General features: G+C 39.7%; 386 protein-coding genes and 8 tRNA genes (1 of these 394 running past the window's edge). 239 read left to right on the top strand and 155 right to left on the bottom strand.

From position 1 onward, the window contains the following. Positions 1 to 158: 158 nt before the first annotated feature. Positions 159 to 989: a hypothetical protein gene (locus EHQ16_RS19050; RefSeq protein ID WP_244242149.1), complete on the bottom strand. Its 831-nt coding sequence runs from the start codon at positions 987 to 989 to the stop codon at positions 159 to 161. Between the two features lie 647 nt (positions 990 to 1,636). Here EHQ16_RS19050 and EHQ16_RS19045 point away from each other — a divergent pair. Then, a complete protein-coding gene (locus tag EHQ16_RS19045) occupies positions 1,637 to 2,761 on the top strand; it encodes a hypothetical protein (protein ID WP_135632903.1) in 1,125 nt (374 codons plus the stop codon). 304 nt (positions 2,762 to 3,065) lie between these two features. Beyond that, entirely contained in the window at positions 3,066 to 3,935 is an 870-nt protein-coding gene (locus tag EHQ16_RS19040; protein WP_425269960.1) for an MBL fold metallo-hydrolase, read from the top strand. A gap of 55 nt (positions 3,936 to 3,990) precedes the next feature. Here EHQ16_RS19040 and EHQ16_RS19035 read toward each other — a convergent pair whose 3' ends face one another. Further along, on the bottom strand, positions 3,991 to 5,037 hold the full coding sequence (locus tag EHQ16_RS19035) for an alpha/beta hydrolase (RefSeq protein ID WP_135632899.1): 1,047 nt from the start codon (positions 5,035 to 5,037) through the stop codon (positions 3,991 to 3,993). A 402-nt stretch (positions 5,038 to 5,439) separates the two neighbouring features. Beyond that, positions 5,440 to 6,150, bottom strand: coding sequence for an SH3 domain-containing protein (locus EHQ16_RS19030; protein WP_244242148.1), 711 nt, complete (start codon positions 6,148 to 6,150; stop codon positions 5,440 to 5,442). Between the two features lie 93 nt (positions 6,151 to 6,243). Here EHQ16_RS19030 and EHQ16_RS19025 point away from each other — a divergent pair, with 93 nt between their 5' ends. Beyond that, a complete protein-coding gene (locus EHQ16_RS19025; protein ID WP_135632897.1) occupies positions 6,244 to 7,776 on the top strand; it encodes a hypothetical protein in 1,533 nt (510 codons plus the stop codon). 20 nt (positions 7,777 to 7,796) lie between these two features. On the opposite strand, the gene EHQ16_RS19020 is transcribed toward EHQ16_RS19025, so the two are convergent. The 3 genes from EHQ16_RS19020 to EHQ16_RS19010 all read right to left on the bottom strand — a co-directional run bounded on the left by EHQ16_RS19020 (position 7,797) and on the right by EHQ16_RS19010 (position 11,436). Next, positions 7,797 to 10,073: an autotransporter outer membrane beta-barrel domain-containing protein gene (locus tag EHQ16_RS19020; protein WP_135632896.1), complete on the bottom strand. Its 2,277-nt coding sequence runs from the start codon at positions 10,071 to 10,073 to the stop codon at positions 7,797 to 7,799. Positions 10,074 to 10,261: 188 nt separating this feature from the next. Further along, a complete protein-coding gene (locus EHQ16_RS19015) occupies positions 10,262 to 10,573 on the bottom strand; it encodes an antibiotic biosynthesis monooxygenase family protein (protein WP_135633013.1) in 312 nt (103 codons plus the stop codon). A gap of 89 nt (positions 10,574 to 10,662) precedes the next feature. Next, positions 10,663 to 11,436: a helix-turn-helix domain-containing protein gene (locus EHQ16_RS19010; protein WP_135632894.1), complete on the bottom strand. Its 774-nt coding sequence runs from the start codon at positions 11,434 to 11,436 to the stop codon at positions 10,663 to 10,665. A 146-nt stretch (positions 11,437 to 11,582) separates the two neighbouring features. On the opposite strand from EHQ16_RS19010, the gene EHQ16_RS19005 reads away from it, so the two are divergent. Both EHQ16_RS19005 and EHQ16_RS19000 read left to right on the top strand, forming a co-directional pair. Further along, positions 11,583 to 12,854: an NHL repeat-containing protein gene (locus EHQ16_RS19005; protein WP_135632892.1), complete on the top strand. Its 1,272-nt coding sequence runs from the start codon at positions 11,583 to 11,585 to the stop codon at positions 12,852 to 12,854. A 67-nt stretch (positions 12,855 to 12,921) separates the two neighbouring features. Continuing rightward, positions 12,922 to 13,812: an LBF_1199 family protein gene (locus EHQ16_RS19000; protein ID WP_135632890.1), complete on the top strand. Its 891-nt coding sequence runs from the start codon at positions 12,922 to 12,924 to the stop codon at positions 13,810 to 13,812. Positions 13,813 to 13,870: 58 nt separating this feature from the next. On the opposite strand, the gene EHQ16_RS18995 is transcribed toward EHQ16_RS19000, so the two are convergent. The 5 genes from EHQ16_RS18995 to EHQ16_RS18975 are packed head-to-tail and all read right to left on the bottom strand — an operon-like array spanning position 13,871 to position 21,540. Then, a complete protein-coding gene (locus EHQ16_RS18995; protein ID WP_244242146.1) occupies positions 13,871 to 16,252 on the bottom strand; it encodes a TonB-dependent receptor family protein in 2,382 nt (793 codons plus the stop codon). Continuing rightward, entirely contained in the window at positions 16,249 to 17,583 is a 1,335-nt protein-coding gene (locus EHQ16_RS18990; protein WP_244242145.1) for an HTTM domain-containing protein, read from the bottom strand. Before EHQ16_RS18990 ends, EHQ16_RS18995 begins: the two co-directional genes overlap by 4 nt. Next, entirely contained in the window at positions 17,570 to 18,706 is a 1,137-nt protein-coding gene (locus tag EHQ16_RS18985) for an imelysin family protein (RefSeq protein WP_135632888.1), read from the bottom strand. The genes EHQ16_RS18990 and EHQ16_RS18985 overlap by 14 nt, the downstream gene beginning before the upstream one ends. Further along, positions 18,703 to 20,232 (bottom strand): di-heme oxidoreductase family protein, encoded by a 1,530-nt coding sequence (locus tag EHQ16_RS18980; RefSeq protein ID WP_135632886.1) that lies wholly within the window; start codon positions 20,230 to 20,232, stop codon positions 18,703 to 18,705. Before EHQ16_RS18980 ends, EHQ16_RS18985 begins: the two co-directional genes overlap by 4 nt. 15 nt (positions 20,233 to 20,247) lie before the next feature. Then, positions 20,248 to 21,540: an imelysin family protein gene (locus tag EHQ16_RS18975; RefSeq protein WP_135632884.1), complete on the bottom strand. Its 1,293-nt coding sequence runs from the start codon at positions 21,538 to 21,540 to the stop codon at positions 20,248 to 20,250. A gap of 228 nt (positions 21,541 to 21,768) precedes the next feature. Here EHQ16_RS18975 and EHQ16_RS18970 point away from each other — a divergent pair, with 228 nt between their 5' ends. The 5 genes from EHQ16_RS18970 to EHQ16_RS18950 all read left to right on the top strand — a co-directional run bounded on the left by EHQ16_RS18970 (position 21,769) and on the right by EHQ16_RS18950 (position 29,000). Beyond that, on the top strand, positions 21,769 to 23,064 hold the full coding sequence (locus EHQ16_RS18970) for a hypothetical protein (protein WP_135632882.1): 1,296 nt from the start codon (positions 21,769 to 21,771) through the stop codon (positions 23,062 to 23,064). 11 nt (positions 23,065 to 23,075) lie between these two features. Continuing rightward, positions 23,076 to 23,753 (top strand): hypothetical protein, encoded by a 678-nt coding sequence (locus EHQ16_RS18965; protein ID WP_135632880.1) that lies wholly within the window; start codon positions 23,076 to 23,078, stop codon positions 23,751 to 23,753. 204 nt (positions 23,754 to 23,957) lie between these two features. Continuing rightward, positions 23,958 to 25,790: an RCC1 domain-containing protein gene (locus tag EHQ16_RS18960; RefSeq protein ID WP_135632878.1), complete on the top strand. Its 1,833-nt coding sequence runs from the start codon at positions 23,958 to 23,960 to the stop codon at positions 25,788 to 25,790. A gap of 111 nt (positions 25,791 to 25,901) precedes the next feature. Beyond that, positions 25,902 to 27,323, top strand: a complete 1,422-nt coding sequence (locus EHQ16_RS18955) for a di-heme oxidoreductase family protein (RefSeq protein WP_425269962.1) — start codon at positions 25,902 to 25,904, stop codon at positions 27,321 to 27,323. Between the two features lie 111 nt (positions 27,324 to 27,434). Continuing rightward, entirely contained in the window at positions 27,435 to 29,000 is a 1,566-nt protein-coding gene (locus EHQ16_RS18950) for a HEAT repeat domain-containing protein (RefSeq protein WP_135632874.1), read from the top strand. A gap of 79 nt (positions 29,001 to 29,079) precedes the next feature. On the opposite strand, the gene zigA is transcribed toward EHQ16_RS18950, so the two are convergent. Then, on the bottom strand, positions 29,080 to 30,321 hold the full coding sequence (zigA, locus tag EHQ16_RS18945; RefSeq protein ID WP_135632873.1) for a zinc metallochaperone GTPase ZigA: 1,242 nt from the start codon (positions 30,319 to 30,321) through the stop codon (positions 29,080 to 29,082). Between the two features lie 166 nt (positions 30,322 to 30,487). Here zigA and EHQ16_RS18940 point away from each other — a divergent pair, with 166 nt between their 5' ends. From EHQ16_RS18940 to EHQ16_RS18900, 9 genes are all read left to right on the top strand, one after another. Next, entirely contained in the window at positions 30,488 to 32,026 is a 1,539-nt protein-coding gene (locus EHQ16_RS18940; RefSeq protein WP_135632871.1) for a methyl-accepting chemotaxis protein, read from the top strand. 125 nt (positions 32,027 to 32,151) lie between these two features. Continuing rightward, on the top strand, positions 32,152 to 33,906 hold the full coding sequence (locus EHQ16_RS18935; protein ID WP_135632869.1) for an acyl-CoA dehydrogenase family protein: 1,755 nt from the start codon (positions 32,152 to 32,154) through the stop codon (positions 33,904 to 33,906). Between the two features lie 43 nt (positions 33,907 to 33,949). After that, the gene (locus tag EHQ16_RS18930; RefSeq protein ID WP_135633007.1) at positions 33,950 to 34,906 is read left to right on the top strand and encodes an amidohydrolase family protein; all 957 of its coding nucleotides are present in this window, start codon (positions 33,950 to 33,952) and stop codon (positions 34,904 to 34,906) included. A gap of 53 nt (positions 34,907 to 34,959) precedes the next feature. After that, complete coding sequence (locus EHQ16_RS18925) at positions 34,960 to 35,700, top strand: hypothetical protein (RefSeq protein ID WP_135632867.1); 741 nt, start codon at positions 34,960 to 34,962, stop codon at positions 35,698 to 35,700. Positions 35,701 to 35,723: 23 nt separating this feature from the next. Beyond that, positions 35,724 to 37,082, top strand: a complete 1,359-nt coding sequence (locus EHQ16_RS18920; protein ID WP_135632865.1) for a TonB-dependent receptor — start codon at positions 35,724 to 35,726, stop codon at positions 37,080 to 37,082. Positions 37,083 to 37,100: 18 nt separating this feature from the next. Further along, positions 37,101 to 38,045, top strand: coding sequence for a metal ABC transporter substrate-binding protein (locus EHQ16_RS18915; protein WP_135632863.1), 945 nt, complete (start codon positions 37,101 to 37,103; stop codon positions 38,043 to 38,045). Continuing rightward, positions 38,023 to 38,736, top strand: a complete 714-nt coding sequence (locus tag EHQ16_RS18910) for a metal ABC transporter ATP-binding protein (protein WP_135632861.1) — start codon at positions 38,023 to 38,025, stop codon at positions 38,734 to 38,736. Before EHQ16_RS18915 ends, EHQ16_RS18910 begins: the two co-directional genes overlap by 23 nt. Beyond that, entirely contained in the window at positions 38,729 to 39,583 is an 855-nt protein-coding gene (locus EHQ16_RS18905) for a metal ABC transporter permease (protein WP_135632859.1), read from the top strand. Before EHQ16_RS18910 ends, EHQ16_RS18905 begins: the two co-directional genes overlap by 8 nt. Positions 39,584 to 39,590: 7 nt before the next feature. Further along, positions 39,591 to 40,475 (top strand): class I SAM-dependent methyltransferase, encoded by an 885-nt coding sequence (locus tag EHQ16_RS18900; RefSeq protein ID WP_135632857.1) that lies wholly within the window; start codon positions 39,591 to 39,593, stop codon positions 40,473 to 40,475. Here EHQ16_RS18900 and tmk read toward each other — a convergent pair whose 3' ends face one another. Further along, the gene (tmk, locus tag EHQ16_RS18895) at positions 40,476 to 41,081 is read right to left on the bottom strand and encodes a dTMP kinase (RefSeq protein WP_135632855.1); all 606 of its coding nucleotides are present in this window, start codon (positions 41,079 to 41,081) and stop codon (positions 40,476 to 40,478) included. A gap of 79 nt (positions 41,082 to 41,160) precedes the next feature. Between tmk and EHQ16_RS19530 the strand changes: the two genes are divergently transcribed. The 3 genes from EHQ16_RS19530 to EHQ16_RS18885 all read left to right on the top strand — a co-directional run bounded on the left by EHQ16_RS19530 (position 41,161) and on the right by EHQ16_RS18885 (position 44,772). Further along, entirely contained in the window at positions 41,161 to 41,325 is a 165-nt protein-coding gene (locus tag EHQ16_RS19530) for a hypothetical protein (protein WP_002973824.1), read from the top strand. Positions 41,326 to 41,523: 198 nt separating this feature from the next. Then, positions 41,524 to 42,789 carry an EAL domain-containing protein gene (locus tag EHQ16_RS18890; RefSeq protein ID WP_135632853.1) on the top strand — a complete coding sequence of 422 codons (1,266 nt, stop codon included), beginning with the start codon at positions 41,524 to 41,526 and terminating at the stop codon, positions 42,787 to 42,789. Between the two features lie 45 nt (positions 42,790 to 42,834). Continuing rightward, complete coding sequence (locus EHQ16_RS18885; RefSeq protein ID WP_135632851.1) at positions 42,835 to 44,772, top strand: B12-binding domain-containing radical SAM protein; 1,938 nt, start codon at positions 42,835 to 42,837, stop codon at positions 44,770 to 44,772. 4 nt (positions 44,773 to 44,776) lie between these two features. Here the strand turns inward: EHQ16_RS18885 and EHQ16_RS18880 are convergent, their stop codons facing one another. Beyond that, positions 44,777 to 45,931, bottom strand: a complete 1,155-nt coding sequence (locus EHQ16_RS18880) for a DUF1577 domain-containing protein (protein WP_135632849.1) — start codon at positions 45,929 to 45,931, stop codon at positions 44,777 to 44,779. Positions 45,932 to 46,028: 97 nt separating this feature from the next. Here EHQ16_RS18880 and guaB point away from each other — a divergent pair, with 97 nt between their 5' ends. From guaB to carB, 9 genes are all read left to right on the top strand, one after another. Beyond that, the gene (gene guaB / locus EHQ16_RS18875) at positions 46,029 to 47,555 is read left to right on the top strand and encodes an IMP dehydrogenase (RefSeq protein WP_135632847.1); all 1,527 of its coding nucleotides are present in this window, start codon (positions 46,029 to 46,031) and stop codon (positions 47,553 to 47,555) included. A gap of 9 nt (positions 47,556 to 47,564) precedes the next feature. Continuing rightward, positions 47,565 to 48,338, top strand: coding sequence for an outer membrane lipoprotein-sorting protein (locus EHQ16_RS18870; protein WP_135632845.1), 774 nt, complete (start codon positions 47,565 to 47,567; stop codon positions 48,336 to 48,338). 4 nt (positions 48,339 to 48,342) lie between these two features. After that, complete coding sequence (locus tag EHQ16_RS18865; protein WP_135632844.1) at positions 48,343 to 49,023, top strand: 16S rRNA (uracil(1498)-N(3))-methyltransferase; 681 nt, start codon at positions 48,343 to 48,345, stop codon at positions 49,021 to 49,023. A 380-nt stretch (positions 49,024 to 49,403) separates the two neighbouring features. After that, the gene (locus EHQ16_RS18855) at positions 49,404 to 50,864 is read left to right on the top strand and encodes a hypothetical protein (protein ID WP_135632842.1); all 1,461 of its coding nucleotides are present in this window, start codon (positions 49,404 to 49,406) and stop codon (positions 50,862 to 50,864) included. Positions 50,865 to 50,866: 2 nt separating this feature from the next. After that, positions 50,867 to 52,015: an LIC10775 family protein gene (locus EHQ16_RS18850; protein WP_135632840.1), complete on the top strand. Its 1,149-nt coding sequence runs from the start codon at positions 50,867 to 50,869 to the stop codon at positions 52,013 to 52,015. 3 nt (positions 52,016 to 52,018) lie between these two features. Beyond that, positions 52,019 to 52,819, top strand: a complete 801-nt coding sequence (locus tag EHQ16_RS18845; protein ID WP_135632838.1) for a hypothetical protein — start codon at positions 52,019 to 52,021, stop codon at positions 52,817 to 52,819. A gap of 136 nt (positions 52,820 to 52,955) precedes the next feature. Next, positions 52,956 to 58,556, top strand: coding sequence for an alpha-2-macroglobulin family protein (locus EHQ16_RS18840; protein ID WP_135632836.1), 5,601 nt, complete (start codon positions 52,956 to 52,958; stop codon positions 58,554 to 58,556). A gap of 41 nt (positions 58,557 to 58,597) precedes the next feature. After that, positions 58,598 to 60,859, top strand: coding sequence for a sulfatase family protein (locus EHQ16_RS18835; protein WP_135633003.1), 2,262 nt, complete (start codon positions 58,598 to 58,600; stop codon positions 60,857 to 60,859). A gap of 17 nt (positions 60,860 to 60,876) precedes the next feature. Further along, positions 60,877 to 64,197: a carbamoyl-phosphate synthase large subunit gene (carB, locus tag EHQ16_RS18830; RefSeq protein ID WP_135632834.1), complete on the top strand. Its 3,321-nt coding sequence runs from the start codon at positions 60,877 to 60,879 to the stop codon at positions 64,195 to 64,197. A gap of 41 nt (positions 64,198 to 64,238) precedes the next feature. Here carB and EHQ16_RS18825 read toward each other — a convergent pair whose 3' ends face one another. Then, on the bottom strand, positions 64,239 to 64,688 hold the full coding sequence (locus EHQ16_RS18825) for a DUF1499 domain-containing protein (RefSeq protein ID WP_135632832.1): 450 nt from the start codon (positions 64,686 to 64,688) through the stop codon (positions 64,239 to 64,241). A 747-nt stretch (positions 64,689 to 65,435) separates the two neighbouring features. Between EHQ16_RS18825 and EHQ16_RS18820 the strand changes: the two genes are divergently transcribed. Together EHQ16_RS18820 and EHQ16_RS18815 are read left to right on the top strand one after the other, a co-directional pair. After that, positions 65,436 to 65,939 (top strand): TetR/AcrR family transcriptional regulator, encoded by a 504-nt coding sequence (locus EHQ16_RS18820; protein ID WP_135632830.1) that lies wholly within the window; start codon positions 65,436 to 65,438, stop codon positions 65,937 to 65,939. 10 nt (positions 65,940 to 65,949) lie between these two features. Then, entirely contained in the window at positions 65,950 to 67,038 is a 1,089-nt protein-coding gene (locus EHQ16_RS18815; protein WP_135632828.1) for an alkane 1-monooxygenase, read from the top strand. A 93-nt stretch (positions 67,039 to 67,131) separates the two neighbouring features. On the opposite strand, the gene EHQ16_RS18810 is transcribed toward EHQ16_RS18815, so the two are convergent. The 3 genes from EHQ16_RS18810 to ispG are packed head-to-tail and all read right to left on the bottom strand — an operon-like array spanning position 67,132 to position 72,158. Further along, positions 67,132 to 68,373 (bottom strand): hypothetical protein, encoded by a 1,242-nt coding sequence (locus EHQ16_RS18810; protein ID WP_135632827.1) that lies wholly within the window; start codon positions 68,371 to 68,373, stop codon positions 67,132 to 67,134. Next, complete coding sequence (locus EHQ16_RS18805; RefSeq protein ID WP_135632825.1) at positions 68,370 to 70,058, bottom strand: DUF2339 domain-containing protein; 1,689 nt, start codon at positions 70,056 to 70,058, stop codon at positions 68,370 to 68,372. Before EHQ16_RS18805 ends, EHQ16_RS18810 begins: the two co-directional genes overlap by 4 nt. A 42-nt stretch (positions 70,059 to 70,100) precedes the next feature. After that, positions 70,101 to 72,158, bottom strand: a complete 2,058-nt coding sequence (gene ispG / locus EHQ16_RS18800; RefSeq protein WP_135632823.1) for a (E)-4-hydroxy-3-methylbut-2-enyl-diphosphate synthase — start codon at positions 72,156 to 72,158, stop codon at positions 70,101 to 70,103. Positions 72,159 to 72,300: 142 nt separating this feature from the next. Between ispG and EHQ16_RS18795 the strand changes: the two genes are divergently transcribed. Genes EHQ16_RS18795 through EHQ16_RS18750 form a run of 10 tightly spaced genes read left to right on the top strand, consistent with a single transcriptional unit; the run spans position 72,301 to position 81,336 of the window. Next, positions 72,301 to 72,585 carry a hypothetical protein gene (locus EHQ16_RS18795; protein ID WP_100790424.1) on the top strand — a complete coding sequence of 95 codons (285 nt, stop codon included), beginning with the start codon at positions 72,301 to 72,303 and terminating at the stop codon, positions 72,583 to 72,585. Next, the gene (gene mutY / locus EHQ16_RS18790) at positions 72,582 to 73,658 is read left to right on the top strand and encodes an A/G-specific adenine glycosylase (RefSeq protein WP_135632821.1); all 1,077 of its coding nucleotides are present in this window, start codon (positions 72,582 to 72,584) and stop codon (positions 73,656 to 73,658) included. The genes EHQ16_RS18795 and mutY overlap by 4 nt, the downstream gene beginning before the upstream one ends. A 21-nt stretch (positions 73,659 to 73,679) precedes the next feature. Then, on the top strand, positions 73,680 to 76,412 hold the full coding sequence (locus EHQ16_RS18785) for a HAMP domain-containing sensor histidine kinase (protein WP_135632819.1): 2,733 nt from the start codon (positions 73,680 to 73,682) through the stop codon (positions 76,410 to 76,412). Next, positions 76,409 to 76,825: a response regulator gene (locus tag EHQ16_RS18780; RefSeq protein ID WP_135632817.1), complete on the top strand. Its 417-nt coding sequence runs from the start codon at positions 76,409 to 76,411 to the stop codon at positions 76,823 to 76,825. The genes EHQ16_RS18785 and EHQ16_RS18780 overlap by 4 nt, the downstream gene beginning before the upstream one ends. A gap of 21 nt (positions 76,826 to 76,846) precedes the next feature. Beyond that, complete coding sequence (locus EHQ16_RS18775; protein WP_135632815.1) at positions 76,847 to 77,122, top strand: Smr/MutS family protein; 276 nt, start codon at positions 76,847 to 76,849, stop codon at positions 77,120 to 77,122. After that, complete coding sequence (gene cimA, locus EHQ16_RS18770) at positions 77,119 to 78,654, top strand: (R)-citramalate synthase CimA (RefSeq protein ID WP_135632813.1); 1,536 nt, start codon at positions 77,119 to 77,121, stop codon at positions 78,652 to 78,654. Before EHQ16_RS18775 ends, cimA begins: the two co-directional genes overlap by 4 nt. Next, complete coding sequence (gene pth / locus EHQ16_RS18765) at positions 78,651 to 79,217, top strand: aminoacyl-tRNA hydrolase (protein ID WP_135632811.1); 567 nt, start codon at positions 78,651 to 78,653, stop codon at positions 79,215 to 79,217. Before cimA ends, pth begins: the two co-directional genes overlap by 4 nt. 51 nt (positions 79,218 to 79,268) lie before the next feature. Beyond that, positions 79,269 to 79,853, top strand: a complete 585-nt coding sequence (locus EHQ16_RS18760) for a YqaA family protein (RefSeq protein ID WP_135632809.1) — start codon at positions 79,269 to 79,271, stop codon at positions 79,851 to 79,853. Next, complete coding sequence (locus tag EHQ16_RS18755) at positions 79,854 to 80,075, top strand: hypothetical protein (RefSeq protein WP_135632807.1); 222 nt, start codon at positions 79,854 to 79,856, stop codon at positions 80,073 to 80,075. A gap of 1 nt (position 80,076) precedes the next feature. Next, positions 80,077 to 81,336: a replication-associated recombination protein A gene (locus EHQ16_RS18750; protein WP_135632805.1), complete on the top strand. Its 1,260-nt coding sequence runs from the start codon at positions 80,077 to 80,079 to the stop codon at positions 81,334 to 81,336. 24 nt (positions 81,337 to 81,360) lie between these two features. Here EHQ16_RS18750 and EHQ16_RS18745 read toward each other — a convergent pair whose 3' ends face one another. Both EHQ16_RS18745 and EHQ16_RS19620 read right to left on the bottom strand, forming a co-directional pair. After that, the gene (locus tag EHQ16_RS18745) at positions 81,361 to 83,571 is read right to left on the bottom strand and encodes a PP2C family protein-serine/threonine phosphatase (RefSeq protein ID WP_244242144.1); all 2,211 of its coding nucleotides are present in this window, start codon (positions 83,569 to 83,571) and stop codon (positions 81,361 to 81,363) included. After that, complete coding sequence (locus EHQ16_RS19620) at positions 83,523 to 83,744, bottom strand: hypothetical protein (protein ID WP_244242143.1); 222 nt, start codon at positions 83,742 to 83,744, stop codon at positions 83,523 to 83,525. The genes EHQ16_RS18745 and EHQ16_RS19620 overlap by 49 nt, the downstream gene beginning before the upstream one ends. Before the next feature lie 647 nt (positions 83,745 to 84,391). Between EHQ16_RS19620 and EHQ16_RS18740 the strand changes: the two genes are divergently transcribed. From EHQ16_RS18740 to EHQ16_RS18680, 13 genes are all read left to right on the top strand, one after another. Further along, entirely contained in the window at positions 84,392 to 84,769 is a 378-nt protein-coding gene (locus EHQ16_RS18740; protein ID WP_004788658.1) for an NADH-quinone oxidoreductase subunit A, read from the top strand. Continuing rightward, positions 84,760 to 85,320, top strand: coding sequence for an NADH-quinone oxidoreductase subunit B (locus EHQ16_RS18735; protein WP_135632803.1), 561 nt, complete (start codon positions 84,760 to 84,762; stop codon positions 85,318 to 85,320). The genes EHQ16_RS18740 and EHQ16_RS18735 overlap by 10 nt, the downstream gene beginning before the upstream one ends. Beyond that, positions 85,317 to 85,838 carry an NADH-quinone oxidoreductase subunit C gene (locus EHQ16_RS18730; RefSeq protein WP_135632801.1) on the top strand — a complete coding sequence of 174 codons (522 nt, stop codon included), beginning with the start codon at positions 85,317 to 85,319 and terminating at the stop codon, positions 85,836 to 85,838. The genes EHQ16_RS18735 and EHQ16_RS18730 overlap by 4 nt, the downstream gene beginning before the upstream one ends. 16 nt (positions 85,839 to 85,854) lie before the next feature. After that, entirely contained in the window at positions 85,855 to 87,075 is a 1,221-nt protein-coding gene (locus tag EHQ16_RS18725) for an NADH-quinone oxidoreductase subunit D (RefSeq protein WP_208742312.1), read from the top strand. After that, entirely contained in the window at positions 87,075 to 87,563 is a 489-nt protein-coding gene (locus EHQ16_RS18720; RefSeq protein ID WP_135632799.1) for an NADH-quinone oxidoreductase subunit NuoE family protein, read from the top strand. The genes EHQ16_RS18725 and EHQ16_RS18720 overlap by 1 nt, the downstream gene beginning before the upstream one ends. A 1-nt stretch (position 87,564) precedes the next feature. Continuing rightward, positions 87,565 to 88,836, top strand: coding sequence for an NADH-quinone oxidoreductase subunit NuoF (gene nuoF / locus EHQ16_RS18715; RefSeq protein WP_135584152.1), 1,272 nt, complete (start codon positions 87,565 to 87,567; stop codon positions 88,834 to 88,836). Between the two features lie 16 nt (positions 88,837 to 88,852). Next, the gene (gene nuoH, locus EHQ16_RS18710) at positions 88,853 to 89,923 is read left to right on the top strand and encodes an NADH-quinone oxidoreductase subunit NuoH (RefSeq protein WP_135632797.1); all 1,071 of its coding nucleotides are present in this window, start codon (positions 88,853 to 88,855) and stop codon (positions 89,921 to 89,923) included. Continuing rightward, positions 89,902 to 90,519, top strand: coding sequence for an NADH-quinone oxidoreductase subunit J family protein (locus EHQ16_RS18705; protein WP_135632795.1), 618 nt, complete (start codon positions 89,902 to 89,904; stop codon positions 90,517 to 90,519). The genes nuoH and EHQ16_RS18705 overlap by 22 nt, the downstream gene beginning before the upstream one ends. Next, positions 90,516 to 90,836 carry an NADH-quinone oxidoreductase subunit NuoK gene (gene nuoK, locus EHQ16_RS18700; RefSeq protein ID WP_135632793.1) on the top strand — a complete coding sequence of 107 codons (321 nt, stop codon included), beginning with the start codon at positions 90,516 to 90,518 and terminating at the stop codon, positions 90,834 to 90,836. Before EHQ16_RS18705 ends, nuoK begins: the two co-directional genes overlap by 4 nt. 4 nt (positions 90,837 to 90,840) lie before the next feature. After that, the gene (gene nuoL / locus EHQ16_RS18695; RefSeq protein ID WP_135632791.1) at positions 90,841 to 92,769 is read left to right on the top strand and encodes an NADH-quinone oxidoreductase subunit L; all 1,929 of its coding nucleotides are present in this window, start codon (positions 90,841 to 90,843) and stop codon (positions 92,767 to 92,769) included. Between the two features lies 1 nt (position 92,770). Continuing rightward, entirely contained in the window at positions 92,771 to 94,510 is a 1,740-nt protein-coding gene (locus EHQ16_RS18690; RefSeq protein ID WP_135632790.1) for a complex I subunit 4 family protein, read from the top strand. A 3-nt stretch (positions 94,511 to 94,513) separates the two neighbouring features. Then, complete coding sequence (locus EHQ16_RS18685; RefSeq protein ID WP_135632788.1) at positions 94,514 to 95,956, top strand: NADH-quinone oxidoreductase subunit N; 1,443 nt, start codon at positions 94,514 to 94,516, stop codon at positions 95,954 to 95,956. A 101-nt stretch (positions 95,957 to 96,057) separates the two neighbouring features. Beyond that, a complete protein-coding gene (locus EHQ16_RS18680; protein WP_135632786.1) occupies positions 96,058 to 96,591 on the top strand; it encodes a cupin domain-containing protein in 534 nt (177 codons plus the stop codon). A 70-nt stretch (positions 96,592 to 96,661) separates the two neighbouring features. On the opposite strand, the gene recJ is transcribed toward EHQ16_RS18680, so the two are convergent. Then, entirely contained in the window at positions 96,662 to 98,632 is a 1,971-nt protein-coding gene (recJ, locus tag EHQ16_RS18675) for a single-stranded-DNA-specific exonuclease RecJ (protein WP_135632784.1), read from the bottom strand. Beyond that, positions 98,620 to 98,940: a bactofilin family protein gene (locus EHQ16_RS18670; protein ID WP_002973855.1), complete on the bottom strand. Its 321-nt coding sequence runs from the start codon at positions 98,938 to 98,940 to the stop codon at positions 98,620 to 98,622. The genes recJ and EHQ16_RS18670 overlap by 13 nt, the downstream gene beginning before the upstream one ends. Before the next feature lie 150 nt (positions 98,941 to 99,090). Between EHQ16_RS18670 and EHQ16_RS18665 the strand changes: the two genes are divergently transcribed. From EHQ16_RS18665 to EHQ16_RS18620, 10 genes are all read left to right on the top strand, one after another. After that, positions 99,091 to 99,417, top strand: a complete 327-nt coding sequence (locus EHQ16_RS18665) for a hypothetical protein (protein WP_135632782.1) — start codon at positions 99,091 to 99,093, stop codon at positions 99,415 to 99,417. A 76-nt stretch (positions 99,418 to 99,493) separates the two neighbouring features. Beyond that, positions 99,494 to 102,790 carry an efflux RND transporter permease subunit gene (locus EHQ16_RS18660; RefSeq protein ID WP_135632780.1) on the top strand — a complete coding sequence of 1,099 codons (3,297 nt, stop codon included), beginning with the start codon at positions 99,494 to 99,496 and terminating at the stop codon, positions 102,788 to 102,790. Beyond that, on the top strand, positions 102,791 to 103,414 hold the full coding sequence (locus EHQ16_RS18655) for an inorganic pyrophosphatase (protein ID WP_135632778.1): 624 nt from the start codon (positions 102,791 to 102,793) through the stop codon (positions 103,412 to 103,414). It abuts the gene before it with no gap. Next, entirely contained in the window at positions 103,411 to 104,736 is a 1,326-nt protein-coding gene (locus EHQ16_RS18650) for a TolC family protein (protein WP_135632776.1), read from the top strand. Before EHQ16_RS18655 ends, EHQ16_RS18650 begins: the two co-directional genes overlap by 4 nt. A gap of 6 nt (positions 104,737 to 104,742) precedes the next feature. Then, the gene (locus tag EHQ16_RS18645) at positions 104,743 to 105,924 is read left to right on the top strand and encodes an efflux RND transporter periplasmic adaptor subunit (RefSeq protein ID WP_135632774.1); all 1,182 of its coding nucleotides are present in this window, start codon (positions 104,743 to 104,745) and stop codon (positions 105,922 to 105,924) included. A gap of 50 nt (positions 105,925 to 105,974) precedes the next feature. Further along, entirely contained in the window at positions 105,975 to 106,583 is a 609-nt protein-coding gene (gene lexA, locus EHQ16_RS18640) for a transcriptional repressor LexA (protein WP_135584124.1), read from the top strand. 36 nt (positions 106,584 to 106,619) lie between these two features. Continuing rightward, the gene (locus EHQ16_RS18635; RefSeq protein ID WP_135632773.1) at positions 106,620 to 106,910 is read left to right on the top strand and encodes an LA_1448 family UV-C exposure upregulated protein; all 291 of its coding nucleotides are present in this window, start codon (positions 106,620 to 106,622) and stop codon (positions 106,908 to 106,910) included. Position 106,911: 1 nt separating this feature from the next. Next, positions 106,912 to 108,276, top strand: a complete 1,365-nt coding sequence (locus EHQ16_RS18630) for a S41 family peptidase (RefSeq protein ID WP_208742327.1) — start codon at positions 106,912 to 106,914, stop codon at positions 108,274 to 108,276. Continuing rightward, the gene (gene tsaD, locus EHQ16_RS18625) at positions 108,276 to 109,301 is read left to right on the top strand and encodes a tRNA (adenosine(37)-N6)-threonylcarbamoyltransferase complex transferase subunit TsaD (RefSeq protein ID WP_135632769.1); all 1,026 of its coding nucleotides are present in this window, start codon (positions 108,276 to 108,278) and stop codon (positions 109,299 to 109,301) included. Before EHQ16_RS18630 ends, tsaD begins: the two co-directional genes overlap by 1 nt. Next, a complete protein-coding gene (locus EHQ16_RS18620) occupies positions 109,298 to 110,053 on the top strand; it encodes a CDP-alcohol phosphatidyltransferase family protein (protein WP_135600654.1) in 756 nt (251 codons plus the stop codon). The genes tsaD and EHQ16_RS18620 overlap by 4 nt, the downstream gene beginning before the upstream one ends. Here EHQ16_RS18620 and EHQ16_RS18615 read toward each other — a convergent pair. After that, positions 110,050 to 110,367: an STAS domain-containing protein gene (locus EHQ16_RS18615; RefSeq protein WP_135632767.1), complete on the bottom strand. Its 318-nt coding sequence runs from the start codon at positions 110,365 to 110,367 to the stop codon at positions 110,050 to 110,052. The two genes, EHQ16_RS18620 and EHQ16_RS18615, sit on opposite strands and share 4 nt — an antisense overlap. Positions 110,368 to 110,452: 85 nt before the next feature. Between EHQ16_RS18615 and EHQ16_RS18610 the strand changes: the two genes are divergently transcribed. The 3 genes from EHQ16_RS18610 to EHQ16_RS18600 are packed head-to-tail and all read left to right on the top strand — an operon-like array spanning position 110,453 to position 113,404. Next, on the top strand, positions 110,453 to 111,409 hold the full coding sequence (locus EHQ16_RS18610; protein WP_135632765.1) for an MBL fold metallo-hydrolase: 957 nt from the start codon (positions 110,453 to 110,455) through the stop codon (positions 111,407 to 111,409). Between the two features lies 1 nt (position 111,410). Then, positions 111,411 to 112,907 carry a glycerol kinase GlpK gene (glpK, locus tag EHQ16_RS18605; RefSeq protein ID WP_135632763.1) on the top strand — a complete coding sequence of 499 codons (1,497 nt, stop codon included), beginning with the start codon at positions 111,411 to 111,413 and terminating at the stop codon, positions 112,905 to 112,907. Positions 112,908 to 112,951: 44 nt separating this feature from the next. Continuing rightward, the gene (locus EHQ16_RS18600; RefSeq protein ID WP_135632761.1) at positions 112,952 to 113,404 is read left to right on the top strand and encodes a hypothetical protein; all 453 of its coding nucleotides are present in this window, start codon (positions 112,952 to 112,954) and stop codon (positions 113,402 to 113,404) included. Positions 113,405 to 113,410: 6 nt separating this feature from the next. Here the strand turns inward: EHQ16_RS18600 and EHQ16_RS18595 are convergent, their stop codons facing one another. The 6 genes from EHQ16_RS18595 to EHQ16_RS18570 all read right to left on the bottom strand — a co-directional run bounded on the left by EHQ16_RS18595 (position 113,411) and on the right by EHQ16_RS18570 (position 117,887). After that, a complete protein-coding gene (locus tag EHQ16_RS18595) occupies positions 113,411 to 114,589 on the bottom strand; it encodes a flagellar motor switch protein FliG (RefSeq protein ID WP_208742311.1) in 1,179 nt (392 codons plus the stop codon). Beyond that, a complete protein-coding gene (locus EHQ16_RS18590) occupies positions 114,586 to 114,831 on the bottom strand; it encodes a hypothetical protein (RefSeq protein WP_135600649.1) in 246 nt (81 codons plus the stop codon). The genes EHQ16_RS18595 and EHQ16_RS18590 overlap by 4 nt, the downstream gene beginning before the upstream one ends. Positions 114,832 to 114,837: 6 nt before the next feature. Further along, positions 114,838 to 116,004, bottom strand: a complete 1,167-nt coding sequence (locus EHQ16_RS18585) for an iron-containing alcohol dehydrogenase (RefSeq protein ID WP_004789281.1) — start codon at positions 116,002 to 116,004, stop codon at positions 114,838 to 114,840. Positions 116,005 to 116,086: 82 nt separating this feature from the next. Then, on the bottom strand, positions 116,087 to 116,413 hold the full coding sequence (locus EHQ16_RS18580) for a flagellar biosynthesis anti-sigma factor FlgM (RefSeq protein WP_135632759.1): 327 nt from the start codon (positions 116,411 to 116,413) through the stop codon (positions 116,087 to 116,089). 21 nt (positions 116,414 to 116,434) lie between these two features. Continuing rightward, entirely contained in the window at positions 116,435 to 117,157 is a 723-nt protein-coding gene (rsmI, locus tag EHQ16_RS18575; RefSeq protein ID WP_135632758.1) for a 16S rRNA (cytidine(1402)-2'-O)-methyltransferase, read from the bottom strand. Beyond that, a complete protein-coding gene (locus EHQ16_RS18570; protein WP_135632756.1) occupies positions 117,147 to 117,887 on the bottom strand; it encodes an LIC11073 family putative lipoprotein in 741 nt (246 codons plus the stop codon). Before EHQ16_RS18570 ends, rsmI begins: the two co-directional genes overlap by 11 nt. A gap of 42 nt (positions 117,888 to 117,929) precedes the next feature. Here EHQ16_RS18570 and EHQ16_RS18565 point away from each other — a divergent pair, with 42 nt between their 5' ends. Further along, positions 117,930 to 118,622, top strand: coding sequence for an LIC_20245 family lipoprotein (locus EHQ16_RS18565; RefSeq protein ID WP_135632754.1), 693 nt, complete (start codon positions 117,930 to 117,932; stop codon positions 118,620 to 118,622). 2 nt (positions 118,623 to 118,624) lie between these two features. Here the strand turns inward: EHQ16_RS18565 and nadE are convergent, their stop codons facing one another. Genes nadE through EHQ16_RS18550 form a run of 3 tightly spaced genes read right to left on the bottom strand, consistent with a single transcriptional unit; the run spans position 118,625 to position 122,582 of the window. Continuing rightward, complete coding sequence (gene nadE, locus EHQ16_RS18560) at positions 118,625 to 120,568, bottom strand: NAD(+) synthase (protein ID WP_135632752.1); 1,944 nt, start codon at positions 120,566 to 120,568, stop codon at positions 118,625 to 118,627. After that, entirely contained in the window at positions 120,555 to 121,832 is a 1,278-nt protein-coding gene (locus EHQ16_RS18555; RefSeq protein WP_135632750.1) for a 3-deoxy-D-manno-octulosonic acid transferase, read from the bottom strand. The genes nadE and EHQ16_RS18555 overlap by 14 nt, the downstream gene beginning before the upstream one ends. Then, a complete protein-coding gene (locus EHQ16_RS18550) occupies positions 121,833 to 122,582 on the bottom strand; it encodes a flagellar filament outer layer protein FlaA (protein ID WP_135632749.1) in 750 nt (249 codons plus the stop codon). 69 nt (positions 122,583 to 122,651) lie between these two features. Between EHQ16_RS18550 and EHQ16_RS18545 the strand changes: the two genes are divergently transcribed. Genes EHQ16_RS18545 through proC form a run of 3 tightly spaced genes read left to right on the top strand, consistent with a single transcriptional unit; the run spans position 122,652 to position 124,925 of the window. Further along, the gene (locus tag EHQ16_RS18545) at positions 122,652 to 123,452 is read left to right on the top strand and encodes a hypothetical protein (protein WP_135632747.1); all 801 of its coding nucleotides are present in this window, start codon (positions 122,652 to 122,654) and stop codon (positions 123,450 to 123,452) included. Positions 123,453 to 123,454: 2 nt separating this feature from the next. After that, positions 123,455 to 124,153 (top strand): YggS family pyridoxal phosphate-dependent enzyme, encoded by a 699-nt coding sequence (locus EHQ16_RS18540; RefSeq protein WP_135632745.1) that lies wholly within the window; start codon positions 123,455 to 123,457, stop codon positions 124,151 to 124,153. Continuing rightward, on the top strand, positions 124,134 to 124,925 hold the full coding sequence (gene proC, locus EHQ16_RS18535) for a pyrroline-5-carboxylate reductase (RefSeq protein WP_135632743.1): 792 nt from the start codon (positions 124,134 to 124,136) through the stop codon (positions 124,923 to 124,925). The genes EHQ16_RS18540 and proC overlap by 20 nt, the downstream gene beginning before the upstream one ends. A gap of 6 nt (positions 124,926 to 124,931) precedes the next feature. Here the strand turns inward: proC and EHQ16_RS18530 are convergent. Further along, a tRNA-Met gene (locus EHQ16_RS18530) sits at positions 124,932 to 125,004 on the bottom strand. A 167-nt stretch (positions 125,005 to 125,171) separates the two neighbouring features. On the opposite strand from EHQ16_RS18530, the gene EHQ16_RS18525 reads away from it, so the two are divergent. The 15 genes from EHQ16_RS18525 (at position 125,172) to mpl17 (ending at position 138,207) form a co-directional block, all read left to right on the top strand. Then, positions 125,172 to 126,233, top strand: coding sequence for a sensor domain-containing diguanylate cyclase (locus tag EHQ16_RS18525; RefSeq protein ID WP_135632741.1), 1,062 nt, complete (start codon positions 125,172 to 125,174; stop codon positions 126,231 to 126,233). A 22-nt stretch (positions 126,234 to 126,255) separates the two neighbouring features. Continuing rightward, a complete protein-coding gene (locus tag EHQ16_RS18520) occupies positions 126,256 to 126,483 on the top strand; it encodes a hypothetical protein (protein WP_135632739.1) in 228 nt (75 codons plus the stop codon). Then, entirely contained in the window at positions 126,447 to 127,331 is an 885-nt protein-coding gene (locus EHQ16_RS18515; RefSeq protein ID WP_135632737.1) for a hypothetical protein, read from the top strand. The genes EHQ16_RS18520 and EHQ16_RS18515 overlap by 37 nt, the downstream gene beginning before the upstream one ends. Position 127,332: 1 nt before the next feature. Next, a complete protein-coding gene (gene mnmA / locus EHQ16_RS18510) occupies positions 127,333 to 128,475 on the top strand; it encodes a tRNA 2-thiouridine(34) synthase MnmA (RefSeq protein ID WP_135632735.1) in 1,143 nt (380 codons plus the stop codon). Next, the gene (locus tag EHQ16_RS18505) at positions 128,472 to 130,724 is read left to right on the top strand and encodes an alpha-hydroxy-acid oxidizing protein (RefSeq protein WP_135632734.1); all 2,253 of its coding nucleotides are present in this window, start codon (positions 128,472 to 128,474) and stop codon (positions 130,722 to 130,724) included. The genes mnmA and EHQ16_RS18505 overlap by 4 nt, the downstream gene beginning before the upstream one ends. Positions 130,725 to 130,726: 2 nt before the next feature. After that, a complete protein-coding gene (locus EHQ16_RS18500; protein WP_135632732.1) occupies positions 130,727 to 131,974 on the top strand; it encodes a PilZ domain-containing protein in 1,248 nt (415 codons plus the stop codon). Between the two features lie 3 nt (positions 131,975 to 131,977). Then, on the top strand, positions 131,978 to 132,937 hold the full coding sequence (locus EHQ16_RS18495) for an RluA family pseudouridine synthase (RefSeq protein ID WP_135632730.1): 960 nt from the start codon (positions 131,978 to 131,980) through the stop codon (positions 132,935 to 132,937). A 129-nt stretch (positions 132,938 to 133,066) separates the two neighbouring features. Further along, positions 133,067 to 133,837, top strand: a complete 771-nt coding sequence (locus tag EHQ16_RS18490; RefSeq protein ID WP_135632728.1) for a toxin-antitoxin system YwqK family antitoxin — start codon at positions 133,067 to 133,069, stop codon at positions 133,835 to 133,837. 77 nt (positions 133,838 to 133,914) lie between these two features. Then, positions 133,915 to 134,649 (top strand): hypothetical protein, encoded by a 735-nt coding sequence (locus EHQ16_RS18485; RefSeq protein WP_135632726.1) that lies wholly within the window; start codon positions 133,915 to 133,917, stop codon positions 134,647 to 134,649. Continuing rightward, the gene (locus tag EHQ16_RS18480) at positions 134,646 to 134,876 is read left to right on the top strand and encodes a hypothetical protein (protein ID WP_135632724.1); all 231 of its coding nucleotides are present in this window, start codon (positions 134,646 to 134,648) and stop codon (positions 134,874 to 134,876) included. The genes EHQ16_RS18485 and EHQ16_RS18480 overlap by 4 nt, the downstream gene beginning before the upstream one ends. A gap of 184 nt (positions 134,877 to 135,060) precedes the next feature. After that, positions 135,061 to 135,423, top strand: a complete 363-nt coding sequence (locus EHQ16_RS18475) for a hypothetical protein (RefSeq protein ID WP_135632722.1) — start codon at positions 135,061 to 135,063, stop codon at positions 135,421 to 135,423. A gap of 71 nt (positions 135,424 to 135,494) precedes the next feature. After that, positions 135,495 to 136,010, top strand: coding sequence for a hypothetical protein (locus EHQ16_RS18470; RefSeq protein WP_135632720.1), 516 nt, complete (start codon positions 135,495 to 135,497; stop codon positions 136,008 to 136,010). Positions 136,011 to 136,072: 62 nt separating this feature from the next. After that, a complete protein-coding gene (locus EHQ16_RS18465) occupies positions 136,073 to 136,453 on the top strand; it encodes a hypothetical protein (RefSeq protein WP_135632719.1) in 381 nt (126 codons plus the stop codon). Between the two features lie 154 nt (positions 136,454 to 136,607). Beyond that, a complete protein-coding gene (locus tag EHQ16_RS18460) occupies positions 136,608 to 137,765 on the top strand; it encodes a DNA methyltransferase (protein WP_135632717.1) in 1,158 nt (385 codons plus the stop codon). A gap of 13 nt (positions 137,766 to 137,778) precedes the next feature. Further along, positions 137,779 to 138,207, top strand: coding sequence for a cell surface protein MPL17 (gene mpl17, locus EHQ16_RS18455; RefSeq protein ID WP_135632715.1), 429 nt, complete (start codon positions 137,779 to 137,781; stop codon positions 138,205 to 138,207). 16 nt (positions 138,208 to 138,223) lie between these two features. On the opposite strand, the gene EHQ16_RS18450 is transcribed toward mpl17, so the two are convergent. Continuing rightward, positions 138,224 to 138,652: a lipoprotein gene (locus EHQ16_RS18450; RefSeq protein ID WP_135632713.1), complete on the bottom strand. Its 429-nt coding sequence runs from the start codon at positions 138,650 to 138,652 to the stop codon at positions 138,224 to 138,226. Beyond that, the gene (locus EHQ16_RS18445) at positions 138,653 to 139,366 is read right to left on the bottom strand and encodes a hypothetical protein (RefSeq protein WP_135632711.1); all 714 of its coding nucleotides are present in this window, start codon (positions 139,364 to 139,366) and stop codon (positions 138,653 to 138,655) included. A 21-nt stretch (positions 139,367 to 139,387) separates the two neighbouring features. Here EHQ16_RS18445 and EHQ16_RS18440 point away from each other — a divergent pair, with 21 nt between their 5' ends. The 7 genes from EHQ16_RS18440 to EHQ16_RS18410 are packed head-to-tail and all read left to right on the top strand — an operon-like array spanning position 139,388 to position 146,824. Further along, the gene (locus EHQ16_RS18440) at positions 139,388 to 140,938 is read left to right on the top strand and encodes a M16 family metallopeptidase (RefSeq protein ID WP_135632710.1); all 1,551 of its coding nucleotides are present in this window, start codon (positions 139,388 to 139,390) and stop codon (positions 140,936 to 140,938) included. After that, a complete protein-coding gene (locus EHQ16_RS18435; RefSeq protein WP_135632708.1) occupies positions 140,935 to 142,338 on the top strand; it encodes a M16 family metallopeptidase in 1,404 nt (467 codons plus the stop codon). Before EHQ16_RS18440 ends, EHQ16_RS18435 begins: the two co-directional genes overlap by 4 nt. Continuing rightward, positions 142,338 to 143,177: an MBL fold metallo-hydrolase gene (locus EHQ16_RS18430; protein ID WP_135632705.1), complete on the top strand. Its 840-nt coding sequence runs from the start codon at positions 142,338 to 142,340 to the stop codon at positions 143,175 to 143,177. The genes EHQ16_RS18435 and EHQ16_RS18430 overlap by 1 nt, the downstream gene beginning before the upstream one ends. Beyond that, the gene (locus EHQ16_RS18425) at positions 143,174 to 143,833 is read left to right on the top strand and encodes an O-methyltransferase (protein WP_135632703.1); all 660 of its coding nucleotides are present in this window, start codon (positions 143,174 to 143,176) and stop codon (positions 143,831 to 143,833) included. The genes EHQ16_RS18430 and EHQ16_RS18425 overlap by 4 nt, the downstream gene beginning before the upstream one ends. 58 nt (positions 143,834 to 143,891) lie before the next feature. Further along, the gene (locus tag EHQ16_RS18420) at positions 143,892 to 144,644 is read left to right on the top strand and encodes a hypothetical protein (RefSeq protein ID WP_135632701.1); all 753 of its coding nucleotides are present in this window, start codon (positions 143,892 to 143,894) and stop codon (positions 144,642 to 144,644) included. Between the two features lie 52 nt (positions 144,645 to 144,696). Next, a complete protein-coding gene (locus EHQ16_RS18415; protein WP_135632699.1) occupies positions 144,697 to 146,037 on the top strand; it encodes an N-acetylmuramoyl-L-alanine amidase in 1,341 nt (446 codons plus the stop codon). A 13-nt stretch (positions 146,038 to 146,050) separates the two neighbouring features. Beyond that, positions 146,051 to 146,824, top strand: a complete 774-nt coding sequence (locus EHQ16_RS18410) for a hypothetical protein (protein WP_135632697.1) — start codon at positions 146,051 to 146,053, stop codon at positions 146,822 to 146,824. 7 nt (positions 146,825 to 146,831) lie between these two features. Here EHQ16_RS18410 and EHQ16_RS18405 read toward each other — a convergent pair. Both EHQ16_RS18405 and EHQ16_RS18400 read right to left on the bottom strand, forming a co-directional pair. Next, positions 146,832 to 146,918, bottom strand: a tRNA-Leu gene (locus tag EHQ16_RS18405). 4 nt (positions 146,919 to 146,922) lie between these two features. Then, positions 146,923 to 147,327: a PaaI family thioesterase gene (locus tag EHQ16_RS18400; RefSeq protein WP_002973585.1), complete on the bottom strand. Its 405-nt coding sequence runs from the start codon at positions 147,325 to 147,327 to the stop codon at positions 146,923 to 146,925. Between the two features lie 162 nt (positions 147,328 to 147,489). Here EHQ16_RS18400 and EHQ16_RS18395 point away from each other — a divergent pair, with 162 nt between their 5' ends. The 4 genes from EHQ16_RS18395 (at position 147,490) to sufB (ending at position 153,786) form a co-directional block, all read left to right on the top strand. Continuing rightward, positions 147,490 to 150,036, top strand: coding sequence for a hypothetical protein (locus EHQ16_RS18395; protein WP_135632695.1), 2,547 nt, complete (start codon positions 147,490 to 147,492; stop codon positions 150,034 to 150,036). A gap of 182 nt (positions 150,037 to 150,218) precedes the next feature. Further along, positions 150,219 to 151,727, top strand: a complete 1,509-nt coding sequence (locus EHQ16_RS18390; protein ID WP_135632693.1) for an ATP-binding cassette domain-containing protein — start codon at positions 150,219 to 150,221, stop codon at positions 151,725 to 151,727. Positions 151,728 to 151,762: 35 nt separating this feature from the next. Beyond that, on the top strand, positions 151,763 to 152,356 hold the full coding sequence (locus tag EHQ16_RS18385) for a peroxiredoxin (RefSeq protein WP_100790359.1): 594 nt from the start codon (positions 151,763 to 151,765) through the stop codon (positions 152,354 to 152,356). A 35-nt stretch (positions 152,357 to 152,391) separates the two neighbouring features. Beyond that, positions 152,392 to 153,786 carry a Fe-S cluster assembly protein SufB gene (gene sufB / locus EHQ16_RS18380; RefSeq protein WP_135632691.1) on the top strand — a complete coding sequence of 465 codons (1,395 nt, stop codon included), beginning with the start codon at positions 152,392 to 152,394 and terminating at the stop codon, positions 153,784 to 153,786. 20 nt (positions 153,787 to 153,806) lie between these two features. On the opposite strand, the gene EHQ16_RS18375 is transcribed toward sufB, so the two are convergent. After that, positions 153,807 to 154,109, bottom strand: a complete 303-nt coding sequence (locus EHQ16_RS18375; RefSeq protein WP_135632689.1) for a transmembrane 220 family protein — start codon at positions 154,107 to 154,109, stop codon at positions 153,807 to 153,809. Between the two features lie 72 nt (positions 154,110 to 154,181). On the opposite strand from EHQ16_RS18375, the gene EHQ16_RS18370 reads away from it, so the two are divergent. After that, complete coding sequence (locus EHQ16_RS18370; protein ID WP_135632687.1) at positions 154,182 to 155,417, top strand: PQQ-dependent sugar dehydrogenase; 1,236 nt, start codon at positions 154,182 to 154,184, stop codon at positions 155,415 to 155,417. Between the two features lie 70 nt (positions 155,418 to 155,487). Next, positions 155,488 to 157,482: an LTA synthase family protein gene (locus EHQ16_RS18365; protein ID WP_135632685.1), complete on the top strand. Its 1,995-nt coding sequence runs from the start codon at positions 155,488 to 155,490 to the stop codon at positions 157,480 to 157,482. Here the strand turns inward: EHQ16_RS18365 and EHQ16_RS18360 are convergent. After that, positions 157,466 to 158,785: a sterol desaturase family protein gene (locus EHQ16_RS18360; protein ID WP_135632683.1), complete on the bottom strand. Its 1,320-nt coding sequence runs from the start codon at positions 158,783 to 158,785 to the stop codon at positions 157,466 to 157,468. The genes EHQ16_RS18365 and EHQ16_RS18360 overlap by 17 nt on opposite strands. A 214-nt stretch (positions 158,786 to 158,999) precedes the next feature. Between EHQ16_RS18360 and rlmN the strand changes: the two genes are divergently transcribed. From rlmN to EHQ16_RS18290, 14 genes are all read left to right on the top strand, one after another. Continuing rightward, complete coding sequence (rlmN, locus tag EHQ16_RS18355; protein ID WP_135632681.1) at positions 159,000 to 160,058, top strand: 23S rRNA (adenine(2503)-C(2))-methyltransferase RlmN; 1,059 nt, start codon at positions 159,000 to 159,002, stop codon at positions 160,056 to 160,058. Beyond that, positions 160,045 to 160,329, top strand: a complete 285-nt coding sequence (locus EHQ16_RS18350; protein WP_135632679.1) for a Cys-rich protein — start codon at positions 160,045 to 160,047, stop codon at positions 160,327 to 160,329. The genes rlmN and EHQ16_RS18350 overlap by 14 nt, the downstream gene beginning before the upstream one ends. Continuing rightward, a complete protein-coding gene (locus EHQ16_RS18345; protein ID WP_244242142.1) occupies positions 160,299 to 162,032 on the top strand; it encodes an ArnT family glycosyltransferase in 1,734 nt (577 codons plus the stop codon). The genes EHQ16_RS18350 and EHQ16_RS18345 overlap by 31 nt, the downstream gene beginning before the upstream one ends. 221 nt (positions 162,033 to 162,253) lie before the next feature. Next, entirely contained in the window at positions 162,254 to 164,254 is a 2,001-nt protein-coding gene (locus EHQ16_RS18340) for a methyl-accepting chemotaxis protein (RefSeq protein ID WP_135632675.1), read from the top strand. A 261-nt stretch (positions 164,255 to 164,515) separates the two neighbouring features. Beyond that, a complete protein-coding gene (locus EHQ16_RS18335) occupies positions 164,516 to 165,028 on the top strand; it encodes a cytochrome c3 family protein (RefSeq protein WP_081581578.1) in 513 nt (170 codons plus the stop codon). A gap of 24 nt (positions 165,029 to 165,052) precedes the next feature. Beyond that, the gene (locus EHQ16_RS18330; RefSeq protein ID WP_208742326.1) at positions 165,053 to 168,181 is read left to right on the top strand and encodes a TAT-variant-translocated molybdopterin oxidoreductase; all 3,129 of its coding nucleotides are present in this window, start codon (positions 165,053 to 165,055) and stop codon (positions 168,179 to 168,181) included. 19 nt (positions 168,182 to 168,200) lie between these two features. Beyond that, positions 168,201 to 169,574, top strand: a complete 1,374-nt coding sequence (nrfD, locus tag EHQ16_RS18325) for an NrfD/PsrC family molybdoenzyme membrane anchor subunit (RefSeq protein WP_135600602.1) — start codon at positions 168,201 to 168,203, stop codon at positions 169,572 to 169,574. Position 169,575: 1 nt separating this feature from the next. Beyond that, positions 169,576 to 170,142 carry a DUF3341 domain-containing protein gene (locus tag EHQ16_RS18320; protein WP_135632671.1) on the top strand — a complete coding sequence of 189 codons (567 nt, stop codon included), beginning with the start codon at positions 169,576 to 169,578 and terminating at the stop codon, positions 170,140 to 170,142. Further along, positions 170,139 to 170,726: a c-type cytochrome gene (locus EHQ16_RS18315; RefSeq protein WP_135632669.1), complete on the top strand. Its 588-nt coding sequence runs from the start codon at positions 170,139 to 170,141 to the stop codon at positions 170,724 to 170,726. Before EHQ16_RS18320 ends, EHQ16_RS18315 begins: the two co-directional genes overlap by 4 nt. 8 nt (positions 170,727 to 170,734) lie before the next feature. Next, positions 170,735 to 171,985 carry a hypothetical protein gene (locus EHQ16_RS18310; RefSeq protein ID WP_135632667.1) on the top strand — a complete coding sequence of 417 codons (1,251 nt, stop codon included), beginning with the start codon at positions 170,735 to 170,737 and terminating at the stop codon, positions 171,983 to 171,985. 10 nt (positions 171,986 to 171,995) lie between these two features. After that, on the top strand, positions 171,996 to 172,511 hold the full coding sequence (locus EHQ16_RS18305; protein ID WP_135632998.1) for an Lsa16 family lipoprotein adhesin: 516 nt from the start codon (positions 171,996 to 171,998) through the stop codon (positions 172,509 to 172,511). Between the two features lie 145 nt (positions 172,512 to 172,656). Beyond that, entirely contained in the window at positions 172,657 to 172,920 is a 264-nt protein-coding gene (locus EHQ16_RS19615; RefSeq protein ID WP_244242140.1) for a hypothetical protein, read from the top strand. 485 nt (positions 172,921 to 173,405) lie between these two features. Further along, the gene (locus tag EHQ16_RS18295; RefSeq protein ID WP_135632665.1) at positions 173,406 to 173,855 is read left to right on the top strand and encodes a MarR family transcriptional regulator; all 450 of its coding nucleotides are present in this window, start codon (positions 173,406 to 173,408) and stop codon (positions 173,853 to 173,855) included. A gap of 2 nt (positions 173,856 to 173,857) precedes the next feature. Next, entirely contained in the window at positions 173,858 to 174,427 is a 570-nt protein-coding gene (locus EHQ16_RS18290; protein WP_135632663.1) for a hypothetical protein, read from the top strand. A 160-nt stretch (positions 174,428 to 174,587) separates the two neighbouring features. On the opposite strand, the gene EHQ16_RS18285 is transcribed toward EHQ16_RS18290, so the two are convergent. Beyond that, entirely contained in the window at positions 174,588 to 174,980 is a 393-nt protein-coding gene (locus EHQ16_RS18285; RefSeq protein WP_135632661.1) for a DoxX family protein, read from the bottom strand. 187 nt (positions 174,981 to 175,167) lie between these two features. On the opposite strand from EHQ16_RS18285, the gene EHQ16_RS18280 reads away from it, so the two are divergent. Then, positions 175,168 to 175,821, top strand: coding sequence for an adenylate/guanylate cyclase domain-containing protein (locus EHQ16_RS18280; protein WP_135632659.1), 654 nt, complete (start codon positions 175,168 to 175,170; stop codon positions 175,819 to 175,821). Between the two features lie 62 nt (positions 175,822 to 175,883). Here EHQ16_RS18280 and EHQ16_RS18275 read toward each other — a convergent pair whose 3' ends face one another. The 4 genes from EHQ16_RS18275 to EHQ16_RS18260 all read right to left on the bottom strand — a co-directional run bounded on the left by EHQ16_RS18275 (position 175,884) and on the right by EHQ16_RS18260 (position 180,544). Then, the gene (locus EHQ16_RS18275; RefSeq protein ID WP_135632657.1) at positions 175,884 to 177,710 is read right to left on the bottom strand and encodes an AAA domain-containing protein; all 1,827 of its coding nucleotides are present in this window, start codon (positions 177,708 to 177,710) and stop codon (positions 175,884 to 175,886) included. Then, positions 177,695 to 178,546 (bottom strand): tetratricopeptide repeat protein, encoded by an 852-nt coding sequence (locus tag EHQ16_RS18270; RefSeq protein WP_135632655.1) that lies wholly within the window; start codon positions 178,544 to 178,546, stop codon positions 177,695 to 177,697. The genes EHQ16_RS18275 and EHQ16_RS18270 overlap by 16 nt, the downstream gene beginning before the upstream one ends. 244 nt (positions 178,547 to 178,790) lie before the next feature. Beyond that, positions 178,791 to 179,621 carry a crotonase/enoyl-CoA hydratase family protein gene (locus EHQ16_RS18265; protein ID WP_135632653.1) on the bottom strand — a complete coding sequence of 277 codons (831 nt, stop codon included), beginning with the start codon at positions 179,619 to 179,621 and terminating at the stop codon, positions 178,791 to 178,793. Beyond that, a complete protein-coding gene (locus tag EHQ16_RS18260) occupies positions 179,618 to 180,544 on the bottom strand; it encodes a prolipoprotein diacylglyceryl transferase (protein WP_135632651.1) in 927 nt (308 codons plus the stop codon). Before EHQ16_RS18260 ends, EHQ16_RS18265 begins: the two co-directional genes overlap by 4 nt. Positions 180,545 to 180,681: 137 nt before the next feature. On the opposite strand from EHQ16_RS18260, the gene EHQ16_RS18255 reads away from it, so the two are divergent. Further along, positions 180,682 to 181,128, top strand: coding sequence for a DoxX family protein (locus EHQ16_RS18255; protein WP_135632649.1), 447 nt, complete (start codon positions 180,682 to 180,684; stop codon positions 181,126 to 181,128). 86 nt (positions 181,129 to 181,214) lie between these two features. Here EHQ16_RS18255 and EHQ16_RS18250 read toward each other — a convergent pair whose 3' ends face one another. Further along, entirely contained in the window at positions 181,215 to 182,216 is a 1,002-nt protein-coding gene (locus EHQ16_RS18250) for a M23 family metallopeptidase (protein WP_135632647.1), read from the bottom strand. Between the two features lie 67 nt (positions 182,217 to 182,283). On the opposite strand from EHQ16_RS18250, the gene pcnB reads away from it, so the two are divergent. Together pcnB and EHQ16_RS18240 are read left to right on the top strand one after the other, a co-directional pair. Beyond that, on the top strand, positions 182,284 to 183,777 hold the full coding sequence (gene pcnB / locus EHQ16_RS18245) for a polynucleotide adenylyltransferase PcnB (RefSeq protein WP_135632645.1): 1,494 nt from the start codon (positions 182,284 to 182,286) through the stop codon (positions 183,775 to 183,777). Between the two features lie 73 nt (positions 183,778 to 183,850). Beyond that, entirely contained in the window at positions 183,851 to 185,116 is a 1,266-nt protein-coding gene (locus EHQ16_RS18240; RefSeq protein WP_135632643.1) for an ATP-binding response regulator, read from the top strand. Here the strand turns inward: EHQ16_RS18240 and thiL are convergent. Further along, positions 185,095 to 186,003 (bottom strand): thiamine-phosphate kinase, encoded by a 909-nt coding sequence (gene thiL, locus EHQ16_RS18235; protein WP_135632641.1) that lies wholly within the window; start codon positions 186,001 to 186,003, stop codon positions 185,095 to 185,097. The genes EHQ16_RS18240 and thiL overlap by 22 nt on opposite strands. A 77-nt stretch (positions 186,004 to 186,080) precedes the next feature. On the opposite strand from thiL, the gene rplM reads away from it, so the two are divergent. From rplM to EHQ16_RS18150, 17 genes are all read left to right on the top strand, one after another. Further along, positions 186,081 to 186,533, top strand: coding sequence for a 50S ribosomal protein L13 (gene rplM, locus EHQ16_RS18230; RefSeq protein ID WP_002973943.1), 453 nt, complete (start codon positions 186,081 to 186,083; stop codon positions 186,531 to 186,533). A gap of 1 nt (position 186,534) precedes the next feature. Next, complete coding sequence (rpsI, locus tag EHQ16_RS18225; protein WP_135580601.1) at positions 186,535 to 186,930, top strand: 30S ribosomal protein S9; 396 nt, start codon at positions 186,535 to 186,537, stop codon at positions 186,928 to 186,930. A gap of 69 nt (positions 186,931 to 186,999) precedes the next feature. Further along, the gene (locus EHQ16_RS18220) at positions 187,000 to 188,205 is read left to right on the top strand and encodes an MFS transporter (RefSeq protein ID WP_135632639.1); all 1,206 of its coding nucleotides are present in this window, start codon (positions 187,000 to 187,002) and stop codon (positions 188,203 to 188,205) included. A gap of 49 nt (positions 188,206 to 188,254) precedes the next feature. Continuing rightward, complete coding sequence (gene alaS, locus EHQ16_RS18215; RefSeq protein ID WP_167482680.1) at positions 188,255 to 191,014, top strand: alanine--tRNA ligase; 2,760 nt, start codon at positions 188,255 to 188,257, stop codon at positions 191,012 to 191,014. A gap of 28 nt (positions 191,015 to 191,042) precedes the next feature. Further along, positions 191,043 to 191,540, top strand: coding sequence for a YajQ family cyclic di-GMP-binding protein (locus EHQ16_RS18210; RefSeq protein WP_100742611.1), 498 nt, complete (start codon positions 191,043 to 191,045; stop codon positions 191,538 to 191,540). A 76-nt stretch (positions 191,541 to 191,616) separates the two neighbouring features. Then, positions 191,617 to 194,628 carry a DNA translocase FtsK gene (locus EHQ16_RS18205; RefSeq protein WP_135632637.1) on the top strand — a complete coding sequence of 1,004 codons (3,012 nt, stop codon included), beginning with the start codon at positions 191,617 to 191,619 and terminating at the stop codon, positions 194,626 to 194,628. A gap of 40 nt (positions 194,629 to 194,668) precedes the next feature. Continuing rightward, positions 194,669 to 195,370, top strand: a complete 702-nt coding sequence (locus EHQ16_RS18200) for a LolA family protein (RefSeq protein WP_100742613.1) — start codon at positions 194,669 to 194,671, stop codon at positions 195,368 to 195,370. Between the two features lie 17 nt (positions 195,371 to 195,387). Further along, a complete protein-coding gene (locus tag EHQ16_RS18195) occupies positions 195,388 to 196,488 on the top strand; it encodes a helix-turn-helix domain-containing protein (protein WP_135632635.1) in 1,101 nt (366 codons plus the stop codon). Then, positions 196,488 to 197,834 (top strand): MiaB/RimO family radical SAM methylthiotransferase, encoded by a 1,347-nt coding sequence (locus tag EHQ16_RS18190; protein ID WP_135632633.1) that lies wholly within the window; start codon positions 196,488 to 196,490, stop codon positions 197,832 to 197,834. The genes EHQ16_RS18195 and EHQ16_RS18190 overlap by 1 nt, the downstream gene beginning before the upstream one ends. A gap of 1 nt (position 197,835) precedes the next feature. Next, positions 197,836 to 198,582, top strand: coding sequence for a CDP-diacylglycerol--glycerol-3-phosphate 3-phosphatidyltransferase (gene pgsA, locus EHQ16_RS18185; protein WP_135632631.1), 747 nt, complete (start codon positions 197,836 to 197,838; stop codon positions 198,580 to 198,582). Next, on the top strand, positions 198,563 to 199,591 hold the full coding sequence (trpD, locus tag EHQ16_RS18180; protein WP_135632629.1) for an anthranilate phosphoribosyltransferase: 1,029 nt from the start codon (positions 198,563 to 198,565) through the stop codon (positions 199,589 to 199,591). Before pgsA ends, trpD begins: the two co-directional genes overlap by 20 nt. A 26-nt stretch (positions 199,592 to 199,617) precedes the next feature. Next, complete coding sequence (gene yajC, locus EHQ16_RS18175) at positions 199,618 to 199,941, top strand: preprotein translocase subunit YajC (protein WP_135632627.1); 324 nt, start codon at positions 199,618 to 199,620, stop codon at positions 199,939 to 199,941. A 1-nt stretch (position 199,942) separates the two neighbouring features. After that, positions 199,943 to 200,572 (top strand): SRP-less Sec system protein, encoded by a 630-nt coding sequence (locus EHQ16_RS18170; protein WP_135632625.1) that lies wholly within the window; start codon positions 199,943 to 199,945, stop codon positions 200,570 to 200,572. Between the two features lie 21 nt (positions 200,573 to 200,593). Continuing rightward, positions 200,594 to 202,528 carry a protein translocase subunit SecD gene (secD, locus tag EHQ16_RS18165; protein WP_135632624.1) on the top strand — a complete coding sequence of 645 codons (1,935 nt, stop codon included), beginning with the start codon at positions 200,594 to 200,596 and terminating at the stop codon, positions 202,526 to 202,528. Further along, positions 202,521 to 203,459, top strand: coding sequence for a protein translocase subunit SecF (gene secF / locus EHQ16_RS18160; protein WP_135632622.1), 939 nt, complete (start codon positions 202,521 to 202,523; stop codon positions 203,457 to 203,459). Before secD ends, secF begins: the two co-directional genes overlap by 8 nt. Positions 203,460 to 203,469: 10 nt before the next feature. Beyond that, on the top strand, positions 203,470 to 204,789 hold the full coding sequence (locus EHQ16_RS18155; protein ID WP_135632620.1) for a bifunctional diaminohydroxyphosphoribosylaminopyrimidine deaminase/5-amino-6-(5-phosphoribosylamino)uracil reductase RibD: 1,320 nt from the start codon (positions 203,470 to 203,472) through the stop codon (positions 204,787 to 204,789). A gap of 3 nt (positions 204,790 to 204,792) precedes the next feature. Further along, entirely contained in the window at positions 204,793 to 205,401 is a 609-nt protein-coding gene (locus EHQ16_RS18150) for a riboflavin synthase (RefSeq protein ID WP_135632618.1), read from the top strand. On the opposite strand, the gene EHQ16_RS18145 is transcribed toward EHQ16_RS18150, so the two are convergent. Further along, entirely contained in the window at positions 205,398 to 205,775 is a 378-nt protein-coding gene (locus EHQ16_RS18145; RefSeq protein ID WP_135632616.1) for an STAS domain-containing protein, read from the bottom strand. The two genes, EHQ16_RS18150 and EHQ16_RS18145, sit on opposite strands and share 4 nt — an antisense overlap. 118 nt (positions 205,776 to 205,893) lie before the next feature. Between EHQ16_RS18145 and EHQ16_RS18140 the strand changes: the two genes are divergently transcribed. Next, positions 205,894 to 207,102, top strand: a complete 1,209-nt coding sequence (locus EHQ16_RS18140) for a bifunctional 3,4-dihydroxy-2-butanone-4-phosphate synthase/GTP cyclohydrolase II (RefSeq protein WP_135632614.1) — start codon at positions 205,894 to 205,896, stop codon at positions 207,100 to 207,102. 12 nt (positions 207,103 to 207,114) lie between these two features. Here the strand turns inward: EHQ16_RS18140 and pdxH are convergent, their stop codons facing one another. The 3 genes from pdxH to EHQ16_RS18125 are packed head-to-tail and all read right to left on the bottom strand — an operon-like array spanning position 207,115 to position 209,734. Further along, the gene (gene pdxH / locus EHQ16_RS18135; RefSeq protein ID WP_208742323.1) at positions 207,115 to 207,753 is read right to left on the bottom strand and encodes a pyridoxamine 5'-phosphate oxidase; all 639 of its coding nucleotides are present in this window, start codon (positions 207,751 to 207,753) and stop codon (positions 207,115 to 207,117) included. Beyond that, the gene (locus EHQ16_RS18130; protein WP_135632612.1) at positions 207,746 to 208,594 is read right to left on the bottom strand and encodes a prepilin peptidase; all 849 of its coding nucleotides are present in this window, start codon (positions 208,592 to 208,594) and stop codon (positions 207,746 to 207,748) included. Before EHQ16_RS18130 ends, pdxH begins: the two co-directional genes overlap by 8 nt. A 42-nt stretch (positions 208,595 to 208,636) precedes the next feature. Beyond that, positions 208,637 to 209,734, bottom strand: a complete 1,098-nt coding sequence (locus EHQ16_RS18125) for a pyridoxal phosphate-dependent aminotransferase (protein WP_208742310.1) — start codon at positions 209,732 to 209,734, stop codon at positions 208,637 to 208,639. A gap of 81 nt (positions 209,735 to 209,815) precedes the next feature. Between EHQ16_RS18125 and EHQ16_RS18120 the strand changes: the two genes are divergently transcribed. The 5 genes from EHQ16_RS18120 to EHQ16_RS18100 are packed head-to-tail and all read left to right on the top strand — an operon-like array spanning position 209,816 to position 215,912. Continuing rightward, on the top strand, positions 209,816 to 212,830 hold the full coding sequence (locus EHQ16_RS18120; RefSeq protein ID WP_135638916.1) for an AAA family ATPase: 3,015 nt from the start codon (positions 209,816 to 209,818) through the stop codon (positions 212,828 to 212,830). Between the two features lie 8 nt (positions 212,831 to 212,838). Next, entirely contained in the window at positions 212,839 to 213,327 is a 489-nt protein-coding gene (gene smpB, locus EHQ16_RS18115; protein WP_100790313.1) for an SsrA-binding protein SmpB, read from the top strand. After that, complete coding sequence (der, locus tag EHQ16_RS18110) at positions 213,324 to 214,676, top strand: ribosome biogenesis GTPase Der (protein ID WP_135632608.1); 1,353 nt, start codon at positions 213,324 to 213,326, stop codon at positions 214,674 to 214,676. The genes smpB and der overlap by 4 nt, the downstream gene beginning before the upstream one ends. After that, a complete protein-coding gene (gene plsY / locus EHQ16_RS18105) occupies positions 214,673 to 215,293 on the top strand; it encodes a glycerol-3-phosphate 1-O-acyltransferase PlsY (protein ID WP_135632606.1) in 621 nt (206 codons plus the stop codon). The genes der and plsY overlap by 4 nt, the downstream gene beginning before the upstream one ends. Continuing rightward, positions 215,283 to 215,912, top strand: coding sequence for a hypothetical protein (locus EHQ16_RS18100; RefSeq protein WP_135632604.1), 630 nt, complete (start codon positions 215,283 to 215,285; stop codon positions 215,910 to 215,912). The genes plsY and EHQ16_RS18100 overlap by 11 nt, the downstream gene beginning before the upstream one ends. Here EHQ16_RS18100 and EHQ16_RS18095 read toward each other — a convergent pair. Continuing rightward, positions 215,876 to 217,729 carry a motility associated factor glycosyltransferase family protein gene (locus EHQ16_RS18095; RefSeq protein WP_135632602.1) on the bottom strand — a complete coding sequence of 618 codons (1,854 nt, stop codon included), beginning with the start codon at positions 217,727 to 217,729 and terminating at the stop codon, positions 215,876 to 215,878. The two genes, EHQ16_RS18100 and EHQ16_RS18095, sit on opposite strands and share 37 nt — an antisense overlap. Positions 217,730 to 217,807: 78 nt before the next feature. On the opposite strand from EHQ16_RS18095, the gene EHQ16_RS18090 reads away from it, so the two are divergent. Further along, positions 217,808 to 220,591 carry a chromosome segregation SMC family protein gene (locus EHQ16_RS18090; protein WP_135632600.1) on the top strand — a complete coding sequence of 928 codons (2,784 nt, stop codon included), beginning with the start codon at positions 217,808 to 217,810 and terminating at the stop codon, positions 220,589 to 220,591. 89 nt (positions 220,592 to 220,680) lie between these two features. On the opposite strand, the gene EHQ16_RS18085 is transcribed toward EHQ16_RS18090, so the two are convergent. The 3 genes from EHQ16_RS18085 to glnA all read right to left on the bottom strand — a co-directional run bounded on the left by EHQ16_RS18085 (position 220,681) and on the right by glnA (position 222,640). After that, entirely contained in the window at positions 220,681 to 220,971 is a 291-nt protein-coding gene (locus tag EHQ16_RS18085; protein ID WP_135632598.1) for a Cys-rich protein, read from the bottom strand. A gap of 19 nt (positions 220,972 to 220,990) precedes the next feature. After that, positions 220,991 to 221,067 (bottom strand) — tRNA-Met (locus EHQ16_RS18080). Positions 221,068 to 221,179: 112 nt separating this feature from the next. Next, positions 221,180 to 222,640 (bottom strand): type I glutamate--ammonia ligase, encoded by a 1,461-nt coding sequence (gene glnA, locus EHQ16_RS18075; RefSeq protein ID WP_135632596.1) that lies wholly within the window; start codon positions 222,638 to 222,640, stop codon positions 221,180 to 221,182. Positions 222,641 to 223,001: 361 nt separating this feature from the next. On the opposite strand from glnA, the gene EHQ16_RS18070 reads away from it, so the two are divergent. After that, positions 223,002 to 224,741 (top strand): PP2C family protein-serine/threonine phosphatase, encoded by a 1,740-nt coding sequence (locus tag EHQ16_RS18070; RefSeq protein WP_135632594.1) that lies wholly within the window; start codon positions 223,002 to 223,004, stop codon positions 224,739 to 224,741. Here the strand turns inward: EHQ16_RS18070 and EHQ16_RS18065 are convergent. The 3 genes from EHQ16_RS18065 to EHQ16_RS18055 all read right to left on the bottom strand — a co-directional run bounded on the left by EHQ16_RS18065 (position 224,738) and on the right by EHQ16_RS18055 (position 227,060). Beyond that, on the bottom strand, positions 224,738 to 225,427 hold the full coding sequence (locus EHQ16_RS18065; protein ID WP_244242157.1) for a hypothetical protein: 690 nt from the start codon (positions 225,425 to 225,427) through the stop codon (positions 224,738 to 224,740). The two genes, EHQ16_RS18070 and EHQ16_RS18065, sit on opposite strands and share 4 nt — an antisense overlap. A gap of 89 nt (positions 225,428 to 225,516) precedes the next feature. After that, on the bottom strand, positions 225,517 to 226,200 hold the full coding sequence (locus EHQ16_RS18060) for a response regulator transcription factor (protein WP_135632590.1): 684 nt from the start codon (positions 226,198 to 226,200) through the stop codon (positions 225,517 to 225,519). Next, on the bottom strand, positions 226,197 to 227,060 hold the full coding sequence (locus EHQ16_RS18055) for a sensor histidine kinase (protein WP_135632588.1): 864 nt from the start codon (positions 227,058 to 227,060) through the stop codon (positions 226,197 to 226,199). Before EHQ16_RS18055 ends, EHQ16_RS18060 begins: the two co-directional genes overlap by 4 nt. 128 nt (positions 227,061 to 227,188) lie before the next feature. Here EHQ16_RS18055 and EHQ16_RS18050 point away from each other — a divergent pair, with 128 nt between their 5' ends. The 3 genes from EHQ16_RS18050 (at position 227,189) to EHQ16_RS18040 (ending at position 230,613) form a co-directional block, all read left to right on the top strand. Further along, positions 227,189 to 228,253, top strand: coding sequence for a class I fructose-bisphosphate aldolase (locus EHQ16_RS18050; RefSeq protein WP_135583942.1), 1,065 nt, complete (start codon positions 227,189 to 227,191; stop codon positions 228,251 to 228,253). 5 nt (positions 228,254 to 228,258) lie between these two features. Beyond that, on the top strand, positions 228,259 to 229,983 hold the full coding sequence (locus EHQ16_RS18045; RefSeq protein ID WP_135632586.1) for a 4-alpha-glucanotransferase: 1,725 nt from the start codon (positions 228,259 to 228,261) through the stop codon (positions 229,981 to 229,983). 90 nt (positions 229,984 to 230,073) lie between these two features. After that, the gene (locus tag EHQ16_RS18040; RefSeq protein ID WP_135632584.1) at positions 230,074 to 230,613 is read left to right on the top strand and encodes an Mpo1 family 2-hydroxy fatty acid dioxygenase; all 540 of its coding nucleotides are present in this window, start codon (positions 230,074 to 230,076) and stop codon (positions 230,611 to 230,613) included. 139 nt (positions 230,614 to 230,752) lie between these two features. On the opposite strand, the gene EHQ16_RS18035 is transcribed toward EHQ16_RS18040, so the two are convergent. After that, a complete protein-coding gene (locus tag EHQ16_RS18035; RefSeq protein WP_135632582.1) occupies positions 230,753 to 231,526 on the bottom strand; it encodes a helix-turn-helix transcriptional regulator in 774 nt (257 codons plus the stop codon). 49 nt (positions 231,527 to 231,575) lie between these two features. Between EHQ16_RS18035 and EHQ16_RS18030 the strand changes: the two genes are divergently transcribed. Next, positions 231,576 to 233,333 (top strand): transglutaminase-like domain-containing protein, encoded by a 1,758-nt coding sequence (locus tag EHQ16_RS18030; RefSeq protein WP_135632580.1) that lies wholly within the window; start codon positions 231,576 to 231,578, stop codon positions 233,331 to 233,333. Positions 233,334 to 233,336: 3 nt separating this feature from the next. Here the strand turns inward: EHQ16_RS18030 and EHQ16_RS18025 are convergent, their stop codons facing one another. From EHQ16_RS18025 to EHQ16_RS18005, 5 genes are read right to left on the bottom strand one after another with little or no spacing between them, the layout of a single operon-like run. Further along, on the bottom strand, positions 233,337 to 234,449 hold the full coding sequence (locus EHQ16_RS18025; protein ID WP_135632578.1) for an alpha/beta hydrolase: 1,113 nt from the start codon (positions 234,447 to 234,449) through the stop codon (positions 233,337 to 233,339). 18 nt (positions 234,450 to 234,467) lie between these two features. Beyond that, positions 234,468 to 235,592: a peptidoglycan DD-metalloendopeptidase family protein gene (locus tag EHQ16_RS18020; protein WP_167482679.1), complete on the bottom strand. Its 1,125-nt coding sequence runs from the start codon at positions 235,590 to 235,592 to the stop codon at positions 234,468 to 234,470. A 16-nt stretch (positions 235,593 to 235,608) separates the two neighbouring features. Next, positions 235,609 to 236,013 (bottom strand): bactofilin family protein, encoded by a 405-nt coding sequence (locus tag EHQ16_RS18015; protein ID WP_002974102.1) that lies wholly within the window; start codon positions 236,011 to 236,013, stop codon positions 235,609 to 235,611. 59 nt (positions 236,014 to 236,072) lie between these two features. Then, positions 236,073 to 238,622 (bottom strand): penicillin-binding protein 1A, encoded by a 2,550-nt coding sequence (locus EHQ16_RS18010; RefSeq protein ID WP_135632577.1) that lies wholly within the window; start codon positions 238,620 to 238,622, stop codon positions 236,073 to 236,075. A gap of 26 nt (positions 238,623 to 238,648) precedes the next feature. Continuing rightward, complete coding sequence (locus EHQ16_RS18005; protein WP_135632575.1) at positions 238,649 to 239,719, bottom strand: zinc dependent phospholipase C family protein; 1,071 nt, start codon at positions 239,717 to 239,719, stop codon at positions 238,649 to 238,651. A 57-nt stretch (positions 239,720 to 239,776) separates the two neighbouring features. Between EHQ16_RS18005 and EHQ16_RS18000 the strand changes: the two genes are divergently transcribed. Further along, positions 239,777 to 241,045 carry a diaminopimelate decarboxylase gene (locus EHQ16_RS18000; protein WP_135632573.1) on the top strand — a complete coding sequence of 423 codons (1,269 nt, stop codon included), beginning with the start codon at positions 239,777 to 239,779 and terminating at the stop codon, positions 241,043 to 241,045. Continuing rightward, the gene (locus tag EHQ16_RS17995) at positions 241,042 to 241,746 is read left to right on the top strand and encodes an IspD/TarI family cytidylyltransferase (RefSeq protein WP_135632571.1); all 705 of its coding nucleotides are present in this window, start codon (positions 241,042 to 241,044) and stop codon (positions 241,744 to 241,746) included. The genes EHQ16_RS18000 and EHQ16_RS17995 overlap by 4 nt, the downstream gene beginning before the upstream one ends. Here EHQ16_RS17995 and EHQ16_RS17990 read toward each other — a convergent pair. From EHQ16_RS17990 to EHQ16_RS17975, 4 genes are all read right to left on the bottom strand, one after another. Next, positions 241,729 to 242,823, bottom strand: coding sequence for a PilZ domain-containing protein (locus EHQ16_RS17990; RefSeq protein WP_135632569.1), 1,095 nt, complete (start codon positions 242,821 to 242,823; stop codon positions 241,729 to 241,731). The genes EHQ16_RS17995 and EHQ16_RS17990 overlap by 18 nt on opposite strands. 77 nt (positions 242,824 to 242,900) lie before the next feature. Next, on the bottom strand, positions 242,901 to 243,416 hold the full coding sequence (locus EHQ16_RS17985; protein WP_135632567.1) for a Crp/Fnr family transcriptional regulator: 516 nt from the start codon (positions 243,414 to 243,416) through the stop codon (positions 242,901 to 242,903). After that, a complete protein-coding gene (locus EHQ16_RS17980) occupies positions 243,413 to 243,835 on the bottom strand; it encodes a cyclic nucleotide-binding domain-containing protein (protein ID WP_135632565.1) in 423 nt (140 codons plus the stop codon). The genes EHQ16_RS17985 and EHQ16_RS17980 overlap by 4 nt, the downstream gene beginning before the upstream one ends. 89 nt (positions 243,836 to 243,924) lie before the next feature. Next, positions 243,925 to 244,006 (bottom strand) — tRNA-Leu (locus EHQ16_RS17975). Positions 244,007 to 244,254: 248 nt separating this feature from the next. Between EHQ16_RS17975 and EHQ16_RS17970 the strand changes: the two genes are divergently transcribed. After that, positions 244,255 to 244,746, top strand: coding sequence for a VOC family protein (locus EHQ16_RS17970; protein ID WP_135632563.1), 492 nt, complete (start codon positions 244,255 to 244,257; stop codon positions 244,744 to 244,746). Between the two features lie 221 nt (positions 244,747 to 244,967). On the opposite strand, the gene EHQ16_RS17965 is transcribed toward EHQ16_RS17970, so the two are convergent. Then, positions 244,968 to 246,755, bottom strand: a complete 1,788-nt coding sequence (locus EHQ16_RS17965) for an FG-GAP-like repeat-containing protein (protein WP_244242138.1) — start codon at positions 246,753 to 246,755, stop codon at positions 244,968 to 244,970. A gap of 310 nt (positions 246,756 to 247,065) precedes the next feature. Here EHQ16_RS17965 and EHQ16_RS17960 point away from each other — a divergent pair, with 310 nt between their 5' ends. Both EHQ16_RS17960 and EHQ16_RS17955 read left to right on the top strand, forming a co-directional pair. Continuing rightward, a complete protein-coding gene (locus EHQ16_RS17960; RefSeq protein WP_135632561.1) occupies positions 247,066 to 247,467 on the top strand; it encodes a YidB family protein in 402 nt (133 codons plus the stop codon). 109 nt (positions 247,468 to 247,576) lie between these two features. Further along, complete coding sequence (locus EHQ16_RS17955) at positions 247,577 to 248,335, top strand: SH3 domain-containing protein (protein ID WP_135632559.1); 759 nt, start codon at positions 247,577 to 247,579, stop codon at positions 248,333 to 248,335. On the opposite strand, the gene EHQ16_RS17950 is transcribed toward EHQ16_RS17955, so the two are convergent. The 6 genes from EHQ16_RS17950 to EHQ16_RS17925 form a co-directional block, all read right to left on the bottom strand. Then, positions 248,307 to 249,803: a hypothetical protein gene (locus EHQ16_RS17950; protein WP_135632557.1), complete on the bottom strand. Its 1,497-nt coding sequence runs from the start codon at positions 249,801 to 249,803 to the stop codon at positions 248,307 to 248,309. The two genes, EHQ16_RS17955 and EHQ16_RS17950, sit on opposite strands and share 29 nt — an antisense overlap. Beyond that, complete coding sequence (locus tag EHQ16_RS17945) at positions 249,760 to 250,458, bottom strand: VanW family protein (RefSeq protein ID WP_341867438.1); 699 nt, start codon at positions 250,456 to 250,458, stop codon at positions 249,760 to 249,762. The genes EHQ16_RS17950 and EHQ16_RS17945 overlap by 44 nt, the downstream gene beginning before the upstream one ends. Positions 250,459 to 250,479: 21 nt before the next feature. Continuing rightward, positions 250,480 to 250,890, bottom strand: a complete 411-nt coding sequence (locus EHQ16_RS17940) for a DUF2452 domain-containing protein (RefSeq protein ID WP_135632553.1) — start codon at positions 250,888 to 250,890, stop codon at positions 250,480 to 250,482. Positions 250,891 to 251,024: 134 nt separating this feature from the next. Beyond that, a complete protein-coding gene (locus EHQ16_RS17935; RefSeq protein ID WP_135632551.1) occupies positions 251,025 to 251,807 on the bottom strand; it encodes an SPOR domain-containing protein in 783 nt (260 codons plus the stop codon). Next, on the bottom strand, positions 251,804 to 252,424 hold the full coding sequence (gene coaE, locus EHQ16_RS17930) for a dephospho-CoA kinase (protein ID WP_135632549.1): 621 nt from the start codon (positions 252,422 to 252,424) through the stop codon (positions 251,804 to 251,806). Before coaE ends, EHQ16_RS17935 begins: the two co-directional genes overlap by 4 nt. Positions 252,425 to 252,520: 96 nt before the next feature. Next, positions 252,521 to 253,444, bottom strand: a complete 924-nt coding sequence (locus EHQ16_RS17925) for an alpha/beta fold hydrolase (RefSeq protein ID WP_135632547.1) — start codon at positions 253,442 to 253,444, stop codon at positions 252,521 to 252,523. Between the two features lie 69 nt (positions 253,445 to 253,513). On the opposite strand from EHQ16_RS17925, the gene EHQ16_RS17920 reads away from it, so the two are divergent. Continuing rightward, a tRNA-Phe gene (locus EHQ16_RS17920) sits at positions 253,514 to 253,586 on the top strand. A 7-nt stretch (positions 253,587 to 253,593) separates the two neighbouring features. Here the strand turns inward: EHQ16_RS17920 and EHQ16_RS17915 are convergent. Next, a complete protein-coding gene (locus tag EHQ16_RS17915; protein ID WP_100790281.1) occupies positions 253,594 to 253,851 on the bottom strand; it encodes a hypothetical protein in 258 nt (85 codons plus the stop codon). A gap of 49 nt (positions 253,852 to 253,900) precedes the next feature. After that, positions 253,901 to 255,307, bottom strand: a complete 1,407-nt coding sequence (locus EHQ16_RS17910; RefSeq protein ID WP_135632545.1) for an aminotransferase-like domain-containing protein — start codon at positions 255,305 to 255,307, stop codon at positions 253,901 to 253,903. A 73-nt stretch (positions 255,308 to 255,380) separates the two neighbouring features. Here EHQ16_RS17910 and EHQ16_RS17905 point away from each other — a divergent pair, with 73 nt between their 5' ends. The 3 genes from EHQ16_RS17905 to EHQ16_RS17900 are packed head-to-tail and all read left to right on the top strand — an operon-like array spanning position 255,381 to position 257,260. Further along, the gene (locus tag EHQ16_RS17905) at positions 255,381 to 256,574 is read left to right on the top strand and encodes an aminotransferase-like domain-containing protein (protein ID WP_135632988.1); all 1,194 of its coding nucleotides are present in this window, start codon (positions 255,381 to 255,383) and stop codon (positions 256,572 to 256,574) included. Positions 256,575 to 256,629: 55 nt separating this feature from the next. Next, the gene (locus tag EHQ16_RS19525) at positions 256,630 to 256,785 is read left to right on the top strand and encodes a hypothetical protein (protein WP_167482678.1); all 156 of its coding nucleotides are present in this window, start codon (positions 256,630 to 256,632) and stop codon (positions 256,783 to 256,785) included. Positions 256,786 to 256,834: 49 nt separating this feature from the next. After that, positions 256,835 to 257,260, top strand: a complete 426-nt coding sequence (locus EHQ16_RS17900; protein WP_135632543.1) for a hypothetical protein — start codon at positions 256,835 to 256,837, stop codon at positions 257,258 to 257,260. A 12-nt stretch (positions 257,261 to 257,272) separates the two neighbouring features. Here the strand turns inward: EHQ16_RS17900 and EHQ16_RS17895 are convergent, their stop codons facing one another. Both EHQ16_RS17895 and EHQ16_RS17890 read right to left on the bottom strand, forming a co-directional pair. Continuing rightward, entirely contained in the window at positions 257,273 to 259,351 is a 2,079-nt protein-coding gene (locus EHQ16_RS17895; RefSeq protein ID WP_135632541.1) for a PP2C family protein-serine/threonine phosphatase, read from the bottom strand. Between the two features lie 36 nt (positions 259,352 to 259,387). After that, positions 259,388 to 260,710 (bottom strand): radical SAM protein, encoded by a 1,323-nt coding sequence (locus EHQ16_RS17890; RefSeq protein WP_135632539.1) that lies wholly within the window; start codon positions 260,708 to 260,710, stop codon positions 259,388 to 259,390. Positions 260,711 to 260,967: 257 nt separating this feature from the next. Between EHQ16_RS17890 and EHQ16_RS17885 the strand changes: the two genes are divergently transcribed. Next, positions 260,968 to 262,149 carry a lipoprotein LipL45 gene (locus EHQ16_RS17885; RefSeq protein WP_135632537.1) on the top strand — a complete coding sequence of 394 codons (1,182 nt, stop codon included), beginning with the start codon at positions 260,968 to 260,970 and terminating at the stop codon, positions 262,147 to 262,149. Positions 262,150 to 262,233: 84 nt separating this feature from the next. Here the strand turns inward: EHQ16_RS17885 and EHQ16_RS17880 are convergent, their stop codons facing one another. After that, the gene (locus EHQ16_RS17880) at positions 262,234 to 262,530 is read right to left on the bottom strand and encodes a hypothetical protein (RefSeq protein ID WP_135632535.1); all 297 of its coding nucleotides are present in this window, start codon (positions 262,528 to 262,530) and stop codon (positions 262,234 to 262,236) included. A 27-nt stretch (positions 262,531 to 262,557) separates the two neighbouring features. Beyond that, positions 262,558 to 263,454, bottom strand: coding sequence for a lipoyl synthase (gene lipA, locus EHQ16_RS17875; RefSeq protein ID WP_167482677.1), 897 nt, complete (start codon positions 263,452 to 263,454; stop codon positions 262,558 to 262,560). 49 nt (positions 263,455 to 263,503) lie between these two features. Here lipA and EHQ16_RS17870 point away from each other — a divergent pair, with 49 nt between their 5' ends. Genes EHQ16_RS17870 through EHQ16_RS17860 form a run of 3 tightly spaced genes read left to right on the top strand, consistent with a single transcriptional unit; the run spans position 263,504 to position 265,843 of the window. Then, entirely contained in the window at positions 263,504 to 264,247 is a 744-nt protein-coding gene (locus EHQ16_RS17870) for a pseudouridine synthase (RefSeq protein WP_135632531.1), read from the top strand. A 56-nt stretch (positions 264,248 to 264,303) separates the two neighbouring features. Next, complete coding sequence (locus EHQ16_RS17865) at positions 264,304 to 265,329, top strand: DUF1574 domain-containing protein (RefSeq protein ID WP_135632529.1); 1,026 nt, start codon at positions 264,304 to 264,306, stop codon at positions 265,327 to 265,329. Positions 265,330 to 265,369: 40 nt separating this feature from the next. Next, entirely contained in the window at positions 265,370 to 265,843 is a 474-nt protein-coding gene (locus EHQ16_RS17860) for an HPP family protein (protein ID WP_244242136.1), read from the top strand. 4 nt (positions 265,844 to 265,847) lie between these two features. Here EHQ16_RS17860 and fsa read toward each other — a convergent pair whose 3' ends face one another. Genes fsa through purN form a run of 5 tightly spaced genes read right to left on the bottom strand, consistent with a single transcriptional unit; the run spans position 265,848 to position 270,126 of the window. Then, the gene (gene fsa / locus EHQ16_RS17855) at positions 265,848 to 266,492 is read right to left on the bottom strand and encodes a fructose-6-phosphate aldolase (RefSeq protein WP_100790271.1); all 645 of its coding nucleotides are present in this window, start codon (positions 266,490 to 266,492) and stop codon (positions 265,848 to 265,850) included. Between the two features lie 50 nt (positions 266,493 to 266,542). Then, positions 266,543 to 267,214, bottom strand: a complete 672-nt coding sequence (locus EHQ16_RS17850; RefSeq protein ID WP_167482676.1) for a hypothetical protein — start codon at positions 267,212 to 267,214, stop codon at positions 266,543 to 266,545. Between the two features lie 43 nt (positions 267,215 to 267,257). Next, entirely contained in the window at positions 267,258 to 267,974 is a 717-nt protein-coding gene (locus EHQ16_RS17845; protein ID WP_135632525.1) for a hypothetical protein, read from the bottom strand. Continuing rightward, positions 267,974 to 269,515, bottom strand: coding sequence for a bifunctional phosphoribosylaminoimidazolecarboxamide formyltransferase/IMP cyclohydrolase (purH, locus tag EHQ16_RS17840; RefSeq protein ID WP_135600524.1), 1,542 nt, complete (start codon positions 269,513 to 269,515; stop codon positions 267,974 to 267,976). The genes EHQ16_RS17845 and purH overlap by 1 nt, the downstream gene beginning before the upstream one ends. After that, the gene (purN, locus tag EHQ16_RS17835; RefSeq protein WP_135632523.1) at positions 269,512 to 270,126 is read right to left on the bottom strand and encodes a phosphoribosylglycinamide formyltransferase; all 615 of its coding nucleotides are present in this window, start codon (positions 270,124 to 270,126) and stop codon (positions 269,512 to 269,514) included. Before purN ends, purH begins: the two co-directional genes overlap by 4 nt. A gap of 77 nt (positions 270,127 to 270,203) precedes the next feature. Here purN and fliS point away from each other — a divergent pair, with 77 nt between their 5' ends. From fliS to EHQ16_RS17820, 3 genes are read left to right on the top strand one after another with little or no spacing between them, the layout of a single operon-like run. After that, positions 270,204 to 270,650 carry a flagellar export chaperone FliS gene (gene fliS / locus EHQ16_RS17830; RefSeq protein WP_135632521.1) on the top strand — a complete coding sequence of 149 codons (447 nt, stop codon included), beginning with the start codon at positions 270,204 to 270,206 and terminating at the stop codon, positions 270,648 to 270,650. A gap of 11 nt (positions 270,651 to 270,661) precedes the next feature. Continuing rightward, positions 270,662 to 271,075 (top strand): flagellar protein FlgN, encoded by a 414-nt coding sequence (locus EHQ16_RS17825; protein ID WP_135632519.1) that lies wholly within the window; start codon positions 270,662 to 270,664, stop codon positions 271,073 to 271,075. Beyond that, on the top strand, positions 271,054 to 271,575 hold the full coding sequence (locus tag EHQ16_RS17820) for a J domain-containing protein (protein WP_135632517.1): 522 nt from the start codon (positions 271,054 to 271,056) through the stop codon (positions 271,573 to 271,575). Before EHQ16_RS17825 ends, EHQ16_RS17820 begins: the two co-directional genes overlap by 22 nt. A gap of 41 nt (positions 271,576 to 271,616) precedes the next feature. On the opposite strand, the gene EHQ16_RS17815 is transcribed toward EHQ16_RS17820, so the two are convergent. The 6 genes from EHQ16_RS17815 to EHQ16_RS17790 all read right to left on the bottom strand — a co-directional run bounded on the left by EHQ16_RS17815 (position 271,617) and on the right by EHQ16_RS17790 (position 276,832). Continuing rightward, entirely contained in the window at positions 271,617 to 272,918 is a 1,302-nt protein-coding gene (locus EHQ16_RS17815) for a TRAP transporter large permease (protein ID WP_135632515.1), read from the bottom strand. Further along, entirely contained in the window at positions 272,918 to 273,613 is a 696-nt protein-coding gene (locus EHQ16_RS17810; RefSeq protein WP_135632513.1) for a TRAP transporter small permease, read from the bottom strand. Before EHQ16_RS17810 ends, EHQ16_RS17815 begins: the two co-directional genes overlap by 1 nt. Positions 273,614 to 273,634: 21 nt before the next feature. Beyond that, positions 273,635 to 274,642: a TRAP transporter substrate-binding protein DctP gene (dctP, locus tag EHQ16_RS17805; protein WP_135632511.1), complete on the bottom strand. Its 1,008-nt coding sequence runs from the start codon at positions 274,640 to 274,642 to the stop codon at positions 273,635 to 273,637. Between the two features lie 20 nt (positions 274,643 to 274,662). Next, positions 274,663 to 275,565: a TRAP transporter TatT component family protein gene (locus EHQ16_RS17800; protein WP_135632509.1), complete on the bottom strand. Its 903-nt coding sequence runs from the start codon at positions 275,563 to 275,565 to the stop codon at positions 274,663 to 274,665. A gap of 167 nt (positions 275,566 to 275,732) precedes the next feature. Beyond that, positions 275,733 to 276,215: an LIC11661 family lipoprotein gene (locus EHQ16_RS17795; RefSeq protein WP_135632507.1), complete on the bottom strand. Its 483-nt coding sequence runs from the start codon at positions 276,213 to 276,215 to the stop codon at positions 275,733 to 275,735. Then, positions 276,212 to 276,832 (bottom strand): DedA family protein, encoded by a 621-nt coding sequence (locus EHQ16_RS17790; RefSeq protein ID WP_135632505.1) that lies wholly within the window; start codon positions 276,830 to 276,832, stop codon positions 276,212 to 276,214. Before EHQ16_RS17790 ends, EHQ16_RS17795 begins: the two co-directional genes overlap by 4 nt. A 49-nt stretch (positions 276,833 to 276,881) precedes the next feature. On the opposite strand from EHQ16_RS17790, the gene EHQ16_RS17785 reads away from it, so the two are divergent. Together EHQ16_RS17785 and EHQ16_RS17780 are read left to right on the top strand one after the other, a co-directional pair. Then, the gene (locus EHQ16_RS17785; protein WP_135632503.1) at positions 276,882 to 278,042 is read left to right on the top strand and encodes a deoxyguanosinetriphosphate triphosphohydrolase; all 1,161 of its coding nucleotides are present in this window, start codon (positions 276,882 to 276,884) and stop codon (positions 278,040 to 278,042) included. Between the two features lie 50 nt (positions 278,043 to 278,092). Next, positions 278,093 to 278,701 carry a glutathione S-transferase family protein gene (locus EHQ16_RS17780; RefSeq protein WP_135632501.1) on the top strand — a complete coding sequence of 203 codons (609 nt, stop codon included), beginning with the start codon at positions 278,093 to 278,095 and terminating at the stop codon, positions 278,699 to 278,701. A gap of 63 nt (positions 278,702 to 278,764) precedes the next feature. Here EHQ16_RS17780 and EHQ16_RS17775 read toward each other — a convergent pair whose 3' ends face one another. Beyond that, positions 278,765 to 279,373 carry a nucleoside phosphorylase-I family protein gene (locus tag EHQ16_RS17775; RefSeq protein WP_135632499.1) on the bottom strand — a complete coding sequence of 203 codons (609 nt, stop codon included), beginning with the start codon at positions 279,371 to 279,373 and terminating at the stop codon, positions 278,765 to 278,767. After that, on the bottom strand, positions 279,360 to 280,382 hold the full coding sequence (gene argC / locus EHQ16_RS17770; protein ID WP_135632497.1) for an N-acetyl-gamma-glutamyl-phosphate reductase: 1,023 nt from the start codon (positions 280,380 to 280,382) through the stop codon (positions 279,360 to 279,362). Before argC ends, EHQ16_RS17775 begins: the two co-directional genes overlap by 14 nt. 153 nt (positions 280,383 to 280,535) lie before the next feature. Between argC and EHQ16_RS17765 the strand changes: the two genes are divergently transcribed. The 3 genes from EHQ16_RS17765 to EHQ16_RS17755 are packed head-to-tail and all read left to right on the top strand — an operon-like array spanning position 280,536 to position 285,409. Continuing rightward, on the top strand, positions 280,536 to 282,083 hold the full coding sequence (locus EHQ16_RS17765) for a sensor histidine kinase (protein WP_244242135.1): 1,548 nt from the start codon (positions 280,536 to 280,538) through the stop codon (positions 282,081 to 282,083). After that, entirely contained in the window at positions 282,080 to 282,676 is a 597-nt protein-coding gene (locus EHQ16_RS17760) for a Tll0287-like domain-containing protein (protein ID WP_244242134.1), read from the top strand. Before EHQ16_RS17765 ends, EHQ16_RS17760 begins: the two co-directional genes overlap by 4 nt. Positions 282,677 to 282,697: 21 nt before the next feature. After that, positions 282,698 to 285,409, top strand: a complete 2,712-nt coding sequence (locus EHQ16_RS17755) for a PAS domain S-box protein (RefSeq protein ID WP_135632495.1) — start codon at positions 282,698 to 282,700, stop codon at positions 285,407 to 285,409. A 10-nt stretch (positions 285,410 to 285,419) separates the two neighbouring features. On the opposite strand, the gene EHQ16_RS17750 is transcribed toward EHQ16_RS17755, so the two are convergent. Further along, positions 285,420 to 287,027, bottom strand: a complete 1,608-nt coding sequence (locus tag EHQ16_RS17750) for a hypothetical protein (RefSeq protein ID WP_135632494.1) — start codon at positions 287,025 to 287,027, stop codon at positions 285,420 to 285,422. An 82-nt stretch (positions 287,028 to 287,109) separates the two neighbouring features. Here EHQ16_RS17750 and EHQ16_RS17745 point away from each other — a divergent pair, with 82 nt between their 5' ends. From EHQ16_RS17745 to EHQ16_RS17735, 3 genes are all read left to right on the top strand, one after another. Next, the gene (locus tag EHQ16_RS17745) at positions 287,110 to 289,149 is read left to right on the top strand and encodes a methyl-accepting chemotaxis protein (RefSeq protein ID WP_135632493.1); all 2,040 of its coding nucleotides are present in this window, start codon (positions 287,110 to 287,112) and stop codon (positions 289,147 to 289,149) included. 113 nt (positions 289,150 to 289,262) lie between these two features. After that, on the top strand, positions 289,263 to 292,424 hold the full coding sequence (locus EHQ16_RS17740) for an efflux RND transporter permease subunit (protein WP_135632492.1): 3,162 nt from the start codon (positions 289,263 to 289,265) through the stop codon (positions 292,422 to 292,424). Positions 292,425 to 292,734: 310 nt separating this feature from the next. Continuing rightward, entirely contained in the window at positions 292,735 to 296,112 is a 3,378-nt protein-coding gene (locus EHQ16_RS17735; protein ID WP_135632982.1) for a chitobiase/beta-hexosaminidase C-terminal domain-containing protein, read from the top strand. A gap of 133 nt (positions 296,113 to 296,245) precedes the next feature. Here EHQ16_RS17735 and EHQ16_RS17730 read toward each other — a convergent pair whose 3' ends face one another. From EHQ16_RS17730 to EHQ16_RS17700, 7 genes are all read right to left on the bottom strand, one after another. Next, entirely contained in the window at positions 296,246 to 296,566 is a 321-nt protein-coding gene (locus tag EHQ16_RS17730) for a YkvA family protein (protein WP_135632491.1), read from the bottom strand. Positions 296,567 to 296,723: 157 nt separating this feature from the next. Next, complete coding sequence (locus EHQ16_RS17725) at positions 296,724 to 297,191, bottom strand: VOC family protein (protein WP_100790246.1); 468 nt, start codon at positions 297,189 to 297,191, stop codon at positions 296,724 to 296,726. An 86-nt stretch (positions 297,192 to 297,277) separates the two neighbouring features. Next, a complete protein-coding gene (locus EHQ16_RS17720) occupies positions 297,278 to 298,231 on the bottom strand; it encodes a lysylphosphatidylglycerol synthase transmembrane domain-containing protein (protein WP_135632490.1) in 954 nt (317 codons plus the stop codon). A gap of 10 nt (positions 298,232 to 298,241) precedes the next feature. Beyond that, a complete protein-coding gene (locus EHQ16_RS17715; RefSeq protein ID WP_135632489.1) occupies positions 298,242 to 298,586 on the bottom strand; it encodes a histidine triad nucleotide-binding protein in 345 nt (114 codons plus the stop codon). Between the two features lies 1 nt (position 298,587). Then, a complete protein-coding gene (locus EHQ16_RS17710) occupies positions 298,588 to 299,490 on the bottom strand; it encodes an ROK family protein (protein ID WP_425269958.1) in 903 nt (300 codons plus the stop codon). Then, entirely contained in the window at positions 299,487 to 300,158 is a 672-nt protein-coding gene (locus tag EHQ16_RS17705) for an ABC transporter ATP-binding protein (protein ID WP_135632488.1), read from the bottom strand. The genes EHQ16_RS17710 and EHQ16_RS17705 overlap by 4 nt, the downstream gene beginning before the upstream one ends. After that, on the bottom strand, positions 300,158 to 300,766 hold the full coding sequence (locus EHQ16_RS17700; RefSeq protein WP_135632487.1) for an ABC transporter permease: 609 nt from the start codon (positions 300,764 to 300,766) through the stop codon (positions 300,158 to 300,160). The genes EHQ16_RS17705 and EHQ16_RS17700 overlap by 1 nt, the downstream gene beginning before the upstream one ends. On the opposite strand from EHQ16_RS17700, the gene EHQ16_RS17695 reads away from it, so the two are divergent. Together EHQ16_RS17695 and EHQ16_RS17690 are read left to right on the top strand one after the other, a co-directional pair. Then, positions 300,760 to 302,304: a restriction endonuclease gene (locus EHQ16_RS17695; RefSeq protein WP_135632486.1), complete on the top strand. Its 1,545-nt coding sequence runs from the start codon at positions 300,760 to 300,762 to the stop codon at positions 302,302 to 302,304. The two genes, EHQ16_RS17700 and EHQ16_RS17695, sit on opposite strands and share 7 nt — an antisense overlap. Next, entirely contained in the window at positions 302,304 to 302,939 is a 636-nt protein-coding gene (locus EHQ16_RS17690) for a hypothetical protein (protein WP_135632485.1), read from the top strand. The genes EHQ16_RS17695 and EHQ16_RS17690 overlap by 1 nt, the downstream gene beginning before the upstream one ends. Position 302,940: 1 nt before the next feature. Here EHQ16_RS17690 and ruvA read toward each other — a convergent pair whose 3' ends face one another. Continuing rightward, positions 302,941 to 303,540, bottom strand: coding sequence for a Holliday junction branch migration protein RuvA (gene ruvA, locus EHQ16_RS17685; protein ID WP_135632484.1), 600 nt, complete (start codon positions 303,538 to 303,540; stop codon positions 302,941 to 302,943). Between the two features lie 165 nt (positions 303,541 to 303,705). Here ruvA and EHQ16_RS17680 point away from each other — a divergent pair, with 165 nt between their 5' ends. From EHQ16_RS17680 to EHQ16_RS17670, 3 genes are read left to right on the top strand one after another with little or no spacing between them, the layout of a single operon-like run. After that, entirely contained in the window at positions 303,706 to 305,580 is a 1,875-nt protein-coding gene (locus EHQ16_RS17680; RefSeq protein ID WP_167482675.1) for a patatin-like phospholipase family protein, read from the top strand. 24 nt (positions 305,581 to 305,604) lie between these two features. Then, positions 305,605 to 306,855, top strand: coding sequence for a C40 family peptidase (locus EHQ16_RS17675; protein ID WP_208742309.1), 1,251 nt, complete (start codon positions 305,605 to 305,607; stop codon positions 306,853 to 306,855). Continuing rightward, the gene (locus EHQ16_RS17670; RefSeq protein ID WP_135632483.1) at positions 306,856 to 307,755 is read left to right on the top strand and encodes a patatin-like phospholipase family protein; all 900 of its coding nucleotides are present in this window, start codon (positions 306,856 to 306,858) and stop codon (positions 307,753 to 307,755) included. A 16-nt stretch (positions 307,756 to 307,771) separates the two neighbouring features. Here the strand turns inward: EHQ16_RS17670 and EHQ16_RS17665 are convergent, their stop codons facing one another. After that, positions 307,772 to 309,229, bottom strand: coding sequence for an OmpP1/FadL family transporter (locus EHQ16_RS17665; RefSeq protein WP_208742308.1), 1,458 nt, complete (start codon positions 309,227 to 309,229; stop codon positions 307,772 to 307,774). A 14-nt stretch (positions 309,230 to 309,243) separates the two neighbouring features. Beyond that, positions 309,244 to 310,785, bottom strand: coding sequence for a hypothetical protein (locus EHQ16_RS17660; RefSeq protein WP_135632481.1), 1,542 nt, complete (start codon positions 310,783 to 310,785; stop codon positions 309,244 to 309,246). A gap of 100 nt (positions 310,786 to 310,885) precedes the next feature. Between EHQ16_RS17660 and EHQ16_RS17655 the strand changes: the two genes are divergently transcribed. Continuing rightward, positions 310,886 to 312,112, top strand: coding sequence for a M48 family metalloprotease (locus EHQ16_RS17655; protein ID WP_135632480.1), 1,227 nt, complete (start codon positions 310,886 to 310,888; stop codon positions 312,110 to 312,112). Further along, on the top strand, positions 312,109 to 314,277 hold the full coding sequence (locus EHQ16_RS17650) for an adenylate/guanylate cyclase domain-containing protein (protein WP_135632479.1): 2,169 nt from the start codon (positions 312,109 to 312,111) through the stop codon (positions 314,275 to 314,277). Before EHQ16_RS17655 ends, EHQ16_RS17650 begins: the two co-directional genes overlap by 4 nt. Before the next feature lie 32 nt (positions 314,278 to 314,309). Here EHQ16_RS17650 and EHQ16_RS17645 read toward each other — a convergent pair whose 3' ends face one another. The 4 genes from EHQ16_RS17645 to EHQ16_RS17630 all read right to left on the bottom strand — a co-directional run bounded on the left by EHQ16_RS17645 (position 314,310) and on the right by EHQ16_RS17630 (position 318,386). After that, a complete protein-coding gene (locus tag EHQ16_RS17645; protein ID WP_244242133.1) occupies positions 314,310 to 315,299 on the bottom strand; it encodes a PAS domain-containing protein in 990 nt (329 codons plus the stop codon). 229 nt (positions 315,300 to 315,528) lie between these two features. Then, entirely contained in the window at positions 315,529 to 316,107 is a 579-nt protein-coding gene (locus tag EHQ16_RS17640) for a hypothetical protein (protein WP_135632478.1), read from the bottom strand. 3 nt (positions 316,108 to 316,110) lie between these two features. Continuing rightward, on the bottom strand, positions 316,111 to 317,484 hold the full coding sequence (locus EHQ16_RS17635; RefSeq protein ID WP_135632477.1) for a Kelch repeat-containing protein: 1,374 nt from the start codon (positions 317,482 to 317,484) through the stop codon (positions 316,111 to 316,113). Then, positions 317,484 to 318,386 carry an LA_3334 family protein gene (locus EHQ16_RS17630; RefSeq protein WP_135632476.1) on the bottom strand — a complete coding sequence of 301 codons (903 nt, stop codon included), beginning with the start codon at positions 318,384 to 318,386 and terminating at the stop codon, positions 317,484 to 317,486. The genes EHQ16_RS17635 and EHQ16_RS17630 overlap by 1 nt, the downstream gene beginning before the upstream one ends. Before the next feature lie 82 nt (positions 318,387 to 318,468). Here EHQ16_RS17630 and EHQ16_RS17625 point away from each other — a divergent pair, with 82 nt between their 5' ends. The 7 genes from EHQ16_RS17625 to EHQ16_RS17590 all read left to right on the top strand — a co-directional run bounded on the left by EHQ16_RS17625 (position 318,469) and on the right by EHQ16_RS17590 (position 329,772). After that, positions 318,469 to 325,743 carry an RHS repeat-associated core domain-containing protein gene (locus tag EHQ16_RS17625; protein ID WP_167482674.1) on the top strand — a complete coding sequence of 2,425 codons (7,275 nt, stop codon included), beginning with the start codon at positions 318,469 to 318,471 and terminating at the stop codon, positions 325,741 to 325,743. Positions 325,744 to 326,070: 327 nt separating this feature from the next. Continuing rightward, complete coding sequence (locus EHQ16_RS17620; RefSeq protein ID WP_135632474.1) at positions 326,071 to 326,310, top strand: hypothetical protein; 240 nt, start codon at positions 326,071 to 326,073, stop codon at positions 326,308 to 326,310. A 289-nt stretch (positions 326,311 to 326,599) separates the two neighbouring features. After that, positions 326,600 to 326,890, top strand: a complete 291-nt coding sequence (locus EHQ16_RS17615) for an SHOCT domain-containing protein (RefSeq protein WP_135632473.1) — start codon at positions 326,600 to 326,602, stop codon at positions 326,888 to 326,890. A 29-nt stretch (positions 326,891 to 326,919) separates the two neighbouring features. Then, complete coding sequence (locus tag EHQ16_RS17610; protein ID WP_135632471.1) at positions 326,920 to 327,156, top strand: hypothetical protein; 237 nt, start codon at positions 326,920 to 326,922, stop codon at positions 327,154 to 327,156. A gap of 1,598 nt (positions 327,157 to 328,754) precedes the next feature. Further along, on the top strand, positions 328,755 to 329,042 hold the full coding sequence (locus EHQ16_RS17600; RefSeq protein WP_135638908.1) for a hypothetical protein: 288 nt from the start codon (positions 328,755 to 328,757) through the stop codon (positions 329,040 to 329,042). A gap of 29 nt (positions 329,043 to 329,071) precedes the next feature. Beyond that, entirely contained in the window at positions 329,072 to 329,308 is a 237-nt protein-coding gene (locus EHQ16_RS17595; RefSeq protein ID WP_135632471.1) for a hypothetical protein, read from the top strand. 197 nt (positions 329,309 to 329,505) lie between these two features. Further along, positions 329,506 to 329,772: a hypothetical protein gene (locus EHQ16_RS17590; RefSeq protein WP_135632470.1), complete on the top strand. Its 267-nt coding sequence runs from the start codon at positions 329,506 to 329,508 to the stop codon at positions 329,770 to 329,772. 215 nt (positions 329,773 to 329,987) lie between these two features. Here the strand turns inward: EHQ16_RS17590 and EHQ16_RS17585 are convergent, their stop codons facing one another. From EHQ16_RS17585 to EHQ16_RS17575, 3 genes are all read right to left on the bottom strand, one after another. After that, positions 329,988 to 330,728: a UDP-galactose-lipid carrier transferase gene (locus EHQ16_RS17585; protein WP_135632469.1), complete on the bottom strand. Its 741-nt coding sequence runs from the start codon at positions 330,726 to 330,728 to the stop codon at positions 329,988 to 329,990. After that, complete coding sequence (locus EHQ16_RS17580; protein ID WP_135600492.1) at positions 330,725 to 331,480, bottom strand: polyphosphate kinase; 756 nt, start codon at positions 331,478 to 331,480, stop codon at positions 330,725 to 330,727. Before EHQ16_RS17580 ends, EHQ16_RS17585 begins: the two co-directional genes overlap by 4 nt. Before the next feature lie 61 nt (positions 331,481 to 331,541). Further along, positions 331,542 to 331,898: an HIT family protein gene (locus EHQ16_RS17575; RefSeq protein WP_135632972.1), complete on the bottom strand. Its 357-nt coding sequence runs from the start codon at positions 331,896 to 331,898 to the stop codon at positions 331,542 to 331,544. Between the two features lie 32 nt (positions 331,899 to 331,930). On the opposite strand from EHQ16_RS17575, the gene EHQ16_RS17570 reads away from it, so the two are divergent. The 3 genes from EHQ16_RS17570 (at position 331,931) to EHQ16_RS17560 (ending at position 333,933) form a co-directional block, all read left to right on the top strand. Beyond that, complete coding sequence (locus EHQ16_RS17570) at positions 331,931 to 332,773, top strand: hypothetical protein (RefSeq protein ID WP_135632468.1); 843 nt, start codon at positions 331,931 to 331,933, stop codon at positions 332,771 to 332,773. 18 nt (positions 332,774 to 332,791) lie between these two features. Beyond that, positions 332,792 to 332,866 (top strand) — tRNA-Arg (locus tag EHQ16_RS17565). Positions 332,867 to 333,588: 722 nt separating this feature from the next. Continuing rightward, on the top strand, positions 333,589 to 333,933 hold the full coding sequence (locus EHQ16_RS17560) for a hypothetical protein (RefSeq protein WP_167482673.1): 345 nt from the start codon (positions 333,589 to 333,591) through the stop codon (positions 333,931 to 333,933). Between the two features lie 143 nt (positions 333,934 to 334,076). Here EHQ16_RS17560 and EHQ16_RS17555 read toward each other — a convergent pair whose 3' ends face one another. Next, on the bottom strand, positions 334,077 to 334,511 hold the full coding sequence (locus tag EHQ16_RS17555) for a hypothetical protein (protein ID WP_135632466.1): 435 nt from the start codon (positions 334,509 to 334,511) through the stop codon (positions 334,077 to 334,079). 135 nt (positions 334,512 to 334,646) lie between these two features. On the opposite strand from EHQ16_RS17555, the gene EHQ16_RS17550 reads away from it, so the two are divergent. Together EHQ16_RS17550 and EHQ16_RS17545 are read left to right on the top strand one after the other, a co-directional pair. Further along, positions 334,647 to 335,117, top strand: a complete 471-nt coding sequence (locus tag EHQ16_RS17550) for a MarR family winged helix-turn-helix transcriptional regulator (protein WP_135632465.1) — start codon at positions 334,647 to 334,649, stop codon at positions 335,115 to 335,117. A 10-nt stretch (positions 335,118 to 335,127) separates the two neighbouring features. Continuing rightward, complete coding sequence (locus EHQ16_RS17545; protein WP_135632464.1) at positions 335,128 to 335,547, top strand: DUF1398 domain-containing protein; 420 nt, start codon at positions 335,128 to 335,130, stop codon at positions 335,545 to 335,547. 32 nt (positions 335,548 to 335,579) lie between these two features. Here the strand turns inward: EHQ16_RS17545 and EHQ16_RS17540 are convergent, their stop codons facing one another. From EHQ16_RS17540 to EHQ16_RS17530, 3 genes are read right to left on the bottom strand one after another with little or no spacing between them, the layout of a single operon-like run. Then, positions 335,580 to 336,191 carry a hypothetical protein gene (locus EHQ16_RS17540; RefSeq protein WP_135632463.1) on the bottom strand — a complete coding sequence of 204 codons (612 nt, stop codon included), beginning with the start codon at positions 336,189 to 336,191 and terminating at the stop codon, positions 335,580 to 335,582. Continuing rightward, positions 336,192 to 337,685: an NAD(P)H-hydrate epimerase gene (locus EHQ16_RS17535; RefSeq protein ID WP_135632462.1), complete on the bottom strand. Its 1,494-nt coding sequence runs from the start codon at positions 337,683 to 337,685 to the stop codon at positions 336,192 to 336,194. Next, the gene (locus tag EHQ16_RS17530; protein WP_135632461.1) at positions 337,686 to 338,792 is read right to left on the bottom strand and encodes an LIC_12708 family protein; all 1,107 of its coding nucleotides are present in this window, start codon (positions 338,790 to 338,792) and stop codon (positions 337,686 to 337,688) included. A gap of 132 nt (positions 338,793 to 338,924) precedes the next feature. Here EHQ16_RS17530 and rimP point away from each other — a divergent pair, with 132 nt between their 5' ends. The 14 genes from rimP (at position 338,925) to EHQ16_RS17460 (ending at position 353,620) form a co-directional block, all read left to right on the top strand. Beyond that, on the top strand, positions 338,925 to 339,413 hold the full coding sequence (gene rimP / locus EHQ16_RS17525; RefSeq protein ID WP_135632460.1) for a ribosome maturation factor RimP: 489 nt from the start codon (positions 338,925 to 338,927) through the stop codon (positions 339,411 to 339,413). A gap of 4 nt (positions 339,414 to 339,417) precedes the next feature. Then, entirely contained in the window at positions 339,418 to 340,815 is a 1,398-nt protein-coding gene (gene nusA, locus EHQ16_RS17520) for a transcription termination factor NusA (protein ID WP_135632459.1), read from the top strand. A gap of 15 nt (positions 340,816 to 340,830) precedes the next feature. Beyond that, complete coding sequence (gene infB / locus EHQ16_RS17515) at positions 340,831 to 343,563, top strand: translation initiation factor IF-2 (RefSeq protein ID WP_135632458.1); 2,733 nt, start codon at positions 340,831 to 340,833, stop codon at positions 343,561 to 343,563. 10 nt (positions 343,564 to 343,573) lie between these two features. Continuing rightward, positions 343,574 to 344,005: a 30S ribosome-binding factor RbfA gene (rbfA, locus tag EHQ16_RS17510; RefSeq protein ID WP_135632457.1), complete on the top strand. Its 432-nt coding sequence runs from the start codon at positions 343,574 to 343,576 to the stop codon at positions 344,003 to 344,005. Between the two features lie 116 nt (positions 344,006 to 344,121). Then, on the top strand, positions 344,122 to 345,051 hold the full coding sequence (gene truB / locus EHQ16_RS17505; protein WP_135632456.1) for a tRNA pseudouridine(55) synthase TruB: 930 nt from the start codon (positions 344,122 to 344,124) through the stop codon (positions 345,049 to 345,051). A gap of 26 nt (positions 345,052 to 345,077) precedes the next feature. Beyond that, positions 345,078 to 345,344 carry a 30S ribosomal protein S15 gene (gene rpsO, locus EHQ16_RS17500; protein WP_100742754.1) on the top strand — a complete coding sequence of 89 codons (267 nt, stop codon included), beginning with the start codon at positions 345,078 to 345,080 and terminating at the stop codon, positions 345,342 to 345,344. 5 nt (positions 345,345 to 345,349) lie between these two features. After that, a complete protein-coding gene (pnp, locus tag EHQ16_RS17495; RefSeq protein ID WP_135632455.1) occupies positions 345,350 to 347,440 on the top strand; it encodes a polyribonucleotide nucleotidyltransferase in 2,091 nt (696 codons plus the stop codon). Between the two features lie 36 nt (positions 347,441 to 347,476). Next, positions 347,477 to 348,763, top strand: coding sequence for a M16 family metallopeptidase (locus EHQ16_RS17490; protein WP_135632454.1), 1,287 nt, complete (start codon positions 347,477 to 347,479; stop codon positions 348,761 to 348,763). 139 nt (positions 348,764 to 348,902) lie between these two features. Next, positions 348,903 to 349,346 carry a dUTP diphosphatase gene (dut, locus tag EHQ16_RS17485; RefSeq protein WP_135632453.1) on the top strand — a complete coding sequence of 148 codons (444 nt, stop codon included), beginning with the start codon at positions 348,903 to 348,905 and terminating at the stop codon, positions 349,344 to 349,346. Between the two features lie 72 nt (positions 349,347 to 349,418). Beyond that, positions 349,419 to 350,216, top strand: coding sequence for a flagellar basal-body rod protein FlgG (flgG, locus tag EHQ16_RS17480; protein ID WP_004788667.1), 798 nt, complete (start codon positions 349,419 to 349,421; stop codon positions 350,214 to 350,216). Further along, entirely contained in the window at positions 350,216 to 351,166 is a 951-nt protein-coding gene (gene flgA, locus EHQ16_RS17475; protein WP_135632452.1) for a flagellar basal body P-ring formation chaperone FlgA, read from the top strand. The genes flgG and flgA overlap by 1 nt, the downstream gene beginning before the upstream one ends. 7 nt (positions 351,167 to 351,173) lie before the next feature. Continuing rightward, positions 351,174 to 351,950: a flagellar basal body L-ring protein FlgH gene (locus tag EHQ16_RS17470; RefSeq protein ID WP_135632451.1), complete on the top strand. Its 777-nt coding sequence runs from the start codon at positions 351,174 to 351,176 to the stop codon at positions 351,948 to 351,950. 6 nt (positions 351,951 to 351,956) lie between these two features. Next, complete coding sequence (locus tag EHQ16_RS17465; protein ID WP_135632450.1) at positions 351,957 to 353,102, top strand: flagellar basal body P-ring protein FlgI; 1,146 nt, start codon at positions 351,957 to 351,959, stop codon at positions 353,100 to 353,102. Between the two features lie 35 nt (positions 353,103 to 353,137). Then, the gene (locus tag EHQ16_RS17460; RefSeq protein ID WP_135632449.1) at positions 353,138 to 353,620 is read left to right on the top strand and encodes a rod-binding protein; all 483 of its coding nucleotides are present in this window, start codon (positions 353,138 to 353,140) and stop codon (positions 353,618 to 353,620) included. 76 nt (positions 353,621 to 353,696) lie between these two features. On the opposite strand, the gene EHQ16_RS17455 is transcribed toward EHQ16_RS17460, so the two are convergent. From EHQ16_RS17455 to EHQ16_RS17435, 5 genes are read right to left on the bottom strand one after another with little or no spacing between them, the layout of a single operon-like run. Next, positions 353,697 to 356,048, bottom strand: a complete 2,352-nt coding sequence (locus tag EHQ16_RS17455) for a YhjD/YihY/BrkB family envelope integrity protein (RefSeq protein WP_135632448.1) — start codon at positions 356,046 to 356,048, stop codon at positions 353,697 to 353,699. 9 nt (positions 356,049 to 356,057) lie between these two features. Next, positions 356,058 to 356,939, bottom strand: coding sequence for a class I SAM-dependent methyltransferase (locus tag EHQ16_RS17450; RefSeq protein ID WP_135632447.1), 882 nt, complete (start codon positions 356,937 to 356,939; stop codon positions 356,058 to 356,060). After that, positions 356,939 to 357,547, bottom strand: a complete 609-nt coding sequence (locus tag EHQ16_RS17445; RefSeq protein WP_135632446.1) for a class I SAM-dependent methyltransferase — start codon at positions 357,545 to 357,547, stop codon at positions 356,939 to 356,941. Before EHQ16_RS17445 ends, EHQ16_RS17450 begins: the two co-directional genes overlap by 1 nt. Beyond that, positions 357,544 to 358,746, bottom strand: coding sequence for an ATP-grasp domain-containing protein (locus EHQ16_RS17440; RefSeq protein WP_135632445.1), 1,203 nt, complete (start codon positions 358,744 to 358,746; stop codon positions 357,544 to 357,546). The genes EHQ16_RS17445 and EHQ16_RS17440 overlap by 4 nt, the downstream gene beginning before the upstream one ends. Next, the gene (locus EHQ16_RS17435; protein WP_135600463.1) at positions 358,747 to 359,115 is read right to left on the bottom strand and encodes an RNA recognition motif domain-containing protein; all 369 of its coding nucleotides are present in this window, start codon (positions 359,113 to 359,115) and stop codon (positions 358,747 to 358,749) included. A gap of 112 nt (positions 359,116 to 359,227) precedes the next feature. On the opposite strand from EHQ16_RS17435, the gene EHQ16_RS17430 reads away from it, so the two are divergent. Further along, a complete protein-coding gene (locus EHQ16_RS17430; protein WP_135569832.1) occupies positions 359,228 to 360,088 on the top strand; it encodes a flagellar hook-basal body protein in 861 nt (286 codons plus the stop codon). 135 nt (positions 360,089 to 360,223) lie between these two features. Here EHQ16_RS17430 and EHQ16_RS17425 read toward each other — a convergent pair whose 3' ends face one another. Further along, entirely contained in the window at positions 360,224 to 361,027 is an 804-nt protein-coding gene (locus EHQ16_RS17425) for an SDR family NAD(P)-dependent oxidoreductase (RefSeq protein WP_135632444.1), read from the bottom strand. Between the two features lie 114 nt (positions 361,028 to 361,141). Here EHQ16_RS17425 and EHQ16_RS17420 point away from each other — a divergent pair, with 114 nt between their 5' ends. After that, on the top strand, positions 361,142 to 361,576 hold the full coding sequence (locus EHQ16_RS17420) for a winged helix-turn-helix transcriptional regulator (RefSeq protein ID WP_135632443.1): 435 nt from the start codon (positions 361,142 to 361,144) through the stop codon (positions 361,574 to 361,576). A 595-nt stretch (positions 361,577 to 362,171) separates the two neighbouring features. On the opposite strand, the gene EHQ16_RS17415 is transcribed toward EHQ16_RS17420, so the two are convergent. Beyond that, positions 362,172 to 362,924: an SDR family NAD(P)-dependent oxidoreductase gene (locus tag EHQ16_RS17415; RefSeq protein ID WP_135632442.1), complete on the bottom strand. Its 753-nt coding sequence runs from the start codon at positions 362,922 to 362,924 to the stop codon at positions 362,172 to 362,174. Positions 362,925 to 363,309: 385 nt separating this feature from the next. Between EHQ16_RS17415 and EHQ16_RS17410 the strand changes: the two genes are divergently transcribed. The 4 genes from EHQ16_RS17410 (at position 363,310) to EHQ16_RS17395 (ending at position 369,173) form a co-directional block, all read left to right on the top strand. Beyond that, complete coding sequence (locus EHQ16_RS17410; protein WP_135632441.1) at positions 363,310 to 366,672, top strand: MHYT domain-containing protein; 3,363 nt, start codon at positions 363,310 to 363,312, stop codon at positions 366,670 to 366,672. Beyond that, positions 366,656 to 367,648 carry an HD domain-containing phosphohydrolase gene (locus EHQ16_RS17405; protein WP_135632440.1) on the top strand — a complete coding sequence of 331 codons (993 nt, stop codon included), beginning with the start codon at positions 366,656 to 366,658 and terminating at the stop codon, positions 367,646 to 367,648. Before EHQ16_RS17410 ends, EHQ16_RS17405 begins: the two co-directional genes overlap by 17 nt. Before the next feature lie 50 nt (positions 367,649 to 367,698). Then, entirely contained in the window at positions 367,699 to 368,556 is an 858-nt protein-coding gene (locus EHQ16_RS17400) for an AraC family transcriptional regulator (protein WP_135632439.1), read from the top strand. Positions 368,557 to 368,684: 128 nt separating this feature from the next. Beyond that, positions 368,685 to 369,173, top strand: coding sequence for a GyrI-like domain-containing protein (locus tag EHQ16_RS17395; protein ID WP_135632438.1), 489 nt, complete (start codon positions 368,685 to 368,687; stop codon positions 369,171 to 369,173). Between the two features lie 45 nt (positions 369,174 to 369,218). Here the strand turns inward: EHQ16_RS17395 and EHQ16_RS17390 are convergent, their stop codons facing one another. Together EHQ16_RS17390 and EHQ16_RS17385 are read right to left on the bottom strand one after the other, a co-directional pair. Then, positions 369,219 to 369,950: an aldose epimerase gene (locus EHQ16_RS17390; protein ID WP_135632437.1), complete on the bottom strand. Its 732-nt coding sequence runs from the start codon at positions 369,948 to 369,950 to the stop codon at positions 369,219 to 369,221. Positions 369,951 to 370,025: 75 nt separating this feature from the next. Continuing rightward, positions 370,026 to 370,670, bottom strand: a complete 645-nt coding sequence (locus EHQ16_RS17385) for a class II aldolase/adducin family protein (RefSeq protein ID WP_135632436.1) — start codon at positions 370,668 to 370,670, stop codon at positions 370,026 to 370,028. 291 nt (positions 370,671 to 370,961) lie between these two features. On the opposite strand from EHQ16_RS17385, the gene EHQ16_RS17380 reads away from it, so the two are divergent. The 4 genes from EHQ16_RS17380 (at position 370,962) to EHQ16_RS17360 (ending at position 375,071) form a co-directional block, all read left to right on the top strand. Continuing rightward, the gene (locus tag EHQ16_RS17380; RefSeq protein WP_244242156.1) at positions 370,962 to 371,510 is read left to right on the top strand and encodes a TetR/AcrR family transcriptional regulator; all 549 of its coding nucleotides are present in this window, start codon (positions 370,962 to 370,964) and stop codon (positions 371,508 to 371,510) included. A gap of 196 nt (positions 371,511 to 371,706) precedes the next feature. Continuing rightward, entirely contained in the window at positions 371,707 to 373,569 is a 1,863-nt protein-coding gene (locus EHQ16_RS17375; RefSeq protein ID WP_135632435.1) for a PP2C family protein-serine/threonine phosphatase, read from the top strand. Between the two features lie 227 nt (positions 373,570 to 373,796). After that, on the top strand, positions 373,797 to 374,087 hold the full coding sequence (locus EHQ16_RS17365; protein WP_135632433.1) for a hypothetical protein: 291 nt from the start codon (positions 373,797 to 373,799) through the stop codon (positions 374,085 to 374,087). Positions 374,088 to 374,216: 129 nt separating this feature from the next. Beyond that, the gene (locus EHQ16_RS17360) at positions 374,217 to 375,071 is read left to right on the top strand and encodes an ankyrin repeat domain-containing protein (protein ID WP_135632432.1); all 855 of its coding nucleotides are present in this window, start codon (positions 374,217 to 374,219) and stop codon (positions 375,069 to 375,071) included. Between the two features lie 104 nt (positions 375,072 to 375,175). Here the strand turns inward: EHQ16_RS17360 and EHQ16_RS17355 are convergent, their stop codons facing one another. Continuing rightward, positions 375,176 to 375,850, bottom strand: a complete 675-nt coding sequence (locus tag EHQ16_RS17355; protein WP_135632431.1) for a CDP-alcohol phosphatidyltransferase family protein — start codon at positions 375,848 to 375,850, stop codon at positions 375,176 to 375,178. Between the two features lie 103 nt (positions 375,851 to 375,953). Here EHQ16_RS17355 and EHQ16_RS17350 point away from each other — a divergent pair. Beyond that, positions 375,954 to 376,030: transfer RNA gene (locus EHQ16_RS17350), tRNA-Asp, on the top strand. A 14-nt stretch (positions 376,031 to 376,044) separates the two neighbouring features. On the opposite strand, the gene fliG is transcribed toward EHQ16_RS17350, so the two are convergent. Continuing rightward, positions 376,045 to 377,064 (bottom strand): flagellar motor switch protein FliG, encoded by a 1,020-nt coding sequence (gene fliG / locus EHQ16_RS17345; RefSeq protein ID WP_135632430.1) that lies wholly within the window; start codon positions 377,062 to 377,064, stop codon positions 376,045 to 376,047. 129 nt (positions 377,065 to 377,193) lie between these two features. Here fliG and EHQ16_RS17340 point away from each other — a divergent pair, with 129 nt between their 5' ends. Continuing rightward, positions 377,194 to 377,403, top strand: a complete 210-nt coding sequence (locus tag EHQ16_RS17340; protein WP_135632429.1) for a hypothetical protein — start codon at positions 377,194 to 377,196, stop codon at positions 377,401 to 377,403. 29 nt (positions 377,404 to 377,432) lie between these two features. Here EHQ16_RS17340 and EHQ16_RS17335 read toward each other — a convergent pair whose 3' ends face one another. The 3 genes from EHQ16_RS17335 to pdhA are packed head-to-tail and all read right to left on the bottom strand — an operon-like array spanning position 377,433 to position 380,739. Continuing rightward, positions 377,433 to 378,767, bottom strand: a complete 1,335-nt coding sequence (locus EHQ16_RS17335; RefSeq protein ID WP_135632428.1) for a pyruvate dehydrogenase complex dihydrolipoamide acetyltransferase — start codon at positions 378,765 to 378,767, stop codon at positions 377,433 to 377,435. Between the two features lie 10 nt (positions 378,768 to 378,777). Beyond that, positions 378,778 to 379,752: a pyruvate dehydrogenase complex E1 component subunit beta gene (locus tag EHQ16_RS17330; RefSeq protein ID WP_135632427.1), complete on the bottom strand. Its 975-nt coding sequence runs from the start codon at positions 379,750 to 379,752 to the stop codon at positions 378,778 to 378,780. Next, positions 379,753 to 380,739: a pyruvate dehydrogenase (acetyl-transferring) E1 component subunit alpha gene (gene pdhA, locus EHQ16_RS17325; protein ID WP_135632426.1), complete on the bottom strand. Its 987-nt coding sequence runs from the start codon at positions 380,737 to 380,739 to the stop codon at positions 379,753 to 379,755. A gap of 106 nt (positions 380,740 to 380,845) precedes the next feature. On the opposite strand from pdhA, the gene EHQ16_RS17320 reads away from it, so the two are divergent. Then, on the top strand, positions 380,846 to 382,129 hold the full coding sequence (locus EHQ16_RS17320) for a hypothetical protein (RefSeq protein ID WP_135632425.1): 1,284 nt from the start codon (positions 380,846 to 380,848) through the stop codon (positions 382,127 to 382,129). Positions 382,130 to 382,288: 159 nt separating this feature from the next. Here EHQ16_RS17320 and EHQ16_RS17315 read toward each other — a convergent pair whose 3' ends face one another. Both EHQ16_RS17315 and fbp read right to left on the bottom strand, forming a co-directional pair. Next, on the bottom strand, positions 382,289 to 382,573 hold the full coding sequence (locus EHQ16_RS17315) for a hypothetical protein (RefSeq protein WP_232373655.1): 285 nt from the start codon (positions 382,571 to 382,573) through the stop codon (positions 382,289 to 382,291). A gap of 53 nt (positions 382,574 to 382,626) precedes the next feature. Beyond that, positions 382,627 to 383,661 (bottom strand): class 1 fructose-bisphosphatase, encoded by a 1,035-nt coding sequence (gene fbp, locus EHQ16_RS17310; protein ID WP_135632424.1) that lies wholly within the window; start codon positions 383,659 to 383,661, stop codon positions 382,627 to 382,629. Positions 383,662 to 383,766: 105 nt separating this feature from the next. On the opposite strand from fbp, the gene EHQ16_RS17305 reads away from it, so the two are divergent. From EHQ16_RS17305 to EHQ16_RS17280, 6 genes are all read left to right on the top strand, one after another. Next, positions 383,767 to 384,591: a hypothetical protein gene (locus EHQ16_RS17305; RefSeq protein ID WP_167482671.1), complete on the top strand. Its 825-nt coding sequence runs from the start codon at positions 383,767 to 383,769 to the stop codon at positions 384,589 to 384,591. Between the two features lie 87 nt (positions 384,592 to 384,678). Beyond that, complete coding sequence (gene rpsU / locus EHQ16_RS17300) at positions 384,679 to 384,897, top strand: 30S ribosomal protein S21 (RefSeq protein ID WP_002973784.1); 219 nt, start codon at positions 384,679 to 384,681, stop codon at positions 384,895 to 384,897. Positions 384,898 to 384,916: 19 nt separating this feature from the next. After that, positions 384,917 to 385,372 (top strand): GatB/YqeY domain-containing protein, encoded by a 456-nt coding sequence (locus EHQ16_RS17295; RefSeq protein WP_135632423.1) that lies wholly within the window; start codon positions 384,917 to 384,919, stop codon positions 385,370 to 385,372. A gap of 12 nt (positions 385,373 to 385,384) precedes the next feature. Then, positions 385,385 to 387,196 carry a DNA primase gene (gene dnaG, locus EHQ16_RS17290; protein ID WP_135632422.1) on the top strand — a complete coding sequence of 604 codons (1,812 nt, stop codon included), beginning with the start codon at positions 385,385 to 385,387 and terminating at the stop codon, positions 387,194 to 387,196. Positions 387,197 to 387,212: 16 nt separating this feature from the next. Next, positions 387,213 to 388,985 carry an RNA polymerase sigma factor RpoD gene (rpoD, locus tag EHQ16_RS17285; RefSeq protein ID WP_100742789.1) on the top strand — a complete coding sequence of 591 codons (1,773 nt, stop codon included), beginning with the start codon at positions 387,213 to 387,215 and terminating at the stop codon, positions 388,983 to 388,985. Positions 388,986 to 389,041: 56 nt separating this feature from the next. Further along, on the top strand, positions 389,042 to 390,148 hold the full coding sequence (locus tag EHQ16_RS17280) for an NADase-type glycan-binding domain-containing protein (RefSeq protein ID WP_244242130.1): 1,107 nt from the start codon (positions 389,042 to 389,044) through the stop codon (positions 390,146 to 390,148). A 7-nt stretch (positions 390,149 to 390,155) separates the two neighbouring features. Here the strand turns inward: EHQ16_RS17280 and EHQ16_RS17275 are convergent, their stop codons facing one another. Next, on the bottom strand, positions 390,156 to 391,763 hold the full coding sequence (locus EHQ16_RS17275; RefSeq protein ID WP_135632421.1) for a glycerol-3-phosphate dehydrogenase/oxidase: 1,608 nt from the start codon (positions 391,761 to 391,763) through the stop codon (positions 390,156 to 390,158). A 98-nt stretch (positions 391,764 to 391,861) separates the two neighbouring features. Here EHQ16_RS17275 and tyrS point away from each other — a divergent pair, with 98 nt between their 5' ends. Both tyrS and EHQ16_RS17265 read left to right on the top strand, forming a co-directional pair. Further along, a complete protein-coding gene (gene tyrS / locus EHQ16_RS17270; RefSeq protein WP_135632420.1) occupies positions 391,862 to 393,088 on the top strand; it encodes a tyrosine--tRNA ligase in 1,227 nt (408 codons plus the stop codon). Between the two features lie 71 nt (positions 393,089 to 393,159). Further along, entirely contained in the window at positions 393,160 to 394,350 is a 1,191-nt protein-coding gene (locus tag EHQ16_RS17265) for a polysaccharide deacetylase family protein (RefSeq protein ID WP_135632419.1), read from the top strand. Positions 394,351 to 394,501: 151 nt separating this feature from the next. Here EHQ16_RS17265 and EHQ16_RS17260 read toward each other — a convergent pair whose 3' ends face one another. The 3 genes from EHQ16_RS17260 to EHQ16_RS17250 form a co-directional block, all read right to left on the bottom strand. Further along, complete coding sequence (locus tag EHQ16_RS17260) at positions 394,502 to 397,759, bottom strand: efflux RND transporter permease subunit (protein WP_135632418.1); 3,258 nt, start codon at positions 397,757 to 397,759, stop codon at positions 394,502 to 394,504. Positions 397,760 to 397,786: 27 nt separating this feature from the next. Next, complete coding sequence (def, locus tag EHQ16_RS17255; protein ID WP_135632417.1) at positions 397,787 to 398,326, bottom strand: peptide deformylase; 540 nt, start codon at positions 398,324 to 398,326, stop codon at positions 397,787 to 397,789. A 114-nt stretch (positions 398,327 to 398,440) separates the two neighbouring features. Further along, positions 398,441 to 398,513 (bottom strand) — tRNA-Ala (locus tag EHQ16_RS17250). A gap of 75 nt (positions 398,514 to 398,588) precedes the next feature. Here EHQ16_RS17250 and EHQ16_RS17245 point away from each other — a divergent pair. From EHQ16_RS17245 to EHQ16_RS17225, 5 genes are read left to right on the top strand one after another with little or no spacing between them, the layout of a single operon-like run. Continuing rightward, positions 398,589 to 398,900, top strand: a complete 312-nt coding sequence (locus EHQ16_RS17245) for a hypothetical protein (protein ID WP_004788640.1) — start codon at positions 398,589 to 398,591, stop codon at positions 398,898 to 398,900. 4 nt (positions 398,901 to 398,904) lie between these two features. Next, on the top strand, positions 398,905 to 401,652 hold the full coding sequence (locus tag EHQ16_RS17240) for a SpoIIE family protein phosphatase (protein WP_135632416.1): 2,748 nt from the start codon (positions 398,905 to 398,907) through the stop codon (positions 401,650 to 401,652). Then, entirely contained in the window at positions 401,649 to 401,990 is a 342-nt protein-coding gene (locus EHQ16_RS17235) for an STAS domain-containing protein (RefSeq protein WP_135632415.1), read from the top strand. The genes EHQ16_RS17240 and EHQ16_RS17235 overlap by 4 nt, the downstream gene beginning before the upstream one ends. Before the next feature lie 47 nt (positions 401,991 to 402,037). Next, positions 402,038 to 403,684, top strand: coding sequence for an acyl-CoA carboxylase subunit beta (locus EHQ16_RS17230; RefSeq protein WP_135632414.1), 1,647 nt, complete (start codon positions 402,038 to 402,040; stop codon positions 403,682 to 403,684). A gap of 5 nt (positions 403,685 to 403,689) precedes the next feature. Next, entirely contained in the window at positions 403,690 to 406,443 is a 2,754-nt protein-coding gene (locus EHQ16_RS17225) for an ATP-binding protein (RefSeq protein WP_135632413.1), read from the top strand. Here the strand turns inward: EHQ16_RS17225 and EHQ16_RS17220 are convergent, their stop codons facing one another. From EHQ16_RS17220 to ispH, 10 genes are read right to left on the bottom strand one after another with little or no spacing between them, the layout of a single operon-like run. Continuing rightward, positions 406,444 to 407,496 carry a protein-glutamate methylesterase/protein-glutamine glutaminase gene (locus tag EHQ16_RS17220; RefSeq protein WP_135632412.1) on the bottom strand — a complete coding sequence of 351 codons (1,053 nt, stop codon included), beginning with the start codon at positions 407,494 to 407,496 and terminating at the stop codon, positions 406,444 to 406,446. Between the two features lie 4 nt (positions 407,497 to 407,500). Further along, a complete protein-coding gene (locus EHQ16_RS17215; protein ID WP_135632411.1) occupies positions 407,501 to 407,989 on the bottom strand; it encodes a chemotaxis protein CheD in 489 nt (162 codons plus the stop codon). Continuing rightward, positions 407,989 to 408,465, bottom strand: coding sequence for a chemotaxis protein CheW (locus EHQ16_RS17210; protein WP_135632410.1), 477 nt, complete (start codon positions 408,463 to 408,465; stop codon positions 407,989 to 407,991). The genes EHQ16_RS17215 and EHQ16_RS17210 overlap by 1 nt, the downstream gene beginning before the upstream one ends. A 15-nt stretch (positions 408,466 to 408,480) precedes the next feature. Beyond that, the gene (locus tag EHQ16_RS17205; RefSeq protein WP_135632409.1) at positions 408,481 to 410,823 is read right to left on the bottom strand and encodes a methyl-accepting chemotaxis protein; all 2,343 of its coding nucleotides are present in this window, start codon (positions 410,821 to 410,823) and stop codon (positions 408,481 to 408,483) included. Positions 410,824 to 410,833: 10 nt separating this feature from the next. Continuing rightward, positions 410,834 to 412,993, bottom strand: coding sequence for a chemotaxis protein CheA (locus EHQ16_RS17200; protein WP_135632408.1), 2,160 nt, complete (start codon positions 412,991 to 412,993; stop codon positions 410,834 to 410,836). Beyond that, positions 412,993 to 413,364: an STAS domain-containing protein gene (locus EHQ16_RS17195; RefSeq protein WP_135632407.1), complete on the bottom strand. Its 372-nt coding sequence runs from the start codon at positions 413,362 to 413,364 to the stop codon at positions 412,993 to 412,995. The genes EHQ16_RS17200 and EHQ16_RS17195 overlap by 1 nt, the downstream gene beginning before the upstream one ends. 2 nt (positions 413,365 to 413,366) lie before the next feature. Beyond that, positions 413,367 to 413,732 carry a response regulator gene (locus EHQ16_RS17190; protein ID WP_135600422.1) on the bottom strand — a complete coding sequence of 122 codons (366 nt, stop codon included), beginning with the start codon at positions 413,730 to 413,732 and terminating at the stop codon, positions 413,367 to 413,369. Then, positions 413,725 to 415,032 carry a response regulator gene (locus tag EHQ16_RS17185; RefSeq protein ID WP_135632406.1) on the bottom strand — a complete coding sequence of 436 codons (1,308 nt, stop codon included), beginning with the start codon at positions 415,030 to 415,032 and terminating at the stop codon, positions 413,725 to 413,727. The genes EHQ16_RS17190 and EHQ16_RS17185 overlap by 8 nt, the downstream gene beginning before the upstream one ends. A gap of 48 nt (positions 415,033 to 415,080) precedes the next feature. Further along, entirely contained in the window at positions 415,081 to 416,703 is a 1,623-nt protein-coding gene (locus tag EHQ16_RS17180) for a sensor histidine kinase (RefSeq protein WP_135632405.1), read from the bottom strand. A 1-nt stretch (position 416,704) separates the two neighbouring features. Continuing rightward, a complete protein-coding gene (gene ispH, locus EHQ16_RS17175) occupies positions 416,705 to 417,652 on the bottom strand; it encodes a 4-hydroxy-3-methylbut-2-enyl diphosphate reductase (protein ID WP_135632964.1) in 948 nt (315 codons plus the stop codon). A 239-nt stretch (positions 417,653 to 417,891) separates the two neighbouring features. Here ispH and EHQ16_RS17170 point away from each other — a divergent pair, with 239 nt between their 5' ends. Together EHQ16_RS17170 and ilvA are read left to right on the top strand one after the other, a co-directional pair. After that, positions 417,892 to 418,740 carry a flagellin N-terminal helical domain-containing protein gene (locus EHQ16_RS17170; RefSeq protein WP_002974229.1) on the top strand — a complete coding sequence of 283 codons (849 nt, stop codon included), beginning with the start codon at positions 417,892 to 417,894 and terminating at the stop codon, positions 418,738 to 418,740. Between the two features lie 193 nt (positions 418,741 to 418,933). Further along, positions 418,934 to 420,166: a threonine ammonia-lyase gene (gene ilvA / locus EHQ16_RS17165; RefSeq protein WP_135632404.1), complete on the top strand. Its 1,233-nt coding sequence runs from the start codon at positions 418,934 to 418,936 to the stop codon at positions 420,164 to 420,166. Positions 420,167 to 420,563: 397 nt separating this feature from the next. Here the strand turns inward: ilvA and metW are convergent, their stop codons facing one another. The 3 genes from metW to EHQ16_RS17150 are packed head-to-tail and all read right to left on the bottom strand — an operon-like array spanning position 420,564 to position 423,627. Next, positions 420,564 to 421,181 carry a methionine biosynthesis protein MetW gene (gene metW, locus EHQ16_RS17160; protein WP_100742810.1) on the bottom strand — a complete coding sequence of 206 codons (618 nt, stop codon included), beginning with the start codon at positions 421,179 to 421,181 and terminating at the stop codon, positions 420,564 to 420,566. Then, positions 421,178 to 422,314 carry a homoserine O-acetyltransferase MetX gene (gene metX, locus EHQ16_RS17155; protein ID WP_135632403.1) on the bottom strand — a complete coding sequence of 379 codons (1,137 nt, stop codon included), beginning with the start codon at positions 422,312 to 422,314 and terminating at the stop codon, positions 421,178 to 421,180. The genes metW and metX overlap by 4 nt, the downstream gene beginning before the upstream one ends. Positions 422,315 to 422,322: 8 nt before the next feature. Continuing rightward, entirely contained in the window at positions 422,323 to 423,627 is a 1,305-nt protein-coding gene (locus EHQ16_RS17150; RefSeq protein WP_135632402.1) for an O-acetylhomoserine aminocarboxypropyltransferase/cysteine synthase family protein, read from the bottom strand. Between the two features lie 213 nt (positions 423,628 to 423,840). Between EHQ16_RS17150 and EHQ16_RS17145 the strand changes: the two genes are divergently transcribed. Beyond that, positions 423,841 to 425,379, top strand: coding sequence for a hypothetical protein (locus tag EHQ16_RS17145; RefSeq protein ID WP_244242129.1), 1,539 nt, complete (start codon positions 423,841 to 423,843; stop codon positions 425,377 to 425,379). Here EHQ16_RS17145 and EHQ16_RS17140 read toward each other — a convergent pair. From EHQ16_RS17140 to EHQ16_RS17125, 4 genes are all read right to left on the bottom strand, one after another. Further along, positions 425,369 to 426,091 carry an RsmE family RNA methyltransferase gene (locus EHQ16_RS17140; RefSeq protein ID WP_135632401.1) on the bottom strand — a complete coding sequence of 241 codons (723 nt, stop codon included), beginning with the start codon at positions 426,089 to 426,091 and terminating at the stop codon, positions 425,369 to 425,371. The genes EHQ16_RS17145 and EHQ16_RS17140 overlap by 11 nt on opposite strands. Before the next feature lie 3 nt (positions 426,092 to 426,094). After that, positions 426,095 to 426,532 carry a hypothetical protein gene (locus tag EHQ16_RS17135; protein ID WP_135632960.1) on the bottom strand — a complete coding sequence of 146 codons (438 nt, stop codon included), beginning with the start codon at positions 426,530 to 426,532 and terminating at the stop codon, positions 426,095 to 426,097. A gap of 53 nt (positions 426,533 to 426,585) precedes the next feature. Beyond that, positions 426,586 to 427,419, bottom strand: coding sequence for a flagellar-coiling protein FcpB (fcpB, locus tag EHQ16_RS17130; RefSeq protein WP_135632400.1), 834 nt, complete (start codon positions 427,417 to 427,419; stop codon positions 426,586 to 426,588). A 121-nt stretch (positions 427,420 to 427,540) separates the two neighbouring features. Continuing rightward, positions 427,541 to 428,791, bottom strand: a complete 1,251-nt coding sequence (locus EHQ16_RS17125) for an AAA family ATPase (RefSeq protein ID WP_208742322.1) — start codon at positions 428,789 to 428,791, stop codon at positions 427,541 to 427,543. Between the two features lie 86 nt (positions 428,792 to 428,877). Between EHQ16_RS17125 and fliN the strand changes: the two genes are divergently transcribed. The 3 genes from fliN to EHQ16_RS17110 all read left to right on the top strand — a co-directional run bounded on the left by fliN (position 428,878) and on the right by EHQ16_RS17110 (position 430,551). Beyond that, a complete protein-coding gene (gene fliN, locus EHQ16_RS17120) occupies positions 428,878 to 429,396 on the top strand; it encodes a flagellar motor switch protein FliN (RefSeq protein ID WP_135632399.1) in 519 nt (172 codons plus the stop codon). A 36-nt stretch (positions 429,397 to 429,432) separates the two neighbouring features. Continuing rightward, entirely contained in the window at positions 429,433 to 429,885 is a 453-nt protein-coding gene (locus tag EHQ16_RS17115; protein WP_135632398.1) for a GNAT family N-acetyltransferase, read from the top strand. 189 nt (positions 429,886 to 430,074) lie between these two features. Beyond that, on the top strand, positions 430,075 to 430,551 hold the full coding sequence (locus tag EHQ16_RS17110; RefSeq protein WP_135632397.1) for an RNHCP domain-containing protein: 477 nt from the start codon (positions 430,075 to 430,077) through the stop codon (positions 430,549 to 430,551). Positions 430,552 to 430,582: 31 nt separating this feature from the next. On the opposite strand, the gene EHQ16_RS17105 is transcribed toward EHQ16_RS17110, so the two are convergent. The 3 genes from EHQ16_RS17105 to EHQ16_RS17095 all read right to left on the bottom strand — a co-directional run bounded on the left by EHQ16_RS17105 (position 430,583) and on the right by EHQ16_RS17095 (position 432,973). Then, positions 430,583 to 431,503, bottom strand: coding sequence for an SPFH domain-containing protein (locus EHQ16_RS17105; protein WP_135632396.1), 921 nt, complete (start codon positions 431,501 to 431,503; stop codon positions 430,583 to 430,585). 1 nt (position 431,504) lies between these two features. Further along, positions 431,505 to 432,425, bottom strand: a complete 921-nt coding sequence (locus EHQ16_RS17100) for an SPFH domain-containing protein (protein WP_135632395.1) — start codon at positions 432,423 to 432,425, stop codon at positions 431,505 to 431,507. 92 nt (positions 432,426 to 432,517) lie between these two features. Next, complete coding sequence (locus tag EHQ16_RS17095) at positions 432,518 to 432,973, bottom strand: NfeD family protein (protein WP_135632394.1); 456 nt, start codon at positions 432,971 to 432,973, stop codon at positions 432,518 to 432,520. A gap of 93 nt (positions 432,974 to 433,066) precedes the next feature. On the opposite strand from EHQ16_RS17095, the gene EHQ16_RS17090 reads away from it, so the two are divergent. Further along, entirely contained in the window at positions 433,067 to 433,495 is a 429-nt protein-coding gene (locus EHQ16_RS17090) for a heme-binding domain-containing protein (protein WP_135632393.1), read from the top strand. Next, positions 433,492 to 434,858, top strand: partial view of an argininosuccinate lyase gene (gene argH, locus EHQ16_RS17085; protein ID WP_135632392.1) — the 5' portion only. It continues 64 nt past the right edge of the window; only the first 1,367 of its 1,431 coding nucleotides appear in the window; its start codon is at positions 433,492 to 433,494; its stop codon lies beyond the right edge, outside the window. Before EHQ16_RS17090 ends, argH begins: the two co-directional genes overlap by 4 nt.

Raw genomic sequence — 434,858 nt, 5'->3', positions numbered from 1 at the left:
TTGTTAGAATTGTCGTCACGCTACGTTGTATATTGTAAAAGTTAAGTCTCTAAACTTAAACCTTTAACCATTGTTAATTCTCAAACCTCGCACTTAACAAGCGGGGTTTTTTTATGTCCAGAGAAGGACGGAAGCGCGATGGCCAAGGGTTAGGTTTTTTATACCGCAACAGAAGATGGGTTGGCTGTATTTTTGAAAATAGCCCGCAGAGCAAAGCCGATTACGGTAAGTTGAATGGGTATAAATATCATATCCCATTGACTTTGTCGGATAAAAGGTTCCCCCATTTTGAATGCTGGTAGAATTGGATACCGTGTTAGTGCTGTTAGAGTTGTGACGACGAGTGTGTCTGCAAATCCAAAATAATAATGGAGAGCAAAACGTTTTTTGTGCAAACGATAGAGGACAAACATGACGACAAGGCTCAAGGGTTCAAGGAGTAAGTATTGTAAGCTGTCAAATGTTGGTAGCGATAAGAGTGCAATGCGATATGCCGCGTGACAATAGATCCATTGTAATGGTGAGGATCGAAAAATAAAATATCCACGATCAAACTGAGTTGTTTGGAATCTTTCTTTTTCCATTTCCTGGAGTAACCAGACGAGGAGGACAAGACATACAACGCGACTCAAGTATCCGCGGTAAGTGTCGCCACCGGGAGCAAAAACCATTGCGAAGATATTTGCCACCACAGCAAAGTTAATATATCGAGAAAACCAAAGTAGGAACCTTTGTTGTTTGTTTTCTGAAAAACTAGCAAAAGTGAGGACTGCTCCTAAGCCAAAGGGGAGAAGCAGCATAAACTTTATAAAACTCAAGATTTCAATCAGATTATGATGAGGGTCAAAGATGAATTGAATACCGGCTAACAGTGCAAATGCCATGACCAACAGCAAAAGAATGGTTTGGCGAAAACTTGCCAGGTAACAAACAAATGCTACCACTAGAATTGTAATGGCACAATTCCAAACTAATAAAGTGGGATCCATGCCCTGTTGGCTATACATAATTAAAAAATTGCGGTCTAGAAGGACTCTAGAGGTCCATCATCAATGGAGCCAATTCTTTTTTTTGCAAACATGATGGCAACCGATTGCTCATCATACGAAGTCCATTGGCCTAGAGGCGATCAAATATTCCCGCAAATTTCACAAATAATGAAACAAAAAGTTGTGAGAGTTTAGCTAAGAATATAAGGGAAGATCAAACAATACGTTTGAGGTTCGGTGACTCAAGATGGGGAGAATTTTTTTGGGGGTAGAGTCATGAGACATAATGTAGGCGTGAATCTAAAATCCCCCACCCGAGTTAGGGTGGAGGGGAGTGGCTCGTGGGAAGTGCGTATTCCCCCCATAACACATCCTAACCAATTGAAAACGAAATTGCCAAATTTCCCGATTTTATTTTGATTCAGTTCGCTTTTTGCGACTTACAGAGCTGGTTTGAAGATCTCTATTCTTTTCGTTTTGGTATTTGTGTTAGAATTAGAACACTAAAAACTACCAAACAATTGTTGTTTTTTTTGGGGTTATGTGTCGTTAAATTTTTATAATTTATCTTTGTTAGGCTTAATTCATTTGACAATTGTTAACGTCAGTGAATCCTTTGCATAAAAATGAACGGGTAATTAGAATATATGAAAAAGTTAATATTATTTGTATTGTTGATAACAAATATTGCGATATATGCGGAAGTAGGTAAAGAAAAGGTAATTTACCTTCGTGGTGTTGACCTAACAGTGGATTCCGCTACATTGAAGAACGGATTGACGATGCAAAATTCTTTGATCTTCAATCGTTTGGTAGGTGGAACCACAAGTTTGAGTATTCCAGCCACCAATAAGTTTAAAGGGAAGGGAGTTGAATTTGGAATCAACGCTCGCCACAGTGGTCTTCTGGGAACCGATTTTGGTATTTCATTTGCTACCTTGTTTTCAGATTCTATTTTTTCCGCTGATTACAGTAACTCAACTGCTCGACTTGGTTCAGGTTCTTCCGCAATGACAATTGGATCTGAAAGTTTTGTCGCTAGTGAATTTACTTCTAACCGTCTGCAAACTGCAAATATCAAACTTGCTGAGAATATTTATATATTTCATGATTCTGGGAATAAATTCTTAGAAGGTTTAGCACTCAGACTTGGTGGGGAAATTTATGGAAACGAAGTGAAATCAAAATCTCCATACTATTTTACTAATTCGGTCACAACTACTACTTCTTCATCAGGATCATCAACAGTTTTTTCAAGTGGTGCAGGAGCAAGTTCCATTGAAAAACTTACTTATAATGAAGCTTATCTAAATGCCATCTTAGGTTTAGGATATAACTTAAAAATTGCAGAAGGACATAACATCAGTCTAGGATATGAATATCTAAAAAGTGTTGCCAATAGCGGAAATTACGAAAATAAAATTTCTTCATTGTTAGTGCTTACACCTACAATTGCGTTTCCTTTTGAAAATAAAATCAAAGGAAAAGTGGATTCAGAGTTAGTTGGAAGTCGAATCAGTATTGGATACAGATTCAATATTTCTGAAAATGTTAGTTTTGGATTAAATTATTCACATACGGAAGCGACCCACCGAGTGGTAGATAGCAAGGTAAAAGAAGCCGGAAATATCTTAACACTATTCAATGGCGGAACATCAAACAGTATCAATTTTTTACCTTTTATACTGGGAAGTCAGCCAGGATTTGGCCCGTTTCCTGAGAACAAAGACATTCGCAGACAGATTGGGTTTGAAGTTTCTTACAGATTTTAGAATTGTTTAACATATCCCCTTTGTGAGTCGGAAACAAAACGTTTTCACATAGGAATTTAAAAAACCTCGCCTTCGGCGGGGTTTTTCTTTTTGGAATTTCTTCTAGATCATTCTATAACCGATACGGTTCCAGCAACTTTTACTGCGTTTGTCATAGATCCTACCTTAGATTTTCTCTGGATCATTCTATTGGGAATTTTTAAAATGGGATTTTGCCTGATGGAGGTGCATTTTGTTCCAACACCTAGTATTCACATTGTTTCTAATTTTTCTGAACCTAACTTGCCAGGTAACCTCTCATCAAGTGAAACCATTTTTAGTAGAGAAGGTAACAGATGAAATTCCTCGTGCTCCCAAACCCAAAACCTGGATTGAATTCCAAGTAATCAAAGCGGCAGATTGGGAAACCTCACTTGCTGGACTTTTAGATTTGGAGAATCCCAAAGCAAAAGCAGCTGGTTTAAAAGATCGTTTAGAACCTATTTCGATTTATTTTTATCTCATCAAACACCCAAAATACGGAACATTTCTAATTGATTCAGGAGTGGGTGAAAGTTTTACCAAAGGTAAAGATGAATTGCCAATCAATTCCATCGTAGAATCCCAAATGCATTTTTCTAAACTAAAAATCTATGAAACAACCAAAGATTATTTGAGTAAAAATAAAATTGATGTAAAGGGTATTTTTTTCACTCATTTGCATTTAGATCATGCCCTCGGCGCTTCCGAGTTGGATAGGTCTGTGCCTTTTTATGTGGGTCCAGGTGAGGTTACAAAAAAACAATTCATAAATTTATTTGTCCAAGGATCCACCAATCGTTTGTTAGGAGAAAATCCAAATTTATTCCAACTCGATTTTGGTAAAGAACCGAGTGAGATTGCCGTTTTGGATTTTTTTGGCGATGAAAGTTTTTATGTGATTTCTGTTCCGGGCCATACACCAGGAAGTTTAGCATTTTTCATTCCAGCCAAAGATGGGGCTCATTTGGTATTAGGAGATTCTTGCCATACGCAATGGGGTTGGAAAGAAGGAGTGACACCAGGAGCTTTTACTTCTGATCATAAACTCAATCAAAAAAGTTTGGATTTTTTAAAACGTTTGGAAAACACAAACCAACTTAAATTTGTATATCCTGGTCACCAAGAACGAATTCAAATTTCCGGAAAGAGGTAGTGAACCAATTTCAAATTCGTGTCTGTTGACTGCATAACTTTGTTTGGTATGGGATTTATTTTTTCTGATCAAAGGCCTTTGCAAAAAAGAAAGAAAAAGATGAAATCAATTTCGGAAGTTCCAATAAGGTCATTAGATTAAATCCAGTATCCCCATGGGAGATGAGAGTGGTCACGCATAGTTTACTATTTACACCTTGTGTGATTAACTTTTTATGTAATATGACAGACTCGTTTGCAGGCACTACATCATCTTTTAAACCGTGAATCAATAAAATTGGTAATTTTAAATTGGAGATATGGTTTGTAACCGATAATGCCGTTAGTAATTCACGATTTTTCCCACCTTTTTTTAGCACTACATTCCAATGTTTGATTCTAAATTCTGGATCATTTTTTAGCTGATCAAAAAACAATCGATCTGTATTTTTCATTTTTTGATAATGAGGTTTTAAATAAAGATCATTGGATTTGTAATAATTATCTAAGATAGTCAATTTGATGGCCTTAAAAAGACTTTCATTTTTTCCAATGGAAATTGGGAGAAAGTTAAGTAAAAGAATCATCCGACCATATTCATCTAAGTTTTGGTTAGCAAATAAGTTTCCGATGATATCATCGACTTTTGCATAAGCTCCAATTGTACAAATACAATTAATCCTGTCTGCGATTTGTTTATCACTGGCTGCAATCAGACTGAGTGATCCGGAAAAGGAAGGGGAAAAAATAGAAACTTTTCCTGAAGGCGAAATTTCCTTTTGTTTTGAGATAAATAAAATTGAGTCTTTGATATCTTCGATATTTCGAAGGGAGATTTTATAATCACAAATTTCATCATAAAAAGGGCTAACGACCGTATAACCAATCTTTTGTAGGCTTTTATTGACAATGATAAACCTGGGGTCTCTGTTCCCCAAAGGAGCCAACCCATTGATTGTAATAATCGTCCCGAGAGATTTTGATTTTGGAATGTAACAATCTGTTCGTAAACTACCGTTACGGATTGGAATTAAGATTTCTTTGGTATCGGAAAGGGATTCGTCCTGGCTCTGTAGCCCAAGTATAAATTGGATTGATTTGGACCATGCGGTTAATTGATTCATAGATTTGATTGTCTGTAAATAGCAGAATTTATCACAAAGTTTAAATTTATATTTTAAAATCAACCCAAATCATTTTTAGAATGATTTACCGTGATTCTTTGCGATGGATATAGATGACTTTAATTTTTGAAAATTTAATTTCTTTTTCACTGAATTGAAATCAAAATTTAACACAAAGATTCTTCTAATTTTGAACTGTTAATTTATGATGCTCATTTGGTGGTTTAAGATCTGTCGGAAATGTCTTTTGTTCGGCTAACGAATCACAGGTGAAAATCTGAAAATGAAAATGAGAAGGAGTTATTTTAAAGAGTTGGATTAGAATGATAGATTAGTGAAAGCGGGGATCTTAGTGATTGAAATGAATCAGATCCCGCCTTTTGTTTGCAATTTAAAAATATTTTAGTCTCCGCCTTCAACAAAAAATATCATAGACCAAGAGTTCTTTTTCTTTGAAAATCCAACTCTATAACCTAGAGGGCTTCGTAAATATTGTTCGCAAATATATCCGATTTGTCCGTCCGAAATACAAACTTTTTTGAAGTTACATGGTTCCTTCGAACTTGGTTTAGGATTTGTCTCATCGTATTCGTTTTTTACAAATTCCCAGCTAAGTTGTGTGAGTATTTTTCCTTTTGTGGATGGTTTGTCACGGACATTCACTACACTGCCTGTGATGAGTGAATATGAGTATTGATCAATGGATTCTGGTGTTTGATTGAATAGAAATGGAGCCGACCATATTTGATCTTTAAATGTAAAACCTAAATTGACGGTTTGGGAAAGTTCGTTCCAGAATTCGGGGTTTTTCGGATTTTGTTTTAGTTTCCAATGTTTTAGAAAATTGGATTTTCCCATACCATCTTCAGAGAAATCAAAAGAGATTTGTGGATCAATGACTGATTCAATGAACTTGATGTTTTTTTCTTGGATTGCCTTTTCCAATTTTTGTTTGAAGGAGAAAAAATCCTTATCTTCTCTGGATGCATCAGTGGGTTTGAGAGAAACTGGGTCAAATGGTTCACAAGGAAGAAGAGGGGATTGGAAACTTACTAAAAAGATGAAAAGAAATCCGATTCGTAGGTACATTTCAGGTAAATATAGGGTGATCATTTTAACCATGTCAAATCAAAATCAGTAGAAATTATTTAAGATCTGCCATATCGATATAATCTTTGGGAATTAATTTATTGAAATAAATTTCAAATGTTTAAAATGGATTTAATGTTAGGAAAAAAAGTAAATTACCAAATTATAATTAAAAGTACTACAAATTTATTTTTCCCTAAGTTCTTGTCAGTATTGTATGTTAGTTTGTTTATTTTATCCTTATGTTTTACTTGTAAACCAGTAGCATTGAATAATCCTTCTGATCCGAGTTCCAAAGCATATTTTGAAACAGCCGTTCTTCTTTGTGCTTTAGGGAAAGCCCCTTGTAATTCCTGTTCGCCTCCTCCGGGGCCTTGGGATAGTTTTATTGGCGAAGTAACCAGTTCCGGAAGTTATACTAGTGGTTTGTCCTTTCGGGTCGATCAGTCTTACAATTTATATGGATTAGCCTTTTCTTCGAATCAATTTGGATCTGGTGGGATTGGCTTCCAAGGAGCGGTTGGTTCTACTACAAATTTTTTACTAACTAAATTTTCAGCTTCAGGGCAAAGAGTTTGGATTTCTTATTTAGGGCAAAGGTCTGATCGTCCTAATGGAGTTCGTTATAAGGAAAATGATGGAGTTTATGTATACGGAGCCACATCGACAATATCACTGCCCTCCCCTGTGGTACCTCATTCAGGTACGGGATCCAATTCTTTTATCACAAAATTAAATGTGAATAACGAATTCTCCTGGACTCGGTATTTTAATGATGGAACTAACTCTGATTCAGCGATTGTTTCCGATATGATTGAAGCTACTGACTCCACGGGATTTTATATTGTTGGATTTTCTACTGGAGCGATTGTTAGCCCCGGTTCTGTGATAGGAACAAATACAGGTAATGATTGGTATATCCAAAAAATAAGTTATTCGGGTATAGCCATTTTCACAAAGTATATTCCCTTTGTTCCATCTGTTGCCAATTCAAGGCCCCTCCGTATTGTAGAAATACCCAATGGTCAAGGGTTTTATATTGTAGCATTAAATTCAGAGGATATCAATAGCGAATATCCAAATGGAAAAAATTCGTTTCCTGGTTATATTGGCAATATAGTAATGAAATTGGATTCAGAATTCAATTACCAATGGCATCGGTATTTAGGTGGTACTAACGATGTTGTTGATGATATTGCGCCATCCGTTGTAGCATTTTCTAACCAGAATATTTTGACTTCTGCTATGTATAGCGATTCAGCTCCGAGCACAGGGCAACTACATCCTGGTACCGGGATTGATTCGACCATTTTCTATAGGTTAGATGGATCGGGGAATCTTTTAAACTCCTCATTTGTTTATAATCCAGGTGAAAGTGTGATCATATCGGACTCGATAGTATTATCAAATGGAAAAGTTTTAATCTCTGGGAGTGTGGGAAGCCAAACAGGAATTACATCAGAGTTTGATCCAATCTCCTTACGAGAAGACTACCGTATTTCAGGAAAAGAAAACTTTAAAGCGGCAAGTGTTCAGCATTGTGATGGCTCTTTTAGTAGTTACGGAAGTAGCAATCGAGTGATAGCAGAATCACCAATTCCTTATGGTAATGGGGCTACCAACGCTATTTTTTCTAGATTCATCCGTTAGCCAATTTTAGGAGATCTGAGTTAATTTCCTAAATCCCATATAAAATATCCACCTTTGGGTCTATTGTTCACATCTGTGATTTTCCCACCAAAGTAATGCCTATTTTTAACAGAGAAAGAATGATTTACGTTTCCATTAGATGGAAGATTGGAATCTAAAACTTTTTTATTTAGAAAATCATAAAATACAAATCCTGGTTTTGAGGATCCATTGATGGTGGTAAAACTTCCACCGACGATGCCCTTGCCATTCTCTCCAATGGAGATGGTGGAGACACTGCTATCAGCTGTAAATAATTGATGTGTATATACACCGGTAGAACCATCAAAGGCGCTAATGTAAGAGGTTGCCTGTCCTCCGACGGAAATAAATGCCCCACCTATAAAAAATTGGTTTTGGTATTGGGCAATGGAGGCAACATTTCCATTCGGAAAATTGACGTTGGATGGAAATAGTAAATTAATGCCCGTCGACCGATTGAGAGATGAAAAATTGGGAGAACCTGAACTACCGATACTTGTAAAAGACCCTCCAATAAATATTTTATCTTCTGTGGGTAAAATGGAATTAACAACTGCGTCACCACTTGGGTTCCAGCTGTCTAGACTTCCATTTGACAGCACCAAACGTGCGATATATGGACGAGCTGAACCTGCCACATTGATAAAATTACCACCGGTATAAATAAAATTTCCATCGCTAGTTATTATACTGATATCAGAATTGAATGTGGGAGACATTCCTTCCAAAGATAATGAGTTTAGATTTAAGGCGAAAAAGTTGGTTCTGGATTGGCTAAGAATAGAAGTAAAAGACCCTCCCGCATAAAGAATATTGTCTCTTATATGTATACTATTGATCGTTCCTGTTAGTTGTGGATTAAAATCTGTGGCTTTCCCTGTGACCAAATCAATGGATCCAAATCCACTTCGTTCTACAACATTTACACTATAAAAATTTCCAGGAACTAGTACCTTCGATCCATCTGATGAGAATGCAATTCTGCCACCTGGATAGGAAAAACTCGTTGTAAAACTTGGATTCCAATCCGAAATATTTCCATTAGTTGGATCAATAGAGAATCCATTTCTCCTTGGTTTGCTAGCGACAGAAGTAAAATTTCCTAGAATGTAAATCTTGCCACCGAAATCTGTAATCGATGCTAGTGTGTCGCTACCATTTAACATTAAATTTTCAGAACCAACAAGACCAGTGTTGTTATCAACAGCTGCAAAATTGATTCTGGTTGTGGCACTTAAGAGATTAAAACTGCCAATCAAATAGACTTTTGATCCTAAATAAACTAAATCATCCACTAACCCGTTTGGCGCAGGGTTCCACGCTGTCATGTTGCCATTCATATCAAAGGATCTAGCATTCGTAGGAGAACCGGCAGTAAAACTGCCTCCGGCATAAACTACTTTATTGTTTGAAGCATCTTTTCCTATCGCAATTGTACGAACGGCTCCAGCACTTATACTTGGGGAAAAACTTGGATTGGGAGTCCCCGTATCATAGGAAATTTTTGATAGTCTAGCAATACCACTTCCATTGATATTTAAGAATTGTCCTGCAACAAAGATGCCGTCAGTATCTGCGATGATCGATTCTACTGTTCCATCAGCATTGGCAATCCAAGCAGTATCTAAATTACCTGATATACGATTCACTGCTGCGAGAAATCCACGAGTGGAACCATTCCAAGTGGAAAAACTACCGGCGATATATATTTTTTCACCAACTAGTAATAAGTCGCGGACATCTGCACCACCAGCGCCTGTTCCCACATCAAAATTTGTATCCAACTTACAATTGGAATCAATATGGACAAGGCTCTGTTTTTGAATCCCTTGTACATGGGTAAAACTTCCAGCTAGATAGAAACCACCTCTTTCATCTGAAATGGCTACATTGCTAAAACTAAGAACTTCTAAATAAGGACAAACTCCTGCATCCATCAAGGATCCATCGGTTGTATTTAGAATGGCTGCTCCTCCCGTATTGGGGCCTAAAAATTGAAAGGCTCCCGCTAAGTAAAGTTTGTTGTCATGAACAGCCATCCCTTTGATGTCTACGTTGGTAGAGTTACTACTATGGGCTCCCCAAATTTGAATGGGAGTTTTCGGAAACCCAGGCAGACAAGAAGGAGAACTATCGTTGATTAAAAACCTAAGGATGGATCCTTTTAAATAGGACTCAGATTTTGGATCACAAGAATTCGAAAGTTCAGGAGGTTTACAAAAAATAAAGGAAATTAGAATGAAGAAAAAATAGAACGATTGGGACTTTCGCATCATAGGATTACCGATACTTTGGGACTTTTTGGAAAGAGAATCTATTGACAACTGTTATTTTAGAATTGTAATACTAGAATATTTAATTTGTCAATAAATTTTTGCAACTGTGTTTATGATTCACTAAACTCTTGTTTGTTGGAAAATGCCAAATTTTGTCTTTGGCATTTTATAGATTTTCATATTCTCAACTACTCAATCATTTTTTCGTAAATCTCTCTTTCGATTTGGATGCAGTTTTCTTTTAAAAATTCTGGCATTACGAACCCTTGTTTTTCATATTCTGCAAAAACCAGTGTTTTCGCGTTTTCTAGACTCTGTTTGTCTTTCCAAGTGGCAATGGTGACAAATTGAATCTTATTTTGTTCTTCTCTGATATAGGTTTGGTCTCCTAAAAACCCATCTATGTTTTTGATAAAATCGCGATTGATTTTTACTCTTTCTAAAAATATTTTTTTTGACTCTGTGGGCAAATGAAATCGATCGATTAAAATTTGGTTCATCATATCCTCTTTATGGTAATTGATTCTAAGATTTAGGATACCGCGAATAGGGGTGATAAAATTGTAAAAAATCAGAAAAAGGAAACCAGTTACCAGTTTTGTGGATTTTTAAAATATTCCTTGGGTGATGATCCTGTAAAAAGTTTGAATTCTTTGTTGAAATGAGACTGGTCAAAGTATCCCGCATGGTATGCCAAATCGGTTAGGTTTGTTTTTTGTGAATGGGAGGATATGACAGACCGAATCCTTAAAAGATTGGAGTAGTGTTTTAAGGTGGTTCCAATAGAAACCTTAAATTTTTTCTCTAAGGAATCAATACTAATGGGAAGACCTTGTCTAATCTCTCCTATTTTGATTTTACCATTGGTTTCTTTAATTTTTAAAAGAGTATTTGTAATGATGGGATCTATCATACGATTTTTTTTAATTTGATGTAAAAAGTTTTCGATTAGACTGATTCGTTCGGTATTTGATTTACAAACAAACAATTGTTCCTCGATTCTATTGATGAGGGGCCTAGGAAATAAATCCTCCAAACTGACTGTTTTTCCATAGAACTCAGAAATTGGTTCCTGAAAAAAAGTAAAAGCACCAACTTCGGAAAAAAGGACAAGAAGGGCCGATGAGTTTTTGGGATAAATGATGGTCCGTGCACTCTTTCGAAAACCCGCAAGGCCAACCTTCGGCAAATCGTAAAGGGAATTTGATTCTTCCGATTTTAGATTCCCTTTGAGTTGGAAAGATAAAACTAGATTTGGGTTTGGAAGGATACGATTTTCGATTCCTTCTTCTGATTCAATGATCAGATATTTTTGTATATAGGGTTTCAGGTTTTCCGAAGGAAAGAAACTATCAACTTTCATCTAAAAAGAAAAACCTCCCATACATTTTGTACCCCCTAAAAGTAGGGTTTGCCGGAAGTGTGGCAACTTGATTTTTTAGTAAATTTCTTTCGTTTGACAATTTATAGATCAATGAAAACCCTCAATTCCAGAAGCGACCTGACCCATTGAAACCCCGCGTAACCTTACCTCTCCTCTGGTTCAGTCTCTGTGCCCATCTACTCTTTCTTTCTTGTAAACTTCCCAGCTTAGAAAATGGCTGTGACCCTGGTTCCGAATCCTTTCAAGATTTTTATTTGGCTCGAATCTTAGTGGATGATGACAGAGAATATTGTGGTTCTGTGGCTCCCAATCGATCCATTTGTGAAATGAATCCATTGGAAGTAATTCAACCGAGGCGTTGGAAGTATGTCTCGGCTGAAATGAAAAAACAAGCAGCCCTTGGTTCAACGGGTGTTAGTTCTACTACCTTTACCCCGCCATATACTGGTTTTGCGAAATGGCTCGGTGGAGTTCTTGCCGATAACGGAAAAATTTATTCCATGCCCTTTAATCAATCGGATATTCTAGTCATCGATCCGAGTACGAATGGTACTACTAGTTTTTCTTCTGGAGCGAGTGGGGGTGGTCTTTGGGAAGGGGGTGTGCTTGCTCCGAATGGAAAAATATATGGTATCCCAAGAGATGGGAACCAAATTTTAGTCATTAAACCAGAAACAAACGAAAGTTATACATTGCCAACGCCGGAAACAGGACTTGGAAAGTGGAGGGGAGGAGTCCTTGCCCCTAATGGCCTAATCTATGGAATTCCCATGGGAGTGTCTAAAATTCTTGTGATTGATCCGAAAACGGATTCGGTTAGAACCATTCCTTCTCCTTTATCCGAGACGAATATGTGGGAAGGTGGGGTTCTTGCACCTAACGGAAAGATCTATGCTTTCCCTGTCGTGTCCAATTATATTTTTGTTTTAGATCCATATTCGGAAAGAAGTTATCTTCTTCCTCAGCCTAAAACATTCAATATTAATAATAAATGGAGGCACGCAGTCGTAACACCTAACGGGAAAATTTTTGCCATGGCTGCAGACGATTCTCATTTTTTAATCCTAGATCCAACAAATGACTCCATAAGTTTATGGCCTTCGCCAATTGCAAATACAGGAAAATTGAGAGGCGGGATTTTAGCAGCCGACGGTAAAATTTATGGCATACCTGCGGACATTGACCAATTCATTATCATTGATCCGGAGACTCTCACTTCTACTACTTATAGCTCAGGTGTTGCTACTTTCAATAAATGGGGAGACGCAGTCTATGCGCCTAACGGAAAAATTTATACTATCCCTCATTCAGATGACAGCGTATTTGCTTTAAATCCAGGTGCCAAAGGTAAAATCTGTGATTCTTTGTTACGAAGTAGTTACTGGAATTCATACTAATATAACCAATTTTGAATCTTTCTAAAATTCAATTGACATAACCTGAATTAACTAATACAAAATGAGGATGCGATGGAAGGCATCAGAGTTTTGGAAAAATGCATCTCCTAATGAACTATTAGATTTTTTTCAATCCATCGAACAAGGTGCAGATTTAAAATCTTTGGCTGATCATATGTCGGTTGAAGACGAGTTCTGTGATTTAGTTTTTGAATACTTATGGTTGTTGCGTTCGGAAGAAAACACTAAACACTTTTTGAATGATGAGAGTTTAACACCAGACCTTCTGATGAAGTTTATTTATTTTGGATACGGTAAACAGTTTTTATCCGGTAATTTTGATTCTAACTCCTATTTTTTACAAGTAAGGACTTTGTTTGGTTCTGCTCAAAGTTTACGAATTTTATCTTTAGCGGAGGAGATGGACAGGGATCCCACTCTTAAAATTCATCTTTTGTCCAATTTGGATCCTCAGACTTGGGAAGCCTATTTTGATATATTAGAAGAAAAAAATATGACGATGCAGACTCTTCTAGGGATATTTTCCAATCTCAGAGAAAACGAAATTCGTAAAATTTTACTCAATAGTCATACTCTTTATTATTATCTTCGTATGATGATGGTATCTGGAATTAAAAAGTTGAATGAACAAACTCAAAAGGAAATGGAAAATCGGATGCGACTGGAATCCATATTAGAGTCCATTCGTATTTGGGAAACTTTTTGTCAAAACTTAGGTGAAAGGTTTGATTTTAAATCAGAAGCAGAACTTTCTCCAAACAAAAGGGATCCAGATCGGTTATCTCTTGTTTTGCGAGAATTAACCAAGGTTCCTTCTTTAGATAGAGAAGATGTTTTGGTGTATATGAAGGCCAATGGCGCAGTGATTGATGTTTGGGAAGAAACAACAATCCTCTCCGCACTTGGAAACTTTGATCGGGTCGGTAAATACTTTTAATTCAAAATTGTTCTATGGAATAGATCCATTGCTTTTGGAACAATTTTTAATGTTAAAATCAAAGTTCTAATGTGAAACCAACATTGATTTGGCAGAATGGCCCAGGTTGGATTCCTGTTGGCAATCTGCCGGAAACATATTGTTTATCTTGGATATTTTTCGCATTGATAAACACCGACCATTTGTCGGGAGATCTGTATCCTAAACTAGTGTTCCAGAGTTCCACTTTAGGAATGATTCCTTTGTTTCCATCTTCCGATTCATCTTTTGTATTCAATAAATCAGAATATTGTTTTCCAATGTATTGGTATTCCAATCTTCCATAATAACCTTGTGGTGAGGATACGCTGACAGCAAGAGTTATGGTTTCTTTCGGAACATAAGGTAGATAGTTCCCTGTTGTATTTGTTGTAATGTATTGGTAATTGTTTACTGTGTAAGCAGGAAGGATTTCAATGGTCTCTTTCCCATCACTTGATTGTGAAACAGGAAAAGGATTAAAACTTCTAGATTTTGCTTCGGTACGAGAATATATCAGTTCAATTGGAACCCTCCACTCAGATTTTTGCATTTTTGCTGGATCCCAAACAACAACAGATTCACCACCCGTATGTGTTGAGTAACCTGTGTTTGCTGGTCTTATGCCTGTTTCACTTCCAACCTCATTTACGTTAATGATTTGGTCTCTAAAGTACATTTTGTAACCAACTAGTTCTGTATATAGATAGGAAGTAATGTCTCCTCTCACTCCAGTTTCGTAGTTTGTAGAAGTTTCGGGTTTTAGCCTATAATCATTTCCTTGGGGGCTAAAAGAAGTTCCAAAAGTAGGAGGTGAAAATCCTTTGTGCGCTCCAGAAAACCAAATGAACTTTTTAGTGATGTCGTAAGTAATCCCCATCCCAGGAAGGATGATATGAGTTTTAGATTCACTAGAACTACGACGATTCACGGAAACATCACCCGGAAGAACGGCACCTAGCTGGTAATCTTCGGTTGTGGCCTGCCTTCTTGTTGTAATGGCTTTTTGTCTTACTTCTTCAAAGCGAACACCGGGAATGAGTTTCCAGTTTTCAGAGAGTTGGATCCGGTCTTGAAAGTATGCGGCAAAGGATTCAATTTTTCTTTCTTGGCGGTTGAGATTAAAATTAGGTAAAGCGGTTTGAGTCAGATTGTTTGTGAGTGAATCTTCCTGGATGATTGCTTTCGAAAGATAACCCAAAGGATCATCTGTTTTTTTAATATTTGTTTGTGTTAAGTTATTTTCTCCATGAATACGAACCCCTAAATCTGTTTCATGTTTGAGTCCAAACGTAGAGAACTTTGATTCAAGTTTTGTTTCTATACCTCCCACCATAAAGGCTTGGTCGCGGCTAATATACGAATCACGCATATAAATTGTGTCACCAGGACGATTTCCAATAATACCAGGGGAATAGGTACGAATTGTATCAAGAGGTGCGTTTAAATACCCTCCTGAGCTGGATTTACCAGATAAAAAATCTTGTCTGGCCCAGTTTCGTTCTGCTTGCGAAAAATAACCTCGAATGATGAGAGTATGTTCCTCTGCCAATTTCCAGTTATGAGAAATCACCGTTTGGCTGCGATTCAATTGTTTTTCATCATACTCCGCGGGGTTAATTTTGGGATCCATGCGGAATAAACCTTGGGAGAGACCCAAATAAGTGGACTGAGCATTTTGCACATGATAACCTAACTTAATCGTGGTGCTATGGTTTTCATTCCAATCTTGAATCCATTTGATATTTCCTTCGGTGACATCAAAGTTTTGGTAGTTTCGAAATCCATTTCCTTGTTTTCTAAGTAAAGAAACTTCGAATGAACTAGAGTTAAAACTTTTGCCGTAAGAATTATAAGTTGATAAATATCCATTTTCTCCACCAACATTTTTTGTATAAAAAGTGGATTCAACTGGGGGCCGTTTGGTGACAAAGTTTACAATCCCTCCAATTGTATTTGGCCCAAATAAAATAGAGCCAGATCCTTTGATGATTTCGATCCTTTCCATTCTTTCGATGGAAGGGGAGTAATAACTTTCTGGTTGTCCATAGGGAGAAAGGGAGGTAAGTATTCCATCTTCCAAAATTAAAGTTTTTCTGGATTCTTCGTTACTAACACCCCTAAAACCAATGTTTGGTGTTAGGCCTGCAGCATCTTGGAAACGAACACTGGCGCCTGGCACTCTTCTCAAAGCTTCCATAGGATCTGTCGGAGAGGCTTCTTCCAGATATTTTTTATCAATGATATATGCTGAACCTGGGATTTTTTTTAAATCTTCTTTTTTATTTCCGATGACATGAATCCCTTCGTTTTTTTGAGGTTTCGCTTCTTTATCCTCTGTATTCGTTTGAGAAAAAATGGGAAATCCCAGAACAAGTGATAGTAGAAAATAATGAGATAGTTTTTCAAATTTAGATTTCATCGAAGGAGCCCTTGCATCGGAAAAAATGTGATTTTGATCTTAGTTAGATCTTCGTTAGGTGAAAATAAAGGTTTTGCCGGTTTTCCATTGATTGAAACATGAGATTGAACATACACCGGCAAATCTTGTTTTCCAGATCTTTCGTATTCTTTTTTTTGTAAATACTTTGCAAACTGTAAGATATGTTCTGGTTGGATGGTCATCATCCGATATTGGTAGTCGGTGAGTGTATCCCTTGGATCAATAGGTTGATTGTTTATCCAGAAAATGGCAGATCCCACTTTGTCGGCCACCATTACCTGCCAAGAAAACTTAATGGCATCTTCTGTCCAAATCACTTGTCCCGGATAAAAAATATGTCGGAAAGGAATGGTAATTTGTAGTATAAGATAGGTGAGAAGAAGGTATTCTTTGAATGCAAAATGATTGGCTTTTGTAAGTTGTTTTGATTCTTCTGGAAATTCGTTTTCTTTAAAAGTATATGATTGTTTTTTGAAAACTTTGTTTATCAAAACAATGGGCCACTGGGGATCAAAAAATATCAGAGAAGACAAACTCATAACGATCGGAAATACACCAATGGGGAATAAAAAGGAAGTAAAGGTATGAAAGAATAAAACAACAAACCAAGCCGGGAATCGAAACCTTTTTGTACAAAGTAAAAATGGAATACTCAAATCAAAGACCACACCGATCCAAGAAAAAACATAAGCTGTTAAGGGAAGGCCGAGAATGGGGTCAAGGAAAGGAAGTTTTCCTTCTGATTGGTATAACCAGAGTTTTAGAGGAAGAGCTTCGAGTAGCCAATCAGGTTGGAGTTTGGCAACTCCTCCAAAAAAATAAATGAGTCCCATCTGTAATCGAAAGGAATAAAGCCAAAGTTTTGAAATGGGTTCTAGTGTTTGGATCCAATCCTTCCATTTCCATAAAGGGAGATTTCGTTTACTTACCGGAGATAACCATAATAAAAAACCAAGTAACGAAATTAAATAATAATGATTCAAATAAATGGTCGCATCAGAAAAATGAAACCATGTAAATCCAATGGTAAATACAAAGAGATTGAATCTAAGAAAGTATCCTAAAAAAATCCCAAGCGCTGTGATGAGAAGAATCCCAAACAAAAGATAGGTGAAAGTCGGAGGAAGGGGATGAATCCATTCGAAGCCAAAATGTTTGAAGAAAAAAGTTGGTTTGATAAAGTAAGAATGAATCCATCCGTAATAAAAATATCTGAAAATGAGAAGGGAAGTTGCAAACCCGTAAGCAATTCGGAAAAAATGTAAGGAATAAGAAGGAACGGCATTGTGTATTTTTTTAATCGCCATCATTTGAACTCACTCCGATGGTTCCCCCAAGGGCACTGATCACTTCTGTGGAGATGAGCACTCTTAGTTTTTTAAATTCATTTAACATTAGTTCTACGTCACTTCCACCCGTTAAAATTGCATTTTGAAAGGTTCCGTATTTCGTTTTTACTAAGTTTACAGCAGTTGTTGTGGTTTTGATTTGGCTCTGCAGTCTTGGGGTCACTGTTTCACTTCGGAGTGAAAGGAATTTATAGAACCCAACATCCCCTAAATCAGAAAATCCCTGCAAGTTTCGTAATAAAGAATCAAGGGATAAATTTGCATACGGTGTTTCTACCTTTGTGATATCTTTCACACCTAAATTAGTGGCTCGGAGTCCTGATGGTTCTGCAATTTTAATATCCACAATGGTATTACAAAAAAACACCATTTGGTTGGTTAACTCGGTGAGTCCATCTTTTGTGTTGGGATAATCACGACTTCCTTTGCCTGCATTGGTAAAAGAATAATAAAAAGAAGACGACCTAGATTTGTCCCAATGGAAAAGGAGTAAACCTGTTTGGGTTTTGATATCTTGGATGAGTTTATTGAGATAGGTTTTTCGATTGGTATCAGCAAATGCGGTGTTGGTTGTTGTTATGTTATCTTTAAAAAGCAAATACTCTGCGGTATCCAGGCCATCCACTCGTAAACCATTTGGAGCTAAATTGGAAGTGATTTTGGATTCGATAGCTGTTGGATCAATGGGAAATGACTTAGAAAAACTATCTAGAAAAAGATAAACATTGTAAGGAATATAAGCCGGCCCAAAATAAGCCCATTCAATTTCTCTATAAGCCAAATCGGTTTCAATCCAAGCATTCCTAACCAAGTTTAAATTGGTAACATCAGGGTTTGTCGTATAGGTCGTAGCGGCTGTTTGTAAGGCAGACACTTTTGAATCTAAATTTGTATATTTAGGAATGATGAGTTTGTTCGTGACGTCACTGAGTAAACTGGAAGTGCTATAGGTTCTTAAATAAGTATCCACCAAACCGAGAATTTGCGCTCTTTCCGAAGTTTTGTCTGAATTCACTCCACAGTTGTATAACAAAATGTAGAATCCAAAGGTTAAAATTTTTAATAAAAGATTGAATGGTTTCATAGGGATTTTAAAAAACTGAGCACTTTCGTTCTAGATTCTTTTGGTAAAAGTTTATAATTGTTTTTACTTTGTTCTCCCTCTCCACCGTGCCATAGGATTGCTTCTTGAATTCCCCGAGCCCTGCCGTCATGCATCAAAAGTTCATGGCCATTCACTCGTTCAATGAGCCCAAGCCCCCAAAGTGGTGTGGTTCTCCATTCATTCCCTGATGCTAAAAAATCAGAGCGGTGATCACTTAAAGCATCTCCCATATCGTGTAGAAGTAGATCTGTATAAGGCCGTATTTCTTGGTTGGCAATTTCGGCAATGGAATGATCTCCCGTTTTTAATCTAGGGATATGGCAAGATGAACATCCAATTTGGATGAAAAGTTCCTTTCCTTTTTTCACATCCTCTGATTTCCAACCGCGTCTACCTGGAACACTGACAAGACTTGTATAAAATGTAACTCGGGCCAAACGTTCGTTAGAGATTTCGGGGCTAGATCCATTTCCGGATGGGCTTGTTGCACAAACGGTTTGTCCGGTAGCACAATTTTCACTGGGAAAGATGGGAGTTGTAAGTCCAATATCGCCAAGAAAAGCACTCGCATTTTGATGTGTTAGGTTGGGTTGGTTTGCTTTCCATCCAAATCGTCCGAGAAATGATTTGGCTTGTGTTGTGTCCCAAACCAAGTTTGCCCTTCCTGAAATTCCGTCTCCATTTGAATCACTGGCATCGACAAAAGAACGAATGGTGGATTCAGGAATGGCTTCCAAAAGTCCAAGCCCTGGGAGCATAGGTGCAGTTCTTGGTGAAATGAAATAAGTTCCGGATGGATTGTTTGTTGGGTGATAGGCTTGGCCAGGATTTGACACATTGATTTGTGTCGCACCACCTCCCACATTCCAAGTGATCGTATAACTTGGTTTACGTAGCGAATAAGACTCTCCATCAGGAAAATTTCCAGGTTCTTCTGTGTAAGTGATGTTAGCCGTTCCTTCTTTGGGAATTTGGGTTCCTGTTCCAAATTCTAAAATTCCTTCGGTATTCAATTGGGTCCCAAAGTTTGTCATCGGAAGTGGCCCACCAGTGGTTGGATTGGATCCAGAAATACTCAAACGAATGAGCATGGATGAAAAACTAGTTCCATCCGCGGGAGGTCGACCTCGTCCATCTTTGACATGGCAACCTTGGCACGAACGGTTGTTAAAAACTGGTCCAAGGCCTGCCACAGACGAATTTCCTGTAGGAAGCCAGGTGCGATTGAAGTTTGCGTTTCCATCTTGGAAATCGATAGAACGTCTTGGATCCACAACATTAGCAGCTTCTAAATCAAATGCAGATTCTGTAGAATCAAAGGTGGTCGTATCACCACCACTATATTGTTCACATGGATCATTTAAAAAATCTCCTGTAGAACAAGAGGGAGTAGAAAGAAGGGCAGATAAAATGATGGCGGTGTTTAAGTTTTTTTCATCTTCATTTTTTTTGCATTGGAGAAGGAATCCGAGAATTATGATTAGGATAAGGTGTTTTAATTTCATTTTTTATATTTTCAATTATTCGAGAACTAAACCGTCGTCTCCAATAGAGACACCAAAACTAGCGGCAGACCTTTGGAGTGCTTTTGCAATTTCTTGTACTGCTGGTTGGATTTGGTAACGGAAGAGGTTGTAATCAGCATTTTCTGTTGCGGAACCAGAAACATTTACCGTTGCAATCATACGATCGAATCGACTGGAAACAATGGAACTATTACAAGTTTGGTTTAAGGAAACATCTTCAGTGAATTCATTTAGACAAAATAACTCTGCTGTGACAATTCTTTCCTTAATATAACTGGATTCATTACCAAGTAGATTTTTCAAACCGTAACCATTAATGGTTTGAGAACCTGTGTAAGTTCCGTTAAATAGGTTATCGAGTCCCTTAGCGTCATAATAAAAGTCAGCCTTTGTATTGTCTGAAAAACAAGAATGTTCTTCTTCTTGTTCTCCACCGAACACTCCGGTCATCCTTTCGCCTCCCCATTCTCCACCTGAAAATCTTGCAATCCCACGTAATACATTTTCAAAAGAGGTGGAACTGGTTTTGAATTTAGAAACATAAGATGTGGAAAGAGAAGGATCCCATGCATTTTTCAATTGAAGCAGGTGGTTTTCCAAAATCTCAGTTGAATACAAAAGATAAGCGGATCGTTTGGCTTGTGCATTTCCCGATCCGTTCGCTGTTGTAAAATTGGATTGGGTAATTGTGTTCCCTGGAGTGAAGTTGTTTTGTGCATCTGCTCCCCATAACAGGTATTCAATGGCATGCCAACCTACAGAAATATTTTTTGCGGAATCTCCATCGGGACAAGTTCCAGTGGCACAATCACCTTCATTTGCATCGATTAATCCTTGTTTTGTGATTGTTCCAGTGAGGACAACTGTATCAATGTATCCTTCATCCAAAGGCCATGCGTTCACAAGGGGTTCAATTTCCACACCACCAGTCAGTGCCGGGTTATCAATTGGGCCTTGACTGAAACGAAAAATTTCTGTTTGAAGATAACTTCGGCGAGCTTTTCTCCAATAGGTTTTGATTTCGTTTAGTTCCGAAAGCGTAGGGGATGCTTTGGCAGTAAAAGCAGTTACTTTCTGTCTGAGAGCCACTACATCCGTATAGGCATCGCTATAATTTTGAAAAGCAATCTGGGAATAGGTTTCCAAAAATGCGGCTTGGCTCGGTGCATTCGCCGCAAGGGCCAAAGCTGCGAGCATATTTGTCTCTGTGTTTTTTGTTTCGGGGGTACAGACATTTAGTACAAGACCAAGTGAAAGTACCAAAATTAGAGTCAGTTTCCTGTTCATAAGATTCCTCTCATTTAATTAATATTGAGAGTTACTCTCAGTATTAATTAAACAACGTTCATAACGCCCCTTACGACGGCAATATGATTTATTTTGTAACTGATTGATTTTTATCAGGGAGGGAATTTTGGAGAACTATGAACTTCGTTCAAAAAATCTCAACGGTTCGGAAATAAATTATTTGACACTCGTTCAAAAAGTCATGAAACTATGTCAATTGTATAAAATATGTTAAAAATGTTCCGATTGGGAGGAAATATGAACGTAAAAATAGCAAAAGGACTGGTATTGTCACTGGTTTTCGCAGGATCACTCTCTGCACAAACCCAAAGCCAGATGTTCCAAAGAGTAGGGGTTGTCGGTGATTCCCTCAGCCAAGGATTCTTTGGGGTGACTGTTGAGAAAAAAACGCAAGATTGGGCTTACCCTGTTCTTGTGACGAAACAAGCAGGAGCTTCCGTTTCTTATAACGTCCTCAAAGGGCCATACGTCAACTTAGAAGATGTGCTGAAATGGAACTGCGGGGTTTTCTGTATTGCAGAAAGTATCATCGGTGGAAATGCCTCGACTGTTTCCTTACCAACCCATGCAGGGATCACTGGGGCTGAATACACTAGCCTACTCAAAACTTCCGGAAAATGTGAAGACATCACTGCCACCAAACAAGAGAAAGAATGGTATTGGGCAAAATGGTATTGGTATACTTATCGTTGGGTGACTGTTGCAGATTGCCAAGAACCAGATAAATTCCACCGTTTTGGACTTAGAGATGCGGGAACACAAACGCAAGTGATGGAAAAGGTAAAACCAACTTTCCTTTTCGGATCGGCTGGTGCAAACCATGTACTTTGTACTGCATTACATACATCCACTGATTGTTTAGATGAAACCAGATTCAAAAGAGACATCAGAGAATTTTTCCGCAGAATGTCTGCTATGGGAAGTTTGCAAGGTGGAGTTCTTTTTACAGTTCCTAACGTAACTTCAATTGCATTTTTAGAAAATTACAAAGATCCAAATGGTCGTGCAAACTATACAGGTTTAAAAGCATTCTTTAGAAATTCTGTATCAGATCCTAACCAAGTTTTGGATGCAAATGAAATCGCCTCCATTTCCACTTTCCTAAATATGTTAAACAACGAAATCAAAGCACAAGCAGCTACTTTGCGATTTGCCGTTGCTGATTTACGTGTGATTTTTGACGATTTAAAAGAGAATGGAAGACCGATTCGTAGTGCTGATGGTTGGTCGCCAGGGAATGCTCGTGCTAATTGGCCACTTCCTAACCAACCTGGTGTGTTTGGATTAGATGGTGTTCACCCGAATATGTATGGTCACTCATTATTTGCAAATGAGTTAATCAAAGCTATTAACACTCGTTATGGATATTCAATCCCACAAGTGAGTGAATACACTGCTTGGTATTACGATTCCCTCAATAGAAACCCAGTAGACTTAAAAAAATTCCTAACAGAGAATATCTTTGGTCAGGCAATTTCTTGGGTAGTTTCTATCTTTACTTAAGAGGTTAAACAATGAATAAACGGTTTATAGGTATCATTTCGGTTTGTGGGTTTCTACTTGTTTTGTTTTCTTTTGTGATTTGGAAGTTTTCCGCACAGAAAACAACCCAACAAGTAGATGTCACCGATTCCGATTTCGGAAATTCAGAAAGTCACGCTAAGTCGTTGTTTGACGATCCAGAGTTTGCCGACGCTCCCAATCCAGAAGAATTGGAATTGGCACAAGCTGAGGTTCTATGGCCGTTTGCATTGGAAAAAAAACCAAATCGTAAAGAAGAGATCAAAGAAGAATGGAGAGATTTTGCGGCCAAATATCCAAAGAATTTCTACATTCCACGTGAAATCAAAACGAGTATGACCGAAGCTGAAGAAAAACAACATATAGAAATGTTGGATTCGTTTACGGCGATGGATGCTAGTTTTTCTGCTTCGATTGCAAAAGAAAAATGGTCAGACAAACCTTCTGCTGAAGAACCGAATGCGACTGACAGACCTTCTGCAAAAACACAAAGAGCTTATTTCGATTTTAAAATTAATGAATTGGAATCGAGAATCCAAATGGTTGAGTATTGGATTGAAAACAAACACCCGTCAGGTGACGTGAAACTTTCTGCTGAAAAAGATTTAAAACTTTGGAAAACAGAACTTTCCAGCCTACGCGAAGTGAGAAGCCAAGTTCCGAATTCATAATTCCCGCATTTCGAACTTACCTGATTTCTTTTAAAGAGGACAAACCGTCCTCTTTTTTTTACGAACATACTTTTCCCCCGATCCCTATGCCCGACCAAAGTTCGGAAATTTCTCTCTGTGCTTGACAGGAACATCGTTCAAAAAATTAGTTGAATTTGAGACTCGATTTCATTATTGACCTCAACCTCTAAGGAGAACAAATCCATGAACATAGAAAGAAACATTTTCGGAAAATCGCTGATTTTGGCTGTTTGTTTGGCAGTTTTTAGTTTTTGCGAGAAGAAAGAAACTGACCCAGCTGCTTTGGCCCTGCTTGGTTTTACTTTGAACCTCTCCATGGTTTCGGGAACACTAACCGATGGGGCAGGAAATCCTATCCCCAATGCCAGTTTAGAAATCGCGGCCCAAACCAGTTCTAAAGCGGAGGGACTTTCCAAATCTCTTTCTACCACAACAGACACTGGTTCCTGGCAACTCTCTTTGGGGACTGGTAGTTACGAAATTTTAGTAAAGGACGTCAATGGAAAGACACTCGGATCCTTTAAACTTTCTTCCTCTGAAAATTTAGAACCTTCCATTGAAGACATCTCTCATTTGACAGATACCATTTTTCTTGTGAGTCTTGCGAACCAGAAAGAGGTCGGATCTAAATTTGAAATTTTATCTCCAAAAGACGGAAGTATCATCAAAACATATGATTTGGCATTAAATATAAAAACAACAGATTCGTTAACCTGTCATGTTTTACAAAATAAAACGGAAAAAGAAAATATCACAGTAGGAAAGGGAGAAGTTACTTCATCCGTTTCTATGAAACCTTTACTTGGTGCAAATAAGATCCAAGTCCATTGTACAAATGAAGCGGGTGTTTCTGCGAAAAAAACCGTCCTGACTTATTTTGGAAATCGAATTTCGGCTGGAGGGTCTCACTCTGGTTATGTGGTCAATGGAAGTTTATATACTTGGGGACGAAATAATTTTGGACAACTCGGAACGGGAACGTCCACGGGAGATCTTACCAATCCTAAAATTACCAAACTATCAACAATTTCTAATGTTGTTTCGATTGGATTCAACCAAAACAGTTCCCTTGCCATCACTGAAGATGGATCTGTCTGGACTTGGGGAGCTAATGCCGTTGGTCAATTGGGTATGGGGAATATTGGCGATCTACAAGCAGCTGCGACGGATGCAGGTCCAAGGAATCCGCCGAGGAAGGTTCCTGGGATTACCAATGCGGTAATGGGTGTATATGGTTTTGATCATGTGCTCGTTCTCAAAAAAGACGGAACGGTTGTTAGTTTTGGTTCGAATTCTGTAGGCCAACTTGGGAATGGAACGGGTGGGGCAGGAACTTACTCTGCAAACCCTGTGAATGTGATTGGCCTTCCGACAGATATCATCCAAGTCATTGGAGGATCTGATCATTCAGCCGCCTTGACAAAGTCAGGTGACGTTTATGTTTGGGGTAAAGACCAATATGGAAATTTGGGTGATGGGGTTCTTGGAACTTCTACGGAAGTCAATGGCACTCCTAAAAAAGTAAGTTCTCTTTCTGGAATTATCCATATCGCAACAGGACGTGATCATATCATTGCTTTGAAAAATGATGGAACTGTTTATGCTTGGGGACTTGCTGCCAGTGGTCAATTGGGCATCGGTGGGACTGGGTCACCGGCTCCGGTTCCTACACCAACTCTTGTGACAGGTTTATACAATGCCGTTTCTGTTTGGGCGAACGGAACGCAGAGTTTTGCTATCTTAGGCGATGGGACAGTGAAAGGTTGGGGAGCAAACTCCAGTGGAAATTTAGGAACGGGTCAAACAACACCTGCCAAACTTTACACTCCGGGAGACATTGTTGTGGGCATCAAAGACATCCAATACTTTGGGTGTGGGGCATTACATAATTTTGCCATTCTAAAATCCGGAGTTCTATATGGTTGGGGTTGGAACTTTAAAGGTTCCATTGGAAGGTCTGATTTACAAGAAACTTGGGCGGCTACAACCCCAATCTTTCTAACGATCCCAGAATAGGTTTCTATATTGGTATTTGTTTTGATCAGATTTTTTTTATTTTTCTGTTTTGTATATTTTTCTTATGGGTGTGCGTTCGTAGAAGCAAACTCCTGTTCTACGAACCTAGGGTTGTCGGATGTAGTCAATTCTACATCCGTATGGGGATGTCCGAATGAGAAAAAACTTTGTGTTGGTGATTCTTGTTTGGCCTTACTTGGGTTGTCTCAGTCGGAAAAATATCCTTGGGATTTTGAAGAAGGGGAAGAACTCTCTGGAGGAAAGTCTATGACCAGTTTTGTCACGGATGCTCGTGCCTTCCTTCAATTTGGAAAAAATGCTCCCTTAACAACAATCTCCGATTTTACTGTGGGGCAAGCTGTCTTTGAAGTTCCTTGGACTCCCGGATTTTCTGCTGGTTTACCAGACCGGGATGGGCTCGGACCTTTTTTTCATACCAATTCTTGTTTGGGTTGTCACGTAGGAAATGGACGAGCGGTAGAAGATGATGGAGATCCTTTAGTTTTCACCTTGGTTCGGTTAGGTGTAGGTACAAAAGGAAACGATCCAGAGCCAGTTTATGGCACACAGTTCCAACCGAATGCTGTGGCTGGTGTGACTCCGGAAGGAGATGTACATCTAGAATACGATACGATCACTGGAACATACCTGGACGGAAGCACCTATTCTCTACGCAAACCAACTATTGTATTTAGCAATCTCGGATATGGCCCTTTAGATTCGAACCACAAAACATCAGTTCGGTTGACACAACAAGTGATAGGACTTGGTCTTTTAGAAGCGATTCCTGAGGAAACGATAGTTTCTCGCTCAGATCCTTTGGATCTAAATGGTGATGGAATTTCGGGAAGGCCCAATTACATTTGGGATCTTGCAGGAAGTGGAAAATCACTTGGCCGATTTGGATGGAAGGCAAATGCTCCCACTCTGATACGCCAAAACTCTGCTGCTTTTTCTGGAGATATCGGTATCAAAAGTCCTATGTTTAGCCAAGAAAACTGTAGTGTTACGCAAACGACTTGTTCGAGTGCAGTTAGTGGTGGAAACCCAGAAGTTACAGAAGAAAAAATGACTGCCATTACAAAATACATGCAACTTGTTGCAGTACCGGTTCGTCGTAATGCAAACACAACGGCGATTCTTACAGGTAAAAAACATTTTTTTATGGCTGGATGTAACAAATGTCATACGGAAAAGATGGTTACGGCTTCGAATACTTCGAACCCACTCCTTTCTAACCAAACCATACGTCCCTATACCGATTTACTTTTACATGATATGGGAGAAGACTTAAGTGATGGAAAGGCGGATGGAGAAGCAAATGAAAGAGAATGGAGAACCGCACCACTTTGGGGGATTGGACTTTTAGGAACTGTCAACGGAAAGTCGAGGTTTCTTCATGATGGAAGGGCAAAAACTTTAGATGAAGCCATTCTTTGGCATGGTGGAGAAGCCGAAAAAAGTAAAAAATATTTTTTGACTCTGAATGTATCTGACCGCGCCAGTATGATTCGATTTTTACTATCATTGTAAATAAAATTCATAACGAAGGTGGAAAAAGAAATGTATGGATCTAAAAAATTCATACATTCTTTCTGAATTATCACTTGTAGGCAGATTTTTAAATTGATACATTTGTCTGGCATGCAAACGAATCGGATTTCTTTTTTCTTTTTTTTAGCCCTTTTTCTTATTTTGAATTGTGATCCAGTCCCGGTGAAGCAGGATACAAACTCCGTAGGAGAAATTGTGTCAGAAGAACCAACCACAAAAGAACTATTGGAAAATCTGGATTCAACTGATACCTTCACTCGTTCCCAAGCAGCCATCCAACTAGGCAGTCGTGAAGAAAGATCAGCCATCCCTAAATTAAAAAAACTTTTATCAGATAAGGAACCAGGGGTTCGTGCGGGTGCTGCCATTGCCCTCGGGGATTTAAAAGACAAATCTTCTTCAATGGCAATCGCCGATTTGATGTGGTCGGACAAGGATAATCCCAAAGATGTTTATTTGGATGCCCTCACACGTTTGAAAGATCCTTCTGTGGGAAATAGAATTTATCCTTTGTTAGATGACGAAAACCCGACTCTCCGTTTACAAACAGTGGATGCACTCGTACAAATAGGAGTTGGAACTGTCGGTTCTCAAATTTTGAATCTGGCATCTAAAAATAAAGATCGAGAAAAAGACAAAACATACGCGATGGCTCTCGGAAAATTAAAAGTCAGTTTTTCTGAATCCTATTTACTAGGCCTTACTAAAACACAAGACGAATCTCCAACTCTTGCGGCGGCTTATTTGGCTCTCGGAAGAATCAAAGCAAAAAATGCAAATGATGTGCTTGTGAAAGCACTCGGTCTTCCTTATAGCAAAGGAAAAGAAAATGCTTCCATGGCCCTCATCGAAATTGGGAATCCTTCCGTAGTTCCCCAAGTTTTTCAATTTTTAAGTTCAGAAGATGCAGAAACCAAACTTTATACCACTGATGTTTTGTGTTCGATTCCTTCAAAAGAAGCAGCAAAGTTAGCCTTTGGTCTGTTAAACGGAAAGGAAACAAAAAGTTGGGGGAGTGCTGCTAAAATTGTCGGCCGACAAAGGTATAAAGAAGGAAGGCTTCGTATTGAAGAATTACTCGAAAAACCATCCACACCCGAACGTGATAGTTTTGCAGAAGCATTGGGTTGGATCGGGGACAAGACTTCCGTTCCTATCCTTCGAAAAGTTTTATTATCGGGGGATTCGGAAGGGCCCTATGGTTCTGCTTGGGCACTTGGAATTCTTGGTGCCAAGGAAGCGGTTCCTGATCTAATCAAAGCTCTCGATAAGGGAGATGCCAAACTTATGGTTTATGTTTTGGAAGCACTGGGTTCCATTGCTGATCCAACAAGCCTTCCTAAATTAAAAGAATTACTTTCTGACAGACCAAAGATGTCTCCGCAAATCCTTTCGACAGTGGCTCTCATCCCCACAGAAGAGGCACGTCTAGTCCTGGAAGGAGCAACCAAATCCAAAGATGCCGATGTTTATAGACCTGCTATGGAAGAAATTGCCAAACGAAAGGATAAAAAGTCCATTCCACTTTTGTTAACTTACACCAACGGTGACGATTCTGAAAAACGAAAACTGAGTTATTATGCGTTAACTGCTATCACAGGACAAAAATTCCGTACAGCAAAAGAATGGAATGAATGGGCAAAAGGGAATTTATAAATTTGAGATATTTTTTATCTAGTAGAGTGATTGGATATTTTGCCGGTTAGTTCTACCGGCAAAACTAATAGATAAACTTTTATCGAGTTGATTCTTCTTCTTGAATCGATTTTTCTTCTGACTCTCCAATCATCGCATCCCAATTCGGAAATGGATCATCAAAATTTGCCCAAACTTCTGGCCCTTCCTTGTATTCTTTGTCATTTAACAGGCATTTATCGAGAGAGGTTCTTAATTTTTTTTCATCCATATCGCGACCAATGAGGACAATCTCTTGGCGCCGGTCTCCCCAAGGTTCCAACCAGTGCGCTTGTAAATTTTGAAATACTTCAGGATCGTCAGGGATATCTTCGTCGGGAATGCAGGCCCACCAATACCCTTCGGGTTTGTATGAGGATAAGTTACCTGCTTGCGAGTAGAGGATTACCCAATCCATTTTACTTGCCACCCAAACAAATCCTTTGGCACGAACCACTCCTGGTTTTTCGGAATGTAACCATTGATAAAATCGTTCCGGATGGAAGGGGCGTCTATTTCCATATACAAAACTTTTAATTCCATATTCTTCGGTTTCGGGAACATGTTCTCCTCGAAGTTCTTTTAGCCATAAAGGAGACTGGCTTGCCTTATCAAAATCAAATCGTCCTGTATTCAAAACTTTGGATAAAGGAACTTTGCTATAATCTGTAGTCAAAATTTCTGCATCTGCATTTAGCGATCGTAAGATGGTAAGGAGCCTGTTCTTTTTTTCTTCCGATAACAAACTGATTTTATTGACGATGATCGTGTCGCTAAATTCCACTTGGTCCACAAGTAAATCCACAATGTCCCTGTCATCATCCTCTCCGGCACCTAAATTACGTTCGCTTAATGAATCTAAACTTTGAAAGTCTTTTAAAAAATTAACCGCATCTACAACGGTAATCATCGAATCAAGAGTGACTAGATCCGATAAACTGATTCCGTTTTCATCAGCAAAGGTAAATGTTTCGGCGATAGGTAGGGGTTCAGAAATTCCCGTGGATTCGATGAGAATGGAATCAAACCTTCCCTCATTTGCTAGTTTTGAAATCTCTAAAAGTAAATCTTCGCGAAGGGTGCAACAGATACAACCATTGGACATCTCTACCAATTTTTCATTGGTACGACTGAGATGTCCTCCGGAGGCAACAAGCTTCGCATCAATATTCACTTCGCTCATATCATTGACGATCACTGCCACACGAAGGCCTTCGCGGTTGGATAAGATGTGGTTGAGTAGGGTAGTTTTACCGGCTCCTAAAAAACCAGAGAGAACGGTGACGGGAATTTTGGGTTTCATAGAATTTCCTTAATGCAATATAGTTGCATTTGTTTTTTTGAGGAAATTCTGTCAACGAGTAATTGCAATTTTGTTGCATTTATCTGTTTGGACTGGAACTTCGACTTTACCCTAAAATTGCGGGGAAATCCTTGCTTTTTATGAACTAAGTTCAAATTCTTTAGAAATGCATCTGGATTCTTATTCCCTAAAAGCCATAAAGACCATCAATTCCATCCGCACGACTCTGCTTGTGATTTTTATTTTAGGAATTGTTGGGAGTTTGGGATCTCTCCACAGAGACCAACTCATTATGATGCTCTTCACCACTTTCTTTTATGGGTTGGTGGCTCTCACTCAGTTCCTGCTTTTAAAAAAAGGAAAAAATCCTTATGCCTTTTGGTTTGTTTTCATTGATATCATTCTCATTGGTTCGAATACCTGGGGACAAAGTATCATTGATTTGGATATCGCAGCCTCAGCTCTGAAGGATGGAGTCAATTATATCATTTCATTTTTTATACTATTATATTCTGGTTTTTTATTTTCTTCCCGCCAAACTTATGTTTTAGGAGCAATGTTAGTTGTTGTGCAAGTGGGATCTCTGGTACTTTCTGGAATCTCCGGTATGGAGTTTATTGACCGCAATGATACACATAAGATGGCCTATTCCATTTCTTTGCCTGTGGAAATTGTAAAAGTTTTTTTTCTGATCATGGCAACGGTTGTGATTGGTAAAATGGTTGGATTACTCATTTCCATTCGGGATGAAGCCGTTCTCGGAAAAAATACGTCGGATGCACATTCTAAGGTAATGGAAAAACAAAAAGAAGCCATGGTGGAAACAGGAGAAAGTCTAAATGCATCTGTAGCTTCACTAAAAATTTTTGCGAGTGATTTGAATGGGCTGGTTCAAAACCAAGCGGCATCCATTGAAGAAATTTCTGCTTCCTTAACGGAGATTTCTCAATCTACAGAAAACTCTTTTTCTTTTGTCAAAGACCAATACAATCGAATCGAAACATTAAATGAAGAAAGCCAAACCCTCGAAGGTATTGTGAAATCGGTTCGTTTAGAGATTGATTCCATCTCAGAACAAATCAATCAATCCTCTCAGTTTAGTAATTTGGTGACTGGTTCCATGGAAAATTTGAATTCAATTTTATCGGAAGTGAGTTCTAGTTTCCAAAAGGTAGAAGATGTAAACCAAATCATGAAAGAAATCGCTGACCAAACCAATCTCCTGGCGCTCAATGCTTCGATCGAAGCGGCAAGGGCAGGGGAACATGGTCGTGGGTTTGCCGTTGTTGCCCAAGAGGTTGCCAAACTTGCCGACAACTCTGCGACAAATGCCAGTATCATTTCCAAAACCATTCTCAAATCCAAGTCGGATCTCTTAAAAGGAAATCATTCGGCAAAAGAAGCCAATGACCTAGCACAGAACCAAGAAAAGGAAATGATGAATATTCAAAATAAGGTCATTAGTTTTAATGAAAAGTTTGTCGACTTACAGAGATTAAATGCTCGTGTTGTGAATTCACAAAAGGAATTAAAAGACTTATCTTCCCAACTAGAAACCATTGCCAAAGAACAATCACTGGGAAACCAGGAAGTGATGCGGGCCGCAGAAAGTATAGAGGATGCCGTCCAAGTTGTCGCAGAAAATACGCGAGTCCTTTCGGAACATATCGAAGACATCCAAGATTTGGCCAACCGCATCAAGTAATCCTTGTCTAACACCATTAACTTAACGGCCGTCCATTTCGTTCAGGCCATGGGATGGGAAAACTATTTGTAATTCTTCTCACCACTTGGATCTTTGAGTGAAAGTCCTATTTAGGAGCCGACTCTATGATTTCGAATAACTATTTTAACGATAACGATGACCTAATTGATCATTTTGATTCCCTTACACCTTGGAACGAGGTAGTAGACCAATACGAACAAGGTTTTGAAGACTTTGCAGAATACCAAAAATCGGGAAAGGAAGAACTTACTTTCGCTCCAGGAAACTATGAAGATGCCATCGAATTTTACCGTTCTACCTTAGAAGCTGGTGGAGACATTGCCGGAAACGACATTTCCCAAATTGCTAAACAAATGGATGAAGAAGGCCTCAAATATAAAGACGGCCAAGTCGGATTCCCGAAAGCAATGCTCGATGTGGTTGAAAAAATCAAATCGGCGGGTCTCCTTCCTTACGGAATCCATAGACATTACGGTGGACTAGGTCTTCCTTCTGTCGTACAATCAATGTTATCTGAATGTGTTTCTCGTGGGGACGGATCCCTTGCCATCACTCTTGGTTGTATGAACCTTGCGGAAACTGTGGAACGATTTGGAACGGAAGAAATGATTCACGAATTTGTTCCGAAGATGGCAGCCGGAGAACTTTGTGGTGCGATGGCTCTTACTGAACCTAACTACGGTTCTGACCTTCCTAACTTACAAACCAAAGCTGTTAAAGGCGAAGATGGAACTTGGAAAATCACAGGAACCAAACGTTTCATCACTCATGCTTGTGGTTTTGGAAATGCACCATCCATCATTCTCACACTTGCAAGAACAGGAACAACTACCAGTGGTGCTCGCGGACTTTCTTTCTTTTTAGTTCATTCCAAAGATGTATTTGTGGCTTCTATCGAAAAGAAAATGGGACTTCATTGTTCTCCTACTTGCGAAGTGGTTTTTGAAAACAGTCCAGGAATTCTGATTGGTGACGAAGGGAAAGGTCTTGTGAAATATTCCATGGCCATGATGAACCAAGCACGACTCAATATCGCTGCCCAAGCTATGGGGATTGCGACTGCTGCTTACTTCGAAGGTAAAAAGTATGCAGAAGAAAGAGTTCAGTTTGGAAAAACCATTAACAACATCACAGCAGTGAAAAAGATGTTGGAAAGAATGGAACGTGAAGTGGCTGCCATGCGTTGTATTTTATACGAAGCAAGTTACGCAGTCGACCAGTATCGTTGGAAAGAAGAACGAGGAAAGATGAAAGGGCTTTCTGAAAAAGACATCAAAAAAGATGAAACTTTCAAAAAGTGGGAAAAACTTGCCTCACTTTTCACTCCACTTTCCAAATACTACATCACGGAAATGGCGAACCTTGTGGCTTATGATGCTATGCAAATCCATGGTGGTTCTGGTTATACAGAAGATTATGATGTGGCTCGACTCTATCGCGATGTAAGAATCACAAATATCTACGAAGGAACCACACAACTCCAAACAGTCGCTTGTATTGGTGGGATTGTTTCTGGTATGACAGAAACGGGAATTTACCGTGAATACTTAAAATCAGAAATGGCTACTTTTGCAGCAAGTAATGGCCTAAATGATCTATTCAAACAATTCGAAACCGTTGTGACTGAATTTGCAGAAATCGAATCCACTCCTCTTCGGGAAGAGTTGGCTTTTGAAGTTGTAGAATCAGCAGCACGTTTCCACAACAGTTTGTTACTAGAAAGAAGTATTGGCAGATCCAAGGTAGAAAGAAGATCTTATCGTAAATCGATCACGGATGCTTATATCCTTGATAGTTCGGCTATCCTTGCATCAAACCTAACAAAGATTCGTGGAAAGAAAGCACCAGTCACTGCATAAAAAAGCAGAAACAAATCCTCTTCTTCCCTGTTACGCATGTTTTATGGAAGAAGGGGAAGGTATAAAATCTTCTAACAAACCTGACATTCGTATCTCTTCTCCTTTTTCTTGGAGGGGAGATACTTTTCCACCCATTCTAGATTCCGAAACTCCTGACCATTTAACACGCATTCGTGATTTAGGAATTCCTTATATTTTTGACATCCATACACATTTTTTTCCAGAGACAGTGATGAAACTGATTTGGCGTTGGTTTGATAATGTGAACTGGGCCATTGGATACCGACTGCCAGAAATGGAACGAGTGGAACGACTTCATCACAACGGGATCAAACGATTTACTACATTAAACTATGCGCATAAAGCTGGTATGGCTTCTTCTTTAAACGATTGGACGAATGCCAATTATAAAAATTGGAAAGGAGCGGTTCCCTTTGGGACTTTTTATCCAGAAGAGGGAGTTCTTGGTTATGTAAAAAAGGGAGTGGAAGATTTTGGGTTCCGAGGTTTTAAACTCCACTGCGAAGTCTCCAAACTCAATTTAAACCGACCGGAACTAGCCGATACCTTCCTTTATTTACAAGAAAAACAAATTCCTATCCTCATCCATACGGGAACCGCACCACTTCCAGGTGAATTTACAGGGATTCAATTTTTTAAACCATTTCTCGAAACCTATCCCCAGTTAGAAGTGATTGTGGCCCATATGGGAGCCAATGAAATCTCCGCCTATGCTTCGTTACTGGATACGTATCCTAATTTGGCTCTTGATACCACAATGGTCTTTGTAGACTTCCTTGCGACTGGGAAAGCAGAAGATGTGGATGCGGCCGTATCCTATTTGGAAAGATACCAGGACCAAATTTACTTTGGATCTGACTTTCCGAACATTCCCTATAACCTAAATCATCCCATTACGCGGCTTTTGGATCTCCCCATCAGCGATCTAGCCAAACAAAAAATTCTTTACCGGAACGCAGAAAACTTATTTTTTAAATGAAACGTGGTTGCATTTGCAACAGCGTTGCAAATAATAGGCCAACAGAGGTATTTATGAAATTTGCCAAACTTTTCCTATTTTCTACCATCCTTTTCTCTGTGATGAATTGTGCTGAACTCTTTCAGTCAGACAAAAAAGATAATAACGATGCTCTATTTGCTCTTCTTTTGAATGCAGGTTGCACGGTTTCTGATGTTTCTGCACCGGCTGCCGGAAGAAAAATTGATTTCACTGCTTGTCGTGGTGATGCCAACGCTGCCCTTGTCGCTAGCGGGTTTTCTTCTTCTTCCGTTTCTCTCAGTGGTGGACTTGTTGGAACTGGATCTAGTTCTACTGTTTATACAACTTCCTCTAGTTTGTCTAGTCTAGGTGGAGACAAAAAAGCAAGCATCGAGATTGTTTATGTTCTTTCTCAAGGTGATTCTAGTTTAGATGCCATCCTTCCTTCGACTACGAATTTATCTGGGCCAGGGTTTCATATCCTTCCTACCACTGTGAATAAAATTGCATCCAATGGTTCCAACTCTGCATTGAATACTCCAAGAGTTTGGGCTTCTTCTGTATCCGCTGAAAAAACTTTATGTTTGGAAGTTCACCAAGAGAGTGGGAATGCCCATGTATTTGGTTGGGAATCATCATGCGCTGCAGCATCCCGAGGAACTTACCAATTTGAGGAAGATGGAGTGGCTGCTGATTTCGGTGGAGATAGAATTGGGTTGCGAATCAATAAGGCCACTGTAAAGTCGATCACAATCTATTCTAGTAACATTGGAACTGCAGGTTCCTTTCGATAGATATCCGTTTACGATCAGATAAAGTGAAATTAAACCATCGTTTTTCTAAAATCAAAAAGGGGGGAGTGATCCTCTCCCTTTTATTTTCTGCGATTCTTTTTGCACAGTCTTCCGAATGGGAAAAAGAATTAGAGGATAAACAGCCAACTAACAAAAAAAATACGGCCGTATCACAATCCAAAACGGATACGAAAGATTCTGATTGGGAAGCTGATTTAGAAAAGGATCTCCAGGATCTAGAAAAACGAGAAAAAGGAACCGAAGGCAGTCGAGGAATCACATCCCCTGTCCAATCCAACCAACAAATCAACCGGTCAGCTCAAAATTTGATGATGGATGCTTATGCCGCTCTTGACATCGTTGGTGCTTGGGATCGGAATAAACCCAGAGGTACAGGTGAACGAATTGATAACCAACTAGACATTCGCACCGCCGAATTTGGGTTTAACGGGGCCGTCGACCAATGGATGCGCGCTAATTTTATTGGTGCCGCCCATGGTGAAAATGGTAAGTATTTTTTTGAAGTCCACGAGGCTTGGGTTCAGTTTCCCTTTTTGCCATTCAACACTTCACTCAAAGCCGGTCAGATGTTTATCGATGTGGGTCGGTTGAATAAAATCCATGCCCATGACCGTGCCTTTACTATGACACCGATTGTTCACGAAAAATTTATCGGTTGGGAATCAGCAATTGATACCGGTGCTGAGTTCAGTATTCTTTTTCCTTGGAAGTGGATCACTCAAGAACTTGTGCTCGGTGCTACGAATGGAAGGAAGTGGGGGCATTCTCATGATGCAGGTGTGCAAAAAAACAATCCACTTCTCTATGCCCACTTAAAACATTTTTACTATTTTGGAAACAATTGGGGAACCCAGTTTGGATTCTCTGGGATTCGGTTTGAACCCACAACAGAAAGAAAAAACCAAAGGTTATTGTATGGGGTCGATGCAGTGCTACGTTGGAATCGGTCTAATTTAAGTGAGATTATGTTGATGGGAGAAGGTTGGTACCAACAAGAAGTGTTTCCTTCCAATATAGACCCAGTCACATTTCAAAAATTCAAATCCCCAACCAAAGACCAGTGGGGTGCTTACGCATTTATTGATTTTAAATTCCATCAGTTATGGTCTGTGGGTTTTCGGTATGATTATTTTACAGATAAGTCTCTCGTTGATAAAAATGGAGATCCAGCGAAAAATGCAATTGAAGCCCAATCTTTCCAAATGACATTTCATAGTTCTGAATTTGGGAAGGTCAGAGGTTCTGTCGAAAGAAGATACATCCAAGACTATTCGCGAACCTCTGGCGAAGAAACTAGGGAATATCGATTTTATATCCAAACCGTTGCGGTTCTTGGTTCTCATCCCGCACATAGTTATTAAAAACAAAAGAGGCAAACGATGTTACAGAAATTGTTTTCAAACAAAGTATCCAAAATTCTATTTTTTAGTTTTTTTTCGGCGACGGTTTTCACAACAAACCTTAATGCTAAGGTTTCACTCGTCACAAGTCTTCCCGATATCAAATACATCGCAGAACAAGTTGCAGGTGACAGAGCCGAAGTTTCTGGAATGATTCGCGGAACCGATGATCCCCATTTTGTGATGACAAGACCTGACTTTTTGGTTAAACTCAGTGAAGCCGATGTGCTTTGTGTGATTGGACTGGATTTAGAAATTGGTTGGATTCCTTACCTCCAACAACAATCTCGAAATATCAAAATCCAAAAAGGACAACCGGGGTTTTGTGATACTTCTTTTGGAGTGAAGATCCTCGGGGAACCCACGGTGATGATGGATAGATCCATGGGGGATATGCATATTTATGGAAATCCGCATTATTGGAATGATCCGATCAACGCCATCCAAATGGCTCAAAATATTAAAAATGCTCTGACTCGTGTGGATCCTTTGAACGGGGAATACTATGAAGGAAATTTTAATACTTTTAAAAAACGTCTCATCCAACTCACAAAAGAAGAAATGAAAAAAATGGAACCATACTTTGGGTTAAAAGTTGCTGTTTTTCATGACCAATTTGTGTATTTGGCTTCTAGGTTCAAGTTTAACGCCAACTTAACCATCGAAGAACGTCCCGGGGTTCCACCTTCGGTTCGTTATATGGATCAGGTCATTTCTTATATGACTGCCGAAAAGATAAAAATTATCTTGATTGGCCCTTATCACAATCCAAAGTATGCAGAGTATGTATCTTCTAAGGTTCCGGGTTCCGTGGTTGTCACTCTGCCTGTTTCTGTGGGAGGGTCACCTGAAGCTGTCACCTATGAAGACACTCTAAGGTTGATGTTACAAAAAATACGAGATGCAAGCGACAGAACCAAATAGTATCAATCTCCCTTCTACTTTTATCCATACGGAAAATTTGAGTGTGGGATACCGGAAGGAATTTCCTGTTGTTTCCGATATCCATTTGCACATCCATCCAAAGAAAACCTATGCCCTTGTTGGAGGGAATGGTGCAGGGAAAACCACACTATTTCGAACCTTAACCGATTTACTTCCACCGCTTTCTGGTTCCATTCAGTTTTCAAAACAAATTACCACTTCCTACGTTCCTCAAGCCAAAAAAATGTCTTTGGATTTCCCTCTGAGAGTACAAGATGTACTACTTATGCCAAAAAACATTGGCCTTAGTTTTTTTCCCAAAAAGAAATTTTCTGACGAAGATATGATGCTTATTGAAAGAACTGGTGTTAGCTCTTATTTGAAAAAACAAATTTCTCTTTGTAGTGGGGGACAATTACAAAAAGTTCTCATCCTTCGTTCCCTTCTCACCAAAGCCAATTTGATTTTTTTAGATGAACCAATGGATTCTTTGGATCATAATGCCAGAGAACTTTTCCAATCAATCCTTTCTGAATATTTAAAAACTGGAAACAGGTCTCTATGTTTTATCACTCATAGTTTGGAACATGATTGGGGATTTGGGTTTGATGAAATTTTCGAAATAGACGAAGGAAAACTCTACAATATCACCAGTGGAGAAAGGCCACCAAACTGCCACCATCATGACTAATATACTTTCTAGTTGGAATTTGTTTTTACCACAAATGGTAGTGGGTAGCCTAGTTGGTGCCCTTTTATCAGTTCTTGGAATTTTAATTGTACTCCGAGGTATGACATTCTTTGGAGTTACCCTTTCCCAAGCAGTGACTTTTTCTGTCGCCTTATCCTTGTTTATGGAATGGCCAGGTGAAATTTTTCCTGTTTTATTTTCCTGTGTTTTGGTATTTCCTCTTTTGTATGTAAGGAAACTTCCAGGAATGAAAGAGGAGGTGATCCTCGGCATTCTCTTTGTATTTTTTTCCGCAGCATCGCAAGTAATGTTGGCTCTTGGAGGGAATGTCCAAAACCATTTGATGGCTGCTTTTTTTGGAGATATTTTAACTTCGCAAGTGAGAGCCGATTCATTTGGCCTATATATTGCTGTTTTCTTTTTTATTCTTTATTTGAGTTTTTTTAGACGATTCCTTTTCATCAGTTTTGATCGGGACGAATACAAAATCCAAGTGGGAAACCCTCTTCCTTTTGATCTTTTGTTTTATATCATCCTTGCTGCTTCTCTCACGGTTGCGGTAAATTTACTTGGAACTTTTTATAGCATCGCTCATTTGATTTTACCAGTGTTTGCACTGCTTCCCATCATTCGTTCTTTAAAACTTCTCACCCTGGTTTGTGCTTTATTTTCTGTACTAGCTACCATCTCCGGATTTTTAATTTCACTCATTGGGATTGAAAGAAATGGGGAGCTCATTTACTTTCCAACATCGTCTAGCATCATTCTAGTTCTTTGTGTTTTGGCGTTTTTTATTCATTTGGTTCGCTTTCTTACTACTTCCGTTTTTTCTAAATCTGTCCGATAGGTAATTTGTGGAACTAATTCCTTGTAATACCTGCAGACAAAACCGCTTCCGTCCTATTTATACTAAAGAGAGCCCTCTCGGGGAATCTTTTTCCATCGTCTCCTGTGAGTTTTGCGGACTTGTCCAAGTGAACCCGCAGCCAGATTTCCTTGCGGTTAAAAAGTATTATGATGATTCTTATTTTACCCAAAGGACAGAAAGGGGTTATGACAATTATTACTCAGACAAACTCCGCACAGAAATCTCAAGGGTCTTCCAACTCAATCTAAAGGATTTGGATTTTTTTATCTGGGAGGAGGATCGTCTCGCTCAAACAAAATCGGGAGAAAAACTTTCCTCTTTGGACATCGGTTGTGCTGCGGGTTACTTTGTGGCTTACCAAAAAGACCGAGGTTATGATGCTTTCGGAATTGAAATCGCCGATGGTCCCGTTCGTTTTGCTCGTGAAACCTTAAACTTAAACATCTTCCAAGAGAACTTTCTCGATTGGGATCCAGAGTTTCAAAACAAGTATGATGTCATCACTCTTTGGGCTACCATCGAACACCTCCACAAACCAAAGGAAACCTTGGAAAAAATCCAAAACCATTTGAAACCAGGCGGAATACTCATCCTGTCCACTTGTCGGTATGGACTCCTAGCCAAACTGGCGGGCCTCACTTGGAGGTATTTAAATGTTCCCGAACATCTTTATTATTATTCTTACAAAGGTTTGAAACGGTTATTATTGTCTCTCGGATACAGGAAACCCGTTTCCTTTACCTATGGAAGTGGAATGACAACTCGTGCTGGCGCCGGCTTTTTTTTCAGATTCCGGAAGCAGATTATGGACCGAGTGGTGAAGTGGTTCCAGATCGGTGATATGATGGTTTATATGGTGAAGAAGGGATAGTTATCCTTCTATTGATTTCAGAATATCCTCTACACAAAAAGCCACTACTTCCTCTAATTCTGCGGTGGCATCCACAAAGATCGTGGACTCGGGCAAAATTGCCAAATAGTTTTGGTAGATACGAATTTGTTCAGAATCCACATCAAACACCTCTTTGGTGCCGCCTCTTGTGGTTCTTCGTTCGTGGGCTTCTTCGGGGGAAAGGTCTAAAAAATAAATCCGGTTGGGTTCAGGAAAACCTTTGTCTTCATTTTTGTATAAAATGTCAGCAGCATGTTCTTCATCGCGACCTTGGTAGGCAGCAGTGGAAAAATAATATCTATCTTGTACAATTGATTTGCCATTCTTTAACGTTGGTAAGATGACTTCGCTTACGGATACCTCACGATCCTTTATAAAGATATCAATTTGTTCTTCTTTGTTTAGTTTAATTTTACCTTCTAAGAATTCTCTGATTTTTTTACCGTACACACTGTCCGTTGGTTCCCTATGCCAGAGGTTTGGGATGGATTTTTTTAAGAGTGCTTCGGAAACCAAACGAGAGACGGTGGTTTTCCCGGAACCATCGATCCCTTCAAAGACAAAGAACTGATTATTTTGAGGCATATCCCCTCCATTTTAAGAAAGGGCGTTTTTTCCTCGACTTATTTACTAAACTCGACAATTTAGTCTAAGGAGCAAAAACATGAAAAAAATTTCGTCTATGCTGATCATTGCTTTTTTGGCTGTATTTATGATTAACTGTGCCTCTGAAGAAGTTAAACAAACGCCAGTGGTGGAAGAACCAAAACCTTCTAAAAAACCAAAATTGGATGATTCATTCAAAACTAGAGCTAGAGACATTAAATAATTTCTACTCTAAAAAACTTTAGAAACCACCTAGGGCAACTTGGGTGGTTTTTTTATGCCATTTTGCTTATTTTGTGGGCAGCAAAAAACTCCATATTTGACATTGTGTTCTCGAATGTTTATTTTTTGAGCATAATGCAGTAAAATTCCCTACAATGCTTATTGGTACCGATCTTGCAATATAAAGTTGCATCGGTCTATGATTACAGAAAGAGAAAGCCATAAATTTTTACGAGAATGGAAAGATTGGTTATCAGGGGGAACCCTCGTTCCCGTTTTCCAACCCATCCTCTCGTCCGAATCCACTGGCATTTACGGCTATGAACTATTGGGACGTCTTTCCACACCGGAAGGACTTGTGAGTCTTGGAGAATTCTTTTTATCCCAGACTTTTGGGTATGATGAAATTTTTTTCCTGAAAAAAAAGGTAGATGAAGAGATTCGTTTTGCCGCCTTACAAAGATTTGCGGAAGAAGCTCCCGCGGAAACCAAGTTATTTTTAAACATTTCCCCAAATGTAATGTATCATGCTCTCCTACAATTGGAAACGGCACTTCCACAAACCATCCAAATGGTGAGAGAAGTGGGAGTGGATCCAGAAAGGATTGTCATTGAAATTACCGAAGAAAGGTTTCCACATAATTTAGAATTACTTCGCCCAGTTTTAAATTTATATCGGCAAGAAGGGTTTTCTATTGCTGTGGATGATGCAGGATCAGAAGCAAGTAACTTAGATCGCATTGGATTATTCCATCCGGAAATTATCAAGGTCGACTTACAAATGTTAAGGCGATCAACATTTTCACGGAACTTCAAAGAAATTCTACTCAATCTTTCTAAACTTGGAGAATCTTTGGGGAGTAGTTTGCTTTTTGAGGGGATTGAATCAGAAGATGAACTTTACAATGCTTTGAATTATGGGGCAAGATACATCCAAGGTTTTTATTTTGCCAAACCACAAACTGAATTTGCCAAACGATTTGATTACCGAACGGAAATGCAATCATCCCTAGAATACTTTCATGCCCGCAAACAAGGAGAGATGAATCGACAAATTGAGTGGGAAAATGTTTGGAAAGATAAACTTTCAGAAATCATGATGGGTTTTACGGAAGAAAATGGAATTTGGGAATGGAAGGGTGGATTTGAAACAAACGTGTTTGGGGATGGAAATTTCTTTCGGATGTACATTACCAATCCACTTGGGTTTCAGGTTTCTCCTAATTATTCTCGTGACCACTCAGGGACTGGGACAATGGCACCGGACTATTCTTTTTTAGGTAAAAACTGGTCCTTTCGTCCTTATTTTTTTGAACATTTGCATAAATCCAAAACCAGTCGGGATGCTTGGACCCTTTCTCAGATGTACCATGACATTTCGGAACGGATGATGTTACGGACATTTGCTAGAAACTTATCAGAAAATTTGATTTTATTTATCGATGTGGTGGTTTCTAGATCCTGAAAGGTTTTGCGAAAAACCCTCTCTGGGTGGATACTGGCAGGAACTATGGCAAAAATACAATTTTTGCAATTACCTGTTCCCCCACCTTCTTACTATGCAGCCACAGGAAATGTTCCTTTAGCAGCTGCTAGTTTAGCGAGTTGTCTGGAATCAAAAGAAGATCCGGTAAAGGGAATCCATCCTATTGTAGTTTCACCAGAAGATACGGACTCTCTGGGGGACAAAGAACTTGTAGACAAAATCGCAAAAGAAGGCCCCGATTTTTTAGGACTCTCGCTTTATTTATGGAATACAGAACGTAGTCTTTACATTGCAAAAGAGGTCAAAAAACGAAATCCCGATACAACCATCCTGATTGGCGGGCCCGAGGTCAATGAAGACAACCCTTATGTTCTAGGAGAAGAAGGGTATGACATCGCCGTATCTGGAGAAGCAGAACATAGTTTTCGTAAACTCATGCGATCCGTTCTTTCCAAGTCTTCTTTAGAAGGATTAGAGAATGTGGCTTATCGAAAAAAAGAGGGAGTCCTCAGTTCTTTTGGAAAAGCAGTGGCAGCTGACTTTCCTCTCACAGACTTTCCTTCTCCATATACAACCGGACATCTGTTAGTTGATCCTAAAAGATCTACCTATTTGGAAACGGTTCGAGGTTGTAAGTCTCAATGTACTTATTGTTTTTATCCTAAATCATCTCAAAATCTTAGAACCTTAGACATTCCAGAAACCATCAAACTCATCTCGGACTTAAAAGAGAAAGGAGCTCGGGAACTTGTATTTTTAGATCCCACCTTCAACCATCGGCCTGGATTTGAAAACTTTTTAGATGCCATTGCGGAAGTGAACTCAGATGGAAGGATGTCCATGTTTGCCGAACTTCGTTCGGAAGGTGTGACACCGAAACTTGCAACTAAACTTCGTAAGGCGGGATTCACTCGTGTGGAGTTAGGACTTCAATCAGTAAACGAAGAAACATTAAAACGTGTCAAACGGTATGGTAGCCCTCATAAAGTGGCCGAAGTGGCAAAGATGCTTGCTGGTGAAGGAATGGAACTACTACTAGACCTCATCATTGGCCTACCTGGGGACAAACCAGATGATGTCGAAAGAGGGATCCATTTCTTTTTGGAACATGGCCTTGGTGAATGGGTGCAGGCCTTTCCATTGTCTGTCCTGCCGGGAACGGCAATGCGTCGGGATGCCGAAAAAGAAGGCCTTTCCTTTATGCCAACCCCGCCTTACCGGATCATCGAAACTCCTACTTTTAGCCCTCGCGATTTAACAGAGTCTTTGTATTTTGCAGAAGATTTACTGGAAAGACGATTGGATGAATTTCCAAGACCATTTTTATGTGATCCGGAACTGACACGAAATGATCGGATTGATGTGGATCTAAAAGAATCCAAAATAACAAATTCAAATCGGGTAATTTTTAGTTCAGAGCAGGGTTTGTCTGAATGGAAGGGAAGTCGCCATCACAGTGTTTGGTTCCATTCCGAAAATTTATCTTTGGATCTCTCCCAGATCCAATCCCTGATTGGTGAAAGGATAACATCTGAGCCATTTTGTACCATTGATTTTGTGATTGAACTAAAATCTCCGCCCAAACCTGAGGAAGTTACCAAATTGGTAACACAGTTAGAGTCCAAACGAAATTCGTATTTATCTCGCACACTCGCTCATCGAGGAGAAAATCTCCAACACCGATTGGTTTTTGTTTTTGATGAAAACCGAAAAGATTTAAAGAAATGGAGAGATAAAAATATAAATTCCACTTCCTTTTTGGTTTATGAAAGAATTAACAATCAAAACATTCGAAAACTAAATCCATCTAAAGAAGCTTTTTACTTAATTGAAGGTAATGAAGTGGATAGTTCCGATTTTGAATTTCTAAAAAACGAAATGGATCCAGAGACCATTACATTTGCTGCTAGGGTTTTGGAAGAAAGATGGTCTATGGAAGTTTTAGGATACGGAGAACTTTAAAATTCTATTTTTGGTTTTGTTTTCGAAAGAATTCTACGTTTTCCAAAAATCTTTTTTTCTCACCAGATCGTGAGGAATGCCCTGCAATCGCGAGACCTACTGTTAGGTGGCCTTCTTCGTTTTTTGTAATGGTTCTGATGGTTCCAAAAGCGGTAAGAGGGGATTGCATTTTGAAAAAAATATCAAATTGGAATCCAGAAAGTTTTGGAAGGCTTTGCATTAAATCCGGATGGTCCACAATTACTTTCAGCCCACCTTCAGAGATATCAATGACCGGAAACTTTCCATCTGATTTGATCATATTGGAATGACGGATTCGATCCACCATTTCAAAACATAAAGTTTTCATCTCCATAGCCTTTAGTAAATCAAAGGTCTCTGTTTTACTTTGCATTTGGATGTATCCAATGGGGATAGATTCTTCTTCATCAGTTAAGTAAAGGATTGGTAAAATCAGTTCCGATTTGATCTTTTGATTTCGTCGGTTGTTAATTTCTTTTGCTATATCTAAATCAATATCTTCGGAAAAAACTAAGAAATCTTCATTCGGTGACTCTTCATAACATTTCCGATCTGTAGTATCTTCTAAAAGTAGGCCTTTTTTGGTTTTTTTGATTTGTAGGATGATTTCTGAATCTTCGCTTGAGTTGAATGTAGAGATTTTGATAAAATCAACTATGTTTTTTAGTTTGGTTTCATAGTCCTGAAAGTTGACTTTTACGGCAGTGGGAACATGAAACATATCGGTTTCAATTTTAGCCTTACTAGAAACAACATTTGTGATCCAAGCCGAACCAGGAGGCACAGGAATTCTCGAACTTTCTCTATCTTTTTTGGCAATGGCGATTTTATCTAAATGCAGGACGTATTGGGATTCCGCCTTTTCTTGTTCGACGGTGCATTCCAAATGAAGGTATCTTCCAAGGATTTTATATAGGGTGATTTTTTGACCCACAGAGAGGGACATGGTTGGACGTACGCTGACTAGTATTTTGTTCCCGTCCGCCGAAACTTTTTTTAAAAAACAACTCTCCCCAGAATGAATATTGTCCTTTAGACTCAATTCCTGGTTTAATAAAAATTTCGTCAAAACATGGAGTTTTTTTTCTGTGTCGGAAAAAACATCCAGAGATCGCTTACTTCTTTCTAGTGTATCCATAAAAGGTCGTGTTACTCACTATTATCGGACAAATTTCTCCTGAAATTCTCTTGCACGGAGAGTTTTCTTACCTAAAGTAGAAAAAGGAAGGATAATTATGTCAAATCAACCCCTACCAGGATCTGAGCTTCTCGATGGAGTCAGCGGACAAGAGCTCTTCTCGGTCAACATGGGACTTACCTATCGGGACTTTTTAGTTCTACCCGGTTATATAGACTTCAACCCAAGCGATGTGGAACTAGAAACTAAACTTTCCAAAAATATTTCACTCAAAAGACCTTTGATGAGTTCTCCTATGGACACAGTCACGGAGTCAGAAATGGCGATTGCACAAGCGCTAATGGGTGGAATCGGAATCATCCATTATAACAATAGCATCGATGAACAAGTGGATCTAGTTCGAAAAGTAAAACGTTATGAAAATGGATTCATTAAAGATCCAATCCTTCTTTCTCCAGAACATACGCTGGCCGATTTGGATGCAGTCAAAGAAAAGTATGGTTTTAGTGGGATTCCTATCACAGAAGATGGAACCGCCAGTACAAAGTTAGTTGGTATTGTGACCAACAGAGACGTAGATTTTGAAAGAGATCGCGGAATCAAACTTGGCAAGGTGATGACAACAGAACTCATCACAGCAAATGTTGGAATTAGTTTACAAGAAGCAAATAACATCCTTCGTACAAGTAAAAAGGGAAAACTCCCGATTGTGGATAAACAAGGAAAACTTGTAGCACTCATTTGCCGCAGTGACCTGAAAAAAAATAAAGAATTTCCTCAGTCTTCCAAAGATGATCAAAAAAGATTACGTGTAGGGGCAGCCCTTTCTACTTTGCCTGAGTCTCGTGACCGTATGGCCGCTCTTGCGGGTGTAGGAGTGGATGCCATCATCATCGATTCAGCACAAGGGAACTCTAGTTATCAAATGGAGATGATCCATTGGATCAAATCCAATTTTCCAAACATCGATGTGATTGGTGGAAACGTGGTCACAAAAGCACAAGCGGCAAACTTAATTGCAGCTGGTGCCGATGGACTTCGAATCGGAATGGGTCCTGGATCTATTTGTATCACACAAGATACAATGGCTGTGGGTCGCGCGCAAGCAACAGCAGTATTCAAAACAGCTGAGTATGCACAAGCACACGGAGTTCCAGTGATTGCGGATGGTGGAATTTCTAATATTGGAGACATTGCCAACGCTTTAGCGATTGGTGCATCCATGTGTATGATGGGCTCTATGTTTGCAGGAACAAAAGAAGCACCTGGTGAGTATTTTTATGAAAACGGAATTCGTCTAAAGAAATACCGGGGAATGGCAAGTTTAGAAGCAATGAGTAAGGGTGGGGACAAACGGTATTTCTCGGAATCCCAAAAGATCAAAGTCGCGCAAGGTGTTTCAGGATACGTTGTGGATAAAGGATCAGTTCTTAACCTCATTCCTTATCTTGTCCAAGGCCTCAGACAAAGTTTTCAAGATATGGGATTTAGAAATATTAACGATCTTCACAAAGCACTAAGGGAAGGAAAACTTCGTTTTGAACGAAGGACGGAATCAGCCCAAGCACAGGGTAGTGTGCATGGATTGTATTCTTACACAAAACCATCCATGAGAGCGGAATAACCATTTTACATGCGAAAACTTTGGATCCTCATACTTTTTTTTAGTGTTCTTTCGATGGAGGCGCAAGCTCCACCTGATGCCAGTTTGTCTGCACAGGAACTTTTGGCAAGGTTAGACCGTGAAATGGATTTCGGCAAAGGCCTTGTCAAAGGAACTTACGTTCTCATTCGTAGGAACGGAACTTCTGAAACTTGGAAAATCAATCGGTTTTTTAATGGGGAAGATGCTTTGCTTTTATTCGATAGAAAGGGGCGAGGACTCGAGTCCAAACTCCTCACTAAGGACGAAGGGGAAAATGTATTTTTCTTCAATGTTTTAAGTGCCAAACTCTTTCGAAAAACAGACGACGAAAAGTATGAAGCCCTTATGGGAACTGGATTTTTTTATGTAGATTTATCCGGGTATTCCTATCAGGCCAATTACAACCCCCTTGTGAATGGAGACTTGGAAATTGGCGGCGAGGTGTATTACCGAATTTCTCTCAAACCCATCCTTCCTTACTTTTATAAAAAGTTAGTTCTCCTTGTAGGAAAAAAAGATCTTAAACCATACCGCGTCGACTTTCATGACCGGGATGGAATTTTATTTAAAACTTTGAACTTAAAATATGGGCCTGTGAAAGTGAAAGAAGTTTCTGGAAAGGTAGAAGAAATTCAAAAAGCATCTCGTTTGGAAATGTTAGATTTGAATACTGGTAGTATCACGGTTTGGGAAATCCAAGAAGTAGATAAATCTGTAAATCCTGATGCTTCTCTATTTGCAGTCGACAACCTAAGTCGTTAAATCCTTGTTAGAACCTGGTCTCATTCTTTTTCGTACTGGGTTTGTCGCAAAACCGTCCATATCCCTTTTTCCAGAAGAGTTGGCCCACCTCCGAGCCTTACGACTCAGTAAGGAAGAAACCACTATCCAAATTCGAGATGGGGAAGGTGGACTTTATGATTACCAATTCTCTCCTCTTTCCAAAGAATTAAAATTTTTAAATGAAAATCATATCCCGAAAAAACAAGAACGGAAAACAGTAGCCATTGCTTTGCCGAAGGGAAACCGGTTTGATTTTTTTTTGCAAAAGGTCACAGAGATTGGACTGAGCTCTGTTGTTTTTTTAGTTTTTCGGCATTCCATTCGGAAAGAATTCAATTTGGAGCGTGCTGAAAAAATTGTAAAAGAAGCAGCCGCACAGTCCAAACAAACGGAATTACTCACACTTTCCATTGAACCTGCGGGAGAGTGGATGAAATCATATAAAGATAGTTTGGTGGTCTTTCATCCTCATAGGTCCGAAATTTTTTCGGCAAATCATTTACTTAAGAAAATCCCTGTGATTGGTCCTGAAGGGGGATTTCATTTGGATGAGGAAAACTGGATGGAGGAAAACAAAATTCCAAGGCTTACACTTCCGGGTGGGGTACTCCGAACGGAAACGGCAGGCATTGTCGCCGCCAGTTTCCTTGTGTATGGAACTTAAAAAAAGGAAGTCCTTTCTTACTTGTTGGTAAGTAGGAGAAGGGTGGTAGATAAGTTACAATTAGTAGAACAAGCTGAAAAACAAGCAGAAGCAGCTGGATAATTATCACCTGTCACGTCAGGGTATTTACCTGCACAACCAGAATTACAAGCATCTAAACTTCCTCCGGTACATGTCACCAGGAAAGTTAAAATGTTATTTTTTATAGTATTGTCTTTTCTCTTTTCGCAGGATGTAGAGAAGATCATGACAAAACACAACACAAACAAAACGAACAAACGATTCATATTCCTAAACTCCGTTCTCCCTGCATTTCGTCAATCGGTTCGTAAAAATCTTGACCCTTGTGACTTTTCCTATGCATTGGATGAGATTCTATTATGTCAGACGGTTCTAAAAAGGTTTTAGAAAAAAAAGCGCACGGAGAGTTTGAATTCACCGCATACGGGGAATTTTTATCCTATTTCCACGCACATATCGATATTTTCAAAAAACTACTGAAAGCTCGCAAAATGGATCCGGCAAAAGTGGAAGAGGTCGCAAAACAGATCAAATCCTACATGACGGGTAATATCAAAAAGACCGACCAATTTTTTGAACACCTTCCGCAGTTTGCTACAATGTTAGGTGTACCTCAAAACGAAGTTTCGACTTATCTAAATTCTAATTTTATCGAAGTCCTGAATAAAGTACAGGATAAACTAAAAGTCCAGGAGTTGGAAAAACTGCAAAATGCACCGGCTCCCAGTTTTGCATCCATCGCAGAAGAAATTGTAGAAAGGCTCCAAGTCACTCATCCTAAAGATTTTGTTTTTGCCCAAAAAGGAATCCTCACCGTTCTAGAAAATCCACTGACGGGAGAAATCATTGAACCCAAAGGTTTGATGGCAGAATCAGCAAAGGCAGCTCTTTCTATGCCGGCCAGTGCCGAATCAGAAAAAGAACCAGTTTCCCTTACAGATGCTTTGGCCATTGCCAACGCACCACCGGCACCGGTTGTCAAAAAACAGTCCCTCATCCCTGAAAAAGACAAATCCATTCTTTTAGAAATTGTAGAAACTTTTGGGGATACTCTCACAGGTGAAACCTTAGATATCAAAATTGGCCCCGATCCTAAAGACAATCCAACTGTCGAAGCCGCTCCACCGAGTAACCAATCTAGTTCAGATGAATATGAAATAGAAGATTTAGAATTTGATGATTCAGATTCCAGATCTGCGCAAAGTTCTGGGTCTAGTGCCGATGATTCGGATGATTTTTCCCAAGACATAGACGTTGATTTTGAAGAACCAGAACCAGTCATTGCGATTGATCCCAATTTGACTAGGTTAGAATCCTTTAGTGTCAAAGAATTTATGGATCTTGTGCAAACCATCACTGGATACCAAACCAAAGCTGACCAAGTGGGTTACCAAAACTGGTTACGAGGTCTTTCCGAATTTGAAAAGGCTGTTGTGTCTTTACGTACCCAAGTTTTAAAAGAACAAAAAAATGAAGTGGTAGATTGGAATTCTCTTTTCCAGATGATGAGTTCCAAATCTGATTTGAGCCGGGAAGTATTGGTTGGAATTGTTAAAAAACTAAAAAACTTTCAAATCGTCAAACTTACGTTAGATCGTATGATTCAAGAGTTCAAAAAAGGAAGTCCTGAATTTATGCAAATGGTAAAGATGGCTTGGCCACATATTCAAAAATCTTTTTATGAAGTTCCCAATTATACCCAAGTACAAACTCTCCTAAAAGGAATTTTATCAAGAGTGTCTGACGAAAACCATAAACGAGATTTTTCTAAAATCTTTACTATGGCGTTAAACTTCATCCAATCTAAATTTCAGGTTTAAACATGATAGGGGAGAAATACTCTCTTCTATTTTCTCTGTTTGTCCTAACATTAGGATCTTTGATTTTACTCCTTTTGGGTTCAGGTCTATCGTTAGAGGCCCAAACAAATCCAAACGTCATCGTAGATCCCTTATTGCAGAAACCTTGGATTCCTGATGCTGAGGAAGAAGAAAGTAGAAGTTTTCATCGTTTCCTATCTGAACATAAAAACAAACAGTCCACGGTAAAAAAAAAGGATTCATTTGGTCGGAATTATTTGGTTTCGCCCGCAGGCCTGATGCGGTTTCTCATCGATGATGAATACATAAAAGAATTTCCTGTCATTAGGGATGCCGACATTGCTGCAAAAGAATTAGAAGCATTGTACGAAGTTCGAAAAGAAAAAGATGTAGTTTTCCTTGGAAAAGGAATCCATCTCTGTTACCGGTTGCAAAGGGAAAAAGAACCTGGATTTTTTCCTAACTGGCTTGTCCGTTCCAATGAAATTACGAACCGTGCAGCCAATGAATGGTCAGACCAATCCATTCCTTTAGATTTGGTCAGTGATCCCTATGGTTGTTATGTGGAATCGGCAAAACCTAAAGACCAGTTGGTTTTAGAATCCGAATCCTTCCGTTATCGGATTCGATTTTCATCTAAACTTCGTTATGAGGGTCTTTTTGGGAATCGTCTCGGAATTTATGGTGAAAACAGGGATTCAATCTATCGCATTGTACGATTTGTACAATTTCTTTCCAATTATTTGCCAGAAGGCCAAACAGAATGGGATGAGGCACTAACCCTCCAAACATCCGGAAAAAAAAAGAAAAACCTACCAAAAATCATTTTGTCAATTGGTTCTAGTTTTGATAAGTCAAGGCCGCTCTGGGACAATAAAAATTATTTTAGGTTTTGGGATTCACTACGTTCTCTCTCACCGACTCTCATCCGAAAGTTGGGATTCAAAAGGACAGAGTCTAAATCTGAATATTTGAGTGAATGGACAGAGGTGGATGAAATAGGAAATTCAGTTGCAATGGAGATGAAAGAGTATTATCTTTATAACGCACCTAGGGGTTACTTTCTTTCCTTGTCTTATCCCAAAAGAGAAAAGGAGACAGCAAAACTCTATTGGCAAACCATTCGAAGTTCATTTGAAGTTAAGGAGTAACGAATGTTTGTTGGTTTTGTTGAAAATCAAAATAGAAAAAAACGAGAACCAAATGAAGAACCATCTTCCTTGTTTTTTATTTTTTTAACGGGATTTTCTTTCATTTTCGGGTTTGGATTTTTTTTACTTCCCTTTGGTGCTTTTTTCCCTCTTTCCGTTTCTGTTTGGGCCATCTTCATTTTATTTTTGCCAGTATTATTTTTAGGAATTTTACTTTCTAAAAAAACAGGGTTTAAGATCCTCCTTGCTGTTTTTTTATCCTTACTCTCTGGTGGAAATTCGGTTCTGTTTTTGGGTGATTCGATTGGTTACAGTTTGGGAATCACAGCTAAGATGGATGTTCTTCCAGAAGAATCATTCCTTTACTCTAATTATCGTTATTTGTTTCTCCGCGATTTTTATTTGGATGATAAAAGTGCAGGTGAGTTTCGTTCTCCGCTTCTCGTAAGAAAAAGATCCGGTGGGTCTGTGTATGGCCCTGTGATTCGTTTCCAATACAAACAAGTTCGTTCCATTTCTGGTAAGGAAGTGAAACCTCCGTTATATGCTATTTGTTATTCTAAAGACGATATCAAATGCCATCTGTCCAGTTTGTTTTCGGGAGGGATTGTTTTGTTAGAACCTCTTTGGGATTTAGAAGATCTCCCATTCACCAAAGACTCTGTTTATCTTGTTTGGCGTGGTTCTATGGATTCAGAGATGTTTGTAAAGGGAGTGTATTCCTTTATTTTCTTTTTGTTCCTTGTTGTTGTTTGGGCGATTGTAGTGTATTTCTCGCAAAATCAGGGAAAAGAATCTTTTTAAAGAAACCTTTTCCAGGGCAAAAGGGTCTAAATACTGTTCATAGATGTTTCTCCTTATGATACCCGCAGGGAGGGGTCAATATCCCTGATTTTCTTTTTTTTCTTTCCAAAGAAATTCCTCTTCCTAAATTCTCTCCATGTTCGTTCGGTTTCGTTATCCTATCCTTTTACTCCTCTCCCTATTTTTGGTTCGTTCTGATTTTACACAAAGCCAACCTGCAAGTATTGAATTTTTTACACCGAATGGATTTATCAAACAACCCAAACAGGTGACCGTTCGGTTCACAAAACCCATGGTGGCCATCGGTGACATTCGTCCCAAAGTTGATATCTTCCAAGTGAATTGCCCTTTGCCGGGAACCAGTCGTTTTATCGATTCAACCACTTGGGTTTATGAATTTGAAAAAGAAGTCCCAGGTGGTGTGGAATGTTCCTTCCAGTTGAAAGAGGGAACAAAAACTTTAAGCGGTGAGAATGTCCAAGGGGAACGTAAATTTTCTTTTCATACGGGTGGACCCTCTGTCCAGTATTCCACTCCCTACAACGGGGCCTCTATCACCGAAGACCAAATTTTTATTTTGCACCTGGATGCAAAACCAGACCTAACCTCGTTTCAAAAGTATGTTTATTTTCGTTCAGAAGAACTGGGAAACCGGATTCCGATTGTCCTCATCACTGGATCTGATCGCAAATCAATATTAAAATCTAATGGTGATACAGATAGAGAAGAAACTGTCCTTTTAAAATCCAAACAAACTTTTTTACCAGAGAGACAAATCCAATTGGTTCTGGGAAAAGGAACCAAATCTGTTTGGGGTGGTGAAATCCGTGAAGACGAAGTCATTCCCTTTACAGTAAGACCTGTATTTTCTGTTCGGTTTAGTTGTGAACGAGTCAATGCAAAAGCAGATTGTATTCCCATCCTTCCCGTTTCGCTTTCTTTTAGTTCGGCGGTCTCGCGAAATAGTTTACAAAAAATCAAATTAGTTTCTAAAGAGGGAAAAGAATACCCGCAGTCTCCTCAAGCAGAAAAAGGAAATGAGTTTTATGAATGGGTGAGTTTCCCTGGACCTTTTCCTGAAAATACAGAATTTGAAATTCGTATTCCCGATTTGGAAGATGAAACAAATAGAAAATTATCCAACCAGACTTCCTTTCCATTGAAGTTTAAAACCGATGAGTTTCCACCTCTTGCAAAGTTTGGTGCCAAATTTGGAATTTTAGAATCGAAAGCCAAACCAGCGTTACCAGTCACTCTTCGTAATTTAGAAGTCAATCTTCCTATGAAATCAGTTTCTCTTGGTGTTGGTGGAAAAAGCCAAAAAAACATGGATATAATCGAGATCCAAAAATGGTTTCAAGTTTTAGCCACGAGAGAAAGAGAACAATCTGTCTTTCAAAATCCGCCCACCACTTCGGGTATTTCTTCTTTCACTCTTCCGAAACCCAATGGGAAAAAACCAATGGAAGTGGTTGGGATTCCTTTGGATACTCCCGGATTTTATGTGGTCGAACTAGCCAGTGATATCCTTGGAAATAACTTACTGGAAAAAAAAGGAAAGATGTATGTATCCAGTGCCGCCCTTGTCACAAACCTCTCAGCTCATTTCAAATGGGGAAAGGATACAAGTCTTGTATGGGTGACAAATTTAGACCAAGGCCTTCCTGAGGCAGGAGTCCAAATCAAAATCCTAGATTGTAAGGGAAATTTACGGGGAGCCGGGATCACTGGAAAAGATGGAAGTATGTTATTTGGAAATTTAAATTTCCAAGAAGTTCCCTATTGCGGTTATCATGAGTTAGGTTCTGGTCTTACTATCTTTGTTCAAAAAAATGATGATATTAGTTTTACCTCAAGCACCTGGGACAAAGGGATTGAAAGTTGGCGTTACCAACTCCCAAGTACCTCTACAGGTCATTCGAAAGAAATTAAATCCATTGTGCTTGATAGAACCCTATTTAAAAAAGGGGAAACAGTCCACCTAAAACATGTTCGACGTGGTTTTGGAAACAAGGGTTTGATTCCTGCAGAACCAAAGGATTATCCATCACAAGTCATCATCAAACATGAAGGATCTGGTGAGGCTTATCCATTGCCACTCGTTTGGTCATTTCCTGGTCACTCCGAATCAGAATTTAAAATTCCAAAAACGGCAAAACATGGGGTCTACATTGTTTATTACCCGTATTCAAATGATGACGCAAGTTATGGAGAGACGGTAACACAGTTCCGAGTAGAGGAATTCCGCCTTCCTGTGGTCAAAGGAAATATCCAACTTGCGGGCGATAAACAAGAGTTAATTTCTCCAAAAGAATCCAAAGTTCTATTTGGATTGGAATATTTATCGGGAGGAGGGGCAGGCGGATTTCCAGTCAAAATTCGTTCCCATGTGGTTCCTAGTTTTTATTCTCCCAAAGAAGAGTATTCGGCATTTACTTTTTCACCAGAAAAGATAACAGAAGGAAAATGGAAGGTGAGTGGGTATGAAGAAGAAGAGGCGGAAGAAACAAAACCAACCGTGTTATCCACTGCACTCAAAACTGATCCCAAGGGATTTTTACAACATACTTTTAGCGGATTGAAACCAGTAACTGGTTACGGAAGTTTCCAAGTAGAAATGGAATATGCCGACCCAACAGGAGAAATCCAAACTGTCTCTAGAAGTTTTCCCGTTTCCCAGTCGGAAATACATTTAGGAATTTTACCGGATGGTTGGTTATTCACTGAAGACCACGTGAAACTCCAGTTAATTGCTCTAAATTCTAAAGACAAAGCCATCTCTTCTCAAAAAATAAAAGTCACAGCTTACAAAAGAGAATTTTATTCCAACAGAAAACGCCTTGTCGGTGGGTTTTATGCTTATGAACACTATGAAGAAGTCACTAAACTTGGAGAATTTTGTGAAGGAAAAACTGATTCCAAAGGAATTCTCATTTGTGAAGGAAAATCTCCTGCTGTAGGTGATATCGTTTTCCTTGCAGAAACCAAAGATACTAACGGTAACTCAACTAATTCCGGTTATAGTGTATGGGTGAGTTCCAAACAGGAAGCTTGGTTTGACGTAAGTGATCACAACCGTATGGACATTTTGCCTGAAAAAAGGAGTGTTGATGTCGGAGAATCCATCAAAGTACAAATCCGTTCTCCTTTCCGAGAAGCAACGGCCCTCGTGAGTTTAGAAAGAGAAGGTGTGCTTGATTATTTTGTAACACCAATTTCAGGTAAAGATCCTGTGATTTCGATTCCTATCAAAAAGGAATATGCACCCAATGTATTTGTCTCGGTTTTACTGGTGCGGGGTCGTGTGGGTGAACCCAAACCAACAGGCCTTGTAGATTTGGCAAAACCTGGATACCGTTTGGGCCTTACCATGTTAAAAGTAGGTTCCAAACCGTACACTTTGTCCGTTTCGGTTAGCCCTGATAAAAAACTCTACCAAGTCAGAGAAACGGCAAATGTAGAATTAGAAATCAAAACATCTGATGGAAAAGTTCCTTTGGAATCGACAGAAGTGACTTTGGCTGTTGTGGATGAGGCACTTCTCGAACTTTCCCCCAATCCTACTTGGAACTTACTCGATACAATGATGGGAACAAGACCTCATTCTGTCGGAACCTCCACGGCCCAATCACAGATCATTGGAAAACGACATTTTGGTCTAAAGGCAAAACCCGATGGGGGAGGTGGTGGAAAACAATCCACTCGTTCTCTTTTTGATACTTTGGTGTATTGGAAAGGAAAGGCCATCATCGGAAAGGATGGTAAGTATAAGTTTAGTTTTCCTTTAAATGATTCTCTTACTAGTTTTCGGATCGTAGCTGTTGCTACCTCAGGTGCCAAAGAATTTGGAACAGGAATGGCTAAAATCCAAACCACTCAAAAAATCCAATCCTTCTCTGGAATCCCGCCAGTGGTTCGGTTAGGTGATAGCCTTCGTCATGAAGTGACACTTCGTAACGCGGGAGAAAATAAAGAACAACTTCGGTTGCGTCTTTCGGTGGCAGACTCAATCAATGGAACGGAATCCAAAGTAGAATTGGAAACTAAATCAGCGATGTTGGGATCAGGGGAAACCAAGGTAGTTTATTGGGATTTAAACGTTCCGGAAAATACCACCAAACGAAAGTTCCATTTGGAAGTTTCCTCACCGAATGGCACTGTCCTTGACCAATTGTCTGTCGAACAAACGGTTTTGCCTGTAGACACGGAAAGAGTTTACCAAGCCGGATTATTTTTGTATGAATCACCCATCAAAGAATCCGTCCAGGTTCCTGAAGGTTCCAAACCAAACTCGGGTAAGATGGTATGGAAGGCCTCTCCTAGGATCTTAACTAGCCTTTCAGGAATCCAAACCTATTTTCAAAATTATCCGTATTATTGTATGGAACAACGAGTGTCAAAAGCCATTGGTCTTAAATCTGAGCCCATGTGGAATGATGTATTCTCTGACTTGAATTCCTTTTTAGATTATGATGGACTTGTGAAATATTTTGCTCGAATGGATAATGGAAGCGAAATTCTAACTGCTTACGTATTAACATCTGCACAATTGGCAAACAAAAAAATCCCAGAGGAAACATTGGGACGAATGATTGTAGGTATGCAGGGTTATTTAGAAGGACGAGTGAAAGGAGAAAGATATAAGTTTGGGGCCGATTCGATTGTGCGAAAGATTATCGTTTGGGAAGCTCTCACTCGTTATCAAACTTATGAATGGGAACAAGTAAGGCCCATCTTTGAAGGGATCGAATTTTTACCAACAGCATCTCTCATTGACCTTTCCGAAATTTGGGGAAGGGTGAATGGGGGAGATAGTTCTGTAAAGTCTCGTCTGACAAGTACATTACGATCAAGATTAAACATCCAAGGAACGGAACTGATTGTCGCTGATTCTGGTTTTACCAACCCTTGGTGGATTTTGGGAAGTCGCGATTATACGATGGCAAAACTTTTACTTTGGGCGTTCTCTGAACCAAGTTATAAAAAGGATATGCCACGCCTCATCAAAGCCTTTGTCAAAATGCAAAAAAAGGGAAGTTATGATACCACCCTTGGAAACGCATATTCCATTTTGGTTTTTGATCGTGTGAGTAAACTTTTGGAATCCGAAAAAGTCACGGGTGGAAAAATCTCTATCCAATCCGCTAAAGAATCTTTAAATTTAGAACCTAACGGAAAACAAACGGTAGCACAATCCATTGGGACGAGTCCTGAATCTGTATCCGTGAGTTATGATGGAAAGGGAAAACCTTGGGTGGAATGGTCGGTGAAATCCATCCTTCCATTGAAAGCACCCATTTCGAGTGGTTACCGATTGAAACGAACTTGGGAACCAGTGCAGGTAGCCAAACCGGGTGTATTGTCAAAAGGGGATACCATCAGAGTCACAATTGAAATCCAAGCGGATTCCGATAAAACTTGGGTGGTTGTGGAAGACCCGATCCCACCAGGATCCTTACCTCTGGGCCGGGGATTTGGTCGGGAGTCCATCATCACACAAGACTCTAAATCGGGGGATTCTTCTTATTATTTGAGTTTTGAAGAAAAGACCTTATCTCAGTACAGAGCGTATTTTGAATACCTACCCAAAGGGACTCATACCTTAGAACATAGTTTCCGATTGAACCATACGGGCACCTTCCAATTGCCTGCCACACGGGTGGAGGCTATGTATTCTCCGGAAACCCACGCCGAATGGCCGAATGAAACTGTGAGGATTTCGGAAAATCTGGACTAGGAAAAGTTTACGGATAAAGAGGGCCTGGAATTATGACTCTAATGGGTCCGAACCAAGCCCCTCTTTTCCCCATCCGAATCCTTAAAATTGCCATTTGGTTTACCGTTTTTTTTTATCTATTTTTTCTAATCTTTAATACAAGTTTTACCATTATGGGAGTTGACGTAGGTGACTTCCTCAAACAGTACTTAGGTGCTTTTTTTGGGGTTTATCTTTCAACAACCTTCAAAGTTTTTTCAGTTTCTCTTTTTCTACACCTAAGTCTTTTTTCTCTCGTTTACTTTACTTACCATTTTCTGAAACAACCAGATGTTTCTTGGATTCATTTATCTGCTTGGGTTGTTTTGATCGAAGGTTTGGCATTACTTCATTCGATGGTGAGTTATCCGCAAATTTATGGTGAGTTCTTTTTCTTTCGATACCCTTCCTTTGCGCCCTTTTTATATTTTTTAACAGACCATACAAACCCTGGATATTTTAGTTTGGTTCTTGGAATTCTTATCTTGGGTTTTGTCTTTGTTTTATTTCGTCAAATTTACCTTCATAAAAACAAAGAAAGTTTTTTTGTTTTAGTTCATGTTCTAATCCTTGGGCTAATACATACTTCTGGTTATTACATGATGGGTATTCTCTACTTTGCGATTCTTTTTTGGCAAGGCAAACAATACCAAAGGATTCATATCAAGTCCTATGGAATCATTCTTTTTCTTTTAATCCTTTTTTATTTAGTTCCAGGTATCTGGACTAGGATTGAGGCATTCACTCATTCGAATGAAAAAGGGAAACCTCCTGTTTTTATCATTGCAGCGGATTCTCTCAGATACGATAAAATTGGATTCAAAATCAATGGGGAAAGTATTACTCCTAACATCGATTTGTTTGCAAAAGATGGATTTGTTTTTCATGACCATCATACCACCATCCCTCGCACCTTTCCCAGTTGGGCAGATTTACTCACCGGTCAATATGCAATGAGCCATAAGGTTCGGGATATGTTTCCTTCTCCAGAAGAAAAACAACGAATTGGATCGGCTTCGTTTCCAACCATCCAACAAAAGTTAAAGGAAATTGGATATCGTGGTTATGCCATTGGAAGTTTTGCTGCTGATATTTTCCCACGTGCCAACTTTGGATTTGATGAGGTTCATGCACCGAATTTTAATGCTCGCATAATGACGGTTCAAAGGACGGCAGAGTCTCAACTTTTCCTAATGCCATTCCTCACTGGTTCTTGGTTTTCCGGTGGTATGTATTTGGAAGAAATGGATGGATTGTCTACTTGGGGAGATGGAAGCCGTATTTTAGACCGATTCCGTTCGATTCTAAAAAGAGAAGGCGATGGTGCGTTTTCCGTTACTTATTTTTCCAGTGTCATTCATTTTCCTTACACACCGGCATATCCTTATTACAAAACATTTACCGACCCCAATTATTACGGTAAGTATAAATATTTAAAATTTGTGGATCCAACAAACTCGTCCACACCCAATGAAGAAGAAACAAAACAAATTCGTGGTTTATTTGATAGCGCTGTTTATGCTTTTGATTCGGAATTTGGGGATATCATTTCCGAACTAAAGGATAAAGGAATTTATGATGAAGCCATCATCATACTCACTGCCGACCATGGGGAGGCCTTGTATGAAGATGTACATGGACAAGGGCATGGGGAACACCTTCGTGGGGAAGCAGTCACCCATGTTCCTTTTATTATAAAATTTCCTAAATCAACAAACCCTACGAAACCAGATCATGAGTTTTTTGGGATTACATCCAGTGTGGATATTTATCCGACCCTTATGGACTATTTTGGAATTTCCACCAAACAAAAGTTTCCTGGAAGGTCTTTGTTGCCAAACCTCGGAAAAACAAATTGGGAAGAAGATCGTTTGATTTATGCAGAAACAGGAATTTGGTTTTCTGATGCAGGGGATCATTTCTTTCAAAAACAAAGAATTCCTTATCCAAATATCCTTTCTCTCCACCAGGTAATCCCAGAAGAAGATTACCAAATTATGATCACAGATCCAATTTACAGAGAAACCATTGCTTTTTCAAAACATAGGTCTGTTCAGAATTCCGATTACAAATTGATTTATATTCCGACACGGCAAGGTGTGCTTTTTGAATTGTACGACCGTAAAAAAGATCCTCTAAACAAGAAGAATCTTTATCCAAACCACCCGATGGCAACAAAAATGAAAGACATGTTGTACAAAACTGTGATCCAATGGGAAGACGCAACTCTCGCAGGAGAGTATTTAATACCAAGTTCTTTATCTGATATCAATGAAAACTTATAAGACAAAAAGAGGAAACTATGCCGCAACGTAACGACTTAAAATCAATTTTGATCATCGGATCCGGACCTATCGTCATCGGGCAGGCATGCGAATTTGACTACTCTGGCACACAGGCAACCAAAGCACTTAGGGAAAAAGGGATACGAGTGATTCTCGTAAACTCCAATCCGGCCACCATTATGACGGATCCCGATCTTGCTGATGCAACATACATTGAACCACTTACGGTTCCTGTTTTAGAAAAAATTATCAAAAAAGAAAAACCAGATGCCATCTTACCAACTGTAGGTGGACAGACGGCTCTGAATTTAGCGCTTGCCCTCCATCGGGAAGGTGTTTTAGAAAAATATAATGTAGAGCTTATTGGGGCTAAAGTTGATGCCATTCGAAAAGCAGAAGATAGGGAACTATTCAAACTGGCGATGGAAAAGTTGGATATTCGTGTTGCGAAATCGTTTATGGTTTCCGACATGGAAGCCGCCAGAAAAGCAAAAGATGAAATTGGGTTCCCTATCATTATCAGACCAGCCTTTACTTTAGGTGGAACCGGTGGTGGCACTTGTTACGACGAATCTGAATTCGAAGAAATTGCGCAAAAAGGACTTTCTGCTTCTCCCATCTCGCAAGTGTTAGTGGAAGAATCTGTAATGGGTTGGAAAGAATTTGAGTTAGAGGTGATGAGAGATCTCGCCGATAACGTGGTCATCATTTGTTCCATTGAAAATTTAGATCCTATGGGTGTCCATACCGGAGACTCTATTACCGTTGCTCCGCAACAAACTTTAAGTGATAAAGAATACCAAAGACTTCGCGATATGTCGATTGATATCATAAGGGAAATTGGTGTAGAAACTGGTGGTTCGAATATTCAATTTGCAGTGAATCCAGAAAACGGGGATGTCATTGTGATTGAGATGAATCCGCGTGTTTCGCGTTCCTCTGCTTTGGCATCTAAGGCAACTGGATTCCCTATTGCAAAAATTGCAGCATTACTTTCTATCGGCTTCACCTTAGATGAAATTAGAAATGATATCACTCGTGTGACACCGGCTAGTTTTGAACCATCGATTGATTATGTTGTGACTAAGATCCCTCGGTTTGCTTTTGAAAAATTTCCAGGTTCCGATCCTACATTAGGTGTTCAAATGAAAGCTGTTGGAGAAGCCATGGCCATTGGTCGTAACTTCAAAGAAAGTTTTCAAAAAGCACTCAGATCATTGGAAACCGATCGTTTCGGTTTTGGAAGTGATGGATACCTAAAAGAACTTTTAGAGTGGGAATCTATCCCTAAAGAAGAAAGAAAAACTTGGTTAACGGCAAAGGTAAAACGTCCAACAGACAAACGAATTTTTTATGTGAAAATGGCGTTTGATTTTGGAATGAGTGTCGAAGAGATTTTTGATATTTGTAAAATTGATCCATGGTTTCTCTATCAATTTGAAGAATTGTATCTTTTGGAAAACAGATTCCGTAAAGAAGGAAAGGCCATCATTGAAGAGATGAAAAAATCTGGTTTTTCCAATCGCCAACTTGCTTTTCTTTCAAAAGAGGAACAAATCCTAACACAAGTTCGAAGTGGTGCAGCCATTGAAATCACAAAAGCAAAAGTAGAAAAAACTCTTCGAGAAGAAGAAGAGGCAATCGAAAAATATTTAGAAGAAAAAAATATCCATCCTGTGTATAAGAGAATCGATACCTGTGCTGGTGAATTCGAAGCATTCACACCTTATATGTATTCTTCTTATGACGAGGAAGATGAAGCTGACGTTACTTCTAAAAAGAAAGTAATGATTCTTGGCGGTGGACCAAACCGAATCGGACAAGGGATTGAGTTTGATTATTGTTGTTGCCATGCTTCCTTTTCACTGCAAGAGGCAGGAGTAGAATCCATTATGGTTAACTCCAACCCGGAAACTGTTTCAACGGACTATGATACTTCTGACAGATTGTATTTTGAACCATTGAGTCTTGAAGACGTAATGGCAATTTTCAAAAAAGAAAAACCTGATGGTGTAATCGTTCAGTTAGGTGGTCAAACTCCTTTAAAATTGGCAAAAGCTCTCGAAAAAAGAGGAGTTCCTATTATGGGAACTAGTCCTGATTCTATTGACCGTGCGGAAGATCGTAAACGTTTTGCAGAGGTTCTAGAAAAATTAAATCTAAAATCACCTGATAATGGAATTGCCGCATCCAAAGATAAAGCAAGAGAAATCGCAAGAAAAATTGGTTATCCAGTTCTTGTTAGACCATCTTATGTTTTGGGTGGAAGGGCTATGCTCATTGTAAATGAAGAGTCAGAACTCGATAAGTATATGGAAGAAGCGGAAGAGGTATCGGAAGATCGACCACTTCTTGTAGATTCCTTTTTACAAGATGCGATCGAAGTGGATGTGGATGCCCTTTGTGATGGAAAAGATGTATTCATTGCTGGTATTATGGAACATATCGAAGAGGCTGGGATTCACTCAGGTGACTCGGCTTGTGTATTGCCACCGCAGTCCATTTCACAACGTATGTTACAAGAAATTGAAGAAGCAACTTATCGTTTGGCTTTGGAATTAGATGTAAAAGGATTGATTAACGTACAATATGCCATCAAAGAAGAAACTTTGTATGTGTTGGAAGTTAACCCTCGTGCTTCGAGAACTGTTCCATTTGTTGCAAAATCAATTGGAATTCCCGTTGTAAAAATTGCTGTCCGTTTGATGTTAGGCGAACCACTGGCTTCTTTTAAACTGGGAAAACGTTTTTCCGCACCGATGATTACTGTCAAAGAAGCTGTGTTACCATTCAGTAAATTTCCGGGTGTTGATACAATCCTTGGTCCCGAAATGAGATCCACTGGGGAAGTGATGGGAGTTGCGACAACAAAAGGGGAAGCCTTTGTCAAAGCTCAAATTATGGCGGGGGAAGAACCACCGAAACATGGAACAGTTTTTGTGACCATCAATGACAAAACTAAAAAAGAATTGTTAGAATCAGTTCGGTCTTTATCGAACTTAGGATACAATATCATTGCTACAGAAGGAACTCATAAATTCCTTTCAGATAATGGAATCCTCTCTAGTAAAATTAACAAAATCTATGATGGGTACTTTCCAAATGTGATTGATTATATCAAAGAAAAGAAAATTCATTTGATCATCAATACACCACTCTCTAGAGTTACTCGTGAAAATGCTTTTACAATCCGCCAAGCAGCGATTAAATACAAAGTTCCTTGTTTGACTACTGCTCAAGCAGGGAAAGCATTGATCCATGGTTTGGTAGAAATGAAGGACAAGGGGTTCTCTGTGAATTCCCTCCAAGAAATTCACGCAAAACATAAGAAAAATTAATAATAGGAAGGGATTTGGAAAATCTAAGAAAGAATTGTTTCTTAGATATCCAGATCCTTAAGCACTAACTCAATGCGTTTTCGGTTCACTCCGAAATCGGATTTTCCTAATCTTGACGCTGACCGAAAGTGAAGGAGTTTATTTTTCTCATCAAAATAAAATTCCACATCATCAACATAACGCATAATCAGTGAAGTAAACTCAGTATAAATATAATTCGGATCTACTTTGATCAGTTTGGTTCTCGGCATTTGTTCTAATTTTACTTTTAGAATCGTATTTGCTTCCACTAATGATTTTTTATAAGGGATGGAACTCCGGTAATGTTCGTTATCGGTGGGGTTCGCGAAGCTACTGATACAGTTTGGTGTTTTGGGGCAATCGGCTAATCTCTCTCCTTTGATTCCTAAGTAGTCTGGTCTTGTACCTGTGCAACCAATTAGAAATAAGAGCAGGGCGGAAGTGGTTAATGCGGAAATTTTATGAATCATTTGGAATTTTCCTTTGCTAAGAACCTGTTCCTAGACTTTCTATTTTGCGATTAGGAAAAAAATGAGGCACGGGAAAAGGTAAGTCACTTACTTTTTGCAGCCAGAGAAGATTGTGAGTTGGTCTATTTGGAAAGTCACTTTCTTTCTCAGATCTGTGAAATATGAAACTCACCTTCCTAGGAAAGTCAGTTTCATTCGAAAGCCAGTTTCGCAGGAAAATCCAGTAATTCTGTAACCCCCACCTTCCAAGATAAGCCCGTGTAGTGTGAAATTTGTTAGAATTTGAAACCGGCCTTCTAAAGTAAGTCAGAGTCATTTGAAATCCGATTTCCAAAGAAAATGACTCGAATAAGAAACTCGCTCCCAAAAGTAACTCACTGCCATTGGAAACTGACTTTCCAATGTGATCCACTTTCCTTTTTCCCTTACTTACAATTTGAGCACTTAGGTCCTTACCGGAAACGATTCAGGCCCTCATTTCTCAGCCCGAATTTTCTAACTTTTCCATCCTGTTCTGGGCTATTTCCGCAATTGACAGATCTGAGTGAAAAAAGGATAGGGAAAGAACTAAGTCTTTATGGAAATTAGAGAAGAACTAGGGAAATATGGTATGACTTTGAAAAAAGAATGGACAAACTGTGGTATAAGTATTTATTTATATCAATCGTTCGATATAAATAAAGGGTGTCTCTTGTGCCAAAGATAGTCGATCACGATCTCTATCGGGTGGAGCTCTTAACCAAGTGTATGCCGATTTTTGTGTCCAAAGGTGTCTCGTCGGTTTCGATGCGCGAATTGTCCAAGGAATTAGGTGTTTCTACCGGAACGCTTTACCATTACTTTCCAACGAAAGAGATTCTCTTCGAATCGATGGTGAAACAACTGGTAGCCATTGATGAAAAGGAAATTCGAGAGTTATCGGAAACGCAATTCAGGTTGGAAGATATCATGAATTTCGTTGCGAAAAGGGAAGATCATTTTATGAACTTGGTTTTGCTCGCAGTGGATGTAAAGAGACAACTGAATGAATCCAATGAATTGGCAGAGTTGGTTGAAGATTCCTTTCATTCGTATCGAACGGCTTTGGATCAATTTTTTCCTTCTGATACAAACGTAAAGGCAGGGAAGGCTTTTTTATCTTTTTTTATAGGTGCCTTGTTTTTGAAAAATAAAGCAACTGTGGAAACAGAATGGCCTGAACTATTTGAAGGTTTGGGGAACCTAATGGCATTATTCCAAAGCAAAAAATAAGGAGATAGGTATGACTCTTACCAAACGATTTAGTTTTTTACTATGTTACGTATTACCTTTGTTAGTAGTTTTGGCTGAAAGTTTTGGGGGAGTTACTTATTTGATTGTTCCTCTTACCGTTTTTATAGTTTTACCTGTATTAGATTTAATTGTTGGAAAAGATGATTCCAATCCTCCTGAAATAAAATTTCTGAACTTACAAAATGATCCTTTTTTTCGTTATTTAACGCAAGTTTGGGCATTTGTTCAGATAATTTTTGTAATTTGGTCAGTATATAGAATTGTTTTATATCCTCATTCAGTTATGGAGTTCTTTTTATTTGCCATTGCAGTTGGAATTGTCACTGGTGGGATTGGAATCACTGTTGGTCATGAACTTGGTCATAAAAACAATCGTTATGAACAATTTCTTGCAAAGATGATCTATATGACAGTTTGTTATATGCATTTTTATATAGAACACAATCGGGGACATCATACCAATGTATCAACGCCGAATGATCCAGCTTCCTCTAAAAAGAACCAATCCTTCTATCAGTTTTATCCTCAAACTGTGATTGGTGCGTATAAATCTGCTTGGAACCTCGAGAAAAAACGATTATCTAAGTTAGGGCTTAATGTTTTGCATTATCGAAATGAGATGATTTGGTATTCAATTATCACAATTCTTTTTTTAGTTAGTATGGTAATCTTTGGAACCATACTAAGTGGAGGAGAAATTCCTTTTGAAGTTCTTGGTTTTTTATTGTTACAGTCATTTGTTGCTTTTTCTCTTTTGGAAATGACAAATTACATTGAACATTATGGTTTAATGCGAAAAGAAGTGAATGGAGGTAAATTTGAGAGAGTTTTACCAGTTCATTCTTGGAATCAAAATTATTTTGTTTCGAATGCTCTTTTGTTTCAATTACAGAGGCATTCTGATCATCATGCCAATGCGGGTCGCAGATACCAAGCACTCCGTCATTATGAAGAAGCTCCACAATTGCCTTTTGGTTATGAATTGATGATTTTGATTGCTCTGTTGCCACCGATCTGGTTTCGGATGATGAATCCTATTTTGGAATCTTGGGAAAAAAATCAAAAAATTACACCATAAAGTATGAATTAGTAACTATTGTTACGAACGTTAATTTCAGGAACCATCTATCTCTCAAAAAAAATACTTTGTGAGATAGATGGAATTTTGTTTTTAGTTCGATTCTGATTCCGTAAGAACAGAACGTTTTGTTTTTAAAATCGAAAACAAAAGAAATAATAAAGCGGCAACCCCTAAGTAAAAGAATCCAGTGGCAATGTAACCCGAAATTGGCGGATAAAGTAAACTAAAACTAAAATCAGGGTTTTCTGTTTCTTGTAATAGAGTGGCAGTTTTTGGATCATTGTTTTTAATCTCATCTCCTGATGGATAGGAGTAAGGATCAAAGTTGCCCGGCCATTGGTATGGGTTCCCATAGTAAAGGGCATATCCATCTTTTGAACCTTCCTGGTTTGCAAAAAAATAAATTTCTTCTAATGGTTGTACGGTGATTACATTTTTTAGATGTAATGTTTCGTTTTCACCGTCATAGATTTGAATTTCGAATTCTCTACTGATGGTTTTGGAAAGTGGAATTTCACTATAAACACCTTCGCCTTTGTTGTGGCTTACAGTTCCTTCAAATACAGTTTCCCATTCCTTTTTGTCGACTTTCCCGCGAACTGTCACCTGACGTTCCCAGTTCCCTTCTTCAAATTCTAATTTTAAAATTTGAAATGCTGACTGTCCTTCATTGGCGAAAGAAAACTTACAAAGGTTTTCTGCCAGTTCTGGATTTGTTACTGAATGTGACTTTTCCCAATATAAGTTTTTGTTTTGTTTGGCTCGGAAAGCAGATGGGAATCTTAAGTCAGAGCCTGGTTCTGCTTCCAATCGAACAAATCTATGTTTTGTTCCACCTAAATCAATTTCGCTGGTAGACTGGTTTCCGTATTTATATAGGAAAACTGATTTGGAGTCCAAAAATTGGTCAGGATTATCACCTAACTTGAGTGTAACTGACGTTTCGTAATCATAAGAATTTGTAACAGAAAGTTTTGTGTAATTCATCCCTTCTGGTAGTTTGGGAAGTTCCAAAACATAGATTTCCATCTCATCTTTTTTGGAAAATAAAAGTTCCGGTTTTACTTTTTCGGTATTTTTTGAAATTTCCTCTGCATTTTGAATGTGGTAAGGAATTATTTCTCCATTGTGAGTGACTCGAAGGTCTCCATAAAATGAATGTTTATAAACATCTTCATCTAAGGTGAGTTTGACTACTCCGTTAGGAGAAAGGTTTCCTGAGATTTTTAAATCCTTTTTGTATTTAAAATTTTGAACCGCGAGTGGACGGCTCACTACTTCTGAACTTATAACACTAATAAATAAAATAGGGAGTAAATACTTTGTCTTCATTTTGTTTCCTTTTTGAAATGATTGTATAATGTTCCTGTTACGATGAGCGTAATACCTAAGAATAAACCTGCGAGGATTCTATATCCTAAACTCAAATTCCAGAAATCATATAAATAGAATTTGATAATCACAAGAGCTAGGGATCCAAATCCAACGATTTTGAGTGGTTGGATTCTCTTTAGGAATCCGACCGTTAAAGCAACTAACCCATAAACAATCAAACTAAGAGTATATAGGAATAATTTCTTTTCTTCAGGAAATCCGAGATAAATCTCAACGAAGGTTCCGAGTAACCAATACGGATAGGCAGCATATAAAAAGAGTTTGGATAACTCAGAAAACTTTCTGCTATAGAGATAGGAAAGTAATAGATACACCGATCCTGTTGCAAACACCAAAAATCTCCCATTGAGAAAAGGGATTTCATTCTGAGACCGATATGTGAATGCAAAAACATAAAAGAGCGCAAAGAACCAAACTGGAAATGCTGCAAAATACATATAAAGTTGTTTGGAATAGGTTGAGGCAACAGTTACGAGAAAGGCAAAACTGATAAGGCTAAACGCTAATAGTTTTCCTGTAGTTCCAATGACGATTAGACTTACGATAAAGGGGAGACCAAAAAGCCCAATCAAGTCGTAGATTTTTTTCTTCTCAATGTTGAGTTCTGTTTTTCGAATGGAACGTTCATACAATCCATAAAATAGAATTAGGATTAAGCTGAGTAGAAATGGTTTGGCCACTGGATAAAAAACGGAAAAAACCCAAAAAGACTGAACAAATCCAAGTCCCACTGTAAAGCCAATTGTGACTAAGGTAAGGATTGGTTCTTTGGATTTGGTTGTTTCTAGTGTTTGGAATTCTCTTAGTAAAAATAAAACAAAAACACCTAGTTGAAAAACAATAGGGAAAAATGGTTTTGCATCCACTAAGTTGTCATTTGCCCATCCAACAAAAATTAGGTGGTTTGCTGCAAGTAAAATGAGTGGGATTACTTTCCAACCTGTATTTTTTCTCACCCAAAAGAATAATACATTCCAAAGGAGTAAATAGGTGAATAAAAATGGATAAGAGTTTTGGCCCGTAGAAAGAAGTAGGGGAACAAGGAAAGCACCTAGCGATGCAAATCCAAACAAAACTTCGCTTTTTTGTGCATGTGCGATGGCTACCGTAGTTAAACTGATGATGAGGAGTCCAACAAAACATACTTCTGTGGAATACAAATCATACCATAGATATCCCGAATAATAGGCAGAAAACAAAACAGCAATCCCAAGTCCCATAAGACTGGGAGAAAGATACGGTCTTGTATTTCTTACGCGGTATCCATAGAGTAAAATGGGAATTGCCGATACGAGCCCGATCCAAATACGAACCGATTCATTGATCCAATATTCTTCGATGGCTAAATAGAAAAACCAGATAGAGGCAAGTAGTAAGGAAAACACTCCTAACTTAACAAATAGGTTTTCGCCGATCCATTCTACAAACCAATTGGGGCCATCTTGTAATGAAACTTCTGTTTGGTTCGTTTCGATGGGAATTGGTTTTGGAACCGGAGGGGTAACTTGTTTCTGAGCAGTTTTAGGGCTCGATAGGGTTAAAACTCTTTCTTTTAAAAAAGAAAGTTCCCTCTCCATAGTCTGGATCCTTGTGAGGATCTCTTGGGTTTCTTTTTCTTCCACGGAGGAAATGGTTCACATCCGTGGAAAGAGGGGAACTACTTTTTATTCTGGATCGCTCCACATTCCATTTTCGCGAATGAGTTCGATGAGTTGGTTGGCAGCTTCCACCTCAGACACTCCTTTTTTGACAATTTCTTTCCCTTTGTAGAGATGAACCTTACCAATTCCGGCTCCCACGTATCCAAAATCAGCATCCGCCATCTCTCCCGGACCATTCACAATACAGCCCATCACTGCGATTTTCACACCTTTAAGGTGGCCTGTCATTTTTTTGATCATCGCTGTTGTGGATTGTAAATCAAACATGGTGCGGCCACAAGAGGGGCAGGATATATACTCTGTCTTTGTTAGGCGAAGTCTTGTGGCTTGTAAAATATCAAAACTTAAATGCAGGGATTCTTCTGGTTCCCCATCACCATAGGAAAGGCGCACTACATCTCCAATTCCATCGAGTAAACTCCCTCCGACTTGGATCGAAGATTCATATAAAAGTTGTTCTTTGTTTTCGGATTTAGTGACAAGGGCAATGGGATAATCCGATTCACTCAAATGAAAAGCCAGTTTTCGTATGGTGAGTAAATCTCCGTTTTTAACAGAAAAAATTAAATTTTGAATTTTTCTCTTTTGGGATTCCCTTACAATTTTTTCCACAAAGTGAATGTCATTTGCGTTGATACTCCATTCGATACTTCGTTTGTCTTTTGCGTAACGTGTGACAAAATCCAAAAGGTCATCCCATGACTCTTCTGATTCCTTAAAAAAAATACTTGGGTTGATCACCCATTTATGGATCCGGTAAAGGTCTTCTGCCAAACTATCATATTGGTAGGTGAGTTCCTTGGATAATTCCACTGAAACTGGAAGAGGGAATGATCCTCTTCGAACCATAGTTCCCAGTGACAATAAATCCATTTCCGATTGGATTTCAAAATGGATCATCTCAGGGATTCTGCCTGATTTGGTTTCTCTTTGGATGAGGTGTAAAACTTCTTCTGCGGATTCGGATCCAAAAAATGGAAAACTAATTTCTATCCTTACAGGAGACGAATCCCCAAGTTTTGTATCTCCCAAACTTAATTCTTTGGAATAGAACCTAGAGTATTGGAAGGGATCACGAAATTCTGTATAGATGGTTTCTCTGTTTTGAGAAACTGAGGCCTCTGGTCTGGCATTAACATTTGTGGAAGTAGATGTATGACTCAGTTCATTTAAAAAACTTTCATTGTACTTCCTAACTAACTCTTTTGCGACAGGAATTTCATAAATGGCATCTTCTGTAAGAGATACACGAATGGTATCTCCAAGGCCATCTTCTAACAAACTTCCAATTCCAATGGCTGATTTAATCCTTCCATCTTTTCCATCCCCAGCCTCAGTCACACCTAAGTGTAAGGGATAATCCATTCCTAAATCATAAAAACGAGAAACTAACATTCGATAGGCTTGGATCATCACTTGTGGATTGGAAGCCTTCATCGAAACAACAATGTCTTGGTAGGAGTTTCTTTCTGCGATGCGAATAAACTCCAAGGCCGATTCTACCATCCCGAGGGGAGTGTCGCCGAACCGATTCATGATTCGGTCGGAAAGGCTTCCGTGGTTGGTTCCAATTCGCATGGCCACACCCAGTTCTTTGGCCCTAAGGACAAGGGGAGTGAATACTTCTTCTATTCTTTCTAACTCTTCGCTGTAGTCTTTGTCTGTGTATTCGATGATTTCAAATTTTTTTTTGTCAGCAAAGTTACCTGGATTGATTCGCACCTTCTCAACCCATTCCACACATTTTAAGGCAACTTGTGGAGTGAAATGTATGTCTGCCACCAATGGCACTTTTAGCCCCAATTCTTTCATTCTTTGACGGATGTTTGGTAGGTTGTCCGCATCTGCTTGGCTTGGTACTGTTAGGCGAACAATTTCAGATCCAGCTTTTTCTAAATCTGAAATTTGTTTGATACTGGCTTCCGTATCTCTTGTGTTAGACGTAATCATGGATTGGATCCGGATTGGGTTTTTCCCTCCAATTCCCACACCTCCCACCATCACTTCTCGCGTGGGACGTCTTTTGTAGAAAAATGGCGATTCGTTATATTTGGTGCTCATTTGAATCTTATGTTCTCATTATCTAGGAAATTAAATTCGAAATTTTGGGCAAGCAGTATGAAAAAAAACTGATGCTTTCAATTTCCTCCTACCCAAGACCGAAAATCAATTTAGGAAGAATACCCCTTAGTTTTTGGATACGATGAATACTGAAGTAAAACAAGTCTTACAGAGAAAATACCGGGTGCAAGTCACGGTAGCCATCTACCGCGAGGGAAGTTTGTCCTACAAAAGTGAAATTCTATCGCCTGCCTATTATGACAAACGCCAGGAAGCTCGCGACCATATCCGTCAAGAAATACGGGAAAGGTTGGCCCATTCCAAATTCTTCCGTTCCACTCGTTTGGATTATGACCTTGTTCGGTATACCGAAGAGGGGAGTTGTAATACCTTCCTTCGTTATAGCATCCAAGACTCGGAAATTTGAGTCCTCAGAAAAAACTTCACGAATGGTATTTAATCCATAAAAGGGATCTACCATTTCGTAAAAAAAAACAAGCATATCCCATTTGGATTTCCGAGGTGATGCTCCAACAAACTCGCGTTAATGCGATGTTGCCGTTGTATGAATCCTTTATCAAACGATTTCCAAATCCAGAAACTTTGGCCGAGGCCGAAGAAGAGGAAGTTTTGGCAAATTGGAAGGGACTTGGATATTACAGCCGTGCTAGAAACATAAGAAAGGCAGCCATCTTTTTAGTTCAAAATTATAATGGGGCCTTTCCAAAAGACCTGAACCTAGTTTTAAAACTTCCTGGAATTGGAAATTATACAGCAAGGGCAATCTTATCGATTGCCTACGACCTTCCTTTGGCAGTTTTGGATGGAAATGTAAAACGTGTTTTGTCTCGTTATCATGGTTATACAGACAATATCTTAGGTGCAAAGGCAGATAACGAATTACAAAAGAAAGCCGATGAATTTTTAAATAAGGACCATCCGGGTGACCACAACCAAGCCATGATGGAGCTAGGTGCAACCCTTTGCCTTCCGGAATCACCTAAATGTCTGTTATGCCCTCTTTCTGAATTTTGTTTTGCCAGGATCCACCAAAAGACTTCAGAAATTCCGCTCAGGGTAAAAGACAAAAAGCAGGTGGTTCTAAACGGTGAGATTTTTGTTCTCAATCATAAGAATTCCATCCTTCTACTTCGGGAACCCAAGATGCGTTTTTTAAAAGGGATGTTCCATTTACCCTATGGATTTATAGGTGAAGTTCCGGAAGAAACCTACGAACCCAGTCCGTTTTTTTTATCTTTAAAAGAATCATATAAAGGCAAAACCCCGAATCCTATAGGGGAATTCAAACATACCATCACCCATCATAAGATGGTTTTTTCCGTATTTTCCTTATCCTTAGAAAGTCGAAATTTGGTCGAGGGTTTGACAAAGAAATTTGGTGTAGAGAGTAAGTGGGTGACTCTTTCTGATTTAGATACAGAATTTCCTTCTTCCCTCGCTTCCAAAGTAAAAAAGATTTTGCTTTACTTAGAATCCTAGTTCGCTTACGATTCACGGGCCATGGCCGAAATCATTGTTTGGATTGAACATATCGTTTCAAACATCCCTTTGCCGATCCTAGAGGTTTGGGGTCGGTTTGCCTTTTTATTCGGTTCGATTCTTTCGATATTTGCCTTTACTGGATTTACCTTTCGGAATGGGAAATCTTTCCGCATTTCAAGGGAAGTTTGGAACTGGAACCTAACTAGCTTTTATTGGTTTCTCATCACTTTTGTTTCTATCTTTGCCACTGGGTATTTGGGAAGTTCTATTGTTCTCATTCCGGGAGCACAAACCTTAGAGAGCCTAAAAGATTTATCTGTTTTTCTCTGTTTGAATTTTTTTGGATTCCCTGCACTTCTTGCTGTCCCTTTTGCTTACGGTTTGTCTGATCTTATCGAGGGAGTTCCTCCTGAATTTTTATGGGACTGGTTGCCTGGTTACTTTATCAATCCCACTATGTTTTGGCTTTCTTACCAAATGATAGGAAAGTCTCCTGACTTTCGTAAATTTAGAATTTGGATTTATTACTTTCTTTTTGTTTTATTATTTTTAATCCTGGAACCTTTTTTATGGGGATTTTTGTGTTCCGAACAATTCGGGGCCGAGATTTCTTATCATACAATCAGTTCCGCTCTTCTTTTCACAACAGGGATCACTTGGATTCTAGCACCGTTTGTGACGCTTGTAACTTTTCCTATTGTTAGGCGGTTTGGTTTGTTTTGGGCAGAAGTCCCTGGGCAAATGAAGGAGGTTACTTTATCTGACCCTCAATCCATTTGGAAGTCTGGGCCAAAAGAATGGAAAATCCTCCAACCAGAATCGGATACAAGATCAGGTATATCATTACAGTTATTCATTGTTGCGCCTTTTGTCTTTTTGGTTTTGTTTCTTGTCGGAGTGACGGCTTACGTAACTTTAAAAAATGCTGAAAAATCTGCCTTTCAAATGGTGGAAGTTTTACATCGGCAGTGGTCAAAAAATATCCAGTTAAATTTGGATCGTCATTTTTCCAATTTGTCTGAGTTGACGGTTCAAAATTTGAATTCGAAAGACCTTATGGTTGTTTTGGATGATTCCAAAGTGAATGAGCAAGGTCGAGTGTTTTTGTTAGACGATAATCTGAACTCTCTTGCTTCATTATCAACGGATCAAGGGAAAACACGATTACAAGAAACAGTCAGAATTGAATTAAAAAAATTGGGCAACGAAATCAACACTTCCGAAAAACGATTTAGTTTTGCCATTGTTACGAAAAGACCACTTTCCAGAGAAAATTGGAATGCGATGGTAACAGTTTATATTCCTCCAAAATTAAAAGTAAAAACATATCTCATCACTCTTTTTCCTTATTCATTTTATTTGAGTGGAGTCATCACCGGAAATAGTGAATCCGCGATGGTTTTTGCTTGGGCCATTTTACTGAGTTTACTCCTTGCCGTAGTTCTTGCCGAGTTTGTGTCAAGACCAGTTTTATCATTTGCAAAGGCATCCAAATCTTTGGCCAAAGGAGATTGGGACATTCCCATTGGCGAAAGTATGATTGCTGAACTCAAAGATTTATCAGAAGCCTTCCGTTTTATGTCCTCCGAACTCAAACAAAGTTTTGAACGAGTGGAAGAAAGCCAACGTTTGGTGATGGAAACCAATTCCAATTTAGAAGATAAAATTGGGCAAAGAACGGAAGCACTGATCGAAAGTAATCGCAGCCTTTTGGAGATGATTGAAACAAAGGAAAAAATTCTCATCGATTTACACAAAACACAAACTCAACTTTTACAAAGTGAAAAATTAGCCGCCCTTGGACAATTTGCCGCGGGCATCACTCATGAGCTGAACACACCTCTAGGTGCCATCACTTCAAGTGTACATACCATGTCTGAAATCCTAAAAAATGACGTTACCAGTTTGCCTGAATTTTTAGAATCTTTGGATGTCTCCGAAAGGGAAGACTTCCGACATTTACTTCATATGAGTGTGTCATTTGGATCTCGTAATTCAGGTCTTCTCAATCGTATGGAGAAAAAAGAAAGATTAGGAATTCTGAATTCTCACCAAATAGAAAATCCGGAAGAGATGATGGATGATTTAACTTCTCTTGGAATCCTCCAACTGGATGAACCACTTTTAAAAATTTTAAAGAAACCAAGAACTGGAATCATTCTACAAAATGTTCTAATTTTAGGAAGTTTGTATCGTCTGGTTTATGTTGTCCAAACTGCTACAGAAAAAGCAGCTCATGTTGTGAACGCACTCAAACATTATCTTTATACTGATCGGTTGGAAACAGAAACAAATTTTCAAAGTGTTCATATTCCTACGGAACTTGATTCCATTCTTACTTTATACCAAACGAAAATTAAAAATGATGTTGAAATTACCAAGTTTTACACTACAACTGATTATTGTTTGGCGGAAAGAGACAAACTCAACCAAGTTTGGATCAATATCATTAACAATGCTTTACAAGCGATGGACTATCGTGGTAAATTAAGAATTTCTGTTTCTTCCAATGAGGATTCGGTGGTCACAACCATTCAAGATACGGGAAAAGGGATTGCGCCCGAAATTCATGATAAGATTTTCCTACCTTTTTTCACTACAAAAAAACATGGCGAAGGAATTGGGCTTGGGCTTGACATTTGCAAACAAATCGTAGAAAAGATGAGGGGTTCTATTGAATTTTCGTCAGATGAAAATGGAACAGAGTTTAGGGTGTATTTGCCAAAGGCACAAAAAGGGGAACGAGATTGAATATCACGCAGCTGCAACATGAGAAAAACGCAATTCTTTGCGTTGATGATGAACCCATTCTGCTTTTATCCCTCGTACAAGAACTAAAACGCGAGATCGGTGGGAGTTATACCTACGAAACAGCACAAAATCCCGAAGAAGCCATGGAAGTGATCGATGACCTTTGTAGTTCTGGTGTGGAAGTCATTCTTATTTTATCTGATTGGCTGATGCCTGGAATGCGAGGGGACGAATTTCTCATCCAAGTCCACCAAAAATACCCACAAATCAAATCCATTCTTATTTCCGGCCATGCCGACCGGGATGCCATCAACCGCGTTAAAGAAGAGGCAAAAACCTACGCCATTTTTTCTAAACCTTGGAACACCCGAGAATTGCTCGATGCTGTTCGTTTCTGTTGCAATTTGACCTAAGTCCCATTTTCTGGACTTAAGGTGCGTACCATATACATCCGCAAACTCCGATATGAAGAGGCTCGTATCAAATTAGAACGAGAGCTCCATGAAGCCTTTATGGATGGGGAATCGTACGTCGAAATATTACACGGAATTGGGGAAGGAATCCTCCGCCGAATGGCGATTGACTACGTAGAGACTTGCGATTTTCTGAAACTAGTGGAGACCGATCCGATGTTCCGGTCAAACCCGGGCGCAACGATGGTGGAAATTCTCGCTCCGTCCAAAGAATACATCAACCGATTGAAATCATGACCGAATCTAATTCTCGCATCGAAATCCTGGACGTCACTTTACGCGACGGGGAACAAACCAATGGTGTTTCTTTTTCCTGGCAGCAAAAACTCAATATCACCAAACATCTATTAAAAGATCTAAAAACAGATCGTGTCGAAATCGCTAGTGCCCGTGTTTCTCCGGGAGAGTTTGAGGCTGTTAAAAAAATTGTAGAGTGGGCAAAATCAGAAGGGCTCCAAAATCGAATCGAGATATTAGGATTTGTAGATTACGATAAAACTGTGGAGTGGATGAACGGGACTGGAGTCCGAGTTCTCAATCTCCTCACGAAGGGATCACTTAATCACCTAACAAACCAACTTCGAAAAACGCCTGCCGAACATTTTGCAGACATTCAAAAAACAGTAGAGTATGCTGCAAAATCTGGGATCACCGTAAATGTTTATTTGGAAGATTGGTCTAATGGATACACTCATTCTCGTGATTATGTTTTAGAATACTTAAGTGTTGTATCCAAGTATCCTATCAGTAAATTTTATTTAGCTGATACACTTGGTGTTTTATCGCCTGCAGAAGTCCGAACTGCGATCACTGATTTAGTAAAAGAATTTCCAAAACTTTGGTTTGAGTTTCATGGCCACAATGATTACGACTTGGCTGTCGCCAATTGTTTGGAAGCAGTCTCGGCAGGAGTTCGTGGCCTTCATGTGGCTGTGAATGGTCTTGGGGAGAGAGCGGGTAATTCACCGCTAGAAGCTGTTGTCACAGCTCTCCATGACAAAACAAAGTATCGAACTTCTGTAGTCGAAAGAGAAATTACAAATGCATCCAGACTTGTGGAAGTTTTTTCTGGGAAACGGATTTCAGACAACCGTCCGATAGTAGGGGAAGATGTATTCACACAAACGGCAGGTGTTCATGCTGATGGTGACAAAAAAGGTAATTTATATGCAAATCCCATTTTGCCAGAACGATTTGGAAGGGCCAGAATATACGCATTAGGGAAGTTAGCTGGTAAAGCGAGTATTACTGAAAATTTAAAACAGTTGGGAATGGTTCTTTCTCCTGAAATTGAAAAAAAAGTTTTAGAACGTGTGATAGAGCTTGGAGACCAAAATAAAACGGTCACAAAAGAAGACCTACCGTACATTATCTCTGACATCACTGGTGAAAACTTAGAAGCCAGTTTTCGAATCGAAACTTGCACTGTGACCAGTGGACTTGGTGTGAAACCAACGGCCGAGGTAAAGGTTAATTATTTAGGAAAGGATTACTCGGCGAAGGGAGAAGGCGACGGCGGATATGATGCTTTTATGAATGCCCTTGGCAAAATTCTAAAAGAATTAAACATTCAAATTCCGACTCTTTCTGACTATGAAGTGAGAATTCCTCCCGGTGGAAATACCAATGCCCTTGTCGAAACAGTCATTACTTGGAAAAAAGAGGGAGAATCCAATCCCATTCGAACCATCGGTATTGACTCTGACCAACAAGTGGCAGCTGTTAAGGCCACAGAACGTTTGTTACATATTTTACTCGGAAACGTATGATCCATTTTTTAATTGTAGGTCTTGGTAACCCAGGAGATAAATATAAAAATACCCGCCATAACATTGGTTTTATGGTTCTTGATGCGTTGGCATCTAGTTTTGGTATTACTTTTAAAGATTCCAAAAAATATGCAGATACCACCCATACTTGGGAAGGGGATAAAATTCATCTTTTAAAACCTTTGGAATTTATGAACCTTTCCGGAAAGGCAACCCAAACCCTTGCCAATCTATATAAAATTCCCGCAACACAAATCCTTGTAGTCCAAGACGAAGTAGATTTACCTTTTGGTAAGATAAAAAATAAAATTGGCGGCGGAACGGCCGGTCATAATGGACTAAAAGATATCGTTGCAAAACTCGGTACGCAAGACTTTCATAGATTGCGGTTTGGGGTAGGTAAACCTGAAAAAGGTGGAATGGAAGTGGCAGACTTTGTTTTACAAAATTTTAATTCGGAAGAACGAAATCAATTGGACAGTCTAATTAAAGAATCTATTAGCAAAATAGAAGATTGGATGAAAACAAATCGGAATCTGATCAAAAAAGAAACAAATGTATGACTTTAAGGTTATACGTAATATAAGTAGAGTAAAAGGTTAACATCACTGTCTATGTCAAAGGAAAAAGAGACATCTATCAATCTTCGTAATCTCCTCTTTCAAACTATTCTTTCAATTGTTATCGTTTTAGTGATTGTTTTTGGATTGGCTTTTTTCTTTCGAAAAGAACTTTTGGGATTCAGCGAACATTTTGTCCGTATTTTTGGATATTGGGGACTATTTGTTGGGATGATTTTTTCTGATAGTCTTCCTGCCTTTGTTCCGCCCGATGCATTCCTTATGCTTGCCATCACCGGAGAAATGGATCCTTTAAAAACAATTCTTTCTATGTCATTTGGAAGTATACTTGGTGGGTCTTTGGCTTATTTGATTGGATTGTATGTGATTCCGCGATTTCATTTGGGAAGACAGATGGTTTTGCATTATGAAGACAAACTTCTTCCTTACTTACGTAAGTATGGATTTGGGGCTGTGGTTCTCAGCGCTCTCACACCCATTCCTTATTCTTGGATGGCTTATACTGTTGGAACTTTTAAGATGCGTTATTCGTTGTTTTTACTCGGTTCTCTTTTTCGATTTGTCCGTGTAACTGTATATTTTTACGCTATGTATCTTGGTTGGATCACAGGAGGATAGATGTCGGAAGACCGGTTGTTCCCAAAATCTGTAGATGAAGTCATTCTGGAAAAAGTTAGATTTTTCTTTTTGCCAGATCGAACTGCTGCTTTTGTGAAAAATTTGATAGATGGAAAGGTATCCGAAAGATCTCTCATTTGTTGTAATTCCGGTTGTGATGTTTGTAATGAAACCATATACAACTGTTATATGGCAGTAAAAAAAGAATTGGAAAAATCTTAAATTGGATTCTCTTTTTTCGCAGAACAAACAGGTTCCTCTCGCTCATGCGGTCAGACCTAAAACTTGGTCTGAGTTTGTAGGGCAAACTCAAGTGGTTCAGTCACTGAGAGCCATATCTAAACCCACCTCAATTCTGTTCTACGGTCCACCCGGATCGGGAAAAACCACTTTGGCTCATCTTCTCAGCCAAGGTTGGAATATGCAAAAACGCTATTTAAGTTGTGTGACCAGTGGTTTGAAAGAGGTAAGAGAAGTTTTGGATGAAGCCAAAAGACAGGGAACGATTGTTTTATTTTTGGATGAAATCCATCGTTTTTCTTCCTCACAACAGGATGCACTTCTTTCGGCAGTGGAAGAAGGAGAAATCATATTGATTGCTGCCACAACAGAAAATCCCAGCTTTCGAGTGAATAAAGCATTACTTTCCCGGATGCTTGTCTATCGACTGACCACTCTTTCAGAAGAAGAAGAAAATTCTATTTTTGAAACTTGCCTTACAAAACTAAATCATAAAAGTAAATTTCCAGAGGATTTAAAAAAGGAACTCTTTCGCAGAAGTTCGGGTGATGCCAGGAAACTCCTCGGGTATCTCGAACGAATTTTAAGTTTTACAGAAGATACGGGAAGTATCAACGAATCCAAGTTAGCTGAAATTCTAGGTGAAAACGTAATTTTTTATGATAAAAATAGTGAAAGTCATTATGATATCATCTCTGCTTTTATCAAATCCCTTCGTGGCAGTGATCCCGATGCGGCACTTTTTTATTTAGCACTTATGATCGAAGGCGGAGAAGATCCACTTTTTATTGCAAGAAGGCTTGTGATTTTTGCAAGTGAGGATGTCGGGAATGCTAGTGTCCATGCACTTCCGCTTGCGATCTCCACCTGGCATGCCGTCGAACGTGTCGGAATGCCAGAAGGAAGGATTCCTCTCGGTCAGTGTACCACTTTTTTAGCCTCAGCTCCAAAGTCTAATGCTAGTTATCTGGCGATTGATCGGGCACTTCAATTAGTTCGGGAAAGAAAACGTGAGTTCCAAATTCCAAATCATCTTCGCAATGCTCCCACGGCCACACATAAGAAGGAAGGGGCGGGGAAGGATTACCAATACCCTCATGATTTTCCCGATCACTTTGTAAGGGAAAAATATTTTCCTGAATCCTTTTATCCGAATCCACCGAAGTTCTATGAACCAACAAACCAAGGGATGGAGAAAAATTTAAAAGACCAACTCAAAAAACTTTGGGAACCTGGGAAGTAAGTTCGATCATTTTAGAAACAGGTATCATTCCTGGAATACTTTCCTTTTTTGTTTGGCATGAACATGTTCGATTCGTGTCCAATACTTCTCTAATTTTTCTAATTGATCCTTGTCATTTGTGGATTCTATCGCGAACTGTAAAAACTCCTTAGCTTTTTCAAAATCTCCTTTTTTTCCATATAGAACTGCTAGGTGGGTCGTGTTTTTTAAATGTTGTGGTTCTCTAAGGATGAGTCTTTCCGAATATTCAATTGCTTTATTGATCTTTCCTAACTTTTGATAAGCAAATGATAAGGATAGTAGTATGTGATTGCTGTCTGCCTTTAAGGATAAATATTCCTCGCCATACTTAATGGCTTGTTCGTATTCATTATTTGCGATTCTAAATTTCATCAAATTTTGTAATACTTCTAGATTGTGTTGGTTGAGTTCGTAAGCATTTTCTAAAAGGGTTCGGGCTGCGACGAAATTCCCCTTTCGAATTTCTTGTTTGAACCTAGATACTTGCTCGAATCCATCTTTGATCAAGATAGTTTCTTCTTGTCGATCCGGACTAAATTCTAATCGGAATAGAGACAAGTCATCGGTAAGTTCTCCCGTTTGTTGGATGGACCGAACGATTCCAGAAAGATCACCTTCTCTTCTTCTGACATGTTCTAAAAAAAGTTTTTCATCTGTATTTAGAAAATGTTCACCACTACAAGCGCCATGAACCAAAATATCATCTTTTCCATCGGATCCGCCAAAAAGTACATCTCCGATTTGTAATTGGAAAATGTTAATAGCAAACCGGTCTTGAGGAAGGGTAGCGCCAATTTTTAGATAACTATATTTTGTTTTGATAAAACTTGGAACTCCATCTCTGTATAAAATTAAATGGGGATGTTCTGCATTTACAAAATATAATAGACCTGACTCGTCTTCGACTAATCCAAGAATGAGTGATACAAGCATAGTGTAGTCAAAACTCTCAAAGGTTTTGTTTAGCTCATCAAACACTTCGCGTAACCACTGTTCCGGATAACGATTTTGGTATTCCTCTCTATTTTTCGTTCTTTCTATGATGGATCGAAATACCGCTCCGAGAACCAAAGCACCAGCAGCACCTTGTAAAGATTTTCCCATTGCATCTGCATTGATGAAAACAATATGTTTTTTTCCACGTAAGTAGACAGTGTGTGCAACAGATAAATCACCTCCAATTTCTCCTCGTTTTCCTTGGAAGGAAAATTCCTTCTTTTGTTTGGTTAAAAATTCTATTTTTACATTGGAACTTTCGATTTCAGTTCCTCCCAAAGGTTTCACAAGTAAGGAAGTTAAATAATAATCTCCATCTTGGTGGAGTTTGATCTTTTTGATTTCTTCGGCGGCTTTTCTTTTTTCAATTTCATAAGCGATACTTCGGCTCATCATCTCAATGACTTCAATGAAATGGTTTTCGATCGGAGTTCCGCCTATCTCAGTGGAGAAAAAACCAATGGATCCGTCAATTTTCCCATCAATGACTATCGGCGATTCTATGTACTTCAGAAATCCAAACTCTTTAAAAAAAGAGGTTTTTTGAAGGTTATCCTCTGAAGATAATATATCTTCAGAGAAGATTGTTTTTTTTGATTCGTTTGCCTTTGCAAAAAAACTATCGACAATCCGAAAGGTCTCACCTTGTTTAAGGTCGCCTGATTCTCCTTCGATTTGTAAGATTTTATATCTATCTTGGCTCACTTTACTGATGATACCGACGGGAAAATGAAATAGTTGTAATCCAGTTTTAAGATATCCTGAAAATAAATCTTCAATGGATTCGAAATGAGAAGTGGTGAGTCTGTGAATTTCTTTTAAAGAATGGCTGAGTGCATACACTGATTCGATGGCATGAGAAATATAAGTATCTGATTTACGTCTTTCCAGTTCTTGGGCCGTTCTCACAGAAAGTAGTTCTAAAATTCGAATCAGTCTATTTAGTTGCGGGATATGTTTCCTGTTGAGAACCGCTATGACACCGATGATCTCTCCCGATCTTGATTTAAGAGGATAACCTAGGTAATGGCTTCCTTTGATTGATAATACCGATTCAAAACCGGGATACCTATCTTCTAAATCCAAAGTATGATAATAGGATTTTGTTTCGATCACTTCTGAACATGGAGCAATGTTACCATTGTAGGTTTTGGTTGCTGATAGTTCTCCTAAGTGAACCAAGGATAAAGTTTGAAATTGTGAGGATTTTTTTTCCATTCGGCGATCCAAACGGCTGATAGGTGAAATATTTGTGCGAGTCTGAGAACTCTTGTCTGAAAAAAATCACCTGATGGGGGAGATAAGATCACAGAAGAAAATGATTCCAAAATTTCATGGGATTCTCTGGAAATTTCGTAAGGGTTGTAACTGGGTCTTGTTTCTATAAACATTCCGGACTCCTTTTGTTTTAGGAAAAAGGAGGATTTCTCGCTAAACAAGGAGTAATTCGTTATTACAGATAAATAATCTGCTATAACGCACATGCGTTTGTCTGAATGTAAAAGATTCTAGGCCATTAAGGGAGTGGGAGTTTGTATTCAGCTCACCCTTTTGTAGAAAACATCTATCTTTCGCCTCTCTGGGATTGGTAATTAATAGTTACAAACTGGTGAGTCTGGTTCTATCTAAAGGGAATGGAATCATAGCACTTGTGACAAAAGTAAGGTATGCGATTTCTTCACTGACTTACTTTTTTACAGTCAGTTACCTTTTCACCTAAATGCCAGGAGCACTGGCTGACTCCTTTCATTCGGGAATCCATTTCACTCGCTTTCCCATTCTACCGAGGTTCTTTTAAAACCAATTACCGTTCTAAAGGCGGTTTCCTTTTAAACTCACTTTCCTTCTAAAGCGCGTTTCTTTTGAAACTGACTTTCCTTTTCCACTGCCTATCTTTTTACACTCACTGGTAATCGAAATTGCCTGATTTTTGAGAGCCATTCTCAAATGAACTGTTTGGGATAACAATGGATGAGAAAAATGGCCCGAAAAGAATCTCGCCTTGACATTTCAAAATAAGGATGAGATCATTCAAGGAATGGGTTCTGCTCCAGATAGTTTTGCGCCAATCCTTCTACAACTTTTGCTCGGAGTCGGTTTCTCCGCTCTGATCTTGACCCTTGCCTTCCTCATCAATCCGAAGAAAAAATCGAAACCTCAGGACACATTTGAATGTGGGGTTACGTATTATGGTGATGCGAGAGGACTCTTTAACATCAAGTTCTATCTTGTTGCAGTTCTTTTCATCCTCTTCGACATTGAAGCCGTCTTTTTATACCCTTGGGCTGTCAACTTAATCGGTTTCAAAGAAGCAGGCCTTGGAACTTTCTTTTTACTAGAGATGTTTTTCTTTTTACTCATACTTGTTGTGGGTCTATACTATATATGGAAGAAGGGAGCACTGGAATGGGATTAACAGAAACACTATCCAAACCTGGTGAGATGTTTGGCGATATGTTCCAAGTCGCTACACTGGACAATGTGGTTCAATGGGGGCAAAGTTTTTCTTTATGGCCTTATCCATTTGCTACTGCTTGTTGCGGAATCGAATACATGAGTACATCTTGTGCAGATTATGATATCGCTCGTTTTGGTGCAGAACGTCCTTCCTTCTCTCCACGCCAAGCTGATATGATTTTGGTACTCGGAACCATCACATATAAGATGGCTCCCGTATTACGCCAAATATACGATCAATTAGCGGAACCAAAGTTTGTGATTTCCGTAGGTGCCTGTGCCTCTTCTGGCGGAATGTTTCACACCTACGGTGTATTACAAGGTGTAGATCGTATCCTTCCTGTTGATGTTTACGTTCCTGGTTGTCCTCCAAGACCAGAAGCACTTTTAGATGCTCTTGTGAAACTGCAAAGGAAAGTCCAAGGCCAAGGTTTGGAAGCCAGACGCCAAGAAGTCATGAGAAAAATCGAAGAAATCAACGAACGCAACAAACCTCTCGTAGTGGCATGAAAGAAATAATTACTGAATACTTAAACTCTAGGTTTTCCGATGTGTTACTCCCGCAAAGGGACATAAACACCAATTTGCTTTATTTTAGTATCAAAAAGGAATCCCTGCCTACCATCGTACAAGCGTTAAAAGATCATCCTGATTTTGCCTTCACATATCTGAATGATCTTACCTCTGTGGACTGGCTTGGAAAACGAGAACCAAGATTTGAAGTTGTTTATTTGCTTCGTTCTCCTAAAAACAAACACTTCCGTTTACAACTCCGAGTTCCAGTAGGAGAAGGGGAAGAAGTTCCGAGTCTCGTCTCCCTTTTTCCTGCGGCCAATTGGCCTGAAAGAGAAGTATTCGATCTTATGGGGATTTCTTTTTCAAACCATCCTCAAATGGAAAGGCTCATTATGCCTGATAACTTTGTTGGACATCCACTTCGTAAAGATTATCCATTGGAAGGCCCGGGCCAAGATTATCTCATCGAAGACTTACTCACCATTCACGTAAACGAGGATATTGCCAGTTAGGCGGTAACAAATCATCATGGTAATGTACGAAAAAACAGCCGAACATTTTGGCAAAAAATTCAAAGACCTACCAGAAGGCCACTTACTAGTCAACCTTGGGCCAAGCCATCCTGCGACACATGGAATTTTACAAAACGTAATCCAAATTGATGGAGAACGAGTTGTAGACACAGAATCAGTCATTGGTTATGTACATCGATGTTTTGAAAAACTGGGAGAACGTTACGATTACAATCAGTTCTTAGTTTGTACGGACCGTATGAACTATGTGTCGACTCCACTCAATAATATTGGTTGGATTCTCACTGTAGAAAAAATGATGCAAATCCAGGTTCCTGAACGAGTCACCTACGTTCGAATGATCATTTCTGAACTATCGCGGATTATGGATCATATCATTTGTAATGGAATTATGGGTGTGGATCTTGGCGCTTTCTCTGGTTTACTGCATTTATTCCACCATAGAGAAAATATTTATCAAATTTTAGAGAAGCTAACGGGCGCTAGGTTAACTACAACCTTCTGCCGTGTGGGTGGAATGGAACGAGATATTTACCTTGAATTTCAATCCGAAATCAAAACAGTCATCAAAGGTTTAAAACCTGCTTTGGATGAATTCCAGGAATTACTCATTCGTAATAAAATTTTTAACGAAAGGACTGCTGGAATTGGTGGCCTTTCTGCAGAACGTGCCATTGCTTATGGATTTTCTGGGCCTAACCTTCGTGCGGCCGGTGTTCCTTGGGACGTAAGAAAAGATGATCCTTATATGTTATATGATAAGGTCGATTTTGATATTGCAGTGGGAGAAGATGGATCGGCTCTAGATCGAACACTCGTTCGGATGGAAGAGATGCGTCAGTCCATGCGAATCATCGAACAACTGATTGATGGAATTCCTGAGGGCCCATACCACGCAGATGTTCCTCACACTTTCCTTCCTCCGAAAGATCGTGTGTACAACAATATGGAAGAACTCATTTATCATTTTAAAATCATTATGCACGGAGTGAAGGTTCCTCCTGGAGAATACTATATGTCTACCGAGGCAGCCAATGGAGAACTCGGTTTTTATGTAGTTTCGGAAGGAGAAAAAACTCCTTGGAGAGTTCATGTGAGACGTCCTTGTTTTTGGTATTACCAAGCATTCCCGGAGCTCGTCAAAGGTGGATTACTTGCTGATACCATTGCCACTATGTCTTCACTCAATGTCATTGCAGGGGAGTTAGATTGTTAATGGCTTATCAATTTTCACAAGATTCGGAAAAAAGATTCCAAAGATTGATTCCGCAGTTCCCGAGCAAACGTTCGTTAATTTTGCCATGTCTTTTTTTATTACAAGCTGACAAAGGTTTTGTGGATCAGGAAGGAATGGAATACATTGCCAGTCGTATTGGTGAGCCGGTTTCACTCGCACATGTTCATGGGGTTGCTACCTTTTACACCATGTACAATAAAAAACCAGTCGGTAAGTTCCATATCCAAATTTGTGGAAATATTTCTTGTTATCTTTCTGGGTCTGATTCCATCACCGAACATGTTTGTTCTAAGTTAGGAATCGAAGCAGGAGAAACCACTGGTGACAAAAAGTTTACTGTGGATGAAGTGCAGTGTTTAGGTGCTTGTGGGTTTGGACCTGTAGCTCAAATCAATGACAAATATTATGAAAATCTAACACCGGAAAAAATCGAAGCCATCATTTCTGAATTGGAAAAGCAGGTATAAAATGGGATTAAAAACTCTTCTCACAACTCATGTTGGTGCTGCTGATTCTCATACTTTAAATCATTATCGTTCGGTAGGAGGGTATGAAAGTCAAAAAAAAGCCCTTACCGAAATGACCGCCGAACAAATTGTAAACGATGTAAAAAACTCTGGCCTTCGTGGTCGGGGTGGTGCTGGGTTTCCTACTGGAAACAAATGGGGATTCATTCCCAAAACAGACAAACCCAAATATTTGATTTGTAATGGAGATGAAGGAGAACCCGGAACTTTCAAAGACCGACTTCTCATTGAAAAATTCCCGCATATGCTCATCGAAGGGATGGTCATTGCTGCAAAAGCCATTGATTCTCACCAAGGTTATATTTACATTCGAGGAGAATTCCATAAAGGAATTCGTATCGTGGAAGAGGCAGTGGAAGAAGCTTACAAAGCAGGCCTTCTTGGAAAAAATATCTTAGGACTTGGATACGATTTTGATTTAGCAGTGTATTCTGGTGCAGGTGCTTATATTTGTGGGGAAGAGTCTGCTCTTATCAATTCCCTTGAGGGAAGGAGGGGCCACCCACGACTCAAACCCCCTTTTCCTGCCGTGTCTGGATTGTATGCTTGCCCAACTGTTGTGAACAATGTGGAAACATTTTGTAATGTCCCGCATATCATTCGTATGACGGGTGATGAATACAAAAAAATCGGAACAGAAAAATCACCAGGGACAAGACTTTTTGCGGTCAGCGGACATGTGAAAAAACCAGGGATTTACGAAGTGGAAATGGGAACTCCTATGAAGGAACTCATTTACGATATTTGTGGTGGAATCAAAAACGATAAAACTCTAAAAGCAGTGATTCCAGGAGGAAGTTCTTCTCCTATCCTGAATTCAGAAGAAGCGATGACCGCAACTATGGATTATGAATCAATTGCTTCGCTCAAATCAATGTTAGGTTCCGGAGCTGTCATCATTTTATCAGAAGATGCCGACCTTGTGGAAACCACATACCGATTGGCAGAATTTTATTCTCATGAATCTTGTGGCCAATGTACACCTTGTCGCGAAGGAACACATTGGGTGAAAGACCTTCTCCATAAAATCAAAACCGGGGAAGGAACAGAAAAAGATGTAGAACTCATTTTTTCTTTGTCTAGAAATATGGAAGGTGGAACCACCATCTGTCCGTTAGCCGATGCTTGCGTAATGGCGGTTCGTCCCACAATGACAAAGTTTAAAGGAGAGTTCTCGGCTCGATTGAAAAAGGAAGTGAGTATCTCTCACTAAAGGTCACCGAAACATTATGGACTGGGCTCTAATACTTGCTTGGGGAATCAAAATCCTCTCATTGTTTTTTATCATTCTAACGGGTGTGGCCTATTATACACTCGCAGAACGTAAGTTTGCTGGTTTTATCCAGGATCGTCCGGGACCGAACAGAGCCGGGATTTTTGGACTTTTCCAACCACTTGCTGATGGAATCAAATTCATTGCCAAAGAAGAAATTTTTCCAAAAAACGTCTCTAAGGGGATGTATCTTTTGGCTCCCACCATCTCCATGACCTGTGCGATTATGGCTTGGGCTGTGATTCCTTTTGGAGGAAGTCTTCCGGCACCGGAATGGCTTATGGCACTTACTGGTGTCACGACTATAGATTTACAAATTGCCAATCCCGATTCAGGGGTTTTGTACATGCTTGCCATCTCTTCTCTCTCAGTTTATGGGATTATGATTGCAGGTTGGTCAAGTAACAACAAATATTCGTTACTCGGTGGGGTTCGTTCTACGGCTCAGATGATCAGTTACGAACTTCCAATGGGTCTTTCTATTGTTGTAATTGTGATTATGACTGGATCGCTCAAACTAACAGATATTAGTGATTCCCAAAAAGATATGTGGAATATTTTATCTCCTCCTGGATTTGTTGCCTTTTTTATTTATGTAACTGCGATGTTTGCAGAAACCAATCGACTTCCCTTTGACCTTGCGGAAGCAGAATCGGAACTAGTTGTGGGTTTCCATACGGAATACGGAGCTTTTAAGTTTGCTCTTTTCTTTTTAGCTGAATACATGAACATGATTACCATGTCTTGTCTCACCACCTTACTCTTTTTTGGTGGATACAATGTTCCTTTCCAATTAGGGGCCGGTTCTCCCTACCAAGCATTTTATGGACTTGGATTTTTTATTCTAAAAGTTCTATTCTTTGCCTTTTTGTTTATTTGGGTAAGGTGGACCCTTCCACGTTTTCGTTATGACCAACTGATGAAGTTGGGTTGGAAAAAAATGATCCCTTGGGGTCTTTTTGCCGTTATGTTCGCGGCCATTTACACAGTATATTGGAAAGAAGGATGGATGAAATTATTTATATGAACCTAGAATCTTCACCTTCCTTTTTATTATTTATTTTTTTTGGAACAGTGACTGTGGTGACTGCACTCAGTGTCATTTTCCAAAAAAATCCAGTGGTCTCTGCTGTTTCATTAGTGTTTACTTTTTTTGCTTTGGCAGGGATCTACGGAATCATGGGTGCCCTTTTTATTGCCACTATGCAGGTGTTAGTGTATGCGGGTGCCATTATGGTTCTTGTGGTTTTTGTTTTGATGTTACTTTCCCAAAGGGCCGAAACCTTGTCGCGTTATAGAAAACATCCAATTCGTTTGGTTTTACTTTCTGTTTTTGTTTTTGGTTTTTTCTTTTTGTTGTATTCGGCTCTTACTACTGGTGTTCCTCATTCAGACCAAATGGGAAAAGGGTATGAACTCACAGAGTATTCCTTCCCTATCCAAGGAACATCCACTGTGAATGCAAAAGGAAACGTAGGTGTTGTAGGTGCATCCACATATTTAGATTATCTTCTCCCTTTCGAAATGATTTCGATTTTACTTCTCGTGGCAGTGCTTGGTGCGGTGATCCTTGCCAAAAAGAAATCTACCGAAGTAGAACAAACAAAGGATAACGTCCTATGAACCCAATTATCAATGGCATTCCTGTTTCCTATATCCTTGGCCTTGCTGGAATTTTATTTTCCATTGGAGTCTTAGGCGTTCTCATTCGAAGGAATATTGTCATCATATTTATGTCCGTGGAACTAATTTTGAATTCAGTGAATTTGGTTTTTGTTACCTTCTCAAAAGCTCTTTCCCATATCTCCGGTGAAACTGTAGTTTTCTTTGTGATGGCAATCGCTGCGGCAGAAGCAGCTGTGGGCCTTGCCCTTGTGATTGCTATTTTCCGGCATAAAAAATCCACCAATGTGGATGAACTCCAATCGATGAAATGGTAATCCTATGTTAGAGATATTTCCTTTAGTTGTTTTTCTTCCTCTTGTTGGATTTCTTTTTAATGGTTTTTTGAAAGGAAGAATCCCTCATCGGATGGCTGGTGCCATTGGAACTTTAGCAGTTTTTATTCCTTTTCTCATCACCTTAGGCGCGTTTAACGAATTTCGCCCCATGGAAAGAACAGCACCGCATTTGGTTTCTGTTTTTGATTGGATTGTGATTGGAAATTTTAAATCCTCGTTTGGATTCCAAATCGATCAACTTTCCTTGTATATGACTCTGATCATTACGGGAATTGGGTCACTCATCCACTTGTATTCTATGGGATACATGAAAGGGAACACAAGTTATAACCGATTTTTTGCTTATTTGAATTTATTCATCTTTTGTATGTTAAACCTTGTCCTCAGTGACAACTTAGTATTAACCTTTCTTGGTTGGGAAGGAGTAGGACTTTCTTCTTATCTCTTAATTGGTTTCGACTATGATAAAAGTTCTGCTGCGGAAGCAGGGATGAAAGCATTCATCTTAAACCGAATTGGGGACGTTGGTTTTATTTTAGGAACCGGTTTTCTTTTTTGGTTTGGTGGAAGTTTGCAATATTTGGAACTGCAAACCAACTTAAATGGGTTAGGTGAATTTGCTAACTATGCCAATATAGTGGCTCTGTTTTTCTTTGTTGCGGCCATGGGTAAATCGGCACAGATTCCCCTTTATGTTTGGCTTCCTGATGCGATGGCAGGTCCAACTCCTGTTTCGGCACTCATCCATGCGGCAACGATGGTAACTGCCGGAGTATTTCTTATTGTTCGCTTAAACTTTGTATTTTTACTCGCACCAGAAACTTCGTTGTTTATTGCTTGTATCGGTGCCACAACAGCACTTTTTGCTGCAACAATTGGAATCTTACAAAACGATATTAAAAAAATCTTAGCTTACTCAACAGTTTCCCAACTAGGTTTTATGTTTCTTGCTATGGGAAGTATGAGTTATGTGGCCGGTCTTTTCCATCTAATGACTCACGCCTTCTTTAAAGCCTTACTTTTCCTTGGGGCAGGTTCTGTGATCCATGCTCTCCACCACGAACAGAATATTAAAAATATGGGAGGACTTTTTGGTAAAATCAAAATCACTTCCTTTACGTTTTTACTGGGAACTCTTGCCATTGCAGGTTTTTTTCCCTTCTCTGGATTTTTCTCTAAGGATTTAATTTTAGAGAAAGCTTACACTTATGGTTCTTATGGAACCATCCTTTGGACGATGGGGATTGTGGCTGCGTTTTTCACTTCGTTTTATATGTTCCGTCTTGTTTTTGTTGTTTTCTTTGGAAAAGATAATACAGACTCTCACCACAAAATACATGAATCACCTTGGACAATGACCTTTCCTCTTGTGGTTCTTGCCATCGGTGCCGTATCCGTTGGATTTTTACAAACACCACATTTCTTTTTACACATTGATACTTTAGAAAGATATTTTGCCCCTGTATTGAGTAAAGGTTATGAATTGGCTTCCTTAAAGGGAAGTCTCGCCGAACACAAGTCACTCGTTCATGACGTGGAACTTTCTCTGGCCGCATTTTCTGTAGCCATTGCCACCATTGGACTCATCTTAGCCTATTTCCTTTATCAAAGAAAAGGGAACCCTATTGTTGAAGAACATACAGGTTTTCGAAAGATTCTTTTTCACAAATACTATATCGATGAAATTTATGATTTTGTAATTGTTCGTCCTTTTCTCTTTCTTTCCAAGGGAATTGCTTTTTTCTTTGATACCAAAATCCTGGATCGTTTTTTCTTAAATATTGGTCTTAGTTTTGGTGTGATCGCAGGTGGACTTCGCCGCCTCCAATCTGGATTCATTGGAGATTATGCATTGTATGTGGTCATTGGTACATTTTGTATCTTAGTGTATCTATTAGCGAGGGGGGTGTAAAGTGCCGGAACAAATTCTTTCCTTCATTATTTTTTTACCAATTCTATCTGCGGCTGTTATCGTATTTCAAAAACGTATGGGAACAGTGGTTGTTATTTCCGCTTTGTCTTCTGCTTTTACAACCATCCTATCTGTTGGGTTGTTCTTTCTCTATGATCCAACTAAGTCAGGTCTTCAATTTGTACATTGGATTCCAGATTGGATTCTTTCGGGAAAACTCAGCGTAGATTATCATGTAGGTTTAGATGGGGTTTCGCTTTTACTTTTTGGGCTTACCGCCTTTATGTTTTTTCTATCGAGCCTTGCTTCTTGGTCAAACATTCCCAAAAAAATCAAAGAATTTCATATTTGTTTACTCGTTTTAGAAACAGCAGTACTTGGGGTATTTGCCGCAGGGAACTTGGTTCTTTACTATGTATTTTGGGAACTGATGGTTTTACCAATGGTGCTCATGATTGGAATTTGGGGTGGGGAAGACAGAACCAAAGCCGCATTAAAATATTTTCTTTTTTCAATGGCTGGTTCCTTGTTTATGTTAGGTGGTATTCTTACCCTTTACTTCAAAACAGGGAAAACATCCATTGAATCTTTAGCAACTGCAGATTTAGGGGCTTATTCCGAACCTCTCCAATGGTTTTTGTTTTTTAGTTTTTTCCTGGCTTTTGCTGTTAAAATTCCACTTTTTCCTTTTCATACTTGGATGCCGGATGTTCATACACAAGCACCTACGGTTGGTTCGGTGGATTTGGCAGGTGTATTGTTAAAGATTGGAGCTTATGGTTTCATTCGGTTTTGTATTCCTTTTTTCCCAGAACCAAGTCTTTTGTCGCAAGATGGAATCCAAATCCTCGCAGTGATTGGAATTGTATATGGGTCTATGGCAGCTCTTGTCCAAACCGATATCAAACGGATCATTGCTTATAGTTCTTTGTCCCATTTGGGTTTTTGTATTTTAGGACTTTTTTCTTTCACAAACGAAGGTGTTGTGGGTGGAATGTTGCAGATGATTTCCCATGGTGTTTCAACAGGGATGCTCTTCCTTATGATTGGGATGATCTATGAAAGAGCCCACACTCGTAATATCAATGAATTTGGTGGACTCGCCAAACAAATGCCAGTTTTCTCTACCTTCTTTTTGATTGCAGTTTTATCTTCTGTGGGTCTTCCCGGAACCAATGGGTTTGTGGGTGAATTTCTGATTCTAATGGGAGCTATCAAATCGAATGTATGGTTTGGTGGAATCGCCGCGACCGGTGTAGTTCTTGGCGCATTGTATCTGTTATGGTTTGTGAAACGATTCCTATTTGGGGTAAGTAAAACCATCCAAGCAAAACCTTATAAAGATTTAACTTTTAGAGAAGTGGGGATTTTATCACCGCTTGTTATTTTTATCTTCTGGATTGGAATTTATCCAAAACCATTTTTGGAGATCTTACAGTCTTCTGCCAATGTGTATTTGAATGCGGCATCGGTTCAGTCCATTTCTGAAAGAAAAGAAAGTAGGAAAGACTTCCTCGGTGGAACCGTTAGTCGGAAGTTTTCTGATTATACGAGTATGGGAGTGGAACCACTTTCTTTTGAAGAAAGATTGGGTTCATTCCGATCAAAATTTGCACTTCCAAGTTTTGTTTCTGCCAAATTAGAAACCCCAATTTTAAATGAAAATTTGGACAATTTGGAAAAATCCATTGAGTCTGATTTCCCATTGGAACCAATACCGAAAGAGACGATAGGAAACTAACCAATGTCATATACTCCTTCTGCCAATGATCTAATCGCAATATCTCCCATGCTCATTCTTTGTGGGGTGGCTTTACTTTCCCTTGTGGTTCAATTTTTTGTTCCGAATGAAGAAGACTCCAAACCTTTATGGGTTCTTTCCATTCTCGGAATTCTTGGTGCTATGTATGCCTTATACCATACCACTGGTTCCCCTGGGTATGGCAAATTTTTTGGCTCACAGATTTCCCTAAGTCCTCTGACTGTATGGCTCAGTGCTATTTACTTGATTGCTGGTCTTATCACACTTCTCGTAGCTCCACCGTTTTTATCTCAACACAAAACATTATTTCCTGAGTTCTTTCCTCTGCTTCTTTTTTGTTTGTCGGGAATGATGTTTCTGACCTCAGGTTATGATTTTATTGTGATCTTTGTTGGTTTAGAAATCCTTTCTTTAGCATTGTATGTAATGATTGGAATGGCTCGTTCTTCTGTGTCTTCTTTGGAAAGTGCCATGAAATACTTTTTACTCGGATCTTTTAGTTCTGGGTTTATGTTACTGGGAATTGCTTTTTTGTATGGTGGATCGGGAACCACAAATCTTGACGGTGCCCTTAGGGGTCTTTTTATGAAAGGTTACGAATCTAATTTTTCTAAATTAGGTTTTGGTTTGTTTTTAGTGGGTGTATCCTTTAAAGCAGCTCTTGTTCCTTTTCATTCGTGGACACCTGATGTGTATGAAGGTGCTCAAACACCGATTACCGGTTTTATGGCTAGTGCCGGAAAAGCATCTGCTCTTGGTTTAATCATTGTATTGTTCAATCATGTTCCGATTGGTGCGATAGGTGAGTCTTGGAAAACACTTATGGGTGTGATTGCCCTTGTTTCCATGACTTGGGGAAATATCGTAGCTTTGAGACAAGAAAATCTCAAACGGATGTTAGCTTATTCGTCAATTTCCCATGCTGGTTATATTGTGGCTGGAGTGGTGTCTGGGGCAGGACTCGAAGCACTGTATTATCTGTTTTCTTATTCCCTTCTGAATTTGGTTGCCTTTGCCATCATTTCTTATTTGGAACAAGGGAAACATGAAGTCACTGTGGAAGGGATTTCACATTTAAGCGGTGAACATCCGTTAACAGCTCTTTCTTTATCCATCGTTTTTTTATCCTTTGCCGGGTTTCCTCCCTTCATTGGATTTTGGTCCAAACTTTTCCTTTTGCAAAAAATTGCTGAGTCAGACTTATTATTCAACCGGATCCTTCTTTTCGGTGCCGTGGCAAACTCTTGTGTGGCTTTCTACTATTATATGAAGATCACCATCCAATCCTATATGAAACAGGAAACGGGGGCAGTGGCCGGGGTTCGTGACCTGCCGAGTATGCCAACCCTTGGGTTTTTGGTTTTTTTACTCAGTGTGTTTTTTACTGCTGGTTGGCTTTTCTTCCAACCAGGTGCTTTGTTATAAATCCTTAAATCTGTTATAGTGGAAATAGTTCCAGGATAACGAAAAACGGATTGATCCAAATCTTGGGATCTAGAGACTAGTCCAAAGGTAGGTATTTTCATATGGCAACAATTATTAGAAAAACAGAAACCCTGACAGACGGTGATGTGATTAGGGCCTTCCTTGTATCCAAGGGACTTGTGTATGAATCCTATAAAACACCGGAAGCACTAGACATCGTCCTTGCTCAAAAGGGACTCAGCGATGCAGAAAAAGCAGAAGTTCTTTCTGGTTTGGAATACCGATTTGACCAATTGAAAAAAGATCATGGTTATAAGGCAAACGATCTAGTTGTGCTTCATGATGAAGTTCCTGGAATCCAGGACATGTTAGCCAAATTTGACAAATTACATATCCATACTGACGAAGAAGTTCGTTATATCATTGATGGAAGTGGGGTTTTCGGATTTATCATCGATGGTGAAAAATTTGAAGTCCATGTAGGGAAGGGAGATTTTATTTCGATCCCGGCAAACACGAACCACTGGTTTACTCTAGACCAAAATTTAAGAATCAAAGCAGTTCGTTACTTTAAAGACAATTCTGGATGGACTCCTGTTTATGTGGATGAGTCCAAGGTTCTTGTTAACGCTTGATAGATTGGGAATTCTTTCGGATCTGAAGGAATTCTCGAAAAAATCTAAAGAATTTTAGAAAGTAAAAACTTTAGTTTGATTGGGTGGAATTTTCCGCCGCGATTCCAAACCACTCCACAATGAACTGTAGGGTGGTTCTTCCCTGATAAAAATTCTCTTCCAAACTTCCTACCAAATCAAAACTTCCATGTCCCGACATAAACTTTTGGAACTCTTCACCTTTATTCCAGATCATATACTTTAAGGATCCACTCCCAATTAAGTGGAACCTAACATGTTTTCCCCCGCTGAGTGGTGTTAGGTGGATGGCTTTGGCATTACGAATGGCAAGTTTGATGTCTGGATTCCCTTGCCCAAAGGGTTCCAAATCTTTCCATTCTTTTAACAATCGTTCTCCCATTTCTTCCGTAAGGACGGTAAAGTCAGTTTCAATTGAATGAGTGTTTTCTCTTTCTTTATCTTGGGCCAACCATTTTCCTGCCGCATCATACAATTCGGCTTCAAAGGCGGGAATTTTATCAATTTGGATGGAAAATCCTCCTGCTTCTGGATGGCCTCCAAAGTGTAAAAAATGGTGAGAGAGTGATTCAAGGAGTTCGAGAACATTTTCTTTGTCATAAGAACGAATACTTCCTCTCGCATCACCATTGTCAGGTGCTAGGAAAATTGCAGGTTTTTTATATGTATCGACCATTCTTGTGGCAACAATTCCGCTGACACCGGGTTCCATATCAGGTTCATAACAAAATACAATTTCTTTCGTAGTTCGTTCTGGTTTCCTTGCGAAATAACGTTCCACCCTATCCATATTACGTTTGGTTCTTTCTTTTCGTTCTTCATTGATAGAAAGAAGTTGTTTGGCCTTTGTTTTGGCATCTGTTGCGGTTTCAGATAAAAGTAAGGAAACTGCTTCTTCTGTTTTTCCCATTCGGCCTGCGGAATTGAGAACAGGTCCTATCGACCAACCTAGGTCTTTTGTTGTGACACCCTGAGGGCTAAGTTTCAGTTCTCTTAAAAGTTCAGACAAACCTTTTCTTTTTTTATCACCTGCATAAAGTTTGGTGAGAGAATTTAAAGCTAATTTTACAAAATGACGATTTTCCCCAATGAGCGGCATCATATCGGTAATGGTTCCAATCCCTGCAAGGTCTGTTTCTTCTTCTAAACTAGAAAAAAAATCAGGGATTTTCGAGCATTGGTAAAAGAATAATTTTCGTTCCGTATCTACCGGGATGGGTGTTACAAAATCTTCTGGATAGGGAAGGATTGATTTTTCATCTAAGGAAAAAGATAAAAGTGATTCTTCTTTGATTTTGATTCCATTTCGGAAATAAACTAAACTAGTTTTTTCTGATCCTTCTTCTACTTCTGTTTTTACATAGACCCTACCATATTCATCACTCAAACGAAAGAGAATGGCAGATACTAATTTAAAAGATAAAACAGCTGTGCAGATTTTTTTTTCTGGATAGATTGAATCTGTTCTTCTTGGATTCACCAATGCACAGTTAGTGGGAATACGAACAGGCACTTCATGATGGTCGAGAACGATCACTTGGATTCCTGTGTTTGTCAGTTCTTCGATTTCATCGGCTTGGCTTGAGCCGAAGTCGAGTGTCACAAGAAGGTCTGGTTTTACTTTTTTAATTTTAACGAGAGCTTCTTTACAAAGACCATAAGGATCACTTTCAGAGGAAACCATTACCTCTAAATTGATATTGGAAAACTCCTTGTGAGATTTTAAAAAGAAGGCAAGTAAACAAGTCGAACTTACTCCATCCGAGTCTCTGTCTCCGTAGAGTAGAATTTTTTTTCCTGCTTTTGCAAAACTTAAGATCAGTTCAACAGCATCAGATAAATCGGGTAGGGAATAGGGAGAATGTAAACAGGAAAAATCAGAAGAAAGAAGTTCCTTGGGATGGATGTTACGAAGGCCCTCTCTTTTATCGACTAAGTAACGTAAGAGGGGGCGTTTGGAATCAACTTTGGTTCGAACTTCGGCTAGTAGTGGCCCGAAGTGAACCTTGGTTACATGATGCAATTGCCAATAATTTTGGATCCGAATTCGACTTCGAGTCCAGGAGTTTTGATATCGCCTACGACCTTACCATTTTTTTTAAGTTCCACTTTTTCTTTGGCGTCTACATTTCCTTTTAGGTTTCCGTGAACCACAAGGCTTCCTACTTCTACATCGGCTTCTACATCGCCAGTTTCATCAATGATGAGTTTCCCTTGTGAAGTGATTGTGCCTTTGAATTGCCCTTTGATTTTTAACGTTTGGTTGAAGGAAAGGGTTCCGCGAAACGTGATGTCGTCGCTAATGATAGTGTCTATAGATTCGTCTTTCATCGGTAGGGATAGTCTTGTTTGACTCTCGAGTTTTGGCAACTACACAAGTATTTGTAACCAAAAGGAAATGGAAAAAAGTTCATATTTCCAGGGTTTTCTCTTGAGTCTATGGGTCGATTCTTGAACCTGGGTGTCAGATAGGAAAAAATAGTGAAAATTAGGCGCTTCTGGAAGTCGGGATTCATCCTGCTTTTAGCGGTTTTCATCAATCTGAATCTGGTCGATGACCGGTTTGTTTCTCCTCTCGAAGATTTGGACTTTCAATACCAATCCTACGAGTTAGAAGAAACGACTCGTGTTCTTTCCTCATCTAAAGAATCCAACCAAGTTTTAAAACTAGTTCCCACTTGTCGGATCCAACCGCCGATCAAAATTTCTGTCCTTCGTTGGTCTACTCTCTCTACTGAAACTCTCTTTTTTCCTGAAATTCTCATCTTATTTCACTTTCTATACCTCCCACCACCGTTTTTGGCTTAATCGTTGCATGTAGATTAGGCTTAAATCCCAACCTAATTTTAGGTTTCGGGGTGTAATTGAATTTGAAATAGGGATTATGTTAGAAAAAATCATTCAGTTTTCCATTCACAAAAGGGCCACCGTCCTTGTGATCACGGCAGTACTCACCATTGTTGGATTTTATAATGCTCTCAATTTATCTATTGATGCGATTCCGGATGTAACCAACGTCCAGGTATCGGCGGTAACTTCTGTTCCAGGTCTCTCTCCTTTGGAAGTGGAACAATTTATCACTTATCCCATTGAACTAGAGTTTAACGGGATGCCAAAAGTTACGGAAATTCGTTCGATCTCAAGAACAGGTGTCAGTTCTGTCACCGTTATCTTTGAAGACGGAACGGATATCTACTTTGCAAGGCAACTTGTGAATGAAAGGCTAAAACAGGCGGAGAACTTCATTCCGAAATCTTACGGAAGGCCGGAGTTATCACCTATTGCTACGGGTCTTGGTGATATTTATGAATTTGCCCTTGTATCCGAAAGCCACACTCCTGAAGAACTTAGAACCGTTATGGAATGGGAAGTCGCAAGGCAACTTCGTTCTGTAAAAGGAATCATTGATGTAAACGTAGTGGGTGGGGATGCCAAACAATTTCAAATTAAAATTGACCCCAAACGATTGTTATCTCATAATTTGACACTTTCTCATATCACAGAAGCCCTCGAAGGTGCCAATGTGAACTTGGGTGGAGGGTATATCCAAAAAGACGAAGAACAATTTGTAATTCGTGGAGAAAGCCAATTTAAGTCGATCGATGACATTGCAAGGTTGTCAGTAAGAACATCAAGAGATGGAATTCCACTCACCCTCGGTCAAATTGCAAAAGTGGAAACGGGGCCAGCACTTCGTTTTGGACTGAGTACTATGAACGGTAAACGAGAAGTTGTGGGCGGGACTGCCATGATGTTACTTGGCAGTAACTCCCTTCAAGTCGTTAGTCGTGTGAAAGAAAAAATGAAAGAAATTGAATCTCGTCTACCACAGGGGATGAAAATTCAAGTTTATTATGACCGGTCTGAATTCATTGGTCGAACTCTTTCGACAGTATTTACAAACTTAGTAGAAGCGGCTATCATCGTTTTAGTTTGTCTTATTTTGACATTAGGTACAGTAAAAGGAGCCTTTGCCGTTGCCCTTGCCATTCCGGTTTCCATGATGGTGGCAACCATTCTGATGAATGCATTCGGGATTGTGGGAAACTTAATGTCACTTGGAGCCCTTGACTTTGGTCTCCTTGTGGATGGTTCTATTGTGATGTTAGAATCCACTCTCCATGGGTTTTTGCTTCGTAAAAGTTTTTTACTTTCGAAAACTTCCGCCCAAGATATGGAAGATGGAATGGAAGAAGTGATCATGGAGTCTTGCATCAAAGTGGTCAGGGCTTCTGCATTTAGTGTGGGAATCATTTTACTCGTATATTTGCCGCTTATGACACTCGAAGGAGTGGAAGGTCGGATGTTCCGCCCGATGGCTATTACCGTAGCTTTTGCGTTAGGTGCTGCTCTTCTTTATTCCATCACTACCTTTCCGGCTCTCATGTCTTATATTTACAAAAAGCCAATTTTACATGAGTCAGCTTTTTGGGACAAATTCCAAACAAAATATGCTGAAGTCCTTATTTACGGGATGAAATTCAAACGTCAATTTGCTTATGCAGGGATTGGTGTCGTTTTATTATCTTTTGTCCTCGCATCCACTCTTGGTTCTGAATTTTTACCTAGGATTGATGAAGGGGAAATAGCTATCGATATCAAACGTTTGCCTTCCACTGCCATCAACCATTCACGTGACTTAAATCTAGAAATGGAAAAGGTCATTTTGAAATTTCCTGAAGCAGTGAGTGTTGTTTCCAGACAAGGTCGTGGTGAATCCGCTGCCGAACCAATTGGTTCAGAAGAAGGCGAGATGATGGTCAAATTGAAACCTAGAAAAGAATGGGTTTCTGCACACGACCGCGAAGAACTGATGGAGCTAATGAAAAATTCTGTGAACCAGAATGTTCCTTCTTCTTATATTAGTTTGTCGCAACCAATCGAAAACCGCGTCAATGCATTGTTATCCGGTTCGAAAGCTGATATTGTAATCAAAATTTATGGAGATGATCTAAAATCTCTAAAGGCAATCGCAGACAATTATGCATCCAAAATCAAAAAAATTCCAGGTGCTGCTGACTTAAGAGTTCAGAAGTTACTGGGATTGCCACTTCTTGAAATCAAAATGAATCGCGGAAATATGGCTCGTTATGGGGTTCGCGCGGAAGAGGTGCTTACCACAATTGAGACCCTTCGTGTGGGTGCCAATGCGGGAAAGGTTTACGAAGGATATAAAAGGTTCGATTTAATTGTAAGGTTAGATGCGGATTTAACAGACATTGGTGTGATTGAAAATGTTCCCGTCATGACGGAGCTCGGCGGAACTGTTCCTTTAGGACAGGTCACGGACATTACGATGACAGAAGGTCCTGCTGCCTTATACCATGAAGGTTTGAAACGTAGAATTCTTGTCGAAGTAAACGTTCGCGGACGAGATATGATTGGGTTTGTGAATGATATGCAGGCAGCAACACAATCCATTGAATCTGGATTGCCACAAGGGTATTATGTGGATTGGGGTGGTCAGTTTGAAAACTTCACTCGCGCTAAAAACCGATTGGCGATTGTGATCCCGATTGCGGGTGCAATTATTTTTGCGATGCTCTTTATTGCTTTTGGAAGTGTCTATTATGCATTAGGAGTATTTATTTTAGTGCCACTGTCACTTTCTGGCGGAATTTTATCCCTTGTGTTTAGAGGCCTTCCCTTTTCGATTCCGGCTGGGGTTGGGTTCATTGCGGCCGCCGGTATTTCCGTTTTAAATGGGGTAGTTTACGCCTCGGCTCTGAAAGACCAATTGAAAGTCACTCGTGATCCATCCAAAGCGGTCGTCGAAGCAGCGGTTTATACGCTCCGAGCTGTTGCCACCACAGAACTTGTTGCTATCATTGGATTTTTACCGATGGCCATTGCTTCTAGTGCGGGTGCGGAAGTACAAAGACCACTTGCCACTGTGGTAATGGGTGGGGTTCTTGTTGCGACTATCTTATCTCGTTTTCTACTTCCTATTGCTTTTGAGTTTTTAGTCAAACTCGCACAAAGACAAGAAAGTCGACAAATGGAAAGAGAACGTAAGATGAATGAATACTTTGTAGAAGAAATGAAAAAATACAAAGCCTTAGAAATTCATGGAGACCACGGACATTCACATCATGATGAACCATATCAAAATGAAACTTCAAACGAAGATGATTCTAAATCAAACAAACAAAATCAAAAATCAAAGAGAAAGAGGACTTAAATGAAACCGAACTATTACGTAGCACACCCTTGGCATGGATTGGAACTGGGACCAAAGGCTCCCGATGAATTGGATGTATTCATTGAACTCACTCCTCAAGACACAGTAAAATATGAAATTGATAAAGCGTCTGGATTCATTCGAGTGGACAGACCTCAAAAGTATAGTAACCGTTCCCCAACTTTATATGGGTTCATTCCTAGAACATTTTCTGGAGAGGCTTCTGGAAAACATTGTTCGGAAGTAGTCGGAAGGCCTGATATCATTGGTGATGGAGATCCTATCGACATTTGTGTTTTAAGTGTGAATCCCATCACTCATGGAAATATGATTCTGACTGTAATTCCAATCGGGGGACTACGGATGATTGATAAGGGTGAAGCTGACGATAAAATCGTAGCGGTTTTAAAAGGGGACGAAGTGTTTGGAGAGATCAAAGACATTTCGGAAGTTCCGAAAGCTCTCGTCAACAAACTGCACCATTATTTTTTAACTTATAAGTTAGATCCAAACTCTCCATCTACAGGAACAGTAGAAATCACAGAAGTGTATGATCGTAAAGAAGCCATTAAAGTGATTCAGTTTGGGATCGAAGATTATATAAAGAAATTTGTAACTGTATGAAGTTAATAAACAAACTTTTGATTCTATTCCTTTTTGGAATTCATTCATATTCCGTTTTCCCAAAAGAAAAAGCAGTGTATGAACTCCATTCGAAAGATGAATTGTTTTTTCTTGGTGAAGATTCTCGTGCCCAAGATTCTAAAGAAAAATGGAATCTGGATGAATTGGAAAGTTTTGCTGTAACTAGTAACCCTTTGTATCTCCGTGAAAAACAAAACATTGGTATGGCAAGGGGAGATATCATTACTGCAAGTTTGTATTATAACCCAATTGTGAATATGCAACAGCAGTTTATGGGTGCTTCTGCCAACGCAGCAACCGGAAGGGCTGAAACTTCACTCATATATAACCAACCTTTTGATATGAGTGGGGTCATTCCACAAAGAGAGAAAGTCGCCAAACAAGAGTTTCTTGGAACAATTGCGAGTTTCCGCGACTTTGATCGTTTGTTTCGCCTTCGCCTTCGTCAGAACTTTTGGACTTATTTATACGTTACGGAACAGATCAACTACCAAAAGGAATTTTTGGAAAACTACCAAGACCTTTTGGATTTAACCAAACTCAGAGCGGAAAAGGGAGATATTTCCTTTTTGGAATATGACAGGCTTGCTCTGGAACGGGTTCAAATCGAAAGAGAGTATCGGAATGCAAGGATTCTTCGTGCCCAAGTGGTAAAGAACTTACGAGTTCTCATCGGAATCTCCGATATCAACTCTCCTTTGACCATCAAGGGAAGGCTTGAGTTTATTTCCACTCGTGAGTTTGGAATTGAAATCAACGATTTCGATATTGAAGAAAGACCTGATTTAGTAGCATTGAAAATTCGCCAACAAAGAGAGAGGATGAATATCGAATTGAAAAAACGAGAAATCATTCCTCCTTTAACCTTGGGAGTTGAATTTTTAAATAAAGGGAATGAGAATGTAACGGGTGTATATGCGGCGACTGCCCTTCCTTTGTTTGATCGAAAACAAGGGGAGATTTTAAAGTCAGAAGAATCTTATAAAAAATTAGGATTCGATGTAGATGCCAAACGAAACGAAATCATTTCTGAAATTTCAGCGGCTATCAAGGAATTACAAGCAAGAGAATCTCAGTTACTTGACTACCAAAAGATGGGACTCCTAGAAAAAAACAAAGAAGTCCAAGAAAAGTCCAGGCTTGCTTACATTCGGGGTGCTTCTAACTTAGTAACTTTTTTAGAGGCGGAGAAAAACTATCTCAGTGTTCTTCGTAGTTATTATGAAATCATTTATCTCTATTACAATGCTTTGGAAGGATACAAAGCTTCTATCGGAAAGATGGATAGCTCGGAGTTTTAAATTTATATGAAAACAGAATTCAATTTTAAGAATATTAGATCTTTAAGTATCCTCGTTCTTGTAGGAAGTTTAGCTTATTTTGGGTATACTAAGTTTTTTGGGGCTGGTAAAAAAACAGAAGCATTGACTGATGATAAATCCAAATTTGTGATCTCTCAAGAAATTCAAAAAAACCATCCATTTTCCCTAGTATATTTGGAAGAAAAGGCTTTGGAAGAAGAACTTCAACTCCCGGGAACCGTATCTTATGATATGAACAGTGTGGCCAAAGTCGGATCTCGTGTGAGTGGACGAATTGTACAGGTGTTTGTAAAGGAAGGGGAACATGTTAAAAAAAGTACTGCCCTTGCTTCCATCCAATCAGTAGAACTAGGAACTACAGAAGCCAATTATCTAAAAGCAAGAGCAAGGCTCGAGGCTTTGAAAGTACAAGCAGACAGAGCTAAAGATTTGTATGAAAGAAAAGTGACCTCTGCCAAAGAATATGAAATGTCTCTTATGGATTACAAATCTGTAAAAGCAGAAATGGAAACATCACGTAATGCTTTGGAAAATCTTGGATTAAATGAATCAGAGATAGCAAACTTAGAAGCAGGGAAATACAATTCTAAAAACTTATACATTAGAACGCCAATTTCTGGAACTGTTACTGAAAGAGAAGCCATCATTGGCCAAGCTGTGAATGCTCGAGATAATCTTTTTACTGTCGCAGATTTGAGTGTATTATGGATCAATTTAGAAGTTTATGAAAAAGATTTAGCTTCCATTCGAGTGGGAAACGAAGCAAAGGTCATTCCGATTGGATCTAAAGATGATTCACTAAAAGCAGTGGTTTCTCATGTGGGAGATGTGATTGATCCCATTAAAAAAACTGCCGAAATTCGTTTGGAAGTAAGAAACTCTCGTGGAAGGCTTCGTCCCGGACAAAGCGTAACTGCAACTGTTGTGGGTGCGATGGTGGAATCATCGGTAAACAAAGCAAAGGTGATCCCTGCTGATTGTATTCACAAAATTGAAGGTGAAAATTTTGTTTTTGTTCGCAATACTGATGGATCTTTTTCTGCAAAAAAAGTGGGAGTAGGAAAAACTTATGACCACTGGGTAGAAATCACTTCTGGAGTGGAATCAGGGGAAGCCATTGTAGAAGAAGGAAGTTTTGTTTTAAAAAGTGAGTATTTAAAATTATAACTCCTAGTTTTTTGTTGACATAACGCCTATTTCCTAGTTATCTGTTTAGTATGAAAGATCTCACGGAAAAACAAGAATCTGTCCTACAATACATAACGGACACAGTGCGCGAGAAGGGGTTTCCACCCACCATCCGTGAAATGGGAGATCAGTTTGGAATCACCGCCAAAGGTGCTTACGATCACTTGAAGGCGATTGAAAAAAAAGGTTACATTCGCACTTCAAAAAACCAAAGCCGAGCCATCGAACTTTTAAAAGGGAATGCCGAAGAAGCACTCCTGGTTCGGGCTTCTGGAATTCCTCTCCTTGGCCAAGTGGCTGCCGGTTCTCCAATTTTGGCAGAGGAAAATATTGAAGAATACATTGCCGTTCCCGATGGAATGGCCGCCAAACCGGGAACTTTTGCTCTTCGGATCAAGGGAGATTCCATGGTAGAAGCCGGAATTAGTGATGGTGACATCGCCATCATCCAAAAAAAAGATACGGCAAGAAATGGGGAAATTGTTGTGGCCATGATTGAAAACGAAGCCACTCTCAAGGTTTTTTACAAGGAAGCAGACATGATCCGTTTGGAACCGAGAAATGCAAAATTAAAACCCATTCGCACCAAAAAGGCTACCATAATCGGGAAACTAATCGGTCTTTACCGCATTTACTGATTGACCAAAGCCCCGTTCAGAGTGAGTTTAGAAGGGATGTCGAAACATCTCTTCTTTCTCCCAACATTTTTATTACTTTCACTTCTTCTCTCTTGCGCTCCCAAAAAACAAGAAATTGACACTTATGATCTCAAACGTGTATTGGAACGGTTTGCACAAAACCGAATCCAAACGGGTCTTATGGCAGATACCAAAAGGCCTACACCGGCAGACAGTGTTTTGTTTGAAGAGGCTTGCGAAGTATACCGGTTGTCCATCCCTGAAGCCAAAGAAATGTTAAAAAAAGAAAACAAAGGCCTATACGAGTCAATTTATGGAAATGAATAAAATTAAAATCTCTGAACGTTTGGTTTGGGGCAGTATAACTGCCTGTTTGGTGGCTCTTGTTTTTTTTATTAGTTCAGAAAAAGTAAAAGCAATTTCAACTGATGGGGAAAAATACTTACAGATTCTACATGAAGTAGTTTCCTATATTGAAAATGATTATGTAGACCCACAAGAAGAGAAAAAAATCTATACTGGTGCCATTCTTGGCGCCTTACAAAGTTTAGGTGATCCACATACAAGGTTTTTAGACACAGATGAATTTGGTGAATTACAAAATGAAACCAAAGGAAGTTTCGGTGGGATCGGTGTTGAGATTAGTTTCCAGGAAAATGCTTTTATCATAGTGGCTCCGATTGAAGGAACACCGGCTTGGAAGGCTGGTCTCCAACCCCAAGACAAAATCATCGAAATCAACGGCAGAAGCACAAAGTCTGTTTCTCTTTCAGAATCAATTGGAATGATGCGAGGAGAAGTGGGTTCTTCGATTTCTATGAAAATTGAAAGAAAAGGAATCAAAGATCCTTTTGTTGTGAACTTAGTCAGAGAACTCATCCAAATTCGATATGTAAGGTCGCATTACCTGCCAGAAACAGAAACCGGTTATATCAAACTGGTTCAGTTTATGGGAAAAGAAACCACCGCAAAAGAATTTGCTTCTGCGGTATCTGCTATGAAAGAAGCAGGGGCCAAAAAATTGGTCATCGATTTACGGATGAATCCTGGTGGGCTTTTGGATTTAGCCATTGACCTCGCCGATTTGTTTTTACCTCCCGAGGCGGACATTGTGTCAGTAAAAGGACGTGGTGGTGTTCTTGTAAAAAGTTATAAAGCAGATAAAAAAGATAAAAAGTTTTTAGAGATTCCCGTTGCCATTTTGGTAAATGGAGGATCCGCCAGTGCTTCTGAAATTTTAGCCGGTGCTTTAAAAGACAACAAACGTGCGATTGTTGTGGGAACCCAAAGTTTTGGGAAGGGGAGTGTTCAATCCATTTTCCCACTTTCCGGTGGGACAGGTGTTGCCATCACCATCCAAAAATACTACACTCCTTCTGGAGTTTCCATCCATGGAAAAGGGATCACACCGGATTATATCGTAAATCCTATTGCCGCTAGTGAAGATGAAAAATATGCTTTGGAAAAACTTTTTAAAAAGAATTTGATCCGACCATTTTTAGAAACACATGCGGAATACAACGAAGTGGCTCTGAATGATTTTGCGAGCTTACTTAAAAAAGAAAACATTACCATTTCTGATTCGGTAACTCGTGTATTTTTGTTCAATGAAATGAGGGCCGGTACTTCTAATTCCAAACCTAGATTGGATTTGGATACCCAACTTGCAGAAGCCATTCGTATTTTAAAATAATGGCCTACGGGTTAGGAATCGAATCCAGTTGTGATGAAACTTCCATTGCCATCGTTCGCGATGGAAAGGATCTTCTTTCTTTAAAAGTCTATAGCCAAATCGATTCCCATTCTCCTTATCGGGGAGTGGTTCCTGAGATTGCTTCGAGAGCCCATTTAGAAAAAATCAATTCTCTACTTGCAGTAGCGATGGATGAATCAGGGATCGAATACTCTGATTTGGAGTATGTGGCTGTTACCAGTTATCCGGGGTTAGTTGGGTCTCTTATGATTGGGGCACAACTTGCTCGTTGTATTTCCCTTGTGTATGGAATTCCGATTGTAGCAGTCAATCATCTAGAAGCCCACTTGGCAGTGATTGGTTTGGAAAGGGATCTTCCTCCCTTTCCTTGGCTTGGGGTTCTTCTATCTGGAGGAAATTCGTCTATCTATCTCTACAAAGGATTTGGTGATTTGCAAATACTAGCCGACACAAGGGACGACTCGCTTGGAGAGGCCTTTGATAAGGTCAGTGCGGTTCTAAACCTTCCTTATCCCGGCGGCCCTTATTTAGAGGCAAAAGCAAATGTTTTCATTCCGGCCAAAGGAGAGGGGAATCCTTTTCCCAAACTTTTAAAAGAAGACGGGGAAGATCTCATTCGGTTTTCCTATAGCGGCCTGAAAACCGCTGTTCTATATTATCTCAAAGCCCACTCGGAAAATCCTCCGGTGGAAAAGATCTCTTACTTCTTTCAAAAAACTGCCTTTGAACTGGTCACTCGGAACATCCGGAAGGCCATAGCCAAAACGGGAATTCGAACGGTTGTGGCGGCAGGCGGAGTTCTTGCCAATGAAACCCTTAGGAACCAACTGGAAAAAGAAAAGGAAAGGTCAGGGTTCGACCTATTTTATCCTGGCAAAAAAATTTACTGCACAGATAACGGAGCGATGGTGGCATGTCTTGGATACCACCTTTGGAAACAAAAATCTTTTGTGGGGCTCGACTTTAAGGTTAGTCCCAAACGAAACTTTGAACAAATAATATGAAACTAAAATTAACTTGGATTCCGAATACACTCACATTAGGGAACTTAACTTTAGGTTTTGTTTCGATGCTCCTTGTCGCAGAAACAAATCCCTCCCAATCCAACTCCCATGAACTTTACACTTTGGCAGGAGTGTTTATCATCTTGGCCGCGTTATTCGATGGTTTTGATGGGATGGCCGCACGTGCTCTTAACTGCACAAGTGAACTTGGGGCTGATTTGGATAGTCTTGCTGACCTTACTACCTTTGGGATTGCTCCTGGTTTTTTATCGTACAAAATGTTCTTTTACGATATCAAACTCGATATCTTTGACAAACCTGATTATTTTCCACTAGGGATGTTCATTGCGGCTCTTTATCCGATTTGTGCGGCTTATCGGTTGGCTCGTTTTAATGTAGCACATGATCCGAAATCTTTTAATGGACTTCCGTCTCCTGTGGCAGGGGTTGTGATTGGAATTTTCCCTCTTGTGTTTTCTGTATCCCAAGTCCCTGTTTGGACGGCGGTTCTATTTTTTGTCATTACGGCTCTTCTTATGGTTTCGACTCTTCGTTATAGCAAACCACAAGTGGCGATCCGAGGGCTTTTCTCTTGGAAAAAATTAGGGATTAGTATCATAGGGCTTGGTCTTTTGTTACTCGCCATTGGATTTTATAGATGGCCCTACGTGATGTATGGTGCTGTGGGATTTTATGTATTTTCTGGAATTGTTTCCTTTCTCATCCAAACCATCCAGGACTACCGGGTTTAGGTTTCTTCTTTTAATTGGAATATATCCAGTAGGTTGGCAACAGTAAATATGGTTCGTACTTCTTCCGAAAGATGGATGATGCGAACCAGTTTGTTTTTTTCTTTGGTCCAACTATAGGTATGGAGAAGGATTCCAATACCCGAAGAGTCTAGATAACTCAAATTTTTAAAATCGAAAACTAGTTCCTGAATTTCAGGTGTGTCAATTAAGGTTTTGATATCTGCTTTCAGTTTGGGTGTGTCTCGAAGGGACAAGGATCCTTCCAGGAGGACATTGGCCTTTTGATTCTCACGTTTGATTTCATACTGAAACATAACTTCAGTTAAGACAACATCTGAAAGAACCAAATACAATCAAAAAACGTTTGATTTTTCAAAAAAGGACTCTAGAAAAAGAGCAATGAAAATCAAGTTTTGGGGTGTCCGCGGATCCATTGGTTCACCCATTCGGCCTGAAAACGTAAAACATAAAATAGAAAAAATTCTCTCTTTGGCAAGTCCAACGGACATTCAAAACGAACAAAGTATTCATAGTTTTCTTAATTCTTTAAGTTTTTCTTCATCATCGACTTACGGTGGTAATACGACCTGTGTCGAAATCCGCGACAAAGAAGGGAATTTAATCATCATCGACGGGGGAACTGGGCTTAGGGAATTGGGAAACCAGATGATGGCCTCCGAGTTTGGAAAAGGTACTGGGCACGCCTATTGGATTTTAACTCATACACATTGGGATCATATCCAAGGCATTCCTTTTTTTGTTCCTCTATTTTTACCAGGGAATCATTTTGAATTTATCTCTTGTATGAATGATGCAGAAAAAAGATTGGAACACCAGTTTGTATTCACACACTTTCCTGTATCTTTTGATCACTATGCTGCCAACAAAACTTTTCAGTATTTAGAAGAAGGGGAAACTATCTCCCTTGGCCCTAACATTCAAACCTTTAGTAAAGCAGTGCGTCATCCGGGCGGAAGTTTTTCATATCGGTTTATGGAAGATGGAAAGGCAATTATTTTTGCCTCTGATGCAGAATTCAATTTGGAAGAGATGGAAAACATAGATACTTATATTGATTACTTCCGAGATGCAGACGTACTTGTTTTTGATACACAATATACCTTTGAAGAGTCACTTCAAAAAATCGACTGGGGTCACAGTTCCGCATCCATTGCAACAGACATTGCCCTTCGTGCGAAAGTTAAAAAATTAGTGATGTTTCATCATGATCCTTCTTATGATGATGAAAAATTAGACTTGGTATATTTACGAGCTCTCAAATACAAAGAGATGTTTGATCCGCATGGTAAATTAGAAATCATTATGGCGTATGAAGGTTTGGAAATAGAGGTTTGAAATGGCAAAAAAAAGTTATATTATTGGGATAGATGCAGGTACTACAGGGATCAGAACGTTTTGTTTTAACGATAAAGGGAAAGTAATCTCTTCTGCTTACCAAGAATTCAAACAATACTATCCAAAACCAGGTTGGGTAGAACATGATCCAGAAGAGATCTGGGTCAAAACTCAAAAACTCATTGGGCAAGCCATTAAAAATGGAAATCTAAACCCAAAAGATGCTGTTGCCATTGGGATCACAAACCAAAGAGAAACATCTGTGGTTTGGGATAAAAAGACCGGCAAACCAGTGTATAACGCTATTGTATGGCAGTGTAGAAGGACATCTGATATTTGTAAGGACTTAAAAAAACAAAGTTTGGAATCCAATTTCCGAAACAAAACGGGTCTTGTTTTGGATGCTTACTTTTCGGGAACCAAAATCCAATGGATCCTTGATAACGTAAAGGGTGCTCGTGCCAAAGCAGAAAAGGGTGATTTGTTATTCGGAACCATCGACACATGGTTATTATACAAACTCACAGGTCATAAAGAACACAAAACCGATCATACCAATGCCTCAAGAACTCTTCTTTTTAATATCCAAACCAAAGAATGGGATGAGGAACTTTGTGAAATTTTAAGAGTTCCTATGTCGATGCTTCCGAAAGCATTCAATTCAAAAAACCTATTTGGATTCACATCCAATGTGAAATCACTTCCCGATGGCATTCCCATTTCTTCTCTCGTCGGTGACCAACAAGGGGCTCTCTTTGGACAACTTTGTACAGAACCTGGAGAAGCCAAAAACACTTATGGAACTGGATGTTTTTTACTCTTTAATGTGGGAGATGAATTTAGAATTTCAAACCAAGGTCTCATCACAACCCTTGCGCTTGGTCCTGAAGGGAAAACAGTCTATTGTTTGGAAGGATCTGTGTTCATTGGTGGAGCAGTGGTTCAGTTTCTCCGAGATAACTTAGAGTTTTTCAAATACTCGAAAGATTCTGAAAAACTAGTAAAGGCCATCAAAACCAAAGATGATTTGGTTTTTGTTCCTGCCTTTGCTGGGCTTGGGGCTCCTCACTGGGACCAAGAAGCCCGTGGTGCTATCTTTGGTCTTTCGCGTGACACGAGTCCCGCACAGATCACAAGAGCTGCACTCAAAGCCATTGCCTTACAATCCTATGAACTTGCCCATGCCATGGAAAAAGAAACGGGAAAACCATTGAAGTTTTTACGTGTGGATGGGGGAGCCACTTCGAATGCATGGCTTATGCAGTTCCAAGCAGACATTCTCGGAACCAAAGTCATCCGACCACAAAATGTTGATACAACAGTGCTTGGTGCCGCATACCTTGCAGGACTCGAACGTGGTTTTTTTAAATCGGTTGCTAGCCTTAGAAAAGAAGAAACCAAAACAACCCAATTTCTGCCTAAGATGAAAGAATCGGAACGAAAAGAAGAAATTGATAAATGGAACTGGGCGATTTCACGAGTGAAAACAGGAAATTAGTTTGGTGCGGTTCTCTAAGGTTGAATGGTTATTAGGTAAAGAGTGTGAATGTTAATCAAATGATGAAAAAATTAAAAAAAATCCACCTAATCATTTTCTTACTGTTTTTAACAATCAGTTCGCTTGATTCGATTAACTTCCAAAAGGTGAAACCAAATCTCAATTGTAAATTTAAACCAGGGTATTATATAGAAACAATTCACTTTGGTGAAAATACCCTTGTCATTCATGTTGAAATCACTGAGGAATTGATCAACTTTCATCGAGTGATCGATCAGTTGTATGTAAAAAATAAATTAGTTTGGACTGGTGATTGTGAATTTGAAATGGTAACTTTGGAAATTACGGATCCTATCTTATTGGATTCTGATTGGATTGGAAAAAGAACCAATTACAAAGCTGTCGCCATCGATAATAACATTTATAACTATATAAAAATTGAAAAAAATGCAACAAGCCAAACCTTAAAATTCCAAGGTAAAAGTTTTCCTCATTAGCAATCATTAGTAATCAAACCAAAGAAGGGAAAATTCAAATGGTTTTCTCTCTTTGGTTACCCCACCACCAACAAGAAAAATTCCCGTTGTATAGTAGGGAATTTCAATGAGTAGGTTCGGTGGCAACCGATGGAATTCGGTTGTTTCGATTTCTTTACGAGACAAGAAAAAATCAAATCGTAAGGCATCGATCCAGTCGTTCGTTTTAAAAAATAGTTTGGTGGTTGTACGTCCATAAAACTGAAGCGAGTGACCATCTATAAAAAAATTAAACTTTTCGGAACCTGTAAAGGACACTTCTTCTTTTCGTTCCTCTTCGCCATTTTCCCGGTAAGTAAAGATACTTCCTTCTTCGTAATAGATATTCCTTGCAAATCGTTTGAAGAGTTCTGTTTCTATGATGGAAATCAAATCTTCTCCCTCTGGAGGTTTTTTTGATGGCCCATCTAAAATTTGTTTCATTTTGTTTTTGGAGATAGAAGAACGAACCACTTCCATGACTGGTTTGGAAAGACTCGGGAGAATGGATTTGGTATACCTTTCGTCGTGGTCACGAAGTATCTCTTGTAAAAAGTTTCCATGAATGAGTGGAATCATTTCTACAGTAAACATCTGTTTGTTTAAGAATTTGGCAAATTCTGGTTCATGGCGAAATAAATTGGAAACAATTGTTTCTTCTTCTTTTGGTGTTCCTGAAAATAGAATGGATACCAAACGAAAGAGGTAAGTTTTACTTTTTACATCAAAATACAGAGACTCAATTTTTTCCCGCACTAAGTTTTCAGAGAGTTCTGGGTTTATGATGTCTCTAAGTGATAGATACTTTGCCGATTGGAACTTGTCTCGTTTTCCACGGTAAAGAAAGGATGGGGAGTTACGGATTCCGCCAATCTGAAAGGTTAACGGGAAAAATCCTGGTTTTGGTTTGGATTCTGTATCTTTTGGGACTTTCGTACTACCCATGTAAGTTGGTGTAAAAACAGATTGGGAAACAAAGGTTTGTCTGTTGTATTGTAACTCGTATAAAAATTGAGGAAAAAGAATTGGGTCGGAAGTCACAGAAGGTAGTTCTGGGATTTTTTTCTTTGGGATAGGGTAGAAGGGGTTTTTGTCCGTTTGGAACCGAGCCACAGAGTCAGCAGTGGCTAAAAAGAAATGGTAATTGTTTCCTTGCCTGTAAATCAAAGGGGTGGAGATTTTTTCAGTTTTTTCTGAATTCGAATCCGAAAGTGTTCCCAATTATAATCTGTTTTTAAAATTTCCAACTCATTTTCCACACCAAACCGCATGAAGTCATAAATCTCTTCATGTTCCATTCCGACTACAATCGATAGGTCTTGTATGACTCTTTGTAATCTTCTGGCATCACGATCACTGAGAGTAAAGGTTTCTAATAGTTTTTTTTCGAATTCCGTCAGTTGGATCAAGGGAACCTAAAACGCAGCCACAAGGATGGTTTCGATTTCATTTTTAGGAAGTTCTCTAGGAAGACAATCAAGAAACGAGTAGGTAGCAGCCAAGGTTGCAATCCCTGGAAGGTCGATTTTTTTCACTTCGTATTCGGACAATCTTTGAGGAATGCGAAGTTCTAAATAAATTTTACGAATTCCTTCTACCGCTTTGATCGCAGCCTCAATCACGGAAATATTGGTGACATCTTCATCCAGAGCCCTTGCAATCATCACGTACTTACCAGCAGATGAGGTGAGATTGTATTCCATTACGTGTGGGAGAAGGATCGACATACTTTGAAAGATATCAAGATTGGTAACGGTTGTTACTGCCAGTGACAATGCATAACAAAGTCCAAGGCTACTTGTGGATTGTGCAATCCCTGCAAGTAAACTTGCTGCATAAATGGAGTTCTTCGGTCCAAGGTTTCTTGGTTCCCGAATGGCTGGCACAATGTTTTTGGAGATAAGTTCGATGGAACGTAGTGCCGTGGAGGACGTGATCTCATTCGCATATTTGGAAAGGATACTGTCTACGGCCGCTGATAGAATGGAGATTCCCGTTTTTGCGGTTTCGGAACTAGACATCCCGGCTCCAATTTTCGGATCAGAGACAATGAGTTCTGGAAACGCCCATTCGTGAGCAAAATACTTTCTATTTTTATCTTTATCATCTACGATGGAAAAGAAAGGAGAACATTCGTTTCCGAGTAGGGGTTTTGTCGGAACTACAATTAAAGGAAGGCCTTTTTTCTTAGGTTGTTTTTTACCGATGAGTAATTCTTCTGCAAATAAATCATTGGTAGCAAGAAGGGATGCCGCCTTACCTGCGTTTACTGATTCAAAGGAACCATAAGCCACCACACAATCGGCATTGGAAATTCTAAGGAAGTGAGCGCAGGAATCTAAATCTTTGAAATGAACTCGGTCAACAATGTCATCATAGATGATCACACCTTCTGCGTGTTTTTCGAGACTAGTTTTGATGATGGAAAGTTCTTCGGCGTTTTCTAGTTCTTTCTGTGTGGTGATAAGAACCACTCGAGACCCAATGTTTTTGACAAAAGATCCGAGTTTGTATCCACAATCGATTTCGAAGTGAATTTTTGGAGGAAATTGAAAATTAATCCATTCGGGGAGAACTGGCATACGATCCCCTAATTATGATTCGGCGGAGTTAGAGAAATCCTCGGAGAGGACAATAAAAAAGGATCCCTCACCACCCGTCCTTTTACTGTTGTCCGAGGAAAGTTGACGCGATTTGGTCGGAGATTTTATCCAACATCTCTGTTGAGAGATTGTCGTAGTCGCCGTTTTTCAATCGTTCTTTGATCGCTTTGATTTTTTCCGTACGATCTTCTTCTGGAGGAGCTTGTACGATTTGTTTTGCGATTTGTTTTACTTCTGCTTGAAGTTTTGCTTCCGATGCAATTTTTTTAGCAGCGTCAGAGATAGAAATTGTATCTACCGGAGCTTGTGCTTCCGTTTCTTTGGGGCTTTGAGTTTTTTTGGGTTCGTATCCGTAACCACCAACTCGTCCTACTTTGTCGACGTTCATATATTTAGTCCTCTTCCTACATCACATATCGGAGGAATCCGAATTTCCCTTAAGTGTTTTTTTTCGATGATTTAAGAGAAAAACAAACTCTCCTTTGGCGTTTGGCGGTTCTTTTGCCAATTCCCTAGGATTTGCATAGTAAAGTACCTCTTCAAAGGTCTTTGTCAACTCCCTTCCCACAAGAACCTCCGTTTCCGGAAATAACTCTTCGAGCATTGGATAGAGTCTTGGCAGTTTGTGAACCGATTCATAAAAAACCACAAGTCCATCAATCTCCGATGCTCTTTCTAATTCTCGGCGTTTTTTACTCGGTTTTTCAGAGAGGAATCCCAAAAAATACGTGGGATTGACCTGAAATCCAGAAACAGAAAGTAATGCGGTCAGGGCAGAAGCTCCGGGCACGGGAACTATCCGGATTCCTTTTTCCCGAGCAGTGCGAACCATTTGGCTTCCTGGGTCCGAAACCCCCGGGGTTCCTGCATCGGAAACTAGGGCCATCGATTTCCCACTCATGAGTTGTTCCAGGACATTGGCGTAAGGTGATTCGGAACTATCTTTATAAAGTGCAAGAACAGGAGTCACAATTTCTAATTTGGAAAAAAGGGAACGGGTTTCTTTGGCCGATTCACAGAGGACAAGATCGACTTCTTTAAAAATTTCTAGGGCTCGTAGGGTGATGTCTCCCAAATTTCCAATTGGGGTCGCCACTACATAAAGAGAACCTTTCTCTCGTTTATGGGCCAACGTACTGGCATCCAGGAGGGGATTGTCCTGCTGGACAAGAACACCCAAGGTCATTATTCCCCTTCGTACAAGGGTTACATGCGGTTCCTAAAGCACAGGCTGAGGGAGTGCCACAAGCCGCATTGGCGCAAATGGTAGTATTACAACCAGTCCCTACAGCACAAAGGGTTTGGATGTCATTTACCTTATTGGGAATGGCGCAAGTACTGGATGTGGTGGATGGATTGGAGATGAGTCCACCCGTGAGCATCGAACGCAAAGTAAAGTTATAGATTTGGCATTTTTGGAAAAATTCAGCTCCCGGGGGAGGAACAGCAAAACGAATCCTTTTGGTCACAATCTTTGAAGACTCTGTGGAAGCTTCGTAAGGTAAGTGAGGGAAACTTGGTTGTACCCCATCTTCCAGCCATTCCCCTTGGACAGTTTGGATGATCCCAGGAAAGGCGGTGGTCACATAGAGATTGTAACCTAAAAACTGAGGTTCCCGGTTCGTAACATAATAACGAAGGATGTATTCCGGTCTAGGATCTACATTGTAATTGAGAACATCTGTTTGGTAGTCATTGGTGATGTTGCTATTGACAGCAACCACAGAAAGGATCTGCGGCACACTGGGAGGAACTAGAAAAACAAAGGGTGCTACGGGCGTATCTGTATTGATTCCACACCTAAAAAAAGAGAGTAAAGATATGCAGATAAAGTAAAGTGGATGTAAAGAGGGAAAACGCATTCTATTTCTCGTTGCCCTTCCAAGTTTTCAGGAATTCAATCTATGGGAATCCAAAAAAAATTACTCTTTGTCTCCATTTCTCTGATTGGGCTTTTTTTTCTCATCCTCCTCGTTATGGGTGGAGAAGATGAAGAAGAGGCTCGCCGTAAAAAAGAAAGAGGGTCGCAGGCCCTAGCCCTATTTGGGGGAGGATCTGGCACCCCAAAGGGAACCAACCGCCTGGGTGTTCGCGGGGAAGAAGCTGGCTCCATCTTCGATTCCGACTATTACAATGCTGGTGGGATGCGTTATGAAGAAGATAACAGTCTTGCGGGGTCGGAAGCAGGAGAAGTTCCCATCAATCCGCAAACAGGAAAACCCTATCCTCCAGAAGCCATGCAGGCCTTTGAGGAACTTCGGGAACAATTTCCGGACAACGATTTGATCCCAAAACGATTGACTCCCGAAGACAAACAAAAGCAGTCCGAGTTCAACCAAAAACTCTCACGTGCCACAAATTCAGTGTTTGGTGGTTCGCCTAATGCCACAGACATTACCTTGTATTACAACCATGTAAAAAAACAAGGGAAGGACAGATTGGAAATTATCAACTACTTGATTGAATCCCAAGGAGGAGATGATCCAGAGATGGATAAAAAGTTCCAAGAGATTTTAAAAAATATCCAATACCAAAACGAACAAGTGGAAAAGGAAGCATCGAACGCTTTCCAAAAGGCAGGAATTTCTTCTCCTTAGTTTTAAGTTTCGTTGGATAAAATGGGATAACGGTAACTGGACTTTGGATCCAGGCCGTAATCATCCAGATGGAAGGAGGGAGGAAGCCTCTCTCTTTTCCATTGTGAAATCATAAATAGTTTTTTAAACTTTTTGATATGACCAGAAAGTACATCCGGCTTTTCCCAAGGAAATTCTCGGATGAGCGATTCCAAACATTCATCGTCCCTCACTGCTAAGTACACAAGTTTCCTTTCGATCGATTGTAAGATGGGGTAAGGCATTAAATCCTTTTCATCTTCTTGGTGTTCGGAAAGGGGTTTGAGTTCGGCAGTTGGTTTTGTGTTTCGTAAAATCCGAATGGATTCTTTGGGTGTAATGAAACAGTTATTTCCTTTTTGGATATCATCCAACCAGTCGAGTAAGAATTCTTTGCTAACACCTGCTAGTGGTGCAAGCGATCCAGAAGAATCTCCGTCCATGGTTGTATAACCAACGGCAGCCTCACTTCTGTTTCCTGTTGATAAAAGCAAATGCCCGTTTAGATTAGCGAGTAACCAAACTAAAGGAGAACGAACCCTGGCTTGGATGTTTTGTAATGGTAAGTCATGTTCTTTCCAGTTCAAAGTTTTTCCAAGGACAGATTCAATCAGTTTGACAGAGCTGTCTACTGCCTGATCGATCGGTATGGAATGAAATGGATAACCTAATTCTTCGCTCAATGTTTTTGCAATTTCCTCTGTGAGAGAAGAATTGTTTTCTGTTTTTTGGTAGAGGGTGACAAGAAGATCTTTTTCGTTTATCTGGAGGGATGGAAAAGTAGAATTACCATTTTCTTCTTTGGCGATTTCTTTCATGGAATTCACAAGCAAAGCACAAGTGGCACTGTCAGCTCCTCCGGAAAGGGAAAGGGTATATCCTTTTGTTTTTGATTTTCTTAAATAGTCATAGAGACCAAGAGAAACCGCTTTTGTAAATTCTTCGTAAACACTGAATCTAACGGAACTTGGACTCGTATCCGTTTCATTTTCTTTTCTTTTGTCTAAAACCGAAAATCCAAAAAGGTTTGCCTCTTTTTTCTCAACTAATGGTTCCAATTGGATTTTTGGAATTTCTGTTCTATGAGAATTGGGTTTGGAATCACGAAACGATCTGGCTTTGGCTGCGCGGATCGTATCAGGATCAAAAACATAAGAAGTCACTTGGAAAGGAGTGAAGGATAACCTGGGCCCTTCTTTGACAAGGTTTCCGGTGGAAGCAAAAATTGCTCCTCCTTCAAAGATAATCCGGCCAGATTCATTTCCAACAAGATTGGTAAATACTTGGAGGTTACACTGGTTTCTACTGGATTCGGTAAAAATTTGTCTTCGTATCTTTTGTTTTTCCATCGCAAAGTGAGAGGCACCAGGGGAAAACAAAACATCCGTTCCTTGTAAGGAATAAAAGGAAGCTGGTTTTTGGACGGACCAACTATCTTCACAAATCTCCACTCCAAAGTTCCAATGTTTCGTTTGAAAGATAAAATGTCCAAAGGGAACCTCGTCCCCCGCAAAAGATATGGTTCTATTGATAAATTCAGATTCCGAATGAAACCATCTCCGTTCATAGTGTACGCCTGTGTTTGCTAAATTTAATTTAGGAACCAGGGCTACTACCTTCCCTTCATAAAGCACAGCCATACAGTTGTATAAAAAAGAACCAACAAAAACGGGAAGACCAACAATCAAAATTTGATTTTTGGAAATTGATTTTAGTTCTTTGATAATTTCTTCTGAACGAGTCCAAACATAAGGTTTGTAGAAGGCATCTTCACATCCATATCCCGAGATACAAAGTTCTGGAAAAAGGATACAGTCTGCTTCTTTTGATTCTGGATTTTCGATTGCCTTAGTGATGGATTCATAGTTCCCCAAAAAGTCTAGGGGAGTGGTATTGAGTGTGACAGCGGCAATTTTAATTTTGGGCATTGGAGAAAACTCGGTTATAAATCTTATCCGACGCACCTCTATTTTCTACAACAAAGTTTCGATTCCCATGACCCATCTTTTCTCTGAGTCCTTTGTCCTTAACCAACAGGCTGAATTTTTGGACAAACTCGGCTTCATTTTCTACTTTGAATAGTCCACCTAACTCTTGCATAACGATAGCTTCGGGAGCATTGGAAATTTTGGGCCCGGTAATGACAGGAAGGCCGAGAGCTGCCGGTTCAATGGTATTGTGAACACGATGTAACCAGGCTCCACCCACATAAGCAAAACTTCCGTATTGGTAGGCAAATGCTAGGATTCCCATAAGATCAAAAAGAAGGAATTTGGGTAATGGTTCTCCCGCTTTAAGTTTTGAAAACACTCCAACGGTTCCGTAACTTTCTAAATTAGGAATCCATGTAAACATTCGATTTTCTTCCCATTTATGTGGAAATATCCAATAATACGCATCATCAGAATTTTCTTTTAAATAAGCGGTAAATCGTTCTTCACAAATTCCATAAGTTGACCCCAAGATGATGGGTTTGTTTTGGGTTAAAAAACTTTTTTGTTCAGAAACAAAACGAAGGAAGGCTGGGTTTGGGGATTTGGTTTCTAATTTTCCAAGTACCGATTCAAATCGAGTATCTCCTAACACAATAAAGTCGGTTTTAGGAGAGATGAGATCTGTAAATTCCTTTGCCATCAGTTCATGGCTTGGATAAATTCCCGTAAGGTATTGGAAGGAAGCTTTTGTTAAGGATCGAACAAGAGGATTTTTTCGGGAAGACTGGGAGGACAAACTAGCGCAGGTTAAATAAGTTTTGGTACCATTCTGTTTTGCTTTTTTCAAAAGATTGGGCCACGTGTCCCAGGCCATGATCAATAACACTTGAGGGCGGAAATGAGAAAATATTTTGTCGTAAGCATTGGCAGTATCCAATGGAAGATAAAAATACACATCCGCGAGTGGGTCGGCAAATGTTGATTCTTTTACGGAAGAAGAAAAAACAGATTGGATGATAAAAACATTTTTGTTTTTTTTCCGAATGGTTTCTGTGAGAGCACGGGCCTGATCCAGTTCACCCACACTTGCTGCATGAAGCCAAACTACCAATTTACCTTCAGCAGATTTTGAAAAAATACTTTCTAAGGAAAGTTTTCTTTTTTGTAATTCTTCTCTTATCTTTTTTACAAATAAGGAAAGGAACGTTAAAGTAGAACTGATGAAAAATACAAGAATGTTGTAAAAAAAATATACCATTTAGCGTTTGTTACCCCAGGTATCATTCACTTCTGAACCAGGGTAGATGAAAGTTCTTTTATCTATCACAAAACTCAAATTGTCAAAGTATAAATGAAACTCTCCTTTCTTTTGTGAAGCCAAACTTTTTAATCGAAATGAGGCAAAGGAAATAGGGAAGGACATAGATTGGATGAGTCTTGTATTTTCTTTGGGAAGGTTGATTTTAAATTCCAACCGGCGCCAACCCACAAAGTTCAAAGTCCCCAAATCAAAATACAAATCTTTAGATTTTTTCTGAGAAAGTCCCATGCTGAGATTGATATGGTGACCTTCTGAATACACCCAAAGGATTCCTTGGATGGGCATTCCGAGTGGCATAAGAATTGGTTCTTTCGGCCTCACCTCCCAATGGTCGAGTCTTGGATTTTCTACATAACTTTGGAGGAGGAAACTGGTTTGGTTTTGTAGGTTGGTATACCCTGATTCTTTTAAGATGGTGGTTTCTTGTAAAAATGCATCCGACTTGGGAACTTTCGCTGCGAATTGAGTGACTGCTAAAAACGAATCCACTCGGTAAAAATCCCAAGGTCTTTCTCCTTCAAAGTCTTCTACCAAAAAGAGGAGGTAACTTGTATCAATGGTGAGAGCCGATTTTAAAATTTGCACCCGGCCAGATTCATCGGGATCATGAGGTCTCGGAAGAGACAAAAGATCGGAAATCATGAGTAGGAAACCCAAACAGAATGTAAATTTTTTTGCAAATCTCATGATTTCTCACTTTTCGAAAACCCAAAAACGTGTACTCTATTTCTATCAAAGGAAAGGAATCCGCACGTCATGGGCCGCCGCGACAATTTGAAAATACTCACAACTGCCATTCTAGTGGTTCTACTTCTTTCATCGTTCATTTTTGCATTTATCTATAGAAACGAAATTTACCAAAAACTCCAAACCATCGGAAAAAATAGAGATATCGAGATGGTGGATCGGGAAATCGAAAGAGAAAACCCTGGAATCCCGGCTCCGAAAGAAGAGTTCACAAAAAACGAATCGAAAGACTCTGGCCAAGACAGATCTAAACTCCCAGAACTCCCTAGTTTAGAAGATATGGAACCTGAGACAGAGCGCCCACGTTCTGTTTCTGTGGCAGCCTCGACCAAATCCAAAGAGAAGGTTGATACAAGTTCTCGTTTACAAGAAAAATTAGACCAAGTGGAAGAATCCTTCGCTCCGAAAGACGAAACCAAAAAAACAAAGAAGGCTTCTAAAAAAGAAGAATCAGTTTCTGAGTTAAAAGAATCTACAACGACCACCAAACAACCAAAAGTGGATGTAGAGAATTTTGAAAAGGTCACGAAAAAACAAGAATCCAAAGTTTCGAAACCTTCAAAAACTTATGTAAGTCGTAACAAAAAATCAAATTCGGTATCTTCTAAAAAACAAAGAACTAAATCCAAAGAAACAACCTACTCACAAAATTCTAAAAAGAATAGTTATGAGGAATCTGGATCTTCCAATTTAGAAGTGCGGATGCGGTCAGTAGAACAAAAACTTTCTACTCAAAACGATCGAAACGAAAAACGATTTGTGGAAATCGAACGTCGGATTGAATCCTTAGAAAAAGCGTTAGCTAAGTAATCGTGTCCGATTACGGTTCTTCGTATCTTTCCATCCAAAATTCTTTAAAAGATTTGTTCCCGAACAAATCACCTGTCCTCATTGCCGTTTCCAAAACCAAACCTTATGAAGTGGTGCGAGAAGCATATTTACAAGGGATACGTGAGTTCGGCGAAAATTATATCCCGGAAGCCATCTCTAAATTCACAAAACTAAGAGAAGAGTTTCCAGAAGCTGTCACTTCAGTCAAATTACATCATATTGGCCCTGTGCAATCCGGTACCTTACGAAAGTTATTCGGTGTATTTTCTTATACTCATGGGGTAGGCAGTATCTCTTCCTTAAAGGAACTTCTGAAACGTGCCGAAAAAGAAAAAAAAGAAATTCGGTATTTTGTGCAAACCAACCTTACCGAAGAAAATACCAAACATGGAATGGGTTTAGAAACTTTACGTTCTATGAAAGATACACTTTCCAGTTATCAAAACGAATTTTGTATTTGGGAAGGGTTTATGGGTATGGGGCCTTCGAGTGGCGATTTACGAGAGACGAGGGAAGTGTTTTCCCTTCTGGCGGAACTTCGAAATACATATTACCCAAATAAAAAATTATCAATGGGTATGAGTGGTGATTATGAAATCGCCTGCGAATTAGGATCCGACTATTTAAGAGTGGGTTCAAAGATTTTTGGAGATAGGAACTATGCAGAAAAAACCAATTGAAACAGTCGGGGTTGTAGGCCTTGGAAAGATGGGGGCAGCGATTGCCTCTGCCCTTGTCAAAAAAGGAACCAAGGTATATGGATTTGATCCTAACTTAAAAGAATCTCCTGTATCTAGCGTGAACCTCGTGGGAACCTTAGATTCCATAATTAAAGAAACAGATGTGATCGTGATCGCTGTGAAACCAAATCTTGTGATTCCTGTCCTAAAAGAATTTTCGAAACCAGCTACCTTTGTCTCTATTGCTGCCGGAATTTCCTATTCACAAATTTTGGAAGCGGCTCCCCAAGGTTCGTATTCCGTTCGAGTGATGCCAAATCTTCCTTTGGTTTCTGAACGAGGGGCCATAGCGTACTTTTGTGATGATGCCAGTGTATCAAACGTAGAACGGCTGTTTAGTGGAATGGGAAGTCAGATCCGTGTTTCCAAAGAATCACTGATGGATGCAGTGACTGGTCTTTCTGGTTCCGGTCCGGCTTATGTTTTAACTTTTTTACAAGCAATGGCAGAGGGTGGCTTACAAGAGGGGCTGAGTTACGAGGAATCCTTGTCTTTGGCTATGGAAACCATTGAAGGAACACTCGTGTATTTTCGTAAACTAAGAGAGAATGACCCAAACCTTCATCCCATGGAAATGCGAAACTGGGTGACTTCTCCCGGAGGAACGACCATTCATGGATTGGATGCTTTGGAAAGAGGTGGATTCTCAACCGCCGTAAGAGATGCAATCAAAAGAGCGACGGAGAGAAGTAAGGAATTAGGGAAAGGATAAAAACGGTTGCGCGGACAGGATTCGAACCTGTGGCCTTTGGGTTATGAGCCCAACGAGCTACCAGCTGCTCCACCGCGCGGTATAAGACCATTATTTTAAAGATTGTTAAATTGTCAACGTAATCATTATGAAAACTTTGCTATTTTCTCACCCATATAAATTTATCGGTTTCCGCCAAAATCTTACTTTACAGTAGTCAAAAAGGACGAATGATTCCTATCTTATACAGAATTCTGGCGGTGCGTTTTGTCTTTTAAAGAAAACACTGATATCGTTTTTGAGCATTACGAAAAAAAAATCTACGACCAAAAACAGCTACTGGAAATTTCCCGTGCCCTGAATTCCACGTTAGACTATAAGTATTTAATTGATGCAATTCTTAACATCTGTTTGGCGCAGCTGCAGACTCTCCATGCGGCAATGTACTTAGAGCCAGAAATTGATTTAGGTCTTTTTAAATTAGAACCACAATCCATTAAGGGTTTTGAGTTAAACACAGAAGAACAAAACTACGAAGTTAAAATCGATAGCCCTCTCATCCATTATTTTGAAGAAAAACCCAAAGCCATTACGATGGACCAAATCCTACTGATGGATTCTTTAAAATCCATTCCCGATATCACTTACCTGAGAAAGATGGGAGCGGAGATCTTAGTCCCTCTAAACGCGAAAGGTAAGGTGAATGGACTTCTTGTCCTTGGGGACAAAATGACTTCTGAAGAATTTTCGGAAGATGAAAAAGAATTTATGACAACTCTTGCGAACCTTGCAGGGATTGCTGTGGACAATGCAAGGTTGTATGAACTTGCCACTGTCGATATGATGACGGGTTTAAAAATCCACCATTACTTCCAAACCAAACTCAAAGAAGAAATGGATCGTAGTCGTAAAAAAGGATCCAGACTTTGTTTGTTATTTACCGACGTGGATCATTTCAAAAATTTTAATGATACCTATGGCCACCAAGCAGGGGACGTGGTTCTCATTGAGGTCGCAAAACAGTTGATTAACGCAAGCCAGCGCCACCACATTCCGGCCCGTTACGGTGGGGAAGAATTTTGTCTCGTAATGCCAGGAGCCACAGAAGAGGAGGCGATGGTTAAGGGAGAGGAAATCCGGAAAGCCGTCGAATCGATGGTGGTGAAAAACCCGAATGATGGAACCGACCTCAAAGTTACCTTGTCAGTGGGAGTTTCTAGTTTCCGCACCACAGACAGAAGTAATAAAGATTTGATCGAAAGGGCAGACAAGGCGCTCTACCAGGCCAAACATTCCGGTAGAAACCGCACAATTTGTTATAAAGATTAGGAAATTTGCCGATGGGTAGAGTATGGCAGAGCCGGCATACCTACTCAACGATCTTTCCCCTTCGGTTCCTTCCGATGTATATGAATCCATTCGCAATCGGGCACTTGGACTTTCGTCGTATGATTTTCAACCATACTCTTGTTTTATTGAATACAAAACTAAGGACGTAAATACGGGAATTGAATACCGTGATTGTATCGTAGATTACACAAGATGTCCAAATGTTCGTTGTATCAAAAAGTTAGTGTAGTTCTATTTTCCTTTTTCTGTTTAGGGGCTTGTGTTCCAAGTCCCCTTCGAATCCACCAAACACCTGTTTCATACCAATTCCCCACATCAAAACCTTTACCTCCCCATATTTCGATTGCCGTTGTTGATAAAGGAACCCATCTCCTTTTCACAGGAATTGAATCAGAAGGAAAAACATTTTCCTTTTTTTGGGATACGGGTTCGGAACTTAGTTTTTATGAATCAACATCCACGGAAGAAGAAAAGGAATTCCAACTGAATGGTCTTAAGTTTTCCTTAAAAAACAAAAAAGGAATTTTGCCAGAATCCTTTCCGGGTCTTCTCGGCCTTGATTTCTTCCAAGGAACTTGTATCTTTTGGTTTGGGGAAGAATTGAAACGTTTCCCTGAAGATTCCCCATTTTGTGATCACCCCGATGCCTATCTTTCTACCGATTTAAAAATTCTGAACACGAAGAAAAAAGGAGATTATTACTACGTTCAGTTTGAATATCCCAAAGATTATATTTCCTTTGGGATGGTGGACACTGGATCTTCCCTGACGATGATCCCTCCTGGGTTTAATGACCGAATCTTAGGAGAAAAGAAGGTGTTCTTTCCCGGAAATCGAATCTTACCGGCGAAACTTCAGGAAACAAGTTCCGAATTGTATTTAATAGCCAAATCGGGAATCCGAGAAGAATACAAACAAGTCCAATTCCTTAGCGGAATTTCACTTGAGAATTTCCTTTTGCCAGGGGACAAGGATAAGGAAGAGGTTTGGTCGATCGGATTGAATGTCCTTAGGACTCGTCCTTTGTTTTGGGATTTTTCCCGGAACCGCATCGGGATCGTTCGCACCAAAAACTAAGGTGAAAGAAAAAGAAAAAATCATAGTAGCGATGAGTGGTGGGGTGGATAGCGCAGTGGCCGCAGGACTTCTAATGGAAGCAGGTTACGACGTGATCGGAGTCAACCTACGTACATGGGAATACGAAGCTCCCGCGTGTGATACCACAAAAAAATCCTGCTGTTCTCCCGAGGACATCCGTGATGCACGTGATGTAGGTCTTTCTTTAAACATTCCTTTTTACGTAATCAAAATGGAAAAGGTGTTTGGAGAACGAGTCATCGACCGTTTTATTAATGATTATAAAGATGGAAGGACACCAAACCCTTGTGTAGAATGCAACACCTTTGTAAAGTTTGGTGCTCTTTTTGAACAAGCCAAAATTTTGGGGATAGAAAAAATCGCCACAGGCCACTATGCCCGTGTCATCGAGGTGGATGGGCGTTATGCCATCCGTAATGCCGTTGACATGAAAAAAAATCAAACGTACTATTTGTACGGTTTGTCTCAAGAAAATATTAAAAATACGGTTTTCCCTTTGGGTGATATGGACAAAACCCAAGTGCGTGAAATTGCAAAACGTATGGGTCTTCCTGTAGCCGAAAAACCAGAATCCCAAGAGATTTGTTTTATTCCTGAAAATGACTACCGATCTTTCTTAAAAAAGAAAGGAATGGAATTCACACCTGGATTCCTTAAATTGGCTTCCGGCCAAATCATAGGCAAACACCAAGGAAAAGAAGGATTCACCATCGGCCAAAGAAAAGGCCTTGGGATCGCATGGAAAAATCCACTTTACGTTCTGTCCATTGAAGATGATGGAACGGTTGTGCTTGGGGAAGAAGAAGAAACTGTTTCGGAATCTTTTGTTTTAGAAGAAATTACTTATCAGGCACTCACTCCTATGGAAGTGGGCACGTCCAAAGAAATGAAAGTCCAAATCCGATACAGAAGTGCACCTGTTCATTGTAAGGTGACTTCTCTTGGAAACACTTGGAAAGTAGAATTTTTGGAAGATGTAAAAAGTGTAACCCCGGGCCAATCTGCAACTTTTTATCCAACAAATGGTGATTATTTATTTGCAGGTGGGATCATTCAGAAAGGTTCCATCACAAGAAAGGTAAAAACAAATTTTGTTTTAGAGGCGGAGAGCGTTACCATTTGAAATCGGTCGAAGGCAAAACCATTCTGATCATTGGTGGGGGACTCCTTCAGGTTCCCATCATCCAAACAGCAAAAACCATGCGACTTCATACTGTAGTTGCCGATATGAATCCCGCATCCATTGGGTTTCAAATCGCAGACGAAGCCATTGTCATGTCCACTAAGGACGTGGAAGGAATGGTTAGGGAATCTAAAAAATTTGCACAAAATACTCAGATCCACGGTGTGATCACTGCGGGAACCGATGCGAGTATGACAGTGGCTGCCGTGGCTTCTGCCTTACAACTTCCAGGGATTCGGTTTGTGGATGCGGAAGCGGCATCTAACAAAGTGAAGATGCGCCAAAGGCTAAAAGAGTTTGGAATGCCAATTCCCCGTTTTGCACCTGTTTGGTCTTTGCAAGATGCCAAAGATGCCCTGGATTCATTGACCTTTCCTTTGGTCATGAAACCAGCTGACAATATGGGGGCTCGCGGAGTCATCAAAGTAAATAACAAAGACGACCTTCCCACGGCCTTTCGTCATGCCAAAAGATTTTGTCCTACGGGTGAATTGATTTTGGAAGAATATATGGAAGGGCCTGAACTTTCCGTAGATGCACTTGCTTTCCAAGGCCAAATTCGAATGACAGGGATTGCAGACCGAATCATTGAACGAGAACCATATTTTATAGAAGTAGGACATAACATGCCTTCTGCGATGTCCAAAGAAGTTTTGGATGAAGTGGAACGAGTGATGGCAGGCGGAATGCGGGCATTAGGAATCCATCTTGGTGCAGGCAAAGGGGACATCAAAGTCACAAAAGAGGGAGTGAAAATTGGTGAAATCGCTGCAAGACTTTCTGGTGGTTTTATGTCAGCGTTTACCTATCCTTTGTCTACGGGTGTGAACTTAAACCGTGCAGCCCTTCTTATTTCTCTCGGAGAAACTCCTGACAACTTAGATCCTGTTTTGTCCAGAGTGTCCATTGAAAGGTCGTTACTATCTAAACCTGGGAAACTTGTTTCTATTGGTGGTGTAGAAGAAACAAAAAAGATCGATGGGGTTTCTGAGGTTTTTATCCAATCCAAACCAGGTGATATCATAAAAGAACCGACAAATAACATTGATAAGTCGGGCCACGTCATCATTGTGGCTGATAATTTAAAAGATGCAGATCTAGTTTTTGAAAAAGTAAAAAAATCCATTCGGTTTGAAGTGGATGAACAATTTTCTGTCACAGAGAAGGAAATTAACGATCAGGCACGAATTCGTTTTGGTAAAGATATTTGTTGGGTATGTAAACAATGTGACGGTAGCAATTGTGCCTCAGGAATTCCGGGAATGGGTGGAGTGGGTAGAATGGAAACCTTCCATGACAATAGCGCCGCTCTTTCCGAATATTCGATAGTCCCCGGTTACATTCGAGACCATGTGTTTCCTGAAATCCAAACTCAGTTTTTAGGTTATGATTTAAAAACTCCCATTATGGCAGCCCCAATGACAGGGGTTGGAACCAATATGAACTTTGTGATGACAGATGCGGATTATGCAAATATGGTCGTTCGTTCTTTTGTCCAAAATGGAAGTCTTGCTTGGCTTGGTGACGGAGCTTCTCCTGAAAAATATAAAATTATGTTAGAGGCTTTAAAAAAATCTTCCGGTAAAGGGATTTTGATCTGTAAACCAAGAGAAGATGAATCGATGTTAGTGGATAGATTCCAACAAGCGGAATCGGACGGAGTGTTTGCTCTAGGAATGGACATCGATGCAGTGAATTTCAAAACCATGGTCCAGAAGAATTTATCGAGTATCACAAGACCTTTGGAACGATTGATCAAATTAAAGGAAAAAACAAAGTTACCTTTTGTCTTAAAAGGGATTATGAATCCAGAAGATGCGAAACTCGCATATGAAGGTGGATTTTCCGCCATTGTGGTTTCGAACCATGGAGGCAGGGTTTTGGATGGAATGCCGGGTACAGCTCGTGTTCTCCCTAAAATTGCCGAAGTGGTGAAGGGAAAAATTCCCTTACTTGTGGATGGGGGAATTCGCTCTGGAATGGATGTTTTTAAGATGATTGCTCTAGGTGCTGATGCAGTTCTTCTCGGAAGGCCAGTGGCAATTTCTCTAGTAGGGGGGGAAGATGCTGGAGTTCGTTTTCTTTTGCAAAAATATTCGGAAGAACTAAAACAATCAATGAGTGTTACCGGAGCGAAAACTTTGGTGGACATCAAGCGAACTATGTTGCTTCATAAACTTCACGGTTGAGTATGGATAAGGAAATCAAAGACCTCGAAGGGATTTTAAAAGTGATTACCGCTTTGTTCGGTAAACTGCCTGCATACATTATCAATTCAGAAAAAGAATACCCTGTCAAAATCATTGCTTTAAAAAATAAGGCTCTTATCATCAATACTAATCTAAAGTTTCCGAACAGGGATAGGGTTCTTACCGTTGTCCACAATGGTAGTAAGTTTTTAGCACATTTCATTGTTGCTGGTGGAGATGGAAACGGAATCGAAATCCTCACACCGGCTAAAATTCAAATCACTGCAGCATCCCGGCAAGGTTCTCGTGTGGACACTAGCCAAATCCAAACTGGGATGGTTGTTTCCAATATCATCAATGTCAATGATGTATCAAAGGCGATTGGGTTTGATGATAAAAAAGTGGATGCGATTCTTTTGGCATACCGAACAAAACTAGCCAAAGCCTTTCCCTTATCTTCTATTTTTTTTGCAGGTCGAATGGATAACCGTCTCCGACTCATGCATCATTACGATAAGGATATTTTTATCGTTGATCGTAAGGAGAAATCTACAGCTTCACCTGCTTTTTTTCCTTTTGATGAATATTTAAGAATTTTCGAAAATTCTAAAATTGCAGACAGCTTTACTTCAGAAATTTGTGTTCCTATCAAATACAAAGGGTATGTGCATTTAGGTTACGTTCAGGTTTTGTCCGAAAAACCACTTGATTTTGAAATTTATAAACAAATCCAAACTTTTGCAAATGCAGTCAGTCGAGATATCATTAGTACCGGAGTTTTCCAAGAGTCACGTGATGTTTGCCAGGTGATGGATTTAAGTATGGGTGGTATTAGTTTTATCCATGCTCCTTCACGTTCTTTTTCTAGATCGGTAACTTTGAATGGAACCATCCTCTTTGACTTAAATTTAGAGGCGGGAAAAAAAGTTACCATTCGTGGAATCATAAAAAACATCCGGAACCAAGAAACAAACTTCCGAGTGGGTTGCCAGTTCTATAACCTAACAGAGAAAGATGTAGAAGTTTTAGAAGATTTTTTAAATGTTGGAAAAGAAGAAGAGGGTGGAGACGCAGCTCTTTCAACGGAAAATTCTGAAACAGAAGGTTCTTCGTCTGAAGTTTCCACTGAAGAATCATCAGAAGTTGTAGGTGCCGTAGATGAACCTGGGGATCCATTTGGAGCTGCTTTTGAAGAATCCCTTCCCGCGGAAGAACCGCCAGCAGAAGAAGAACCAAACCAAGAATCTTAATTTATGAGTTCTTACCAATCCTTGATTCGTTACCCATATAAGGGGCGGACGGTCTTTGAATTTCTCACCACTAAATTTCCCTATCACAGTCCGGATGAGTGGACATTTTTACTCGCAGAGAACCGTGTCAAAGTGTCTGGAACTATCGCGACAAGAGACCTTGTCCTTCGGGAGGGAGACAGTGTCACATATGAACCAATTCCTGGGCGGATCCAAGAGCCGGAAGTGGATACAAACTATACCATCCTAAAGGAAACAGAAGATTTCCTCTTTGTCGACAAACCCGGTAATTTGCCAATGCATCCGGCGGGAAGATACCGCACTCGTACTTTACTAAATCTTCTGGAAGAGTTATATCCGAAAATCATTCCTGTCCACCGGTTGGATCGGGAGACATCTGGGGTTGTGGTTTTTGCAAAAACAGAAGAAAGTCGCACTTGGCTCCAAAAGAAATTTGAGTCGAGAGAAGTAAAAAAAGAATATTTGGCTGTGGTGCGTGGAAAGTTCGATCGGGAAGTTTTTCTCGAAGGATATATCGGTAAAGATTTGGATTCCGCCATTCGAAAGAAAATGAAATTTTCGACCGATGAATTTTTAGATAGTAAATCGGTTTCGACAAGTTTTATGCCATTATGTTTCAATGAATCACAAAACATAAGTTTGGTTCTCGTCAGGCCAGTGACTGGTAGGATTCATCAAATTCGTGCGAGTCTTCTATATTTGGGTTATCCGATTCTTGGAGATAAACTATATGGGCCTCGTGAAACAATGTTTTTGGACTTTGTCCAATCTGGGCTCACCCCGGAATTGTTAGCAGAACTTGGGGCAGATCGGCAACTTCTCCATGCACATAGCGTAAGTTATATGGATGAGAGGACTTCTGAACAAATAGTTGTGAAATCAAAACCATTACCGGAAATAGAAGCTCTCTTCCGTATAGATTCTAGTTTTATCTATTCGTAATGTTTTGAAATAACGTCACCTTAAATAGGTTAACGAAAGGATGTTTGTTGAATATTCATCTAACATGGTATAGTCTTTGGAATATTCGCAAACTCTAAGTTATGTTTAATGTGAGTGAGAAATAAAAATATGAAAGTAATAATTGTAATTTATATCGTAATTAGTGTCGCATTGAATGCTCGGCCGAGTAATATTCCAGCTGATGCGAAGTTTGACTCTAAAGATAATTCTTACGAGCTAGTCGAAAAAATCGGGAATCGGGAAAAAATCGTCACTTGGAACCATAGCGGACAACTATCATACATTTTGTGGACGGAAGGAGATTACAATGAATTGACTTCTTTTAGTAATGGCAGGTGGAGTGCGAGAGCGAAATATCGCAGCCAAAACCCATTGATTAGAGAGAATTTACCTCCAGAAATAAGACCAAAGGAAATTCCTAAGGAAGCTACATTTAACTTTGATTTTAGAAAGTGGGAAGTTGGTGAGACTGTTCAGCGGAAAAAAAATGGGATATGGAGACTATTCTGGCCCAGTGGAGAATTTGCGGGAACGGTTGAATACAAAGATGATCAGTATGAAGGGAAACTACAAACTTTTTGGGAAAATGGGAAACCGTATCAATCAGCTAATTATTTAAACGGAAAGAAAGAAGGTGAGTATAAAACTTTTCATGAAAATGGCGCTCTATATGAATTTGGAAAGTATCGGAACGATAAGTTAGTTGGAATCGGAACTAGGTATGACGATAAGGGAAAACTAAAAGAAAAAATTGTAGTGAATCCAGGAAAACCTGTAAAGCGAGAATATTTTAATGAGACAAAAGAGGAAAAATTTGAACGGTTACTTCGAGAGAAGAGGCTTGAAGAATATATAGCTCGAAGAAATTTGAAAAAGTAAATGTCAATTTTTAAAACCAGTTTCAAATTTGAACCATACCAGAGGGTTCACCAGCTCCCCCCTAACCAAACATAAAAATGAAAACTAAGTTAATACTTTTATTCCTTATCTTTTTTTCGAGTCAATCTTGTTCAGAAGAAAGGATCATTCCTGATGAAATGGATATTCATAATCAGGATACCCGACAATTATTCAATGTAGATGTGAGTTTACTGGAACTAATAAAACCTGGTGAAACTACCGAGTTAGAGCTATACCAAATTTTGGGACGAAAAATAATGGAAAGATTTACCTTCTCTCCTATTCTTCCTTATCAGTATCGAAAAAAATATGTCCCTATCGATAGATTTATTAGGTATGAAGGATATAAAGGAACTATCATTAAAACACAGGAATATACTATATCAAAAGCAAACACAGTTCCACTTGTCAAATTTTATCTATATAAGGGAAGCATTCAATTTTACTCCATCATTGATTGGGACAAAGAAAGTGATATCGTTACTGAACTGAGTACGGTAGATGCTATGGAAACAACATTGAAAGAAATTACAAAGAATTCGAATATGTCCATCTGGGGTTACGAGCGCTGTACTTCAAAATATTTCCAAATCAAAATGTTACACTATGACACTAAGCCGAATCGAACGACGAACGCGCACAAAGAAGTTTGCTATTGGGAAGAATCTGATTTTGAAAAGAAATTAGCGAAGAATAAAGAATATCAAGATTTTTTAAACGATCCTCATTATGGGAAAAAACTTTTAGAGATGGGTTACATTCCGCCTGTTGCAAATTGGAAAGGGAAATGAAAGTTATCGGAATATCTTTTATCATTTTTTTATATTATATGATAATTCTTCCTTCTCATCCTCATTTATATAGTTGGTTGCATGCAATTTTAGTGATCATCTTTGGATGGAAAGAAATTCAAAAAGGGATACCCGAATTGTATATCTCGTTACCAAGTTTAGTATATTGGTTATATATATTTTACGCTTTTGTTCGTATGATTATCGGAGATCGTTATCTCCGATAAGAAACGGAAAAATTTAAAAAGTAAATAAATACGGCAGATCAATGACATATATTCCATCAGAGGCAGATTTTGAGAGGGCAAAAAGAAAAAGCAAAGAACGCTATCTAAATATTGAAAATATAGAGGTAGATTGCATGAATTTTTTTGAAGACATTTGCCCAAATACATCTCATAAAGTTTGAAGATGAAAAAAGTAATCAAACTAATGGCAGAGGTTCAATGTTATCCAATATGGATACTTAATGTTGAAGGTTTTTTTGATAGTACGGGAGATCCTTTTAAGGAATATGAACTCAAATTAAGTAACGAGTTAAAAGGAAAACTTGAAAACTGGAGAAAATGGTTTGATAAGGGTTATGATTCAGAATACCCTCCTGATTCCATTGAATTTTCAGAAGAGGAATCGCTAGAATTCGAATCTGAAGGTGTTGAGATATGGATGAAGCTAAAAGAAGAATTAGGTGATGAATTTGAAATTCAGTATGCAAGTGTTCTTAAAGATAAGGTCTATACCGAAATAGGCGATTATTTAAAAGACTTTCCTTAGTGCCAAAGCTATTTTGACCTCAGAAGGCCAATAAAACTTAACAGCTAACGTAATGAATAGAAAGGTTAATTATGCCAACAATTGAATTTGATCAAAAATTTCAAGTTCTCTGCGAACAGATGATCGAGATTGCATTTGAATTTGTAGATTTCAATAAAAAAGAAGTAGATACAATTTATGTATTTGGTTCTTTAGAGGGAAATATTATCGCATACGAACTAATTTATAGAATTAATGGCAAATTAACAGAAGTTCATAAGCTGAATGTTGCTTCGAAAAAGAAATATGACCTTAGCGATGCAAGGGTTATTTCTCTTCTGCGAGAAGGGGGGAAATCTTTGAAAGAAGTAAGGGAACTCTTTTTGCAAGCTAAACGAGAAGTTCCCACATTATTGAAAATGGCCTACTTTCCTAAGACTGGTAAGTTTAATGATGATATTAGTTATGACCTTCATTATACAAATCATAAAGAATGGACCGCTGGAGATATTTTTAATCAATGGGTCGTGGAACTCAAGAAATCAGACAATCAAGAGAATATGCCTAACCAGGACAAAGGTTGGTTCTCGAAACTTTTCCAATCTTAATACTTTTGATCGTGGCAAAGAAATAACAGGGTTCCAACTGATCCGTCAGATACTAACGATATATGAGAAGTGTCGCAGGAATCACGGTCTTTCTATTAATGTTGTTTTGTAACCCAGAACAAACAAAAGGGAATGAAGATGAAATCGATATCAATTACGGAGAGTTAGGTAAAAGAAAGTACATTTGGATTTACGATGAACAAATAGAGAAAATCCAACCTGGGAGAACTACTATCGACGAACTCTATCAGATCTTTGGAAAGGAAATTAGTATTCGGATTACGTTTAAACCAATTCTTCCTAAGTTGTATAGAAAAGGACGATACCGACCCGTTGATCAAATCATTATGTATTTTGATGGAGAAACGGATATAAATCAATCCAATGGAATTACTGAATATAAAACAAAGAAAACAAAAAAAGTGGTTTTGGCCCTATGTTAATTGCGATCGAAAGTATTATGAAACAAAGATTCATTTTGTTCCGAGTCTTCCCCAATCATAAAGACTATGTCCCATAGGTTTCCATAAAAAATCCAATTTAGAATTCGCCTTTCCTCCGATCTTTCTATAAAGAGAGAGGAGGCTTTTGCAAAGGATGGCAGGAGCAGGCAGATTACTAAAGGATTCCGAAAAAATTGTATTTGGTGAGTTTTGGACTGCAAAACAACGCCAAGGACATTCAATTCATCATACCGTAAGTTATAGAGCATCATTTAAACCAGAACTTCCTTCTTTTTTTATGAAGGAATTTCTAAAAAAGAAAAATAGAGTCGTTTATGATCCGTTTGGTGGTAGAGGAACTACCGCCATCCAAGCCAATATTGAAGGGCATGTGGCGGTTCATAATGACATCCATCCATTGTCTATTTTCCTTGCGAGCGCTAGGCAATATGTTCCGAAACTCGAAGACCTAGAGAAGAAGTTAAATTCATTGGATTTGGAAAAGGAAGTAGAAGATGATCCATTCGATGTAAACTTACTTCCTTTTTTTCATCCAAGAACTCTTCGAGAAATCAAAAATCTAAAGACCTATATGGCAATAGACCATTCTGTAGAGATGAAGTTTATTTCACTCATCGCACTCTCTCGTTTACATGGCCATAGCACTGGATTTTTTTCTGTTTATACGTTTCCACAAGTTTCGATTCCTTCCGAAGCACAAGCCAAGAACAATATCAAACGTGGCCAAACTCCTGAATACCGTCCGATCAAACCAAGAATTTTCCAAAAGATGAAACGTGATTTGGCGATGCCAATCCCTCCTTTTTATCATGAATTCTCTAAAAACAATTTGTATTCTTTAAATTCTGCCAATTCAGTTCCCAACGTAGAATCGGAATCGGTAGATTTGATTGTGACTTCTCCACCTTTCCTAGATAAGGTGGACTACGAAGGAGACAATTGGTTGCGCCACTGGTTTTTAGACATTAAGAAGTCTAAGGATAGAAAACTCAGCATCTTTAGTAACTTAAATGATTGGAATACTTTCATTCGTTCTACCCTAAAGGAATCGGCAAGGGTTCTTAAGAAAGGTTCGTATATGGTAATGGAAGTGGGCGAAGTCAAAAAAGGAAATTCCATTCTATATTTGGATGAGGATGTGGTTCGGATGGCAGAGGGGACGGGCCTTGTTTGGAATAAAACCTATGTCCATACTCAAAGTTTCACAAAACTTTCGAATTGTTGGCAGGTTTCGAATAACGAAAAAGGTACAAATTCTAATCGTTGCGTGGTTCTACGAAAAGTTTTATAAGTCTAATCATTGTATGAAACAATTTCGAAATTTTACCTTATTCTCTCTTCTGTTTTTTTTAGGTTTTATCGGTTGCGATGATTCTATTAGTGTATTGAAAGCCGATCCCTTAGAATCCCATCCCATTGAGATTTCCGTCAAACAGAAGGCAACGGGGAAGTATGAGTTGGAACTATTTTTGCCCAAAGACTTTGGGTTCCAAATGGAAGCACCACATCGCATTTTTTTGTCAGGTGCTGATGGTTTAAAAGTTCTAAATGCAGATTTAAAATTGAAAGGGCCAATACACCCCAAAAAACCAGAATACTTTGAGTATGTAAAACCCTTAACCTTCCAAGTGGAAGGTAAGGGGAAGTTGCAACTAGATGCAAAATTGTTTTATTGTAACTTTGTGAAAAACATTTGTATCCCAGCTAAGGTAAACAAATCATTTTCTATCTAACTAAGACTTAAGAGTTTTATTCTAAGTCTTTTGTCACAAGGCGTTTTAAGTTGGGTTTTTGGATTTGGTATAAGAAGAAATACCTTCCTCCAATGGAAACGTTTTTATCTACAATTTTTCCTTCTTTAGAAATCTCACGAAGTTCTTTACGTCCCTTATCTGAAAGATTGGGGATGGTAAATGTTTTTAACAAGTTGAGAGACTTTTGTTCCGCAATGGTTTTTGCTTCTTCTGTTCGTTCTGATTCGGTGGGAAGAACACTCGATACCGCTACTTGAAACAACGACTCAGAAAGGAATCCTTCCTTTGCTTTTGTAAATTCGAGAATCACTTCGTTTTCTGTATCTTTTGTTTGTGGAACTTCTTTGGTTTCTTTGGACTTACAACTCCAAACAAGAGTTAGAATGGCAAAAGAAAGGATCATCCTTGATATTGTTTTGTTCATTTACAGTTTCCTAGGTTCTAAAAGCGGAGTTCTCTCCACACGTTCCATTAATTTAGGTTGGATGTTGCGGAATAGGAAAGCACATTTTGTGCGATCGGTATAATCTTCTTTGTAAAGGATAAGGCCATCAAAGAACCAAGCAAAGTTGTGTGTGTTTTCAATTGTGTTTTCTTTTGGTGCTTGGGGATTGCCCCTAACTTCGCCTAGGTTCCCCTGGTTCTGGGTGGTTGTTTGCGGTTGGGCAGAATTTGTAGTGGATAACGCTTGGTATGGGGCTGTTCCCAGGGCAGCTTCGGAAGGAGTTGTTGTTTGGGTTGTTCCTGCTTGGGTAGCGGTTCCTGTTCCCGCAGTCGCTGTTGGACTTTGAGGGGCATTGGAGCGGAGTCTAGTCTCTCTATCCTTTCCTTCTAGCGACTTTGAATAATCCAGAAATCCATCGCCAAACTGATGCTTTTGCCTTTGGATCTTCATTAGAAAAGGCAAACTCAAAATCTCTCTTTGGACGAAAGCACGACGTTTGCAGTCTTCTCGTCTTGCCACTCCGGAGAGTTCTTTGTAAGTGACTGGAATTTCTACTTTGATTTGGAAGAATTCGCGCGAGATAAATCCTTCGTCTGTTTCATTTTGAAGAGCCCTTTCTACATAATTAGGATCTGCAATGGTAAAGAGGCGGCATGAACAAAAGAGGCTTAAAATTAGAAGTTTACGAACCATTTCCAACTTCAAGACTAGTAGATGATGTCGAAATTACGAATCTTTTTCCTTTGTATCTCACTACAATTTTTACCCCTTTTTTCCCAGGACCAATTTTTTGGGACTTCCGAAACCCAGTTTCGTGAAAAGATAAAAACCATTCATTTGGAAAATGGTCTTACCGTTGTGATGATGAAACGTGGAACTTCACCAACGGTTGCTTTGTACATTAAATTTCTTGTGGGTGCCGTAGATGAAACTCCGGAAGAAGCAGGAACGGCCCACCTTTTGGAACATATGTTATTCAAAGGAACCAAAACAGTTGGAACCATTAACTACGAAAAAGAAGAAAAATACCAAAAACAAATCGAAGTTTGGGGAACCGAACTAGATGATCTCAAACTTAAAATTCGTGATTTGACAACTCGTGGTGAATCCATTCCTAGTTCTTTACAAAATGAAAAAGAAACCTTAGAACGCAGATTAAAAAATCTCATCCAATTACAAGATGAGTTTATCGTAAAAAACGAAGATTCTTATATTTATGAACAAAATGGTGAAGTGGGGTTCAATGCTTATACTTCCCAAGATGTTACCAACTACCAAATCCAACTTCCCAACAACCGAATTGAAGTTTGGGCAAAAATTGAATCCGATCGTTTGAAACATCCAATTTTACGTGAATACTATACGGAAAGAGATGTTGTGATCGAAGAACGTCGGATGCGAACCGACGACAGTGGTGCTGGTGTCCTTCGTGAGAAGTTTTTTTCCATCGCCTTTGAAAGCCATCCTTACAGAAAACCAGTGATTGGTTATTCCACAGGACTTCCTTTTTTAAAGATAGAAGACACAAAAGCATTCTTTCAAAAACATTATACCCCTGACCGGATGGTGATTTCTGTTGTCGGCCAATTTGATTTTGAAGAAACAGAGTCCATCATTCGGAAGTATTTTTCAGATCTAAAACCAGGAAAACCAAGACCTATCCAAAAGTTGGAAGAAAAATCTTTTCCTGGCGAAAAAAGATTCAAAGTCTATCATCCTTCGGGAAGCCAAATGATGATGGGTTTTCTAAAACCACCATACCCGCATAAAGATAATTCTTCTTTTGATGTATTGTCCACTGTCCTCACTTCGGGAACAGGTTCAAGATTGTACAAACGTCTTGTATTGGAAGAGAAACTAGCACTCAGTGTGGGAGCTGCCAACGGTTACCCAGGAGAAAGATACCAAAATTATTTTGTGTTCTTTGTGAAACCGAGAGAGGATGCCAAACCAGAGGTGATTGAAAAAATCATTTGGGAAGAACTGACCAAAATCAAAGAGTCGGGAGTTCCCAAAGAGGAATTGGATAAAGTAAAAAATCAAATGGTTTCGGACTTTATCAAAACTTTAGATGAAAATGCAAGTATCGCCGATCTTTTGAGTTATTATCAATTGTTATATGGCGATTGGACGGGACTTTTCCGCCAGTATTCCTCCATTATGAAAACCTCATCCAGTGATATCCAATCCCTTTTCCCAACTTATCTATCCAAAGACAAAGTTGTGATTGGTGTATTGGAAGACGTAAGGAAAAAATCAGAATGAAACGTATTTATTTAATTTTAATTATTTTTAGTTTTTTTAATCTTTCTGCACGTGAGATGGGAGAGTTTGTTCGTGATATACAGTTTAAACCTTTGGTGTTTGAAGTCCCACAAATCACTTCTGTCAAACATCCATCGGGTGTAGAGATTTTTTCTTTAAAAAATTCTGAATTTCCTATCGTGTATGCAGATCTTTATGTTTATCATGGAAAAAAACATTTAGGCAAACGGTCTGTAGAAGTGTCCAAACTATTAGAAGATAGTTGGGAATTATCTGGATCCAAAACATATCCAAAAGAAAAGTTCTTAGAAACCTTAGAGTTTTATGGCGCTTCTTTTTCAGTTTCGATTGATTACGAAAAAACCGTATTTAGTTTTGTTTATTTAAAATCCACTGAGAAGGATGTACTTCCTGTCATTCAGTCTTTTTTTGATGCTCCGAATTTGGATGAAACTTTGGTAACCACAACCAAAGGAAAGTTAAGCGAAGAGATCAAACGGAGAAACGACAATCCGACGGCTCTTGGGTCAAGGAAAGCAAAAGAGGCATTATTTCGTGGAACCATTGCGGGAACGTCGATGCAAATCCCTTTATTGGAATCATTAAAACTAAACGACCTGGCCGAGTTCCAATCGGAAATTTTAAAAGAACCAAAACGTAGATTTCTTGTGACTGGTGATTATGACTTAAAGTCCTTTGATAGTTTTTTTCCAACCTTTAGTGTTGGGTCAGAAATTCAAAACGGCGAGGTCATCACTCCTTCAGTTCTTTCTGAAAATGTTAGAAAGGAAGGAAAAGACATTCGCCTCGTCGTAAAGGATGTCAATCAAACCTTTATTTCGATGATCGGAGTCCTTCCCGAACACAACCATCCAGATTTTTATGCCATCCAAGTTTTGAATTATATCATCGGGGCAGGCGGATTTAACTCTTATTATATGAGAGAAATTCGAAACAATAGGGGACTTGCTTATTCTGCCGGAAGTAATACGGATTTCCAAGAAAACTATGGAACCATTCAGTTTTTTGCCATGACCAAAACGGAATCAGCCAAAGAAGTTTTGTCACTCATGCGAGAACTCATCCAACCCAAACTCATTGATTCACTGACAGAAGAGGAATTGGTTCGTGCAAAAAATGCCATCATCAACCAGTTCGTGTTCCAATTTGAAGATGATAAAAGAACCCTCGGCAGTGAAGTGCGTAGGCGTGACCACAAGATGCCAGATGGATACTTACAAAACTTTAGAAAAGAAATTGATCGTTTGACCCTTTCTGATTTAAAACGAGTAGGTAAACTTTATTTCCAATCAGACAAATTGCTCGTGACTATTGTTGGACCTAAGGTTTTAGAATCTTCTTTTCAAGGATCTGTGAAGGTAATAAGTCCGGAAGATTGATGTTAACTGCTAGTTTTGAACACAAAGGAATTAAATTTGAAGGTTTGTCCGAAGGAGGAATTCGGACATCCATCATTTGTCCTTCTCTTGACTTTATGTTTGATTTTGGATTTATCAATCCAGATAAAATTCATATTGGAAAGATATTATTATCCCATGCCCATTTAGATCATTCCTGCGGGATTCCCTATTATGTTTCGCAAAGAAGCCTTCGGAAACTCTCTGTTCCCAAAATTTATCTCCCTAAATCTTTGGAACCAAAGATGTCTCAGATTTTAAAATTATATTCTGAAATCGAAGGATTTGATTATGATTGTGATTTGATTGGTTTGGAATTTGGGGAGAGGGTGGAGTTAAAACCTGGATATTTTTTTAAACCTTGGGAAAGTTTCCATAGAGTGCCTTCACAAGGTTATACGGTTTACGAAACCAAACGTAAACTTAAGAAAGAATGGACAAGTCTGAGTTCGGACGAAATTCGAAACAAAAAAGAATTGGGTGAAGATCCGACAGAAGAAATTTCTGTTCCTTTGGTTTCCTTTTCAGGAGATACAAAAATCGAATATGTTTTGGAAAATGAAGATGTTCGCAAAAGTAAAATTTTATTTATGGAATGCACATATTATTGTGAAAAAAGGGATGTAAGCCGAGCTCGCGAATGGGGCCATACCCATTTCGATGAAATCGTTGAACATGCCTCCGCTTTTGAAAATGAAGCCATTGTTCTCATCCATCCTTCCAAACGTTATAGTTATCGTGAGTTAAATGATCTTCTTCGTAAAAAAGTCCCTCCCATTTTAAAAGATAGGGTTTCTCTTTTTTTACCTCCCAAATCATGAAACCAAGACCAAGCATTTACATTCCTGAACTCGAATCCCATATTGATACCGATTTGGTATTCAAACCAAATCCTGTGTTTGCGGAAATGGAAACTTATGCCAAAGAAAAAAACATTCCCATTGTGACTGCGGCAACTGGTGCCGTGATGTCGCATTTGGTTTCTCTCCTTCGTCCAAAACAAATTTTGGAATTGGGAACGGGGCTTGGTTATTCCACTCTTTGGATGGCAGTGGGTTCACCAAATTCAAAATTTGTAACCATCGATCGGCATGAAGAACAAGCGAGTCTTCTGGAAGATTATGCCAAAAAAATGGGTATCTTTGACCAAATTCATGTTAAACGGGTCACTGCCTCTGTGATGGATTATTTAGAGAAGGAAAAGTTAGAGTGGAGCGAGTCCGATCTTTTTTTTGTGGATTGTGACAAAATCACTTACCCTGAAATCTTTCGTATCCTTTGGAAAGAGGCAAATCCAGGATCTTATTTTTTATTTGATAATATGTTGTGGCATGGGCGAGTTCTCGCACCTGATCCGAAAAAACCTTCCGATTTAGCGGTGATGGCACTTTGGAATGAGGTGAAATCCCAAGTTTCAGGTTATACTTTGTATCCTGTTGGTGATGGATTACTCTTTTTTCAAAAGGATAAAAAATAGTAGTCAAACCTCCTCTGATTCGTGTATTCTGCTCCTTGGTTTAAGGAGAGCAAGTTTCGTGTTAAAAAATAGTTTCATCATCCTTTCGTTTTGTTTCTTTTGTTTGTCGATTTCCGCGCAGGAGTCTGGAGCCCCAGAAAAAGGGAAAGAGTCCTTCGAGGAACTGGACAAACTGGACCAAGGAAATAATTTAGAACGTAAACAGTATAAAAATATTTCTGAAAATAACAAAGACCGAGTCATTAACTCCATCAAACTTCTAACGATTGTTACCGCAAACTTTGGGGATGAAGTTCCTGATTCCAAAACTGCCTTAGAAAAAATCAAAAAAGACTACCAAGTAGTTTTACGGTATTACTATCGTCGTGCATACATTGCTTCTGGAAAAGCGATGGTGGCTTTGGAAAAAGACATCACCACACTTCTTGGAAAATTTGCAAAGAATTATGATACTAAAACCCAGAACCTACTGGCTGAGTGTGCCGATTTAATCACAGGGCAAGAACAAACGCAACTTGTAGAAAACTCACAGGAAGGATCTAAAGTCATCATTCCTTATCGTGAAATTGCAGAAGGCCAACAAAAACTTCGTATAGCTTATGGACAAATGGGACTTGCCACTGACATGTCTCGTGAGGACAGATTCTACGATGCTATCGTACATTACCGAATTGCCAAAGACTATGGGATCAAAATCCTTTCTGATTTCAAAGAAGCAGATGCGGATAAAAAAGCCATTTCCGATAAATACGGCAAAGACTTAAGCGATAACAGGAACCAAATTTTTAGCCAATCACAAAACGCTAAATAGTTACGATAAACTTTTTCTTTTCTCCGTTCGATGGTGAGCGGAGAATGACCTCGTGGTCATTTTATCTTCTTTACATTTCCATAAATTCATCTTCTTTCTCTTTTTTGTATCCGTTCCCTTTTCTTTGGGAGCTGTGCCTGTTTTTCGGATCGTCGTGGATCCAGGTCATGGCGGTGTTGCTAAAGATCCTAAGGTGCAACATGGAGATAAATACGATAGTGTCACCCAAACCTATTTAGAAACATACAAACAAGGAACCGAACACGGGAACGTGACAGAACGAAAGGTGGTTCTTGACTTAGCAAAAGAAGTCCACCGGATCTTAAAACTGACTGAAACAGATGTTGGATGGAAAGAATTTGAAGGTTACCTCAAACTTTTTTCTAAAAAATCAGATTTCCAACGTGTGATTTTGGAAAGTAAACTCACTCGCGAGTCTTCCTTTGATGATGATCCGACTTCAGACGATCCCAATGCCGCTTACCGTTTGTATGATTTTCCTGATCCAAAAACAGGCGTCAGGCGAAAAGGAAGACTTTCCAAAATCAACGAACAAAAACCTCAACTTGTTTTGTCTCTGCATTTGAATCCTGCAAGTAAAGGCCAAACAGGTGGGATGGGGGCCGTCCTCACTCCTGGGTATAAAACCTTTGCGAAGTTAAAAAAAATCTCAGACAAAAAAAGTTCCCCGAATGGTTTTACTAATGGGCCTTGGTCGGAATGGCTTATTTTTCAATCGGGTTGGTCAAAATTAGAGAATGCCATTGCGGATACTTGGATTTACTTCCACGGGTATTGGTCCAAAAAAAATGGCAAAGATACGGATCTTACTAAGTTCGAAGGATACCGCCAAAATATGGTGAGTTGGCGTTATGCCGACGATGCCAATTGGGAAAAACAAATTGGAAAACAAGGGCCTTATGCCAAAGACCATGAATCCTTTTCGGAAACTGGAAAGTTTTGGGAAAGGGAAAAAGGAAAAAAAGAAGAATGGAGGAGGGAAGGGGGAAAAGAGGGATTTGGTGGTGACAACCACTATGTAACTAAGGAACTCATGCGTTTTGTTCAGTATGGGCTCCCCGTCCAATTAAAAGAAAAAAACTCTCCCTATCCAGAACTTGGTCCCATCCAAAAACCATACATTTCTACTTATAGTTTGCCAACGTATACCAATGCCCTTTGTGCTTTTATTGAAATCGGGTATGTGAACCGGAGTCGCGATGTCAAATACCTAACCCAAAACAAAAAGGAAACTGCCATATCGTTAGCCGTTGGCATTTATTCTTTGTTTGTTGGTCTAGATGTTAAAAAAATACCTTCACTTCCCTACAATCCCAAAGGGAAAAAAGTTAACTTAGAAAGGTATGAAACTTATTTTGATGATGTTTTGTAATCGGTAACTACCTATGAAACCAAAAAAAGAATCTTCAAAAGTTTTAAACCATCCTCTTTTCCAAGAGTTGATTGTTATGTATCAATCTTCTCTTAAAAAAAGATATTCCGATGAAAATCTAAAATTGTATCCCGAATTTAGTTCCATCCCTCGTTCAAAAATAGACCAATTACTTCATTTTTTTTTGGAGTATCTCTATCCTGAATATTCCAAAAGAAAGGAACTAGATGCCGCCTTTGATGCGTTATCTGGTTTTGTAAACCATCCCACTAAAATCTGGGGGATTCTTGGTAACTTGGCATTGTCTATCTTTCGCTTTGGAAAACATTTTCCTATGGCACTGAAAGCCGGACTTGCGGCCCTTCAGTCTTATGTAACGGCCCACCAGTTTGAAGAAGAGTTAGTGATGGAACTGGACCGGCAGGAAAACCAAATTGGATTACTGGGTTCAGAATTTGCGATGGAAACACTTATTGCCAAAGTGGAAAAAAAGAAAGCGGATGCCTTTCGCAAAGACATCGGTGGTTTATTCAAAGTATTTTCGGATGCAGAACTCATTCGAAAGATTATTTTGATTATGGAAGATATACTTTTGAAGATGGAATCAAAGGGTACGGTGTATACGGAAGAAGATAGGAAAGGAATTTCTCTTGGTGTTTCGATTTTAAAAGAAGGGAGAGAGATCTTTGATGAGATGAAGAACGAAGAGATAACCCTCGTCTTACAAGCCATAGACAGAATCGAAGAGGATTTTTATCTTAAGGCTTGTACTCGGGGTTCGAACTAAATACTGTTGGTACCGATGGCCGGAATCGAACCGGCATGATGTTACCATCGGTGGATTTTGAATCCACTGCGTCTACCAATTCCACCACATCGGCATAATCAGTCTTCAGCTTCGATATATTTACCTTTTCCGCGGGCCACTATTTTGCCGATCTCATTTTCTATTTCAGCACGGTTTTCTATGATTTTTTTATTCTTTTTCACAAACCATCCACGTAAGTGAAGTGGTTCATTAACCTTTGCTGGTTGTAAAAAACGAATGGTGAGTTCACCTGTCGTGGTTTCGAAATTCATCGCTTCGTTGATCTTAACCATGATTTCATCTAAGATGGTAGAGATAATTCCTGGGTGGATTTGATCTGGTAAACCCTGGTATTTTTCGGGGCAGGTGTAATCACCAAAGGCAGTTTTTGTGTCTTCGTCGAAGGTGATTTTTAACTGCAACCCGTCTGCATTGTCCGGTGAGGAGGCAAAGCTGAGATTTTTTTTCGCAACGGATTTCATGCCACCATGGAACGCAAGAATTTCTCTTGTGTCAAGCATAAAAAGAACTTGCGGTCAGTTTGGCTTAAAAAGCCTCGTAAAATGCTAAGAAATCGAATATTCTTGGATTTTGCTTTAAGTTCATACATACAAAACCTCGAAAATAAAGAATAGAACCCTTATATGTTAACCACCCTTATGATGTTACTCGGTCTTTCCGGCACAGGTGCCGACCTCGATGATATCGCTCGGAGCGAGGGGGGAGGTAGGCCCGGAGAGGATTTGAGTCCTCGCCAAAAACGCCGAAAACAGCAGAGAGAATCATCACAAGAAGAGGAACCGAAACAATCCTCTGGAACTAGATCATCCAAAAAAGAAACACCTTCCCGTGGTGGGCGTGGTCAGGAATTAAATTTCCAAACAGATCCTAAGGAACCTAAATCCAAACCAAAACCATTATCGGAACGATTACCAGATTTGGAATCAGATGATGATATTACCGACGAACTAGGAGTTGGTGGAGAAAAGGGGAATGCGCCAAAATCTGGACGAAACAGGCGTGATAAACAAAAATCTCCCAAAAGTCTCAGCGATCTTCCGTTAGGTGATTTTGGAGAGGAAGGACCAGAATCCGCAGAAACGGGAGATAGACCAAGAAGAGAATCTCCTGACATTAGTTTTTCTGCTGATGATATCATTTCAAAAAACTCTAAGTATAGTTTTCATAGAAGGCCTCTTCTCAATGCAGAAGCACTTGTCGAAGCCGAACAAGTGGAAGAAGCCATTGAAATCTTTGAACGGACAGGGCATAGAATTCCTGATCCCGAAATCAAAGAAAAAATAAAGAAAAACATTCAGGATTTAGAAGAGTTTTTAGAAGACAATCCTCCTGCTCAAAAAGGAGGAGAACCTGGTAAGGGAGATCCAGCTAAACCAGATTCTGAATCAAAAGAGAAAAAGAAAAAAAGGGAACCCAAACCCGGTCTTCCCAAGTCAGATAAAGATTTAAGTGATTTGGTTGGTGCTTTAAAAGAAGTTTCTGAATTATTTGCTGAGTCCATTGCTCGTGCCATTCAATTTGCACAAAGCAGTCCACCACCTAATTTCCCACAGGCGCCTCCATCTTTTCCGCAAACCTCTTCGGAATTGCCACCGCCGCTCCCTCCGAGTGCTACAGAAAAACCTAAACAAGGAGAGAATCGAGGACAAGAAAATTCTATTTCGAGTCCTCAAGTGAACCAAACAGTCGCAGGTGGAAACCAACTCGTTCATCCAATTGTGTATCAGTTTTTGCAATCCTCTCCAGGAGGTGCAAGTTTTGATCCTAAGGCCGTTCAAAATCAAGACCAACTTTTACAATCGTTAAACCAAGGTTTGACGACAGGAGGTCTTACAGGAGGGGCACCTGGTTTTCCTGTGGCACCAGCAGGTTCAGGCATAGTCGGGCCATTTTATGTTCCCCCAGATTTGCCAGGGGGCTCTCGGGGTGCAGAAACTCCCAAACAACCTCTCGACTTAGAGTCACTTGCGGATCAAATTTCTAAAAAGGATGTCTCTGAACTTGATCTTCCTGAAGACACATTTTTCTCCAATGATTGGAAACAATTCAAAGACCTTCCCCTTGTCGACAGACGGAGTGGCGACGAACGGAGAAAAAATGCCGATCGTCGTACAAACATTGCAGGAAGAAAAGATAGAAGGTCAGGGGAAGATAGAAGGAAACGAGATCGTTTTAAAGAAAGGGAAGATTTTTTAAAAAACCAAGCCTTAAAAAAAATAGAAAAGAAGGCAAAGGAATTAGAAGCAAGAGGAGACGAAACCTCTCTCAATGATTTGCTGAAACCTTATTTTCCTGAGAACCAAGGATTAAAACTTCCTGAGGCTTGGGATCTTGAACCCATTGGTCTTCCCGATGCCAATGATTTGCGAAGGGATGACAAAGAACCTCCTCTTCATCCTTCCGAAAAACCAACTTCTGGGGAAGAACCCGATTGGTTTGAATCCACAACAGACTCTCTTCGCAAGGAATTAGAACTTCCGGATCCCATCGATCCTCAAACTGAAAAGTTAATTACTCCCAAATCTGATTTACCGGAAGCAACCGATCCGAATAAACAAAAGTCAGAAACCATCATTGAAACAGATTTACCAATACAGGTAGAACTCACCAATCGGCCGTTAACCAGTGAAGATTTAAGGATTGGTCTTCCTGACGCAGACGAAGTTTTTCGGGAACGAAAACTAAGGGAAGAGGCTGGATTGCCGGGAGACGGGCCTTCACTTGAAGATGCAGAAGCTCCTGAAATTGAAATTGTAGATGGAAACTTGGGTGAGATTGCGGATGAAGAATCTCCCATCCCTCTGGATGAAATGGCTGAAAAAGCCACGGAAGACGAACCAGAAAAAATCATCCATGGGGTTTTGGAACTAAAACCTCCCGAAGCTGATGATGCACCATTTTTAACTCTTACTTACGATTTTGGAAAGATCCCCCATGCATTTCGTTTGTCGAAGAATTATTCTATTATGGAATACTCATATTATAAATACAAACCAATGTTAATGAAAGCACAAGAGTTTGCTCGCAGGAAGATGTTAAAAAATGCTTTGAACTACTACCGAGTCATCAAATCACAAAACATCCCGCCGGAGTTACGTAAGATGATCAACAGAAACATCCGAGACATTACAGAGTTTATGGAAAAATTCTTAATGGCAAAAGGAAACTAACTCTTGACAACTTTTCCGACTTCATTCAGTCTAATATCCATAAACGAGGTATGATCCGATGAGATTGCGGCTTAAATCAAATAGGTAAGCAAAATAAAATAATAAATCCACAGTTCTCCTAATTCTTTAGGACGAGACTTGCTTACCTATTTCCCTATTTGGAAACAACAGGAGCTTGTCGTATGTCCCACCATATCACCATTCAAAATCTAAATTTTTTTTACGAATCACAGTCAGAGTTTTTATTCCAAGACTTAAACCTTGCCTTTGGCCCTGGCTGGACTGGCATTGTCGGAAAAAATGGAACGGGAAAGTCTACTTTAGCGAAACTCATTGCAGGGGAAATGGAACCACATAGCGGAACCATTCAAGGCAATAGATTTGTTCGTTATGTTTCGCAAAGTAACGAAGTTCCCAAAGAATCGTTAGAGGATTTTTTATATGATGATTCAAAAGAATCAGGTCGTTATAAAAATCTTTTGAAAGTTTCTTTGGATTCACCCGAGGACTATGAGTTTTTAAGTTTTGGAGAAAAACGAAGGGTCATCCTTGCTATGGCCCTTTCCGAATCTCCTAGTGTTTTGATTCTGGATGAACCTACCAATCATCTAGATTTGGATAGTGTCCTCATCATTCGTGCTGCCCTTTCTCAGTTTCAAGGGGTAGGAATTTTAATCAGTCATGATAGGTCGTTGTTAGATGATCTTGTCACCCATTGTGTATTCCTCGAAAAAAACTTTTATTCCGAACGGCCAGGAAATTATTCAGAAGGCAAAAAGGAAATGGAAAGAGAGGCACAGGAACGAATCCATGATTGGGAAATTGCTCGAACGGAACGTAAAAAACTAGATGCAGAACTAAAGCGGAGAAGAGAAGAAGCAAGTCTTTCACACAAACATAGATCCAAGAAAGGACTTGACCTCCACGACCATGATGGTCGGCATAAAAAAAACTTAGCAAGGGTCACTGGTAAAGATGGCCAAGCGGGGAGACTAAAACAGCAGTTAGATAAAAGAAAGGAACATTCCGAAAGAAAAGAAAAAGAAATTTTTGCCAAACTTCCAGAAAAAGAAAACATAGGAATTGTTTGGAAAACAGAAATTTCAAAAAGGAAACATTTGTTTTTGTGGGAAGAAGGTAATTTAGATTTTGGGTTTATGAATTTGCGATTAGATTCGAATCTCCAAATCCAACCAAATTCGAAAATTGCGATCACTGGAAAAAATGGATCGGGGAAATCTACCTTCTTACAATTTCTCGCAAACGAGTTAAAACAAAAACAAATTCGAACCTTGTATTTGCCTCAAGAGTTTTCTAAAAAAGAAATCAGTGAATTACAATGCGAATTTGAAAACCGTTCTTCGGAGGAGAAGGCAAGAATCCTTTCGGGAGTTCACAAACTGGGGAGTGATCCGAAACGTGTTTTCGAATCAGAAGTTTTCAGCCCGGGGGAAGTGAAAAAAATATTTCTCTCCCTCCATCTAGATTCCAAAGTAGAAATCCTCCTCTTAGACGAACCGACAAACCATTTGGATATAAAATCTTTGGAGGCTCTGGAGAGTTCCCTTCAGTCACTTGGTGTTGCTTTGGTGGTGGTGAGTCATGACCGCCGTTTTCTTGAAGCAATCGCAGAGGAAGAATGGTCTTTGGAAAACCTGTCCCTGACCCAAAAACATCTAGACAGAATCTAATTACTGTACTTAGAATAATTCTAAGGAGTGACTTTATGCCACAAGTGACATCACATGCCCCAGATTTTAAAGCGACCGCTGTAATCGGGGACAGTTTCAAAGAAATCAAATTGTCTGATTACAAAGGAAAATGGGTGGTTCTATTTTTCTATCCTCTCGATTTTACATTTGTTTGCCCGACAGAAATTATTGAATACGATGCAAAACTCGAAGATTTTAAAAAGATCGGAGCCGAGGTTTTGGGTGTTTCCGTTGATAGCGAATTTTCGCACTTAGCTTGGAAAAAAACAGCCCGAAAAGAAGGTGGTATTGGTGAGATCAAATACCCACTCATCGCTGACAAAACAAAAGAAATTGCAAAATCTTTTGGAGTTCTGATCGAGTCTGGACCTGATGCAGGTGTTGCTCTTCGCGGAACTTTCATCATCGACCCAGCGGGTATCATTCGCCAAGCAACTGTTAACGACCTTCCTGTGGGACGTAACATTGAAGAAGCGCTTCGCCTCATCAAGGCTTTCCAATTTGTGGAAAAACATGGTGAAGTTTGCCCTGCAAACTGGGACGAAGGAAAGAAAACGATGAAAGCAGATCCTACTGGATCCAAAGCTTACTTCGCTTCTGTTAACTAATTAACAATTCTCTACAAGTAGAGAAGGGGAAAAAAATGGAATCAACAACCGAATTAGACAAGGTTTCTTTCGAATTTTATAAACCTGATAATTTTCCAAAGGGACTCACTCGTAAGGTTGTTGAATCGATTTCCCATATTAAAAACGAACCAAGTTGGCTTGCGGAATTTCGTTTAAAGGCTTTTGAAGTTTATGAACAGAAACCGATGCCGACTTGGGGATTCATTCCGCAATTTCATATCAATATCGATGACTATGTACACTATGTAGGTTCCAACCAAAAGAAAAAAAAATCATGGGATGAAGTGGATCCAGAAATCCTACGTAGTTTTGAAAAATTAGGAATTCCTGAACACGAAAGGAAATACCTTGCCGGAATCGAAACCATGAACGATTCCGAAACCATTTATGCCAATGTTAAAAAAGAACTTACCGATTTAGGAATTATCTTTTGTGATATTGATACTGCCATCCGTGAATATCCAGAGCTCGTTCGTGAGTATCTAGGGACTGTTGTCACCATTGGTGATAATAAATTTTCTGCTTTGAATTCTGCCGTATTTAGCGGTGGTTCTTTTGCTTATATTCCCAAGGGAGTCAAAACTCCTATGCCTCTTCAGGCTTACTTCAAGGTAACGGCTGCTAGTTCCGGACAATATGAACGGACACTTCTCATCGCAGATGAGGGGGCTCATTTGGAATATAGCGAAGGTTGTACTTCTGTCCAAGACAAAGGAACAAATTTTCACACTGCTGTTGTGGAACTTGTTGCTAAAAAAAGTTCTAAAATCTTTTATACGACCATCCAAAACTGGAAAAAGAATATGTACAATTGGACCGTGAAACGTGGGATCTGCGAAGAAGCAGCTCACATCACCTGGACAGATTGTAATATTGGTGCCAATACCATCAAATACCCTGGAATCATTTTACAAGGAGATCATTCCACGGGAGATGTTCTATCTTTAGCGTTTGCGGGAAGTGGACAGGTTCAGGATACAGGAGCTCGGATCATCCATGTCGGAAAAAACACTCGTTCCAATATTTTGGCAAAAGGTGTGGCCCTTGATGGGGGAATCAATTCCTACCGTGGTTTAGTGAAATTTGAACCATCCAGTAAAGGATCTTATAGCCATATCAAATGTGATGGACTGATGATGGACAACCGTTCCCAGTCTCATGCTTATCCTTATAATGATGTATCAGGGGAAGAGGGAACTTTAAACTACGAAGCCACAGTTTCTAAGATTGATGACGACCAACTCTTTTACCTGCAATCCCGAGGGATGAGTGAAGATGATGCAAAGTTACTCATCATCAATGGATTTTGTGAAGGTGTCACCAAACATTTGGATGTCGAATATTCAGTAGAGATGACAAAACTCATCAAAATGATTTTGGAAGATGGAAAGGTGATTGCCGAAAAATAAATTTCGGCAAATCGTTCTTTTTATTTTTTAAAGACAAGAAAAGCGATCGCCGCACTGGCAATCAGAAGTCCCAAAAACTCTCTCACTTCTTCCACTTCCATACCAAAGTACGGAGTTTGTGAAAAGTAATACCCTGACAGAACTAAGTAAATTGGTATTAGGATCCATCCCACAAACCTTGGAACTTTCCGGAACAAACCGGCAAGAGCAATGGCTGACACAGCTGCGTAGAGAGGGAACCAAAGGTAGGGATCTGGGTCATTCAATTGCAAATAGGCAAAGTAGAGGAAAATAGGGATACAGAGGATTCGAAAGAGTTTCATCGTTTGCTATCAGTTTTTTGATTGCGGAGAGAAATCCAAGTCAATTATCTTATGTGGGGAACCTTAAGTATTATGAAAATCCAACTCTTTGTATTGTTTTCCTTTTTGTCTTTGTCCGTAGCTTGTGATGATTTAGGTCGCAGTATCTTAAAAAATTACAATAAAAAATATGAAACCGATGGGCAGGTGCTCGGATCCAAACCTCTTTTTATTGGTGTCGATTCAGGTCGTAAACAAGTCGCTATTGTTTTACAAGAAGTGGTGAAAGTAAAGGAACCAACGGACATCCAGTTTCCACCGGGGGACAGTCCCTTTTTATTTGCCCTTGAAAAAACAGGAGATATGATCCTTTTCCACAGAGAAAAAAAGACAAGTCGTGTTTTGGCAAAATTTACTGTGATTACGGATAGTGAAGAAGGACTTCTTGGTTTGGCTTTCCACCCACAATTTCCCAAACAACCGAAATTATATACCAATTACGTAAAATCGATCGCGAATAAAGATGTTACCATTGTTTCTGAGTGGGTTGTGGAAAATCCAACTAACTATGAAACAATGAAACTTGTAAACGAACGAGTGTTATTGCAAGTAGTGCAACCTTATCCCAACCACAATGGGGGCCAATTGGCATTTGGCCTCGATGGGCATTTGTACATTGGCCTTGGAGATGGGGGATGGAGAGCCGATCCAAAAAACAACGGACAAAATCCAAATACCTTACTTGGTTCTATTTTAAGAATCAATCCGAATCCAGACCTCGGTTTGAAAAAACCATATTCCATTCCTTCCGACAATCCCTTTGTGGGGAAAGTTGGGTTTGCCCCAGAAACCTTTGCATACGGAATTCGTAATCCTTGGAGGATGAGTTTCTCACCTGACGGGCGTTTGCTTGTCGCGGATGTTGGTCAGGATGCCTATGAAGAAGTGGATATCATTGTTTCCGGCAAAAACTATGGTTGGAACCAAACGGAAGGTTTCCATTGTTTTACTGACGGATGTAATCCATCCCTATACGAACCACCATTTTATGAATATGGTAGAGACGAAGGACAATCCATCACGGGTGGTTATGTTTATACAGGTTCCGAGTTTCCTGCCTTAAAAGGAATGTATATTTTTGGAGATTTTATCCAAGGTAAAATTTGGGCGATTCCCGTTCCAAAACCAGGAGAAAATACCAAGGTCACGGAAACCATCGCTCTTGGAAAATGGAACCTACTCATTCCTACTTTTGGTCGGGACAATGAGGGTGAAATTTTCGTCGCAGACTACCAATCAGGAACCATATACAAAATGGTAAAACCATAATCCATTGGATTTGCTTGGTTTGCCTCAAACACATATTTTTAGTCTTATGGAAGTTTCTTAAATTTCATCTATGAAAAAACTATTTTCTAAATTGCCGTTTTACATTCGGTTCCACTTACTGCTTGCCGGTCTTGGAATCGTTTTTCTTACCATCTACCGTGTTGCTTTTTTCACCATGTATTCTTACCGGATCCAAGATAAGTCTCTTTGGATTGTTTTAAAAGCCTTTCTAAAAGGGGCAAGGTTTGATGTTTCCGTTTTATGTGTGTTACTTGGACTTAGTTTGGTCTATTCTTCGTTACATTTTTTAAACAGAAACCGAGTGTATCGGGCGGTGTGGCGGACATTACCCGTTGTTTTCATCATTCTATTGTTATTTCTTCTCATAGCGGATTTAATCTATTATGAAAATGGAAACAAACATTTAGGATACGAGGCTTTTGCTTATCTCGGCTTTGAGATGTTACCACTCGTGGGATCTGCCTTTTCACAAAATCCATTTTTGTTTTTACTCGGAATTCTTGCGATTGGTGGAATTGGATTCGGAATTTATAAAATCCAATCCAGGTTTCCCTATTCCCATGTGAATTTACATTACAAATGGGCAGGCCTTCAATTCCTAATTGTGCTCGCACTTCTTGTTTTGGGAATTCGAGGGGGAGTCCAGACAAGTCCACTAAGGACAAGTGACGCCATCATCACCAAAGAAACCATCATCAATGATTTGGTTTTAAATCCTGGTTTTACAGTCATCACAGATTTAAAGATGACCAAGGTGGATGACCGCCATTATATGAAGCTCAGCGAATCGAGTGCCATCGTTCAAAAAGAAGTGGCTTATCCTGGTGCGAGTTTCGTGAGTGAAGAATACCCGCTTCTAAGAAAAACAACTTTATCCTCCACAAAACCTTTACCTCATATTGTGGTGATTGTTCTGGAAGGATGGACTGGTAAGTTTATCGATATCATTGGAACAGGAAAAGTAGAAGGGAAGGTTGTGACTCCTTACTTCAACCAACTGATCCGGCAAGGGATGTTCTTTAAGAATTTTTTTGCAAGTGGGGGAAGAACCACAAACGGACTTATGGCTCTTATGGGTGGGATTCCCGATAGACCTGGGCTCACTGCCGTTCGCACCCCGCAAATCCTCAACCGTTTTTCTGGGTTGGGAAATATTGCAAAAACCATTGGGTATGAAACATTGTTTGTGACAGGAACTGATCTTAGTTTTAACAATAAGGGAAGTATCATGTACCACTGGGGGTTTGATACTCTGGTTGGCAAAACGGAGTTAGAAAAAAATCCAGAGTATAGAACGGGGCCTTGGAGTTATTTGGATGAAGCATCTCTCGATGCCATGCATCAGAAACTCCTCAATGTAAAACCTGAAAAACCAATTGTATCTGTGATTCATACCGGAACCACACACTATCCTTACAAAGTTCCCGATGAAAAGTTTCGATTGTTTGAAACGAAGACACAAGACAGTGAATACTTAAATGTTTTGCATTATGCGGATTTTGCTCTGAACGAATATATGGAAAAAGCAAAAAAAGCCCCTTATTTTAAGGATACCATTTTCTTTTTTGTTTCTGACCACAGCCACCACAGGTTCCTCAATTACTATGAAGATAGAAATGTCCCTTTGTTGGTTTATGCACCCGGGAAAATCAAACCGGAACTCAGAGAAGACATCACATCGCAACTCGATTTGATTCCAACGATCCTTGGGTTTATGGAAAGAGAAGTGTACTTTAGTGTGATGGGCCGTGATTTAAGAAAGGTAAAGGGTTCTTCTGCTTATTTTGCCTATGGAAATATCTTTGGATGGATTGAAGATGATTTTTTGTATTACCAGTCAGTGTCTGGTGGGCAAGGAGAAACAAAAACGATTAAGTCCCCGTTTGTAGATCTGGGACTTTGTTACCAAGATATCAACTTATGCAAAAAACATGGGGATAAAACAAAGGCGTTTTTAAATTTAGGAGACGAACTCCTGAAGTCGAACAAATTGTTCCCTTCGGAGTCCGTTCTAAAAGAAATTAAATCTAATACCAAGTATTAGAGATATTACTGAGATCGAAGAAGGTCTTTCGTTTGATGAGGATCCAAACAAGGGATACAAACGAGAGGCCAATGAGAGGGATCGCAAAAATTCCAATATTGGGAATATTGGAATACACTAGAGTTGCAACAAAAGCCAAAATAAATAGAAAGTTTCTTACCACTTCCGTCCTTCTTGACCATCGTTTCATTTCCATAGTTCGATCAATCGAAAACAAACTAAAGACAATCACAACAGACAAAATTCCAAGAGTTGTCATATCTTGTTCTAAATTGATTTTTGCCACCTTCCAAATCACAAGACCCACTGCCATAAGAACGGTCGCTTGTAAGGCAACGTAAATCATCACACCCATCGGTGGTTTCGGATCGTATTTTTTAACTTGCGTTGGTTCAGGCGCTTTGTCCGCTTCTGTGATGAGGTAACTTGGTTTCCAACCTGGAGGCCCAAAGATTGTTTTAAAAACATCACCAAACGATTTACATTTCCAAACCTGAAAGAATATATCTTTGAACACATGCATGTTCACGGTGATGGGGTTGAAGGAATTCACTGGTTTCGTTAAACCGTAGATAGGTTCGTCTGTTTCCCATTCAAAGGATCCAAACATACGATCCCAAATGATAAAGATCCCGCCGTGGTTACGGTCGATGTATTTATCTTGGATTCCGTGGTGGACTCTATGGTTGGATGGTGTCACCATAAAATGTTCTAAAAATCCTAGTTTCCCAATAAAACGAGTGTGGACCACAAATTGGTAAACTTTTAAAATTCGGTGGCTGAGTAAAAACATAGCCCAAGGGATTCCAAGTAACGCCATGGATAGAAAATAAATATATTCGAATATTCTTTGTAATCCATTTCCACGGAAAGCAACAGACAAGTTCATTTCTTGAGTGGAGTGGTGGGTGACATGAGTGGCCCAGAACAAATTGATTTCATGGCAATGTCTATGAAACCAGTAGTAAATAAAATCAGCCAGAACAACCGAAAAACTCCAAGCGCCGAGTGCATACCAGTTCACCGAAAAACTAGGTGAAAAACGGAACGGGCTTTCCAGAGGAAAAATATGATAACCTAAACTAGAGAGTGAAAAGTTTGTCTCTATTTTGTCATAAACATACAGAGCACCGAGGAGAATGACCACCCCAATCAATGCAAAGATCACCCCGGTGCTCACATCGGCAATGAGAACGTTCAATCGATAGTATTGTTTTCCTTTGATGTAGGAAACAAATATCTCGATTCCTATCAGTGCGACCATGACGATAAAGGCATATTCCATAAAGGCGTCGCTATTCATTCGTATATTTCCCTCACTAGATACTAGGCTTTTGAATCGCTTGCTGTAAGTCAATGTCCATTTGGAAACACCGATTTACAGAAGAATCGCACTAGAATTTTATTTTAGACTTGTTCCCGACAGATTCCCCTAGTAAGACTGAATGAATCGCCGGAAATTCTTGTCCCTAGAGGGGGCAACGAAAAGATTGGCTAAAGGTGGAAATTCCAAACAAATGAAAGAGGAAATACCGGTTCTCAAAGGGAAAACCAAAAAAGAACTAGAAGAGATTTGTGTTTCCTTGGGTTTGGAAAAATACCGAGCGGCACAGATATATACAGGCATCTATAAGAGCCGTTACACGAACCTAGACCAATTCACTACCTTATCTAAAGAGGTTCGTGAAAAACTAAAACAACATACCCTTTATCCTGAAATTGAAATTGGTAGGGACTTGGCCTCCAAAGAAGACGGGACTCGTAAATTGACTTTTTATGTAGGTGAAAACAAAGAGATCGAGGCGGTTTGGATTCCCTCCGGTGATGGGGGACGAAAGACCATCTGTATCTCTTCTCAAATTGGTTGCACTCTCAATTGTAAATTTTGTGCAACCGGACTTTTGGAATACAAAGGGAACCTGCACACTTGGCAAATCCTAGACCAAATTTTACAAGTGGAGCGCCTCGTCGGTGACCGGGCGACAAATATCGTGTTTATGGGAATGGGCGAACCCATGCACAATTATTTTTCTGTAATGAAAGCTGCCCATATTCTCCGAGACCAAGATGGATTTGGGCTCGGTGCCTTACGCATTACCATTTCCACCGCAGGTGTGACAACAGGGATCAATCGTTTTATCGAAAACAAAGAACCTTTTAACTTTGCGATTTCTTTAAACCATCCCAATCCGAATGCCCGTTCTTCAGTAATGGATGTAAACGACAAACATCCGTTAGAGAAGTTGATTGATTCTGCCAAAAGGTTCACTAAGGAACTCGACCGGGCCATCACCTTTGAATACGTAATGATCCCCGATGTGAATATGGGAAGGGACAATGCGGAACGACTCGCAAAAATTGCGCGTTCTGTGAATAAATGTAAAATCAATGTAATCCCTCTGAACACAGACTTTACCGGGTGGCGTAGACCTACTGATGATGAAGTAAAAGAATTTGTAATGCATCTCAAAGCTAAAACAACAGCTCCCATTCTCAATCGCAGAAGTCCTGGTCGGGACATCAATGGCGCCTGTGGAATGTTAGCGTTAAAAGGAATTCGAAGTGAAACACGGTAAATGGATCTTAACTTTTGTTATGGCTTTCTTTTTGGGAAACTGCCAGGACATAGTGGAAAAAAAATGCCAAGCGGCTTGTGAAGTATTTGTTTCTTGTACTGAGGAAGAGTTAAAACTTACCTTGGCACCAGATGTCAAAAGAACAGGCCGAATCCAATGTATGGACGGATGCACCACTCATAACAGTGATATTTTACAATGTTATGACCAAGAACCCAATTCATGTAAAGGATTTGGGCAATGTTTAATCCAAATTGGTACTTTAGAATGAAAGAATCACTCACTCCCTCTGAAAGAATTTTTTATCGAATTCTACTACTCCTTGCCTCCATTCCTATTTTATTCACTCTTCCTTTAGATGTGATTGATATTGATAGTGCACAGTATGCTGGTATTGGCCGCGAACTTGTTTTATCTAATGATTTTTTTTCACTCATTGATAATGGAAGAAGATACTTAGACAAACCCATCTTAACTTTTTGGACCATTGCAACTTCCTTTTCTCTTTTTGGAATTAGTAACATTGCTTTTCGGATTCCTGCGATTCTGATTACCTTACTTTCCGTTTTTTCAATTTACCGGATCACTATTTTGACTGGTGGAAAAGAAAGACAAGGATACCTGGCTTCCTTCGCTTACCTTTTGGCACCCGGGGTTTATGCCATGGTTGTGGATCCAAAGATAGATGTGTATCTTACCGCCTATTTGGTGTTCACTTATCATTTCTATTATTTAGGAAGGAAAAAAAATCCAAACTACTTCTATTTGATGTATCTTATGATGTCTATGGGTTTTATCACCAAAGGACCAATTTCTGTATTTATCCCAGCCATATCCATTGGTGGAGATATTTTATTTCGTAGAGATTGGAAATTACTTCTGTCGATGCGAATTCCTACGGGGATTTTTGTTTTGGCATCTCTTCCTGCTTTATGGTGTTACTTTCTCTACCAAAACTTCAATTCCTATGGCCCAGTTTTCTTTTTATGGATCCAGTCTTTTGGCCGGTTTTATAGAGATATGTATGACATCAATTTTGATCCGTTTTACTTTTATAAATCATTCTCTTGGGCATTCTTCAGTGGGCTTGTGCCTATGATCATTTATATTTCCTTTCGTTTGTATCAGTATATTAAATCACTGGGTTGGAAGGAAATCCTTAGAAAAATTCGTGCAAATGAATACAAAGAAATCGACTTTGTAATTCCTTTTTGGGTTTTTCTCTTTCTGTTTTTAATTTCCTTTTCTCGTTATCCACTCCCGCAATACACGTATTGGATTTTACCAGGAGCTGCTTTGTACTTTGGTAAAATTATGGAAGAAAGTTTATTTCGTTCCAATGTGGAAAGGCTTCGTCCTTCTTTTCTCATCGCAGGTCTTGTGTATTTGGTAGGGTATTTTCTCATCCCTATCTTTGTGGCTGATGTGGGGATTCTTTATTATGTGTTTGGGATCATTGGTGTTCTTTTCATCATGTTGTCTGCACAACTCATTCCTCTCGAAATTCTTGTCACTCTTGTGGGTGCTACTTTGTTTTTCAGTGCGATTAGTTTGGAGTTTTATCCTCTGCTCACGAGTTACCAACCTTCCAAAGAATTTGGAGCGAAAATCAAAGAACTGGAACCAAACGAACCGGTGGTATATTCCTTTTGGTTGTCCAATTCCAAACGTTCCTATGGATTTTATGCAGAAAGGAATTTCCGAAATGTATACGATAAGGATAAATTAGACAAACTTTGGTCAGAAAAACCGGAAAGACTTCTCATCCTTCCTTCCGAAAAACTTACCCAATTACAGGAAATGGCAGGGCCAGGATACCAAATTGAGCCGGTTCTCGAGAGGGAATCGTTTAAAGTGGCTACTCCAAACGTAGCTTTCCTGAAAAAAGAGACAAGAAACCTTGTCACAAAGAAAATTTCTTTGGTTTGGCTAAAAAAAATTCAGGGGAAATCTTCTAAAAACTCGAAAGTATAACTAGGCTAAATTGTGTAAGTCTGGTTTTTAGGGCCCTTCGATGTCAAATCAGGGCCTTTTTTTTTGCCCTCACACTTTTTCATTCCCCAAAGGAAACATGACACCCTCTGTGAACATCGTTTCAAATGGATAGATTCACATTATGATTTAGAAATATATTGATAGAAAATTTTTGACCCTTCCTTAGAATTCCCTGAAATAGACGTCCTATTCGGTAATATATGAAAAGTTTAAAATACATTCTCGGTCTTTACACATTCCTTTCCATTTTGGTTTTGTCCGTGGTTGTATCCGCACTGATCTTATATCTAAACTGGAGCCTCCTTGTCAAAGTTTACCGAGGAGAAATGGAAAACGCAGGTAAAAGTGCCGGTGCTGAACTTTCCAATTATTATAAATCCCAACTCCGCATTGCGGGCCTACTTTCCAAACAAAGAGAAATTGTTGAATCTTTCCAAACGGGAAAGGCTGAGTTTGCGACCAATTTACTGGTTGGAATCATGCAAGATGCTAACGGTGAATACGAAAATATTTTTTTATCTGTACCTAAACAAAACGCAAAGATATTTGCAGCGGGAATTCCTCGTTCCATCGGTTACCAACTGGAAGAAGACAAAACGGGGGACCATGTCGTTGTTGCTTTAAAAAAACAGTTTCTAATTGGATCTGTCCAAGAGTCACCTATCACTGGTTTGCCTGTGAGTCTTGTTTCTTTCCCGATTGAAGACAAAGGGAAACTGGTAGGGATCCTTTGGATTGCTTTGAATTTGGAACAAGTTTCGAAACGAATGGGAGAAGGGATCCATGTAGGGGCCAATGGTTATATCACTGCCATCACAACAAAAGGAGTTGTGTTTGCAGGACCTGACAAATCCAAAATTCTAAAAGTAGATTTAAGTAAAATTCCCGAAGGTCGGCCCATCCTCGAAGCCAAAGATGGTGCTTACTTTGAATATACAGAAAATGGACAGGACAATGCCCTTCTCATCAAACGATTAGAAGAATGGAATACCATCATCGGTGTTGTGCTTCCTAAATCTGATATGAATTCTGGATTCATTCAGGTGGCTCTTATTGCCGTTGTTGTTGTGTTTTTCATTACAGCTCTCGTTGTTTTTGGAATCTTTCGATTCCTCCGTAAAAGATTATTACCATTAGAAAATTCAGTGATCATTTTGGATAAAATGGCCAAAGGAGATCTTACTGAGTCTTTAACATTAACAAACAATGATGAAATTGGTCGGATGAACTTGGCTCTAAACGGTTTTATCACCAGCATTCGTAGTTCTCTTGGAGAAATTCAATCCGTCGCCGAAGAAATTACCTCTTCTTCTGAAAGTTTACGTGAATCCTCTGCTAGTTTTTCTGATATGGCCCAAGGAACGGCTGCGTCTTCCGAAGAAATCTCTGCCACAACAGAAGAGGTGGTTGCCAGTATGGAAACCACCGCAGTTTCCACTACAAAACAACATAATAATATTCTGGAATTCAATGGGAAGATTTTGGAACTTTCCAGGGGTGCCATCCAAATCGAAAAGGATACAAAATCGGCACTGGCAAATACGGAAAACATTACCAAACAAGCCAAACTTGGTGGTGAATCACTCAACCAAATGAAGGATGTGATTAACGTAATCTTAGAATCTTCTTCTGAAATGAAAGAAGTGATAGGGATCATTGATGAAATTTCAGACCAAACCAGTTTACTCGCACTGAATGCAGCCATTGAAGCGGCAAGGGCTGGGGAAGCAGGCCGTGGGTTTGCCATTGTTGCCGAAGAGATTTCGAAACTATCCGACAAAACGGCTCACTCCATCCAAGCAATTGAAGATATGATTGGTAAGAACAGTAAAGAGTTGGAAGAGGGGGCGAAGGGAATTCGTTCCTCTGTCGAACTTTTGAATCTCATCATCCGAGATATTGGAGAAGTAGAGAGTGTTATGAAACGACTTTCTGAAGCGACTCAGTCTCAGTTAAGTTACAATAGAGAAGTGGATGAACGATCGGAAGAGGTAGGTCGTGAATCAGAATCCATCAGAGGGGCCATTGAAGAGCAGAAAAGAGCCATCCAACAGATTTCGGAATCAGTGATTGGGATCAATAATGAAACCATGCACATTGCTTCGGGCTCCGATCTAGTGGCATCCTCTTCCAGGAAACTCTCTCATGCGGCAGATACTTTGCGTTCTATTACGCAAAGGTTTCGGATTACAAAGAGTTGAAGTGATGTGTCCTGTTGTCTTGTCGCAAATCTATGTCTGATTGAGGCTGAATCCAAGTTTCATAAAGAAAAATTAACAGGCATTTGGCGGTATTTCTTAGACTAATTGAGACTTAGTTTCAATAAAGAAAGTTCATAGAAAATTTCGGATTATGTCTCTTTTTATGTTTTTTCGCAACCAAAACCCTTACATACTTGCTTTTTTTCTGATTTTGCCTTTCCTTGTCAGAAGACAGTGTAAACGGATTCAGGAAATCTGCGAATGAATATAAAAATACTCAAGATCTCTGTGCCTATCGTTGCAATTGCAGCTCTAGCATATTTGATTTTTTCACCTAGCCGTTATGTGGGCTATTCACCCGACCAGCCCATCCCCTTCAACCATAAGATACATGCCGGCGATAACAAAATCGACTGTAAGTATTGCCATACTGGTGTTGAAAATTCGGCCCATGCCACAGTTCCTCCAAGTTCCACTTGTATGAACTGCCATGGAGCAGGTAACGTAGCGGGCAACCAAGAACATGTTAAATGGCTTAAAGAACAATACGACAGTAACACTCCAGTATCCTGGGTGAAGGTCCATGACCAACCAGACTTCGTATACTTTAACCATTCACGACACGTACAACGTGGCGTTGATTGTTCCACATGCCACGGCAACATGGCAGAGATGGTAAAGGTTAGACAGTCCAAGTCCCTCAATATGGGATTTTGTGTCGATTGCCATAGAGAGAACAATGCTCCTAACGATTGTTCTACGTGCCACAGATAATCGGGAGACAAGTAATAATTTATGATGAAAGACGATAGTTTCCAAAAAGAAAAAAAATCGCTTTGGCAGTCTTATGAACTTCGCGGAACTTCTCGCGAACGTGAATTGCAAAAGCAAGAGTTCTATAAATCTCCAGATCCCCTGATTGCAAAAATCAAAAAGGGTGATTTTGATAGAAAAACTTTCTTAAAGTTTATGGGTGCATCCGTTGTGATGACAACTGTTGGTTGTATCCAAAAACCTGCTGAAAAAATTGTTCCTTATGTGAACTTAACCATTAAGAACCCAGACAACAACGAAGTAGAACAATACGACTTCGTAAAACATGGACACTCTTACCACTATGCTTCTGTTTGTGGTGGATGTTCTGTTGGTTGTGGAATCTTAGTGAAAGCAAAAGACGGACGACCTTTGAAACTCGAAGGAAATCCAAACCATCCAATTTCGGAAGGTGCTCTTTGTGCTTCTGGACAAGCTTCTATTTTTGATCTTTATGATGCAGACCGTGCCAAAGAACCACAACAAGTGGTGAATGGAACTGCTAAGTCTAGCGACTGGTTTGTTTTAGACAAAGATGTAAAAGAGAAATTGAAAGCCAACAAAGGAAAAACCATTGTTGTCACAAAACCTCTTTCTTCTCCTGCAACCGGTGAATTCATTTCTGAATTCTTAAAATCGGTTGGTGGTGGAAAACACATCGAAGTAGCTTTTGCATCTTCTGATGATGCGATTACTATTGCTCAAGAAAAATCTTACGGAAAGGCAGTTCTTCCAAACTACCATTTCGACAAAGCAAAAGTCATCCTTTCCATCGACAGTGACTTTTTAAATCACACAAACTACCACAATGATTTCTCTAAAAGAAGAGACTTACAAGACAAAGGTGTAAAATCCTTCAATGCTTTCATTGCGGCAGAAACTCATCCGTCTATGACGGGTTCCAACGCTGACCAAAGAGTGCCACTAAAACCAGGTGACCAAAGAAAGTTTGCTCTTGTGATTGCAAAAGCTCTTTCTGATTTGGGAGTGGGTGGTTCTACAGGAGTTTCCGGAATCAATGTAGAGTCTTCTGCAGCGGAACTTGGAATTTCCAAAGAAGTAGTTTTACGCACTGCCAAGGCTCTTGCTTCTGCAAAGGGTGAGTCCATTGTTGTTGCTGGTGGTTCGAATGCTCTGACTGCCGATGCAGTAGACCTTCAAATCGCAGTGAACATGCTCAACAGCATGCTCGGTAACGATGGAAAAACGATCGATGCAGGAAATCCTTTGAAAGAAGGACGTTCTAACTACGCTGAAAATTTAAAATCTCTCGCAAAAGACTTAAAAGAAAGAAAAGCCGGTGTGGTGATTCTTTTCGGTGTGAACCCTGTCTACCAAGCGCCAAACGGAGATGAGTGGAAAAAACTCCTTCATGAAGCAGCACAAGTAGTTCAAGTTTCTGACCGAGTGGATGAAACAGCACTTGCTTCCAACTGGCTTGCTCCAGTGTCTCACTTCCTAGAGTCTTGGGGAGATAACGAATCTGTTGCAGGAATTGTTTCCGTACAACAGCCAACCATCCGACCGATCTTCCAGTCCAAAGCATTTGAAGATATGCTCATCACTTGGGCAGGTGGATCGCTTCTTGGTGCGAGTTCGTTATACGACTATCTCAAATCAAAATACTCTAAAAAAACAAACTGGGAAGACCTTCTCAGAAAAGGTGTGTTAGTTTCTGGAAATCCAAAAGCTGACAAAGCAGGACGATCTTTCCGTGGAACGATTGCTCCTCTTACTGCATCGAAATCTGGTCTTACTGTTTCTCTTTACGAAAGCACCGCACTCGGTAATGGCGAAAGAGCAAACAACTCGCAACTCCAAGAACTTCCAGATCCAGTATCTAAAGTCACTTGGGACAATTATGTTGCGATTAGCCCACAATACTCTCGTTCGTCGGGAATTAAACTCAATGATGTTGTCACAGTGACTGTTGGCACAAAATCGTTTGAACTTCCGGCTCTCATCCAACCAGGTCTCCATCCAGAAGCAGTGGGAATTGCTCTTGGTTACGGAAGAACAAACGTAGGTGAGATTGGAAACGGAGTAGGGAAAAACGCAAATACTCTTGCAGAAGAAGTAGACGGATCACTCGTTTACTCTGGACTTTCGATCACTCTTTCTCCTACAGGAAAGAAATACAAACTCGCTACCACACAAGACCATCATATGATGAGCCCTGGTGTGATGATGGGTGTGGAATGGAAAGAAAGACCTTTGATCATTTCTGCAAAACTCCAAGATTATGCTAAGAATCCAGGGGCAGGAATTCCTGAACCAGAGATTCCAAAAATCTTAATCGATGGAAAACTACAAAGAGCTCAAGGAGCGAATGCTCCTTCTGACCAACCAGGAAGCCAGTTCCAATACCCAGGATACAAATGGGGAATGGCAGTGGATCTTACTTCTTGTTCTGGTTGTGGTGCTTGTGTAGTCGCTTGTAATATTGAAAACAACGTGCCAATGGTAGGACGTGACGAAGTGAGAATGGGTCGTGAGATGCATTGGCTTCGTATTGACCGTTACTACATCGGTGATCCTGAAAAACCGGAATCACTCGAAATTGCGCACCAACCACTCATGTGCCAACATTGCGACAATGCTCCTTGTGAGACAGTTTGTCCAGTAGCTGCGACTGTTCACAGTTCGGAAGGAACCAACGATATGGTTTACAACCGTTGTGTGGGAACTCGTTACTGCTCAAACAACTGCCCTTACAAAGTGCGTCGTTTTAACTGGTTAGAACATTGGACAGAACACAATCTACTTGGCGAAGCAACACCTACATTTAAGGCACTCCCACCAAGAAACCTTGGTCTCAACCCAGATGTCACCGTTCGTTCTCGTGGGGTTATGGAAAAATGTAACTTCTGTGCTTCTCGAGTAGCTGAGAAAAAAATCGCAGCGAAAAACGAAGGAAGAACATTACGAGATGGGGAAGTGAAAGCAGCATGTGAACAAACATGTTCTTCCAATTCCATTGTGTTCGGTAACGTAAATGATCCTGAATCTAAAGTAGCGAAGCTCTTGAAAGACCCTAGGTCTTACAAACTTCTGGAATACCTAAACATCGGACCGGCCGTCAGTTATATGACTCGCGTTCGAAACGAAGTTTAACAGGGAGAACACAAAGGGAATGTCATTAACACAAGCAGTTAGAGATAAATTAGACATCCCCGACCTGGTAACAGGCGGGAAGTCGCTTAAAGATGTAACCGTTGATATCGCAAAACCGAACGAAGATTTCCCTACCAAACTTTGGTGGAATACTTTTCTTTTGGTTCTTACGATCACCCTGATCGACGTAGCCATCATCGGATATTTGTTTTATGAAGGTCTTTACTTACTCGGGATCAATAACCCGGTAGGTTGGGGATTTTTCGTAGTCAACTTCGTATTCTGGATCGGTATCGGTCACGCAGGAACATTGATTTCTGCGGTTCTATTCCTATTCCGTCAAGGTTGGAGAACAGGGATTAACCGTGCTGCGGAAGCGATGACAATCTTTGCCGTACTTGTTGCTGCATCGAACCTCATCCTTCACGTAGGTCGTCCTTGGCTCGGATTTTGGTTGTTTCCTTATCCAAACGAAAGAGGTCCACTTTGGGTGAACTTCCGTTCCCCACTGATTTGGGATACGTTTGCGGTATCGACCTACCTTTCCATCTCCATGGTGTTCTGGTATTTAGGACTCATTCCTGACTTAGCAACACTTCGTGACCGTGCGACTGAAACTTGGAGAAAGAACTTATACAACGTTCTTTCCTTTGGTTGGGTTGGATCGGCAAGATCTTGGTCTCATTTGGAAATCGTTTCCATGATTCTCGCAGCTCTTTCCACTCCACTTGTTCTTTCGGTTCACACCATTGTATCCTTCGACTTCGCTGTTTCCATCCTTCCTGGTTGGCACACGACCATCTTCCCTCCATACTTTGTTGCCGGTGCGATTTTCTCCGGTTTCGCAATGGTGGTAACACTGATGGTGATTGCTCGTGAAGTATTCAATCTTAAGAACTACATCACGATGAAACACTTGGACAACATGAACAAAATCATGATGGTAACTGGTCTTATCGTGGGTCTTGCTTACGGAACAGAATTTTTCATCGCTTGGTATTCTGGAAACGAATACGAAGTGTTCGCATTCTGGAACAGAGCTTTTGGTCCTTATGGTTGGGCATACTTTATCATGATTTCATGTAACGTATTGTCACCGCAGGTGTTCTGGTTCCGCAAACTTCGTTACAATATCCCAGTGATGTTTGTTGCCTCCCTTGTGGTAAATGTAGGTATGTGGTTTGAACGTTTTGTGATCATGATGACACTAAACCGTGACTTTTTACCATCCAGCTGGGCTATGTATACACCGACACTTTTCGACTACGCAATGTTAATCGGAACTTTCGGTATCTTCTTTACTCTCTTCCTTCTCTGGTGCCGAATTATGCCAGTGATTGCGATTGCAGAAGTAAAAACAGTGATGCCACAGAAAGAAGGAGCACACCACTAGTATGTATCTTCCAAAATTAGAACAGTTTCACAAATACAAAGAAATGGATGAAGGAGTTCTCGGTCTTTTCGAGACTCCCGAAGCAATCATACATGCGGCAGAAAAAGCCAAAGAAAAAGACTACAAAGGATTTGATTGTATCCTTCCTTATCCTGTTCACGGGATCGATGAAGCGATGGGAACTCCAAGATCTGGACTTCCTTGGGTTACATTCTTTGCTGGTATCTTTGGATGCACGATCGGGATTCTATTCCAGTATCTCACTCATGCCCATGACTGGCCTCTCAATATCTCTGGAAAATCTCTCAATGCATGGTTTGCCTACGTGCCAATCATCTTTGAATTAACAGTATTTTCTGCAGGGATATACACTGTAGCTGCACTATGTTTTTTAAGCGGTATTCCCAAAGCAACCCGTCGAATCCTTCACCCAGATTTGACATCTCACAGGTTCGGACTTTGGATTCCAAAATCTGCTAAAGGTTATAACGAATCAGAAGTGGTTTCGTTTGTAAAAGGCCTTGGTGGATCGGAAGTAACCGTGGTAAAACCGGAGAACCAAAAATGAAACAAAACATCTTTAGAGTTTTAGCAATAGCAGGACTCCTCGTTCTCGTGAATTGCGATTACAAAACTCCCGTTTATGAATACTTTCCTAGTATGTATGATTCTCCTGCACGTGAGTCACAAGAAGATGATTCTTTTGCAACGAATGGATCGGCTTCTCGGATTCCTCCCAAAGGAGCAATCCCAGTAGGATACTTTCCATACCCTTATGCAGCAGAAGCAACTCCGGATACTCTTCCAGGGGCAGACAAAGGATTAAAAAATCCAATCGCCAAAGCAAACTTAGGTGATTTAATGATTGGTGAAAAACGTTACCAAACCTACTGCACACCTTGCCACGGGGTAAGGGGACTTGGGAATGGAACGGTAGTTGGACCTGCACCAAGGTTCCAACAATCACCTCCTTCTGTTGTCTCTGATAAAATCAGAGGTTGGTCCGATGGACAGGTTTATCATATCATCACTATGGGTCGTGGACTTATGGGAAGTTATGCTTACCAAATCGAACCAGAAGACAGATGGAAGCTCATTGCTTACATCCGAAAACTTCAAGAATATGAAGTTCAAAATAAAAAGGCGAACTAGGGGAAACTATGAGCGCGACAAAAGCAGCTAAACTAGACGAAAAATTACTGCAGTTCAAATTGCCGGTAAACCTTCGTAATGCCCTCATTGCTATGATCGGAGTGGGAGTGGTGAGTTTTCTCATCGCTTTCCTCGGATTTGGTCATGAAACATCTCGTCATATGGACGAAGCAGGACATTTCCATCACACAAACTTAGGTTACCATGTTTTACTCATTGGAACTTATTTTGTGATTGGTCTTGCCATCACAGGAATCTTTTTTACAGCAATCCAGCACTTAACTGGTTCTCATTGGTCTGTCACTGTTAGACGACTTTTTGAAACCTACGGACTTTTCACTCCTATTGCGGGACTTCTGCTTGTGGGTGTAATTTTTGGAATGCATGACCTTTATGAATGGGCTGATGCGACGGTTCGTGAAAACGACCACCTCATCCACCACAAGTCAGGATACTTAAACCCAACGGCTTTCATCATTCGATGTGTTCTTTTCATTGGCGTTTGGACTATCTTTGCTTACATCTTTCATGGTAAGTCAGTAGGCCAGGACAAAGACAAAGTTGTTGATACAACTAAAACTTTGGCAAAAATCTCCGGTGGATTCATCCTTTTCTTCGCACTTTCATGGTGTTTCATGTCATTTGACCTTCTCATGTCGCTTTCCCCACACTGGTTCTCTACTATGTTTGGTGTGTATGCGTTTGCAGGAGCTTTCCAAACTTCCCTTGCTTCTTACTTAATTGTAATCGCTATCCTCAAGAAAAACGGATATCTCGGGGAAGCAGTGAATGAAAATCACTACCATGACATTGCAAAATTTCTTTTAGGTATGACTACTTTCTGGGCTTATGTGGGATTCTCACAGTTCATGCTCATTTGGTATGCAAACATCCCGGAAGAAACTTTCTTCTATGAGATGCGTATGACTGGCGGATGGGGATACACAACTCTTGCACTTCCTTTTGTGAAGTTTGTGATTCCTTTCCTTCTACTTCTCAATCGTCCTAACAAAAGAAATATCGATTTCCTTTGGAAATTGTCAGTATGGATTCTTGCCGTTCAGTTCTTCGAACTTTTCTGGTTGGTATTCCCTGCGAACTTTGAAAAATTTTCTATCCTTCACTTTGTTTTAGCTTTTGGCGGAACAGTCGGTGTGGTAGGGATTTTCGGTTTCTTTATCTTCAAAAAGTTGGAAAAACACAGCTTAGTTCCGGTTGGGGATCCTCGTTTGGATGAGTGCCTCCACCACCACCAATAGGAGAATGGAATTGAAAAACAAAATTGTATTACTAACGATCGCTTGTGCAAGTTTCACAGCTTGTTCCAAAAACGCAGAAGTGGCTTGGCATAAAAATTGTGATGCCAAAACCAACAAAGCAAGTTTGGATTTTACAGTTCCTTTGTATTCGGAAGCAGATTCTAACTCAAAAGTGGTCGAATTTGTTCCAGCTGGAACAGTTGTCAAAATATTTGGAGCGCGTAACCACAACGTTTGGGCGCCAAAATATTTTGTAAAAGTACAAACAGCAAAGAACGAAGGTTACATGAGCCCACGTTGTTTTGTTGTGAGCCAAGATCCAGAAAAAAGTGTTTGGAGATATTCCAAAGGCCTAGTAAAAGAGTACAACCCATTTTACAGCCCAACAGACAAAGAACACTATCCTCGTGGATATGAGTATGGTAGCTTAAAAGATCTTCCGAAAGACAAGATTCCACTTTCTGACCTGACAAAAGGTTTGGAAGAAGTTCCTTACACAAACAAAAACATGTTAAAACAAAACTAAGTTTTTACGAAGATCTGTTTGGTGGGAAGAGCCCACTAAACTATCATTTTAAGAAAGACCCAAGGGAAACCAAGGGTCTTTTTTTTACCCGCTTGACAAAAGTTATCTGTTAGATCATTATTAATCCCTTATAAAGGAGAAATGAATGAAACAGATGTTAGATAAGTTTTCGCTTGGGATTTTGAGTCTTTTTGTAGTTTTTAATTGTAGTACGGCAAAAATTAAAGATGCTAAACCAGATGTAAGTGGACCAAGTTTAAACATTTACCTTCTTGGTACAGATACAACAAACTATGCTGGTAGAAAAAGGATCATAGATTCTAATTATGAATTTGCAGAAGTAGACATCGCTTTTCAAAATATATCCAAAGAACCTTACCCAATCGAATTTTTGTATATGTATAATTAAGCAAAGGGGAATAGCCCTGAGTCTGCGAGTATTGCCGGATTTTCGTTTTGTTGCCATTTTGGTGAAGATTTACTGCAAGACCTACGCTCAATAGTATTTCTCACATCCCTATACGAAACTACCCTTTCCCCAGGAGACATTGAAACTAGAAGATACTATTATTTAGTAAAAAAAGGCGAATTTCCCAAAGAACTAACTTTCTATAAGAAATTGAAAAAAGAACAAGATAACAAGGAAGGTTTAGAAAAAATTACAGTGATTCCAATCAAAAAGTAATCCAAACCAAAATAAAGATCCAAGGGTAACCATGGGTCTTTATTATTTGAAAACAATCGAAACAAAAACTCAAATTTACAATTTCCTTTCAATATCATCTAGTCGACCAAACCGATTTTTTCGTAAAAATGATAATTTTTGTTTGCCATTGCTATATATCTTAGTTACTAAGATATATAGTAGGTAAGATATATCTAAACCTTGAACAAATGGAAATTACAAATTTTAAAAAAACCACACGTAAATACTTTGAAACTGCCCTGAACATGCATGAAGCCATTGCAAAAAAAGCAGATCTTACTGGAACAGACCATAAATACTTAGGATATCTGATTGAAAATGGCGAAATGAGTGCTGGCGATTTATCTAAGATTTCTGGCCTTACGACAGGAGCTATTACCGGTGTGATTGATCGCTTAGAGAAAAATAATTTAGTAAAACGAAAGTTTTTACAGGCAGATAGGCGAAAGGTGATGATTGTTCCCAATATAGAAAGGGCAAATCAATTATTTTCACCGATCTTTAAAAAACTACAAAAAGATACAGACCTTTTGATTTCAAGTTTTACTGATCATGAATTAGAAGTGGTTCATCGTTACTTTGAATCGGCCACTGAAATAATGGAAGGCATGTCAAAAAAATTACAGGGAAAAAAATAAAAATGAGCTTAGCCATAACATACTCTTTTGTAATCACCGCAATGATCGGAATACAAGATATATCCTCTTTGGTATTCAATCATTCTTTATCATTCGCAAAATACTCATTGTTCTTAAACTTACTATTATATTTTTTGATGAATGGTGCTCAAATTTTTGAAACTCTTATTTTTGTTCCACGTTGGGCGAATAGGAACCACCCAAATTTCCAAATATTAAACACTGAAATTAAATCTGCCAACTTAAAATACTTTTGGATTTTGTTTCACTCGGTTCATGAAATCATATTCTTGATATCTCTCTTGTTTTGTTTTCCAATCGAAGGGATTGGTAACTACCTGATTTCCCTCTTTTTCCTTCATATGGCTGTGAGGGTTTGGACTGTGATTTATTTTGCAGGGAAAATCATTCGATTCCAATCTTTGGCAAATTCTTTGAGCGAACTTTCCTCTGAGATTCCCGGTGAAATTAGAAAGTGGGTATTTTTGAATTATATTCGTGTTTTTATTTATATTGGAATTTCAATATCGATGATTCCATTAGTTCTGAAAATTTTAACCATTAATGGATAAAAAATCACCGGAATGGATTCTTTTGTTTTTAAATTTTTAGATTTATATCAATAGAATTGATGTTTGAGAAGGTATTACCCGGAAACATAAATATATCTTCGCTAAAACAATTGTTTTGGGGAGATGTTTATGTTTCCTTAGGTCGAACTATTGGTTGGTTCTATAAAAACCAAAAAAGTTCTTTTACTTTTCTGTTTCTTAAAGCAAGACCCACCCAAAGTAGAATTCCCACATACACCGGAAAAAGCGTATGGCTGAAAAGTGGATTTCCTACACGAAGATGAATGACTACAGCACCACCCAAATAACCAGTAAGCAACAGCGCACCGAGGGCAGATGTATTTGGAATTGCATAAAGGATGGTGGTTGCAAGAAGGATGATTCCAATGGTTTGAGAAAGTGATCCAGGTATCCCCAACTCATCCATAGTTTTTAATACGATTTCGAGTTCGGAAAGTTTTCCCCAGGCATCAAATAACAAAAAGGCAATCACTAGACCACTTAAGATCCTTCCTACCCAAAGCGTTGTTTTTGAACTTTTAGTATCGTTCATAATATCTCCTATTATCCTTTCAATTGGTCTGACCAGAAAATCATAAAGAATGCTATCAGATCAATAGAAATTTGGAACCAATCGTTATTGAATTTTTAGATTTCTTATCCACTACCAAAAAAGTGGTACCGTATCTTTTGTTCTCACTCCCCTTGACATTCCTCTTTTTGTTGTTATACTCGCATCCATGGGTCAAAAACGGGCGATTGCTACCTCTGCATCAGAAGAACGATTAGAAAAACTTTTAGAAGAAAGACTGAGTCCTGGCTCCAACCAAGAATTTATCGACAAACGAATTTGGGATCTTTTTGGTGAGACATGGTGTGTGATGTTCACGGATCTATCGGGATTTTCTCGTGGTGTAGCCAAATTCGGAATCATTCATTTTTTACAAACCATCTATGAATCACAAAGAATCCTTATTCCCGTACTCGATGAGTTTGATGGAATTCTGATGAAAGATGAAGGGGACAGTCTTATGGTTCTCTTTCGAAATACAAACAAAGCCATTCAATGTGCCATCCATATGCAAAAGGCTTGTAAACGTTATAATGAGGGACGAACAGCCGAGGAACAGATTTTACTCTGTGTGGGACTTGGGTATGGTAAAATTCTAAAGATTGGAGATACCGATGTATTTGGATCAGAAGTCAACGCAGCATCAAAGTTAGGTGAAGATACTGCCAAAGCTTGGGAAATTTTAGTTACCAGTGCCGTGAAAGAAAATGCTGACGAGACCACCGACTTTGATTTTGAAGGAATTTCAGAGATTCCACCGGGTTCCGATGGTGCTTATCGATTGGTCTATACCTTAGAAGGACCCAAGTGGGTTGTTTTATAAACGATAAACTGTAAATCAGTTTAAACAATCGACTATCTGTGTTTTGGACTTGTGAATTTTCATCATTCCATAAATTCATAAACAGAACGAATTTCACCACTTTCTTCTATGTAGGAATAAAGATTTTGGAATTCTTTGTTTTGGCAAAGAGTTCCTGAATCTCCTATGAGAATCAGATGTGACTTTGCACGAGTTAAGGCTACATTCAATCTTTTGGGATTTAATAAAAATCCAATCTCACCATCTCCGTTGGATCTAACCAAACTTAAAATCACAATTTCTGATTCTCTTCCTTGGAAAGAGTCGATAGTTTGGGTAAACCATCTGCCTTCCGAGGTCTGGATTAATTTTTCCACCTGTCCTCTGTAAGGTGAAATGACTGTGGTGATTTCTTTGGGAATGCCCAGTTGGAAAAGTTTCTCTACTGTCTGTATCTCTGTTACATTGAAAAAACTTGGTTCTTCTCCTTCCGTATCTTCTTCTGAATCACTACCTGCGGTATCGATCCATAGGATGGACGGATTGGAGCCGAAGATCATAGAAATGTCTATAGACTCATTCCATTTTGCATCGGGATGAGTTAGGATTTTACTTTCGTAGTAAGTTTGGTTTGGGAAACCAAGAATTTCAGGTTTCATCCGAAATTGTTTTTCTAAAAATAATATTCGTTCTCCAGAATCAAAGGTTACCGCTTTTTCTAAAAAACTATATAGGGACTGGTGGTCAGGATGAGAGTAATTGGCTCCTAGTTGTCTCGGATCTCCAAAAAAGAAAGTTTTTTTCCCTGCATACATTGCAAGATAACATCCAGGATCCAAACTTTGGGTGGCCTCATCGACAAAAACATAATCGAAAGTTCGGCCTTTTTTGAATTCATTTCCAAATCCTGAAAAGGTCGATACAATCAGTTCAGCACTGTCGAGTAACTTTGTGCGAATGTTAGATTCGGCTTCTCTGATCGTCCCAAGTAGTAACTTTGCTTCTTTTCGTAGTGCTTTTCGTTCTTCCCTTTCTTCTTTTCCAAAATTACGTTTCCAAGAGTTGGCTTTTTTTTGGATGGCTTTTAGTTCGGTCTGCCAGTTGTGAATTTGTTTTTGATCGGGATGTGTTTGGATGAGGTGATCTATATGGTAAGGTAAAACTTCTTCTTTAATTTTCGTGGAGTTACCCAAACGGATCACACGAATCCCTTTTTTTAAGGCGAGTTCCACAATATAATCGCAAGCAAAGTTTGTAGGACAAAGTGTTAATACTGATTCCTTGTTTTCTTTGATTTTTGCTACAGCTTGCATGAGTAAGGTGGTTTTCCCTGTTCCCGGTGGGCCAAAGATCACTCCGTAATCATGAATTTGAAAGATTCGTTCGAGTGGCGGTTTGTCTAGGCCCGACTTAGGTGGAGTAGGTTTTTCTCCGAGTCCAAATCCTAGAATCCAGTTTAGTTTTTTATGAGATTCGCTACTGTTATCGTTTGAGATTTTAGTGATGATATCATTATACAAATCATAGGTTGATTCTTGGAACCACATAGAAATTTGAAATTCGTTATCTTCCCACTCGTAATCACCTCGAACCTGTACGGTGAGTTTTGAATCAGATGTTTTGAATATATTTCCGAATATAGATTCTGTTGGGCCTTGGAGAAGAACTGGCATTCCTGGTTTTAACCAATCTTTTGTTTTTGGTGAAGGCGAAATATTAAAATCCGCCCTCCAAGTATTTCCGACAACAAATCGCAAATCTTCTAATTCGGCTGCTTTAATGGCTTTGGAGTCTTGGCCTTTTTCTAAAAACAAAGAACGTTCGTATTCTCTTTCTTTACTTAGAATTGTTTTTACATTTAGAATTTCTTCTTTTAGTGAACCAAACTCTTGTTTTATGGTTCTTCCCATTCAATATTCTCCAAGGTTGTAAAAAAACCATTTCTGAGTAGTGGTGCAAAGTCAATAAAATCGGCGGCTTTTAAATATAAAGAATCCTCAATAGAGTAAGCTTGGATTAAGTTGTTTGCTGCTTCTTCTAATTTTCCCAGCCGGCAATGGGCACGAGCCAAAATAATCAGTGTTTCTGGATCAATTTCTTTGCAGAATTCGATATGAGTTTTAATAGAGGTAAGTCCGTTTTCGGGATCTTCCGCCTCCAGGTAACATAGGGCTAACAAATCATAGTAGAGGAACTCCTCAGGTTCCACCATTTTGAGAGATTTTTTTAAAGAGGCAAGTGCTGAGTTAAAATCTCCACGAGAAAAATACAAAGACCCAAGTTCTGCCCAAATGTCTTTTCGATCAATCCCTCGTCCGTTACTTAGGTGTTCTTGCGAAAGTGCTTTTTTTAATACCTTAATTGCTTCTTCCGATCGTTCCATATCTTTTAGGAGCGAAGCAAGTAGGAGGTAATTTTCAAGATACGACGGGAAATAAAGTATACTTTTTTGAAGTAACACTTTGGCAGATTTAAATTTCTTTAATTTGATCAGATAACGCGAGTATACGGTGATACTTAAAGGATGAGATGGATAATTTTTAATAATGTCTTGAAATAAAGATTCTGTTTCTTTTGGGTTTCCGACTGCATACAAACACCAGGCTTTTTTTGCTTTGATTTTGATGAGAGCGGATTCGTTTGTTGTGTGTGATTCACTTTCGGCATAGACATTAAATGCCCGTGTGAATTCCTTTTCCTCTTCCAGGAGTTTGGCTTCGCGGATTAGGGAAAAAAAAGAACTCATACGCTGTTTTTTACTTCAGGAAATATTGGATTCGCCGATGGTTAGAATAGGGAGTAAAGATTGTAAAAGGAGGTCCTATCATGGTTCCATCTACACCTATTAACTCGGTCGTCAATTTGCCGAAGGAAATTTTCCAGGCACAAAACCAACTGTCAGAGAAACGCATGAAGTTGGCCGTGGAAGAAAAAGTTGGTCCGGCGGCAAAAAGCGAAAGGTTACTCGACATCTACTGTTAATTGGGAAATTAGTCTACCCGGGTTTCTGGATTGTAAACCGGTCGTTTTCTTTCCATAAACCCACCGATAGCCGCACGGAAATCTTTAGAATCGAGCATACTCGCATTCCAAACGGCCACATAGTCTAGACCTTCTTCGATGGTCTTTCCAATTCCATGGTTGAGAACTTGTTTGACCCCACGAATCACTATGGTTGGGTTTTCTGCAATTTCTTCTGCTGTTTTGAGTCCAGCTTGGAGTAACGAATCAAAGTCTTTTGTGACTTTTGTCACAAGTCCCATTTGGAAGGCTTCGTCAGCAGTGATATCTTTTCCTGTTAAGGCAAGTTCTCTAGTGTGGGCATTTCCTATGAGATGGGGAAGTCTTTGTAAAGATCCCATGTCCGCCACAATGGCAACTTTCGATTCACGTAGGGAAAATACCGCGTCTTCTGATGCATAACGAATGTCACAGGCAGAAACTAAATCCAATCCCCCTCCAATACAATGTTTTTGAACAAGGGCAATGGATGGTTTTTTTGAATTATAAACTGCGTTGATTCCTTTCTGCATGGTTAGAACCAATTGGTATAGTTTTTCTCTACCATCTGCTAATTCACCTTGGACTACTGGTTTGAATTCTTGAAAGAACTCTTCCAAATCAAGCCCAGTAGAGAAAGATTTTCCTTTGGCAGCGATCACAAAACAATGAATTTGTGGGTCAGCATTGATCTGGTCTACCATATCAGGTAGGTCACGCCAAAAAGGCCAGTTCATGGCATTTCGTTTTTCGGGACGGTTGAGCCAAAGGATGGCTACGTTTTTTCTTTTTTCAATTTCGAAAAATGGAGAAGGGTTCATACTGTTGTTTCTTCCTTTAACCAAAGTTTTTTGGAAATTAACAAATACACACCAAAAAGGATGAGTGCAATGGAGATGTATTGTGACTGTGAAAACCCATGCCAATAGTAACCAGTAAGAAAGGTTGGGTTTCCATTTGCATCGGGAATGTTCACAAGAGTGGGTGGGTCAATAAATGGGATCACCGCTTTATTCACACGTAAGAATTCAATGATGAGTCTTGCAAATCCGTGGATGATGAGAAACTGTGCTCCAATACTCCATTTACGAAAGTTTTGGTATCTGGCAAAGAATTGGAAGTAAGCAAAGTATCCGAATGCCATAATGGATTCCATCACTGGAGTGTTCCAAACCGGTACACCAGAAGGATGGGCACCATGGAAATCAAAAACAAAAAATGGGATCCGTGCGTCAGTGGCAAAACCATAACAACCATCTCCGCTCACAAAACATCCAAGCCTTCCGATCGCATAACCCATGCTAAGTGCAGGTACAACCGCGTCGTAATAAGCTCCGATGTCGAGTTTGTGATGTCGGAAATAGAGAGTGATGAAGAGCCACCCAAAAAGAAGTCCACCAAAGAAGACTAGACCACCACCACTAAAAAGCGATGACCAAAGGCCAGGGTGACCAGGGAAACCATTCCAATGGGTAAGAGGATAACTATATTTTCCATCATAACCAGGAACATCAATGAACACTTGGTCCCAAATTTCGAAGATAAAGAATATTTTGGCTCCAATTAAGGTACCTAAAATCCCTAGAAAAATCAACCAATCCGAATGGCTCGGATCTAATTTCCTTCGTTCTAACTCCTTGGGGAGGAGGTAAGAACCAACAAGAAAGGCCAACATCATAAGAAGGCTGAAAGTGGATAATCCCTCCCAGCCAAAGGGATTTGGAATCGGAATTCGATCTAACATAGGGGAAAGGGTAAAATTTAGGCTTAAAGGGGAAAGGAGAATTTAAAACCGCCGAAACCTGGAAATTTAGTAAAAAATTAACTTGACTCTAGATAGTTTAATATTAAACTATCTATTATTGATTTAAGGAGAACCATATGTTCGATACTCTATTTTCAACTTCTGGGGACATCATCCCCCTCATCTTACGCATCACGGCTTTTGTTGTGATCTTCCCACACGGTGCCCAAAAACTACTCGGTTGGTTTGGTGGTTACGGATTCAAAGGAACTTATGGATTTTTTACAGGACAACTAAAGTTCCCAGGGATCTTAGCAGTTCTTATCATCCTAGGGGAATCTTTTGGATCCGTTTTACTTCTTGTGGGATTTTTAACTAAGTTTGCAGCAGCTTCCATTGCCATCATCATGATTGGTGCAGCTCTCATTGCTCACAGACATAATGGATTTTTTATCAATTGGAATGGAAACCAAAAAGGGGAAGGATATGAGTTCCATATACTTGCAACTGGGCTTCTCATTGCTCTTGTTGTGGGTGGTGCTGGCGTATATTCCGTCGATTTTAACCTAATCGGAAAATTCTAAATTTAATTTATATTTCGAACTGGTTCGGCCTTTGTCCCTGCTTAAACCAACAAACAAGGGTTCGAACCAATCCCACCTAAACTTCATCAATCTAAGTTGATGTATTCTTCTGGATCCAGTGGAGAATCAAGACCAATCCGCACTTCATAATGGACGTGCGCACCCGTTGCCTTTCCCGTTTGACCCACGAGTGCAATTTTATCTCCCCGTTTGACCCGGTCTCCCGGATTGACTAAAATGAGCGAGCAGTGTCCATACAAAGTAAAAAAGCCGTTTTCATGATTGATTCGCACTGATTTTCCAAGCCCGCCCACAGCAGTGTCGACGGCAATGATTCCGGGGCCTGTGGCATAAATGGGTGTTCCTTCGCCAGCAGCAAAGTCAATTCCTGAGTGGGATTCCCCCACAGGTAAAATTCCAAAGGGATCACTTCGATACCCAAAGGTGGAAGTCACAACACCCACACCGGGCTTTAGTGGTCGGCCCCTAGGCATGGAATAAAAAATACTTTCTCTCATCGAAAGATAATCAATGGCATTTTGAAAATTAGGAACCAAATTTCCCAACTTAACACCAAACTGAGTGTAGGTGGTGACTACTTGTTGGAATAATAAAAGATTAGAATCTAGTTCACTGGCATCTTTCCGAAACTCTTCTTTGAGTAGGTAATCTTGGGTGATCATTTCCTTTTCTGGAATTTCTTCCCAAGCAAGGAGGTTCAAAGATTCAGTGGTGGATTCTAGTTCCTCAACAGATTCTTTTAAGTCTTGTGAGAGAAGGTCGTAAAACAAAAAAGATACAAGTTGGGTTTCCGTTTTTTTCTCTAATGAGAGATTGCGGTCAAAGAAAAACGAAAAATACAAGAGGAGGCCAAAGGAAAGGAGAACCAGGGAGAGGGATAACCCAAATAAAAACCCAAGCATCCCGATGGAAATTTCGATTTGTGCGAAAGGTTTTTCATCGTTTGGGATGAGGACAAAGCTCACTTTTTCCCGGCTTCGGGAAATCCACTTTTGGAGGCGTTTTCGCCAGCGTAAGTGTGCAATTTGGAGCCTTTCATAGGCGGTTGTGACGTAAGTTTCTGCCAATGTTCGTTATTCAGCCAATTTTTTCCTTGCCCATGCCATTTTTCAAGGGAAAGTGGATGAATCCAATATGTTTAAATTTCTCACTTCTCTTTTCAGAAAGAAAGCCGACTCTGTCGATTCCTTTTTGATGTACCCCGAGGGAAAGAGATACTATCGAGAAACCCATTCCATACGCAGGGCCAATATCGATGAAGATGCCATAAAAATCATCAATCGATTGAACAAGTTTCGTTACAAGGCCTATTTAGTCGGTGGAGGGGTCAGAGATCTGCTTATGGGCAAACGCCCAAAAGACTTTGATATAGTCACAAGTGCGACTCCAAACCAAATCAAAAGGATCTTCAATAACTGCCGAATCATCGGTAAACGATTTAAAATTGTACATATCATTTTTAAAGGTAAAATTATTGAAGTGTCAACGTTCCGATCATTACCGGAACATCGTTTGGAAAAACACAAAGCAGAAAACGATTATCTCATCAAACGGGACAATTCCTTCGGTACAGCAAAGGAAGACGCGGCAAGACGCGACTTTACCATCAACTCACTGTTCTACGATCCTAAAAACGATTCCATTTTGGATTACGTCGGTGGATTCGAAGACATCCAAAAGAAAACGGTTAGGGTCATAGGTGATCCAGATATCTCTTTTAAAGAAGATCCAGTTCGTATGTTACGAGCGGTTAAATTTTCTGTTTTACTTGGGCTTGATATCGAGAAAAAAACCAAACTGGCGATCAAAAAGAACCGTTTGGAACTTGAAAAATCATCCACAGCAAGACTATTAGAAGAATATAACAAAATGTTTCGGACTTGGAAAACTTCGATTATCTTCGAAGGCCTTGCTGAGAATCATTTACTTGATGTACTTTTCAAAGAACCTGCTGATAAATTAAAGAAAACTGACCCAGAATGGCGTGAACATTTTATGGAAACACCACTGGGAAAAAGACTCGCAGTCACTGACAAACTCCTCTCTGCAAGAGAAGAGATGACACCTGCTATCTTTTATTCGTTAATTTTTTACGATATCATCAAAGATCTTTATGAAAATGATCGTGGCCACCTAGCGCATAACATCAAAGAAAGTCTCCAAGTTGTTTTTGAACGAATGGGAATTCCAAAACGAGAACAAGACAATTTAGTTAAGATTTTTATCAGCCAACCTCGGTTTCAAGTTACGGATGATGAAAAAGAAAGACAAAACTCCTTTTTTAAGAAAAAGGACTATTTCTATGATGCGTTTATGGTTTATAAGATTGTGGCGATCTCAGAAGGAAATGAAGCAGCTGTTCAATCTGCTTTTTTCTGGGAAATTTCGCTCAGACAAAGACCAAAACCTGACAGCCATCAGTTCGGACAACAAAACCGTAAAAAAGAACCTAACAAAAAGCGCCCACCCAGAAAGAAACATAGGGACAGACGGGTAGGTTCTAATCACAACAATCAGAACCAAAACCAGACTGATTCGCAAAGTTCTAATTCTGGTGAGAGGGGAGAATCACAAGAACCGAGACAGGTTCGTGATACCTCTTCCGAAAACGAAGAAAGAGAAACATAACAACCGTTCCTTTTTAGTTTTTCGTTAGATTCATTCCATTGTCCTCGTCGAAATAGGCGAGGGCACTTTGGGTATGAAACAAAAACCAAATATTTTAATCATCGAAGATGATCCGACAACGGCTCTTTTATACACCAGTACCCTTCGCACAAGTGGTTATGAAATCATCCAGTTTTCAGGCCTAAAACCAACATTAGAAACCTACAGGGAAGATGGATTTAAATCTGTAGATTTGATTGTCACAGATTTAGTTTTGCCAGATGGGACAGGCAAAGAGCTAATTTTGGAAGTCCGTAAAACAAATCCAAACGTTCCTATCATTGTTGTTTCTGCTGCGGAGGATAGCCAGTCCATCATCGATGTGATGCGAGAAAATGTGCAGGATTATTGTATCAAACCCATCTCCCCAAAAGAGTTATCTAAAAAAATCCAATACCATCTTTCCAAACAGGAAATGGACTACCAAAAGACAGTTTTTGAAAAAGAAAAAATCATCTCACTCGAAAAGTTACTCGATTGGTATAGTTTCAAAAACCAGTCCTTAGAAAAGGGTGAGTTTGATAGCAAAGAATTACATAAAAATCTATTTCATGTTCTGCGAGCCAGTTTGTCCCAAGGGGCAGGGTTTGGGATTCTTGTCCAGATCATTGATATCATCAAAGGGATGACAAAAACCAAAGAGGGAGATTATATCCTACAAAAAGAAATTTTAGAGATATTAGAAGAGAATGCTAGTTATGCGAAAAAAGTCTTACAAACATTTACAGAAATCGAAAATATTATTTTTGGTCGAGTGGATTCTGTAAAGGTGAGTCTTCGGGAATTTCGAGCGGAAATCAGTGCCCTAGTTTTAGAAATGGATCCTCTCTTAAAAATAAAAAATCAAAAAATCCAGTTGGGAAAACTGGAAGATAAATATTTAGATTCGAAATATATCCTTTGGGACAAAGAATACTTTAGGAAATTCTTTGCAGAGTTATTACTGAATGCAATGAAGTTTTCTCCAGAATCAGGATCTATATTTGTATTTTTCCAATCTGATTCAGAGTTTGTTTCCATTTCTGTGATTAACTCTGTGGCAGTAGAATCTGATACAGGGCAAGGGATTCCTAACGAATATTTGGATTTAGTTTTTGAACCTTTTTTTCGTCTGACAAAAAACTTATATGAAAAGTATGGATCTCTTGATTTTGGAATTGGGCTCTCCCTTGTGAGGGAAACCATACATAAGTTTGGTGGTCATATCATTGTTCGTAATATCCTCGATCACTTAGGTGATGTAGTGACACCCAAGGTAGAGTTTAAAGCCACCTTACCTTATGTTTCTTCTGAGAAGTGAAGAAAACCCCTAGATTTGGGAAGGTAGGTTTTTCCATTTTTTAAAAATTGAACTCCCGGTTTTCCTTTTTCCAACCTTCCTACCATAGTCACGGGAACTCCTGCTAGTTTCGTTGGTAAAATTTCTGGAGACAAAAACAAAAGTTCTAATTCTTCACCAGAACCTAAACACAAATCAAATCCTAAAGTCTCCAATGCCAATGGGTCGAAGGGAAGTGATTCCATTTGAATTTTTAGTCTGCCACGAGAGGCCATTGCCAATCGTTCCCCATCTTGGATGAGTCCATCCGTAATGTCCATACAAGCATGGATTTTAAATTTATGTAACAAGAGAGATGTCGCGTAGCGTGAGTTTGGCGATAAGTGGCGCTCTATCGCTTTGGTAAATTTTTTATCTTTTGTTTTTTTCTTCAAAGAAAGAAAACCTAATTGGCTTTGTCCGAGAGATCCCGTGACATAGAGATAATCTCCTGGTTTTCCGCCAGAACGAAGCCAAGGTTTTTCGACAGTTCCTACTACGGTAAGTGCGAGTTGGGTTTTTGTGGCAGAAAAGGTGTCGCCTCCCGCTAGTTTCATCTCATATTGGTCTAAGGATTTCCGTAATTCTTTGGAAAAACTACGAACCCATTCCTTTTTCTGAGATAGGGGAGACAAACCAAGGTTTAAAAAACATTCTTTGGGTCTTCCACCAGAGGCAATGATATCGGAAACATTCACTTCGACAAGTTTTCTCGCCAAAACGGGAGCCTCTGACCATTCATGGAGAAAGTGGGTGCCTTCGGACAAAGAGTCGGTGGTGACTAGGCGGTTCGGGGCCAAGAAGTAACAATCGTCCTCAGGAGGAGGGGTTGTTCCAAACAGAGTTCGTATAATTTCGGATTCTTTCAAAGTTAAATCCCAATAAATTTGTTTGACCCGGTGTGAAAACCGAAAATCCTGACATAAAAGAGGAAAATCTCGTACTTATGGAACTATTGTCTAAAGCCCACAAGACCCCTTCTATTGCAAAAGAAGCCGTACAAAAACAGTGGTTTGTTGTGGACGCAACTGATAAGACTCTCGGAAGATTGGCAAGTCAAGTAGCTTCCCGACTTCGCGGAAAACACAAATCTACCTTCACTCCTAACCAGGACTGTGGTGATAACATCATTATCGTTAATGCATCTAAAGTGGCTGTTACTGGTCGCAAAAGAGAACAAAAAATTTACTACCACCACTCACGTTACCCAGGTGGTATGACTGCCATCGCTTTCCACAAACTCATCCAAGAGAATCCAGAAAGAGTGATCATGGAAGCAGTCAAAGGAATGTTGCCTAAATCGAAGTTAGGTGATCAAATGTTGAGAAATTGCCGCGTATTCGCTGGTAATGACCACAACTTGGGAGCTCAAAAGCCCCTAAAACTGGAGTTGAAATAATATGGCGCAAAAAGCAGTTTGGGCAGTAGGCCGACGCAAAACATCCGTTGCACGTGCAAAAATCGCATCTGGAACTGGAAAAATCACAGTTAACCACAAAGATGTAAATGACTACATTAAAAATGGAGAACACCTTGTTCGCCGTGCTCTCGAGCCTCTTCTCGTTTTAGAAGCTCGTGACAAGTATGACATTGCACTCAATGTGACTGGTGGTGGAGTTGTTGGTCAAGTCGGAGCCATCCGTCATGCCGTAGCTCGCGCACTTGTGGCTTTCAATGAGTCTTTAAAACCTACTTTGAAAAAAGAAGGTTTTCTCACTCGAGATAGCCGTATGGTGGAACGTAAAAAATACGGTCTACGCAAAGCACGTCGAGGAACTCAGTTCTCAAAACGTTAATCGGAAAATCCTCTTTTTTTTCCGATCGAAAGCCTCCTACGGGAGGCTTTTTTTTTAGGTAGGTACCTTATGAACCAACTTGTATTCTATTTTGCCTTTGCGATGGGCACCTTTGCGAGTAGTTGTTTTCTATATTCCATCGTAATTTTTTGCCAAACCTTAGATACTGTGAAAGGGTTCTCCGGGATTGTTTTCTTTTTTCTATTTTTGCCATTTCCAATATTCTTTTTATACACTGGATATTTACTCGATCGGTATTCCAAAAAATGGGTGGTGGTTAGTTTCCAGTTTTTCCTTTTTATCTCTAGTTTTTTCTTAGCTGCCTTCACTGAGGTTTTTTTAACCTATCCAGTTTTATTATTACCATTGGCTTTTGTGAATGGGATTGGAATGACAACGGTGCTTCCTGGACGAATGGCGATTTTACGAGAAGTGATGGAATCACATCGGCTTGTTTTTCATACCATTGCTGGGAACTTACTATTGATATTTGCTTTTGGGATGAGTCCTTTGGCAGTGGGTTGGTTTCGAGAAGGAAATACTTATTCTACTTTATTTTTTGTTTTGGCTGGTTTTCATTTTTTATCGATGATCGCCTTTACCTTGTTAAGGTATGCAAATCCAAATGAAAAAATAAAACCTTTTAGTGCCGAAACTAAAACCACAAGTTTCCCATCCCTTACATCCAATCTAAAAACAATTTTGGATTTTTTGAAAACAGATCCAGTTTCTAGACAAGTGATGTACATGGCCATCCTCAGTATGCTTGCCCTAGGACCCATCCAAGTCATCCTTCCGAAATATGTGCGAAATGAACTGGGACTCGGTGAACTCGCACGGGGGACGGTTCTTGTCTTTTTAGGGCCTGGGTTATTTCTCGGTGGGGTTCTCACCATCCTCTTCCATCATTTGGAAAGAAAGGGCCTGGCTTTGTTGATTGTATTTTCGCTCTCTTCTTTTTTCTTTTTGGGATTTGTTCCTTTTGGAAAACCGGAAGCCACTTCTTTCTTTTTATTTTGTTTTGGAGTGTCGGGGGGAGTGCTCTCGAGCCTCCTTCCTGCCATTTTACAAAAACGTGCTGAGGATGGAATTCGTGGGAGAATCCTTTCCCTCTATACGGTTTGTTTCCAATTCACACCGGCGGTCTCTGGATTTCTGGCAGCCCTCCTTGCGGACACCATTGGGTCGCAATGGACCTTTGGAATTCTAGGTGGGATCTTTCTCTGTTTTGCCATGTTTTCTTTTCTCCAATACCGTGAATTACGGCAGAGTTAACTTCTAATTTCCTTGCCCTAGGAGGTGAAACCGATTTCGCTGTAAGTGTATGATGTCGAAAACCGTCCGCGAAATTGCAGAGTTGTATACTAGTTACTTTAAAGGGAAAGGCCACACCATTGTGCCTTCCTCAAGCCTTATCCCGAAAGGGGATCCAACACTTTTATTCACTACTGCGGGAATGGTTCAGTTCAAACCTTTGTTTACAGGAGCCGTAGAGTTGCCATACACTCGCGCTGCTTCGGTGCAAAAATGTGTTCGTACTACCGATTTAGAGGTGGTGGGAAAAACGGAAAGGCATTGTACATTTTTTGAGATGTTAGGGAATTTTTCCTTTGGCGATTATTTCAAAAAAGAAGCCATTGAATACGCGTTAGATTTTTCATTAAACCACCTTCATATCCCTAAAGAAAAAATTTGGGTGACCATTTACTTAGATGATGATGAAGCCAAAAAGATTTGGATGGAAGCTGGGATTCCTGAAGAACGAATTGTTAGGCTTGGAAAAAAGGATAATTTTTGGGGGCCTGCCGGAGACAGTGGGGCTTGTGGTCCATGTTCGGAATTGTATTTGGACAGAGGTCCAGAAAAAGGTGGCCCAAATTGTGGAAACAACCCAGATTGTAAACCGGGTTGTGACTGTGATCGTTATTTAGAATATTGGAATTTAGTATTTAACCAATTCAACCAAACAGTTTCGGGTGAACTCCTTCCTTTAAAACAAACGGGAATTGATACGGGATCGGGACTCGAACGAGTGGCCATGCTTTTGCAAGAGGTGGACTCTGTCTATGACACGGATGAACTCAAATCCATCATTCGTAAAATTGAAACACTCTCAGGGATTACTTACGACGAATCGACAAAACAATCTTTCCGGGTGATCACAGACCATTCCCGTTCCGTATTTTTTTCGTTAGGCGATGGGATTTATCCTGACCGCACAGGACGTGGGTATGTGATTCGTAGGCTCATTCGTAGAGCTTCGTTATTCGCTAGAAAACTAGGAATCCACGAACCATTTTTATACAAACTGATTGCGACACTCCGCGATTTGTATTCTGTACGTTACCCAGAACTCAAAGACAAAGCAAAAGACATTGAATCCATCTTAAAAAAAGAGGAAGAACTCTTTCTGCATACTTTGGAAGTGGGACTAGAAGAATTAGAATCTCTTCTGACTCAATTGAAATCAAACAACCAAACTCTGGTGACTGGAAAAGAAGGCTTTCGGTTGTATTCCACTTACGGGTTCCCTCGTGAGATGACAAAGGAACTTGTGGAAGACCGCGGTTTTGGTTTTGATGACAAGGGATTTGAAGAGGAGCTGGAAAAAGATCGCGATCTTTCTCGTGCGAGTTGGAAAGGAAAAAAAGTCCAATACCTCACAGGTCTTTCGGCAAGCCCAGAACTCAAAACTGAATTTTTAGGGTACACGGAAACAAAAGCACCGGCAAAAGTAATTTATCTTTTTGTAGATGGAAAGTCAGTATCCGAGGTGAACCAAGGATCAGAGGCCGTTGTGGTTCTCGACAAAACTCCATTTTATGCAGAGGGGGGTGGTCAGATTGGTGATTGGGGTTATCTCAAAAAAGAAGGATTCCAGTTCCAAGTCCAGGACACCCAAAAAGAAAACGAAACCTTTTTGCATCTAGGACTCGTTTTGAAAGGAAAAATCTCAGTCGGTGAAACCATTGATGCGGAGATTGATACCGCTCGCCGCCAAAATTTAGCCAACCACCATTCCGGCACACACTTGTTAAATGGGGCCCTTCGTAGGATATTAGGAACTCATGTGACACAAAAAGGTTCCATTGTTTCTTCTGATTATTTACGATTTGATTTTTCACATCCAAAAGCACTTTCGGAAGAGGAAATTATCTCTATTGAAAAAGATGTGAATGAAGCAGTGAATGCTAAAATTCCAGTCAAAACAGAAGTATTGGACATCGATACGGCAAAACAATCGGGCGCCTTATCCATGTTCGACGAAAAATATGGTAGTTCTGTTCGTGTGATTTCTATGGGTGATAAGTCCAAAGAATTCTGTGGAGGAACCCATGTATCGAATACAAAAGAAATTGGATACTTTGCCATCATCAAAGAGGGAAGTCCTGGGGCAGGAAACCGAAGGGTAGAAGCCATTTGTGGTGATTCCGTTGTGGAATATTTTTTATCCCAGTTCCAAACACTCGCAGCAAAAATTGAAACTCATAACTTGTCTGCCAAGGAAACCTTTGGAGATTTGAAGGAATTTGGAATTGTTTCTTCAGTGCCAGCTCCCGAAGACTTACAAAACCTTTTTGTGAAAGAAGGGAACACTGCTGTAGAACATTTACGAAAACTTCGCGAAAGTTTGGAGACGGAACTCGAAGAAAAGTCTAGTGCCCTTTTCAAAGCAAAAAAGAAAAAGGAACAATTGAGTTTTCAAATGAATCCAGAGCTTGTGGATGGGCTTCTACAAAAAGCACATTCACTTCCTAAGGGAAAAGTGGTGACAGAAGTTTTTGAAGCCGTAGATGCAAAATCTTTAAAGGATTTAGCAGATAGCCTCAAAGCCAAAGAACCAGAAATCCTTTGTTTGTTTGGAACAAGTGATGGGGATGCCAGTACCCTCGTTTTTATGTGTAACAAGGTTTTGAATGAAAGAGGGATCCACTGTGGGGATCTATTAAAAGAAACCTTGGTGATGTTAGATGGAAAGGGTGGGGGAAGGCCCGATATGGCACAGGGTGGTGGTAAAAAACCGGAGAGCCTGGGAGCCGCTTTGGAATTTGCATTGGAACTTTCCAAAAAGAAATTAGGATAAAGACATTAAGGTAAGTAAGGAGTAAACTATGGCGCAAGATCCATCATTTGACATTGTATCCAAAATCGAAAGACCGGAATTACAAAACGCCGTGGCCCAGGCCATGACAGAAATCCAAACCAGGTTTGATTTTAAAGGATCCAATTCCGAAATCAAACTCACAGAAGATAGTTTGGTTTTAACTTCTGAAAATGATATCAAACTGAAACAGGTGATTGATGTCCTTACCACAAAAATGGCCAAAAGGGGAATTAGTCTAAAGGCCTTTGATTTTGACTCCAAAATTGAATCGGCGACAGGCCAAACCGTGCGCCAAAAAGTAAAAATCCAGAATGGTTTGGACAAAGAACAAACCAAACAAATCACTACTCTCATCAAAGACCAAAAACTAAAGGTCCAGGCCACCATCCAAGGGGAATCGGTTCGGGTTGTGGGCAAAAAAAAGGACGATTTGCAAGAGGTGATGGCGGCCATCCGCAACGCCAATTTCAATTTTGACGCTAATTTTACGAACTTTAAGGGGTAGAAATTTGGTTTAAAGAAAGCCTATCGGCTTCCATTTTTTTTCTGCCTATGTCTCAAAACCTTCCGATATTTCCCGTATGGACCCTAAAAAATCCGTATGGGGATGGACTTTGCCTCGCAAAGACTTCCTTCCGTATCTATTAGTATTTTCTGGTGTGTTTTTACTACTTTCTCTCTTTTCGTTTCAGGAAGGAGAGGACGGATCGCTTTTCAATTGGTTTGGAAGGCTTGGGCATTACATTGCCTTCACGTTACTTTATCTTTTAGGAAAGTCCTCTTTTTTACTCGCTGGTTTTGTTTTGATGTTAGGTGTTCTATCACTAAGAAACCCCGACTTTGATAGACTGAGCAAAGCACTTTTTTTCCCTCTCTTTCTTGTCGCCACTACGGTGAGTTTGAACTTACTTGAAACGCCACTGGGCCATGTGGGAGATAGCGGTGGGATCCTTGGGCAATTTTTCTCTTGGGTTTTTTCTTATCTCTTTGGTGAGACGGGACGTATCCTGGTTGTTTTCTTTTTATACTTATACTTTGCCGTGATCTGGCTTGAGGACGGGGCTTGGTCGTTTACCTTTGCTGCCATAAACAAATACTCCAATGGAATTTATCGAATGATGGGAGGAAGAAATGAACTCCCACACTTGAGATTACCTTCATTTTTAGAATCGGTGGTTTCGACTCGTCGCGGAACGGAAGATGAAATTCGTAACAAACAATGGTTTGCGGTGCAAACAGAAGAAGAATCGAAAGAAGATCTTTACAATCATTTTTGGAATGTCGTTGCGGATGATAAAAAAACAGGAAACCCAAATCTGAGTTCTCGTTCCAAGAGAGATGGTTCTCACCTGAATTCTTATTTCCAAGAGGAAAGAAATTCCAAGGATAAAAATGGTCGAGAGGATCGTTTCCAGGAAAATCCATCCCTTAAAAAAACGCCAGCCGTTCGTTATCGTAATACTTCTCATTTCGAAGGATTTTTTGATGAAGCGGGCAAAGTGTTTCGATTCCAAAAACAAGAATCAAAACTGGATTCACTTGCAGAATTTGAAAAAAATGAAATTTTAATTTCACGTCTCAAACTAACGGACAACAGGCGAGTTGCGGAAGAATTAGAAGAAATCGAAATTGAAAGAGAATCCAAAATCCTTTTTCAATTTCCGGAAGCCAAATGGAAACCAAAATTGGATCCGGCTCTGGGTTTAGAAAGTTTGGAACTTCCTAAACTAGATCCCGTCAAACCTTCTTTTGGCGGAGAAAACAATAATTCTAAAATCTCAAATTCCTTTTCCTCCTTTTCGTATGAAGATGAAAACGATAGTGATTTAGAAGAAGAATCCGATGAAATGGAATCTGAATCCATGGTTCATTCTTATGCAGAAGATGAGGATGAAAAAACATCCGAAGCCATTGCCATTTCAGAATCAGTTCGTTTGTCTCTTGTGGAAGAAACGGGTTGGGATGCGAGCGAAATCAGTGAATCTGACGATTCAGAAGAAGAAGAGGAATATAGTTCCGAAGAGTATGAAGAAGAAACCCTCGAGACTTTAGCTGTGGAAGAGGCCTCTCCGCTCGTAAAATCCAATTTGAGTTCAGGAAATTTTGGGAAAAAGAAACCAGAACCAAAGGCGGAACAACAAGAACTGATGTTTGGTTCCATGGTTCCCAAACCAAAACTAAAAAAAGGAAAGTATTATATCTCTCCAAGGCTCCTTGTGTCCCACCAAGTTCCTGTAGCCAACATTCTAAAAAATGATTCAGAATTGGATTTGATCTCTCGTAAAATCGAAGAGTCCACAGGGCATTTTGGAATTGAGTCCAAGGTCATCACAAAAGAAAGAGGGCCCATCATCACTCGTTATGAGATTACCATTCCGAATGGAATCAAACTGAACCGTATCGTTTCTCTTTCGGATGAAATTCGTGCTTACCTCGAAGTGAAAAACATTCGGATTGTAGCACCTATCCCAGGTAAGGCGTCGATTGGAATTGAGGTTCCGAACCGAATTAGGGAAGACGTATTTTTATCAGAGATACTCAAAGATACCATCCTCCAAAATAAGTCCAAAGACCTATCAATCTGTATTGGAAAAGACATCTCAGGAAAACTTGTGATGATTGATATCGCCAAACTCCCTCACTTACTTGTGGCAGGAACCACTGGTTCTGGTAAGTCGGTGAGTATCAATGCAATGATCACAAGCCTTATCTGCACTCGTTCCCCAGATGAAGTGCGATTCATTATGATCGATCCAAAGATGGTGGAGATGACCCTTTATGAAGGAATCCCACATTTACTCATGCCAGTCATCACCGATCCTAAAAAAGCAACCAAGGCACTTTCTTGGGCCATCCAAGAAATGGAGAGTCGTTACCAAATGATCTCTCAGTTGAAAAGTAGGGACTTCAAAAGTTTCAATGAAAAGGTGGATGAATATGCCCATGCCAAGGGCTTTCAAAAACTCCCGTACATTGTGATCTTTATTGATGAGCTTGCGGACCTCATGATGGTTTCCGGAAAAGATCTGGAAGAACAGATCCAAAGGATTTCCCAAAAAGCAAGAGCGGTCGGAATCCATTTGGTGATGGCGACCCAAAGGCCTTCTGTGGATGTGATCACGGGAGTCATCAAAGCGAACTGTCCAGCAAGGGTGGCCTTCCAAGTGGCTCAAAAAACGGACTCTAGAACCATTCTGGATACGAGTGGGGCCGAGACCCTCCTGGGGAAAGGGGACTTTTTATACCGGTCTCCGACTTCGAGTGACCTGATGCGAATCCAAGCCCCTTTTATTGAAGAGAAAGAAATTGAGTCCATCGTGGAAGAGGCCAAAAAACAGGGCGCTCCAGCCTACGTGGAAATGAATTGGGACGATGAAACGAATATCGAAATGGCCTCTGATGAAGACGAGGAGCTTTTTGATGAGGCTTGGAATATCGTGGTCACCGAAAAAAAAGCCAGCGCCAGTTACTTACAAAGAAGGATGAGAATCGGTTACAACAAAGCCGCAAGGCTTATGGAACTTATGGAAATGAGGGGTTATGTTTCCCCACAAATCGGGGCCAAACCCCGAGAAATCCTGCGTTCAGCGTAAATCATCGACAAGAGAAGTTTGTCTGAAAAACTGGGAATCTATGAAAGTATGGATCGGATCTTTGTTACTTGTCTTGGGTGTTTCTCTTGGTGCCCAAACAAGTCCGGCTCACAATTGGCATTCACCCTCCGAAGTGGTGAAAAAGATAAAGAAAAACTTTAGCGATATCAATTCCTATTCGGCTGATTTTCTCATCAAAACAGAAGACAACAAAAAAGAAAAACAGATGCGCGGGAAATGTTTTTACAAACGTCCCGGAAAAATCAGATACAACTTTGCCGAACCAGAAGGGGACGAAATTGTATCTGATGGAAAAACTCTTCATATCTTTATCAAGAGGTTAGGTGCTGTGGGAAAACAGGATTTAACTCTCGATCGTAAAAATACATCTGGTCCAATCTTTACAACTAACAGTCCCGATGGCCTCAATCGACTCTTTCGTAAATACCATTATAAATTTGATACCATTGAACAACCGCGTTCCATGGGAGATACAGCCAAATACTTTGTGTTAGATCTTGACCAAAGAGAAAAAATTGGTGGGTTCGAGAAGATGAAACTTTTTGTGGATTCCGAATCCTACTTAATCAAAAAAGCAGTGGCTACCGATGGTCGCGGGAAAGTAACAACCATCTCATTTTCCAATATTAATTTTTCTGAAGAAATCCAAGATGGAGTTTTCAATTTTCATATGAGCGGAAACGCGAAGATTGTCAACAACCCGCTTGTCTCCGAGAACTAAGCTAAGAGGATATCATTTTGAACACAAAACGAGTCGGTCAAATACTACGAGAAGCTAGAGAAGATAAAAAACTTTCCGTGAAAGATGTTGCGAAAGAAACAAACATTGCAGCCAAATATATCATTGCTTTAGAAACAGAAGACTATTCCCAGTTTCCAGCGGAGACCTTCGCTCTTGGGTTTTTAAAAAATTATGCCAGTTATTTGAAGTTAGATGCTGCCATGCTTCTCAATCTTTACCGCGGTGAACAGATTGAAGAATCCCAAGCACCTTTGGAAGAGCTCACTCGTCCCACAACAACTCCCTTAAACTTAGATCGAAATAAAATCATAAGCCTTGTCTCTATTTTTCTTTTTGTGATCTCGGCCTATATCATCTACATAAGTTTCGAAGATTCAGGATCTGGATCTATGGATGAGGAAACCACTGAAGTCGGCACTACAGTAGAAACTGTGGCAAGTTCCGACATTCCTTCTGGAATCAATTTTGTTTCTCAAAGTGTTCCTGAAAACGCTAGTGTACCTTTTATTTTAACAGAAGACCGTGGTGTGAGTTTCAGCGTCAACAACCAACAGTGTAAGATGTTCATCAAAGGTGTATCCAATGGAAAAGCAAACCTTGGTTTTAATATCTTCCCTGAAAAAAATGTATATTTTTTCCAAACAGCAGAAGGAGAGGAAACCATCCTTTCTTATCGTATCGAGGAACTTGCATCTCTTCGTCGGGACATTCGTGTGGTCACCCAAGCGGTTACTGAAAAGTCTGCCAAAGTCCTTGTTACCTTAAAAGAAGAGAGAGAAGGTGCTGCGGTAAAATCTCCAGTGGGAGACGTTCCCATCCAAGTCACACTATTTTTCTCTAAACCAAGTTACGTTGAGTTTGTGTTAGATGGTCAGATGGGAGAAAGAGGACTTGTTTCTGCCGGGGAAGTCAAACACTTAGAAGCTCGGGATCGCCTTGAGATCAAAGTGGGTGACGGTGGTGCTGTAGAAATGGTACAAAATGGTAAGGAACGTTCTGTACTTGGAAAACCTGGAAAACTTGTCAAAAAAATCTTCATTCGTAAACCAAACCCTTATGATTCGACTCAGTCCATCATTGGAGAGTTAGGCGAGTAATGCCGAAACTAAAAGAAACAACGGAAGAAACACCGAAGTCGTTTTTTATTACGACTCTCGGTTGTCCCAAAAATACTGTCGATTCTATGGCCATGCACCAGTCGCTTCTAAAAGAAGGTCTCCTTCCTGCGGCTGGCCCCGAGGCCAGTGACTTCCACTTAGTCAATACTTGTACTTTTATCCAAGATGCGACCAAAGAAACCATCCAAACCATTTTGGACTCCATTGACATCAAAAAGAAAAACAAGCAAAAGTTAGTTGTGGTGGGTTGTTTTGCGGAACGCGCCGGAAAGGAAATCTCTGATGACCTTCCGGAAGTGGATCTACATTTTGGAACGGGAAAATATGACAAAGCAGGGGAGATCCTCAGGAAAAGTTTTCCTTTGGAATTCAAAGACCTTTCCGAATTCAACGAAGATCTTTTGGAAAGACTCGTAACAAGCAAAGGAATCGAAAATTATTCCAAACCATACTCTTATGTAAAAATTTCTGACGGATGCAACCGAGGTTGTCACTTCTGTATCATTCCTAATTTACGTGGTAAGTATCGTGATACGGAAAGTTCCGATGTCTTAACTCAAACCAAACTTGCTGTAAAAGCTGGTTCCAAAGAGATCTGCCTAGTTTCCCAAGATACCGTGTTTTATGGAAAGGATACGGACAAACTTTTAGATTTGGTTCGTTCTGTGGCTGATGTAGATGGTGTGGAACTCCTCCGTCTCCTCTATTTGTATCCAGATAAAAAAACAGAAAAGTTACTCGATCTTTATGGAGAAATTCCTAAGATTGCCCCGTATTTGGAAAGTCCCTTACAACATGTTTCCAAATCCGTTTTAAAATCAATGAACCGTACGGGTGAATATTCTTACTTCAAATCTTTATTCCAAAAAGCAAGGGATCTGCGCCCTGATTTGGAAATTCGCACTTCCTTTATTTTGGGTTTCCCTGGGGAAACTATGGAAGACGTGGAAGAAATCATTCGGTTTGTGGAAGATGTAAAACCAGAAAAAGTAAATCTATTTCCTTATTCCCCACAAGACGGAACGAAAGGTGCAACGATGGATGGGCAACTCAAAGACAAAGAGATTGCTCGTCGTGTGAATCTTGTGCGGGATGCCTATCTTGGCACTTTAAAATCCATCCACCAAAATCGAATTGGAAAACTATACTCTGCCGTTGTAGATGAAGTTTTGGAGAAGGGTGCCATTGTCCGCCGTTTCCAGGATGCCCCAGAAATTGATGAAGTCGTTTATGTAGAAGAAGATGGTCTAAAGGTTGGTCAGTTTGGTCAGGTAAGAGTGGATTCTTTTTATGAATTAGATATGTCGGGGACTTGGGTGGCTTAACTTGGAAGATTGGAAAACCATTGCCAATATTCCGAATTTGCTTACTGTACTTCGGGTTCTCGCACTTCCTTTTTTTATCTTTGCCCTTTTCCAAAAAGAATGGGAATACCAAATTTTTGCCTTTGTTCTTTTTGCCCTTGCTTCATTGACAGACCTTGTGGATGGATACTTAGCTCGTAAGTGGAACCAACAAACCGAGTTTGGGAAATTTCTCGATCCCTTAGCTGATAAATTTTTAGTCATTGGATGTTTTGTTACTTTTTTATTCATCCACGAACCCATTGAAGTTTGGATGGTGGTGCTTATCATTTCGCGCGATATGCTCATTACTTTTTTACGTTACATTGCTGTTCGTTCAGGCAAAAGCCTTCGCACCACTATGATGGGAAAAGTAAAAACGGCCTTCCAGATGGGAGCCATCTTAATGATCCTTGTTGTGTTTATGCTGATCTCTGGCAAAAGAAGGGCCATGATCAATGAAACTTATGCCATGGGGAAACTAGCTGGTTATTCCACCTTTGAAGTTGCGGCACAACATGCGAATGAGTTTTGTAAACTAGTCAAAACAACAGAGAATTTAAGTTTTAAAGATTTTTTTGATTCCATTGCTTCCTTTGTTCCTTATTTTGGAATGTTATTCACAACATTCATCACTGTTATTTCTGGGCTTCGTTATATTGTGACCAATTATCAGTTGTTAACTTTTTCCAACCTAAAAAGGATTTTTTATGACCGCGCCAACAGTTAAAGAAATACTCGGGCAAGTTGTTTCAGGACACCATCTTGTGGAAGACCATGCCGAACTTTTTTTAAGTGAGGTAATGGACGGGAAAGTTCCGGAACCAGTCCTTGCTTCTTTTCTCACTGCCATGAAAATGAAAGGAGAAACAACGGACGAATTGTACGGATTTGTTCGGGCCATGCGAAATCATGCCATCAAACCTTCTAAACAATTTGATTTTGATTTTTTGGATACTTGTGGGACAGGGGGAGATGGGAAAGGGACTTTGAATGTTTCCACTCTATCGGCCCTCACTCTGGCAAGCCTTGGGTTTAAGGTAGCCAAACACGGAAATCGTTCTGTATCTTCCCTTTCCGGAAGTTCTGATATTCTTTCGGGACTGGGATACAAACTCGACCAGTCCACTGAAGATTCCGAAAAAGAATTCCTTCGCACAGGGTTTGTATTTTTGTTTGCTCCCGCTTGGCACCCAGCCATGAAATATGCAGGCCCCGTTCGTGCGGCCCTTGGATTTCGTACTTTTTTTAATTTGATTGGTCCCCTTTCCAACCCTTTTTCCCCTTCCCACCAAATGGTCGGAGTATACGATAAATCTCTCTGTTTGCCGATGGCGGAAATTTTGGGAAGGCTTGGTTCCAAAAGGGCCATAGTTTGTCATTCGCGAGATGGATTGGATGAATTTTCCATCTTTGAAGGAACGGATTATGCCTATTTTGATGGGAAAGAGACAAAGGAACTTACCTTTGACCCGAGGGAACTCGGCCTAAATTCCAAGGAATTGGACAGAAATACAGTGTTCTCTTCCTCAAAGGAAGGGGCGGAGGCCTTATTCCGAGCGGTTCTGGATCCTAACGAATCCACAGGTGGAACTTCCATGGTGGCCCTCAATGCTGGTGTTGCTATGTTTTTACTTGGTGCCGCAAAGGATATACGAACAGGATACGAAACGGCCAAAGCGGCAATCCTTGAGAAAAAAGTTCTCCGATTCGTTCGTGAAACATTGAATTTAAGATAAGGCCTGTAAACATTGGATAAATAGCTATGCTCAATTTTAATTTTTTAACACCAGAAATCCTAATCCTTGCCCAAGAAGAGGGTGCAAAGTCGTCTCTACAGTCACTCATCATCATCCCGATCATGTTAGTTGCCATGTATTTTCTTGTGATTCTTCCAAACAAAAAAGAAGAGAAAAAACGTAAAGAGATGATCACTAACCTTCAAAAAGGTGATAACGTTGTGACTAACAGCGGCCTTCATGGAAAAATCGTAGAGTTCAAAGACAATAACGAAACAGTTGTTCTTAGTGTTGCAGCAAACACAAATATAACTTTCGAAACTAGTGCCATTTTAAAGAAGAAAGTTTAAGATGAATCGAATCTTCTTAGTAACTCTGCTAGTTTTGTTTTCGACTTCCCTTTTTGCGGAGGAGGGTCTGGATTTTTTAGATAAGGTAAATGATAAACCTAAATCGACTACTTCCAAACCAAAAGAAGACACAAACCAAATCACAACGAAAAAACAAACTAACGTTGTGAATGCGGCGACTACTGGTACGGGTAAAAAGAAGAAATCTAAAAAGAAATCCAAACAAAACCAACTCAGCTTAGAAACTCTTCCTCAAAATACAAATTTGGTTCCAAATACTAATGTGAACACGGTGTCCGAAAAATCGTTTCCTAGTGTAGAAAAACAACAATTGGTTCCAGAGGATGAAGAGGTTGTGAACAATGGAATGTGGATGGATTCAACAACATCTGTGGAACCAACAGGCCTTCCAGGATTTTCTGCTGATTTAAAAATCGGTAAAGTTGAAACATCCCAAACAGAAACAAATCCATCTGCAAATAAAGAAACGGGAAAATCCCTTTTTAATTTTTCTGATTTTTTTGCTAAATATAAAAAAGCAATGATGATCCTTGGAATCATCATCCTATTTGCTTTTTACAGACTTAGATCCGCTCGCCCGGGATCTAGCAGTCGTTCTTATAGAAGATAATAATTTTAGGAGCAAACTAACTTGCAATCGTATCGACTATTGATTCTCCCTTTTTTGATTTTGGCGGTTTCCTTTACAATTTTGTATCCGAACTTCGCTGATCGCGATTTAAAGATCGTTGTGAGAGAGGATGTGTATGCACTTCCTGAAGCCGAACAAAAAATTCTTGTGAACGCACTCTTTGAACGTTGGGCAAAAGATTACGGTAAATCGTCTGGTTGGACAATCGAACCTACGGGAACTCTTCCTCCTAAAGAAAATCCATTTTATACGGTAAAAGGAAGGTTTATCACTTCCGCAAAGATCAACCAGATCTCACAAGAGAATCAGTCTTTGGTGAGTGAATCTAAAAATAAATTAGAACCAACTTGGATTGAAACTGCCATTCGCGGCGGTAAATCTTTATCTATTAAACTTGGTCTCGACTTACAAGGTGGTATGCGAGTGGTTCTGAAAGGGGACTTTGATGATTATACTTCTAAACTCAAAGACCTTTATGCAAAGGAACTCACTGAGTTAAATTTAACTCTAAAAAATCCTACAACCAAACAAGAAGACAAAGAAAAAGCAAAATCGAGACTCGCAGAAATTGAATCTAGTTTTGATCTTTCACCCATGCGTAAAATTGTAGAGTTAGAAAAAGCGAAGATGATTATCGACAATCGACTCACTACGCAAAACCTAACAGAACCTCAGGTTCGTATCCAAAAAGAACAAGATGCGATTGAAGTTTCTCTTCCTGGGGTATCAAATTCAGCAGCCATTTTAGAAATTTTACAAAACACCGAAACAGTGGAATACCGTTTGGAAGAACCAAATCCATTTGTTTTCAAAGGTCAAATCGCTGACAACGAACGTCGTATGATGGATTTGGGCAAACGAGAAAACACTGATATTTTTCTTTTCCAAGACTTAGTAAAAAACAAAGCAGGGAAAAAAGCCCAAGACGAGTTTTTAGAGGGTTTAGAAAAAAAATACAATATCCCGAAAGACTATAAAGTGTATGCAATGTGGGCTCGCGGAAATTCGGCAAAGTCAGCCCTCCTTCCACGTAGTTTTGTGGTTTTGGAACGTAAAATTGCCCTTTCTGGGAATGATATGACCAATGCACAACCATCATATAATTCCAATTCTTATGGGTGGATGGTTAGTTTTACACTCACTCCCAACGGTGCTGAGAAATTTTTTGATTTAACTTCTGAAAACCGCGGTCGTAATTTAGCGATTGTTTGGGGGGATAAGGTAATCTCCAATCCAGTCATCAATGACCCAATTGCTGGTGGCCGTGCTGAAATTTCTGGAAGTTTTTCCGAACAAGAAGCCATTCGACTAGCAAACGTTATTTCTGAAGGAGCTCTTCCGATCCCACTTTCTGTATTGGAAATGCGATTCATTGGACCAACTCTTGGAATTGAATCCATTGAAGTGGGTGTGAAAGCCGTAGCCATTGGATTCTTTTTGGTTATGATATATATGATCTTCTATTACAGGTTAGGTGGATTTATCGCTGATTTATCCCTTCTTGTGAATATCATCATTTTAGCTGCACTTCTTACTTTAATGGATTTTACCTTAACACTTCCAGGGATTGCTGGTATCATTTTAACGGCGGGTATGGCCGTAGATGCAAACGTAATCATTTATGAAAGGATCAGGGAAGAAATCGAAGAGGGAAGGGCACTATCAATTGCCGTCACCAGAGGTTTTGAAAATGCATTTTGGACCATTATGGATGCAAACGTGACAACTCTCATTGCCGGGATTTTGATGATTCGGCTTGGAAATGGACCAATCAAAGGTTTTGCGATCACACTTTGTTGGGGTATTGTTACTACACTTTTTACCTCTCTTTTCCTCTCTCGATTGTTTATGGAGTTAACTGTAAACCGAATGGGAGTTCATCACTTAAATTTAAGACCTTTCTTCTTTGGAAAAAAGGAGACTACAAATGTATAATATCAATTTTACAAAGTATAAATACTTTACTCTTAGTTTTTCACTTTTCTTGATTATTGCCGGATTCGTTGTTACTTTCGTTAAGTATGGTGGGTTTGCTCACTCCCTTGATTTTAACGGTGGACTTAGAACAGTTGTAGAACTACCAGCAGACAAAACTCGTAACGATTTGGAAGGATATTTCCAATCCAAAAATATTGAAGCCGTTGTTATCCTTTTGGAAAAAGATAAAAACATCTACCAATTGGATATCGGACTTGGTTCACTCGATACAATTGAGTCTCTATACAATGAAATTCCTGAGGTAAACCGGGAATCTTCTACATCGGCAATTGATCGTTTTGTCCAACTTCTAAGATATGAATACAAACTACCGAAAGAAAAAGTTCTTTCTGCGGACCAAGTGGGTGCAGTCGTTGGTGGAGAGTTGACCGAAGTGGGGATTACACTCCTACTCACTACTCTTGCCATCATTCTTTTGTATTTGAGCATCCGTTCACAGTTCAAGTTTGCATTGGCATCAGCTATAGCACTTGTTCATGATATTCTGATGACACTGGCTCTGATTGGATTTTTACAAATCAAACCAAGTGTTCCCATCATTGCGGCACTTCTCACACTTCTTGGCTATTCCATTAACGATAAAATCGTTGTTTTTGATCGAATTAGAGAAAATTCGCATGGAAAAGACAATTTGGCTTTTTCCAATATCATCAATGTTTCCATCAGCCAAACATTAGGTAGAACGATCAATACATCCTTTACAACGATGATTTCCGTCGTTGCCATCATTGTAGGTGGGGCAGTGGAATTGTATGATTTTGCTTTTGTCCTTTTATTTGGTGTTCTTGTAGGAACTTATTCTTCCATTTACATCGCAGCTCCCATTTCTGAGATCTACGATTTAATCAGGAAAAAAAGATTCGTTTAACAGAACCGTTATGAATGCAGAGAAACGAAAGGAAACTTATTCTCTGCATTCCTTACTCGGATTTTTGGCAATGGGAAAAACCGGAGCCAATCCGCCCGTCTCCGCTGTATTGACCAATACTGAGGGACAAATCCTTTCATCCGCACACACGCAAAACTATGGCGGCAACCATGCCGAAAGAGAACTTTATTCTCGGTATTTTCGTCCCAAAGTAAATGATAGAAAAGAAAACCAAAGTTTAGATTTGGTTTCTGATCAAAATCCAAATGAAACATATAAGAATCCCACTTACGATGAGATTCTTTCTGTCAGTTTAGAACCATGCACTCATTTTGGGAAAACACCACCTTGCCGTGATTTGGTGATCGAAAATAAACCAAAAGAAATCAAACTTGGTTGGAAAGATCCCAATCCCCTGATTGTATCGGGTGAATGGGAAACATACAAAAAAGCCGGAATCTCCATTGGCCTTGATCCGATGCTCGCTAAGGTATCTTTTCCTTATTTACAGGGATTTTTAACAAGAATCCAAACGGGGCGACCTTGGGTTTGGATCAAATCTGCTACCTCTAAAGAAGGTAATTTTGCATCAAAGGATAAAAAAAGAGAACGAGTGAGCTCAGTTGAAGTGGATCTCTCCTTGCAACTGTTACGTGCCAAAGTGGATGCGGTTGCTGTTGGTCCAGGAACGGTAATTTCCGATTCTCCCTCTCTTCATTTTCGGATTTCAGAGGAAATGATAAAGTCTCATAAACCGGGAACTCGGATCACGGAACTCGAACCTTTTTTTGAAGCGGGATCGGGACTCATTTCTTCGATCTTACAATATTCAAAAGATACAGCAGAAATCCATAGTTTGGAAGAAAGTCTCTACCAACCATACCGGGTGTTTTGTTTGGATCCAAACCATTTGCCTTCAAATGAGTTTTTTAAAAAACAAAGAGATCTCACTGAGAAGTATGGTGAAAAAAAATGTATATTTTTTATCCTTACGGATGAGGAAACAGAATCTTTTGATCCCGAACTAGAAAACCATATCCAATCAGTTTCAAGGTTCGAAGGTATTGGATTAAAAGAATATGATGGTAGTAAGTTTTTGGAGATTTTGGGTGACCTTGGCATCAATACTTTGTTATGCGAATCAGGGAATTTTTTTCCTAATTTTTTAGCAGAGGAACTTACCGAATCAGATCGAATTCTTGAAATTCGAAATGAAAACAAATCGTTTCCTACTGGAATTCCTTTTGTTTTTCAGAATGAACTTTTAATTTCAGAATACCAAGTGGGATCCAACCGCATTTTTATTAGAAAACCGAATGGGAGTGTTTAGAATATGTTTACAGGTCTTGTTGAAACACTTGGAAAAGTTGTCGCAATCGAACCAATTGATTCGGGTATCCAATTTACAGTCGAAACTGAGTGGGAAAATCCCGATTTAAAAACAGGGGATTCCATTGCCATCAATGGGGCCTGTATGACGGTCACGGAGTTCACTGACCTAGGCAATCTATTTAAATTTTATGCATCGTTTAAGTCACTTGAACTTACCAACTTGTCTAGGTTAGGTGAAGGTTCGCCTGTGAATTTAGAACGAGCGATGGCACTCGGGCAAAGATTTGGCGGCCATATGGTGCAAGGCCATGTGGATGGAATGGCAAAGGTCATTAGCCGAAAACAAATTGAAGCGGAAGTGGAAGAGTTTTGGGTAGAAATTCCAGAAGAACTCCGACGTTATTTTGTGAAAAAAGGATCCGTCACTTTGGATGGGATTAGCCTAACTGTTGTGGATGTAAAAGATGGAAATATCCAATTGATCTTAATTCCAGAAACAATGGAAAAAACCAATGCAGTTACTTGGAAAAAAGACCAACGTTTGAATGTGGAAGTGGATGTACTTGCCAAGTACATCGAAAACTATTTGAGTCAGAGGTCTGGTGGTTAATTTCTTTTGAGTAAATCGTCGATCTCGGAATCGGAGTCGTCATCCACATATTTACTTTGAAAATCGGAACCACTCATAATTTCAAAAAACATATCGAGTTTTGCTAATTTAAAAACATTTTGAATCATTGGTTTCATACCAACGAGAATGAGTTTCCCTTTTTTGTTTTTGAGAGAGTTTAGACTTTTGATGAGGGAACCAATTCCCGAAGAGTCGATATAATCCAAACGGCTCATTTCAATGGAAACAACACTTGGGTTTGGTTCTATCAATTTTGCAAAGATAGATTCAAATTCCTCTGTGGATTCAATGTCAAATTTTCCTGCAATTTCAATGGTTTTGATCTTTCCTGTTGTGTTCAGTTTCAGTTCCACTTGGCCTCCGATCCGGAACATTTAGACAAAAGAAAGGGGAAAAATCAATGACTTTCTTTGGGAATCTTCTTTAATTCGGAACGGCTTTCAGAGTTTTAGTATATAGAGGCCTTTCCCCATGATACGTCCGATCGAAGAAGCAATCGAAGAAATCCGCCAAGGCAAAATGATCATTTTAGTCGACTCTGAAGACAGAGAAAACGAAGGGGATTTGGTCTGCGCCTCCCAATTTGCGGACAAAGACAAAATTAACTTTATGGCAACCCACGGTCGTGGACTTATCTGCGTTCCTATGGAGAGGGAAAGGTTACAAACCTTGGGTCTTGGAAAGATGGTGGATGACCTAACTCTCGGCGACAAACACGGAACTGCCTTTACTGTCTCCGTAGACGCCAAACATGGAACCACTACCGGAATTTCGGCACCAGACAGAGCGAAAACTGTAGAAGCTCTTCTCGATCCTAAAACAAAATCTGACGATCTCATGCGCCCAGGCCATATGTTTCCTCTCCAAGCAGTCACAGGTGGAGTCTTACGAAGGGCAGGGCATACGGAAGCCGCTGTCGATTTGTCCAAGTTAGCTGGTCTTTATCCAAGTGGCGTTATTTGTGAAATCATGAATGATGATGGATCGATGGCAAGAATTCCTGATTTGGAAAAGTTTGCTAAAACTCATGGACTCAATATTTATACAATCGAAGATCTCATTCGTTATAGAAGGCACAAAGAAAAGTTAATCCATTTGGAAGTGGAAGCAAGTTTACCAACGGAGTTTGGTGATTTTAAAATCAAAGCCTATTCCACCCAAATCGATGACAAGGTACATATGGCACTGGTAAAGGGAGAAATTGATCCCAAAAAACCAGTTCTCGTGCGAGTTCATAGTGAATGTTTGACGGGAGATATTTTTTCGTCACAACGTTGCGATTGTGGGCCTCAACTCCACAATGCCCTTCGTATGATTGAAAAAGAAGGAACAGGAGTTCTTTTGTACATGCGCCAAGAAGGGCGCGGGATTGGAATCATCAATAAACTCAAAGCCTATTCCTTACAAGAGGGGGGGCTTGATACGGTTGAAGCCAATGAAAAATTGGGATTTGCTCCTGACTTACGCGAATACGGAATTGGCGCTCAAATTTTACGAGATATCGGGGTAAAACAAATGAAACTCATCACCAATAACCCTCGTAAAATTGTGGGACTTGAAGGATACAATCTGCACGTAACAGAAAGAGTTCCCATTGAGATTGATCCCGTAGAAGAAAACACTCGTTACTTGCAGACTAAAAAAACAAAGTTAGGACATTTGTTAAACCTTCACGGTTGATGTAGATATTGTTTAGGGAGATAGTCTCGAGCGTTTCCAACCCGATTCTAATCTCTCAAAAGAAATCCTATCATGAAGTCGTCCCACCCTTCCTTGCCAAAATTCAATTTTGGTAGGGGAGACCGAATACCCACCCCAGTTTTCTGGTTTTGGGATTTCTTTTCCTTCCCATTCTTTTGTGAGAGAGGCAAACTTCTCTTCTAAAAATTCCCTTGATGGCACCACCGAACTTTGGTTTGATGTTAAAGCTCCAATTTGAGATTCTCTGGGTCTGACTGCAAAATAAGTTTCCGATTCTTCTTTGGATATGCGATTAGCACGACCTTCGATTCGGATTTGTCTCTCTAGTTTTGGCCAAAAGAAATTCAGAGCTACCTGGTTGTTCTCCGCAATGTCCTGTCCTTTATCAGAATCATAATTGGTAAAAAACTGGAACTCGTCACGGATCAGACCTTTGAGTAAAACAATGCGCACCGATGGTTGGCCGGCTTTATTCACTGTCGCAAGACTCATGGCGTTGGGTTCCGCTTCTCCTTCTTCTTTTGCTTCGGAAAACCAAAGACTAAATAACTTTAAGGGATCAAAACCCGCTGTTTCTTCCGAAAGAATAGAGCGAGTGTAGAGTTTTCGCATATGTGGTAATTCATTCAATGGTTCCATAGATTGGAAATCCCTCCCAGTTGTAATAGTGGACTAGTAGTTTTGCAAAATAAGTTAAAAATAGTCCGAGGGAAAAATAAAGACCCATAGGAATCTTTTTTCCTTTTAAGGGTTCCCCTTTTTTTCGTAAAAGAAAACTAAATCCGACGGCCAGTAAATAAGCAGAGTTAAAATATAAAATCCAAAAAGGATTTCCGGCAATGGCAGCGAATATGGGGGAAAAAAGCACATCGCCAAGACCAGTTCCCCCACGAAAGAGAAGATAAATAAGGAGATAAAATAATAGAAACCCTAAAAACACCCATAGTGTTTCCAAATGGAATGATTCACCAAACAGGAAATAGTTGGAAAGGAAACCAAAACCTATGATAAAGGGAAGGTTTTCGTAATCCAGAGAAAATTTGGCGACATCCGTCATCATTGCAATGAGTAAATGCCCAAATAAAAAAAGGAGGAAGATGGTTCCAAAGATATCTTCCGAAACAAAATAAACAAAGATGGCAATGAGACCAAAAAGAAATTCAGAAAGTGGATAGAGTTTGGGAAGATTGGTTTCACAAGACTTACATTTTCCTTTTGTGAAAAACCATCCCAAAATAGGGGTGAGGTTTGTTTTGGTCACCAAATGCCCGCAAGATGGGCAGTGACTCGGTTTGGAAAAGATAATTTTCCATCGGTTGAGGCCTTGTGATTCCTTTCTTTTTTTGCCGTAACAATAGAGTAAGATTCGCTCGGCAAGGGTCGTATAAAAACTAGCGAGGCTCGCACCAAAGAAAAATAGGATTCCATAGGTCAAGAGGGTCCAAAGAGATAACCAAATCGATTCGTCCATAAAATCCAATTTCTACCTTTCTCTCAATCGGAAGGAAAGAGTTTAACTTTCCTTGGAAAGTTCCTGTAAAGCTTTCATCCCTCGCTTCAAAGTATCCCATTCTGTAGCAAAGGAAAGTCTTACAAAATTCTTTTGATCGCAGAAGATAAATCCTGGAACAAGGATGAGATCTTTTTTGACAGCCCTTTGGATGAATTCTTCATCAGTTCCTGGAACTTGGAAGAAAGAATAAAAAGCTCCTCCCGATTTTTGAATCGGGTAGTAGTCTTTTAAAGATTCATAAACAAAGTCACGTTTTTCACGATAGTCTTGGATATAAGCACTCATATCTGTTTTGAGTGCTTCGATTCCAGCCCATTGGGTGATGGAAGGAGCACAAACAACAGTATACTGCTGTAAGGTGGTGAGAGCTTTGATGACTTTATCTTCAGCAAGAATGGTCGCAAGCCTAAGCCCGGTCATATTGTATGTTTTGGAAAAACCAGTGAGTGTTATGGTTTTTTCGTACTCCGAACCAATCGAATGAAACTGTTTGTCATAATCAAAGAGTTCATAAATTTCATCACTGATAAGGTATGCCCCTGTTGATTCCGCTAAGTTCGCGAGTGCTCGTAGTTGTTCCTTGGAAAGAACCTTTCCCGTAGGGTTCGAAGGATTTGAAAAAATAATGAGTTTGAATTTCTTAGATTTTAATGATTCTAAATCTTCTGGTTTAAAACTTTCCGCAAGCGGGACTACCTTTCCCCCATAGAACTTAAGCATTGCCGGATACATTAAAAAGTAAGGAGAAACCACGAGACATTCATCCCCTTCGTTGACTAGGGCATTGAAGAGTAAAAATAAAGCAGAAGAGATACCAGAGGTAACAAGGATGCGGTCTTCATGGGCATAAGAAATTTTGTTTTGGGTGCGGTATTTCTCAGCCATAGCGGATTTTAATTCAGGAATCCCACCAGTTAAGGTGTAAGAGGTTTTCCCGTCCTGTGCCGCTTTGGTTAAAACCTCGATAATGTTAGGTGGGCAAGGAAAGTGCGGTTGTCCGATACTTAAATTGATCGGGTTTTGGATACTCCGTGCGAGCTCAAAAGCCTTGCGGATGGGGGAGGAATCAATCCCATACATTCTATTTGCGAAATCCATGGAATCATCATGGTTTTTTGGGGAGGTACGGGTCAATAGAATTTGGTTTACACCTAGGAAATGGGTAGAAATCTGAAGGATATGGAATTTGTTACCATCGCCGATGTGAAAGTGCCGGTCCTCCCGCACTCGAGTAAGTTTCCCGTTTTCCCTTCTAGTCTTGTCGAAACCGACTCGGTCAAACAAACCTTACAAAAAATTCTATACCCTATGCTTGAAGGGATTCCAGTCCTCCTCGTGGGTGATGCCGGTGTAGGGAAAAATGCTCTTATTTATTATATTAACGCACTTAGAAAACAACCCACCCTTCGTTTTAGTTTTAATGAAGACACACTTCCTGAAGATTTGATTGGTTCTTACCGAATCCTTCTGGATGGGAAAGGGTTTACCTGGTCGAACGGCCCTCTCACCAATGCTTTGTCAGAAGGACTTAGTTTTGTCGCTGATGAGATGAACCTCTGTGCACCAAACATCATCAAACGATTTTCTTCAGTTTATGAATCCAACTACTTGGATCTTTTGGAAGGAAGTGGGGAGAGGGTGAATGGAAAAACTGGATTTTGGTTTATCGGAACTCAAAACCCAAGTGAAGGATTTGAAGGAAGAAAACCTCTTCCTTTCGATATCACCAAACATTTTGCCGTTGTTTATGTAGATCCTTATTCACCGGATGAAATGTTTTTTATTTTAAAAAAACTTTATCCCATGCTTGGAGAAGAGGTTCTTAAACAAATCATTCGGATTAGTTTGGAATCAGAAGCTCGGATCAAAGCAGGGGAAATTGGAAAGGGTGATTTAGAAAAATACCATTTCAACTTAAGAACTCTCCAAAAGTATTGCAATCGACTTGTTCTATTTGGTGCTAAGGACAAAGCCGTTGCCGCAAGAGAGGCGCTTTATTTATTCGAAGAACCATTCCGTAAAAAAGAAGACAAAGCCAAACAAAGAGAACTCATCGAATCGGAGTTTGGTGGTGGAATTAAAGTAGTTCCTACCAAGGGGTATGTGCAAGGTTCTACTATTTTCTGGAATGATAAGGAAATCAAAACTTGGGATGAGAAAAAAACCATCTCGTTACTTTCTACGTATCCAACCCCAGAACCAGTTTTACATTTTCTCGACCAGGTATTCACAGCCATCCAAGCAAAAGAAAATATCTTAATCGAGTATAGAGAAGACCAAGACCCTCAAGAATTTTTACCACTCTTTACGGAACTCACAGGAATTGAACTAGAGTCTGTAATGTTATCCAAAGGAATGCATACCTCTGATGTTGTGGGAGCTCTAAAACCGACGGAAGAAGGAAATATCGAAAGTGTCACTTGGGTGGATGGTCCCCTAACACGCTCCATTCGAAAAGGTCATATCATTCTGATCTCTGGACTCGAATCTGCCGGTGCGGAGCTCGTTGAGAAGATGAATATGTTAACTGATGATGCACGTTCTCTCACTCTCCCTCCGGAGTCAGGGGAATACCTTCCGATCCAACTCACAGAAAAATCCATTGTGTTTGGAATGAAGTCTTTTCGTGCATCGAAATCGGTAACCACCATTTCTCGTGCCTTTCGTAACCGATTCACTCCCATCCTTTTTCCTGAACTAGAAGATGTAAAGGTTCTAGAAGAGATTTTAGAATTCTATCTTCCCGAAGGTGTCCTTCCTCGTTCTCTAGCACGATTCCATCTGAAAGCAAAAGAACTCGCTGAAAAACGTACCATTGGTTCGGCAAACCTAATGCCATACCGATTTGGAATTTCCAATCTCTTAAAATGGAAAAACCATATCTATCGTTACAACCAAACAGATGTAAAAGATATCGCGATTCGTGGGGGAAAGATTTATTATACCAACCAAATCGCTGATCCAAAAGAGAGAAAGGAACTCGAAAGACTCTTGGAAGGATTTCTTTCCGGTGTGGAAGTCGTCTCAACACTCTTCGAGGAAATCGAAGAGAAAAAAAAAACGTTTACCGTTGAGTCAGGACTAAATCTAAAAAATTGGTGGGATCCAGAACTCCACCAGCGTGATCCCCTAACAGGTGTTGCTAAAAAACTCAACTCTGGTGTAGAAACCAAACGAGGAATTGAGATCAATACTCCGGAAACCGGGGGCAGCACCAAAGAAGGACCGGATGCTTGGTATGGACAAGACACCCAAGGAAACCAAGGCCAAGGCGAACCACAAGGGGGAGGTGGTGCTTGGGGTTACCGCACCGAAGAACTCTATAAACAATTCTTAAAAAAACGCCGTCTCCTTTGGGACTATTCCATTATGGTAGGTCTCGAAGAATTTAAGTCTGTGTTCGGAAAGGAATTGGAAGAGGTAGAACTCAATTTAGAACAACTCTTTGATCCAGAAATCGACATCCACCGGATGTATAAAAACGAAGGCTCCAGGGTGGATGCAAGGAAATACATTTCGTACAAAAGTGGAAGGGGAGATACAAAAATCTTCGATAAAACCACAATCGAAAAGAACGATGAAAAACTAAAAGGTGTGGAAGTGACCTTTCTTGTTTCCAAATGCCGAAGGATCTTTAACTTCGAGTATTCGATTGCTATGCTTTCCGCACTTCTTGTGAGTTTGCATATTTTAAACGAACACGATATCAAAACCAGTGTCCATACTTTCTGTGATATCAAAAACTCCAAAGACACAGTGGACATTTTTAACTTAAAATCTGCAGAAGAAGACTATACAGCGGAAAAGGAAGAAGAGGTGTTTACGGCTCTTTGTAAAAACTGGCATGGGGATAGCATTCCCGAATACCAAGTTCTCTCCAATGCGGAACGGTATTTTTCCCCTGATGCCCAAACCAAGATCATTGTCATCCTTTCTGACTTCCGAGGGCAAAGGGCCAAGACCTATATTGAGGATGAACTCTCCTCTTTTGACACCCGAAAACTGAAAGAAGCTGTACTGAAAAACCAGGACAAAAATTATGTATTTTTAGGGGTGGGACTTGGGTCTCGCTACATTGCGGAACATCTGTTCCATGACTCCCTTCAAATTACGGCAGACAACTTCTATTCTATGCCGAATTTGATTGGAGCTGAAATTGCGAGACTGGTGCAAACCCACCATTCGCTTCGTTAGTAATCACTATGGGCAAAACCAAAAAAGACGAGAAACCACGCGGAACCGATCCTTTAATCAATAAAAAGGCAAAGTTCAATTTCGAACTATTAGATTCGTTCGAGGCTGGTGTTGTACTCACAGGATCTGAGGTGAAATCCCTGCGGGAAAAAAAGGGAAATCTTACCGATTGTTTTGCCAAAGTGAGAAACGGGGAAGTGTTTTTAGAAAACTTTCAAATCCCTCCTTATAAGAACGGGGGTTATGCGAACCATCCTGAGATTCGGCCTCGCAAACTCCTTTTAAAAGCAAAAGAAATCGAAAAAATTGATCGTTCCATTAAAGAGAAGGGACTTGTGCTTGTTGCCACTCGTTGTTTCTTTAAGAACAATCGTTTGGTAAAGATAGATATCGCCCTTGCCAAACCAAAAAAACTTTACGACAAACGTGACGACATTCAAAAGAAGGAAGCCAAAATCGATATGGAAAGAGCCATGAAGGAACACCTACGCAAATGAAAGGACTTCCAGTGGTCACCATCGTTGGTAGACAAAATGTGGGTAAGTCCACACTATTCAATTCCATCCTTCGAGCACAAAGTGCTATCACTGAAAATACGGCCGGTGTGACAAGGGATGTATTACAAAAAACAGTGGAACGATCGGAATTTAAAATTCCGTTCACTTTGTCCGATACACCAGGGCTTGATATTGAAAACATCGATGAAATTTCGAAAGAAATCATCGACATTGCTTTTGAACATTTACGCAATTCGGATCTTATCCTTCATGTGATCGATCATAAAGACCTACGTAAGTATGATCATAAACTGATCGATTTATTCAAAAAAGACGAAATCCTAAAAGATAAAAATGTTCTAACACTCATCAATAAAGTGGATACCGAACAAGACGAATACGATCTGGAACCATTTTACAAACTGGGACTCAACGAACTCCTTCCGATTTCTGCCCTGGGGCGAAGGAATTTTGATCTACTGTATCAAAAAATTAATTTTTTTCTTCCAGACAAAATCAAAATGCCGGAAGATCCGTATTGTAAAATTGCCATCATTGGAAAACCTAACTCGGGTAAGTCGTCACTACTCAATACCTTTCTTGGATATAAGAGGGCCGTTGTGAGTGATGTGCCAGGAACCACTAGAGATTCTGTTTCTGACCAGTTCTACTTCCAAAACCAAAAATTAGAAATCATTGATACGGCAGGGATTCGAAGAAAATCCAAAACTGGGGAAAGTTTAGAATTCTATTCTTACAAAAGAACTCTTCACAGTTTAGGGGAAGCCGACGTGGTGGTCCTCCTTGTGGATGCGATGAAGGGGCTTGGTGAATTTGACAAAAAGATCTTTGGGGAAATCCAAGAGCTTGGAAAACCCATGATCGTGGCTGTGAACAAATGGGATCTTGTTCCTGAAAAAGAATCCAATTCTTGGAAACACTACAAAGATCGGATGGAAGCCAAACTTTCGATTTTGAAGGAACGCCCGCTCATTTCCCTCTCGGCCAAAGAGAAACTCCGCACTCACAAACTCCTGGAATCGGTGATTGCCCTTTATGATAAGTCCCAAAAAAAGCTGACGACCCGTGCCTTAAATGACTGGTTAAGCAAGTGGGGGGGCAAAAATAAGGTGCAGAAGGCATCAAATCGACCTCCGAAGGTGTATTACGCCACCCAGGTCTCCCAGATTCCTTTTAAAATACTGTTCTTCGTGAATGATACGAAACTCTTTCCGTCAAATATTTTAAGCTTTTACCGAAAGAGTATAGTAGCGGAGTTCGGACTGGATGGCCTAGCTGTTGAGATCGAACTTCGGAATCGAAACGAGGGTAAGGAGGGCAAGGAATGATACTTGCCGCAGTCCTATTGAGCTACCTTTTAGGTGGCATTCCGGTCGGGTTTCTTCTGGCCAAACAAGTGCGGGGGATTGACATCCGCGAATACGGCAGCCGTAATATCGGTGCGACAAACGTCGGCCGTGTCATTGGTTGGAAGTATGGAATCATCGCCCTCTTTTTGGATGCCCTCAAAGGTGCCATTCCCGTTTTCTTCGCCTCTTATATTGAATCTCCTTATTCACTGACCACCACTGAGATTTTACTTGGATCTGTTGCCATCCTTGGCCATACATTCACACCCTTCCTTCATTTCAAAGGGGGAAAAGGGGTTGCTACAGCTCTCGGTGTGTATATGACCCTTGTTCCCATTGTTACTGTTTGTGCGGTCGTGATCTTTTTTATTGTCTATAAAGTTTCTGGATTTGTTTCTCTTGGTTCCATCTTGGCAACCTTGTCTATGCCGATTTGGTATTTTGGAACGACAAAATACATTCCTGATTCTGAATACCAACCCATCATCTTTTTTGTGTTAGTTGCTACTTTTTTTCTCATTTCCTATTCTCATAGAGAAAACATCAAACGTTTGGTGTTAGGTAAAGAACTGCGAGCAACACAGAATGCAAACTGAACGAGAATCGATCCTCACACAGAAAGAAAAACTTTTCCTTCTGACTAAATTTGTAGAAGACCATCCGGAAGCAGAAATCCAGGACTTCTACAAATGGTTGTATTATGGGGAATTTGGAATGGAAGAATCCACTCTCCTCATGACAGGACGCCAATCCATCCCTGAGTTACATGTTGTTTTGAGTGAAATCAAAAAAGAAGAATCGGAAACCCTGGAATCGGAACTCATTTGGGAACCGATGGGACTTGCTGCTCGGTTTGTCAAAGTCTATGTAACCAAATACTATCATACAGATTGTCCAGTGAAACGACTTGTGAATTTACTCGAAAGGTCTCCAGCGTTTCGTGGGGCAAGGATGAGTTTTAAATTGGACTGGAACTTACTCAAAGAAACGGTTTTAGAATTAAGACCAGAACTGAGCCGCCGTGATTTTATAAACTTTGAAGAAAGGATTAATTTCCACCAGTTACCTGCTATGCCATATACGGATGGTTATGCGGTTAAAAATCCCTTTGCTTACCGCGTGGTATCACAAAAATTATTTTTTGATTATTTTCCTGAGTTTGAAGACAATTCCGTCTTTCATCCTTTTTCAGGAAATGAATCCATCATTGGATAAAGACTTCGTTTCAAATAACGAATTTCTTTTTTGATGGATTGGATCATGAGTTGGTTCTTGCGAGTTAGTTCCAAATCCTTATGGCGCAAAATGTAAATCTCTGTTTTACGCACCATCCTTCTTAAATAGGACTGTTCCCTCATCCAAATCCAAATGTCTGATTCCTGAAAGGACGAAATCACCGGGTTCTCTTCAAAACTCTTTAAGCCAGCTTCCATAAACTCCAAATCCTTTTGGATTCGTTGGTATAAACTTTCAGAACCTTGGGGGTGTAAGTAGGAGGGGATCCCATCTTCCAAACTTAATTTCCAAATGGGAAGTTCCCGCCAAGGATAGTTGTGGTTTGGTGTTTCTGTTAATTTTTCATTTGCTCTCTCGGGAGATAGGGATTGGATCCCTGCAATTTCTGCCCCATCTTCATTGACATTGAAGAGGTTCATTTCAGTTACTGTGTTTGCGGATTCTTCAAACCAGTGCCTGTACAAATCCAAAACATAATCGGTAAGAACGGAAGTCTCACTACCGGCCCTGGGAACAAATCTAGTTTCCCTTTTACGAATGATCACTTCATTGATATGTTCTAAACTTTTTTTTCTACCAAGTAGGGTGAGCCATTTTTCATTGTGATGTGTCCCTGTGGAATGGATTTCCCTTCCTGAATACGCCAAGTCTTGGCCAAGAAAATACACAGAAGTAAATCCCATATACCGAAGCATATCAAAGGCAGTGGTAGCCACAGATCCGCCAGATTGGATGTCACCCACTTCGGTAAATACCTGTTCGGCGAGTTCCCCTCCTGCCGTGACTTCCCGGACTAGAGATCCTTCGGGATCCACTTGGTATTTAGCCGTTACCGAATGGACTACCGATTGGAACATTGGTTCCCGCAGAAGTGTGGGGGAGCTGACCAAATCAGCAAAAAGAGGGATTTGGGTTAGAGACTCACCCATAAAGTGAAAAAAGGAATTGGTTTGGGCATCCAGTGTGACAACCCCATCTGCCTGAATTCCCGCTTTGATGAGAACTTTGAGAGAAGTATCACAAGATAAAACAAAAACTTTATCTCTGACCGATTGCAACCAAGGAAGGTTCTTACGTAAAGATGGGCCAGCAGATACGAGAACGGCAGTAAGTCCTTTGAACTTGTCTCTCAAAGAAGAGATGGGATAACGGACCGGTGATTTTTTTCCTACATGAACCAAATTCCAAATGGAGTTTTTAATCCATAACCTTTCAAATTCAAACTTGGTCAGTAGGTCACTCATTTTAGCAGAAAACACGGTTTGTGTTTTCTCTTCTAACTCGCGATAGATGGGGTTTCTATTTGTGTCGGTTGGGTTCCGAATGACTTTCAGTCCACTCACTCGTTCAATGGGTAAGGACTCTAAATAGTTAAAAAATAAGGGAAAAAAAACATCTCCTGAAAACAAATGCCTACCTGGGATTTGTAAAACTGGTTTTAAAATTTGATCCCAAATAACAGGAATTAGTGTTTCGTCGTCGCCGATAAGAATCAAAATTTGTCCCGGTGCCAAAGTTTCGCTGATTTTTTGAATGAGATGCGGGTTTCCAAGTCCGAACAAAATAACGATATCTGTCGACCGTAAAGAATAAGTGTCCAAAAGTCGGATTGCTTGTGTTAGGGGGGAGAAGGAGGAAGAGAGAGGTTCCCCATTTAATGAGACATAATATTCCCCTGGTTTCTTGGCTGAACCCAATTCCCAAAGATTTCCGGAGGCAAAGTTTTTGAAATAATTTTGTAAGTATGGCTTCCTTTCAAAAATTTCACTGGAAATGGGATCGATAATTTGGGACATAATACTATCTAAGGTTTTTTCTTATGTCTCCCAAGTGGTGTCAACCGGGAAACAGGGAAATCGAACGGCGAAACATATATGCATTTAAAGAGCCTAAGTATTGTTGGATTCAAAACATTTGCGGATGAAACAGAGATCAATTTTGATCCTGGGTTTACTGCTGTCGTCGGGCCGAATGGTTCGGGGAAATCAAATATCGTCGATTCGGTCAAATGGGTCTTTGGTGAAAAAAGTGCCAAAGGACTCCGCGGTGAAAAGATGGATGATGTCATCTTCCATGGAACAGAGAGTAGGCGACCTGCTGGATTTTCCGAGGTTTCCATTCTTTTTGATAACGATGACCATTTTTTCAACATTGATTATCCGTCGGTAAAAATCACTCGTCGTTTGTATCCTGATGGGGAAAACGAATATTATCTCAATGATATCAGAACCACAAGAAAGGATATCGAAAAAACCTTACTCGATACAGGAATTGGTAAATCTAGTTATAGCATTTTAGAACAAGGCCGTGTGGACCAAATCCTCAATTCCAAACCAGAAGAAAGAAGGGCTATCTTTGAAGAGGCTGCTGGTGTTTCTCGGTTCAAACTGGATCGCAAAGAAGCCACAAAGAAGTTGGATGATACCAACCAAAACCTTCTTCGCATCCAAGACATTATGAATTCTATGGTGAAAGACCTGGAAGTCAAAGAAAAACAATCCGAAAAGGCAGAACAATACTTCAAACTTAAATCCGATTTGGATGAATCGGACAAAAACTTGCGATTTTTAAAACTCAGAGATTTCAAACGTCGTATGAAAAAGTCGGATGAAGATCTACTCGAGATTCGAGAAAAAAACAAATCGATTTTATCACTCATTCAAAACGAAACGAATCTGATTTCTGAAAAAGAAACCACCAAAGAGGCCAAAGAAAGGGAAATCGCCGAAATCGATAAAAAGTTATTCGATCATCTTTCTAAAAGCCAAATCCAGAAAGAAAAAATAGCCAAAAACAAAACCTTTATTTTGGAATATGAACTTCGAATAGGGGAAATTCTTTCTGCTTTAGAAACAGAAAACCAAGCCACCATCAAACTCGAAGTGGAAAAACGTGCCATTGAGTTGGAAAACGAACGCCAAAGAGAAATTCAATCCACGTTGCAAGAAGAGATCCAAGGATTGGAATCAAAACGTGTATCCTTAGAACTTTCCATCAAAGAAGAAGAAAAGTCCATTGAAGAAAAAGAAGGTAGGATTAGCGAAAATGAAAAACGCCATATCACCCTTCGGGACAAACAAAAAACAGTCATACTCGAACTCATCCAAGAGTTAGAAAATAAAAAAAGAGAATCGAGAGAAGGTGAAGAAATTCGTAATGCAGACAAAGCAGACCTTCTTTCTGATTTAAATTTGTATCAGAACAAATTAGAATCAGCTCTTAACAGCTTAGAATCTTCTAAACTGAGTGATGGAATTTCTAACTTAAAAGAAATTCAGTTAAACCGTTATTCCGAAAAATTAACTTCGTTTTTGAAAAGAGAGGACGATTTTAGAAATCTACTTTTTGATAAAGACGGAATTCTTTCTAAAAAAGAATCCATAGACCAAGAAATCGAAGATTTAATTTTAGAAAACGAAAACCTAACACGGGGAATTCGGGATCACCAAAGTAATATTATTTTGCACAGAAGTCATTGGGAAGAAACAAGAACCCATATTGTGGAACTTGAGAAAAAACTTCTCGAATCTAACTCTCGTTTGGAAAACCAACAGAAAGAAATTGCAGTCCTTGATGAAAGGATTGGTGAGATTCAAAAACGAATTTTAGGTGCAAAGGAACAAGAATCTGTCATTCGTGAAAAGAAAGATAGTTTGGAGAAGGAAGTTGAGGTTTTAGAAAAAGAAATCGAAGAATCCTACCAAGAGTTCCTTTCTATGAGTCGCATTTTGGAATCTGAAAAAGAAACCTTACAATCCCTTGTTGAGGAAATTTCTGGAATCAAATCCAATATCACAAAAAACCAAGAAGTGTTCCAAAACCTTCTCCCTTTACTTTCTGAAAAAGAAAGAACCAGTTCCGCACTCAAAGTTCAAATTGATTCCCTCGTGGAAGAATTGTACAATGATTATTCCCTAACCGATTCTGAATTGGAAACAGAACGTGGGGGACTAGAACTGGACCAAAAGGCAGAGGAAAGAAGATTACGTTCTGCCAAATCGGAGATCCAACTTCTAGGTTCCATCAATCCACTTGCGATTGAAGAATATCGTAATATCAAAGAAATTTACGAACACAATCATAAACAAAAGATCGATATTGAAAGTTCTAAAAAAGACATTGAAGAAGTTTTGAAACGAATCAACGAAGAGTCCGAAAAACTTTTCCAAGAAACCTTTGAAAAAATCAAACAAAACTTCCAGGAAACTTTTTCTACATTATTCAATGGAGGAAGGGCAACACTCGAACTTACGGAAAAAGAAGACTCTCTCAATTCCGGAGTGGAGATTATGGCAGAACCTCCAGGCAAACATGTTCAGAACTTACGATTGTTATCTGGGGGAGAGAAGTCTCTTACAGCAATTGCACTTCTCTTTGCCATCTACATGGTAAAACCAAGCCCATTTTGTTTCCTAGATGAGATTGATGCGGCCCTGGATGAGGCCAATAAACTTAGGTTCTGTCAGATCCTTGATCGGTTCAAAGACAAAACTCAGTTTATTGTGGTCTCCCATGCACAGTCTACGATCTCACGCGCCAATGCTATTTTTGGAGTCACCAACGAAGAACCCGGAATCTCAAAGATCCTTTCCCTTCGTTTGGATGAAGCAAAATCTCTATCCAAACAAATCTCACAAAAAACCGGAACTGACAACTAAGTCGGTTCCGTTCTTTACGTACGCTAAAAAAGGTAAGGTCTGTTTTAGACAGCCTTACCTTTTTTTGTTTTTAAACCAAAGATCTTTTGTTATTTGTTGGCTTGCATTTCTTTCATAATGCAAGAAGAGAAAGATTTACAAGAGTCACCGCTAGTGAGGCATCCCGCAATTTTGTTGTAGTATTTAGGTCGGTTGCAATTGAACTCACAACCTTTTTTGAGGGTGTTTTTTTGCTCTTCAGAAGCATTTGGGTTCACTTGCACTGTGCAGGTGTAAAACTTATCGCAGGCCTCTTTACATTTAGGAAAGTCAGCTGCTTGGATGGATCCGGCAAATAATACCAGAACCAGAATTGAAAACAAACGGTTTGTTTTTTTCATACCTTGTCCTCTCGATCTTTGGTAGCGAAGACGGGAGTCGAACCCGTGACCTCAGGGTTATGAATCCTGTGCTCTAACCATCTGAGCTACCTCGCCCTATCACCTTAGATCGTTTGGTTGAACTAAATCTTTAGTTCTTTTGTCATTTTTTGAAGAGATTAAGAATGGTAAACAAAAAAAAGCCCCGGGGTTACCGGGGCCTTTTCTCTTAACAAGAGTAAGTAGTGAGGAATTCGTATGGGTGAGGGCGACCTTCCCATGGCCAAATTTCTGTTTCAAACTTGTAGTGTTGGTATGTTTGTAGAAAGTTTTCTGTAAACACATCACCTTGTTTGAAAATTTCTCTTTGAGCAAGCATCTCTTCCATTGCTTCACGAAGTGTGTGAGGCATTTGGCGGATTCCTTTTTCACGGATTTCATCCAATGAAAGTTCAAAAAGATCTTCTTCACGAGCAGGACCTGGATCGATTTTTTCAGCAACACCAGCCATACCAGCCATAAGAAGTGAAGCAAACGCCAAATAAGGGTTAGCTGTTGAATCTGGGAATCGGAATTCCACACGTTTTGCTTTTTCACCGCTAACAAAAGGAATACGGCAAGAAGCAGAACGGTTCTGAGCAGAGTATGCTAAGATAGAAGGAGCTTCGAATCCAGGAATGAGTCGTTTGTAAGAGTTAGTAGATGCGTTAGTGAACGCAGCACAAGCTCTTGCATATTTCAAAACTCCACCAACATAGTTGAACGCGAAGTCAGAAAGACCTTGGTATTTGTCTCCAGCAAAAAGGTTTTTTCCACCTTTCCAAAGAGAGATATGAACGTGCATACCGTTACCGTTATCACCAAAAAGTGGTTTTGGCATAAAAGTAGCAGTTTTTCCGTGTCTATGAGCCACCATCTTCACGATGTATTTTAGCTTTTGAACGTTATCAGCTGCTTCAATCAAAGTTCCAAACTTAACACCAATTTCCCCTTGTGCTTGTGCTACTTCGTGGTGAACCACGAAAGTTTCCATTCCGATAGCTTCTAGAGTTTTTACAAATTCAGCACGGAGGTCAACTTGAGAGTCAATAGGAGCTACTGGGAAGTATCCACCTTTAGTTCCAGGACGGTGTCCGGAGTTGAAGTTGATTTTTCCTGTATTGCTTGTTCCTGGAATTTCAGAGTGAGTGTTCCAGATCCCTTCGTTAGAATCTAATTCATAGTATTGGCAGTTAATTTCATCACGAACACGTAGACTGTCAAAAACAAAGAATTCATTTTCTGGACCAAAATACGCAGTGTCTGCAATTCCGGATTTGTTCATGAAATCTAATGCTTTTTTCGCAATGGAACGTGGGCATTTTTCATAGTATTGTTTTTTGTAGATGTCCCATACGTCACAAAACATAACGAGTGTTTTGTCAGCAGTGAACGGATCCAAAAAAGCCGTAGAAATTTCTGGGTGTAGTTGCATGTCAGAAGCATTGATTGGCTGCCAACGAGCAATGGAAGATCCATCAAAAGGAATTCCTTTGAATGTTTCTTCATCAACTGAATTCACATAATAAGAAACGTGATGCCACATTCCTTTGATATCCGTGAAGCGGAAGTCGTAGAAAATGACTCCATTTTTTTTGGCATACTCAACCACTTCCTTTCCGGAAGTAAATTTTGGGGTTGCGAACTGCATTTGATTCTCCTTCTTTCAGAGGTCGGTCTGATTGTTGTAATCTGATGTCTCATTAAATGCAAGATTTATACCAAGGCATTTCGACCTAAATATAAGGGTTTCGTGGAGTTTCTAAGCAAATTGAATGAATTCGATTGCCCAAATAGTCAACGAAATGCTTTTATTGAAAACATTTTGCTTAAATATATCGCAAAAATGCGTAATTTAAGCTTCCGCCATTTCGAAATACTATCTACGAATGGGGGATTTTGGTCAACGGAATCGAATCATTTTCGGAAAGAATTCAGAAAAATTTCGGATTCTCAATTAAATATGTTTTTTTTGTGGCAATGGCCGAAGAATCTTAAAGGTTAGAATCTAGATGAGTTCTCGACAACCCGATTATGGTCGTTACCAACACTTAGAGAGCTTCATCCACCTTTCCAAAGATGCCATTTGGTGTTATGAGTTAGACATTCCTATGCCTATCTCTCTTCCCGATGAGGAGCAGTTACATTATATCTGGAGCCGCAGCATTGTCCGAGACTGTAACTTGGCCATGGCAAGGTTTTATGGATACCAAACGGTTCAAGAAATCATCGGTAAGTATTTAAAAGACTTGGTTGGTTTAAAATCTGTTTATTTGCTCCGTAAGTTCATCGCTGACTCTTACCAATTAGAGAATTACGAATACTTTGTGGAGTTGTCTGACGGCAACCAACGGATTTTTTTAATGAACTCTCATGGCCAAGTGGATGACGGACATCTGATCCGGATTTGGGGCCAACAAATAGAAATTTCTTCCATTAGAGAATCTGAGGTCAAACTTTCTGGACTATTGCGGTTTTCACAAATTGTTACCGAAGTATCCAAAACCTTTGTCCATTCCAAGGCTGAATTTGTATCCGACGCCATCCAGTTTGCCTTAGAAGAACTCGGCAAATACTCTAGAGGGGATCGGGTTTTTGCGGCCGAAATTTCACCAGACAAACAATTCCTTTCTGTTTCCCACGAATGGGTGCTGGAAGGTATGCCCTCTCTATTCCAAGTCGGAACCAAATTACCCATAGCAAAAATGAATCCTGAACGATTGGGGATTCTTGCCTCCGATGGTGTGATTCATATTGCGGACACTTCACTTCTTGTTGATGAACCTTGGCATCTGGATCTTTTCAAACGAGCCGAAGTCCGTTCCATTCTGGTTGTGGGATTACGAGACGAAGGAAGTGTGATTGGGATTCTCGGAATTACCACCTTTGAAAGGATAGGGGACTGGTCGGAGGAAACCAAACAACTGTTAGGTTTGATTGCTGGGTTTGTTTCCCAAGGTTTGGTTCGTGCAAAAAACGAAATCAAACTGATGAAAAAAGAAAAAATCTTACAAAGGTTTTATTCTGATGTAAAAGAGGATTTGGCTCTTGCCAAACTCACCCAAGAGGCATGGGTTGCAAAAGATTTTGGAGAAATTCCGAATGTAAAAATTCAATCTCGGTTTCTGCCTTATGATGAAATCGGAGGTGACTTAATTTTGTATGAGAAACCAACAGAGGATCGCATTGATATATTTTTTGGAGATATTTCTGGTCATGGAATTTCTTCCGCTCTCGTTTCTGGAATAGCAGCTGTATCTTTTAAAAAACATTCCAAGTTAGAATCAAGTCCTGCGGCAATTCTTGCTGCCATGCATTTGGAGTTAAAAACCATTATCTTTAAACACCATATCTCTGCTTGTGTCCTTCGTTTGTTTCCCAAGGAAAGAAGGGCCGAGTTTAGTTTTGCCGGACATCCACCTGTTGTGTTTTGGAAAAAAAATGAAAAAGTGATGAAACTGGTTAAAGATGAAATGTATCCCATCTTACTCCTGGATACTTGGGAAGGGAAAACCATTTCCAAAACTTTTGAAGAGGGGGACCGGTTACTTTTATACTCTGATGGAATTTATGAATTAGAAGAAGAAACCGGTGGATACATTGGGCTTGATATCTTTTTACAAGAACTTTCAGAAATGATTTCGGTATCCGATTCCACAGATGCCTTACTTAAAAAAATGATCGCCAATTGCCTCATCGATAAAGAAAGAATCATTCACGATGATATAGCGGTTCTTTTTATGGAGTTTTAATTTTCTCTATCTGCAAGGTCAAGGGCTTTGGCATCTGCTTCCGGATACTTTGCCAAATACTCCGACACAATTTTCTTTTTTCCATCGAGCCTCGTTAAATGATTTTCGATGATATGTCCAAAGTCTAATTTACCAGTCACAATTTCATAACGTTCTGTTTCAATGGTTCCTAAATCCAAATCAACAGGAACTTCATTGGCTTTATCCGCATAATCTTTGGCCTTTTCCCAATAGGGAATAGCTTCTTTGTAAAAGGCTTCGGCCACACCAAAACTTTCTTTCAGTTCATGGGCAAAATCCAAATTGTAAAAATACACGTGGCGTTTGTCAAATTTGGAGGCCAGTCGCATATAAGAACGCATGATTTGGATGTTGATATGCATAAACATTAAGTTTCGATATTTATAATATTCTTTTTCTGTTTTGGTTTCACATAAAGAATGTTTGGGATGACGAAATCGTTTTCCCAAAGCAATTTTTAACCAATAGATATTTTTTCTAATTTCATTATCGTTATAATGTTGTTTGAGATTGTACAACTCGTAAAAGTCTTCCAAATACTTTGGTTCCCATTTGTGGAGTTTGTAAGGAACCCAATCCGAAAATTTGGTATAGGGCCCATTTTTTTCGTATTCGTAGTTGTAATCGATGTCCGTTTCCCAGGCACCGAGAGAATGCGAAAACAAAGATAAGACAAATAGGAGAGATAAAAGGAATCCTTGTTTCACCTTAAAAGTATCGGTAAAAGGGCCGAATTCCCCAACCTAGGATTCTCCTATTTTAGAGGTAAGATCTCGGCCACCCATTGGTAGCCCACACCCCGCACATTTCGGATGGAATCTTCGCCCAGTGCATCCCGAAGCCGCACAATGGCATTGTCTATGGTTCTTTCAGTGGGAAAACTTTCTTCACCCACAATATTGTCCAAAATTTCCGAACGACTAAAGACCTTTCTCGCATCCGAAAGTAGGAGGGCAAGGAGGGCGCAGTCCCTTTTGGAAAGTAAAACCGATGTCCCATCTTCCTTTTTCACAAGGAAAGAATCCAAATGGATTTCTGTTTGGTTCATTTTCCATTTTTGCCCAAAATGAGGACGGGTTTGGGCGACCACTCTTTCCAAGCGGATGAGAAATTCTTTTAAGTGGAATGGTTTGGGAATGAATTCGGCAGCACCTAGTTCAAACCCACGAAGCCTTTCCTGGGCTCCGGCTTGGGCCGTGAGAAATAGAAAGGGGAGGTCTTTTTCTTTGGATAAAAAAGTTTCTGCGAGTTGGAATCCGTTCCCATCGGGAAGTCGTAAGTCAAGGACTACCAAATCAAATTGGTTCGGGGAAAATAAGGTTTCTGCCTCTGAAACTGTTTTGGCCCACTGCACCCGGTACCGGTCTTGTTCCAATCGTTCTTTTAAAGTTTCGCCGAGACCCTCATCATCTTCGACGAGTAAAATTCTTGGTTTCATGGAACCTCTTTTAAAATCAGTTTCACTTGGAATCCGGACAAACTGTTCGGAAACTCTATGGAACCTTTCATTTTTTCGATTAATTTTTTAACGATATACAAACCAATTCCACTTCCACTGGTTTTGGAATGGCGTAGGAAAGGAAGGGTCAGATTTTTTTTATTCCCTAAAAAACCAGTTCCGTCGTCTTCTAGAAGGAAGGTGACTTGGTTGTTTTCTTTTGCTACTGTGAGTTTGGTTGTTTTGGCCTTTCCGTGGCGTTTTGCGTTTTCACTTAGGTTCTTCAACATGGCAAAAAACGCTTTTTTATCAATATAAACTTTAGTTTCCTTCGGAACCAAAACATTCCAATGAAGGTCTGGTTCATGATGGGAATAGGATTCACATAAATCAGAAATTGTAAGTGATTCCATATACAAGGATTCCCCTTGCATTAGGCTTGCGAGATAAAATGCATTCCCCATTTGGGATTCAATTCGTTGGTTTTCTTTCCAAATTTTTTCTAATTTTTTCTTTAGTTCGGGATGTTTAGAGTCTTCTAATAATACTTCGATTTGCAACTGTAAGCTGGCGATAGGAGTTTTCATTTCGTGAGTGACAGTGGAGAAAAAATCAGAAATGAGTTTGGAACGTTTGTGGTCTCTGTAGGATAAAACAGCGAGGGTCACTCCACCGAGAGTTAACATGGAAAGAAAAAATGATCCTTCCAATTGTAACATCCGGTTCACTCGGTTCAGTTCCACTTGTCTTGCTTCACTAATAGATATTTCTGAAATGGTTTTTGCTTGGCGAAACCCTAAAATCCACCACCACACACCTAAAGAGAGTGTGAGGAAAAGCCAGGCCAGGGAAAAAAACATTCGAAATTGTGCAGATCCTCTCAAAATTGCCTCTCAATTCAAGTTAGGGTCATGGGGATGGGCGACGAGCAAAAAAAGATGTTGTCACATTGGAAGAACCCGAGAATTTATTTTTTAGGAGAACAACTTTGAACTTCGACGAAATCTCGAAACATCTTGGAAACGACGCGGAATCCCTACTTGGATTCAAATCGCCAAAAATCGCTAAAGAACTAATCCACGTACCTGGCTCTGACTGGGTTGATAGAATTTTTGCTCCCACAGACAGGTCTGTACCTGTTCTTCGTAGCATCCAAACCCTTCTCGGAAGCGGCCGCCTCGGTGGAACTGGTTATGTTTCCATCCTTCCAGTAGACCAAGGAATTGAACACTCTGCTGGTGCTTCTTTTGCAAAAAACCCTATTTATTTTGATGGCGAAAACATCATCAAATTGGCTATCGAAGGTGGTTGTAACGGTGTGGCAACAACTCTAGGTGTTCTTGGATCGGTTGCAAGAAAGTATGCTCACAAAATTCCTTTCATTTTGAAAATCAACCACAATGAACTTCTCACTTACCCAAACAAAAGTGAACAAATTCTTTTTGCTACTGTGAAACAAGCATACGACCAAGGTTGTGTTGCGATTGGTGCTACCATTTATTTTGGATCTGCTGATTCTGGTCGTGAAATCGTTGAGATTTCTAAAATCTTCCAAATGGCTCATGAACTAGGAATGGCAACCATCCTTTGGTGTTATGTAAGAAACAATGCTTTCAAAAAAGATAAAGACTACCATGTTTCTGCTGACCTTACAGGACAAGCAAACCACTTAGGTGTAACCATCCAAGCGGATATCATCAAACAAAAGTTACCTGAAAACAATGGTGGATACAATGTGCTGAACCAAGAGTCTTCTTATGGTAAAACAGACAAACGTATTTACACGGATCTTACTTCTGATCACCCGATTGACCTCACTCGTTACCAAGTAGCAAATTGTTATATGGGAAGAGCAGGACTCATCAACTCTGGTGGAGCGTCCGGAGAAAATGACTTACAAGATGCGATCAAAACAGCCGTGATCAACAAACGTGCTGGTGGAATGGGTCTCATTTCTGGAAGAAAGGCTTTCCAAAAACCAATGAAGGAAGGGGTTGCACTACTCAACGCCATCCAAGACGTATACCTATCGAAAGAAGTCACAGTCGCTTAATCGGCTTGGAATTTTTTGAAAATGTAAAAAAAAGAAGGGCAGGGGTACTTGTATCTCTGCCCTCTATTGTTTCAGAACATTCTTTCGAATGTGGTGACATTTATAGTTTAATCCCACTTTGCGATTGGGCAAAGGATGTGGGTTTTAGTATCATCCAATTATTACCTCTCAACGATACAGGATTCGGGTACTCACCTTATAGTGCCATCTCTGCTTTTGCGATTGATCCGCTTTATATATCCTTATACAAACTAGATCTCAATGTGAAATCTCGGAAACGTGAGATTCGTTCTTTAGAAAACCATCCCATTCGCATTCGTAACCTAAAATTAGAAATCATTCGTAAATACTATTTAGAAAATAAAAAAGAAGCCACGCGAGAGGCCACTTACTTTTTGGAAAAACACCCCTGGTGTTATTCTTATGCAGCCTTTCGACTGTTATATGAAGAGAACCATGGAAGTGGTTGGTGGGAATGGCCAAAAGAATTCCAAAATCCAAACCATGCCAAAGAATATATATTTTCAGAGAAAAGAAATGAAGCTTTGTTTTGGGTTTATTTGCAAAAAGTCGCCTATGATCAGTTATCTGAAGTAAAAGTCCATTTTGAAGATTCTGGTGTGTATTTAAAGGGTGATATGCCCATCCTCACTTCTCGCAATTCCTGTGATGTTTGGGAACATCCGGAATATTTTATTATGGATTTACAGGCCGGTGCACCACCTGACGATTTTTCGAAAACAGGACAAACCTGGGGATTCCCGGTTTTGAACTGGGAAGTATTAGAAAAATCAAATTATTCTTGGTGGAAAGATCGTTTGTCGTATTTAGAAAATTTTTTCCATCTTTATCGCATTGATCATGTGATTGGAATGTATCGGATTTGGTCGATTCCCAAAGAAGATGATACAGCTCTCAAGGGTTGGTTCCATCCTCAATTTGGAATCTCAAAAGAAGAATTTATAAATGAAGGTCTGGATCCCAAAAGATTTGAATCACTCGGTCTCATCCATGAATTTAAGTCCGATCATTATATTTTCTATTGGGATTTTTGGAAAGAAGCCGCTTACCAAGAATTAAATGAAGAAACCAAAGCCAAACTTTATCCTTTATCAGAACTTCATATCAAAGAAGAAGAAAAACATTGGAGAGAGTCTGGGGAAAAGATATTGGAGATATTTGAATCCTTTTCTTCGATGGTCCCTTGCGCAGAAGATTTGGGATCGGTTCCTTCGTTTATCAGAGAATCTTTATTCGAACGTCAGATGATTGGAATTGATGTGGTTCGTTGGACGAAATCATTCACTACAGGTGAATTCATTCCAGAAGCATCCTATAGGAAAAATGCCATTTCCGTTTTATCCACACATGACACAAGTTTGGTGTTAGATTGGTGGAAAAATGAAGGGGATCTGGAATCCAAACTTCAGTTTTTCTTTGATCGTTTGAAAAAACCCAGACCGAAAACTGAGGATCAAATCCTTCTGGGACTCCTTAGCTTTGTATTGGGGACGAGTAGTCTTTTTTCCATCCAATTGTTTCAGGATTTAGCACTCGGTGTTCCTAGTGTTCTGGAAAATCCAGAAAAACACAGGATCAATCTTCCTGGTACGGCAGACCATTCCAATTGGACCTACCGTTTCCCGGTTCTTTTCGAAGAATTTGCCTCTGATTTCAAACGTAATTTGACCCTCCGGAAACTCCTTCTGGATTCGGGAAGAAATCCATAAATTTTTAGAATTTTTATAATCGTGACAGGTTCGTTCAAGTCGGATGGGTCGGTTTCTGTTACTATGGATCTTTACACCCGGAGGTCTCCCTTGAGATTTGCAAAAGAAATGGCGTTTTATTCCGCCTACCATCAGGAAAAACGAAATGTTTTGGTTCATGTGCTTGGTGTTCCTACAATCACCTTCACTTTGTTTGTTGTGTTAAGCCGTTTTAGTCTTTTTGAATACAATGGTTTTCATGTGTCCGCATCACTTGTGTTTACTTTGGCGGTGCTTGGGTATTATTACACTTTGGATGTAATCTTTGCTTTTGTGGCGACTCTCGTATTCGGAGGGCTCTATCTAACCTCGGAGTGGATCACAACGCAGTTACCGGCAACCACTGCATGGACTATCTTTGGTCTTGGACAAGTGATCGGGTGGGGAGCTCAGTTCTATGGGCATTTTGTTTTTGAAAAAAGTCGTCCGGCTCTTTTTGATAACCTGTTCCAAGCTTTGGTTTCTGCACCGTTATTTGTAGTCGCAGATGTTTTCTTCGAACTTGGGTATCGACTGGATTTGAAACAAGCTGTGGAAGCCGAACTAAAACAAAAAGGTGTTTGGAAGGACTTTTCGCATAAACACGCTTAAAACTTTTTATCCTTGAGGAAAGATCGTAAAGTAGATGAGATTTATAGAAATACACAAACGATATCTACTTTGCGATCCCAGTCCCGTTATTGCATCCCCATCGACAAACCAGATTCGAATTCGAACTTTGGTTTCTATTTTAATCTTCGCAGAAACATACCTTACTGAGTGATTGGCTTCCCAAAAATAAGGAAGGTTTCACTCCAAACATCTTCTTGAATGTTCTTGATAAATGAGCCTGGTCACTAAAACCCGCTGCATGTGATGCCGTGGTCAGATTTTCGCCGCCTTGTAATAGTTTTGCGGCAATATGAAGCCTTTGCCATAACAAATATTGTCTGAGTGGGATACCCATATTCTCTTTAAATAAATGCATAAACCGATCTGTGGAAATTCCTGAAATTTCAGAAAGTTCCGTAAGAGTCACAGGGTTCGGGATTTTTTCTTTGATCTTCTGGATCACCATTTCGATCCGATGATCATATTTTTTAGGAATGGTTTCAGAACCGAGAGAAGAAAGTATTTGGTTATAAATATTTCGAGCGAGTTCACAGGTGAGTGAATCACTAAACAATGGTTCTGCGAGATTTTGAATTTTTAGACGAGTGTCCTCATCAATGGATTTGGGACTATCTTCCATCACGATCCGTTTGTATTCTATTGACTTAGGATCTAGTTGGATGATGAGCATCTCGGAATTTTCTGCAGCCAATCTATGGTAATAGTTGGGTGGAATGATGATCCCTTGGGATTCAATCACAGAATTGGATTTTGTATACAAATGGAAAGAATCTGTGAGAGATACCAAGATAGACACGGCATAATGAGAATGTGGTTCTGTCACAATCCCTGCGGTTCCTAGGAGAATTCGTTCTCCAAAATAAAAAAGACTTCCTTTTCTTTTTACATTCATATACTAGAAAAATTCTAAGAACCATTCTGAAAAAGGCAAGGATTATCGAATGAAAAAAATGTTTTGGGGATTCGTTTTCTTTAGTTTCTTTTCTTCTTTATTTGCGGTCAGTGTTGGCGAGATCCCGATTTCTTGGAAGGAAATTCGTTCCAAATACAATTGGAAAACAAAACCCGTTTTTCCCGAATCAGAATCTGTAGATTTATTTGAATCCGTTTTGTATGCCGATGGTAAATTGTTTTTCCAAACAAAAGATGTCACCAAACAATCCTCCATACTAGTTTGGAATTTGGAGTTAGGGGAATCTAAAAACTTTCCTTGGGAAGGGGGAAAGGTAACGGGTTGGACAGAGTGTTCTGGAAAAATTTTAATCCAAACTACAAAAACACTATGGGATTTGGATTCAAAAACATTTGCGGTAAAGAGAAAACTACCATGGCCAAACAATGGAAAATCTTGGCAGGACATTGTTTGTCTGGAAAATAAAATTTATCGGTTGGTGGGAGACCAATTGGAAGTCTATGCTTTGGAATCAGGGGAATTAGAATCTAAAATTCCAGTTCCTTTTTCTTCTATACAGAGAATCACCAAACGCGGAGAAACAGATATTTTATTTCTCTCCTCTTATTGGGGAAATACAGTTCAAGTTTTTTCACCGAAAGATCCCACAAACAAGAGAGAATGGAAGTTTCCTGTAAACCACCGTGCACTTTTTAAACTCATCGCTTTATCCGAAAATCATTTCCTTATTTTTGATCCCATCACAAAGATTTATGGGGAGTGGATGGTGTTTGAAAATTCCATTTTACCATTGTTAACTCCTGTGGAAGTGGCCGATGGATCGAGAGCCTACCGGTTTTCTCCCATCCAAAACAAAATTGAATACCAGTTCCAGTTAACGGCGCTTACGGATGTTCCAGAAACAAAATACCAATTTGTCCTTCCCAAACAGAATACAAGTTCTCAAAACTTAAAAAGTGAAGAACTGAATCCTTCTTCTGTAGAAGAGATCGATGGGGCAGGGAATCGAAGTTTAGTTCTTACCATCCCTCCACTGAAAGCAGGAGAAACAAAGGATATCAAAGTTTACGAGGCCATCCTCACTCGTTATAAAATCCATTGGAATTTAGATCCAAAATTAACCATGGGCAAAAATCAAAACAAAGACGGGTTAGAAACCTATTTGGTAGATGATTGGTTTTTAAAGATGGATACAGACGTGGTTTTGGAAAAAAGAAAAACTCTTTTCCAAGAAAATACTAACGTAAAACAAATACTATCAAAAACCCAAGAATATGTTTCTTCCATTCCTTATCAATCCGGAAGTTTTGAACCGGCTCCCAAGGTAATCGAAAAAAACAATGGAGGTTGTACCGAACACTCCTATGTCACCATGGCTTTGTTACGTGGTATGGGGATTCCATCCAGGTTGGTTTGGAACTATCTACCAACTGAGTCCTCTAAAGAAATTACATTTAACCATAAATTTGTGGAGGTATGGGTAGAAGGCCTTGGATGGATCCCTATGGAACCACTGGCACCTCCCAGATCCAAACCAGGTGTCACTCATGCAAGGCATGTAGTGTTTGCGGGATTACCAGGTACAAATCATCCCAAAATCGCAGGTGGGGATCGGCTTGTTCAGTTATCAAAAGACCAATTGGGTTTAGCTAAAAAGATAAAGTTCAAACTAGTTGTGGTAAAGAATGATACCACAACCGAAGAATTAGATGGCACGGAAGAGAGAGTGATCCCTCAAAAAACAAACCGTGCCTTAAACTCTGGGGAAGATATGGTGGTTCCTTAATGCCTATTTCCTAAGGACAAAGTTTTCCCCGTTTTTCGGGCCAGATTTTCTAATAAAAAGTCTACGTTCAACAGATACGCCAAGTAACACTTGATAGATGTCTGTAAGGATGGGCCTTGAAGAATAATACCCATGTCCAAGTCCACCCACACCCAAAACAGGATCATCCACTTCGTTGACATTGATCACATCCACACCGGAATACTTAAAACACATTCCGGCCCGCGGAGCCCCATTTACTTTTTGGGAAGCAACGAGGGCATTGTCCCCAGGTGAACAATAGAGTGTGATTCTTTCTGAAGATTTTGTTAAGTCAGAAAGGATGAGTTCAAATTCGTTTTTGTCAAAATCGGGTGCATTCAAAATGAGTTCCGATAGAAATTTACCTTTGCCTTGTTTGGCGATCGATGCCACAGAAGGTAAAACCACTTGGTGTCCCATACTATGCACCACAAGATGGATTTTTTTTCCAAGACCAGTGATGTCGGTTAAGAACTTGGCAAAAGGTTCTCTGTTGATTTTAGCTTCTGTAAAGTTTAAGTCATAAGTGGATTTCACCATCACCTGTCCAAGAATCCCGGAATCAGCTCCCGCAGGCCAAGAGTAAACAACCACTTCCCCTGGAAATTTTAAATCATATTTGATTTGTCCTGCACGAAGCACGGCTTCATCAAAGTTGACATTGAATCCATGTACAAAAACCAATACTTCATCGGAAGCCGAAGATTTAATTTTAGTTAAAAATTCTCTGTCGTCGGTGTTGATACGTCCTTTGAATTGGAAGAATTGGTTTTTGTCTTGGGCATTGTCCAAAGATATATCACCGATGATATGGCGGGAAGGGATGTTTACCAAACAAATTCCATAATGAGGGTTGATGTCAGTGATGAATCCAAAACTTGCGTTATCACAATTGTCTTTGACTGTCATTTCCCGACGTGTGGTAACAAAATGAACATTTAAAATTTTTGTTTCATCAAATGGGTCTACAATTCGTTTGTTGATTTGTTCTCCAATTTTAGGGGCACAGGAAATCAGAAAGTTTGTTAAAACAAATAAACAAAAAAGGAATATTAGGTAAATTGAATGTGTTTGGTTTTGTTTCTTTTGATTCATAGGTTCGTTTGATCCAGTTTATTTGTAAGAAAATCCTTTGATGATTTTTGTAGGGTTTACGTTTTTTCCATCTTTGATGACTTCAAAGTGGAGGTGGGGGCCAAAACAATATCCGGTGCAACCAGAGCGCGAGATGACTTTACCTGCGCTGACATAGTCACCTTCTTTCACAAAAAGTTTAGAATTGTGAGCATATAAAGTTTGGTAACTATCATCATGCGTGAGGATGATCGCATTTCCATAACCACCCATCCATCCAGAGTAGGTTACCTTTCCTTTTCTTGCTGCATACACGGATTCATAATTGGCACGTAAGTCGAGTGCCATATGGAATTTATATTGAGGGTAAGATCTTGTTCCCCAACCAGAAGTGATGACTTTGGAAACAACAGGAATTCTCCAAACGGGTCCTGTTTCTGGAATGATAGCTCCTGGTAGGAAAACCTTTTGGCCTGATTTGAATAAATCGTAATCTTCTAATTGATTTTCGGCATAAATATCGTCAATTTTTACTTTGTAGTAATCGGCTACTTTGGCAAGTGTATCGCCTTTTTTAAGTTTATACACTAAACCTTGTTTGTTGGGAATGTTTAAAATTTGTCCGGGAAGAATGGAAACTTCGGGGCTAATTCCAGAACTCCCTGCGATGGATTCCGCGGACAGTTTGAACCTACGTGCGATATCAGAAAGTGTTTCGTTCTTTTTGACTTTGTATTGTGTGACTTTTAATTTTTTGTTTTTGTTTTCAGCTAGCGCATCCAAATCAGCAGATCGAAGGATGGCCATTTTTTTATCTTCTGTTTCTTGGAGGTATTTGGCATCCGCAAGTTTTGCTTCTTTGTCTTTGATGTCGTTCTCTTCCACTTCCGTCGACATACTGAGGAATTCTTTTTCCATCAAACTTTCTTCGTAAGTTTGTTTGTCTACGAGGATGGATAAAAAGAAAGCCAAGATAAAAGAAGAGGCGAGTAATGGGAGGATACGATACCGCTTGCGGTTGAGATCAATTGTGCCGTGTAAGACACTTGATTGTGATTGGAGATTATAAAAATACTTACCGGGAGAAACTTGGATTACATTTACGTTTCCCCAGCGTAACACATGCTTACCGATCGTAGACTTTTCAGGAGATCGAAGTAGCATGTGTTAAAGGGATTCGTTAATCCTTAGTGTCTAAGGATTTGATACCGCCAAAGGATTCTTCAACAATCTTACGAACGTCTTTTTTCTGACCGCCTGTGATTGTGATATTTCCTTTTGCTACAACACCTTTTTGAAGTTCTAAGTAAGGAGCTGTAATATCACCTAACATACGTCCTGTACCTTCGAGTTTTACTTCGTTTTCGGCTTTGATGTTTCCGATGAGGGTTCCAGATACAATGACTTCTCTTGCGCTGATGTTAGTTTTTACTTTACCGGTTTCCCCGATCACAAGTGCGTCTTCTGTTTTGATATCACCTTCGAATTTTCCATCGATTCTAAGTGAACCTGCGATATAAAACTTACCTTCAAATATCGACCCTGGTCCGATAACGCTATTGATGGAATCCTTACCTATTGCCATTCCTGCTCCTTTTCCCCTTCTGTGAGATTCAAAATTTTCGGTCTTCTTGACAAGCCTTTTTAGTAGTCTATTTCCTCATCCCCGCTAAAGACCGATTTTTTTCGTTTCGGTTTGGTCGTAAGGGGTGGTTTTTCTACTTTTTCAGGTTTTTTCTTTTCCGTATGCACGACTGTCGTCGGATGAACACTTGGTTTTGTTTCCACTACGTTCCATGAAGATCCATGGTCGTTACAAACATCCTTGGGAGCCGTTTGTGGGATAAAATACTCTTCAAATAGGTCATGGCACTGCGATCCAGGCAACTTTCCGGACATCCGGCAAACCGTCTTTTTTACGACTTTCACATCGCTGAGCCAAGGAAAATCGATTGTTGGTTCCCGGTCTAGAGCCCTTGCCATAAACCGGCCCCAAACAGGAGCGGCTAGTTTCCCACCGGTCATCCCTCGTCCGAGTGAAATGGTTCCAACATCATACCCAAACCAAACCGAAGTCACAAGTTCAGGTGTGTAACCCACAAACCAAGCGTCTCGGAAATTGTTTGTGGTTCCCGTTTTTCCATACGCTTTGCGGTTTAGTCCATAAGACAAAACCCCACGGCCTGTTCCATCTTCGACCACATCTCGCATCATCGAAGTGATAAGAAAGGCCGCTTCTTTGGAAATGATCTGTTTGCGTTCTATGTCTTCATAATCTTTGCGAAAGTCTTTGATGACTTTTCCTGCATTGTCTTCCACATACAAAACGGAGATAGGATTTACCGTTTTCCCACCGGAAGCAAGGGCTGCATAGGCTCTAGTGAGTTCATAAGGTGTGAGTTCAAAGGATCCGAGTGACACACTGAAGTTATAAGGAATGTCTCGGCCACCCAGTTGTAAAAGTCCTCGTAAACTATCCATTAGGTGGGAGAGTCCTACTTGTTCTAAGACTCGAACGGCCACAGAGTTTTTGGATTGTTCCAAAGCCTTTCTTAACAAAATAAAACCTGAATATTCGCTACTATAGTTTTCAGGAGCCCATTCATCTCCATCTTCCATCAAATATTGAAGAGGAGAGTCTGCAAACAGTGTAGCAGGTGTTACATTTTTTTCGGGGTCTGGATTTTTGCCAGAGTAGTCCATCGCCGCCGCATAGAGGATTGGTTTGAATGCAGAACCTGGTTGGCGGAAGGCTTGGAAGGGACGAATTTGTTGGTTGTCTGAACGAAATCCTGAACCACCCACAAGGGCTGTGATGTATCCCGTGTCTGGTCGAATGGCGATGAGTGATCCTTCTACAGGAAGGAGATGGTCTTTTGTGGTTTGTGAGGTGTAGTTTTTATCGATCAAATCACCCAGAAAATCATCACCCGTTAATAAATTCAAAGCTGAGAATTCATCGCGTATGTCTTCTTGGTAAGCAGAAGAAAACGTACGTTCTGTTCGAGAAATATGAAATTTAAAATCAGGTAGGTCATACAAATCGGCAATTAAAGAATACCCACTTCCATACAAATCATCAAAGGCATCAATGTTACGAAAGGCCCTTTGGTTGGATTCTATGGTTTGTCTTTGGAGGGCAGGAAGGAGGGCTTTTTCTGCTTCTTCTTGGTGGCGGATTTGGATGGTGGAATAAATTTTAAGTCCCCCATTGTAAAGGCGGCCCGAACCAATGGATCGGATTAAATTCTTTCTGATGTATTCGGTTACGTAAGGGAAACGGTTTAATCTATCAGAAAAAGCAGAATCATTCGGTGAACGGTTTAAGTTAGTATAATATTCTTCGAGAGCCGCATATTCTTTTTCTGCATCGGCCACAGACATCCTTCCATTCTCAACTAACTTACGAAATACGACTCGTACTTTGTTTAAACTGGATACAGGATTGACGATGGGACTAAACTGAGTGGGCCTTGTGGTAAGACTGGCAAGGATGGCTGCTTCGCCCCAACTCACATCTTGGACTTCCTTTCGAAAGTAAAACCGAGAGGCTGCACCGACTCCAATGGTTCCATGCCCGAGTGGAATTTCGTTTAAGTACACTTCTAAAATTTTATCTTTGGGGTACACCAGTTCGAGTAAAATCGCAAGCCAGGCTTCGCGTGCTTTTCTTGCGATAGAACGTTCTATCGATAAAAACTTAAGTCGTGCCACCTGTTGGGTGATGGTAGAGGCACCTTCTTTCACACGACCTGCCATGATGTTCACCACAAAGGCACGAGCAATTCCTTTTAAATCGATTCCATTGTGTGAATAAAAAGAGTTATCCTCTGTAGATAAAAAACATTGGATGACCTTGTGCCGATTGTCCGTCGAAAGTGCGTTCTCTTCCGGCTTTAATTGTTCTAAACGAACAGGGATTCTTGAGAATTTATAATATTCGGCAATGGGTTCGTATTCCCCTTTGTCAGTTAATCCGTACAAGGTGGAAGGGATATCGTAAACTGCCGCTTCTTTTAGTTTAAAAAAATCTTTTACAGATCCTGTGAGTAAAAAAACGTTCAACACCCCAAAAGCAAAAATAGCAATGGCAGTGTTTCTAAATTTTTTGTCTCCAGTCCAAATGTTTTCTGTAACAATTCGAAACCAAATGATAAAATACTTTTCAAAGAGCCCTACGGGTTCTTGTTTCATAAATTTCCCTTAACTTTAAATCCAGATCAAACGAGTGGAGAAAATTCCTTCATATGGTCAATTCCGTGGTAACGGAGACCGGTATCTAAATTATAACCACCGAGAGATTCCAGAATTTTCGATCTGCTTTCCGGAGAAAAACTATATTCGTAAGCTCTCGTTAAAATTTCTTTGCAGGCTTGGCTTGCTTGATTCAAAAGTTCGATAAAAGAGTCGTTGAACTTACGTTTTGGGTCAGCCGGATAAAACCATTCCCGTTTTTCATCATTCATAATCTTGGGATTGATATTCTCGAGTGTAGGAAGCATCAGAACACTGGCATTGTATTTGTGAAAGGTCAGTGTATCCACTACACTCACAAGTCCCCGCATAAAGGTACTTCTTGAATCCAAAGTAGAGGTAAACCTATAAAATCCTAAATAGGATTCGTTTAAGATATCACCAGGGATGATTTTTTTTTCAGAACCCAAGTAGGAGGTAGCAAACTCCCTAGGATACGTTTCTTTAATGGATTGTAACCAAAAATTCCAAAGCACTGGATCCATTTTGTTTTTAATTCCAACCGTTCTATGGCGGATGTCGATGTATTGCGGGAAATCGTATTCTCTAGCACTCATTCCCCAGCGGTGGTTGATGAGAAGGGTATCCAGTCCAAACTCTACCTTCATGTGGTTGACTTGTGCTTGGTAAGAAATCTTCTTATCGTTGTTATAGTAATCCCCTGAGATATAAAAAATATAAGGATGGGTTTGGATGTCCACCACGCAGTGACAAATATATCCTAAAGTAAAGGCAAGAAAACGATCACGGTAGAGTCCCATTTCTGTATCATGGACTTGGTCGAGAAAACTTAAAACCAGTTCGGCCACTCGGTCGTGGTGGGCAAGGTCACCGAAGAAAGCAGCCTTCTTCGTTCGTTTGGGTTGTAACACGTGATAGAAGTAAAAAATATCGGGAGCTACCGCACCAAGGTTGGCGTAAGAGGCAACATCGGGACGTGAGAGTAATGCGGCCATCTTGCGTTGGGTCGCATTTCCATGTTCCAAATGTTTTTTCACTTGGGAGAGTGCTTCAATATGTGTAATCTTTCCTGCCATTTTCTACTTTTTTGACTTTATGGAATGGAACCTATTGAAAGGTTTATCTTAAATCCTATGACATCAATCGAAAAACTAAAGTTTTTGAAAGAAGACCAAGTAAGGTCTTTAGCAAAAGAATTCGGCACACCCCTCTTTGTCTATTCCGAGAAAGAAATTGAGCAAAAATGTGACGATACCTTGGCATTTCCTAATGCTTTCGGATTACAAGTCCGTTACGCCATGAAGGCAAATCCCAATTCCAATATCCTTCAAATTATGAAAAAGAAAGGCATCCTCATTGATGCTTCTTCGGAACATGAAGTGGTGCGAGCCCTCCACTTTGGATTCAAACCAGAATCCATCATGTTAACTTCCCAAGAATTTCCTAAGGCCTTTGAAGAACTCATTGGGAAAGGGGTGAAGTTCAACGCTTGTTCTCTCCGCCAACTAGAGGCTTTTGGAAAGACATTTCCTGGAAAATCAGTATCCATTCGTTTCAATCCTGGTCTTGGGTCGGGACATACCAAAAAAACCGATGTAGGGGGAGTGACTTCTTCCTTTGGAATTTGGCATGAAAAATTACCCGAAGTCAAAGCCATTGTAGAAAAATACAATATCGTTGTGGAAAAAGTCCACACTCATATTGGTTCGGGGAGTGATCCCGAAGTTTGGAAGGCAGTGGCCAAATATACTTTAGAATATGCAGAAGCTTTTCCTACGGTAACCGTAGTGAGTCTTGGCGGCGGATACAAAGTAGGCCGAATGGAAGATGAAAAATCCACCGACTTACAAAAGATTGGTGCCCCTGTGAAACCACAATTTGAAGAATTTGCCGCAAAACATGGCAGAAAATTAATTTTAGAAATTGAACCAGGAACTTACCTTGTGGCACTTTGTGGTGCACTTCTTACAACGGTGGATGATTTGATTGATACAGGCCCTAAGGGTTTTCGTTTTATGAAACTCGATGCGGGAATGGATTCCAACACCAGACCTTCGTTATATGGGGCAAAACACCCTCTTGTGACAGTTAAAAAAGACGGTGGTGTTCCAAAATCAAATCAAGAATACGTAGTTGTCGGTCATTGTTGTGAATCTGGCGATGTATTCACCCAAAAAGAAGGTGGGGAACCCATCACAAGACTTATGGGAGAAGCTGAGATTGGGGATTATGTAGTGATGGAAGCAGTTGGCGCTTATTGTGCCGGTATGTCCACAAAGAACTACAATAGTTTTCCAGAAACTGCAGAAGTATTACTTCGCACAAACGGTGAAGGAAAACTGATTCGTAAAAAAGAACCAGTTTTGGAAATCTTTAGAAACGAAATCCTCGTTGTCGAATGAACAATTTGTACGCTGTCCTACTGGCTGGTGGGACTGGAACTCGGATGGGAACGGAAGTTCCCAAACAGTTTTTAAAAGTGAGAGGGGAGTCCCTTCTTCGGCATTCGGTCAAACGTTTCCGAAGTTTTGGACTCCTTAAATCCATCACCATTGTTTCCCATCCCGATTGGATTTTGGAAACGGAAAAAGAATTAAGTGATTTATTGGAATGGAATGATCGGATTGTGCCGGGTGGTGAGTCTCGCCATCTGTCTACGTTATGTGGAATTCAGTCCATTCCCTATGATACAAAGGATATTTTTTTTATCCATGATGTGGCAAGACCCAACTTCAAACAAAAAGAACTCTATCAATTGGTAGAACAAACAAAAATTTTTGGAGGGGCCAGTATCATTGCCAAAGCCACTGAGAGTTTGGTAAGAGTGCGGATCCATACAAATTATACAGAAGAACCTTTGAAACGAGATGAAGTTTATGCTGTAAAAACTCCTCAGTCCATCGCCGGGTTTATGATCCAAGAACTGATGGCAGAAGGACTTGATGCAGATATCAATAAACATCCTACAGACCTTTGCACTTGGATGGGAAAACGAAGGGTAGGGATTGTCGAAACAGATTACCACAATATCAAAGTCACAAGTCCTGGAGATGCAGAACTTGCAGACTCACTCTTTTGGGAAGAACTACCGACCGTGGAATAATTTAAAACGTTGTTTCCAGATCCAAATCCGAAATAGGTTTTTATTTTCTATTGCATCAATCTGAATTCCAAACCCACTTGGTTTTCCATATTTACCTTGAGGGTTGGACCAGCGTACGACTCCACCTACAGAAATTTCCCCTGATCTCGTTTGGATTTTGACATTACAGATTTGATCTTGTTCTAAAACGGAACTTGTTTCTATGTACAATCCTTCCATGGAAACATTGAGTAAGGTTCCCTGGCAAATTTGATTGTTTTTTCCTGAAAAATTGACCGGGTTGGAAACTGGGTATCTTGGAGCAAAAACGCGAGCAAGGAATGCTTCGTAGATTTGTTTTTCTTCTTTTTGGTTGATTTGAAAGAGAAGTTGGACACCGGCGATTTCAGATCCATCGTCTTCTTTATCAATGCGTACGATCTTTGCCTGTACGGAGATGGATACAGGTTCTCTGTTTTCTCTTTCTAATTTTAAGAGAAGGTTGATCGGGTCTCCTACTTTTAAGAAATGATGCGCTGGGATAGGGATGAGGATTCCATTTCGGGAAATATTGATGGTTTGTCCGTCACCTTCACGTTCGCCATCAAAATTGGCCCAATGGAAAGGGATGGGATGGGTTTCTCGGTATTTGGTTCTCCATCCGCGACGTTTTCCACTTAAGTAAGGCGCTGCAATTTCTCTCCGTAAGAAATAAAAAACAATCCCAAGTAAGACTGTTGTCGTGACCATATTCCAGATCACATCGGAGGTATGAATACGAATGCCTGCTAGGAAAAACTTCTTACCGAGAGTGACTGACAATACCATCCAAGCATTGTAAGTAAGAGAAAGAAAGCTGAAACAAAGGAAGAGGTAGTATCCAAATTTCTTTTTTGCGATAAGGCCATAAGCGATGATGGCACTGAGAGCAGAAAATACATACTGCCAAGGTTGGACCCGAGAGAGAATCATACTAAAATGTTCTAGATCCAAATCGTAAAGTGCCGCAATGGCAAAGAAATTGAGAAATGGTACGGCGAAAAAAACGACGGTAACCAATAGAACGGGAATGGGATAATTGAAGAACCGCAAAGTCACCCGCAAATCAAATTCGATTTTAGATGTTTAGTCAACTTATTTTTAAAACTTAGGGATTTGGTGAATCCCGTTTTCCTTTAGTCTTCCTTTTTTGGTTCTTCCGAATCTTGTGTTTTCTCCTCACTTACCGTGACAGATTCTGTGGAAATTGGATCCGTCTGCAAAGAAGGCATTCCGTTGATCAAGGTATGTAATTCCCTTTGCCTTTCTGAAATGCTGTCTTCGACTGCTGTTAGGCGGCCAATGATGCTATGGAGAATGACGGAAAGAAATCCGGGACTTTCTTTTCCCATAGCAAAAAAGATTTCTTTTGTGATGATTCCGACTTTGGTATCTTCGGCGGAGGCAACTACTGTCGCAGCTCTGGGAGAAGGATAAACGAGGGCCATTTCTCCAAAAAACTCTCCTGGTCCAATATCCCGAACATATTGGTCTTCACCGCTTGCCTTACGTTTGAAAACTTGGAGCCCACCGGCAAATACAAAGAACATCTTCCCGTTACTGTCTTCTCCTTCTGAAAACACTTTGGTTCCTGGAGAAAAATGGTCGATGCGAACTTCTGTGATGTACTTTCGCAAATGTTCTACGTTCATTTTTCTTCTTCCTTTTTGAATTCTTCTAACATTTTGTCGAGTTCGGTGAGCCTTGCTTCGGCCCTATGAAGTTTTTCTACCGTACTTTTGGTAAGTTGGAATAAAAAATGAGTATTGATCCGTGCCAGCTTTTCAAACTGATCATCGCGTAAAATTCCCACTCGTGCATTTGCTGAAACCACACTGATGGTCATGGCCCGAGGCCTTCTCGTGAGAAGGGAAAGTTCTCCAAAAAATTCACCTGGGCCAAGGCCTTTGATGATTTCTTGGGTTCCATCTGGCAGCCGTTTGGTGACAGCAAACATCCCACTCATGATACAATACATACTTCCATCATGAGGATCCCCTTCACGAAAGATCACATCCCCTCGCAAATAAACTTGCGTAGAGATATTTTGCATAAATTCCAAAATGTTCATCGGGGTTGTCCTATGGGTATCATCTCTGGTTCAAACTGCTTCAGGATTTGTATGAGTTTAAATGGATTGGTGAGAAGGAAAGTATGTTTTGCGGGCGGAGGGACTTGAACCCCCACGCCTCTCGGCGCCAGAACCTAAATCTGGTGCGTCTGCCAATTTCGCCACGCCCGCTAGTGGTTGTATAAGCAGATTTTTGTATTGGGGAAATCTGTCTAGTGAGATTTTATGATTCACTTGGCTTTGTTTTGAAATTTTATTCTCTTGGTAGTCACTAGAATCTAGACCCTTTGAGGTATCATCATAGGTGAAGGAGTGGCCTTTCGCGTTTAGAATCCTAGAAAAGATTGAGTTGTCTTGTTTTTAATATTAAGATTTGATTGGGCGTTGAATATTTATGTTTTTCATGTTAAGGAGAAAAAATGAGAAAATTATTTTTTATCAAAGTATTACTCGTGATTGGTTTGAGTGTTGTTGGCTGTAAAGAAGAAACGAACTTGAATAACGATGGGGTGCAAGGTAATAAAGCGGAGCAAACGAAGGACATGAAAAATACAATTTCAATTGTGGAGATTCCTGTTTCTAATCTGGATAGAGCGCTTCAGTTTTATGGAACTATCTTAAATGTTTCGATAGAAAAAATGACTATGGAAGATACGGAACTTGGTGTGATTCCTGCTAATCCAGATTCTGTGAATGTGGTTTTGGTAAAAGGAAAGGATTATATTCCGACAAAGAATGGAATTGTGGTCTATCTAAATCTGGGAGAAGATTTACAACCGGCTTTAGACAAAGTGGAAAAGGCCGGTGGAAAGATTGTTCTCCCAAAAACGTTGATCAGTCCTGAAATGGGGTATTACGCATTCATCATTGATACGGAAGGAACTAAGATCGGTTTCCATTCAGCAAAGTAAGATTTGTGCCGATGGGGAATCAAATCTTTGCTGTGTTAGATTTTGTTTGGTTTTGAATTTAATATTGTTTTAGTTTGATTCCCTGCACCAGCGATAAGAGCGGAAATCCTTTTGCAAAGCAAAAGATTGAAGCGGATAGCGCGGTCGCGTCACTCGGTGAATTTTGATCCACCAAACGATGGCGAGGTGCCCCCGGAAAAAATGTGTATTTATCTATAAAATTAGATAATCCCCAAATACTTCTTTGACTTCGTCCAAAATGCCCAGAGATATCCCTCTGCCTTGATTTTCAATTCTGCAATTGTATTACCCAAAGAAGTTCCTGCTGGTGGACTCAGAGTTTGACTTGTCACTCCACCGTTATTTAAGTTTTGGCTCGCAGGAACACCACCTCGGATGCTGTGAAAAGTATAGACTCGATTGGTGATCAATGGTTCTGAGATGACGATGTCTTGGAGTCCATCCGCATTGGTATCTTGGAACTGAAGTCCCATTGAAAAATTACTCGCAGCGGCTTCACCAGAAAAAAGACTATCCGCTGATCCCCCAGCACTTAGATCCATATTGCGAAATCCGGTAATTGGATCATTTAATACTAAGTAAACGTCGCCGATTCCCGAACTAGCTCCTGTGGCTCCAATTAAAAGATCGGGGAATCCATCTCCGTTTGTGTCGCCGGAAGCTAGGTTTCCTCCGAAGGAACAATTATTAACATTACAACTATTTGTAGGTGGGCCGACCAGTGTCGCCACTGGTGGATTTGGATAGGGGTTTGTTGAATCACAAGTAGAATGGTATACAAATACAATTCCTTGCCTTGTATTGAAGTTAGGTCCACCTACCGCGAGGTCGATACAACGATCGGAATTAAAATAATCCAATACAAAACTTGCTCCAAAAAGACAACCAAGACCAGCTGCACAACCAGGGGAAGGTTCCAGTGGAGCAACTAGAATTTGTTGTGGAGTTGTTGGCAGAGATCCTTGATTGGAAATAAAAAAATAAATCCTTCCCCTATTAGAGAAGTGTGTTGCTGCACTGACAACGAGGTCTAAAAATCCATCTCCGTTCACATCTCCTGCATATGCAAGAGAGCCAAAATTATCATCTGGGTTGAGAGGAGGGGTAATACTAGTAAGATTCTTAAATACAAAATTCGCTGTATTTGTGTTTTGCGACAATATTGCGTTTGGTCCTTGGCTATAGAAAATAAATAATTCGTTCTCCCAGGGCGAGGCAAATACACCATCATCATAACCGTCGTTATTGATATCAGCTCCGATAATATTTGTTCCAAATCTTCCACCACCTGTCACTCCATCGAAAATCGCATCTGCAGTTCCTCCTGTATTTAGATTTTGAGATGGGATTCCTTGTTGGCCTCTACTCAAAAATTCATAGACCCTTCCAGCCGCACCACTATATGCTTGTGCCCCCACTAATATATCTGCATATCCATCACCGTTAAAGTCACCTGATCCTATGCGGCTTCCAAAATATGTTACATTAGTTCCATTTGTTAGTGAAGTGATTGGAGTTGTATTGAGTAATTTTGTATTGGGGTTTGTGCTGAATACATATCCATATCCTTGGGTATTGTTATCCGGTGTTGCCGATACAATCAAATCGGGATACCCATCTCCATCGGTATCATGATTCGTTCCCATTCGCACTTGGATGGTATTGGATTTTTCATAGGGAATGTGTGCATAGATGGTGTGAAGGCTACCGTATGTCCAAAAAGTACCGGTAACTGCTTTTGCAGGAAGTGCGTATCTCCAGGTTCCGTTGACCACTGGCACTTGGATGGGTTGTGCGTCATCAATGCCAACATTTACATACGCCTGACCCGGAGGAACGGTTCCCACAACAAATCCCGTTTCGACGATAGAGTGGTTGGTTAGGTTGGAGATCGTGACTGTTGACTCCGGCAGTAAGGCCAAATAGATATAGGGAGACCACTTTTTCAGAAGGTCATTGTCGGGACAAAGAAAATTGGATAACTTCATGAAACATTCGATGGGTGGGTGAGAGGGTTTGTCCAACAATTCAGCAGAAAAAAGGAAAGCCCTAGTGTTAGTATTCGATTGTTCAGAATATGAGCAAATGATTTAAATGCCATGATTTCGTACAACTAACATTGAGTTGATGTATAGCCTCTAGCAATTGGATTGCAATACATTATTTAGTTTTGAAAATAAAAACATTAGGAAAATAACTTTGATTTTTTAGGACAACCTCGGATCAAAAAAATGAAATAAAAGTTTGAATTCAAAAAATATCTTTCCTTTTGTCGTTTTTTGATTCATCATTTTCGGCATGAGTTTTTTTGAAAGTTTGAAAGCCGTCGCAGCTCAGGCAGTAGAGCTAGTGCAAAACAATCCACAAGTTGTTTCTGGGATCCAAAAGATCATCGAAGATAACGGTGGAGTATCCGGAATTGTCCAAAAGTTTAAAGACAAAGGTTTTGCAGAAGCCGCGTCCTCTTGGGTAGGAACCGGAGACAATGTGAACATTGGGGCCGCAGATGTAATGAAGGTTTTGGGGAGTGATTCCGTTAAGGAACTTGCTGGAAAAGTGGGATTGGATTCGGAAGCCACGGCTGGTCTTATTGGAAATTTACTACCGATGGTGATCGACAAACTTTCTCCTGATGGGAAGGAACCAAGTGGAGATATCACTGCTCAACTGACTTCGCTTGCTTCTTTATTTACAAAATAAAATTGTCACATTGAACTTAAACCACCTATGGAAAATTAGGTGGTATTTCTTTTCTCATTACTTACAATTTGTCTTGCCAAAATTTCTTTGAAAAAACATTCTTCCTTCCATGAAGAAATTGATCCTGATTCTATTAACTTCCTTGATTTTGTTCCAGTGCAAAAAAACACCTACGATTGAAGTCGGTCAAAATGTATTTATTTCTGCTACAGTTCTCAATGCCCGGAAAACTCCCACACTAGACGGAGAGAAGGTAGGGAAATTAAAACTGGGAGATCAGGTTAAGGTTCTAGAGCGTTCGGAAAAGGATGCGGAAATTGATGGAATTTCTGCCTATTGGTACCGTGTGCAATCGCAAACAATCACCGGTTGGGTGTTTGGTGGGTATCTTTCCATTACCAAAGTGGAATCTCGGGATGCGATGATTGCGGCTGTCCAAGGAAATTTTGTTTTTTGTACGATACCTGACCGATTGGATTGTTCTCATACATTAGAGTTTGATGGAGAAAGTTTCGTTTACCGCGAGTTCAATCAATACTCAGGCATTAGTGAAAAATTAGAGGGAGTTTTTGATGTGTATTCCGACCATTTGGTTCTGGATACAAAATCAAGATTGGTTCGGCCTTCTATTTTCATCCAATTCCCACAAACAGAGGAAGAAAGAACCGCTTACAACAATGCTTATTTTGGATATTCAGATTCGGATGAACATCTGGTATCTCTTAGCACATACCCAGTTGCGGGAAAACTGGATTTGTATTTTTATGTTTGCAACGACAAACTCTCGTTACTAAAAGAGAAAAAAGAAAGTGATGCGGCTTGTAAAAGTGAATATGCTTTTACAAAATCTTCTTACTTTTCTCCTTAAAGGTTTCGTTTCTTAACATCGTATTTGTCCTATGAGTGTTTGGATTTTTCCAATCCAAAATTCTTTTTTTAGATTCGGCAGGAAGTTTTTCTAAGAACTCCTGCCATTTACTTTCCTCCAAAACAGAATAAAATCCCGGCAAATATTGTATCTTTGTATCTTTTGGTAAAAAGGTTTTATAATCTTCGGCAGACACTCCATACGCGATTCTGTATATGGGGCGATTTTTATGTTTTTCTTCCGGTAAAAAATGAAAAGCATCTCCCGCTTTATGATAACAAATAAAATAATCAAATCCTTGGTGGACAATGATCAGTGTATCTTTGGGAAACTGGAACAAAGGAAGTAAAATTGAATATAGTTTATAATCTTGGTTATTGAATTCTTTCCCTCGGTTCATCGTAAAATACTGGTAAGGAAGAATCAAAACACAGAGTAGGGTGACCATCCATTTTGATTTGATTTTGGTCAAACTAGGAAGCAGAAGGATGGTTCCTGGAATAAAAATCAAAAGGAACATTCGAAAGGGAAAACTAAAGGCCGTATAACTAAAGATAGGAAGCGATAGTAAAAAAAACAAAACAAAGAGTTTGTCATAAAACGATTTTTGAAAATTCTTTAGTTTGGATCTAGTGAGTAAATAAATCCATGGTGATAGAAAAAATAAAATTTGTTCTAAGGCAAATTCTGGATAAAGTTTGGTATATTGATAGAAGGGGGATAATATTTTAAAATTTAAATCTTCTAATAATATTGTTTTGATGTCGTTCCAATGGAGGATGTTGGGAAAAACAAAGGTGAATCCTAAGAGTAGAAAAGGAATCGCAACAAACAAATACATTCCATATTTTTTTTGAAATTGGATTTGTTTCCAGATCCAAGGCAAAAGAAAACAAAGAGAAATCCCTGCAGTGATTTTATGACTTAGAAATACCAAACCAAAAATGAAAACAAGTCGAATGTAGTTTATCAGTTTCTTTTGGTTTTCCTTTTTTTCCAAAATCAAAATTTCCGTTAAAAATAGAATAAAAAATAAAATTCCCCCTAAGTTTTTGATAAAGTTAAAACTAAAATGAGGGAGAAAGGAAGAAGAAACAAAGATAAGCCCAAAAAGGATGGATGTGAAAACTTGGTTTGTTAAATGGAAGGCCAACCGGTAACTAGCCAGAAATAAAAATCCAACCAGTAAAGAAACAAACACTTTGTTCGTAACAACAATATTGTTTCCTAATTTTGAAAAATAAACAAGTCCATATAAAATGGGGGATACGTCTGGGCTAAAGAATCTTCCTTTCGTAACATAAGAATTCACTTGGGCAGCGTAGTAGTATCCATCTGCCCCAAAAGCAAAAGACGAACTCAATTGGACTATGAGTTGAAACGCAACTAGGAATATAAAAAATCCTAGTAATACAACTTTCTTTTTATAATCGGTAATCATCGGAAGAACAAAGAATGAGTTCACCATTTCCCTCTGGTTCTAAGAAGACTTGCACATTCGAAAATCCATTTTTTGTTGTTTGTTGGAAATGTAATTTGTTTCGTTTGATGGGACTTGGGCTTTTGATACGAAAAGTAAGTTCAGATGTTTTTAAATCCCAAGAAAAAAGTAAAGGGAATGGATGTGTATTTTTGATCCGTAAATCCTTTGTAGGATACACCACAGAAGCATCGGTTCCGAGTGGGGTGAATCTGGTTTCTTCAGTATATAAATCACGACTGTGGGGGAACCGTTCTAAAATTTTGAGACCAAGTTCTAACGAGAGATAGTAAATGATCCCCGACAATTGACAAAGACCACCGGCTACTTCAGAACTTACCTGCCCACCTCGAATCACACGGCCTTCCGTATAACCTTTACCTATTGTTGGGTTACCGATTTCATTCCAAAATGAAAAGATTCTACCTGGATATAATACACGTTCATTTAATTGGTTGATGGCAATCTGAAGGTTCCGAAGTTTCCCTTCCTTCATAGGTGATTGTAATATAGGGAGTGTGTGTGTCGTTTCATCAGACCAAATGAATTTACTTTTTGGTACCGGCTTTAATCCAAAGAAAAAATAATCTCCTTTTAGGATGGCACAGATCCATCTTAGAAAGACTTTTATTTTTAGTTTCATGGATGGAATCAAAGTTAGATGTTAATCCAAAGAATCCAAAAAAACTTCTGTGAAACTTCGATCAGGATTCATGATATAAGTACCTTGGTAGGGGTGGGGAGGGTTACCACCCCAATCTTTTGGAGAAAGGAGGGAAAAATAGGATCCACTTTCTTTTTCATACAAGTGGATGGTTTGGCCCGGTTTTTTTTCAAACTGGCAACGAGCTTTGTGTAGTTCTATATCTTTTTCTGCACGTTTTAGAATCAGTTCAGCTTCTTCTTTCAAACGACGGATTTGGTTTGCAATGACTTCTAATTTTCCATGTAAATGCAGTTGTACTGATTCTTCTGCAAGTTCGATTTCTTTGGCACGATCCACAAGACTGATACTTGGTGCAAGTCTACTAGTACCATAAGTAAGACTATGATGAGGAGTTCCTTCAGTTTCCATTCTAGGGATTAGACAATCGTCAATTTATAAATTTGCAATGAATTTCCAAATTAGGATTGGGGGTTGGTTAGAAAAAGGCTCTCCTAAATTAACTTAGGAAAGCCGAAGGCCAAGGTTTTTGACGATCTTTATCTTTACGATAGCGGTTGGTAACTCACAACCATAGCCTTAGATTTGATTTCCTTAGGCATGGAAGTTTTGGAAAGTGCTTTGGAAAGACTTCCCTTGTCTTTGGATTTTCCCATTTGAACCACGAAGAATTCATTTTTTACTACAATAAAGGTTTTTGCTGGCAGCTTACCATGGTTATCCGATTTTAGTTGAGATAAAAATGTTTCCGCTGACTGTCTACTAGTGAAAGCAGCTAGTTGCACTGTAAATTGTTTTCCTTCTTGTTTAGATGATGTAACAACTTGTTGGTTTGATTTCGCCGTTTTTGTTTGTTTCGAAGTTTGCGGCAAATTTTTGAAACTTTCAGTTTTGTTTGAAACCACTCGTTTTTCTACACGTTTGGTTAAATCCACAACTTGTTGTTTTTTCTCCTCTTCTTCGTCTTTGGCTGTAGAAGTTTCTACAAAGTAAGGATTGTTTCCAATGTCTGCCATGGGGATCTCTTGGGAGAGGTTCGTTTGTTCTTTTGTTTTGGTCCCTTGTACAAACGAAGAGGCTGCGTTTGTTCCAACGGCTGTATCAGATCCATTCACTGCGGTGGGAGCTGGAATCGATTGCTCGGTAACCTCTGTGTTTGTCGGCTGTGTTTCCATTGCCTTCGCACGAGTTAGGTTTTCTTCCGTTTTCCCTTTCCCAACGGAAACTCCTAAAAAGAAAATCGAGAAAAATAAGGCAAAAAGAAAGAGGGATAAAACTCCAATTCTTTGTTTATCTAAGTTGATTACGTAAAATACTCTTTCTTTCATTTGTTAATCCTTTGTTTGATTTCCTGATAGATGATGACAATTTGTTCTTTTAGGTTCTCCCTTTGATTATCGTTCGTTACGATAAAATCAGAGAGAGACTTTTTTTTCTCTAAATCCATTTGGGAAAGATTTCTTTTTTTAAAGTCTTCTAAATCCATCCCTCCGCGTGACTGAACACGTTCCCATGCCACATCGGTGCTCACGGAAACAGTCACGGTAAAATCGCAGATGGTATGCGCATCTGTTTCGAATAGAAGGGGCACTTCCCAAGCAATGATACTTCCTGCTTTTCTCGAACCTAGAAATTCGAGGAAAGTTTTACGAATCAGCGGGTGGAGTAGTTCATTCATAGCATTTAGCTTTGATTTGTCGGAAAACGCTAATTCTGCAATTTTGGCCCGAATAGGAGTTCCGTTTTCATCTAAGATAGATGTTCCAAAAATGTTTACGAGTTCTGGTAAAATTGGGCTGTTTGGTTCTGTGAATCCGCGTGCGATGGAGTCAGAACTAATGGTTTCTGCCCCTAACTCACCAAACATAGCAAGTACAGTGGATTTTCCTGATCCAATGGATCCGGTAATTCCAATCAGAGTTTTGTTGTTATGTTTTGGACTCACGGGTTTATAACATAAAAAACCCGTGAAAGTACAAGTATTTTTTTGTTCTAAATTAGAAAAAAAATACTAAAGTATTTTTGGTGAATTGTTCGGTTGTTAAGGTTTGTTTAACCAGTCTTGTACGAGTTTGGCGGACAATTTTGGATCTTCAATCATGGGTGCATGGCCCATATTTTCCAGGAGAACCGTTTCTAGTTTTGTTTTCATTTTCTTTTTTAGAACATCCATGACTGTATAATGGATGACCTTGTCTTCTTTTCCCCAAATCACAATTGTAGGAGCTTGGATTTCCGTTAGTTTTTCTTCTAAAAAATAACCTTCTTTTCTGATTTGTTTGAGGATAGAAGCATTCCAATCTCTGTTAGCAAAACTTTTATTAGCAAAATATGATTTTAGGAAAGAAGGTAGATAGGGTGGTTTGACAAAGGTAAATGCGAGAAGCCGATCAAAGTCTTCGGGGCTTGTGACAAGAAGTGGGCTTGGTTTTCCTTGCATATCGATGAGTTGCATTTCACTCGGAGTGGGGCTTTTGACCCCGGCGTTATCAAATAGGATGAGTGATTTTACTTTATTGGGATATTTGGCCGCAAAGATTCCAGCAATTCCTCCCCCCATCGAATTCCCTGCGATATGAAATTCTTTTAGGCCAAGTGATTCGGTAAAATGATACAGTCTATCAGCTTGGGCTTCTTGTGTGTAGTTCAGTCCTTCTGGTTTATCCGATTCTCCAAATCCAGGAAGGTCTGGGGCAATCACCCGGATTCCATTGGGAAGATGTCTCGAAAACCGAGTCCAATGGTCTTTATCGCCACCAAATCCATGTACCACGACTAAGGTTTCTGCGGATCCGGGTTTTTCTGTATACTTCCAGTGAAGACCGTCAACTAAAACAGATTTGGATTCTAAATCCGATCTGTATCTTTCTAAGCTAATTCCTGTTTTGTGAAGGTATGACGCACAACCAACGAATAAAAATGCCGATAGGATGGTGGTCGCAAATGGTTTCCTAAACTTCTTCATGTGTCCTCGCAAAAATTATAAAGGTTCGTTGACAGAGGGATCTGGAAAAATACCTTGGTCGTAACCGAAGGCCCTGTAGCTCAGTCGGTAGAGCAGAGGACTGAAAATCCTCGTGTCGGCAGTTCGATTCTGTCCGGGGCCACGGTTGCCTAATTTCCCGCCTTTCTCTCTTCTCCCATAGACCAAAGTCCCAAAAATTCATTCTCCTCTACCTTCTTACAAAGTTCTGGTTTATAGAGTTTTTTTACCGGTGGCTTCGGATAAATGTGAATTTCGTCATTGTCTGGGATAAAGGTAAGCATTCGTAAAATAGTATCTTGGCCTTCAATTTCATACATGGTGTAGGACATTCCTTTAGATGGAATGATTTGAGAAGTTTCCAAATACTTGCGTGTGTTTTCTGACATAGTAGAGACCTTGTTTCTCATTCTTTAACTTGCAACTAAAAACTTAGATTTAAGATTTTCGCTTTTTTAAGAATAACCTAGAGAACTGAATCAGTTTTTCTCTAATTTTAGGTGAAAATCCAACGGAAACATTCAATCGAAAGTGTCTGTCCCAATGTTTGGAAAGTCCGAAAAGAGATCCTGGGGCAATGGCCATTCCTATTTTTTTGGATTCGCTGAGTAATTTGTCACCATCTAACGGTGATTCAATCCATAGTACAAATCCTCCATCTGGTTTTTGGATTTCCAATCTCCCTTCGCTATGAAAGGATAATAGTTCAATATATTCCTTTGTAAGTTTTTGATATTCTGAACGTAAAAACTTGAGATGCCTTTCAAAGGTTTGTAGTTTTAAAAATTGAAGGACTGCCATTTGAGTGGGATTGTTTTCGGAAATTTTATAGGCTCTGGTTCTTTTGCTTAATTCACGAATTCCTGTTTTGGATGCCACCCAACCAATCCTAAGACCAGGGGCCAGTGTTTTTGAAAAGGAAGAACAAAGGTAAGATTTTGGGCCTTTTAGTTCTTGGGGGAAATAACTCACTAGTGGTTTGGGCCTTGTCCCACTAAAATAAAGATCTCCGTATATATCATCTTCTACCAGATGGATTCCATACAAATAAGATATTTTTGCTAAACTTTGTTTGGAAAATTCACTCATTAAAATTCCGTTCGGATTGTTGAAGTTAGCAGCAAATAAAAATACCTTTGGTTTATGACGTTTGATTAATTTTTCGTATTCATCTCCAGAGATCCCTTCTTCTTTTCTATACGGAATCTCTACTACTTTGAGTTTAAGGGTTTCTAAAATCTGAAATAAACCAACGTAAATGGGTGAGGGGACAATGACTGTATCTCCAGGTTCAGTGACACTGAGTAAGGCAAAGGTTATAGATTCTGTGCATCCACTTGTGATTTGGATTTGTTCTGAATTGACGCGGTAACCTTGGATGGAAGTCCTTTTGTGAATCCATTCCCGAAGCCCTGCGTTTCCTTGTAAGTCTCCATAGGAAAATATTTCTTTGTATTGGAGTGCTTTTTTAAAAGAAGAAACGATCCCTCCCAGTGGTAGATAAAAATCCGATGGAATGGCCGCTCCAAAGGAAATCAATTTGGGATCCATAACCGTTCGCATGATTTGTTGGATCCTATCATCAGCTTCCACTGCCGGATAAAATTCATTTTGTGGCCCTGAGATGAGGGAACTAATATTCGGATGTACAAAGTATCCAGATTGAGGTACAACATAAATATACCCTTCTTCTTCTAAAATCCTATAAGCTTCCTTCGCAGTGGTGAGACTACATGATTTTAAATCCTGAATTTCACGAAGAGAAGGGATCCTTTCTTTTTCAGAATAATATCCTGACTTAATTTCTTTTTTTAGGTCTAGGGCTAGTTGTTTGTACTTTGTCATGGGATAACTGTATACTAATAGATATATATAACTGTATATGGACAGTTTTGATTCTTTTTGTTATTCTATTACTATGGAAACGGAACTGCCAACTATTTTTTCAGCGAAACGAACTTCTTTTGTGAGAACTTCTGTCATTCGCGAAATTTTAAAATTAACGGTAGAAAATTCTAACATCCTTTCCTTTGCCGGGGGACTTCCGAACCCTGATTTATTCCCAAAAGATGTTTTCAGTTCTGTGATGGAGTCTGTGGTTCGCGAGAATATTTCCACTGCTTTTCAATACGGAGATTCGTCTGGATATGAGGCTCTAAGAACCCAAATTGCAGAAAAATTAACGGATGTCTCTTGGGTGTCATCTAGGTCGATTACCATCACCCATGGTTCTCAACAGGGTCTTGATATTTTAGGAAAGATTTTTATGGATTCCGATACCAATGTGTTATTGGAAGACCCTGTATATTTGGGTGCATTACAAGCATTCTCTCCTTATCATCCCAATTTTTTTAGTGTTCCTATGGAACCTGATGGCCCTAATCTTTATTGGTTAGAAGAAATTTTATCTCAAAACAAAATCCATGTTTTTTATGCAAACCCGTCTTACCAAAATCCATCAACTTATACTTGGTCTTTGGAAAAAAGAATCAAAATTGCAAACTTACTAGATACAAAGGAAATTATTCTCATTGAAGATGAGGCGTATCGGTATTTAGATTTTGAGGGTAAAGTATATCCTTCTGTGAGTTCGTTTCGTAAGAGAAATGACCTAACGTTTGTTCTGGGAAGTTTTTCTAAAATCTTATCACCTGGTTTTCGTTTGGGTTGGGTGGTAGTTCCCGATTTGTATCGAAATTTGTTTACTGCAGTCAAACAAGGAAACGATTTAAATTCGAATCAATTTTCACAAGTAGTAGTCTCCAAACTTTTGAAAACGATGGATTTTGATGTCCATTTACATTCCATCCAAAGTTTTTACAAGGGCCAAAAAGAGAGTTTGGTTTCTTTGCTTGGCAAATACCTTCCTGAAGTAAAGTTTTCTCTTCCAGAAGGTGGGATGTTCCTTTGGGTTGAATATCCGAAAGGAACATCGAAGGAACTTATGGAGCATTGTCTAAAAAATGGTGTGGCCATGGTTCCTGGAACGGAGTTTTCTCCCGCCAGTCGCTCTTCTTCTTTCTTTCGTATGAACTTTAGTTTTTTAACAAAGGATGTTATGGAGATTGGGGTGAAACGAATCGCAGATGTGTATCGCGACATAAATACATGACGTTTGTTTAGTATTTTTTTCTTGACACTACTATTCGTTTGTTTACTACTTAGGTATGAAGCCCGCAGTCACCAAAGCTTTGTATCCTAAGTTCTCCATTTTGAGTTTGGATGAAAAACTAGAAATTCTGAAAGAAGATCCAACATTTCGCCTTCTCGTAGACCAGATCTATCAAAACTATAAGGAAAACAGATCTACAGTCATTCTTTGATTTGCCTAGAGGGAGGATGACTACTTCTATGGAAACAAAGTAGGTAATCATGAATTTAGATCTAAATCCCCAAGAAACAAAACACCTTTTGAATGCACTTGCTGTATTCGAATGGGTGAGCAATTCTCCTCACGAAGAAACAGATCCTTCTGTGGACGAATTCATCCAATCCATTTTAAAAAAACTTTCTTCTTCCCCTGAAAGCCCCATCGTTTCTGAAAATGGACTTTATACCATTTCAGAAGAATACTTCCAAGAAGTATTCGAGTCTTATATTGAACCTTATAACGATGATATTTTTTGGACAGACCTTTCCACTGAACTTGCACAAAGAGATTTAGAACAAAAAGTATCGGTTAAAGATTTAGAAGCACTTTCACCAGAAGATTATGAAGTTAAGGTAGCAAAGGAAGCAGAAAAGTATGATGCAGAATTTGAAAAGAACGGCGTAGACAATCTTTACTTAAAAAAATAGAAAGGGAATTTGTTATACTTTAGTTTTTTCCCATTCCACTAGAACCATCGTTTGGTCATCCTCTTGTTCTTCTTTCCCTTGGAAAAGGAAGAGTTGGATGACCAGTTCCGCAAGCACTCTTTCTGATTCCTTTCCTTGGAAATCACCGAGGATTTTTTGGATCCTTTCCATTCCAAACTCTTCTCGCGAATCGTTTTTTTGTTCTAACATCCCATCCGTAAAAAGTAAAATCCTATCTCCCATAGACATTTGAAATTGTTTTTGTGTATAGGGTTGGTCTTTTTTTAAACCAATGATATTTCCCGTTCTTTCCAAAATGATTTGTTCCCCGTTTGTTTGGAAAATTTGGCTTGGATGACCCGCTGACGAGTAGTAGACGGTTTTTGTTTTTGTATCAATATCCAATAAAAATCCAGAGAATACAATTTTTAGACCAGAAAATTTGTTTTGAATCTTTTGGTTGAGGTGGTTCATCAAATCATCTGTTTTGGTGATAAACCGTTTGATGGCCTCGTATTCGGATTTGATGGCCATGGTATAAAGTGCTGCTTGGATTCCGTGTCCCGTTGCATCAGCGACAAAAAAACGAACGGTTCCATTATCCAACTCGAAGATATCATAAAAATCTCCACCGACTTCTTCTTGTGGTTGGAAATATAAATGAATTTTTAAATGTTCAAATTTGATTCCATCCTCAGGGAGAATCTTTTGTTGGATTTTTTTGGCAAGGAGGAGATCTTTTTTGATTCGATTCAAAGAAGAATTCAATTGATAAGTTCTTTCTGAAACAATTTGTTCCAAATTTTCTGTTACCGCTAAAAGCGATTCATTACTGATCTTTAAACTTTCCGCGAGTTCCTCTGCTCGGATAAATGCATTGGCAATCCTACTAGAAAGAATGAGAGATTGGATGAAAATAAAACAAAGTAGGGCATAGGGAGTGAGTCCAATCCCCCGGTTATTGACACTGTGCCGTAAAATATCAAAGGCTACAGAAAAAGCTAAAACCAGAAGCCCCAAAAAGAATAATTTAGAATTGGGACGTTTGTTGATTACCGCTTTTAAATTGATATGAATCACATACCCAATTGTCAAAAATGCTAAAACTTGAAATCCATATAATAAAATGGTAAAGACAGATATAGGAAGAAAAAGTGTGAGTGCAAAAACCGTACTGGCTAGCAGTGCAGAACGTACGTATTTTGGGTTGGATTCTTCCGGGAAAAGAGAATAGATAAATAATAAAAAGGTTGGTACTGCAAAATAATAAGAAGCAAATTCAATCCGAAATGCTGTTGGCCAATGAAAGTTGGGAAATACTTCGAGGATATACCTTTCTCCGGTAAAGGCCAATCGAATCCCAAGTAGAAAACAAAAGAGGGCAAAGTAAAAAATGGAAGTTTCTTTTCTTTTGTAAAAGTACAATCCAAAATGATAAAGACCAATGAGAACAAGTGCGCCGAGTAAAAAAAGTTCACGAGCATTGGAGAGCATTTTCTCTCGATCCAATGCATTTTTATTTCCTATACTGGGAATGGCCCAAAATCCACCAAAGTTATTATCATAGTTGGCAATATGAAATACAAGTTCGATGACTTCCTTGTCAGGAATGAGGGTATAGTATTTGGATTTGATCCTAGGTGTATCATCAAATTTGTTGATCCCTGGTTTTCCTTGGCCACCAATCAAAATTCCATTGGCAAAAAATCGATAGGAGGAGGCAATATCAGGAATATAAATTCTTAATTCTTGACCAACGGTTTGTTTGCTAATATAAACAAATGCTCGTAAGGTGACGTGGCCTGTCCTTGGTAACTCAACCCCACCAAATTCTTCATCTTGCCAGGAACTAGGAATGGGCAAATACCCAGTGAGAGTTTTTTCTCCATGGAAGGGAGGGTAGTGGAATTCCCCAAAATACAATTCCCACTCTCCATAAAGATCCACAATGGTATCCTCTTTGAAAGTGAGGTCGCTAATGTCCAGAACCCCTTGTCGGAACTGATAAGGTTCTTCCTGTTTGGGGCTAAGACAGCCAATTTGTAAAAACAGGAGAGAAAGAACTCCCGTAAGTAGAATTCGTTTTCGCATATACGGATTTTAGTTTTTTCTTTGTACAGGAAAGGACTAATTTCGTCCAGAATATCCTATCACATCCATAAAAGCAGAAACAGAAAATACCGCCTTACCTGGTCCTGGTTCTCCGTATCCCGGAGGAGTGGGGAGACCATACTGTTCAAAGGTTTCTTTCCAAGCCCTGAGGAGTTCACAGAAATAAACAAGAGGTGGACCTGCTTGTTGGCCAAGAGTTGTATAAGGCTCTGGACACCATGCGGTAAATCTCGGAACAATTCCTTTGGACATAAAGAAATCTAAACCTTGTTTTGTGGAATTGATTGCTTCGGCGACCGTTTTAAAACCCCAAGGTTCAGAAAGTTCCACTCCACCCACAAAGTTAGGAATTACATTTTCAGGCCCAAACACTTCCGCAGAATCCACAACCCGACGAATCCAATTTTCATAACCAATCCAACTGGACTTTCCCGGACAAATTTTTTCAAAGAGTGCTTTGTCCCAAACTTCGTAGTTCGGATGATAAATTTGAATTCCTGCATCTTTGAACTTTTGGCAATCTTCCTTCTCGAAGGCTTGGGCGACTAGTTTGCCCATCCAACGTTTCGGAAACCTTGCTTCTATGGCTTCTGGGTATTGGAGGTAAAAATCCACTTCTGATTTTTTCTTTAAATTGGTAAGAACTGAACCACCTGTAATGGTATATACTTTTGCAATTTGGTCTTCGGCATCCACCCAAGATAAAACTTCTAAAATATCCTCTACATCTTTCACCCCAGTATAAGGTCTACCTGCTCCTTTTTGTTGGCGGTAGTTGTGGTTGATGTCACAATAGGCACATTCTTCATCTTTTCCAAAGTATTGGCAGTTTCGAAAGACCGTCAGATACAAAAGGTAACCCCATTCAATGACAGGAGCCACTTCCCCTGGTAACTTACCCGATTTGGTTTTGTGTCTGTACCAAGAAGGAATGGGTGGGTACTCAGCACTTCCAATCTCTGTTTCTTCTAAATACAAAGTAGGGATTCCTTCCTTTGATTTCATTTTGTAAGGGGAATTAGGATTGTTCCTTGTGGAAATCACCGTCTTTAAAAGACCAAAGTGGCCTCCAGAGATTTTGATTTCTTCGGGGGCTTTGGTGTCGGCCCCATCTTTTAAGTCAGCAAGGGGGATATGGTCGAAAGAAAAGATGAAATAATCTTTGGATTTATAGGGATCTTTGACTACAAAGGATTCTGGTAAAAAATGAATGCCCTGCCTGAGGATGTCTTGTTTGACAATGGCTTCCATGGGTAGGTCTTTATACATCCTCTCCATTTCTTCTAGGAGTTTGATGGAGGAGGCGGGTCTTTGGTTCAGTGTAGAGGTTTCAGCCATAATTGGAGTTTTTTTCTTCCTGTATCTTAGACAAAGCGATTTTCCAAAGGAAAACCCCTCTTTTCCCTTGAAAATGGCAGGTTTCAGGGAAAAATGCTGAATATTCGTTTACAAATCTGGTCACTAAATTATTTTTTTTCCGAACTAATGAAATTTTTTTCATTCTAGAAAAAAATACAAAAAAGCTGGGAATTTTTCAATACCCGGTTTGTTGATTAAAGTGACGAAAGTTGAATTTCACTAAGGGACAGGACGATATGAAAGCATCGAAACTAACCATAATGGGCCTTGCGCTTCTTTTTACTGGTCTTACAGTTTGTAAGAAACCAGACGCAGAAGTGTCTGAAGCACCTAAAAAACCAGCAGATTTATCTGCGGTAGTCGTATTTGCGGTAGGAGATTCAAAAATCCAACACGCAGACCAAACAGAAGAAAAAGCGCATCTTGGTGCTCTTTTGAAATCCGGGGATAACGTAGTCACAGGCGACAATGGAAAAGTAGACATCCAATTTGCGGATGGATCGAGCATTCGTATCTCTCCTAAGTCCGCGATTGACTTTGCAAAACTCTCCCAAGACAACTCTGGAACTACAGACACACAAATTGCTCTAGTTTCTGGAAAGGTATTTGCGAAAGTCAACAAAGCGAAGAAAGAAGACAACTTTACTGTCGTTACACCAACTGCGATTGCGGGTGTGCGCGGAACGTCTTTTATCGTAGAAGCTGCTGATGGAAAACCTGCGAAAGTAAAAGTAGTTGATGGCGCGGTTGCATTTGCTCCACGAGTTCCTGCTTTAGAAAAACTTTCTACAGAAGAAATTTCTGGAAATGCTGACTTGAAAAAACTCCAAGAATCTTTAGCGAAAGCGGAAGTTATCTTAGAGAAAGACCAAGCATCCACTCAGTCTGCGAAATCTGCTGACCTTGCAAAATCTGCTGATATCAAAACTTTGGATTTGTCTAAAGCATTCAAAACTTCTGAGAAAGAAAAACTCGTTGTTGAAAACGCTAAATTGACTAAAAACGAAGAACAAGAAATCAAAACCATCGTGACAGTTGATAAAAAAACTGCAGAGGAAATTGTAAAACTTAGCGAATCAGCTCAAACTGAAAAGTTAGATGAGTTGAAAAAACAAGAAATTGATGCTAAGAGACAAGTGATTGAGCAAGAAGTTGCAAAACGCCAAGAAGAAGAGAAGAAAAAATTCGAAGAGTCTTTGGCTAACCAACCGAAAGAATTTAAATCTAAAAAAGACATCGTAAACTACTACGAAAGAATTGAGAAAATCGTTCTTGTCGATGGTAAAACAGTGATTGGAGCAATCATCAACCAAGAAAACGGACAGTTGATTGTTCACACTGAAAATGGGGTCAAAAAAATTGATATGGACAATGTAGAAGAAGTCATTTACGACCTTCAACAAAAATCCAAATTCTAAATAAACCAACCCTTAAGTAGAAAAGAAGCCTGGAGGAGAAATCCTTCGGGCTTTTTTTATGTACAAATGTTTGAGTATTACTGATTAAATTTCTTTGGATTGATACTCATTCCAGAGGATCCGGATGGTACTAATGAGGGGACTCGCTTCGATCAAAAGTAGGTTGGATTCGTATTTCACAAGTAAGGTGCTATTTCCAAACCGATCCATATCCCCCCATTCCACTTGTAAGTCAGAAGAATTAGAAAGTGCCTTTTGGATGAGGACTTTGACTTCATAATCAGAGAGTGGTTCTCCAATTTCACTTAAATCTTTTAAGATGGAGAGAAAGAACGTTTTGGCAAGTTCCTCTCTGAAGGTCTCCATTTGTTCTCCGTCCATATTTAATCTTTCGGATGAATTTGATCTTTATTCGGAAAAATATTCGTCCGCATGATAGGAAGAACGAACCAGTGGTCCAGAGGCAATGGTTTTGAATCCAATTTTGTAAGCCGTTTCTTTCCAAAATTCGAAAACTTCTGGTTTCACGAATTCTTGCACCGGGTAGTGGGTAGGGCCTGGTTGGAGGTATTGGCCAATGGTAAGCATCCGAACCCCGTGGGTATAAAGATCGTCTAAACACTGTTTTACGTCTTCTTCCTTTTCCCCCAGTCCTAAAATCAGTCCACTTTTTGTGAGAAATCCATGTTTGGAGATATGAGAAAGTACCTCTAAAGAACGTTTGTAGTTTTTTTGAGGAGTGATTGTGGGGAACAAACGTTCCACGGTTTCAATGTTATGGTTGATGATATTGGGTTTTGCATCATAAAGAATTTCTAAGGATTCTTCTTTGGCTTTAAAATCAGGGATTAAGACTTCAATGGAACATGTTGGAAGATAGGACTTAATTTTTGTGATGGTTTCGGCAAAATGAGTCGCCCCCCCATCTTTTAAATCGTCACGATTCACTGCTGTTAATACTACATGGCGGAGCCCTAGTTCCGCCACCGACCTTGCCACTCGTTCCGGTTCCTCTAAGTCGAGTGGTTTTGGTTTTCCAAAAGCCACATCACAGTATTGGCAGCGCCTTGTGCAGATATCTCCAGAAAGCATATAGGTGGCAGTCCTACGGTTCCAACAATGATTGAGGTTCGGGCAACTTGCTGATTCACAAACGGTATGTAGTTTTTTGGATTCTACCTCTTCCCTGACCTTGGATAGGGCATCACCCTCTGTAGGAAAACTGACTCGCACTTTCATCCACTCCGGGTGCACCGCTCGGGGGCTAATATTTTTAGAGCGAGGTTTCTTTTTTAGTGGATTCATACCTTCTTTAGACTTTTTGAAATGAGGCCACTTTGTAAAATGGAAAATCATGAGGATCAACGCATTTCTTGCCAAATTAGGTCTCGGTTCCCGTCGGAAAGTGGAAGAATTGGTCCTCGCTGGCCGAATCAAAGTGAATGGAAGTACCATTACGGATCTTTCCTTTCAAGTCACAGAATCTGATTCTGTTAGTTTTGATGGCAAATCGGTACAAATGGTAGAGGAATCTCTCAAACGACCGAAAATCATAGCCTTCAACAAACCGCCTGGATTTTTAACTTCCCACGAAGATAAGTTCCATGAGAATACCATCTTTTCGCTTCTGCCGGAAAGTTTCCAAAAATACAATTATGCGGGCCGTTTGGATTTAGATTCTCGTGGACTTTTACTTTTATCCATTGATGGGGATTTCATCCAAAAAGTCACACATCCCAGAAACAAAATTGATAAAGAATACATCATCAGTTTGAAACAACCTGTGGCTTGGAAACCAATTGCCGATGAATTTATGTTAGGTGTGAGAGAGGGTGGGGAAACACTTAGAGCACTTTCCGTAAAACCTGCCAATGTGGTTCCCGAAAAAACGAACCCTGGGTTTACTAGTTATCTCAGTATCATTTTAAAAGAAGGTAAAAAACGACAAATCCGCCGGATGTGTAAAGCTAAGGAAATGGTGGTTTTGGATCTCTATCGAATTCGGATCGGGAAGTTGGATTTGAGGGATTTTGTTCTGGAGGAAGGCAAATACAAAGTGGTTACCGAGGAGCAGGTTCTTGGGAAACCGGCTTCTTAATTTGGTTGAAGAATCCAATCCAGTCTTAAAATTGTGAGGTTAGGGGATTTGTGTTTTTGAAATCAAAACCGTTTTTACTGTATCCAGTAGTTCTTTTTCTATTTATCTTTCTTGTGGATAAAATTTTTCTTTTGCCAGTCTTTCATGATGAATTTCTCCAGGCAGGTAATTCCGTTTTTTATTTCCAAAGAAAGGTTTTAGAAAAAAGGCTTTTGAATGATCCGGAAGCTACGGAAAAAAAACTAGCACTAGTATTTGGAGATTCACGTTCTTATCCTTTTTCTGAACTAGGAATTCCCGATCCTTATAAAAAAAATTGGACTCTCTATAATTTTAGTAGCCCACAAGGAATTCCGATGAATTCCTATATCCAACTGAAAAAACTTTTGGATTTGGGAATCAAACCAGAGTTTGTCATTCTTTCTCTCAGTCCCGAAGCCTTTGATGATCACAAAGGGTTTATCCTTTCTCCATTTTTACGAATGGGTTGTGATAAAGATTGTTTGGACATCGTTTGGAAAGACATTCCTTTAAAAGAAAAATGGACTTACATCTTAGATAAAGTTTTTACCATTCGTAGTGTAGAACTCAATCTTTCTCTCTTTAGTTCACGCCTCAAAAGGGGGAAACTAAAAGAATATAAATCTTCTCATAACCAAGAATTCCAACTCATCAACTATACCAAAGGTGAATATTTGATGTATGGAGTGCAGTCCAATCCAGTAGAAAAAATCAAAAAAGATACACTTAGGATTGGAAGTCTGTATATGAGTAGTTACACTTTGGGAGAGTCTCAAAAACCTTATGTGGAAGCATTTTTAGAGCTCACTCGTAAAAACAAAATCAAAACTTTGGTTCTTTGGCCAAAAGTATATGGTGATTATTATCAGTATTTTGAAAAGTTTCATATAAAAGAAGTTTGGTGGGAGCCAATTGAATCTCTTTCCACTTCTTACGGTGCTTATACACTCAATTGGAACAAACCAGGAACTTGTGATTTATTTAATGATGCCTCTCATCAATCGGCATATTGTTTTATTGACCAAATGAAAGATATTTGGGTAAATTACGCTGAAAAATAGATTTAGGAACATTCCTTATAAAATCAAAGCTCCTCTTCGAGTGAGTCGTCCCAAAAGATCCCTTCGATTTGCGATTTGGAGTTTGATTAGTAGCAGTGTGGCCATCTGGTCAATTTTAGCCATTACGAACTTGTCTGGGCATTCTCTTCTGATTGGTTCTTTTGGAGCTACGGCTGTGTTACTTTTCGCTGTACCGGATGCACCGCTTTCCCAACCTAGAAATTTAATTGGCGGTCATTTGATCTCTGCCACCATTGCGGTCATCCTTGTGGCCACTCTCGGAACCAATTTTTTTACCATAGGATTTTCAGTGGGGCTTTCAATTTTTGTGATGTATATGTCTCACACCTTACACCCACCAGGTGGGGCGACGGCTATGATTGGAGTTCTTGGAGGAGTGGGAGTTGACTTTATTATTTTTCCCGTATTTATCGGGGTAATGATTTTACTTGTGAATGCGCTCGTAGTGAATAATTTGGTGCACCACCGAAAGTATCCGGTGGTGTGGTTGTAATTTTTTACCAGTTTAGTTTTTTAGAATCTTCTACGAATTTCGCAAGTCCACTGTCAGTGAGTGGGTGTTTGAAAAGCATTTCAAATACAGAGTAAGGAAGGGTCACACAATCTGCTCCGCGAAGGGCTACTTCTTTGAAGTGGATAGGGTGACGAACCGATGCTGCAAGGATTTGTGTTTCAATTCCATAGTTGTCATAAATGTCTCGGATTTCAGAAATGAGTTCCAATCCATCGTAACCAATATCATCCAAACGTCCCACAAAAGGAGAGATAAAACTAGCACCCGCTTTGGCAGCAAGTAGAGCTTGGTTGGCAGTGAAACAAAGAGTTACGTTGGTTCTAATTCCTTTTTCAGCAAATGCATTTACGGCTTTGATTCCTTCTGGAATGAGGGGAACTTTGACCACAACGTTTTCTGCAATTTTAGAAAGTTCTAAACCTTCTTTGATCATTGTGGGAGCATCAGTTGCAAGAACTTCTGCACTCACAGGTCCTTTAACAAAACTACAAATTTCTTTGATGACTTCCGTGAACTTACGGCCGGATTTTGCGATGATGGATGGGTTTGTGGTGATCCCGTCTAGGAGGCCAAGTTCATGGACTTTTTTGATTTCGTCAATGTTGGCTGTGTCTAAAAATAAATTCATTTTGCCTCGTATGGATGGCTTGGATTGCCAAGCCTCACGAGACAGGGTAACTACGGGATTAAATCCCGCAAGGTTTTTGTTTCTTGAACGCTGAAGAAATCGACATAATCCTTAGCGATCACCTCTTTTAAGTTGGCGGAAAAGTAATCAATCCGACGTGTGTAAGGAGCTTTTTTGTATCCTTCTCTCCAAACGACGGCAAATCCACCGCGAGGAGGGTTCTCTCGTCTTTCTACAAGTTCCCAAATGGCAGCCCCGGAAACCTTATCGTCGCCAATGGCTTCCTTTCTGGGTTTCCCGTATTTCTTTTCCATTTTCTCTTTAATTTTTTCAGAAGGGACAAGATTGAAAGTCACTCCAACGGAGAATAGGATTCCATTTTCACGAAATTCTGTTTGTCCATCAATGGATGGATCAGATTCGGTAGCGCCTTCTCGTTTCGGGCGCACTTCTTTGAGTAATTCCGGTGTTTTATAAAAACGGTAAAGGTAGAAGATTCCATTCCGTTTGATGAGAAGGCTTTCCTCTTTTTTTTCATTTAAGAGTTCAATCTTTTCCTTTGATTCCGGATTGGTAGCCATAGACAAAAATTTTTCACGGATGGATTCAAAGGTCATCCCCCAAGAAGCTTCTGCAAATCCATCCAAACTATTGGGCATTTCTGTTTGGGCGCTAAGAAGTCCAGGGAGTAGGAAAAGAAGGAAAATCAGATATTTCTTCATATGATTTCTATCGGACAAAGTTTCGAAAAAGAGAACCTGTTTCTTACTTAAAATCATCTCGGAAAGGGTCGTCCCCCAAACCAAACTCATCGGTTTCTTCCGTGAATGGCCCTTCGTCTTCCTCTTCCCAACCATTCTCCTGTACTGAGCCCGAAGCCGCGGAAGGTGCACCCCAATCATCCTCGGATTCATAGGAATAGGAAGAATCATTCTCTTCAAAACTCATCCCGTAGATGGGTTCCCGGTTCCAAAGGAAAACGAGAACCGGAATTTGTAAAAGGAGAAGTAACAAATAAAATAAAAAGAAAAGGTCTCGGTCGAGGCCGTAGTGGACTGCACCCGCAGATAAATTTCCTAAGGCAAGACCGGAGAGTGTTGGTTTGGCGAGTGCGAGGTATTTTTCACCACGATAAGCCTCTTTTAAAAAAGGAAAGGAAAAGAAAAGAGCCAAAAAGAAAATCGGCATATGGAAGATATGTTCGAAAGGCCCAGGGCCCTTTTCTCCAAGGACGGATCCAAGAAGGGACCAAAGCCAAACGAGGAGGGCACTACCGAAAAATGCCCCGACCCCATAAACTAAATTTCCTCCCGATTCCAAAACGTCCAAACAAATGCGGAATACGTCCCCGCGAATCTCTGTTAGTTCTTCTCTGCGGTAATTAGTTTTTTTTGAAAAGAATAGTATCTTTACATAATAAACTAATACGGCTGTCACCAAACCAAAGAAAGTGAGAAATAGGAGGAAAAGAAAAAATTCCATTAGTGGCGGAAATGCCTCATTCCAGTGAAAACCATAATCAGTCCATGTTCATCAGCTGCTTGGATGACTTCTTCATCACGGATGGATCCACCTGGTTGGATGATGGCTTTTGCCCCCACTTTGGCGATGGCATCAATTCCATCACGGAAAGGAAAGAAGGCATCACTACCCACATAAGATCCGACAACAGAAAGTCCTACTTTTTGAGCTTTCATCGCACCGAGTTCCACAGAATCCACACGAGACATTTGACCCGCACCAATTCCCAGTGTTGAGTTTTGGTCTGTATAAACAATGGCGTTGGATTTGATAAACTTCACACAGTTCCAAGCAAACATCAATCCTTCCAAGTCATCTGCAGTAGGTTGTTTTTTCGAAACAATTTTCAGTTTGTCTTTTGTGATGAGATCATAGTCACGATTTTGGATGAGAAGTCCGTGATGGAGAGAACGTAAATCGAGTTCATCCAAAGCTTCGTCAAATTTTGCAATAGGGATCAAACGAATGTTAGGTTTTTTCCCGAAAATTTCCAAGGCTTCCTCTGAAAAACTTTCAGCAATCACACCTTCCACAAAGTTCTTTGTGATTTCCTCTGCCGCATCTTTTTCCACTCGGCCATGGATTCCAATGATTCCACCAAAAGCAGAAATTGGATCTGTTTTTCTTGCTAGTTCAAAGGATTCGAGGACGTTTTCCCCAAATGCAATCCCACATGGGTTTAAGTGTTTTACGATCGAAACCGCATTTTTGGGAAGTAGGCTCGCTACATGGAAGGCTGCATCAAAATCCAACATATTGTTGAAGGAGAGTTCTTTTCCTTGTAAGGCTTCAAACTGTGATTTGATAAAAAGCGGTTCATAAAACGCAGCGTCTTGGTGTGGGTTTTCACCATACCTAAGTTTTTGTTTTTTGTTAAAGGCAAAAGTGATTTTATCAGGGTATTTGATATCCAACTTTTTGTTAAAGAAAGTGGAGATGGCTGAGTCGTAAGAAGCAGTTTCTGAAAATACTTTGGCCGCGTACTGAAATGCGGTCTCTCTTGATACTTTTCCTTTGTTTGCCGTAAACTCGGATTGGAAAGATTCGTAGTCTTTGGGGTCAGTAAGAACCACTACATTTTTATGGTTTTTTGCCGCCGAACGAAGCATAGACGGCCCACCGATATCGATGTTTTCGATCGCATCTTCAAGGGTTACATCTGGTTTCATAACTGTTTTGACAAATGGGTAAAGGTTCACAATTACAAGAGTGATGGGAACAATTCCATTACTTTCCATCTGTTTCACATGGTCTGGGTTTGTTGTGTCACCAAGAAGGCCACCATGAATTTTCGGATGGAGGGTTTTCACACGGCCATGTAGGATTTCTGGAAAACCAGTAAACTCATCTACTTTTTTGACAGGAATTCCTGCTTTGGAGAGGGCATCATAAGTTCCACCTGTGGAAAGAATTTCCACTCCGTTTTTGGCGAGGAAGGAACATATCTCCGTAATTCCGGCTTTGTCGGATACGGATACGAGTGCTCGTTTGATTTCGATCATTTTAGGATTTCTACCTTTCGTTCTTTGATTTTTAATTTATCTTCACAAAACAGTTGTATAGCGAGCGGAAGGATTTTATGTTCTTCCGCAAGGATTGCAAGGGATAGTTCTTTTTCAGTCCATTCGGGGGCAATGGCAATCGCTTTTTGCAAAATGATGGGACCTGTATCCACACCTTCTTCCACAAAGTGAACCGTACAACCTGCAACCTTGACCCCATAATCCAATGCTTGTTTTTGGGAATCGAGGCCAGGAAAGGCGGGGAGAAGACTTGGATGGACATTGATGATCCTATTTCTGAACCTGCGAACAAATTCTGGTTTCAGAATTCGCATATATCCGCAGGCCACAATCAGATCTGGGTCGAGAGTTTCCACTTCCGCTAGTAAGTCCTTATGGTAATCGATCTTTTGGGGATAGGTAACATAGGGAATGACCTTTGTGGGGATTCCAAAGGATTTGGCGATGCCTAGGGCTTTTGCTTCCGGGTTGTCTGTCACAAGGGCCACCAGGTCGGACTTTAGCTTTTTTTTACGAATGTACTCGACGGAAGCGGTAAAATTGGACCCTCTTCCCGAGGCCAAAAAAACTACACGTTTTATTTTTCCCATGTGATATTCTAAGAATATTCACTTGGGTCATTAAGCAAGTATCCTTTTTGGTCGATGGGAATACTCAGGAGAAAAAAATGTCGCTTGCGAGAAAAACTGGTGCCTCTGCTTACAATGAATACAAAGCCAATGAGATATCTACCGTTAGCCAAATCAAACTGATTGTGATGCTCTTTGACGGAGCCATCCGATTCCTAGGTGTGGCAAAAGACAATATGACTCCTCGAAAATACGATGTTGTGAACAACAATATCATCAAAACCCAAGACATCATCACAGAACTCTTACTTTCTCTCAATATGGAAGAGGGGAAAGAAGTCGCAAACAATCTACTGTCCTTATATGTTTATTTGAAAAAACGTTTGCTCGAAGCCAATATGCGTAAGGACAAAGCCATCATCGAAGAGTGTATCAAAATCCTGATCGAGTTAAAAATCTCTTGGGAAGAGTTAGAGAAAAAGGACACTCCGAATCCTAGTGCAGCACCTGGCACACGACCTACAGGAATTTCCATCACCGGTTAATCTAAAAAGTTATGATTTCTTCCAAACACTCATTCAAACAACTTCTGGAAAAAAAGATCCAATATTTAGATTCACTCATCACCAATCTGAAACGAGAAGAAGAACTTCTGTCTTATCGTGATGCAGATTCGGCTGTAAAAATTGAATTTAAAAATGAAATCATTGTTCGGAAATTGGAAGCTGTTGACCGGGAACTTTGGGAAAAAGGGGATAAAGAAATTCATACGGAAGAAGAAATTGCCATTTCTGAAACTGTATTCCAACGTTTGGATGAAGCAAGAAATCTGCAAGAGAAGGTACAAGAATTACTTGTTTTCGAAATGAATGAGAGTAAAAAAGAATATTGGGAATTCAGTATCAAACGTAGATTGAAATCGCATTTGGTGCAATCTTCTGGCCTCTCATGGACAAAAAATTACTGTTAAATGATTCCCTTCACTTTTTAGGCCTTGGCCCAGGGTTTACCGAATCTGAACTCAAAGAATCTTATCATAAACTAGCCAAAAAATATCACCCTGATTCGGGTGAGTTTACTAGCGATGTGATGTTTGTGGAACTAAACAAACATTATGAATCCTTAAAGGATCATCTTCTCATCCATCCCGAAGAGGAAACTTTTTCCTTCGGAAGTGGGGAGGCTTCTGATCCAAAAATACAAACTTCCAAACCATCCAAAGATCCAGTTTTCCATGAATACAAAATGGCTAAGGAAAAGGAAACTGAGGCGATCTTACGATATTATGAAAAACGAAATCTTCATCCCATAGAACTTTCGGAAAACTTAAATAAGGAATTGATCCAACTCAGAAAAGATTTGGAACCTGTTCTTTCTGTCTATGTGGAGATTTTAAAAAACCATTCCACAAGTCTTTGGGCAAACGATGCCAAAGATTCTTTGGAACGACTCCGCGTTTGGTTGCGTTAAATAAAAAAGCCGGGCTTAGTTCCCGGCTTTTTCTGTTTTTGTTACGGTGTTGGTGCTGCTGCTTCCCCGCCCACAAGGCCAAGAGAGATCTCAGGAATCCAACTGATCAGGATAAGGCCAATGAGAAATAACCCCACAATAGGAGCTACCGATTGGATGACTTTACCTAACGGTTGTTTGAAGATTCCAGAAGCCACAAATAAGTTCACACCCACTGGTGGTGTTAAGTAACCAATTTCCAAGTTCACAATCATAATGATTCCGAAGTGAACCGGATTGATTCCATAGTTGACTGCCATTGGTGCCAGTAACGGTGCAAGAACGAGAATGGCACTCATAATATCCATAAACATTCCCACGATGAGTAACAGAATGTTCACACCGATGAGGAAGGTCACAGGGCTTGAGATTTGCCCAGACATAGTCGCCACGAGATTCTGAGGAATTTCGTTTTCGATCATGAACTTATTCAAACTCACAGCCAAAATCAAAATGAGGAATAGAATTCCGAGCATCTCCGCACTTTCTGCCATGATTTTAGGGATCTTAGGGAAACTAAGTTCTTTGTGAATGAACACTTCCACTAAGATGGCATAAAATACCGCAATAGCTGCCGATTCTGTCGCTGTAAAAAATCCAGAATAGATTCCCCCAAGAATGACCACTGGCATAAGAAGGGCAAGAACACCTTCTTTCCAAGCGGTACGGATTTCTGCCCAGTCCCATTTGCCACGTCCTATATTTCCTGCGCGAAATACAGAATAAATCATAAGAAGAGACATGAGTAAAATTCCAGGACCAATCCCTGCGATGAAAAGATCCGTCACAGAAACTCCCACCATAATTGCATACACAATCATAGGAATGCTCGGCGGAATGATGATTCCAAGAGTTCCCCCAGAGGCAAGAAGGCCCATGGAAAACTGCGTTGGGTATCCGGCTTTGGTGAGGGAAGGATACATCAGACCACCAATGGCAATGAGAGTCACCGGTGAAGATCCAGAAATGGCAGCAAAGATCCCACAAGAAAATACCCCTGCAATGGCAAGGCCGGCAGGAATGGGTGCTGTCATCGCTTGGGCAATCCGAATGAGTCGCCGTGCAATACTTCCATGGGTCATCAAATTCCCTGCGATGATAAAAAGAGGAATCGCAAGAAGGATTTCTTTATCACCCGCAAAGAACAAATCTCCAATGATACTATTGAGTTCTTGGAAAGACTCAAGAGGAGGGTCTGGTAAAAAATAATAACAATACACAGTGATGGCACCCATAAGTACGATGAGTGGTTGCCTGAGTAAAATTAAAGCAAGTAAGAGTAGGAGTATTCCCCAAGAACCCATTAGTGATTCCCCCGTGAATTAGATTCGGAAAGTTCTTTTTCCGCAAGTTCCAAAGCTTCTGTAGCTTCATTGATATCGGAAGGAATGAGTGCTGGAAAAATTCCGTAACACAAATGTCTGAAACCCATAGAGAGAAAGATGTAAGGAAAAATAACTTGTACTTTCCATAAGTGAATCTCCGTTACAGGATTCACTTCATCTAAGGTGATACTTTCTAGAACATAAATGACAGATAGGTATGCGAGAAATAAAAAGAAAAAAGAAATTACCCACTGTTCGATTACCTTAACATAAGGTAAAAGTTTTTTTGGTAATACTTTGTCTGCAATTTCAGGACGAAGGTGTGAACCCTTTGCACTCGCAAGAGCAGAACCGAAAAGTCCACCCCATAACATAAAATAGAGGGAAAGTTTTTGTGCCCAAATGATCCCACCAAGGCCGAGCCACTCAATAAATCCTGTGGATCCGCTATGAATGGATTCTGCAATGTAAACACTCCAATCTCCCATAAAACCGGCAATACCAGTATTGGGATAGGCTTCCGTGATTTCTATGATCCAATTAAAAACTTTATCGATTACCTCTCGTTTGGAAACGTCAGCAATCATGAGAAGAGTGAGCAGAAGGAAACAGATTCCCCCCGCCCATTTCTCGCCGAAACTTAAAGTATTTAGAATTCGTTCGACGAATTTCATGTATCTATATCCTTCCTTAACTTATCCGCCGCAAGCTGCTTTAGCTTTTTGGATTTTGTCGTAGATCGATTTGGATTGACCGCCGATTTTTCCAACCACTTGGCCTGAAACGGCAGTGGCTGCAGACTTAAACCCAGCTAAATCAGCTTTACTAGGCTCATAAACTACCACATCCGCTTTCTTCAGTGTAGCAATCATGTTCTTCTCGATGGAACGAACGGCTTGTCTTGCACCTGGAGCGAGTTTGTTTCCTTCACCCATAAGAGTTTTCTTTTGGTCATCATTCAGAGTGTCCCAAAACTTTTTGGAATAAAGGATGGCTGCTGGTTGGTAAATATGGCGAGTCAAAGTAAAATACTTAATCGCTGTTTGCCATTCTGCTGCCAAAGTGAAAAGAGGAGTGTTATCAAATCCTTCTACCACACCTGTTTGGAGAGATGGAAGAACTTCTGGAATGGCAATAGGAATTCCACTCACACCTAATTGTTTCCAATAAGCAATATGAACAGGAGATTCTTGGATTCTGATTTTAACACCTTTTAGATCTTCTGGTGTTTTTACGGGAGCGGATTTGGTTCCAATCGAACGGTAACCGTTTTCTGCCCAAGTAACAAAGATGAGACCTTTTGCTTCAAATAATTTACGAAAGTCTTCTTGTAAATGGTCATCAAGAACACAGTCCGCTTGCGCGTAAGAATCAAATAGATAAGGGATCTCGAGAACATTGAGTTCCTTTACTGTGTTTGCAAGTGCACCTGCGGTAAGACCAGCACCTTGTAGTTTCCCACGGATGACCTGTTGGAGGATTTCGTTTTCTCCACCCATCTGTCCACCAGGATAAATTTTAAACTTAATTTGGCCTTGGGATTCTGATTCAATTTTCTTTTTGATTTTAGCAAGTTCGTTCGCCCACGGAGATCCTTCAGGTGCTACTGTTGCCAACTTAACGGTTGTTTGGGCAAATAAACCCCCACTGATCGTGAGGGCCAAACTTACACAAACTAAATACTTTAATTGTCTTAAAAACATCTAGTTCTCCTAGTTAATGTCTATAGTTCGTCGAGTAATTTCTTAGCTTTACGTTGTTCTACGATTTGATCCGCTTCGATTTCAGGAAGGGATGCAGCTTTTCCTTTTATAACGTAATCCAATTGTTTTTTGAATTTGTCCTCATTTCCTTTGAGGCTGCTTTCTGCATACAATACACGCACCGCAAAGTAGTTCGGGTGTTTTGCAATTGCTTCTTCAAAAAGTTTTGCTGCTAGTTTTTTATCTCCTGTTGGAGAAAGGGCGTTACTTGCTGCATCATATCTGAGTGTTGCAGAGTAGAAATATTCTTTACCCATGGATTTTTCGATTTCTTTCACTCGGTTCACCATTGCAGAAAAATTAGAACGGTTTGCAAGTAATGTGGTAAATCCTACTAAACGAGACCATTTAGCAAGGGATGCATATCTCCAGTAGAGAGCATCAATGTCTTGTGGTCCAAGAACATCTAAAGATTTTTCGATCGTTAGTTTTTCTTTGACTACTTTGTCTCTAAATTTTGGATTTAATGCAAGAGCAGCTTCACACCAAGTCACAGCAGCGTCGTAAAATTGGATGGATTCTTCTTTTACTTTTTCGTCTGCATCGGCGTCACCTGTAAGTTTTAACCAAAGATGTCCGTCACTTAAAAGATAGTTCCCACGGCAAAGTAGAACTTTCACGTCAGCATATTGAGGATTCTCAATGGCAAATTTTTCTAAACCAACAAGGGCTTGTCTGAGGTCTTGTTCGTTTTGTCTGTTTTTCCAGAGTTTTTCAAGATCAGCAGGTAGTTTTGCTGGGGTAGTGGCTCTCTCTACATTCGAGTCAGAGATTTTGACAGATCTTGATTTTCCACAAGCAACAACAGAAACTAAAACTAGTCCTGCCATTACGATTTTTGACCAATGTTTTGTTTGGTACATTTTGTATCATCCTCCAAAAGATAACAGGGAATACTCCCTTTCTATTTGTATCCTCTTGGTTCTTCTTTGGGGTCAAAATTTAGAAAAATTCTAAAAAAAGTACAAAGAATTCCCATGATTCCGGAAAAAAATACATGCATTTGACTTAAATGCAAGAAAGTTTTATTTTAAGGGACAATAAGAGTGTTCGAAGGAATGGAAACTCGGAAAGTCCGAGTGCTATCCTGTAGGTTGACTGAAAGACCGAGGGTCCTCATCGAAATGTAAGTTCCTGTGATGAGGGTGGTAAAAATCCGGCAAGAGACCCCCGCCGTGTTAGGATTGGTCGAAGGATCGACCTCAAAGGTATATTCAATGGGTTGTACAATGGCAGCTTGGGCCAGAAAACATTCTGCTCCTAGATTCAAGTCAGGTGGATTTTGGGCCAAGGCTTCTGTCGTTCCTGAGTAAATTCGGTAACCTTGGAAGATGAATTCGGGGTTTTGGGCTCGAACTTTTAGGATGAAATTAGAATTCCCGTTGTTGACGATCGAAATCAGGGTGGGTGGGGCCTGAACAGAGGCTGTTGTGGAATAATTGGTACAACGGAAAGTGCAGAAGACCACCAATCCAGTAAAAAAGAGTCGGAATAAAAAATGACCAGTGTTCATTTTTCCCCTCTTTTTTCTCGGTTTTTCCTCCGCCACCAATAGAAGGCAACCACTAAGATGGCAACCGCCACTAGGCTTAAGATGATGGTTTGGCCATTACGAACCCAACCCATAAGTTCATCAAAATTATGGGCCCCGTAATATCCTAAATAGACCCAAATGGGTACTGAAATGAGAGCAGCAAATCCATCGGTAAGAACGAAACGAATGAAACTGATTTGTTTCGAAGTGCCCGCTGTAAAGAAGATTGGCATGCGGAGTCCTGGCATAAAACGCCCAAAAAAGACCACCCAACGACCATATTTTTTAAACTGTTCCTTTACCGTATCAAACCGTTCTGGATGGAGAACCGTTCTTAAAACAGGAAGGGTAAGGGCCTTTTCTCCGTAATAACTTCCGAGCCAGAAAACAAAACTATCTCCGAGAAGAACCCCGGCCATCCCCACAAAAAACATGATATGTACATTTGCATAACCTAGACCGGCAATCACTCCACCAGCGGTGAGAGAAATATCTTCGGGGACGGGAAGACCAAATCCACAGAGGATTAGAATTCCAAAAACGGCAAAATAACCGTATTGCATAAAAATGGAAACTAGAGTTTGTAGAAAGTCCATGAGGGATTTATACTGATTTTATGGTTTCGTTCAAAAAGGAAAGAGATTTATGAAGAAAGGGAGAAACGAGCTCCTTGCCAGTGAAGAAAAAAACCTTGCTCCTTATGCAGTGAGCAGTCGAAATCCGGGAGAACGAGAGTATGAGGAACCAGAACATCCTTACCGCCTTCCTTTTCAAAGAGATAGAGATCGTATCATTCATTCGCATGCATTCAAAAGGTTAGACTACAAAACTCAAGTTTTTGTTTATTCGGAAGGGGATCATTTTCGAAATCGTCTTACCCATACCTTAGAAGTCGCAGGAATTTCTAAAACCATATCTAAAGTGCTTGGATTGAATGAAGACTTGAGTGAAACCATTGCCCTTGCTCATGATTTGGGCCACTCACCTTTTGGCCATGCAGGGCAAGAAGCACTTTCGGAACTGATGCGTGGGAAAGGTGGGTTTGAACACAATAAACAGTCGTTACGAGTGGTTCAAAAGTTAGAAAGACGGTATCCTGAATTTCCAGGTCTCAATCTTTGTGGTGAAACTCTTCTCGGAATTATGAAACACGGAGGAGATTATGAGAAATCAGATTTACTCGATATTAGACGAGGTCTTGGCCCTTCACTCGAAGCAATGGTCGTAGACAGTTCAGATGAAATCACTTATAGTGCTCATGATTTGGAAGATGGATTAGAAAGTGGTCTTTTAGAACTCTCAGACGTAAAACAATTGAAAGTCTGGAAACGAATGGAAGAGGCACTTCCGAAATCTATTTTTTCTGATAAAGATTCGATTTCGAGATCTTTAGGAAGGGTCATTCTTAATTTAATGGTTTCTGATTTGATTGATAGTATCGATACAAATTTGAAAAAGTTTTTGATCCATACTAGAGAAGATGTGGCTTTAGCCTTCCAGAACCAAAAAAAAATAGTTCAATTTTCGGAAGGGTTCCAAGAAGAATTTAGAGAACTAAAATCCTTTTTATTTGGAAATTTATACCGTCATCCAGAAGTTTCTCGAATGAGTGAACGCGGGAAAGAAACTATATTTTTGTTATTTAAACACTTTGAATCCCATCCTGAATCCATTCCAGAATCCTATCGCAAACGGGAAGAGGAAGAAGGCCGTATGCGTGTGATTTGTGATTATATAGCTGGAATGACAGACAGATATGCCATAGAAAAGTTAAAAAGAGAAGGGATCCTTTGGTTTCCTTATTAAGGATCATATAAAAAAGAAATTTGTTTTTTTAGAGTTCGGAGTTTTCTAATATGTATAAACTATATTCAAACCCTCGTTCCCCTTACAGTATGCGAGTCCATATTTATTTGCGGTATAGGAATTTACCCTATGAAACCATTCCTATTGTTTTGGAAAAGTTGGAAAATCGAAAGAAACCATTTATACAAATCAATCCCTATGGAAAGGTTCCCGTACTTCAAGATGGGGAATTTGTTTTATCAGAATCATCAGCAATCATTCGTTATTTGGAAGAAAAACATAGTTTTCCGAATCCATTTTTCTCTACAGACATCCAGTCGAGAGCCCTCCTAAACCAAGCCATCAATCGTTGTGAATCGGAATTTTGTTTTCCAGGAAGTATCATTTATTTCGCCAAAAAATTTGTTCCCGAAGAAAAATGGGACGAGAAACGAATGAAGGATTCTTCGAAACGAATCGGAAGGCATTTTGATATTTTGGAAGGAATCTTGGAATCCAATGATTACCTGCACGAGAATCAGTTTGGTTTTTTAGAAGTGTTATATGCTCCTTTTATTAAAAATATTGGATTGATGGATACTAAACTTCCTCTCTCTGTTGAGAATTGGATCAAACGTGTGTTAGGCCATGTAAATGTGAAAGAAGTTTTAGGAGATTAGGATAGAATGGAATGGAAGAAGGAGAGATCAAAGTTTTTAGATTTGATTCTCTTCTAAATTGATTTAGTCTTTTGAATTCCCTTCATTTAGAAATTGATTTTGTAAGGTATGGGATAACTCTTTCCAGTTTTTGGCCCAGTCGGTGGACCCATCTTTTCCCACAAGATTGGTGATCGCTAAATAAGCAGTCACTGTTACTGAAAATTTTGCGGCCACCTTCGCGATTCCAAATAGTTCCAAGTTTTCCACTTCTAAATTTTCCCAGGAGGGATCTGGTGGGTTTTTTAATTCAGCCAAAGTGATGGTTGTTGGCGCATTACAATTGGCAGCTTGGAATGATTTGTCTGTAATCAGTTCATAAAATTCTGGTGTTACCGGAATTTGTTTGGATAGTTTAAGTGTATGGCTTAGTTCTTTCGTATAGACAAGGTTTGGTGATACGATAGATCCAATCGAAAAGTTTGTCCACTCGTAGGCCCCACAAGATCCAAAAAAAATAATATTCTGAATTTCTTTTTTTTGAGAAAGGTATTGGGATAAATTGACTGCTGCGTCTAAATTTCCAATTCCCATTACTTCGAGATGGGGGAATTTTCCAGAAGCACGAAGGATTCCGACTTCTCCTTCAAATGCTCCTGTAATGAGTGTTTGGTTACGGTTAAAGGGTAACAAGTCCTTCCGTTTCAGGATAACCATACATCAAATTCAAATTTTGTAAGGCTTGTCCTGCCGCCCCTTTCACAAGGTTATCTAATGCTGAAACAATCACCAAAGTATTCCCTTTGATTCGGAATCCGAGATCTAGAAAGTTTGTATTTTGAACTTTTCGAATCTCAATTTCTTCTGGAGTTTGATACAACCGTACAAAAGGTTCCTTCTCTGCTGCAGATTGAAATTTTTCTTTTACTAGTTCTGCATTAATTCCTTTAGGGAAAGAAACATAGATAGTGGCTAAGATCCCTCGGTAGATGGGAAGTAAATGTGGAGTGAAGTGGATTTCTTTTTCTTCTGTTCCTACAAAACCGTATTCTTCCATTTCTGGTTCGTGTTGGTGTGTAAGAATTTTATATGCTCGAAAATTTTCATATACATTGGTATAAGCAAATTTGATTTCTTCCGTTCTACCACCAGCGCCGCTGACACCAGACTTTGCATCCACAATGACCGGGCCTTGGATTTCTTTTCTAAGGTTTCCAAGGAGTGCAATGGGAAGGATGGCTGAGGTCGCATAACAACCTGGATTTGATACAAAATGAGCATTTTTTAATTTTTCTCTAAAAAGTTCAGGAAGCCCGAATACAACTTGGTCCATCATTCCAAATTCGCTATGCACAAACTGGTAGGCAGTTTCGAATTTCTCCTTGTTGTGGAGTCGAAAAGTTCCTGAAAGGTCAATGACCTTTCGGCCTTCCTTTAAGAACTGCGGTGCCTTCTCCAAAGAAACTTCGTTTGGAGTGGCAAGGACAATGCCTGCCTCTTTCGGAACCGGGGCATCGTGTTTATGAAACTTTAAATCAGGTAAATGGCTGAGATCAGGGAATACCTCTCGAATGTGTTTTCCATCCACTTGGTTGGAAGTGACATGTACGAGTTCAAAATTTGGATGATGGGCGAGAAGTTTTGTCAGTTCTTTTCCCGTAAGGCCACCAGCACCTATGATTGCCAATTTTGTTTGTTTCATATTGAAGGAACCAAGGTCAAGATTTTGGGATTGGTTCGTGCTGTCAAACGGCTCTTTTTAGAATTGGCTTGATTTTACAGAAACATCCGGTTTACTGATTTGACCTTCGTTATGGTTACATCTGCGGCTCTGCTTTTGCAATTTTCGAATCAGATGAAGTCCAAAGGACTTTTGATTCTTGTATCCATTCGGATGGTGATCGGTTGGATTGGGCTTGTTGCTTCCTTTTTAAATCTGGGAAAACCTCCATTTTGGGTCGCTTGTTTTGTCGGACTTTATTTTTTATCTTCCTCTTTACTCGCTAAATATAAAATCAAAAACAAACTAGTTTCTGATTTAGGAAATTCTTCTATCATCGGTTTTTTAGTTTTAGATTTTTGCATAATCCTTTCTGGATTTTATTTAACCATCCTAAACCATCCAACTGGGTTAGTAGCCACTCCCATCCAAAATGCTATTTTTTTCTCCATTTTCTTTTTGTACCAACTCTACATTGGTTTTTTTCTGCATCGGAAATTTTCTGCCATTATGGGAATGTTTGTGATTGTGGGTTATATCGGTGGGATCATTCTCGCAACTTTGAACGGAGCTGAATTTTTTACCGGATACAGGCTTGTCCCGCAAACACCAAATCGAATTGTTTTACCCCTTGAGATCTTAAAAGTCATTTTGCTTTTAGGTATTACCATTTGTATTGTACGATTGGTATCTTTTTTATTAGATATATTAGAGAATAATAATAAATCCCTTGTGGAAGAATTAAACAAAAGAGAAACTTTGTTATTAAAAAATGATCGTTTAGTAACACTGGGAACCTTAGCTTCCAATGTAGCACATGAAATCAACAATCCACTTGCTGGGATTAAATCGATGAACGAATTTCTTTATGAAGAAGAGTTATCTTTTTTGACAAGAAAGGAACCGGTCTGGCGAGAAAAAGAAAAACAACTACTTTGGAAACACAGAACAAGAAAAGAAAAACGAGAAGATTATGATTTGATTTTGAATTTTTTTTCATTTTTGCCGAAAGGAGATCTTCATTTCTTAGCCGACCGCTGTATTGATATTGGAGTGGATCACCGAAGTTTTGAAGGACTGGTGAAAGAAGATACGAAAGATTGGGACTTTGTGTATTTGTGGCTCAAATTTAAAACGATGGAAAAAGCTAATTTATTAGTTTCTAATGCGATTAGTAGAACCGAAAAAGTAATTTCAACCTTTCGACAATTCTCATTACCATTTTTTGAACAAGATAAAACTAGAGTTTTTATCGGCGAGGGCATCCGAGATATTTTATTCCTTTATAATCAATATTGGGAAATCAGTCGTAGATTGGTTACGGAGATAGATGATCGTATCGAAGTACTAGTTTGTGAACCAGCGATCAAACTTGTATGGTCACATTTACTTTTTAACGCCATCCAAGCTACCTCTCCCAATTCAGGAGAAATCAAAGTCACTGTGCGTTTGAAAAACGAAAAGGAAGTCGAAGTATTAATTGCCGACAATGGTTTGGGAATTTCCATTCCTTTGCAAAACCAAATCTTCCAGCCATTTTTTACAACGAAAGAAAAGGGAGAGGGCATCGGTCTTGGGCTTTATATTTCAAAAGAAATCATCAAAAACCAAAATGGTAAAATTGATTTTGAATCTCAGCCTGGGAAAACAACTTTCTCTGTCATTTTACCGGTTGCAGAATGAAAAACCATCCATTAGAATTTAACTATATGTTAGAGTGGAAAACTGTTGTTTTTAGAATCTTGTTTTTACTGGTTTTATTTAGTTTTGGATTTGGTTGCCAATGGAAAAACCCTGACTATGAAAGTATTGCCATTACAATTACGAATGAAGCCAAAACCAATTTGGTACAAAAACTAAATTCGAAAATTGCTGAGGGTGGAACAAAACAAGCAATTCCATTTTGTAAACTGAATGCCATTGGTTTTACGAATGGATTAGGTCAAAAAAATGGAGTCACTCTCCGCCGTATCACAAATAAACCTCGGAATCAATCGAATCTACTCTCTGCAAATGAGGAAAAAATTTTTTTAGAAATAGAAAAATTAAAAACACCGGAAGGTGTATTTCCAAACAAATCCATCACGTCGGATGATTCTGTGACAGTGTACATTCCCATCCCAGTGATGGGATTTTGTCTCCAATGCCATGGAAATCTAAATGAGATTCAAAAAACAACGAAACAAATTCTTGACCAAGAGTATCCAAATGACAAAGCCATTGGTTACAAAGTTGGGGAACTAAGAGGCCTATTTTCGGTGCAGTTTCCTAAATAAATTCCCGAATTCTTAGAAATCATGAATCCAATAACATTTATCGCAGGCAAACGAGAGTTATGTGAATTGGTATTGGAGTCTGGTTTACATGGATTTCTAGTATGGGATACCTCGGTCGGTATTGTCTACCCGAGTCCTGTTGCTTGTAAGTCAATGGGAATGACAGAAGAACAATCTTTTCCTGCAGAATGTATTCTTACAAATTCGGGGATCCGTCTGGAAACGGCACTTGGATCAAAAGGTTCTATCATCGGTCGCATTTGTTTTGATCCGAGTAATAGTGCCGGCTTCCCTTTCCGAATGTATCTCAAGGAATTTACGGAATCAGGAAAACAGTTTGTACTCATTGTTTTGGATTCCAGTATGGAGTTCTCAAACACAACAAACCCACACATCTTACAATCCACAGAACTTTCCCGGGACTTATTTTCCTCGGCGTTTCGAAGTTCTAGTATCGGAATGAAAATTGAAAATCCTCATGGCGAAGTGATTGAAGTGAATCCTACTTTTTGCCAGTGGCTTGGTTATTCTGCACAAGAACTAAAAACAAAATCCATCTCGGACATCACTCATCCAGAGGATTTGAAAGTTGAACTTTCTTTTTTGGAAAAATTAAATCGCGGGTCAATCCAGAGTTTTCAAATCAAAAAACGTTATGTAACAAAAGATGGACATTTCATTTGGGCAGTACTCAGTAAATCCATCATTCGAGACCATTCGGGAAACCCAATCTATTATCTCTCACAAATTTTAGATATTTCTGAATCCTTACAAGCGGAGATGGAATTACAAAATTTATCAAGGCTTCTGGACCAAGTGGCGGGTTTAGCAAAAATTGGTGGTTGGGATTTGGATTTAAAAACCAATAAAGCAAACTGGACCAATGTAACAAAAAGAATTCATGAAGTAGAAGATGATTATATCCCTAGTGTCAGTGGTGGAATTAGTTTTTATCATTCGGAAGATAGCCAAAGAAAGATTGCCAATGGTGTCGATTTACTTTTAAAAGAAGGTAAAGAATACGATTTAGAATTGGAAATGGTGACTGCCAAAGGAAATCAAACTTGGGTGCGGACGATTGGTCGGGCTGAATATGAAAACGGAAAAATTGTAAAAATTTACGGAACCATCCAAGATATCAATGAACGTAAAAAATGGGAAATGGCTCTTGCTGCGCAAACTGCCATTTTATGGTCGTTTGTGGAACATGCCCCTGCGGCTGTTGCTATGTTAGACCAAGAGATGCGTTATGTGGCACTTAGCCAACGTTGGATTGAGGATTATAAAATTCCTTTTTCTAAAGAAGAAGTCATAGGCAAAGGTCATTACGAAATTTTCCCTAATATTGGTTCGGAATGGAAAGAGATTCATTCTCGGGGTTTACGTGGAGAAGTTTTAAAAAGAGATGAAGACGTTTGGCGGCCACCCGGTTGGGATAAAGATCAAGTTTTACAATGGGAAATTCGTCCCTGGAAACAGTTAGGTGGTGGTATTGGCGGAATTCTTATGTTCACTCGTGACATTACAGAAGCCTATGAAACCAAATTAGAATTAAAATATGCCAAAGAATTTGCTGAAAAAGCATACAGTGCGAAGTCGGAATTTTTAGCCAATATGAGTCATGAGATCAGAACTCCGCTGAATGGAATTATTGGATACTCTGATTTACTGGCAGAGACATTAGAAAATTCTTCTTATAATGAATATGCACAAATTGTAAAACAATCAGCACATGCACTCCTTAACATTGTAAATGATATTTTGGACTTCTCCAAAGCGGAAGCAGGTAAACTACAACTCGCAGAAGAATCATACGATCTTAAAAAAATAGTTATGGAAGCCATCAAAATTATGAATATCCAAGCCATCATCAAAGGTTTGGATATTCATTTTCATATTGATGAAAATATTCCAACACTACTGATGTTTGATTCCAATCGTTTGCGCCAGGTGATTTTAAATTTGCTCGGAAATGCCATCAAGTTTACGGAGTCAGGTTTGGTGGAATGTAATGTCAAACGTTTGGATTTGGCAGATCCGAAGAAGGTAAGTTTACGAATTTCCATCAAAGATACGGGGATCGGCATTGCAAAAGAAAGCCAAGAAAAGATTTTTGATTCTTTTACTCAGGAAGATTTTTCCACCACACGAAAGTTTGGTGGAACTGGTCTTGGTCTAACCATTTGTAAACAACTTTTAACTCTTATGAAGTCCAAATTACAATTAAAAAGTGAGTTAAACCAAGGTAGCGAATTTTATTTTGATATCCAACTGAGAATTCCTGAATTTGATCCTATATTGAATCCTTCACCTTCAGAAACCAAATCCCAAGAAGAAGAAATGAATCTTCGGTCTAATACGGCACAATCATCTAAAATTTTAGTTGTAGAAGACAATCCTGTGAACCTCGGACTCATGAAAAATTTCATCAAACGAATTTTACCTGAGGTAAAAATTCTAGAAGCCCAAAATGGAGAAGAGGCCATTTCTGTTTTCCAATCGGAATCACCTACATTGATTCTTATGGACATCCAAATGCCTGTGATGAACGGATATGATGCTACAAAAGAAATTCGAAAACTTGAAACTGGAAAAACCTTACCAATCATCGCGGTGACAGCCGGGATCATTGCTGGGGAAAAAGAAAAATGTTTGGGGATTGGAATGAATGATTATATCAGCAAACCAGTCCAAAAAGAAAACTTAAAACAAATACTTTTAAAATGGTTATAAGCTAAAAAATTTAAGGATCAAACCGGAAAAGGCCACCTAGACGAATGGAATAAACCTCTCCGAGACTTGAGGAACGAACGTATTTGTTTCCCGGATCTCTTAGTTCTCCCACACCACTAAAAGGATCATAACTAGAGATATGTGCAGACTGTCCAGAATACCTCTCCACATCTTTATAATAGGTTCTAAATAAATCGGTTTGTATAAAAAATCGAATCCGTTCTTCTGGATCAAAATACATTCGGAATCCATAGTTTTGGTTTTCACGCACAGCACCCATTACTTTTGGATTTGATGTCCACTGGAAACTATCTGACCTACTAATGGTTAGTTGGTTATAATCGGCTCCAATTAAAACTTCGGGGTTTGTGATTTTTGAGACACCTCCATGAATCCCAATTCCGAATTGGCTTGAAACTTCGTAGTTAAAACTTAAAAAACCAGTGACTTCCCTCGGCGAGTTGTATTTGGTTCTCGTATTTGTTTTAGCATCGCTAAAATAAGATCCAGATAGAAAACCATATTGGCTATCCGTAAATTCTGCACCATAAGTTGTGGATTGGAATTGGGAAATGCTCGAAGCCGTTACCGAATTTAAGTTTGTACCATAACTGACTTCTCCTCTGGATTCAAGAGATCCCCATTTCCAAGTGAATCCAAAAGAAACACCACCTGAGGTTAGATTTGTCCTTCGGTTAGATTCTCTTTGTAAAAGCCCTGAAACTGGTGTGGCATTGGGATCGGAACGACTGGGATCGTATTGTAAATAACTCCCATCCCTAGAGGAATCACTATAAGGATCGCTTACTTTAAGTTTGGTGCCGATTGCAGATGTTGTAAACATTAAGTTTGTTGTGGGTAACCAGTCAATTCGAGCAGCAACCGTGGGCATGGAATTTCTTTCTACATTGATTTTAACTTGTGGATCATTATGAAATCCGGTTGTACCAATGGCAGATCCGAATTTGAATTTGCCAACTTTATACCAAACGCCAATCTGTTCTCTTTGCCATCCAATATTTCCAGAGGCAGACATAAAGGCACTGGAGTTAAAAGAGTGAGGAAACACCCCGGCAAATAAATCCCAAGTCCTACCCATAAAGATTTCGAACGAAGAGTTCGGTGTGTACTTAAAATAAATTTGGCGGACTCGTGGTTTGGTTTCCGGGCCAATCGAACTTTTGGATACATCTACAAAATCTGCCTCAAAAATACCTTTGAGTTTGGTTCCATAACTGATTTCCGTACCAAGTAGGGAACTGGTAGGATAAATTCCTGAACGAGGCTCAGAATCTCGTGCTTGTATTTGTCGTTTGGCCATGGTGGGAGCTACAAGGTTATCAAATCCAAAGGAAAGAACGGAACCATTTGCATAAGCATAATCCGTTTTCACCATCCCGGTCATCTTGAATTGGAGTTCATTTATGGGTTTCGCTGTTTCTAATTCTGGTTTTGAATCTGCCCCCTTGGGGTCGTTAGGGATTTCGGTAGGACTACTGTTTGTTTTCTTTTTTGGCTCCGCTACCAAAACAAAGAATGGAAAGAAAAGAATTACCATCATTAAGAAAGTATAAACTTTTTCCTGGAGAAACTTTTTTCCTTGAGGTGCTGGGGTCATAAATGTTATGACACTCTATACTCTTTGTAATAGTAATGCAAACAAGATTCGGAAATAATTTATATTTAAGGAAAGAACTTTTATGAAATTGAAATGGGAACCAGATTCACTCCGTACGAAACTATTGCTGCTTACCGTTCTTTCTGTTGCGATTTCTGCAAGTCTCACCGGTTTTTTAAGTTATTATGTTGGTAGAAGTACGATCATTTCCAAATTAGAAAGTTTTGATATATTAAAAATCTTAGAATCCAAATCGGCATCCATTGATTCCATCTTGGAACGCGCAAAAGAAACGGCCACTTTACTGGTCTCTGATGAAAATACCATTTTATGGGCAAAATCAGGTGAACCGAAAGGAGAAAGATCAGAGATTGTATTTAAAAGTTTATCTGCTTACAAACAAAAATTAGGTTATATTACTTATCTTGGCCTCATCAATCCCTTAACAAAAAATTATTTTAATCAAAAAGCGGATAAAATTGATACCTTACGAGAGGAAGATCCGGATGATTCTTGGTTTTTTGAATTGGTGGCTTCTGGCGAAGAAATTGTGGTTAATATGGATTATACGGCAGAATATAAGTCATATGCCATTTTTGTGAATGGGGTAACCATCCAAAATGGAAAACCAGTTTTGATTAGTTCCATTGGAATTGATGTGTCCAACGCTTCCAAACAATTTACTCAGGTGGATCAATTTAGCGGAGAGAGTTGGCTTATCGATGGAAATGGACAAATCAAACTCGCTGCAGATATCAGTTTATTAAATAAGGATATCAAAACTGCTTTTCCAGAAGGGATAACGGAAAAGTTAAAAGAATCAACGGAAGATGTATTTGTTTTTAGAGGAAAAAACAATTTGGGAAATGATTGTTTGTACGGAGTATATAAGTTACACTCTGTACCTTGGAGAGTGATTTACCGAGTTCCGGTGGCAACAATGACTAAGTCCTTAGATTCCATTTCCTTTTTTACAATCTTAAGTATTGTGTTTTCTGTTGTTTTTGTTTCTTTTGGAATGGGTTATATTTTAACAAAAGTAACCAATGCTCTGAGAGAGGCATCCATTCTGATGAATCGCATTTCGCATAACGAACTAACTGTGGAAGTCCCCAAAAACCAATTAGAAAGAAAGGATGAAATTGGAGGCATGGCAAACAGTTTGGAAAAGATGCGAAAAAATCTAATTTCCATTGTAAAAAAAATCCAATCTTTGTCGGAATCGTTAACTGTAAAAAGTGGGCATCTATCTTCCTTAGCTTCCGATTCTTCTGCAACAATGGAAGAAATTGCCTCTTCTGTACAAGAACTTTCAGCTAGTGCTGAAAATGTTTCCGCATCTGCAGAGGAAATTTCTTCTCAATCCAATTCTATGATTGAGACATTGGGTTTACTCGGTGATGAAATGGAAATGGTTTCCAAAGGTGCGGAAAACATAGAACTAAAAGCAGGTCAGTTGGAAAGTTTTGCAGGTAAATCACTTAGTGAGGCAAGAAGCCTATTTGAAACTATCAATGCCAAAATTCAAAATGCGGTGAAGGATGCCGAAGCAATCAAAGAAATCCGAGAACTCGCAAGTATGATATCTGAAATTGGGGAACAAACCAACTTACTTTCATTAAATGCTGCTATTGAGGCGGCGAGGGCAGGGGAACATGGTCGTGGTTTTGCGGTTGTTGCTACGGAGGTGTCTAACTTGGCTGGAAAATCACAAGATACAGTCAAAAAGATCGTGGAACTCAATAAAAAACTAGAAAAAGCCATGATGGAAATGGTGGATTCGGTAAAGGAACTTCTCAGCATGATTACAGAGAAAGTCATTCCTGATTACGAGGAGGTGGCAGCATCCGGTAGGCAATACCGAGCCCAATCGGAAGAAATCAACCAACTTGCGAAAAGAACTTTTACCCTCTCTCGAGAGATTAGTGCAAGCATTACGGAAGTCCACCAAGCCATCCTTTCCGTTTCTGATGCTATGAACCAAAATGCCTTAGCCTTGGGTGAAATCAACTCGGGAACCAACCAAATCAGTGACGCTTCTGTGCAAACAGCTGATAGTTCCCAGGAATTGACACAGGCTGCCGAAGATATGAAGGAAATTGCTTACCAGTTTAAATTGTAATTTATAGAAATCTGCTTTCCCAGGCCAAAATCTGTTGTTTTTCCAATGCCAGAATAAAAACTGACCAGTTAGTCAACTTTTTTGTTTTAAATTCTAGTTTTGGGAATTCACGAATGCAGAACATTGCTAAATTCATTACCGATAAAACACTTATCGTTCAGTTCATTTTAGTCCTTTTGGTTTTGATTGGACTTTCCCGTTTGCTTTCTATGCATAGGGAAGCTTTCCCAAATGTGGCCTTGGATAAAATTGTCATCGAGGCTCCACTTCCAGGTGCTACGCCAGAAGAAATAGAACGACTAGTCGCCATTCCCATCGAAAAGAAATTACGGGCAGTTGCAAAAATTGACAAAATCAGAAGTTATAACCTAGAAAATGTTAGCGTCATTATGATTTTCATCGTGGAAGGAACTAAAAATACCAAAAAGGTATTGGATGATATCAAAGATGCCGTCGACTCCGTCCGCCTTCCAGACAATGCACAAAAACCTAAGGTAAGGGAAATCACAACTGAAAAACAAGAAGTTATCAGTCTTGCTCTTTCTCTAAAGGAAAATTCGGGTGACTCCATTGCCGATTATCGCAAGTTACGCGATGCTGCTAAAGGATATGAAGATCGATTCTTTCAAATTAAAGAAATCGCTGAAATAGAAAAAATCGGATACCGAAATCGTGAGTTTCTTGTGGAAGTAAATCCCAAAGCCTTAAATGCAAAAGAAGTAGGGCTTAATACGGTTCTGAATGCACTTGGTTCCAGAAATATCAATATTCCTTCCGGAAGATTAAAAGTGAATGGAACCGAATATCTACTTCGTACACGAGGTGACTTTGAAGAAGCAAAAGATATGTTATCTGTTCCTATGCTTGGGAACGAATTTGGTTTTGCCACTGTTCTAAAAGATGTAGCCAAGGTTGTAGATGGATTTGAAGAAGAACAAACATACGAAAAGATAAACGGTGAAAATAGTATCATCCTTCGAGTTTGGAAAACCGATCAAGCAGATATCATTTCCACTGCTGACTCTGTAAAAACTTTAGTATCTTCGATTCAAGGAAATTTCCCAGAAGTAGAAACGAAAATATACGATGATAAAAGTAATGATGTTCGTCGCCAACTAGGTGATTTGATTTTGAACTTTGAAACTGGACTCGTTCTTGTTTTACTTTCTCTCATTTTTATTTTGGGTATGAGACTGAGTATTATGATTAGTGTTGCGATCATTTTTATCTTTCTCATTTCTTTTATCTTTTTAAAACAATTTGGGTTCACCATTAATACCATTACTATCTTTGGAATGGTGATGGTTCTTGGGATGATGGTGGACAATTCCATTGTTGTGGCCGAAAACACTTATCGTTTGATGCAAGAAGGGATGGAGAGGAGAGAGGCAATCTTACAAACTTTTAAAGATGTACTCGTTCCGCTCTTAGTATCGTTTCTCGTAATTTCTGCGGCATTTTTCCCACTTTTATTTATGAGTGGAGTGATTGGAAAATTTATTTTAGGAATTCCTGCGGTAGTTCTTATCACACTTGCAAGTTCCTTACTTTTTGCTCTTGTGTTTTTACCAAACTGGTTAAATAAATTTTTACCCAAAACATTCCAAGGTAAAATCAAAAAAGATGAATCTATCGAAGAGAAGGAAGGGGCGTTTGGGTATGTAATTTCTGGATACAAACGAACCATGACTTTTGCTTTAAAACATAGGATCTTCGTTCTTTCCATTTTTACATTTATCTTTTTCTTCACCTTATTCCTTGCTGGAAGGTTTTTACCTTTTGTGATGTTTCCTTCAGGAAGTGAAGAAGATATCGAAATTAAAATTTGGATGCCGATTGGTACAACTCTCCAAAAGAACCGAGATATCATTGAGAAAATCGAACCTGTTGTTACAAAGATGGCAGGAAAAGATTTTATCCATTTACGAAGTCGCATAGGGATTCATGAAAATCCCATCACAGATCCGAAACCTGGTTTGGAAGTTCATAGATCACACCTAACAATGAAATTGGTGACTGCAGCCGATAGAAAAGAATGGGAAGATGCAAGAACTCTTGTGAAAAAAATCAGAGAATACATTCAGGAAAATAAAGTTTCAGGTAATTTTCCGAAAGATATGATTTATGATGTAAACGCGAAAATCAAAGGGCCACCAGTAGGAAAACCAGTGAGTTTAGAAATTCGTGGTGCTGACTTTGATGTCATCCAAGAGATCGCTGATTTATATATCAAAGAACTAAAAAAGATGGATGGTGTGTCTGACATACGTATCGATTTGGAACTAGGGAAGGAAGAATACCGATTTTTTGTCAAAGACGAAATTGCGGGAAGAACCGATGTGAGTGCAAGAGACATTGCACGTTCCATTCGCACTGCATTTAACGGTGAGGTGGCATCTACAATTAGTAAAGGCGAAGATAAAATCAATATCCTGGTTCGATTTCCTGAAGCCGAGAGACACTCTGTTGCCAGTTTGAATTTGGTGAAAGTGGAAAATCGAAATCGAAGGCTCATCCCTTTAAGTCAGGTTGCTTATTTTGAAAAAGATAGAGATTATTCGATGATCAACCGTCAAGACTTACAACGAGTGGTGCGACTTGAGGCTTCCGTAGATACTGATAAAACTACCTCTTTATACGTGAACCGACAGTTGAAAAACATAGTGAACGTGGACAAATATGTTAAAGATGACTATTCCGTAATTTTTGGTGGGGAACAGGAAGACGCTGGTAAATCTTTCCGTGATTTAGGAACTTCTATGTTACTTGCAGTTGCCGTGATCTTTGGAATCTTTATTGTGTTTTTTAATTCCGTTGGAACCACTACGGTTATCATTGGATCTATTCCCTTTGGGATAGTCGGTGTGTTGTTTGCACTCATGACACATGGAATGCCACTTAGTTTTATGAGTACCCTGGCCATCGTTGCATTAAGTGGATCGATCGTTGCCAATACTCTCATTCTGATTACTTTTATTGAAGAACTTCGTTTGCAAGGGATGTCGATTGAAGATGCGATCATCAACGGCGGGGCCATCCGCCTTCGTCCGATTTTTCTAACAACGATTAGTACTGTGATAGGACTTGTACCAAGTGCTTACGGAATTCCTACATTAGATCCATTTGTACAACCACTGTCACTTGCTTTTGGATGGGGATTATTTTTTGCCACAGGTGTTACTTTGGTTTTTGTTCCTGTTTTATACCGAATCAAAGAAGATTTTAAACATATTTTTTCTAAGATATCTTTGGCTAGAATTCGAGGGGAACTTTAGTGAAAAGAGAGTAGATCCCTTATTATAGGGGATCATACTCTCTAAAAATTTCTATCAATACTCAAAGGGTGGTGGATCATCAGAATGGAACCACTCGTAACATAAAATCTTCCTTTCTATCGTATCTCCCTTTTAAAGCTTAGATCACCCAAAACGTTAAAAACGGTGCAAACGCATTTTTAGAACGTTTTTAACGGTAAATTTTTATTTTTTCTAGCAGCCCTTGGTTATTCGTTATGCAGGCGAGATGACTTTTTTACATAAGATTCCTAAACTTAAAATAAATTGATTTGGAAAACTATGTATGTCTATGCGAAATCGAATGAAACTCAGCTTTATCTCTATATTATTTTTAACAAACTGTGTAGTATTTCCTACAGATAACCAATCACAGGCGGATTCTGGCGTATTTGCTTTTTTACTTAACCTTATTGGAGGTTCTCCTACTTCCTCGCAAAATTTAAGTCCAGGAACCGCCATTGATTTGTCAGGTGATGGAACTCCAGATGGAACTCTCATTGATACCGATGGGGATGGTGTTTCTGATTCCATCAATCTTACTGGGGGAAACATTCCTAATTTAGTTTTACTTGATACCAATGGAGATGGGATTCCCGATGCAGTCGATACCAACGGAGATGGAATTCCTGATTATTATATCAATCCAAATCCGCCTGGATTTTTAACTACAGGCCCTGGTGGGTCAGGAAACCCTGTGGTGATTGTTTTAGATACAAATGGAAATCCATTAGGTTTTGATACCGATGGTGATGGAACTGCAAACGACACAACCATTGTTACCATCCTTAGTGATACAACTCCTCCGACAATCACTAGTTCCTTGTTGGCTGGAACTTATTCGACAACACAAACAACAACACTAACTTGTTCAGATAACAAAGCACCTGGATCCATTGTTTATACATTGGATGGATCGACTCCTTCTTTTTATCCAAAAAACGGAATGGTTCTGACAACGTCTTCTAAATCCATTTCTCTCTCGACAGAAGGAACTCATACCCTTCAAACGTTTTGTCGTGACCTAGCAGGAAACGTGTCATCGACATTAAACATCGTTTATACGATTGATACAAAAATCCCTGCACTTACAATCATAAGTCAATCCTCGCAGGCAATTAGTTCTTCTTCAGGTGCTATCGGAAGTTCTACCGCCACTTGGAGGTCTGATCGATCAGGACCATATACCGTTAGAGAGGGTAGTTCTTGTGAATCAGGAACCATAATTACTACAGGATCTATCACTGCAAACGTAGACCAAGGTTTTGTTCGTTCTCATACTCACTTCACAGGCGAAGGAATCAAAACCTATCGTATTTGTGTCACTGGCTCTAATGGACTGACTGGATTTGTTTCTGTTGCACTTACAAGAGATGATACGGCACCAGTGGTGACTGCTGATCCTGGTACCGGAAGTTACGGAGTGGCGACGTCAGTTTCGCTTTCCTGTTCGGATACAGGCGGCACTGGTTGTGAACAGATTGTTTATGCGGTGCAGATTGGTACAAGTCCATCAAATCCAAACATCCAGGGGAATACAGGCAATGTAATCAGTGGAAGTTTATATACATCTGCTATCTCAATGAGTGATGGAGCAGTCACCTATACAAAGTTTATTGCTAGAGACAAAGCAGGGAATGTTTCGAATGTCAATTCTCAAAATTATACTGTAGATACGCAAGTGGCTACGATTACTGTCAATTCACATACACAAGCGATCAATGGAACATCGAATGTAACACTCAGTTGGCAAAGTTCCAAGGTTGGATCCTACCAATTTCGTATGGGTGGATCAAACTGTTCCAATGGAACGGCTCTTACCAATACAGGAAGTAATACCAATGTCACAGGAAATGCCGCTATTTCTACCGACATCACAACTACAATTGCGAACTCTCACTTTGTGGAAGGAAACAATACCATTCGTATTTGTGTTACGAACTTAGTGGGAAGTTTTGGATCTACAACTCGTTCCACTCATAAAGATACGGTGGCTCCTCTTGTATCGATGGTTTCTCCTTCTGGGGTTGGCCCTTTTCCATCGGGAACACAACTGCAACTCAGTTGTTCTGATACGGGTGGACTGGGTTGTGATCAAATTATTTATACATTGAATGGGACAGAACCTACGTTTGATGGAAGTGGTGCTGTTACTAATGGAATGGTTTATTCTTCCGCAGTTGCACTTTCTAATGGAAACCAACAAGTAAAATACCTCGGTCGCGATTTGGCAGGAAATTTAAGTTCAGCAGGCAACCAAAGTTTTTATATTGGTCCACCTGATGCTCCAAGTTTTGTTGAAGCCCAAGCTGGCGGAGGTTCCGCTGTTGTGCAGTGGTGGCCAGTTTCAGGAGCTACATCGTACACAGTGTACTATAGCACAAGTCCAGGAGTGACAACGTCTTCTACCAGTTTTGGCCCAGTGACAGATCCCATTGCTACCATTACGGGTTTGAGTAACGGTTCCTTTTATTATTTTAGAGTGGTTGCTAGTAGTGCTGCTGGATCCAGCGTTGTCTCTTTATTTGAGGCAGGAACGATGGTGTTTGCGGCAGTTCCAGGAACAAACACAAATGGATCTCATTTTGATATCTCTGCAGGACAAGGCACAAATGCCGTCCCATACCAAGCCTCAGCAGTGATTGATACAGTGAATCAGAAACTGTTAGCTGTCAGTCAAAATGGAACCAACAGTAACAAACTTAGTTTGTACCGTTGTGATTTAGATGGTTCTAATTGTGCTCATATTGATATCTCTGCAGGACAAGGATCCAATTCTGGAACTTCCGCCAGAATTGTAATAGATCGAATTCATTCAAAACTATTGGTTGCTGCATTAAATAATGGTCGTTTGAGTTTATATCGTTGTCATATGGATGGAACAAGTTGTACCCATAGCGATATATCGGCAGGACAAACGGGAGTTCAAAGTTCTCCCTTTCCTGTGTTAGACTATACAAATAAAAAGCTCTTGGTCGTAACAAATTATGTAGGAAAATCAGCACTCTTTCGTTGTGATTTAGATGGAACAAATTGTACGTATACGAATATCTCCGCAGGGCAACCAACAAATTCTGGCCAATCACCAAGCGTTGCTATTGATCCGATTCATTCTAAACTTTTGTTTGTAACAAATAATTGGAGTGTTGGTGGTGCGGGTGGTAGTGGCAAACCAGGTTTTTTTCGTTGTAATTTAGACGGAAGTAGTTGTGTTTTTATTGATATATCTGCAGGTCAAGGTGGAAGTTCTGGAACCTATCCATCCATAGTGGTTGATACGATGAATAGGAAGTTTGTTGTAACAACCTGTAATGGTTCCAACAATTCGAAACTTGGAATGTTCCGTTGTGATTTAGATGGAACTAACTGTAGCCATACGGATATATCTGCAGGGCAAGGACTTAACTCGGGCAATGCTTCAAGTGCGATCATTGATACCGTGAATGCTAAATTGATAACGGTCACTGCTAATGGTGCCAATAACGGGAAACCTGGTTTGTTTCGATGTAACTTGGATGGGAGTAGTTGCACTCATACGGATATTTCTTCTGCGCAAGGAACCAATTCGGGAAATATGCCTGTGACACTTTTGAATCCATTTAATGGGAAAATATTGGTTGTGACACAAAATGCTGCCAATAATAACAAACCAAGTCTTTATCTTTGGTAAAGGTTTGGTTCCGAAATTATACATAAAAGAATGGATATTAATATTTTGAATATTTTGAATATTTTGAAACAAATGATAGATTTACTATTCGATTAAGTAAGTTTGAGACAAAAAAAATGAAACTTCCCCATCGCTAGTTCGATAAAGATTCGTTTGCTTTGGTATAATGTTCCGGTTTCAATTGAGATTTGATGATGAGTAGGGTGGTGGCAATCACTCCTGCATCATCGGTAAATCCTAAACCCAAAATGATATCTGGGATCGCATCCACTGGTGAAATAAAATACAGCAGTGCTAATGCAATGGATGTTTTGGCAGTGAGAGAAGTGTTTTCATCCAACAAACAGTAATACATCGCGATGACATCTTTCAAAAAGGGAATTTTTTTGCCTGTCTCTTTGATTTTTTTCCAAAAATTGGTTTTGATGAATTGGAGTTTTTGATTCTCATCCATGTTTTATGAGTCTAGAAGGTTTATTTAGATAGGCAAGGCAAATTCTGGTTATATAAAAACAATTTGTTTTGAGAAATTTAATGTTCCAATTACTTTTTAGTAAAATTGGCAACCAATCAGACTTAAGTCCGATCGATTGCATTCATTTGACTTAGTTTTAACCCAGTGCTTTGATCACATCTTCAGGTGCTTGGACGAGTTCCACGAGCACACCTTCGCTACAAAGTGGGAACTCTTCATTTCCTTTTGGGTGAATGAAACAAACGTTATATCCAGCAGCCCCTTTTCGAATCCCACCAGGAGTGAAACGAACGCCTTGTTTGGTTAGGTAGTCCACACATTCTTCCAGTTTGTCAATCCATAGGCCTATGTGATTGAGTTTGGGGTCATGCACTTTGGGGCTTTTGTTTGGATCTATGGGTTGCATGAGATCAATTTCAACTTTGAAAGGGCCATTTCCCATGGACAAAATGTCCTCATCCACATTTTCTTTTTCACTTTTATAATCTGAAACTTTTGTGAGTCCCATCACATCCACCCAAAACTTGGATAACTTTTCTTTTGACTCGCCGCCGATGGCAACTTGTTGGATTCCTAAAACTTTGAAAGGTCTTGTTCCTGACATTTAAATACCTCTTTTCGATTCGTTAATATATAAAATATTTCTAATTTTTAGTTCCCAAAATTGGTAAAAGGGAAGTTGTGAAGATTTTATTTGGTTTTGTTCCCGTGAGTCCATCGCCAATACAAATAAGCAACTAAGGCTAAACTTGTAGTGATGACAAATTGTGTTAGGTGGACAACCGTTGCATACACAAGTCCTTCTCCTGGATCACGACCAACAATGATAAATCCGGAAATAATGGCCGCATGGAAAACACCAATTCCTGAAGGTGCAGAAGGGATTGCCACACCCATTCCACCAAGAAACATAAATAAGAGTGCTTCAGGAAAAAGAATCGGCATTCCAATCAGTAAACCGGCAAGGTAGTAGGATATCGCATACCCAAAGATCCAAGTTGGAATAGAGTAAAGGACAGGTTTCAGTAGTTTGTCACCTTTGAGAAAAGATGAAAATTCTACCAAATGGTGGTCTAACTTGTCTTCGTAAAGTCCATGTTTGCCGATAAGGCCAAAAACGTTTTTTGCAATTTTTCGAAGTGTTTCCAAAAAATAACGAACTAACACGAGTCCTACAATCATTCCCAATATGACCAATGTGGAAATGAGTAACAAACTTAAGTTTTTGGATTGTCCAAGGCCCATAAAAAAAAGAGCCGATGCACCAATGATCACAACAGATCCAAGATCCATTACTTTTTCTAAAAAAATCCGACTGAAAAGATGAGTGAGTGGGAGTTCTGTATCTCGTTTGTTCATGATGAGACGAACAAGGTCTCCGCCTCTCGCAGGGAGAACCATGTTGAGACCAACACCAATGATGGAGGTTGTGAAACTTTGTGAAAAACTAATCTTTTTTTCTAAAAGATGATACCAGCGAATCGAAAAAGGCACAAAGGCCCATAAGTTAGAAAGAAAAAGTAGTGGGAAAATCCACCAATTGATTTTTCCCTCTAATCGTTCGAATTCTGTGAGATCAAAGTTTTTCGAAAGAAAATAAACCGCGATCCCTGAAACTAAAATTCCAAATATTAATTTTCTCATGTTTTCCTTTTTAACCCGGTGGCCAGTTCATATGACGACCACCTAATAGATGGAAGTGGATATGGTGTACAGTTTGTCCGCCAAAATTTCCACAGTTATTGACGAGTCTATATCCCTTTTCTGCAATTCCATTTTGTTTGGCCAGATTAGGAATGATTTGAAAGATTTCTTTTAAGATTTCTGGATCCAAATCTCCAATTTCGTTCATACTGGAAATATGGACTTTGGGAATGATGAGGACATGAAAGGGGGCTTGGGGTGTGATATCATGAAACACTAAAATGTTTTTTGATTCGTATTCCTTTTTACTCGGAATTTCCCCACTCGCAATTTTGCAGAAAAGACAATTCTCCATATTAAACTTTCTCCTTAGAAAAAACAAGGGATGCCGCACCTAAAGTACCGGATAAACTTCCCCCCACACCGATTTTTAATCTACCATTTAACACAGGAAAGATTGTGGATCTGATTTCTGACTCCAGGGTTTTGCCAAATAAATCATAGGATTTTGTGATTCCTCCCACAAATACAACTGCTTCTGGATTTAGTAAATGGATGGCATTTCGAACTGCATGGGCTAAAGCCAAGGTTCCAAAATGTAAAATTTCTTCTGCCACCGAATCTTTTTTGAATACAAGTTGGAAAAATTCTTCGGCACTATTTAATTTGATATTAGTTTTTTCCATATAACGGTTGATAAATCCCCGTGTGGAAAAATAACTTTCAACACAACCTTTAACCCCACAGCCGCAAAGTGCACCACCGATAACGGCTGTAGTATGACCAATTTCAATTCCGTTGCCAAGATAACCGGAATACAAAATTCCTTTATCGACAAAACCACCACCAACTCCCGTTCCCAGAGTTAAGATGAGTTTTGATTCCGCTTCTTTGTAAAAACCAAAATATGCTTCACCAAGTGCTGCACAGTTGGCGTCATTTTCATACCAGACGGGAAGGGAAAATTCTTTCGTTAGGGATTCTTTGATAGGAAGGTTTTCTAGACCTTTCATATTGGCACTTGCGATCAAAACTCCCCGTTCATTGTTTAAAGGGCCCGGAGATCCAACCCCAATTCCCTTTGCTTCTGGAACCAAAGGGCGGATGGTATCTTTTAAGATTTTTAAGAAACTTTCATTGTTTAAATTTTCCGGAGTGGGGGAAACAAGGGATTTTAATTCTTTACCCGATTCATCGAAGAGGCTTGCTCGAATGCTTCCTCCGCCGATATCCACTCCGATCGCCAAACCCAAACTCATTTTCCCTTAATGACCTGGTCGAACTTTCCGTTTTTCATTTCATAAACGGTTTGGGCATCGAAGGCCAGTTTCATATCATGTGTGACGAGAATGATGGAATGATTTCGTTTGTTGTATTCGTTTAAGAGAAGTTGGACTAAATAACTATTTTCTGGATCTAAGTCTCCGGAAGGTTCATCCGCAAATAAAATGGCTGGATCGTTGATCAGAGAACGTGCAATGGCTGCTTTCTGGATTTGTCCCCCTGATAAAGTGCGTGGAAGGGAATTTTGAATGTCACCTAACTTTAAATGTTCGATCAAATAATCGCATTTACGAATGTAGTCATCATTTGAAAACTTACGTGTAAAAAGTGCTGGCAGAAGTATATTTTCTTTGATGGTTAGATTTCCCACAAGTTCGGAAAATTGAAAAACGAGTCCGAGGTCACGGGCACGAATTTCTGCTAGTTCCTGTTTGGAAATTTGGGAAAGTTTGATTTGGTCGTACAAAATGTCCCCTTCTGTCGGGGAAAGCATTCCAGTTAACATCGAAAGTAAAGTGGTTTTGCCTGATCCTGATGGCCCAATGATGGCAACGTAGTCACCTTGGTTCACATCAAAACTAACGGAACTGACTGCTTCGTCTTTGCCAAATCGTTTGGTTAGGTTGTGGACTCGGAGTAACATTATTTTTGTCTCCGGATGGATTTGTAAGGATCAATATAAGAACTGATTCCAATGGTAGGAACAGAAACCAAAAAACCGAGTGCGATAAAGAGAACCAAACAAGAAAAAATGGATTTGAGTTCACCGAAGATCCCAAAGTCGGGTGGTGGATTCAAACCCGCAAGATTGATGATGATTGCCAGTAGGAAACTGGGAAGAAATAAGAAAAATAAGGACAATGAATGTAGCCAAATACATCCCAATCGGTTCCCACCAATGGCCATCATCACTCCAATGTCCCCAAGGCCATGCAGGCAGTGGAAGAAAAAGAGAGCCATCAGTGCAAAACTCGTAGCGTAAAAAAGAATCTGCGGAGATTGGTCAAAGGAAACGATACTAGTAAGGGACACACCTCCGTACAAATGGAAGTGGATCCTAATAGCGAGTAAAAAGAATGTAAAAACCAGGGCTCCGACGAGGCCATAGGCCATCGAATAGAGTCGATCCCGGAAGAGAAGTCGAAGAGCGAACGAAATGTAGGTGAGTTGTATCACTTCCAGGACAGAATTGACGTAAGACTCTTTTTTACCAACTAAAATAGGAAAATAGGAAGTAATCGAATTTGGCATTTTTTATCTTTGTGGGAGCAGCTGTGATTATGCTCGGGTTTCTTTTGACCTTCATTGTGGGGCAAAGAAGGGATAGTTATGCCAAGGCTTTGAGTCTCGCGACACTCGGAAATTTTCTAGATGCAAGGGCCCTTGTTCGGGAAAAACTCGAAGAAGACCACCAAAACCCTTACGGTCACTATGTAATGGCAAAGATTTATGCCATGGAGAATGATCCCTTAAACGAAGCCAAACACCTCGAAATCATAAAAAAGAACAACCGGTATACAAAGGAAATCGATTCGGTAACAGTTTCCAACCGCATTGCTGATATTTATTATAACAAAGATTTTTTTGAGGAAGCCTTCTTCCATTATTTGGACACCCTCCAAGCCGATCGTTCCAATCCCATTGCCTGCCTTCGATTGGGATTTATGGCCCTCGGCCAAAAAGAATTTAAAATTGCAGAACATTTTTTCTCACGTGTTCCGGAGGAAAAAATCAATCTTTCCTCTTACTTCATTGCTCGGGGTGTGATCTCTGGTGTGACCGGTGGGGGAAAGGAAAGAGAATATTTTGAAAAGGCTTACAAATTAGAAAAGTCTCCTGTTTCTGGTTTTTTATATGCGCTTTCTTTATCCCGGGAAAACAAACACAAAGATGCGGTTAAAACGGCAGTGGCTATCAGCGAACAGATCGAAGACGAGTTTGTTCGTTTTACTTTGTTTCAGTTTTTAATGACAGAAGCCATCCTCATGCAAAATTTTCCCGAAGCCTTGAAGTATGGAAGGTTGTGTATGGAAATGGCAAGGCTCAATGCCTGGCCGAGTGAAATCATCGAAACAAGCATCCACTTTGCAATGATTACTGTGTATATGGGTAGGCTTGATGATGCATCAGAATATTTAATTGAAGCAGAAGCAGAAAGGTTGGATGATCCAGATGTTGTGGCTCTCGCGAATTTAAAGTATAGATTGGAACGTGGGACGGGGACTGTGGAATCACTCACCCATGAGTATGATCTTTCCCGGGAACTCAATTTACTTTCTGTGAACTTATTTCCTAACTCCAGATACTTTGAACTGAGTGGGATGCGTTCTTCCAAACCATTTAATATCAAAGGGATGGTGGATGATGCGGGAAAAAAACTAACATCCAAATTGGATATGTTGGGTCTTGATAAATTTGAAAAGTTTATTAGCCTTCCGGGAACTAATTTCAAAAACCAAGCCACTCGTATGGTGATGAGTATGGGTTACCGAGTCACAAAAGAAATGTCGAACCCGGAAGCGGATGGGGTGAATTTACTTGCTTCTTCCAAAGAGGATGTAAACAAAAGAGCCCTTTTCCGCGTTCGAAAATGGAAAGATGCCAAAGTATCTGATGTATTCCTGCGCGAGATGACAAACCAAATGGAAGAGTTAGGTGCCACCAAAGGATATGTGATTGGAAACTTTGATGTCACAGAAGCAGGTAAAAAAATCATCGCAGCAAGTAACGGTGCCCTTGAGATGTACAGTGGAGATTTGTTTGAAGACCTTCTGAACAAAACTATGTAATGAAATCATTCGCAAAACAAATTTGGTTTTTTCTATTCTTTTTTAGTTTTTTGTATCATTGCCAAATCCAAACATCTGGTTCTAGGCCTTTGGATCTGAATGAAGTAGGGCAGACGCAAACTGGGGAAGGAAATCCCAGCCGAACCCAACGAGAGTCCAAAACAATTTCCTGTCCCATTCCTTTAAATGTTGGAAAGGTGTATGGAACCTCCATTTCTAAATTTGACCAAACTGTCATTGTATCAGAACTTAAAATTTTACTTTCCGATCTTTGTTTGGGTGAGTTTACCCATCTCCTGACCCTTGTCCATCCCACCAAAGGTTTGTATGTCGATGCCAAAGGATACTGGACAGTCGAGGAAGTGAAAGCGGATTTAAAAGATCCCAACGGATACTTCCAGGTTTATTATTTTCATTCCGAGAAATTAGATTCCAAAAAGGGAAGTTCTGGAAATTTAACAGTACGTGATGTGTTTTTGGCAGCAAAACAAGTGTCAGTTGATTTTTATGTGGGTTCTAGCGAGGAAGTGGAAGTAAAATTCCGATTTTTAGAAAACCCTAAACTAGAAAGGTATTTGATTAATCCTAGTTTTGTCAAAGCGGAGGGGAAATGGTATCTCCTCCGTATGTTTTGATTTATCTGGTTCCCGTAATCACTTGTTTGACGATTTCTGAAGCTGTGGCGAGAGGATTTAGTTTTTTCGCGTCAGTCACTTGTTTGGTGGCAGTTTTTTCATCAAATCCAAGTTGGATGAGAGCAAGGGTTGCCAAATCTGTTTCTCTATCTTCCGATTCTGTTTTTGCAGATTCATCACTTAAAAAGATTTCTAACTTTTTTAAGTTTTGTTTGATTTCAAAAAGAATTTTTTCTGAGGTTTTGCCTTTGACTTTGGGAATTTTTTCCAAAGTTTTTCTATCATCTTCTTTTGCGATTTTATACAAATCGTCGGCATGGAAAAAGGAAAGGATTTTGAGTGCGGTCAGTTCACCGATTCCATGAAGTGATTTGATGAGTTGGAAAAGTTCGCGGTCTTTCCTTGTAGAAAATCCAAAAAGTCTTTCCCCTCTGTCAGTGATGGAATGAAAGATGTGGATAAAAATCTCTTCCTTCATTTTGTCTTTACATTCTAAATGCAAAGGAAAAGGAATATGAACTTCATACCCGACTCCTGCCACATCCAGGACAAGATGGTCCATTTCTAGTTGAATTAATTTTCCGCGTAAACTTGCAATCATTCCTTTCGTTCCACTTCCAAAATCTAAAATCCCACCGGTTTGACCACCAATCTTTTTATCATCGAATCACAATGAGTGAATCCACTCATTAGAAACTCTGGAAGAGGATCTTAAAAAAAGAAAAGGAGGTTGAGTTTTTTTTAAAACTTTCGTAAAACCTTTCTGGTGAAACGAATTCGGATTTCCAAACATCCTCATTTGGCCCAGTATCTGACTCTGGCCGATCTATTTAAAAATTTACCGCATACGGTGCTTCGCGAACTAAAGGAAAACACCGTTAGGGAATTTTTAGTGGGTGGAGAGGTGTTATTTGCAGAAAATTCCGATGGGAATGATTTGTACATCTTAGCCGCAGGAAAATTACGTTATGAAAAACGCGGGTCAGATGGTGCGGTTCGTGATGTGGGAGAATTCAAACGTCTGGACATCATTGGAGAACTGAGCCTCATCACAGGGGAAAAACGTTCCGCCACTGTCAAAGCCATCCGCGATTCGGAACTCATTCGTGTTCCTCGGGACATCGCACTTTCCATCCTTCTCAAATACCCAGAAAGCCTTTTACAAATTACCAAAATCATCGCCGAACGGCTGGCACATGCCAAAACAGAAAACAAAGGTTTTGTTCCTGTTTCTCGAACGTTTTCGGTTCTTTCCGCATTAACCAAAGATAGTTTGGATGAAATCATTCATAAGATGGGTCTCGTATTTTTACGGTATGGATCCTTTTGTGTGGTGGATGAAACATTTTTTCTGGAACGAACGAGCGAGTTACAGACGTTAGAGGAAAAAGACCGCGAACCATGGATCATTCGGTTTTTTTCGCAATTGGAAGCGGAGTTTGATTATGTATTTTATTTATTAGAAGATAAAAAGGATGTTTCCGCTTGGATGCGGAGGGCACTCCGCCAATCCGATACCATTTTATACATTAAGGATGCAAACTCGGATCCAAATTGTATCCATTTAGAATCTATTTTAGATCCCAAACAATTCAAAGAGATCAATCATGTATTAATTCTCCTCCAACCAGATCCAGTGGTTGTAGTCCCTGGAACTATCCGACATTTACACAAAAGAAAATTTAACCATCATTACCATGTGCATTTGGACAGGCTTGATACATGGGAAAGGCTCGGCCGGGGTCTCCTTGGAAAATCCATTGGGCTTTCTCTTGGTGGAGGGGGTGCGAAAGGTTTTTCGCATTTGGGAGTTCTTTCAGCTTTGGAAGAACACCAAATTCCGATTGATATGGTTTCTGGAACCAGTGCTGGATCTATTTTTGCAGCCCTCATTGCTATGGGGGAAACAAGCGCCGGTAGTAAGGAAAAGGCAAAAGCATTTTGGATCTCCAAAGACCTGTTAAACGAATATACAGTTCCTGTTTTATCCCTCACTACAGGAAAAAAATACACAGAAGCCATTCGCCAATTTTTTGGATCCATCCAAATTGAAGATTTATGGATTCCTTATTATGCCATTTCCACCGATCTTTCCCATTCGGAAATTCATGTACATGACAAAGGTGATTTATGGAAGGCCATTCGTGCGAGTACCTCCATTCCAGGAGTGGTTCCTCCGTTTATCGATGATGGGGTGGTTTATGTGGATGGAGGAGTTCTCGATAATGTTCCTGGGATTACACTCAAAGAGCGGGGTGCTGGAAAAATCATTTCGGTTGACGTGTTTGGAGATATTTATCCCGACCAAGACAAAGAACTCTGCGCTTATTTTGATAAAACAAATCCAGGGGTGATGACAAATCCCTTGGTACAAATTACAAACCTTATCAACTTCAATGAAATTTTAAGACCCAAATTTCCTCCCATTGGTGATATCATCATTCGTTCGATTCTGGCTTCGAGTCGGGACCGCATCCGACAAACAGAAAAAATCTCCGATTTATTCTTACAAATTCCTACGAACAATTTTGGCCTTTTGGATTGGTTTGCCTATGAACGTTTGATGGAACTTGGATACGTTTCTTCCATCGATAAAATCAAAAGGAGTAAAGAGAAATTTCTAAATCCTTCTTTACAATAAATTCTAAACCTTATCATACAAAGTATGTTTGTGATTTCAAATTATCGTGTGATTTTGGTTGGGTTTATATTTCTTTTTTTCGGGGTAAGTTCACTATCCGCTCAAAACTTAGATTCGTTAGTTGCATCTGTTTATAACAAACAAGAGACCTTACTCATCCGTAATGAAATTCGAAAACGTTTGGGAGATCGGGCAAACGATCCTTCGATAAAAGAAATTGTCCAGTCACTGCGGGTTTGGGCGGCTTTTGAATCTATGCCGGCTCCTGAATTTGCGGAAGGGGTCGAAAGGTTTGTTATCTTAAAAGACTATGGGTACACTTGGGAAGAAACAGAAGAATTGATCCCTTATTTTATCACAGCGAAACCTAACAAAAAAGACATTCCCTATCTCGGTAAATTTTTTAAAGAAACCGCTATCTCAAAACTTCCTGAAGATTCCATTCTTGAAATTCTACGAGTGGCGAGGGCCAAACAATGGAGTGGTGCATCGGTTCTTGTTGCTGGACGTTTCGTGGTTTTATCTCGTAAAAAGCAAGAAAATACAAATTCCACCATCAAAACTTTGGAGTCCGTCCTTCCCAAACAAATCCAAACTCTCAGTGATGAAAAAAAATCCCAATTTTTAAATGATTGGTATAAGAAGGAAGGACAAAATATAGAACCTAAGGATTGGGAAATCGTAAAAGCAGATACCATCCAAGTTCTCAGTCCAAATTCTTCCAAAGATCATTTTCAAAAATCAGAAAGACGCACAGAAATTGTTTGGAATGAACAAGGAGAGTGGGTAAAAAAAGAACGCCCAAGACTTGATCCAAACATTCTATTTTTAGAAGAACAAAATAGCTCAACTGTACAAACAACTGTTGGCGAGAAAGATAAACGTAAGTTAGTTGATCCTGTGGGTCGAAATTGGATAGGAACTCCTTATTTGTATGGTGGGTATTCCAAAAGAGGTGTGGATTGTTCTGGTCTAACCAAATCCATATTAACCGATTCAAAAATTGGAATGAATGAAAAAACAATTCCCAGATCCGCCAGAGACCAGGCCCAAATCGGTAAGTCAGTTCCGCGTGACAAACAACAAATTGGGAATTTAGTATTTTTCTCTGCATCACCAAACACAAGTAAAATTACTCATGTGGGAATGGTTTTAGAAAACGGAAATTTTATCCATGCATCTACGAGTCGTGGTGTGGTCATCCAATCCTTAAACGAAAAGTGGTGGAAGGAAAGATATATCACCGGGCGAGACGTTTTTACCGGAGCTAAATAGATGGCTAAAAAAAGGGCATTGGTATTGTCAGGTGGTGGGGCGAGAGGTGCCTACCAAGCAGGTGTTCTGCGGTATTTGGAGGAGATCCATTGGAAACCAGATATCATTTGTGGGACATCGGTTGGTGCCATCAACGCTTGTGCGATTGGTTCAGGAATGAATTCCAGTAGGTTATCTGAATTATGGTTACGTTTAAACCAAAAAAATATCATGCGTTATTCGGTCTGGAATATGTTAAAGGGATTTTTTCGAAGAAAATACTATCCCCTTGTGGAAACCTATCCCTTAAAAAAATTCATCCATGAAAATATGGATTTTACGGCCCTGAATGAATCCAAAACAAAAGTCATCATCTCTGCTGTGAATATCCTAACATCAGAATTAAAGTTTTTTGAAAATCCTGGTTTAAGAATCGAACATATCTTGGCTTCTTCTGCCATTCCCATGATCTTTCCTTGGCAAATGATTGATGGAGAACCGTATTGGGATGGAGGAGTGATGGCTAATACCCCAATTTTACCGGCGCTCACTCACGAGGCCTCTGAAATAGTTGTGGTCCTACTTTCTCCTGTGGGAGGGGTGCAGATGATGGAGGCACCGGAAACCAAAGACGAAGCCTTAGAAAGGTTATTTGAACTTTATTTACTTGGTTCTTACAGAAGTGTCGAACAAGGATTTGAATACAGAAAGGCTGTAATGCAAGGGCTCACACCGATTGAAAATTTTTTACTGGGACTGCGCACTCAATTTAAAAATGCAAAAGTTTCCGTCATTGCTCCCAAACGAATGTTAGGTCTTGTGAGTATCTTAAATTTTAAAAAGGAACAAGCGGAAATCCTTCTTCGGCATGGTTACGAAGATGCCAAAGAGTATTTTACATCGAACCAAAGTTCAAAGTAAAATACCGATATCATAGTTAGTTTCTGGAACTAACCATGATATAAACGGAATGGGCACTGTATTCAAAGGTTTGGGATAGGGAATTTGGATCAATCCTCGAATTCCCGTTTCCTACTTCTCGGATATAAGTAACGGAAACAGAAGATTTCGATGTCACCCAGGAAAATCCTAAACTGAGTCCTTTGTTTCGGGAATATTCATTTCTTGGGTTCGTTCCCGATCTCGCCACTTTGTAAATCAAACTATTGTCTCCGGAATTTACCTGCACTTGGTTTCCATAAGCGTTTTGTAAGTATAAATCTACAGCGGACTCTGTCCAGGAAATGGGTTTTGTATTGGGTTCGTTTGTGTAAATACCAGCTAACACGGAAAATGTGTCTGCTAAATAATATTCCATACCCGCCGCAAAGTTGGTAGTTGAAACCCTTGTGAGTTCTCGAATTTCAGTATCATTGATGGTGTAGGTAATCCTTCTTCCAAAGGTACTAATTTCGTCCTGGTTCCGATTCGATTTGTAACCTGAAGTGTGGATCATATCAAAGGAAGCAAGAAATCTTGATGTTGGGAAAAAGGCAACTCCGAACCGCATCTCGGATGTTTGTGGGATAGAAGTCGTGAGTTTGGGTTTTTGAGTGAGAACTCCCGCTTCAATGGAGGAGGCTCCGTTCCCAGTTCCTTCGATAAAATCTATGGCAGAGGATCCTGGCCTACGGGTAGAATCTGCATACACTTCATTGTATAACCTATTTCCTCCCATAACAAAGATACGGCGGTAACTAAATCCTAGTGATACTTTTTGAATGGGTTGGTATTGGATTCCGATGACGGGCATAATACCAGAAGTCCTACGGTTGTCTACATAGGAACGCATAACATAACTTAGATCGGAAAATTGTTGGAACTGAGTCCTTGAAACTTCTTTTGTATCGTTTAGGTAATATAGTGTAGCACCTACGGAAAGTTTATCGGTGAGAAGGTAAGCCGCACTTGGGCCTACGAGAAGTTGGTTGTATCTTTCTTTTGTGTAGTTTCTGGTAGAGTTGATCGAAGTAGAAACGAGTGGGTAGTTGACTTGGTCGACTCGGTTGTAAGAATAATTGTATGTATTGACAATTGAAAATGCAAACTTCCATCGATCAAAGTTCTTTAACAAACCAATGAAGTTTGGATCAAACCCTTGGTGGGTTTGGTTGTAGACTTGGCCCGGTGTATCAATGTTAATATAACTTCGTTTTACATCTTTAAAATTACTCGCGGAAATGGAAATTCCGTCGTTGTAAGTAAAACCAAGACCTGCTGGGTTGTAATAAGCACCTGACGGATCATCGGCGATAGCAGTGAAAGCGCCACCGAGACCAGCAGCTCTTTCTCCATAAAACCCTTGGACATTATGATAGGGCTCCGAAGGAAATAGAAAACTCGGGAAAAGAAATAGAATCGGAAGGAAATTTCGAATTTGTATTTTATTTAACATATGTTTGTTTTGAATTAGATTTGTATAACTGTATTTGCCAGAGAAGTATAGACTTCATTACCATTTGCATCTATTGTATAACGCCAAACAACTGTTCCTGCAATCTGGTCTGCCGTTCCGTAAAAATCTACATAATATACTGGGCCACCGCTATTGACATTATTAAAGAATTCTCCCCAACCGACATATTCGTCGGGAAAGTCATTCGGATCTACCCCGGCTGGCATAATGACATAGGCATCGTATTCCGTAAAACCCCCTTGCCCAATACCACCACCACCTGAAGGCAACACCGGCGTCGTAAAATCAACAAAGGCGTCCCATTCGAATTTGTAGGCATTGGCTCCTGTTTCATAAAACTCGCCATAGATATCATAATCAAAGTAACCGAGTTCTTCGTATTCATCATTGGAGTTATCATTTAAATCATAATAATCTACGGCAAAGTATTCGGTTTCTCCATTTTCATCATAGGTTTCTTCTAAATAATATTCGTAACCATTGTTATTGTCTATGTATTCTGTGGTGACATAGCCACCAAAATCATTAGTTTTTCCTTTGACTGAGGTTGTGACCTTGTCTCCCGAACTATCGTAAACATTGCTATAACTAAGGGTCACACAGTTATTTGCATTGGCATTTGTGTCGTTATCACATTCTTCAAAGGTAAATCTTGTTGTCGATTTGTCAGTGCTTCCGGATGTAGTTGTAACTTGTTTGATATTGAGAATGGCTTTGTCTTTTTTTCCGGCTTGGGTGATGTATGTGATGGAGGCTTCCACACTGAGAGAAATTCCGAACACTTTTAAGGAACGTGTGATGGAACTAAAAATTTTTGATTTATCGGTTTTGAATTTTAAACTTTTTTGAAATTTATTGTTTGTTGGGCAGGGTTGAGGTGTTCCAATGGATTCAGCAAACGAATAAGAAATTTCTGCATCATACTCGTTATTGGAAAGTGTTTTGTAAACCATCGCAGGTGTAGGTACAGACTGTCCGATATAAGGAAGGATGCCTTCATTTTGTAAACTTGCTAGTTCGCCTCTCGCTTCTTCGGCGCTGAGTCCCAGTCGTTCAATCCCTTCTAGGAATTCGTTTTCCATCGATTGTGTGATACTTACAGTCGACGCCCCACCAGGAACACAAACACCTGGGTTTCTTTTGGCTACATTATAAGCACCACTGATAAGAACCAAATCTCGTTTGGAATCTCTGAGGATTTCGGCAACAATGGAAGTACCTTCTGTTAAAAATGCCTGCCCTGTGAATCCGTAGTCAAAAGTGTCTTGGGCAATCCCTTTGGAAACAGCAATGAATTTTTTGTTTTTGTTTGTTTTACCAAAGGAAGCACCAAGACCAGAAGATGGTTTACGAATGGAACGAGGGACAGCAACGCTTAGGTTTGAGGGAAGTTCGGAATTGATATTGGAATTGAGAAGGCTTCGGACAAGAAAACGAGTTACAAGAGCTGAAAGTGAATTGCTTTCATCTTTTTCTTTTTTACAGCTAGTAAAGGTGAAGAAAATCAAAAGGAATATTAGTAAAAGATGATGCATCACGCGTTCATTTCAAGAATGCGAAAGGAAATGTCAATTCTAAAGTCTTTCTATAAAAAAAGAGTTTTCAGCAATTAGGTGAAAATACATAATTTATTGCATGAGAGCTCTGTCTCACACCTTTTTGTTTCTTTTTTTAGCACAAACACTGATTGCGAAGGGCAATGTATACGTACAAAGCACAAAGGCAAAACTCCTTTCCCAACCCAAACTCAGTGCTGATGGATTCCCTTTACAAATGGGAGATGTTCTCGCGCCAGTCAGCGAACAAGGACTTTTTGTCCAGGTTCGGGCGGAGAATCGTTCGGGTTGGGTCTCCAAATTGTTTGTATCTCCTCTCCCACCGGGAAACCAAATCAAACTAGGTGTCACTTCCAATTCTTCTGAGGCGGTCGTAGCAAGACAAAGAGCTTCTGATTTTACAAAAACAGCAGCAGCGCGCGGTCTTTCGGAAACACAAAAAATGCGAGTGCGAGGGGAAGGGGATCTTTATGATTTTGAATCTTTACGTTGGGTGGAATCGGTTCCTTTTCCTGAACAACTGAGTCAACCGAATCAGCCAAATTCTAAAACGGAAAATTTGAATATTGGTAATTCAGTGTATTCTAATTCTGAATTAGATATTTTGGCTGAGACAAAAGCAGAAGTAAAAGTTGGGCGTTCCCTCGCTGCTAGATTATTAAAAAAATATCCAGTAGTAAAAGATGCGGAACTTACAGGTTATTTAAACACAATTGCTTCTCGTTTGGCTTCCGTATCTTCCAGGAAAGATCTAAGTTTTAGAGTGGGAGTGATTGAATCGCAAGAAGTCAATGCTTTTGCTTGTCCCGGTGGTTTTGTGTTTTTAACAACAGGAACTCTGAAAAAAATACAAACAGAATCAGAACTTGCGGGAATCATTGGTCACGAAATGGGGCACATTGTTTTGTTTCATAACGGAGAGTTCAAACAATCTAATTTATTTTTGGATATTTTGTCGGGATTACTTTCACCGCCAGGAGGTGAAGTTGTGAATGCAGCCACTTCCGCATTACTTGATGAGATGGAAAAACAACTTTTTGAAACGGGACGTGATATGAAATTAGAGTTAGAAGCAGATGAAGCGGCAGTTGGTCTTACAAGCCAAGCTGGATATTCTCCTGTTGGCCTTTCTAATTTTTTAAATACAATTTCCAAGGCTGAAGGTACGGAATCACTAAAGAAAACACATCCTGATACAACCATCCGTATTGCCAAATTAGTATATTTTGAATCAATTTCTTCCCCTGAAAATTCATTCTCTGGCAAAGACCGTTTTAGTGAATTCAAATCCAGACTCAAACCATGAAACAAAAAAAATACCTATTTCCATTTTTTCTGATGGTTCTAATTCCAGGAACCATTCTGGGGCTTATTTCTTTATTCGGTTTTTCTAATACTTTAAATCGAAAGTTATCGGATTCGCTCTTTCATCTACTTCCATCCCATCATAAGTTTTCGAAAGACATAGTCATTATCGATATTGATGAACAGAGCATTGCAAAATATGCAGATCATCCTGAGTTAGGACAGTGGCCTTGGAAAAGGAATATTTATCCAACTTTAATCGGATATACCAAACTCATCACTCCTCCTAAAATCACCATCATAGATATTATGTTTACAGAAAGGTCTGACTATGATGAAGCTCTGGTTGCCGCCAATCAAAGTTTAGGTGAGATTTCACATGCCGCAAATTTCCGGGATGGAGGGATTGTGATCCCGCGGGAAGGCGAAGAGATACTTGCGAAGAAGTTCAATGTTCCCTTACCAGAGAATTCACCGTTTCCCCGTTATGAAAATGCATCTTTTCCCATTGGAGAAGTTGGGATTACTGCCCCCATGTTACATGTGGTGAATGTAATCCCTGATAGTGATGGAATCCTTCGTAGGTTTGCCCCGTTCATTCGTTGGAAAAATAATCATTTCCCAACTCTCGCCTTACAAGCATTTGTAGAGGGAAAATCGTACGCAACCGAATGGAAAGATGGTCACTTTGTCATTCAAAAAGAGGGCGTAAGAAGAGAAATTCCTTTGGGTAAAGATGGTTTGGTTCGTGCCTATTTTTATACTGAAGAAGAAATTCGGAACATTCCTCGTTACTCGGCTGCTGGAATCATTGAGTCCTTAAACCAACTCAATTCGAGCGAAGTAGAAGACCCTGAAAAACTTTTAGTGCCACCTTCACTTTTTGAGAACAAAATTGTTTTGATTGGAACTTCTGCGGCTTCCACCCATGATGATGTGGTGACCCCATTTGGTCTTTTTCCAGGTGTGATTGGCCAGGCAGTATTTGCTTCAAACTTGATCGAAGGTCATTTGTTAAAGGAACTTCCTGAAGTTTGGGGCATTGGATTTACTCTTTTCATTCTTATCATTGGAGTCATTATCCTTTTTGTCAATCAGTGGCATTTTTTACGAAATATTTATCCAATTCTCGCTATATCGATGTTTGTTGGTCTGTTTTATTTTTTATATCGAATGGATTTGGTTTTGGCGAGTTCTCCTTTTATCATTGCCTTCCCTCTTTCTTATTTAATGGGTTTTGCTTATCTCACATATACGGAAGGAAAAGAAAAAAGAAAGTTTAATAATGTTTTACGAAACTTGGTAGACCCTGGGGTTGTGAGTGAAGCCCTCGAAAACTTGGAATCCTTAAAAAAGGGAGGTGAATGGGAAATCACTGCCTTTTTTTCTGATGTTGCTGGATTTTCAAGTATCAGTGAAGAACTAAGCGCCAGTGACTTGGCAAGGTTACTCAATGAATACCTTTCCGCAATGACTAAAATTTTAAAAGTTAACTCTGGAACTTTGGATAAATACATTGGGGATGCCATCGTCGGAATTTTTGGAGCTCCCATCCAAAACAAAGAACATCCAAGGCTTGCTTGTAAAACGGCTCTCGAAATGGTGAGTGAACTCGAAGTTTTACGCTCCGTTTGGAATGAAAAAATGGATTATACCAAAACAGCTCGTGAGATGAAGTTTCGGATTGGATTGAACTGTGGACCAGCTAAGGTTGGTTTTATGGGAACGGATAGTTTGGCATCATATACGATGATGGGAGATACCGTCAATTTGGCGGCACGTTTGGAAGCCGCTGCAAAAGATTATGGAACGTCCATCCTAGTTTCTGAAAGTATCGAATCTGTTTGTAAAGACGAATTCCATTTCCGATTTTTGGATTGGATTCGTGTGAAGGGTAAGGAAGCCCCTGTCAAAATTTATAGTTTGGTTTCATCTGTTTCGGAATTCACACCACAGGTTCTGGAAGCTGAACAAATGTATGAAGAGGGATTTCGATTTTATTCGCAGAGAGAATGGGAAAAAGCCATCAGTTGTTTTGAAAATGTATCAAAAATTTACGGATATAAAGACGCCGCAAGCCATCTTCTCATCAAAAGATGCCAAGCTTTGTTTCAGAATCCTCCAGCGGAAGGGTGGGACGGAGTGTTCACAAGGACTACAAAATAAAAATATCTTCACAGTCTTTTCGTTAGATTGAATCAATCGGAAAGACTAACGGAAGTTCTTTTTACAATTTCGCAAACCAATACATCTAAGTCGTTGGCTGACTTTCGTAAATAGGAATGGATTTCGCTCGTTTTTTCTTCGGTCATTCCTGATTCTAAAAGTTCCAAAAGCCCTAAGATATTCGCAAGTGGCCTTCGGATTTCGTGAGATTGGATCCTTGCAATTTCTTTTAATTCTTGGATTTGAGTTTTGATTTTGTTTTCCGTTTGGATTTTTTCTGTAATGTCTACGATGATTGCAGAAACGTAGTTGGTTTGATTGACTTTAAAGCCATTCAGACTGACTTCTACAAAGATTTCCGTTCCATCTTTTTTCACAGCAGTTGTGACTTGGTTTTTTCCAATACGGATTGGTTTGGGACTTTTTATATAATCACCAACCAAAAGATCGTGTCCTGATCGGTATCGGGAGGGAACGAGGCATTCAACGGATTTGTCGATTAGTTCTTCTTTTTTGAATCCAAAAGTATTTTCTGTTTCTATATTACAGTGAACAATTTTCCCAGAGGTATCAACAATCAAAATGGAGTTAGGTGCCGATTCAATTAAGTTTCTGAACTTTTGTTCGCTTTCGGAAAGGGCAATCTCCATTTTTTTTCTTGTATCTATATTTTTTGCACGAAGACAAACTCCCAAAAGATTTTTTTCTCTATCGTAAGTGGGACTCATTCTATATTCAAACCAAATGGAAATACCTTTGTAGTCCGAATGTCTTTCAATTAAAGTGGTTTCTCCGAGGATTGCCTTTTGTACAAGGACATGGAAAACTTCTTTGTCTTGTTCTGTGACAAAACTTCTATAATCCTCTCCGATTTTTATAATTCTTCCAGAGTAGGCTTTGAGTGTGTCGAGTAAACTTTGGTTGAAGGCTAAAACGGAATAATCAAGTCCGATGAGGACAATGGCATCTGTTGAATTGTCCAAAACCATTTGTGCATAATCGGGTGATCCGTTTGAGTCCATTTTTAGTATAAACTTTCTGTTGTTTAAGCCAGGTAAATCAGAAAATGAGACGAAATATTTTTGGGGGATGAAACAAATTGAAACGGCTTTTTATTTGGGATTCAATGCTAAATATAGAAAAATAGTTCCTTTTTTTTTATTTGATTTTGGTTTCTTGAATTGGCGGACTTTTGGGATCTGCAGGCGACTTAACTACGAATAAACCAGATGGCATCAATGTTTGAAATATTTATTTTTTAGTAAAAATAAATAAGGCAGTTAAAAGAAAAATATTAAAAACAATTAAATACGTAAATATTGTATTTTGTTTGGTTAGCAATCTGATTTCGTCTTTATTTTCTTTTATCTCCTCTCGAATCATAGATAAGTTTTGGTTTAGTTGATTGATAGACTCAGATAATGGTGATAAATCGATGATTGTTTTTGATTGGTTCCCAATGTTGTTTTTTACTTGTTTGTTTTCTACAATTTCGTCAGTCAAAATTTTTGAATTTAGTTCTTTGTAGCGTTCATTGACAAGTTGGTTTGTCCGCCATCGCAAATAAGCATCTTTGAAAAAAGGAAATGCCGATTTAAATTGTTTGTTTTGGTATAAATACTCGCCCTTTTCAATCCAAAATTCCGTTTCTAGAAGTTCGAGATTTGGAATAGAAAGACCGTCATTTCCAAGTTTTCGAAGAATACTTTCTGCTTTATCGAATTGATGCTCTCGAATTGATTTTCTGTAAAGTAGGATGTCTTCTTCCAGTTTCTCTTCTGAGTTAATTGATACACTTAAAAATAATAAAATAAAAAGTAAAAATCGCATAAATTACCTATTTAAGATGATTGCTTGGTGGCCAAATCTAGCCCTTGGCATAAGTGACGGTAACTCAACCCAAGAGTTCGAACCTGGGTTGTCTAGATTTAAAGTTCTTACTTTGTTAGTTGGTAAATTGATTGATGTGGCTCCACCGAATAAATATAAAATTCTATTTTCGTAATCAATTTCCATTGCTGGCGCATATAAGTTTTCTGGCAAATTTGATCCAGTTGTAAATAAGTTAGAAGAGCCGGTTAGCCCCATGAATTCAAATCTATTTGAAGGTGTAATGGAAGTTACTGGTTGAGAAATATTCGTTCCTGTAGAACCTCCAGCAATAAAATAGATAGGTGGATCCGTATTATAACGGTCAGTTTGTTTTGGTCTGTAACAACTAGCGGCAGCACCGTGTCTAGCCAGAGATATTGAAGCTTCTATTTTTCCTGTTGTTGAATTTAGCGAAGGGGTGTATGCATCCGTTGTTGCATATGCCAAGCCGTCCTGATAAAAACGTCCCCCAGAGTAGATGATACTTCCTGAATATGTGCAAGCACTCATATCAATTCTACCGAAGATGGAAGTACTGGACGTGTAGTTCGACCAATTACCTCCGTTAGTTACATCCGGTCGAAATTGGTAGACAGTATTTAGAACGGTTCCAGTTGTCATATCCAAGCTCGTTGTTCCACCGATTACAAAAATTTCTTCACCTATTGAACCAACAATGCCACCTTGTACAGTGTTCGGAATGTCATCATATTGTTGCCAAGTGCCAGCAATGGGATCATAAGTTTCTACTATTCTACTAACTGAATAAGTTCCACCAGATTTAGTCATTCCCCCAATAATAAATATTTTTCCATTATGACTGACAATTTGTGCGTTAACCCGTGGTGTTGGAATGCTGGTCACTGCTTGTGACCATGTGTTGGTAATTGGATCATAATAATCAATCGGACCGATTGGATTATTATCAACTCCCGTTCCACCAACAATCCAAATACTTCTTTCATAAATTGTCTTGAGACTTGAAGCAGTTTTAAATCCGATAGGAAAACTCAAACCTTGCTCCGATGCGCCGCAAGAAGGGATGGCTTGGTAATTCTGATTGTTTATTAAACCGGAAACAGGTAGGGCATGAATTTCTGATTTTAGAATGGTGGTATCTAAACGTGAAAAATTTGATCCTGATGTATGTAAAAACCCAACCGCTTCGAAAGAACACTTCCACGTTACTATTGCAGATGTTTCGGTTATCCCACCGACCCCTGCCCACTCCACTTTGATTTCATCTTTAAAAGTTCCTCCTGTTATTGGATTTTGTGAACAACTTATGAAAAATGCGGTTATTAAAATTGTTATTATTGATAAAGTTATTTTCATTAAAAAATCCAACCGCCTTGGATCTCGAACCCAGATCCACAAAAAAGTTCTTTGGTCTCAATAAAACACTGGTTTTTGAGTCCAATTCGAATAAGGGAATTTGAAAATTTAAGTCCTTGCCATCCAATATCGAATCCCAGTGAACTATTTCTACCGCCAAACACATCACCATCGTTTGTTCTATAATTTACCTGACCAACACCAATACTCAAAGAACTGTAGAAGTTTAATAGTTCATGATTATTAAATTTCTTTGAGTAAAGACCATAGATATTTCCAGTCTGAATTGTAAAACTTTCTCCGTTACCATTGGAGCGATAGTGCTCCATCTTAAATCCCATTTGCCAATTTGAATTCCATTTTAAAAAGGCAGGTTCCACAAAGAACGAAGCACCTTCAAGCATTGGATGATTTTTGGATAATGGCGAGTAAGTTGGAAGTAAAAAGAGTGATAAACCGACAATTGTTTGGTTGTTTTCTTTATCAAAGGAAAGATACTCTTCAGGAAAATCGGGATTCTCTAATTTAGAGGGTGTAGGAGGTAATATTTCTGATTTTAGAATCGTTAAGAATCCTAACTCTGTTTTTACTACGAATTCTTCTTTTTTTTCTTCTGCAATTAAGCCACGTATCCTACTGCCGTTCTTTAATTTAAACGTCGAAAGCGAGTATGATGAATCTATATTCGTATTATTTGACATATCAAAGCTTTCTATCTCTTTTTTAGGTATTTTATAATCTTTTCCTCTATATCTAACGAGCAAATGGTGAGAATCATCTGAAATAAAAGACGCGTGATAAACATTACCATTCGAAAATTGAATTTGAACAGAGTTCAAATTTAATGATAACAAAAATAAGAATATTGTAATGTGTTTTTTTGATTTAAAATTTAATTTCATCAGTTAACGAGTATTTATTGACAGAAAATATTGGAATGATATAAACTGGCAAGAAATACCATAAAAAATGGTAAATCTTGTTATGCGAAAATTTTCTCTATCAATTGTTATTCTATCCGCTTCTTTTTTACTTTTATTCAATTTCCAATTTTCAAATCTACTTCTATTGCCGATGCCAGTGGTCAATGTGGATCATGGAGGGAATGCCACTTTCGAAATACCGTTAGAAATTCCAGATGGGACTTTTGATTTAGCCCCTGAATTAAAGTTAGGCTACAATTCTGGATCTCCCAATGGTCTTTTGGGAAAAGGTTGGAGTTTATCTGGAATTCCTTTTATTAAACGCGACCCATCTTACGGACTGAATTATTCATCCGGAGATGAATTCTACTCGTCTGAATTGGGTCAGTTAGTTTCAGGAAATGCAGATCGAAGTACATTTTATTCCAAAAATGAGTCCTTTTTTACCTTCTATCCTCAAGGAGAATCTGGTAAAGGACCATTGGAATTTAAGGCTTTCGATAAAGAGGGCGTTCAGTATACGTTTGGCGGCTCAGGCGCCCAACTCTTTGCATTGAATGGCGGCGTGAGAACGTGGGGAATATCTGAAATTCGTGATTTGAACGGTGAAACCGTTCGGTTTGAATGGATTTCAAGGAAAGGGCAACTATATCCTGATAAAATCACTTATGCTGGTGGCCTACGTTACATTAAATTCGCTTATGAAACAAGGCCGGATTATACAAAGGAATATACAGAAAAGGATTTAACCGAAGAGGATTGGAGATTAAAAAGAGTTAAGTTTTATTCTGACAATTCACATGTCCATAGCTACGAGTTTACTTACAATGTTGATCCGAAGACGCAAGAGAGTTTACTTGCAAAAATTGAATTTGAAAAAGATAATCTCTTGTCATTGGCAACTCATAGGCCATTAGAATTTGAATACGCTCCAAGTCACGATGGGATAGATAAAAAACTAATTTCGGGAAGTAGTCAGACTTTAAATTCAGGTTTTTCTGCAAAGGCGGATGTTGAAAACCGGACTCTTCAATTCGCAAAACAAGTGATTTATGCTTATCTTAGTATGAAGGCGAGCCAGCCGCCAAAGTCACAGGTGAAAATTACTAAATTATTCAACAAGATACGTCCTTCGTTTCTTAACAAAATGCCCGGTGGAACTGGAGATAGCTTCAATTTTGATGCGTTGAAAGTGGATGTGAATGAATATTATCCTGATACGGAATTTATAGCTCGAGTTCCGTTAGGCAATAAAAATAGACCTGCTTGCGATCTAGGATTTATATCTTGTATCTGGTCAGCCTTATACCCAAAGACAAACCCTTGGGTGGATGGATTTTGTTTAGATTATGCATTCTTCTCTCATGAGTATTGTTTGCATGGATCGCCAATGCCAAATAAAGTCACCTTGCCAACCGACCTTGATGGAGATGGAATTTCAGAATACACTAGAATTTTGGGAAGAGCTGACTTAAATCAGGCTTACTTAAAAACAAATGATTTTAAAAATAATTCTACCTCTGCTTCGCCAACATTTCCTATGAAATATAATACATATTTTGACTTGGCTGATATCGATGGAGATGGCAGAACCGATTTCCTTTTCGAAGAAGACGGGGTCTTGTATGTCTCTTATTCTGATGGGGTAAGTCTAGGAAACCCAACCCGGTATTCGAATGTGTATCTTGAGCCATATTCACAGAATATGACACAAACTAATAACCTAAAACCTCGAGATTATGCAGTAGATATCAATCGTGATGGAAGGGCTGATTTCATTCATTTAGATACAAATACGGCTTATGTATATCTTTCTCAAGGTAGAAGTTTTGCGCCAGTAAAACAGTTCTCACTTGGTGGGGTTATGAGTATTCTCCACGAAACAACGGAAACAAATCCGTTCATTGCTCATCGTTTGAATCAGTTTTCTGATATTGATGGGGATGGGTTGCCGGAACACGTTCAGATAGTAAATATAAATCCTCCTCCTGAGCAAGGAAGTTTGATTGCAATGAGGATGCGTCATAAAGATGAAGTGAATCAAGCAGAAGCCAGAAACAATCTCCTTAAAGATTTGATCGTGAATATGGTGAATCAAGGTGCCGACGTGGTACGTTTTTATCCTGAGTATCAGGCAGCAGCGGGAAGTATAATTGTTATCCATATCGGTATCATTTATGATATTGAAGGAGTATTTGCTAGTGTAATCCATCCAAACGGACGTGCATTGTATTATGATTTGTTGACCAGACCAGGCACTGCTACCACAGCCGAACTCAAAACATTGAAAGAATTTATAGACCAACAATATTTTGAAGTTGTTCTTAGCGATTTAATGGGTCGGCAAAACAATGAGGTTGACCATTTAATTTCCTATCTAAGGAATGTTGATTTAAGCGGTGCATCTTATTCTTTTTTTGTTACCAAATTTGATTTAAAAACTAACACGTTAAGTCAAAAATCTTATCCTCTACCTAAACATATCATTGGTGCCATTGGAAAAAACTGGGTTGTTGATGTAAATCGGGATGGACTTCCAGATTTGCTTACGTTAACAAATCAAAATAGTCATACAAACCCATTCGATTATGGAACTCAAAATGCATATGAATTAAGCTCCTATGTGAATGTTTTATTTAATCACGGTGATGGATTTGATGTTTCCGACCCTAAATCAACTTATATCAATACGGTCATTAAACCAGACAAATTTTTAGAACACCAGGATCCGAATAGTTCCAAATATTTCAGTTTTGATGTAGCTGACGTAAATGAAGATTCAAATTTAGATATTGTAATTAAAGAATTTGATACTCAAAATTTTCATATTTATCAAGGAAATGGAAACGGTAATTTTTCTTACCAATCTGCTTTTTCTTTGCCTTCCAGTCAAATCCACAAATCTTCCTTTGAGGATAGGAACTACGACGGGATTGCTGATATGTATTTCCAATACGGGCCAGAGTTAATTACGCAACAAATTGTCTCTAATTCTCCGGCAGCTACTGGAGGCATTCTAGTCAGACTGACTAACAATATTGATGGAGCTGAATCAAAAATTCAATACGACTGGAAGAAAAATTTTTCTGGGGCAGTGGTGAAAACTGGAGCAAATTATTCCACATCCTTACCTAATTTTGCACCAGATTTACTCGTTCGTTCTGTTTCCAGCCAACTGGCGTTCGGTTATCCAATAGAAAAACAAGAATATTCCTATTTTAATACTCGATTCAAACCTGGAGATTTAGAAACAAATTCAGACTTATCTTTTGAAATGATTTACGAATCGAGTTACATTAATGGTGTTTTGGATACTGTGGAAACAACTAAGTATTCTCATAATCCTAATTTAACAGGAATGGTTGTATACCAAGCAACAGCTGACAGAAATGGGAATTTACTTTCTGAAGAAGAAAATTTTTATTCAACGGTTCAACCTCATTCAAAAACACGTTTGGTTTTATTAAATTCCAAGATTAATAAAACTTATTGGAATTCTATGCTTAAGGATGAAGTGAACTCTAGTTATGGATATTCTAGTGAATATAGTTATGAACCAATTTCCATCACAGAAAATTGGAACGGAAGGACAAAACAAACCAACATTACTTATCAGTCCAATGCCTCCCTGAATATCAAAGCTCAAATGGTAGAAAAAGTAATTACCATTTCAGGCCAGCTAGCAGAGCATTCAAAATGGACTTATAGTGGGAAGGATGTCATTAGTGAAAGTAAACTTACTGGAAATTCGCAGTGGTACAGCAAATATTACACTTATGATTCATTAGGAAATGTATTGTCGGCGACCGACTCTATTGGTCGCACCATTCACTATACTTATAATGACATCACTCGTTCGAAAATAACCTCAACAACCAATGCACTTGGTCAGAAGTCGGAAATGGAATATGACCCGAGAACCGATCAGGTTTTGTCAAAAAAAGATCATAATGGAAATCTAGTTGAATATTCTTATGATGAATATGGAAGAAAGAAAAAATCCGTGGTTAATGGAGATCATTTAGAGTCCATTGAGTATTCCATGGAAGGTTCCAATGCTATTGTCAAAAATATATCCCATACTCCGGAAGGGGATATATGGGTAAAAACCACGAGCAATCTAAAAGGGAAACAGATCAAAAAGGAATCATCCGCAGATAACAATCAATTGTTAGTTGAAGAATTGGTTTTTGATGAAAAGGGTAGAGAGATTGAAAGATCTAAACCTCATTTTCAGGGATTTGATTCAGGTAAAAGTTATATTTTTTATTACGATACTACGGAGGATTCCGAAGAGAGACCAAAAAAAGTTATCTCTGCAACGGGAGAAGTAACAGAAATTACCTACGAACTTTATTCCACTAGTATGGTGACTAAAAATGGCTCAGAGGTCATCAAAACAGAGGAAATTGTAAACGATGCATGGGATAGGGTAATTCGTCGAGTGACGCAAGGGGAAACCTTAAAATATGAATTTGATTATGCGGACAGGCTGACTAAAATTACCGATCCTGGAAATGGAATTACTAATATAACTTATAATATCGCTGGAAAAAAAACGAGTTACTCTGATTCCAATTCAGGGGAAACGAAGTATCTCTATAATATCGCAGGTGAGCTCACCGAACAAATTGACCAAAGAGGAATTTCTATCAAATATGAATACGATGGCCTTGGTCGTATGACAAAACAATTGCCTGCAAATGAAAAAAACATTGTCTTTGAATTTGATACGGCGACGTCGATTTCTAGTTCTAATTTAATCGGAAATTTATCCAAAGTTACTGACCAGTCGGGAATTACTGAATATAAATATGACCATAAGGGAAATGTCATTGCAGAAAGGAGAAGTATCGATGATATTTCCGTGCTTTTCGAAAGAACCTATGATGATTTTGATCGAATCAAATCAGTAAAATATCCCGATGGCACTGTCATCAAAAACTATTACAATTTGATTGGTCAAAAGTCTTTGGTTACAATGGATTCTCATGATGGAACTAGTTTGAATCATACAGTGGTTAATTACGAAAGTCCTAAACTTCTGGACAATCTCATTCAGGTTGATAGAAAAACTGGAAATGGGGTGGTCACACAAATCAATTACGACCAAAATCGAAATAGAATTCAATCCTATGTCACTCGTTTGAAGGATCAAACAGTGGAGCAGTCTGTCAAATTGGCTTATGATCTACGTGGGAATATCCAATCAATTACTGACCTCTTAAATGAATCTCGTAACCAGGTTTTCGAATATGACCATTTAAGCCGAATCACCAAAGCCAATGGAAAGTATGGTGATGAAGTTTATATATATGCAAAAAATGGAAACCTTTTAAAAAAAGGTGCCTTCCAGTATAGTTATTCTAATCCGAATCATATCCATGCAACAACAAGTGTGAATAGTCCAAATACGGGAACTATGAATTATGTTTATGATTCTGTCGGGAATATGACTTCTCGTAATGGAGATCAAATCACTTATAATGCACTCGGAAAAATTGTTTCGATTGATACGGAAAATGGTGATCGATTTGAATACGACTATGAGTATTCTGGAAACCGAATCAGAAAAACGTTAAAAAATTCGGGAACAACTACGTATAATTTTAATAACTTGTATGAAATTGCCCGTATTCCTGGTCAAGGCGACAAACATACACTTTATATTTATGGTCATGACAATGACCTAGTTTCTCAATATACAAGAACGGATGTTATTTTAAACCAATCGGTAGCTTCTACTAATTCAATTTGGAGAGAAAGTATTTGTGCTGTGACCGAGGTGGGTTGTGGGCAAAGTCTTGGCTCGTTTGTCACCTATCTTCTTAAAGTTGCAGGAGAAAAAACTAATGTTTATTCCGAAGGTTATCTGTTAGCTGGACACAAAATGCTTCCTTGGGTGGTTGTATTTTTCCTCGTTCTGTATTTAATACATAGAGGAAGAGAAAATACAAGTGAAACAAACCCAACGCTGACTGTCCCTAGTTCAGGATTTTCACCATTCAACGTTAATATAGTTGGGAATACTCATTCAATACTCCTCCGTTATACTAGTGGAAGTATCTTGTTTATTTTTTCATTCACAACTACCGTCGGATGTTTTCCTTTGGGTGGAACCGAATCGGAATCAGGGGTTCCCATTTGGCTTTTAGGAGCTACGTCTGTGCCGGTGGATACTCCTTCTGTAGGAGGAGGCCCTATCAATCTCGGTGGCAATCAAGGCGGTGGTGGAACTGCCGAATCGGCACGAATTGCAGGGATGTTCTTTTTCCATCCTGACCACTTAGGAAGTATCACGATGATAACGGATGGTCATGGGAATGCACTAGCCGGAGGCGAAAGAGGCGGGAAGTCTCATATAAGCTATAAACCGTATGGGGAAATACTCCGAACCGATTCGTATGGTCCTGATATCGTGAAGTTCAAATACACTGGTCAGGAAGAAGACAAAGAGAGTGGACTTTCTTATTACAAAGCGAGATACTATGACCCGATGGTGGGAAGGTTTTTAAGTAATGATGGAATGACGTTTCCGGAGAAAGCCAATGGAATGAACCGCCAAATGTATGTGGACGGAAATCCTTTGTCTAAGACAGATTATACGGGGAATGAGGTGCAAGAGTCAACGGCGCAAACAGGTTACCTGATGATATGGGCATTTTTTAAAACTAATAAACAAAACAAAATCGGACATTTTAGTACGCCTGGTCATAATTATAGTGGTGATGGAAATAATGACTATCTAGATGGCTTTTTTAATAAAGACAAAAGTAAGGTATTTGCAGCTCTCGTAGCCTCGACTTTAATTTTTCAGGCAATTTCAAAAGGTCTCGATGATGATGCCAGTTTGGAAGAAAGTTGGAAACATGCGATATTCTTTGCGTTGGTATTAGCTCCGCTCTTGAGGACCATTCCGAAAAGCCCGATGGATAAAGTGTCTCAAAAACATGATGATTCTGCATCGACCAGCCTATTAGTGTTTGATGGCCCAGGTGACGATCGGCGACATTCTCGCGGAGCGAATGAATTTGTAAAAGATAGCTTTAAAGCGATTAGTCGGCCAAGTAAATTAACCGCTGGTGATCTATTGACATTTGCCATAGGAGTTCCGTTATATTCTATCTATGGCAATTTTAGGGGAATGGGTTATGATTTAAGCCGAGCCAATAAATGGAAAATTGGTGATGCTGCAGCTTTTATGGGAAGAGGAGGTTGTTTGATGATGGGACCTGTCTGTGCACCTCTGGCGGATAAGAATCTAAAAACGGCATTTTTTGTCAGAAGCGGAAGATATAAAATGAACATGTTTAAAATAAAGCATACTTATTTTTGAATCTTTAAGGCTTAATTTATTTCTAATCTATGTTTCGAAGGGGAAAGTTATCATGTTTCTATATAATTGTAAAACTTACATATTATTAATAATTTTTTGTCTTGTATCTGGCTGTAAAAAGGAATATTCAAATTCTCCTGACTTATGTATTTTTACTCAAGCTTTAATGCAGTCTCTCAAAGCGAAAGATTTGGAGGATTTTAATTCTGGAAAAATATCTGAATCAAGGTATATCGAATTAAGAAATAAGCGAGATGAAAGTGCTTTTCAAATTTGTCTAATTTCTCTTATAAAAATGGAACAAAATTCAAATTTTTAGATTAGAATATGAAATATAAATCGATTCTTTATTCACTTTTACTGATTCTATTTTCCCACTGCACAGCGGACAAACCAAACTCTAAAGAAGTTTGCCTGCTTACAGTGGTTAGTATTAATTCCTTAAATGAAAGAGACAAAAGGGATTTAGAAGCTGGAAGGATTACAGAAAGCCAATACCAAACTTTTGTAACAAATCGGAATACGATGATGGCAGGTATATGTTCTTTTATGTTTTTGGAGAATTAGTTAATTTTAGAAATGTCGAACTGTCGGTTTTATATCGTTGTTTTTGTACTTTCCATATTGATCCAATGGCATTGTAAAAAGGAATTTGGAAATTCAGCCCCACTTTGCGTAATTGCACTTGCAGAACTTCAAAAGATTTGCAGGAGTTAAATGAAGGAAAAATTACCCAAGCCGAATACAATGAAGGGATCAGGTTAAGGGAAACGGGAGCTTATACTTTGTGTTTGGCCTCCCTTGTAGACCGAGAAGAAAACAGAAATTTTTAAATATTCTATTCATCAGGAGTCCGATGTTCAGTGCTAAAATGATTAAAACTAAAAGTTATATATTTTTAACTATTGTTATGTTTTTAATTTTGTTCACACAAGTGAACTGCCATACGGAATATAAAAATGCGCCAGAGGTTTGCGCATTTTTAATTGTCGATGATCAAGCTTTATTAGAGAATGATAAAGTTTTATTAAATAAAGGTGAAATTACTCAAGAAGAATTTGAACATAGGAAAAGAAGCCGGGAAAATGGATCACTCGGCCTTTGCCTTATATCTTTAATTAAAACTAAGGAAAATTCCAATTTCTAATTTTGAAAATGAAAACTAAACTGATAATTTTGTCACTTATAATGTTTTTGCAATGGAACTGCAAAACTGAATATAAAAATGCACCGGAGTTATGTTTGATCGCACTCGCTCGTACGAATTCATTACTTGAAAAAGATTTAGAAGATTTAAATTCTGGGAAAATATCAGAAGCTCGTTATATGGAACTTCGAAATATGAGGGAGTCTGGCGCCTTTGGATTGTGTATGGTTTCTCTTCTCAAACGTGAGCAAAACGGGAATTTCTAGGTTCAGTTTATGAAGATAAATTTTTTCTATTCAATCAATATCTTATTCCTGCTCACTCACTGTGCCGCAGACGAACTAACACCGCCATTATAAAATGAATATGTTTAAGATAAAACATTCCTATTTTTAGAAGTGTTCAAGTATTGTATTTGCAGATGTCTTTATTGGTGTAATATGAATATTCTAATGTATCGATTTAGCTGCCTTGTTGCAAAGCCTAATGATATCCTATATCGAAATCAATTTTGTAAGTATAGGAAGGAGTATAATTAAATGTTGTATAATATTATTGTTTTTTTTGTGTTTTCGCTTTTCCTTTGCAGCTGTCAGAGGCAGTTTGGGAATTCTTCGGACTTATGTGCTTTTGCAATCCTAGAAGGGGAGGGTCTGAATGCCGAAGATTTAAAGAAATTGAATGAAGGTCAAATTTCAAGAAGTGAATATGAAAGGCTTGTCCGTATAAGGAATGAGTCGACTACTGGAATATGTATTCTTTCATTAATTAAACGAGAAAAAAATCAGAATTTTTAGAATGAAACTATAAATGATTCCTAAAAGTTCTATTTGATATTCTTCAAAAAAAAATGTCCCCCAAACAAATGTAAGCAAAAAGGGGTACGTCGGGCTTGGTCAAATGGAAGCGAACGGATACCCTTAGCGGATAAAAATTTTAAAACAGCATTCTTTGTAAGAAGTGGTCGTTATAAAATGAACATGTTCAAGATAAAACATACTTATTTTTGAAAGGTAAGGCATACTAATGAGAAGTGAAAATTTAGAATGAAAAGGTATAAAATTCTATGATGAAATATAGGTCTCGATTTCTCTTAATGGCTATTTGTCTTTGTATTTTGATGATACAGTCTAAATGTCATACTGAATATAAAAATGCACCAGAGTTGTGTGCAGTTGCCTTTGCGGATAATCAGAATCGACTTCAAAATGATTTGATTTTGCTCGAGAACGGAAGTATCACTCAAGATCAATTCGAACAAAGAAAAAGGACTAGAGAAAATGGTACGCTAGGTCTTTGCCTTATGTCTTTAATCAAAACCAAGGAAAATTCTAATTTCTAATTCAGATTATGAAATATAAACCGATCCTTTATTCACTTTTACTGATTCTATTTTCCCATTGCACTAGCGACAAACCAAACTCAAAAGAAGTTTGTCTACTCACAGTGGTTAGTATTAATTCCTTAAATGAAAGAGACAAAAGGGATTTAGATGCTGGGAGAATTACGGAAAGCCAATACCAAAGTTTTATAGCGAACCGGAATACAACGACATCGCTTATGTGTTCTTTTATGTTTTTGGAGAATTAGATAATTTTTGAAATGTCGAACTGTCGATTTTATATCGTTGTTTTTGTACTTTCCATATTGATCCAGTGGCATTGTAAAAGGGAATATGGAAATTCAGCCGCACTTTGTGTAATTACACTTGCCGAACTTCAGCAAAATTTGGCAAAAGATTTGCAGGAGTTGAATGAAGGAATCAGATTAAGGGAAACGGGATCTTATACTTTGTGTTTGGCTTCCTTTGTAGACCGAGAAGAAAACAGAAATTTTTAAATATTCTATTCATCAGGAGTCGGGGTTGAGTGCTAAAATGATTAAAACTAAAAGTTATATATTTTTAACTATTGTTATGTTTTTGATTTTGTTCACACAAGTGAACTGCCATACAGAGTATAAAAATGCACCAGAGGTTTGTTTGGCGATACAAGCTCAGTCACAAATTAATACCAATAAGGATTTGCAGGATTTGAATACTGGGTTGATAACTGAGGCTCGATTTACTGAACGCTTAAGGCTTCGGGAAGAAGGTGCACTTGTAATATGTATGGTTTCTTTAATTAAAACTAAGGAAAATTCCAATTTCTAATTTTGAAAATGAAAACTAAACTGATAATTTTGTCACTTATAATGTTTTTGCAATGGAACTGCAAAACTGAATATAAAAATGCACCGGAGTTATGTTTGATCGCACTCGCTCGTACGAATTCATTGCTTGAAAAAGATTTAGAAGATTTAAACTCTGGGAAAATATCAGAAGCTCGTTATATGGAACTTCGAAATATGAGGGAGTCTGGCGCCTTTGGATTGTGTATGGTTTCTCTTCTCAAACGTGAGCAAAACGGGAATTTCTAGGTTCAGTTTATGAAGATAAATTTTTTCTATTCAATCAATATCTTATTTCTGCTCACCTTCTATACCACAGCCGAACTAACACTGCTATTGGTGAGTGGCAAATGAATTTGTGCGATGTCGGGATCTGTCTGTTCGCCGGTCGCAGATGAGAATTTTAAAATGGTATTTTTTTTCAGAAGCGGAAGGTATGGAATCAAATGTTTACGATCAAAAAACACTTATTTTTGATAGTTGTTATATATTGTATTTTTAGTAAGTGCCAACCCGAGTATGCCAATTCTCCAGAATTATGCCTTGTAGCAAATGCTCAATTGGAATCTGCTCTTGCGAAAGACTTAGATGATTTCAATAATGGAAGGATGAATCAAGAGCAGTATGAAAGAGCTAAGCGTAATAGAGAAACGGGAGCATTGGGTTTGTGTTTGATCTCATTAATCAAAAGAAAACAAAATTCCAATTTTTAGATTAGGATAGGAGTCCTCAAACAAATTGTAAACAAGAGGGATACGTCGGGCTTGGTCTGACGCACGTCAGACGGGAGCGAACGCGCACCCCAGAGTAGCCCGTTCCCGAGAACCAGAATCGAATATGTCGCCAAACGGATGTCATTTTTTATGATTTGTAAGAATTTCGGGACTTGCCCAAATTTTTGATCTTACAATTTTTTTTGCCTACTTAACTATTCCAACTCTTCCTCTAATCTTCTCACAACTGTTTCTAAAACCATCACTCGGGCGAAGTATTTATCATTGGCTGGGACTAAAAACCAAGGGGCTTTGGGTGCATCGGTTTTGGCAAACATTTGGTTGGCAGCTTCTTCGTAGAGTGCCCATTTGTCGCGGTTACGCCAATCTTCGTCGGTGAGTTTCCAACGTTTCAGCGGATCATTTTTTCTGGATTCAAAACGTAACAATTGTTCATCGGAATCGATATGAAGCCAAAATTTAACGATGATGGTTCCGAAGCTGACTAATTGTTCTTCGAAGAGTAAAATTTCTTCATAGGCTCTCGACCATTCTGATTCGGAGGCAAATCCTTCCACTCTTTCCACGAGGACACGGCCATAGTGGGAGCGGTCAAAAATTCCAATATGGCCTTTCTGTGGAATCCGGTTCCAAAACCTCCAGAGATAATGGTGTTGGATTTCTTCGGAACTAGGTGCCGCAATGTTATGAACTTCAAAAAGCCTTGGATCCATTTCTTGTGTTAGGCGGCGGATGGCTCCTCCTTTTCCGGCTGCATCCCATCCTTCAAATACAAATAAAACTGGTTTTCCTTTCGCTTTGGTGAGAAAAGTTAAATCACGAATTTTGTTTTTTAAAACTTTCATCTTCGCCTGGTATTCGTCAGGTGGAAGGATTTGATTTTTTCCAAGTTGGCTTAGGTGGAGGGTTCTGGATTCTGATTTGAATGTTTTCATGGGATGAGCTCCGTTCCGTGATTGATCGAGTGGAGGGCGGCTCTCGAGTCAAACTGTAAAATCCTTTCCAAACGTTCGATGATGGCTTCAAAAACAAGGAGTTTCGTTTCTTCCTTTTTTGAATTATAGATGATTTGCCAAGGGGAATCGATGGTGCGGGAAGCACTCAATATGGAATCAAAAATTTCAAAGTAACGGTTGTAATGTTCTCCTTGGTCTTTGTCAAAGTGGGAAAGTTCCCATTCTTTCTTTTTCTTTTTAGAATCTTCAAGGCGTTTCTTTTGGTCTTTTTTGGAAATATGTAAAAAGAATTTATGAACAATGACTTTGTCTTTGGAAAGAATTCTTTCTGTGTTAAGGATGGAAAGTAACCTTTGGTCGTATTCGGAAAGGCCAATCTTTTTTTCGGAACGAAGGTAGGCTAGGCGGCTGTAGTAGGTGTTTAGATAAAAAAGTAATTCCCCATAACGAGGAACCACTTTCCAAAAATTCCAAAGGAAAGGATAACCCCTGTCTTCCGATTGGTCTACATAAGGTGAATAAACTTTAAACTTTCTTGGATCAAGTCTGATCGTTAACGATTGTAATATGGATCCTTTGCCCGTTGATGCAAATCCTTCAATGAGAAAAATATGAGCAATCTTTTGATTCACACTTTCTCTTTGTAAAAGAAAGAATCGTTCTTGTAAGTCAGTTAAGTCACTGGCCGCATACACGGGAACTTGGTTTGTTGGATGTCTCTCTAAAATCACAAGGAAAAATACTAGAAACCATTTGTAAAAAACCTAGCGTTTTTTTCCAAAATCTTATGAATTACATTGGCTTTGGAAAACCAGGGCCCGTTGCTTTTGCGATATGTTCAATTCCTTTCTCTTGGTTTTCATATCTCGGGATTAAATGTACATGTAAATGGGGAACTCGTTCGGCAATAGCAACGATGTACATTTTTTCAGGTTGGAATGTTTTTAAAATTTCAGTGGCTTTGTGGAGAGCCCGACCATAGTTTTCAAAGGCAGATAAACTCAAATCAAACCAAGAGTCCACATGCCCTTTGTATTCCATGTACAAATATCCATTTAGGTTTTGGTCTGCCTTTCGGAGGATCCAGTTCTCGTTTTGAAATACAAATTCTGATTCATTTTTATGGGCTTCACAGATAGGACAGTTCATCATTCTTCCCAATTTGGCCGATAGGTAAAGGGATGAGAATCTATTTTTTGTTTCTGTCATTCCTCGTGGGTATTGGTTACGAACCAATTTTTGCCCAAACAAAACTGGATTCTTCTGACCCGTTAACGGAACTCATTTATTCTATCTCTGAAGTCATCTTTTCCAATCCATTCAGAAAGGAAGAAACCGAAATTCGCAAAAGAATTACTGAGTCCAATGCGACTGAAATTCGTGACCTTCGGATCCAATTAAAAAATACCATTCGTTCCCTCTCTCTTTCCAGATCGGATGTAAAATCCAAAAATGGGAAACTGCTAAGTTTTGAATCAGAACTAGAATCAATCCCGAGCCTTGGTGGTTTTCTTTGGAAGGATGAATCCGGAACCATCTACCAATGGGGAGATTGGTCGGACTTTTATGAAGATGGGTTCAGTCGCGAGAAACTAAGGTTTGAAGGTCAGATTCCTTCTTTTTCTTATGAAGCAGGGACTCTTTATTTTTTCCTCCGTAACCCTCCCGGTTCTTTGCCAGTTGAGTTTAGTTTTCTCGGATGGGAGTCCAATTTTTATGCCTTTGGTGATGAAGGTTCCCTCCGCTATACCAATGACTTTCGTTTGGATCCTTCGGAAAGACTTGGTGATTTTCGTAAGGCCTTCGATTCCATCCGTAAAAAAAATCCAGGATCTCAAATCATCACAGCCAGTGACCTCACTATCTTTATGGTTCCCGGCAAACCCAAACCCATATACTATATCTTTTTATTCTTACGATTTTTCTTGATTGGCTGGACCATCCTCCTTGCTACCTACATCATTCGTATGAGCCTTTCCTTTCCAAAAAATCATTTGCCCGAACACAGGGCCCCCTTATCCTGACATTACATCTATCTCTCTGCCCTGGTAGTTCAACGGATAGAACATCGGTCTTCGGAACCGACAGTGGGGGTTCGATTCCCTCCTGGGGCACCAAATTAAACTCACCATAAACAAAATCCGCATAACACAAAAAAGTTGGGTAATCGAACAGTTTTACGATCAGAAATGAGAACGACCCATAGGGAGTGAACATTTCTGTCCCGTAGCCAGGACGGCGAAGGGAGAGTAAAACCGTGCCTCAAAGCGTAGGCAACACACGAAGTGTTGGCAGCGGCGAGGTCGTTCCCTCCTGGGGCAGCAAATTTTTCTCACTACAAACAAAGTCTATTTAACCAAACCATAAACATTAATATATTATACTATACAAACATTGCTAAATCCCCGCACTCACCACTATAACCACTCGTTTTCTCACCCTTAATCAAATCCCCACCAAACTCATTTTCATCTTTTGTTTGGGCGAATCCCGATCCTCCCAATCGCAAGACACATCTTTTCTTCTTAGCGGTGGTCCTTCCGGATTCATCGGGAGCGGGCTACTTTGGGGTGCGCTCACGCTTCCGTCTGCCTGTGGCAGACCAAGCCCGCCGTATCCCTTTCGCATAGATTGGATACCAAGAATTAAAAAACTTTGTTCCTGAAAGTTAGTTTGAAAACTTATAATCTTTCTGACTGAGTTTTAACTTGATAAGTAGGTAATTTATTTTAGTTTTGTGTAAATGAAAAATAAATTATTGATATTTGTATTCTTAGTAACGATGTTCTTTCGCTGTGGCTTACTTCAAACCAATAATGATTCTGCAAAGAATGGTTTGATGGCTGTATTCGGTTTATCTACATTTATGGGAACGGGCGTAGGAGGGGAAGTCACAATGGGAGCAAGTTACGTTGCTTGGGGTTCAACCTCCTGTGCTTCTGGTTGGACAATAGCCTATGTAGGTTATATGCAAATGCCATACATTCGCTCGGCTCCGAGTCCTACGGCGCCTTCAGCAAGTTTGTCAAATTTAATTTGTTCGGCATCAACGATCAGCGGTTTGTCTTCTCTTCAGTCAAGTTTTTACTCAAGGCCAAGTGGATCTAATTATGGTTCTCAGGGAGAAACATATATGTCGCAATTTGCAGACAATGTTCAAAATTGTGCAGTTTGCGTGAAATAAAGTTTTTGTTGAGAACAGGATCACCATCTAGAAAACTTACTCAAATTTATTTCCCAAAGGCTCCACCTGGCTCTATCAAACTTTAGTTTCCCTTGGTTTCCAACAGTAACTTCCGGGTGATTCCAACGACTCTTAGTTAAATATTAGTGATAGTCGCTTGGTTTGAATTCCATCGAAAAAACATAATTCCCCATTCGGTCTCGATAGGAATATACAAGAGTCACTTCGTTTTCGCGAAAGAGTTTCATATCTGGACTTGATTTGATTGTATTCAAAATGACTGGATATAAATTTTTTTCTAAAATCTGTATGTCTATTTCGGAAGCGGTATAGGCAATGATGCTATAGTTGTATTGGAAACGTTTGTTTGGGAAAACTGCGACATTGTCCAGTCTAGTATCTTTGTCCACAGTTTGTGGGCAATTTCGATTGATATCATTGGCAGTTGATCGAAGTAAATCTTCAAAAGAGGGATTTTTATTCCAGAAATTCGCAAATAATAGTTTAAAACCGATCATAGAGATCACAAGGGAAATGGAAAAAATAACGGTTTGGTTTTTAGTAAAAGGATGGTTCATTTCTTTTCTCTAAACATAGTTTCTAACAGCCGTAATCTCTAGCCTAGCCAAATTAAAATCTAAAAAAGTATTAAAGGTATAATTTTCCCATTTAATTTCCTTGACAATAGTTTCCTTGGAAACTATTGTCTCTCTATGCCCAAAAAATTGGATGTAGAACCAAGCCATCTGAAATCCCATTTGGGATACCATTTACGGGTTGTTTCCAACGCTGTTTCTCATTCGTTTGCTTCGAAACTTGCTGTTTTGGATGTGACTGTTGCCGAATGGGTGATCCTTCGAGAAATGTATTCTTTTGAAACCAACACTTCGCCTAGTATCATCGCAGAGATCACTGGACTCAGTCGGGGTGCGGTTTCCAAACTCATCGACAGACTTCTAAACAAAGGCCTTGTGAATCGTGCAGAGGCAAGTGGAGATCGGCGTTACCAGGAAATCAAACTGACAAGAGAAGGGATAAAACTTGTTCCTAAACTCTCTGAGATTGCCGATGAAAACGATTCTGCATTTTTCTCTTTGCTCTCCAAATCAGAAAAAGAAGAACTACGCAAGACTCTCGTGAAACTCGCCGAAGCACATAAACTAAATTTAAATCCAATTGAATGAAGAGAATAAAATGACAAACCTAATCACAAAACTAACAGAAGCACAAAAATTTGCCATGTCCATCCGTCCGAAAGTCGGCGGGTTTCCCGTCTTAGCGGAAGTCCTTCGGAGTGCCGGCGTACAGAGTAACCGCTGGTCACTACCATCTTGCCAATCCGTTTATCGTATGAAGGATGGATCTGTCGTACAACAAGGAACTCCTCTTGTCAGTGGTGTTTTTGAGATCGCGAACTTTGATCGCGAGGCTCTCATCACGGCTCTTCGTACCGACCAGGAAGGCCGGAGCACTTTCCTTCAGTTTTTGAAAGCAGCTTGGGAGGCGGGGGTCATCGGTTATGACGTTGATTTTATTGGCCGTAAGGTTGTTTATTATGGTGTTAACGGAGAAAGTTATTTAGAAGAATATCCTGCCGTTGTGATAGAGAGATAACAACAGGTATAGTGATTCCTAGGATTCAATCTTTACTTATATGGCTTTTGTTTGATTTGAAAGGTATAGGTTCTGTCTTCGGAATGGACAAGCACCTGAGAATAAAAACCTAAATCTAAAGATCGAAACTTGGATCGAAAGATCGAGGCTTCTTCATCAAAAATTTCCTTTCGGCAATCCGCGACTAAACTTTTCCATTTCTCTTTGGAAACCGAATGGTATAAAAATCCATTGGCATTCGGAGGAATGATTCTTGTTTCCCAAAGGATATCCTCCTGGAAACACAAAATCCCTTGTCTTGTTTTGATCCGAAATTCGGACTTCCATTTTGGATTTGGAAACTGAATTTGATTTTTTGTATTATTTTCTATAAATAAAAAATAACCTTGGAACTTTTCATCTTCTTCACGAGAAAGACTTAAATAGGTTGGGTATCCGTCTACAATCTGTTTGTCGGACTGGGTTCTGTTTTGGAAACTCCCTGGATTTAAAGCTCGAAACCCAATGTAAAAAATTAAAACAACCAAAACCAAATCAATGAGGAGTACAATCTGCCTCCATCTTGTTTTTTTATTTTTATCACCGATTTGTTTTAGGTATTCTCTAAATTCTTCTGGAGAACGAGAGTGGTATCCTTTTCCCATTTACACTAACTCCACAAGAGACTTGAGGATTTGGTGGGCAGAAGGATAGGGTTCTTCCAACTGTTTGGAATGGTCTAAAAAGGAAAGTGCCAAGTGAACGGCGTCGGGAATGTCAAAATCCAAACTGAGATATCTTGCCAAAATTCCTGATAATAAATCCCCCGTTCCCATAGTCGCTAGTTTTGGATTGGGTGATTCCCAAACATAGGAAGAACCATCGGGACACACAAGAAGACTCACAAAGGATTTAAGTAACACATATACATTGTTTTGTGGGCAAAATTCGATTAACGTATCATAGGCGGCCTGGACAGAGTTATGAATTTTTCCTGTCATTCGATTTAGCTCTCCCACGTGAGGAGTGAGTAGGATATGGTTTCCTTTTGGGAGTAGGTTTCCTTTTGTCGGAATGGCACCGGCATCCAAAATTAGTTTTTTATCTTCGGGGAGAGTCCATCCTTCCAAATCTTCCGGATATTTTGTGAGTCCAGGACCAACAACCATAGTTTTTGTTTTCGTAAAAAACGGATCATGGGAAATTTCAGAAATTGACGATGTTTTCGCCATTTTGGAAAGATCATCTTTTAAAACGAGAGAACTGATTTGGGAAGAAGGAGAGAAAATTTTGTTAATCCCTCCACCGAGCCTTGAAAAGGCTTCTTCAGAAAGTAAGATGGCTCCTTCCATTCCAGTTTCTCCACCATAGAAAATAGCAGAACCTGCACTGTATTTATGATCTTTGTTTTTTCTTTTTATGGCTTGGATTGCCGATTCTGGATCCGCTTCTAAATAATACCGATTCGAAAAGTTATCTTTATTTAGGTGGGAACGAACAGGAAATCCAATGGATTCGTAATATCTAGGAATGATGGAATCTTTTTCATAAATAAAACCAATGTTTTCCCATTTCCTTGTGCCTAGTTCTTCAATGGAATCGGCAAAAATAAAAGGGTGGGCTTCCCTGTTTTTTTCCCCCAGAAAATAAGGGTTCCAACCACTTGCTGTATCTAGTGACAACCTGTAAAAAAATACATCCGAATCATTCACGGTATCAATCAGTTCTTTTAGTTCTTCTGAGAGTTCTCCTTGAAACCCAGTTCCAAGAAGGGCATCCACGAGAAGGACTGAATCTTCTTCCGCTTCTTCCCAGTCCTTGTAAAAATCTTCTAAGTTACTAGTGGAACCGAGTGTTTTTGAAACTAAAGATTCGTAAAATTTCCCCGCCTCATTTTTGTTTGGTGCAGTAGAGAAACAGCGAACCTGAAAACCTTCTTGGTGCAGGATGTGAGCGAGGGCATAACCATCCCCACCATTTCCTCCTGTCCCACAAAGAATCCAAATAGATTCCGCAGTTTTCCATAAATCTTCATTGGCATGGAAAACCGAAAGGGCAGCCATTCCCATTAGGGTCTCTTCCTTAAACCCAAGTTCTTTTATGGCAAGAGAATCTAATGCTTTCGATTCGTTATTTGTGAAAAGAGATTGGTGTTTCATTTAAATCCAACGATAGACTTCTAAAGCCCCTGCGCGGATACGAACCGAATAAATATTATCAAAGGCATCTGTATAAGTTTCTCGCCATTGGCCACGGGGGCTCGAAAAAGGAATCCTTTTGTTATTGATATGGTTTCCTTCTTTGTCATGGACTTGGAGCCTTGCCGCGTTTCCACCATCTTCTGTTTCCCAAATATAAAACTCACCATTATTACGAATGGAAAATAAAATCTCTGATGGATCTTGGATTTCTTTTAAAAATTCAGAACTTTTGGAATCAAAAACAAAACGGAAGATCCTTCGGAATTTAAATCGTTTGTCTTTTTTCGAATAATAACTAAAAGATCCGAGAACATATTCTCCTTCTGGATGGGGGAGGAGTTTATCGAGAGTGATGTCATACTCTTTGGCATCGTTACTCGCAAATACATCAAGTCCAGATTCTTTTAGATTTCCTTTGAGTTCTCCTTCTTCAAAATAAGAAAGTCGCATTTCTTCTGCAATACGGTGGTAAACAAATAACTTTTCGCCTTCACCGGGAAGGATGAATTCAATGTAACGAAAGGGTTCTGAATTTTTTCCAGAAGCCCCTAACATAAATTTCACGACACCTTTTTGAGAAATTTGTACGAGAAATGATGGTAGAACCGTTGCTCCTTGTGTAGAAAAAGCACCACTGTATGTTTTGTAGAGATTTTCTTGGCCTTGCGGAAGTTCCATTCCTTTCGAGGAAATTCTATTTTGCACAATGAGATCGCCATCTTCATTCATGGCTACAATCCCAATCCCACCGAATCGAAAAGGATAATGAGGGATTCCTGAATTGGGTTTGAAATCAGGGTTCCCGAGAGTGGCATCAAGCCTTCCATTTCTATCAAAAAGTTTGATTACGGCTTGTTTATTATCCGCCATTGCGCTAATATTGGAGGAGTTGGGTATGGTTAAGGGAACGTTGGTGAGTACTTGGTTCACCACAACACCTTCGAAGGTCTCATTTGTTTGTCCCAGTGGGATGCGGAATAGGATTTCTTCTTTTAAGTTTTCCACTCGGAAACGAAGGCAGGAAACGGAAAAAGAGAGGGTGAGGATGAGATAAAGGATTCGCATGGTGCAACATCCATTCCCTAATTTTTTATTTACAGGACAACTCGCTTTTCCTAGCTTGACAGTAGACATGTTAAATTTTAGCATGAGCTGGGTCTCTTATACAGATTCCTTTGGGAATCTTTTGGAAATGGTTTGGTATATACCGAGGAAAACATCAGAGAACTTACTTTACGCGTTCTCGCTCCACCTCTAGCGCTTTTTTCGCTCCAAGTACAGAATCGGAAAAACCACGCCCTCATTGAGATTGAACTGGATCACCTCACAGACAAAACTGGCTCCGCTAGTTTAGAAGACTGTGAGACTGTGTCTAGGAGACTCAAAGAGGAGCTGGATTTATGGGGAGAGGAATTTGATTTCACTCTCCAAGTCTCCTCCGCGGGAGCAGAACGTGCATTGCGTCTGCCGGAGGATTTAAGTCGTTTCCAAGGACTTTTAGTCAAACTAGAAGTGCCGCTGGAAGCAGGGAAATGGGACAAACGATTGTATCGTTTGGGACCGGTTTCGGGGGATTCAGTTGAGCTTACGCTTTACGATCGTAAAACTCGACACAAAAAGAACCAAAAATCGGTATCTATGCCCATCGCAGAAATACGAAAGGGAAATTTGTATTTAGAAATTTAAGACTATGGCGACAAAACAAGCAACGAAAGAAACTGGGCTATTCGAAGCCATCCAACAATTCTGTCAGGATAAATCTCTTGATAGAGAACTCGTACTCGGTGTCATCCGAGACTCACTTCTCGCCGCCTATCGCAAAAAAGTCGGTTTGGAAGCGGAGACAGATGACCGTTGCCAAGTAGACTTCGGTTCCGACAACAAAAACGAAATCATCATCTCTGTCCTTCGTGACGTGGTAGAAGATAAAACAACAAACCCTCTAGAGATATCTTTAGAAGAGGCAACCAAATTGGATCCTTCTGCGCAAGTAGGAACCCAATTAAGAGTGTTTGAAAAACCACAAGACCTGTCTCGTGTTCTTTCTAGCCAAGCCAAACAAATGGTTTTCCAACGCCTTCGCGATATGGAAAAGGATTTACTCTACCAAGAGTATAAATCCAAAGAAGGGGAACTCACTCACGGGTATTTCCAACGTTGGAAAAAAGACATCATGTCCATCGACCTCGGTAAGGTAGAAGGGATCATGCTGAAAAAAGACCAAAACCCTGGGGAAAAATACCGCCAAGGGGATCGTCTGAAAGCCATCATTTCTCGTGTGGAACTAAGACCTCGCGAACCAATGCCTGTCATCACACTCTCCCGTGCTTCGGGTGACTTTGTGAAAAAACTCTTCGAGATGGAAATTCCTGAAGTTTATGATGGCATCGTGGAAATTCGTGATGTTGCTCGTATCCCATCTTACAGAACTAAGGTGGTTGTTACCACTAGTAAGTCTGACGTAGATCCTGTGGGAGCCTGCGTAGGGATGAAGGGTGTTCGGATCCAAGCCATCGTTCGTGAACTTGGAAATGAAAGGATCGACATTGTCCTTCACTCGGATGAACCAAGTGTGTTTATCGCCAATGCCATTTCTCCTGCGAAACCAGTAGAAGTGCATGTGGATAGAAAAAGAGGAGATGCTCTTGTCATCGTTCCCGATGAATCTCTTTCTCTTGCCATCGGAATCAACGGATCGAATGTAAAACTCGTATCCCAACTTTCCGGTTTCAAAATTGATATCAAAACTGTATCCCAATACAACCAAGAACTCGCTTCTCCAGAAGCTCGTGAAAAACTGGATCGGCTCTTCAATGCACAACAAGAAGCAATGGAAGAGTCAGATGACCAATATGGTGAAAGTGCAGACGAGGAAGAAGAGGATTCCGGATACACTCCGTTATCCGAAGTTCCGGGTCTCACTCCAAGGATCGTTGGTCTTCTCGAAGCCGGCGGGATCAAAAACGTGGAAACCCTTCTCGAGTTCAGCCAAGAGGAACTTTCGAAAATTTCCGGAATCGGGAAAACAACAGCAGAACAAATTTTGCGTCTGCTTCGTGAATCTATCGAATGGGTAGAAGAGGGTTAAGTTTTAAGGCATACTATGGAAGAGCAAAAATCGATTAAAGAAACCCTCCAGCAGGGAGCCAGTGGTGACAAAACCAAGAAAAAACTTGTCATCAAGAAAAAAGCGGCACCTGCAGATGAGAAAAAAGAATCCGGAAGTCCAAGCCCGCAAAGTGCTGAACCTAAAGCCACTTCTGCGGCTTCGGACAAAAAAAAGGATTTGAATGAACTCATTCGTGAGGAAGCCAAAAGACAGGGACTCGGTTCCGGTCCACAAGCTCCTTCCCAAGCATCACCAATTGTGTCCCGGCCAGAAAGAAAACCGGAACCACAACCAGAACGAGAAAGACCTCCGATGGATCGTAAACCCGAATCCATTCTTTCTGGTGATACTTCTTCTCCTAACTACCGTTCCGGTGGTGGCCAAGGCGGCCAACAAGGAGGAGGAAACCAAGGATATTTTAGAAAAGAAGATCGTAATCCGATTGTCTCTCGCCCCACAAGTCCACGCCCACAAAGGCAAGATGGACAAGGCGGCGGTGGATACCAAGGGAATCGCGGGCCTGGACAAGGTGGCGGATACCAAGGGAATCGTGGCCCCGGACAAGGCGGCGGTGGATACCAAGGGAATCGTGGACCTGGACAAGGTGGCGGTGGATACCAAGGGAATCGCGGACCTGGACAAGGCGGCGGTGGCTACCAAGGGAATCGTGGCCCCGGACAAGGCGGTGGCTACCAAGGGAATCGTGGACCTGGACAAGGTGGCCCTGGCGGATACCAAGGAAACCGTGGGGCTAGACCCATTGGTCAAGGTGGCCCTGGTGCCGGAAGACCTCCTGGCGATGCTCCGTTTGGTGCACCTGGTGGGATTCCAGGAGCTGGTGGTGCCAGTGGCGCCAAAAAGAAAGTATTCGATAAAGAAAAAGGCGGAAGAGAAGAAAACGAAAACACTAAGTTTTTCAAACAATCTTTCCGCAAACAAAAGGCGCAGGCTGCAGCTCTCGCAGCTGTTCCTAAAGAAATCTCCATTTTGGAAAACATCCAAGTGGGAGAGATCGCTAAAAAACTGAATTTAAAACCTGGTGAAGTCATTAGCAAACTCATGAAAATGGGGATGATGGTGACCATCAACAATGTGATCGATGCAGAAACGGCATCCATCCTTGCAGATGATTACGGTTGTAAGGTGAAGATTGTTTCCCTTTACGATGAAACTGTCATCGAAGAAGAAAAGGATGCACCGGAAGATTATATCACTCGTCCTCCTGTGGTGACTATCATGGGTCACGTTGACCATGGTAAAACAAAACTTCTTGATACCATTCGTTCTTCACGAGTGGCAGAAGGGGAATCAGGCGGAATCACTCAGCACATTGGTGCCTACCAAGTAGAAACCAACCGTGGTAAGATTGCCTTCCTCGATACTCCTGGTCACGAGGCCTTCACTTCCATGAGAGCACGTGGTGCTTCCGTAACCGACATTGTTGTGCTCGTTGTTGCAGCCGACGATGGGGTGATGCCTCAAACGATTGAAGCCATCAACCACGCCAAAGAAGCGGAAGTTCCTATCATTGTTGCTGTAAACAAAATTGATTTACCAGCAGCAAACCCAGAAAAGGTGAGACAAGAACTTTCTAACTACGGCTTACAACCAGAAGAATGGGGTGGAACAACCATCTTCTGTGAAATTTCAGCTAAAAATAACATTGGTATTGATAAACTTCTCGAGATGCTTCTCATCCAAGCAGAACTTCTCGACCACAAAGCCAATCCAAAACGAAAAGCAAAAGGAACCATTGTAGAAGCAAAACTCGATCCAGGTCGTGGTGCTGTGGCAACAGTTCTCATCCAAAACGGAACTCTTCGTGTAGGAGATGCTTTTGTTGCCGGAGTTCACGCAGGTCGTGTGCGCGCTATGTATGATGACCTTGGTCATTCGATCCGTGAAGCTGGCCCATCTTTCCCTGCCCTTGTGACAGGACTTGATGGAGTTCCAGATGCAGGAGCACCATTTGATGTGGTGATTGATGACAAAGAGGCACGTTCAATCTCTCATAGCCGTCAAGATTATGAAAGACTTGGCCAATCGAAAAACGCGGCCACTCGTGTGACTCTCGACAACATGAGTGAGATCATCAAACAAGGTGCTCTCAAAGAACTCAAAGTCATTATCAAAGCGGACGTGCGTGGATCGACAGAAGCGGTCAAAGAAGCGTTGGAAAAACTTTCCACTGCGGATGTTCGCCTCAACGTAATCCATGCAGGAACAGGAGCCATTGTTGATTCCGATATCATTTTGGCATCGGCTTCGAATGCAATTGTGATTGGTTTCCACACTCGTGCGAATCCAAAAACAGTTTCACTTGCTGAGAAAGAAAAAGTAGAAATCAAATACTACAGTATCATCTACGATGTTGTGAACGAAGTGAAAGCTTCCATGGAAGGAATGCTCGAACCTGAAAAAGTAGAAAACGTAATCGGTAAAGTTGAAATCCGAGACGTATTCAAAATTTCTAAAGTGGGTAACATCGCAGGTTGTATGGTGAAATCTGGTAAGGTCACAAAACAAGCTTATGTTCGTGTGATCTCTAGCGAGTCTGGTGAAATCACTTGGGAAGGTAAGATCAAAAACCTCAAACGTATGAAAGACGATGTGGCCGATGTTCTTACTGGATTTGAGTGCGGTATCTTACTCGATGGTTTCAACGACTTTTCCGTGGGTGATGAAATCGAAGCATACGAGATCCGAGAGATTGCTCGTAAACTGTAAGGTAGCGTAAATGAATCCCATTCGAATGAAAAAACTCGAATCGGAGATCATTCGCCTTATCTCCACAGCAATTTTGGAAGGCAAGGTAAAAGACCCTAGGGTCTTTTTACCAAGTTTCCATCGGATTGAGATCAGCGAAGATCTCAAGTATGCGAAAGTTTATTTCACTGCTCTATGTAATAACAATGAAAGGAAAAAACTCACACAAGGACTTGTTTCTTGTGCTGGTTTTCTTTCTTCCCTTGTGGGAAAAAATCTCCACTTACATACCAATCCCAAGTTTAGTTTTGTCTGGGACAATAATTACATCAAAAGTTTGGAAGTGAATCGTCTGATCGATGAGTCTGCTCCCAAAACTCTTTTTGAAGAACTCCATCCAGAAGAATCTGAAACCGAAGATGAGGATGATGATTCCGATCTGGATCCAAAATCACCATCCTAAAGAGAAATGGATGGTTGTTGTTAGAACGAAGAGTCATCAAATAGCCGAAGGAAAATTTCCTTTCGTGTGATTATACACTCAAAAGACAACTTGCTTTGATTAGGTGGCCATATCCTATGTCTAAACCCTACCATTCTGGATTTTTATTTGTCTACAAACCACCAGGGATCACAAGTTCCGATTTGGTTCTAAAAACCAAACGGATCTTAGGTCAGAAATCGGTGGGCCATACCGGAACTTTGGACCGGTTTGCCGAAGGCCTACTCATTTTACCTTGTGGGGATTACACTGCGTTCTCCCAAGTATTTCTTGGAAAAGATAAATCTTACTTTGCGGAAGTGGTGGTCGGTCTAAAAACCGATTCGGGAGATCCAGATGGGGTGGTGGAAGTGGACGAAAGAAATACAATCCGTCCCCGTTTTGCATCCGAATTTCCAATCCAACAATTGGAAGAGGAACTAAAAAAACTCACGGCACTGACATCCCAAAAAGCACCCAAAATTTCGGCTCTAAAAGTCGGTGGGAAACGCCAATCCGATTTAGTTCGGGAAGGCTCGCCTGTGGAAGAAAAAGAAAGGCCCATTAGAATCGATAAGGTCGCAGATGTCATGCAGACTGAACTTGGATTTTCGTTTCGGATCCATGTGAGTTCTGGAACTTACATTCGTAAAATCATCCTCGACCTTTCCGAGAAATGGGGCATCCCCCTTTCCCTTGGCAGGCTCGTGCGGGAATCCATTGGGGAATACAATTTGGATGGAGTGGGAACCCTAGACCAAATTTCCTCCAAAGACTTACGAAATTGGAAAGAAGTTTTCCCACTTCCTGTTCGGATCGTAGACGAAGCGGAAAAAAAAGCCGTCATCCATGGCGGATACATTTGGGACAAACTCCCAAAGCCTGTCGAAAACGGGTTTTATATTGTGGATGCAGATGAAAAAACCATCCTTGCTTGGTGTGATTACGAAGGGAAACCGGAGCACATTCCTTACCGGTACAGAAAAGTATTTTTTGACCCTTCTGCAAAAATTATGTTTTCTAAATGAGTCCTTCTTAAAATCTGGACACTAGTATGATCACAAAAGAACAAAAACAGCAGATCATTGCTACATTCGGTAGCAAACCAAACGACACAGGTTCTGCAGAAGTACAAATCGCTCTTCTCGACTCTCGAATCAAAGACCTTACTGAGCATTTCAAAGCGAATAAGAAGGACTTTCACTCTCGCCGCGGTCTAATCGCAATGGTGAACCAGAGAAAGAGTTTGTTGGAATACCTTAAAAAGTCCAACGTAGAAAGTTATAAAAAGCTGATTGAAAAACTCGGCCTTAGGAAGTAATTCCTATGGCTACAGAGTTCACTGGTTCTTGGGGTAGAGACTCTATCACCATTGAGACCGGCAAGTGGGCGAAACAAGCTCACGGGTCGGTTGTATACAAAACCGGAAATTTGGTTCTCCTTGCCACAGTTTGTGCGGCTGACGAACCAAAAGAAGGACAAGATTTTTTCCCACTCACTTGCGAATACACAGAGAAAGCCTATTCTGTAGGTCGTTTTCCTGGTGGTTACTTCAAACGCGAAGCAAAACCAGCAGAACACGAAGTTTTACTCTCTCGAATTCTCGATCGTCCCATTCGCCCTATGTTTCCAGAAGGTTACTTCTCAGAAGTACAACTTCTCGTTCAAGTATTATCAGCAGACAAACAAGTATCTGTCCAAGGCCATGCGATTAACGCAGCTTCGGCGGCACTTTCTGTTTCTTCGATTCCATTTGCTGGCCCTATCGCTGGTGCTCGTATCGGTCGTATCGGTGGAGAATTTGTTCTCAACCCTACAAACGAAGAAATTACAAAATCTGATTTGGATTTGGTAGTTGCGGGAACCAAAGATGCCATCGTAATGATCGAAGGGGAAGCAAACGAAATCTCCAAAGATGATATGATGGCAGCACTTCGTTTTGCACAGGAACAATTGAAGGTTGCTGTGGCGATGCAAGAAGAGTTGGCTAAGAAAAATGGAACGGTAAAAAAGGAAGTTGTTTTAAAAGCTCCTGATAAAGACCTCCATGCTAAAATTCGTGCGTTTGCTTTTGACCGTTTGACTGCTGCGAACAAAAACGCAGACAAAGCAAAACGTAACGATGACATCAAAGCCATCAACAAAGAGACTGTAGAACATTTTAAAACTCTACTCGCTCCAGAAGACAAATCAAAAGATATCAAACATTTCTTACATGAATTAGAATATGAAGTGGTTCGCGAACTTGTGCTCGGCGAAGGAATTCGTTTTGACGGTCGTAAAACCAATGAAATTCGTCAAATTTCTTGTGAAGTGGATGTCCTTCCTGGGCCTCATGGTTCGGCAGTGTTCACTCGTGGACAAACCCAATCACTTGGTGTTGTCACTCTAGGAACAACTTCTGACAACCAAAGATACGAAACTTTGGAAGGTTCGAAAGAGAAGAACTTTATGTTGCACTACAATTTCCCAGCATTCTCTGTGGGAGAGGTGCGTCGTAACTCAGGTCCTGGTCGTCGTGAAATAGGTCACGGAAACTTGGCGGAACGTGCGATTAAAAAAGTTCTACCGACTCAGGCAGACTTTCCTTATGTCATCCGTATTGTTTCTGAAATTTTAGAATCCAATGGATCTTCCTCTATGGCTTCCGTTTGTTCGGGAACCTTGGCTCTAATGGCTGGTGGAGTTCCGATTTCTGGTCCAGTTTCTGGAATTGCAATGGGTCTTTTCAGTGATGAAAAAGGTCGATTTGCGGTTCTTTCTGACATTGCCGGAATCGAAGACCACTTTGGTGACATGGACTTCAAACTAGCAGGAACCAAAAAAGGAATCACTGCTTTCCAAATGGATCTAAAAGTCAATGGACTTGGTTTGGAAGTTTTACAAAAAGCCATTGAACAAGCAGAAGTCGGTCGTGACCATATCCTTGGGGAAATGAACAAAGCGATTTCTTCCGTAAAAGGAAATTTGAGTAACAATGCACCACGCATCACTCTGAAACAAATTCCTAAAGATCGTATTGGCGAACTCATTGGCCCTGGTGGTAAAATGATTCGTGCGATCATTGAACAATCGGGCTCTGAAATTTCTGTGGATGACACAGGTAAAGTAACCATTGCTTCACCAAGTGAAGAGTCTAAAGACAAAGCCATTGCTATGATCGACGGTATCTTTGAAGAAATCGAAGTAGGTAAAATCTACGACGGTGTCATCAAACGAATTGCTGACTTTGGTGCTTTTGTTGAAATTTTGCCAGGAAAAGAAGGTCTCTGCCATATCTCTAAACTAGATGTGAAACGAGTGCAATCGGTTCGTGACATTGTTTCCGAAGGGGACAAAATCCAAGTAAAGGTAATTTCCGTTGATAAAATGGGAAAAATCGACCTTTCTCGTAAGGATGTTCTTTTAGACAACTAAACAGTCCCCAAACGACTGTTTGGGGGGAGTAACCAAATGGCATCCGTTATCGAATGCAAAAGGACTGTTTTACCTAATGGGTTAACGGTTCTTTTCCAACCTATGAAACACGCATCCTCAATGGGGGTGGGTGTTTTTTTGAAACAAGGCAGTCTTGCCGAAACCAATTCCGAACATGGATACTTTCACTTTTTAGAGCATATGCTCTTCAAAGACACGGTAAACCGAACCAGCAAAGAAATCGCTGAATCCATTGAACGTGTGGGTGGAATTTTAAATGGTTCCACTGGCCGTGAATATACCCAATACTATGTAGTTGCCATCAAAGACCAAGCGGAACTTGCTTTTGATATCCTTTCCGATATGCTCTTTCGTCCTCTTTTTCGTAAAGAAGACATCCACATCGAAAAAGGTGTCATTATGGAAGAGATGCGTTCTTATGAAGATGCCCCTGATGATTTTGTTTATGATTATTACTTTCGTAATATTTTTGGAAAGTCACCTTACGGCCGTGATATCATTGGAACGAAAAAATCAGTCACCGGTGTGAGTGAAAAATCCATCCGGACTTTTTTTGAAAAACACTACTTCCCAAAGAACATGGTGATTTCTGTTTCTGGAAATTTCACTTGGGAAAAAATTTTAGACTTAACGAATAAATATTTTTCCTTTGAAAATCCTAAGGGTAAAAACCCGACGGAGCTCATCATTCCAGCACCTAAAAAAAGTTATTCGAAGCATTTGGAACGTCGTAAAATCGAACAGTTTCATATTATGCTTGGTGTGAATGGAAACCAGAGAGATTACCGAACGGTAACTGTCACCCAACTCATCTCTACCATCCTTGGTGGGGGAATGGCATCAAGGCTCTTCCAAAACATCAGGGAAAAAGAAGGGCTCTGTTATAGCATTTATAGTTTTCCTTCCTATTACAAAACAACGGGGCTTTTTTCGATCTCTTCTGCGACTTCGAAAGAAAAAGCAGCACGCTGCGTGGAACTGATTCTAAAGGAATTGGAAAGTATTGCAAAAAACGGATTTTCCAAATCGGAACTTGCCGATGCAAAATCCAATCAAATGGGTTCCATTGCTATTGGTTATGAACTTCCAGAAAACCGAATGAATAATATTGGCCTCCAAGAAATTTACTATGGTAAGTATTTTTCTTTGGAAGACCGAATGAAATCCATCAAGTCGGTGACCTTGGAGGAAATCAATGAAACCGCAAAACAATTGTTTGATCTAAAAAAAGTGCATTTGTCTTGTGTGGGAGATATGTCTGAATCTCAGTTTGCCAAAATCCCCATACAGTTTGGTGGATAGGTGAAACGTCCGGAAAGAACCCAGAGTGAAGATATAAAAAAACAAACTCCACAAAGAAGATGGGAAGCAGGTAGGATTCTTGCGTAGAACCTTCTGGCCTGGCACCAATAGAAAGAAAACGACGCATACAAAGGACAAAATGAAATTACCTGAAATTCACATCCAGATTTTAAAAGAGGGGGCAGTGATCCCTGAATACAAAACTTCCGGTTCCGCCGGAATGGATTTGTCGGCATGTCTTTCTGAAAATCTCATCCTACCGAATGGCAAAGTGGTTTTTGTCCCGACTGGTCTTGCCATGGCCATTCCCGAAGGATACGAAGGCCAAGTTCGTCCAAGAAGTGGATTTTCCACCAAGAACCGCATCATGATGCCCAATAGTCCTGGAACCATCGATTCGGATTACCGGGGAGAAATTCTCATTCCACTTCTAAACTTGAGTGGAGAAGACTTTGTTCTGGAGCCGGGTACTCGGGTGGCGCAAATGGTTCTCCATTCGGTAGCACAGCTGCCCGTTCAAGTGGTAACAGAACTTTCCGCCACAGAAAGGGGAACCGGCGGATTTGGGAGCACAGGAAAATAAGACATAATTAGAAAAAAAGACACTTAGCTTTTTTTGAACTCTACCGATAGGAAGCTGTAGAGGTGCTTTTTTATGATGCGATCCCTTTGGACCGGTGCTACCGGGATGATTGCCCAACAATTCCATATTGATACGGTTGCCAATAACCTTGCCAACGTAAACACCACTGGTTTTAAAAAGAACCGCGTGGACTTTGAAGATTTAGTTTATCAACACCAAGTGCTTGCGGGAACTCCAGCCACCTCTGTTTCCGAAATTCCTACTGGTGTGAATGTGGGTCATGGTGTGAAAGTCGCCGCCACACAAAAGTTATTCGAAATTGGTTCTTTCCAAGCCACAGGAAACAAACTTGACCTTGCCCTAACCGGCGAGATGGCATTTTTTAAAATCCAAATGCCAGATGGAACTTTTTCCTACTCAAGGGACGGATCTTATAAAATTGATTCCAACCAACAAGTGGTTACATCGAACGGTTACTTACTCGAGCCACCGATCATCCTTCCTGAAAATGCGATCCTCAATACTTTGATGGTTTCCGAAGAAGGAGAAGTCACTGTTAAAATCGGTAACGATATTCGTCCAACTACCATTGGCCAATTGGAACTTTACCGGTTTGTGAACCCGGCAGGTCTCCAAGCTGTGGGAAAAAACTTATTTCGGGAAACTGTGGCTTCCGGCCCAGAAATTCCAGGAATGCCTTCGCAGGAAGGGTATGGAAGTGTTTTACAAGGGTTTTTAGAGATGAGTAACGTAAAGATCGTAGAAGAGATGGTGAATATGATTGTGGCACAAAGGGCCTATGAATCCAATTCCAAAACCATCCAAACCTCAGATAACATGCTTTCTACGGCGATTGGACTCAAACGTTAATGAAACTTTGGGTTCTATTCTTTTTTAGTTTAGGTTTCACTTTGCCCACCTTGGCAAGTGGGAAAGATTTTCGACTCTACTTAAAACCCAAAACCATTGTGGGTGCAGGGGAGATCCGTCTGTCTGATTTTACCAACTGGAAAGGAAACTGGAACCCAGTCATTTTTCAAAATTTACAATCACCAAAAATTCTGACTCCCGAACAATTGGTAAATGTTTTAAATTCTCGTTATAGTTTAGAAACAAAAGAAACAGGTGAATCTGTTTCTTTTGAAGTGATGGGAAAAGAGGGAATTTTACTCCCTAAAACCACTCTCGTTCCTAAAAAAGATTTAGAACGTTCCCTTTGGAAAGAACTAAGAGAATCCGTTGAACAGACGATTGGTGAAGATGGAGAATTGTTTCGACTCAGTTCTGAAAAAGATTCGTTGTTTGTAATCTCCGGAACCAAACTCGTTTGGAGAAATACTGGCCGCACCCTTCATGGAGGAAAAAGACTTTTTCCTTTGGATTATTATTTTGAAGGAAAGATGGTTCATTCTGAATCTGTTCCCTTTCTGATTGAAGAAAAGAAAAAAGCCTATTTTTCCAAGAGAGAAATTCCCGCAAAAACGGTCTTAACTGAGGAAGATGTAGAAATCCGATCATTTTTTACAGCAGACCATAACCGCGAATATGTGGAAGAAAGTCCCGTTGGGAAAACAGCTCTGAATGCTCTCACTTCTGATACAACCATTGAAAAAAAACAAGTCCGCACCCTTCACACCATTGAAAGGGGACAAGAAGTACAACTTGTTTATACTACTGGTAATCTTTTATTAAAAATTAAAACAAGAGCACTTGCATCAGGAAACAAAGGTGATGAAATTTCTGTTCTCAACTTAGCTTCTCAAAAAATCATCAAAGCCAGAGTTCAAAATGAAGGGATCTGCCTTCTGGAAGAGATTTGAAATATTTATGAAACCATATAGCCGTTTAGATTCAAAACTATATCCGCATTCGAATTTAAAGCAAAAAACTAACCCAGAAAAACATTCTCAGGTTCGCTCTCCCATTGGCAGAAATCTTCTGATATCATTTTTTGAATTTCTGATCGTAGGCATTTTAACTTTTACAGGACTTGCCGTTTTTGCTGCGGATTCTTTATGGAAAGATAAAGATCCTTATTCTTATCCCAAAACCATCCAACCAGGAACAGTGGTAAAGGTAGTTTTGAAAAACGGACTCCGTGTGGAATATGAGTCCGAATATAAAGCTACTTTTGATAACGATATCAAAACCGTTCCAGATAAAAAATTGGTTCCTGATCTTCCAGCTTATAACTCAAATTCTACATACATGAGGTCAAAAGTAGGAAAATCCAAATCCCAAGGCAAAGTGGTGGGTGTGATGGCAGTTCTTGTCACTGGAATTGATCCGGGAACGGGAAATTTGGAACTTGAGGGAAGTAAGGTATTTAATTTATCAGAAGAAAGAATTAACCTTCGTTTGTCGGGAACTATCTCTCCAGAAGACCTAGACAAAAATCGTTTTATTTCCAGTGATCTGATTGCCAACCTAAGAGTGGAATACCAAGGAACCTTAAACCCTAAAGAACTCACAAATCCGAACATCCAAATGAAACGGATCACAAATCCCGATGGAACTGTAACTGAAAAAGCAGAACTATCGGAGCCGGAAAAACAAGAAATCATTTTAAAGAATATCAAACGACTCTTAGGTGAAAGTGAGTAAGTAAGTATGACTATTTTGAATCAAAATTTGTTAAACCTAAAGTTGAAAAAAGAAATTTTCCGTTTTTTCTCTAATCCCTTTGTCGCACTTGCCATTTTTTTCTTTGCGACTCTCCCTAGTTTTGCCGTAGAAACGAGACTAAAAGATTTAGTGCGAATTGATGCGGTCAGGGAAAACCAACTCACAGGCTTTGGACTTGTGGTTGGTCTCAATGGAACAGGAGATACAAAAAATCCGCTCACGGAAGAGGCCTTACAAAATTACCTCGCAGGTCTTGGTGTGAATACCAAAAAGAATCTGAGAGATGCCAAAAATACCGCTTCGGTGCTTATCACTGCTAATGTTCCGGTCAACTTGAAAGAAGGAGATAAAATCGATGTTTTGGTTTCTTCACTAGGGGATGCACGTTCCCTCGAGGGAGGAGTACTTTTGCAATCTCCTCTCAAAGCAGGGAATGGGGAAACCATTGCTGTTGCTTCCGGCGTACTCGCGTTTGGTGGAAAAGAGAAAAAACGTGGTGGAGCTGATAAAAAATCAGGATCGAATACCGCTCTTGTTCCTATGGGTGCGATTTTGGAAAAATCAGTTCCCAATGCCCCAGTAACCAAATCAGTCAAACTCACACTTCTTGAAAAAGATTATACAACGATGGGTGCGATTGTGGATGCCATCACCGCCGAACTTGCTGTGTTTCCAGAGGTGGTATCTCCCACAGAAGTCCTTGTTCCCCTTCCACTAAAAAATCCAGGCCAGACTCCAGCGAGCGAAATGGCAGCCGGCGAACCCAAACTGGATTTGGCCTTTCTTGCTAAATTAGAAAACTTAATAGTCAACTCTTCGCCTGTCGCTCGGGTGGTGATCAACGAAAGGACAGGGACCATTGTGATGGGAGCAAATATCGCCATTGATGAGGTTGCCATTTCCCAACAAGGCCTCACCATCCAAATTGCAAGTAGAGACAAGTCTCGGTATTTTTTCCCCATCCAAGAAGAGGGAAAGGGTGAATCTGTTTTTGTTTTAAAAGAAACCACCCAAGTTTCTGACGTAGTGGGAGCTTTGAACAAAGTCGGAGCATCGACTCGGGACATTATCTCCATTTTGGAGGCCTTAAAAAAACAAGGGGCCTTAAAAGCAGAACTTGTGATTCAGTAATTTGGAAATCTGCCGATAGGTTTAGTAGACATAATATGGACATTCATAAAATCCAAGACTATTCGAATCGTCTGAGCCGTTCCCAGGACGAATCCATTCTGAACCGGATGAAATCCTATTCGGATGAAATGAAATCACCCAAAAAAGAAGGTGTGTCCGATTTCCAGAACCTACTAGAAAACCATGAAGAAATTATGGGTAAGGTGAGTTCTTCTGCCCTCCGAGTTCCACAAAACATTCGTGAGGAAATTAAAGAAGATCCTTACAGAAAAAAACTCTATGATGCGTCTGTTGAATTTGAATCTGTATTTGTGAAGATGATGTTAAAAGAAATGAAAAACAGCGTCCACAAAGAGAAACTCATTGATGGTGGTTATGCGGAAGAAATTTTTGAAGATATGTTATACGATGAGTATGCAAAAAACATTTCTCAAAATGAATCGATGGGACTTGCAGAAGAGATCTACAAACAAATGTCAGCTTCTCTTCCGCCGGTGAAAAAAAATCCTTATCTCTAGACATTAGCCTTTTGTTGGAAAGGCTAATGTCTACTAAAGTTAAAAATTAAATTGGTTCCTAACTTAGTTTTTAAACCTAAACTAAATCTTTAAAAGATATCTTTTTTAGTTCCTCTTTAAGTTTTCCTTCTAACTGACTCAAACTTTCATTCAGTTTTGTAGAAAGATTGGAAAGTTCCTTTGGTGCTCCTAATTTAAAACTAGAAGTTTGTTCGTATAACGCTACCAAGTCTATCTGTTCTGTTAGTTTGACTGGTGCGATCCTTTTGTCTTCCGTTGTTTCTACTAGTTTTGCTTGGGTTAACTTTTCTAAAATGGTATTTAAATCTTTTTCTGGCATCAGTAACTTTTTCCTTAAACCAGAAAGTTTGATGAGTTCTCCTTCTTTTGATTGGTGGTCATACGTGAGGGTCAAAACTTGAATGGTTTTGTAAAACTCATAGGATAAATTACTATCAATATCTTCAAAGGGATGTTTGGGAAGAATGTATCTGTCTGGGAATTGTAAAGTAGCAGTGACCTCTGCACCATACAAAATGATGAGAGAGATGGAATAAATGGCAAGTAAGGCAATCGGAATGGCTGCGAGTGCCTTATACACTAACATCGTTTTTTCTGTAAATGAGGTTAGGTAGATATTGATAAACCCCCAAAAGAAAATGATGAGAATGACCCCGGTCACTGCCGCTCCAATGGAAGATGCTTTTAAAGGGACTTTTGTATTGGGGATGATGTTAAAAATTAACAAAAAGAAAAGCCAAAGTGCAAGGAGTGGAAGCAGGATTTGAAAAATAGAATAGAGAGAAAAAAATCTTTTTCCTCCTTGGTATTTTTTCCAAATGGTTTGGCCTTTTGCATCTTCTTCCACTCGAATGATTTTATTAAATTCTCCTACGCCAACCAAACCTAACATAGTTTCGTTTGTGGAATTTGTTTCCCCTTGGGTTTCAATTTCCACAGTTTCTTCCGTAGGTAAAACAGTTCCGTCCGCTGCGACCTCCACTTCCGTATTTTTTTTGGAAAGGAGGATCATATCCAAAATCATACCAGCTTTTCCTTTATAAGCTGTGGACCAATTTTCTCCTTCATCTTCTGACAAAAGAATATCTCCAAGGGAAGTAAGGATATAAACATCGTAATCTTGTTTTTTCGGAGAAGCAAAAACCCAAACACGTTCGTAGGAATACTTTCTATGGCTTAATTCACTCCAAGTATAACCACCGTCAGTTGTTTTAAAAATAACACCACTATCACCAACTAAAAATCCTACGTTTCGGTTTAAAAAAGCAATGTCATTGAGTGGTTTCGGTGATATCTCTTGAGGAAAAAAGGTAACTCCTCCATCACTGGTTTTCCAAAGTCTTCCTTCGCGATCTAAAATAAAACCATCCTTATCGGAGAAAAAACGAATCCGAATCGGGGTGATGGCAGGATCTGTAAACCGTTTGATTTCCTTTAAGGTTTTACCGATTTCATACCGAAGGGTGCGAGTGTCTTTGGTAAGAATGAATAGAGTATCATAATCGATTGCTCCAAAATCAGAGACAGAAATTCCTTTGAGAGAATGAAGATTCCAAGTTTTACCTAAATCATTCGAATAAAGAAAGGTTCCTTCTTCCGAGATGGAAAATAGTGCATTCCCAACGCTTCGAATTCGGAAAAAATTTTCCTTAGAGATATCTGGTTTTTTACATGTTCCTGTTTCTACTGTATCAAAATCAATACAAAGCATATTTTCGAAATCAATGCTAGAATTTGGAATGAAGGATACGGATTTATTTAGTTCTTTGATACTTCCAATATTTCCTTTTTCTCCTGCCACCCATAGATCACCATGTTTGGTGGAAACAATTGATTTGAGGTGGGGAGGGCGAACGGAATCAGAAATTTTATCTGTGATATTTTTTCCAACCACAAAGAGGAGGGGCCCAAAGGAAATTAAAAAGAAGTAAAATACAAATTTATTAATAAAATTTCTGTGAAGGTCAATTTTCCAAATGATATGGAATGCCTTTTCTAAAGACCGCAACACTGCCGTAGCGGAAAAAATAAAAACAACAAAACCAACGGCTCCAATTTGAGAAGCGGTTGCGATGATGTCTGTCAAAGTTTCGAGATATGGTGTGATATCAAATTGGATGTTGTTGCGAAGAAGGTAGGCATTGATTTCATCTACCATTTCCCCCTGCCTGGTTTGGATTCCCGAAGCCACCGTGATGAGGGCAAGGGCCACCGTGAGTGTTGGGATCAGAGTGACTATGGTTGTATAGGCAAGACTTGATCCAATGATGAGGCAATCATCTTTCATAAACCTATGGATGGAAACGAGTAAAACTCGAATCCCTAAAATGAGTTTTCTTTTCCAACCTTTTTCTTCTGGAATCGTTGTGAGTCGGACAAGTAAAGTAGGTTGGGTGAGATCATTCATTGGGGTTACCTATTTTTTAAAAGCGTACAAAACGTAACTTGAAGTGATGGGAAATCCATTTCGTTTCCATTTTGACTTAAAATGATAATACGAAATGCGAAACCATTGGAAGTAGTCTTTCCATTTTTGAAAAGAACCTCTTGATTTTTGAAGTTTCGCATACAAAGGAAAATCCACTCCGAAGTATGATAAAAAACGACTAAATCCAAGGTTCGTCAATATTTTTTTTAGGATGGTATCGGAGTAATAAAAAACATGGCCAGGCATGTAGTAGTGGTAGTTCGGGCCTTCTGTTTTGGCTTGCCATCCATCAAAATTGGCGGTTTGTAATAGGAGAAGTCCTCCCGGTTTTAAAATCCTGCTAAGTTCTTTAAAAAACAAATTCGGATTTTCGATATGTTCGATCACTTCTACCATCGTGATCACCTGGAAATGTTCGTTTGGAAATTCTGCACCCAGTAAGTCCCCTTGAAAGGTAGGGATTCCATTTTCATTCGCATAACGGGAAGCATACTCAGAAATTTCCACACCTTGGACGGAAAAACCGGCTTCTTTCGCTGTTTCTAAAAATCCCCCGAACGAGGATCCAATGTCTAAAAAGTTTCCGGACTTTATAAATCTTTGGATATTTCGAATCCTTGCTTTCCAAACATATCGAAAAAATTTTTTATGATCCCTTTCATCTATGTATGTATACTCTGCTTTGCCTTGGTAGTAGTCTTTGGTATAAAGTTCCTTTTGGTTGGGACGAGGATAGAGTGCTTGGAGTTTACAGTGTTTGCATTCTACAATGGACAATCCTGAATATTTTCCTGTAGTTTTGTATAAGGGTCGCCAATCATTTGTTTGGTCAAGAGGGCATATTTCGGTCAAAGAAGGGTTCGGATTCATTATTTTTCAGCAAGGAAAAACCAGTGACAAATTCGTTCTTCTAATTTGTTGAGGGGAGTTCTTTCCGAATAACCAATCGAAACTTTGGAAAAAATGGATAAAAATGATTTTAAATCTTCAAGGGAATAGGTTTCCGCATAACCACCGCTTAAGTCGGATAAGTTTATTTTTCCTTGTGTTAGACCCAGATGGGTATCCCCATCCGCGCGGATCGAACCCAAAAGATACCCGCCGGTATCCAAGGTTTCATATAAAGAAGAGAGGAGTTTTTTTGCCTCTTCTCTTTGGTTGTAATGGAAAACTCCCCAACTTAAGATGAGCCCAAATTCTTTTGTAGAAAATGGGAGGTTAGAATTTGGAGTGTGGAGGAAACGAATCGGTGGTTTACCTTCATTTAAGAGATCAATGGTGGTTTTTGAGTTGTCACAACCAGTGACAAGATAACCTTCATTTTGCAAAAGATAAGAATGCCTTCCAGAACCACATCCAAAGTCGAGAGCCTTCCTGTTTTTAGGTTGGATTCTAGACAAAAGACGGACTAAATTTTCATCCGGAAAGGACAATTTTGATTTTGGCCTTTCATAGTGTTCATCCCAGACATTTTTCATGAATTGATTCTTTGGAAAATGGAATCTAACCAATCTTCGGCGGAAATAGATAGTTTGGTTGAGATGCCAAACACCTGGGTTCTTTTGTGATTCCCTTCTAATTTATCGAGAGCGGCACCTGTCGGAATTAATTGTTTTTGGAAAAAGACCGTTTCGCCAGTGTTTGGTTCTAAGACAAAGGGTTCGCCCATCTTTTTTTGGCGTTCTGGGGGAAGGGTAAAAACTAATGCCGATTTGGTGACCCCATCTTTTGCTTTTTTTAAAAAACCTGGCCTTGTTTTTTCGCCAATGGTCACAGAAAGTAAATCATTAAAGTATTTATATCCGTAGTGTTCGGGGATAAGAACATCTGCCAAAAATTCTCCGCCCACTTCAGGAGCTGATTCGATGAGAAGGCATTCTTTATTTTTGGTGATTTTGAATTCAGCAACGAAAGGTCCCGTTTTTAGTTTGGTTGCCGTGACAACTGCTTGGCAGATCATTTTGATTTCCCCTGCCAAATCGATATGTTGGGACGGTGCCACATGGGCCACCTCGATAAAGTTAGGTTTTCCTGTGGTAATTTTGTCTGTGAGGGAAATCAAATAAAATCTTCTAGCAATGACAAAACCAAGGACAGTCACTTCATCTCCAGAAATCAAAGGTTCCAAAAGATAACCTTCACTTGCTTTCAAACGAGTGATTTTTTTAAACTCTGCTTCCGATTCGAATACAGTAATTCCTTTTTTCCCAGAACCTTCTTTGGGTTTGGCGATGAGGGGAAACTTGAGTTTTATTTTTTTTTCTTTGGCTTTCGTTTGTAAACTGGATTGGAGAGAAGCGGGAAGGGGGATCCCAAATTTCGACACTGCCGTTTTGAACCTTTCTTTGTCCAAAAACAAATTTACCGTATCACGAGGATTTCCCCGGAGTTTTAATTTTTCTGCTAAATAAGAAACTGTATAAACTGCTTTTCCAAATGACCTGGAACCCACTCCCATCAGTTTGAAAGGAAGAGGGACACGACTCATGGCATGAAGGATTTTTCTATACTCATGAGTAGATTCTAATATGCGAATGTCTGATTCCACAAGACCAGGAGCCTCTGGATTTGTGTCTACCGAGATCACCTTCAGCCCTCTTGCCTTTGCTGCACGAATGAGTGGGATTTGGTTCTCTCCGGCTCCAATGGAAAGATAACTGCCGGTCAGCTGTTTCATCTATGAACCGCGAGACCCGCCTCTTCTTTGGACTCCTGTATTGCCACCACCTGAAGTTTGGTTTCTGCCAAAAGTAGGTTTGGAAACGGCAGGGCTTCCTTTCTTTTTCGCGGCTTCATTTTGGGATTTGGTCAGTTCTTCCTGGTTGACGAGGACAATGGCCTTACCTTCGATTTCTTTTCCGTTGAGAGCCGAAATTGCTTTGGTTGCATCAGCATCCGCCATATCTGCCGTTCCATATCCCAAGGATACCTTGGTGATTTTGTCCCGTTTGATTTGGAGGTGTTCCACTTTTCCATGAGCAGAAAGAAGTTTTTCTAAGGCTTCTTCGGTGAGCGACTGGGGGAGGTTTCCAATGGATAACTTCATGTCCTTCTTTTCTATGAATTTTCGTGAAAACTTCAACTCTTTTTTGACTATGTCGCATTTTCTCTTGGGGAATCGGCGGATCTTGTCGAAAGAAAATATAGGTAGGAACGTTATGTTACGAGGACTCTATACTGGTGCCAATGGGATGATTTCCCAACAAGTGAGAATGGATGTGGTTGCCAACAATTTGGCCAATGTGGATAAAACTGCTTTTAAAAAAGATACCACAGTCTTCAAAACCTTTCCCGAAATGTTACTCCATCGATACTCAGAAGATGGGATTGGAAAAACTCCGATGGGTTCCTTTGATACATCCCCAGTTGTCGGTAAACTGGGGTTTGGTGCCGAGGTAAACGAAGTGTACACTCGCTTCGAACAAGGGGCTGTGAAAAAAACTGATAATATTTTTGATTTGATGGTGCAAGACCAACCTGGAATGGAAAAACCTGCCTTCTTTTCCGTTCTTACCAATCGTGGGGAACGCCTCACTCGGAGTGGGAGTTTTGTTTTGGATAAAAACGGGTTTGTGGTGACTCCCCAAGGGTTTCCTCTTCTCGGCGAAAAAGGTCCCATCCAAGTGAACCAAGGAAATTTCCTTGTGAAAGAAAATGGGGAAATCTATATCAATGCCAAACTCGGAACCGCTCCCAAAGACGGAACCAATTTTAGCGAAAACAGATTCGAAGACCCAGTCCTACTCGATAAATTAAAAATCCGCACGGTTGAAAACCCACGCCACTTAGACAAAGAAGGGGACTCGTTTTATTCCGACACTCCTGAATCCGGCGAACCTACGGCCTTTCCAGAACTTCTTGCCCCACAAGTCTTACAAGGTTATTTAGAAGCTTCGAATGTATCTGTTGTGACTGAGATGGTAGACATGATTGAAGTAAACCGCGCTTACGAAGCCAATTCCAAAACCATGCAAACCCAAGACAGTTTACTGGGTCGACTATTTGAGATCATGCGATAGGATAAATTACCGCATAATCTATTTGATTCGAGCTGAGAAATCCTTCCATCAAGGGTTGTTGTAAAAATTTAAATTACCTTTACAACAACCCCCTTTCGAATGTCCACTTGCTACATAAACCTTTGTTAACGAATATTATTTAGCGTTACGCAATTTTTTTAAGATAGCACCTTCGAATAGTTTATATGCATAGTGTTGCATCGTAAGGATAAAGGAAGCACCCGCGCCTACTGGGAAATTAAATTTTGGATCTTTTTCATGAATCACTTGAACGATGGTGCTTATCACTGGTTCAGGCGTTGGCGAATTACTGAATTCATTTTTAGAAAAAGCCGCAGTTTGTTTCCGTAATACATCATAATCTTCAATTTGCAAATCAGAACGAACCGCATTATTACCAATATTGGTTTGGAAACTCATTGGTTCCACCATACTTACTTTAATGTTAAAGTCTCTAAGTTCAAAACGTAGAACCTTAAAGTAACCTTCAAGTGCATGTTTTGAGGCTGAGTAGTAGGAAACGGTTGGTAGTCCAATCAGTCCTAAAAATGATCCAACGGTTATGATTTTTCCAGATCTTTGTTTTCTAAAGTAGGGTAACAACTGATTGGTGATTTTAACAGTCCCCCAAAAATTAGTTTCAAATTGTTGTTTCCCTAAATCAACCGAAGTCTCTTCTGCAAGACCTGCAACTAAATACCCTGCGTTATTGATTAAAACATCTAACTTTGCAATTTCATTAAACAATCGTTTCCCAAAGGATTCGATGGAGCTATCCGAGGTAATGTCTAATTCAATCATTTTAAAAGGGACTTGGGAAGAATGGTTTTTTGGATTTCGGCTTGTACCGACCACAGTATGACCGTCCTTGTGGAGTTTATTTGCAATCAGAAGCCCGATTCCGGAAGAAGCGCCTGTAACGAGAATTGTCTGTTTCATATTTTATCCTTGTCTTGTATCATGTAAATTGAGATCCATATACTAATCACTTGCAATTCACAAGTAAAATGGACGAAAACTACTTTCAATTTGCAAGTGAAATTTTGGAAAATTATGCCAACAAATCAAAAAAGATCAGATTGCCCCATTAGTTGTTCTCTTGATATCTGGGGGGATAAGTGGTCCCTTCTCATTATCAGAGACCTCATGAACCATAAAAAATGCACTTATGGTGATTTTTTGAAATCAGGAGAAGGCATTGCTACAAATATTCTGGCATCCAGGCTTCAGTTGCTCGAGGAAAATGATCTGATTGAAAAATTAGACCATCCTGATAGCAAAGCAAAAGTTCTGTATCAGTTAACGAATAAAGGAATCGATTTACTTCCTATCTTAGTGGAAATTCATCTATGGGCTGAAAAGTATTTTGATATTCCTAAAGATCTAAAAGATAGAATGAAAGCAGTAAAAAAAGATAAAGAAACAGTTGTGCGCACTCTGATGAAAGACCTAAAAAAGGAACTGGCTTCTCCTACCGAGAAGGAATAGATAAATAAAATCTTTCTTAATGAATCATCTGATATCCTTTCTGCCATAGGATTTATTTTCTCGTGTGAATCCCCGAAAGACATTGTATTAAATTTATATTAAATTCTTTTTACTAGAACTTCGATTCGATCCACTTTCGGGGAGCGGGCTACTCCGGGGTGCGCTAACGCTCCCGTCTGACATCCGTCAGACCAAGCCCTTCGTATCCCTTTCACGGGAGGAGAGGAAAACATTTTTAGTATGCATAATTTTTTGCTTTTATAATTTTGGATCCAACAATGCGATACGTTTCATTGATTTTTTGTGGTCTATTCCTATCTTTCTTTTTGAACTGTAGTCAACTTTCCGAATATTCAGAAGACGATTGTAAAGACGAATACAATCATAGTAAAAAACAATTAACAGATCGTCTGATAACAACTTATTTTAGCTCTAAAGACCAATTACAAATAGATCTAACAATAATACAACTTTTGGAAGTAGATCAAAAACGCTCAAAATGTTCCCAAGGTAGGATTTGATTTTTTGTTTCTATTTTCCTTAGAATAATCGAGGAGTTCAGTCAAAACAATTAGAATATAACATTAAATTTGTTTTAACTCCTTGTTCCCCCATCCACACGATACACAGATCCCGTAATGAAACTGGATTCTTCGGATGCTAAGAAGGTTATGAGGTTTGCCACTTCCGATGGTTTGCCAAGCCTTCCCATGGGAATATTTTTTTCCATCGCATCCTTTCCTCTTTCACCAGCTACATCTAGGATGGCAGTTTCTGTCCAACCGGGGCAAACTGCATTGATCCGAACACCAAATCGTGCGACTTCTAAGGCGCCTGTGGTTGTCAGTTCAATCACTCCCGCTTTGGCTACGCAATAAGGTCCAAGCGAAGGAGAAGCACCAAGTCCTGCGATGGAGGCAACATTGATAATAGACCCACCGATACGGTCACCAAGCATCAATTTTGTGGCATATTTTTGGCACCAGAATACACTGGTTAGATCCATTAAGATCAAACGGTTCCAAACCTCTGTTGTCACTTTATGCATAAATGTTGGTTTGTTGGCAATTCCCGCATTGTTTACCATAATATCCAATCTTTGGTTGCGAGATTTGAATGTTTCAACAAGGGAGATGATTTCTTCTTCGGCTGTGACATCACATTTGATCAATTCCGCTGAACCACCGAAGGATTCAATTTCTGTGACAACGTGGGCACCCTCTGTTAGATTGATGTCTGATACAATGACATGAGCCCCTTTTTTTGCAAGTAACAGGGAAGTTTCTCTTCCAATTCCTAGGGCACCACCAGTAACAATGGCGTTTTTATTTTTTAGAATTTGATCCATGGCCAAGGGTAACCTTAGGATTGGAAAGAGCGCAAGCCAATTACCGATCCTTTTTCCTTAAATGGTTTTAATGTGATCCGAATGGTCTACTTACTTGGCTGTGAATATTGGTGAACCAATTGGACTATTTTTGTTTGATTCGAGCAAAAATTAATTTAGTAAATTCGAATATATGAATGTACGTTATGTTTTGATTCCGTAAAAAACTTAGTTATTTTCTTTATAGTGAATATTCTTACAATTGATTGCATGTAAAGGAACATCCTCTTTGTTTTTAGTAATAGTACTTAAAATAAAAGAAAGAAATTAGAATCCATCTAATTTGCGAGTATCCAAAGAATCCGTAGATGAATGATAGGATTTAGTTGGTGTAGGAACAGAGTCAATGGGAATCGAATTGCTAAAACATTTTTTTATCTTAGATGCAAACCAATTAAACTTTGTGGAAGGAACTTATAATTATTGGTTGGTTTCCCTTTCGATTTTGATTTCTATTTTTGCATCTTGGATTTCCTTATACATGCTCAGTCGTTTTTCCAACGTTGAGAACAAATACTCTCGTTTAGCAATTCTATTTACTTCGAGTCTATCGATGGGTGGAGCCGTTTGGTCGATGCACTTTATTGGTATGCTGTCTTTTGAATTGTGCACAAAAGTCACTTACCATAAACTAACTACCATTTTATCTATCCTTCCCAGTTTTTTTGCTTCTTTTTTCGCATTACAAACATTAAGCAAAAAAAGGATCACACGTAAGGAATTAATTTCTGTCGGAATCCTTGTTGGTGCCGGCATTGGATTTATGCATTATATGGGAATGGCTGCAATGGAAATGCGGCCAAGGTTAATGTATGATCCGTATTTATTTTTGGTTTCCCTCGTTGTTGCAATTTCTTTTGCGATTCTTTCTATTTTCATTCAGTTCCGATTAAAAAATTCTAATTTAAAAATTCGAAGTTTTTATCTCACTTTGTTTAGCGGTATCGTTATGGGTAGTGCTATATCTGGAATGCATTATACGGGTATGGCTGCGGCTCGTTTTGTCATCGAACCAAACCAGGTGTTAGATAACTCATCTTCTGATCAATTGTTTATGGTCGCTCTAGTTGGTTTTGGAAGTATTTTTGTGATTGGTTCTGCTGTAGTTACCATTGCTTTTATTAGTTATAAAGATCTTTTTCAAAATCTATTGAAAAGTGAATCTAGGTTACGGGCAATCATTGAAACTGCGGCTGATGCAATTGTGATGATTAATACAAAAGGGATCATCCAAGAGTTTAATATTACCGCCGAAAAGATGTTTGGTTGGAAAACAAAAGAAATCATTGGGAAAAATGTAAGTATTCTGATGCCGAGCCCCTTTCAAGGTGAACATGACCATTACCTTTCTAATTATTTAAAAACTGGGGATGCTAAAATCATTGGGGTGGGTCGGGAAACGCTTGCCATTCGAAAAGATGGAACTACCTTCCCAATTCGATTGGCAATTGGTCACACAAAACTTCCGCAAGATGATATCTTTGTTGGACTCATTAGTGACATTTCGGAAAGGATTTTGATTGAAAATGCTCTCAAGGAAAATGAGGAACAATTAAAGTCCTTCATCCAAAACATCCCCGGTGTTGTTTACAGATGTCTCGTTGATGAAGACTGGACCTCTGTTTTTATGAGTGATGCAATTTCAACTTTATCTGGATATCCTGCGAAAGACTTTTTGCAACCAAATCGCAAACGTACTTTTACCGAAATCATTCACCCGGAAGATCGTGCCCATGTCGCCAATATCATCCAAAATGCCATCGATTTGTCTGATACATTTGTATTAAACTACCGGATCATTCAAAAATCGGGGGAGATCCGTTGGGTTTTAGAATATGGTGGTCTCGTTTTAGATGAAAACAATAAGGTTAAATTTTTGGATGGGGTGATTTTAGATAATACTGATCGAAGGATGATTGAAGAAGCACTGATTGATTCTAAAGAAAAAGCGGAGATGGCTGCAATTACTAAAACGACATTTTTGGCAAATATGAGTCACGAAATCAGAACTCCGATGAATGCCATTATTGGATTTACTGAAGTATTGTTATCGGGTGACTTAATTGGTAATCAAAAAAATCATTTAGAAACTGTTAAAAATTCCGCCAAATCATTGTTAAGATTGCTTAATGATGTATTAAATTCTGCTAAACTCGATCGCGGTGCTGTAGAATTAGAAATTATAGATTTTTCATTGATTTCTCTAGTTGATCAGGTTTGTTCCACAATGGGAATTGAATCCAAACGAAAAGGATTAGATTTTCGTTATATGCTCGGTGAAAATTTGGAAGAATATTATAAAGGTGATAGTCTTCGCATTCGACAAATTTTAACGAACTTACTTGGGAACGCCATTAAGTTTACTAAAGAAGGGTTCATCCACCTAAACATTACAACTAAAGATGGGGAAGTTTTGTTTCACATCCAAGATAGTGGGATCGGGATTGCTGAGGATCGAATGGAAAAAATTTTTGATCCTTTCACACAAGCCGATGTTTCCATGAGTCGAAAATTTGGAGGGACTGGTCTTGGTACCACAATCTCTAAACAATTGGTGGAATTGATGAAAGGGAAAATCTGGGTAGAAAGTGAACTTGGAGTGGGAACTCAGTTTTATGTTTCTCTTCCTTTGGAGAAGGGTAAACCCATTTTGGAAATCAATGAAAAAATTGATTTTGATTTACCTAGTTTGGATATTCTCATTGTGGATGACGTCAAACAGAATGTGGAACTCATCCAACTCCTAATGACAACCAATGGGCATATGGTAGATATTGCAAAAAATGGTTTGGAGGCTTTGGAGATTTTTAAGTCTAAACATTTTGATTTGGTTCTTATGGACATCCAAATGCCAGAGATGGATGGATTGGAAGCCACGAGGCAGATTCGTAATTTCGAAAAACAAAACTCTCACCGTACACCGATTATTGCTCTTTCTGCTAGTGTTTTTGAAGAAGACAAACAGTCGGCAAAAGATGCGGGAATGGACGGGTTTGTTTCTAAGCCGATCGACATACATGATTTATTCTTTGAAATTAAAAAACTTCTGGGTGGGGCCGTTGAAATTCCAAACCAAAAAAAATCCGACCTAAATTCAGGTGAAACGTTTCAATTCGATAGGGGTGTGGCTTTATTTGGATCTTTAGAAAAGTATATCACTATGTTAGATGGATTTTTTAAGGATTTTAAGGCCGAGATTGAGGAATACTCGGATCATTCAAAAGATATATCAGACCAACAATCATTTCTACACAAAATCAAAGGTGTTTCCTCTAATTTAGGAATTGTTCCTATTTCTCAAGTGACTCTTCGTTTAGAAGAAAAACTACTAAACAAACTAAGTCTAAATAAAAACGAATTCGAAAGTTTAAAATCGGCTTTCTTTGATGCATTCAGTTTATTTCAAAATAAATATGAAAATAGAATTCCAAAAAATGGGAATCGGTCTTTAGAAGGAAAAGTAATTTCTTCAAACGATAAAAGACAAATTCTTAAGTCCATTCAGGATTTAACTGAGTCCTTTTCTCGTGGATCGGTAGACCAACAAAAATGGAAGAATTTGTATGACTTATTGGATGGAACTAAATATTTTACTAACGTTTCAGAAATTGAATCATCGATCCAACAATTTGATTTTGAAAAAACGATTCAAAAGCTAAAAAATCTCAAAGATATAATTTCAGGAGATCCTAGTGCAGATAAACTCTAAACCTAAAATTTTAATTGTTGATGATGAACCCACCAATTTACAGATATTAAACGAGATTTTGCAAAATGATTATACTCTTTTATTTGCAAAAGATGGTTTGAAAGGAATAGAACTAGCAGAATCGCAAGAACCTGATTTAATCCTTTTGGATGTGATGATGCCTGAAGTGACAGGCCACGAGGTTTGCAAAGTTCTAAAGTCGAATGAAAAAACAAAATTCATTCCTGTGATTTTTGTAACAGCACTGACCGATGTTGGTGATGAAGAAAAAGGATTTGGTCTCGGGGCTGTTGATTATATTACAAAACCAGTAAGTCCGCCGATTGTAAAGGTCCGAATTAAAAACCATTTATCTCTTGTGGATGTGAATGAAGTAAAAGCTACGCGATTACAAATTGTGCAACGTCTCGGTATGGCTTCTGAATACAAAGACAATGAAACGGGAATGCATGTCATTCGGATGAGTCATTATTCGCAAAGCCTCGCCTTGGCGTATGGTTATTCGAATGAAGCAGCCGAAGAAATTTTAAACGCGGCTCCCATGCATGACGTGGGAAAAATTGGAATTCCCGACCAGATCATCCAAAAACCGGGGAAACTGACTCCGGAAGAATGGGAAATCATGAAACGCCATCCTGAAATTGGGGCCGAAATCATTGGAGACCATAATTCAAGTTTATTAAAACTAGCGAAGTCCATTGCCATCACTCACCACGAAAAATTTGATGGGACAGGTTATCCTTACGGATTAAAAGGTGAAAAGATTCCGTTGGAAGGCCGTATCATTGCGATTGCCGATGTGTTTGATGCTTTAACTACGGTTCGTCCTTATAAAAAAGCCTGGGAAGTGGATGCAGCCATTGAGTTTTTGAAAAAGGAATCGGGAACACATTTTGACCCGGCTCTTGTAGAAAAATTCATTTCTGTCTTACCAAAAATTCTTGAAATCAAAAACCAATGGCCGGAAGAAACATAAAAAACAAATCCTTGATTTGGTACATTCGTTAGGTAATTTCAGTTGAATGTATGGACTACTACGATCATATCAAACTTGCAGTAAACTTTATTGAAAAACATTTAAGAGATGATATCAGCGTAGAGGATGTTTCTAAAAATGCCTTCCAATCTAGGTGGCATTTTCAAAGGATCTTTCGTTATGTAACCGGATATTCTGTTTATACTTATTTAAAAAAACGAAGGCTTACGGAAGCGGGGAATGATCTCATCCTCGGAAAAGATAAAATCATCGATATTGCTTTAAAATACCATTATACAACGCCGGAGTCATTTCTTCGTGCATTTCGTACGGAATATGGCCAAAATCCGTCAGAATATAGAAAGGGAATGGAACATCGAAACTTTCCGATCTTGGAGATTGATTCTTTGCGAGATGAAATCCGCATCGATGGTTCAAAGATCAAAACCCAAGTCATTACCAAAAATGAATTTATCCTTATGGGAAAACCGAATCGCACGACCATGCAAAGGTGCCAAAACGAAATTGACATACCAAAATTCTGGGGAGAGTTTATGACCGGTGGTTTTCCCTCTTCCATTCCTGATCGAACCAGTGATTCTTTGATAGGAATTTATACAAACTGGGATTATGCGGAAAATTTTGATGTCATCATCGGAGCTCAAGTGAGTTCTGATACAAAGGTTCCCAATGGGTTTGTCACACACCGAATGAAACCGGCTAAATATATGGTATTTACAGTTCCTGGAAATCAAAACCAGGATATACTCAATGGGTGGAAGTATATCTACGGAACTTGGATGCCGAACACTGGATATGAAAGAGAGTTCAGTGATGATTTTGATTTATTTGATGGCCGTTTCCAAAACACAAATCCAGAATCAGAAATTTATATCCCCATCAAATAGTTTTTCTTTTGTAAGACGAATTACACTTACTTCTGAAAAATAGACAAAAAATTAAACCTTTCTTCGGTTCTCAGTTAAAAAGCACAAATAGTCAAGATTGGGATTTTCATTTCTGCTAGGATAACCGTATGGAAAACACAACGCAGAACAAAATTCTTTTACAACCCATCACCCTTGTGGGAATCAAAACGCGAACATCCAACGCAGAAGAAATGTCTGGAAACGGTAAGATTGCAGCCCTCTGGGGCAAGTTTTTAGGGGAAGGGATCTTATCCCAGATTCCCAATCGAATCCATCCTACGGAGTGGATGGTGGCTTATACAGAATTTGAATCGGATGAAACAGGAGCCTATACTATGTTGATTGGTGCCTCTGTAAACAAAGTGGAAACTCTAAAACCCGGTTTTGATTCCATTCAAATTCCTGGATCGGAATATCTCAAAGTTCCGACGAATTGGGGCCCTATATCAACGATTGGACTCGATACTTGGAAAACCATTTGGTCAGAGGAGCAGTACAAAAAAAGTCGGTCTTATATAGCAGACCTTGAAATCTATGGAGCCAATGCGAGTGATCCCAACCATTCTCAATTTGATATTTATTTGGGAATCAAATAGCAAATCGAGAATTTGTAATTTTATCTAGAGACAACTTAAAGATGATTAGTAGGCTTTAAACCCTGTTGGTTTTTCCCCACGGGCATAGGCTGCACTTGCTTTTTTTTCATCTTTCAGGAGTCTCGTTTTTGCAATGAAACGTACCCACCATGGTATGTTGTTGATCGGACTTCCTGTGGAATGTGCGAGTAGGTAGGCTTTCGAACATTTTTCAATCAACTCACAATTGTAAATGGCTTTATCGCGAGTGACACTTGTGATCACAACATTGTCTTCATCGAGAAATGCGTTGGCACCACCAAGGATGATAGAACTTGGCTTCACAGATCCATCGATATGTTTGGGAAGATTCATGACTGGAGCCCCTAACTGACGACACTGTTCATCAAAAACTAGAGGGAGGGGATGGTCTAGTGTTTTTAGTAAAGAACTCCAGTGCGGCTGAAAAGAAGCAATGGCACCAATGTCTGGTCTTAAGGAATACAGACTGGCATGAAACCGAATTAGATTTAAGGTTTCATCACTCATTAAATGAATCCGTAAAGAGTCTGTGGGATTTTCGATTTTATATTCATTAATTTCTGGTTTGGATTTTTTTCCTTCCTCTCGGTGGATGAGAAGGAAACTCGCCTTTCCTGGAAGGCGAAAAGAAAGGTCAGCTTTATGGTCTTGTAATAAACCTTTTGTTTCTAATCTATGCCATAAACTTTTTAGTTCCAATTCATCAGAGGATGTGATTTGTTTTGGAGTTTTTTTCTTAAGAGTACTAACTTTCATGACCATTCCTTTTTAATCTTTACTGATTCCATTCAGTGATTCTTCAAATTTTTTTAGTTCACAGTTTTTTATAAGTTATAATGCAGAAATTAACTGTTGTTTCATCCCACTTGTCATATGCGATAAATTTGTATTCGCTTCAATTCTTGTTCGAAGGAATCGTGCCGCTTCTTTTTCTATTAACTTTACATTCTCGATGGCTTGTTCTAAGGTATATGCCCCGCAAACAAGGCCGTGATTTCTGAGTAAGTATCCGTTTGTTTCCGAATTGATTCGTTTCTTAAATGCATTCACTAAAAAGGAAGTACCGGAAGGTGCATACGATACAGATCGTAAATAGGATCCAATATTTTTGATCCCTTCTGCCGATTTGATATCCATATCCAAACCAAGTAGGGTGACAGCACTTGCCAAAGGTTGGTGGGTATGTAAACTCACTTCGATCTCGGGTCTTAATGTAAAAAAGGATGCATGGATTCCACTTTCAGTTGTTGGTTGTTTGGTTCCCTCGACCATCTTAAGTCCCTTGATTTCTAAGATACAAAGGTCTTCTGGTTTCATTGTATAATAATCTGTAGCTGAGGGAGTCACAGCCATAAGTTCTGAATTGATTCTTACCGCTAAGTTTCCACCAACCCCAGCTAAAAATCCTAAATCAGCTAACTTGATACAGGCGGTAAGCATTGATTTTCTTACTGTATCTATTTTGGAATCTTTCATTGATTTGCCTCACCCTGGGGTTTGATTGGAACCAAAACCCGACATCTGTCGATTTAAAATATGGGGATTTGGGCATTTGTCGAGTATTTTTCTAAAAAAATAAGGAATTTGGCTTGAATTTCTCAATAAAGTCGGCATCTGTCGATAGCAATGGAAGAATTTGGCCAAAATCGATCCCCAGAAAAGAAGATTTTACCTTCTCCCTTTTTATCGGGAAAGGCAGAGCTAGAAAAAATATCTGACCCGGATCGCCGTAAAATTTTACTCCAAGCTTTACGGGAATTATTACGGATGGAAGAGCCGGAATCCATCACGTATGCAAAAGTATGTGTACGAGCCAAAATTCCCAGAGCTTCGGCTTACCATTTTTTTCCCAACCTAGGAGCTATGTACTTAGGGCTTCGATTGGTGCATGCAGAACTTGTTTCTCATCGATTGGAAAGAGTCGACACTTCTGCCTTTGAAACTTGGCAACAATATGTTTATTTCCTAGCGAAAGAAGCTGCCTCTGGCTTAAGGGAAGACAGAGCTTTGATGCGAGTGGTTTATGGAGTTCGGAGTGAAGAAACCATGCATATAGGAAAGGCTTTAGATTCTACACTGGCACGACTGGCTTTAACCCAAGTGGAAGAAAGGTTTTTGGTTCCAGAGATCCCGGATATGCCGCGAAAGGTGGCCATCGCTGTTTCCCTGATTGATTCCGTATTTCGTTACGCGTACCGCGAAGGTGGGGATATTTCCGACGAGATGGTCAGTGAAGCAGGTAGAGCCGCCGTTGCTTATTTGCGATCTTACCTTCCTGAATTCTTACAGGCTAAAAAAACAAATCCCTCCCAATAAGGTGAGTCCACCCAATTTCTGATTTTTCCCAATTCTCTTTTCGGAACCACTCTCTAAAAAAGAAATCGACAATTGTCGGTTTTTTTGTCAAATTACCCCTTACATTCCAAGGCAATCTGTCATGTCCGATCCATGGGTTTTGGGCATCACTTCTATGACTCGCCTTCGGATTTTTTTTTTCTAAGGGAGAGATCCGATGCCAGAGTTCCGTGTTTTAGTTTTCCAGAGAAAGTTGAAAAAGTTTTTTTCCGACCTTGTTTCCTTTATTTTAGGAGCTCAGGAAAAGTTTGTGATGCGCCACAGGATTCTGAATGGAACACTCCTTGCCGGCATCATTGCTATGGGAGTGGGGCTTAGTTCCGAGTTCTTTCGAGAAGGATTTGAAATGGTAGGTCTCATTGCCTTATGGGTGGCATTTGGGTTTGCTTGTGTTTTTTATTACCTCGCTCGGTTCCAGAACAAATTTCAAATTCTCATCCTTCCCACTTTTATCATCAGCTCTCTCACTTCTTTTTTGCAAATTCAATACAGTGGTGGGATAGTCAGCGCCAATGTGATGTTACTTGCTCCCATCTTAGTTTTGAATATGCTCATCCTTGGAAAAAAATATGATTGGTTGGCCATTGTATTTTTTGTTTCCGCACTGTTTGGAGTGAATTACATCCAAATCGATCACCCGGATTGGTTTTATGATTATTCCACGGACAAGGCCCGGCGTGAAGACTTTCTCATCACAGGGATATCCATTTTATTTTTACTGGGTCTTATGTTACGGACTCTCAATCGATCCTATGAGGATGCCATTGGGGAAGTGAGCCGATTGAAATACCAACAAGATGGTGATTATTATCTCACCTCACTTCTCACTCGTCCTCTTTCTGGAATTCGGATTCGTTCACAAACAGTGCAGTTCCAAACTTATATCAAACAAAAGAAATCATTCCAATTTAAAAATAGAGAATATGAATTGGGAGGAGATATTTGTGTGGCTGACCAAATTGTTCTCAGAGGTCGGAGTTATTCCGTATTTGCGAATGGGGATGCTATGGGTAAGTCCATGCAAGGTGCTGGGGGTGTTCTTGTTTTTGGAACGGCATTTCGCGCTTTAGTAGAAAGGACCCATAGAGAAGGAATTTTATCTGGGTATTATCCCGAACGTTGGTTGCATACGGCCCTCAGTGATCTGAATGATGTGTTTGAAGGATTTGATGGTTCCATGTCCATGTCTCTCCTACTTGGTCTTGTGGATGAAGAAACGGGTTTTTTATATTATATCAATGCAGAACATCCCTTTCCCATTCGATACCGAGAAGGAAAGGCAAGTTTTTTATCAGAAGAGGCTACCAATTTCAAATTAGGAATGCACAAAGACAAAGCAAGGATTGAAACCTGCTGGATTCGTCCTGGAGATACCATAATCATTGGTTCTGACGGAAGAGATGATCTAAGCATAGGTTTTGATGCCGAAGCAAATCGTGTGATCAATGTTGACCATACTTCGATTTTGTTCCAAGTGGAAGAAAGTGGCGGGGACATTGAATCCTTAGGCCAACGCCTTCAAAAAGTGGGTGAATTGACAGATGACCTTTCTTTACTCAGCATTCGTTTTCTTCCTGGATCCATTGGGGAAAAGAAAGGTCATGAAAAGGATTTGGAAGAACCCATTCGTTTGATCCAAAAAAACCTTCATCACGAAGCCCTTACTTTACTCAGTAGTTATGCAGAGAATCATACCTCTGACCCTTTTGTATGGAAATTATTGTACCGAGTGTATCGTAAATTGGAGAAACCAGCAGAAGCTGCCCGTGCCGCTGAGAATTTTTCAAATCTCCATCCATCTGGACTCCAAATGATCTTCGAAGGTGCCATTCAATATGCCAAAGCAAGTTTAATTGAAGATGCAATCGATATGGCAGAACGGCTTTATAGCCGTAAACCAGAGGTAATTCCTGTGATTAAGATCCTAAGTCGGCTTTATAAAAAGTCAAAACGTCCAGAGAAAGCAGAAGAATACCAAAAAGAAATCTATCGTTTACAAAATGGCCAGGCTAAAACCTAGAAATTTGGTTGAATTCGTATCTTAGGGGTTAGGTGAATTGCGCTTACCTTTATTTCATAGGGAGTAATTTTGATCTTTTGTTGATAAACTTCGGAAAATAGAATCATTTTTAAATAAATTAGTTTTGTTTGATGAGTCTTAACAAAAATGAATTTACTTTTAATAATCCTCGCTTTGTTATCGTTCCCAGAAGGAAGATTTGATACTATCTTCCTAAGGTTACATGTATGGAAGAAAATGAAACAATAGAAATACCACAAATCCAAGAAGAACCTGCTCCGGAAGTAGCAGTTGTGGTTAAAAAAGCAGCTCCTAAGAAGAAAAAAGCCGCAAAAAAGAAAGCAGCAAAGAAAAAAGCTAAAAAAGCAGCTCCTAAAAAGAAGAAAGCTGCGAAAAAGAAAAAAGCGGCAAAGAAAAAAACTAAGAAAGTTCTCTCTAAAAAGAGACCTGCGAAAAAGAAAACTGCTAAGAAAAGAGCAGCGAAGAAAAAAGTCGCAAGAAAGAAAAAAAGACGCTAAATCCCTCTGGGATAATAGATTAGTTCCATCGGAATCATTGGATTCCGGTGACTGGATTGATTCTATTATCCCAAAATCCATCCTCAAAATTTTCACTTGTTTTCTGATACATTCCGTTATGATGATGCGATGAAAAAGCTCATTTCACTTTTATTTCTTGGGGCCACCGTATCTTGTGCGAGTTTGCCCTACACAATCGAAGATCGTAAATTCGATAAAGCCAAACAAATGATTGAAGAAGGTGCTGATGTAAACCTAACTTCTGATTGTTTTCATGCACTCACCATTGCTGCTATGGAAGGCGATGAAGGTCTTGTAAAACTTTTATTGGATAAAGGTGCAAAGGTAGAAAATCGTTCCAACGAATGTGATTATACAGATCGAATTGGACCTTTCAAATTGAAATTTCGTTGGGGCAAAAGGACTGCTCTTGACCGAGTGGCCAATGCAAAAATTGCAAAGTTACTGTTAGCAAAAGGTGCGAACCCAAACATCGCTGGATATCGTGAATATAGTTTTGGTCCGGATTATGACACTGCTTTATGGAATGCCGTGCGTAACGCTGATTTCGAACTAGTGAAGGTTTTGGTAGAAGCCGGAGCAAACCCAAATGTATATAACAAATCTGGAAAAAATTCCATTTGGGAAATGGCGGAAGCTAGAAAATCACAAGGAAAACCTGAATTTCTTTCTTACTTACAATCAAAGGGTATGAAAAAACTCGAAATTACAGATGCCAAGGCCAAAACCACTGATGGCAAAATACTCACCCAATACAAACACATTGCTACAGGTGCTGTGACAGAAATGCCTGCGAACATTGCAAAAGGTGTGTATGAAAATCCTAAAAATTATTCGGCCCTGACCATGAACGCTGCTGATGGAACTTACTACCATTATGCGGAATTTGTTTGGGTAGAGACGGGACAAAACCTTTATGAATGGTATTTGCTTCGTCAAAAGAAAGCTGGAACTTTGAAGTAAAAGAATACTAAAAAGAAATTTAGGAAAGTTTGATTTCTACTTTTGGTTTTCTGGTTGGGACTTAAAGACCCGCTTGCCAAATGAATCCACTTGTAGAAATCAAATTAGATTTTTTGGTATTTCTTAGCCTGTTTTTTATTTTCTGGATCTAACTCAATGGCTTCTGGATGGAAAACAATATTCCAATACCTAACAATATAAGCCACGACTCCTGCACTGAGTACAAAAAGTAAAACATAAGCAGAGATCACAGGATGGAGTAAAAAAGCATAAGGGGCTCCGAATTGTAAAAAGTAAGGCAGTGACATATACCAAATTACGGATACAGCAACGATCCCCACTCCAAATTTCCCCCACCAGTTGGGGCGACCCTGTAATCCTCTTTTTAAATACAAATACCCACCAAGCCATACCCCGAGGACCTCTCGAATAAAATAAACAATAAGGATCCAACTCGGAAAATCAAAATGAATGGTGACCACAAAGAGTCCACCCAGTGTCACTAGTTTGTCGCAAACAGGATCTAAGTATCTTCCGAGGGTGGTTTCTTGGTGGAGGAGGCGCGCAAAGAGTCCATCTAGATAATCACTGAAAACAGCAGCCAGTGCATAGAATATAGATGCAAATAACTCTTTTACATTTGTCGGATCATGAGCATAAGTATAAGTGCTTTGGAAGAAAAAAGGTAATAACAATACCCGAGAGATGGAAAGGAAATTGGAAAGGGTAAAGATACGATCCTGGAAAAGGTCTTTGGCTTTTTTTTCTTCGATTTGCATAGAACCAGTACCAGATTCTAAAAATTCTAACGAAAGGCAAGAAAACAAATGAAAACTGTGTTGACTATCGGAGTCGATTCTATACTTTGGTTTTTATTCCGATGGAGTTGTAGCTCAGTTGGTTAGAGTGCCTGCCTGTCACGCAGGATGTCGCGGGTTCGAGCCCCGTCAACTCCGCCATCGGTTTTTCCCCTTTACTCAATATACTCTTCTTTCTCTTTCTTAAACAGAATCTGATTTTCTTCTTCTAAAACTCTAGCCACTTGCACAATTTTACTTCTAGCTTCGTTTATCTCTCGTAAGGTGACCCTTGGTTTCATATCCAGAGCATCTAAAATATCTTCTGATCTATTTTGGCTCATATTGTTTAGGAATTTTTTTCGAATCTCATCTCCGGCACCACGGATGGCAAGAGAGATGGCCGTATCATCAGCCAAACGATTGATGAGGATTCGCATTTCTTTGTTATCCAAAGAAAGGATGTCTTCAAAGGTATAAAGTTTTTCACGGACTTGGTCGGCCACATCGGGGGATGTTTCTTCCAATTCAGAAAGAATGGTTTCTTCGGCGCCTTTTTCCATAAAGTTCAAGATGTTCGCAAGGACATGGGCACCACCGGCTTCGGAGTATTCCTGTTTGTCTCTTTCTTCGTATCTTTTCTTTAGAATGCGAGCAATGTTTTGGATCACATCGGGATGGGTTTTGGATGTTGTGGCTAGTCTTACGGCAATTTTTGCCTGTTCCGGTTTTGGAAAGAGTTTCAAAACATCAGCCGCTTTTTTTGGATCCAAATGAGATAAGGTCACTGCTATGATTTGTGGGGATTCTGTTCCAAGCATCCCTTGTAAAACTCCCGGTTCCACTTGGTTTAGAAATTCAAAATCGTTTTTGGTCTCTTCTTTGTGGATCTTCTTTAAGATCACATTGGCTTTTTCCGTTCCGACCGTATGTTCCAAAAGCGATTTCGCGGTGGAGAGTCCACCCGCAGTGGTTTCGTTTAAATCTTCGATGGTATTATGAAATTCGCCAAGGATGACATCTCTTTCTTCTTTGGAAATGGATCTGATTTTGGACATTTCCAGAATCACAGCCTCGAGCATGGAGTCATCTAAGTGCTTCAGAACATCGGCTGCTCTTTCTTTGCCAAGGGATAAAAGGAGGAGGGCGGCTTTCCGTACGCCAGGAGTGGCGGATGTACTGTTCTCAGGCTTCATGTGACATAATTCTCCCGGTTTCCTGATACTGTCAAAAAAAACTTATCTAATGAGACAAAATTTTCTAAAGGTCTCATAAATTCGTACGATACCCTTTGTAAGTTACAAAGATAAGGAACAGAAAACCAGATGGACAAAGCACACAAATTCAAAAACACACTCGAAAGATACATCCACTACCGTGGAATCGATATCGTTCTCCACTTGAAAGACGGACAAAGCATCGAACTCGATAAAAACCGCCAAATGATGGATGATGTAGTGATCGGGAACTTAGCAAGTGGTGTGGTTCGTATCCCTATCGCAGACATCCAAAGCGCCGATTTTTTTGCGGCTTAAAACTTAACCTCGATTATTTTCTACAAGAGTCAGATCACACCGGCTATAAGGCTCGGTTGTTCGAGTAGGCTCTTTAGAGTTCTTAAGAATTCGGCCCCGACCGCACCATCGATCACTCGGTGGTCGCAAGAAAGGGTCAAAGACAAAACCCGGCCAGCTACCACGGCCCCGTTTTCCACAACTGGTTTGTCTTCCACAGACCCAACAGCAAGGATTCCACTTTCTGGTTCATTGATGATGGCTGTGAACCGACTGATTCCATACATTCCTAAGTTGGAAATGGTAAAGGTTCCATTGGAAAATTCTTCCGGTTTTAATTTTCGTTCCCGGGCACGTTTTGCTAGTTCCTTCACCTCTTTCGAAATTTCTAGTATGGATTTTCCATCCGCATTTCGGATAACAGGCGTTAATAGTCCTCCGTCCAGAGAAACAGCAATTCCTACATCCACTCGACCAAATTGTAAAATGGAATCTCCTTGGAAACTCGCATTGACCTTGGGATGAAACCTTAGGGCTGCAGCAGTGGCTTTGACAATGATATCGTTTAGGCTGACTTTGACTTGGAGTTCTGGATCTAAATGTTTTTGGAATTCCGTAAGTTCTAAACGAAATGTTTCCATGGCCTTTGCATTTACATCCACGTTCAAATAAAAATGGGGAAGATTCTGTTTGGACTCGGTCAGACGTTTGGCTATGGTTTTTCGCATACCATTCAAACTCACAACTTCATCGGCGCGTGTTGCCGTTTTACTCGCGTATTGACTTGCACCAGTCCCTTGGCTTAAAGTATCCAAAACATCTTTTTTCGTGATCCTTCCCTCAGGTCCTGTTCCGATCACTGTGTGTAAATCAACCCCATGTTCAATGGCAATGGATTTGGCGAGAGGAGAGGCTAGGACACGAAGTCCTCCTCGGTTTGTTGAATTTATCTCGGTAACCGCCGTAACCGAGTTCATCGAGGTTGGGTTCTGTTTGGTTTCCGATACTTGGGAAGAGATTGCCGGGGCAGTGGGTTCCGAAACGGAAGGTTTGGAGGTTTGGGTTTCCTTCGGGAGTGCCGTTTCCACCTTTGTTTGGCTTGGTGATTGTTTGGGAAGATCCGCTAACAGAGAAGATACGTCTTCTCCTGGTTTTCCAATGACTGCCAAAGCCTGTCCTACTTTTAATTTGGCCCCTTCTGTATGAAGGATTTTTAAAATCACTCCTGTTTCAAAGGCCTCCATTTCCATCACGGCTTTGTCTGTTTCTACTTCAGCTATGATGTCACCGGGAGAAACGGAATCTCCTTCTTTTTTCAACCACTTCACAATGGTTCCTTCTTCCATCGTAGGAGAAAGTTGGGTCATTTCTTGAATTTTTGCCATTATGGTTCTCCTACTGTAACATCTCGCGGATGGTATCAGCAACTCTTGTTGCGTTTGGCAAACTCATTCTTTCTAAGTTGGCAGCGTAAGACATAGGTACATCCATTTGTGTGACTCGTTCCACGGGATGGTCCAAATAAGCGAAGGCATTTTTTTGGATGAGGTATGCAATTTGGGCTCCAAATCCTGCCACAGGCCAACCTTCTTCCACAACGATCGCTCTATTGGTTTTTTTTACCGATTCATAAATTAGATTTTCATCTAACGGGCGTAAACTGCGGAGATCCACAATCTCTACAGAGATTCCTTCTTTTTCGAGAATGGCCGCGGCTTCCTCTGCAAACCCAAGGGCTCTTGACCAAGTCACAAGAGTGATGTCTGTTCCTTTTCTTTTGATTTCACCGAGGCCCAAAGGAATGGTATATTCCTGTTCCGGGACTTCTCCTTTGGATCCGTATAACACTTCTGATTCGATAAAGATTGTCGGGTTATTGTCTCTGATGGAAGATTTGAGTAGGCCGTAAGCATCTTTCGGAGTGGCAGGACAAACCACTTTGAGGCCTGGGCAATGGGCATACCAAGATTCGAAGGCTTGGGAGTGTTGGGCCCCAAGTCTTCCTCCCGCACCACCGGCACCACGAAAGACAATCGGCATGGGGAACTGGCCCCCACTCATATAATTCATTTTTGCTGCAGAGTTGATGATTTGGTCGATGGCAACAAGAGAAAAGTTCCAAGTCATAAATTCAATGATGGGACGTAAACCCACCATCGCCGAACCCACTCCAATCCCCGCAAATCCATTTTCGGAAATGGGAGTGTCGATCACTCTTTCTTCCCCAAACTTATCGAGCATCCCTTGGGAAACTTTATAAGCTCCTTGGTAATGTCCGACTTCTTCTCCCATCAGGTAAATGAGTGGGTCTTTTTCCATCTCTTCCACCATGGCACGGTTTAACGCTTCTCTGTAAGTTAGAATGGCCATTTATTTATCCTCCGCATACACATACTTGTGTAGTTGAGAAAGGGGAGGTTCTGGTGAGGTTTCTGCATATTGGTACGCCTCATCAACTTGGGTTTGGATTTCCAAATCCATTTTTTCTAATTCTTCTGTTTTGATCCCACCTAATTCTAATTCGTGTCTGGCACGCATCAGAGGGTCTTTCTTTTTATAGGCTTCTAATTCTTCTTTGGTTCTATACTTAGCAGGATCCGACATGGAATGGCCACGAAACCGGTAAGTGGATACTTCGATGAGGGTGGGGCCTTCCCCGCGACGAGCCCTTTCCACCGCCACTTGGACATGGTCTCTTACCTTTCTCACTTCATCGCCTTCAATATGATCCCGAGCCATATCATAAGCGTAAGCTCTGACAGAAACATCTTTGACTGCAAGTGCTCGGTATTCGGGAGTTCCCATCGCATAATGGTTATTCTCGCAAATAAAAACGACAGGGAGTTTCCAAATGGCAGCTAGGTTTAAGCCCTCATGAAAGGAACCAATATTGGCAGCACCTTCTCCAAAAAAACAAATGGTGACAGAATCTTCTTTTTTAAATTTAGAAGCAAAGGCAATCCCTGCGGCAAGAGAGATATGACCTCCCACAATTCCGTGCCCACCCATAAAATGAGCATTGCGATCAAAAAAGTGCATTGAACCGCCGTTACCTTTTGAGATTCCCGTACCTTTTCCGAATAACTCTGCCATCAGAGGTTTGGGATTTAAGCCCCTTGCCAAAGCATGGCCGTGGTCTCTATAAGTAGAAACAATATAGTCCTTTGGGGTGAGGGCTGCAATGGAACCAACTCCCACAGCTTCTTGGCCGATGTACAAATGTAAAAACCCACCAATCTTTCCTACGCTATAGGCTTTGGCAGCGGCTTCCTCAAACTTTCGTATAAGTACCATTTGTCTGTAGAACTCTTTCAACTCGCTCACTGATTGTGAGTCTTTTGGGATAGAAGAAACCAACGAGAACCTCCAAAACGACTAAAAAACTACACTATTTAGACGCAGAAGGAAAGCAAAAATCTTGCTCTCCAAGGGACTTCTATGAGACACTTTCCATAGGATACTTATGAAAATTACGAATGCTGGTATCGAATTCTTAGAATTCAATGAATTTAAAAATTTTGCAGTGGATTATGATTTATTAGGATCAGTTTCCCTCAGTGAACCTGTTGTCGGAAAAAATGGAAATATTTTAATCAAAGAAAAAGTTGCGATCAAAGAAAACATTTTAATGAAGTTAGAGGGAATGGAAGGAAATTATATCCCTTCATTCAAACTAGCAATGTCGAAAGATCTGATGCGGATGCTTCGGATGGTACTTTCTAAAGCAATTCTCAGTCGAATTGAAGACAGGTCCAATGAATTCATTTATCATTTATACGAACAAAATGCGGAAAGGATGGCGAGTCTCAAAGGGATCATTCAAAATTCTTTTTATTCGAAATCACTTGCTTTGTCTTTTTTTAGAATTTTACTCAGCCATAAAGAATTTTTTAATCATCTTGCTGATTTTGGACTTTTGAGTTTAGGATCTGTCATCCAAAAAAAATACGGTTTTAAAATGGTGAACCGATTTAGTTTCCTCGCTGGTCTTTGTGCCGACATCTCTGTATCTAAAGAAGGATTGTACAAACAAAGTTTTTTTGGTTCTTCATTGTCTTCTGCTGTGGGGCTCTCTCTCGAAATCGCAAGAAAATTTAATCTCCCCGAAGAAGTCATTAGTGCGATTAACAATCATGGTTCCAATGGATTCGAAATTCCGGGAGTTTCACCTGCCAATGTGAATGTAGAGGATCTTCGCAAACACCAACTCAACCAAGATCTTTTGACTGGAAGTGGAATGGAAGATGATGCCAGCGACGATGAAGAAGAAGCCGGTGAATATGCGGATGATACAGCAGAAGTGACACTCGATGCTTTAAAAATTGCTCGTTATATCATAGAGAATTTAAAAACAACTTCGGATAAAGAACATGTTTCGGAAAAACTTCTCGTGATGTTTACTTACAATGCAGAGAAGGGCTTATTCCGAAAAGACCTTGCCGATCCCATGACCAGTCGGTTCAAAGAATTTGATCAAGCCATCAAAAGAATTCGCACCATCGCAGAAATTGAAAACAAATGTAAGTTCCAAACTTCTGCTTGGGCCTATCCCAAACCAAAGTCTGCACAGATTCTTTGTCGTGATAAAAATTACCAATGCCCTTGGATTGTGAACGGGTGGGATTTAAGAATCATTTCCCCTCAAGATCCTTTTGGACATATTGGAATTTCTTTGGATGTGGGAACCTATCCTAAATGTGCATTGGAAGAAGAACTCCATGCGAAGATAAAATATTCTGATAGTTAGGGATATAAATTTGGAATTTCATCTGTGACTGTTAGTGGATGAAAAGTCCTAAGATTGGAGAAAAAGAAATTAGAACGGCAATTTTAGAAATGATTGCCTTTAAAATAAAAAAACCAACCGAAACTTCGGTTGGTTTTTCTTTTTACGAAAAAAAGATGATTAGAAACCAGCTGGTTTTTTAATGTCTTTTGTTGCGTCTTTGATCGCGCCTGTTGCTGCTTTTTTAGCTTCTGCTTCTGCAGTTTTTACAGCTGCATCAACTTTTTTCTCTACTTCTGTAGTTACTTTTTTAGCTGCATCTTCAACAGTTTCGATTTTTTCTTCAACAACTGGCTCTTCTTTTTTGCAGAATGCAAGTCCGGAAGCCATAGTTACACCAAGAATTAAAACGAGTAGTTTTTTATTCATTGAAAGTTTTCTCCTAAAATCTTTTAATTCTGCCAAAACTACTCGATTGCGATTTCTTTTGAAAGAAATTTCTGGATCCGAATCGAAAATTATGCCTTAGGAATGAATGTAAGGAATTCTTCTACTTCCTTCTTACTTCCAATAATGAGCGTTGTTCTTTCATGAAGTTCTTTTGGTGTGAGGTCAAGGATCCGCTCACCTTTCACAGTCACTGCCATCCCACCTGCTTGTTCGGCAATGTAGGCCATTGGTGCTGCTTCGTACAAGAGTCGTAATTTTCCATTGGGATATTTGGATGACTTCGTATCGTTCGGATAGAGGAAAATCCCACCTTTCAAAAGGTTTCTATGGAAATCTGCTACGAGTGACCCGATGTAACGCGCGGTTTTGGGTTTTTTTCCGCCTTCGATGGACTTGATCTTTTGGAGGTAGGCCTGTACTTCTGGAGACCAATAGGAGGCATTTCCTTCATTGGCAGAGTAAATATCACCGGAGATCGGCATTTGCATATTGGGGTGAGAGAGTAAAAATTCCCCCACACTTGGATCTAAGGTAAATCCGGAAACTCCCTTTCCTGTCGAAAGTACGAGCATGGTAGAGGATCCGTAGATGATATAACCAGCACAACGTTGCAAATGGCCTTGTTGTAAGAGGTCGCGTTCGCCACCTGGTTCTTTGGAATTTGGTTCTAGTCTTTGGTGGATGGAGAAAATGGTTCCGATGGAAACATTGGTGTCAATATTGGAAGATCCGTCTAGGGGATCAATGGCCATAGTGTACTTTCCCATATTGTAACCACCAGGAATTGGGATGATGTGTTCGTGTTCTTCACTGGCAAGGACACAAAGGTGGCCACAAATTTTAAGGGACTGGTTGAAGGCGTTGTCCGCGTATTGGTCCAATTTCATTTGGGTTTCGCCTTGGACATTGGTATCTTCTGTGGCACCAAGGATATCATCCAAAAGTCCGGCCTTTCTCACTTCGCGACCGACGATTTTGGCAGCATAAACGAGATGGCTGAGTAGAGCTGTAAATTCTCCGGAGGCATGAGGGATTTTGAGTTGCTCTTCTAGAATGAATTGCGATAGAGAGATGAGTTTTTTTTGTTTCGGTGTTGCGTTCACAGGTTCCCCGAGTGGTTTTTACTCCATTTTGGGGGGATAACTCCAGGAGCAATCCTTTCTCCTTTTGATTGGCTTGGTGCCAGCCGATACTAAAACTAGGTTCCAATGACAGATCCAATTCATGTAAATACTTCTCCTTCCATGCAAATGACAGATTACCATTCGAGAAGGCTCGGCATTAGTTTTGCCAGTGTGGGAGCCCTTTTGGGTTGGGTTTATCTCGCCGGTGAAATCGTTTTTGAATTTGGCAGGACAGAAAAAGAAGATTGGCTACGGGGTCTCGTTTCGGAAAAACTAACGGAACTGGTTCGTGGTTTGGAATTTATGGAACCAAAACCTCTCGGAACATTTACCGAAAGAGGAAAAGATTTAAAAATCAATATCCTACGCCTTCCCGAGGGAGAGGTGCCTGTTTTTGTCCTTGTGGTCCAGGAAATAGAACCAGAACTTTCTAAAAGAAATTGGGAAGATCTATCCAACCAAGTTTTGACCTTTTGTGCCACTGGGATCTCCATGCGAGAAAAGAACCTTCTCGATTTCCAAACCATCACCGCACCCATCCGCAAAAAAATGGAAAGATCCTTTTCGGGTGAGATCCAATCAGGAGTCATTGCCTTCTTTCACCTCCAAGACCTTTCTCCTTTTTTCAAACCCATGGGAGTGGTGAAAAGCCAAGAGATTCTAAGAGAAGTCACAGCCACCCTCCACAAAGAAACTCGGGAAAACGAATTCAATTTCCAACTGAATCCAAGGTCTTATTTTTTATTTTGTCCAGGAGAGACATTGGATGGAGCCAACCAAAGGTTTGGATCGCTTTACTTTCCATCCAAACATTTGATTTTGGACTATAAACTGAAGATTTTCCCTATCGACAGGGATGTTTTGGCCGATGATTCCCGATTTTCTTCGATTTTCATCGAAAATTTCTGATTAGTTTTTCGGCTGAATTGACAAATCAGGGCGGTTTCCGATACCGTCAAAACTAGACCATTTTTACAAAAGGACAGTTGTTTGTCTATGACCCCACAAGTAGGGATTTATTTAAAAGAAGGGGAATCTATCGAGGCGGCGCTTCGTAGATTCAAAAGAGATTGTGCGAATGCTGGTATCATGAGCGAAATCAAACGCCGTGAATACTTCGAAAAGCCTAGTGTTGTGAAAAAGAAGGCTGTCGAAGCGGCAAAACGCAAACGAGACAAAAAGAAAAGATTATTCGCTAAAAAAGATAAACTTTAATCTTTAAGCTGGTTTTCCAATGACCCTGCAAGAGACGATCAGTACCGATCTAAAAACGGCATTAAAGGCCAAGGATGAAACCGTCCTCGGCACTTTGCGTCTCATCAAAGCAGAAATTCAATATGAATTAACCAAAACCGGTGCTTCCGAGCTGACGGATACTGCTGTGATGCAGATCCTTAAATCCAATTTCAAACGAAGAAAGGACACGGCTGTTGAATATGACAAAGCCAATCGTCCTGATCTATCGAGTAAAGAAATTCAGGAAGCAGAAGTCATCTCTCGTTATATTCCAAAAGAAGTCTCCGAAGAAGAAATCTCAATCGCAGTCAACGAAGCCATTGTGGAATTGAATGTGAGCGGAGCCCAGGATATGGGAAAGGTGATGGGTAAAGTAATGGCAAAATTTAAAGGACAAAATATAGACGGCTCCAAGGTATCCTCCCTCGTTAAACAAGCACTTAGCGTCCGTTAATACTGTTACACTGTGAATCCTTACCAAAGTTTTAAAGAAAGAGTTCGCAGAGAAGTCTCCATTGATTCCTATATCAACCGATTTGTTCCCTTACGTCGTATGGGAAGAAACCTTGTAGGCATTTGCCCCTTCCACAATGAAAAAACTCCATCTTTCAATGTAAACGCGGAAGGTGGATTCTATCACTGTTTTGGATGTAAAGCATCCGGTGATTTGTTTCGATTTGTGATGGACTACCAAAAGGTAGACTTTCTCAAATCTTTAGAAATCCTTTCTGATTATTCTGGAATTCCTCTTGTGGAAAGAACCAAAGAAGAGGAAGAATCTGAACGTAAAAAGGAAGCTCTCTACCAAGTTTCACAAAAAGCATTGGAATACTTTCAAAGAAATTTAAATACCAGTGCCGGTGAAGTGGCTCTAAAATATTTAGAATCACGAGGGATGTATACAGAGGATTTAAAGGTTTTTAAAATAGGGTTTGGACTTCCTGGATTTGGAAATTTACGACAAGACCTGTTCAAAACAGAAGCCGAAGTTAAGTTAGGTGAGCAGTTAGGTCTTCTCAAAAGACAAGACCAAAATAGAGATCCTTATGATTTCTTTAGAAGTCGCATTATGTTTCCGGTCATTGATACTCGGGGGAGAGTGATTGCCTTTTCCGGTAGGATTCTCGGTGAATCGGAAGAAGCAAAATACATCAATAGTCCGAACTCCCTTATTTACGACAAAAGTCGTACGTTTTATAATTTGAATTTGAGCCAAGACAGCATCCGTAAAACAAGAGAAGCTGTCATCGTCGAAGGTGTGTTTGATGCCATTGGACTCTTTCGTAAAGGGATCGAGTTTGTGGTTGCTCCTCTTGGAACTGGATTTACAGAAGGCCATGTTCGGATCTTAAAAAATATGGCGGACAAAGTGTACCTCATGATGGATTCTGATAAAGCAGGAACCAAAGGTGCCTTTCGTGCCGTGAATCTCCTTTCGAAAGAAGGAGTGGTGGTAAAGGTATGTCATATCCCAGAAGGAAAGGATCCTTTTGATTATTCCCTCCATCATAACAAACAAGAAATTAGAGATTTACTGGAAGGGGCGGCTCCTGCTTCCCAATTTATGATCCGTGAGATCCTGGGTGGTGCGGGTCCATCTTCCTTGGCTGAGGAAAAACAGGCAGGTGTCAAAAAACTCTTCGAATTCCTGAAACCGATGGAAAAAGAAACGGACAAACAGGTCTATTTAGAAGAGGGGGCACGCCAGCTCGGACTCTCTTTTTCTTCTCTTTTTCAGGATTTTCGTGGCAAGCCGGGTGTAACTTCGACCCCCTCTGCGGTCGATACTAAAAAAGAACGGACACTGGCCAAACCAGGGAAACTTTCTCCCGTTTTGGTTTGTGAACGTAAGATGATCGCAATGCTCATTCAGAATTTGGAACTGTTTAGTTTCGCTGATGATTTGTTGTCACTCGAGTTTCGAGATGAAGTATCCGCTTTTCTTTGGGACTATTTATATACGAAGTATTTGCAGAATGAGAACCTAACAGCTGCAGAAATTCTTTCGAGGGAAGAGATTCCTTCGGAATACCTGGGAATGATCGCCGAACATTTTACGGCCGATGAATCGACGTCACCAGGATTATTTAAAGGGATGTTTCTTTACCATGCGGATTTGTTGGATGACGCAAGGATGGAAGAACTTGTCAAAGAGATGGCCAAACCTGACTTAACGATTGAAGAAAAGAACAATCTTTTGTCAGAACTTTCACTCTTAAAAAGTGAAAAAAATAAGAGATCCGTGTATCTCCGAACGATCCAAACGTTAGAAGTATAAAGAGGATAGAGGTAGAATGGAAAATCTAGCAAGCCTACCAGAAGTACAAAAGATCATCTCGATCGGAAAAGCAAATCGAGAGGTATCTTATGATGAAATCAATGAAATACTTCCGGATAAAATTTTAAATTCCGAAAAGATTGATGATGTCTTTACTTTGTTACACGAAATGGGGATCGAAATTGTAGAAGAGTATTCCAAAAAATCATTGGAAGAATCTAGTTCCCTCACAACTACAAAAGAAGAATCCACAAAAGAAACAAAAGAGAAACCTGCACGTAAAAAAAGAGAGTCCAGTGTTTCTTCTAGTTCCGAAGACCCGATTCGCCTTTATTTAAAAGAAATTGGTAAAGTATCTCTTATCTCTGGTGAAACAGAAGTGTTTCTTGCCAAACGGATTGAGAAGGGTGAAAAAATAATTGAAGAAACAATCCTTAGTTCTTCAATACTACGCCAAAACTTTGCGAAACTAATTCCTAAAATTAAATCTAAAAAAATCAAAGTTTATGACTTAGTGAAAGTGGACAAAATGTACGCTCTCAACCAAGAGCAAGCGGACAAATTAGAAAAAGTATTTTTTGAAAACATGGAACTCATCCAACAGGATGAAAAAGTTCTCAACGAATCCACAAACCGAATTCGTAAATATTCTGAGAACTCTAAGAAGTTCAAAGAACTCAAAGAAAAAATTGATTTATCCACTGGTAAAATTGACGAAGCCATTCGCAAAATTGGAGTCTCTCAAAAAGAAATCCAAAAGATCTCTCAAAAGATCAAATCAATGGTTTTCCGAGTTAAGGAAATCGAAAAACATTTCCTTAAAATCAAAGCCAAATACGGACATGATGTTCGTGAAATCAAAGCCCTCAACCGTTTCATCGAAAAAAATGAAAACCTAGATGAAATCGAAAAGATGATGGGTTGTGATATTGATGAAGTCAGAGAAGTCATCAAAGACATTCGTAACAACGAAAGAAAACTCCGTCGTATGGAACAGGAAGCTGGTTCTCCTGTTGGGGAAATCAAAGACTGGGGTGAAAAAATCATCAAAGGCGAAAGAGAAATTGCCCAAGCCAAAAGAGAACTTGTGCGAGCAAACCTTCGTTTGGTGGTCTCCATTGCAAAACGTTATGCCAACCGTGGGATGCATTTCTTCGATTTGATTCAAGAAGGAAACATCGGTCTTATCCGTGCTGTTGATAAATTCGAATACAAAAAAGGTTATAAATTTTCTACTTACGCCACTTGGTGGATCAGACAAGCCATCACTCGTGCGATCTCTGACCAAGCAAGAACCATCCGTGTTCCTGTTCATATGATTGAACAAGTGAACAAAGTGATTCGAGAAACAAGACTCTTTGTCCAAGAGTTTGGTCGCGATCCATCCAATGATGAAATTGCAGAACGACTCGGCTGGCCCGTGCAGAAAGTAAAGGCTGTGAAAAACGTGGCTCGGGAACCAATCTCTCTTGAGATTCCTGTGGGTTCAGAAGAAGATTCGGAACTCGGAGATTTTATCGAAGACAAAGAAGTCATCTCTCCACTAAACTCAGCCGCGTCTTCTATCCTTTCAGAACAAATCCGTCAGGTTTTACAAACCCTTCCCGCTCGGGAGCAAAAGGTCATTCGGATGCGATTCGGTTTGGATGATGGGTATGCACAAACATTGGAAGAGGTGGGTTATCAGTTTAAGGTGACTCGGGAAAGGATTCGTCAGATTGAAGCAAAAGCACTACGAAGACTCCGCCACCCAAGTAGATCTAAAAAACTCAAAGATTATATCGATTAATAGAAATTGTTTTTCGCTTGATCGAAGTTTCGTTCGGATCCATGGTTTGAAAGTCCATGGGTCTGAACCAATTACCAGCTTCTCCTTCTTCTTTATTGTTCCCAAATTCCAAATCCATTTTTAGCATTTTTTTCATATTTCTTTTGATTCCAATATTCTTTCACTGTAAAGCATCTGAAAAACAATTAGATTACCTTCGCACACAAAGTCTCGGCCAAATAAATCCTGAAGAACCATGGCGGTTTAGTCCCGAGTTTTCATTGGATGATAAAGTCTCGACAGCATTTTGTGCCAATGCCAAGGAATTTGGATCAGGATTTACTCTTTATCTAAATTCTTTTTCTCAGTTTTCCGCCTTACAGATATTTAATGGATTTCATAGAAGTGCAAACGATTTAAAAACAAACGATGCTGTTAAAAAAATTCGAATTACTTCTTTTGAGATGGAAACAGATGATTTAAAATCTAAATTAAAATTAGGTTCTACTGTGGATCTAGAACTTTCCAAACCAAAATTTGGAAAATCGGGATTCCAAGTTTTGGATTTAGATGCAAAGTTTCATGGCAATGTCATTCGGTTGGAAATTTTAGAAACCCATGGTTTGGGGTCTACTGGTAGGGTTTGTATTTCCGAGGTTCAGTTTGGTGAAATACAAAAAGAAAAATTTGTTTCTTATCCTTGGGTGTCCTTTGATAAAATCAAACGTACCATTGAACAATTTGGAAAAGCCGAAAGGCATTTTTCTGGATTCAAACAATTGGTATTTGCCAATGAAAAGGGAACCATTTCCTTTTATGACCAAGGAACCATCCTTCCTGTTTTTTTTAAAGCCGACCAAACCTTTAGTTTTTCCGAAATGTATGGAGAAGGTGACCCGTTGGGATTTTTACCATCCATTGTGGGAACTTATACCATCCTTCAATCTTCTGAAGAAGGTTTGGAGTTAAACTTAAGTTATTATGATGGGGGTGGTATCGAAAGAAATATTTCTTGGGTTTTCAAACGAGCCGAAGTGGGCGATGAAGACTTTGAAAACTTCAAAACAAAACTCGGCACTAAGTTTTCTGAAGTATTTAATCCTAAAACGCACTTTCTATTTGTTCTAAAGGAAAAGGAATCGGGAAGAACTTTTTATCATTACGAACTTCCCAAACCGAAATAGAAACAAATCAGGCGATCGTTTTCTTTAAATCTTTGATATGACTTGTCAGTTCGTTTAAGGAAGATTTTTTTTCTTCTTCCTTCCAACCTAGTTCTTTGGCGAGTGCACTAGCGACAGGAACTGCGAGAGATTCCGCCAGTTTTAAATCCAAAAACACAACTCTCCATCTTCTGGATAGAACATCGGTAACGGAAAGTGCAAATTCCTTTTTCACAAAATGTTTGATTTCTTCTAAGAAATATCCAGAGCCTTTTTTGATTTCCTTTGGATTTTTACCTAAAATAAAAGATACTTCTCCACCGTATGCATCCACCAAACGAACCGCAGTGTCATAAGAGAGATCATACATGGTTTGGATTTTTGCGACCAAATGTTTGGAGTATCCTTCGGCACCAGGGAAAGCAAAACTGGCAGTGACACATTTCATTTTAGAAGGAAGGTTCCCCACAGAAATGAGTTTGTCAGTTAGGTCTTCTGCCATTTTGCGGAACGTTGACCATTTCCCACCAGACATAGTCACAAGACCTGAGTTTGATACAAGAATGGCTTCTTCACGAGAGATGGATTTTGTATCTTTTTTATCTCCCGTAGAGATAAGAGGGCGAAGGCCCGAAAAAACAGATTCAATGTCTGCTTTGGTTAACTTTGTATCTAAGTAATCATTTCCTGTTTTTAGTAAAAACTCTACTTCTGATGCAAGAGGGAGAGGTTCTACATCTATCTTTTTGATCGCGGTGTCAGTGGTTCCAAGAAGTACTTTTCCTTCCCAAGGGATCACAAAAACCACACGACCATCGGCCGTTTTCGGAATGATCATTGCCGTGCGGCAAGGTAACTTTGTTTTGTCGAAGACAAGGTGGATTCCTTGGCTTGGTGCAAGAACATTTTCTGCTTTAGGATCATCCAGTTTTCGAAGGGAATCAATCCAAACTCCGGTGGTATTTGCGACTACTTTTGTTTTGATGTTAATTTTCTTTTTGGTGATGAGATCTTTTGCAGTGACACCTATGATTTTTCCATTCGCATCTTTTAAGAAGGAGACCACTTCCATTCGAGAAATTACATCGGCACCGTTTTCTTTGGCAGCACGAACAGTTGTTACATTGAGTCTAGCGTCATTGAACTGAGCATCGTAATACGAGATTCCACCTTTCAGTTTTTCTTTTTTGATGGAGGCAAAATAATCCACAGCCGTGGCTTTTGAGATCCTTTCGTGACCAGGAACAATCGATCTCCCCGCAAGGATATCATACATCGTAAGACCAATGGAGAAAAAAGGTTTTTCCCACCAAACATAGGTTGGTAAAACAAACTGCAAAGGTTTTACAAGATGGGGTGCATTGATGAGGAGGCGTTTTCTTTCTGATAGAGCTTCGTAGATTAATTTAAAATGGAACTGGGCTAAATACCTAACCCCTCCATGGATGAGCTTTGTGGAACGAGAACTAGTTCCCGCTGAGAAATCTTGTTTTTCTAAAAGGGCTACCTTGTATCCACGTAAACTAGCATCCAGAGCGGTACCAGATCCAGTGGCACCTCCGCCGAGTACTAAGATATCGTAGTCAGTTGATTCTAATTGTTTTAGCGTTTGTTTTCGTTCATCTAAATGATTCATAAGGTTTTTTACGTACTTTGGTGGTTGCCTATAGAGATTCTACGGTTAGTATTGTCAAAAGTCACCATTTCGACCATCGAAAATTTTTTAAATTTGTTATGAAAACTGAAAGAGAATTGAACCAAGAATTAGATACCATCCGCCGAGGAACTGTTGAGATCATCAGTGAGGCAGAGTTACTAGAAAAAATAAAATCCAAACCTTCCCTTACCATCAAAGCAGGTTTTGATCCCACGGCTCCCGATTTACATTTGGGACATTTTGTTTTACTCCGAAAACTCAAACACTTTCAAGACTTAGGTCATGAAGTTTGTTTTATGCTTGGTGATTTTACTGCCATGATCGGAGACCCAACAGGCAAATCCGAAACAAGAAAACGTCTTTCGAAAGAAGAGGTTTTGGAAAATTCCAAAACTTACCAAAACCAAGTTTTTAAAATTCTCGATCCAAATAAAACCAAGATCTTATATAACTCTCATTGGTGTTCCGAAATGAAATTCGAAGATGTTTTGGTTTTAACATCCAAATACACAGTCTCTCGAATGTTAGAAAGAGATGACTTTACCAAACGTCATAAAGCGGGTACACCCATCTCCATGATTGAGTTTCTATATCCCTTAGTTCAGGGTTATGATTCTGTTGCGATGAAAGCAGATGTGGAACTTGGGGGAACAGACCAAAAATTTAATATGTTAGTGGGTCGTGATTTACAAAGAGAGTACGGACAAAAACCACAATCCGTCGTTACTTTGCCATTACTTGTTGGTCTAGATGGTGTCAAAAAAATGTCCAAGTCACTGGGAAACTATGTGGGCATCATTGAAAAACCCATCGACATGTATGGAAAAATCATGTCGATCTCAGATGACCTGATGTGGAATTATTTTGAACTTTTGACAGATCTCCCAATTTCCGAAATGGAAAAGAGAAAGGAGGGGATTCGTTCGAAATCACTCCACCCGAAAGAAGTCAAAACAGAACTGGCTCTCCTTGTGATGGACCAACTCCATCCAGAAGAGGAAAACAGGAAAGCAGTCGAAGAGTGGACTGCCATCCACAATACAAAAAACAGAGCCTTACCGGATGAAATTCCAACGGAAACACTGGACTCCTCTTATTTTGCAGAAAAACCTCCGTTACTTGTTTATGTTCTCTCTCAGTTGAAGTTCATTCCTAGTGTATCGGAAGGGCGGAGGCTTGTTCAGGCCGGTGGATTGTATTTGGATGAAGAAAAAATCACCGATCCGGCACTATCCTTGGAACCAGGAAAAGAATATCTGATCCGCCAAGGGAAGAAGGGAAAATTTTTAAAGATAAAGACTTAAAGAGGATTGCCGCTCGTTTTAGAACGGTCGCGGCAAATCCGATAATCGAAAGTAAGGAAACCCATACCCGCATGTCCCTCGATCCGACAAACGAAGAAAAGGAAATTCAAGATATCGTTCATGAACTTTCCCAGGACATCGAGAAAGACAGATTGTTTGCGAAAAAACTTCGAAAGTTTGCCCTTGTTTCTGCACTGGCCTTTGTTGGAATTACCGTTCTTGTTCTTTGTGGGTATTTACTTTATTTAAGTCTCAGTGTCACCAAACTCGAAACTGAAGTCAAAGAAAAAGATAAGAATCTTAGGGAACTCGAACAATCTCTCTTTTCTCTTATGTACCAAGAGCAACTGCGAGAAGAATATGCTCTTGCGGGTGATGCAGAACCGGATACAGAACTAGCCAAACAAGTCGAAGAAAACATTCAGTTCCTAAAAGAGGTAAGTCAAAATACCAAAGGTCGTAATGTCCTCAGGGGAAATGAATCGCAAAAAGAAATTGCCCTTACTTTTGATTTGGCGACTGGCGAAGAACTTCCTGTTTTATACAATTATATCAAAGAACATAAAATCAAAGTAACACTCTTTCTTTCCAATGAAAGGCCATCTGATATCAATGGATCTTTTTTCATTCGTAATAATCTAGATTATATTAAAAAAATGGCGAAAACTGGATCGGTGGAATTTGGAAACCATACCTGGTCCCATTTCAATTACCAAAGGTCTGTGACCGAAACTTCATTAAAAAAAAGGACGGTTCTTGAATATCTTTCAAAATCTGTTTTGGACCTGCCACGGATGGCGGAAGAGCTAAAACGAGTAGAAGATACTTTTCATTCACTCACCAAACAAGAGTTAAAAAAATATTACCGACTCCCTTATGGGGCACTCAGTCAGCTGATTTTAGATGCACATGCCAGTCTTGGTTATACAGATCATATTATGTGGTCAAATAACTCTAAAGGTTCACTTGATTTACCAGATTACATCAGCAAACAATTTCTATATAAAAAAACATCCAAAGGCAAAAAGGAAGTGGTTCGTAACCCGCATTATAAAACAGGCGAGGAAACCTTAACTTTTTTGGATAATTGGGAGAAGGCGGATCCGAACGGAATGAACGGAGCCATCATTCTAATGCATTTGGGTGGGCCAAGAAAATTTGATAAGTTGATTTATATCCTCCCTACCTTCATTGAAAGAATGAAGGAAAAAGGATATAAGTTTGTAACGCTCTCTGAAGTTTTGAATGATAAAAAAGATTAGAAAATCGTTACTGATTTTTTTCTTATCAATCTCTAGTCAGTTTTTCAATTTTAATCCAAAGTTCGATTTCTAAATATTCCTTGAATTGGTGTATTCGCCGGACACCGCACCTTTTTTGCTTAGGTGCGGTTGGATCGCTCTTTAATTTCCGTTATACAAATTGTTTCTTTCTCGTTTGGTATTTTGCGACAAACCAATCTTTAAATAGATATAGGTTTAAATAAAAAACCGGCACCATAATGAGTGTGATGAATGTCGCAAAAGCAAGTCCCCATCCAAAAGCCAAAGCCATCGGAACAAGGAAAGGGTCTTTTCCTCCAATTCCATAGGCAGTCGGAAGGAGTCCGAGAACGGTTGTAACCGTTGTGAGCATAACTGCTCTTAGACGAATGCTTCCTGCTTCTACGAGTAAATCAAAAGTAGATTTACTTGGGTCTTCTAAACGAAGTTGGTTGGCACAATCTACAAGAACAATGGAGTCGTTGACGACCACCCCCGCAAGTCCAATGATTCCAAGAAAGGCAAGGAAAGAGAACGGTTGCCCGTGTAGTAAAAAGGCAAAAATCACACCAATCACCGCAAAGGGAATGGCACTCATCACAATCAGTGGTTGGGCGAGGGAGCGGAAAAGGGATGCGAGAATCATATAGATAATGAGAAGTCCCACAAGAAAAGCCCTGCCGAGGGATGCCATCGACTCTTCTGTATCTTTGTTTTCTCCTGAAAAACGCACTGAATAACCCGGGTATTTGGCGATGATTCCTTCTGTGAGTTTTTTTGCCTCTATATTGACTTGCCTAGAAGTAGAAACTGTTTCATCGATATTGGAAGTTACCGTTAACAAACGTTTGCCATCCAAATGATTGATGGAGGCTCGTCCTGGGTTTCTATCATAACTTGTCAGTCGAGAGACTGGGATTAAGTTACCGGTTAGGTTATTGACATAAACTTTGTTTAAATGGGTGAGGGAGGCTCGATATTCTTCTGGAAAACGAACCCTTACATCTACTTCTTCATCTGCCCGTTTGATTTTTGTGGATACTGTTCCTTGTAAGGCGGTGTTGATGGCAAGGGAAACTGATTGGACGTTCACTCCTGCAAAGGAAGCAAGTGATTCGTCAACAGAAACACGGATCTCATCCTTTCCTTCGTTAAAATCATCGCCGATATCTGTGACCCCATTGATTTTTGCAAGGGCTGCTTTGAACTCCCCACCAATTTTGAGTAAGGTGGCAAAGTCATCTCCTTTGATTTCAATCGCAACAGGTTTTCCTACAGGTGGACCGCCGGCAAGTTTTTCGAATTCTAAATTAACAAGTTTTCCCTTTAAAGAAAGATACTCCCTCGGAACTTCTTCTTTCGGAGTTATGTTTTCTACCTTAGGTGATGAAGTATTTTCTTTTGCCAGTTTTTCTTCCAAAAGGAGAAGTGCTTTTTCATTTAACATGAATTTGGTGTTTTGGCGCACTACTTCAATGATTGTTTCTGTAGATCTTTCTCTATTATCATCAGGGGTTAAATATACCATCACTTGTGCGTAATTTTTCCCTCGTTTGGTAAAAGGATCATTCGGATCTTTTTGGATGATGCCCACACGAGAGATATAGTTTTCCACTTCCCCCTCAGGAAGTTTTCCTACGGCATCTTCAATGGCTCGAATGAAACGATCTGTTTCTTCTAATTTTAAACCCGTTTCTGCAGTGATTCTGACTTGGAAGGTTTCAATGGCTCCTGGAAAAAGTTTAAATTTTCCGAATTTCACCTGAATTGCTAACGAAAACACAAATAGCCCCATAAGAAGGCCTATCATCTTCCAACGATTCTTCAGTGCAAAACTAAGGAGGGGTAAATAGGTTTGTTCTTTAAATTTCACAAACCAATGAGATTCTTCTTTTACTTCTCCTTTCATATCAGTGGTTTTACTCACATCATACAAGTGGGAAGGTAACATAAAAAAAGCTTCAAATAAAGAACTACATAAAGAGAGGATCACAACGAGAGGAATGGAATGGATGAACTTTCCAAAAATTCCCGTCATAAATAACATCGGTCCAAAAGCCGCGATCGTTGTTGTCACGGTAGCGGTTACGGGAGCTAAAACTTCGCTTGTTCCTCGCATGGCAGCTTCGAACGGTTCTTCGCCCATTTCCAAATGGCGGTAGACGTTTTCACAAATGATGATGGCATCATCCACTAAAATTCCCACAACAATGATGAGTCCCATCATAGAGATTAAGTTTAAAGTTAATCCCATATAATTCATTGCCACAAAGGTCATAGCAATCGAGATCGGAATCCCGAGGGCAGTCATCAGAGCCATCCTCCATCCGAGAAACACAAATAAGGATGCAGTTACGAGAAAAAGTCCTGAGACTGCATTGGATGTTAAAACGCCAAGCCTTCTTCTGATGTATTTAGAAAGGTCATTGACAAATGCGTGTTTTACAGTTCCACCTGTGGATTTAATAAATTCTTCTACAACTAGTTTGGAATCATCGACAACAGTGATGGCATCTGCTTTTTCCCTTTTGATGACTGTTAGTGCAATGGCAATATTACCATTGGATTTGTCTAAATATTCTGAATCCTCAAATCCTTCCGTAACATGAGCTACATCTCGAATGCGTACAGAACGTCCGGCGTCATTGGAACGCACAAATACATTGGCAATTTCTTCTGCGGTATCAAATTCACCAACAGTGCGAACGATGATTTCTCGAGTACTTTCATTGATATTTCCACCGGGGAAATTAATATTTCTTAGGCGGAGGGCATTGATGACTTGGGTAGAAGACAAGGAAAGAGCTCGCAGTTTGTCTGGATCCAAATCCACCTTCATTTCCCTTTCTCGCCAACCACGTTTAGTGATTCTTGCAACGGAAGGTAGGTCTTTTAGTTTTTCTTCTAAAATTTTTGCTTGGTCACGTAGTTCTTTTCCATTTAACAAGGGTTTACCGTCTTTTAGACCTGAACTTAAATGAATTTCAATGACTGGTTGCCTTGCTGTTGTGATTTCTGTGACTATGGGATCTTCTACCTCTTCTGGTAGATCTTGGATCCGATCAATTGCTGATTTTAAATCATCAACTACCTTTTGTGTATTTTTGGTATTGGGATCAATGGTGATGATGATGCCTGATCGGTTCTCCAAAGAAGCTGATCGGAATTCTTTGATTCCATCTACTTCTTTGATAGCATCTTCTAAAGGTTTGGTGACTAATTTTTCCACATCAGCAGGTGCCGCACCTGGATAAACAGTTGTGACACTGACAATATCAAAATTGATATTGGGAAATGCTTCGCGGTTCATCGTGGCAGCAGTGAATCCACCCACGAGGAGAATGAGAAAGGTAAGAAGGTTTACGAATAAACTCTTCGAAAGAAAATACTCAACGATGGATGTGCCCATATGGCTCCTTTTGGAGAGAAAAACTATTTAATCTAACAATTTACCTGCAGTATCAATGTCTTCGTTGTAACCGAATAACTTTGTGCTTTTGAGTCGATCTACATAAAGAACGCCGAATAGGTGATCGCATTCGTGTTGTAATACAATGGCTCGGTAACCTTCAATGATTTCTTCATGTTCTTCGAAATTTTCATCTCGCCATTTCATTCGAATTTTATCAGGTCTTTCCACGTAACCACGCATTCCGGGAACCGATAGACAACCTTCCCAGAATCCTTCGCCGGGCCCAGAAAGAGGGGTGATTTCTGGATTGAGGATGATTTGGTTTGGAACTTCGGGAGTTCCTGGATACCTACCGTTGTCATCCTCTTGGCCAACAACTACCAATTTTTTCATAACACCAATTTGAGGGGCAGCAAGACCCACACCTTCTGCGTGACGCATGGTTTCGAACATATCTCGAATCAGTTTTTTAAAATCCTTGGTTTGGATTTCGGATTCAGTTACGTCTTCGCTCGTTTGACGGAGTAAGGGATTGCCAATCTTGAGGATTTTTCTAACAGCCATAATCTAATATGGAATAGATTGAAAAAGGTCACTGATTGATCAAGTGATCTCCTATCCAAATGAAAAAGAATTTGACAGGGGAGGCTTAGAACGCTGAAATCTCGGGAGGGATTTTGGAGACGAGGGGAATCGAACCCCCGACCTTTTGAATGCCATTCAAACGCTCTCCCAACTGAGCTACGTCCCCTTGTGCTAATCCAAGGTGGGTGACAGCGTTTGCTTGTCAACAGAATCCCAAAATGGCTAAGGAACCAGAGATTTTATGGGACAAGATACGGTAGAAGAACTGACTAAAAAACTGAAAATCCAATCGGATATCATCAAAGGCTATGAAAAAGTTCTTAGACTAAACGAACAAGAATTAGCAAATGCAGATGAGATCATTCGTATGTACGAACAAATCATCGACTATTCTCGAATGGAACTTAGGGAAGCTAAAGAAACAGTCCAAGCAAGTTCAATGGTATCCAATCTCAGTCGAGACGAACTCATGTCTGCTTTCGACAAAATTAAGTCACTGGAAGATGCAAATCGTAAACTAAGAGAAGAATCACTAAAATTTAACAAAGATTAAACCATTGAAACCCAGCGTGCTCCCGCCGATCATCCGAAAAAATGAAGAAGGTGGATTTTACCTCTCTTCTTCATCTGAACTGGATGACCTGTATCATTTTATTCTGGGTCAGGCAAAACGACTTGTATCTGCAAAATCAGCAGCGTTTTATTTCCGAAACGAAAGAGGAAATTTAAGTCGTTTTGGTTTGGTGAATGACAAATCCACTGCTGGTTCCATCGCCAAACATGTTTTTAAAACTCGCAAAAGTATCCTCATCAAAAAAGGTTCTCACTTAAAAGAATCCCTTGGCCCCCTTGCTGAATCATATATTGCTTGTTACGTGGGCGATGAAATAGGGGACTTGTCTCTCGGAGTTCTTGTTTTAGAAGGGATCAAACACTTCCAAAATTTTTCTGAACAGGATTTGGATCTAATCAATTACTTTAGTGCTAATCTCAATGCACTCTTTAAAGATACGGTTCTTTCGGAAGCAGAACCACAATTTTTTAATTCTCTTACTACCTCCATTTTACTTCTTATCGATAACGCCAATATTCATAACAATAACAATCGCCTTCAATACTTCTTAGAGGAGATCATTCGGGTTGCAGTTTTAATAAACACGAGTGTGGACTTGGGACAGGTTCTTGTGATGGTCATGGAATCTGCAAAATCCGTATTTCGAACAGAAGCAAGCTCTTTACTTTTGTTAGATGACAAAAAAGAATATCTTATCTTTCACACGGTGACGGGCGAAAAACGCGAAGAAGTGGCTAAAATCAAGGTTCCCGTGGGGCAAGGGATTGCGGGAACCGTGGCTGTGACCAAACAGCCAATGATCATTAACGATGCGCAAAATGACAATCGTGTCTTTCGGGATGTAGATAAGGCATCAAATTTCATTACACGAAATATTCTCGCAAGTCCCTTAATTGTAGGGGACGAAGTCATTGGTGTGATCGAAGCAATTAATACCATTGACCGAAATAATTTTAGTCAGGATGATATTGATACATTTTTGTCTTTTTCCAGTGCTTGTGCCGTTGCCATTCAAAAAACGAGACTTCTTGAAAACTTAAACGATACCAACTTAGAACTCAAACAAAAGTTAAGTACACTTGAATCCATATTTGACTTAGGACAAGCCGTCCTAGAATCTCATGACGAACTGGGTCTAATGTCCAAAACTTTGAGTATCCTCACCAAAGAATTGTCATGCGAAGATGCCGGAATGGTGATTATCGAGGAAAAAAACAAAAACCGAATTCAAGTGTATGCAAGGCAACTCGGGATTGTGAGAGAGTCTTTTTTCCCAATGCCAGAAAGTAGGCTTTTCCTAAGCCTTATGGAATCGGGAAATCCTCGGATGGCAGTTGTTTCCCCACAACTGGAAGAATCCTTTTTGGAATTAGAGTTTTATACCTTAAAGAAAAATTTTCTAATCCTTCCCATTGCTCCTCGTGGTGGGAACTTACGTGCTGCACTTTATGTGAGTGGAAAACAATCGGCTCATTCTTTTAATGAAACAGACCTTCGTATGCTAAAAACCCTTTCGTCACCACTCGCAAAGGCTTACGAAAACTTACGATTAAACCAAGAAATTATCACTAAAAAATCGATCGAAAAAGAAATCGAAATTACAAGAAAAATCCAAAACAATATTTTACCCAATTCTCTCTTACAATCTCCACTGTTTGATTTGGGAGTGATGTCTGTTGCCGCCAAAGAAGTGTCAGGTGACTTCTATGATTTCCATTCTTTTGGGGACGATCAGTATTCGTTTTTAGTGGCTGATGTGTCTGGAAAAAGTTTACCTGCCGCCATTTTTATGGCCATGTCTAGTTCGATCATTCGTACACTTTCCCGAACCACAGACCTTTCTCCTTCGGAACTTTTGTTTCGTGCCAACCAATTGATTTATGAAGATTCTCAGTCGGGAATGTTTGTAACCTTGTTCCTAGTCAATTACCAAAGACGGACTCGAACTTTGAAATTTGCCTCTGCGGGTCACAACGACCAAATTTGGATTCGTAAAGATGGAAGTTTTGAACTTCTGAAAGGTAAGGGGGCACCATTAGGTGTTGTCCCTCAAACCAACTACCAAGGTGGGGAAATACAAATTGAACCCGGTGACATTTTGGTTTTTTATACGGATGGAGCCATCGAAGAAAAAAATCCAGAAGAAGAGGAATATGGCCTCGATCGTTTTATCAATTTTATCATTGAACGAAGGAACGAATCTTCAGAGAAAATCGTGGAAGAGGTTTATGATGATATCCGAGAGTTCTCCCGCTCTGATGAACAATACGATGACTTTACTGTGATGATTCTCAAATTTGCAGAAGTGACTAGTTTTGAAATCTCCAGGACTTTCCCGGCTATGCCCGACGAAATTCCCAAACTTCGCGATTTTATTTCTGAACATTTAGAAGGCAAAATCACAAAACCCTTTGCCTTTGATGATATTCTGATATCTTTGGATGAAGCAGCGACCAATATCGTCATGCACAGTTACAAAGGAACCGAACTAGACCATCCTAGTTTTGAATGTAGGATCGAACTGATTGGAGACAACCTCAAGGTTGTTCTCATCGATGAGGGGAAACCCTTTGACAGAAAAAAAGTCCCTAAACCTTCCGTAGAAGCCAATGTTAAGGGGGAACGGAAGGGTGGATTTGGCGTTTATCTAATGGAGACTCTAATGGACAAAGTGTCCTATGACTTCAACGGGAAACAAAACATTACCTATTTGGAGAAAACAATCGTATGAACGAAGACAAAATTGGAATCCATTCGGAAGTAGTTGGTAACAAGATGGTTGTATATGTCCAAGGCAATTTGGACGTTCACAATACACATAAAATCGAAAAGGATTTGATGGCCATCGTTGGTGCCGCGGGGAAACCGGTCATTTTTAATTTAAGTGATGTTCCCTTTATCTCTTCTGCAGGACTTCGGTTGCTCGTCACAACACTTCGCCTTTGCCAAGAGCAAAAAATAAGCATTTCTATCTGTGGATTACAACCTGCAGTAGAGAAAGTATTCGATATCATTGGAATGCAGCAGCTATTTACAATTTATCCTGATTTAGACTCTGCCCTACAGTAAAAATCACTTTTCTAAGTGATCCTAAACAAAACATTGGAAAAAAACTTATGGAAACCAAGCAGTATTCCCTAAACAACCCGTTTAAAGAAACTAAGGCTCCGGAAACTCAAACCGGAATTTATGATGATGCTCTCAAACTAGGAAAGGAACTCATAGAGAAACCAATCCTTGGAGGCGGAGAAGATCGTATCCGTGTCCAACACTCCAAAAACCGTATGACGGTTTGGGAGAGGATCAAAGTCCTTACTGATGAAGAACCTAATATCACCTACCAAAACTGGGGCCCCAACTTAGATGGAGCTTCGATTGTTACTGGAATTTTAAATATCAAAGGCCGAGATGTAGCGGTTTATGGACACGACTTTACCCTTCGTGCTGGTTCCATGGATGCAACCAACGGTAGTAAACTTGCTCGCCTCATCCAAATGGCCGGGACTCACGGAATCCCTCTTATCGGGATGAACGACTCTGCCGGTGCTTACGTTCCTGCGGGAGTGGGTGGACTAGACGGTTATTCGGAAGCCTTTACCGCACTTCGCAAAATCAGTGGTGTGGTTCCTTCCGTTATGCTTATGTTTGGTTTCAATGCTGGTGGTGGAGCCTACCTCCCTCGCCAGGGATCGTTTATGATCCAATGTGATGGAACCTTCTTTGGTCTCACTGGACCTGGTGTTGTTAAGTCTGTTCTCGGGGAAGATATTTCTGCTGAGGATTTGGGTGGGCCAAAAGTTCACGGACAGTCCGGGGTAGTCGACCTTGTGACAAACGATGAATTGGGTTCTCTAAGAACTGCCATCCGTCTTCTGAATTATTTACCAGATAATAACCATAGTTTTGCGCCGTTTTATCCGACTTCGGATCCGGTAGACAGGTTCATTTACGAAGAAGACATTCTTTTTAGAAAAACGTTTAATTCCCCAACAGGAATGAACACTCCTTTTGACATCACACTTTACTTACAACAAATCTGTGACCATGGTGAGTTCTTTGAATTACAACCACAAAGAGCAAGAAACATCGTAACGGCTTTTGGTCGTATCGGTGGTCATGTGGTGGGATTTCTTGCCAATAACTCTGCTGTATCTTCTGGTCAGATTGATATTGGAGCATCTCGCAAAGGAACTCGTTTTGTAAGATTCTGTAACTTATACAATATCCCTATGGTATTTGTAGAAGATACAACTGGATTTTTACCAGGACGCGACCAAGAACACAATGGGATTGTTCTCGAAGGAAGAAAACTCCTCGATTCTATCATTGACCTTCGCACTCCAAGACTCACTCTTATCATTCGTAATGCCTTTGGTGGAGCTTATGCTACGTTTAACTCCTATTTTACGGGAGCATCGATGGTGTTTGCACTTCCTACCGCAAGGATTGCTGTAATGGGTCCTGCAGGAAAAGAGTATGTTTACAAAGACGAAATCACAAGTATCCAAAAAGAGTTTTTGGCCAATGTGAAAAAAGGAATGAGTGAAAAAGAAGCAAGCGCCACTCGCGATGCCAAACTTTTCGAAATCGGTCAACGATACGAAAAAGAACTGATGAATCCGAAAGAAGCACTCTCTCTTGGTTCTGTTTCCTCCATCATTTTACCAGGTTACACAAGAAATGTATTATCCAAAAACTTGAGTTTCCTCATGTCCAAATACAAACCGGCAGAAATGTCCGGCCCTCAAAGGGAGTTTGAATAATTTCCATGTTAGATAAGAATTTAAAACGCATTCAATTCCAAGAGTCCGAGTCTGCATGGATTCGTTCCTTTACTGTGGAATCGATCAAATGTCTGATTGTTTGCCGTGGCCCTGTTCGTAAGGAAACCATGGATGTTTTCGATGCGATTGGTGTGAAGGAATACGGAATTTTACTTTCCGAAAAAGATTCCATCGTTTATCCAAAGGCTCTTGCTCCGGAACTTCGTAACTTTCGATTCCCAGAAAATATCCACCGAGTTCCTGATTATATGGGAGCGGGTAAGGAAGAGAAAGAACAACGCATCCGCCAAATCATTGGAATCACCAAAGACAATGGATACACTCATATCTTTGCCGGTTACGGATTTATGGCAGAAGATGCTGAATTCATCGAAGCCATTGAAAAAGCAGGGATCACTTTTATGGGACCAAGTTCCCATGTAGCCAAAGGTGCTGGTGCCAAAGACGAAGCAAAAAAACTCGCAAGAAGTCTCAATGTATCGGTAACTCCTGGGGTCGACAATATCACTGCTCTTGCTTTACTTCGTAAAACGGGAAATTCCAAAGATGGACTTCTTAAAGTTGCAAAAGAAAATAACTTAAACTTTTCTTTTAATGATTCCAAAGCATTGGAAGACAATGCGGAAGACTTACTCCAACTTTCTTATGAAAAAACCATAGACATCACTTCCATCCCTGACTTACAAAAAGAATCTTCCATCCTTTGTGAAGATATTTGGAAAAAGTATCCAGGCAAACGAATCCGGTTCAAATACATCGGTGGTGGTGGTGGAAAGGGACAACGTGTCATCAGTGAAAAATCTGAAATTGATGCTGCTGTGATGGAAATCCTTGCGGAATCTAAAGTTACTGCTGTTGGTTCCAATAGAAACTTCCTAATTGAACTTAACATTGAAAACACACGCCATAACGAAATCCAGCTCATTGGTAACGGAGAGTGGTCTTTGTCTCTGGGGGGCCGTGATTGTTCTTTGCAGATGCATGAACAAAAACTTTTGGAAATTTCGCAAACGGTTGAGTTACTCCAAAAAGAAGCGGATCTCGTTCGTTCTTCAAATGCCAAAAAAGCAGCCATCCTCGACAAAGATGTTCAAACTTTAAAAGACATGGAAAACCAAGCGGAAGTGTTTGGAAAGGCCATTCGTTTGAATTCTGTTTCTACTTTTGAATGTATTGTTGAAGGAAATAGTTTCTTCTTTATGGAAGTAAACACAAGGATTCAGGTGGAACACCGTGTCACAGAGATGGTGTACAAAATGAAGTTCACCAATCCGAACGATCCGAATGATATTTTCTACATTGATTCCCTTGTGGAAGCAATGGCAGTTCTTTCCATCCATGGTCCAAGAGTTCCAAAACCGGAACGAATTGTTCGCAACGTATCCGGTGCAGAAGTTCGGATCAATGCGACAAACCGTGCACTCCAACCACACGCAGGTGGGATCATCCAAAACTGGTCTAAAACGCTACCGGAAGAAATCAGAGATGACCAAGGGATTTGTACTCGTAACCCTGATACGGGTGCCTTTGTTCATTACAACCTAGCCGGAGCTTATGATTCTAACGTGGCTCTGATTGTTTCTTATGGAACAAGCCGAACTGAGAACTTAGAGATTTTGGGTAACATCCTTCGCAAAACAGAGCTTAGGGGTCAAAACCTTGAAACCAACTTACTCGTTCACTATGGTCTCATCCAGTGGATTTTAGGTAAGGATGCGATGTTCAAACCATCTACGGCATTTATGATTTCGTATTTGGCAGGAATTGGTTCCTTACAATCTATCATCAATGATTTAGATTTAGAGTATCTTTGGACGGAAAAAACAAAAGCTGCTGATGCAGATTTGAAAAAAGTCCTAAACAAAAAGATGACCCTTGTCATTCGTCCTTTAGAAAGACTCCTTGCGAACCCACACTTACTCGGTGGATTCCTCGGATTCTTTGATGGAAAACTTTGGACTCGAACAGGGAACAATGTGGCTTTCAATGAAAACCCAATCCAATTTTTGGATTCTTTGTACTACTATTTGAACTTAGATACAACAGAAGAAAAAGCAAGTTCTGAAAAGATTTGGGATCATGATGCCAACTTACTTTTAGAAGCCAAAGCTTTCTATTCTGAATTATCTACTCGAACAGGTCTTAGTACTTGGAAAGATTTATCAGATGCACTGGCAAAAGGTAAAAACCCATCCAAGTCACTTTCTGATGATCTTTGGAATGCTTCGGTGGCAAGCCATAACGGGTTCCAAGCTGGTCTTGAAACTTTGTTGTTACTTCCAAAAATCGGTATCAAATCCAACTTCTTTGGTTTGGACGTAAATGCAGATTTGGATGGAGTAGTGCCAGATGAATTCAAAAACAAAGACACAAGGGATGCATTCATCAAAACACTGAACCCTCCACCAAAAATGTCTGGGGATGAAATTGTGGCTCCGATGGGTGGAATGTTCTACTCAAAAGAAGCTCCAAACCTTCCTATGCTCATAAGTGAAGGGGATCATTTTCAAGCGGGACAACCTCTCTTTATCATTGAAGTAATGAAGATGTTTAACAAAATCCTTGCTCCAGTCAGTGGAACCATTGTGAAAAACTTAATGGTGGATTCAGACGGAAAGATTGTGACAAAAGCACAACCCATCTTTAAAATCAAACCAGATGAAATTCTAAAGGAAGAATCTCCGGAAGAAATTCGAACAAGAAAAGTGAAGGTAACAAAAGAGTTGGGTCTTGGTTAATTAACCATAACCCACAATTGTTTTGTAAATTTCAGAAAGAGGGAGGATGTGATTCACACCTCCTCTCTTGATTGCTTCTTTCGGCATACCAAATACAACCGAAGTTTCTTCATTTTGGGCTATGGTATCCGCTCCAGCTTCTTTCATTTCATGTAAACCAGAAGCACCATCATCACCCATTCCCGTCATAATGATTCCCTTGGAATTTTTACCTGCTTGTCTTGCAACAGAGCGAAAAAGTACATCCACAGAAGGCCTATGTCTATTGACTAGAGGGCCATCTGTCACTTCCACATAATACTGGGCACCTGACCGCCGAACTGTCATATGGCGGTTCCCTGGTGCTATGAGAGCAAGTCCTCTGACGACACGGTCTCCATCTTTTGCTTCTTTCACACTAATATCACAAATGGAATCCAATCGTTTGGCAAAAGTCTCTGTAAACTTTTCTGGCATATGTTGGACAATGACGATACCCGGAGTTTTGTCTCTGGGGAGTTTCGTGAGAACTTCTTCCAGTGCAATGGTTCCACCGGTGGAAGTCCCGATGGCCACGATTTTTTCTGTTGCTTGTAGTTGAGAGATATCTTGTTTTTTATCGGTTTTGATCGAAAACTCTTTTCTATCAGCTTGGGTCGGCAGTGCCTTCAGTGAAACCGAAGCGGCAGCTAAAACGGCATCAGTTAGTTCAATTGTGGATTCATGTAAAAAATCTTTTAATCCAATTTTTGGTTTTGTGATGACTTCGCAAGCGCCAAGGCTCATAGCAATCATCGCAGTATCAGATCCCTCTGTGGTTAAGGTTGAACAAATAACAACAGGAGTAGGTCTCTCTGACATGATTTTTTTAAGGAAAGACAATCCATCCATTCTTGGCATTTCGATATCCAAAACAATGACATCGGGCCAATCATTATTCATTTTATCCAAAGCAAAGATAGGATCGGAAGCACTACCTAAAAATTCGAAAGCAGAATCTGATTTGAATATTTCAGCTAATACCTGTCTTACGACAGCAGAGTCATCAACAACAAAGACCTTAATTTTTTTCATAGAATTATTTTTTCTCTACCCAAACTTCGCCGTCCCAAACTGTGAAATATACCTTTCTAGATAAGTTTCCACCTATATCCTCTGAAATGATTTTGATTTCATTTTCTTCCAGAATTTTTTTTGCGAAGTCTGCATTCCTTGTACCAACTTGAGAACTTGAACTATCTTTTAATATTTCTCTTTCTTCATGTAAAAACATATTGGATCCTCCAAAAATTTTTGCATAATATTCTTTCGGTGAGGATTTATGTTTTTTAATTTCTGATATAAAATAAGAAAATGCATCCACTCCATACTTATGAGTTTTTGCTGAATGGATGTCGGCTGGACTTGGCAGAAGGTAATGGCACATTCCCCCGATATGCCGGTTCGGGTGCCATAAAATAATAGATACACAAGATCCAAGTAGGGTTCTTACTCGAAAGTCAGAACCTCCGAAAAAAATTTCTCCAGGGTTTAAATACCGGTCGATGACTTCCTTTGGTGATTCCATTACATAACATTGGACGAAGATTCTTGAATGGCTTGTAACTCAGAAAGCTCTAGAATTTGGTTCACTTTTAAGATGATGACAAATTTATTCTCTAATTTCCCCAGTCCTTGGATGAAATCGAGGCGGATTTTTGAGCCAAAACTTGGGGGTTCTTCAATGGATTCTGGGGTAATGTCTACCACTTCATTCACAGCATCCACAAGGAGACCAACATCAATGATTTCATTTTCCATTTTCACTTCTGTGATGATGATACAGGTTTTACGGTTGGTTTCCGTTTTCTTTTTATAGAACCTTGCGTTTAGATCAATCACGGGAACTACATTCCCTCTGAGATTGATCACACCTGGAATATAATCAGGCATCATCGGGACATGAGTCACTGACTCAAATTCGATGATCTCTTTGATGTATAAAATTCCCAGGCCAAAAAGTTCTTCGGATAGGAGAAAGGTTAAGTATTGGAGTTCCTGCATTTGGGTCCTCCTCCTTTAATACTTTTGGAACTTGTTTGTTTCTTCTGTCGGATCCGTCTTTCTAGGATTCGTTGTATTTTGTTTTCCCGATGCTCTTTGTTTTGCGATTTTAGAATCATAGGCCGCTGGAAAAGAACTTTGTTTTCCCAATTTGAAAAAACTAATGGAAGAGAGAAGTTTCTCTGCTTGGGCTTGTAATTCTTCTGCAATGGCTGCCAATTCTTCTGAAGCTGTGGCTGATTGTTGAGACACTTGGTCAAGTTGTCCCATTGCTTTATTGACTTCGTTGACTCCTGAGGATTGTTCTTGGCTCGCCGCAGTGATTTCCTGAACTAGATCCGCTGTTTTATTGATGGCAGGAACAATCTCTTCAATGAGTTTACCTGCTGATTCAGCAATTTGAACAGAGCTACCGGCCAAACTTCCGATTTCATTTGCTGATTTTTGGGAACGTTCTGCCAACTTTCTAACTTCAGAGGCAACCACAGCAAATCCTTTCCCGTGTTCTCCTGCTCTTGCTGCTTCGATAGCGGCATTTAACGCAAGTAAGTTGGTTTGGTAAGCAATGTCTTCGATGATAGAAATTTTATCTGCAATTTCCTTCATTGCTGAAACTGTATTTTTTACAGCTTCTCCACCTTGTTTTGCATCTTTGGCAGATTTAGTTGCGATGGTATCAGTTTGTTTTGCATTTTCTGCATTTTGGTCAATGGATGCACCCATCTCTTCTAAGGAAGCGGATGTTTCTTCTACGGAGGCTGCTTGTTCACTGGCTCCTTGGGAAAGAGTGCTTGCAGTCGATGCTACTTCGTCAGCTGCGTTGACGAGAGCGTCTGTATTTGTCCTGACATCATTGATGATTTCTACTAACTTTTTGGAAGTATTGTTAAAAGAATCTCTCAGTTTAGCAAAACCTCCATCATAATCACTCGTAATGAGTTGGGTGAGGTCTCCGTTTTCTAAAGCAGCAAGTCCAATGACTAGGTCATCGACAATACGTGCTGTTTCGAGTGTGATTTTCTTTTGTTCAGTAATGTCTGTTGCATATTTGATGACTTTAAATGGTTTTCCGTTGGCATCAATGATCGGAGTATACGTTGCTTGCAACCAGACTTCTTTTCCATTTTTACCAATACGTTTATACTCAGCTGCTTGGAATTCTCCACGACCGAGGGCCGCCCAAAATTGGCGGTAAGATTCTGTGTTTGCCTCTTGGGTATCTACAAAGATTCTATGGTGTTGGCCTTTGACTTCTTCTAGTGGGTAACCAATGACTTTGAGAAAGTTTTCATTGGCTGTCAAAATGGTTCCATCCATATTGAATTCAATCGTTGCCTGTGATCTGTTAATGGCTCTAGAATTGGCATTGGCTTCTGTAACATCAGCCCATTCGACAACACTTCCTAACCTTTCCCCGGTTGCTGTTATGATCGGGTTTGCAATTAAGTTAAATTCACGACTTCCAATAGTAATGCTAGTTTTGTGTTCTGCTGTGAATGTTCCAAGTAAACGGCGTTGGTGGCTCGGATCTTTATGGTATCCATCAATATTACTTCCCATTAAATCTTTGAGTGAAAAATTGCGGAGCTGTGTTTTGATTTCATTTTCTGACTTGGCAAACATGGAATGAATCGCTTTGTTCATATACACCACATTTAGATTTAAATCAGCAATCATCACGTTTGTTGAAACGCTGTCCAAAGCTGTTTTGATTTGGATTGCATCTTTCATTGGTTTTTCAATTTGTTTTAACAAAGTAAAAAGTAGGTAAGCCGTGATGATAAAGAAAAGTCCACCTGAGAGATAAATGGGAAGGAGGTTTCCTTTTTCAGAGTTGGATCTTTCTGCAATGTCTAAAATGCTATCCTTGGTAAGTTGTGCACTCAGTTTAAAAATGGAACTGGAATAAACTTTCCATAAGGAAGGTAAAGAGGATTTTAGAAGGTCTTTTTTTGTTTGGTCTTCTGGATCAGTGAGATAGTTTTTTACGGAACTAATGTATCCTTCTTTCTCTGAATGGAAGTTTCCAAGAATGGTCGATTCTTCTTTGGAACCAGGGGAAGAGGAAATTTGTTCCCAGGAAGAAGATAATTTTTCCAAATCATATTTTATCTTGGCTACCAAGGTTTTGTCTACGTCTGGTGCTCCGAGGAGGGCCAAAAGATCTGCTTGGATCGATTGGCTTAAGTTCCAAGCAGATTCCAGTTTTCCCATTTTTTGTAAATGAGCATTGGTTGTTTCTTCTGTAGGGAAAGAACCCGAGAATGTTCTCCAGGAATATACGGATATCCAAATCGCAAATAGTAATCCCGTAAGGAAAAAAACGATTAGTTTCTTGTTTATCTTATTATTTTTCATATCATCCTCATTATTGATTTAATCTTTCATTTTCTAACGTAATCGTTCTTTCAAAAAGAGAAGGGATGTCTATGATTAAGGCCACATTCCCATTTCCTAAAATACTAGACCCACTAACACCTTTTACATGACGAAAAACAGATCCCATTGGTTTGATGACCGTTTGGTATTCTCCCAGAAGTCTTTCGACAACAATTCCTGCTTTTTTTTCACCGTTCCGAACAATCACAATGTTTTCCCGTAAATTTTGATCATTAGATTCTGACGGATAATAATCCCTTAAACGGAGGTAAGGAATCAAACTGCCTCGAAGGGCAAAAAATTGGTTTGTTTCTGCTCTGTTTTCATCCGTAAAATGTAAACATTCGAGAACCATATCCATCGGTATGATGAATTGGTTATTCCCAACTTCTACCAAAAATCCATCGATGATTGCGAGTGTTAATGGTAATCTGAGGATAAATCGGCTGCCTTGGTTTGGAGTGGATTTTACAGTAATGTTCCCACGTAAGGATTCGATGTTTTGTAAAACAACATCAAGGCCTACACCACGGCCAGAAACATTGGTGATTTGTGAAGCAGTGGAAAGTCCGGGGTGAAAGAGGAGTTGGAATACTTCTTCCTCCGAATCAGGCATAGATCCAGAAACTAGGCCTTTATCGATCCCCTTTTGCCAGACCTTTTCTTTTTGGATTCCATTCCCATCGTCAGTGATTTCGATCACAACACTCCCGGCTTCGTGAAAGGCATTGAGTTTGATTGTGCCTTGTTTTGGTTTTCCTTTTTTTTCTCTTTCTTCAGGTGTTTCTAATCCATGATCACAAGCATTTCTTACTAAATGGGTCAGAGGGTCACCTAACTTATCAACAATATTGCGATCCAGTTCAGTTTCGTTCCCTTCTGTGATGAGCCGAATGTCTTTACCAAGTTCTTTTCCTAAATCTCTGACAGTTCTCGTATACTTTTGGAAACTATCACCAATCGGAACCATTCGGAGTTTGAGAGAAATTTCTCTCACTTCATTCAGAAGTCTCATCGCAAGTATTGATGATTCTTGTAAATTGGAATCTTCCATATTCCCAATGAGTTGGTTCATATTGGCGCAAGACACCACCAGTTCTCCGACTCGATTGATTAAATTATCGATTCGTTTTGAATCTACTTTGATGGTAGAAGATTTTCCTGAATCTTTTGGAGAGAGGATCCCTGAATTTGGATGGGTGGATTCAGAAGTTGGTGCGGGGGAGGATGTTGTGGTTGATAAGTTTGTATTAGAAACAATTCCCGTTTTACGAGTTTTTAGTTCTTCTAAATACTGAATCAAACTAACGTCCGTTAATATTCCAATTTCCTTCCAAAGATTACCAAGAAGTATTTCTTCCTCGGGAAGTTGGCCGGAAAGATCACATAAGTCTTCGAGTCCTGCTTCTGGAGGAAGGATGTGTAAAAAAGAATCGTTTTCGATAAAGTTAAATACTTTCCTGACACTCTCTAAATCGGAATCAGAAACAAAGTGGATTTCGAAACCCAAATAACAATTTTCTGGATCAAACTCGTTCAGATTGTTTGGGATTTCTGACACAGTTTTTAAAGAACGGATGGTTCCCAATTTTTTTAAATACCCAATAAAGGATATGGGATCAAGTCCTTGTGAAAATACATTTCGATTGGGTCGAAAGGAAATGAGATAGGCTGGGATCTCAAAACTAGATTTTTGTTTTGTTAATTTCGATTCAGCGGGAGGGGCGGATCCTTCCGTTTTAGTTGTCACTTCTCCATTTGATTCTTTTAGAAACGGTTTCATCTTTTCTAAAATGGAATTGCCAAAACTGATTTTTGTTTCTGGAATTTTTCCTTTGGTTTCTTCAAAAACTAAATAGGACAAATGGTCTTTTGCATTTAGTAAAATTTCTGTCAGTTCCGTTTGGAAAGGAATGTTGTGGGAACGTAAACCATCTAATAAATTTTCAACAACATGAGTGAACTTAACGGTGGATTCAAATCCAAACATTCCAGCCGTCCCTTTGATGGTATGAACCGCACGAAAGATGGCATTTAAATCTTCATCCGAAGGAGTTGTAACTTCTGTGCGAAGTAAAATTGCCTCCATATCACGAAGAAATTCTTCGGATTCAACTAAATAGGCATCTATAACCTCTGTTAAATCCATTAACTTGTTTTCCTCGTTCCATATCTAAATTCGACTTCGTTTGAATGTTCCTTTTTTACCTTCACACGATCCCCAAAAAAACTCACAAGTCCAAGTAAATCCAAAACTTTGAGTACAGCTAAAGAGTGATTTTTTAAATGGATGGAGTAGTGTTTGGTTTGGCTTAGTTCTTTTAGATACACTAAAAATTGGATTCCAGCTGAATCAATTCTTTCAATTCCTTGTAAATCTAAATGGATGATTTTTCCCTTTGTATTTGTCCAAACATCAGACAGATTTTTCCATTCTTTGACAAAAGGTACAGTGAGATACCCTTGCCAAATAATTTCAAAACCTGAATTAGATTCTCTAAGTGTTTGAACTGGTTCCATGGTTATGGTAGTAATTTAGAAATAGTATCCAGTAACTCTTCAGGTGAAAAGGGTTTGGTTAACCATGCTTTGGCACCTGCATCCATACCTTGTTGTTTTTTTTCTGGTTGGGATTCGGTGGTTAACATAATGATCGGTGTAAATTTGTATTTCGGATTTTCTTTGACTTTTTTTACAAAACTAATACCATCCATATTCGGCATATTCATGTCCGAAACAATCAAATCAACTTCGTTACTTTCTAGTTGTTTCAAACCCTCGATACCATCACCAGCTTCAATTAAATCGAAGTCTGCGTTTTTTAAATGGACGGAGATGATTTTACGGAATACCGCAGAGTCATCGATAATCAGAATTTTTCTATTCATGGTTTGTTTCCTTTTCGTTTTGAATTGGTAAAAATATTTCGGCAATGATGCAGTCAGCTTTGACTTCTGTTGTGTGATCAATCGCATTACGAATGAAAAACATTCCATTGTGCCTATGAAGTATAAAATCAACCATAGTCAACCCAAGGCCTAAACTAAATTTTTCTTTAGAATAAAAACTTTCGACGGGCGGATGGATGCGATAAAAAGGTTCAATTAGTCTTTTTTCGGAATTTGTAAGTTGTTTTGCATATTCATCTTCAATGATATTATTTTTGGCTGATAAACAAAAATACCCATCAACAAAGGTAACAAATACATCAAAATGTGATTTTTTTTTGGAATACTTCAGTCCATTCGTTATGATTTCGTGAATGGCAAGTTTCATTGATTCTATATCGAAATCCAAATAAACAGATTGTTTGACTACAGGTAAATTGACTTTAATTTCTCGTTCTTCTATTTCAGTTCTAAACGATTCAACAAGGGAAGGTAAAATCCCAAGTAACTCTTCACTTTTTCTTCTAACTAAATTAGCGTTGTTTTGGATGATATCAACAGCTAGGTCAAGTCCAGACATCATTGCCATATTGTGTTCATGATTTTCATATAACAAATCCCAGAACTCTTTGTTAATGAGATAATCTTTACCTTGATCCACTTTGATTTGTTGGATAGAGTCTATGATGGTTGACATAGCACCCAGACCAGATCCTTGCATTAACGTAGTTTTTAGATTCAGGATAGAGTAGAGTTCTGAATTGACTTCATTTGTTTTTCTATGAGATTCTTTGTAGTTAAGCCATTCCAATTGACTTTTTAACTCTTTTGATTCTTCATCAATGAGAACAGATTCCATTCGCTTTAAGTAGACGTATTCTAATGCTTTTTCCAAACGATCAGATACAATTTCTACATGAAGTGGCTTTAAAAGGTAATCATACACACCGAGTTTCATGATTTCGATGATTTCTTCCGTTTGGTCGATGGCTGTTTGAACGATAAAAACTGCGGAAGGTTCTAATTTTTTTCGCTCAAGGATGAATGTTTTTCCATCCATCACCGGCATCATCAAATCCACCAAATAAAGGCTATATGATCTTTTTGACGCCAGATCAAGAGCAACTTTTCCATCCTCGGCGATTTCAGTTTCCATTCCAATCCGTTTGCAGATAGCCTCAAGGAGGACTTGGTTTTCTTTTTTATCCTCGATGATAAGGATTGGCTCCTTGGGACGTCTTTGGAATTCCTTTGCCCGAGTGGACTTGGTATTGTTTGGATTTAAGTTCGATTCCACCATATAGATTATCGGAAATCTTACGGGAGAATTCTACAGGGTTCAATTCCTTTATTTTATTAATTCAGGTAACTTGAGTTTAAAATTAGATCCTTGCCCTATTTGGGAGGTAAGTTCGATATGCCCTCCGAGTCTGACTGCTAGACCCTGAGAAATGGAGAGACCTAATCCTGTTCCCTCTATGTTCCCATCATCGTTTAACCGGGTGAAGGTATGGAAAATACGATTTTGATCCTCTTCGGAGATTCCAGGCCCAAAATCACGAACAGAAATGGTCAAGTTGTCAGAATCCCAATGACAATCGAATTCGATGTAAGCCTGATTAGAGTATTTAATCGCATTGGATAGAAGGTTTAGGAGGATTTGTTGGATTTTACCAGAATCTGAGGTTAGGTTTTTCGACTGCGATGGGGGTTTGAAACGAATGTCCATCCCTTTCGCGTTAGCTTGTGGTTGGATTAATTCTAAAGTTTGGCGACATAGATCTTCTGGTTTAAAGGTTGTTAATTGGATTTTGATTTGGCCCGATTCAATTTTCATCAGACCCAAAATTTCATTGATCATATTTAAGAGTCTTGTCCCGCCAGTGTAAATGTAGTTTAGGTATTCTTTTCCGGTTTTGTCTGAATCGGGAATTTGGATCAGTTTAGAAAACCCAATGATGGAATTTAATGGGGTTCTGAGTTCGTGGCTCATATGTGCTAAAAATTCTGTTTTGGCGCGGTAGGCTCTTTCCAATTCTTCTTTCGTTTTGGTGAGATCCAGCGTTCGCTCCAAAACTAACGATTCTAAGGTGGATTTGTATCGATTGATTTCGGTTAGATCTAAATCTCTTTGGACAAATAAACCCATCCACCGACTGACTGTTTGGTAAATCAAAAGGTTTTCTTGTTTGATCGGTGTGTTTGGTTTGTATTTTAAAAAACCCATAACACCTAGGAATTGATTTTCAAACAGTACAGGAATGAGAAGGAGGGTTTCTGCTTGTGTTTGGTCAAAGAACCATTTTTCTCTTGCCAGAGCTCTTTCTTTTGTTAAATGAATGGTTTTTTCTTTTTTTAGTTTATGAACCCAACGACTGAGTCCTAGTTCATACCAATCTGAATTTTGACATTCCTTCGGGAGTAGTGGGTATTTTGTTGATTTTCTTTCGTTCACCCAAATTTGAAATCTAGTTTGTGATTCTATCGGTTCATATTTAAGATAAAAAATAGAATCCATTTCTGTGAAGTATAGGAGTTGGTAGAGGGCGTGTGGTAATCCTTCTCGAATGGAAGGTTGTTGGATCAAAATTTGAATGGAAGATGCAACACCAATTTCAAATCTTAAACGCCAAGCAATATCTTCCTCTTGTCTTTGTTTAGCGGTTATATCTTTGATACAAAATTTTGTGTATTCTTTGTTTTTACTTTCTTCAGGAACTGTGAATTTTCCAAAATGAGATTCAAGGATGGTTCCATCCGTCTTATAAATCAGTTCTCTTGAATAATCAGAATTTTCTATTTTTTTTGTAAGAAAACTGTTTAAATCGAATCCGAATTCTAAAGTATCAAAGAGTTTATTTCGCAAAATAAACTCAAATTTTTTTGTCGTTTTATCAATTGATAGAATGCTCGTTCCCGACTCATCTCCCTCCAGGGAAGCTTTTAGTAGTGACCAAGCATCTAAAGGCATTTTAATATTGTTTGAGTAGTTCCTTGGGAAGTTTAAAACTCATTGTATCTTCTCTACTTTCTGGAAAAAGAGATACCTTGGCATTTGGAAAATGTTTTAAAATCTCTCCTACAATTTCATCTACAAGAACTTGTGGGCTGGAAGCACCTGCCGTGATCCCGAGAGTTTTGATTCCAGAATTTTTAATATGCTCTGGATTTACGTCTTCTTTGCGAGAAATTTGAAAGCTATCAGGTCTTGTTTTTTTAGCTAGTTGGCAAAGTCGTACGGAGTTAGAAGAATTTTCTGCCCCAATGACAAGTATGGCATCCACCGATTCCAACATCGACCTAACAGCCTCTTGTCGTTCCGTTGTCGCATAACAAATATCATCTTTTTGTGGGTGTTCTACATAGGGGAAAACTTCTTCAATTTTTTTAACTACGTTCTTTGTATCTTCCACGGAAAGTGTGGTTTGCATGAGGTATGTGAGAGGTTTCTCTTTTGAAATTCTACCTTTGAGGTTTTCTACATCTTCTGGAGATTCCACGAGAAACATTTCCGCTTCCCCCATCGTACCGATGGCTTCGTCATGACCTCTGTGTCCAATATAGATGATTTGGTGGCTGTCTTTGATATTACGGGCTTTTTTGTGGACTCTGGTGACTAGCGGGCAGGTGGCATCACCGATTTTCATTTTTCTTTCTGTGGCTTCTTTTACCACTTCCGGGGAAACACCATGGGCAGAAAATACGACGGTGGCTCCATCTGGGACTTCCGAAAGTTCGCTAATAAAGCGGATTCCTTTTTTTTTCATTTCTTCCACAACTCTTTGGTTATGGACGATTTCTTTTCGAACATAAAGAGGGTTATCTGGGTTTTCTTGGAATGCTGTCTCTACATAGGAAATAGCATACTTCACACCAGCACAAAATCCTCGGGGGTTCGCTAAATATATGGTCTCTAACACGTAAAAAGCCTGCCTTTTCTCTGAATCCATTTCCATAGAATTCCTAGGACATATTTTCGAAAAGGGGAAGTTCTATTTTTATTCAAATTTTATTTCTTTTTCCCTATTATCCTCCGTACCGGAATGACCGATCCTTATCTTGAAAGGGCCAAGGATGGCCTCTTCGAAAATTCATCAATTTCTCGGGCTTTCGGTGAAAACCTGAAGTGGCGAGGGAACGGATTCAAGGAGGAACCCGGATGATTATCAACCACAACGTAAGTGCGATCTTTGCACACAGAACTTTGAAGTCTAACGACGCGAACCTGAGCAAAGATATCGAAAAGTTGTCTTCTGGTATGCGTATTAACAAAGCCGGAGATGACGCATCTGGACTTGCAGTGTCTGAGAAAATGAGAACTCAGATTGCTGGTCTTCGACGTGCAGAACAGAATACTGAAGATGGTATGTCCCTCATTCAAACGGCGGAAGGATATCTTCAAGAAACACACGAAATCGTTCAACGTGTTCGTGTACTCGCGGTGCAAGCTGCGAACGGTATCTACTCGGAAGAAGATAGACAACAGATCCAAGTCGAGGTTTCACAGCTAGTGGACGAGATCGATCGTATTGCTTCTCAAGCAGAATTCAACAAAATGAAACTGCTTACAGGAGCTTTTGCTCGTCTCAACCCAACTGCTAGTATGTGGTTCCATATTGGAGCTAACATGCACCAAAGAGAGCGCGTGTACATTGAAACAATGAACACTGCGGCATTAGGATTAAGAAACCCTACGGTTCTTACTTTTATCTCTCTTTCGACTGCAGGTAAAGCAAACTCCGTAATCGGACTTTGTGATGATGCCCTAAGAGTGATCTCTAAACAAAGAGCTGACCTTGGTGCTTATTACAACCGTATGGAGCATGCTGCGAAAGGACTTATGAATGCTTATGAAAACACACAAGCTTCTGAGTCTCGTATCCGTGATACTGACATGGCTGAACAAATGACCAGTTTCACAAGATACCAAATCTTAACTCAGGCTGCAACATCAATGCTTGCGCAAGCAAACATGAAGTCTCAGTCAGTGATGAGATTGCTCCAGTAATAGGATAAGAGAAACCAAAGGTAGGGCAGGGTGGTTGGGGCCCGCCTCTGGTTTCTCGATTTTCTTTTTTGACATTCCTTCTAAATTCTAACTTCCCTCTTTTCTTTGATCACTTTCCTTTTTTTACTTCAAAATATAAATTCATTCTCCAAAAATTTAACATTCTATTTATTTGAAATAGTGAGTATACTCTATGAACTTAGATATTGATTCTGCCTACGAAGCGATCCAATCAATTGTTTTGAAAACACCTCTTCAATTTCATTCAAAACTATCTGAAAATTTTAAAGCCCAAATTTATATTAAACGAGAAGATTTACAAATTGTAAGATCCTATAAAATCCGAGGGGCCTACAACCTAATCCAAAGTTTAAGTTTGAAAGAAAGAGAGCAGGGTGTCGTGTGTGCCAGTGCAGGAAATCATGCTCAAGGCGTTGCATATTCCTGCAAAATTTTGAATTTACATGGTGTGATTTATATGCCCGCCATCACTCCCAAACAAAAAATCAACCAAGTCAAAATGTTTGGCGGAAACTGGATCGAGATTGTTCTTGTTGGTGATACATTTGATGAATGCCAATCGTTTGCTTTAGAATATGCGAAAACTCATAATAAAGTTTTTGTTCCTCCCTTTGATCATGAAAAAATTATGGAAGGACAAGGAACAGTTGCTAAAGAAATTCTGGAAGAAGAGTCTGGCATTGATTATGTGTTTGTTCCTATCGGGGGCGGAGGGCTTTGTGCGGGAGTTGGAAGTTATTTTAAAGAGAAATCTCCCAATACAAAGATCATTGGTGTTGAACCATTTGGTGCACCTTCTATGACGGAGGCTCTAAAACAGGGAAAACCTACTATCCTTTCTAAGATTGATAAATTTGTAGATGGGGCCGCAGTTAAAAAAGTAGGGGATCTTACCTTCCCAATTTGCCGAGAAGTCCTCTCTGACATGATACTTGTGAAAGAAGGAAAGGTGTGTTCTACACTTTTGAATTTGTACAATGAAGACGCCATTGTGGCAGAACCTGCAGGAGCTTTGAGTATTTCTGCATTAGATCAGTATGCCGAACAAATTCGTGGGAAAAAAGTTGTCTGCATCCTTAGCGGTGGCAATAACGATATCGATCGGATGCAAGAAATTAAAGAAAGATCTTTATTATATGAAGGATTAAAACATTATTTTATCGTACGTTTTGCACAGAGACCAGGAGCATTAAAACAATTTGTTAATGAGATTCTTGGTCCAAATGATGATATCGTTCGATTTGAATTCATCCAAAAAAACAATAAAGAGTCGGGTCCTGCCCTTATTGGTATTGAGTTGAAATCGAAAGATGACTTCAAGGGATTACTAGAAAGAATGGATGCCTTTCATCTTAACTTCACAGTAGTGAACCAAGATGAAAATTTATTTGAATATCTGATCTAGGATTTTTTGTGAGTTATTTAAAGTTAGGTGATGATTCGCAAATACAATACCTTCGGATACTTAAGAAAATTTTTTTTTGACCAAAAATCTTTCTTATTTCTTTTGTTAAAATTTCAGGAATTCCCTAAAGGATTTTTAAAATCTTTCGATAGTTATAATGATTGAATGATCGTCGTACAGCTAAAAGCCCGGAGTGATTGCCGGGCTTTTGTATAACTATGAACTTCTTATTTATAAATTTTATCTTTTTACGATTTATCTTTTCTTTGGCGCGAGATGTGGTATATAGGCGTCATTGGGTGGCGGGTGGATAACCCCACCCAGTTCGAATAGGGCGGGGATAGTATACCTACCGAGTCCCTCTTACCATTTAAAAAATCCGTCCCCTATCTATCTTTTACGCCCGAATCACAAACAAAGCAAGAGTCGCAAACAAGTTGGGGAAAAGTTTGATTTGTCTGGTTCGGTTAAAGAAAGCTCTATGCAGAACTTTGATCCTTTCAAAGTCACAAAAGTCCTCAAAATCCTTTCCCGATAAATAATGTAAATTTGGTGTGTCATACCAATGAAAAGGCATCAGTTCAGTAACAGGAGTTTTTCCGCTAAGTAAGATCGATGAACGAATTTGCCAGTGCGAAAAATTTGGGAATACAATGATTACCTGTTTTCCAATTCGTAAACATTCTTTAATGATTTCACCAGGATTTAACGTCTGTTGGATGGTTTGGTTGAGAATGACAAAATCAAAACTATGGTCTAAATGATGTTTTAGTCCATCATCAATATCACCATGATGAACATATAAACTCTTTTTCACACATTGGATGATACATTTATCATCCTTTTCTATCCCTTGGACACGAACCCCTTTGTTTTTTAGGATCAACATAAGTTCGCCATACCCACAACCAAGGTCTAAAACCCTTTCTCCTGGTTTGACTAAATTGGCAATGTATGAAATATCGGGTCTGTTTTTTAAATCCAAACCTAGGGTTTCATTGGTATGAATGTTCAAATGAAAACTCCTTCGTCGGTAGAACTTAAAAAATCTCTGAGGATGGAATCCTGTTGTTCACTTGGTAATAAAAAACTATCGTGTCCCGCCGGATTGTTGAGTTCCACAAAACTAACGGGAACTGCATTGACTTCTAGAGACTTTACAATTTCTTCTGATTGATATGGCGGATAGAGCCAGTCCGAGGTATAAGCGACTACTAAGAATCGACACCTAACTTTAGCTAATACTTTTGTAAGTTCTTTTCCTGTTCCTAAACTAAAATGATCTAGTGCTTTGGTAACATAAATGTATGAGTTTGCATCAAACCGGTCTACAAAAGACTCACCTTGGTAAATCAAATAACTTCCGACAGCAAAGTCTGTAGATTGGATATTCCCTTTGGGTGGTTTTCGACCAAATTTTTCTCGCATCATCTCGTCACTTAAATAAGTGATATGGCCCATCATCCGGGCAAGGGCGAGACCCTTTGATGGCCGATTCTCTTGTGTATACAAACCTTGGTTCCAGTTGGGATCGGACAAGATGGCTTGTCTTCCCACTTCATTAAAAGCAATTTGTTGTGCAGAGTGTTCGGATGAAGATGCCATCACAATACAGTTTTTGAGACGATCCGGGTAAGCAACTGACCACTGTAAGGCTTGCATTCCACCCATGGAACCACCAGCAACCGCAAATAGTTTATGTATTCCAAAATGACTGATTAGTTTTTCTTGAGCGTTTACCATATCTCCAATGGAGACAAAAGGAAATGTCGATTGGAAGGGTTTTCCATTTTTTCCGTTTATGGTCAGTGGTCCACTAGATCCTTTACATCCTCCGATCACATTCGAGGAGATGATAAAGTAACGATTGGTATCAAATGCTTTTCCAGGTCCAATGTAAAAATCCCAGTAACCAGGTCGTTTGTCCCCTTCATGAAAACCGGCAGCATGGGCATCACCAGAAAGAGCATGGCAGACTAAGATGGCATTGTCTTTTTTTTCGTTTAATGTGCCGTAAGTTTCATAGGCAATTTCGAGAGGAGTGATGGTTTCACCCCCCTCTAAAGTCAAAGAGTCAAATTGAATGATTTGAGTACGTACTACGCCTACGGATCCGTGGGAAAACTCGTTCTGTTCGGCGGTAGGCATAGTCTTAATCAGATATTTTTTAATGCCTCTTCCAAGTCTACCAGAATGTCATCGATGTTTTCAAGTCCTACACTCAAACGAACAAACCCAGGAGTAACTCCGGCTGAAATTTGTTCTGCTCCAGTCAACTGTTGGTGGGTTGTTGAAGCTGGGTGGATCGCAAGAGATTTCGCATCACCGATGTTAGCAAGAAGACTAAAAAGCTCAAGTCCATCGATGAATTTTTTTGCCTTTTCCACACCACCTTTGATTTCAAAACCTACGATGGCACCAAAGAGTCCACGTTCATGGTATTTTTTAGCTGTCGCAAAGTCTTTTCCGGTTGGAAGGCCTGGATAGTTGACCCATTCAATCTTAGGGTGTTTTTGTAAAAACTCAGCAACTTTAAGAGCATTGCTTGAGTGGCGTTCCATACGAAGTGGAAGTGTTTCTACACCTTGCAGAATTTGCCATGCGTTGAAAGGAGAAATTGCTGGACCAAGGTCTCTTAGGCCTTGCACTCGTGCTTTCAAAATAAAAGCAATATTCACTCCACCAAATGGTTCAAATTTTCCGAACACATCCCAGAATTTCAAGCCATGATAAGATGGATCTGGTTCTGTGAAGTTTTTAAATTTTCCGTTCCCCCAATTGAAGGTACCAGCATCAATGATGATCCCTCCAATAGAAGTTCCATGGCCGCCTAAAAATTTAGTGAGAGAGTGGACAACAATGTCTGCTCCATGTTTGATTGGGTTCACTAAATAAGGAGAAGGCATCGTATTATCAATCACAAGAGGAACACCCACTTCTTTTGCAACTTTACTCACGGCTGCAATGTCGAGTGTGTCTAGTTTTGGATTTCCTAAAGTTTCCGCATAAAAGGCTCTTGTTTTTTCATTGGAGGCTTTACGGAAATTTTCAGGATCTGATTGGTCTACAAAGTGTACTTTGATTCCGAGTTTCGGAAATGTATAATGGAGAAGGTTGTACGTTCCACCATAGAGAGAAGAAGAAGCAACGATTTCTTGTCCTGCCTCAACGATATTCAAAAGTGCAAGAGTTTCTGCACTTTGGCCAGAAGCCGTTGCGAGAGCGGCTACACCACCTTCCAAAGCTGCCACACGTTTTTCTAAAACGTCAGTGGTTGGGTTCATAAGTCTTGTATAAATATTACCAAACTCTTGAAGACCGAAAAGTCGTGCTGCGTGGTCGGTATCTTTGAATACATAAGATGTGGTTTGGTACAAGGGGACCGCTCTTGACGTAGTCGTCGGATCCGGTTCTTGTCCTCCGTGGAGTGCGATGGTTTCTGGTTTAAAATTACGTGGCATAAATTCCCCCGATGGTCTTGTCATCCTGAACCTTTCTTGCTTATTTGTCAAGAAAAAATCCAATAAAACGGATCCTTGGTTCACTTTATTGGATCTATTCTAAAGAGATTATTTCTTATTTTCAGCCCAAAACCTTACGATAATGATCGTATCGTGTTGAAGTTCTGTCTGACCCAATGTTTTTTATTCCTGATTTTCCCCTTGGTTTTTGCCTTGGAAGCACAGGTTTGGGTTCCCACAGGGACTGAATCGCGGAGGGCCTCGGCCTTACAATTTGATGCAGGTGCAGCTAGTTTTCAAAAAGATTACTACGGTTACGTATCTCCCAATTTTACTTACAATCATGGCAGTAATTTCGGGTATTCCTTTTCTCTTCCGATCAATGCCCTGGCAGTTGATAAAGATCCACTCCAGCTAGATAGTAAAGCCGGTAAAATCAGGGAAATGGATTACAATAGCAAAAATGATTATGCACGTGTGTTAAATTATATTTCATACGGAACTTACAACCAACAGATTCCAGGGAAAGTTACTTATTCAGCTTACACTGGTAAGATGGTCGATGGTTATGTTGGTCATGGAACTATTGTAAACAAATACCAAAGTTCTTCTCGGTTTGATTCTTATAATCCGGGTGTGATGGCCGATTTGAATACTGATTACGTGGGAGTGCAGTATTTTGCCAATTCCGTTGTTAATTTTGAAGTGAATGCAGCGAGAGTATATATCAAACCTTTGGCGATTGGGAAATCTCTATTTTCTTTATTTGATAAATCATCTGATTTAGTTTACCTCATGAACTTACGGGGGAATGTTTTAGATGAATCTGGTCGAATCAGTGTGGAAGAAGAAGCAGGTTCGGAAGAATCCAAAAACAAAAAAGCCGAAGAGGCCAAAAAAAAGGAAATAAGACCAATTAACAAAGATTCCCGGATGGAACTTGTGGATAATGATCCATGGTACAACCGTTTGACGATTGGATATACAAGAGCCTGGGATAGAGCCGCACCAGTACAAATGTCTTATAATACCAATGGATCTCCTGTCACAGAAAAGAATTTAGACAATCCAAAAACAACTCAAGTCACTCGTGCCTCTGTGGAAGGGATGGATATCGAATACCGACTTCTCAATTTACCTTTTGTGGAACTCACTCCTTATTTGGACTTTAATAAAATCAAAGGACTTGATGGTGCCCAAGGGACACATTATGGAACAATCTTTCGTTTAGGAACAAAAGACTTAAACGTTATTTTAAAACCTGAGTTTCGGCAAATGACTGCAAACTATGCACCCATGTATTTTGATAGTTTTTATGAAGTGGAAAGATTTCAAAAATTTCCCATATCGGCACCCATTCGTCCTAAATATGATTACTTAGATAACCAATCCAATGCCAAAGTCACAGGTTATTATCATACCATTTATATTAATTTTTATCATTTAGGTTTTGAATTTGCAGTGGAAGATTATGGGTTAAAAGGAAACAAACGAGTGTTCGCCGCTGCCTATATTCCCTTAGGATCTTCTTTTTTGATGTCCTTTTATTATACAAAAAAAGGGTATGAGTCCCAAGGGAAGGCTTTTGAGTTAGACAATAATACCCAAGCTGCCGCTGAAATTTCTAAATCCTTTGGTCCTATTGTGTTACGATTGCAAAACTATCGAAAGTACTACTTAGATAGCAGTGAAAAGTCTTTTGTAAGCATTGATGAAATTCGCTTTTTGGTTTCGGGCGGAATTAGTTTTTAATCGAAAACAATAGGTGTAAAAGAGCAGAATAGGCAAATTCTGTTCTAAGATTGATTTTTCCAAGACTCACCATCGTAATACCAGATTCTTTAAAAAATAAAATGTCTTCTGGTTTCCATCCGGATTCTGGCCCAAATACAAATAAAACCTCTTCCTCGGTTTTTATAGATTCTAGAAATATGGAAGGGGAATCCTCTCCCTCTCGATCCAACACAAAAATCTTTCCCTTCCACGATTTAAAAAAAGGTTTCCACGGTAAGGATTTGGCCAAGGTCAAATTTGGTAACCTGTGATTTCCCGTTTGGCAGAGTCCCGTTTCTAAGTAAGAGAGGGTATCTTTTGAATAAACAGGAGAAGTCCAATACTCTTTGTTTTTAGATTCTGTGGCATAAAAATAAACTGAGTTTACGCCATAGGCTCCACTTAAGTGCAAAAGTTTTTTCCCCGTTTGAGGCCTTGGCAAGGAAAAGAAGGTATGGATGGAAAGGGGGCTTAGAACATCAGGAAGAGAATCTAATTTTTCTAATGTTGTGGAAGAATCAGAAATACTTTGGATTTGGAAAAGATAATTACCGGAACCCGGAATGACCACTTGGACTTTGTCTTCCTTATCTTTTTTTAGGATGGTTCTGATATGAGTATGTCTCTCATCAGTGAGTTGGACTAAATGGTTTGAATTTAGTTCCTCTTCATAAATAAGAACCCAATTCAAGTGTTAGATCTCGTAATTAGGTTTTGTATTTGGTATTGAATTTTCTTCTGGGGTATCTGGATTAATTTCGTTGTTAGGTTCTTCCATATTAGGATTTTGTAACTCTTCTTCTTTCACTGTATCGAGTTTCTGAGTATTAGGAAATGATGACCATTTCCAAAAATACAACATAAGGATGGTAAATAACAAAATGGGAATCCATCGGATCTCTCTTTTTTTTGGCCCAGTTTTAGATTTTAAATAATCAATGGGTGCATAGAGTAAATCGAGAACCAGTTCTTTATAACTCTGAAAGGATGGTTTGAATTGAAAAGAGGGGATTTGTTCCGATGTGTTTTGAAAATCTTCCGAAGTTTCCAAATCAGGAACAAAGGTGAAACGATGAGAACAGACGGGACATTGAACCAAAATGGTTCCCTGTGTGGCAGGGAACCGTAACATCGTGGAACAATTCGGACATTGTTTAACGAGATTCAATTAAGAACCTGTTGTTCTTAGTATTTTAAAGAACTCTTCAATGCTTCTACGTTTTTCTTATAATGTTTATTGGAATCTCGATCGTTATAATCGAAAAGTTTTGTAAACAGTTTGTCGAAGTAGTCCAAGTTTTTGAAGTAGAATTGTTTTTTGAAATTGTTTCGAATTGGGTTTGTTTTTGTATTCTCTACATTGGAAAGAATGTATTTACCAACACCTTTTTCAGAAGGAGTTTCTGGAGTTCCCCAAACAGGATAATCATCGTGTTGGTAGAAAAGTTCCAGTTTATCATCGTGAGCAGCAGCACCGTTTGGCGCAACATCAGCAATCACAGAGATAATTTTGTCTTCTAAAACAAAATTGTTTTGGTAAATGTAAGTTCTAACTTTTGTAAGGTTACGCGGTTGTTCTTTTCTTGGATCTGGATCTGCGTTGTTCACACCTTCAAAAAAGAGTTCCATCTTTTTGAATTTTGCTCCCAAGTTTTTTCCTGATTTTCCATCTTCACTTCCTACAAAGTCAAAGACTTCTAGATGCAAACAAGTGTTATCTTGTGCTTCTTGTTTGTCAGCCGCTTCACATCTTTCTCCATCTGCACTTGGTTTTCCTTTGTAGAGGATTGTGCGGTGAGGAAGAGTTCTCACTTTCATTTTAAATAAAACTGTGTGTAAACGAAGGCGTTTGTTCACTTCAGAAATATTATCATCTAGTTCTTTTTCCGTCTCAGCGATGGATTTACCGGATTGAGTAGGATCAATTCCAGCAGAAGTGGAACCTGTTTCCGAGCTACCAGTTTGAGCGAAAACCCCAAAGTTGAGCAAAAGGATGGGGAGAATTAATTTTATTTTCATGTCCGAATCTTCCTAAAAGGTTAATTTGAGGATACCAAGGAACGACCAATGGTCGTAAACAACTATCCTGTAAAAATTATCGGTAAATCTCCTAGAAGATTGAAGTCGAATCGATTACTTTTTAGCGTTTCCATCCAAAATCCGCTAAGGAATCCAAATAAAACGAAATCTCGGGAGCGGACAAAAAGTCCTCTTTTTCCCAGTTTTGAGTGATCCAACGGCGTTCTACATAGTCACAATAGTCTTTTAGATTCCTTCCGGAAGCACCTTCTAAGGATTCTGCCAACCTTTGGCGGTCCTTGGGTTCCAGCTGTTTGGCATATCCTTCCAAAATTTTGGAACGTTCTTCCTTGTTTGGCAAAGGAAAGTAAATCTTTCTGTCAAATCGGGACAAAAGGGCGGAATCTAAATCGGCTTTTCTATTGGTGGCACCGATGGTGATGGTTCCGCTTCGTTCCGCAAATCCATCCAGTTTTCGGAGGAGAACACTCAAAAGATTTCGTGTCGCTTCAAAAAGCCCGTCTTCACGGGAAGTGGCAAGAGAATCAATTTCATCCAAAAAGAGCATACATTTGGGAAATAAAGCAGCCGCATCAAAAACCATGGCTAGGTTTTGGGAAGATTCACCGTAGTATTTACTTAAAATGGATTCAATGGGCACATAGACCATCGGAACCCCGCAGAGATGCGAAACAATTTTTGCCATACTGGTTTTTCCCACTCCTGGTTCTCCTTCAAAGAGCACCGCACGTGGGAGATTGGGACTTGGTTTTTTACGAGTCAGTTTGGTGATTTCGTAAAATGGTTCTGGTTTCAAAATAGGAAAAACCAAACTTTCTAAAATTTGCGACTTCACACCTTCATATCCAAAAACAGATTCAAAACCTAAATCGTTCCCTTTGGCCTTTTCTATATTTGGGTCATACACTTCCGCGCCGAGTTGGTGGAGGAGGATCCTTGGGTCTTTTGCTTCCGTACCTTCTGTTTTTAAAAAATGAAAGAGACTGACACAGGTTTGGATTTCCTTGGTGGAAAAATCCCCATGTTTGGAACATTCAACTTTTAAATCCGATTTGAAAGAAAACCGAATCCTAAATTTACCAGAAAGATTCTTTTGCGGTTCGAATAGATTTTCGTTTAAGGCCTGGATGCTAAGATACCCATCTTCAAAATTATAGATCCGATAATTTTCGATATAATTTCTAATGATTCCGAGGCAGTCCAGGATTCGGTCTTTTCCCGCGTTTTCCGAACGAAATCGAAATAAGGTCTCTTCTTTTTCCTGAACAAATTGATAATTGGCGTTCTTTAGTTCGGAGGCAAAAACTTCCTTTGCTTTAAAGTAATCCGGATGGGTCGCAGAATTGGACATAAGGAACAAAATGCGGAACTTTCCCTTTTTTTTCAAGGAAGGATTTTGATTTCCACCGACGAATAGAATGGAGAGGTTGCAAAGATATGGGTGAAGGTTCACTATCACAAGAGGATATAGACGCTCTACTCGGCGGATTTAGTGGAGGAGGCAATTCTCCAGCAGCTGGTGGTTCCGGCGGCGGTGGCGGTCTGGATGATTTAGATGCCCTCGTCGGTGGTGGCGGTGGGGATGACAATGGTCCTTCTTTCGCTGACATTGCTGCTGCTCTTGGGCCCAGTGCCACTCCTAGTCCCGCAAGGTCTGCGGCAAAGTCTCAGTCTAGTCCCGGAAGTAATACAGCCAACCTCAATTTACTTTTAGATGTCACTCTCCAACTGACGATTGAACTCGGACGTACGACAATGTTTATTAAAGATGTCCTCCAACTGACAGAAGGAACTGTGGTTGAGTTAGATAAAAACATTGGAGAAGAGTTGGATATCTTGGCGAATGGCAAACTTGTCGGACGCGGAAAACTCATCATCCTCGACGATTATTACGGGGTTCAAATCACACAAATTGTGGATCCAATGGAAAGACTTGGCGGACCTGCCTTTTTATAGGTTGTATCTTACCTGAACCAATAAATCAAATCACTTATGGAATTTGAATCTCCTTATACATTAGAACGGATTGTAAATCCATCTGAAGATTTACAATCAGATCTTTGGAACCTACTTCATGAATACAGTGTATCTAAGTTAGGTGATCCAAGCTTTGAAAAAAAAGAATTTTTTGCCATCCTTGTCAAAGAGGGAGAGACTCTTGTTGCTGCCTCTCTTTGTTATCTATTTTTTAAAGGTTTGAACCTCCAACTCCTTTGGGTCGCAGAAGAAAAAAGGGGAATGGATTTAGGTACCAAATTGTTAATTCAAATTGAAGAAGAGGCCAAAAATCTAGGGGCTACTCTTGTATTTGGATATTCTTTTGGGTTCCAGGCTCCCAAATTCTACACAAAACTGGGATACGAAGAAGTGGGAATGATCCCCAACTACCCAGAAGGGCAAAATTGTTATTTCCTCTGCAAAAAATTGACAACTGATTCTCCTTGACAAAAAATCCACATTTTTCATTTTGAAGTCTATGTTAACTCTAGCCATTGTGTAGACCGCCAAAACGGTGAACTTGTTTTGGATACCCCGCCTAAATTCAATTAGGAGGCGGCTATCTTCGCACAGGCGGTCTATTCCTCTCATCCACTGTTTTGGTCTCCTCTTTTTGTTTTGCCGCAAAAGCTGGATATGGTACGTGAATCCGAACTATCTAAATTTCAAAAGTTCTCAAAGAAAAAACGTTTTGATGATGAAGACGAGGACGTTTCATCGCAAAAACCCAAAATCAAATCTCATCGTTTCCGTTCTGATGTAGATGAATTTCGTTGTGTCGAATGCAAACAAATGGTTTTTCCTCCAGGTTTCGGAACAGACCAGAGAAACCATTGTCCCAATTGTTTGACGAGTTTGCATCTGGACAATTCTCCTGGTGACCGTGCTGCCATTTGCGGAAGTAAGATGGAAGCCATTTCCATTTGGGTGAGAAAAGGGGAGTGGGTGATTTTACATCGATGTAAGGGATGTGGAGTGATCCATGCCAATCGGATTGGGCCAGATGATAACGAGGCACTTCTTGTTTCACTTGCTGCCCAAGCAATGGCAAAACCAAGTTTTCGATTGTTTACAGAAAATCCGGTGGAAGATCCACCGGATGACAAATGTTAAACTACCATATGTGCATACTAGGATTGTCCTACTATGCTTTCGGTTTTTTCCCTTCGGTAAGGTTTGCAATGAGATTTGGTAAATTCATCACATCTGCAGGGATGAGGATTTCCGTATTCTCTTTGGCAACATTGAGGAAGTTATGGATAAAAGCCTTTGTGATTTGGAGTTTGATCGCAGAGGCACCACCTTGTTCCGAGATGGAACCTGCAATGGCTTCAATTCCTTTGGCCGTTGCTACGGCAAGGGCTTCAATCTCTGTTGCCTTTCCTTCGGCAGAGTTAATCCTTCTTTGTTTTTCCCCTTCCGATTTGTTCACGGCTTCTTCTTTAAAACCGAGGGAGCGGTTGATTCTCGAATCTCTTTCCCCTTCGGAAAGAAGCACCTGCGAACGTTTGGCGATCTGCGCCTTCTTTTCTTTTTCCATCGCATCAAGAACCGATTTCGGCGGAACAATATTCAAAATTTCATAACGATTGACTTTGATCCCCCAAGGTTCTGATGCTTGGTCGATAGCCGCCACAATCGTGGAGTTGATGAGATCTTTTTCCCCGATGGTTTTGTCCAGTTCCATGGTTCCAATCACAGAACGCATTGTGGTTTGTGCGAGTTGGATGGCTGCAAATTGGAAGTCTTCGATTCCATAAGAAGCACGAACCGGATCGATGATTTTTAAATAAATCACTCCATCCACTTTCACCTGCACGTTGTCATGCGTGATACAAATTTGTGGTTGTACATCAATGGATTGTTCTTTGAGAGTGTGGTAATAGGCATCACGATCAATGAAAGGGATGAGGATATGAAATCCTGCTCGTAAACTCCTAGAATATTTTCCCAATCGTTCCACAATTAAAACATCCTGTGCCGGAATGATGCGGATGCAGCGGAAGATTTTATAAATCAAATAAATGGCAATGATAGACCAAAAGCCTAAGTATACAAATTCCATACTATTCTCCTACCTGTGGGATTTTTGTAGTGATTTTGGAAAGTCCTTCAAAAACACCCCCGATGTTTGCTAAAGTTTCGGGAACCACTGTGGTTTTGGATGTTTTCAAAATTTGACCGAGGGCATCCAAATACTCTTGGGTGATTTGTAAGCTGACTGCTTCTTTTCCACCTTTTTTACTAATGGCTTCGGAGATGAGTTGTAAACCTTTTGCTGTGGCATTGGAAATGAGTGTGATTTCTTGTGCTCGTCCATCCGCCTCGTTGACCAATCGAATTTTTTCCCCTTCGGAGATGTTGATTGATTCTTGTCTTTCTCCCACAGAATGATTCACCCGTGCTTCCTTTTCTCCTTGGGAGATGGTGATTTCGGCTCGTCTTTCCCTTTCGGATTTCATTTGGTTTTCCATCTCGAGAAGGATTTGTTTTGGAGGAGTGATATTACGAATTTCGTATCTTGTGACTTTGATTCCCCAAGGATCCGTAGCGCGGTCAATATTGGAAACCACTCGTCCATTGATTTCATCTCTTTCTGAAAGTAGGTTATCAAAAATTAATTTTCCGATTTCGGATCGAAGTGTGGTTTGTGCAAGTTGAGTGGTTGCTAACATAAAGTTATCAATTCCATAAGATGCCTTTTCACCATCGATGACTTTTAAATACAAAACTCCATCCACTTCAACGGATACGTTATCCCTTGTGATACAAACTTGTGGATCGATATCGATGGTTTGTTCTTTTAAATTTTGTCGGTAACGAATTTGGTCTACAAACGGAATCAAAAAATAAAATCCCGATTTCAAAACACCATTCAATACACCTAATCTTTCTTTCACATAAACACTTTGTTCTGGAACAATGATGATTGTCTTTTTGACAATATAAACAATGATCAAAAATACAACGATGACGGTTGCGCCCATAATTTCCCCCTCTGTGACGTTCGACCCTACTTAGATAAGGGAAAAGTGAAAAGGTTTTTTTATTTATGATTAAAAAAAGTGAATTTTAAAATTTATGAATCCACTTGTTCTACTGTGAATGTAAGATTTTCTCTTGATAGGATTCGAACAAAATTTCCCTTGGGGATTTTAGAATCAGTGGAAACAGCATCCCAAAGAGTGCCTTGGAAACGAATTTTCCCGCCATGTCTCTTTACTAAAATATCTGTTTCCACGGGAACAATCTGGTTTAAAAAATCATCTTGGACAAAAGGATCCACAGAAGATTCTGATTTAAAAAATCGTTTCACTGCCGATCCACCCACAAGGATCGAAACTAAACTAGAAACCACCCAAACCACCACTTGCGTATAAAATTCCAGTGGAACCAACCGTGTCAAAATTCCCGTAAATATGGCCCCAATTCCTAAAAACATCACAAAGGTTCCAGGAAGAAGGAACTCAGAAAATAATAAGGTGATTCCTAGGAGAATCCAGACATAGGGTGAGTTTGCAAAAATAAAATCCAAAGGGAACCTCTAAAGAATAGGATCACCAAATTCTAATGTAAGGCAAGAAAAATAATACTTTGATTTCGGGAGAAGGCTTAGAACCTGTCTTGTGTGAAACGAATTTTCCTTATCATACTTGGAGTTTTTCTCATCCTCCAGTTTTTTCCTGTCTCTCGAACGAACCCTCCAATCACTTCCGAAATTCAAACCAGTAACGAAGTCAAAGAAATTTTAAAACGGAGTTGTTATGACTGCCATTCGAATGAAACAGTTTGGCCAGCTTATTCTTATATTTTCCCGGCCTCATTACTGATCTCTCATCATGTGGAAGAAGGGCGTGACGAATTGAATTTTTCCGAATTTGGAAAATTGGCAGAGCGAAAACAAAATAAAAAAATCTATGAAGTTTGGGAACAAGTTGAGGAAGGTGAGATGCCTCCGAAAGATTATTTATTACTTCATTCCAATGCAACATTATCTGAAAAAGATAAAGAGATTTTGAAACAATGGACAGAGAGTTTTAGTAAGGAATCCGAATGAAAGAAAAAAAATTATGGGGTGGTCGTTTTGATGCCCCACCATCCTCACTCATGATTCGTATTGGTGAATCCATCAGTTTTGATAAAGAACTTTATGCTCACGATATCGAAGGTTCTATTTCCCATTCTCGAATGTTGAAACGAATAGGAATTTTATCAGAATCCGAACAAAGAAAGATTGAAACTGGGCTCGGACAAATCAAAAAAGAAATCGATTCCGGAAAGTTTGAATTCAAAATCGAAAACGAAGACATCCATATGTCTGTAGAGTCTCGCCTAACGGAGCTTTTGGGGGATTTGGGAAAAAAACTACACACTGGCCGAAGCCGCAATGACCAAGTTTCGCAAGATGTTCGTTTGTACATCAAAACGGAAGTGGAATCCATTTTGGTTTTTCTTATGGATTTACTTGTCGCTTGGATTGGAAAGGCAGAAGCCCATACAAAAACCATCATCCCTGGATACACTCATCTCCAGATTGCCCAACCCATTCGCGCTTCTCATTATTTTTTATCCCATTTTTGGGCCAACGTACGCGACTTTGAAGATTTTCTCGATGCCTATCATCGGGCAGATGAATTGGTATTAGGTTCTGGTGCACTGGCAGGAGTCAACTATGCCACGGATCGAGAGTTTCTCAGAAAAGATTTGTCTCTTTCTCGGATTTCAGAAAATTCGATGGATGCGGTGAGCCAAAGAGACCATATCTTTAAATTTCTTTTTGCTTCGTCTCAGTTTATGATCCATGTTTCTCGGTTTTGCGAAGAAATCATTCTTTATACATCTCAGGAATTCAGTTATTTCAAACTCCCTGACCACTTAACCACGGGATCCTCCATCATGCCGCAAAAGAAAAATCCCGATGTGGCAGAGCTCATCCGAGGAAAAGCTGGGCGTGTTGTCGGAAGTTTGACACATTTACTTGTAATGGTAAAGGGAACTCCTTTATCGTATAACAGGGATTTCCAAGAAGACAAACTTCCGTTATTTGACACGGTCAAACAAATCAAACTGAGTATGGAAGGGGTAAGGGATATGGTAGAGGGAATCCAAGTGTTTCCCGAAAATGCAATCCGTAGCCTTCGTTCTGGATTTGCGACAGCCACCGACCTTGCCGATTGGCTTGTGAGTGCAAAAGGAATTCCGTTTCGTTCTGCTCATGAAATTGTAGGGGAACTAGTAAAACACTGCTCTTCCAAAGGGTATGATTTGTTTACCATCCCTAGCGGAGAAAGGGGGCAAATCCATGCAGTACTGACTGATCCTGGATATGAAGCGGCAATTTCCCTAGAAACCTCCTGTGACAAAAAAGATGTGATGGGAGGAACCTCGCTTCCTCGTCAAAAAGAACAAATCAAACGAGC

It is taken from the genome of Leptospira kanakyensis, assembly GCF_004769235.1.
Lineage (GTDB): Bacteria > Spirochaetota > Leptospiria > Leptospirales > Leptospiraceae > Leptospira_A > Leptospira_A kanakyensis.
Note: the sequence above shows the minus strand (reverse complement) of the source record. Positions and strands in the feature narration are given on the sequence as shown.

What these genes read in the sequence shown, in the direction of transcription:
- EHQ16_RS17745 (WP_135632493.1), top strand. Translation starts at nt 287,110, where the DNA reads ATGAAATTGAAATGGGAACCAGATTCACTCCGTACGAAACTATTGCTG.
- cimA (WP_135632813.1), top strand. Translation starts at nt 77,119, where the DNA reads ATGACCGAATCTAATTCTCGCATCGAAATCCTGGACGTCACTTTACGC.
- EHQ16_RS17530 (WP_135632461.1), bottom strand. Translation starts at nt 338,792, where the DNA reads ATGCGAATCCTTTATCTCATCCTCACCCTCTCTTTTTCCGTTTCCTGC.
- EHQ16_RS17800 (WP_135632509.1), bottom strand. Translation starts at nt 275,565, where the DNA reads ATGTACCAAACAAAACATTGGTCAAAAATCGTAATGGCAGGACTAGTT.
- EHQ16_RS18140 (WP_135632614.1), top strand. Translation starts at nt 205,894, where the DNA reads ATGATACGTCCGATCGAAGAAGCAATCGAAGAAATCCGCCAAGGCAAA.
- nuoF (WP_135584152.1), top strand. Translation starts at nt 87,565, where the DNA reads ATGGGATTAAAAACTCTTCTCACAACTCATGTTGGTGCTGCTGATTCT.
- EHQ16_RS17715 (WP_135632489.1), bottom strand. Translation starts at nt 298,586, where the DNA reads ATGGAGAATTGTCTTTTCTGCAAAATTGCGAGTGGGGAAATTCCGAGT.
- EHQ16_RS18495 (WP_135632730.1), top strand. Translation starts at nt 131,978, where the DNA reads ATGAGTTCTTACCAATCCTTGATTCGTTACCCATATAAGGGGCGGACG.
- EHQ16_RS18960 (WP_135632878.1), top strand. Translation starts at nt 23,958, where the DNA reads ATGAACATAGAAAGAAACATTTTCGGAAAATCGCTGATTTTGGCTGTT.
- guaB (WP_135632847.1), top strand. Translation starts at nt 46,029, where the DNA reads ATGTCAAATCAACCCCTACCAGGATCTGAGCTTCTCGATGGAGTCAGC.
- EHQ16_RS18585 (WP_004789281.1), bottom strand. Translation starts at nt 116,004, where the DNA reads ATGCCAGTTCTCCCCGAATGGATTAATTTTCAATTTCCTCCAAAAATT.
- EHQ16_RS17935 (WP_135632551.1), bottom strand. Translation starts at nt 251,807, where the DNA reads ATGAAAGAAAGAGTATTTTACGTAATCAACTTAGATAAACAAAGAATT.
- rbfA (WP_135632457.1), top strand. Translation starts at nt 343,574, where the DNA reads ATGAATCCCATTCGAATGAAAAAACTCGAATCGGAGATCATTCGCCTT.
- EHQ16_RS18845 (WP_135632838.1), top strand. Translation starts at nt 52,019, where the DNA reads ATGTTTGTTGGTTTTGTTGAAAATCAAAATAGAAAAAAACGAGAACCA.
- EHQ16_RS18975 (WP_135632884.1), bottom strand. Translation starts at nt 21,540, where the DNA reads ATGAACAGGAAACTGACTCTAATTTTGGTACTTTCACTTGGTCTTGTA.
- EHQ16_RS18835 (WP_135633003.1), top strand. Translation starts at nt 58,598, where the DNA reads ATGGGTCCGAACCAAGCCCCTCTTTTCCCCATCCGAATCCTTAAAATT.
- EHQ16_RS18190 (WP_135632633.1), top strand. Translation starts at nt 196,488, where the DNA reads ATGCCGAAACTAAAAGAAACAACGGAAGAAACACCGAAGTCGTTTTTT.
- EHQ16_RS17465 (WP_135632450.1), top strand. Translation starts at nt 351,957, where the DNA reads ATGACTATTTTGAATCAAAATTTGTTAAACCTAAAGTTGAAAAAAGAA.
- fcpB (WP_135632400.1), bottom strand. Translation starts at nt 427,419, where the DNA reads ATGAAAATAAAATTAATTCTCCCCATCCTTTTGCTCAACTTTGGGGTT.
- EHQ16_RS18150 (WP_135632618.1), top strand. Translation starts at nt 204,793, where the DNA reads ATGTTTACAGGTCTTGTTGAAACACTTGGAAAAGTTGTCGCAATCGAA.
- EHQ16_RS18820 (WP_135632830.1), top strand. Translation starts at nt 65,436, where the DNA reads ATGCCGATTTTTGTGTCCAAAGGTGTCTCGTCGGTTTCGATGCGCGAA.
- EHQ16_RS18720 (WP_135632799.1), top strand. Translation starts at nt 87,075, where the DNA reads ATGGCTTATCAATTTTCACAAGATTCGGAAAAAAGATTCCAAAGATTG.
- EHQ16_RS18020 (WP_167482679.1), bottom strand. Translation starts at nt 235,592, where the DNA reads ATGCTACTTCGATCTCCTGAAAAGTCTACGATCGGTAAGCATGTGTTA.
- EHQ16_RS17260 (WP_135632418.1), bottom strand. Translation starts at nt 397,759, where the DNA reads ATGGGCACATCCATCGTTGAGTATTTTCTTTCGAAGAGTTTATTCGTA.
- sufB (WP_135632691.1), top strand. Translation starts at nt 152,392, where the DNA reads ATGGAATCAACAACCGAATTAGACAAGGTTTCTTTCGAATTTTATAAA.
- EHQ16_RS17320 (WP_135632425.1), top strand. Translation starts at nt 380,846, where the DNA reads ATGAAAATTACGAATGCTGGTATCGAATTCTTAGAATTCAATGAATTT.
- EHQ16_RS18400 (WP_002973585.1), bottom strand. Translation starts at nt 147,327, where the DNA reads ATGAAATCCGTTGCGAAAAAAAATCTCAGCTTTGCCTCCTCACCGGAC.
- truB (WP_135632456.1), top strand. Translation starts at nt 344,122, where the DNA reads ATGTCTAAACCCTACCATTCTGGATTTTTATTTGTCTACAAACCACCA.
- EHQ16_RS17550 (WP_135632465.1), top strand. Translation starts at nt 334,647, where the DNA reads ATGCCCAAAAAATTGGATGTAGAACCAAGCCATCTGAAATCCCATTTG.
- EHQ16_RS18970 (WP_135632882.1), top strand. Translation starts at nt 21,769, where the DNA reads ATGTTAAAAATGTTCCGATTGGGAGGAAATATGAACGTAAAAATAGCA.
- EHQ16_RS18200 (WP_100742613.1), top strand. Translation starts at nt 194,669, where the DNA reads ATGAAAGTATGGATCGGATCTTTGTTACTTGTCTTGGGTGTTTCTCTT.
- EHQ16_RS18990 (WP_244242145.1), bottom strand. Translation starts at nt 17,583, where the DNA reads ATGATGGCGATTAAAAAAATACACAATGCCGTTCCTTCTTATTCCTTA.
- EHQ16_RS18825 (WP_135632832.1), bottom strand. Translation starts at nt 64,688, where the DNA reads ATGATTCATAAAATTTCCGCATTAACCACTTCCGCCCTGCTCTTATTT.
- EHQ16_RS18760 (WP_135632809.1), top strand. Translation starts at nt 79,269, where the DNA reads ATGTCAAAGGAAAAAGAGACATCTATCAATCTTCGTAATCTCCTCTTT.
- EHQ16_RS17470 (WP_135632451.1), top strand. Translation starts at nt 351,174, where the DNA reads ATGAAACCATATAGCCGTTTAGATTCAAAACTATATCCGCATTCGAAT.
- EHQ16_RS18445 (WP_135632711.1), bottom strand. Translation starts at nt 139,366, where the DNA reads ATGGTTCGTAAACTTCTAATTTTAAGCCTCTTTTGTTCATGCCGCCTC.
- EHQ16_RS17220 (WP_135632412.1), bottom strand. Translation starts at nt 407,496, where the DNA reads ATGAAAAAAATTAAGGTCTTTGTTGTTGATGACTCTGCTGTCGTAAGA.
- EHQ16_RS17730 (WP_135632491.1), bottom strand. Translation starts at nt 296,566, where the DNA reads ATGGATGAGAATCAAAAACTCCAATTCATCAAAACCAATTTTTGGAAA.
- EHQ16_RS19035 (WP_135632899.1), bottom strand. Translation starts at nt 5,037, where the DNA reads ATGAATCAATTAACCGCATGGTCCAAATCAATCCAATTTATACTTGGG.
- EHQ16_RS18910 (WP_135632861.1), top strand. Translation starts at nt 38,023, where the DNA reads ATGCAAGCGACAGAACCAAATAGTATCAATCTCCCTTCTACTTTTATC.
- EHQ16_RS18635 (WP_135632773.1), top strand. Translation starts at nt 106,620, where the DNA reads ATGTCGAAACATCTCTTCTTTCTCCCAACATTTTTATTACTTTCACTT.
- EHQ16_RS18500 (WP_135632732.1), top strand. Translation starts at nt 130,727, where the DNA reads ATGGATAAGGAAATCAAAGACCTCGAAGGGATTTTAAAAGTGATTACC.
- EHQ16_RS18450 (WP_135632713.1), bottom strand. Translation starts at nt 138,652, where the DNA reads ATGAACAAAACAATATCAAGGATGATCCTTTCTTTTGCCATTCTAACT.
- flgA (WP_135632452.1), top strand. Translation starts at nt 350,216, where the DNA reads ATGAAACTTTGGGTTCTATTCTTTTTTAGTTTAGGTTTCACTTTGCCC.
- EHQ16_RS17180 (WP_135632405.1), bottom strand. Translation starts at nt 416,703, where the DNA reads ATGCCTTTAGATGCTTGGTCACTACTAAAAGCTTCCCTGGAGGGAGAT.
- EHQ16_RS18650 (WP_135632776.1), top strand. Translation starts at nt 103,411, where the DNA reads ATGAAGTTAATAAACAAACTTTTGATTCTATTCCTTTTTGGAATTCAT.
- pcnB (WP_135632645.1), top strand. Translation starts at nt 182,284, where the DNA reads ATGTTTAAATTTCTCACTTCTCTTTTCAGAAAGAAAGCCGACTCTGTC.
- EHQ16_RS17720 (WP_135632490.1), bottom strand. Translation starts at nt 298,231, where the DNA reads ATGAGAAAATTAATATTTGGAATTTTAGTTTCAGGGATCGCGGTTTAT.
- EHQ16_RS18870 (WP_135632845.1), top strand. Translation starts at nt 47,565, where the DNA reads ATGCGAAAACTTTGGATCCTCATACTTTTTTTTAGTGTTCTTTCGATG.
- EHQ16_RS17620 (WP_135632474.1), top strand. Translation starts at nt 326,071, where the DNA reads ATGAAATATAAATCGATTCTTTATTCACTTTTACTGATTCTATTTTCC.
- EHQ16_RS18095 (WP_135632602.1), bottom strand. Translation starts at nt 217,729, where the DNA reads ATGTCCCAAATTATCGATCCCATTTCCAGTGAAATTTTTGAAAGGAAG.
- EHQ16_RS17340 (WP_135632429.1), top strand. Translation starts at nt 377,194, where the DNA reads ATGGACAAAGCACACAAATTCAAAAACACACTCGAAAGATACATCCAC.
- EHQ16_RS18795 (WP_100790424.1), top strand. Translation starts at nt 72,301, where the DNA reads ATGAATACTGAAGTAAAACAAGTCTTACAGAGAAAATACCGGGTGCAA.
- tmk (WP_135632855.1), bottom strand. Translation starts at nt 41,081, where the DNA reads ATGCCTCAAAATAATCAGTTCTTTGTCTTTGAAGGGATCGATGGTTCC.
- EHQ16_RS18705 (WP_135632795.1), top strand. Translation starts at nt 89,902, where the DNA reads ATGGATGAAATTATTTATATGAACCTAGAATCTTCACCTTCCTTTTTA.
- EHQ16_RS18485 (WP_135632726.1), top strand. Translation starts at nt 133,915, where the DNA reads ATGAAAACTAAGTTAATACTTTTATTCCTTATCTTTTTTTCGAGTCAA.
- yajC (WP_135632627.1), top strand. Translation starts at nt 199,618, where the DNA reads ATGCTCAATTTTAATTTTTTAACACCAGAAATCCTAATCCTTGCCCAA.
- rpoD (WP_100742789.1), top strand. Translation starts at nt 387,213, where the DNA reads ATGGAAAATCTAGCAAGCCTACCAGAAGTACAAAAGATCATCTCGATC.
- EHQ16_RS17750 (WP_135632494.1), bottom strand. Translation starts at nt 287,027, where the DNA reads ATGACCCCAGCACCTCAAGGAAAAAAGTTTCTCCAGGAAAAAGTTTAT.
- EHQ16_RS18440 (WP_135632710.1), top strand. Translation starts at nt 139,388, where the DNA reads ATGATGTCGAAATTACGAATCTTTTTCCTTTGTATCTCACTACAATTT.
- EHQ16_RS18290 (WP_135632663.1), top strand. Translation starts at nt 173,858, where the DNA reads ATGAGCTTAGCCATAACATACTCTTTTGTAATCACCGCAATGATCGGA.
- EHQ16_RS19045 (WP_135632903.1), top strand. Translation starts at nt 1,637, where the DNA reads ATGAAAAAGTTAATATTATTTGTATTGTTGATAACAAATATTGCGATA.
- ruvA (WP_135632484.1), bottom strand. Translation starts at nt 303,540, where the DNA reads ATGATTGCAAGTTTACGCGGAAAATTAATTCAACTAGAAATGGACCAT.
- EHQ16_RS17665 (WP_208742308.1), bottom strand. Translation starts at nt 309,229, where the DNA reads ATGTTAAATAAAATACAAATTCGAAATTTCCTTCCGATTCTATTTCTT.
- EHQ16_RS17825 (WP_135632519.1), top strand. Translation starts at nt 270,662, where the DNA reads ATGATTTCTTCCAAACACTCATTCAAACAACTTCTGGAAAAAAAGATC.
- EHQ16_RS18545 (WP_135632747.1), top strand. Translation starts at nt 122,652, where the DNA reads ATGGGCCGCCGCGACAATTTGAAAATACTCACAACTGCCATTCTAGTG.
- EHQ16_RS17265 (WP_135632419.1), top strand. Translation starts at nt 393,160, where the DNA reads ATGTCCCTCGATCCGACAAACGAAGAAAAGGAAATTCAAGATATCGTT.
- rplM (WP_002973943.1), top strand. Translation starts at nt 186,081, where the DNA reads ATGGAACTATTGTCTAAAGCCCACAAGACCCCTTCTATTGCAAAAGAA.
- EHQ16_RS17395 (WP_135632438.1), top strand. Translation starts at nt 368,685, where the DNA reads ATGGAAAACACAACGCAGAACAAAATTCTTTTACAACCCATCACCCTT.
- EHQ16_RS17375 (WP_135632435.1), top strand. Translation starts at nt 371,707, where the DNA reads ATGCCAGAGTTCCGTGTTTTAGTTTTCCAGAGAAAGTTGAAAAAGTTT.
- EHQ16_RS17335 (WP_135632428.1), bottom strand. Translation starts at nt 378,767, where the DNA reads ATGGCAAAAATTCAAGAAATGACCCAACTTTCTCCTACGATGGAAGAA.
- EHQ16_RS18070 (WP_135632594.1), top strand. Translation starts at nt 223,002, where the DNA reads ATGAGTTCTCGACAACCCGATTATGGTCGTTACCAACACTTAGAGAGC.
- EHQ16_RS18475 (WP_135632722.1), top strand. Translation starts at nt 135,061, where the DNA reads ATGAAAAAAGTAATCAAACTAATGGCAGAGGTTCAATGTTATCCAATA.
- EHQ16_RS18315 (WP_135632669.1), top strand. Translation starts at nt 170,139, where the DNA reads ATGAAACAAAACATCTTTAGAGTTTTAGCAATAGCAGGACTCCTCGTT.
- EHQ16_RS17400 (WP_135632439.1), top strand. Translation starts at nt 367,699, where the DNA reads ATGGACTACTACGATCATATCAAACTTGCAGTAAACTTTATTGAAAAA.
- EHQ16_RS17910 (WP_135632545.1), bottom strand. Translation starts at nt 255,307, where the DNA reads ATGACAAAGTACAAACAACTAGCCCTAGACCTAAAAAAAGAAATTAAG.
- EHQ16_RS17440 (WP_135632445.1), bottom strand. Translation starts at nt 358,746, where the DNA reads ATGAAACAGCTGACCGGCAGTTATCTTTCCATTGGAGCCGGAGAGAAC.
- EHQ16_RS17185 (WP_135632406.1), bottom strand. Translation starts at nt 415,032, where the DNA reads ATGGTGGAATCGAACTTAAATCCAAACAATACCAAGTCCACTCGGGCA.
- EHQ16_RS17490 (WP_135632454.1), top strand. Translation starts at nt 347,477, where the DNA reads ATGGCATCCGTTATCGAATGCAAAAGGACTGTTTTACCTAATGGGTTA.
- nuoL (WP_135632791.1), top strand. Translation starts at nt 90,841, where the DNA reads ATGTTAGAGATATTTCCTTTAGTTGTTTTTCTTCCTCTTGTTGGATTT.
- EHQ16_RS17700 (WP_135632487.1), bottom strand. Translation starts at nt 300,766, where the DNA reads ATGCCAAATTCGATTACTTCCTATTTTCCTATTTTAGTTGGTAAAAAA.
- EHQ16_RS18980 (WP_135632886.1), bottom strand. Translation starts at nt 20,232, where the DNA reads ATGAAATTAAAACACCTTATCCTAATCATAATTCTCGGATTCCTTCTC.
- EHQ16_RS17200 (WP_135632408.1), bottom strand. Translation starts at nt 412,993, where the DNA reads ATGGATTTAACAGAGGTTATAGATGCCTATTTAGTTGAATCCGAAGAA.
- EHQ16_RS17760 (WP_244242134.1), top strand. Translation starts at nt 282,080, where the DNA reads ATGAAAAACCATCCATTAGAATTTAACTATATGTTAGAGTGGAAAACT.
- EHQ16_RS18935 (WP_135632869.1), top strand. Translation starts at nt 32,152, where the DNA reads ATGATTTCGAATAACTATTTTAACGATAACGATGACCTAATTGATCAT.
- def (WP_135632417.1), bottom strand. Translation starts at nt 398,326, where the DNA reads ATGGCTGTTAGAAAAATCCTCAAGATTGGCAATCCCTTACTCCGTCAA.
- EHQ16_RS18435 (WP_135632708.1), top strand. Translation starts at nt 140,935, where the DNA reads ATGAAACGTATTTATTTAATTTTAATTATTTTTAGTTTTTTTAATCTT.
- EHQ16_RS17555 (WP_135632466.1), bottom strand. Translation starts at nt 334,511, where the DNA reads ATGAACCATCCTTTTACTAAAAACCAAACCGTTATTTTTTCCATTTCC.
- tyrS (WP_135632420.1), top strand. Translation starts at nt 391,862, where the DNA reads ATGAAAACTGAAAGAGAATTGAACCAAGAATTAGATACCATCCGCCGA.
- EHQ16_RS17195 (WP_135632407.1), bottom strand. Translation starts at nt 413,364, where the DNA reads ATGGAACCAGTTCAAACACTTAGAGAATCTAATTCAGGTTTTGAAATT.
- mpl17 (WP_135632715.1), top strand. Translation starts at nt 137,779, where the DNA reads ATGAAACAATTTCGAAATTTTACCTTATTCTCTCTTCTGTTTTTTTTA.
- EHQ16_RS17190 (WP_135600422.1), bottom strand. Translation starts at nt 413,732, where the DNA reads ATGAATAGAAAAATTCTGATTATCGATGACTCTGCGGTATTCCGTAAA.
- EHQ16_RS17895 (WP_135632541.1), bottom strand. Translation starts at nt 259,351, where the DNA reads ATGCGAAAACGAATTCTACTTACGGGAGTTCTTTCTCTCCTGTTTTTA.
- EHQ16_RS17815 (WP_135632515.1), bottom strand. Translation starts at nt 272,918, where the DNA reads ATGGGTTCTTGGGGAATACTCCTACTCTTACTTGCTTTAATTTTACTC.
- EHQ16_RS17985 (WP_135632567.1), bottom strand. Translation starts at nt 243,416, where the DNA reads ATGAACGTAGAACATTTGCGAAAGTACATCACAGAAGTTCGCATCGAC.
- EHQ16_RS17455 (WP_135632448.1), bottom strand. Translation starts at nt 356,048, where the DNA reads ATGAATGATCTCACCCAACCTACTTTACTTGTCCGACTCACAACGATT.
- EHQ16_RS17115 (WP_135632398.1), top strand. Translation starts at nt 429,433, where the DNA reads ATGGAATTTGAATCTCCTTATACATTAGAACGGATTGTAAATCCATCT.
- EHQ16_RS18925 (WP_135632867.1), top strand. Translation starts at nt 34,960, where the DNA reads ATGAAATTTGCCAAACTTTTCCTATTTTCTACCATCCTTTTCTCTGTG.
- EHQ16_RS17790 (WP_135632505.1), bottom strand. Translation starts at nt 276,832, where the DNA reads ATGGACTTTCTACAAACTCTAGTTTCCATTTTTATGCAATACGGTTAT.
- EHQ16_RS18680 (WP_135632786.1), top strand. Translation starts at nt 96,058, where the DNA reads ATGGCAACAATTATTAGAAAAACAGAAACCCTGACAGACGGTGATGTG.
- EHQ16_RS17535 (WP_135632462.1), bottom strand. Translation starts at nt 337,685, where the DNA reads ATGAAACACCAATCTCTTTTCACAAATAACGAATCGAAAGCATTAGAT.
- EHQ16_RS17570 (WP_135632468.1), top strand. Translation starts at nt 331,931, where the DNA reads ATGAGAATCTATTTTTTGTTTCTGTCATTCCTCGTGGGTATTGGTTAC.
- EHQ16_RS18410 (WP_135632697.1), top strand. Translation starts at nt 146,051, where the DNA reads ATGAAACCAAAAAAAGAATCTTCAAAAGTTTTAAACCATCCTCTTTTC.
- EHQ16_RS18610 (WP_135632765.1), top strand. Translation starts at nt 110,453, where the DNA reads ATGAAAATCAAGTTTTGGGGTGTCCGCGGATCCATTGGTTCACCCATT.
- EHQ16_RS17360 (WP_135632432.1), top strand. Translation starts at nt 374,217, where the DNA reads ATGAAAAAGCTCATTTCACTTTTATTTCTTGGGGCCACCGTATCTTGT.
- EHQ16_RS18155 (WP_135632620.1), top strand. Translation starts at nt 203,470, where the DNA reads ATGAATGCAGAGAAACGAAAGGAAACTTATTCTCTGCATTCCTTACTC.
- EHQ16_RS19020 (WP_135632896.1), bottom strand. Translation starts at nt 10,073, where the DNA reads ATGATGCGAAAGTCCCAATCGTTCTATTTTTTCTTCATTCTAATTTCC.
- EHQ16_RS17735 (WP_135632982.1), top strand. Translation starts at nt 292,735, where the DNA reads ATGCGAAATCGAATGAAACTCAGCTTTATCTCTATATTATTTTTAACA.
- EHQ16_RS17105 (WP_135632396.1), bottom strand. Translation starts at nt 431,503, where the DNA reads ATGGAATTTGTATACTTAGGCTTTTGGTCTATCATTGCCATTTATTTG.
- EHQ16_RS17755 (WP_135632495.1), top strand. Translation starts at nt 282,698, where the DNA reads ATGAATCCAATAACATTTATCGCAGGCAAACGAGAGTTATGTGAATTG.
- EHQ16_RS17940 (WP_135632553.1), bottom strand. Translation starts at nt 250,890, where the DNA reads ATGGAAACTGAAGGAACTCCTCATCATAGTCTTACTTATGGTACTAGT.
- EHQ16_RS18060 (WP_135632590.1), bottom strand. Translation starts at nt 226,200, where the DNA reads ATGAAACCAAGAATTTTACTCGTCGAAGATGATGAGGGTCTCGGCGAA.
- EHQ16_RS18205 (WP_135632637.1), top strand. Translation starts at nt 191,617, where the DNA reads ATGGACCCTAAAAAATCCGTATGGGGATGGACTTTGCCTCGCAAAGAC.
- EHQ16_RS17415 (WP_135632442.1), bottom strand. Translation starts at nt 362,924, where the DNA reads ATGGATCAAATTCTAAAAAATAAAAACGCCATTGTTACTGGTGGTGCC.
- purH (WP_135600524.1), bottom strand. Translation starts at nt 269,515, where the DNA reads ATGATCGAAATCAAACGAGCACTCGTATCCGTATCCGACAAAGCCGGA.
- EHQ16_RS17905 (WP_135632988.1), top strand. Translation starts at nt 255,381, where the DNA reads ATGGAAACGGAACTGCCAACTATTTTTTCAGCGAAACGAACTTCTTTT.
- EHQ16_RS18265 (WP_135632653.1), bottom strand. Translation starts at nt 179,621, where the DNA reads ATGAACCCTTCTCCATTTTTCGAAATTGAAAAAAGAAAAAACGTAGCC.
- fliN (WP_135632399.1), top strand. Translation starts at nt 428,878, where the DNA reads ATGGGTGAAGGTTCACTATCACAAGAGGATATAGACGCTCTACTCGGC.
- ispG (WP_135632823.1), bottom strand. Translation starts at nt 72,158, where the DNA reads ATGAGCACCAAATATAACGAATCGCCATTTTTCTACAAAAGACGTCCC.
- EHQ16_RS18345 (WP_244242142.1), top strand. Translation starts at nt 160,299, where the DNA reads ATGTTTAATCCAAATTGGTACTTTAGAATGAAAGAATCACTCACTCCC.
- EHQ16_RS17205 (WP_135632409.1), bottom strand. Translation starts at nt 410,823, where the DNA reads ATGAAAAATAATAAGATAAACAAGAAACTAATCGTTTTTTTCCTTACG.
- EHQ16_RS17810 (WP_135632513.1), bottom strand. Translation starts at nt 273,613, where the DNA reads ATGAAATTCGTCGAACGAATTCTAAATACTTTAAGTTTCGGCGAGAAA.
- EHQ16_RS17425 (WP_135632444.1), bottom strand. Translation starts at nt 361,027, where the DNA reads ATGAAACAGACAATTCTCGTTACAGGCGCTTCTTCCGGAATCGGGCTT.
- EHQ16_RS19025 (WP_135632897.1), top strand. Translation starts at nt 6,244, where the DNA reads ATGTTTAAAATGGATTTAATGTTAGGAAAAAAAGTAAATTACCAAATT.
- flgG (WP_004788667.1), top strand. Translation starts at nt 349,419, where the DNA reads ATGATGCGATCCCTTTGGACCGGTGCTACCGGGATGATTGCCCAACAA.
- EHQ16_RS17385 (WP_135632436.1), bottom strand. Translation starts at nt 370,670, where the DNA reads ATGAAAGATTCCAAAATAGATACAGTAAGAAAATCAATGCTTACCGCC.
- EHQ16_RS17635 (WP_135632477.1), bottom strand. Translation starts at nt 317,484, where the DNA reads ATGAAAATAACTTTATCAATAATAACAATTTTAATAACCGCATTTTTC.
- EHQ16_RS17275 (WP_135632421.1), bottom strand. Translation starts at nt 391,763, where the DNA reads ATGAATCATTTAGATGAACGAAAACAAACGCTAAAACAATTAGAATCA.
- EHQ16_RS18460 (WP_135632717.1), top strand. Translation starts at nt 136,608, where the DNA reads ATGGCAGGAGCAGGCAGATTACTAAAGGATTCCGAAAAAATTGTATTT.
- EHQ16_RS17330 (WP_135632427.1), bottom strand. Translation starts at nt 379,752, where the DNA reads ATGGCCATTCTAACTTACAGAGAAGCGTTAAACCGTGCCATGGTGGAA.
- EHQ16_RS18220 (WP_135632639.1), top strand. Translation starts at nt 187,000, where the DNA reads ATGAACCAACTTGTATTCTATTTTGCCTTTGCGATGGGCACCTTTGCG.
- EHQ16_RS18295 (WP_135632665.1), top strand. Translation starts at nt 173,406, where the DNA reads ATGGAAATTACAAATTTTAAAAAAACCACACGTAAATACTTTGAAACT.
- EHQ16_RS17305 (WP_167482671.1), top strand. Translation starts at nt 383,767, where the DNA reads ATGACAGATCCAATTCATGTAAATACTTCTCCTTCCATGCAAATGACA.
- EHQ16_RS18685 (WP_135632788.1), top strand. Translation starts at nt 94,514, where the DNA reads ATGTCATATACTCCTTCTGCCAATGATCTAATCGCAATATCTCCCATG.
- EHQ16_RS17230 (WP_135632414.1), top strand. Translation starts at nt 402,038, where the DNA reads ATGGAAACCAAGCAGTATTCCCTAAACAACCCGTTTAAAGAAACTAAG.
- EHQ16_RS17210 (WP_135632410.1), bottom strand. Translation starts at nt 408,465, where the DNA reads ATGCAGGAACTCCAATACTTAACCTTTCTCCTATCCGAAGAACTTTTT.
- EHQ16_RS17675 (WP_208742309.1), top strand. Translation starts at nt 305,605, where the DNA reads ATGTTTGTGATTTCAAATTATCGTGTGATTTTGGTTGGGTTTATATTT.
- EHQ16_RS18360 (WP_135632683.1), bottom strand. Translation starts at nt 158,785, where the DNA reads ATGAATAGCGACGCCTTTATGGAATATGCCTTTATCGTCATGGTCGCA.
- EHQ16_RS18995 (WP_244242146.1), bottom strand. Translation starts at nt 16,252, where the DNA reads ATGAAATCTAAATTTGAAAAACTATCTCATTATTTTCTACTATCACTT.
- EHQ16_RS18850 (WP_135632840.1), top strand. Translation starts at nt 50,867, where the DNA reads ATGATAGGGGAGAAATACTCTCTTCTATTTTCTCTGTTTGTCCTAACA.
- glnA (WP_135632596.1), bottom strand. Translation starts at nt 222,640, where the DNA reads ATGCAGTTCGCAACCCCAAAATTTACTTCCGGAAAGGAAGTGGTTGAG.
- EHQ16_RS17705 (WP_135632488.1), bottom strand. Translation starts at nt 300,158, where the DNA reads ATGTTACTCCGAGTCCACAACCTAACCAAACGATTTGGCAAAGACGAA.
- dut (WP_135632453.1), top strand. Translation starts at nt 348,903, where the DNA reads ATGAAATTACCTGAAATTCACATCCAGATTTTAAAAGAGGGGGCAGTG.
- EHQ16_RS19030 (WP_244242148.1), bottom strand. Translation starts at nt 6,150, where the DNA reads ATGATCACCCTATATTTACCTGAAATGTACCTACGAATCGGATTTCTT.
- EHQ16_RS18985 (WP_135632888.1), bottom strand. Translation starts at nt 18,706, where the DNA reads ATGAAACCATTCAATCTTTTATTAAAAATTTTAACCTTTGGATTCTAC.
- EHQ16_RS18645 (WP_135632774.1), top strand. Translation starts at nt 104,743, where the DNA reads ATGAAAACAGAATTCAATTTTAAGAATATTAGATCTTTAAGTATCCTC.
- EHQ16_RS18480 (WP_135632724.1), top strand. Translation starts at nt 134,646, where the DNA reads ATGAAAGTTATCGGAATATCTTTTATCATTTTTTTATATTATATGATA.
- EHQ16_RS18275 (WP_135632657.1), bottom strand. Translation starts at nt 177,710, where the DNA reads ATGGGAAGAACCATAAAACAAGAGTTTGGTTCACTAAAAGAAGAAATT.
- EHQ16_RS17960 (WP_135632561.1), top strand. Translation starts at nt 247,066, where the DNA reads ATGAGTTTTTTTGAAAGTTTGAAAGCCGTCGCAGCTCAGGCAGTAGAG.
- EHQ16_RS17645 (WP_244242133.1), bottom strand. Translation starts at nt 315,299, where the DNA reads ATGGACTCAAACGGATCACCCGATTATGCACAAATGGTTTTGGACAAT.
- EHQ16_RS17445 (WP_135632446.1), bottom strand. Translation starts at nt 357,547, where the DNA reads ATGAAAAATGTCTGGGATGAACACTATGAAAGGCCAAAATCAAAATTG.
- EHQ16_RS17245 (WP_004788640.1), top strand. Translation starts at nt 398,589, where the DNA reads ATGGGACAAGATACGGTAGAAGAACTGACTAAAAAACTGAAAATCCAA.
- EHQ16_RS18880 (WP_135632849.1), bottom strand. Translation starts at nt 45,931, where the DNA reads ATGGATACACTAGAAAGAAGTAAGCGATCTCTGGATGTTTTTTCCGAC.
- EHQ16_RS17900 (WP_135632543.1), top strand. Translation starts at nt 256,835, where the DNA reads ATGAATTTAGATCTAAATCCCCAAGAAACAAAACACCTTTTGAATGCA.
- EHQ16_RS18745 (WP_244242144.1), bottom strand. Translation starts at nt 83,571, where the DNA reads ATGGAAAAAAAATCCTCACAATTTCAAACTTTATCCTTGGTTCACTTA.
- EHQ16_RS18335 (WP_081581578.1), top strand. Translation starts at nt 164,516, where the DNA reads ATGAATATAAAAATACTCAAGATCTCTGTGCCTATCGTTGCAATTGCA.
- EHQ16_RS18905 (WP_135632859.1), top strand. Translation starts at nt 38,729, where the DNA reads ATGACTAATATACTTTCTAGTTGGAATTTGTTTTTACCACAAATGGTA.
- EHQ16_RS17655 (WP_135632480.1), top strand. Translation starts at nt 310,886, where the DNA reads ATGAGAGCTCTGTCTCACACCTTTTTGTTTCTTTTTTTAGCACAAACA.
- der (WP_135632608.1), top strand. Translation starts at nt 213,324, where the DNA reads ATGAAAGGACTTCCAGTGGTCACCATCGTTGGTAGACAAAATGTGGGT.
- EHQ16_RS18030 (WP_135632580.1), top strand. Translation starts at nt 231,576, where the DNA reads ATGAAAAAAATGTTTTGGGGATTCGTTTTCTTTAGTTTCTTTTCTTCT.
- EHQ16_RS17540 (WP_135632463.1), bottom strand. Translation starts at nt 336,191, where the DNA reads ATGGGAAAAGGATACCACTCTCGTTCTCCAGAAGAATTTAGAGAATAC.
- EHQ16_RS18855 (WP_135632842.1), top strand. Translation starts at nt 49,404, where the DNA reads ATGTCAGACGGTTCTAAAAAGGTTTTAGAAAAAAAAGCGCACGGAGAG.
- EHQ16_RS17295 (WP_135632423.1), top strand. Translation starts at nt 384,917, where the DNA reads ATGACCCTGCAAGAGACGATCAGTACCGATCTAAAAACGGCATTAAAG.
- EHQ16_RS17630 (WP_135632476.1), bottom strand. Translation starts at nt 318,386, where the DNA reads ATGAAATTAAATTTTAAATCAAAAAAACACATTACAATATTCTTATTT.
- EHQ16_RS18490 (WP_135632728.1), top strand. Translation starts at nt 133,067, where the DNA reads ATGAAAGTAATAATTGTAATTTATATCGTAATTAGTGTCGCATTGAAT.
- alaS (WP_167482680.1), top strand. Translation starts at nt 188,255, where the DNA reads ATGATGTCGAAAACCGTCCGCGAAATTGCAGAGTTGTATACTAGTTAC.
- EHQ16_RS18395 (WP_135632695.1), top strand. Translation starts at nt 147,490, where the DNA reads ATGTTAACCACCCTTATGATGTTACTCGGTCTTTCCGGCACAGGTGCC.
- EHQ16_RS18120 (WP_135638916.1), top strand. Translation starts at nt 209,816, where the DNA reads ATGGAATTTGTTACCATCGCCGATGTGAAAGTGCCGGTCCTCCCGCAC.
- dctP (WP_135632511.1), bottom strand. Translation starts at nt 274,642, where the DNA reads ATGTTTTTAAGACAATTAAAGTATTTAGTTTGTGTAAGTTTGGCCCTC.
- EHQ16_RS17850 (WP_167482676.1), bottom strand. Translation starts at nt 267,214, where the DNA reads ATGAAGAAATATCTGATTTTCCTTCTTTTCCTACTCCCTGGACTTCTT.
- EHQ16_RS19010 (WP_135632894.1), bottom strand. Translation starts at nt 11,436, where the DNA reads ATGAAAGTTGATAGTTTCTTTCCTTCGGAAAACCTGAAACCCTATATA.
- EHQ16_RS17725 (WP_100790246.1), bottom strand. Translation starts at nt 297,191, where the DNA reads ATGTCAGGAACAAGACCTTTCAAAGTTTTAGGAATCCAACAAGTTGCC.
- EHQ16_RS17660 (WP_135632481.1), bottom strand. Translation starts at nt 310,785, where the DNA reads ATGCATCATCTTTTACTAATATTCCTTTTGATTTTCTTCACCTTTACT.
- EHQ16_RS17710 (WP_425269958.1), bottom strand. Translation starts at nt 299,490, where the DNA reads ATGAGTTTGGGTTTGGCGATCGGAGTGGATATCGGCGGAGGAAGCATT.
- fliS (WP_135632521.1), top strand. Translation starts at nt 270,204, where the DNA reads ATGTCGCTTGCGAGAAAAACTGGTGCCTCTGCTTACAATGAATACAAA.
- nadE (WP_135632752.1), bottom strand. Translation starts at nt 120,568, where the DNA reads ATGCCCAAAATTAAAATTGCCGCTGTCACACTCAATACCACTCCCCTA.
- EHQ16_RS19615 (WP_244242140.1), top strand. Translation starts at nt 172,657, where the DNA reads ATGAAACAGATGTTAGATAAGTTTTCGCTTGGGATTTTGAGTCTTTTT.
- secF (WP_135632622.1), top strand. Translation starts at nt 202,521, where the DNA reads ATGTATAATATCAATTTTACAAAGTATAAATACTTTACTCTTAGTTTT.
- EHQ16_RS17955 (WP_135632559.1), top strand. Translation starts at nt 247,577, where the DNA reads ATGAAGAAATTGATCCTGATTCTATTAACTTCCTTGATTTTGTTCCAG.
- EHQ16_RS18125 (WP_208742310.1), bottom strand. Translation starts at nt 209,734, where the DNA reads ATGGATTTCGCAAATAGAATGTATGGGATTGATTCCTCCCCCATCCGC.
- EHQ16_RS17650 (WP_135632479.1), top strand. Translation starts at nt 312,109, where the DNA reads ATGAAACAAAAAAAATACCTATTTCCATTTTTTCTGATGGTTCTAATT.
- EHQ16_RS18815 (WP_135632828.1), top strand. Translation starts at nt 65,950, where the DNA reads ATGACTCTTACCAAACGATTTAGTTTTTTACTATGTTACGTATTACCT.
- EHQ16_RS17785 (WP_135632503.1), top strand. Translation starts at nt 276,882, where the DNA reads ATGAAGAAAGGGAGAAACGAGCTCCTTGCCAGTGAAGAAAAAAACCTT.
- EHQ16_RS17590 (WP_135632470.1), top strand. Translation starts at nt 329,506, where the DNA reads ATGTTTACGATCAAAAAACACTTATTTTTGATAGTTGTTATATATTGT.
- EHQ16_RS18310 (WP_135632667.1), top strand. Translation starts at nt 170,735, where the DNA reads ATGAGCGCGACAAAAGCAGCTAAACTAGACGAAAAATTACTGCAGTTC.
- EHQ16_RS18550 (WP_135632749.1), bottom strand. Translation starts at nt 122,582, where the DNA reads ATGAGATTTGCAAAAAAATTTACATTCTGTTTGGGTTTCCTACTCATG.
- EHQ16_RS17420 (WP_135632443.1), top strand. Translation starts at nt 361,142, where the DNA reads ATGCCAACAAATCAAAAAAGATCAGATTGCCCCATTAGTTGTTCTCTT.
- EHQ16_RS18520 (WP_135632739.1), top strand. Translation starts at nt 126,256, where the DNA reads ATGGCAGAGCCGGCATACCTACTCAACGATCTTTCCCCTTCGGTTCCT.
- EHQ16_RS17640 (WP_135632478.1), bottom strand. Translation starts at nt 316,107, where the DNA reads ATGCGATTTTTACTTTTTATTTTATTATTTTTAAGTGTATCAATTAAC.
- EHQ16_RS19530 (WP_002973824.1), top strand. Translation starts at nt 41,161, where the DNA reads ATGAAAAAAATTTCGTCTATGCTGATCATTGCTTTTTTGGCTGTATTT.
- EHQ16_RS18620 (WP_135600654.1), top strand. Translation starts at nt 109,298, where the DNA reads ATGAAACTAAAATTAACTTGGATTCCGAATACACTCACATTAGGGAAC.
- carB (WP_135632834.1), top strand. Translation starts at nt 60,877, where the DNA reads ATGCCGCAACGTAACGACTTAAAATCAATTTTGATCATCGGATCCGGA.
- EHQ16_RS18580 (WP_135632759.1), bottom strand. Translation starts at nt 116,413, where the DNA reads ATGAACGTCGACAAAGTAGGACGAGTTGGTGGTTACGGATACGAACCC.
- EHQ16_RS18025 (WP_135632578.1), bottom strand. Translation starts at nt 234,449, where the DNA reads ATGAATCAAAAGAAACAAAACCAAACACATTCAATTTACCTAATATTC.
- EHQ16_RS18555 (WP_135632750.1), bottom strand. Translation starts at nt 121,832, where the DNA reads ATGGTATATTTTTTTTACAACATTCTTGTATTTTTCATCAGTTCTACT.
- EHQ16_RS19015 (WP_135633013.1), bottom strand. Translation starts at nt 10,573, where the DNA reads ATGAACCAAATTTTAATCGATCGATTTCATTTGCCCACAGAGTCAAAA.
- EHQ16_RS19525 (WP_167482678.1), top strand. Translation starts at nt 256,630, where the DNA reads ATGAAGCCCGCAGTCACCAAAGCTTTGTATCCTAAGTTCTCCATTTTG.
- EHQ16_RS18735 (WP_135632803.1), top strand. Translation starts at nt 84,760, where the DNA reads ATGGGATTAACAGAAACACTATCCAAACCTGGTGAGATGTTTGGCGAT.
- EHQ16_RS18340 (WP_135632675.1), top strand. Translation starts at nt 162,254, where the DNA reads ATGAAAAGTTTAAAATACATTCTCGGTCTTTACACATTCCTTTCCATT.
- proC (WP_135632743.1), top strand. Translation starts at nt 124,134, where the DNA reads ATGCAGAAAAAACCAATTGAAACAGTCGGGGTTGTAGGCCTTGGAAAG.
- EHQ16_RS18655 (WP_135632778.1), top strand. Translation starts at nt 102,791, where the DNA reads ATGAAACCGAACTATTACGTAGCACACCCTTGGCATGGATTGGAACTG.
- nusA (WP_135632459.1), top strand. Translation starts at nt 339,418, where the DNA reads ATGGCGACAAAACAAGCAACGAAAGAAACTGGGCTATTCGAAGCCATC.
- EHQ16_RS18385 (WP_100790359.1), top strand. Translation starts at nt 151,763, where the DNA reads ATGCCACAAGTGACATCACATGCCCCAGATTTTAAAGCGACCGCTGTA.
- fsa (WP_100790271.1), bottom strand. Translation starts at nt 266,492, where the DNA reads ATGAATTTATTTTTAGACACAGCCAACATTGACGAAATCAAAAAAGTC.
- EHQ16_RS19620 (WP_244242143.1), bottom strand. Translation starts at nt 83,744, where the DNA reads ATGTTTATAGAAACAAGACCCAGTTACAACCCTTACGAAATTTCCAGA.
- argC (WP_135632497.1), bottom strand. Translation starts at nt 280,382, where the DNA reads ATGAAACAAACAAAATTGGCAATCATAGGTGCTGGTGGCCTTACGGGA.
- EHQ16_RS18210 (WP_100742611.1), top strand. Translation starts at nt 191,043, where the DNA reads ATGGCGCAAGATCCATCATTTGACATTGTATCCAAAATCGAAAGACCG.
- EHQ16_RS18170 (WP_135632625.1), top strand. Translation starts at nt 199,943, where the DNA reads ATGAATCGAATCTTCTTAGTAACTCTGCTAGTTTTGTTTTCGACTTCC.
- EHQ16_RS18840 (WP_135632836.1), top strand. Translation starts at nt 52,956, where the DNA reads ATGTTCGTTCGGTTTCGTTATCCTATCCTTTTACTCCTCTCCCTATTT.
- EHQ16_RS18810 (WP_135632827.1), bottom strand. Translation starts at nt 68,373, where the DNA reads ATGAAGACAAAGTATTTACTCCCTATTTTATTTATTAGTGTTATAAGT.
- EHQ16_RS17965 (WP_244242138.1), bottom strand. Translation starts at nt 246,755, where the DNA reads ATGAAGTTATCCAATTTTCTTTGTCCCGACAATGACCTTCTGAAAAAG.
- EHQ16_RS18055 (WP_135632588.1), bottom strand. Translation starts at nt 227,060, where the DNA reads ATGTTTTTTTCCCTGGCCTGGCTTTTCCTCACACTCTCTTTAGGTGTG.
- pth (WP_135632811.1), top strand. Translation starts at nt 78,651, where the DNA reads ATGATCCATTTTTTAATTGTAGGTCTTGGTAACCCAGGAGATAAATAT.
- EHQ16_RS17390 (WP_135632437.1), bottom strand. Translation starts at nt 369,950, where the DNA reads ATGAAAGTTAGTACTCTTAAGAAAAAAACTCCAAAACAAATCACATCC.
- EHQ16_RS17795 (WP_135632507.1), bottom strand. Translation starts at nt 276,215, where the DNA reads ATGAACACTGGTCATTTTTTATTCCGACTCTTTTTTACTGGATTGGTG.
- EHQ16_RS18915 (WP_135632863.1), top strand. Translation starts at nt 37,101, where the DNA reads ATGTTACAGAAATTGTTTTCAAACAAAGTATCCAAAATTCTATTTTTT.
- EHQ16_RS17615 (WP_135632473.1), top strand. Translation starts at nt 326,600, where the DNA reads ATGTTCAGTGCTAAAATGATTAAAACTAAAAGTTATATATTTTTAACT.
- EHQ16_RS17890 (WP_135632539.1), bottom strand. Translation starts at nt 260,710, where the DNA reads ATGGCTGAAACCTCTACACTGAACCAAAGACCCGCCTCCTCCATCAAA.
- EHQ16_RS17380 (WP_244242156.1), top strand. Translation starts at nt 370,962, where the DNA reads ATGGAAGAGCCGGAATCCATCACGTATGCAAAAGTATGTGTACGAGCC.
- EHQ16_RS18035 (WP_135632582.1), bottom strand. Translation starts at nt 231,526, where the DNA reads ATGAATGTAAAAAGAAAAGGAAGTCTTTTTTATTTTGGAGAACGAATT.
- EHQ16_RS18130 (WP_135632612.1), bottom strand. Translation starts at nt 208,594, where the DNA reads ATGGACGAATCGATTTGGTTATCTCTTTGGACCCTCTTGACCTATGGA.
- EHQ16_RS17845 (WP_135632525.1), bottom strand. Translation starts at nt 267,974, where the DNA reads ATGGAATTTTTTCTTTTCCTCCTATTTCTCACTTTCTTTGGTTTGGTG.
- EHQ16_RS17560 (WP_167482673.1), top strand. Translation starts at nt 333,589, where the DNA reads ATGGCTGTATTCGGTTTATCTACATTTATGGGAACGGGCGTAGGAGGG.
- pnp (WP_135632455.1), top strand. Translation starts at nt 345,350, where the DNA reads ATGGCTACAGAGTTCACTGGTTCTTGGGGTAGAGACTCTATCACCATT.
- EHQ16_RS18890 (WP_135632853.1), top strand. Translation starts at nt 41,524, where the DNA reads ATGATTACAGAAAGAGAAAGCCATAAATTTTTACGAGAATGGAAAGAT.
- EHQ16_RS18755 (WP_135632807.1), top strand. Translation starts at nt 79,854, where the DNA reads ATGTCGGAAGACCGGTTGTTCCCAAAATCTGTAGATGAAGTCATTCTG.
- nuoH (WP_135632797.1), top strand. Translation starts at nt 88,853, where the DNA reads ATGGACTGGGCTCTAATACTTGCTTGGGGAATCAAAATCCTCTCATTG.
- EHQ16_RS17215 (WP_135632411.1), bottom strand. Translation starts at nt 407,989, where the DNA reads ATGGAATCACCAAAGGAAGTCATCGACCGGTATTTAAACCCTGGAGAA.
- rpsU (WP_002973784.1), top strand. Translation starts at nt 384,679, where the DNA reads ATGACCCCACAAGTAGGGATTTATTTAAAAGAAGGGGAATCTATCGAG.
- EHQ16_RS17690 (WP_135632485.1), top strand. Translation starts at nt 302,304, where the DNA reads ATGAAATCATTCGCAAAACAAATTTGGTTTTTTCTATTCTTTTTTAGT.
- EHQ16_RS18015 (WP_002974102.1), bottom strand. Translation starts at nt 236,013, where the DNA reads ATGGCAATAGGTAAGGATTCCATCAATAGCGTTATCGGACCAGGGTCG.
- infB (WP_135632458.1), top strand. Translation starts at nt 340,831, where the DNA reads ATGGAAGAGCAAAAATCGATTAAAGAAACCCTCCAGCAGGGAGCCAGT.
- EHQ16_RS18240 (WP_135632643.1), top strand. Translation starts at nt 183,851, where the DNA reads ATGAAACAAAAACCAAATATTTTAATCATCGAAGATGATCCGACAACG.
- EHQ16_RS18670 (WP_002973855.1), bottom strand. Translation starts at nt 98,940, where the DNA reads ATGAAAGACGAATCTATAGACACTATCATTAGCGACGACATCACGTTT.
- EHQ16_RS17280 (WP_244242130.1), top strand. Translation starts at nt 389,042, where the DNA reads ATGGGTCTGAACCAATTACCAGCTTCTCCTTCTTCTTTATTGTTCCCA.
- EHQ16_RS18885 (WP_135632851.1), top strand. Translation starts at nt 42,835, where the DNA reads ATGGCAAAAATACAATTTTTGCAATTACCTGTTCCCCCACCTTCTTAC.
- EHQ16_RS17820 (WP_135632517.1), top strand. Translation starts at nt 271,054, where the DNA reads ATGGACAAAAAATTACTGTTAAATGATTCCCTTCACTTTTTAGGCCTT.
- lexA (WP_135584124.1), top strand. Translation starts at nt 105,975, where the DNA reads ATGAAAGATCTCACGGAAAAACAAGAATCTGTCCTACAATACATAACG.
- glpK (WP_135632763.1), top strand. Translation starts at nt 111,411, where the DNA reads ATGGCAAAAAAAAGTTATATTATTGGGATAGATGCAGGTACTACAGGG.
- EHQ16_RS17450 (WP_135632447.1), bottom strand. Translation starts at nt 356,939, where the DNA reads ATGAATCCGAACCCTTCTTTGACCGAAATATGCCCTCTTGACCAAACA.
- EHQ16_RS18365 (WP_135632685.1), top strand. Translation starts at nt 155,488, where the DNA reads ATGAAAAAACTATTTTCTAAATTGCCGTTTTACATTCGGTTCCACTTA.
- EHQ16_RS17585 (WP_135632469.1), bottom strand. Translation starts at nt 330,728, where the DNA reads ATGAAAACATTCAAATCAGAATCCAGAACCCTCCACCTAAGCCAACTT.
- plsY (WP_135632606.1), top strand. Translation starts at nt 214,673, where the DNA reads ATGATACTTGCCGCAGTCCTATTGAGCTACCTTTTAGGTGGCATTCCG.
- EHQ16_RS17995 (WP_135632571.1), top strand. Translation starts at nt 241,042, where the DNA reads ATGAACAATTTGTACGCTGTCCTACTGGCTGGTGGGACTGGAACTCGG.
- purN (WP_135632523.1), bottom strand. Translation starts at nt 270,126, where the DNA reads ATGGGAAAAATAAAACGTGTAGTTTTTTTGGCCTCGGGAAGAGGGTCC.
- rpsO (WP_100742754.1), top strand. Translation starts at nt 345,078, where the DNA reads ATGATCACAAAAGAACAAAAACAGCAGATCATTGCTACATTCGGTAGC.
- trpD (WP_135632629.1), top strand. Translation starts at nt 198,563, where the DNA reads ATGACCGCGCCAACAGTTAAAGAAATACTCGGGCAAGTTGTTTCAGGA.
- EHQ16_RS17950 (WP_135632557.1), bottom strand. Translation starts at nt 249,803, where the DNA reads ATGGTGAACTCATTCTTTGTTCTTCCGATGATTACCGATTATAAAAAG.
- EHQ16_RS18565 (WP_135632754.1), top strand. Translation starts at nt 117,930, where the DNA reads ATGGGAATCCAAAAAAAATTACTCTTTGTCTCCATTTCTCTGATTGGG.
- EHQ16_RS17225 (WP_135632413.1), top strand. Translation starts at nt 403,690, where the DNA reads ATGTTAGATAAGAATTTAAAACGCATTCAATTCCAAGAGTCCGAGTCT.
- EHQ16_RS17945 (WP_341867438.1), bottom strand. Translation starts at nt 250,458, where the DNA reads ATGAAACTAAAAATAAAAGTCTTTCTAAGATGGATCTGTGCCATCCTA.
- EHQ16_RS18085 (WP_135632598.1), bottom strand. Translation starts at nt 220,971, where the DNA reads ATGAAAAAAACAAACCGTTTGTTTTCAATTCTGGTTCTGGTATTATTT.
- EHQ16_RS17355 (WP_135632431.1), bottom strand. Translation starts at nt 375,850, where the DNA reads ATGCAAATCGAAGAAAAAAAAGCCAAAGACCTTTTCCAGGATCGTATC.
- EHQ16_RS18740 (WP_004788658.1), top strand. Translation starts at nt 84,392, where the DNA reads ATGGGTTCTGCTCCAGATAGTTTTGCGCCAATCCTTCTACAACTTTTG.
- EHQ16_RS18090 (WP_135632600.1), top strand. Translation starts at nt 217,808, where the DNA reads ATGCATTTAAAGAGCCTAAGTATTGTTGGATTCAAAACATTTGCGGAT.
- EHQ16_RS19050 (WP_244242149.1), bottom strand. Translation starts at nt 989, where the DNA reads ATGGATCCCACTTTATTAGTTTGGAATTGTGCCATTACAATTCTAGTG.
- EHQ16_RS18730 (WP_135632801.1), top strand. Translation starts at nt 85,317, where the DNA reads ATGAAAGAAATAATTACTGAATACTTAAACTCTAGGTTTTCCGATGTG.
- EHQ16_RS18660 (WP_135632780.1), top strand. Translation starts at nt 99,494, where the DNA reads ATGTTAGAAAAAATCATTCAGTTTTCCATTCACAAAAGGGCCACCGTC.
- EHQ16_RS18270 (WP_135632655.1), bottom strand. Translation starts at nt 178,546, where the DNA reads ATGAGTTCTTTTTTTTCCCTAATCCGCGAAGCCAAACTCCTGGAAGAG.
- smpB (WP_100790313.1), top strand. Translation starts at nt 212,839, where the DNA reads ATGGGCAAAACCAAAAAAGACGAGAAACCACGCGGAACCGATCCTTTA.
- EHQ16_RS18005 (WP_135632575.1), bottom strand. Translation starts at nt 239,719, where the DNA reads ATGGCAGGAAAGATTACACATATTGAAGCACTCTCCCAAGTGAAAAAA.
- EHQ16_RS18010 (WP_135632577.1), bottom strand. Translation starts at nt 238,622, where the DNA reads ATGAAACAAGAACCCGTAGGGCTCTTTGAAAAGTATTTTATCATTTGG.
- EHQ16_RS17460 (WP_135632449.1), top strand. Translation starts at nt 353,138, where the DNA reads ATGGACATTCATAAAATCCAAGACTATTCGAATCGTCTGAGCCGTTCC.
- EHQ16_RS18430 (WP_135632705.1), top strand. Translation starts at nt 142,338, where the DNA reads ATGTTAACTGCTAGTTTTGAACACAAAGGAATTAAATTTGAAGGTTTG.
- EHQ16_RS17170 (WP_002974229.1), top strand. Translation starts at nt 417,892, where the DNA reads ATGATTATCAACCACAACGTAAGTGCGATCTTTGCACACAGAACTTTG.
- nuoK (WP_135632793.1), top strand. Translation starts at nt 90,516, where the DNA reads ATGAACCCAATTATCAATGGCATTCCTGTTTCCTATATCCTTGGCCTT.
- EHQ16_RS18940 (WP_135632871.1), top strand. Translation starts at nt 30,488, where the DNA reads ATGCATCTGGATTCTTATTCCCTAAAAGCCATAAAGACCATCAATTCC.
- EHQ16_RS18965 (WP_135632880.1), top strand. Translation starts at nt 23,076, where the DNA reads ATGAATAAACGGTTTATAGGTATCATTTCGGTTTGTGGGTTTCTACTT.
- EHQ16_RS17765 (WP_244242135.1), top strand. Translation starts at nt 280,536, where the DNA reads ATGAAGTCCAAAGGACTTTTGATTCTTGTATCCATTCGGATGGTGATC.
- EHQ16_RS17435 (WP_135600463.1), bottom strand. Translation starts at nt 359,115, where the DNA reads ATGAAGTTATCCATTGGAAACCTCCCCCAGTCGCTCACCGAAGAAGCC.
- EHQ16_RS18330 (WP_208742326.1), top strand. Translation starts at nt 165,053, where the DNA reads ATGAAAGACGATAGTTTCCAAAAAGAAAAAAAATCGCTTTGGCAGTCT.
- EHQ16_RS18515 (WP_135632737.1), top strand. Translation starts at nt 126,447, where the DNA reads ATGTCCAAATGTTCGTTGTATCAAAAAGTTAGTGTAGTTCTATTTTCC.
- EHQ16_RS17625 (WP_167482674.1), top strand. Translation starts at nt 318,469, where the DNA reads ATGCGAAAATTTTCTCTATCAATTGTTATTCTATCCGCTTCTTTTTTA.
- metX (WP_135632403.1), bottom strand. Translation starts at nt 422,314, where the DNA reads ATGCCTACCGCCGAACAGAACGAGTTTTCCCACGGATCCGTAGGCGTA.
- EHQ16_RS17740 (WP_135632492.1), top strand. Translation starts at nt 289,263, where the DNA reads ATGCAGAACATTGCTAAATTCATTACCGATAAAACACTTATCGTTCAG.
- EHQ16_RS18000 (WP_135632573.1), top strand. Translation starts at nt 239,777, where the DNA reads ATGACATCAATCGAAAAACTAAAGTTTTTGAAAGAAGACCAAGTAAGG.
- EHQ16_RS17970 (WP_135632563.1), top strand. Translation starts at nt 244,255, where the DNA reads ATGAGAAAATTATTTTTTATCAAAGTATTACTCGTGATTGGTTTGAGT.
- EHQ16_RS18370 (WP_135632687.1), top strand. Translation starts at nt 154,182, where the DNA reads ATGAAAATCCAACTCTTTGTATTGTTTTCCTTTTTGTCTTTGTCCGTA.
- tsaD (WP_135632769.1), top strand. Translation starts at nt 108,276, where the DNA reads ATGGCCTACGGGTTAGGAATCGAATCCAGTTGTGATGAAACTTCCATT.
- EHQ16_RS17575 (WP_135632972.1), bottom strand. Translation starts at nt 331,898, where the DNA reads ATGAACTGTCCTATCTGTGAAGCCCATAAAAATGAATCAGAATTTGTA.
- EHQ16_RS17925 (WP_135632547.1), bottom strand. Translation starts at nt 253,444, where the DNA reads ATGAAGAAGTTTAGGAAACCATTTGCGACCACCATCCTATCGGCATTT.
- EHQ16_RS18615 (WP_135632767.1), bottom strand. Translation starts at nt 110,367, where the DNA reads ATGTTTCAGTATGAAATCAAACGTGAGAATCAAAAGGCCAATGTCCTC.
- EHQ16_RS18285 (WP_135632661.1), bottom strand. Translation starts at nt 174,980, where the DNA reads ATGAACGATACTAAAAGTTCAAAAACAACGCTTTGGGTAGGAAGGATC.
- rlmN (WP_135632681.1), top strand. Translation starts at nt 159,000, where the DNA reads ATGAAAGAGGAAATACCGGTTCTCAAAGGGAAAACCAAAAAAGAACTA.
- EHQ16_RS19000 (WP_135632890.1), top strand. Translation starts at nt 12,922, where the DNA reads ATGCGATGGAAGGCATCAGAGTTTTGGAAAAATGCATCTCCTAATGAA.
- EHQ16_RS18320 (WP_135632671.1), top strand. Translation starts at nt 169,576, where the DNA reads ATGTATCTTCCAAAATTAGAACAGTTTCACAAATACAAAGAAATGGAT.
- EHQ16_RS18785 (WP_135632819.1), top strand. Translation starts at nt 73,680, where the DNA reads ATGGCCGAAATCATTGTTTGGATTGAACATATCGTTTCAAACATCCCT.
- EHQ16_RS17915 (WP_100790281.1), bottom strand. Translation starts at nt 253,851, where the DNA reads ATGTCAGAAAACACACGCAAGTATTTGGAAACTTCTCAAATCATTCCA.
- EHQ16_RS17545 (WP_135632464.1), top strand. Translation starts at nt 335,128, where the DNA reads ATGACAAACCTAATCACAAAACTAACAGAAGCACAAAAATTTGCCATG.
- EHQ16_RS18375 (WP_135632689.1), bottom strand. Translation starts at nt 154,109, where the DNA reads ATGAAACTCTTTCGAATCCTCTGTATCCCTATTTTCCTCTACTTTGCC.
- EHQ16_RS18470 (WP_135632720.1), top strand. Translation starts at nt 135,495, where the DNA reads ATGCCAACAATTGAATTTGATCAAAAATTTCAAGTTCTCTGCGAACAG.
- EHQ16_RS17885 (WP_135632537.1), top strand. Translation starts at nt 260,968, where the DNA reads ATGAAAGCATCGAAACTAACCATAATGGGCCTTGCGCTTCTTTTTACT.
- EHQ16_RS18570 (WP_135632756.1), bottom strand. Translation starts at nt 117,887, where the DNA reads ATGCGTTTTCCCTCTTTACATCCACTTTACTTTATCTGCATATCTTTA.
- EHQ16_RS18950 (WP_135632874.1), top strand. Translation starts at nt 27,435, where the DNA reads ATGCAAACGAATCGGATTTCTTTTTTCTTTTTTTTAGCCCTTTTTCTT.
- EHQ16_RS18280 (WP_135632659.1), top strand. Translation starts at nt 175,168, where the DNA reads ATGGGTCAAAAACGGGCGATTGCTACCTCTGCATCAGAAGAACGATTA.
- EHQ16_RS18260 (WP_135632651.1), bottom strand. Translation starts at nt 180,544, where the DNA reads ATGTTAGATCGAATTCCGATTCCAAATCCCTTTGGCTGGGAGGGATTA.
- EHQ16_RS17235 (WP_135632415.1), top strand. Translation starts at nt 401,649, where the DNA reads ATGAACGAAGACAAAATTGGAATCCATTCGGAAGTAGTTGGTAACAAG.
- EHQ16_RS17150 (WP_135632402.1), bottom strand. Translation starts at nt 423,627, where the DNA reads ATGCCACGTAATTTTAAACCAGAAACCATCGCACTCCACGGAGGACAA.
- EHQ16_RS17430 (WP_135569832.1), top strand. Translation starts at nt 359,228, where the DNA reads ATGTTACGAGGACTCTATACTGGTGCCAATGGGATGATTTCCCAACAA.
- EHQ16_RS17100 (WP_135632395.1), bottom strand. Translation starts at nt 432,425, where the DNA reads ATGGGCGCAACCGTCATCGTTGTATTTTTGATCATTGTTTATATTGTC.
- lipA (WP_167482677.1), bottom strand. Translation starts at nt 263,454, where the DNA reads ATGAATCCACTAAAAAAGAAACCTCGCTCTAAAAATATTAGCCCCCGA.
- nrfD (WP_135600602.1), top strand. Translation starts at nt 168,201, where the DNA reads ATGTCATTAACACAAGCAGTTAGAGATAAATTAGACATCCCCGACCTG.
- EHQ16_RS17870 (WP_135632531.1), top strand. Translation starts at nt 263,504, where the DNA reads ATGAGGATCAACGCATTTCTTGCCAAATTAGGTCTCGGTTCCCGTCGG.
- EHQ16_RS17410 (WP_135632441.1), top strand. Translation starts at nt 363,310, where the DNA reads ATGGGAATCGAATTGCTAAAACATTTTTTTATCTTAGATGCAAACCAA.
- EHQ16_RS17365 (WP_135632433.1), top strand. Translation starts at nt 373,797, where the DNA reads ATGGAAGAAAATGAAACAATAGAAATACCACAAATCCAAGAAGAACCT.
- EHQ16_RS17135 (WP_135632960.1), bottom strand. Translation starts at nt 426,532, where the DNA reads ATGTTACGGTTCCCTGCCACACAGGGAACCATTTTGGTTCAATGTCCC.
- zigA (WP_135632873.1), bottom strand. Translation starts at nt 30,321, where the DNA reads ATGAAACCCAAAATTCCCGTCACCGTTCTCTCTGGTTTTTTAGGAGCC.
- EHQ16_RS17780 (WP_135632501.1), top strand. Translation starts at nt 278,093, where the DNA reads ATGTATAAACTATATTCAAACCCTCGTTCCCCTTACAGTATGCGAGTC.
- EHQ16_RS18425 (WP_135632703.1), top strand. Translation starts at nt 143,174, where the DNA reads ATGAAACCAAGACCAAGCATTTACATTCCTGAACTCGAATCCCATATT.
- EHQ16_RS17670 (WP_135632483.1), top strand. Translation starts at nt 306,856, where the DNA reads ATGGCTAAAAAAAGGGCATTGGTATTGTCAGGTGGTGGGGCGAGAGGT.
- EHQ16_RS17125 (WP_208742322.1), bottom strand. Translation starts at nt 428,791, where the DNA reads ATGTCCAATTCTGCGACCCATCCGGATTACTTTAAAGCAAAGGAAGTT.
- EHQ16_RS18390 (WP_135632693.1), top strand. Translation starts at nt 150,219, where the DNA reads ATGTCCCACCATATCACCATTCAAAATCTAAATTTTTTTTACGAATCA.
- EHQ16_RS18725 (WP_208742312.1), top strand. Translation starts at nt 85,855, where the DNA reads ATGGTAATGTACGAAAAAACAGCCGAACATTTTGGCAAAAAATTCAAA.
- EHQ16_RS18100 (WP_135632604.1), top strand. Translation starts at nt 215,283, where the DNA reads ATGCAAACTGAACGAGAATCGATCCTCACACAGAAAGAAAAACTTTTC.
- rpsI (WP_135580601.1), top strand. Translation starts at nt 186,535, where the DNA reads ATGGCGCAAAAAGCAGTTTGGGCAGTAGGCCGACGCAAAACATCCGTT.
- EHQ16_RS18255 (WP_135632649.1), top strand. Translation starts at nt 180,682, where the DNA reads ATGTTCGATACTCTATTTTCAACTTCTGGGGACATCATCCCCCTCATC.
- EHQ16_RS18930 (WP_135633007.1), top strand. Translation starts at nt 33,950, where the DNA reads ATGGAAGAAGGGGAAGGTATAAAATCTTCTAACAAACCTGACATTCGT.
- fliG (WP_135632430.1), bottom strand. Translation starts at nt 377,064, where the DNA reads ATGAAGCCTGAGAACAGTACATCCGCCACTCCTGGCGTACGGAAAGCC.
- EHQ16_RS17880 (WP_135632535.1), bottom strand. Translation starts at nt 262,530, where the DNA reads ATGGACGGAGAACAAATGGAGACCTTCAGAGAGGAACTTGCCAAAACG.
- EHQ16_RS17110 (WP_135632397.1), top strand. Translation starts at nt 430,075, where the DNA reads ATGGTACGTGAATCCGAACTATCTAAATTTCAAAAGTTCTCAAAGAAA.
- ilvA (WP_135632404.1), top strand. Translation starts at nt 418,934, where the DNA reads ATGAACTTAGATATTGATTCTGCCTACGAAGCGATCCAATCAATTGTT.
- EHQ16_RS17980 (WP_135632565.1), bottom strand. Translation starts at nt 243,835, where the DNA reads ATGAACATTTTGGAATTTATGCAAAATATCTCTACGCAAGTTTATTTG.
- EHQ16_RS18465 (WP_135632719.1), top strand. Translation starts at nt 136,073, where the DNA reads ATGAGAAGTGTCGCAGGAATCACGGTCTTTCTATTAATGTTGTTTTGT.